This is a genomic window from Rhizobium tropici CIAT 899 (assembly GCF_000330885.1).
GTDB lineage: Bacteria > Pseudomonadota > Alphaproteobacteria > Rhizobiales > Rhizobiaceae > Rhizobium > Rhizobium tropici.
The window spans coordinates 3,257,501-3,714,439 of record NC_020059.1; the positions used below are offsets into that span (position 1 = coordinate 3,257,501).

Consider the following 456,939-nt stretch of genomic DNA (forward strand, 5'->3'; position numbering starts at 1 on the left):
TGCCGATTGCCGCGGCACTAATAGGCGCCGGCTACCTCAAAGCCGACGCGAATGATGTCGCAACCAAGATCCAGCCGCTCTTCGGTTCGTCCGATGTCTCCGCCGGCGACGTGCTGCGCATCGGCATCCTGCAGAAGGGCGAGCAGGCAAAAATCATCCGCGCCAGCATCTATCGCGGCACGAAACATCTGCTGACCGTCGCGCAGAACGATCATGGCGACTTCGTTGCCGGCAGCGCCCCGCCAATGCTCGATGCCATCTCGACGGCTTTCGACAATGATGCGCCCGCCCTGGCGGCCGGCCGCGACCTGCCGAGCGTCTATGACGGCATCTATCGCGCCGCCCTTTCCTACGGCATGACCAAGGAAATGGTGGCGCAGATCGTCAAGCTGCTCGCGAGCAATGTCGATTTCCAGGCACAGCTAAAGCCGACGGATTCACTGGAAGCCTTCTTCTCCGTCACCGACGACAAGGGACAGGCGACGGCCGATTCCGAGCTGCTCTATGTCAACGCCCGTTTCGGCGACAACGTCACCCGTTTCTACCGCTTCGAGGATCCGGCGGATCACTCGATCGACTACTTCGACGAGGCCGGCAAGAGCATCCGGCAATTCCTGCTGCGCAATCCTGTTCCCACCGGCGTCTTCAAATCCGGCTTCGGCATGCGGCGCCACCCGATCCTCGGCTTTGCCCGCATGCATACCGGCGTCGACTGGTCAGCACCGCGCGGCACGCCGATCATCGCTGCCGGCAACGGCATCGTCGAAAAGGCCAGCTGGGATTCCGGCGGTTTCGGCAATCAGACCTTGATCCGCCATGCGAACGGCTACGTCTCCTCCTACAATCACCAGAGCGCCATCGCCAAGGGCGTCGTCCCCGGCGCGAAGGTCGTGCAGGGACAGGTGATCGGCTTCATCGGCTCGACAGGTCTCGCGACCGGTCCTCACCTGCACTATGAGCTGATCGTCAACGGTACGAAGGTCGACCCGCTGCGCATCCGCCTTCCCGGCGGCAAATCGCTTGAAGGCGACGCGCTCGCCAAATTCCAGGAAGAGCGCAAGCGCATCGATACGTTGCTGACCGACGAGAAGACGAAGCAGATCGCCAGCAAATAGCCTCAGCCGCTCGGCCATTTCACATTTGGGCTGCGCTGCGGCCGATGGCAAAATGGCGGCCCGAAGACCGCCATCCGCATTCATTCACATGCTATAGCTTAGGCCGCTTCGTTTACCGCCTGGCGCGGACGAAACAACAGCCGGTCCGAACCGCTGGTGACCTTGACGAGCGAACCATCCGGAATTTGACCCGAAAGGATCTGTTCGGCGAGCGGATCCTGGACGTATTTCTGGATCACCCGCTTCAGCGGCCTTGCCCCATAGACCGGATCGTAACCCTTGTTGGCGAGCCAGTTGCGGGCATCGTCATCGAGTTCGAGCGTGATCTTGCGTTCCGACAGCAGCTTCAGCAGCCGCTCGAGCTGGATATCGACGATCGCGCCCATCTCATCGCGCTTCAAGCGATGGAACAGGATGATTTCGTCGATACGGTTCAGGAATTCCGGCCGGAAATGCGACCGGACGACTTCCATCACCTGCTCGCGTACCAGATCGCTGTCATCGCCATCCTTCAGCTGGGTCAGATATTCGGCGCCCAGATTGGAAGTCATGATGATCATCGTGTTGCGGAAATCGACCGTGCGGCCCTGTCCGTCCGTCAAACGTCCGTCATCCAGAACCTGGAGCAGGATGTTGAAGACATCGGGATGCGCCTTTTCGATCTCGTCGAACAGCACGACCTGATAGGGCCGACGGCGGACGGCTTCGGTCAGCGCGCCGCCTTCCTCATAGCCGACATAGCCGGGAGGAGCACCGATCAGCCGGGCCACGGAGTGTTTCTCCATGTACTCGGACATGTCGATGCGCACCATCGCGGTGTCGTCGTCGAAGAGGAAGCGGGCAAGCGCCTTGGTCAGCTCCGTCTTGCCGACACCGGTCGGGCCGAGGAAGATGAACGAGCCGATCGGCCGGTTCGGATCCTGCAAGCCAGCGCGCGAGCGGCGAACGGCGCGAGAGACGGCCTGAACGGCATCGCCCTGGCCGACGACCCATTTTGCGAGCTCGTCTTCCATCCTGAGCAGCTTGTCGCGCTCGCCTTCCAGCATCTTGTCCACGGGAATCCCGGTCCAGCGGGAAACCACCTGGGCGATGTTGTCGGCGGTGACGACCTCCTGCACCATGGAATCGCGGGCACTATCCTGCTCTTCCGCGGCGTGAAGTTCCTTCTCAAGATTGGGGATCACGCCATAGGCAAGCTCGCCGGCGCGCTGGAATTCACCCTTGCGCTGGGCAATGGCGAGCTCGTTGCGTGCATCGTCGAGCTGCTTCTTTAGATCGGCCGCAAGACCAAGCTTCTGCTTTTCGGCCTGCCAGCGCGCGGTCAGCGCATCGGCTTCCTCTTCCAGAGACGTAAGATCCGTTTCCAGCCGCTTCAGCCGGTCAGCCGAGGCCTGGTCGGTTTCCTTCTTCAACGCCTCGCGTTCGATCTTCAGCTGAATGATGCGGCGATCGAGTTCGTCGAGCTCTTCCGGCTTGGAATCCACCTGCATGCGCAGACGCGCCGCGGCTTCGTCCATCAGGTCGATGGCCTTATCCGGCAGGAAACGGTCGGTGATGTAGCGGTTCGACAGGGTTGCGGCAGCCACCAGCGCGGCATCGGCGATGCGCACCTTGTGGTGCTGCTCATACTTTTCCTTCAAGCCGCGCAGGATCGAGATCGTGTCTTCGACCGTCGGCTCCTCGACCATGACGGGCTGGAAGCGGCGGGCAAGTGCCGGATCCTTCTCGACATGCTTGCGGTATTCATCGAGCGTGGTCGCACCGACGCAGTGCAGCTCGCCACGTGCAAGGGCGGGCTTCAGAAGGTTGGACGCATCCATGGCGCCGTCAGCCTTGCCGGCTCCGACGAGGGTGTGCATCTCATCGATGAACAGGATGATCTCGCCGTTTTCCGACTGCACCTCGTTGAGCACGGCTTTCAGCCGCTCTTCAAACTCGCCGCGGAATTTTGCACCGGCAATCAGCGCGCCCATGTCGAGCGCCATCAGCTTCTTATCCTTCAGCGATTCCGGCACGTCGCCATTGACGATGCGCAACGCCAAGCCTTCGACGATCGCCGTCTTGCCGACGCCGGGCTCGCCGATCAGCACAGGATTGTTCTTCGTGCGGCGCGACAGGACCTGGATCGTGCGACGGATTTCGTCATCACGGCCGATCACAGGGTCGAGCCTGCCTTCGCGGGCCTCGGCGGTGAGGTCGCGGGCATATTTCTTCAAGGAATCGAAGCCCTGCTCCGCATTGGCCGAGTCGGCCGTGCGGCCCTTGCGGATATCGTTGATGACCTGATTGAGGGCAACAGGTGTAACGCCGGCCTTCTTCAGGCTCGCCGAAGTGGAAGCCGAGGGTTCGATGGCCAGAGCCTGCAAGAGACGCTCGGCAGTGACGAAACTGTCGCCAGCCTTCTTCGCGGCATCTTCAGCAGTGGCAAAGACCTTGGCGAGCGGCTGCGAGAGATAGACCTGGCCGTCGCCGCCGGAAACCTTCGGCAGCTTGGCAAGCGCGGCATCATTGGCAAGACGCGCAGCCTTGGCATCACCGCCGGCGCGTTCGATCAACGAGGCAGCCATCCCCTGGTCGTCGTCCAGAAGCACCTTGAGAACATGCTCGGGGGTGAACTGCTGATTTCCTTGCGCAAGCGCATTGGTTTGAGCGGATTGCAGGAAACCGCGAACCCGTTCGGAGTATTTTTCGATATTCATATGAGACCTCCATGAATCGCTCTGCCCATACAGGCACAGACCGATGATTGAGATTGAGCCCCCTCTAGAGGCAGGCCCCGCCTTTCCGCCATTGAGATTTGCGACAAGACAACTGGAGGGAATATGGGAGGATATTCGAAGAGTTTAAAGGGTCATGGAACGGAAAAACCGGACGGAGTGGCTCCATTTGCTTCGGCAATCGAAGAAGCGCCGGTTAGTCCAGAAAGGGACTACCCGCCATACAAAAAGGAATGGCGGCTTTCGCCGCCATTCCTGCATTCTCGCTTTATTAACTCGTTCACTCCAGCGGAGCGACTTATTCCGAGGTAGCGTCCGCCAAAGCCGGAGCTTCGCTCGACCCGGCTTCACCCTGGTCATCGCCCTCGGCTGCAGCACTGCGGCGCGGCTGGCGGCGCGGACGATTACCGCCTGCACTGCGACGGCGCGGCTGGCGCTCGGTGGCGGCCACTGCCGGAGTTTCTTCTTCGATCGCCACTTCGGCCGGGATGCCTTCGATCACCGGCTGCGGGCCGGTACCGTTGATGGCTTCGGGCTCACTGGCCGGAGCGGCAGCAACGGCTGGAGCAGCCTGCTGCTGGCGAACGTGAGGTTGAGCCATCTGCGGCTGATCGTCGATTTCCTGCGCATCCATATCGTCGATGTCACGCTCGGCATTATCGCGGTCATTGTAATTGTGATGATCGTCGCGCTGGTAGCGCTCCTGCATCTGCGCCTGAGCGCTGGCAATGATCCGATTGTAGTGTTCGGCATGCTGCAGGTAGTTTTCCGCCATGACGCGGTCGCCGGAGCTTTGAGCATCGCGAGCCAAGGCCGCGTATTTCTCGGCGATATGCTGTGCGGTTCCGCGGATTTTCACATCGGGACCAGAGCTGTCGTAAGTCCTGGTCAGCGGGTTCGAGCCCTTGCGGTTGAAATTGTTGTTGTTATTTCCGCCGCCGCCGTTGTTGTTGTTACCACGCCCCCGACCGCGCTTGTTCTGCTGTCCTGGCCTCATAGATCCTTCACCTGAATTCTCTTCGTTGGGATAAAATTATACACGACACCTGCCGCCGCGGTTCGGACACCGCCAAACCAGGGCTTTCGTGCCGCAAGCAAACTGCGCTTTAGCGCCGGTCTGCCGCTCGACTACGTCAGATTAAACTGATCACGCATTGGGTTATCTTCAACCTTTGACACTCTTACCAGAGAGCGGTTCCCCGAGGCTGTCCAAGATAAGCGAATCGTCTCGCTCATTCCCAGCCGCCCAACGCGTGAGCGCAACCTATATTGCTTCCTCAGGAAATCCAAGCTTTTTCTTTGCGATAGCAACGGGGTCTCACAAATCCGCTGAAAACGTCGCATTAATGTTGAAATTCAAACACAAGAACCCGGTCATTCTGCCCGTAGTCACGGACCGCCTCGACGAGGGAAAATCCTGCTCCTTCAAAAATTGAAGTCACCGTTTCACGCTGATCGTAGCCGATCTCCACACCTATCATACCGTCCGGATGCAGGAACCGAGCCGCGTCCTTCGCGATCGCCCTGTAAGCATCCAGCCCATCAAGGCCCCCGTCAAGGGCCGCGGGAGGATCGAAATCCTTTACTTCTGGAGCGAGAGTGGAAATGACATTGGACGCAATATAGGGCGGATTTGAGACAATCACATGAAAACATTCGTGGATGGCGTCAAACCAGCTTCCATGCGCGGTCATAAACCGCTCTGCCAGGCCATTTCGCTCAGCGTTCCCGCGAGCCGTTTCCAGCGCTTCGCTGGAAATATCGGAACCGACACCCGTCGCTTGCGGGCTTTCGTGGAGCAGGGCCAAACAGATCGCCCCGGTACCCGTTCCAATGTCCAGCATATGGATATTGCCGATCTTGGATTCAAGACGCCTGATATGCGGCAGCATCGTATCGACGAGAATTTCCGTATCAGGCCGCGGCTCGAGCGTCGCCGGCGACAGCCGCAGCGACAGACCATAAAACTCCCGCTCGCCGAGAATGCGATGGACCGGCTCATGATTGAGCCGCCGGGCAATCGCAGCCCGTACCATAGCGGCATCATCTTCTGACACAGGCTCGGAACCGCGCGTCACCAGCCCGGTCGCGGAAAGGCGAAGAAGGCCGCCGACAATAATGCGCGCCTCCGTGGCGGGATCATCGAGATCGGCCTCGGCAAAGCGGGCGCGCACCTCCTGCAGGAGTCCGGAAACGGTCGACCCTTGCCCGCCGCTCATGTCTGTTCGCCGAGCTGGGCGAGCTGGCTCGCCTGGTAGTCCGCCAAAAGCGCGTCGACCACTTCGTCGATCTCGCCGATCATCATCCGGTCGAGCTTGTAAAGCGTCAGGTTGATGCGGTGATCGGTGACGCGCCCTTGCGGGAAATTATAGGTGCGGATGCGTTCGGAGCGGTCGCCGGAGCCAACCTGGCTTTTGCGGTCGGCGGAACGCTCACTGTCGGCGCGCTGGCGCTCCATGTCAAAGAGGCGCGAACGCAAGACCTGCATCGCCTTGGCGCGGTTCTGGTGCTGCGACTTTTCCGAGCTCGTGACGACGATGCCGGAGGGAAGATGCGTGATGCGCACGGCCGAGTCCGTCGTGTTGACGTGCTGGCCGCCGGCGCCGGATGAGCGCATGGTGTCGATACGGATATCCTCGGGTCGGATTTCGATATCGATCTCCTCAGCCTCCGGCAGAACGGCAACGGTCGCCGCCGAGGTGTGGATGCGCCCGCCCGCCTCGGTCTCCGGCACGCGCTGCACGCGATGGACACCGGATTCGAACTTCAGCCGGGAAAACACGCCCTTGCCGCTGATGGTCGCGATGATTTCCTTGAAACCACCGGCTTCGCCATCACTCGCCGAAAGCACCTCCACCTTCCAGCCGTTGCTGGCGGCGAAACGCTCATACATCCGGAAAAGATCGCCGGCAAAAAGCGCCGCCTCGGAGCCGCCGGTGCCAGCGCGGATTTCTAGGATCGCGCTTTTCTCGTCGGCCGCGTCCTTCGGCAGAAGCTCGACCTGGATATCCTTTTCCAGCGCCTCGATGCGCTCCTTGACCTCGGGCAGCTCCATCTCCGCAAGATCGCGCATCTCGCGATCGACCGATTTGTCGGAGAGCATGGCCTCAAGATCGGCAGCCTCGGCTAGAGCGCGCTCATAATCCCGGATCTTGGTCACGACCGGCTGCAATTCGGAATATTCGGAAGCAAGCTTCACATAGACATCCGCGGCCGGGCCAGCGGACATGCGCGCCTCGATCTCGCCGAAGCGACGTTCCAACTCGCGCATTTTTTCAACGGGGAGCTTCGCCACCCTCTACTCCAATTCTTCTTATTATCTCTGCTTTGATGTTGTGATGCGCATGATCCTGCCTGCAAACCGCTTCGTGCTTTTCAGGATCGGACGCTAAAGCGGAATATTGTGGCTCTCGGCAAAGCGCGCAAGGATATCGCGCATGGAACTCGTCGGCTGCCTGTCATCGAGTGCGGCCTCCATGACTTCGGACAAGGCCTTGAGGTCGAGCCCGAGCAGCATTGCCTTGACCGGGCCGATCGAGGCCGGCGACATCGAAACCGAGCGGAAACCGATTCCGAGCAGGGCCATAGCCGAAATCGTCTTGCCCGCCAGTTCGCCGCAAAGCGTCACCGGCGTCTTGTTGCGTTCGCCAGCGCGCACAATATCGCGCAGGATACGCAGGAACGGCCGCTCGAGCGGATCGAAGCGATCCGAAACGCGGGCATTGCCGCGATCGACCGCCATCGAGAACTGGAACAGGTCGTTGGAGCCGACCGAGACGAAATCGACTTCCGCCATCAACTCGTCCAGCTGCCACAGCAGCGCGGGCACCTCGAGCATTGCGCCGAACTGCAGCTTGCGCGGCAGGCTGTGCCCGAAGCGCGAGAGGTGCTGCACTTCCTTCTGCAGAAGTTCGCGCACGGCCCTGATCTCGGAGACTTCCGTGACCATCGGCACCATCATCTTCAATTCGTTGTCGGCCGCCGCCTTGAGCATGGCCCTGAGCTGCGTGCGCAACAGGCCGGGACGATCGAGCGAGAGACGGATGGCACGCCAGCCGAGCGCGGGATTTTCTTCCTCATGCGCCCGGAAATAGGGAACGACCTTGTCGCCGCCGATGTCGAGCGTGCGGAAGGTGACGACACGGCCGCCCGCCTGCTTCAGGACATTGCGATAGAACGCTTCCTGCTCATCCGCCTTCGGCATGGTCGAGGCGATCATGAACTGCAGCTCGGTACGGAACAGGCCGATACCCTCGGCCCCTGATTCCGCAAGCTGCGGCAGGTCCACCAGCAGGCCGGCATTCATCAACAGCGAAATGCGCTGCCCGTCCTTGGTGACCGGCTCGACGGAGCGCAGAGCCCGGAACTGCTCCTGCCTGCGGGCACGAAACCGGACCTTCTCCTCATAGGAGCGCTGATGATCGGCCATAGGCCGAAGGTGAACATGGCCGCCATCGCCATCGATGATGACCGAATCGCCATTTTCCGCCAGCGCGACGATGCCTGCCGCCTGCCCGACGACCGGAATGCCCATGGCGCGCGCCACGATGACGACATGGCTCGTGACAGCGCCCTCTTCCAGTACCAGACCGCGAATATTGGCGCGCGGATAATCGAGCAGTTCCGCCGCACCCATCGCACGCGCAAAGATGACCGCGTCGTTCGGAAAGCCTTCAGCGCTGGTACGCCCGGAATGTCCGATGAGCTGCCGCAAAAGCCGGTTTGCCAGATCCTCGAAATCATGCATGCGTTCGCGCAGATAGGGATCGGTGAGGCGCATCATGCGCGCCTTGGTGTCGCTCTGCACCTTTTCGACGGCGGCTTCAGCGGTCAAGCCATTGCGGACGGCTTCCTCGAGCTTGCGCACCCAGCCCTGGTCGTGCGCGAACATGCGGTAGGTTTCAAGAACCTCGCGATGTTCGCCTTCCATGGAAACGTCGCGGCGCGAGAGCATGTCGTCGATCGAAATGCGCAGCGATCCCAGCGCTTCGGCGAGACGGCCGATTTCCTTGTCGGTATCCTCGTTCAGCAGGTTGGTGACGACGATACGCGGCTCGTGCAGCACGACATAGCCGAGGCCGATCCCTTCATTGTAGCTGTCGCCATCAATCGTGACGGAGCGTGTGAGGTCAAGCTCCAGACCCGGCTTGGTGATCTTCTTCAGCTCGCCGGTCGCGATCATCTCGGCCAGCACCATGGCCGTCGTTTCGAGCGCCTCCAGCTCTTCCTCGCGGTAGGTGCGACTCGCCTTGTTCTGGACGACGAGAACGCCGAGCGACCGGCCGGTGCGCAGGATCGGCACGCCGAGGAAGGAGTGATAAATCTCTTCGCCGGTTTCCGGCAGGTAGCGGTAGGCGGGATGCGATTGCGCGTCCGAAAGATTGAGCGGCTGGGCGGAGGCCGCAATCGTGCCGACGAGGCCTTGCCCCATCTTCAATTGCGAAAGGTGTACGGCCTCTTTATTCAGACCCTCGGTGGCATAAAGCTCGAGGACTCCGTCCGCACGCAGCACGTAAGCCGAGCACACCTCGGCGACCATGTTGCTGGCAATCTGGCGGACGATCCGGTCAAGGCGCTCCTGCGGCTCCAGCGGCTCCGCCATCAATTCGCGTAGCCGCTTGAGCAGAACGCGTGGACCGCCGGATAGGTCTCTCATTGCGCCACTAGCTCCCGAATCAAGATGTCATGCTCGTCTTGCCCACGTTAGGGCCGGCCGAAACTCGCCTCCGTCACGGTCCGTCGTCAGCAGTCGTGACTCAACTCTTATCCAGACCGTAGCAGGAATGCAAAGTCCTGACTGCGAGTTCTGCATAAGGACCGTCGATCAGGATGGAAATCTTGATTTCTGACGTCGTAATAGCCTTGATGTTGATGCCTTTTTCGGCAAGTGCCCTGAAAGCGGTCGCGGCCACGCCCGCATGCGAACGCATGCCGATGCCGATGACCGAAACCTTGACCAGGCCTGATTCGCTCTGGACGACGTCGTAGCCGATCTTTTCCTTGTTCTCGCCAAGAACGCGCAGCGCCTTCTCGACATCGCCGGACGGAACCGTGAAGGTCATGTCGGTTTTCGAACCGTCCTCGGAAATGTTCTGGACGATCATGTCGACATTGATGTGGTTTTCGGCCAGCGGCCCGAAGATCGCGGCGGAAACACCCGGCCGGTCGGCAAGACGGCGCAGCGAGATCTGGGCCTCATCCTTGGCATAGGCAATGCCGGTGACTACTTCCTGTTCCACGATTTCTTCCTCGTCACAAATCAGCGTTCCGGGCGGGTTAAGCAGATCGCCCATGCCCGGAGCATCGGGATCCTCGAAAGAAGAGCGCACGAAAGTGCGGACCTTGAACACCATGGCGAGCTCAACCGAGCGCACCTGCAGCACCTTTGCGCCGAGAGAGGCCATTTCGAGCATTTCCTCGAAGGCGATCTTCTTCAGGCGACGCGCCTTGGGCTCGATGCGCGGATCGGTCGTATAGACCCCATCGACGTCGGTATAGATGTCGCAGCGATCGGCCTTGACGGCGGCGGCGATCGCAACGGCCGAGGTGTCGGAACCGCCACGCCCGAGCGTCGAGAGGCGGTTGTCGGGGCCGAGCCCCTGAAAGCCGGCGATGACGGCGACCTGGCCCTCACCCATGCGGCGGATGATGTCCTCGCCCTCGATCTCGAGAATACGGGCGGCGCCATGGGCGTTGTCGGTGCGGATCGGGATTTGCCAGCCCTGCCAGGAGCGGGCGTTGATGCCCATGGCCTGCAGCGCAATCGCCAGAAGGCCTGATGTGACCTGCTCGCCCGAAGCCACGACGGCATCATATTCGCGCGCATCGTAGATCGAGTGGTTGGCGCCGGAGACTTTCGGCATGTTCTGGACCCAGCCGACCAGTTCGTTGGTCTTGCCAGACATCGCGGAAACGACCACAGCCACTTCGTGTCCGGCATCGACCTCGCGTTTCACATGGCGTGCGACATTCTTGATACGGTCCAGATCCGCGACGGAGGTCCCGCCGAATTTCATCACGATGCGTGCCATGTGCCTCTACCAGTACCCTGCGCCGGGCGGCTGAACGCGATAAGCCCGACATGCAAAATCGCCCTCCCGGTTCGGTAGCCGGAAAAGCGTGATCTCAATGGGGCCGTCTCTTAGCGAGTTTGTCGGGCAGGTGCAATAGCATCGGACGCCAGAGGTGATGAAAAGTTTACTCTAAAAATCCACTTTTAAGGTCGACCAGAGCTTGTCGAGAATACCCTCTTCCCTGGGCAGGTTTTCCCTGTTGAGAAAGGTGGCGACAAGCACCCCGCCTTCCGGCCGGCCGGTCGCGACGATCTCATACTCCATGACGTCGTCGTCCGTGGTCGTCTCCGCCTTGATGCCCTTCAATACGGTACCGCTCGGCAATGCGCGCTGGGTTGGCCGCTTGCTGATCTTGGCGCCGCCATTGAGGCTCTCCTGCACCATCTGCTGCAGTATGACATCGGTATAGCTGGAAGGATTGAGACCCTTATAGACCTGCACGATGATGCCGGTGCCGATCGGCGTCATCAGCGCATATTGCTGCACGCCGTCTCCGAGATCCGTCTTTGCGACGGTGAATTTGCCATCATGATCGAAGGAGAATTTGCCGCCCGTGAAGGTCACCGTTTCGCTGCGCTGCAGCTCTACAGGCACCTTGCTGCCGTCCTTCATGGTAACTTCGAGCGTATCGCCGGGATTGATACCGACGCTAATGCCGTCGATCGTCAGGCGAAACCCCTTGCCGTCCCCGGCATTTGCATGGCTGGCCGCAAGCCAACCCATGGCGATGGCCGTCGCGAGACGGAATGGTCTCATGAGGAACTCCTCTACAAGCCGGTCGATCGCAATCAATCCCGGTCCCGAAACCCATTTCACAGCCCCGGGGATTGATCGGCCATAAGATACCTCCATGTCAACCTTCGCATCGCAATTCGCGCCTCCTGATCGGGATAGCCCACAGCTGATCGAAGGTCGCAGGCCCTTGACATCGCGCATCGATCGTCCGACTTCACCCTACGGGATAGAATTATTGCGTGCGGCCGTCCGAACCTTCGAACGACGCAAATCACGGAGCAAGCCATGAACGAAACGGCAAAGAGCACGATCGACCAGAGCGAAGTGGACCGTTTCTCCGCCATGGCGGCCGAGTGGTGGAGCCCCACTGGCAAGTTCAAGCCGCTGCACAAGTTCAATCCTGTGCGCCTTGCCTATATCCGCGACCGCGCCTGCGAGAATTTCGACCGCGACCCGAAGAGCAGCAAGCCGCTTGAGGGCCTGCGCGTGCTCGACATTGGCTGCGGCGGCGGCCTGCTGTCGGAGCCGGTAGCCCGCATGGGCGCCAGCGTCATTGGCGCCGACCCCTCGGAAAAGAACATCGGCATTGCCTCAACGCACGCAAAAGCCTCCGGCGTTCCCGTCGACTACCGTGCCGTCACCGCCGAGCAGCTTGCTGAAGCCGGCGAAACTTTCGATATCGTCCTGAACATGGAAGTGGTGGAGCATGTCGCCGACGTCGAATTCTTCCTGTCGACCTGCGCGAAAATGGTGCGCCCCGACGGCCTGATGTTCGTCGCGACCATCAATCGCACCATGAAGGCAGCAGCGCTTGCCATTTTCGCGGCGGAAAACGTGCTGCGCTGGCTGCCGCGCGGCACTCATCAATACGAAAAGCTCGTGCGTCCTGAGGAGATCGAAAAGCCGCTTGCGGCAAGCGGTCTCGAGATCACCGCCCGCACGGGCGTATTCTATTCGCCGCTGCAGGATCGCTGGAACCTGTCGAAAGATATGGACGTCAACTATATGCTGTTGGCGAAGCGGGCAAACCTGAGCTGATCACGCATCTGCCTCAGATCTTCAGTGTCAGCACATGCGCCAGTAACTCGCCCTGCGTGGCAGCGTTGAGCGCAACGATTTCCTTGATACGAGAACGATCGATCTCAAGTGGCTGACCATCGGATCCATAGGGCTGCTTGAATGAGAACGCCCTTGGGCCTGCGCCATAATCGTGAAGGTGTTCTAGGCGCTCTACCCCATCCTGCCATCGCGGTACGGCCCCAGCTTCCACCCACCAAAGGACAAGCGGCGGCCAGCTCTGCCTGACATTCCAGTGCCGCCCATGTTTCAGGGCGTCGGCATGCACGCCGCTATAGGTGAATGCCATCAGCGATTCGATATCGGCCCAAAGCGATAGGGATGACGGCGCGGTCTGAAAGCCGCTACCCTCGATGAAACGCGGGAAAACCTGCTCGCCCCAACAGGCAGTGCCCGGCTCGCCGACATAGCCAGAGCGGCCAAAGAAACCGTGAGCACGGGCCGCCGCCTCGAAATTCGCCGCCTCGCGCAGGCGAAACCCCTCGACGGCTGGGCTTTCATAGGCCTCGACATGCAGCCCGAAATTATACATGGCGAGATGTTGGCTGCCGGCGACCGGCATCAGTTGATATCGTCGGGCAGCACAGGAACAGCAGCGATCTCGATGCCTTCCTCGACGAGTGCCTGTGCCTCGTCCGGCGTCGCCTTGCCGATGATCCCGCGCGCATCTGCTTCGCCGTAATGAATCTTGCGGGCCTCCTCCGGGAATTTCGTACCGACATCCTCGGCATTGGCCTTGATGGCGTCGACCGCTTCCTTGAGTTTCACCAAGGCCTGCTTGCGCGCTGCGTCCATCGCGAGCGTCTGCAACTCATCCTTCTTGCGCGCCGTCGAAACCGAAGGCGCCATCAGGAGCTTGGAGATCGCACCCGAATTGCAGACAGGACAGGTGAGGAAACCGCTTGCGACCTGGCGATCGAAATCAGCGCTTTCGGAAAACCAGCCCTCGAACTCATGGGCGTTGTCACAGGTAAGCGAATAACGGATCAAGCAGCGACGCCTCCAGCCGCCGGCGTCGCGATCTTCTCCAGCGAAAATTCACGCGCATTCTTCAGGTTCGGTATCTTGTCATGGGCTGATTTGACGGCGGCGATATCGATCTCGGCGATGACGACGGCTTCGCCCGTACCGCCGGCGGATGCCAGCACCTTGCCCCAGGGATCGATAATCATCGAATGGCCAAAGGTCTCGCGGCCGTCCTCATGCTTGCCGGCCTGCGCGGCGGCAATCACGAACATGCCGTTTTCGATGGCGCGGGCGCGCAGCAGGATTTCCCAATGCGCTTCGCCGGTCTGCTTTGTGAAGGCGGCAGGCACCGTCATCACCTCGGCGCCGGCAACGGCCTGGGCGCGGAAGAGCTGCGGAAAGCGCACGTCGTAGCAGATGGAAAATCCGAGCTCGGCGAACGGCAGCGACGCGATGCGCGCTTCCGATCCCGGCCGGTAGACGGCGCTTTCGCGCCAGCTTTCGCCATTGTCGAGATCGACATCGAACATATGGATCTTGTCGTAGCGATTGATGAGCTTGCCATCGGGACCGAAGAGGAAACCGCGATTGGCGATCTTGCCGTCATCGAGCGCAATGGCCGTCGAGCCGATGTGAAGATGGATGCCAAGTTCCTTCGCCAGCTCGGAGGCCGTCTTGACGATGATATCGTTCGGCTCGTCGCGCAGCACGGCACGCAGCCCCGGGCGATCCTTCTGCACCGCGCCGGTCATCTCCGGCGTCTGTACGTAGATCGCCCCCTTGGAGGCTGCATCCCGCACCAAACGGGTCATATCAGCCGCGTTCTTCACCGGATCGACGCCGGAACACATCTGGATGGCAGCGGCCTTGAAGCTCATCGGTTTCTCCCTCGTCATAAGGATCAGGCAGCCAGCATCGGATCGAGCTTGCCGGCCCGGTCGAGTGCGTGGATATCGTCACAGCCACCGACATGCTCGCCATTGATGAAGATCTGCGGGAAGGTCGAGGCGCCATTCGCCTTGGCGATCATCTCCTGCCGCATCTCGGGCGAATAGGTGGCGTTATGTTCGACATAATCGACGCCTTTGGATTCGAGCAGGGATTTCGCGCGGGCGCAATAGCCGCAGAATTCACGCGTATAGATAACGACGGATGCCATGATCCACTCCGGAAAAGCCTAGATTTGGAGCATGATGCCGAAAAGTGTCTGCGGTTTTCGCACGACATCATACTCTACTTGTTTGATGCTAGAGCGGATTCAGATTTTAGGTCGAACAGACCTAAAATCATCCGCCTCTAGTGTCATATAAGATGGCCGACGACCCTTGCAAAGGTCAAAACAGTGACATCGGCAGCACCTGCTTTCTTCAGCGCGCGCGTGGCCGCGGCAACCGTGGCGCCGGTGGTGTAAACGTCGTCTACGAGAACGATGCGCCGCCCGAATATATCGGCGGCCCGATGCTCGGAAACGGCGAAAGCGCCGCGCACATTATCCTGCCGCGCCTTGGCTCCAAGACCCACCTGCTGGGTCGTGCGCTTGACGCGCAGGAGCGTTGCGGCCAGCAGCGGCTTGCCGGAAAGGCGGGCGATATGCCGGGCAAGCTCGGCAGCCTGATTGTACTTGCGCGAAAACAGCCGCGCACGGTGCAGCGGTACCGGAACGATCGCATCGCAATTCGCAATCGTGCCATCACTCGCCCGCAGCATCCAGCCCGCCATCATCGGCGCGAGATCGGTGCGATCGCGATATTTCAGGCTGAGAACGAGATCCCGCACGATGCCGTCATGAACGGCGGCGGAGCGCAACCGGTCGAAGACAGGCGGATCGGCAATCGCCTCGGCACTCAGAATTCCCACGCCGAGATCATGGGAAAACGGGCTCCCAAGGACCTCGCAATAGGGCCGCTCGATAAAGCGAATACCCGACCAGCATGCGGGGCAAAGACCGCGATGCGCGCCGACCGAAACCCCACAGCCCGGACATGCGGGCGGATAGACCATATCCGCAAGCGCCACGAAAGGCCTTTTCAGCCCGGCGCCCAGGATAGACAAGGTGATTTCGCGTCCCATCATCCCCATATGATTGAGACTAGCAATTCCAGGAAAAGTGTATAGCGGTTTTCCACCCGGAATTGCGCGACAGAAACGCGTGTGTCCGGCATGCCCGCCGAATTGATGATAGTGCAGGAAACCACCATGGAAATCGTATTCGACCAATCGCTGCTTTCGGCCCGCAAACGCCGGGCGCTAAAACAAGGTGATACGAAAGCGGCTTTCCTGCTCGATATTGCCGCCAGCGAACTGGCGGAACGGCTTGCCGTCACCGAACGCCATTTCGACGACGCGGTCGAGCTGCACGGCGCGACAGGCATTGCCGCGCGCCTCGCTCTGGCGACAGGCAAGATCGGCCATTTGAAAAGGATCGAAAGCGAGAAGGATTTTGCCGCTCCCGACGAGACCATCATCGAGGCGCCTCCGGAGGAGCTGCCGCTCGCGCCGGAATCGGTCAACCTCGTGCTTTCCCCGCTCAGCCTGCACGTCACCAACGACACGCCCGGCGTCTTCATCCAGATCCGCCGCGCGCTGAAGGCCGACGGCCTTTTCCTGGCGGCGATCCCCGGCTCGGGAACCCTGCAGGAACTGCGTGACGTGCTGCTCGCGACCGAAATCGAGCTGACGGGCGGCGCAAGCCCGCGCGTCATCCCCTTTGCCGATGTCCGCGATGTCGGCGGTCTCCTTCAGCGTGCAGGCTTTACACTGCCCGTCATCGACGCCGAAAACTATACCGTGCGCTACGACAATCTGTTTGCCTTGATGCGCGACCTGCGCGCCATGGGCATGACCAATCCGCTGGTCGATCGCAGCCGCAAGCCGCTGACGCGTGCCTTCTTTCTGCGTGCGGCCGAGCTCTATGCCGAGCGCTATTCCGATCCGGACGGGCGGATCAGGGCGACATTCTCGATCATCTACGTCTCAGGCTGGACGCCGCACGAAAGCCAGCAGAAGCCACTGCGACCGGGTTCCGCCAAGGCCCGCTTGGCGGATGCGCTCAAGGTTGAGGAGCACAAGCTCAAACAATAGCCAAAGATTTGCCGGCCGCGTCAGTTCTGGGACGCCGCCGAATTCTGTATCGTATCGGACAGAAGATTGAATGTGTTTGAAAGGCTGCCGCCGAAGGCGCCGACACCGCTGATGATTGCGGCCGACATCAGGGCTGCAATCAGGCCGTATTCAATGACCGTGGCACCGGTCTTATCAGTGAAAATACGCCGAACGGAACGCATAAGCTCGAAGCTCCCAGCATTGGACAACTGAAGAATCCGATGCTCGTCATGGCATCCGGCAGGCTATGCTCATGCACTATAGCATTTCCGCTTTTCTTCGATGCGCGAAAACGCTCTATTTTTTCTTACGCATTCCGGACGGAAAACCGCTCCGCACTTTTCCTGGAAATGCGCTATTGGCAGCCGGTATCGGCACCATAACCCTGGACGATGCAGACCGAACCCGGTTCCTGCTGCAGAACGCTGCGGCGGATCGTATACCGCTTGCCGTTTTCCGTCTGCGGGATCGAACCCGTAGCAATATTGTCGATATCCGGCGCGCTTGCAAGCACGCGCGACTTGGATTTGTCAGAGAGCATAGGGGTCAGAATAAGCGAAAGCGCGACCGCCGCCGTACCGAACAGCAAAGCGATATTCAACGCGCCCGTTCTGCGCGACGTGGAATAAGACTGCTCTTTTTCCTGAACAGCTTTCCAGAAATCGTCGTCCATTATGTCAAGCCTTCTCCAACGCACCCAACAACCGCTTGATTGAGAGAATTGAATGCCAGAAGGTCATAAACGATCCCTTAATATCCACATGCAAATTAATGAGACGTAAAATTCTGGGACAGTGTCTGATTCGGGCTATAAGCCTGATATTAAATGGCTAATTCTCGTTAACCATAAATGCGATGCACCGCCTTAACGCATTCCAAACCGTCTCTGCGTAAACGCGAATGAGATCCGCCCCGCCACGGGACATCAAATTCGCCGCGCAGACGCACGTATTGCCAGAAGATTTCCTCGATACACCAAATAATAGAGATTGACACTTGCGCGCCGTGATATATCGCCAAGCTATCTTTTATTATCTTGGGTTGCAGGAATTTACACATGGCAGGTTTGCTCAAGGCGGTTGGCGGTTTGGTGATTGGTATTGCGATCCTGTTCGGGATTGCGACGTTGTTTAGTGGAAGTGCAGCCGGCGTCGCGGCGGGGCTGATAGGCGCCCTTTCCTATGCTTTTAACGGCGCCGTGATTTTTGCCCTTGGACTGATGCTCGAACATCTGGAGGCAATTCGCCGCGAATGTGACAATCAATCTGACATGCTGACGGATTTGCTCCGCAAAATGCCGAAGGCGGATGCGTCCCCTAGAGGACCGGGCGTCTCCTCCCTCGATCAGCTCGCGAAATCAACTTTCAAATTCAGAGATATCTAGACATGGCACGACGCCGCCCGAAGGCAGCGCTGTCTCAGCCCTTGCTATAGAAGCTAAAGCAGATCCTGCAGGAACGGGATCAGCGGCTCGTCGGCCGGCGGCATGGGATAGTCACGCAGAGCTTGCGGCCGCACCCATTTGATCGCCTGCCCTTCCCGGCCATGCGGGATGCCCTCATAGCGCCGGCAGATGTAAAGCGGCATCAGCAGATGGAAGGTCTCATAGGTGTGGCTGGCGAAAGTCAGCGGCGCAAGACAGGCGATCTTCGTCTGGATGCCAAGCTCTTCCTGAAGCTCACGCACCAGCGTCTCCTCCGGCGTCTCGCCGGCCTCGACCTTGCCGCCGGGAAATTCCCAAAGGCCGGCGAGGGATTTCCCTTCGGGACGCTGCGCCAACAGGATGCGGCCATCGGCATCGATGAGCGCGCAGGCGGCAACGAGAACGATTTTGCGGCCAGCCTCGCTCATGCAGCCCCCGGCGGTTGCCAATAGCAGTAGCGATAGGCTTCGCGGAAGCCGAAGCGGAGATAGAGCGCCAGAGCCGGAGCATTGTCGGCGCCGACCTGAAGCCAGGCAGTCTTGGCGCTGCGCATGCGCGCCCAGCGAAGCGCCGATGTCAGAATCTCGGCTCCTAGACCCTTGCGCCGATGCTGTACGGAAACGGCGACAGACATGATGCCGGCAAGATCATTGTCCTGCACGCACAGCGTGGTCGCCACCGGTCCGGCATCGTCATTTTCGATGACGAAGAGTCCCGATGGCGGCTTGATGCTGCTCACCACCTCCGCCAGCGCTGGCTTCAGGGCGGGATCAGCCCCATCAACCAGCAGGCTGGCATCAACATAGCGGCCGACATCGTGGCTCGGCAGATGATCCAGCATGTCAGGCAGTTCGAGATCGACGAGATTGGCGGTCATGACGATCGTCTCGTCGAAGCACGTCCAGCCGCGCTCCCGAAGGAGATCGATGAGCTTCGGCGAGGCAAGAGGGGTCTCACGCACCACCATCGGCCTGCCATAGGCCTCGAACTTGCGCTGCGCTTTTGCCAGCCGGATTTCGAGATCGCGATGATCGGAGGGATCGAGCGGCACGACAGAATTCAGCCGCTTCGACGGATGACCCGCCGTTAGCCGGATCTGCCAGCTGCCATCATATTGCACCGACGAGGCAGGCCAGGCCCGGAAGCCGACGGCTTCCAGCCTGCGCACCAGCGGCAGCTTGTTTATCGTGGTCTGCGCATGCATCAGCGAGGTATCAGCTCCGGTAGTCGCCATTGATGGCAACATATTCCTTGGTGAGGTCGCAGGTCCAGACCGTTGCGCGGCCATTGCCGAGGCCGAGATCGACCTTCACGGGAATATCCTGCTGCTTCATGACATTCGAGGCGGCGTCTTCCGAATAGGAAGCGTCACGCTCGCCGTTGACGGCAACGCGGACATCGCCGAACCAGATGGCGAGCTTGTCGCGATCCGCCATTTCGCCGGCCTTGCCGACGGCCATCACGACGCGGCCCCAATTGGCGTCTTCGCCGGCGGCCGCGGTCTTGACCAGCGGCGAATTGGCGATCGAAAGGGCGATGCGCTTGGCAGCCGCGTCATTTTCGGCGCCCGTCACGGTGATTTCGAGCATCTTGGTCGCGCCTTCGCCATCACGCACGACCTGGATGGCAAGATCCCTCAGCAGCTCATTGAGTGCCACGCGGAAACCGGCGAGCTTCTGATCGTCGGCGCGATCGATATGCGCCTGCCCGTCGGCAGCTGCGGCGCCAGTGGCAAAGAGCATCAGCGTGTCCGAGGTCGAAGTATCGCTATCGACGGTCATGGAGTTGAAGCTCGGGCCGACGCCATCGGACAGCAGCGTCTGCAACGCGGCAGAAGAAATATCGGCATCGGTGACCACGAAGGAGAGCATCGTCGCCATGTCGGGCGCAATCATGCCGGCGCCCTTGGCAATACCGTTGATGGTGACCTTGACGCCGCCGATCTCGGCGGTACGGGTCGCGACCTTGGGATAGGTGTCCGTGGTCATGATCGCCTTGGCGGCCTCGAACCAGAAATCACTTGTCGCATCCTTCGCCATCGTGTCGAGCACGCCGGCAAACTTGGTGGCGTCAAGCGGCTCGCCGATGACGCCGGTGGAGGCAAGATAGACTTCGTTTTCACCGCAGCCGACGGCAGCCGCCGCGGATTTGGCGGTCAGTTCCGTCGCCTGGCGTCCCTTCAGGCCGGTGAAGGCATTGGCATTGCCGGAATTGACGACGACGGCGCGCGCGCTGCCGTGTGCCAGGTTCTTGCGGCAAAAATCGACCGGAGCCGAAGGGCACTTCGAACGCGTAAAGACGCCGGCAACGGCGGCCGGCTTGTCGAAGACCATCAACAGGACGTCGGTTCGGTTCTTGTATTTGATGCCGGCGGATGCCGTGGTCATGCGCACGCCGCGAAGGGCGGGCATGGCTGTGAAGGTTTTGGGAGCGAGCGGAGAAACGGAACCGGACATGAGACCCACCTTAATAATGAAGAGCCCGGAAAAACCGGGCCCTGATTGTTTGAATGCCGTGACTTACTGCTGCGGCTGCGCGTCGGGCGCCGCTGCACCATCAGCAGGCGCAACGGCGTCATCGGCCGGTGCCGCGTCCTGCTGCTTCTGCGCATCCTCATAGGCCTTGCTGAGCGCCGGGTCGTTGATGACGACCTTGGTATCCTGCTTGGCCTTGTTCAGAAGCTCAAGATACTTGTCGCGCATGACGAGCTGACGAACCTGATCCTTGACTTGATCGAACGGCGGAGGAGGAGCATTGCGCTTGTCCTCGACCTTGATGATGTGCCAGCCGAAATCGGTCTTGACCGGGGTCTTCGTATAGGTGCCGACCGGCAGCGCGAAAGCCGCGTCTTCGAATTCCTTGACCATACGGCCGTGGCCGAAATAACCGAGATCGCCGCCGTCAGCCTTGTTCGGGTCGGTCGACTTTTCCTTGGCAAGTGCGGCAAAATCCTTGCCGGCATCGAGTTCCTTGATGATCGCCTTGGCTTCATCCTCGGTCTTCACGAGAATGTGGCGGGCATGAACTTCTTCCTGCTTCGGCAGGGCTGCGACTTCCTTGTCGTAGCGGGCCTTGACTTCATCATCCTTGATGGCGTCGGCGACATGCGCCTTGAAGAAAGCATTGTGCAGCTCGCGGTCGCGCATATAGGCCATATGAGCCTGGAAATCCGGCGTCTGGTCGAGCTTCTCGGCAGCGGCCTTCTGCGACAGAAGCTTCACATCGACCGAGGCCGAAAGTGCCGCGACCTTCTTCTGGTCATCCGGAAGCTGGCCAAGCTGCGGATCGAGATTGGCGATCGCGAGATCGAGTTCGGATTGATGGATTTCGACATCGCCGACCTTGGCGACAACGGGATCCTTGGCATCGGCCGCGAAGACCGGAGCCTGGAAGGTAACGATTGTCGCGAAAGCAACCGCAGCAAGCTTGTTATACTTCAACATAAAATAACCCTTCGGTGATCTCGACCGGCTCGACAGATGTGAATCCGGCGTGAAAAAGCCTTCAGCAGGAGAATGTGGCCTTTCTGTATCGGCCAAATCCCGTTGACATCAATCGACCCCCCTCTTATCTGTCACGCAACCTCGCGTCCAGAACAGTTTCCGGCCGTTTTGTGCTATACTCCCGTTTTTTTCGGGAAGGGATAAAGCAGGAAACGGCGGGATGAAATCTCAGAAAGGACCAGTCACATGGTCAGCCTAGGTGGAATTGCCCGCAAGTTGTTCGGCTCGTCCAACGACCGCCGGGTCAAATCGTTCCAGCCGCAAGTAGCCGCAATCAATGCGCTCGAACCGGAGATGCGTGCGCTGTCCGATGAAGCTCTGGCCGCCAAGACGGTTGAGTTCCGCCAGCAGCTCGCGGACGGCAAGACGCTGGATGATATCCTCGTGCCGGCCTTCGCGGTCGCTCGCGAAGCGTCGCGACGCGTTCTCGGCATGCGACCTTTCGACGTGCAGCTCATCGGCGGCATGATCCTCCATTCCAATGCGATCGCCGAAATGAAGACCGGCGAAGGTAAAACGCTCGTCGCAACCCTGCCAGTCTATCTGAACGCGTTGGCCGGCAAGGGCGTGCATGTCGTTACCGTCAACGATTACCTGGCACAGCGCGACAGCGGCACCATGGGCCGCCTGTACAGCTTCCTCGGCCTGACGACAGGCGTCATCGTCCACGGCCTGTCCGATGAACAGCGCCATGACGCCTACGCCTGCGACATCACATACGCCACCAACAACGAGCTCGGTTTCGACTATCTGCGCGACAACATGAAGTATGAGCGCGCCCAGATGGTTCAGCGCGGCCATAGCTTCGCGATCGTCGACGAAGTGGACTCGATCCTCGTCGACGAAGCGCGCACGCCGCTGATTATCTCCGGTCCGCTCGACGACCGCTCTGATCTTTATGTCACCATCGACGCCTTCATTCCCCGCCTGGCGAAGGAAGACTACGAAATCGATGAAAAGCAGCGCTCGGCAAACTTCTCCGAAGAAGGCACCGAGAAGCTGGAAAACATGCTGCGCGAAGCCGGCTTGTTGAAGGGTGAATCGCTCTACGACGTCGAGAACGTCGCGATCGTCCACCACATCAACAATGCGCTCAAGGCGCACAAGCTGTTCCAGCGCGACAAGGACTATATCGTCCGCAACGGCGAAGTCGTCATCATCGACGAATTCACCGGCCGCATGATGCCGGGCCGCCGCTATTCGGACGGCCAGCACCAGGCACTGGAAGCCAAGGAGCATGTGCAGATCCAGCCGGAAAACCAGACGCTGGCGCAGATCACCTTCCAGAACTATTTCCGCATGTACGAAAAGCTCGCCGGCATGACCGGCACGGCTTCGACGGAAGCGGAAGAATTCGGCAACATCTACGGCCTCGACGTGATCGAAGTGCCGACCAACCTGCCGATCCAGCGTATCGATGAGGACGACGAGGTCTATCGTACGCATGCCGAGAAATATAACGCCATCATCAACGAGATCCTCGACGCGCACAAGCGCGGCCAGCCGGTGCTGGTCGGCACGACATCGATCGAGAAGTCCGAACTTCTCGCCGATCTCATGCGCAAACGCGGCTTCAACAATTTCCAGGTTCTGAATGCCCGCTACCACGAGCAGGAAGCCTATATCGTCGCCCAGGCCGGCGTTCCCGGCGCGGTGACGATCGCCACCAACATGGCGGGCCGCGGCACCGACATCCAGCTCGGCGGCAATCTGGAAATGCGGGTCGAGCGCGACCTGCACGAAATGGAACCGGGTGCGGAACGCGACGCGGCCATTGCCCGCATTGCCGAAGAGATCAAGGAGCTCAAGCAGAAATCAATCGCTGCTGGCGGCCTCTACGTCATCGCCTCGGAGCGCCATGAAAGCCGCCGCATCGACAACCAGCTGCGCGGCCGCTCCGGCCGCCAGGGCGACCCGGGCCGCTCGAAGTTCTACCTGTCGCTCCAGGACGACCTGATGCGAATCTTCGGCTCCGACCGCATGGACGGCATGCTGCAGAAGCTCGGTCTCAAGGAAGGCGAAGCGATCGTCCATCCCTGGATCAACAAGGCCGTTGAGCGCGCTCAGAAGAAGGTCGAAGCCCGCAACTTCGATATCCGCAAGAACGTTCTGAAGTATGACGACGTGCTGAACGATCAGCGCAAGGTCATCTTCGACCAGCGCGTCGAGCTGATGGAATCGAAGGACCTCTCCGAATTCGTCGGCGACATGCGCCACGACGTCATCGAGGATCTCGTCGCCAGACATATTCCGGAGCGCGCCTATGCCGAACAGTGGGATGCTGACGGCCTGAAGGCCGGCGTCGCCAACTTCTTCGATCTCGACATGCCTGTTCATGACTGGGTCAAGGAAGAAGGCATCGCCGAAGACGATATCCGCGCCCGCCTGACGGAAGCGGCCGAAAAGGCTGCGGCCGAAAAGGCCGAACGCTTCGGCCCCGAGATCATGACCTATGTCGAGCGCTCCATCGTGCTGCAAACGCTGGACAATCTCTGGCGCGAGCACATCGTCAACCTCGACCACCTGCGCTCGGTCATCGGCTTCCGCGGCTACGCCCAGCGCGATCCGCTGCAGGAATACAAGGCCGAGGCTTTCGAGCTGTTCCAGGCGCTGTTGAACAATCTGCGCCAGGCCGTGACCGCCCAGCTTTCGCGCGTTGAACTGGTGCAGCAGCCGGCCGAGCCGGAAACGCCGCCGATGCAGGCCCGTCATATCGACGCGACGACCGGCGAGGACGAATTCGCCCCGTTCGCGCTTGCAAGCGAAAGCTTCATATCTCCGGAAAATCGCGATCCACTCAACCCGGCAACGTGGGGCCGCGTCGGCCGTAACGAGGCCTGCCCCTGCGGCTCCGGCAAGAAGTACAAGCACTGCCACGGCGCCTTCGAAAGCAGCGAAGTGGTCTAAGCCTAGCAAACCGATAGCAACGAACAGAATGCCGCCTTTGGGGCGGCATTTTTGTTTGCAACGATCGGAGATCACAGCAATTGTCGTCGATACGCGCAGCCGCCAAGCGTCACGAGCACGTCCACCGTGTTCAAACAGCGGAATGCGGATCCTCACTGTAGAGATGGACAGGGTAGCCTGGCCCGATGACGTCAGGCACCCGATCGAACCAGGCCGTAAGCGCCGGATAATCGGCGAGATCGAAGCCGCAATCCGCCGCCTTATGGGCATAGGCGTAAACGGCTATGTCCGCGATCGAAAATTCGCCACCGACCAGAAATGGCGTGTTCTTCAGCCCGCGCTCAAGCGCCGCGAGGGCGCGAAGGCCGGCCGAGCGCTTGGCCTCCGCCATAACGGCATTGAGCTCGAGCCGTCCCGTCAGCGTCCAGAAGCGCAGCGTGCCGATGACCGGTTCGACATGATACTGTTCGAAGAACAGCCATTGCATGACCTTGGCGTGCAGATAGCGATCCGCCGGAAGAAACCGCGTGCCTTCGGCCACATAGGTGAGAATAGCGTTCGATTCCGCTATCGTTCGCCCATCCTCCAGTTCGAGAACGGGGATGCCGCCTGCCGGATTGAGATCGAGAAAGGCGTCCGTGCGCCCCTCACCCTCGAAGATGGACACCAGGCGAGTCTGGTAGGGAATATCGAGCAATCCGAACAGAACCCTGGCCTTCCAGCCATTCTGCGACGGCAAATAATCGTGAAGTGTGAGCATAAAATCCTCCTCCGATAGACCCTGGATTCTACATACCGACCGAACCGTCGCCACCCGTTTCCTGCGCCGGCGGCATGGTGCGGCGACTCCAAGCCCACTGCGCCTCATGGTTGCTTTCCGGCGAGATTGATCAGCAACCCTCCATTTCGGTAAAGCCACTTTTACGTGTCGCAAGAACCGATTCTTAACTCTCCTCTGCCAAGACTAACGCGAGTTTGGGATCATACTTAAAGTATTGCGTATCGATCATGGCGGTCTTTCAAACAGCGGAAAGAATGTTGCCGTCCGCTTTGCGGGCCGCCCTATCCCCGTATCTGCGCAAGATTAGCATCCTCCTTGCCGGTCAGGACGAGAAAGCTGCGTCGCAGCGCATGGCGCTGATCGCCTTCACGATCCGCGTTGCAGGCGCCGCGCTCGCCTTTCTCTCGCAGATCATTCTTGCTCGCCTGATGGGCCGGTTCGAATACGGCATTTTTGTCTTCGTCTGGGTGTTGATGATCCTGTTCGGCAATCTTGCCTGCCTCGGCTTCCCGACGGCCATCATCCGCCTCCTGCCGCAGTATGACGCCAGCGCCAATTACAATGCCATTCGCGGTCTGAACATGACGGCACGCCTGTTCGTGGTTGCTCTCTCGGGCACGCTGGCGCTGATTGGAGCGCTCCTGCTTTTTGCCTTTCGCGGCATGATCGAGCACTATTACGTCGTGCCGGTTTTCCTCGGCCTGATTGCCGTGCCGATGATTGCGCTTGGAGACGTTCTGGACGGTACGGCCCGTGCCAAGCACTGGCCGGTCATGGCGCTCAGCCCGACCTTCCTCATCCGCCCGACGCTGATCCTGCTCTTCATGGTGGCCGCGATCCTCGCCGGCGCACCGCGTGATGCCGTCACCGCTATGGCCGCAGCTCTCGCCGGCGCTTTCACCAGTGTCCTGCTGCAATATCTCGCAGTGACGCTCCGTCTGCGCCGCCATTATCCACGCGGCCCGAAAACCACTGAACTCCGCGCCTGGACAGCCGTCGCCCTGCCGATCTTCCTGGTCGAAGGCGTGGGCTACCTGCTCACCAATTCTGATGTCATCGTCGTCGGCATTTTCCTCGATCCGGATGAAGTCGCCGTCTATTTCGCAGCGGCAAAAACGATGGCCCTGGTGCTCTTCGTCTCCTTCGCTGTCAGGGCGGCCATCGGCCCGCGCTTTGCCGCCATTCTTGCTGAAGGCGACCGGAGCAAGCTCGCAGCCTTTGCCACGGAGGCCACACGCTGGTCCTTCTTTCCAGCACTTGCCCTCGGCCTCGTGGTGCTGGCGGCGGGGCAGCTCCTGCTTTCGCTGTTCGGCGCCGCCTTCACGGAGGGGCAGATTGTGATGGCGATCCTGCTTGCCGGCATTCTTGCGAGAGCGCTCGTCGGCCCTGCCGAAGTGCTCCTGACCATGGCGGACAAGCAGATGCTCTGCGTCTATCTCTATGCCGTGGCGCTCGTTGCCAATGTCGGCCTGAACGTTGCGCTCATCCCGCATCTCGGCATCGAAGGAGCGGCGATTGCCGGCGCCACTGCCATGGCGATCGAGGCCTTGCTCCTGCACGTGGCCGTCCGCCGCGCGCTTGGCATCAAACTATTCGCCCTCCTCCGACGCTCGTCGGCGTCATCGGCAACGAGGGTCTTCTGATCATGGCACGTCCCCCCTACACCGAAACCACCGACAGCCAAGTGAACGCCCTGACCCATACGCTCGCAGCACTGCATTTCGAAACGCCGAAAGCGGAGGCCCGGGTCGAGGTTGGCCGCGCCGGCCGCGAACTCTGCCTCTATCCCGGCAAGCTCGGCTACGAGCTGCAGGACGAGCTGGACTTCCTGTCCAATCGCGCCATGGAGCCGAACGTCTTCTTCTCGGGCCGCTTCCTGGCGCCCGCCATGCCGCGCCTTGAGGATCGGCAGGTGCGTCTGGCGCTGATGCGCGATATCAACAGCACGCGCAGCCGCATGCGTCTGCTGATGCCCTTCACGGTCGACAAGCCGGGCTTCGCCATCGGCCCGTCGATCATCCGCGTCTGGTCGAACTCCTTCGGCCCGCTCGGCACGCCCCTGCTAGACGCCGAGGATGCCGGCGAAACGCTCGACAACCTCTTCGAGGCACTCTCCCGCCCGGAGCTGCATCTCCCGACCACGCTCGTATTGCCGGATGTCCGGCTCAACGGCCGTTTCGTCCAAATGGCCAAGGTCATTGCGATCGGCCGAAATCTGCCGATCGCCATCGCCAACCCCTTCCAACGCCCGATGCTCCAGAGCAATGACGACGCGCTCGCCTATCTCAGGCGAACGATTTCCAACGCGCACTTGCGCGAAATGCGCCGCCAATGGCGACTTTTGGAAAACCACGGCGAGATCAGCTACAACGTCGCCCGTCAGCCCCGCGATATTCACGGGCGCATGGAAGAATTCCTGGCGCTGGAGGCAAGCGGCTGGAAGGGCAAGAAGCGCTCGGCGCTCGTCACCGATCGCCATCATGCCGCCTTTGCCCGCGAAGCGATTTCCAACCTTGCCGCCATCGACGCGGTGCGCATTCACTCAATAGATCTTGACGGCAAGGCCGTCGCCTCGATGATCGTGCTGATCATGGGCGGCGAGGCCTATACGTGGAAGACGGCCTTTGACGAAGCCTATGCCCGCTATTCGCCGGGCAAGCTCTTGATGGGCGAACTGACGGAATGGCATCTCGACGACGCCAACGTCGTCCGCTCCGATTCCTGCGCCGTGCCCGATCATCCGATCATGAGCCGCTTCTGGCACGAACGCGAGGACATGGGCACGCTCATCATCGGCCTGACCCCGAACGGCGACCGCGACGTGCGTCAGGTGACCACGCAGCTGCACATGTATCGCAGCACCCGCAACATGGCGAAGCTGCTGCGCGAAAAGATCCTGTCGCTTACGAAGCGCTAGAACCGGGAGTTTCAGCGATCGCCCGCTCGCGCAGCAGGCGACGGATCACCTTGCCGGAGGTCGTCAGCGGCAAAGCGTCGACGAATTCGATCTCGCGCGGATATTCGTGCATGGAAAGTCGCGTCTTCACCCATTCGCGGATTTCGACCGCCAATACCTCGCTCGGCTCGCGACCGGGCACGAGGACGACATAGGCCTTGACGATTTCCGTTCGCACCACATCCGGCTTTCCCACCGCCGCAGCAAGCTGCACGGCCGGATGGCCGCCGAGGCAATCCTCGATCTCGCTCGGCCCGATACGATACCCCGACGAGGTGATGACGTCGTCGTCGCGGCCGACGAAGGAAATATAGCCATCCGCATCCTGCCGGCCGATATCGCCCGTCAGCAGCCAGTCATTGGCAAATTTCGCCTCCGTTGCCGCCTCGTTCTGCCAGTAGCCGAGGAACATCACCGGATCGGGCCGCTTGATGGCAATTTGCCCGCTCTCGCCTACGGGAACCTCGATACCCTCGGCATCGACGATCGCGACGCGATGGCCAGGAACAGGCTTGCCGGTTGCGCCTGCACGGCTGACGCCAAAGGCTTCACTGGAAGAAAGCACGAAATTGCATTCCGTCTGGCCGAAGAACTCGTTGACGCTGACACCAAGCGCGGAGCGCGCCCATTCGAAGGTTTCGCGGCCGAGCGCCTCGCCGGCCGAACCGATGGTGCGCAGCTTGAGATCGTATTGCGCCCGCGGACTGTCGACGGCCTTCAGCAGCCGCAACGCCGTTGGCGGGATGAAGGCATTGCGCACCTCCATCTCGGCCATGATGCGGAAGGCCATGTGCGGATCGAATTTCTGCGCCGGCGAGGAAACGACGGGAACGCCAAGCATCAGGCTCGGCAACAGAGCATTCAGGAGGCCACCGGCCCAGGCCCAGTCCGACGGCGTCCAGAGCCGGTCGCCGGCCTGCGGAAAGCCTTCATGGGCGAATTGCATGCCCGGAATATGCCCCGGCAACACGCGATGGCCATGGAGCGCACCCTTGGGCGGCCCGGTCGTGCCCGAAGTGAAGATCATTAAGGCCGGATCGTCCGGACCAGTATCCGCCACCTCGAACAGCGGCGGGTGCGCGGCCTCCAGATCGGCAAAGCCTGCAACGCCCTCCTCAGCACCGTCGATGCTGATCACCTGCGCGAGTTCCGGCAGCCGGTCCCGGATCGGATGCAGCCGCTCGAGACCGAACCGATTGGTGACGATTGCCGACGCACCTGATGTCTTCAGCCGGTATTCCAGCGCCTCGGCGCCGAACAGCAAGGCCAGCGGCAGGGCGATCGCCCCCATCTTGTAGATCGCCACATGCGCCACGACCGTTTCGAAACCCTGCGGCAAAAGCAGCGCCACCCGATCTCCCGCCTGTACGCCGAGTGAAACAAGCGCATTGGCAAAGGAAGCGGAACGATCCCGCAACTCACCGTAGCTCATCGAAAAGTGATTGCCGTCAGGATTGAAATGCTGAAGGCAGATCCGATCGGGCTCCTGCTCGGCCCAGGCATCGCAAACAGCATGTCCCATGTTGAATCTCGCCGGAATTTCCCAACGAAAGTCGCGATAGAGGGCTTCATAAGTATCAAGTGGGGGCAGTTTCATGCGCAGTTCCAGAAAATTGTGCAGTGCAGCTAACACCTGTCGCCTCTGGGGTTCAAGGAAACATTTGAAATTGCCATCTTCTCTGCCGGACGAATTGCCTTATTTATTGAAGAATACTTTGAAGCTCTTCACCAACTGATGCGTCGTCCGGCGACGATCTTGCCCGCCGATTTGCTTTCGCGACGCACATATTCCACCGCTCTTCCGGCGGTGGTCCTCATTGCGCCGAATAATCGAATGGACGGAGAATAACGATGGAATACGTAAAGCTCGGCAGGACCGGTCTTGAAGTCTCACGCATCTGCCTGGGTTGCATGACCTATGGCGACCCCAACAAGGGCACGCATGCATGGTCGCTGAAAGAGGACGAGAGTCGCCCGCTACTGCGGCAGGCGATCGAAGCCGGCATCAACTTCCTTGATACGGCCAACACCTACTCCAATGGTTCCTCGGAGGAGATCGTCGGCCGCGCCATCAAGGATTTCGCCAAGCGCGACGATATCGTGCTTGCCACCAAGGTCTTCAACCGCATGCGCCCCGGCCCGAATGGCGCCGGCCTGTCGCGCAAGGCGATCTTCGACGAGATCGACAACAGCCTGCGCCGCCTCGGCACCGACTATGTCGATCTCTATCAGATCCACCGCTGGGACTATACGACGCCGATCGAGGAAACGCTGGAAGCGCTTCATGATGTCGTCAAGGCCGGCAAGGCCCGCTATATCGGCGCTTCCTCCATGTATGCCTGGCAATTCGCCAAGGCGATTTATACCTCTCGCCTCAATGGCTGGACGGAGTTCGTCAGCATGCAGGACCACCTGAACCTGCTCTACCGCGAGGAAGAGCGCGAGATGCTGCCCTTCTGCGAGGATCAGAAGATCGCCGTCATCCCCTGGAGCCCGCTCGCCCGCGGCCGGCTTACCCGCGATTGGGACGAAGCAACGGCCCGCACCGAGTCCGACGAATTCGGCAAGACGCTCTACACCCAGGCGCTCGAAGCCGACCGCAAGATCGTCGATGCCGTCGGAACGATCGCCAAGGCCCGCGGCATCCCGCGCGCGCAGGTGGCAACCGCCTGGATCCTGCAGAAGAGCGTCGTCACCGCCCCGATCATCGGCGCCTCCAAACCCGGCCACATCACCGATGCCGTCGCTTCCCTGGAGGTCAAATTGACGCCGGAGGAAATCGAGACGCTGGAAAGCCCCTACGTCCCGCATGGGGTTGCCGGGTTTAAGTGATCGGGGATTTTGCGGCTGATCAGGTTACGCTGGTGATGCCGCACCTGCTTGCCTGGCCCCTCACCCCAACCCTCTCCCCGTTTTGACGGGGAGAGGGGGTTTCCTGCCCAATCCAAGTTCCCTCCCTACGGTGACCGCCAGTGTTTCGCTCGATCGTCCCCTCTCCCCGCGAGCGGGGAGAGGGCTAGGGTGAGGGGCGGTCCCAAGCCCTGAAGCCGATTGACCACGCGGCAAATCGCGCAAAAGTGACTTCACGAACAGGTCATAGTTGGGGCTTAACAAATCGAGGTTCCCTACCCCCGAGGATGACAGCCCATGATCACAGTTCCCTTCGAGGCGCGGCGCTTTCAGTCGACCGCGACCTATTATCTGCGCTATCGCATCCCCTATCCGGACAGGCTGATTACCCGCGTCGCGGAGCGCAGTGGCCTCAAGCCCGGCGACCATGTGCTCGATCTCGGCTGCGGTCCGGGCCAGCTCGGCATCGCCTTCGCGCGGCTGCAGGGTGCCGCCGTCACCGCCATGGACCCGGAGCCGGAAATGCTCGCTGAAGCCGCACTTGGCGCGAAGGCGGCTGGCGTCGATATCAACATCCGGCAGGGCTCCTCCTACGATCTCGGCCCCGATCTCGGCAAGTTGCACCTCTGCGTCATGGGCCGCTCGTTCCATTGGATGGACAGGCCGGCCACGCTCGAGGCGCTGGACAGGCTGATCGAGCCGGGCGGCGCCGTCGTGCTCTTCCACGATAAAGGCATTCTGGCGGAGCCGAACTGGCGCGGTATCCTTGAGCCGCTGATGGAAACCTATTCGCCTGAGCGCAGCGCGGAGCGGCAGATGCGCCGGAGCAAGGAATGGGCGCCGCATGAGGCCATGCTGCTCGCCTCCCCCTTCCGCAATCTCGAACGCATCGGCATCCTCTCGGAATACATCAGAGATATCGAAGAGATCGTCGGCCGCATCTTCTCGATGTCGTCGACCTCGCCACAGGCGTTGGGCGACAAGGCAGCCGATTTCGAGGCGGCTCTGCGCGCCGAGCTGCTGGCGGTCGCGCCCGACGGCAAGTTCAGGGAACTCGTCGAGGCGAACGGGCTGCTCGCCTTCCGGGACTAGAGCATTTCCGCTTTTCTTCGAATCGCGAAAGCGCTCCATCTTCTTGTTTTTACGCAGTTCCAGACGCAAAACCGCTTCGCACTTTTGCTGGAACTGCTCCAGATCAGCTGTTTTCGTTACTCGGCAGCGGCGAAAGCTCCTGCCGGGTCGCCGACAGGAATTCCTGCGACAGCTCAGCGCTATCCATTGCGCGCGCCAGGATGACGGCGCCGACCATGGCCGAGAGGCTGGCAAAGGCCCTGCGCCGGCGATCCTCGGCGGTTTCGCCGGGAACGATCTCTTCCAGCACCTCGACCAGCCCCATCAGGCCGCCGGTGAAGGTGGACTGCATCTCGGGGCCATGGCGGCTGACCTCCTGGGTCAGCGCCGCGAAGACGCAGCCGGTCGCATGCTCCACCACGTTGCGGTGCGAGAGATAATGGGCAAGCAGCGCTTCCAGCGGCTGTTCGGGCGAGCTTGCCGCCACTTGCTTCCAGCGCTCCAGCGAACGCGCCACCAACGCCTTGCTCGCCTCGCAGGCAAGCTCGTCCTTCGAATCGAAATGGCCGTAGAAACCGCCATGCGTCAGCCCGGCCGCCTTCATGATCTCGGCGACGCCGATGCCGTCGAAACCCTTTTCGCGAAAGAGCTCGCCCGCCACGGCAAGGATCTTCTCGCGATTCTCGGCGAATTTCTCCCGGCTCACTCTCATCAAAAAACTCCATCAGAGCATCAAGAAAACTGTATTGACAATTTATATGATGGCCATCATCAATACGCAACAAATATGATAGCAATCATGTAAATGCCTTTGCACAAACGTTCAAGCCTGGAGAACGGCAGGACACTAGACGTGGTACGGTACCCCGACTGTCCGCGATCTGGTGTTTTCGCAAGTCCGGCCTGACGGCACGATACCCAACCTGATTGGAACGCAGCTCATGGTTTCCACTACCCTTGCCTCGACGCTCGCCCGGCGCAACATCCATTACGGATGGGTCGTCGTCGCCGCCACCTTCCTCACCATGCTGGTCACGGCCGGCGCCATGGGCGCGCCCGGCGTGCTCATCAAGCCGCTGGAAGACGAGTTCGGCTGGAGCACCTCCTCGATTTCGTCCGCACTTGCCGTCCGGTTGGTGCTGTTCGGCCTCATGGGTCCTTTTGCCGCCGCCTTCATGAACCATTTCGGCGTGCGCAAGGTCATCGTCTTCGCGCTGGGCACCATATGCATCGGCTTCATCGGCTCGCTCTATATGACCGAAGTCTGGCAGCTGCTGCTATGCTGGGGCATCATCATCGGCTTCGGCACCGGCCTCACCGCCATGGTGCTGGCGGCGACCGTATCGACGCGCTGGTTCACCAAGCATCGCGGCCTCGTCATCGGCATGCTTTCGGCAAGCTCAGCCACAGGACAGCTGGTCTTCCTGCCGCTGATGGCGGAGCTGACGACGCGCTATGGCTGGCGCACCACGGTGCTCTTCGTCTGCGGCATGATCGTCGTTGCCGCCTTCATCGTGCTGCTTCTGATGCGCGACCGTCCCTCGGACGTCAATCTGCCGCTGGTCGGCGAGGTCCACATCACGCCCCCGCCGGCGGCCACCAGGAACCTGAAGGCAGCACTCGCCTCGCCGATCGCGATCCTGCGGGAGGTATCCACCACCTCGACCTTCTGGATCCTGTTCGCCACCTTCTTCATCTGCGGCCTGTCCACCAACGGCCTGATCCAGACGCATTTCGTCACCCTCTGCGGCGATTTCGGCATCGTGCCGGTCGCGGCCGCCAGCGTGCTCGCCGTCATGGGCATCTTCGATTTCTTCGGCACGATCGGCTCCGGCTGGCTCTCCGACCGTTTCGACAATCGCTGGCTGCTCTTCTGGTATTACGGCCTACGCGGCCTGTCGCTCGTCTATCTGCCCTTCAGCGATTTCACCTTCTACGGCCTGTCGATCTTCGCCGTCTTCTATGGCCTTGACTGGATCGCCACCGTGCCACCGACCGTCAAGATCGCCGCCGACCGCTTTGGCCGCGAAAAGGCCGGCCTCGTCTTCGGCTGGGTCTTCGCCGGCCACCAGCTGGGCGCCGCCACCGCCGCCTATGGCGCTGGCCTTACCCGAACCGAACTCAACACCTACCTGCCCGCCTTCTTCGTTGCCGGCGCCTTCTGCCTGCTCGCCGCAATCCTGGCAATCACCCTGCAAAAGTCCGGCTCGACCACCAAGGGCCCGGCCATGGCTCACTGAGCCTCAAACAGCAAAAGGCCCATGGCGTCCACCAACGCCATGGGCCAAACCGCAACCCTGCGGAAACACTCGCAATATCTGCCGACCCCGCTTGCGCGGCCCGCCGCTCACATGCTAGACAGCCGCCTCGTCAGTACCCCGTTGCCCCATTGGCGGAATTGGTAGACGCGCTCGACTCAAAATCGAGTTTCGAAAGAAGTGCTGGTTCGACTCCGGCATGGGGCACCAATAATATCTATCTCACTATAAACTTGACGCCAAAGAACAACGTGCAATTGTATTGCAATCGATTCTTGGAAATTTCTATATAGAGATGGATGATAAATGCAGATCGAACTGAGCTCGACGACGCTTTCAATACAAACCCTATATCGAATGTTCAGGGATGGCGATTTTTACGTCGACCGAAGATATCAGCGGAAATTAGTATGGACTCTTGAAGAGAAGCAAAAGCTCGTCGACAGCATATTGAAAGACTTTCCGGTTCCTCTAGTCTTGCTTGCGAAGCGCCCCTCTGAGGACGCAACATACGACATTATCGATGGACTGCAACGACTCCACACGATTTTCTCATTCATCGAGAACGCGTTTCGCACGACAGAAGGCCGTCTTTACGACATGCGTCAGCTGCCACGCGCAGCTCAAGCAGCAAAAGATGACGAAAGAGAAATTGTAGAGGATGATAAAGTTCTTCTGCCCCCTACAGAGTGCGCCGTCTTCTCGGAATACGTATTGCCGGTAACGATTGTCGAAAGAGCAGATTCTGAATCTATTATTCAAATCTTTGAACGCATCAACTCTTATGGCAGACGGCTAAGTGAACAAGAGCAACGACAAGCAGGCCTCACCTCCCGTTTCTCCCAGCTGGTTAGGGCACTAAGCTGTGAGATTCGCGGCGATGTGTCGGAAGACAATGTTCCGCTCTCAGTAATGCCCGAGATTAGTGTCCAAGGTGTCAAGACTGTTCATGGCTATGGTATTAGCGCTGAAAATACCTTCTGGTCTAAGCAAGGCGTTTTGCATTTTAGCAGCTTGAGAGATAGCCTCGACGAGCAGATGATAGCGGATATTCTGGCCTGTATTTTAAACAAGGAACCGGTGCAACGCTCCCGATTGTCTTTGGATCGCATCTATGATCCAAGCTCTAAAGAATATGCCCGCATGGAGGCACTTCTTTCTAAATACGGTGAGGACGATATCAAGCGCGACTTCCTTACGGTATTCGACCGAATTCAAATTGCCTGCGAGAACATTGACCATGGAACACTACAGTCAATTGTGTCAAAGGGGCAGCATCATAACGAGATTTCAACGATATTCGCTGCCTTATTCCTTGCCTTCTACGAGCTTATAATAGTGCGGGGCATGGACGTTCATGATTACAAAGCTCTCGTCACAGCGCTGTCTGATCTACAGGTGACGACTCAGCGCAAAGCAATCGAGCCGGCAAAGCGGCGGGCAAATATCAATTCAATTAAGGGGTCTGTTCAGGATGCTTTCGCCGAAGATGATGTGCGGGACATCCCTCTCGGAAAGCCGCTCGTCTATACATTTGAGAACTCGTTGCGCAGGTCACGCATCGAGCTACCTCATTACGAATTTAAGCAGGGTCTTCTATCGCTAGATTCTCAACGAAACTTTAGCGAAAACACTCTGGATGATATTGTTCGCACCATTTGCGGAATGGCCAATATTGCTCCCCATCGAGACTCCTACATATACGTCGGCGTGTGCGACAAAATTGCGGATGCGAAGCGAGTCCAGAAGCTGGATGGAATTGATCCGGTGGTTTTTGAGGGGCGATATATCGTCGGCATAGAGCGGGAAGCTAAACTACTCGACTTGAGCCTCGATTCTTATGTGATGAAAATTAAAGACAAAATCAATACCTCTGCACTATCAGATCATCTCCGAAATGACATGCTGTCTAAACTAGACTGCTTCGTCTATCATAATTTAGATGTTCTTCGCATTGTTGTACCGGGCCAATCTCGCATGACGTTTTTGGGGGATGAATGCTTTGACCGTCATCTTTCTTCGACGGTGAAAGTTTCGATTCAGTCAGTTCCGGACGTCGCTCGACGATTTTAGCGGCGTTTTCTTTAGATCGTTTAAATAGAGAATACGGCAGAACTCCGCTTTACAAGTCGATTTCGGTTGTCGTTTCTGCTTGGAAACACCAACGTCGACTTGTTGTTCTTTATCCGGTTGGGCGTTCAAATTGCGCCTATTTTTATCCAAAGCCTCTGAACTTTTTCGATGCCGCTCTTAGCTAGCCGGGACAACTCAGCGCTAGGATCCTTTAGTTGAACATTGGACATTGAAGATAGTCCCACTCCCTCCCATCACGAAAAATTTTGCCTTTCCGCCACTTCCGTCAGTCCCCGACCATTTACAGCCATAATCCTGCCCCCTAAAGGTTTGCAACGCAGCAAAAAGGGGCCCTCATGCTTCGTAAACTTTACGACTGGACCATGTCACTCGCCGGCCGCAAATCGGCGGAAATCTGGTTGGCGGTGATCGCCTTCGTCGAGAGCTCCATCTTTCTCGTGCCGGCCGACGTGCTTTTCCTGCCGATGTCGCTTGCCAAGCCCGAGCGCGCCTGGCGCTATGCGCTGACGGCGACGGTTGCCTCCGTGCTTGGCGGCATAGCCGGCTGGGCGCTCGGCTATTATGCCTTCGAGACCATTGCCAAGCCGATCCTCGAATTCTACGGCAAGCTTGACGCCTTCAACCAGATGAGCGCCGGCGTCACCTATGAATGGATCCTGCTCCTGCTGGTCACATCGGGCCTGGCGCATCTGCCGCCGATCAAGGTGGTGACCATCCTCTCCGGCGTCGCGCATATCGATCTCGGCCTGTTCATCGTCTCCGCCATCGTCGCCCGTGGCGCCCGCTTCTTCTTCCTGGCCTTCCTTTTGCGCCGCTATGGCGAATCCATCCGCCATTTCATCGAGAAGCGCCTCGGCCAGATCACCATGATCGCCGCCGCCGTTCTCATCGCCCTCTATGCCGTCTTCCACTTTGCCCTGGCGAGCTGACCAAGGAGCCCCCAACGCATGTCCACGACTTCGCCTTCCTCCCGCGCCGGCCTCGGCTATGGCGCCCTGCTGACGATCGGCATGATCGTCGTCATCGGCTCGGCACTCGGCTTTCAGTATATTGGCGGCTATATCCCCTGCGCGCTCTGCCTGGAGCAGCGCCAACCCTATTACTACGGCATCCCCGTCGCCATCATCGCCGTACTGACGGCAGTTGCCGGCCTGCCCTCCTGGATCACCCGCGGGCTCCTCATCATCGCCGGCCTGATGATGTTGGTCGGCGGCGGCATCGGCGTCTATCACGCCGGCGTTGAATGGCATTTCTGGGAAGGCCCGACCACCTGCTCGACGACAGCAAGCAGCGTCACGCAGAATGCCGGCGACCTGCTCGGCCAGCTGAACACCATCAAGGGTCCCTCCTGCACGGAAGCAGCGCTGCGCATCCTCGGCCTGTCGATGGCCGGCTGGAATGTGGTCGCCAGCGTGATCCTGGCTGCTATTGCTTTTGTGGGTGCTAAGAAGGCTGCTTGAATCTTTGGGCGAGCGGCCGTGATCTCTCGTATGCCGCGGCTCGGATACCCCCCTCTGTCGCTGTCGCGACATCTCCCCCACAAGGGGGGAGATTGGTGGGAGTATGCCGCGCCTCTGCTAAAGACGGATGAACCCAGCGACAGCAGACGCGATGTCAGTTTAGGTCGAAAAAGTGCTGCAAGTGACCAATCTCCCCCCTTGTGGGGGAGATGTCCCGAAAGGGACAGAGGGGGGTGCCGCACTCTCCTCGAGCACAATCGCCACTACGACCCCTACGGCTGCAGTTCCGAATCCCAGTAGAGATAGTCGAGCCAGCTGTCGTGCAGATAGTTCGGCGGGAACAGGCGGCCGTTGTTGTGCAGGTCCTGCACGGTCGGCTGGTATGGTTTCTGCGCCGGGAACATGCCGGCCTGCTTTGGCAGCTTGCTGCCTTTGCGCAGATTGCACGGCGAACAGGCGGCCACGACGTTCTCCCAGGTCGTCTCGCCGCCATGGGCGCGCGGGATGACGTGGTCGAAGGTCAGGTCGTCATGGGAGCCGCAATACTGGCATTCGAACTTGTCGCGCAGGAAGACGTTGAAGCGGGTAAAGGCGGGATTGCGGGACGGCTGCACATATGTCTTCAGGCACACGACGCTCGGCAGCCGCATCGAGAAGCTCGGTGAGGACACGCACTGATCGTATTCTGCGATGATGTTCACACGGTCAAGAAAAACCGCCTTGATCGCGTCCTGCCAGGACCAGAGCGACAAGGGATAGTAACTCAGCGGTCTGTAGTCAGCGTTCAGCACGAGCGCCGGCAAGGACTGCGGGGAAACTGCAATCGTCAAGGAACCCTCCTGATCGATTCGGCATCTGCACCTGTATATTAGGCCGGTTGTTACAGGATTGTGAAGTCCAATAAATTCAGTGCATAAAGGCAATTTCAGGGAGACGGCCGATTAAACTACAGGCAGCGCATCCCGGCGTGTTTTCACGGCATAATAGGCCCAGAAGAGCCGGGCAGCGACCGAGCGCCAGGGCGCCCAAACCGCGGCTTCCCGGGCAATTGCCTTGGCCAAGGGCCTGACTTCATGGCCGAAAGCCATGCCGACGGCCGCCTGCAGCGCCACGTCGCCGGCCGGAAACACATCTGCGTGACCGCCGCAGAACATCAGATAGACTTCCGCCGTCCAAGGGCCGATTCCCTTGATCGATATCAGCTCGGCGAGCGCCTTTTCAGGTGATTCGGCGCTGAGCGCATAAAGATCGAGGCTGCCGCCGGCAACGGCATCCGCCACGCGATGGAGCGTTTCGTGCTTGATTCGCGACAAGCCGAAGCTTCGCCATGCCTCCGGCTCCAGTCGCACATAGCCTTCAGCAGTCACCTGCCCCATCCCCGCAATCATCTTCCCCCAGATCGCATCGGCGCTGGCGCGCGAGACGACCTGCGAGACGATGATATGGGCAAGCCCCTCGAAGCCGGGCTCGCGCAGGCGCAGCGGCAAGGTGCCCGCCTCTGCGGCAACGGGCCGCAGCCGCGGATCGAGTTCCAGCAGGGCAGCAAGCCCTCGTTCGATATCGCGCTCATCGCGAATGATCTGCATGACGTCTCGTAGTCCCAGGTTAAAATTCGTGGCAGAAGAAAGCATGATCGAGATTCCCCGTCAAAAGCCGAAATTCCGTTTTGCCCCGAGCCCGAACGGCACGCTGCATCTCGGCCATGCGCTATCGGCCATCCTCAATCACGACATGGCGGCGGAAGCCGGCGGCGATTTCCTGCTGCGCATCGAAGACATAGATCAGGCGCGCTGCACACCCGATTTCGAAGAGGGCATCTATAGAGATCTTTCCTGGCTCGGCCTCAGCTGGCAGCAGCCGGCGCGCCGGCAGTCCGAGCACTTTCCGGCCTATCAGCAGGCCCTGCAGACACTCATCGCACGCGGCCTCGTTTATCCCGCCTTCCTGACCCGCGGCGAGGTCAAATCGCGCGTCGCCGCTTTCGAGGCGGATGGCAAATCATGGCCGCGCGACCCGGACGGCACGCCGCTCTATCCCATGGACGATCGCGAGCGCAGCGATGCCGAGCGGCAAGGCCTGCTGGCATCGGGCATGAAACATGCCTGGCGTCTCGACATGGAGAGGGCATTGGCGGCTGCGGACCAACCATTGCACTGGCAGGAGAGCGGCGACGGCGAAACGGGCACAATCCCCGCCGATCCCGCCGCCTGGGGCGATGTCGTGCTATCGCGTTCCGATGCGCCCTCGAGCTACCATCTCTCGGTCGTCGTCGACGATGCCGTGCAGGGCATCACCCATGTCGTGCGCGGGCTCGACCTCTTCCACGCTACCTCGATCCACCGCCTGCTGCAGACGCTGCTCGGCCTGCCGGAGCCGCTCTATCATCATCACCGCCTCGTTCTCGGAGAGGACGGCAAAAAACTCTCCAAGAGCATGGGCGATACCGGCATTGCCGAATGGCGCCGGCGGGGCCTCTCACCGGCGGAGCTTCGCCGCCGCATCGGCCTCTGATCCGGCCCCTGGTTCGGCCGGCGGTTCAGAGGGCATCCTTTCCGCAGCTACTTCGGCGGCCGCGCGGCTCGCCACCTTGCCGAACAGCAGCCGCCGCACGCGGAATTTCATCAGCGCCGCATTGACCTCCGCCCCCATGATGAAGATCACGGCGAGCATATAGAGAAAAATCAGCACGATCATCACGGACGCCAGACCGGCATAGGTGGCGGTATAGTTGGCGAAGGTCGAGAGATAATAAGCAAAGAGCACTGCGCCGATCGACCAGAAGACCAGCGTCAGGATCACGCCGGGGATCACGTCGAACACCCGCCTGCGCCCGGCCGCCAGCCACAGATGCAGAATCATCAGGCCCGCCAGCAGCAGAAAGATCGTGCCGTAGATCCGCCAGCTGAAGACGATGTCAAGGATATCGGCGAGCTTGGGCAGCCACTGCCTGGTGTAATTGAGCGCGAGCGGCACGGCGACGAGTAGGATGCTGAGGATGGCGAAGATCAGCACCGCGATCAGCACATAGCCGAGGCTGGCGAGACGGTTGAAATACCACGGCCGTGTCTCAGGCACGCGATAGGCGCGGTTCAGCGATATGCGCAGCGCCTCAACGCCGTTCGACGCGAAATAGGCGGCCGCAAGCACGGAAATCGTCAAAAGCCCGCCGCGCGGAATGGTCAGCACCTGCACGACCTGGTCGGCGAGCGGCTTGGCGATCGCCTCCGGCCAGGTATCGAAAATCAGGTGTACAGCGGTCGATGAAAACTGGCTGGCGCCGAGAAAGCTCGCGAGCGCCGTGCCGAAGATCAGGAAGGGAAAAACCGCCAGCAGCGTCGACAGTGCCACATGGCTTGCCATGGCAAACCCGTCATCCTCGACGAAATGGAACACTGCGTCGTAGATCACCTTGTAAATCGTCCGCAGGGCTGTCGGCATTCCATCTCCGCTCGGCGTCGGCATTCATCCCGGCCGATACCGCCGGTTGTCGATTGTATCGGGTTCCTGAATATGGGAAACGAGTTTCGGTTTGTACAGGAATCATCTTCCCATGACGGAACAACGCACGATACTCGTCACTGGTTGCTCCTCCGGCATCGGCGCTTATTGCGCGCGGGCACTGAAGGCCGACGGATGGCGCGTATTTGCAACCGCGCGTAAACAGGAAGATCTCGCTTCGCTCGAAGCCGACGGCATCGAAGCGCTGCTCCTTGACTACACAAAGGCCGAGACCATTTCCGCGACGGTGGCGACACTACGCGAGCGCACAGGCGACCGCATCGATGCCCTCTTCAACAATGGCGCCTACGGGCAGCCGGGCGCCGTCGAGGACCTGACGACGGATGTGCTGCGCGAACAGTTCGAAACCAACCTCTTCGGCTGGCACGAGCTGACGCGCCAGATCCTGCCGCTAATGCGCAAACAGGGCCACGGCCGCATCGTCAATTGCTCCTCCATTCTGGGACTCGTCCCCTACCGTTTCCGCGGCGCCTACACGGCCTCGAAATTTGCGCTGGAAGGGCTGACGATCACGCTCAGAATGGAACTGCAGGACAGCGGCATCCATGTCAGCCTCATCGAGCCCGGCCCGATCGCGACGAAGTTTACCGCCAATGCACTCGCCAAGATCAACGAGCATATCGACCTCGAAGGCTCGCCCCATGCGGTGGAATACCGCAGGCAGCTCAGGCGGCTTGATGGATCAGGCCCGATCAGTAAACATAAATTAGGCCCGGAAGCGGTCTATGATGTGCTAAAATCGGCTTTGAACGTTAGAAATCCGCGCCCGCACTATCTGGTAACGACACCGGCCAAGCAGGGCGTGCTGTTGAAAAGGCTATTGCCGGCTAACCTTTTCTATCGTCTGATGCGCCGGCTGGACTAGAGCAATCCCACGAAAGGGCAAAGCGCCTTTTCCGCTTGAGAGTGCTTAAATGAAGACAAGGATGGAGGAGCCATGTCTACCGTTACTTACGTTGCCGCCATCATTGTCATGGGACTTGTCGCGATCGTTCTCATTCGCGGCCTGCTGAACATGATGAAAGGCGACAACCCGAACCTTTCGAACCGGCTGATGCAGCTGCGTGTGCTGCTGCAGGCAGTAGCGGTGATCCTGATCATGCTGACGCTCTGGCTGACCGGCGGCGGCCGCCCGGCCTAGAGCCGGATGATTTTAGGTCTGTTCGACCTAAAATCTGAATCCGCTCACACTTTTCGGCATCATGCTCGAAAGCTATTCTGGGAAAAGTGCGAAGCGGCTTTCCGTCCGGAATTAAGTAAAACAAAGGGTTAGAGCATTTCGCGATCCCAAGAAAAGCGAAAGGCTCTAACCACGGGAACACGATGGTCAAGCTCAACAAGATCTATACCAAGACCGGCGACGATGGCACGACGGGCCTTGCCGCAGGTCCCAGGCGGCTCAAACACGATCTGCGCGTCGAAAGTTATGGCACTGTCGACGAAACCAATTCCGCCATCGGCGTCGCCCGGCTGCACATGTCAGACATGCCCGAGATCGACACGATGCTGATGCGCATCCAGAACGATCTCTTCGATCTGGGCGCCGATCTTTCGACGCCCGAAACGGACGAGCCCCTACCCTATGAACCCTTGCGCATCACCGACCATCAGGTCGAAGGCCTGGAACATGATATCGATTTGCTCAATGCCGATCTCGAGCCGCTGAAATCCTTCGTTCTGCCGGCCGGAAACGCCGCATCTGCGCATCTGCACCTCGCCCGCACCATTGCCAGACGTGCCGAGCGACTGATGGTGGCACTGTCGCGTGAGCAAGGCGAACGCGTCAGCCCGGCGGCGCTGAAATACGTCAACCGGCTCTCCGATTTGCTTTTCGTTGCGGCGCGCTATGCGAATGATAAGGGTCGAGGCGATGTGCTCTGGGTTCCCGGCAAGAATCGATAGCGGCACATGCCAATCACCAGGGCGCACATATTGACGTTGACGTAAACGTTATTTATGCCTTTCAAGCAATTCGTCTCTCGGCGGCCTGGAAGCGTTGTAATTGGGAAAAAAACGCGTATCCATGTCGCCATTCGACAAATGGAATGGCGCTGAACAGCGCATGTTCTCGGGCGGTCATGTTGAAGGAAGGATTCCATGAAGATTCTCGTCCCCGTCAAGCGGGTTGTTGACTACAACGTCAAGATTCGCGTGAAGCCGGATGGTTCCGGCGTTGAGCTTTCGAACGTGAAGATGTCGATGAACCCGTTCGACGAGATCTCGGTCGAAGAGGCGCTGCGTCTGAAGGAAGCCGGCAAGGCCGAGGAAGTGGTGGTCGTATCCATCGGACCTGCCAAGGCTGAGGAAACGCTGCGCACGGCGCTCGCCATGGGTGCGGATCGCGCCATCCTGGTCGAGACCGACGATGCCGTCGAGCCGCTCGCCGTCGCCAAGATCCTGAAGGGCGTGGCCGAAGCCGAACAGCCCGGCCTCATCATCGTCGGTAAGCAGGCGATCGATGACGACTCGAACCAGACCGGCCAGATGCTGGCGGCGCTCCTCGGTACGGCCCAGGCAACCTTCGCCTCGAAGATCGAGATCGGTGAGGGAAGCGCCAAGGTGACCCGCGAAGTCGATGGCGGCCTGCAGACCATCGAGGTCAAGCTGCCGGCGGTCGTCACGTCAGACCTGCGCCTGAACGAACCGCGCTACGCTTCGCTGCCGAACATCATGAAGGCCAAGAAGAAGCCGCTCGACAAGAAGAGCCCAGCCGATTTCGGCGTCTCGACGGAGCCGCGCCTGAAGGTGCTGAAGACCGAAGAGCCCGGCGGCCGTAAGGCAGGCGTCAAGGTGGCCTCGGTTGCCGAGTTGGTCGAGAAACTCAAGACCGAAGCCGGCGTGCTTTAACCCAGTCCGAACGAGGAGTTAGACATCATGGCCATTCTTCTTCTGGCTGATCACGACAATGCCCACCTCTCCGACCAGACCGCCAAGGCGCTGACTGCGGCCGCAAAGATTGGTGGCGACATTCACGTACTGGTCGCCGGTGCTGGTGCCCAGGCTGCGGCCGAGCAGGCCGCCAAGCTTGCCGGCGTCTCCAAGGTGCTGGTTGCCGAGGATGCAAGCCTTGCCAACAATCTCGCAGAACCGCTGGCGGCGCTGATCGTATCACTTTCCGGCTCCTACGACGTGATCATCGGCGCCGCGACCTCGGTCGGCAAGAACGTGCTGCCACGCGTTGCCGCCCTGCTTGACGTCGCCCAGGTCTCGGAGATCATCGAAGTCGTTTCCGCCGATACCTTCAAGCGGCCGATCTATGCCGGCAATGCCATCCAGACGGTGCAGTCGACGGACGCCAAGAAGGTGATCACCGTGCGCACGGCTTCCTTCGCTTCCGCTGCCGAAGGCGGCTCGGCTGCGATCGAGACCGTCTCTGCCGCTGCCGATCCGGCGCTGTCCACCTTCGTCGGCGATGCGCTGTCGAGCTCGGATCGTCCGGAGCTGACCTCGGCCAAGATCATCATCTCGGGCGGCCGCGCACTCGGCTCTGCGGAGAAGTTCCGCGAAGTCATCCTGCCGGTTGCCGACAAGCTCGGCGCTGCCGTCGGCGCGTCCCGCGCTGCCGTCGATGCCGGCTACGCGCCGAACGATTGGCAGGTCGGCCAGACCGGCAAGGTCGTCGCACCGCAGCTCTATATCGCCTGCGGCATCTCCGGCGCCATCCAGCACCTGGCCGGCATGAAGGATTCGAAGGTCATCGTCGCCATCAACAAGGACGAGGAAGCCCCGATCTTCCAGATCGCCGACTACGGCCTCGTCGCCGACCTCTTCGAAGCGCTGCCGGAACTCCAGAAGGCGCTTTGATCGCGCCCACCGGCCTTCTCGCAGTTGCGAGAGACTGGAAAATCGTCTCTTATAGGTCTATCAATCTTTGCCGGGCTAGAAATGGCCCGGCAAATTTGAGTTAAAAGCATAGCGCATCGCCAGGAGCGCGCCGGGGAGTTGGCAATGAGTTCGCTGAAGACGATCGGTATTATCGGCGCGGGCCAGATGGGCTGCGGCATTGCCCATGTGTCCGCCATGGCCGGCTACAAGGTTCATATCTATGATCTCGCGCAGGACCGCATCGAAAGCGGGCTAGCCACCATCAACGGCAACCTCGCCCGCCAGGTCGCATCCGGCAAGACGACCGACGAGGAACGCAAGGCAGCGCTTGCCCGCATCACCGGCTCTGCCGATCTCAACGATCTCGCCCAGGTCGATCTCGCCATTGAGGCTGCGACGGAAGACGAAAGCGTCAAGCGCAAGATCTATGCGCAGGTGTGTCCGGTGCTGAAGCCCGAAGCGCTGCTCGCGACGAATACCTCGTCGCTGTCGATCACCCGCCTTGCCTCCGCCACCGACCGTCCCGAGCGCTTCATGGGCATCCACTTCATGAATCCGGTTCCGGTCATGAAGCTGGTGGAACTGGTGCGCGGCATCGCCACGGACGAATCGACCTTCTCCACCGCCAAGGACTATGTTTCCTCGCTGGAAAAGACGATCACCGTCGCCGAGGATTTCCCCGCCTTCATCGTCAATCGCATTCTGCTGCCGATGATCAACGAGGCGATCTACACGCTCTATGAAGGCGTCGGCACCGTCGATGCCATCGACACCGCCATGCGGCTGGGCGCCAACCATCCGATGGGCCCGCTGCAGCTTGCCGATTTCATCGGCCTCGACACCTGCCTTTCGATCATGCAGGTGCTGCATGATGGGCTCGCCGACTCCAAGTATCGCCCCTGCCCGCTGCTGGTGAAATATGTCGAAGCCGGTTGGCTCGGCCGCAAATCGGGCCGCGGCTTCTATGACTACCGCGGCGAAACGCCCGTTCCGACTCGATAAAACACCTTCTCCCCGAGGGGAGAAGGAGAAAATTAAATCCCCGCAGCCGCCTTCACCAGGTTCTTGGCATCCTCGCTGTCCCAGGCGGCCGGTCCGTTCATCGCCGACAGCAGGCAGCCCTTGTCGTCAATCAATAGCGTCACCGGCAAACCAAAGGCCAGCCCCTGCTTCTTCAATACGTTGAACACGCCCATGGTGTTGTCGCGGTAGTAGCCGAGCTTGTCGATCGCATATTCCGTGCGGAAGGCTTTGGTCTTTTCATCGTCGCCAGTATCGATGTTGACGGCGACCACTTCGAACTTGTTGCTGCCGACGCTCTTCTCGAGCGCATTCAGTGCCGGCATTTCCTCGCGGCACGGCACGCACCATGTCGCCCAGACATTGAGCAGCACGGTCTTGCCGGCGAAACTGCTGATCGACAGCGGTTGCCCTTCAGCCCCCTTGAAGGAGACACCCTGAAGCGAGATCGGCGCCGGCGGCACGCTCATGGCGGCGACCTGGCCCTTGGTGAAAGGCGTCAGGGCAGCGGCGCGATCCCTCGCAGTCCCGCATTGATCGGCCGAGGCCGTTTCACCAATGCCATTGCCATACCCCGCCTCCTTCACGTATACCGCTGCCGCACCGGCAATAACCCCGGCGACGGCGGCAAGCATAACAAGTTTCATGGACGGCAGACCGAACGGCTTCTTTGCTGTCATTACATTCTCCAGGTGGGCATCTCATGACTGACGGCACGGACACCAAATCCTCCAACCAGATGTGGGGCGGGCGTTTCGCTTCCGGCCCCGCGGCAATCATGGAGGAGATAAATGCCTCGATCGATTTCGACAAGAAGCTGTTTGCCCAAGACATCCGCGGCTCAATCGCGCATGCGAGCATGCTCGCCAATCAAGGCATCATTTCAACCGAGGATAAAGACAAGATCGTTCACGGGTTGAACACGATCCTGTCAGAGATCGAAAGCGGCAATTTCGAATTCTCACGCCGCCTCGAAGACATCCATATGAATGTAGAGGCGCGGCTTGCGACCTTGATCGGCCCGGCCGCCGGCCGTCTGCACACCGCCCGTTCGCGCAACGACCAGGTGGCGCTCGATTTCCGCCTCTGGGTAAAGGAAGAGCTGCAGAAATGCGAGCAGGCGCTGACCGAGCTGATCTCTGCCTTCCTCGACCGTGCCGAGGAACATGCCGACAGCGTCATGCCGGGCTTTACGCATCTGCAAACGGCGCAGCCCGTCACCTTCGGCCATCACTGCATGGCCTATGTCGAAATGTTCGGCCGCGACCGCTCGCGCGTGCGCCACGCCATCGAGCACATGGACGAATCGCCGATCGGCGCCGCTGCCCTTGCCGGCACCGGCTTCCCGATCGATCGCCACATGACAGCCAAGGCGCTCGGCTTCCGCGAGCCGACCCGCAACTCGATCGACACCGTCTCCGACCGCGATTTTGCCCTGGAATTCCTGTCGATTGCAGCGATCGCCGGCATGCATCTATCGCGCCTTGCCGAAGAGATCGTCATCTGGTCCACGCCGCAATTCGGCTTCGTGCGCCTCTCCGATGCCTTTTCCACCGGCTCCTCCATCATGCCGCAGAAGAAGAATCCGGATGCCGCCGAACTCGTGCGCGCCAAGACCGGCCGCATCAACGGCTCGCTGGTGGCGCTGCTGACGATCATGAAGGGCCTGCCGCTCGCCTATTCCAAGGACATGCAGGAAGACAAGGAACAGGTCTTCGACGCTGCCGAAAGCCTGGAACTCGCCATTGCCGCCATGACCGGCATGATGCGCGACATGACGATCAACACCGCCCGCATGAAGGCCGCCGCCGGATCCGGCTATTCCACCGCCACCGATCTCGCCGATTGGCTGGTGCGCGAAGCCGGCCTGCCGTTCCGCGATGCCCACCATGTGACGGGCCGCGCCGTGGCGCTTGCCGAAAGCAAATCCTGCGAGCTGGCAGAACTGTCGCTTGCCGACCTGCAGGCGATCCACCCGGATATCACCGACAAGATCTTCGATGTCTTGACGGTCGAGGCCTCGGTCGCCAGCCGCAAGAGCTTCGGCGGCACGGCGCCTTCGGAAGTGCGCAAGCAGATCGCCTTCTGGCGCGCCCGCAACTGAGAAGACGCACTCAAACAATCAGGGTGCACAAGACGCGGAAACTTCGCTAAGAAGAGTGACTTTCGCGCTAGAGCCGGATGATTTCAGGTCGTTTCGACCTGAAATCATCCGGCTCTAAAATCAAAGAAGTAGAGCATGATGTCGTCCGAAAACCGCTTACACTTTTCGGCATCATGCTCTAGTCGCCCAAGAGGATTTCGATGCAGATCAACATGCCGCACATCATCCGCCTGACCGTCGTGCTTTCGGTCGTCGGCCTTGCCGTCGTCGGATGTGGCCGCAAAGGCCCTCTCGATCCTCCGAGTGCTCATGCGACCAAGGGCGGCGACGTCTCCAAGCCGACGAAGGAGCCGGGTACGGAGGACAAGAAGTTCTTCCTCGACCCGCTTCTCTAATTAGGCAACGACCGTGAACCATTTTGAGTATCGCGACGGCATCCTCTACGCCGAGGATGTTCCGGTTCCCGAGATCGCCAAGGCGGTCGGTACCCCCTTCTACGTCTATTCGACGGCAACGCTGGAGCGCCACTACCGCGTCTTCGTCGAAGCCTTCGGCGATGTCGACGCCATGGTTTGCTACGCCATGAAGGCCAATTCCAACCAGGCGGTGCTGAAGACGCTTGGCCGCCTCGGCGCCGGCGTCGATGTCGTCTCCGTTGGTGAGCTGCGCCGCGCACTGGCCGCAGGCATTCCCGCAAGCCGCATCATGTTCTCCGGCGTCGGCAAGACGGCGCAGGAAATGGACGCAGCGCTCGAAGCCGGCATCTACTGCTTCAACGTTGAATCCGAACCGGAACTGGAAGTGCTGAACCAGCGCGCCGTCCGCGCCGGCAAGGTGGCACCCGTCTCCTTCCGCATCAATCCCGATGTCGATGCGCGCACGCATGCGAAGATTTCGACCGGCAAGAAGGAAAACAAGTTCGGCATATCCTGGCAGCGCGCCCGTGCCGTCTATGAGCGCGCCGCCAGCCTGCCCGGTATCAATGCCACCGGCATCGACATGCACATTGGCAGCCAGATTACCGAGCTGCAGCCCTTCGACGATGCCTTCAAGCTGCTGCGCGACCTCGTGGAAACGCTGCGCGGCGATGGCCACGATATCCATCACGTCGATATCGGCGGCGGCCTCGGCATCCCCTATCGCGACGACAACAATCCGCCGCCGCTGCCTGACGCCTATGCCGAGATCGTCAAGAACCAGCTCCGCGGCCTCAATTGCCGGATCGTCACCGAGCCTGGCCGCCTGATCGTCGGCAACGCCGGCATTCTGGTGACGGAGGTCATCTATGTGAAGGATGGCGGCGACAAGAGCTTTGTCATCGTCGACGGCGCCATGAACGACCTCATCCGCCCGACGCTCTATGAGGCCTACCATGAGATCCGCCCGGTCGCGGTCGGCGATGCCAGTGCGCCGCGTATCAAGGCCGACGTCGTCGGCCCGGTCTGCGAGACCGGCGATTATCTGGCCCTCGACCGAGACATGGCGATGCCGAAGCCCGGCGATCTGCTGGCCGTCGGCTCGGCAGGTGCCTACGGCGCCGTGCAGGCCGGCACCTACAACAGTCGGCTACTGGTTCCCGAAGTGCTGGTCAAGGGCAATGAATTCCACGTCATCCGCCCCCGCGCGACCTATGAAGAGCTGATCGGCCTGGATTCGATCCCGGCCTGGCTTGAGGGATAATCGGCTTCAATCCGTGATTTCGGGGGGACGGTGAAATAGCCGCTCTACCCGATCACGTTTCGGCGAAGTCTGGTGAAAAAGCAGCCTTTCATGCCCGTTGCCCTCGTCTTCGCCACAAAGAATGTTATCTTTGATTGAATGGTGTCTCGCCGGGCACCGCGTGCGCGAGCGTGTGGGACGCCGCGCCACCCAAATGGGCTACTAGCCAACGTCAGATCGGGAGAAGACCGGACCGATGACCAGTCCCAGCAACCCTAAGAAGGGCGCTTTCGCCACCCGTCCGGCGCTGGCGCGCATGGTTGCGGTCAAGCGTCTCTTTGCGCGGCTGGTTCTGGTCAGCGAACAGCTGCTGCCACGGCTGCTGTTGCCGGCATCCATTCTGGCCCTTTTCCTCTGCGTCGCCTGGTTCGGCATTTTCCGCATCGCGCCGGATATTCTGCGCTTTCTGCTGCTTGCCGTCTTCGCGGCCGGCTTCGTCATCTCGCTCTATCCGCTACGCCGCCTGCACTGGCCGGGCACCACGGAGGCGGACCGACTGCTGGAAGAGCGCAATGGTCTCGCCCACCAGCCCGTTACCGTGCAGGAAGAAGAGCCGGCGCTCGACACCGCCTTTGCGCGCGCGCTCTGGCGCGAGCACCAGACGCGCATGGCCGAGCGCATCGCCGCTCTGGATGCGGGCCTGCCAAGGCCGGATATTACCCGTTACGACCGTTTCGCATTGCGCGCCGTCCCTGCATTGCTGCTGGTGACGGCCTTCAGCTTTTCCTTGTCCAACAGCGGCGGCTCAGTCAGTGATGCCTTCACGGCATCGACCTCGACATCAAGCAACCCGGATGTCCGTGTCGATGCCTGGGTCACCCCGCCCTATTATACCGGCGAGCCTCCGGTCTATCTGACCGGCAATGTCGACAATGCCGGCAATAGCCTGAACGTGCCGCAATTCTCCGAGCTCACCGTGCGTGTTTCAGGTGCTGCCACGGATGAGAAAGTGCTGTTCCAGGCGGCTGGCGCGGAAAAGGGCATCGAAATCCCCGAGCAGGCCGCTGACGCCGACAAGCAGGGCCCGGCTGGCGCGAAGCCTGCAACACCTCCCGCCGTACCGCCTGCTGCAAACAGCTCCGGCAATATCCCGGCTGCGGACGGGATGGTCGCACGCACGCACGTTCTCAAGCTCGAAAAGCGTGGCGAACTCACCGTCAACGGCAAGTCATGGTCCTTCAATGTGGTCGTCGACAAGCCGCCGGAGATCACCTTCGACGGCATTCCGCATGCGATGGCCAGCGGTGCGCTGGAACTCGGGTTCAAGGTCAGGGATGATTACGGCGTCGAGGAAGCCTACGCCGAGATCGTGCCGGTGGAATCCAATCCTGCCGCGACGCCGCTCTATGGCTTGCCGGAATTCAAGCTCGAAATGCCGCGTCGCGACCGCCGCAATGGCAAGGGTCTGGCAAGCCATGATCTGACTCAGGATCCGCTGGCCGGCAAGCGCGTGCGCATCACCCTCGTCGCCAAGGACGGTGCTGGCCAGACGGGCCGCAGCTCACCCTATGAGATGATATTGCCGTCCCGTAATTTCAGCCAGCCGCTCGCTGCCGCCGTGGCCGAAGAACGTCAGGTCTTCGCGCTCGATACGCGGAAGATGCCGGAAGCGATCGAACTCAACAAGTCGCTGACCATACGGCCGGAAGAAACAATCCCCGATCTCGGCAACTATCTAGCAATCAAGTCGGCGCTGACGCGCATGAAGCTTGCAAGCAGCGAAGCCTCGCTGAAGGATACGGCCGATTATCTCTGGCAGATCGCGCTCGGCATGGAAGATGCGCAGCTGACCGATGCGGAAAAGGCCTTGCGCGACGCCCAGCAGAAGCTTTCCGACGCCCTGCAGCGCAACGCCTCCGACGCCGAGATCAAGAAGCTGACCGACGAGCTGCGCAAGGCGATGGACGCCTATATGAAGGAGCTGGCCGAGCGCATGCGCAACATGCCGGCCCAGCCGAACCAGCGCTCCGCCAATATCCTGCGCCAGCAGGATCTGCAGCGCATGATGGATCAGATCGAGAATCTCGCCCGCTCCGGCAATCGCCAGGCCGCACAGCAGATGCTTTCCGAACTGCAGCAGCTGATGAACAGCCTGCAGGCCGGCAAGCCGCAGCCTGGGCAGCAGCAGAACCAGGCCAACGACAAGATGCGCGAGCAGATGGACAAGCTCGGCCGCATCATGCGCGATCAGCAGAAGCTGATGGATCAGACCTTCAAGCTCGATCAGGCCATGCGCGATCGTATGCAGCGCGGCGATTCCAACGAGGACGGCGACGGCTTGATGGATCAGCCCATGCCCGGCCTCAACGACCCGATGCGCCCGGATATGGGCCAGCGCAGCCAAGGCCAGCGGGATCAGCAGCAAGGCCAGAACCAGCAGGGCGATAAGGGCAAGGATCCCACCGATGGCATGACGGCCGATCAGCTGCGCGACGCGCTGAAGCAGCTGCGCCAGCAGCAGGAGGATCTCGGCAAACAGCTTGGCGAACTCCAGAAAAACCTTGGCTCACTGGGCATGAAGCCAAATCAGAATTACGGCAAGGCACAGCAGGAAATGAAGGGGGCGTCCGGTCAGCTTGCCGAGGGCAACGGCGAAGGCGCCGTGCAGGGCCAGGGACGCGCGCTGGACGCCCTGCGCAAGGGCACGCGCGAAATGATGAACCAGCTTATGGCCCAGATGCAGCAGGGACAAGGGCAGGGGCAGGGACAGATGCCGGGGCAGATGGGCCAAGGCGGCCAAAACGGCCGCGATCCGCTCGGCCGATCGCGCAACGAGGGTGGTTTCTCGGACAACCCTAACGACAACATGGTGCCTGATATCATTAACGCAGAGCGCGCCCGCCAAATTCTCGACGCCATTCGCGAGCGGCTGAGCAACAATCCCACGCTCAGCGAAGAACGGCGCTATCTGGAACGTCTGCTGAATTTGGGTCAGTGAGGCAGCCCGCCATCGAAAAAGTTGCCTGTCTTCATGCTTCGTAAAGGGGGATTATGTGGAGACCAAGCTTGCCCGTATTTCGGATTTGCCTGTCACGACAGGTCTGCCGGGCGTTGCCGACGCAGATGTGAGACTGAGCGGCAAGCACGAGATTCGGCTGGCCAAAGCTGTAGGCATCACGCAATTTGGCGTGAATCTCGTCACCCTCGATCCCGGCGGCATGTCTTCATCGCGCCACTGGCATATGGCGGAGGACGAGTTTCTCTATATTCTAACGGGCACGCCGACGCTGATCGACGAAAATGGTCACCATATTCTCGGGCCTGGCGCTATCGTGGGATTTCCGGCGGGCCAACCGAATGCCCATCATTTGCTCAATCACTCCACCGCCCCCGTGACGATGATTGTCGTTGGCTCAAGAAAGCCGGGGGAGGAAACCATCTACTATCCGGATGACGATTTCGGCCCCATCCGCAAATGATGATGGAGCCGGCACAGGAAGTGACTGCGCGACAATTGACAAATGTCAGGCAGCCAAGGCCCGCGCAACAGCCTTGCGGATGTCCGGCAGCGCAAATGGCTTGGCAACGACGTCGACGATCTTTTCCATGAGGTCATCGGTACGCTCGCGCTGCTCCGCATAGCCGGTCATCAGCAGGATTTTCATTCCCGGGCACGTCGAATGTGCCTGATGCGCGAGCTCGATACCGTCCATCACGGGCATGCGGATATCGGAGAGAAGCAGATCATAGCCGCCCTCTTTCAGCTTTTCCAAGCCTTCCGCTCCGTCTGCCGCCTCTTCGGTCTCGTGGCCGTCCAAGCGCAGCGCGCGGGCGACGAAGCTGCGCAGCGAGTCCTCGTCTTCCGTGATCAGAATTTTTGCCATGGTCCGTGCTCCTGGTCCGTCATGTTCCGCGACCGAAATCACCAGAATTCCGTTTGCGATAGGTAAACAGCGGACAGGCGATCAAGCTCCGTGGTTAACGGTTCGTCATCGCTGGAGCAGAATGGCACAGGCGGACATGCCGCCTGCATTAACTCAAGATCAGGCCTCGGCGTCGCCCGTGACGACACCGACGAAGGGCAATTCGCGGAAAGCGTAGGCGACATCCATGCCGTAGCCGACAACGAAATAATCGGGGCATTCGAAGCCGACATAATCGGCCTCCAGCTCTTCCTGGCGCTTGACGCTCTTATCGAGCAGGACGGCCAGCGTGACATTGCGGGCGCCACGCTCATAGAGCAGTTCCTTGGCGAAACGCAGCGTGCGGCCCGATTCCAGAATGTCGTCGATCAACAGCACGTCGCGATCCAGAACGTCGCTGTCAATGTCCTTGACGATGCGCACGCCCTGCGACGTCGTGCCGGCGCCGTAGCTCGAAAGCGTGATGAACTCGACCTCCGGGGCGAGCCCGGTCTCATGCAGAGCACGGAGCAAATCGGCTGCGAAGATAAATGAGCCCTTGAGGATGGCGATGACGAGGAGGTCCTTCGTCGGCCCCTTGGCGATTTCCTTCGCCAAGGCATGATTGCGCTCGGCAATCTGCTCGGCAGTGAAAAGCGGCTCGATATTCTTCCCGCGTACGACAGGCATTGATTGGCATGCTCCATGGCTAAGCGGCCCCTGGCCGCCGATCAAGCTCTATAGCGCCGCGTGTCACATATGACGCGCAAAGGTCGCTGTAGCACTCTAAAGCAGTAGCCCCTAGCACAATCGGCAAGTCCGACACACCCCCTACGGCATGAAGGAAAGCCGGACATCCGGCGTTTTTCCACCGGGATGCTGCAATCGCGTCGAAAATCCGCGGCTTTCATGCGGCCCGAGGCGATCGACGGGCGTATCCACAATGATGCTCCTGACCAGCTGGCCGCCGGCGAAAAGATCGGCGCGCACCTGCGGAACCGAAAGCGTTGCTCCGCTGACGTTCTCGATGATGCCGTTCAATCTCAAGACGGGCAGCCCGCTCTCATCCCTTGGCGTCAGCGTGACATGCGAGAACTGCAGCGGATCGGACGTCGCCTCGGCGGGGGCGTTGGAGAGACCCGAAAAACCGCCCGAAAGACCGAAGATCAAGATTGCGAGGCAAATGATCAGCGCGACGAAGCTGCGCCGCGACGCCTGCTGCAAGACCTCCTCGACACCGCGCAAGACGGACAGGATGCGTGAGAAGGTGGTCTTGCGCGTCACGGGTTGCGGTTTTGGTCTGGTATGCCCGCCATAGCGCATGTTGACGCCGGAGGCAGTCCGTCCGCGTGCGGCGGAAACGGTCACGAATTCGGCATCGACGATATCGGGCTTCGGCATGACGTAATGCATCTGGCCCGACCCCGCTCCTCGTTCGGGCGGAATGAGGTCATAAACCAGCCCCGCCTGCTGTTGACGGTGGCGAAAAGCGCCCATGATGGCCTCCCGTTGCGGTGATCCACATGGTTTCGACGCCCATTGCCAATCTGGGCATTGAAACGAATCCTGCCCAGTCGTAAATTTTATTGGTTAATGCTTCGCAAAGATCGCCATGAATAGGGCGCCTTTCCAGAAAAATTTACCGGCTGTTAATGCCATTGGTTAACAAGTCGCCTGATTGAACCCTGCAGAAGACTGGACTGCCCGTTGATTCATTTTGAGAACGTCGGTTTGCGCTATGGCATGGGTCCGGAAATCCTCCGCGACCTGAGCTTCGACATACCGAGGAAATCGTTCCAGTTCCTGACTGGCCCCTCCGGCGCCGGCAAGACGACACTGTTGCGGCTGCTCTTCATGTCGCTGCAGCCGACGCGTGGGCTGATCCGCATGTTCGACCGAGAGATCTCCTCGATCCCGCGCAACGAACTGCCGCTGCTTCGCCGCCGCGTCGGCATCGTCTTTCAGGATTTCCGGCTGCTCGAGCATTTGACGACCTATGAAAACGTTGCGTTGCCGCTCCGCGTGCGCGGCAAGGATGAAAGCTCCTATCGCACCGACGTCCTCGAACTTTTGAAATGGGTAGGCCTTGGCGAGCGCATCAATGTGCTGCCGCCGGTTCTTTCGGGTGGCGAGAAACAGCGCGCGGCCATCGCACGGGCCCTCATCGACCGCCCGGAAATCCTGCTTGCCGACGAGCCCACGGGCAATGTGGATCCGCCGATGGCGCGCCGCCTGCTCAATCTCTTTCTCGAGCTTAACCGGCTCGGGACTGCTGTGGTCATTGCCACGCACGATCTCGCTTTGATGGACCAGATCGAGGCGAGACGCATGATCCTATCGGGGGGGCATCTCGATATCTATGACTGACCCCCGCCCCCGCAGGACAGCCTCGAATGCCGGAGCATCGCAGGCACGGCAAGCGCCCGCGGCACCGGCCGAACGCAAGCGCCCGGAGATGCGCGTTCGCCCGACGGGCCCGATCGTGCCGTCCTCGAACATTCAGGGCAATGCGCTCATCGTAGTCATTGCCATCATGGCCTTTCTCGCCTGCCTGACGCTCGGTGCGGTCAGCATGGTGCGCTCGACGGCGGCAAGCTGGGAAAGCCAGATTTCCCGCGAGATCACCATCCAGATCAAGCCGGATGACAATCTCGACATGGAAAAGGCGCTCGCGAGCGCCCGCGATATCGCATTGAGCTTCGTCGGCACCAAATCGGGCCAGATTGTCGATGAAGCGGCAACCGCGCGCCTCCTCGAACCGTGGCTTGGCGCCGGCCTCGATATCAAGGAATTGCCTGTCCCCCGCCTCGTCATCATCACCATCGACGAGACGCATCCACCTGATTTCGAAGCGATGCGCGCATTGCTCAAGGCGCAGATCCCGCAAGCGACGCTCGACGACCACCGCACCTGGGTCGACCGGCTCGTGTCGATGGCGCACACCACCGTTCTCATCGGCACGGGCGTCCTGCTGCTGGTCTTCACCGCCATGGTCCTGACGGTGGTCTTCGCCACGCGCGGCGCATTGTCGGGCAACCGCCATATCGTCGAAGTCCTGCATTTCGTCGGCGCAGAAAGCACCTTCGTCGCCAACGAATTCCAGAAGCATTTCCTGAAGATCAGCCTCAAAGGCTCGGGAGCCGGCAGCGCCCTTGCCGCGCTTTTCTTCGCGACGGCCGGCCTGCTGCAAAGCCATACGATCGCCACACCGCAGACCGATCAGGCAACCGCATTGTTCGGGACTTTCTCCGTCGGCGCGCTCGGCTATGTCGGCATTCTCGCCACCATGATCATCATCGCGCTGCTGACGACGCTGACGGCACGTTTCACCGTCATGCACACGATCTATGAGATCGATCTGATCCGTTCCGATCCCGGGCGGACGGATAGCGTACCGAATTGACGCTTCAGCGATGTTTTTTTACTGTTTGCCAGCCCGTTCCTTGCCGCAATTGGCGTATAATAGCGAATCATGAGCATGGATCTGACGACTCGCAAGACCGTGAGTTTGCAGTCGCTGCGGACACGCCCCAGCGGCGAAAGACCCGTGCGCCGCAGCCTGTTCCGGCGTCTCCTGCGCTGGGGCGGCTTCGCCTTCATCTTCCTCGCCGCCATCGTTTTCGGCGGCTTCCTCCATTTTGCCGATTCGATCACTACCTTGAAACCGCCGCTCGAGCCGAAGGCCGATGCCATCGTCGTGCTGACGGGCGGCTATCAGCGGATCGATCAGGCGGTGGAGCTGCTACGGAGCGGCGCCGGAAACCGCCTGCTGATCTCGGGCGCACATCCGACCACCACGCCAACGCAGATTCGCAAATTGACGCAGAGTTCTGCCAGCCTGTTCAGCTGCTGTGTCGACATCGGCTACGACGCGCTCGATACGATCGGCAATGCCCGCGAAGCAGCAAAGTGGATTCACGCCAGAGGCTACAAGAGCGTTCTCGTCGTCACGAACAACTACCATATGCCCCGCAGCCTCGCCGAACTGAAATATGTCGACCCCTCGACCGATTTCATTCCCTATCCGGTCGTCAACTCCGATCTGAAGACCAAGAACTGGTTCACGGACCCGAATGCGCTCCGGACGATGATCTCCGAATATGCGAAGGTCCTCCTCGCCGGTGCCCGCAACCTGACCGGCCTCGGCCGGCCGGTAGGCCTGCGCTCGCGGCAGCCGGCTCAAGACGACGACTGAGGCTCGCAGCAAAGGCCAATCTCGGAGAGGCAACGCACCTGAAGGCGCGAAACCACGCAAAGACCGACTTTTTATTGACGCTGTAATCGTGTAGGCAAACCTCCGGATGCCGGCGCAAGCCGGTGCATTGGAAAAGCCTCGATGATTATCTTGCGTTCGATCCTGTTCAACACGGCCTTTTATGCCAATCTGATCATTCGCATGATCGTGTTGACGCCGATTTACTTCCTCATGCCGCGCAAGGCGGCCTACGCGATCCCGAAGGCATGGGCGAAATCCAGCACCTGGCTGATGGAGAAGATCGTCGGCACCACCTTCGAGATCGAGGGTCTTGAAAATCTCCCCAAGGGCAGCTTCATCTTTGCGCCAAAGCACCAATCCTTCTGGGATACATTCGCGCTGCTGCCCTATCTCGACGATCCGGTCTATATCCTGAAGCGCGAGCTTTTGTGGATCCCGCTGTTCGGCTGGTATGCGAAGAAGCAGCGCATGATCCCGGTGGATCGCAGCGCCCGCGGCAAGGTGATGTTCGACGTTCTGAAGCGCACGCGCGAAGAGCTCGCCACCGGCCGACAGCTCATCATCTATCCCGAGGGTACGCGCCGCCCGCCGGGCGCCGAGCCAGTCTATAAGTACGGCATTGCCCGCATGTATCGCGATCTTGGAATTCCCGTGGTCTCGGTCGCCATGCATCCCGGCCTTTTCTGGCCGCGCCGCACCTTCCGCAAATATCCCGGCCATATCAAGGTGCGCATCCTGCCGCCGATCGAGCCCGGCATGGATCCCGATGCCTTTTTCGCGCGCCTGATCGAGGAAACGGAAAGAGCGAGCGACGAGCTGCTGGTCGAGACGGTCGCCAACAATCCGCATCTGCCGCTTCCTCCGACCGCAGTCCAGCGCCTGGCCGAAATCGGCAAGACAAAGCCGGTCACCGCCGCAGTCTGAGCGAGCTCTTGATTCTATGCGATAGGTTCAGGATGCCTTTCGCATCCGCTCCACCTCGCCGGCGACCTGCTCCAGCCAGTGATCGCGAATGCCCATGTCCCGCAGATGCGTCAGCGTATTGAAGACATAGGCATCGTTCGGGCCGGAGCGGCCGATGGCAGCTTCCACCACATGCGCCGCCTCGACGGCATCCAGCGAGCCGGCATATTGCCTATGGTTGCGATCGACGACATAGACGACGGCGGTCACGCGCCGCCCGTCGGCGAGCCGGATCGGCAGCGTCTTTTCCAGATAGACGTTGGTGACGAGCTCGCGTTCGCGCAGATAGGTCAGCACCTCATCCCAATCGGAGGCGGGAACCCGGAAGGCCATGCCGCGGCAGGAACCGCCGCGATCGAGGCCGAGTACCAGGCCAGGGTTTTCTTCCGTGCCGCGATGGACCCAGGAACGGACGCAGAGCGAGCGGCGATAACCGAAAATAAGGGCCTCGGCCCGCTCGTCATAATCAAAGCCCGGGTTCCACATGAGGGATCCGTAGCCAAACACCCAAAATTCGTCCATATCCAACGCCAAATCACTGTGAAGCTTCAGTCCAACCATTGGAGAACAACATGGCAGCGTCAAGCCAGAGCGTAACGACCGGTCGAGGCAGGCGTCTGTGGCTCATCCTTCTGGGGCTGGTCGTGGTCCTGGGCGGTCTTTACACCGGCGGATGGTACTATGCGACTGGTTTCGTCAGGGCCAACATCCTGAAGGCGCTCGGCCAGCAGAACAGCGCCGGCGTTGCCGGCAAATGCGAGAACATGGCCTTCAACGGCTTCCCCTTCTCCATCGGGCTGACCTGCGACACGGTGGCGATCGACAACCAGACGCGGGGCGTCTCCACCAGTTTCGACAGGCTCAGCGCCTCCGCACCGGTCTTCCAGCCCAACCATGTGAGCTGGAGCCTGAAATCTCCTGCCGCGTTGCGGACGACGGAGGGCCTGGCCGTATCGGCAGAATGGGCCGACCTGCAATCGAATCTCGTCGCCAAGGGCCGCGGCGTGGCGCAGACCCAGACCGTCATCAATGGGCTGAAGGCGGGCATCGTCTCCTCCGTCACCGGCCAGAGCGTCAATGTCACAGCCGCCCACACGGAGATGCATGCCAGCCAGAACGGCAGCGATCTGGATTTCGCGATCGGCGTCGAAAATGCCAATGCCGTGATCAAGGATTTCCCGCAGACCCTGCCGACCGCATCGACCAGCGCCAATATGACGCTGTCAGGCAAGGCCGGCCTGCTTGACGGCAGCGACCGCGAGGGGCTTCGCGGCTCGGCGGGCGTACTGCATCAGGCCGTCATCGATATCGGCGACGGCCGCATCATGACGCTTTCCGGGCCCTTCAATTTCGACGATGAAGGCTTCCTGTCCGGCCAGTTCAAGCTGGAGATCAATCAGATCGGCCCCTGGGGCGATAGCCTGACGGCGACGCTTCCCGCCGCCAAGAACATCATCAAAACGGCCACGAAGATGCTGAAGGCGCTTGCCAATGGCGGCGATAAGGTTTCCGTCGATCTGACGGCCGATCGCGGCCGCCTCTCGCTCAGCGGCTTCATCCCGCTCGGCAAGATCCCGCCGATCTGAGAGTCTATCCTTTGCGGATCCCGGAGATATTCTTCACAAAGAATATCTCCGGGCTCGGCTGGACGATGCGGAGGTCTATGCTACCGGCCGCCTTGAAGCCGTTGCGGCGATGCCACGCCTGCGGCTCAGCTTCCGCCCATTCGCTCGATGTCATCAGATGCCCGACACCCTCTTCGATCATGGCGCGTTCCCACGCATGGAACAGGGCTGTTCCAACACCCTCGCGTCGGTATGATGGCAGTACGCGGATCATGTCCATATAGGGGATTTTGCCCCAGAAGCGGCTGAAGCGCAGGAAGCCGACAAGCTCGCCATTCTGCTCGGCGACAAAATATTCGCCCAACTCAATGCAACGCTTGATCCAGTCGTCACGGACGTCATCGTGCGCAGTGAGCCGAGGCAAATCTTCAGAGCATCCGCGTCTGACGATCATGACCGGCCTTCCGTGGGATAAGAACGCCTATTCCTTCACATCCAGCGCATGACGGCCGAAGTCAGGCACGTCGACATCCTGGCCGGCTTCGACGATCGAGCGGCGGATGGCGCGGGTGCGGGTAAACAGTTCGAAGATCTTGTCGCCGTCACCCCAGCGAATAGCGCGCTGCAGCGATGCCAGGTCCTCGGAAAAGCGCGACAGCATCTCCAGGATAGCATCGCGATTGTGCAGGCAGACATCGCGCCACATGGTCGGATCGGATGCGGCAAGGCGGGTGAAGTCACGGAAACCGGATGCCGAATATTTGATGACTTCCGATTCGGTCACCGTCTCCAGATCATCAGCGGTCCCGACGATGTTGTAGGCGATGAGATGCGGCAGATGCGAGACGATCGCCAGCACCTTGTCGTGATGCTCAGGGTCCATCTCGTCGACACGGGAGCCCAGAGTTTCCCAGAAGGTGCGAAGCGTCTTGATCGCGACCTCGTCGGTGCCCGGAACGGGCGTGAAGATGCACCAGCGTCCCTTGAACAGCCCCGGGAAACCTGCATCCGGACCGGATTTCTCCGTGCCTGCCAGCGGATGGCCTGGAATGAAATGCACGTTGGACGGCATGTGCGGCTGCATCTGCGCGATGACCGATGCCTTGGTCGAGCCGACATCGGTGACGATGGCGCCCGGCTTCAGATGCGCGGCGATTTCCTTGGCGACACTCGCCGAAGCGCCGACCGGCACGGAAACGATGACGAGATCGGCGTCTTTCACGGCTTCGGCTGAGGACGGCGTATAGCGGTCGCCCAACTTCAGCTCTTCGGCACGCTTCAGCGTCTCGGCGCTGCGTGTCGAGATCACCACTTCCTTTGCGATACCGAGGCGCTTGATGTCATGGGCGATGGAAGAGCCGATCAGGCCGATGCCGATAAGGGCGATGCGGTCGAACTGGATGTTGCTCATGCCTTGCGTCCCATAAATTCGGCCAGAGCGTCGATGACGCCGAGATTGGCCTCTTCGGTGCCGATGCTCAAGCGCAGCGAATTCGGGAAGCCGTAGGCCCGCACAGCGCGCAGGATATAGCCGCGGCTCGTCAGGAAATCATCGGCCTCCACGGCGCGCTTGCCGTCGCTGTCAGGGAAGTGGAACAGGACGAAATTCGCAACCGACGGCGTCACCTTGAGGCCGAGAGCCTCGAGCGCAGCCGTCATCTTCTCGATCCAGAGCGTGTTATGCGCGACCGCCTTTTCCGTGAAAGCCTGATCGCGAATGGCAGCGGCTCCGGCAGCAATGGCCGCGCTGTTCAAATTGAACGGAGCGCGCACGCGGTTGATCGCATCGACGATATCGACCGGGGCATACATCCAGCCGATACGAAGGGCTGCCAGGCCGTAAACCTTGGAGAAGGTACGCGTCATGACGACATTCTGGTTTGCGGAAACGAGCTCAAGGCCAGCCTCGTAGTCGTTGCGGCGTACATATTCGGCATAGGCCGCGTCGAGGATGAGGATGACGTGCTTGGGCAGGCTTGCCTGCAGGCGGCGGATCTCGCTGACCGGCACGTAGGTACCTGTCGGATTGCCCGGATTGGCAATGAAGACCATTTTGGTCTTCTCCGTGACCGCCGCGAGGATCGCGTCGACATCGACGGTGCAATCCTTTTCCTTGACGGTGACCGGCGTCGCGCCGGCGGCCATGATCTGGATCTTGTAGACCAGGAAGCCGTGCTCGGTGATGATGCCTTCGTCACCGGTGCCGAGATAGGTGTGGCAGAGCAGGCCAAGCAGCTCGTCCGAGCCGGCGCCGCAGAGGATATTGGCCACATTCAGCCCATGCACATCGGCGATCGCCTGGCGCAATTCCTTGGCCTGTCCGTCCGGATAGCGCTCGAGATTGCCGGCAGCACCGCGGAAGGCTTCGATGGCCTTGGGGCTGGCGCCAAGCGGCGTCTCGTTGGAGGAGAGCTTGAACACGCGCGCAACGCCCGGCGCATGCTCCTTGCCCGGCACATAGGCAGCGATATCGAGAATGCCGGGACGCGGGACGGGCTTGCTCATTTCCATGCTCATGGGATCGACCTTGGGAAAGACCGGAAAATTCCGGTTTATGACACCCCGTCGCATTAAAGCGGATTGATAAATTTGTCGAGTGTCGGCGCTACGGCGAAAGCGTCACGCGCCATCGCGCGTCGTCGGTATGCCGCGCGGCGCCAGCACGGGCACGAAGACACGGCGCGAGGCGCGGACGGCAACGGGCAGGCCCTGATAAAGCCGCTTCTGCGCCTCGACGATGATGACGCCGGAAAAAGCCGGCCATAGGGTTCGGCCGATCCGCTCGAAGGCGCGGCGCAACCGCAGCACCGTACGCAGCTTCGAAGGCGGGAAGAACAGCGCCTCCGCGGTCGCGCCTGGGGTGAAATTGGTTTCGCGCAGCAGCGAGGTGAGCTGGCCGCGCGAATACGGCCGGCCTGAGCCGAATGGCGTGTGCTCCATGCGCGCCCATACGCCGGTACGGTTCGGCACGACGATGACCAGCCGCCCGCCGGGCGCCAGAACGCGCCAAAGCTCCTTCAGCGTCTCGCGCGGGCTTTCGGCGAATTCCAGCGAATGCACCATCAGCACACGGTCGATCGAACTATCCGGCAGCGGCAGTTCTTCGTCGAAGATCAGGGCCGTCGCCGAGGCTGAGCCCATCGGCCAGTTCACTGCACCCTGTCCCGCCGGCATGAAGGCGAAGGTGCGTTCGGTGTCGGCACGAAAACGGTCGAGATAAGGCACCGCATAGCCAAGGCCGACAAGCCGCTCCTCCGGCATGCGCGCCCAGATGGAGGACAGCGCCATGGCAATCGACTGCTCCGCCAAGCGACCAAGCTCGGAATGATAAAACTGACGAAGATCGACGATATCGGTATGCATCGAAACAAATGTTATCAGCCGAACGTTGGACTTCAAGGCCGAACGGCTTACATTCTCTACTCACGGAAAAGATGAGGACGATTTCGATCATGAAACCATTGGAATTAGAGATTTTTATCTGCCGTTCCGACAATTACGGCGTCTTGGTCCATGATCCTGAAACCGGATTGACGGCATCGATCGACGCTCCGGAAGCAGATGCGATCCTGAAGGCCGCCGATCGTCGTGGCTGGACCATCAGCCATATCTTGACCACGCATCACCATACCGATCATGTCGAGGGCAATCTGGCGTTGAAGGAACAATTCGGCTTGGAGATCATCGGCCCGATCAACGAGGCGGTCGCCATCCCGGGCCTTGATCGCGCCGTCGCTGATGGGGATACGTTCGAGTTTGCCGGCCATACGGTCAATGTCATCGAAACGCCCGGCCACACCGCCGGACACGTCTGCTATCATTTTGCCGACGACAAGCTGCTCTTTGCCGCCGACACGCTGTTTGCGCTCGGTTGCGGCCGCCTGTTCGAACGGCCGGCAATCGATATGTGGGCCTCCCTTCAGAAGCTTGCGGTCCTGCCGGACGAAACGGCCGTCTATTTCGGCCATGAATATACGCTCTCCAACGCGCGCTTCGCTCTGACCATCGACCCGGACAACGAGCGGCTGAAGGCACGCGCGGCGGATATCGAAGCCCTGCGGGCGGAAGGCAAGTTCACCATCCCGACGACACTGGCGCTGGAGAAGGAAACCAACCCGTTCCTGCGCGCTGCCGATCCCGCGATCCGCCGCAACCTGCTGATGGAAAGCCGCAGCAACGATGAGGTCTTTGCCGAGATCCGCAAGCGCAAGGATAATTTCTGATGCAGGCAAAGGAGATCATCGAAACGCTCTCCATGCAGCGGCATCCGGAAGGCGGCTGGTACGTGCAGACCTTTCGCGACGATAACGGCGGCGATCGCGGCCATTCCACGGCGATCTACTATCTGCTCGAGGCCGGCGAACGCTCGCATTGGCACCGGGTGCACGACGCTGCCGAGGTCTGGCACTATTATGCCGGGGCGCCTCTCGCCCTGCATCGCTCTGCTGACGGCAGGTCCAGCGAAACACTGGTGCTCGGCCTCGATCTGGCAAAGGGTGAGCGCCCGCAGGCGATCATTCCGGCCAACTGGTGGCAATCGGCCGAAAGCCTCGGGCAATTCACGCTTGTTGGATGTACGGTCGCCCCCGGCTTCGAATTTTCGAGCTTCGAGATGGCGCCGCCGGACTGGAATCCAGCCTCAGACTGAACCTCTTTCACCTTTCATTGACATCACACAGGATGCGGCCAGACAGCGCGCAGCGATGGCCTTGAAAAAGCTGTGTGCTGTGTCAGCTTTACACGGGGAGAGTGAAAATTGATTCATCTGGAGGAGGTTTTTTCGTGCGTTTATTGTTTCCTTTGCTCGTCGCGGCAGGCTGTATCATGAGCGCCCCTGTCTTTGCCCTCGATGCACCGGCCTCGCCGCCGGCCGCCCAGCCCCTGAAAAACTTCGTAACCTCGGTCGAAAAGGACGGCTCGATCACCTTCCGCCTCTATGCGCCAGCGGCAAAGGCAGTTTCCGTCACCTTGGGCTCGCGCGATCCCATAGCCATGCAACGCGGCGACGACGGCACATGGAGTGCGAAGACGGAGGTGCTGAAGCCGAATCTCTACGAATATTACTTCAACATCGACGGTTTCCGCAGCATCGATCCCGGCACCAATGCGCCCAAGCCGCAGCGACAGGTCAATACCAGCCTGATCCTGGTGCCCGGCAGCATTCTCGATATCCGCAACGTGGCCCATGGCGACCTGCGGCTGGTGACCTTGCATTCCAAGGCGCTCGATTCGGAACGGCAAATGTATGTCTACACACCGCCCGGCTACACCGATTCCTCCAAGCCGCTGCCCGTGCTCTACCTCTATCACGGCTTCGGCGATACTGTGGGATCTTGGGTCCTCCAGGGCCGCGCACCGCAGATCCTCGACAACCTCCTTGCTGACAAGAAGATCGAGCCGATGATCGTCGTCATTCCGGATACGGAAACCGACGTGCCGAACGCGATCGCCGAGAATTTCCCGGCTGCCGATCGACGCGCGAATTTCTATCCGGCGAACGCCGAGGCAGCCGATCGCGAGCTGACGGAAGACCTTATCCCCTACATGAAGAAGCATTATCGGGTGCGAAACGAGACGAGCGGCCGCGCCGTGGCCGGCCTGTCTCAGGGCGGCTATCAGGCCCTCGTGTCAGGTCTTTCACATCTGGATACCTTCGGCTGGGTCGCAACCTTCAGCGGCGTCAGCACGACCACCGTTCCGAACAAGACCGTCGATGCCGTGCTGAACGAGCCGGAGAAGATCAACAAGGCCCTGCACAACTTCACGGTAACGGTCGGAAGCAAGGACCAGGTCGTCGGCAAGGACGTCGCGGGCTTGAAGGCGACGCTTGACGACAAGAAGATCAAGCACGAATACCACGAATATCCGGATCTCCAGCATGAAATGGATGTCTGGCGGCCGTCGCTCGTGGCCTTCCTGCAAGAAGTCTTCAAGAAATAAATGGCAGCGGGGACGGCGGAGCTATTCCGCCGCTTCCGCCCGTGTTTGCTCTGCGTCGCCCCGGCGCAGGATCATGCGATGGGCGGCCAGGACCGCGCCTCCAGTCACGAGCAGGCAGGCAAGCGCAATGCCCCAGCTTGGCTCGGCAAAACCGAATAGCGTCAGGATCAGCGTCGACAACAGCGGTGCGGCATAGCTTGCCGCGCCGAGGATCTGGATATCGCCGTTCTTGACGCCATAATCCCAAGCATAGAAAGCTGCTCCGACCGGAAAAAGCCCAAGACCAAGCACGGCGATCCACTGGGCCGGGTTCTCCGGCCAAATCGTCTCCTCGAGGCCAAGGTGGCAGAAAAAGGAGAGAATCGACGTCACAAGGCAGAAGATGGTGACGACATCGGTGGAAACGGCCTCGAAACGACGCGTGATCAGCGAATAACCGGACCAGGTGAAAGCGCAAAGAAATGCCGCGCCATAGCCGACGGCATAGGCGCCTTCGAAATGAAAGCCGTTGCGGCCGACGATCAGAACCGTACCCGCAAGCCCCATCAAGGCGCCGACGATATGATACCAGCGCAGCCGCTCGCCGGGCAGCATCGCCGAGCCGACGACGATCAGCAACGGCCAGAGATAGGCGATCAGGCCAGCCTCCACCGCAGGCGCGTGGCGCAATGCGGTGAAATAAAGGAAATGATAGCCGAACAGGCCGACAATGCCTGTGATCCAGACCTTGGCGGGCTGGCGCAGCAGCTGCAGCCGTTCGGGCCTGAGCAGAAGAACGATGATGCCCGGAATACTGCCGATCGCAAAACAGACGGCAAGCAGCTGGAAGGGAGGCATCTTCCCGGAAGCGACGGTCAAAAGCGCCAGAAACGACCACATCAAAATGGCCAAAAAGCCTGTCAACGTCGCGCGAAATTTCATTCCTGTCCCCTTGCCGCGGACGTCCCGAGCCCGCGAAATACCCAGCAATTTTCGTGAAATTGCGTAGAAACAACGACGGGAAGCGTCAAGCGTTCTGTGAAACAGCGGCGCGTCTAGCTGCCGTATTTTACAGCCGTGATCGTCACCGTTCCGTATTGCGTCGGGATACGGACGTAGACAGGAGCGTAGACATTCATGGTATCCGCCTTGGCGAACCAGATCTCCATATCGTCGCTCTTGGCAAGATAGAGATAGTCCTTGCGCGTGCTCTTATAGCCGCTCTTCGGCGTGAAGCGCACGCCGCAGGCGATGGTCTTGCCCTTGAAGCCTTCCGTCGAAAAGGGGTGCGATCCCTTCGGCGACAGCTTCAAATCCATCCGCATCTCGCCATCGAAGACGGCCAGCGTCTGATTGCAGAGGTTAAGGCTGGGCGTAATCGGAAAGATCATACCCGATATCGGGTCGAGCACGGATTTCAGGTCGTTCCCCGTGACCGGTACCCAGGTGTCCGGCCGTTTCGGTTCGGGTGTGATCGTGTTCGACGTCACGTTGCCGTTGGTATAGGCAACGTCATAGGTGCGCTCCCTCTTGCCGCTCTTGTAGAAGAGCGTGTAATGCGTCGCCTGCAGCTTGCTGTCGTCGACGACGCCGGTCACATCGGTTTTCGCATCGATCGAGGTCACGAGATCCGCAAGGCCCGCAGAGGTGATATCGCCGCGAATGGTGAACTGCTTTCCGGTAACTTCGGTCTTGAAATCCGCCCTGGCGATCGGCAGGCCGGCCAGCGAAACGCGATAGCGCGTTTCATGCCGCAGCACATCGGCCGACGCCATGGACGGCATCGACGCAACGATCGCTGAAATGAGAAGCCACTTCCGAATTTGAACCATGATCAAGGCCTTCAACGAGGATCAGGCAAGTTATATAGTTGCTTTGCTCGCCTGCTGCGAGCGTCAGACAACAGCAGCTTTTTGACGGAATTGCGGGAAAACACAAGGTTTGGCTTGACGCGGCCAGCCTCTCTGACTATAGAACCGCAACTTTCCAATTATGGCCTGTTGGATTGCGCGTCGGGTTTTGCCCGGCATGTCTATTCGATAGCCGAGAAAAACAAAAGTAGGTGTACCATGTCCCGCATGTGCGAATTGACCGGCAAGGCCGTCCTCGTGGGCAACAACGTTAGCCACGCCAATAACAAGACCAAGCGTCGGTTCCTGCCGAACCTTTGCCAGGTCACGCTGATCTCCGACGTTCTCGGCCAGCGCTACCGTCTGCGCGTTTCCGCTGCAGCGCTGCGTTCGGTCGAGCATCGCGGTGGTCTGGACGCTTTCCTTATCAAGGCAAGCGAAAACGAACTCAGCATGCGTGCTCGCCTGCTGCGTCGCCAGATCGTCAAGAAGTCCGCTGAAGCTGCCGTTGCTGCCTAAGCAGCCCTAGCACTTCGCGATTTCATACCGGCTAAGAGGCTTGCACGGATCATCTCCGGACAAGCCTTTTTCCATGTCCGGTTTCTTTCAACTGGTGGCATCTCCCAGGATAAAAAAATGCTGACGATACGTCATACCCTTATCTACGTTCTGCTGATGACGCTGGTCGTCGTCGCTTCCAATATCCTCGTGCAGTATCCGCTGCAGGCGACGCTCGCCGGTATCAATCTCGCGGATATCCTCACCTGGGGCGCCTTCACCTATCCGGTCGCCTTCCTCATCACCGATCTGACCAACCGCCAGTTCGGCCCGAAGGCCGCGCGCAAGGTCGTCTTTGCGGGCTTCGTCGTTGGTGTCGCCCTGTCGTTTTACACGGCACAGCCGCGCATCGCGATCGCCTCCGGTTCGGCCTATCTCGCCGGCCAGCTGCTCGACATCTCGGTCTTCAACCGCCTGCGCCGCCTGGCCTGGTGGCGCGCGCCGCTGTTCGGCTCGCTGATCGGTTCGATGCTTGATACGCTGATCTTCTTCTCCTTCGCCTTCGCGCCTTTCTTCGTCTTCTTCGGGCCGAACGATTCCTTCGCGATCGAATGGGCGCCGATCCTTGGCGCGTTTTCCACCTCGGCACCGCGCTGGATTTCCTGGGCGATCGGCGATTTCTCGGTCAAGGTCACCGTCGGCCTCGTCATGCTGCTGCCCTATGGCGCTCTGATGAACATGTTGAAGCCGATGCCGCAGGCTCCGACGGCTTGACGGCCAAATGATCCGCCGCGCGCCTCAATGTGACGCGCGGCACCATTTCCTGACAAGGAGGATGGCAGCGGCCGAGAACCAGGCCGCTCGCCACTCTCAATTCTGGCTGACGATATTGTCGTCATGCAGCTTGAACTCCAGCATCAGGCTGCGCTGCAGAATGGAATGATTGTCGTCCGAGACCATGACGAGATGCAGGGAGCCGTCGGCTGCCCGGAAGACATCCAGGCCCTCCATATTGTCGATCTGATCTCCGGAGCCAGCCGCGAAGATAACCTCGCCATCCGCGACGGCACTCGGCTTGATATCCGCGCCGGCGATGCGGCGGATACGCACGCCGAGACCATGGATCAGCTCGAAGCGCCGCTCCAGCAGCAATAGATCGCCATCCGGCAGAAAGACGCCGTCGCTGACATTGAAGCCGCCATGGCGCCTCACGGTGAAGCGTCCCTGCAGCGGCCCGTCCAAAACGGCGGCGAACAGATTACCCTGATCATCCAGACTGTCTTCGGCGACGATCACCGCGCCGCCGGCAAGCGGGCTCGACTGCGGCGCAATCATCAGCGCCTCGAGGCTGCGATTGGACCGCAGCTCCAATCTCGGGATGGGCATGGTGCCATCGGGCAGCGATGTCGCGAAACCCGGATCGGGATAGGTATCGACGCGGTGATATTGTTCATAGCTGACAAGGACGTGATCGCCGCGCAACGCCAAGCCTTCGGCATCCATGACCCCATCACCCGCATCCGTCTCGCCGAAGCGGTCGATCATAGGCGCAATCCGCGCATCGCTGATCCCCTTCAGCCGCCCGTCCTGGTCGCGTTCGATGGCGCCTGTAAGCCAATGGCCGGTATCCAGCACCGAAATGAAATGGCGTTGATCGTCGCGAAAACGAATGGCCGAAACAGCGCCGAGAAGCGCATTATCCGAGCTGAACTCAAGACCACCGAGAAATTCCAGTGCGCCGAAGCGCGTTTGATCCGAGCCTCGCGTGAAGGTGGAAATGACCTTGGTCTGAATTGCCGCTTGGCCACGCTCGTCGGTGTCGTTCCCGGAACTGCAGCCCGAGAGCAAACCCACGACCATCGCGATGAAACACATGGATTTCGCGGCAACAGGCCAGCGCCGCAAAGCGGCAACATTGCCGGGAAAAGGCACCGGCCGCAAGGCCGATGCCAAGGGAAACCTGAGCGGGCTCAGCTGGCGCGGCGCATGCGCGAGCGCGGCATGCTCGTCTGATCCTCGAACAGCGAGGCAAGCTGTTCCGTCATAGCGCCAGCAAGCTCATCGGCATCGACGATGGTGACGGCGCGGCGATAATAGCGCGTCACATCATGGCCGATACCGATGGCCAGCAGTTCCACCGGCGAACGCGTCTCGATCTGGTCGATGACGGCGCGCAGATGCCGCTCCAGATAGTTACCCGGATTGACCGACAGCGTGGAATCATCGACCGGCGCACCGTCCGATATCATCATCAGGATGCGGCGCTGTTCGCGGCGACCGAGCAGCCGGTTATGCGCCCAGATCAGCGCCTCGCCGTCGATGTTTTCCTTGAGCAGGCCTTCGCGCATCATCAGGCCAAGATTGCTGCGAGACCGTCTATAGGGCTCGTCCGCGGACTTGTAGATGATGTGACGCAGGTCGTTCAGACGGCCCGGCGTCTGCGGCTTGCCACTGGCGAGCCACTTCTCGCGCGCCTGGCCGCCCTTCCACGCCTTGGTGGTGAAGCCGAGGATCTCGACCTTCACGCCGCAGCGCTCGAGCGTGCGGGCCAGGATGTCGGCGCAGGAGGCGGCAACCGTGATCGGTCGTCCGCGCATCGAGCCGGAATTGTCGATCAGCAGCGTCACGACCGTATCGCGGAACTGCGTGTCGCGCTCCATCTTGAAGGACAGCGCCTGCGTCGGGTCGATGATCAGGCGCGGCAGACGGGCCGGATCGAGGTAGCCCTCTTCCAGATCGAAATCCCAGGAGCGGTTCTGCTGCGCCATCAGGCGACGCTGCAGACGGTTGGCGAGCCGGCCAACGGCGCCCTGCAGATGCGCAAGCTGCTTGTCGAGGAAGGCACGCAAACGCTCAAGTTCGGCCACATCGCACAGCTCCTGTGCCGTCGTGGTCTCGTCGAACTCCTCCGTATAGACGTGATAGTCGACCTTCTCATTGAAATCGGCGAAAGGCGTATTCGGACGGCGGGTCTCACCCGGCGTTTCCGAATCTTCCTCGCCTTCTTCGCTCATATCATCGTCGGAAATCTCGCCACCGTCTTCGGTCGCGCCGTCTTCCATCTGCTCGTCGGAGGCTTCGCTATCCTCGGCCGGAGCGGCATCGGCGCCTTCGTCTTCCTTGACGTCGTCGTCGTTCTGATCCTTGCCGCTCGGCTTGTCCTCTTCGCTCTGCTGGTCCTCGCTGTCGGGCTCGGATTGCTCGTCACCATATTCCTCGGCCATTTCCATGGCCGTCAGAATGTTGCGGACGACACGGGCAAAGCTTTGCTGGTCGTTGATCGACGACAACAGGTTCTCGAGCTGGCCGCCGGTCTTTTCCTCGATAAAGGGGCGCCATAGGTCGAGCACCTTGCCGGCGCTTTCCGGCGGCTTCTGACCGGTCAGCTTCTCGCGCACAATCATCGCCATAGCCTCACCAATCGGCGCATCCTCGCGCCGTTCGATGCCGGAAAAATTCGCCTTGGCGTATTTTTCCGTATTCATGGAATTGAGGTTGGCGGCAACGCCGCTCATGCGCAGCGAGCCGATCGATTCGACACGGGCCTGCTCGACGGCATCGAAGATGCTGCGTGCATCGGAACCCTGGGGCGACATCACGGCATGGACACGGGCATCATGACAGGCAAGCCGCAGGGCCATCGAATCACCGAGGCCGCGTGTCACCGCCAGCTCATGCGCCGTCGGCCGTTTTGAAAGTTCCGGCAGGCGAATGCGCTCGCCGGTCATTCCCGGACGTTCGTTGGCAAAGGCCACCTCGACCTCGGCATCGCCGGCGATCGAGCGGACACAGCCGGTGATCGCCCGGCGCAACGGCTCCATGTCCACCGGTGCACCCGGCTTCGCTTTGGAATTATCTCCGCGACCTGACATGATGTATCGGCTTTTCCCTAAGGCAATTCCAGGAAAAATGCATAGCAGTTTTCAATCCGGAATTGCGTCAAAACAAAAAGATAGAACGTTTTCGCGATTCGAAGAAAAGCGGAAATGTTCTAGGCTTCGAGCACGATATTGGCAGCACTTTCCTTCAGCTCGACACCGAAGGCGCGCTGATAATGCTCGGCGACCAGCGGCCGCTCCAGCTCATCGCACTTGTTGAGGAAGGTAACGCGGAAGGCAAAGGCGACGTCGCCGAAGATTTCCGCATTCTCGGCCCAGGTGATGACGGTACGCGGGCTCATGACGGTCGACAAATCGCCGTTCATGAAGGCCGCACGCGTCAGGTCGGCAACGCGCACCATCTTGGAGACGGTGTCGCGGCCCTTGTCGTTGCGGAAGGATTTTACCTTTGCCAGCACGATATCGACTTCGTTGTTGTGCGGCAGATAGTTCAGCGTCGTCACGATCGACCAGCGGTCCATCTGTGCCTGGTTGATCTGCTGCGTGCCGTGATAGAGGCCAGTCGTGTCGCCGAGACCGATGGTGTTGGCGGTCGCGAACAGGCGGAAGGCCGGGTGAGGACGGATGACGCGGCTCTGGTCGAGCAGCGTCAGGCGGCCCGAGGATTCCAGTACGCGCTGGATGACGAACATCACGTCCGGACGGCCGGCATCATATTCGTCAAAGACGAGCGCGACATTGTGCTGATAGGCCCAGGGCAGGATGCCGTCCTTGAATTCGGTGACCTGCAGGCCATCCTTGACGACGATGGCATCCTTGCCGACGAGGTCGATACGGCTGACATGGCTGTCGAGGTTGATACGCACGCACGGCCAGTTGAGGCGCGCAGCGACCTGCTCGATGTGAGAGGACTTGCCGGTACCGTGATAGCCCGAGATCATCACGCGGCGATTATGAGCAAAGCCCGCGAGAATGGCGAGCGTGGTCTCGCGGTCGAAGAGGTAGTCCGTATCCAGATCGGGTACATAGGCGCCGCCCTGGCTGTAGGCCGGAACGCGGATATCGGAATCAATGCCGAAGACTTCACGGACCGAAACGGTGGTATCGGGGATCTCGGAAATATCAAGGTCAATCTTGCTCATCATGTCTCCAGGGCGGGTGGCTCTCACCCTGCCATATCAAACTCAGCCGATTTTTCCGAAACGCCGCAGCTTGTTGCCCGCATCCGTTCGGTCGGAACAGCGGCGATACTTCTCCGGGACTAAAGCAAAATCTCGGCGCGATATATGATCGCTTGCGAGCATCCTTGAACAGAGTCCCCGGACAAGAAACGCCGCGTCCGGAAAGTTGACCGAGGTGCAGCTAGCCAAATGCGCACCCTGCCGCGGTTGCCCGCAGCTTCAGCCGATTTGGACCATACCTGATTGAAGGCGGAGAGCAAGGACGGGAATTAACAAAAACCGTTCTGCTTCAATAATTGATAGGCCTGAATGACCGCGCGAAAACGCTCTTCCGAGCCGCGATCGCCGCCATTGGCATCGGGATGGTGCATTTTCACCAATTCCTTGTAGCGGCGCTTGATTTCCGGAGCCGCGGCATTGGCGTCAAGGCCCATTGTGTCGAAGGCCTTCGCCTCCAGCGTTTTCAGCTTGCGCTGCTGCGGGAAACGCGGTCCCCGCCCCTGCCCCTCGCCTTCCCTAACGAAGCCGAATGGGTCGCGAACGCGGGAATAGGAGCCGGAGCGGATATCCGATTGAAGCGGACTGTTCTTGGCAGCCTTGTTGACACCGACCGTCCAGGTCGGACGGTGGCCGGTGATGGCTTCCTTTTGATAACGCGCAATCTCGCCATCCGAGAGGCCGGAGAAATAATTGTAGCCCTTGTTGTATTCCTTGACGTGCTCGAAGCAGAACAAAAAGAATTGCCCTTCCGCATTGCGCCCCACCGGGGCGCGATGCGTGCCGTGTTTGTCGCAGCCGTCCCACTGGCACGTCGGCGGACCCTGTTCGGGTTCCTGCGCGCGCTTGCGGCGGGTGCGAATGCGATCGAAATATTTTGAATCAAGTCTCATGGCGTCCTAATTATGGGGCCTTGGATACCCCACAACAAGAATTGACAAACAGGAATGTTATAGGCTTTGTGGGAGCCTTTTTTCGCAAGCGAGGTCGACGCGGGAATATGGAAACGACACTGCAATCCCGCATTGAGCGGAAGCTCACCGACGCCTTCGCGCCCGAGCGCCTTGCCGTCATCAATGAAAGCCACCTTCATGCGGGCCATCAGCCTGACATGACCGGAACCGGCGAAACCCATATAAGAATTCGAATCGTTTCCGCCAAGTTCTCGGGCATGCCGCGCCTTGCGCGCCACAGGGCGATCAACGAGCTTTTGAAGCCGGAACTGGACGCTGGCCTGCACGCGCTGGCGGTAGAGCCCGCGGCTCCCGGCGAGGCAGTCCGTTGGTAGGTTGGCTGCAAGCCGGAATTACTCCGGCTTCGCCTCTTCCGTTTCGGCAGGGCGGATGCGCAGTTTGGTGATGCGGTTCTTTTCCCGCTTCATGACGATGAAGCGTTTCCCATAAAAGGTGAAGGCCTGCCGCTCTTCCGGAATGGTCATCGATTCGTGGATGACGAGGCCCGCAATCGTCGTCGCCTCCTCGTCGGGCAAGTGCCAGTCGAGCGCGCGGTTCAGGTCGCGAATCGGTACGACGCCGTCAACGACGATCGAGCCGTCGGCCTCCTGCCGCACGCCCTGGATATCGAGGTCGTGCTCGTCAGCGATATCGCCGACGATCTCCTCCAGAATGTCTTCCAGGGTGACGATGCCCTGCACCTCGCCATATTCGTCGACAACGACGGCGAAATGCTGCTTGCGGCGCAGGAAGGCGTTGAGCTGGTCTTCGAGATTGGTACTGTCGGGCACGAACCAGGGCTTTTGCGCGATCTTGACGATATCGAGATTTTCCGGCTCGACATTGCGCTCCGCCAGCGCCCGCAGCAGGTCCTTGGCATGCACGACGCCGATGATGTTGTCGATGGTGCCGCGCCAGAGCGGCATGCGCGTATAGGGACTATCAAGGATCGCGCGCACCACCACCTCGGGCGGGTCATCGGCATTGATGGCTCGCATCGCCGTGCGGTGCACCATGATGTCGGACAATTCCAGCTCGCCGAGATCGAGCACGCCGCCCAGGCGATCGCGGTCGGCTTTGACGACCGAACCCTCACGGTGGAGCAGATCGACAGCCCCGCGCAGCTCCTCGTGCGCCGACAGCATCGACACCTCCTTGGAGAGGTTGATGCCGAACAGCCCAAGGATCCAGCGCACGATGGCGTTGACGAAACTCGACACGGGGCCGACGATCGCGACAAACAGCCGTACCGGCGCCGCCACATTGAGCGCAAAGCGATCCGGAGTCGAAATCGCCCAGCTCTTCGGTAGGACTTCAGCGAAGATGACGAGAATGACGGTCATGGCTGCCGTTGCCAGCGCCACCCCCGAATTGCCGAACAGACCGAGGAAAACGCTGGTCGCCAGCGAAGACGCCAAGATATTCGCGAGATTGTTGCCGATAAGCAAGGTGCCGATCAGCCGATCCCGACGCTCGATGAGGTGGCGCACGATACCGGCGCTTTCGTCGCCGTTGGCCTCCAGCGTATGAATACGGGTGCGCGAGACGGCGGTGAGTGCCGTCTCCGAACCGGAAAAAAACGCCGACACCAACACGAGCACGATGATCGAGATGATCTCGGGCCAATATTCGAGCAATACAGCCAGCGTGCCCTCGACGGTCATCAGGGATGTTTTTCCTTCAGGAAACTCAGGACTTCGGAAGACGGCACGTCGTCGGCAACGAAGGACTGGCCGATACCATGCGTAAGGATGAAGGTGAGCTTGCCGCTCTTGACCTTCTTGTCCTGCGCGATCGCATCCATCAGCACCTCGGCCGGCGGCAGCTCGCCCGGAATATCGCCCATCCGCGTCGGCAGGCCTACGGCCTTCAGATGCGTCTCGACGCGCTTGGCATCATCCGGGCTTGCCAGATTGAGGCGCGCGGAAAACTCATGCGCCAGCACCATGCCGATCGCGACACCCTCGCCATGCACCAGCCGGCGGCTGTCATAGGCGGTGGCCGCTTCGAGCGCATGGCCGAAGGTGTGGCCGAGATTGAGCAAGGCACGCGCCCCGTTTTCACGCTCGTCGGCAACGACGACATCGGATTTCGCCTGGCAACTCGCAGCGATCGCCTCAATGCGGGCCGCCCCGCCGGCAAAAACATCCTTCCAGTTGGCCTCGAGCCAGGCGAAGAAATCCGGCTTGTCGATCAGGCCGTATTTGGCGACTTCGGCATAGCCGGCGCGGAATTCGCGCTCGCTCAGCGTATTGAGCACATCGGTATCGGCCAGCACGAGGTCGGGCTGGTGGAAGACGCCGACGAGGTTCTTGCCGTGATGCGTGTTGATGCCAGTCTTTCCGCCGACGGACGAATCCACCTGCGACAGCAGCGATGTCGGCACTTGAACGAAACGGACGCCGCGGCGCACGATGCCGGCGGCAAAGCCCGAGAGATCGCCGATGACGCCACCGCCAAGCGCGATCACCGCATCATTCCGCTCCACACGCGCAGTCAGCACCGCATCGCAGACGGTGATCAGGTGCTCGAAACTCTTGGTCTTCTCGCCGGCCGGCAAAACGAGGCTGGAAGCCTGGATATCAGCAGCTTCCAGGCTGGCGACCAACGCGCCGAGATAGAGCGGCGCCACATTTTCATCGGTGATGATGGCGGCCTTGCGGCCCTTCAGCCGCGCGGCGATTTCGCGCCCGGCGCCGGCGATCAGGCCGGGGCCGATCAGGATGTCATAGGCGCGCTCGCCGAGAGGCACGCGCACGAGACGCTCCGCTGAGGCCGGTGTGATCGCATTCATGGCATTTTGCTTTCTGCTGTCTTTCCCTCGGCGATGGCGGCAAGGACTTCCCTGACCATGATGTCCTTGTTCACATCGCGGGAGAGAACCGTGATATCGGCTTCCGCATAGATCGGATAGCGCGCATTCATCAGGTTCTCGAGGGTCTGTTTCGGATTTTCGGTCTTGAGCAGAGGGCGCGTATCGCGCTTGTTCACCCGCTCCCAGAGCACATCGAGATCGGCCTTCAGCCAGACGGAAAGGCTGCCGCGCTTGACATGCAGCCGCGTGCGTTCGTTGATGAACGCACCGCCGCCCGTCGAGACGACGCGCGGGCCGCCCTTGAGGAGCCGCTTGATGACGCGGGTCTCCAGTGCTCGGAACTCTTGTTCGCCGTAAGCGGCGAACAGTTCGGCGATCGTCATGCGCGACACGCGCTCGATTTCGGCATCCGTATCGACGAAGGGTAAGCCAAGCTGATGCGCAACGGGCCGGCCGATCGAGGATTTTCCTGCTCCCATCAATCCCACGAAGACAAGATTGCGCTGACCCAGCGCTGCGCGCGCCTTGTCTCTCAAGCTCTCGGCAAGGGTCAGGACTTGTTCACTCATCGGCCCATTCACAATTTCTTTGGAAACGGTATCGTCAAATGCGCCGGTAGCGTCAAGACGCCGCTGCCGTAAACATGTCTGCAATATCCTTCGGCTAACTCTTGAAGGAATATAATTATAGCGCATCGCCGCGCCACCGAATGGCGAAGGAGAGTTTTCGAATGCCCACCCTGTTTCGCTTCCTTGTCATCTGCGCGGTCATCGCCGGATCGATCTATGGAGCGATGTGGGCCCTCGTACTTTTCGTCGATCCCCAGCCGCGCGACGTGACGATCCGCATTGCCCCCGAGCGCCTCAATCCACCAACGACAGGCGCCCTGAAACCATGAGCGCGCCAGCTGAGAATATACGAGCGGGCAAGAGGGATCTGGGGCGAGTGCACTTGGAAGCCTTTCTGGAGATGATGAGCGCCGAGCGAGGTGCTGCCGTTAACACGCTGCAATCCTACGAGCGCGATCTCGACGATCTCCATTCATTTCTTTCCGGGCAGGGCGTCCGCTTGACGGAGGCAAGCCCCGGTGATCTGGCCGCCTATCTTTCCAGCCTGTCGAGCCAGGGCTTCAAGCCATCCTCCCAGGCACGCCGCCTCTCCGCCATGCGGCAGTTCTACAAGTTCCTCTATGCCGAAGGTCTGCGCACGGACGATCCCACCGGAATTCTCGATGCGCCGAAGAAAGGCCGCGCCCTTCCGAAGACGATGGGCGTCGATGAAGTGACGAAGCTTCTGACCCAGGCGGAGCGGGAAGCGGCGCTCGAAGGGCCCGATCAGCTGCAGCGCCTGCGCATGCTGGTGCTTCTGGAAATGCTTTACGCCACCGGCATGCGCGTCAGCGAGCTCGTCTCCCTGCCGGCGAAAGTCTTGGATCAGGAAGGACGCTTCCTGATGATCCGCGGCAAAGGCAACAAGGAGCGGCTGGTGCCGCTATCGCAGACCGCCATTTCGGCCCTGAAGGCCTATGGGCGTCTGCAGGCCGCCATTTCAGCCAATGCCAAGCAGCCGCTGCCGGAAAGCCCCTGGCTTTTCCCCGCCGCGTCCAAGCAGGGGTATCTGCCGCGGCAGGTCTTTGCACGCGATCTCAAGGATCTTGCCATCCGGGCCGGCCTGACGCCTTCGATGATTTCGCCGCATGTGATGCGCCATGCCTTCGCGAGCCATCTTCTCGCCAACGGCGCAGACCTGCGCGTGGTGCAGGAACTTCTGGGGCATTCGGACATTTCGACGACACAAATCTACACACATGTACTGGAAGAACGCCTTCATCAGCTGGTCCAAACGCATCACCCCCTTGCCAAACAGGCAAAAAAACAGGATTAGGACCGGCATACAGGCTCAAGCCGCCATCTCTCGTCACGGGCAAAAGGATCGGAAACGCACCTCATGCACAATTATCTGGACTTCGAAAAACCCATCTCGGATCTCGAAGGCAAGATTCACGAGCTCAAGAAACTGGCGAGCGAAGACGAAAGCATCGATACGTCCGAGGAAGTCGGGCGGCTTGAAAGCCGCGTCCGCGAGGCGATGGTCGACATCTATTCCAAGCTTAACGCCTGGCAGAAGACACAGGTCGCCCGCCACCCGCAGCGCCCGCATTTCATCGACTATGCCAGTACGCTGTTTACGGAATTCACGCCGCTGGCCGGCGATCGCCAATTTTCCGAGGATGCCGCCATCCAGGCAGGTTTTGCCCGCTTCCGCGGTCAGCCGGTCGCCCTCATCGGCCAGGAAAAAGGCAACGACACCAAGAGCCGCCTGAAGCACAATTTCGGCAGCGCCCGGCCGGAAGGCTACCGCAAGGCGATCCGCATCCTCGAAATGGCCGATCGCTTTCAGCTGCCCGTCATCACCCTGGTCGATACCGCCGGCGCTTATCCGGGCGTCGGGGCGGAAGAACGCGGCCAGGCCGAAGCGATTGCCCGCTCGACCGAGATGTGTCTCGGCGTGAAGGTACCGATCGTCTCCATCGTGATCGGTGAAGGCGGTTCGGGCGGCGCCATCGCGATTGCCGTCGGCAACCGCGTTTATATGCTCGAACATTCGATCTACAGCGTGATTTCGCCCGAAGGTGCGGCCTCGATCCTCTGGCGCGATTCAACGCGCGCGAAGGAAGCCGCCACCAATATGAAGATAACTGCCGATGACCTGAAAAGTCTCGGCGTGATCGACGGCATCATCTCCGAGCCTGTCGGCGGCGCGCATCGCGATCCGAACGCGGTGATAAGCGCGGCCGGCGAGACGATTGCGAACGCGCTTGCAGAGCTTTCCAGCCGTTCGGGTGAACAATTGCGCAACGACCGCCGGCAGAAATTCCTCAACATCGGCCGCAATCTCTAAGCTGTTTTCAGAAAAAGTGATCGCGAAAAACGGGAATGAGGCCAAACCTTGGCCACATTTCCGTTATCGAAGCTATTATGGCAAAGAAAAGCTTGCCGACGCGTTGCGGGCACGTCATAGGCTGGTAAGGAATTTTCAAGTATAAACCGTCTATGATTCCGTTTCATGCTTCGAGGGGAGTGGCGAAACAGATCGAGCTGCCACTCTTCGCATTTATGGACCAAGTCAGAATGCGCATTCGTCACCTTGCCTATGTTTCCCTGATGGCGCTGGCGCTCGCCGGCTGCAACGACGCGCTGGACACCGCGTCGATCGACCTGTCGAAGGTGAAGAACAAGGTCGAACAACCGCTTCCGAGCCATATCCTCGCCGACATGGGCAAGAAGGGTATGGACCGCAACTCGCCGATCATGATCCGCATCTTCAAGGAAGAAGGCGTGATGGAGATCCTGAAGGCGAACCAGAGCAACCGCTTCGAAGTCATCGCCGATTACAAGATCTGCGCCTGGTCCGGCCGTCTCGGCCCGAAGGTGAAGGAAGGCGACCGGCAGGCGCCGGAAGGCTTCTATATGCTGACGCCGGCCAATCTGAATCCGAATTCGAAATACTACCTTGCCATCAACACCGGCTTTCCGAACCGCTACGATGCCGCCAATGGCCGCAGCGGCAACAATCTGATGATCCATGGCGCCTGCTCGTCGTCCGGTTGCTATTCGATGACCGACCAGCAGGTGCTGGAGATCTATGCCTTCGCGCGCGATGCCTTCAAGGGCGGCCAGAAGGCCGTTCAGCTCGAGGCCTTCCCCTTCCGCATGACGGCGGAAAACATGTGGAAGCATCGCCTCAGCCCGAATATCGAATTCTGGAAGATGCTGAAGGTCGGCTACGACAATTTCGAAGTCACCAAGCGCCCGCCCGAGGTCGAGGTCTGCGAGAAGAAATACGTCTTCAACCAGCAGGCGAGCGGCCCCTTCAACGCCGGTGGCAAATGCCCTGTCATGACCACCCCACCTGCTCTGCAGACGGCGCTTGCGACCTATGACAAGCAGTACCAGGCGGATTACGCCATGGCCTCCAAGAAGTTCGACGGCATGGCCTGGTACGATCCGACCGAGGCAGAGCGCAAGGCCGTCGTCGCCAAGCAGCGCAAGGGCCATGATCTCGCCTATGCTCCAACAGGCACTGCCCTTGCCGCCGGCAAGATGATGAAGGTTGCCGACCTCGAATCGATGATGTCCAACCAGTCGGCGCAACAGATCGCGCGCGGCGGCACCGTTGCGAGCCCGACGGGCAATCCGACGACGGCAAGTATCCGCGTGGCGGCAGCAAGCCCTGCGGCAGGCGCCCCGTTGGCGACTGCGCAGCAGCCCGCAGCCGGCCCGATCGTTGCTGCCAATGTTCCCGCGAACGTGCCGATCCCGGCGGCAAACCCGATGAACCCCGGCCTCAATGCGCTCGCCTACGCGCCGAACCCCGCCGTCGAGACTGCGCAGACCGAGGCCAAGAAGCCGCCTTTCTGGAAGTTCTGGGCGAAGAGTGAATAGCCCGGATACCGAGATCTACGATCTGCGTGGCCTGAAATGCCCCTATCCGGCGATCAAGACGGAAAAGCGCCTGCGCGCCATGGCAAGCGGCACGACCTTGACCGTGGAAACCACGGATCCGCTCGCCGTCATCGACATTCCCCATCTCTGCAATGAAAAGGGCCACACGCTTCTCGCAAGCGAGAAGACGGAAAACGGTCACCGATTTGTGATCCGCAAGGGGTGATTGGCTAAACCGAGGCCATCGACGCGAACCTAAAACTTCATCCCCGGCACGGCCAGCGGATTGTCCTGCAGCGCCGCCCTATCAGGCGTATCGACGCGCGGCTTGCTGAGAAAGGCGTCGAACAGGCCCTTCACGAAATCCTCAGGCAGATCCTTGGTGATGATGACCATACGCGTGCGCCGATCTTCGGGATCGGGCCAGGCCGGCAGGCGCACCGGCGCGTGGAAAATATTCTGCACCCCATGCAGCACGACCGGGCGTTCCGGCCGGTCCGATACTGCAACGATCGCCTTCATGCGCAGGAGCTTTTCGCCATGCGCCGAACGAAGAAGATCGATGAACATTTCGAGCGCCGTGGGATCGATGGGCTGCGTCTCGACGATCGAGAAGGAGCGGATCGACCCGTCATGGCGGGTGACATCATGAGCGTGCTGATGCCGGTGGCCGTGATGGTGCGCATGATGGTGATGATGGTGCCCATGATCGCCGTGATGGTGATCATGGTCGTGGTGATCGTGGTCATCATGGTCATCATGGTGATGATGATCTTCGTCCGCCTCAAGCTCATCCTGCAGCCAGCGGCCGACATCGGCGATCTTGGATGCCGGATCGTAAAGGCCGTTGATGAGAATGGCGGCGCGTCCCGCCTCGTCGCTATCGGCATTCAAGATCTGCGCGCGCGGATTGAGCGCCCTCAGCCTGCTCTCCAGCTGCGCTGCCGGCACGGCGCCGGCAATCCCGGTCTTGGAAACGATCAGCCGGTCGGCAACCGCCACCTGCTTGCGCGCCTCTTCGTGATTATCGAGCGTCTGCAGGCCGTTGACCGCATCGACGACAGTGATGACGCCATCGAGATCGAAATTGGTCGCGATGATCGGATTGCCCATGATCGACTGCATGACCGGAGCGGGATCGGCAAGGCCCGTCGTTTCGATGACGATGCGCTTCAGCGGCCGGATGCGCCCGGTCTGCATGGCGTCCATGAGGTTTGCCAGCGTATCCACCAGCTCGCCGCGCACGGTGCAGCACAGGCAGCCATCGGAAAGCTCGATGATGGAATCGCCGGAGCTTTCCACCAGCAGATGATCGATGCCGACATCGCCGAACTCATTGATGATGACAGCCGCATCACGCATAGCCTCATCCTTGAGGATGCGGTTGAGCAGGGTCGATTTACCCGCACCGAGGAAGCCGGTCAGGATAGCAACCGGCACTCTTTGCTGCGAAACGCTCATGAGAACTATCCGATACTAAGAGCAATTCCAGGAAAAGTGCGTAGCGGTTTTCCGTCCGGAATTGCGTTAAAACAAAAAGGCGGAGCGGTTCAGAGGTTGAACCGCTCTAGAAACTGGGCCGCGGCATCGGGACCGGCACATTGGACGCGCCGCTGGAGATGGCGATCTTATTGTCTCTGGTCGCCTTGTCGCCTCTGGCCGTGACATCATCCTTGTCGCCCTTGGCGGCGGTGGCGATATCCTGGCCGCCGATCAGGCCGGCATAGACGAAATTGGGCTCATGATCCATTTCGTGGATATAGGGCGACTGTACCTTGGTGCGGCCGAAGGGATCGCGAGTTTCGCTGCGCGCCTGCGCGCCCTTGGTGCTGCAGATGTCGGCCGTGACATCGGCGACATCGGCCGTGACCGGCGTATCTGGCCTGAGGGTCGCCAGCGTATCGCGGGTAGACAGCTGGTTCTGGAAGCCCTTTTCCAGCAGATTGGCGGAATCGTCGGCGCGCGCCGCCAGGCTGTCGGTGCCGAGGACGACCGAGATCAGCGTGCGGCCGTTGCGGGTTGCCGAGGCGATCTGGTTGAAGCCGGCCGCGCAGATGAAACCGGTCTTCATGCCATCGGCGCCGTCGAAGCGGCCGATGAGCATATTGATGTTCGGCACCTGCTTGACGCCGTTGGTAAAGCCCTCGAGCGAGAAATAGCCGGCATATTGCGGGAACTCGCGGCGCAGCGCCACGCTGAGGATCGCAAGATCGCGCGCCGTCGTATATTGCCCCTTGCCCGGAAGACCGTTCGGATTGATGAAATGCGAGTCGCGCATGCCGAGGCGGGCAGCTTCCGCATTCATCCGCGCCACGAAGCCCTGCTGCGAACCACCGACCGTCTCGGCAACGGCCATGGCAAGATCGTTCGCCGATTTGACCAGCATCATCTTCAAGGCATTGTCGAGCGTCATCTTCTGGCCCGGCTTGAAGTACATCTTGGCCGGCGGCTGTGCGGCAGCAAGCTTCGACATGACGACGGGCGCATCGAGCCGGACCTGACCGGACTGGATGGCCCGGAAGGTCACATAGGTCGTCATCAGCTTGGTGAGCGAGGCAGGATACCAGCGGCGAAACGCCTCCTGCTGGTCGAGAACGCGGCCGGTGCTGACATCGACGAGAATATGCGGATTGGCTCCGGCCGTTTGCGCGGTCGACAGGAAAAGCATGGATGCTGCTGCGGCCATAGGAACGAGCCGCAGGGCGGCATACAAACGATTCTGCTTCGTCGGCACGATCTATCCTTCAGAAGTCCGGAATTTTCTCGAAAGCTTCGTCTATTTAACCTATATGGCTAGGAGAAGGCAAAGGCGATTGACGACTTTATTTCCCGATGGCACGCCGCAAAGGCCGCGATAAGCTGGCCGAGGCTGTGCCAAGGACCCGCAGGTTGAACCAGAATCGATATTGAGCAGCAGGAAAATCAGCATATGCCGATCTTGAACAGAGCCGCAGAACTCCAGGGCGAAGTGACCGAGTGGCGCCGCCATATCCATGCGCATCCCGAACTCCTCTATGCCGTTGAGAATACGGCCGCCTTCGTGGCCGAGAAGCTGCGTGCCTTCGGCGTCGACGAAGTGGTGACCGGCATCGGCCGCACCGGCGTCGTCGGCCTGATCCGCGGCAAGGGAGAGGGCCGCACGATCGGCCTGCGTGCCGACATGGACGCCCTGCCGCTGACCGAAATCACCGGCAAGCCCTATGCATCCCAGACTGCCGGCAAGATGCATGCCTGCGGCCATGACGGGCACACCGCCATGCTTCTGGGGGCTGCGAAATACCTCGCCGAGAACCGCAATTTCAACGGCAATGTCGCCGTCATCTTCCAGCCGGCCGAAGAAGGCGGCGCCGGCGGCGACGCCATGGTCAAGGACGGCATGATGGAGCGCTTCCAGATCGCCGAGGTCTATGGCATGCACAATATGCCGGGCCTGCCGGTCGGCCACTTCGCCATCCGCAAGGGCGCGATCATGGCGGCGACCGATGAATTCACCGTCTCGATCAAGGGCCTCGGCGGCCATGCCGCCATGCCGCACAAGACGATCGACCCGATCGCCATCGGCGCGCAGATCGTCTCCAACCTGCAGCTTATCGCCTCGCGCAGCGCCAACCCGCTGAAATCGGTGGTGGTTTCCGTCACCAAGTTCAACGCCGGCAATGCACATAACGTCATTCCGAACGATGCGAGCTTCGCCGGGACGGTGCGCACGCTTGACCCCGAGATGCGCGACCTTGCCGAGCAGCGCTTCAAGCAGATCGTGACAGGCATCGCGACGAGCCACGGCGCGGAAGTCGAGATCGAATTCCACCGCAACTACCCCGTCACCTTCAACCATGCCGACGAGACTGAGCACGCAACTGCGGTGGCCGAGGAAATCGCCGGCTCAGGCAATGTCATCCCGAATATCGACCCGATGATGGGCGGCGAGGATTTCTCCTACATGCTGCTCGCCCGCCCCGGCGCCTTCATCTTCGTCGGCAACGGCGACAGCGCCGGCCTGCACAACCCGGCCTACGATTTCAACGACGAAGCCATCGCCCACGGCATTTCCTATTGGGTGCGCCTCGCCGAACAGCGCCTCAACGCCTGAGACTTCTCAATGATGGCCCGCGCAGCCCCCAAGGCCGCGCGGGGCGCACGCTCAAGACAGATTGTCCCCACGACGCAAAAAGGCTTGGCTTCCGGCCTTTGCTTTTGTATGGATCATGCCGAGTGGTCTCGTAGCTCAGCAGGATAGAGCATCAGATTCCTAATCTGAGGGTCACGCGTTCGAATCGCGTCGAGATCACCATTGTTTCAGCACTCAGTATCGTTCTTGGCCTGCATTTGGACGAATCTGTCTACCAGAACTACCAACATTTGCAGGCATTTCGGACATCAGCAGGTGTCAATGATCTATCTTTAACTCTTACGGCGTCCTCACTGGGATTCGCGGTTTTCACCATTTCTAAACCCATCGGATCAGGCTCAATTTGCCTTGCTCAGCTCGTTCCGGCTGACAATGTCACCCTGTGTTCTCGATGGCTGCAATGATCTCAATAAAAAAAACTTTTGATTGATCATTAGATGACCTGCACGTCGTCACTCCGAGGTTAGTTCAGGCAAGACATAGCTAAAAGTTTCGGTTGCATCTTACAGCCTGCCAAGGCAAAACTTCGCAACCAACAGGACATCGTTTATGCAAAGCTCACTGCCAATCCTCGTCGAGAACTTACAGTTCGGAGAACGTGATGCTCTTCACGAATTCATCAAACAAGACAAGCAGGGTTCGAGCATCCTGGACAACGCATTCGTCGACCCTCCTCGGATAAAGATGGAAGAACTCCGCTCCGGCGCTCGCACATTTATTGTGGGACCGAAAGGGAGTGGGAAAACGACCCTTATGCTGCACCTGAGACGACAACAGCCTGAGCAGTATAGCGCAGCCGTTCTGTTCAAGTCGCATATAAGAAAGGAGGACAGAGACGCCCTCGACAAGATGATCGACGTGATTATAGTCGAAGATCAAAAAACTTTCCGATCCGAAGCTGATTACAAAACCGTATGGGAATGGTACATACTTAAAAACGTATTTCGATTGATACCTCCGGAAGCAATACTTTCCGGCGCCGATGTTTATAAAGACATCACAATGTTGCTCGAGGCAAACAATCATAAATTCAATACAATTTATGATAAAATGCATATTGAGCGTGTTAAGGGCGCAATCAAGCTTTCCGTAGATGTCGGCGCGCTGAAATCGGAACTAGCAGCGGAGATCGAAGCAAGACGCTCTGCTGAAGGAAAGATGCAGCTGCTAGAACTCGTGCGCCTGATCATTTCATCTCTCCGGCTCATAACACTACGATCAGGAAAGGCTGCGCGTCTTTACTTCGATGAACTAGAATTTTTCATGAGCGAGGACGGTGACGGAGATCGAGATCGACGGCTGGTCCGCGACCTCCTGTTCTCAGCTTATAACATGAACAATCATTTTTCAGACGCTAAGCTCGACATCACGGTTTACGCCAGTCTACGCTCGGAAATATTGGGCTCGATTAAACTAACGACGCAGGAACTTGGGAAAATCATTGACGCATTCGGAGTGAACTTAAATTGGTATAACGAGAATGTTGAGCACCATCCTGTTCTGACCATCTTTGAGAATAAGATGCGCCTCTCCGAGATCGAAGTTACCGGCGAAGAGAGTGACGATCCGCTGTCAGTATATCTACCCGATTTTGTCGGTCAAAAAGATATCCGAAGGTATCTGCTGGACGCTGGTCTCCACAGACCGAGAGGCGTCTTGCTTCGTCTTAAGGCTGCCGCCGAACTAGCCTTCGGTAAGCGTAGCATCGGGGCGCCAGACTTCATCTCGTCGGAAGCCTCTTTTGGCGAAGCAATGCTCGAGGAGTTCACTGAAGAAATCTCAGCATCATTCGACGAGCCCTCAAAGGCTGCCATCTTGGCCATGTTCAGGGGAAAACACTACGCCTTCACCGTCGATGATCTTGAAAGACGGCTAAGGGATATTGCCGTAAAAGATAAGGCTGCGAAAAATCTCTTGAAAAACGTCGGCATAAACGATCTCGTTCGCCTTCTCTTCCGAGTAGGAATGATTGGCAATCAATTTGACATCATTGAGAGTGAACACCAGAAGGTACGAGACCTATGGGGATTCAGAGGTGCAACAGACCCAATCTTCGATCAGCGTTTTGTACTTCATCACTCAGTTCGCAAAGTTTTGGTGACCATCTAGTAGCGATTGCAGTCTCCAATTCTAGCCCTTAGCTTGGTAGCCAAAGTTGCGGTCACAAAGTTTCTAACGCTCCTAAATAGATGTCGAATGCAGGCCCACAAAGGATGGGCGGTGACGTCCTCGCTCACCCCACCGCAATCCTATTCCTCACCAACCGCACACCAGGAATGGATTCGGCGACCGCGGTTGCCCGCTTGACCTCCTGATAGGTCGCGACGGAACCGTGCAGGCGGATTTCCTGGCCTGCCGCGATCACGGTGACATCGGAAGCATCGATTCCGCCGGCAACGGCGAGCGCGTTGGCAACGGCGGATTCCAGCGCCGAGCGTCTGGCCTGCTCGTTTTCCAGATAGAGCTCCATGCCGTGAAACGTTGCCGCCTTGAAAACCATTCGTCACCCTCCGCACCCAGGTGGTCGGAAAACGCAGCAGTTTGCATTTGGTTCAATGGAGATTGAAAAAAATATGACTAATTGCACGCTCGCTTTTCGCGTGCACCGCCAGCGGTGCGGTTGCATGGCTCCGGACTTGCCGCTCCCGGCAATCCCCTGTAGAGCCATGGGAAGCAGCAGCAAATGCGGATACCTGAATGAACACCGCCAGCAAGGCGCGCCGGCGCCTGACGATATTGGGTTCGACCGGCTCCATCGGCCAGAACACGCTCGACGTCATCGCCCAGCTTGGCGGACGAGACGCCTTCGATATCGCCGCCATCACCGGGCATGACAATATCGAGCTTTTGGCCGAGCAGGCCAAGGCCTGCGGCGCCGCTTTTGCGGTGACGGCCAAGGAAGAGCGCTATCAGGATTTGAAGGATGCGCTTGCAGGCACCGGCATTGCCGTCGGCGCCGGCAAGAATGCTCTGATCGAGGCTGCCTCGATGCCCTCGGACTGGGCGATGGCGGCGATCGTCGGCACCGCCGGTCTTGCGCCGACGCTCGCAGCCGCCCGCCGTGGCGCCGATATCGCGCTTGCCAACAAGGAATGTCTCGTCTCCGCCGGCGATCTCTTCGTGCGCGCCGTAGCCGAAGGTGGGGGACGGCTGATCCCGGTCGACAGCGAGCACAGCGCCATTTTCCAGGCATTGGAAGACGACCAGCAGCATGCGGTGGAGCGCATCATCCTGACCGCATCCGGCGGCCCCTTCCGCACCTGGACGCGGGAGCAGATGGCCAATGTCACGCCGGCGATCGCGCGCGCCCATCCCAACTGGTCGATGGGCTTCAAGATCTCGATCGGCAGCGCCTCCATGTTCAACAAGGCGCTGGAGATGATCGAGGCCAAGCACCTGTTCGACGTGCGCCCCGATCAGATCGAAGTCGTGGTCCATCCGCAATCCGTCATTCATTCCATGGTCGGCTATACGGACGGCTCCATTCTGGCGCAGCTCGGCTGTCCCGACATGCGTACCGCCATCGGCTATGCACTCACCTATCCCGCCCGCACGAAGCTCAGCGTCGACCGGCTGGATTTCGCCAAGCTCGCCCGGCTCGATTTCGAAGCGCCGGACGAGATTCGCTTCCCGGCGCTGCGCCTTGCCCGCACGGCGCTGGAGCGCGGCGGCCTTCAGGGCGCGATCATGAATGCGGCCGAGGAAATCGCCTTCCACGCCTTCGTGGATGGCCGCATCGGCTTCCTCGAAATGGCCGATATTGCCGAAGCCGTCATGGACGAGATGATCGCAACCGGCAGCGCCGACACCATGGATGCCGTCTTTGCCGCGGACGCGGAAGCACGCAGCCGTGCCGCCGTGCTCGTCGCTCAGCGGGAGAAAGCTGCGTAAAACGTAAGTATAAGCTTACAATTTGTGGCAGCTTGATAGCAAGTCTGGCTCAGCAGCTATTCCATTCTTGGCGGAAGGCCATAATGACCTGGCCGAAAGCAGAAGCCGTCTCTTACGCAACGGCCCTTGCGAGCGCACAGCGAGACCAAAGCGCGTGCAGCGCACCGACAAGCTGCTCGATATCGCCATCCGAATGCAGCGGCGTCGGCGTGATGCGCAGACGCTCGGTCTTCTTCGGCACCGTGGGATAGTTGATCGGCTGGACATAGACGCCGGCGTCGAGCAGCAGATCCGAAATCCATTTGCACTTGGCCGCATCGCCGACCATGACAGGCACGACATGGCTCGGGTTCGGCATGTGCGGAATGCCGGCCGCATCGAGCTGCGCACGCAGCTTGCGCACGCGATCCTGATGGCGCATGCGTTCGAACTGGCTAACCTTCAGGTGCTGGATCGAGGCGACGGCACCCGCAGCCAGAGCCGGCGGCAGCGACGTCGTGAAAATGAAGCCTGATGCAAACGACCGGATGAAATCACAGAGCGCCGTGGAAGCAGCAATATAGCCGCCCATGACGCCGAATGCCTTGCCGAGCGTGCCTTCGATGACGGTCAGGCGATCCATCAATCCCTCGCGCTCGGCAATGCCGCCGCCGCGCGGGCCGTACATGCCGACGGCATGCACTTCGTCGAGATAGGTCATCGCGCCATACTTGTCGGCGAGATCGCAGATTTCCTTGATGGGAGCAATATCGCCATCCATGGAATAGACACTCTCGAACGCGATCAGTTTCGGCGCCTTCGGATCGGCAGCCTTCAGCTTGGCTTCGAGGTCATGCAGGTCGTTATGCTTCCAGATGACCTTGTCGCACTTCGCATAGCGAATGCCTTCGATCATCGATGCGTGGTTGAGCGCATCCGAGAAGATGATGAGGCCGGGAATGCGCGCGCCGAGCGTGCCGAGCGTCGCCCAATTGGAGATGTAGCCCGAGGTGAAGATCAGCGCGGATTCCTTGCCGTGGAGATCGGCAAGCTCCTGCTCAAGCAGAACATGGTAGTGGTTGGTGCCAGAAATATTCCGGGTGCCTCCCGCACCCGCGCCACAGTGATCGATCGCTTGCTTCATCGCCTCGATCACTTTCGGATGCTGACCCATGCCGAGATAGTCGTTGGAGCACCAGACGGTCACTTCCTGCGGGCCGTTCGGGGTATGCCTGATGGCGCGGGGGAAATTGCCACTGCGGCGTTCCAGATCTGCGAAGATCCGGTAGCGGCCTTCATTGTGAAGACCTTCCAGCTCGCCCTTAAAAAATGCTTCGAAATCCATCATATGCTCCAGTACCGTGCGACCGTTTTCGAGAATGCCGGATCACACGTCAACCCCTCCGCATTGCTTTCGCGCCCGCTGCGGCAAATGGCCCCTAATTTTGAACAATTCCAGACAAGAATAGCCAATCACATCAAATTGACAATCGAAACTGTGCTGGAAACACTCTCTCCGGAGCGGCGGGTAAACCCCACCGCTCCGAGCTTATTTGCGGCAATCTATGCCGCAGCCACGGCACGCTTGGCCATGACCTTGATCAAATTGGCGCGATACTCGGCCGTGGCGTGCAGATCGGAGAGCAGCGCCGATGGGTCCACTGTCACGCCGGTAACCGCGTCCGGCAGAAAATTGGCCGCAAGTGCCTGCTCCAGTTCGGCATGGCGGAACACGCCGTCCGCACCGGCACCGGTGACGGCAACGCGTACCCCACCTGCCCCCTTGGCGACGAAGACCCCCGTCATCGCATAGCGCGAAGCGGGGTTGGGGAACTTGGCATAGCCTGCCCGCTCCGGCGCGTCGAAGGCGATGGAGGTAATGAGCTCCGCCCCATCCAGCGCCGTCTCGAACAGACCCTGGAAGAAGTCGTCGGCCGCGATCTGGCGCCGGTCGGTGACGATGGTGGCATTCAGCGCCAACATCGCCGACGGATAATCCGCTGCCGGATCGTTGTTGGCGATGGAGCCGCCGATCGTCCCCATATGCCGGACATGCGGATCGCCGATCATGCCGGCAAGGTCGCAGAGCGCCGGACAGACCGCGCGGATCGCAGCAGAGGAGGCAACCTCCGCATGGGTGGTCGCCGCTCCGATCGTGACCCTGCGGCCATCGACGCGGATCCCCTTGATCGAAGGGATATGCCGGAGATCGACGAGATCGCTCGGCGATGCCAGGCGCTGCTTCATGGTGGCGATCAGCGTCATGCCACCGGAGACATATTTGCCTTCATCGGTATTGGACAGAAGCTTGACGGCTTCGTCGACCGAGGAGGCGCGATGGTAATTCGTTGCATACATAGTCCTATCCTCCTCTCGTTTCAGGCCGTGGCCCGCGCCGCTTCCCACACCTTGAGCGGGGTCGCCGGCATGGTCAGCCCGTTGTTGCCGATGGCATCGGTAATGGCGTTGATCAGCGCCGGCGGCGAGCCGATGGCGCCCGCCTCGCCGCATCCCTTGATCCCTAGCGGATTGTTCGGACACGGCGTGTTCTGATGCGAAAGCTGGAAGGACGGCAGATCGTCGGCGCGCGGCATGGTGTAGTCCATGAAGCTCGCCGTCAGCAGCTGGCCGCTCTCGTCATAATGCACGCCTTCCAGCAACGCCTGACCGATGCCCTGCGCGATGCCGCCATGCACCTGTCCCTCGACGATCATCGGATTGATGATATTGCCGAAGTCGTCGGCCGCGACAAACTGCACGATCTCCGTCTTGCCGGTTTCCGGGTCCACCTCGACCTCGCAGATGTAGCAGCCGGCCGGGAAGGTGAAGTTTGCCGGATCGTAGAAAGCGGTTTCCTTGAGGCCCGGCTCCATGCCGGCGGGGAGATTGTGTGCCGTATAAGAAGCCAGCGCCACCTGGAACCAGGGCAGCGTCTTATCGGTGCCCGCGACTTTCAACTCGCCGTTCTCGATGACGATATCGCTTTCGTCGGCTTCCATCAGGTGAGCGGCGATCTTCTTTGCCTTCGCCTCCACCTTGTCGAGCGCCTTGACGACGGCGGACATGCCGACAGCGCCCGAGCGGGAACCATAGGTACCCATGCCCATCTGCACCTTGTCGGTATCGCCATGGACGATGGAGACGCTGTCGATCGGCACACCGAGGCGATCTGCGACCAATTGCGCAAACGTCGTCTCATGCCCCTGTCCATGGCTGTGCGATCCGGTGAGGACTTCGATGGTCCCGACCGCATTGACCCGCACCTCTGCCGATTCCCAGAGGCCGACGCCTGCCCCGAGCGATCCCACCGCCTGCGAGGGCGCGATGCCGCAAGCTTCGATGTAGCAACTCATGCCGATGCCGCGCTTCATGCCGCGACGGGCGGCCTCCGCCTTGCGGGCCGGAAAGCCGGCCCAATCGGCCTGCTGCATGGCGGCGTTGAGCGAAGCCTCGTAATCGCCGGCGTCATAATTCATGATCACGGGCGTCTGGTAGGGGAACGAACGTATGAAGTTGATCCGCCGGAGTTCCGCCGGCGAGACGCCGAGTTCGCGCGCCGCCGTTTCCACCGTGCGCTCCAGCAGATAGGTCGCCTCCGGCCGCCCTGCCCCGCGATAGGCATCGACGGGCACGGTATTGGTATAGACCGTGCGGACATTGGCGTGGATCGCCGGAATGGCATATTGCCCCGACAGCAGCGTCGCATAGAGATAGGTCGGCACCGCCGAGGAAAAAAGCGACATATAGGCGCCGAGATTGGCGATCGTGTCGACCTTGAGGGCCGTCATGCGATTTTGCGCATCGAAGGCCATCTTGACCTTGGAAACATGGTCGCGGCCATGCGCATCGGTGAGGAAAGCTTCCGTGCGGTCAGCCGTCCATTTGACGGGCACGCCGGTCTTCTTCGACGCCCAGAGACAGACAATCTCTTCCGGATAGATATAGATCTTCGAGCCGAAGCCGCCGCCGACATCCGGCGCGATGACGCGCAGCTTGTTTTCCGGCGCGACATTATAAAAGGCGCTCATGACGAGCCGGGCCACATGCGGGTTCTGGCTTGTGGTGTAGCAGGTATAATGGTCCTCGGCCGCATCGTAGATGCCGAGTGTGGCGCGCGGCTCCATGGCATTCGGCGAGAGCCTGTTGTTGTGGATCTCGATTTCGGTGACATGGGCTGCCTCGGCAATCGCCTTGTCGGTCGCTGCCGCGTCGCCAAGCTCCCAGTCGAAAATCAGGTTGTTTGCCGCTTCCGGATGGATCTGCGGTGCGCCGGCTTTCAGCGCGTCAACTGCCTCGACGACGGCCGGCAGTTCCTCATAATCGACCGCTACGGCTTCAGCCGCATCGCGCGCCTCGCCAAGACTATCGGCAACGACGATGGCGACGGCATCACCGACATAGCGCACGGTATCGACCGCCAGCGGCCGCCACGCGCCCATCTTCATCGGGGAGCCGTCGCGGGAATGGATCATCCAGCCGCAGATCAGATTGCCGATGCCGTCATCAAGTAGCTGCTTGCCCTCGAGTACGCCGATCACGCCTGGCATGGAGAGTGCCGCCGACGCATCGATACTCCTAATCTTTGCATGCGCATGCGGGCTACGGACAAAATAGGCGTATTTCATTCCCGGCGTCACCATATCGTCGGTGTAGCGCCCTTTGCCCGTCAGAAATCGCTTGTCTTCTTTGCGCGCCACACGCGCACCAATGCCTTCAACGCCCATCACATCCTCCATTGGGGTTCCGGGCCCGGCAATCCGCCAAGATCACAGTCCAAGCGTTTAGCCAGACGATCTCGGTGGAATTTATTCGGCCGCCTGCTGGGCGGCGTTCATTGTGGCATTGGCTGAAAGCACCGCCTTGACGATGTTGTGATAGCCGGTGCATCGACAGATATTGCCTTCGAGTTCGCTGCGCACCGTCTTCTCGTCCAGCTTGCCGCCATGGCGGTTGATCACGTCGACCGATGCCATCACCATGCCCGGCGTGCAAAAGCCGCATTGCAGGCCATGATGCTCCTTGAAGGCAGCCTGGACCGGATGCAGCTCGCCATTGGCGGCCAAACCCTCGATGGTTGTGATCTTGGAGCCGGAAGCCTGAACGGCCAGGATCGAACAGCTCTTCACCGACTTGCCATCCATATGGATGACACAGGCGCCGCACTGGCTGGTATCGCAGCCGACATGGGTTCCGGTCAGGCCGAGTTTCTCCCTGATGAAATGGACAAGCAGCGTGCGATCCTCGCACTCGCCGCTGACCGAACGGCCGTTCACCGTCAAAGTCACCTTTGCCATATTTTCCTCCTTGCCTCTCCTCCAGAGGCAAGGGGCATCATTTGACTTTTTCGCAATCCAATCAACCTCTACTTTAGAGAGGGAGCGGATTTTCTGCTCTTTGCGAACTGTTTTACTCTCCAGAGGCGAGACTGCCTTCGCTCAGCATGAAAAAAACTGCGACGTACCAATAGACAATCATATTTTGCACGATATTTTCTATCGTTGCAGGACTGTAAAGACAGCCCATCGTGGTGGAGCTGAAGAATGGGGACGACGTTGGCCGAGGTTCGGCTTAACTAACGTTGGAGAGAGTAAATGAAGAAAGTTCTTATGCTCGCATTGGTCGGCTTGTCTATCGCAAGCTGCACGCCGACCGAACAGGGCGCAGGCATCGGCGCAGCAGGCGGCGCGATCATCGGCGGAGCTGTGACCGGTAACGTCCGCGGCGCAGCTGTTGGTGCCGCAATTGGCGGCCTTTCCGGTGCAGTCATCGGCAGCGTCCGGGAACAGCCCGGCCAGTGCTACTATCGCGACCGTTACGGACGTCGCTATATCGACGATTGCCCGCGCGGTGGTTATGGCGGCGGCTATCGCGGTGGTTATGGCGGCGGTTACGGCGGCTATTGATCGGTTTTTCATCGAATTTCGGAGATCCCGGGCTACAAGTCCGGGATTTTTTTATTCGGGCTGCGAGACCTTTGATGTCGGTCTCGCTGTCGAAGAATAGCTCCAACACGCCGTTTTTAGCTCGATTGAGCAGGTGGAATCTCGCCGTGAAACGCGGGCTTTTCACCCGGAAAAGGTTATCTTTTCCCCGTTTTTGACTCCAAAACGGTACACCTGAGGGACTTTTGCCTCTATGGTGGCCGCGCGTTAACTCCCGGGAAACGTCAAACTGAGTAAGTTCTCATGTAACCGTAAAGCGGCGTATGCATAAAAGAACTGAACCGAGAAAGAGTATTGCGTATCGGCAGGCAGGAACCGTGGCAGCGGTTGCGGCAGTGCTGGCGCTCGGTCCTGTGTGCGCCCAAAATGCCTTTGCATTCAAGCTCTTCGGCATCAAGCTTTGGGGCGAAGACGAAACGGCGGACCAGGTGTCCGATCCCGTCCGCTATACGGTCGATTTCCAGGCCGACAATCTCGACAAGGATCTGAAGGAAGCGTTGAACGACAGCTCGATGCTGATTTCCGACAAGGACAAGCCGGTCTCCGGCGACCTCGGCGTCGTCGTGAAGGCGCGTGACGACCGCGACCGCCTGATCGCAACGCTTTATGAGAAGGCCCGTTACGGCGGCGTGGTCACCATCACCGTCAACGGCACGCCTCTCGATGCCTTGCCGCCGACGCCGACGTTCAGCCGCGCCAAGCCTGTTGCGGTCACGATCAGCGTCGATCCCGGCCCGATCTTCAAGCTCGGAAAGATCAACCTGCTCGGCGACGCCACCAGGCTGGACCCGGCCAATTATGGCCTCGTGCGCGGCGGCGATGCCGGCTCGCTGACCATTCTGAAGGCAGGCGACAAGATGGTCGCCGACTTCAAGAACGAGGGCCATCCGCTCGCCAAGCTCGACAAGCGCGATGTCGTCGCCGACCATGCGAGCAATACGGTCGATGTTTCGTTGAAGGTCGAAAGCGGTCCCGTCGCTCCCTTCGGCAATGTCGGCGTCACCGGCCAGAAATCGGTCGATCCGGATTTCATCAAGCGCTATGCCCGCATCAACGAAGGCAAGCCCTACTCGCCCGACGAGTTGAAGAAGGCGTCGGACCGCCTGCGAAAACTCGGCGTCTTTTCCAGCGTCACCATCCGCGAGGCGGACAAGCTGGCACCGGATGGCAGCATCCCGACGACCATCGAGGTGTCGGAAGGCAAGCAGCGCTTCTTCGGTGTCGGCGCGCAATACTCCACCATCGACGGTTTCGGCCTGCAGGGCTATTGGGGACACCGCAATCTGACCGGACGCGCGGATTCGCTACGCATCGAGGGCTCTGTTTCCCGTATCGGCGAGACCACGGATGTCGGCCAGCTCGATTACACCGCCGGCATCACCTATGTCCGACCGGCAACCTTCTATCCTTCCGCGACCTTCACGGCCGGCCTCAAGATGCAAAGCCTGCATCCCGACGCCTACGACGCCAATACCGCCACGGCGAGCGGCGGCCTTGCCTATGAGATCAACGATCAGGATACCGTATCTGCCGGCGGCGAGGTATCTTATGAACAAGATACCACCGACGCCTTCGGCAAGCACAACTATCTGACGGTCGCGATCCCGCTGGAATATGTCCGGGACACGCGTGACAACAAGCTGGACCCCACGGAAGGCTTTCGCGCCTCCATCAGCGCCAAGCCGAGCTATGAGGCAATGGGCGGCACGGTTTTCAGCTCCTTCGAGGGCTCGATCACCGGTTACAAGGGCATAGGCGCCAACAACAACGTGGTCTTCGCCGGCAAGCTTGCCGCGGGCTCGCTGCTGGGAGCAAACAGCATCGAGGACATTCCCGCCACCCGGCGTTTCTATGCCGGTGGCGGCGGCTCGGTGCGCGGTTACAGCTATCAGGAAATCTCGCCCTATAACTCGCACGGTGACGAAACCGGCGGGCGCTCCTACGTGACCGCCTCCTTCGAAGCGCGGGTGAAGATCACCGATACGATCGGTGTCGTACCCTTCGTCGATATGGGCAGCGTCACCGACAGCGTCTTGCCCGACGGGTCCGACCTGCGCATTGGTGCCGGCGTGGGCTTGCGCTACGCTACGCCCTTCGGCCCGATCAGGCTCGATGTCGCCGTGCCGTTGAAGAAATATGACAATGGCACATCTTATGGCATCTATGCCGGCATCGGTCAGGCCTTCTGACAGACTGTATAGTTGTCGCGGGCCTTTCAGCACACGGTTACAAAGTTGAGGTTACTGTCGCTTTCATGAGCATATTGATTCGAATCTTCGGGAAACTGGTGCGCGGGATCGCCTATGCGGTCGTGGCAATCCTCTTGCTCGCGATTGCGGCTGTGCTCGTCATCGGCCTCGTACCCTCCGCAACCGGCTACGCCGTCGATCAGGTGGCGAAGATCGCCTCGACGCCGGATCGCACCATCGCGATCGCCACCCCATCGGGACTGTTGAACGGCAATCTGAGGGTCGGTTCGATCACTGTGTCCGACACGAAAGGCCCCTATGCCAAGGTGCAGAACCTTGCCATCGACTGGTCTCCGCTGTCTTTGCTGACCGGCACCTTCCATGCCGATCGCGTCGCAGCCGATGTCGTCGATTTCGAACGGCTGCCGGTTTCGACGGCCGCACCCGCGCCAGAAACGCAGTCGACAGGCGGCAGCGGCTTCTCCCTGCCCATTGCCGTCGATATCGGCGCCATCTCCCTGCCTGATCTTCGCATCGGACAGGCTGTCGCGGGACAGGATTTCGTTCTCGCCGCAGACGGCAGCGTCAAGGCAAACAGCAGCAGCATGGGTCTCGTGATCAACACCAGCCGCCATGACGTGCCCGATGCCAAGCTTTCCGCCGATATCGCCTTTGCTCCGGCCGACAACAAGCTGAAACTGAAAACGCAGATTTCCGAGCCGCGCGATGGCATGCTGGCCGGGCTGCTGCACCTGCCGGGCGGACCCGCCGTCAACATCGACCTGTCCGGCGACGGCCCGCTCTCCAACTGGGCCGGCAAGCTGCAGGCAGCACTCGACGGTAAGCCGACAGTCGCCATCACCGGCCACCACAGCCTCTCGGCCGACGGCCTGCATCATATCGACATCAAGGGCGGCGGCGATGTCGATTCGCTCCTGCCGCCGACCATGCGGGCGCTCTTTGCCGGCCAGACCACCATCGATCTTTCGGCGGCCTTTGACGGCAAGGGCAAGATCGATATCCAGACCGGCAACCTCGCCACCGGCAGCGCCGTGCTTGCTGCATCGGGCACGCTCGATCCCGCTGGCAACAACAGCCTCAATGCCAATCTGATCGGCACTTCCGGTCCTGTCGACTTCCGCTGGCCGATGGAAAACGGCGAGGCCCGCGCCCTGATCTCGCGGGTCGACATCGCGCTGACGGGTGCGGCGCAATCGGTAAAGATCGATGCGAAAGCTGCTCTCGACAGCGCCAGCGCCCCGCAAGGCAATATCGGACAGATCAATCTCAGCGCCCGAAGCGATGCCTTCAATCTCACCGCTATGTCCGGCCCGCTGCAGCTTCGTCTGGTCGTCGGCCAGACGGCTTTCATGAGCCCCGACCTCAATCGTCTCATCCGCGCGCCGATTGCCCTGACCGCGCCGCTTCAGCTCTCGCCCGATACGATCGGCTTCAACAATACGACATTGGAAAGCGCCAGCATCGGCGGCACCGTCAATGGCAAGTACACGCTGTCGTCAAAGGCGCTGACGGGCAATTTCAAGCTCTTTGCCCTGCCAGGCGTGTTGCCCGACGGCGTATCCAACAAGTTCGAAGGCACGATTTCGCTGGAAGGCCAGGTCGCCGGCACGGTACCGACCAAGATGACGCTCTCCAATCTTGCGGTGAAATCCAATGTCGCCGAGATCAACGGCAATGTCGCGCTCAGCGACCAATCGCTGACATCGGATCTATCCGGCAAGGTGCTCGACCTTTCCAAGCTCGTCCCGAATGCGCAGGGACAGGCCGATATCGGGCTCAAGGCCAAGGGTCCGCTCTCTGCGCTCGATATCGACGCGACCGTCAAGGCCGTCAATGTCAAACTGGCGGGACGGCTGCTCGATACGCTCGATATCGGCGTGACCGGTACCGCCGACCCCAAAGCTCCGCAGGCAAAGGTTCAGGCAAGCGGCGCAATCGACGGCAAGCCGATCCGCATCACTGCCGACGCGATTTCCAAGGATGGCCGCACCAGCATCCCGTCGCTGGCAGCCGAAATCGGCACCAACAAGCTGCGGGGCAAGCTGGATCTGTCGCCGAGCTTCGAGCCGACCGGTGCACTGACCTTCGATCTGCCAGATCTCAGTCTGCTCGCCGCCCTTGCCGGGCAGAAGGCCGAAGGCGACCTCAAGGGCTCGCTCGATATCACCAGCGCCAACGGCAAGACCGGCCTGAAGGTCAACGCCAACGGCAATGGCATCCGCCGCGACGATCTCGTCATCAGCAAGCCGGCCGTGGCGCTTGCCGTCGACGATCTCAAGGCCTTCTCCGCCAATGGCAGCATCCGCGCCGATACGATTGCCTCAGGCGCCAACCGCATCGCCGATCTCAATCTGACCTTCACTCAGCAGGGCGGCCGCACGGATTTCGATCTGAAATCGACCTATGACAACGCGCCGTTGACGACACGCGGCAATGTCGAGACCGCTGGTGGTCAGACGACGGTGAACCTCGATTCGCTTGCCGGAGCGCCACGTACCATTCCGGTGAAGCTCGCATCGCCGACGAAAATCGTCATCAAGGACGGCATGGCCTCGCTGAACGGCCTGACCCTTCAGACCGGTGGCGGTTCGGTGATTGTAGATGGCACAGCCGGGCAGGCCTTGAACATCAATGCGAAGATTGCCAATCTGCCGGCGAGCCTGGCCAATGTCTTTGCGCCGACGCTTGCGGCGGAGGGAGTGATTTCGGGCACGGTGGCGGTTACCGGCAAGGCCGCCTCGCCAGCCGTCATCTTCCAGACCAACTGGTCGGGAGCGGCGACGAGCCAGACGAAATCCGCCGGCCTCGCCGCACTCGGCATCAAGGCGGACGGCAAATTCGTCGACAATGTCGTGACCATCAATACCAACCTGACCGGCCAAAGCGGCCTGGCGCTGAATGGCGGTGGCACTATCGCCATTGCTGGCAACAAGGCGATGGCGCTGAGGTTTTCCGGTAATCTGCCGTTCGACGCCTTGGCAGGCCAGCTGGCCGCCCAGGGTCTCGTCATGACAGGCACCGCCAGGATCGACATGCAGATCGGCGGCACGACGGCGGCACCCGCCATATCAGGCTCGATCACCACCGACAGCGCCAAGCTGGTCGATGTCAGGCGAAACCTGACACTCAACGGCCTTGCCGTGACCGTTACGCTCGACGGCAGGCAGGCGGTCATCTCCCGGCTGAGCGGCAACCTCACCAGCGGCGGCAGCATTTCCGGCAGCGGTACGGTCGGCATTGCTCCGGATAGCGGTTTCCCTGCCGATATCCAGATGAAGTTCAACAACGCGACCTATGTCGACGGGACCCTCGTCACCGCGACGGTCAACGGCACGCTCGGCCTCAAGGGACCGCTGATGACCGCGCCGATGCTGACGGGCAATCTTAGGATCAGCAAGGCGTCCATTACCGTGCCGCAAAAGCTGCCGGCATCGCTGTCGGAGATCAACATCAAGCACAAGAATGCCCCGGCTGCGGTCAAGGCCCAGTTCAAGGATCAGAAGCCGGAGGCGCCGCGTAGCAAATCGACGACCCTCGGCATCGATCTGCAGCTCGATGCCCCCTCGCAGATCTTCGTTCGTGGCCGCGGCATCGATGCCGAACTCGGCGGCAACATCACGGTGCGCGGCACGGCAGCCGAACCTGTGGTATCCGGCGGCTTCACCATGCGGCGCGGGCGCCTGACCATCTTGAGCCGCCGGCTGGATTTCACCGATACCAGCAAGATCACCTTCGGCGGCGACCTGACCCCGGCGCTCAACATGGAAGCGACGTCGACGGCAGGCTCCACCACCATAACGGTCGATGTCACCGGCCTGGCGACCGACCCACAGATCGGCTTCTCGTCTTCTCCGGCTTTGCCGCAGGACGAGGTTTTGGCGCAGCTGATCTTCGGTCAATCCATGTCGAAACTTTCCGCCATGCAGATCGCCCAGCTCGCCGATGCCGCCAGCCAGCTTGCCGGCGGACGCTCCACGTCGCTGTTCGAGGGGTTGCGCAGCCATCTCGGCGTTGACGATCTCGATATCTCAACGGATGCGAACGGCCAGGCACAGGTAGGCGCCGGCAAGTATATCAACAAGCGCACCTATATCGAGTTGCAGCAGGGCGCCTCAAACAATACCAAGGCCATCATCAATTTCAATGTAGGTCGCGGCGTGAAGCTGCGCGGCGCGGCGGGATCTGACGGCGCCGGGGAAGCGGGCGTCGTCTACGAGCATGAATATTGAGGAACGCCTCTCCCGCGAGAACAGACTATCGTCGAGCACCTCGCCGCGGATGAAATAGAGATGTGCGCCTCGTTGCGCAGCGCGAGCTCGCATGAAGATTGTCCGCTGGCTTATCATTCTGCGCAATTGGATTGATCAATCTGTCGAAAGCCAGTTGATTCTGGACAATTTTCCATCTTTTTGCTGTCATCCAGACAATTGATAATGCAAGCCAACATAATGCGGATCGGTCGGCTCTTCATGGCCTCGATCTGATCCATGCCGTTGTTTTTACCCCGTTCCGGAAAGCCGCTGCTGGCTTTTCCGGGATCGCTCTAACCCTCGGAGCAATGCCGATGAATACGCAATCCACTCCCGTTACTCTGATCGGCGTTCCCCTGGAAGAAGGATCCGGTCGCCGCGGCGCCGGCATGGGTCCGACGGCGCTCCGCATCGCCGGCATCGAAACCACGCTGACCGAACTTGGCCATCGCGTCACGGATAGCGGCGACCTGCATCCTGTTCCAGCAGCCGACCTGCCCGACCATCCCCACGCTCACAATCTGAAGATCGTCGGCGCGTTCACGCGTGCACTGGAAGCAAAGGTCTATGATGTCGCATCGTCCGGTGGCTTCCCGCTAATCCTGGGTGGCGACCACAGCCTCTCCATGGGCAGCGTCTCCGGCATGGCCCGCCACGCGGCGGAAGTTGGTCGCCCCCTCTTCGTGCTCTGGCTTGACGCTCACTCCGATTTCAATTCCCCCGCTACCTCGCCCTCAGGCAATATTCACGGCATGCCCGTTGCATTCTTCTGCGGTGAAGCCGAGATCGAGGGCGTTCTGCCGGCCGGCCGGTCGCTGGTCGATCCGACGAAGGTCTTCCAGGTCGGTATCCGCTCCGTCGATCCGCGTGAACGTGAGGAAATCCGCGAACACGGCGTCAACGTCTTCGACATGCGCTCCCTCGACGAGCAAGGCGTCGCCGCCATCATGCGCAAGGTGCTCGATACCGTCGGCGAGGCCAACGGCCTGCTGCATGTCAGCTTCGATGTCGATTTCCTCGATCCGGATATCGCACCGGGTGTCGGAACCACCGTGCCGGGCGGCGCCACCTATCGCGAAGCGCATCTCATCATGGAAATGCTCTCCGACAGCAATCTTGTCTCGTCCCTCGATCTCGTCGAGCTCAACCCCTTCCTCGACGATCGCGGCAAGAGCGCCCGTGTTCTTGTGGAAATGGCGGCAAGCCTCTTCGGCCGGCGCATCTTCGACCGCCCCACACGAGCGGCTTAAAGGGGCTCCATTCCTTTCGGGGGTTACCCCTTCCGACATCATACCGCGTAAGACTATCCAGTCGAAACTGCTTGTATAGATTTAGGTTTAAGCAATGTTCTTGCTCTATCGTGCCAATAACACGTCGGATTCGGCGTGACGGTTCAATGGGAAGAACGTTCATGGCCACGATCAATTCCACCAGCTTCAGCGGCGAAACTCTGGAGATCATTGCCTTCCGGTTGCATGATCAGGAATTCTGCGTCAAAACCACCACGATCCGCGAAATTCGCGGCTGGGCGCCATCGACACCGATCCCGCATGCGCCGGCCGATGTCATCGGCGTCATGAACCTGCGCGGCTCGGTGATCCCGATCATCGACCTCGCCTACAAGCTCGGCATGCAGAGCACGGTCGCCAATGAGCGCAGTGCCATCGTCGTCGCCGAAGTGCACAACATGGTCATCGGCATGCTGGTCGACCGCGTCTCCGATATCCTGACGATCGCTTCCAACCAGGTACAGCCGGTTCCGGAAGTGACCGCCTCCTTCGATCGCGCCTATTGCGAAGGCATCATCGCCACGGAGAACGGAATGATCTGCTTCCTGAACCTCGCCAAGATGTTCAAGGAAAACGAAACAGACGAGCTCGCTGCTTAACTTTGCAGTATAGTCTTTCCAAAGAACCGCCGCTCTCTGCGGCGGTTTTTTATTTCCTCATAATTTTAGCTAATTATTTTTTATTTAAATTGTAATTTCTAATAAGCTAATTTTTACTCAAAATTAAATGAGAAAACTCCATCATCGATTGTGAAGCGAGGAAAGAAAATACAATCTCTACATTCCGGCCATTCCGTGCGGCACGCCTCTCAGAGGCGTCTCGGCGAGCACAGTCGTCCGCTTCGATGTCATTCAATCGACGCTCGGCAGGTGCGAGCTTTCTAGGAGGGAATAGGAATGTTCAGTCTATCATCGGATGCCAGCCGCATTCTGTCCGCCATGTCCAAATCGCAGGCCATCATCGAGTTCGATCTCGAGGGTAAGGTTCTGACGGCAAACGAGAATTTCTGCCGCGCACTGGGTTATGAGCTGAAGGAAATCGTCGGCAACCATCACCGGATGTTCTGTGATCCCGCCTATATCGCAACCCCGGCCTATCATGATTTCTGGGCGCGCCTTGGCAGTGGCGAATATGATGCCGGCACCTACCAGCGGCTCGGCAAGGGCAATCGCGAAATCTGGATACAGGCCTCCTACAACCCTGTCTTCCGCAATGGTAAGCCGGTCAAGGTCGTAAAATTCGCCGTCGATGTCACGGACGCCAAGAAGAAGGCGATCGATGACGCGGGCAAGCTCGCGGCGCTCTCGCGCTCACAGGCCGTCATCGAATTCCTGCCGAACGGCGAAATCCTGACCGCGAACGAGAATTTCTGCAGCGCCATGGGCTATGCGCCCAGCGAGATCGTCGGCAAGCATCACAGCATTTTCTGCGACCCTGCCTATGCCCGCACCGAGGAATACAAGCGCTTCTGGCAGCGCCTGGCGCAGGGCGAGTTCATCGCCAACGAATTCGTCCGCTATGGCAAGGGCGGCAAGGAGATCTGGATCCAGGCGGCCTATAACCCCATCGTCGACGCCGACGGTAGGGTTTACAAGGTCGTGAAATTCGCGACGGATGTCACCTCGCGCATGAGCGCCATCAGCGAGCTTGCCGGCGCACTCCGCAGCCTGTCGGAAGGCGACCTGACGAAGACGCTGGAGCGGTCCTTCGTCCCCTCCATGGAGCAGCTTCGCCACGATTTCAACGCGACGATCGAGAGGCTTTCCGGGACGCTGACCACCGTCGGCCACAATGCCAGCGCCATTGCCGCCGGCTCGCGCGAGCTTGGCGATTCAGCCGAAGCCTTCTCAAGGCGCACCGAGCAGCAGGCCGCCTCGGTGGAAGAGACGGCCGCAGCCCTCGAAGAGATCACCACCACGGTCGCCGATTCCAGCCAGCGTGCGGAAGAAGCAGGGCGCCTCGTTGCCGAAACCAAACGCGGCGCCGAAGACTCCGGCACGGTAGTCCGCAACGCCGTCGCCGCCATGGATCAGATCGAGAAATCCTCGCGCGAGATCACCAACATCATCGGCGTCATCGACGATATCGCTTTCCAGACCAACCTGCTCGCGCTGAATGCCGGTGTCGAGGCCGCACGTGCCGGCGAGGCAGGCAAGGGTTTTGCCGTCGTGGCGCAGGAGGTGCGGGAACTGGCACAACGCTCGGCCAGCGCCGCCAAGGAGATCAAGGCGCTGATCACGACATCGAGCGAGCACGTCAGGAACGGTGTCGGCCTGGTCGGCCAGACGGGCAAGGCGCTGGAACAGATCGTCACCCAGGTTGCCGATATCAACACCAACGTCGCCGCCATCGTAAAGGCGTCGAAGGAACAGACGATCGGCCTTCGGGAAATCAATTCGGCGATCAATTCGCTGGATCAGACCACCCAGCAGAATGCTGCGATGGTCGAAGAGAGCACCGCCGCAAGCCTCAGGCTCGCCAATGAGGCGGACGCGCTGCATACGCTGCTTGCGCAATTCCGTCTGGCCGACTCGATGATCCGCCATATGGTCGTCCGCCGCGCCGCCTGATCGTAAAGCCCTGCTGAAAATCAAGAAGCCGCCCCGAAACTTCGGAGCGGCTTTTCGTCATTCGGAGGATCGTTTAGCCGAACAATGCGTAGGTGCTTTTGATCGTCACCCAGACACCCCAGAGGAGCGGAACGCCGACAAGCGCCCAGGCAATCAGCGCCTTGCCATCAAACCCACCCGTGCCGATGCCGAAAGAGCCGGTAGGCCCAGCATTGGCGGCAGCGGTCTTCGCCTGTAGCGCGGCGACCTCCTCGTCCGACATGAACCATTTGTCCGAGAGCGGCTTGACCAGCGAATTGGCAATCAAGCCCAGAGCCAGCATGACCGCAAGAATATACATGGTGAAGGTGTAGAGCTGAGCGCCTTCGACGCCCGCTGCCTTCTGGGCCTCACGGATGTAATTGACCACGACAGGCCCGATGATCCCGGCCGTCGCCCATGCTGTCAGCAGCCGACCATGGATGGCGCCAACGAACTGCGTACCGAAGATGTCGGCGAGATAGGCCGGAACGGTGGCGAAACCGCCGCCATACATCGACAGGATGATGCAGAGCGCGCCGACGAACAGCACCTTGCTATGGATCCCGGCCGCCCAGGGAGCCAGGACATAGAGCGCGATGCCGATCACGAAGAAACAATAATAGGTGTTCTTGCGGCCGATCCTGTCGGAGAGCGACGCCCAGAAGAAGCGCCCCCCGATGTTGAAGAGTGACAGCAGACCGGCAAAGCCGGCAGCGATGGCCGCCACTGCCGCGATCTGGTCCTTGCTGAGATCGGCGAATTTCAGATCAGGCAGGCCGATCAAGGCGCCACCGAAGATTTCCTGCAGCATCGGGGAGGCCATGCCGATAACGCCGATACCGGCCGAGACGTTGAGGCACAATACTGCCCAGATCAGCCAGAACTGCGGGGTTTTGTGGGCATTGCGAAGATGCACATGCTTTGTCGTGATCATCGAGCTTTTGGCAGCGGGTGCCGTCCAGCCGTCAGGACGCCAGCCGGCCGGTGGCAGACGATAGCCGAAGGCACCGCCCATCATGAAAACGAAATAGATCGCTGCCATGACGATGAAGGTTTGCCAGACACCGGCGGAGCCATCCATGCGAAAGTGGTTCATCAGCAGGCTCGCAAGCGGCGCGCCGATCATCGCGCCTCCGCCGAAGCCCATGATGGCCATGCCGGTTGCCATGCCGCGCCGGTCGGGAAACCATTTGATCAGCGTCGACACCGGCGAGATATAGCCGAGACCAAGCCCGATACCGCCGATGACGCCGGCGCCGATCCACATGATCCAGAGCTGATGGAAGATCACGCCGATCGCCGCAATCAGGATACCGCCGCACCAGCAGCAGGCAGCGACCACGCCGGCCTTGCGCGGCCCCGCTTTCTCGAGCCACCCGCCCCATATGGCCGCGGAAGAGCCGAGCAACACGAAGAAGAGCGTATAGATCCAGCCGAGATCGCTGACGCGCCAATCGCAGCTTGTCGTGAACAGGGCAGTCAGAAGATTGAGGCTGGCGCATTCTGCAGGAGCTGGAGCCGGGGTGCCGAGCGCCTTGGAGAGCGGCAGCCAGAACACGCTGAAGCCATAGGCCATGCCGATGCAGAGATGGATCGCCAATGCCGCAGGCGGCACAAGCCACCGGTTGAAGCCCGGCCTGGCAATGATGCGCTCACGATCGAGCAGGCCCGCCGTCGCCGTTCCTCGGGAAATATTCGTATCCGCAGCCGTCATGAACAACTCCTCCTCACTGCAAAAATCTAGACCGCCTCCCTGAATGGGAACCGCTTTGCGGGAGGAGGCTCCTCTCTCCATCCCGATACATCGTCAGTACTGGTTATTAAGCCGACTTAACTTCCTCGGCCGGCGCGGGCCTGTGGATCAGCGAGGCTGCTTCCAGCACCAAAGGACTGAGCCCGCTGTCTCCTTGATCGATGATCGTGAAAAGCTGGCGCCGCATGCGCGGCTCCCAGAACTTGTTGATGTGGGTGGCAACACCCTGCGCGGCTTCATTTGCCGGCTGCGTCTTGAAGAAGGTGGCGATCTGGTTCGCCATATAGATGAGCTTGGTTTCGGTCTTGCCGTGCGGTGTTTCCTCAGGCGACATCGGCGATGCTCCCCGTGATAATGCGATGCGGATGGGTGAAAATCTCGAAATCGTCGCCGCGCACCAGCGCCACCAGCGTCATGCCGGCCTCCTCGGCCGTGCGAATGGCGAGCGCCGTCGGCGCGGAGATGGCAACCAGCACGGAACTGCCCAATATCGCCGCCTTCTGCACCATCTCGACGGACAGGCGGCTGGTGACGGCCACTACCCCTTCCGCGCCCTTATGGCCGGAACGGATCACGGCACCGCAGAGCTTGTCGAGCGCATTGTGCCGGCCGACATCCTCGCGCACGGCAAGCAAGCCCTCGGAGGGAATATAGAAGCCCGCACCATGCACAGCATGCGTCTCGCGATGCAGCGGCTGCGCATCGTTGAGCAGCGCGACCGCGCGGACGATATCCTTTTGCGTCAGCTCTAAAGCAACGTTCGAGACATCCGGTACCTTGCGCACCGCCTGCTCGATCGATTCGATGCCGCAGAGCCCGCAGCCGACCGGGCCTGCCATATGGCGGCGGCGCAGCCGCAGCGCGTCGGCCACATCGTCGACCAGAGCGATCTGCACATCGATCCCCTGCTCGTCTTCGATCGGTTCGATCGCAGCGATCTCACTTATATCGGTGATGATGCCCTCGGCAAGGCTGAAGCCGATGGCGAAATCCTCGATATCGGCGGGCGTGCCCATCATCACCGCATGCGAGGTGCCGCCATAGGAAAATGCGATCGGCACTTCCTCAGGGACGACGCGAGAGCCCGAGCGGACCAGGCCGTTGCGGCGGGCGGTTTCGGGGACGGTGATGGTGGGCGTGAATTTGGTCATTGGACGATGGGGCGCGGAATACCCCCCTCTGTCACTTTGTGACATCTCCCCCACAAGGGGGGAGATTGGTAAAGCGCAGGAGCCTCTTGCCTCAAGCGAGCATCCAGTCTGCTGAAATCGCTGCCTGTTGTCTTGCTGATGACAAGCGACAAACTCCCAACAATCTCCCCCCTTGTGGGGGAGATGTCGCGAAAGCGACAGAGGGGGGTATATTTCCCCACGCTCCGGTTCACTCCGCAGCCTCCATCTTCCCGGCAATGCGCCGTGACTGCCGGGCCTGCTCATCATACTCGACCTGCCACTGCGACGGGCCGTTTGACGGCGAGACCTGCACGGCCGTCACCTTGTATTCCGGGCAGTTCGTCGCCCAGTCGGTGTAGTCAGTGGTGATGACGTTCGCCTGCGTATCCGGATGATGGAAGGTCGTGTAGACGACGCCGGGGGCCACGCGGTCGGTAATCAATGCCCGAAGCGTCGTGTCGCCGGAGCGGCTGCTGAGCCGGATCCAGTCGCCCTCGCGGATGCCGCGCTGCTCTGCATCATGCGGATGGATTTCAAGCCGATCCTCTGCATGCCAGACGACATTCTCCGTGCGCCGCGTCTGCGCCCCGACATTGTACTGGCTGAGAATGCGTCCGGTGGTCAGCAACAGCGGGAAGCGCGGGCCTGTGCGTTCGTCGGTCGGGACATATTCCGTGCGGATGAACTTGCCCTTGCCGCGCACGAAGCCATCGACATGCATGATCGGCGAACCGAGCGGTGTCTTCTCGTTGCAGGGCCACTGCACGGAGCCCATCTTCTCCAGATAGTCGTAGGAGACGAGCGCAAAGCTCGGCGTCGTCGCTGCGATCTCGTCCATGATTTCGGAGGGATGCGCGTAGTTCCAGCCGAGACCCATGGCCTGCGCCATCTTCTGCGTCACTTCCCAGTCGGCATAGCCGTTGCGCGGGGTCATGACCTTGCGCACGCGATTGATGCGGCGCTCGGCATTGGTGAAGGTGCCGTCCTTTTCCAGGAAGGTCGAACCGGGCAGGAAGACATGCGCGTAATTGGCCGTCTCGTTCAGAAAGAGGTCATGGACGACGACGCATTCCATCGCGGCAAGGCCGGCGGCGACATGCTTGGTATCCGGATCGGACTGGAGAATATCCTCACCCTGAATGTAGATGCCCTTGAACGTGCCCTCGACGGCGGCATCCAACATGTTCGGAATGCGCAGGCCGGGCTCGTTGTTGAGCTTCACGCCCCAGAGCTTTTCGAAGATATCGCGCGTCGCATCGTCGGAGATGTGGCGATAGCCCGGCAGTTCATGCGGGAAGGAGCCCATATCGCAGGAGCCCTGCACATTGTTCTGCCCACGCAGCGGGTTCACGCCGACGCCCGGACGGCCGATATTGCCCGTCACCATGGCGAGGTTGGCGATCGCCATGACTGTGGTCGAGCCCTGGCTGTGCTCGGTAACGCCGAGGCCGTAATAGATCGCGCCGTTGCCGCCCTTCGCAAAGAGGCGAGCGGCACCCCGCACGAGTTCCGCGGAAACCCCGGTGTATTTTTCCGTTTCCTCCGGGCTATGCTGCGGCTCGGAAACGAAAGCGGCCCAGTCCTCGAATTCAGACCAGTCGCAGCGCTCGCGGATGAATTTCTCGTCGAACAGACCCTCCGTCACGATCACATGCGCCAGTGCCGTCATCATGGCGACGTTGGTGCCCGGCTTCAGTGGTAGATGATAGCTCGCCTCGACATGCGGCGTGCGAACCAGATCGATGCGGCGCGGATCGATGACGATGAGCTTCGCGCCCTGGCGCAGCCGCTTCTTCAGACGAGAGCCAAAGACCGGGTGGCCGTCCGTTGGGTTGGCGCCGATGACGATGACGACATCGGAATGCTCGACGCTGTCGAAATTCTGCGTGCCGGCCGAGGTACCGAAGGCCTGGCCGAGGCCATAGCCTGTGGGAGAATGGCAGACGCGGGCGCAGGTATCGACATTGTTGTTGCCGAAGCCCGCGCGCACCAACTTCTGCACCAGATAGGTTTCCTCATTGGTGCAGCGCGAGGAGGTGATGCCGCCGATGGAATCGCGGCCATACTGATATTGCAGCCGCTTGAACTCGGTGGCGATATGGGCAAAAGCCTCGTCCCAGGTCACCTCGCGCCAGGGATCGGTCACCTTCTCGCGCACCATCGGGTTGAGGATACGGTCCTTATGGGTCGAATAGCCATAGGCGAAGCGGCCCTTGACGCAGGAATGGCCGCGATTGGCCTGGCCGTCCTTCCAGGGCACCATGCGCACCAGTTCTTCACCGCGCATCTCCGCCTTGAAAGAGCAGCCGACGCCGCAATAGGCGCAGGTGGTGACGACCGAATGTTCGGGCTGGCCGATCGAGATCACGGACTTTTCGGTCAGTGTCGCGGTCGGGCAGGCCTGCACGCAGGCGCCACAGGAGACGCATTCCGAGTCGATGAAATGTTCATGCATGCCGGGCGAAACGCGCGAGCCGAAGCCGCGGCCCTCGATCGTCAGCGCGAACGTGCCCTGCACTTCCTCGCAAGCGCGCACGCAGCGCGAGCAGACGATGCACTTGGAGGGATCATAGGTGAAGTACGGATTGGACTCGTCCTTCGGCATCCATTTCAGATTGATGTCGCCGTTGTTGCGCGCCTTGACGTGATTGTCGCCCTCATAGCCGTAGCGCACATCGCGCAGACCGACGGCGCCGGCCATATCCTGCAGCTCGCAATCGCCATTTGCGGCGCAGGTCAGACAGTCGAGCGGATGGTCGGAAATATAGAGTTCCATCACGCCGCGGCGGATATCCTTCAGTCGGCCCGTCTGCGTGTGAACGACGAGGTCGGGGGCAACCGGCGTCGTGCATGAGGCCGGCGTGCCGTTGCGGCCCTCGATCTCGACGAGACAGAGGCGGCAGGAGCCAAAGGCATCGACCATGTCGGTGGCGCAGAGCTTCGGCACCTGAATGCCTGCCTCCATCGAGGCACGCATGATCGACGTGCCCTCGGGCACCGTGATCTGGCGGCCGTCGATGGTCAGCGTCACCATGGTTTCGGAGGTGGAGGCCGGCGTGCCGTAATCGATTTCGGGAACGAGGGACATGGATCTTACTCCGCCGCTTCAATCAAGGGAGCCGGAGAAAAATCCTCCGGGAAATGGGTCATGGCGCTCATCACGGGATAGGGCGTGAAGCCGCCGAGCGCGCAGAGCGAGCCGAACTTCATGGTGTTGCAGAGGTCGGCGAGCAGAACCCTGTTCTTCTCGGGCTCGATCCCTTGCGCGATCTTGTCGGCCGTCTCAACGCCGCGTGTCGAGCCGATGCGGCAGGGCGTGCACTTGCCGCAGCTTTCGACCGCACAGAATTCCATCGCGAAACGCGCCTGCTTCAGCATGTCGGCGGTATCGTCGAAAACGACGATGCCGGCATGGCCGATCAGGCCGTCCTTGGCTGCAAAGGCTTCGTAGTCGAACGGCGTATCGAACAGAGCGCGCGGGAAATAGGCGCCCAGCGGTCCGCCCACCTGCACCGCCTTGACCGGCCGCCCTGTCGCCGTGCCACCGCCGATCCTGTCGACGATATCGCCGAGCGAAAGGCCGAAAGCCGTCTCATAGAGGCCGCCATGCTTGACGTTGCCGGCGATCTGCAGCGGGATCGTGCCGCGCGACCGGCCCATGCCGAAATCGCGGTAGAAGGCAGCACCCTTGTCCATGATGACGGGGACCGAGGCGAGCGAGATCACGTTGTTGATGACGGTCGGACAGTTGAAGAGGCCCTTATGCGCCGGCAGCGGCGGCTTGGCGCGCACGATGCCGCGCTTGCCTTCGAGGCTGTTCAGCAGCGCCGTCTCCTCGCCGCAGACATAAGCGCCCGCACCGGTGCGGATTTCCATGTCAAAGGCTTTGTCGGAACCGAGCACCGAAGCGCCGAGAATACCGGCTTTACGGGCGATTTCGACAGCTTCCGTCATGGCCGCGATAGCGTGCGGATATTCCGAGCGCGTATAGACGAAGCCCTTGGTCGCACCGGTCGCCAGCCCCGCGATCGCCATGCCCTCGATCAGCACGAAGGGATCGCCCTCCATGATCATCCGGTCGGCGAAAGTGCCGCTATCGCCCTCGTCGGCGTTGCAGACGATGTATTTGCGTGTCCCCGGCGCATCCAGCACCGTCTTCCATTTGATGCCGGTCGGGAAGCCTGCACCGCCACGACCGCGCAGGCCGGAATCGGTGACGTCCTTGACGATATCGCCAGTCGCCATGTCGATGGCGCGGCGCAGGCCCTTGAGGCCGCCATGGGCTTCATAATCCTGCAGCGAAAGCGGGTCGGTAATGCCGCAACGGGCAAAGGTCAGGCGGGTCTGTTCTTTCAGGAATGGGAGGCTTTCGACCTCCCCAAGACAGAGCGGATGCGCGCCGCCTTCGGCGAGCCCGGCATCGAAGAGTGCGGGAATATCCTTAGCCTTCACCGGCCCATACCCGATGCGCTTACCGCCAATCTCGACTTCGACCAGAGGCTCAAGCCAGAACATGCCGCGCGAGCCGTTGCGCACGATGCGCGCATCGAGCCCGCGTTTGGCGATTTCCTGCGCGACCGATTTCGCCACTTTCTCCGCACCGAGCGAAAGGGCGGCGGCATCGCGGGGGATATAGATGGTCAGCGTCATTGGCGCGCCTCCTTCACGAGGTCGTCCGCGCTCTCATCATCGAGGCGGCCATGGAATTCGCCGTCGAGCATCGCAGCCGGAGCGCAGGCGCAAAGCCCGAGACAGTAGACCGGCTCCAACGTCACGCTGCCATCGAGCGTGGTCTGATGGAAATCGATGCCCAGGAGCCGCTTGATACGCTCGGCAAGCGCATCGCCTCCCATCGACTGACAGGCCTCGGCACGACAGAGCTTCAGAACATGCCGGCCGACGGGATGATCGCGATAGTCATGATAGAAAGTCATCACGCCATGCACTTCAGCGCGCGAGAGGTTCAACGCCTTGGCGATCAGCGGCAGCGCATCCTGCGGCACATAGCCGAACTCTTCCTGAATCCCGTGCAGGATCGGCAAAAGCGGCCCTTCCATCGATTTCATGTTGTCGATGATGGTGCCGGCCCGGGTTGCGACATCGTCCGCAGCCTGATTCAAACTCATTAGCAGCCTCCCGCGCATAGCTCCGAAGATCGAAGGCGAATCTTCGGAAAAGGCCTATGCGGCATTTCCTCCTGGCGCGCGATCGACACGCCATGCCGTTAAGGTCGCAGGGAGACGGCGGGGGATCAATAAGGCAGTCTCGTTGCTCGATAGAAAATTTCTATCGATTCTCGTCCTCTTCCGCGAGCAATCTTGCCTCGTGCAACAAGGCAGAGACGAGGGGCGTGAAGGGTTCGCGGTGGGTGGCGACCAGGCCGACAAGATGCTCGGCGTCAGGCTCCGTGATCGGGATCTTATGAATATCCGCCGGGAAACCGAAGGAATCGGCAATATTCTTCGGCATAATGCTCGCCCAGCGACCGGTCTGCACATGCGAAAACAGCACGATCATCGAATTGGATTCCAGCGTCGGCCTGGCGGTCGCGCCCGCCTCGGCAAGATGCCGATTGATGATGCGCCGGTTCTGCATGTCAGCAGTCAATAGACAAAGCCGAAGATCGCCGACTTCCTTCCAGGTCACCGTCTCGCGCTCGGAAAACGGGCTGCCCGCCGCGGTGATGAGGTGATAGCGCTCGGCATAGAGCGGCACGCTGGTGACACGGCCGAGCGGCTCGTTTTCCAGATAGGTAATGCCGGCATCGATCTCGAGATTTTCCAGCAGGCTCAGAACCTGCAGCGAATTACGCGATAAAATGGAGAAGGTAACGTCGGGATGTCTTTCCTGGAAAGGCGTGGTGATTTTCTGCACCATGGCAAGCGCCGTCGGAATGGCGGCAATGCGGATATGGCCGGCAAGGCCCTTGCGCGCAGCCCGCATCTCCTCACGCATGGTGCGGCTGTCGCCGACGATACGGCGCGCCCATTCCAGCACGCGCTGCCCCTCGGGCGTCAGACCCTGAAACCGCGAACCACGGCTGACAAGCATCACGCCGAGCTGGTCCTCCAGCTGACGTATCGCCGCCGACAATGTCGGCTGCGTCACACCGCATTCCTCGGCCGCACGGCCGAAATGCTTCTGATTCGCCAGCGCGATGAAGAATTCCAGCTTGTCGATCATCCCGCTCTCCCGAAGTGAAAGGGTTAGACCGACGGCCCGGTGAACGCAACATGCAAGGCTGCTTCGGACCTCAACATTCGCGCTGACAGAATGCCTTCTGCAGCGAATCGACCACGGCGCAGATTTCCGACCGCGCGACGGCATAATGGATGAGCCGCCCTTCGCGGCGCGTATCGACGAGCTTATCGAGGCGAAGGCGCGCCAGATGCTGCGAGACGACAGCCTGCGGCAGGTCAAGAAGAGCCTCGAGCTCCATCACCGTTTTCTCGTTCTTGGCCAACATGAAGAGAATCGCCAGGCGCGTCTCATGCGATAGTGCTTTCAGCAGGGCGCTCGACTTTCGCGCCCTGTCAGTCATTTCCTCAACATCACGTTCCGCTGCACCGCCCTGCGGTAGAGACGACGACATATCACAGCCTCTAATAAGAATCCCCCAGGGAACGTTTATAATATTATCAAATCAGAAGCTGATTCAAAAAAGACGCGGAAAACCAAAAAAGGTCCGTTTTATCAGCAGATAAGCTGCCCGCCGTTGATTTCGATGACCTGCCCGGTGATGTAGCCGGAAAGCAGCGGGGCTGCGAGAAAGAGATAGGCCGGCGCGCAATCTTCGGGGGTCCCCAGGCGCTGAAGCGGGATCGATTTGCGCGCCTGCTCCAGCTTCTCTCTCGATGAATAACGCTCATGAAAATCGGTCGCTATCGTGCCGGGGGAGACGCAATTCACCCGGATGCCGTCAGGCGCGAGCTCGCGCGCCAACGCTTTCGAGTAGGTCGCGACAAAGGCCTTCGAAGCGGAATAAATCGCCGATCCTGGGCTGCCGCCGGTCAGCGCCGAAATTGAAACAGTGTTGACGATCGCGGCCTGCCCGGCTGCCCGCAGCAGCGGCAACAGCCCTCTGGTCACTTCCATGACGGAAGTCTGATTGAGATGAACGATCTGCTCGTATTGTTCGTCGGTCAGTTCGCCGGCAGGAAATCGCCCGACCATGGTGCCGGCATTGTTGACCAGCACGTCGATGCGGTCGAAGCGCTCCCCGGCAGCGCTGACGAAATCGCGCGTGCCATTGCCGGCGGCGAAATCACCGGCAATCAGGAAGGCGCGACGGTCGGCCTCTGCCTCCATCAGAAAATCAGGCAATTGGCGCCCGGCATCACGGCCAACATGAACAAGCACATGGGCGCCGCAATCCAGAAACTGCCGCGCGACCTCCAGCCCGATGCCGCGGCCGGCGCCGGTGACCACGACATTGCGATTTTCGAATAGCTTCGGATGAAACACAAGATCCTCCCCAATCGCACAATTCGCGCGTCGGTAATTGCGGAATTTTCACTTTACCATATGATGATGAAAAAACGAAAGAAAGGGAGCGGAAGCCATGTTCCTATCCGGACGTCAGACCGAGATTCTCGAGATCGCCAAGGCGGAAGGGCGAGTCCTGGTCGAGGAGCTGGCGTTGCGCTTTTCGGTCACGCCGCAAACCATACGCAAGGACCTGAACGATCTCTGCGACGGCCGCGTTCTATCGCGCGTGCATGGCGGCGCGATCTTTCCCGGCGGAACCGAGAACGTGAAATATGAGGCGCGCCGGTCTATTGCCGCACCCGAAAAGCAGGCGATCGGCCGTGCCGCAGCAAGCCTGATCCCTAACAATAGCTCGCTTTTCATCAATATCGGCACGACCACGGAAGCCGTCGGCGAAGCGCTTCTTGGCCATCACGAATTGATGGTCATTACCAATAATATCAACGTTGCCAACAAGTTGCGCATTTTCCCCTCCATCGAGGTCGTCATTTCCGGCGGTGTCGTGCGCGGCTCGGATGGCGGCATCGTCGGCGAGGCCGCCGTCGATTTCATCAAGCAGTTCAAGGTGGATTATGCCGTCATCGGCGCCTCGGCGATCGATCCCGACGGCGCGCTCCTGGATTTCGACTTTCGCGAAGTGAAAGTCGCGCAGGCCATCATCGCCAATGCCAGGCACGTCATACTTGTTGCCGACAGCACCAAGTTCGAACGAACCGCTCCGGTTCGCATCGGCCATCTGTCGCAAGTCCACACCTTCGTCACCGACGAATGCAGTATCGAATCCGTACGCTCCATCGCGGCGGAACATGACGTCCATCTCGTTGAAACCGCTCGCAGATCGGCCTGACCGGCGCATTTTCCGTCAAGAAACGTTCGTTTGACATTCGTATCTGTTTCGCTTTAGATGGATTAGTTTCGATTTTCCATCTTCAGGGGATGGCTGACCTTTGCGGAGGGGCGGGTGAGCGAGCAGGTCTACGACATTTTCGTTATCGGCGGCGGCATCAATGGCTGCGGCATCGCCCGCGACGCCACCGGACGCGGCTACAAGGTCGCGCTTGCCGAGATGAACGACTTCGCCTCCGGAACGTCGTCAGGCGCCACAAAGCTCATTCATGGCGGCCTGCGCTACCTCGAACATTACGAATTCCGTCTCGTGCGCGAATCGCTGATGGAGCGCGAAGTGCTCTGGGCCATGGCGCCGCACATCATCTGGCCGATGCGTTTCGTCCTGCCTTACCATAAGGGCGGCATCCGTCCGGCTTGGCTGATCCGCCTCGGCCTTTTCCTCTACGATCACCTCGGCGGACGAAAGCTGCTGCCCCCGACCGCGACGCTGGACATGAAGAAGGATCCTGCGGGCAAGCCGCTGAAGGCGCTCTTCACCAAGGCTTTCGAATATTCCGACGGCTGGGTCGACGATGCCCGCATGGTCGTATTGAATGCCCGCGATGCGGCCGACCGCGGTGCGACGATCATGCCGCGTACGAAGGTGGTCTCCGCCGGGCGCGAAGGCGCGGTCTGGGCGATCGAAACGGAAAATACGATCAGCGGCGAGAAGCGTCAGTTTCGCGCCCGCATGCTGGTCAATGCAGCAGGTCCCTGGGTCGATCAGGTCCTGTCCGGTACGTTCGGCAAGAACCAGGTGCACAATGTCCGTCTCGTTCAGGGCAGCCATATCGTCGTGCGCAAGAAGTTCGACGATCCCCGCGCCTATTTCTTCCAGAACCCGGACAACCGCATCATCTTCGCCATTCCCTACGAGCAGGATTTCACGCTGATCGGCACCACGGATCGCGACTACAAGGACGACCCGAAGGATGTGAAGATCACCGAGGGGGAAACCACCTATCTCTGCAATGCCGCCAGCGAATATTTCAAGGAGCCTGTCCGGCCCGAAGATATCGTCTGGACCTATTCGGCCGTGCGCCCGCTCTACGACGATGGCGCATCGAAAGCGCAGGAAGCCACGCGCGACTACGTTCTCAAGGTCGAGGGAGAAGAAGGCCAGGCGCCGCTGCTCAACGTCTTCGGCGGCAAGCTTACCACCTATCGCCGCCTTGGCGAACATGCGCTGGAAAAGATCGGCGAAGCCATCGGCCTCAAGGGTAAACCCTGGACTGCCGGCAGTTCGCTGCCCGGCGGCGATTTTCCAGTTCGCGGCTATGAGGCCGAAGTCACCAAGCTCAAGTCCCGCTATCCCTTCCTTGCCGACCCGCATGCCCGCCGGCTCATCCGCCGCTACGGCACGCGCGCTGCCATGATCCTGGGCAGCGCCAAGACGATCGCCGATCTCGGCCGGTGTTTCGGAAGCGATCTCTATGAGGCGGAAGTACGATATCTGATCGAACAGGAATGGGCCTATAGCGCAACAGATATCCTATGGCGCCGTTCCAAGAAGGGCCTCTACCTCTCGAAGGAAGAAGCCGCAGCTCTCGACAGCTATATGGCAGAGAGCCACGTCCACGCCTAGAGCGGTTCAGTTTTTCCCGGAATCTCTGCGCCGCTCTATTTCTTTATTGTCTCGCAATTCCGGACGGAAAAGCCGCTGCGCACTTTTCCTGGAATTGCTCTAAGCGGCCAATTCACTCTCCGGGATCGAGCAACCGCGGGCCTGCGCCTTCCTCGGAAAGCTGATCCCAGGGATTGCGCAAGGGACAGCTATCGAGCGAAAGGCAGCCGCAGCCGATACAGCTGTCCAGCTGATCGCGAAGTCCCTGCAGACGCTTGATGCGGGCGTCGAGATCGTCCTTCCATAGCTCCGAAAGCGCCTTCCAGTCGGATGCCGTCGGCGTGCGACCCTGCGGCAGCGATTGAAGAGCTGCCTGAACCTCGGCAAGCGGAATACCGACGCGTTGGGCCACCTTGATGATGGAAACTCGCCGCAGCACTTCGCGAGGATAGCGCCGCTGGTTGCCGCGGCTGCGATGGCTCTCGATCAGGCCTTTCGCTTCATAGAAATGCAGCGCCGATACAGCCACGCCGCTACGTGCGGCCACCTCGCCGACCGTCAGCAGCTTCGGAAATTGAGCCGGATCGATTTTTCCCATTTTCGCTATTGACCTCAACTTTACTTCAGGTTTTATAACCCTGGCTCCGAACCGCGTAAAGCAGGAGCAAGACATGACAGAAAGAACCCGGCTGGCGATCATCTACGGCAGCACGCGTCCGGGTCGGCTATGCGACCGGGTGGTCAACTGGGTCGCCCGCGAATTGGCGCATTATCCGCTTATAGACATCGATCTGATCGATCCTCTCGAATTCGATCTGCCTTTCGCGCACAACCGCGAGCATCCCGGCGTCGCAGCCCTATCGGAGCGGCTTTCGGATGCCGATGCCTTCATTATCGTCACGCCCGAATACAATCACAGCTTCACCGCCTCGCTGAAATTCGTGCTCGATCTCGTCTATGAGCCCTGGCATGGCAAACCCGTCGCCTTCGTCTCCTATGGCGGCATCTCCGGCGGCTTGCGCGCCGTGGAACAGTTGCGGCTCGTCTTTGCCGAGCTGCATACGGTCACCGTGCGCGATACGGTAAGCTTCGCCAATCCCTGGGGCAGATTTGCCGAGGATGGCACGCTCGAAAACCCGTTCGATGCCAGAAAATCGCTTGTTCTCATGATTGCGCGGCTGACGTGGTGGAGCAACGCCCTGAAACCGGCCCGCGTCACGCGCCCCTACCGCTCCGTTGCCGCCTGATCCCTATCCCAACACAGGAATCCGATCTCTCGTTTCTGGCAGGTGCGGGAGATCGGTCCGACGCCCGGGCCCGGCACCAATGGGTCCGGGCGTCTTGTCTCCAAGGATCATGCTTGCCGAAACCGCCGCAATGACCTAACGCAATGGAGGGAGATCTCGGGCGGATACGGGAATGGAGAACGGGAAGCGGCTGGGAGGAGCGGATTTCATGCGCGCCGTCGCATGTCTGATGGTGCTTGTCCACCATCTCGTGCTCCGAATGAATTTCTACAAGATCCCGCCAGCCCTGGATGTAACCTTCATATTGGCGCGCTTTGGCAATCACGGCGTCTCGGTCTTCTTCGTCCTCAGCGGCTTTCTACTTGCACGCCCCTTCTGGCTGGCGCTGGATGGAGCGCGCCCCATACCTTCGCTGAAGATCTATGCCATGCGCCGTGCCGCACGCATCCTGCCGGGCTTCTGGTTTGCCCTGACGGTCGGCTTCCTGATCAGCTTCACGATCTATGGCTTTCCGTTGGACGCGGAACTGGTCGGCCGCTACATCTCCGGTTTCTTCCTGATGAGCCAATGGCATTGGCGCACCTTTTTCCCGGTGCAAGGCGATGGGCCTTTATGGTCGATCCCCTTCGAGACGACCTGCTATGTTCTCATGCCGATCGGTTTCCTGCTGCTGTTTCATTCAAAACTCAGATCGCGCTCCATACTCGCCAGCCGCCTGCTCTGGATCGGCATCATCGCGCTATCCTTGATTGGCCATTGGCTTGTCGTCACCTATCTTCCGACGGACACCGCCGGACAAGGATGGCGATATGGCTTCCAGGGCGGCGCCAAGGAATGGATGCCGCGCTACAATCCCATCGGCTTCTTCGCCATATTTGCGATCGGCGTGCTGGCCGCCGGCATACAGACCATCCTCCCGCCTCGACGCTCGGTGATCTACGACGTCATCGGCGCGCTCGCGATCGTCATGGGCGCGTGGCAACTGCCACAGTCGATCGGCGGCGCGGCGGAGGGCTATGCGTGGCTCGGCATTCCCTATCAATTCCCGCTGCTGCCCCTCGCGGTCGCGATCGCGCTTTGCACGCTTCCGCAATCGCTGCTGCTGGCAAAGCTGCTCGACAATCCCGCGAGCCGCTATGTCGCCATCGTCTCCTTCGGCGTCTACATCTGGCAGGATATCGTGCTGACCTTGATGCCGCAGCTCTTCCCATCGTCCTTCGGCGCTGGCTCGGACGACGTACTCGGTGGCTGGATAATCTCAAGCCTCATTGCAACCGCCATCATCTTCGCCATCGGCACGTTGAGCTATGTGCTGCTCGAACGGCCTGTCATTCAGTGGGCGCGGACGCGCGAGAACAGGATAACACAGCCTCTCATCGCCTGACATAGGCCCATCGCATGTGAGGCACATCAGCGCCGCGATCCCCTTCTCCCCTCGGGGAGAAGGAACTTACAGTGCTTAAATACGTGTCGCCTTCAGCCGCTCCTCGTCGAGAACGATGCCGAGCCCCGGTGCAACGCCCAGACCCAGCCAGCCGGCATCGTGCTTGAGCGGCGACGCCATCGGATAGTCGCGGCGGGCTTCGCTCCATTCCGGATTGTCGTAGGGATATTCGAGCCAGGCGGCATCGGCGACGCCGGCGGTCAGATGCGCATTGGCCAGCACCCCGATGCCGTTCGTCCAGGAATGCGGCGTGAACTGCACGCCTGCCTCGCGCGCCTGATAGGCGAGCCGCCGGCAGCCGGTGATGCCACCGACCAGCGCGACATCAGGCTGGATGACATCGAAGGCACGCTCTTCGATGATATCGCGGAATTCGTAGAGTTCGCGTGTCATCTCGCCGCCGACGATCCGCACCGACGTTGCCTGCTTCAATTCCTTCATGCCCTTGCGATCCGAACGGTGAAGCGGCTCTTCCATCCAATAGACGCCGAGCCGCTCCAGCTCCCTGGCGACGGCAAGCGCATCCTTGAAGGTCCAGGGCAAGGTCGTATCCCAGGGCATGCGCCAGCCCTGGTTACAGTCGACCATCAGCTCCAGCCGGTCACCGACGCGAGCGCGGATCGCTTCGAGCGCCTTGACGTCCTCGCGCCAGCCGCCGCGGCCGCCGGAAGACGAGGAGAAGCGTACCTTCATGGCCGGAAAGCCTTCATCGATGTAGCGTTCGGCTTGATCGGCCATGGCTGAAGGTTCGCGCAGCACGCCGGAGGATGCATAGAGGCGCACGCGGCTGGCGCGGCCGCCGAGCATCCGCCAGACCGGCTCGCCGGTAATCTTGCCGGAAAGATCCCACAGCGCCAGGTCCATCGGCCAGCAGCGGCCGTAGTGGAAATTGATGTGCGACAGAACTTCATAATGCCGTTCGACATGCCGGGGATCCTGTCCGATAAACAGATCCTCATGCCCCTCGAAACCCTTCATCAGGTCGCCGGAGCCGATACCTTCGCGCCCCTCATCATCTCGGACGCGCACGATGGTCGCATCGAAATGCCGACGCGGGCGCCCATCCCAGCTCGCTTTGAACGCCGGATCGAGCGGCAGACGGTGATGGGTGATCTCGATGGAAACGATCTTGCTCATGGTCGTGCCTCCCCGCAAACCTCAGCCGAACTGCTGCCAAATGGTCTTGTAGTCGCAATACTTGTCGATCGCGTGCACCGAGCGATCGCGACCGAAACCGGACTGCTTGAAGCCGCCGAAGGGCGTGGCGAAGTTCGACATGTCATAGGTGTTGATCCACACCGTACCTGCATGGATCTCTTCGGAGAAGCGGTGAGCGCGATCCATGTCCTTGGTAAAGACCGCGCCGGCCAACCCATAGATCGTGTCGTTGGCGATCTTCAGCGCCTCCTCCTCCGTGTCGAAGGGGATGGCGGCGAGTACGGGGCCAAAGATTTCCTGCCGCGCCAGGCTCATATCGTTGGTCATGTCGACGAAGACGCCCGGCGACACATAGTAGCCGCCGGTTTCGTTCAAGACGCGCTCGGCACCGAAGGCGCGACGCGCGCCCTCCTTCTCGCCGGCCGCGATCATCGCCAGCACCTTGTTCATATGCTCTTCCTCGATCAGCGCGCCGATCTGCGCTGCAGGGTCGAGCGGATGCTTGAGTGCGATATCGGAGCGGGTGACCGCCTCGATCTTCTCGATCAACCTGTCCTGAACCGAGCGCTGCACGATGAGGCGCGTCGAAGCATGGCAGGTTTCGCCGGAATTGTAGAAACAGCCCCAGGCAGCCGCGACGGCCGCCGCATCGAGGTCGGCATCTTCGAACACGACCAGCGGCGACTTGCCGCCGAGCTCCAGCGCCACGCGCTTGACGTTCGATTGTGCCGCATAGCCCATGATCAGCTTGCCGACCTCGGTCGAGCCCGTGAAGGCGATCATGTCGACATCCATGTGCAGCGCCAGCGGCTTGCCGGTCTCTTCGCCATAGCCCGTCACCACATTGAAAACGCCAGCCGGCAGACCGGCTTCGATCGCGAGCTCGGCAAGGCGGATCGCCGAAAGCGAAGACTGTTCGGCCGGCTTCAGCACCACGGAATTGCCGGCCGCGATCGCCGGCCCGAGCTTCCAGGCATCGATGATCATCGGATAGTTCCAGGGCGTGATCGCCCCGATGACGCCGAGCGGCACCTTGCGCACCAGCGCGCGTGCATTCGAGCCGGTCGGCGCAATCTCGTCATACAGCTTGTCGATCATCTCGCCGTAGAACTGGATGCCGTCGGCACAAAGGCGCACATCGACACCGAGCGAGGCCATGACGGGTTTGCCGACATCGATCGTCTCAAGCATGGCCAGCTCATCGCCATTGGCGCGGATGAGATCGGCCCATTTCAGCATGATCTTCTTCTTTTCCAGCGGCTCCTTCTTGCGCCAGACGCCACTTTCGAAGGCAGCGCGGGCGGAGGCGACCGCAGCATCGACATCGGCGGCATTGCCGCGCGCAAGCTCAGCACCCGGTTTGCCATCCATCGGCCGGATGCGGGTGAAGGTTTCGCCCGAAGCGGCGGCGCGATGAACACCATTTATGAAATGACGACCTTCGGGCTTGAGGCCGGAGAGAACGTTTTCCCAATAATCGCGCGTATAATTCTTGGTCATCTCAGATTCCTTTAGGCAGCGCCATGACGGCGGCGGCAAAGCGATCGATATCGGCATCCGTCACATCGCGGATCGTCGATCGCCGCATGGGCTGGTTTTCGGTAGCCCGCATCTCGCGGGCGAGATCGGAGGCATCGAACGGCTTGAAGGCAGCCGGCAGCGCGCGAACGATACCGCAGCGGTCCATCCAGTCTGAAACGAAAGCGGGAAGTTCAGCGGCGCTCTCGACGCCGCAAGCCTTGGCCGCTGCATTTAGATCTGCGGTATTGGCTTCGGCCAGCCATGGCAGCGTCACCTCGAAGCCGAGTGCCGTCGCAAGCCCATGGTGGACAGGAGCAAGGCCCGCCAGCGCATGGCTGATATTGTGGGCGATCGCGGTGCCGCAATTGTCGATGGCAATACCGCCGAAGCAGGAGCCGAGCAGCACGTGGCCGCGCGCTGCCATATCATCCGGCTGCTTGACGGCTGTCTCCAGTGCACCGGTCAGCAGCCGCAGCGCCTGGTGCGCGTAGAACTGCGCACCACGATGCGTGTTGCGGTTCGTCGCGGCTTCGAAGGCATGGATGAAAGCGTCAAGGCCACACCATGCTGTCAGGTTGGCGGGTAGGGTCTTTGTCAACGCCGGATCGAGAATGACGAGATCGGCCTTCGTCTCCGGACCCCAGATCCAGAGCTTCTTGCCCTCAGGTCCGGCGAAGATATTCGTGGCCGATGTTTCCGAACCCGTCCCGGCCGTGGTCGGGATCATGATCTTCTTCAGCGGATTCTTCGGCAGCGCGTTGGCGGCCAGCGCATAATGCATCGGATCTTCACCCGAAGCGATGCAGCAGGCGACGATCTTGCCGATATCAAGGGCCGAGCCGCCGCCGACGCCGACCACCATGTCCGCGCCCTGCCCGGCCGCGATAGCGGCATGCAGATGCGCAAGCTTCGGCTCGCCGGCAAAATCGGAAAAGACCTGCGTCTTCACGCCTGCTTCGGTAAGTTCCGCGCTGATGTTGGCGGCAAGGCCGGACTGCGCCAGGAAGGCATCAATGACAAGCAAGACCGTACCGACACCATCAAAGGATTTGACTGCAGCGGCAAGGCTGGAGAGCGCATCCTCGCCGAAACGAAGATCCGGGATGGCGGAAACGGAGAAGGACACGCGGGATCCCCTTGGAAAAGCAGCTGTTTTGATAGCCACAATCCTGCATCACAATTTCAGATCTTCAAATCCGGGCAATTATCGGGAATATTGATGATCTGAAGTTATGGAGAGCCAATGCTGGAGAAAATACCGCTGGAAGCCTTCCGCGTGTTCGATGCGGCAGCACGCGCCATGAACTTTTCCCGCGCCGGGCGGGAACTGAACATCACCCAGGCCGCCGTCAGCCGCCGCATCAAGGGACTGGAAGATCACCTCGGCGCGACGCTTTTTACCCGACGAGGCCGGAACCTCGCACTGACGCCGGACGGCGAGCGGCTGTTCCAGCGCGTCCGCGCCACACTGGAGTATCTGGAGGAAAGCCTGGAGCCTTTTCGCGCCGGCACGGGCGAGATCATCTCGATTGCGGCGAGCGGCTCGATCTCGCATCTCTGGCTCGGGCAACGGCTCAGAGACTTCGGCAAGGAGAGTCCCGGCATCTCCGTCCGTCTGCTGACGACGGATGTGCATTCCGAACTGGCCTCGGAGAACAACGATCTCATCATCATCTATTCCACCGGCGAGCATCCGCGCTGGAGCCTGACGCCGCTGATGAAGGAGGTGTTGGTGCCGATCGCCTCGCCGGATTATTTGGCAGCCCACGGCTTGGACGCGCAGACGCTGACGGCGGTCGACATTGCCGGGCTCGACCTCATCGACTACGAGCGCGCCAACGCCCACTGGATCAGCTTCCGCCAATGGTTCGGCCGTGTCGGTGATCCCCTGAAGGGCAAGCTGCCACGACCGCGCCTGTCCTTTTCGACCTATATCATGGCGGTGGAAGCAGCCTTGAGGGGCGAAGGCATCGCACTCGGCAGCCTCGGCCTCATCGAGGAATATCTGCAGTCCGGTGCGCTGATCACCATCGGCAACGACCGCGTGGAGAGCGGCTTCGGATATTTTCTCGGTGCGCCGCGTTTTCGCTCGCTCTCGCCTGAGGCGGCTCAGCTGCACCGGTTCCTTCTGCAGGGGCAATAGGTCTGATGCGGCTTCGGAAGGAATCCGTTTACCGCGTTAAGGGGCATCGCCTATGAGATCGTGACCCCTTCTCCCCAGCGGGGAGAAGGGACATGCCCCGCCGACTTGCCTTGTATGCGACTGCCCCAGCTCGGTCATGACGTATCAAACACTGGCGGGGTCAGCCAAGGCATGACATCAACAAAAAAAGCGGCCCAGAGGACCGCCTTCATTTCACTCATCCATGTTTGGATCGCATCAATCCTGCGTGATCGAGCCGCGCAGATGCGAGAGTTCCATGATGAAGTGCTCCAGGCGCGACTTATGCTCGTGATGCTCGGCATCTTCGAGCTCGGCCTTGGCGGCATTGATGCGGCGGTCCAGCTCGTCGCGGCTCATGTCCTCGACCGGAACGGCAGATTCGGCGAGCAGCGTGCAGCCAGTCGGCAGGATGTCGGCGAAGCCGCCGAAAACGACATAGTCCTGCTTCTTGCCGGAAGCCGAATGCACCTTGACGACGCCAGGCTTGATGGTGGTCATGGTCGGCGCATGGTTCGCCATGACGGTCATCTCGCCTTCGCTGGCGGGGATGACGACATCGATGACCTGTTCCGACAGCAGCAGGCGCTCCGGAGAAACCAGTTCGAAATTGAAATTGTCAGCCATGACCCGTCACTTCTCGATTGTCTTATTCGCAAGGCAAGGGCGCGCGGGCAATGCCGCGCGCCGATGGATTGGCCTGATTAGGCAGCCAGCTTCTTGGCCTTTTCGATCGCTTCTTCGATCGAGCCAACCATGTAGAAGGCAGCTTCCGGCAGGTGGTCGTATTCGCCGTTGACGAGGCCCTTGAAGCCCTTGATCGTGTCTTCGAGAGCGACGAGCTTGCCCGGCGAACCGGTGAAGACTTCGGCGACGAAGAACGGCTGCGACAGGAAGCGCTCGATCTTGCGGGCGCGGGCAACAGCCAGCTTGTCGTCTTCGGACAGTTCGTCCATGCCCAGGATGGCGATGATGTCCTGCAGGGCCTTGTAGCGCTGCAGCGTCGACTGAACCTTACGAGCAATTTCGTAGTGCTCTTCGCCGACGACCAGCGGGTCGAGCATGCGGGAAGTGGAGTCGAGCGGGTCGACGGCCGGGTAGATACCCTTTTCAGCGATCGAGCGCGACAGAACCGTCGTTGCGTCCAGGTGGGCGAACGAGGTTGCCGGTGCCGGGTCGGTCAAGTCGTCGGCCGGAACGTAAATGGCCTGAACCGAGGTGATCGAGCCCGTCGTCGTCGTCGTGATGCGTTCCTGCATCTGGCCCATGTCGGTGGCGAGCGTCGGCTGATAGCCCACGGCCGAAGGAATACGGCCGAGCAGAGCCGACACTTCCGAACCTGCCTGCGTGAAGCGGAAGATGTTGTCGACGAAGAACAGAACGTCCTGGCCTTCATCACGGAAGTTTTCAGCAACGGTCAGACCGGTCAGAGCGACGCGAGCGCGGGCGCCCGGCGGTTCGTTCATCTGGCCGTAAACGAGTGCCGCCTTGGAGCCTTCGCCGCCGCCATGCTTGTTGACGCCCGATTCGATCATTTCGTGGTAGAGGTCGTTGCCTTCGCGGGTGCGTTCACCCACGCCTGCGAAGACCGAGTAACCACCGTGCGCCTTGGCGACGTTGTTGATCAGTTCCATGATGAGAACGGTCTTGCCGACGCCGGCGCCGCCGAACAGGCCGATCTTGCCGCCCTTTGCGTAAGGAGCGAGAAGGTCGACGACCTTGATGCCGGTGACGAGGATCTGCGCTTCCGTGGACTGCTCGACGTAGGACGGAGCTTCCTGGTGGATGGCGCGCTTCTTCGACGTGTTCAGCGGACCTGCTTCGTCGACCGGCTCGCCGATGACGTTCATGATACGGCCGAGCGTCTCATGTCCGACCGGAACCGAGATCGGCGCGCCCGTGTCCTTGACCGGCTGGCCGCGAACGAGACCTTCGGTCGAGTCCATGGCGATGGTACGGACGGAATTTTCGCCGAGGTGCTGTGCGACTTCGAGAACCAGACGATTGCCGTTATTGTCGGTTTCAAGCGCGTTCAGGATCGCCGGGAGCTCGCCGTCGAAAGCAACGTCCACAACGGCGCCGATAACCTGAGTAACCTTACCGACAGAACCTGCGGGGGTAGCTGCGTCAGCCATATTCTTACCCTCTTTTCCCTAACCTCAGAGCGCTTCCGCGCCCGAAATGATTTCAATCAATTCCTTGGTGATCTGTGCCTGGCGCTGACGGTTGTAGTTCAGCGTCAGCTTGTTGATCATCTCACCAGCGTTGCGCGTCGCATTGTCCATCGCGCTCATCTTGGCGCCCATCTCGCCGGCGACGTTTTCGAGCAACGCGCGGAAGATCTGGACAGAGATGTTGCGCGGGATCAGGTCCGCGAGGATCGAAGCCGCATCCGGCTCGTATTCATAGACGGCGCCCTTATGGGCTGCATCTTCTTCGACGACGGCCGGAGCCGAAGCCGGAATGAGCTGCTGTGCCGTCGGGATCTGGCTGATCACCGACTTGAATTCGGAATAGAACAGCGTGCAGACATCGAATTCGCCAGCTTCGAACATCTCGATGATGCGCTTGCCGATGGCGTCGGCATTGTCGAAGCCGATGCGCTTGACGTCGCGCAGTTCCTTGCGCTCGACGATCAGCGAAGCATATTCGCGGCGAAGGACGTCATAGCCCTTCTTGCCGACGGTGAAGATCTTCACCGTCTTGCCTTCGGCCAGAAGCTTGCGGGCATGGTCACGGGCGAAGCGCGAGATCTGCGAATTGAAGCCACCGCAAAGGCCGCGTTCGGCCGTGCAGACGACGAGCAGATGCACATCGCTCTTGCCCGTTCCGGTCATCAGCAGCGGCGCGCCGTCGGCATCGCTGACGGCAGCCGAGATGTTGGCCAGAACAGCGGCCATGCGCTGCGAATAAGGCCGGGCGGCCTCGGCCGCCTCCTGCGCACGCCGAAGCTTCGCCGCGGCGACCATTTTCATCGCCTTGGTGATCTTCTGCGTCGCCTTGACGGAGGCGATCCGGTTTTTCAGATCCTTGAGTGAAGGCATCCTTGGTCCGTCCTAGAGCTTGGGCCCGATTACGCGAAAGACTTGGCGAAGCTGTCGAGAGCAGCGGTGAGCTTGCCCTTCGTCGCGTCGCTGATGGCCTTTTCGGTGCGGATGGTGTCGAGGATGTCCTTACCTTCCGAACGGAGGTACGACAGGAAGCCGTGCTCGAACTTGCCGACCTGGTTGACAGGCAGCTTATCGAGGTAGCCGTTGACGCCGGCAAAGATCACAGCAACCTGCTCTTCCGTCTTCAGCGGCGAGAACTGCGGCTGCTTCAGGAGTTCGGTCAGGCGAGCACCGCGGTTCAGCAGGCGCTGGGTTGCGGCATCGAGGTCGGAACCGAACTGGGCGAAGGCGGCCATTTCACGATACTGGGCGAGTTCGCCCTTGATCGAGCCCGCAACCTGCTTCATCGCCTTGATCTGAGCCGACGAGCCGACGCGCGAAACCGACAGACCGACGTTAACGGCCGGGCGGATACCCTGGTAGAACAGGTCGGTTTCAAGGAAGATCTGGCCGTCGGTGATCGAGATCACGTTGGTTGGAATGAAGGCCGAAACGTCGTTGCCCTGCGTTTCGATGACCGGGAGAGCGGTGAGCGAACCAGCGCCCTTCTCATCGTTCATCTTTGCAGCGCGCTCGAGGAGGCGCGAGTGCAGGTAGAAAACGTCGCCCGGATAAGCTTCGCGGCCCGGCGGGCGGCGCAGCAGCAGCGACATCTGACGATAGGCAACGGCCTGCTTGGAGAGGTCGTCGTAGCCGATCAGGGCGTGCTGAGCGTTGTCGCGGAAATATTCGCCCATGGCGCAGCCGGCGAACGGTGCCAGGAACTGCATCGGAGCCGGATCGGAAGCCGTCGCAGCAACGATGATCGAATACTTCAGCGCGCCGCGCTCTTCGAGCACCTTGACGAACTGCGCGACGGTCGAGCGCTTCTGGCCGACGGCGACGTAGACGCAGAAGAGCTTTTCGCTGTCCGGACCGTTATCCTGAATGGACTTCTGGTTCAGGATCGTGTCGAGGATGATGGCGGTCTTGCCGGTCTGGCGGTCACCGATGACGAGCTCGCGCTGGCCGCGGCCAACCGGGATCAGAGCGTCGATGGCCTTGAGGCCGGTCGACATCGGCTCATGAACCGACTTGCGCGGAATGATGCCCGGAGCCTTGACGTCGACGCGCGAACGGCGGGTCGCGTTGATCGGGCCCTTGCCGTCGATCGGGTTGCCGAGTGCGTCGACAACGCGGCCAAGCAGTTCCGGACCGACCGGAACGTCAACGATCGCGCCGGTGCGCTTGACGGTGTCGCCTTCCTTGATGTCACGGTCGGAACCGAAAATAACCACGCCGACATTGTCGGCTTCAAGGTTCAGCGCCATGCCGCGAATGCCGCCGGGGAATTCGACCATTTCGCCGGCCTGAACATTGTCCAGACCGTAGACGCGGGCGATACCGTCACCGACGGAGAGAACCTGGCCGACTTCGGAGACTTCAGCTTCCTTGCCGAAGTTTTTGATCTGATCTTTCAGAATTGCGGAAATTTCCGCGGCGCGGATATCCATCAGCCGACCTCTTTCAATGCAAGCTTAAGGGTGGAGAGTTTGGTGCGAAGGGACGTATCGATCTGACGCGAACCGACCTTGACGATCAGGCCGCCAAGGATCGACGGATCGACGGTAACGACAATCGTCACGTCCTTGCCGGTGACGCCCTTCAGCGCCGCCTTCAATTCATCTTCCTGCGCCTGGGTCAGCGCATGGGCCGAGGTGACCTCGGCGGAAATCTCGCCGCGATGCTGCGCGGCAATGATGCGGAAAGCCTTGATCATGCCCGGCAGCGCAAAAAGGCGCCGGTTGCTGGCCACAAGCTTCAGAAAATTGGTGACATAGGCGCCGAAGCCGGCCTTTTTCGCCAGCGCTTCGATCGCACCGACCTGCTCTTCAGCCGAAAAAACCGGGCTGAGAACGAAGCGCTTCAGATCATCGCTTTCGTCGAGCATGGCTTGGAACCGATCGAGATCGGCGGTCACTGCCGGTACGGCACCCTCTTCAAGAGCCAATTCGAACAGCGACGAGGCATATCGTTCTGCGACACCAGAAACATGCTGGGATGTGTCTGCCACGGGCACAAAATTCCCTGATTTCAACCCAAGAACCAAACTTCCGGGTGACGGAAGCGATATGTCCTTGAATTCGTTTTGATTTCCCCCAGAAATCAGCAGGAGTGCTCTCCTGCCTCATCCGAAATTCGGGGTTCGTCTAACATAGGATATTGAGACTCGCAACACGCGTATTCGATGAATACGCCATTCGGGCGAATTTATGATGGCAAAATTCGAAAAGCATGGGGATAGCGCAGGCAAAAATGGCCGCGCCGGAGCCGTTTTCGGGTCAAATATAGCCAAGACCATAGAGAAAAGGTAGCGCAGCAAGAATCGCCTGCACAACCAGAAGAAGAAGGCTCAAAAATACGCCGCCCCGATCGGACATGAGCGAGAGGATGCGGCCGAACGCCGCGACGCCGAAGGCGGCACCGAGCGCGAGATAGATCATCGGCTGCGCCAGCAGGATTGCCACCAAACCGAAACCCACCATGAAGCCGCCGGCCGAGCGAGCCTCGGCATAGGCTTCCGAACGGCCTTCCTTCACCTGCAGCTTGAGGAAGCGATAGGTGTAACCCGGCGCGAACATCAGGAAGAGGCCGATCAGCGCCGTAATGGCAGCCGAACAGTAGGCAAGCCGTTCGCCGAATTCGGTCGGAAAATAAAGCTCCATCGTCGCCCTCAAAATCAGCCGCGCGCAAATCACGTCAAGTGAGACGGCCGACTTATGGCATGATCCGCATTACAAGGGAAAGGTGCAGCCAGGATATCTGCCGCGCCAATCACAGAAAGCTTTGCGGATCGATATCGAGCTGCACCTGCACGGAGCCGCGTTCCCTAGGTGATTGCGCCAGCATGGCCCGCAGGAATCCCTGCATGTCGGAATTCCGCCTGCCGTGCACGAGCAGGCGGAAGCGATGGCGGCCGCGCACGAGCGCGATCGGTGCTTCGGCCGGGCCGAGCACTGAAATGCCCGTGACCTGCGGCGCCGCATTGCGCATGCCGCGCGCATGCGTCTCGGCATCCTGCCTGCTGTCGGCCGAGACGATGATCGAAGCCAGGCGGCCGAAAGGCGGCAAGATGGCCCTCTCCCGCTCCGAGATCTCGCGCTCGTAAAAGGCACTGGCGTCGCCGGATACGATCGCCTGCATGACGGGATGCTGCGGCTGGTAGGTCTGCAGCAGTCCGTGGCTCTTCAAGCCGGTTCGGCCGGCGCGTCCCGTCACCTGCGACAGGAGCTGGAACGTCCGTTCGGCAGCGCGCGGATCGCCATTCGCCAGGCCAAGATCCGCGTCGACAATGCCGACCAGCGTCATCAGCGGAAAATTGTGCCCCTTGGCGACAAGCTGCGTACCGATGACGATGTCAGCCTCGCCCTTGGCAATCGCATCGAGCTCCAGCCTCAGTCGCTTGACGCCGCCCATGATGTCGGAGGAGAGCACGATCGTCCGCGCCTCGGGGAAATGCCGCTCCACCTCCTCGGCGATGCGCTCGACGCCCGGCCCGCAGGCGACGAGGTGGTCGAGCGTGCCGCATTCGGGGCAGGCCTCCGGCGTGCGCTCGGCATAGCCGCATTGATGGCATTGGATCTGGTTGCGGAAACGGTGCTCGACCAGCCAGCTCGAACATTGAGGGCATTGAAACCGGTGGCCGCAGACCCGGCAGAGTGTCAGCGGCGCATAGCCGCGCCTGTTGAGGAACAAGAGCGCCTGTTCGCCCTTGGCAACCGTCTTGCCGATCGCGCGGATCATGACGGGTGAAAGAAAGCCGCCGCGCTCGGGCGCATGCCGACGCATATCGATCAGATGCAAATCCGGAAGCGCCGCATCGCCGAAGCGCGTCGGCAAGTGGATTGTCGTGTAGCGCCCGCTCTGGCCATTGACCTGGCTTTCGACAGAAGGCGTGGCCGACACCAGCACGACGGGAAAATCACCGATGCGGCCGCGCACGACGGCCATATCGCGCGCATTATAATAGACACGATCCTCCTGCTTGTAGGCGGGATCATGCTCTTCATCGACCACGATCAGCCCGAGATCCTCGAAGGGCAGGAAGAGCGCCGAACGCGCCCCGGCCACGACCCGAACCTCGCCGGTCACAGCCTGACGCCAGACCTTTTCCCGCATCTTCGGCGCGAGATCGGAATGCCATTCGGCCGGCTTGGCGCCGAAGCGATCCTGAAAGCGTTCGAGAAAACTTGCCGTCAGTGCGATCTCCGGCAGCAGGATCAACACCTGCTTGCCGCGCCGAAGCGTTTCGGCGATGGCCTCGAAATAGACCTCCGTCTTGCCGGAACCGGTGACGCCGTCGATCAGGGAAACCGCAAACTCGCCCTTGCGTATGTCGGCCAGGATTTCGTCGGCCGCATCCTTTTGCGGCCCCTGCAGCCGCGACGCGGTGAATTCCGGATCAGGCTTAGCGACGACAGGCGGCGGCGGCAGGAAGATGGTTTCGAAAATGCCCTGCGAGATCAATCCGTCGACGACGCTGGTGGAGACACCCGCGGCATGCGCGAGGCCAAGCCTCGTCCAGGAAAACCCATCGGCAGCAATCTCCATCACCTTGGCGCGGGCCGGCGTCATCCGCTCCGGCTGGCCGCCGATGAAACGGAGGCCCTCCACCATCGGCTCGGGATCGAAAGCAGCCGGCGCTCGAAGCGCCATCCGCGCCACCAGCCCCGGCGGCGAGAGCGTATAGGCGGCAACCCAATCGATGAAATCGCGCATATGCTTGCCGAGCGGCGGGCAATCGAACACATGGCTGATCGGCCGAAGCTTCTTCGGATCGACCCCGCCATCATCATCGCCATCCCAGACGACGCCGATGACCTGGCGTGGCCCGAGCGGCACCTGCACGACCGAGCCCGGCTCCACCGCCATGCCCTCCGGCACTGCATAGGAATAGGCTCTCGGCGCCGGCATCGGCACGAGAACGGGAACCGTACGGCTCATCACAGACTTAGCGGGCGCCGCCTCGAAAAGCGCACCGAACAGATCGGAAGAATCTTTGCTCATTGCGCCAGACCATGCCCCGGACGGAGGCAAAAGGAAACCCGGGAGCGGTGTACGATCGCTTGCAAAGTTGCGGATAGCCGGGAGGTGGCCTGAGTACGCAGCCTTAGCTAGCAATGCCATCACCGCCCATGGTTACCCAATGGGATCTATTGGCTCCTCCATTTTGGTATCCAAATCGGCCCTGAGCCGAGGACCTGCTTTTAATTGCCCGATCTACTGATGGTCGCCTTAATCGGCTAGGATTGCCTTGGCGGCAACTTCGAGTTGAGTATCGATACCGCTCCTCAATTCGTCGCGTGTCAGCGGAATCGACTTGTCGGGCCTTACGCCGACACCTTCGAACTGGCGACCATCGGGAAAATATTCGCGCTTGGTGGATACCCTGAACGACATGCCAAATCCCGGAAATCTCACGAAATAGGGTTGTCCCGTCGACCCAAAACTCGGCTCGCCCAACACGAGGCCCCGATCGCCATCCTTAAAGCGCAGGGCGAAATCCTCGCAAGCCGAAGCGCTGCCACCATTGATGAGCAGCGCCATCTTTCCCTGCCAGGCGTCCGGGAACGGTAGCGTTATGTCAGGACCACTCCGCATCATGGTTGTGGGTAATGCTGGAGTGCTGCCGTTGAACGAGTTGGAAGCATCGGATTTGGCAATCGTCATAGGGGTAGAAACCAACGTGCCGCGATAGGGGTTGGTCATGATGGCGGACAACAAACCTCCCGGCGAACTGCCTCCGTTGTTGTCGCGAAGATCGAGAAGAATGGCACGGGCATTTTCCACGCCTTGAACTGCCGAAATTGCAGCATCTTCATATTTCGGATCGTCAAAGCCTGGAATGCGGATCACTACCAACCCGTCTGGGCGGTGGATGATTTCGACTTCCGCTGCGAGGGGAGGACCGCGCTCCGGTTCAATTGGCGGAACGGTCAAATCGATTGGTACTTGTCTACCGTCATCCGTGCCGATCGTAAAATGCCGAGGCAACAGAAAAGGGCGGAGCCATGTCATCCAATCCAGCGCCGCCAGGCTGGATTGACCGATGTGTTCGCGCACCGCCTCCAACCACGCATTCACGGGCTTACCGTCAACCTCGGTCACCACGTCACCCGGGTGAAGTTCAGCTATTCTGGATCGCACGACCGTCCACCGACCGTTGATCCGCCTTATCCTGAACGGTATTGATCCGGCCTGATGCCCCAATTCCTCATCCCAAAAGGAGGTATGACCATTTCGCAGACTTGCGAAGAAGCGCATTGTCGCCAGGGAAAAAGCTTTCCGATTTGGTGCTTCCAACGCTTCGCCAAGATAAGCACGGTAACGCGCCTCGAAATCATACCCGGCAGGTAATCCCTCTGTATGCGCAAAGTAGCGCTTGATCGCATGATAGGCCGTTGCGCCGATATAAGCGCGATCCGTAATATCGGGATCCTGAAAGTGGGTCATATGGGCTGTCTCGGCGCGAATTATGGGGAGCGACTGCTACCTAAAGCTGATTTGGTGTGTCCTAACCGCAGATAATCATGGATCATGACGCAAGCTCCCGGTGGCAGCCTACGAGCCCGTTAAAAAGTTTGCCATGATGGTTTCTCATGCGGTCGGGAATCATAGTCCTCACGCGATTTTCGAAACTGATCCGAGTTTTCAACGACCCATGTCCAGAGTGGGATCATTCGGATCAGGAGCCCCATTCCCAGCTCGGTAAGCTCGTATTCCACGCGTGGCGGCATCTCCACCAGGTCATGGCGCGTGACCAGCCCATCTCTCTCAAGTTGTCGTAGAGTGCGTGTCAGCATCCTCTGGGTAACACCATGCATTCTTCGTCCGATATCCGCATGGCGCAGTCTGCCATAGACGCCCAAGGTGTGTATGACGCCCAGCGACCATCTGTTCCCTGCATGGGTCAGAACTTCGCGTCTTACCCCGTCCTCATCTTCGCGGAGGCCATCGCAGACAGCTTGAGAATAGCTCAGGATTTCGTCTCTTGTCATCTTTCTGCCCTATGGTATCACCTGTGTACCCTATTACGATCCTTTCCGAGCGATGCCATCTACTCGTTCACACGAACGGTGAGATTAGAAAGGATTTGCAAAATGCCACTCCACGCAAACGACAGAAGGACAGTCGATCCTGGTCATTGGTGCCGGAGAGCTTGGTATGCCTGTACTACGCAATTTGGCGCGTAGGGCCAAGGATCATTCGGGTACAACCGTCAACATCCCCTTGCGGACGGCGACCGTTGAATCGACCGACCCGGTAAAACAGCGTGATGTCTCCGAAATACGCGAACTGGAGATCGAGATCCTCGCCGGCGACATCCTTGCCGCAACGATAAGTAAGTTCGCAGCGATCTTCGCACGTTTTGATACCGTGGTCGGCTGTGCAGGCTTCTCCGCTGGCCGAAACATGCCCATGAAATTTGCGAAAGCTGCACTGGATGCCAACCTCAAGCGATATTTCCCGTGGCAATTTGGCGTTGACTTCGACGTCATCGGTCGGGGCAGCCCTCAAGACCCGTTCGATGCCCAGATCGACGTGCGTGACCTTCTGCGCGGGCAAGACAAGATCGACTGGGTGGTGATCTCTACAGGAATGTTTACGAGCTTCCTGTTCGAACCGATCTTCGAGGTTGTCGATCTCGAAAATAACGTCGTCAATGCTCTGGGCAGCCTTGATACGGAAGTTTCACTGACAACGCCTGCGGACGCATAGGTTTCGAAGGGCAACGAAATCGGATGCCCCTATTCATCCTCATCATCGATCTCACCGGTCAGCCGCATACCGTCGATCCACGTAGATCCGTCCTCACGGATCACCCGGCGCGGCTTCGCGCCACAGCGTTCCCGCACGGCCTCCGCCAGGCGTTCCGAATGGGTGACGATCCAGATCTGGCTCGTCTTTGCGGCCTCAGCAATCATGTCGGCAAGCGGCGGCAGCATGTCGGGATGCAGGCTTGCCTCCGGCTCGTTGAGCGCGATCAGCGGCGGTAGGCGGTAGGACATCAAGGCGGCAGCGAGACCGAGGAACCGGATCTGACCATCGGAAAGCTCGCGTGGCTGGAAGACGCGATTGGGAAATTCGGGCAGCATCAAGCCGAAATCCGCCGTTTCCTGTGGTTCCGGCACCACGAGCCGTGCGCCGCCGAGCGCTGCAGCAAGAACCCGGTCCAGCTCGACCGTATCTTCGCGCGTATGGACAAGGGTTGCGAAAACGGCGGCGATATTGGCGCCATCCTCGTCCAGCATGGGAGACGTCACCGCAAGGCAAGGCGCACGCAGCGGCGAGCCGCGATCAGTGCGGAAGCCGTGGTAGAAACGCCAGGCATCGACGGCGCGCCGGAAAGTGCCGATCTCCGGAAAATGACCGGCATCGCCCAGGAGTGCTACCGCCGTTTCGGAAATCAGGGCGTTGTCGGGATGCGCAAGCATACGGCCGCTCTCGCCGCGCACGGAAATGCCGGGACCATCGCGCTTCATCATCGTCACCGGCCTCCGCCCGGTTTCAACCGAAAGCTCCTCGGCCTTGACTTGCGGCTCCAGTGGAAATCCGGCGGAGGCACAAGGCGGCCGCATGCCCGCTTCGATCCAGTAGCGGAAGGTTGCCGCCCGCTCCATGTCGAGCAACTCGACATCGAAACGGATGCGGGCGGACTCATGCGAACGCCGCTTGCCCGACCACATGGCGGAGAACATGCCGCCCTCACTGGAAATCTCATGTGCCAGCCTGCCGCGAACCGCAGCCTGCACGAGTTGCAGGGAGCGATAGAGATTAGACTTGCCGACGCCGTTCTCGCCGATGAACAGATTGACATCGGAAAGATCCATGCGGATCGAGCGCAGGGAGCGATAATTGCGTGCAAACATCGAGCGTAGCTGCATGCCACGCGGTTTAACCGATTCCGATATTAAAGAGAATGCGAAACCATGGGCTCATCCTGCCTGGGGGAAACAAGCGGCGAGAAGGTTGCGTTGCCATCCGCCGCAAGGTCGAAGACGGTGTGCCTCTCCAGAGCCTTCGTCACTTCGTTGACGTCGCCGTCCAGATGCTCGACCGGAATGAGATTGCCGACGAGGAAATCGAACCGGTCGCCGCGCTTGTTGAGCAGCTCGTGGAAGACCGTCATGTCGCGCAGCTCGGTCGACCATTTGGCGAACCAGTAGAACAGGCCGGAATTGCGCGCCGTCAGATGCACCGGCAGGATCGGCAGAGTGTATTTGCGCGCGAGACCCACGGCGGATGTCTTCCACGGCCGCTCGTTGAGCTTGCCGTTCGCCCAATAGGCGATGCGGCCGGACGGGAAGAGCACGGTCACCTTGCCCTCCGCCACGGCGCGGTTGGTCAGCTGTAGCGTTTCGCGCGTCTTCGGTTTGCTCTTATATTCTTCGCGCCATTCGACCGGGATGATCATCTCGGCAAAACGCGGGTTGACGCGCACCGCATCGCGATTGGCGAAGATCATCATATCCGGCCGGCGCGACTTCAGAAGATCGAAGACGGCGACACCGTCGGCAATGCCTGTGGGGTGATTGCTGACGAGAATGAAGCCGCCCTTAGCCGGAATACGATCGGCATGGGTGACGCCGATATCGAGCCGCAGCAGATCGCTCATATATTCGAAACACTGGAAGCCCGAAAGCTTGGCGACATCATCGGCGAACTCGATCGCCTTGTTGTAGCGCAGCAGCGTGTAGAGAAACGGGCGCATGAGCGGCCAGAGCGGGTTTCGGACGATCTTCTGCCCGCGCTCTGCGATCAACGTATCGACGATATGTCCTGGCTGTCCCTGGGACACCAAAGCGATTGCTTCTGCAATCTGCCCGAGTGCAGTTATCGAACCGCGGCGTGCCATGAAGTATCCTGAATGGTTGGGATATATTCTATCGCAATCGAATATGATCGAAGCATGACAAGCGCCTCGCATATGGAAGGCGAACCATCCGAGATCCGGAACGAGCCATATGCTGTTTCATTGAAGTCCAGATGCGCCCCGCGGCACGAAGGGAAAACGCACCGGAAGCAGCGGGAAAATTAGCGATTCCATAACCTTCCTTCCTTCAAAGTGGCAGATGCGATCTGAATTTCAAGGGGTTTTCCACTGAACGAATTGCTTGTTATCGCCGACTCCAGGTTGATGGCGGAACGCAACCGCTGGCTCGAAGCACTTGGCCAGGAGCGGCGGCTCGCCGCCCATACGCTGAATGCCTATGAGCGCGATACGCGGCAGTTCCTGACCTTCCTCACCGGCCATCTCGGCGGTCCGGCGACGATCGAGGATATTCATGCGCTCCGACCCGCCGACTTTCGCGCATTCCTTGCCGCCCGCCGCAAGGACGGCGCGGGCGCGCGTTCGCTCGGGCGCAATCTTGCCGGGCTTCGCTCGCTCTTGCGCTATCTCGAAAAGAGGGGCCTGGTGAATGCCGCGGGTGCCGCTGCGGTGCGCTCGCCGAAACAGCCGAAATCGCTTCCGAAGCCGCTTTCCGACAAGCAGGCGATTACCGTCGTCAGCGACGAGGCGCAGCTGCACGAAGAACCATGGATCGCCGCGCGCGATGCCGCCGTGCTGACCCTGCTCTATGGCTGCGGCCTGCGCATTTCCGAGGCGCTGGATCTGAAGCCGCAGGATTTTCCGCAAGGAGCAACCTCGCTGCGCATCACCGGTAAGGGCAACAAGACACGGCTAGTGCCGCTGCTGCCGATCGTCACGCAAGCGGTCGATCAATATCGCAAGCTCTGCCCCTATCATCTCGAAGCCGATGACGGCCTCTTTCGCGGCGCGCGCGGCGGCAAGCTGCAGCCGGGCATCATCCAGCACGGCATGCAAAAACTGCGCAGCGCCTTCGGGCTGCCGGATACGGCAACGCCGCACGCGCTTCGCCATTCCTTCGCCACCCATCTGCTGGCTGGCGGCGGTGACCTGCGCACCATCCAGGAACTGCTCGGCCACGCCAGCCTTTCGACGACGCAGGTCTATACCGGTGTCGATTCCTCGCGCCTGCTCGAAGTCTACGACCGCGCCCACCCGCGCGCATAAGGAAAGATTAACCTCTCGCGTTAAGGGAATTTCCGTCTCGTTCGCGTAAAGCAGAATCATGTGTCAGCATGCCTCCCGAAAGCCGCTTTCCGGCGTTAGCGGTCATGCTCTCTGCGAACGGAAGATTCTGATGATTTCTGCCCTCGGGTCCAAGACGATGCGGTCGATGAAGCCGACGCTCGGCGATATCCTGCTTTGGCTTGCCACCGCCTTTCCGCTGATGCTTGCGGCGCTGCTGGTCGCGACGATGCTGACGCTGCAGCCGGCCCATGCCGAAGGCGCAGTCTCCGATAGCTGCGGCGGCAAGGATCTGATGGCCGAACTTCAAAAGGCCGATCCGGCCAAATATGCCTCGATCATCGCCGCTGGCGACAAGGTGGAGAACGGCAAGGGTATCTTCTGGAAGATCGAAAAGCCCGGCTTGAAGCCGTCATGGCTGCTCGGTACCATGCATGTCTCGGACACACGCGTGCTCACCTTGCCGAAGGGCGCTGCAGATGCCGTTGCATCAGCCGATACGATCGTTGTCGAATCGGATGAGATCCTCGATGACAAGAAAGCCGCCGCTGCCCTCTTCGCCAATCCCTCACTCACCATGCTCACCGACGGCTCGACCATCAGCCAGCATCTCACACCCGAAGAAAATGCGCGGCTAGAAGCAGGCCTCAAGGAACGCGGCATTGCGCTTGCCGCCGTCTCCCGCATGCAGCCCTGGCTGATCTCGAGCTCCTTCGAGATGACGGGCTGCGAGGTTCGCCGCAAGACGGCCGGCGCGAAATTCCTCGACCAGAAGTTGGCGAGCGACGCCGCCGCCGAGGGTAAGAAGGTCGTCGGTCTCGAAACGCTTGCCGAGCAGGCCAAAGCCATGAGCGATCTGCCGGTGGCGCTGCATCTGAAGTCGCTGATGCAGACGCTCGAACTGGGCGACAAGATCAACGACGTCAACGAAACCATGACCGGCCTCTATCTCGTAGGCAACATCGGCGCGATGATCCCGATGCTGAAGGTGATCGAGCCGGACCAGAAGATCACCGACGACGACACCGCCGCCTTCGAACAGCGCATCATCCTCGATCGCAACAAGGTCATGGCCGAGCGCGCCGCCCCCGTTCTCGACAAGGGCAATGCTTTCATCGCCGTCGGTGCGCTTCACCTCGTCGGCGACAAGGGTCTCGTGGCGCTGCTGCGCAAGCAGGGCTTTACGGTGACGGCGGTAAACTGACCGTTTGCATCCGCTTGCCAAGATCGGCAAGCATCGTTACGACGATCAGCCGGTGGAATGGCGTGATGATGGCGAGATAGATCCGGCCAAGCAATATGTTCCGCCGGACAAGCGTCGTCGCATCGACCAGCCGACGCCCCTGATCGTCATTCCGAACGTCGATAACGACCCGAAAATCGAGATGCCGATCGTCGAACCCCAGCACGACCTGATCGTCGGACTTGCTGACGACCGGAAAGAAGCCGATCTTCTCCAGCTCCTCAGCTCGAAGAGCGCTGCTGGATCTCAAGCCGAACAAGCCGGTTATCGCATCGCGCACCCGTATCAGCAGCCGCACCCAAAATGGAAAGCGGCTGAGCATCGTTCGGGCGGCGGCAATCGCCGTCAGATCCGAGTTCGGGATATTCAGTTCGTAGCAGTCAGCCCAATCGGCATCCGGCAGCGCCGGATGCGGCATGAGGGGCTTCACCATCAAAGGCCTTGCAGACATGGTTTCATCCGCCTTTATTCGACGTCCGCAAGCTACCATACATTGCGATCCCATCCGATCGGCAAACATCGACTGCGGCAATTTGGCCGGCAGGTGACTGACTAGCGGACCGCCGATCCGTTGGCCGGCAAGATCTTCAGCCGCCAGGATGTGTTTGGCTTCAGATAGGTCGCGGCAATGGCGCGAACATCCTCGGCGGTCACGGCCTCGTAACCGCTGATGCTCCTGCGGATACGGTCCAGGCGCCGGGGATCGGCCTGGGCATCGCGAAGATTCTGGACCCAATAGCCGTTGGTCTGCTGCGAACGCTTGACCGCTTCGATGATCGGAACCTTGGCCCGTGTCAGCTCGTCGGGCGAAACATCTCCATGACCGAGATCGGCGGCAATCCTGTTTACCAGCTCAAAGAAGTGATCCACCTTGGCGGGCGTGGTTTCGACGTAGAGATAGGCGAAGCCATAGCCAGGGATCGATCTCGATAGATCGACTTCGCCCTGAGGGCTGTAGGTGGCGCCCTCGGCGATGCGGAACTGGTCGACCACGCGGTTCTGAAGAATCGCCCCGGCAACATTGGCAGCCGCCGCCCGCGGCAGATCCGAAAGGAAATCGCCGATCGGCATGGCGACGGCAGCACCGGCGCTGTCGGCGCGCCCGTCATGGAGCCGAACGACCGGATCGGCCGTCGGTGCCGGAAAATGCACGCCGGAACCGTCGCCCTGTTTCTCTCCGTCGCCGCGAACCGGCAAGGCGCCGAAAGTCTGCGCCGTCAAGCGAATGGCCTCATCGACCCCGACGTCGCCGGCGATGATGACCTCGACCGAACCCTTCGAAAGAGCGGGCCGCAGAAGGCCCTCGAAATCGTCCGGCTTCGCATCGAGCAATTGCGTCCGGTCCGGGAATGCCCAGCGCGGATCGCCGGAATGCAGGAGCCCGGAAAGATCGCGCCCGACCACGCTGCCCGGCGTCGCCTGAAGCTGGGGAAGCATGTTCAGATAGGCCTGCTGGACCCGCTTGAAGACATCCGGACGATAGGCCGGATCGGAGGCATAGGCGGTCAGCAGCTGCAATTGGGTCTGCAGGTCGCGCGGCTGCGTCGTACCCTCGAATTTGAAGGCGGCATCCTGAATGGCGAAATCGATGCTGACAACCTTCGCGGCAAAAGCCTTCTGGATATCGTCATAGCTGATGGCTTTCAGGCCCGATAGCGGCATCGCCGGCGCCGCCCAGAGGGGCAGTGGGCGGTCATTCGGCAGTCCCAGCCGGCCATGGCCGACCTCGGCGTGCACTAAAACCTCATCCGCACGATACTTCGTCGGCTTGACGGTCAGGCGAACGCCATTGGCGAAACGCACCATGGTCACGCCGAGATCATCGACCGTACGGCGTTCGACGACATCGCCGGGCTTGCCGAAATCGGTGTAGGGCCATGCGACCGAAGCCGTCTGTTCCGGCGCCTTCACCGCCACGGCACGCGAGTCGGAATAAACCTTCTCGACACCGGCATCGCCGCCCTCTGGCATTTGCGGGATCTGCAGCACCAGCTGCGGTCCATTGCCGGCAAAGACATGCTGAAGAGCCTTGTTAACCTCTTCCGCATGCAGGCCCTTCATCGCGGCATCAAACAGCGCCAGATCGTCCGCGGGCGAGGTGAAAACCATATTCTCGCCGACGCTCCAGCTGAGCGCGCCGGCAATATCCGGACTGGTGCGCGTCGCAGCTCCGCTCGCAGCAGCCTGCAGGGTGGAGCGATATTCGACAATTTCCCGCTCGATCTCGCTTTGATCGGCACCGAACTGCGCGATGCGGCGCTGCTCCTGATCGATAGCCGCCAAGGCCGCCTGCCACTTCGCAGGATCGCTATCGGCGCCCACCATCGCGACATGGGCTGATTTCAGCAGATCCTGCGCACCGGCCTGCGCGCTGACGAAGGGTGGATTGGGCTGCTGCGCCAGAACGGACAGGCGCCGGTTGAGAACGGCAAGGCCGATATCCTCGACCAGCTGCGCGCGGCGCTTGGCCACCAAATCGGGCGAAGCGTCGTAGGCGCGCGTCCAGGCAAGCTGCACGCGGGTCGCCCCACCCGGCACGATGACCGTGCCGACGCGCTCGCCATGGCTTTTGAGAGTGCCGAGGTCAGGGTCGGCGGGTGCAGGTGCGGCGGCGGTCCAATTGCCGAAGCGCGTACGGATATCGGCTTCGATGGCGGCGGCATCGATATCGCCGACGACGATCAGGCTGGCGCGATCGGGGCGATAAAAGGTGCGGTAGAAGTCCCGCAACAGATCGACCGGGGCGTTGCTGATGATATCGGTCCTGCCGATCGGCGGGCGCTGCGGCACGCGCTGCCCTGGTAGCAGCTGCGAAAGCAAACCGGTCCCACCACGATATTGCGGCGTGTCACGCAGCTTCTCTTCCGAAAGGATGACGCCGCGCTCGCGGTCGAAGGCGCCGGCATCGAGCGTCAGCTCGCTTGCCGTCTCGCGCATCAGCATCAGGCCGGTCGAAACCGTCTCCGGTTTGGCTTCCGGCAGATCCAGCGCATAAACAGTTTCGCCGTAGCTAGTGGACGCATTGGTATCCGCGCCGAAAGCCAGGCCAAGACGCTGAAGGGTGCGCACCATCTCGCCTTCCGGCACATGGGTCGAGCCCTTGAAGGCCATGTGCTCGAGGAAATGCGCCAGACCTTCCTGGTCATCACGCTCCTGCAACGAGCCGGCACCGATACGGAAGCGGATCGCCACCTGCCCGGCCGGGGTCGCATTGTGCATGACGGCATAGCGCATTCCGTTCGGCAAGGTCCCGAAGCGTATCCCCTGCTCCACCGGCAGGTCGCTTGCCGCCTGCGGCCAGCTGGCGACAGGCATTTCCGCATGGGCAGGAGCCGCAACGGTAACGAGGAGCGCGAGCGTTGTCGCAACGAAAAGTTTCAGGGTTAGACGGCCGGCTGGGTTTTGACGTGACATGCTTGCTTTGTTGGTGAGAACGATTGGACGATGCGATGCACGGGAGCCCCGTACATCGCATCATCAGGCAAGCATTGCAATCCCGGCGCTTGTCGCGCCGCGATGGCCCGATCTTACATGTGGATTGGCTTGAAGAAGGTTGCGAGTGCGGCTTCCTTGACGGCTTCCGACATCGTGGGATGCGCATGGCAGGTGCGGCCGAGATCTTCCGACGAACCGCCGAATTCCATCAGCACGGCGATCTCATGGATCATCTCGCCGGCGCCGAAGCCGACGATATGGCCGCCGAGAACGCGATCCGTTTCCTTGTCGGCGAGGATCTTGACGAAACCGTCCGTCGCCAGCATGGCGCGGGCGCGGCCGTTGGCCGAGAACGGGAACTTGCCGACTTTGTAGGCGACGCCTGCGGCCTTCAGCTCTTCCTCGGTCTTGCCGACTGAGGCGACTTCCGGCTGCGTGTAGACGACGCTCGGAATGACGTCGTAGTTTACGTGGCCGGCCTGGCCGGCGAGGATTTCGGCAAGCGCCACGCCCTCGTCTTCCGCCTTGTGCGCGAGCATCGGACCCTTCACGACGTCGCCGATGGCATAGATGCCGGCGACATTGGTCTTGAAGTGACCATCGATCTCGACGCGGCCGCGATTGTCGAGCTTGACGCCGGCTTCTTCGAGGCCGAGGCCTGCCGTGTACGGCTTGCGGCCGGTGGCAACGAGAACGACATCAGCATCGAGCACGACCTTGTCGCCGCCCTTGACCGGCTCAAAGGTAACCTTCGCGCCATTGCCGGTTTTTTCAACGCCGACAACCTTGGCGCCGAGATGGAACTCAAGACCCTGCTTGGCGAGCATGCGCTGGAACTGCTTGGAGACTTCGCCGTCCATGCCGCCGAGGATGGTGTCTAGATATTCGACGACGGTAACCTTGGCGCCCAGACGCGACCAGACCGAGCCGAGCTCGAGGCCGATGACGCCGCCGCCGACGACGATCATCTTGCCCGGCACCTTGTCGAGTGCAATGCCGCCGGTCGAAGAGATGATGACCTTCTCGTCGATCTCGAGCGGCACGCCCGGGATGCCGGCAACGTCCGAACCGGTAGCAATGACGATGTTCTTGCCTTCGATCTCGGTGACCTTGCCATCATCGCCCGTAACCGAAACCTTGCCGGCCGAAACGATCTTGCCGGTGCCCTGGAAGGCATCGATCTTGTTCTTCTTGAAGAGGAAGGCGACGCCGTCGACGTTCGACTTCACGGTCGCATCCTTGTGCGCCAGCATCTTGCCCAGGTTCAGCTTCGGCGCGGCGACTTCGACGCCAAGCGCATCCATGCCATGGCCGGCGTGATGGAACACTTCGGAAGCGTGCAGCAACGCCTTGGAGGGGATGCAGCCGACATTGAGGCAGGTGCCGCCATAGGTCGCGCGCTTTTCGACGACCGCGACCTTCAGGCCGAGCTGCGCTGCCTTGACTGCGCAGACATAGCCGCCGGGGCCGGTTCCGATAATGATCACATCGTAGGACATGTTTTAATTTCCTTGTTTTGTATCTGTTTTAGTCGGCCGCCCGCGCCAAGGCGAGGCGGATGCCGAAGCCGACAAGCGCCGCTCCGGTGATGCGGTTGAACCATCTGCCCGACGCGATGAAGCGATCGCGCACCGGCTTGACGGTGAAGAAGGTGGAGACGCCGGCAAACCAGGCGACAAGCGCCGCCGCCATACCGATGCCGTAGCTGAACTGGATGAGCGCCGGCGTATCGTGATGAACGAGCGTCGAAAACAGCGACAGGAAGAACAGTACCGGCTTCGGGTTCAGCGCATTGGTGATGAAGCCCGTCGCCAGGCAGCGCCAGACCGAAACCGGCTTGCGGTCTTCTTCCGTGATCTCGACGTCTTTCACCTGAAAGCCCGCCTGGCGGAAGGACTTGATGCCGAGATAGACGAGATAGAGAACGCCAGCCCATTTGATCAGGCTGAAAAGCATCAACGACTGCGAGACGATCAGGCCGAGTCCGAGAATGGTGTAGCTGATGTGGAAGAGCAGCGAGAAGCCCATGCCGAGGCCCGTCATCATGGCGGCGCGGCGGCCATGCACGATGCTCTGGCGCAGGATCACGGCGAAATCGGCGCCGGGAACGACGATGAAGATCGAGAACACCGCCATCAGGCCGAGAAATTCGAGAATATATTGCATCTATCGACCCTTTCCGATCAGCGACCGCCGCTGACATTGAGAATGGAGCCCGTTATATAGGATGCGTGCGGGCTCAGAAGATAGAGGACGGCATCCGCTACTTCGTCCGCCGTACCGGGCCGCTGCATTGGAATAAGGGGGCTCATGTCGCGCGCCCGGTCGGGCAGTCCTCCGGACGCATGAATATCGGTATCGATGATGCCTGGGCGCACCGCATTCACGCGGATGCCCTCGGTCGCGACTTCGCGCGCCAAACCGAGCGTGAAGGTATCGATCGCGGCCTTGGATGCGGCATAGTCGACATATTGACCGGCGGAGCCGAGGATAGCAGCCATGGATGATACATTGACGATCACACCGCCTTTGCCGCCATGCCGGGTCGACATGCGAAGCACGGCCTGACCGGCGCAAAGGATCGAACCGGTCACATTGATCCGGAACATACGATCGAGCCGCTCCGATGTCATTTCATCGATACGATGCACGCTATCGACGATGCCGGCATTGTTGACGAGCCCGTCGATGCGGCCGAAATGCGCATCGACCTTGGCAAAGATGGATTTGATATCCTCGGGCTTGCCGACATCGCCGGCGATCGCGATCGCCTCGCCGCCGGCGTCGACGATTGTTCCGACCACGGCCTCGGCCGCATCCTTGTTGGACGCGTAGTTGACCGCTACGGCCCAACCATGCTGGGCTGCGGCAAGGCAGACTGCAGCACCGATGCCGCGGCTGCCGCCGGTCACGAGAAGAAGAGGTGCATCGTCGTTCATTGATTGCATCCTTTAAGACTAAGGACATCCCAGGGCGCGACGGTCGCCTTGCCCTTACCCCAGAGGGACGACTTCTGGATCGAAGGACCGAGCGCCGGGAGAAAAAGCCGGTCCGCCGCACTCTCGCCTTCCCCCGGCAATGCACGGATATGGCCCTTCAGATCCGAGGCGTAGACCATGCCCTGCCAGACGGTGCAGGCTCTGAGATCCGCCCCCGTCACATCCCCTTCGGGGCACTCGAACATGATCCGCCCATCGGCGCGCAATTGATCATCGCTGCGCATGACGACGCCCTCGGCCACAATATTGGTATTGCGTACCGCGAGCTTGAACCTGTTGCTGACGGATGATTCTGATTCCATGGGCTCGAAGCGCAGCTCATAGGCATTGTCCATATCGACATAGACAGCCTTTTCCTGCACGCACTCCTCCGCCTGCGCGGTGACGGGAGCGACCGCCCAAGCCAAGGTTACCAAGGGCATCGAAGCCAGTTTCGTCATCATGGTCCGAGCCGGCATCGTCATTGCCCTCCCGGCTCGCGCCGGCCATCCGCATTTTCCATGACACCGAAATCGGTGAACAGAACCAGCGGCTTGCCGGCGGCATCAAGTCCCCAGAACACCGGATAGAAGCCATCGCCCCAGCCGCTCGAGAAAACGGCCATATTGCCGCGCTTGCCCGAGATCGGTCGGTGCATGGCGTAATCGTCATTATTTGGCTGCAGCTCGGACGCCAGAACGTCGTCGTAATAATTGATATCCGACGTCGCCTTCTCCGCCTGAACCTGCTTTTCACGCTCCTGGATCAGCGCATAGGTCTCGGCATCCATGTAGCAGCCAAGACCGGCATCGACCGGATAACCGAAAAACTCATCGCTCTTCAGGGAATTGATATCCTGGCCCGATATTACGGCCAGCTCCCAGCGAACCGGCTTACCCACGGCAAAGCGCATGCTCGCCGCGGCGATGCGGCCAAAAGCTTGATACAGTGCGACGGGATAATCGCCGGGAGAAACGGTACGGGTAAATGGTGCGCGGTCAGGCCCGACGAGCGGGTCGCTGGCAACGATGCGCCCGGAGGTCAGCTCGACCTTGCCGATATGAACGGCTTTGATCGAACGGGCGGCGAGATCGGCGTCGCCAAGCGACGCCAGATCGAGATTGCTGCTGAGTTTGGAAATGTCGAGCTCGCCCGCGCTGGCGGCCGATGGCACCCATGCGGCGACGGCGCACAACAATCCGCGCAGCGTCCGCATGGGCCATGTCGACATGATCCAACGCTCCCCTTAGAGATCGAGAACGAGACGTTCCGGATCTTCCAGGCTTTCCTTGACGCGGACGAGGAAGGTCACGGCTTCCTTGCCGTCGACGATACGGTGATCGTAGGAAAGCGCCAGATACATCATCGGTCGGATGACGACCTGACCGCCGATGGCAACCGGGCGTTCCTGGATCTTGTGCATGCCGAGAATGCCCGACTGCGGCGCATTCAGGATCGGCGAGGACATCAGCGAACCGTAGACGCCGCCATTGGTGATGGTGAAGGTGCCGCCCTGCATGTCGGCCATCGCCAGTGTGCCGTCGCGAGCAGCCTTCGCCAGGCGGCCAAGTTCCTTCTCGACTTCGGCGATCGACATCTGATCTGCATCGCGGATCACGGGAACGACAAGACCCTTGTCGGTGCCGACAGCCATGCCGACGTGGCAGTAGTTCTTGTAGATGATGTCGGTGCCGTCGATCTCGGCGTTGACAGCAGGCAGTTCCTTCAGCGCGTGGGTGACGGCTTTGGTGAAGAAGCCCATGAAGCCGAGCTTCACGCCATGCTTCTTCTCGAAGACGTCCTTGTACTTGTTGCGCAGGTCCATGACGGCCTTCATGTCCACCTCGTTATAGGTGGTGAGCATGGCGGCGGTGTTCTGCGCATCCTTGAGGCGCTTGGCGATCGTCTGGCGCAGGCGGGTCATCTTGACGCGCTCTTCGCGGCTGACGTCCTCGACGGCGGTCGGAGCGCGAGCGGCAACGGGTGTTGCCGGTGCAGCGGCGGGAGCCGAAGCAGCCTTGGCGACGGCAGCAATGACATCACCCTTCAGGACCTGGCCGCGCTTGCCGCTGCCTTCGACCTGATCGGCAGAGAGATTGTTTTCGGCAAGGAGCTTACCGGCAGCCGGTGCCGGCGGCATGGAGGAAGCCGGAGCGGAAGCGGCGGGAGCGGCAACCGGTGCAGCAGCGGCAGGAGCCGGAGCAGCGGCGGCGGGTGCAGCAGCCTGTGCCGGAGCGGCTGCAGCGCCGTTGCCGGCGGAGATCTGGCCGAGCAGCGCGCCGAGACCTACGGTTTCGCCGGCCTGGGCAACGATTTCGGAAAGCGTACCGGCGGAGGGCGCCGGAACTTCGATCGTCACCTTGTCGGTTTCGAGTTCGAGAAGCGGCTCATCGGCCTTGATGGCATCGCCGACCTTCTTGAACCAGGTACCGACGGTCGCCTCGCTGACGGATTCGCCGAGGGTAGGAACGCGGATTTCAGTGGCCATTGTTCAAATCCTGATTTTTCGTCTTTATGAGTTGGATGGAATTCCGGCGACAGACGGCCGGGGGACGGGTGATACGCCGCGGCGCAAGAGCCCGAGCGACCGTTGCGGTCGACCGGGCATTTGCCTGATTGCGGCGATAGGCGGCATGTTGCTGCATGGCTGCCATCTTCTCCCCCGTCACATCATGCGGAAGGCTGGGGCGCGACGCCGCGACTTTCAAACGAAAACGCGTCACCGCGCAACCCCTCAACCGCCGAGCGCGTCCTCGAGGAACGCCGCAAGCTGCGACAGATGCTTGGACATCAGGCCCGTCGCCGGGGAGGCGGCGGCCGGACGGCCGGTGTAGCGAACGCGCTGGTACTTGGCATCGATATGGGCAAGCACCCATTCCAGATAGGGATCGATGAAGGACCATGCGCCCATGTTCTTCGGCTCTTCCTGGCACCAGACCATTTCCGCATTGCGGAAGCGACTAAGCTCGTTGATGAGCGCCTTGGCCGGGAACGGATAGAGCTGTTCGATGCGCAGCAGGTAGACATCGTCGATGCCGCGCTTCTCGCGCTCTTCCAAGAGATCGTAGTAGACCTTGCCCGAGCAGATGACGACGCGACGGATCTTGTTGTCCTTCTGCAGCTTGATCGGGCCGTCCTTGATCAGTTCGGCATCGTCCCACAGCAGGCGGTGGAACGAGCTTTCGCCGGCCATCTCCGCGAGCGTCGATACGGCACGCTTGTGGCGCAGCAGCGACTTCGGCGTCATCAGAATCAGCGGCTTGCGGAAGTCGCGCTTCAGCTGACGGCGCAGGATGTGGAAGTAGTTCGCCGGCGTCGTGACGTTGGCGACCTGCATGTTGTCTTCGGCGCAGAGCTGCAGATAGCGTTCCAGGCGAGCCGAAGAGTGCTCCGGACCCTGACCTTCATAGCCATGCGGCAGCAGGCAGACGAGGCCGGACATGCGCAGCCACTTGCGTTCGCCAGACGAGATGAACTGGTCGAAGACGACCTGCGCGCCGTTGGCGAAATCGCCGAACTGAGCTTCCCAGAGAGTCAGCGCGTTCGGACGGGCAAGCGAGTAGCCATATTCGAAGCCAAGAACCGCTTCTTCCGAGAGCATCGAGTTGATGACTTCGTAGCGGGCCTGGGTCGGCGAGAGATTGGCGAGCGGAATGTAGCGCTCTTCGGTCTCCTGATCGTAGAGAACCGAATGACGCTGCGAGAAGGTGCCGCGTTCGCAATCCTGACCGGACAGACGGATCTTGTGGCCTTCGACGACGAGCGAACCGAATGCCAGGGCTTCCGCCATGGCCCAGTCGATGCCCTCGCCGGTCTGCACCATGTTGGCGCGATTTTCCATGAAGCGCTGGATGGTGCGGTGCGCGTGGAAGCCGGCCGGGATTTCCGACAGCTTGCGACCGATTTCCTTCAGCGACTTCATCGGCACGGCCGTCTTGCCACGGCGCTGTTCGTCGGCATTGTCGGCCGTGTGCAGACCGGACCACTCGCCGTCCAGCCAGTCGGCCTTGTTCGGCTTGTAGGACTGGCCGGCCTCGAACTCCTGCTCGAGATGGGCACGCCAATCGGCCTTCATCTTTTCGACTTCGCCTTCGGTCAGCACGCCTTCGCTGACCAGCCGCTGCGAGTAGATCTGCAGGACCGTGCTGTGGGCGCGGATGACCTTGTACATGTTCGGCTGCGTGAAGGACGGTTCATCGCCTTCGTTGTGGCCGTAGCGGCGATAGCAGAACATGTCGAGGACCACAGGCTTGTGGAACTTCATGCGGAATTCGGTCGCGATCTTCGCGGCGTAGACGACCGCTTCCGGATCGTCGCCGTTGACGTGGAAGATCGGCGCTTCGATCATCTTGGCGACGTCGGACGGATAGGGCGACGAACGCGAGAAGGCCGGATTGGTGGTGAAGCCGATCTGGTTGTTGATGATGACGTGCATCGTACCGGCAACGCGATGGCCGCGCAGACCGGAAAGACCGAGGATTTCGGCAACGACGCCCTGGCCAGCGAAAGCCGCGTCGCCATGAATCAGCAGCGGCACGACCTTGGCGCGCTCGGACAGCGGGATGATGTCGCCGTCCCATTGGGTGGCGCCCATGTCCTGCTTGGCGCGGGCCTTGCCCATGACGACCGGATTGACGATTTCGAGATGCGACGGGTTTGCCGTCAGCGAGACGTGCACCTTCGCGCCATCGAAATCGCGGTCCGAAGAAGCGCCGAGATGGTACTTGACGTCGCCCGAGCCTTCGACTTCGTCCGGCGCGTAGGAGCCGCCCTTGAACTCGTGGAAAATGGCGCGGTGCGGTTTGCCCATGACCTGGGACAGCACGTTCAGACGGCCGCGGTGAGCCATGCCGAAGACGGCTTCGCGAAGACCGAGCTGGCTGCCGCTCTTGAGGATCTGTTCGAGCGCCGGGATCAGCGATTCGCCGCCGTCGAGACCGAAGCGCTTGGTGCCCTTGAACTTGACGTCGAGGAACTGCTCATAGCCTTCGGCTTCGATGACCTTCTGGAGGATGGCCTTCTTGCGCTCGGGGTTGAAAGCGATGCCCTTGTCCGGACCTTCGATGCGCTCTTGAATCCATGCTTTTTCCTCCGGATTGGAGATATGCATGAATTCGACGCCGAGGGTGGAGCAGTAGGTGCGCTCGAGGATCCCGATCATCTCGCGAACGGTCGCGAATTCGAGGCCGAGTACGTTGTCGATGAAGATCTTGCGGTCGAAGTCGGCCTCGGTGAAACCATAGGCTTCCGGCGACAGCTCCTTGTAGTCTTCGACCGGAGCGGCGATGCCGAGCGGATCGAGCTTGGCGTGCAGGTGGCCGCGCATGCGATAGGCGCGGATCATCATGATGGCGCGGACGCTGTCGCGCGTCGCCTGCAGCACGTCGGTCGCGCTCGCCGGCGTACCGGCGGTTTCCGCCTTCGCCTTCAGCTTGGTTTCGATGACCTTTTCGACCACGCCCCAGTCGCCGTCGAGCGCGGAAACCAGATCGCCCTTTGCCGGGATCGGCCAGTTCTTGCGCTGCCAAGAGGCGCCCTTCGCTGCCTTCCTCACATCGTCGGGGCTATCCTCGAGCGCCTTGAAGAAAGACCGCCATTCGTCGGAGACCGATGAAGGATCGTCCTCGTAGCGCGCGTAGAGCTGCTCGATATAGGCAGCATTGGCGCCATCCAGGAACGAGGTGATCTGAAATTGCTCGTTGGCTTCTTGCCTTGCCATGGTGAATCTGCGGGCGCTCTCGCCCGTCTCCCAACTTGTTTGCATTGCCGGTTTTCGGGTCCCCGGCGACCGTATTTCGTTCACAGCCATGAAGGCCGCAGCTATGCACTTGCAAATGTCGAAACCGGACGGGACAAGGCGACTGCCGCCCCGTCCGGCCTTGCTATAGGTAGGCTCAGCCCTTCAGGACTTCCACCAGCGTCTTGCCGAGACGCGCCGGCGACGGCGACACGCGGATGCCCGCCGCCTCCATCGCTGCGATCTTGTCTTCCGCGCCGCCCTTGCCGCCGGAAATCACGGCGCCCGCGTGGCCCATGGTGCGGCCAGGAGGTGCCGTGCGGCCGGCGATGAAGCCGACCATCGGCTTCTTGCGGCCCTTCTTGGCTTCGTCCTTGAGGAACTGCGCGGCTTCTTCTTCAGCCGAACCGCCGATTTCGCCGATCATGATGATCGACTTGGTTTCGTCGTCGGCGAGGAACATTTCCAGGATGTCGATGAATTCGGTGCCCTTGACCGGGTCGCCGCCGATGCCGACAGCCGTCGTCTGGCCGAGACCTTCATTGGTGGTCTGGAACACGGCTTCGTAGGTCAGCGTGCCGGAACGCGAGAGAACGCCGACGGAGCCCTTCTTGAAGATGGAGCCCGGCATGATGCCGATCTTGCATTCGTTCGGGGTGAGAACGCCGGGGCAGTTCGGTCCGATCAGACGCGACTTCGACCTGATCAGGCGGTCCTTGACCTTGACCATGTCGGCAACCGGAATGCCTTCCGTGATGCAGACGATCAGCGGGATCTCGGCTTCGATCGCTTCGAGGATCGCAGCCGCAGCACCTGCCGGCGGTACGTAGATGACCGAGGCGTTGGCGCCGGTCGCGTCCTTGCCTTCGGCGACGGACTTGAAGATCGGCAGCTTTTCGCCGTCCTTGCCGGTCCAGGTTTCACCGCCCTTGGAAGGGTGGATACCGCCGACCATCTTCGTGCCGTGATAGGCAAGCGCCTGTTCGGTGTGGAAGGTACCGGTCTTGCCGGTCAGGCCCTGAACCAGAACCTTGGTGTCTTTGTTGATGAGAATAGACATGCGAGGCCTTTGTTACGAGAGGTTGGAAGACGCGGAGGCAACGCGGCGATATAAGCCGCTGACGACCTCCTGCCATGTATCGCTGCCGGCGGGCGAGAACGTGACGCCCATGCGGTAGCAGTCTTCATTTTCGAACTGGAAGAGAGTGCGCTGCTGACCGCGCGGCGAGACCTTGGTCAGGACAAGCTTGTCGTCGATCCATTCGCCGGAGGCCGGCGCGGCGGGCGTAAAGCCCACCGTATCGAACTGATAGAGCTTGTAGGCCTGATCCGCGGCGTCGAAGCCGAGAATGTTCCGGGCTTCGAACGAGGTGCTGCCGTCCCGCGTCTGCACGTAGCGCTGTTCGACGAAAAATCCGCCGAACAGACACTCAGCCGTGAGCTGCGCGGTTGCCGTGCCTTCCTTCGTCCAGGCCGAAGCCGCGACACGCTCTTCCCCTTCCCAGGTGCCGGCAAAGGCACCGAGGCGAAGATGAGCAGCCGTTGGAGCGAAGGAAGCAGCCATCCCGATCAGCCCTTGACTGCCTTCACGATCTTCTGGGCGGCATCGTCCAGGTCATCTGCGGAGATGACGTTGAGACCGGATTCGTTGATGATCTTCTTGCCGAGCTCGACATTGGTGCCTTCGAGGCGAACGACGAGCGGAACCTTCAGACCGACTTCCTTGACGGCTGCGAGCACGCCTTCGGCAATGACGTCGCACTTCATGATGCCGCCGAAGATGTTGACCAGAATGCCCTGGACAGCCGGATCGGCAGTGATGATCTTGAAGGCGGCCGTAACCTTTTCCTTGGTGGCGCCACCGCCGACATCGAGGAAGTTCGCCGGCTCAGCGCCGTAGAGCTTGATGATGTCCATGGTTGCCATGGCAAGGCCGGCGCCATTGACCATGCAGCCGATGTTGCCGTCGAGGGCGACATAGGCGAGGTCGTATTCATGCGCCTGGATTTCCTTCTCGTCTTCTTCGGACGTGTCGCGGAGCGCGCGGACGTCTTCGTGACGGAAGAGAGCGTTGCCGTCGAAGGAAACCTTGGCGTCGAGAACGCGCAGGCGACCGTTGGTCATGACGATCAGCGGGTTGACTTCGAGGAGCGCCATGTCCTTCTCGACGAAGGCCTTGTAGAGGATCGGGAAGAGCTTGGCGGCATCTTCGCGGGCAGCACCCTCGAGCTTCAGCGCGTCGGAAAGAGCAGCCGTATTGGCAGCCGTCACACCCGTCGACGGGTCGATGGCGACGGTGATGATCTTTTCCGGCGTGTCGTGCGCAACGGTCTCGATGTCCATGCCGCCTTCGGTCGAAACGACGAAAGCGACCTGACCGACGGAGCGGTCGACCAGGATCGAGAGGTAGAGTTCGCGGTCGATGTCCGCGCCGTCTTCGATGTAGAGGCGGTTGACCTGCTTGCCAGCCGGGCCGGTCTGCTTGGTCACCAGCGTGTTGCCGAGCATGTCCTTGGCGTTGGCGACCACGTCGTCAATGGACTTGGCGAGACGAACGCCGCCCTTGGCGTCGGGGCCGAGTTCCTTGAACTTGCCCTTGCCGCGGCCGCCAGCATGGATCTGGCTCTTGACGACGTAGAGCGGGCCTGGGAGCTGCTTGGCGGCGGCAGCGGCTTCATCGGCGGAGAAGATGGCAACGCCGTCCGCGACGGGTGCGCCATAGCTCTTCAACAGCGCCTTGGCCTGGTATTCATGAATGTTCATGGGTCTATCCCTGTTGGAACGGCTAGATTATTTCAGCGACGGCGCGATCGTGGCGCAGGCTTCGCAAAGACCCGCAACAGCTGCGACCGACTTGTCGAAGGCTTCCTTTTCGGCCTTGTTCAGGTCGATCTCGATCACGCGCTCGATGCCGCCAGCACCGATGACGGTCGGAACGCCGACATACATGTCCTTGACGCCATACTGGCCGTCGAGGTGAGCGGCGCAGGGCAGGACGCGCTTCTTGTCCTTGAGATAGGACTCGGCCATCGCGATGGCGGAAGCAGCCGGGGCGTAATAAGCGGAACCGGTCTTGAGCAGGCCGACGATCTCGGCGCCGCCGTCACGGGTGCGCTGGATGATTTCTTCGAGGCGCTCGGCAGTGAGCCAGCCCATGGTGACGAGGTCCGTCAGCGGGATGCCGGCAACGGTGGAGTAGCGAGCGAGCGGCACCATCGAATCGCCGTGGCCGCCAAGAACGAAAGCCGTGACGTCTTCGACCGATACGTTGAATTCCTTGGCGAGGAAGAGGCGGAAGCGCGAGCTATCGAGCACGCCGGCCATACCGACGACCTTGTTGGTCGGCAGGCCCGAGAACTTCTGCAGCGCCCAGACCATGGCATCGAGCGGATTGGTGATGCAGATCACGAAAGCGTTCGGGGCATACTTCTTGATGCCGGCGCCGACCTGTTCCATGACCTTGAGGTTGATGCCGAGAAGATCGTCGCGGCTCATGCCCGGCTTGCGGGGAACGCCAGCGGTGACGATGCAGACGTCAGCGCCTTCGATCGCAGAATAGTCGCTGGCGCCGGTAAGGTTGGCGTCGAAGCCTTCGACGGGAGAGGACTGGGCGATATCGAGACCCTTGCCCTGAGGAATGCCGTCCGCGATGTCGAACAGGACGATGTCGCCCAGTTCCTTCAGGCCGGCGAGATGCGCCAGCGTGCCACCAATCATGCCAGAACCAATAAGTGCGATCTTGTTGCGCGCCATTTCGGTGTATCCTTTGCGATCAAAATCCGTGGCGGGACACCTGCAAGGCATCCACCTATGCCGCAACTCGCATAGACCCAAAGGCCGAAATTGGCAATTGATTATTTTGAGATCAGGAATTTCAATCGGTTAGATCGAAAAATTCTTACGTAAACGTAAGTCAATCCGTCACCGATTTGTTACTCGGCGGCCCGTCTTGCCGGAGTCTGGGCGAGATATTCGGCGCTGCGCATCTCGAAAAGCCGGGATGCGGTCCGGTCGAATTCGAAGCCTTCGGTGCCCCGACGCTCCACGAGCAGATCTTCCGGCATCGCGGCTGCGGAGACGTAAAGCCGAATATTATGATCGTAGAGCGTATCGATCAAAATGATGAAACGCTTCGTTTGATTCCGCTTGTTCGGACCAAGCTTCGGCACATGATCGAGAAAGATCGTATCGAAACGCTCCGCGATGGCGAGAAAATCGGCAGGCCCGAGCGGCGCGTCGCAAAGATCGGCGAAGGAAAAACGCGCCATGCGATCGATGGCGAGCGGGACATGGATGGAACGCCCCTTCATCGGGATCTCCGTCGGCTGCGCCTTGCGTCCATGCAGCCCCTGCATCCAGGAGGCGTCCATCGCCATGTCGGTACGCTGGTCAAGCGGAGTGAGATAGACCGGCTGGCTGTTCAGCTTCTCCATGCGGTAATCGGTCGGCGAATCCAGCGTCACGATATCGACATGCTTCTTCAAGAGATCGATAAAGGGCAGGAAAAGGCCACGATTGAGCCCGTCACGATAGAGATTGTCCGGCTCGACATTCGAGGTGGCGATCAGCACGCAGCCGAGCGAAAACAGCTCGGAAAACAGCCGCGAGAGGATCATCGCGTCGGCAATGTCGGTGACCGTGAATTCATCGAAGCACAACAGTTCGGCTTCGGCGTAGAGATCGGCGGCAACTGGCGGTATGGGGTCGGTCTGCTTCGTCTCGCCGCTCTTGAATTTCAGCCGCTGCGCCGCAATCCGGTTGTGCACATCGTTCATGAACTCGAAAAAATGCGCCCGGCGCTTTTTCGGGCAGGGTGCCATTGCGAAGAACATGTCCATCAACATGGTCTTGCCGCGGCCGACGCTGCCGTGAATATAGAGGCCGTTGATCGTCTCGGCCGATTTCTTGCGCGCGGCAAACATCCAGCCCAGCGCGCTGGACTTTGCCGCGGGCCGCTTCCGCTTGAGATCGGCAAGCACGCGGTCCAGCTTTTTCGCCACACCCATCTGCGCCGAATCCAATTGAAGGGATCCGGACGCCGTCAGCGCCTTCAGCTGTTCGCAGACGCTGATCGAGTAATCTGGCATGGGCTGCATGGGGAAATATCCGCCTGTGCAAATGGGGACGCATCCAGAGAATGCCGCCCCTTTCAAATAAGCTTATCGGCTGAGGCTGAGCGGTTGACCGGAGGCGGTCGAACCGTCAAAGCGCGAAGCGGCCGTCTTGTAGACCGTACCGATCGTCGAGCCGTCACGATTCTTCAACAGGACCTGCTTGCCGGAAACCTCCCACGAACCCATCGAGGTCAGCTCGCCAGCGCAACCGCGCGTGCCACCGCGCGAGCCGCTGCCGAGGTTCGTCAGCGTCAGGAACATGTCGCAGCTCGATCCGCCGTTGCTGACCTTCCAGCTGCCGACCATCGATTCCTTCGTGACATCCATGGCGGACGCCGCCATCGCCTGCTGCTGTGCTGGATTGGCTGCATTCGGCGCGCTCGCGGGAGCGGCCGGGAACTGCGAACCGTTGCCGGCGCCTGCGGGCGGAAGCTGGCTGGATTGTACGGAAGGAACAGGCTGAGCCTGCAGTGGCGGCGGAGAAGAATAACTGTCGTTGTTGTATGCCGTGCGCTGGCAACCGGCAAGCGACAGGCCAATCGCCGCAGCCGTCACTGCATATCTAAACTGCATCATCACACTCCTAAATGATTGTCCACCGCTGACATCGGCAAAGTGATATTTAATGATGTCCGAATTATCGTATTTCACTTTGGTTAATCAAGTCGATACCGCCAGAAATTACGGTAGGCCATAGCTGGACAAGAATCGGGTGGTTTCAAGGCGTCGCCTGCCGAACCTCGTCCCGATAGAAGCGGTCGGCAAATTCCTGCATGCTTTTGTCGCGTGCTTGCTCTTCCCGGAACACTCCTGAGAAGTTGGAATAGCGTACGAGCGAGGCTGATAAAAACGCCGTGATGGGCGATGGCGGCACGCCTTCTCCCATTTCACGCGTCTCCTTCTTGACTGCCACCAATTGCATAATGCTGGTCCGAATGTCTTGGGCGATATCGATATCCGCCAAACATTCGAGCATGTTCATCGGCGGCAACTTGGCAAAGTCCGTTTGCCGCATCCATTCCAGCGCTATCGCCGGACGGATGGAATAGAGCAGCTTCTTCAGACGGATGGGCGCAGCCTCATTATCTGGCTGTTGCTGCTTCAGAAGCCCAATATAGTGCCGAGCAACCTTCTCCGGCACCATGATCACATCAAGCAAAGTACTGAGACGGCTACGAAAGCCGGCCTCCTCCTCATAGACGATCGGCGACTTCAACCATTCGACAAGGACAGCGTTACCCTTGAGCGCCAACAGAAGAGCCTTACGCAGGTCCCACCCACCGGTATCAATATCACCGACGATCGGAAATTCGATGACATCGCGAGGCGGGAACAAGGTCAGATGATGTCGCTTCGGCCTGACATAAACGAAGCGGCAATCGTAATCGCTGTCGGGCGAGGGAAAACCCCATGCACGGCTGCCGCTTTCGATGGCAAAGCCGATCCGAATACCCTCGGCCTTGATCGAAGCAAGCCGTGAACGAATTTCGGCCACAGCCTCCGGCGCAAAGCCTTCCATCGTCATGCAAACATCATCCTCGTCGCCCGAAGCCGGCGAATGGGTGACGGCGGGTCAGACCCGCCGCTCGACCATCATCTTCTTGATTTCGGCGATCGCCTTGGCCGGATTCAGACCCTTCGGGCAGGTCTGGGCGCAGTTCATGATCGTATGGCAGCGATAGAGGCGGAACGGATCCTCGAGATTGTCGAGACGCTCGCCCTTGGCTTCGTCTCTGGAATCGATCAGCCAACGATAGGCCTGTAGCAGAACGGCCGGACCGAGGTAACGGTCGCCGTTCCACCAATAGCTCGGACAGGAGGTCGAGCAGCAGGCGCACAGAATGCACTCGTAGAGGCCGTCGAGCTTCAGGCGGTCCTCATGGCTCTGCTTCCATTCCTTAGCCGGCGGCGGCGATACCGTCTTCAGCCAAGGTTCGATCGAGCGGTGCTGGGCATAAAAATTCGTCAGATCCGGCACGAGGTCCTTGACGACGGGCATGTGCGGCAGCGGATAGACCTTCACCGTGCCCTTGATCTCGTCCAGACCCTTGGTGCAGGCGAGCGTGTTGGTGCCGTCGATGTTCATCGCGCAGGAGCCGCAAATGCCTTCGCGGCAGGAGCGGCGCAGGGTCAGCGTCGGGTCGATGTTGTTCTTGATGTAGAGCAGGCCATCGAGCACCATCGGGCCGCAATCGTCGATATCGATATAGTAGGTATCGATGCTCGGGTTCTGGCCGTCATCCGGGCTCCAGCGATAGACGCGGAATTCGCGCGTGTTCTTGGCGCCGACCGGCTTCGGCCAGACCTTGCCTTCGCGCATCTGAGAGTTCTTGGGGAGAGCGAGTTCAACCATGGTCAGTTCCTCTCAGATCAGTACACGCGAGCCTTCGGCTCGATCTTGTGCGGATCGATGCCTTCGGCGATCAGGTCGGTGTGAACCGGACGATAGTCCAGCTTCACGTCGCCTGCCTCGTTGACCCAGGCAAGCGTATGCTTGCGCCAGTTTTCGTCGTCGCGGCCGGCGAACTTGCCCTCGGTATAGTCTTCGCGAGCATGCGAGCCGCGGCTTTCCTTGCGCGCCTCGGCGCCGTAGATCGTCGTGATGGCGTTGGCCATCAGATTGTGGAGTTCAAGCGTTTCGACGAGGTCGGAATTCCAGATCAGCGAACGGTCGGTGACCTTGATGTCAGACATTTCACCCCAGATTTCCGAAAGACGGCGGCAGCCGGATTCCAGCGATTCCTGGGTGCGGAACACGGCCGCATCTTCCTGCATGGCGCGCTGCATCTTTTCGCGCAATGCTGCCGTCGGCGTCGAGCCGCTGGCGTGACGCAAGCGATCGAAGCGTTCCATGATCTTGTCGCAGGCCGCGACATTGACCGGAGGAACCGGGCCGACGCGGTCGATGACCTGGCCGGCGCGGATGGCGGCGGCGCGGCCGAAGACCACAAGGTCGATCAGCGAGTTGGAGCCGAGGCGATTGGCGCCATGCACCGAAGCGCAGCCAGCTTCACCGACAGCCATCAGGCCCGGCAGCACGCGCTCGGGATTGTTGCTGTCGGCATTCAGCACTTCGCCCCAATAGTTCGTCGGAATGCCGCCCATGTTGTAGTGAACGGTCGGCAGGACGGGGATCGGGTCACGGGTCACATCAACGCCGGCGAAGATGCGGGCGCTCTCGGAAATGCCCGGGAGGCGCTCATGCAGCACGGCCGGATCGAGATGGTCGAGATGCAGGAAGATGTGATCCTTGTTCTTGCCGACGCCGCGACCCTCACGGATCTCAAGCGTCATGCAACGTGAAACGACGTCACGCGAGGCAAGGTCCTTCGCCGAAGGAGCATAGCGCTCCATGAAGCGCTCGCCCTCGGAATTGACCAGATAACCGCCTTCGCCGCGCGCGCCTTCGGTGATGAGGCAGCCCGAACCGTAGATGCCGGTCGGATGGAACTGCACGAACTCCATGTCCTGCAGCGGCAGGCCGGCGCGGGCCACCATGCCGCCGCCGTCGCCGGTGCAGGTATGGGCAGACGTTGCCGAGAAATAGGCGCGGCCGTAACCGCCGGTCGCCAGCACCACCATCTTGGCGGCGAAGCGATGGATCGTGCCGTCATCCAGGCACCAGGCGACGACGCCGGTGCAGCGGCTGCCATCGTCGGACATGATGAGGTCGAGCGCGAAATATTCGATGAAGAATTCCGCATTGTTGCGCAGCGACTGGCCATAGAGCGTGTGCAGGATGGCGTGGCCGGTACGGTCGGCGGCCGCGCAGGTGCGCTGCACCGGCGGTCCCTCGCCGAAATTCTGCATGTGGCCGCCGAACGGGCGCTGGTAGATCTTGCCTTCTTCGTTGCGCGAGAAAGGCACGCCGTAATGCTCAAGCTCGTAAACGGCCTTCGGCGCCTCCATGACCATGTACTGCATCGCGTCGACGTCGCCGAGCCAGTCGGAGCCCTTGACGGTGTCGTAGAGATGCCACTGCCAGCTGTCCGGCGTCATGTTCTGCAGCGAGGCGGCAATGCCGCCCTGGGCCGCGACGGTATGCGAGCGCGTCGGGAAGACCTTGGTGATGCAGGCGGTGCGGAAGCCCTGCTCGGCCATGCCGAGCGTGGCGCGCAGCCCGGCGCCGCCGGCGCCGACGACGATCACGTCATAGGAGTGATCGATATATTTGTAGGCTTTCCCGTTCTGGGCAGCCCCATTCTGAGCGGATGAGTTCGGTGCCATGATGCAATTATCCTACGAACGCGATCTTCAGAATGGCGAAAAGACAGAGCCCCGCCATGATGATCGCAAAGAACGTGTTGAGCATGAGAAGGACGATCTTGCCGAATTCGCCGTGGACATAGTCCTCGATGATGACCTGCATGCCGAGCTTCATGTGAATGACGCCGGAGATCACCATCAGGCCGAAGATGACGGCCACGATCGGGTTCGAGATCGCATGCACGACTTCCGCATAGGGCGCGCCGGCATGGATGATCAGGAAGATGACGAAGAAGAGAAAGAGGGGAACGTTGGCAACGGCGGTCAGGCGCTGGCGCCAGAAATGATCGGTGCCTTCCTTGGCGGAACCGAGACCGCGGACTTTGCCCAGAGGAGTGCGCATATCCATGAGAAATATCCTTTAAAGCATGATCCCGAAGGGCGCCTGAGCGCCTCCGGGAGCGATCATGCCAATCAACCCAGCCGGATGGCGATGCCGATGATCCAGACCAGCGCGGTCAGACAGATCGAGGCGATGAGCGTGGCCTTGGCCATCTTCGTCGAGACGGCGGGATCGAAACCATGTCCGAGATCCCACACGAAGTGGCGCAGGCCGCCGATCAAATGGTGCAGCAGAGCCCACGTGTAGCCGAGCAGGATGATGCGGCCGATGATCGTGCCCATGATCCAGTTGACCAGATCGAAATAGCCCTGTCCCGTCGCCGCGGCGATCAGCCACCAGGCGACCAGCACCGTGCCGAAATAGAGCGCCCCCCCGGTGATGCGGTGGAGGATCGACATGACCATGGTGGGAATGGGTTTGTAGATTTGCAGATGCGGCGACAGAGGCCGGTTTTGTGTGACGTTCGCCATCAGAACCTCGCGGCGTTACGATACGCTTAGAACCCGGTTATCCGGGGCAACGCGCGCGCAGAGACGTGCAGTGTGCGTTGCATCATTGCGACCAATAATCACAGAGACGCCCATCCACAAGCACAATTGATGCCTGCATCGAATTTAATCGATTCGGATCGGGCTGCACTTTAGCGAGCATGCAATGACGGGCTTCCCATTCCGGGTCGTTTACCATTTCGGCAACCCTGACGTGGACTTCGCGCGGCTCTTGGGGCAATCTGCCGTTAAGATTTCATTAACCGATCGAAGCGAGTCGAATCATGAAGCCGCATCTTTTCAAGGCAACAGCGCTCATCGTGGCGGCGGCAACACTTTCCTTCGCACCGGCATCGGCGGGCGACTACCGCCACTGGCATCATCACGATCACTCCGGCCTTGTGCGCCTGAACCAGATATCGAAGCCCCAAGGTCGCGAACAGCAACCTGCCCGGATCGTCATCATGGAACGGCATGACGCGGCAAACGCCGGCAGCTATGCCGGCTCGGCCGATGTCTATCGGGCCGATGGCGGCACCTATGTCATCGGCTATGGCGGCTACAATCCCTACGCACAGCCTGCCACGGTGCAGCTGAGGCCGAAGGCGAAGGTCATCGATGTCCGCTATGCCGGCAATCCCTGCTCGTATGAAGCAGGCGTCTGCGTCATCAGGCACTGACGTTTCTCAATCGGCGGCAAAACACCAGACCGTCGTCTTCTTGATCTCGCTGTCCTCCAGTGCCCGCGTCACCGGCACTTGATAGGTGGCCTGCTCTTCCAGGCGATCCTTGGGAAGATAGGCCCTGCCGGGATCGCCGACGAGAACCGTTTTCCCCCCACCCGCCAGACGCCTTAGCCAGGGAACGAGGCTCGCGGCAAAATCGCGATCATAGAAGACATCGCCGGCAAGAATGACGCCCGCATCCACGGTGCGGCCGATGACGTCATCGCCAGAGAAATCTACGGTGACGCCGTTTTCAGCAGCATTGAGCCGGATCGCCGTGCCCGCCCATGGATCGATATCGACCGCGAGCACATGAGCCGCACCCGCACGCTTCGCCGCAATCGCGACGAGCCCGGAGCCGCTGGCAAAATCCAGCACGGTTTTGCCGGCAACGATCTCCGGATGATCGAGGATATAGCGCGCGAGACCCTGCCCACCCGCCCAGGCAAAGGCCCAGAAGGGCGGCGGCAGGCCGATCTCTTCCAGCTCTTCTTCCGTCTTCAGCCACAGTTCATGCGCCTCGCTTGCCAGATGCAGCCGGACTTCCGGCACATGCGGCGGCGCCATGAGGCTGGTATTGGCAAGGATGAAGCTTTCCGGATCGGTTTTCAATGAATCTCCCACCCACCGAACAAGGCCGGATCATGCCGGTGGATTGTCCAGACCGCCCATGCGGCAGACTTCGAGCCATTCATCATCCGTCACCGGCTGCACCGAAAGCCGCATGGAGGTGACGAGCGCCATCTGCGAAAGCTTCGGATTGGCCTTAATGTCCTTGAGGGTCACCGGGTTCGGCATGTCGCGAACGGCGCGGATGTCGGCACATTCCCAGCGCGGATCGTCCTTGGCGGTCGAATCCGGATGCGCCAGCGCGCAGACCTCGACGATGCCGACGACCTCCAGCCCGTCATTGGAGTGATAAAAGAAACCCTTGTCGCCGATCTGCATGGCCCGCATGTTGTTTCGGGCGAGATAGTTGCGCACGCCGGTCCATTCGGTGCCTTTTGCGCCGGCATCTTTCTGCTGCTGCCAGGACCAGGAGGACGGCTCGGATTTATAAAGCCAATGCGCCATCTCTCATGCCTCCGGATTGTTGAAGACCCAGTTGAACGGCTTGATCTCGACGCTCTCGAACAGGCCAGCCTTCGTGTAGGGATCGGCATCGGCAATCGCCTTGGCGGCCTCGGCGCTCTCGGCCTTGACGACAACGAGACTACCGTTCGGCTTGCCGTCCGCATCCAGGAACGGACCGGCCATCTTCAACGTCCCTTCGGCATTGAGCTTGTTCAGATGCTCCAGATGCGCCGGGCGCGTCTCCATGCGAACATTCAGGTGACCGGGCTTGTCCTTGCAGACAAAGGCAAACAGCATGATTAGTCTCCTTCTAATATCCAAACTATTCCGTAGTGATCGGCCGCGTCATCAATTGCCCGATGGCTGTGGCTATGTCGAGCTTGCCGTCGATGATGGCGGACACCGCGTCGGTGATCGGCATGTCGACGCCGAGTTTGTGAGCGAGCCGCGCGGCGATGGAAGCGGCATAGGCGCCCTCGACCAGCGTGCCATGCGTTGGATCAACGGTCTCTCCCTGCCCAAGCGCGATACCGAACCTGAGATTACGGGATTGATGGCTGGTCGCCGTCAGCACGAGGTCGCCAAGGCCGGAGAGCCCGCGCACGGTTTCAGCCTTGCCCCCCTTGGCCGCGACGAAGCGCGACATCTCGGCAAGACCACGGCTGATCAGCGCCGCACGTGCGGAATCGCCGATACCCCGGCCCTCGACGATGCCGCAGGCAATCGCGAGAACATTCTTCAAGGCGCCGCCGAGCTGCACGCCGATGCGGTCGTCCGAGGCGTAGAGGCGGAACGTCGGGCCGGAAATCGCCTGTGCAAGCCTCTCGGCGACAGTCATATCGGCGGCGGCAATCGCCATGGCCGTCGGCAGTCCCTTGGCGATGTCGGCGGCAAAGCCCGGGCCTGAGAGCACGGCGATCGCATGCTGCGGCAATTCCCGCTCCAGCATATCGGTCAGCAGATCGCCGGAAACCTTGTCGATACCCTTGGCGCAGGTGACGACGACGGCATCCCTGGCAAGGTAGGGACCATAATGGCGAGCAGCATCGGCCTGCGCCTGTGAGGGCATGGCAAAAAGAACGATGCCGGCATCGGAAACAGCATCCGGTTCAGCTGAGAACAGCAACGAATCTGGCAGTGCGATTCCGTGCAGGACGGCATCATGCATGCGGTCGGCGGCAAGGTCGGTCATCAGCCCGGCGTTGCGGCCGACGAGCACCACATCGGCACGACCGGTCAATGCAATGACGGCGGCAAGCGCCGTGCCGAAAGCACCGGCGCCGATGACTGCGATCCGTTCGTTGCCGCTCATGCCTTCGCTCCTCGTTTGCCGTGGCCCAGGAGGGTTTCCGCCTTCTGATCCAGCGGCCAGCGCGAGCGCGGCTGCACATCGAGATCGTCAGGCGCTGCACCCGTCGCCATGCGCTCCAGTCCCGCCCAGGCGATCATGACGGCATTGTCCGTACACAATCTCAATGGCGGCGCGATGAAGCGGAAACCGTTGGCGTCGCAAAGTTCCTGCAAGGTGCGACGCAATTCGAGATTGGCGGCAACGCCACCTGCGACGACAAGCGACGGCTTTTCCTCAGTCTTCGGAAACTCCGTCTTGAAGCGCTGCAGGCCGCGGCCGATCCGGTCCTTCAGCGTGCGCGAGATCGCCTTCTGGAAGGAGGCGCAGATATCGGCGATATCCTGCTCGGTGACAGGCGCAATCGCCGTCGCCGCCTGTCGTACCGCCGTCTTCAAGCCGGAAAAGGAAAAATCGAGGCGCGTTTCGCCGACCAGAGGGCGTGGAAGATCGAAGCGGTCCGGATTGCCGTTTTTGGCGGCTGCCTCCACAGCCGGGCCGCCGGGATAGGGAAGTCCCAGAAGCTTGGCCGTCTTGTCGAAGGCTTCGCCAAGCGCATCGTCGATGGTCGTCCCCCAGCGCTCATATTGGCCGACGCCGCGCACCAGGATCAGCTGGGTGTGGCCGCCGGACACGAGCAGCATGAGATAGGGGAAGGCAAGACCGTCCGTCAGCCGCGCCGTCAGGGCATGGCCTTCCAGATGGTTGATGGCGTATAATGGCTTGCCGGTGGCACGCGAAATTGCCTTGCCTGTCATCAGGCCGACGAGCAACCCGCCGATAAGGCCCGGTCCGGATGTAGCGGCAATGGCATCGACGTCCGAGAGCGACACATTGGCGCGTTTCAATGCCTCGTCGATCAGCGTATCCAGCGCCTCGACGTGTGCCCGCGCAGCAATTTCCGGCACGACGCCGCCATAGGCGCTATGCTCGTCCAGCTGGCTGAGGACGACATCGGAACAAACCGTTGGCGTGCCGTCATCCCGGCGCTCGACAATGGCTGCAGCGGTTTCGTCGCAGCTTGTTTCGATGCCGAGAATACGAAGAACGGATGTCATGGAGAAAGTTCGTTGCCTACAGGTCGATTGCGATAAAGCGGAAATATGGTTACGGGAACTGTCGGTAACAACGGATCAAAGCGGATGCAAACAAAACCTTTCCGGATCGGCACGCGCGGCAGCCCGCTGGCGCTCGCCCAGGCGCGAGAAGCGCGCGACCGCCTGATGGCGGCCCATGGCCTTCCGGAGGAGATGTTCGAAATCGTCGTTCTCACCACCAAGGGCGACCGCATCACCGACCGCTCGCTCGCGGCAATCGGCGGCAAGGGTCTGTTCACGGAAGAGCTGGAAGAGAAGCTGACCTCAGGCGAACTCGACTTCGCCGTGCATTCGGCCAAGGATATGGCAACGAAGCTGCCCCAGGGCCTGGCGCTCACAGCTTATCTGCCGCGCGAGGACATTCGCGATTCCGTCATCGGCCGCACCGCGCCGAAACTGATCGAGCTGCCGCATGGCGCTACCGTCGGATCGGCGTCGCTGCGCCGCCAGGCGCTGATCCGTCGCCTGCGCCCTGATATCAACGTCATTACCTTCCGCGGTTCGGTTCAGACCCGCCTGCGCAAGCTGGAAGAGGGGCAGGCCGACGCCACCTTGCTGGCGCTTGCAGGCCTGAAGCGGCTTGGCATGGTCGAGGTCATCACCGATATTCTCGACCCGGATGAATTTCCGCCCGCGCCCGCACAAGGCGCAATCGCCATCGAAAGCCGGATCGACGATCAGCAGATGAACGAGCTGCTCGCCGCCGTCAATGATGCGCCGACTTTCGACGCGGTATCCTGCGAACGCGCTTTCCTGGCGGCACTCGACGGGTCCTGTCGCACGCCGATAGCCGGCTACGCAATTTGCGAAGGCGATCATCTGCGTTTCTTCGGCATGATCCTCACTCCGGATGGCCGCCAAGTGCACACGACCACCATCGAGGGCCACCGGCGCGATGCCGAGGCGCTGGGGATCAATGCCGGTCAGGCGATCCGCGCCGAGGCCGGCAGCACCTTCTTCGAAGACTGGACCTGACAAAGGATGCGCGTCGTCGTCACCCGCCCTCGGCATTCGGGTGAACGCACCATGCGGCGGCTGACGCAAATGGGGCATGAACCCCTGCTGCTGCCGCTGGCCGAACCCGTCCATCATGTCGAGGAGGCAAGACGAGCGCTCCTGACCACGCAGGGCGTCGTCGCCGTCACCAGCGCCGAGGCGTTCCGCGTGCTGGCGGCGCTAGGCTCCGATATCGAGCCCCATCTCGGACGACCGCTCTTTGCGGTGGGCAAGGCAACGGCTAGAGAGGCGGCGGAGCTCGGCTTCAGCAATATCGCAGTCTCCGAAGGCGCCGGCGCCGAGCTTGCCGCCCTGGTTTCACGCCATTCTGCCGGCAGGAATGCCGCGCCCCTCCTCTATCTCGCTGGCTTTCCGCGCGCGGCCGGTTTCGAAGCCGGATTGGCGGAGCTGCACCTGCCTTTCCTGACCGTCGAATGCTACCGAATGCAGGATATCATCCCCGACGACGTCACTCTTCGCCGGTTTTTTTCCGACGCTCGCGCGGATGCCGTGCTGCTTTATTCCCACGAAACCGCCAGGCGCTTTTTCAGCCTTTCTTTCGTCGGCCACTACATGGAGCTTTTTGCGGAAACGCGGTTTCTTTGTTTGAGCGAAGCCGTCGCGGGCGCGGTTCCGGAGACGCTGCAATCCCATGTCGATATCGCCGACATGCCGAATGAAGACCGACTTCTGGCGCTTCTGATCCGGGCGTAAGGCCGCAATTTTGATGTAAGGTCTTTTCATAATCGCCTTGTCTGTCTAACTTCGTTGCAGCGCATGAAAAGAGGACCTCATGGTATCGCGAAAAACGCCTAACCATTCGAAGCCCAACGACGAACCGGTCACGATCGACCTGGAAGCCGAAAAGACTGCGCAGGACGCAGCTCCCGAAGATTTGACCGAGCGCAGCCATAGCGAGCTTGGCAGCTCCTCGGCTGGTGAAGTGGAAATGCCGCTGGATGCGGAGAAGGAGCCGCTTCGCGAGGAGGCTCAGGAGTCGATCTTCGGCGCCGCACCGCAAGAGCCGCAAGGTGCATCAGCACAACAGGCCGATTCTTCACCCTCCCATGCCGAACAAGCGCCTCATACCGAACGTTCGCAGTCGCGCGAGGGTTCAACCTCGGGGCTGATCGCGGCCGGCATCGTCGGCGGCTTGATCGCCCTCATCGGTGCCGGCGCCTTGCAATATGCCGGCTTCCTGCCTGCTGGTCGCGCAGGCAAAGACAGTTCTACCCAGATCGCAACGCTGAATGCCGAGATCGACGGTCTCAAGCAGAGCATCGCCAATCTCGCCGCCGCACCAACCGCAAAGCCGGACGAAGCGCTGGCGGCCCGCGTCGCAGCGCTTGAGACGAGCGCTGCCAACGGCGCTTTGACGAATGGCTCGGGGACAAATGGCTCGGGTGGCACCGCAAACCCCGCTTCCGATCAGAAGATCGTTTCGCTCACCAGCGAGGTCGAGCAGCTGAAATCGGATCTGAGCAAGGCGACGCAGAGCCAGGCAACCTCCGATGCCGAGGTCAGCAAGCGTCTTGATGACGCCGAAAAGAAGCTGAGCGGACCAAGCCAGGAGAGCGCTGTGGCCCGCGCCATCGCGGCGGCGGCGTTGAAGGCGGCAATCGACCGCGGCGGTCCCTTCCAGCCCGAGCTCGACACCTTCGCCAATGTCGCGCCGGACGATCCGGCTGTCGCCGCCCTCAAGAATTTTGCCCAGACCGGCGTTCCCTCTCGGGCCGACCTGATCCGCCAGGTTTCGAGTGCCGCAACGGCAATCGTCGCAACGGCACAGACCGACGATCCGAACCAGAGCTGGAGCAGCCGCCTGGTATCCGGCGCCAAGTCGCTGGTGCAGGTCCGCCCCGTCGGCAATGTCCCTGGCGACAGCATCGATGCCATCGCCGCCCGCTTCGAGGACAAGGTCAGGAATGGCGACCTTCCGGGCGCCGTGACCGAGTGGAACAGCCTGCCCGATGCCGCGAAATCCGCATCGGCCGCCTTCAAGCAATCGCTGGAGGCCCGCATCCGCGTCGAGGATCTGGTAAGCGACGCCTTGTCGAAGGCGATCGCCAATACCGGGAAACAGAATTAAGGACGGAGTATAGCAATGATCAGACTGCTTATCTTCGCCATTCTCGTCCTGGCTCTCGGCTATGGTTTTTCCTGGCTCGCGGATCGTCCCGGCGATCTCTCGCTGGTCTGGGAAGGCCAGCTTTACCAGACGAAGCTGATCGTCGCCGCCGCGATCCTGATTGCAATCGTGGCCGCCGTGATGATCGTCTGGTGGTTCGTGCGGCTGATCTGGACGTCGCCGCACTCCGTCACCCGCTATTTCCGCGCCCGCAAGCGTGACCGCGGCTATCAAGCGCTCTCAACAGGCCTCATCGCCGCCGGTGCCGGCAATGCACTGCTCGCCCGCAAGATGGCGGCCCGCACCCGTGGCCTCATCCGCGCCGATCAGGAGCCGCTCATCAACCTGCTCGAAGCTCAGGCCGCCTTGATCGAAGGCAAGCATGACGAGGCCCGTCAGAAGTTCGAGCAGATGGCCAACGATCCCGAAACGCGCGAGCTCGGGCTGCGCGGCCTCTATCTCGAAGCCAAGCGTCTGGGCGCGCATGAAGCGGCGCGGCAATATGCCGAGAAGGCGGCCGACCAGGCGCCCTACCTGCCCTGGGCGGCACAGGCGACGCTGGAATATCGCAGCCAGGCCGGCCGCTGGGACGATGCCATCAAGCTGCTCGACCAGCAGAAGGTTGCCCATGTCGTCGATAAGGCAACCGCCAACCGTCAACGCGCCGTGCTCCTGACGGCGCGCGCCGACGAGAAATTGGAAAGCGATCCCGTCGGCGCACGCGACGATGCGCTGGCGGCACTGAAGCTCGTGGATGATTTCGTTCCTGCAGCGCTGATCGCCGCCAAGGCCTTGTTCCGTGAAGACAAGGTGCGCAAGGCTGCCTCCATCCTCGAGCAGGTCTGGAAAGCCCGGCCGCATCCCGAAATCGGCAAAGCCTATGTGCGGGCCCGCAGCGGCGATTCAGTTCTCGATCGCCTGAAGCGCGCCGAACGGCTGGAGGCGATCCGCCCGAACAATGTCGAAGCCCTGCTGTTGACCGCAAAGGCGGCGATGGACGCAGGTGATTTCGGCAAGGCCCGCGCCAAGGCGGAAGCTGCCGCACGGATCGATGCGCGCGAGGGCGCCTTCCTGCTTCTCGCCGATATCGAGGAAGCGGAAACTGGCGATCAGGGTCGCGTCCGCCACTGGATGGCGCAGGCACTGCGCGCCCCCCGCGATCCGGCCTGGGTCGCCGATGGTTTCGTCTCGGAAAAATGGCTGCCGCTGTCGCCGGTCACCGGCCGCCTCGACGCCTTCGAATGGAAGGCGCCCTTCGGCCAGATCGAAGGTCCGGTCGAAGAGGGTTCCGCGGTTTCTGTCGATGCGGCGCTGAAATCGCTGCCGCCCGTGCGCGAGGCGGCTGGCGCAACCGCAGCGGAGGCGACAAATTCACCAAAAGTTGCATCGCCTGCCAGCAATGCCTATGTCATGGAATTGGAGCCCGCCGTGGCAAAGTCCGCGCCGAGCGTGTCCGAGGCAGCGCCCAAACCGGTGCCGCAGGATGCGGAGCCCCGGCCCTTCTTCGGTGGCGCGCCTGATGATCCGGGCGTCAAAGATCATAAACTTGAACCGGAACCCAAGACGCGGCTCAAGTTGTTCTAGAGCAATTCCGGCAACAGCGCGCAGCGGCTTTGCCTCTGGAATTCCGGAAGAAAAAAATGGAGCATGGTGCCCCAAGAACCCTGCTCTGCCCGTTTTGAGAATGGAGACGCATGTTCGAACGCTTTCAGGAATTTCTTCACAACCTGACACAAGACCATCCCCGATCCGGTTTCGCACCCGACGACCCGCGTGTCGCCGTGGCAGCTCTCTGCATCCAGGTGATGGAGGCGGACGGCAAGATCGAGAACAGCGAGAAGAAGCGGCTGCGCAAGCTCTTGAAGGAGCAGTATGGTCTTGATGGCCGCAAGCTCGATCAGCTGATCGCGGCCGGCGAGGAAGCGGAAAGCGAAGCCGTCGACTATTATCGCTTCACCTCGGACCTGAAGCGCCATCTCGACAGCTCGCAGCGGCTCGAACTGCTCGGCATCCTCTGGGATATCGTCTATGCCGACGGCGAGCGCAGCGAGATGGAAGATCATGCCATCTGGCGGATCGCCGACCTCATGGGCATTTCCGATCGCGAGCGCATCATGAAACGCCAGGAAGCTGCCGCACGCGCGCCCGGTTTCAGGGTGGAGACAGGCAATGATGATTGAAGCGCCGAAGAGCGCCGGCCGCCCGATATTGATCGTCCTGCATCAGGAACGCTCCAGCCCCGGACGCGTGGGCCAGATGCTTCTGGAAAAGGGCTTCGATCTCGATATCCGGCGGCCGGTTCTCGGCGACCCTCTGCCCTCGACACTGGAGGCTCATGCCGGCGCCGTGGTCTTCGGTGGCCCGATGAGCGCCAACGACCCCGACGACTTCATCAAGGCCGAGACCGACTGGCTGAAGGTGCCGCTTAAGGAAAACCGCCCCTATCTTGGCATCTGCCTCGGCGCGCAGCTGCTCGCCCGCCATCTCGGCGCCAAGGTGAAGGCGCGCGATGACGGCAAGACCGAGATCGGCTGGTATCCGTTGCAGCCGACGGAAAAGGGTCGCCTGCTGATGCGCTGGCCGCAGATGGTCTACCATTTCCATCGCGAAGGCTTCGAGCTGCCGCACGGCGCCGATCTTCTGGCAACGGCGGAGACCTACCCCAATCAGGCTTATCGCTACGGCACTAACGCCTGGGGCCTGCAATTCCATGCCGAGCTCACCCGCGCCATGATGCAGCGTTGGGTCGTGCATGGCGAACATCGCTTCGGCATGCCGAACGCCCAGCAGGGCCGCGAGCATCTGGAAGGCCGCATGATCTTCGACGCGGCGCTCAAGGCTTGGCTGTCGGAATTCCTCAATCTCGTCTTCGAAGGCAAGCAGGCGATGGCGGCCTAGAGCAGTTCCAGCAAAAGTGCGAAGCGGTTTTGCGTCCGGAACTGCGTAAAGACAAAAAGATAGAGCGTTTTCGCGATTCGAAGAAAAGCGAAAGTGCTCTAAAGGTCTTCGCCTGACGAAAGCGCGCGGTAGAATTCATCGATCGCCCCACGGATGGCAGACGCATATTGCTTGAGCTTCTCCGCATCGGCCGTGAGGGCATCTCTGACGCCTCTCGGAATCTCAAGCTGCACCCCAACCTGCCGCTGGCCGCGATTGCAGATATTGCCGGCTGAAGCTCCCGCGAGCGCCTCCCCCTTCTTTCTCGCAACGGCAGCAAATCCATCGCGACGAAGCGCCTCTACGATCAGGTTACGCAGCGATGTGTCGAGCCCGCCGATCCAGCTTGACTCCGGATCCTCCCGGTCCGCTCGACCATGAACGGCGATGACGATCGCTGAATTGGCAACCAGATCGTTTGCAATCGGCTCATCGAAATTTTCGGAAGTGACGTGCAGCTCATGATGGAGCCGCGCAGGATCGAGCCCTTCGAAGCGGTAAAGCGAGAACCTCCCATTTGCGATCGCCAGCGCTATCTCGGATGTGGCAGGTTCGATGAAGCCGGCATGCGGAGCGATAACAGCGACGGGTGATGATCGGCTCTCCGCGCGGACGCGATAATCGACGCCTTCGGTCTCACGTTCGCGAAGCGCCGAAAACGAATTGTATCGATCCGGCAACCTCGCCATTACGCACTCCTCAAACCGCCTGCGGCTCGCCGTTGCGATCCGGTGCATTGAGACTGTCGATTCGGCGCAGCTGCGGGAAACCGGTGGCCCAGAGGAGGGCGACCGTCAGCGTGCCCAAGCCTCCGACGACGACGGCGGGGATCGCGCCGAAATAATGCGCCATGGTGCCGGCGCGGAACTCGCCAAGCTCATTCGACGCGCCAACGAAAACCATGTTGACGGCATTGACGCGGCCGCGCACGTGATCCGGCGTCCAGAGCGTAATCAGAGTTTCTCGGACATAGACCGAGATCAAGTCGGAGGCACCCATGACGGCGAGAGCCACTATCGACAACCACGGCGTATGCGAGATGCCGAAGACAAGTGTGCCCACGCCGAACATGGCAACCCCGGCAAACATGCAGATGCCGGCGCGATTCCGGATAGGATAAGTCGCCAGAAACAGGCCCATGGCGATTGCGCCGAAGCTTGGCGCAGCGCGCAGCATGCCGAGGCCCCAGGGCCCAAGCGTCAGGATATCGCGCGCATAGATGGGCATCAGCGCGACCGCGCCGCCGAGCAGCACGGCGAAAAGATCGAGCGAGACCGCGCCGAGCACCACTTTTTCCGACCAGATGAAACGGAAGCCGGCGAGCATCTCGTTGAGGCTACGCCGCTCATGCGCGGTGCGCTGCTGCGGCTTGGGGATCAGGAAGGTCAGCACCGAACCGGCCGCGAAGAAAAACACGGCCACGGAATAGGCGACATTGGCCCCGACGCCGTAAAGCAGGCCACCGGCCACGGGGCCAAGGATGGCGGCGGCATCCCATGACATCGAGTTCCAGGTGATGGCGTTCGTCAGGTCCTCGGGCGGGATCAGGTTGGGCGCCAGCGATTGCATGGCCGGCGTCATGAAAGCGCGCTCGATGCCGAAAACGGTGAGGATCAGAAATACCGGCAGCGGCGCGAAAGTGCCAGATACGGTCAGGAACAGCAGGGCAGCCGCACAAAGGGTGCCGACGAAAATGCAGATCGCGGAAATCAGGCGCCTGTTGTAACGGTCCGCAGCCGTGCCCGTCACCAGGATGAGCAGCAGCGACGGCAGGAACTGCACGAGGCCGATCAGACCGAGATAGAGCGGCTGGCCGGTGTGCTCATACATCTGCCAGCCGACGGAGACGCTGACGACCTGCGTGGCAAAGGCCGTCAAAAACCGCGCGAAGAAGAAATAGGTATAGGCAACGTGCCTGAAGGCGGCAAACCGGTCTCCGCTGACGGCGAACAACATGGGACGAGACTTTCCGATGCGGCCGCTGGCGCAAAGGCCGGCCTTTTAAACATGATTCAACATGCTTCGGAGCATGGGACTTGCCCGTTTAGTCGCCAATGTCTACATGTCTGTCAACCGCGAATTGGAGACGGACATGCTCGCCTTATTTCAAACCATTGATCTGGCTTTGAATCTTTATACCTGGATATTGATCGCCAGCGCCATCTTTTCCTGGCTTTATGCTTTCAACGTCATCAATTCGAGCAATCAATTCGTCAGCTCCGTCGGCAACTTCCTTTATGCGGTCACGGAACCTGCCCTGCGGCCGATCCGCCGCATCCTGCCGGATCTCGGCGGCATCGACATTTCGCCGGTCATCCTGCTCTTGATCATCTTCTTCATCCGCTCGCTGATGTGGAATTCGATCGTCCCCATGTTCCTGCGGTGAACAAGGCCTGGCAGGCCTTTCCGGATCACGTCAGGCTTTCCGTACGGCTCACGCCCAATGGCGGGCGTGACGCGATCGATGGGCTCGAAACCGTAAGCGACGGCGAATGCTATCTGAAGGCGCGCGTTTCAGTGGCGCCGGAAAAGGGCAAGGCCAATAAGGCCCTGATTGCCTTGCTTTCAAAGAGCCTCGGCCTTCCCAAATCCACGCTTAGCATTATCAGCGGCGACACAGCGCGCAAAAAAATCCTCCGGATCGAGGGCGAGCCGGAGGATTTGATGGAGAAATTGAACCTTATTACGAAGGGCTGATCAGGCCTTTTCCTTCTTGGCGCGGGCGATGGCTTCGATGATCAGTTCGCCGGCTTCCTTGGAACCGCCCCAGCCAAAGATCTTCACCCACTTGCCGGGCTCGAGATCCTTGTAGTGCTCGAAGAAGTGCTCGATCTGCTTCAGCGTGATCTCCGGCAGGTCGGTATATTCCTTGACCTTTTCGTAGCGCAGCGTCAGCTTCGGCGAGGGCACGGCAATGATCTTCTCGTCCTTGCCGGAATTGTCTTCCATCTTCAGCACGCCGATCGGACGAACATTGATGACGCAGCCCGGGACCAGCGGACGGGTGCTGGCGATCAGAACGTCGATCGGGTCGCCGTCTTCGGAGAGCGTGTGCGGGACAAAGCCGTAATTGCCCGGATAGGTCATCGGCGTGTAGAGGAAACGGTCGACGACCAGCGTGCCGGCCTCCTTGTCCATTTCGTACTTGATCGGATGACCGCCGACCGGCACTTCAACGATGACGTTGACGTCTTCGGGCGGGTTCTTGCCAATGGAAATCGCGTCGATACGCATGCTTGTCCCCTAGATAAGGATGGTTGCCGCCAGCCAAATAATAGGATTCATCCCGCAACGCAACAACGCATCGGGAAACAGGCGGATTTACTGCATGATTCCTGAAATCGGAAATCGATTTAGGGATAAAATCATACAGCAGATTTAGAGCGCCACAGCGCCGCTCAGGGCCAGACGAAGCCGATCTTGCGCAGCTGCCTGTGATCGAAGGTTTCGATGCCCTCGCAGAAATCCGCACCGCCCTGCCCGCGATAGAAGCGGTAGGCGTTCTCGTTTTCCTCGAGGCACCAGACGACCAGCCCCTTGCAGCCGAGCGACTTCAACAGCCGACGCGCCTCGCCGAACAGCATGCGCCCGAGGCCGAGGCCCTGATATTGCGGGCGCAGATAGAGTTCGTAAATCTCGCCCTCCTGCGGCAGCGCGCGGGCGCGGTTGAGGCCGAGCGTAGCATAGCCTGCGATCTCGCCGGCGACATCCAGAACCAGCAGCGTTGCCGGACCACTGGTCGCCTTGCGCCACCAGGCTTCGCCGCGACGCTCGATCATCTGGCCGAGAGCACGATGCGGAATGATGCCGGCATAGGTGTACTGCCAGGATTGGCGGTGCACCTCCGAAATGGCTCGGGCATCATCGGGTTCTGCCCGCCGAACATCAATCGACAACGTCTTCATAACGTCTACTCTGATCTTACCAACGCGAATTAACCATCCTCATTCATAAAGATGGCGGACTTGCCCACAGGCTTTATCCGTGGATCATTAACAAAAATTAACGACTTTTTAACCTTTTGGACAAGGGCTCAAAAACCGAACATGCAATTAAAAACCCCGGCACGAAGGCCGGGGTCGAATGCATCGCTCGGTTAGGATGATCAGGCCAGACGGGCCTTCTCGTAGCGCTTGCGCTCGTTCGGATCGAGATACATCTTGCGGAGGCGGATCGACTTCGGCGTCACTTCCACCAGCTCGTCGTCCTGAATCCAGGAAAGCGCACGGTCGAGCGTCATGCGGATCGGCGGGGTCAGCTTCACGGCTTCATCCTTGCCTGCGGCGCGGATGTTGGTGAGCTTCTTGCCCTTCAGCACGTTGACTTCGAGATCGTTGTCGCGCGAGTGGATGCCGATGATCATGCCGGCATAGACCTTCTCGCCGGCGTCGATGATCATCGGGCCGCGGTCTTCGAGGTTGAACAGGGCGTAAGCCACGGCTTCGCCGGCTTCGTTGGCGAGCAGCACGCCGTTCACCCGGCCGCCGATTTCGCCCTTGTAAGGCTGGTAGTCATGGAACAGACGGTTCATGACGGCCGTGCCGCGCGTATCGGTCAGAAGTTCCGACTGATAGCCGATGAGGCCGCGGGTCGGCGCCCAGAAGACCAGACGGACGCGGTTGCCGCCCGAAGGACGCAGCTCGACCATTTCAGCCTTACGCTCGGACATCTTCTGCACGACGATGCCGGAATGCTCTTCATCGACGTCGATGACGACTTCTTCGATCGGCTCGAGAAGCTGACCGCTCTCATCCTTGTGCATGACGACGCGCGGACGCGACACGGCAAGCTCGAAGCCTTCGCGGCGCATGGTTTCGATCAGAACTGCGAGCTGCAATTCGCCGCGACCGGAGACGTAGAACGAATCCTTGCCTTCCGCTTCTTCGATCTTCAGCGCGACGTTGCCTTCGGCTTCCTTGAAGAGGCGGTCGCGGATGACGCGCGAGGTGACCTTGTCGCCTTCGGTGCCTGCATAGGGGCTGTCGTTGACGATGAAGGACATGGTGACGGTCGGCGGGTCGATCGGCTGCGCGATCAGCGGCTCGGAGACCTGCGGGTCGCAGAAGGTATCGGCGACAGTGCCCTTGGAAAGGCCGGCGATGGCGACGATGTCGCCTGCCTGCGCTTCTTCGATCGGCTGACGCTCGATGCCGCGGAAGGCGAGGATCTTCGAGATACGGCCGGTTTCGATGAGGTTGCCGTCGGCACCGAGAACCTTGACGGCCTGGTTCGGCTTGATCGAACCGGAATGGATACGGCCGGTGATGATGCGGCCGAGGAAGGGGTTTGCTTCCAGGATCGTGCCGATCATGCGGAACGGGCCTTCGCCGACGGTCGGCTCCGGAACGTGCTTGACGACGAGATCGAGAAGCGGGCCGAGACCTTCGTCCTTCGGACCCTCAGGCGAATAGTTCATCCAGCCGTTACGGCCGGAACCGTAGAGGATCGGGAAGTCGAGCTGCTCGTCGGTGGCGTCGAGATTGGCGAAGAGGTCGAACACTTCGTTGATGACTTCTTCGTGCCGAGCGTCCGGACGGTCGATCTTGTTGATCGCAACGATCGGGCGCAGGCCGACCTTCAGCGCCTTGCCGACGACGAACTTGGTCTGCGGCATCGGGCCTTCGGCAGCGTCGACGAGAACGATCGCGCCATCCACCATCGAGAGAATACGCTCGACTTCACCGCCGAAGTCGGCGTGGCCGGGGGTGTCGACGATGTTGATGCGCGTATCCTTCCAGACGACCGAGGTCGCCTTGGCGAGAATGGTGATGCCGCGCTCCTTTTCCAGATCGTTGGAATCCATGACGCGTTCGGCAACGCGCTGGTTCTCGCGGAACGAGCCGGACTGCTTCAGGAGCTCGTCGACGAGGGTGGTTTTCCCATGGTCAACGTGCGCGATGATCGCGATGTTGCGAAGTGCCATATGTCTTAATCTCTGAGGCTGGGGCGCAGTGTTTGGTAAACACGCCAATTGCATTTGGCGCGCTCATACCCTTTTTTTCGCGAATGCGAAAGGGGGGAGGCAAGAAAGGAGCTGAATGCCGGCTTTTCGTGCCTCACGCCTCGGTCTTTCATGCCTGGACAGCCGAGCTCTCTTCTGGCGCGTCGCCAATTCAGATGCACATGATCGCCTCAATCGGAATTTGCGTAAGCTCCGTCAAGCAGCATGCTTCAGTAAGAACGCGTCATGATTGACCAGGAAAGCTTTGAGGCGCTCCGGATAGTCGTGCGTCACCGCGTCTCGCACGCTTTGCCGCGACGCCAACTCCGTGCGCCATGCCTTGACACGCGGGAGCCCGTCGAAAACGCCCGTCGATGTGATGGTGTCGAACACATCGAAGTAACGGAAGATCGGCGCAAAAACTGCATCGACCAGGCTGAACGCCTCTCCGGCAAAAAAGGGACCGTTTCTCAATTCCGCCTCGACCCGAGTAAATTTTTCGATCAGCGCTTTGCGCTTGGCCCCATAGGTTCCTTCGTCCTTGGCGGTCTCGAATCCCCACAAGTCCGAAAGGATGGAAGAACCGAACTCCATCCAGCCGCGATGGCGGGCGCGCGCCAGCGGATCGGCCGGGTGGAGCCGAGCACCGGATTGGGTTTCCTCGAGATATTCGCAGATCACGGCGCTCTCGAACAAAACCGTTTCCACTCCATCGTCCTGCCGCACGATCAGGAGAGGCACTTTGCCAAGCGGAGAAATCGCAAGAAACCAGTCGGGCTTTGCCGATAGATCGACATAGCGGACCTCAAATGGCACGGCCTTTTCAGCAAGCGTGATGGCGGCTCGCTGGACGTAGGGGCAAAGGTAATGGCTGACAAGCACCAGTTTTGCGTCGGACATGATCAAATCTCCTGGGTCTTCGTTTAAGATAGATGTAATTGCATCTATATCCAGACTTGCAAGCTCGGTCAACATAGATGTAATTGCATCCATGTCCGATTGTTCAGATGCCGCCGCTTCAAAGCCCTCCGCCGCCATCACGCGAGCATGGGTGCGCCTCATGCGCACGCAACAAATCGTCCTCGCGGCGATCGAGCAGGATTTGAAGGCAGCTGGCCTGCCGCCACTCGGTTGGTACGACGTACTATGGGAGCTGACGCAGGCCACAGAAGGGAAGTTGCGGCCCTATGAGATCGAGGAGCGCACGCTCCTCGCCCAGCATAATCTGTCGCGCCTGCTCGACCGGATGGAAAAAGCCGGTCTTGTTCATCGTGAAATATTTTCCGAGGACGGCCGAGGCCGCTGGGTCGTTATCACCGAGGCAGGAAGTGCGATGCGCATCCGCATGTGGGCAGTCTATGCCTCGGCACTTCAATGCCATGTGGGCGATAAGCTGGACGATGCACAGGCAGGCCAACTGGCTGAGCTGTTGGCTTTGCTTTCGCGGAAATCCTGATTGCCAAGCAAAGATCAGCTCAGCCGCCAAAGCTTACTTTTGGCGACTGACTTTTGCTGCGTACCGACGCAAGATCAGGCCGCCAGCCCCTTCTTCTTCAGCATCGCATCCGGGCTCGGCAGCTTGCCGCGGAAAGCCTTATAAGCATCTTCCGGATCGATCGAGCCGCCAACGGAATAGATGTTGGCCTTCAATTTTCCGGCCATATCCGGATTGAAGGCATCGCCGGTTTCCTCGAAGGCGGCGAAGGCATCGGCATCGAGGACTTCCGACCACATGTAGGAATAGTAGCCGGCCGAATAGCCGTCGCCTGAGAAGACATGCTGGAAGTGCGGCGTCGCATGGCGCATGACGATGGATTTCGGCATGCCGATCTCGGCCAGCACCTCCGCCTGCACGGCCATCGGATCCTCAACCGCGCCGCGGGTATGGAAGGCCATGTCGACCAGAGCCGAGGAGGTGAATTCGACCGTATTGAAGCCGGCATTGAAGGTGCGCGCCGCTAGAACCTTGTCAAGCAGCGCCTGCGGGATCGGAGCGCCGGTCTCATAATGCACGGCATATTCCTTGAGGATGGCAGGAACCGTCAGCCAGTGCTCGTAAAGCTGCGACGGCAGTTCGACGAAATCGCGGGAAACGCCGGTGCCCGAAACCGAGGGATAGGTGACGTTGGACAGCATGCCGTGCAGCGCATGGCCAAATTCGTGGAACAGTGTGCGGGCATCGTCGAGTGAGAGCAGCGCCGGGCGGCCTTCTGCCGGCTTGGCGAAGTTGCAGACGTTGTAGATGATCGGCAGCTCGCCGATCTTGCCGTTCTTCAGCGGCAGCTTGTGCTGCGACTGGAACGAGCTCATCCAGGCGCCGGAACGCTTGGAGCTGCGGGCGAAGTAATCGCCGAGAAACAAAGCGACGAGCTTGTCGGAACGGTCGCGGATCTCGAAGACGCGCACATCGGGATGATAGGCAGGAATGCCCTTCCGCTCGATGGCTTTGATGCCAAACAGGCGGCCGGCGACCTCGAAGCAGGCAGCGATGATCTTTTCGAGCTGCAGATAGGGCTTCAATTCGGTTTCGGAGAAATCGAACTTCCGCGTCCGGATCTTCTCGGCATAGTGCCGCCAGTCCCAGGGCATGACCTCGTGGTTGCGGCCCTCCTCGGCGATCAGTGCCGCAATATCCCTTTCTTCCTCTGCCGCGCGTGCTGCCGCCTTGCCCCACACGGTCATCAGGAGATCGTTCACCGCATCAGGCGTCTTCGCCATGGTATTATCAAGCTTGAGTTCGGCGAAATTGGCATAGCCAAGCAGCTTCGCCTTCTCTGCTCTCAGTGCCAGAGTCTCGCGAATGATCTCACGATTGTCGGTTTTGCCACCATTGGCGCCACGCGCCACCCAGGCGTTGAAGGCCTGCTCGCGCAGATCACGGCGCTCGGAAGAGGTGAGGAACGGTTCGATGATCGAGCGCGACAGGGTGACGGCATATTTGCCCTCCTCGCCGCGTTCGCGCGCAGCCGCCGCCATCGCCTCGCGCAGATAGTCGGGAAGGCCGGCAAGATCGGCCTCCTCCGACAAGAGCAGCGCCCAGCTCTTTTCATCCGCCAATACGTTCTGTCCGAATTGCGCCCCGAGGCCGGCAAGCTTCTCGTTGATGGCAGAAAGCCGCTCCTGCTCCGCCTTCGGCAGCTTGGCGCCCGACTTGACGAAGCCCTTCCAGTGCCGTTCCAGCACGCGGGTTTCCTCGAGCGTCAGCCCAAGGGCGTCGCGGCCCTCCCAAAGCGCATCGAGGCGGGCAAAGAGTGCCGCATTGGTGCCGATCTTCGAATAATGCCGCGCCATCTTTGGTGCGATCTCGCGCTCCAGCGCCTGGATGGTCTCGTTGGTATGAGCGCCGGCCTTGTTCCAGAACAGCGCCGAAATGCGCGAGAGTTCATCGCCGGCGATCTCCAGCGCCGTCACCGTATTGGCAAAGGTGGGTTCCTCGCGATTGCCAGCAATCGCATCGATCTCGGCTTCATGCGATGCAAGCGCCGCATCGAAGGCGGGTGCAAAATCCGTATCCTTCACCGCATCGAAACGCGGCAGCCCCTGATGTCCGGTCCATTCGGTGAGCGCAGGATTGACGGCGGTTTGGGAAGACATGCGGGGCATCCTTTCGACAGACATCTGATCGAAGCACGATATAAGGCTGCTCCCGCCGAATTGGTATGGCGGGGGAGCGAACAAATTGAACGAGGACGGTCAGGCTTTGCGCCAGCCGAGCAGACCGGGCGTGGCATGCCAGAGCGCCTGCGCCGCAAAGCCCATGAAGAGGACGCCGGAGCAGCGCACGATCAACCGCTCATGCGCGCGATAAAAGCGCCGAACAGCGCCTGCTCCGATGATGCTGATAAGAATAATGTCGGCCGTTATGAAACCCGCAAAGGAAACGGTCAGCAGCAGCGGCAGGGCACTGAAGGTCAGCGCGCCGGCAGAGCCCGCAACAAGCGCCGTGAAGGTCGCCAGTGCAACGGGATATCCCTTCGGATTGGTGACGCCGAAAATCAGTCCACGGCGGAAGGGCCGCTCGACGTTGACGAGCGATTTGCCGTCGTCCTTCGGCTTGGCGGTCACGGCGCTCCAGCCGATCCAGGCAAGGTAGAAACCGCATAGCAATCCCAGCAGATCGAAGACGAAGGTGCCGATGGTCTTTGCACCGACGATGGCGACCAATGCAAACGTGGACCAGACGAGATCACCAAACAGATGGCCGCTGACGAAAAATGCACCCGCCTTGCGCCCCTGTCCTGCACCGATGCCGAGCAGCGCCAGGAATGCAGGACCGGGAATGAGCACATAGAAAAGCGCGGCCAGAAAAGCGCCAACAACAAGCGATTGCGTCATGATGGATGGTTCCCGCTGTTAATCGCGCGAGAGTAGCAATCTGCTGAACCCGGTCAAGCAGCAGCGCGTTTTCGGACAGAAGTCGTTGTGTTCACAGGACGAAGTCAATAAGAACGTTGTGGGGCCTAAAAATTAAAGAGCGTAGGTAGGGAAGCGCTTATGAGCAGCAGGATTAATACGGATTCACTTGCCTTTCTTGTGACCGACTGCGCCCGACTGATCAGGGCGGCCTTCGAGCGACGTATTCTTGTCGCCGGGCTCGGACTGACGGCGGGCGAAGCGCGGACGCTGATGCAGGTGGCTGCCATCAACGGCAGTCGCCAGCTTGACATCGCCTCCCGGATGGGGCTGGAGCCGATGACGGTCAGCGCCTTTCTGGACAAGCTGCAGGCGCGCGGCTTGATCGAACGCCAACCTGACCCGCTCGATCGTCGCGCCAAGCGGATCGTGCTTTCGGAATCCGCCGACGCCAAGCTGAAGCAGATCGACAGGGAAATCTGCGAAGTCGAGCGTAACGCGACGCAAGGCTTCGACAATGACCTTCAAGTTCAGCTGCATGACGCACTCTGCGCCTTCCGCGGCAATCTGCAGAAGGCCGAAGCACCTGCCGAAGTCGAACGTGAATTGAGGCCGGTCGATTAACTCCGGCCACCACTTTCCACATAAGAAAGCCCGCCTCCGGCGACCGGAAGCGGGCCTTTCAGCATCTCGAAATGTCGATTATTTCGACAGGTTGCGCTTGGCGAGCGTGCGCAGGCGCAGCGCGTTCAACTTGATGAAGCCAGCCGCATCCTTCTGGTCGTATGCGCCCTGGTCGTCCTCGAAAGTCACGAGCTTGTCGGAATAGAGCGACTTCGGGCTTTCGCGGCCGATGACCATGATATTGCCCTTGTAGAGCTTCAGTGTCACTTCGCCTTCGACATGCTCCTGGCTCTTGTCGATGAGAGCCTGCAGCATTTCGCGCTCTGGCGAGAACCAGAAGCCGTAATAGATCAACTCGGCATAGCGTGGCATCAGCTCGTCCTTGAGGTGCGCAGCACCGCGGTCGAGCGTGATGGATTCGATGGCGCGGTGGGCTGCGAGCAGGATCGTGCCGCCGGGGGTCTCGTAGACGCCGCGCGACTTCATTCCAACGAAACGGTTCTCGACCAGATCGAGACGGCCGATGCCGTTGTCGCGGCCGTACTCGTTCAGCTTCGCAAGCAAGCTCGCCGGGCTCAGGCGTTCGCCATTGATCGAAACGGCATCGCCCTTCTCGAAGCCGACCTTGATGATCGTCGCCTTGTCGGGAGCGGCTTCCGGCGAGATCGTACGCATATGCACATATTCGGGCGCTTCCTGGGCCGGATCTTCCAGAACCTTGCCTTCGGAAGAGGAGTGCAGCAGGTTGGCATCGACGGAGAAAGGCGCCTCGCCCTTCTTGTCCTTGGCGACCGGGATCTGGTGCTTCTCGGCGAATTCGAGGAGATCGGTGCGGCTCTTGAACGACCAGTCGCGCCAGGGAGCGATGATCTTGATGTCCGGGTTCAGCGCATAGGCCGAAAGCTCGAAACGAACCTGGTCGTTGCCCTTGCCAGTCGCGCCATGCGCGATAGCATCGGCGCCGGTCTTCCTGGCGATCTCGATCAGATGCTTGGAGATCAGCGGACGGGCGATCGAGGTGCCGAGCAGGTAGACGCCTTCATAGACGGCATTGGCGCGGAACATCGGGAAGACGAAATCGCGCACGAATTCCTCGCGCACGTCCTCGATATAGATTTCCTTGATGCCGAGCATTTCGGCCTTCTTGCGCGCCGGCTCCAGCTCTTCGCCCTGGCCGAGATCGGCGGTGAAGGTGACGACTTCGGCGCCAAGCTCCGTCTGCAGCCACTTCAGGATAATCGAGGTGTCGAGACCGCCGGAATAGGCGAGAACGACTTTCTTCACGTCTTTATGTGATGCCATGATAAGTTCCGTTTCGAGGCGGACCAGGGGAAAGGCCCGCAAAGCTGTATCGCGGAACTTTTAGCGAGATTATCGTGCGGCGCAAGGGGAAGCGCTGCAACGGCGGCTCAAGCGGTTTGACAGGTTTCCTGAAAGCACCATATTCGGCGGCGAGCAAGCAATACAGGAGGGCGCCGCTCGTGACCGATATTCAAGACATTTTCAAGAAATCCAATGTTGCCGTCATCACCGGCGGCGCTTCCGGCATCGGTTTTGCCGCAGCGAAATATTTCGCTTCGCTCGGCATGAGCGTCGTTATCGCCGATCTCGGCGGCGACCGCCTGGCCGAGGCGAGCGCTGAACTCAAGACGATCGCAGGCGAAGAGCATGTCATGGCCATCGAGACCGATGTCGCCAGCAAAGACGCGCTGGAAGCGCTGGAACGCGCAGTCCTGCAGCGTTTCGGCCGCGTGCATGTCTTGATGAACAATGCCGGCATCGGCCCGGAGACCTCGATCTTCAGCGCCCAGGCCGGCTGGGATGCCATCCTTGGTGTCAACCTGCTCGGCGTCATCAACGGCACGCGCGCCTTCGGACCCGGCATGCTGGCCCATGGTGAACCCGGCCTCATCATCAACACCGGTTCGAAGCAGGGCATCACCACGCCTCCCGGCAACCCCGCCTACAATGTCTCGAAGGCCGGCGTGAAAGTCTTCACCGAGGCGCTGCAGCACGAGCTGCGCAATACGGAAGGCGCGAAGATATCGGCCCACCTCCTCATTCCGGGCTTCGTCTTCACCGGCCTTACCAAGGGCGAGCGCAGGGAAAAACCCGCCGGCGCCTGGACGCCGGAGCAGACTATCGATTTCATGGTGGAAAGCCTGAAACGCGGCGATTTCTATATTCTTTGTCCCGATAACGATGTTGCCCGCCCCGTCGATGAGTGCCGCATGCTCTGGGCCGCCGGCGATATCGTCGAGAACCGCCCGCCGCTGTCGCGCTGGCATCCCGACTATGCCGATCAATTCAAGACCTTCCTCGAAAAAAAGGATTGATTTGCAATCCCTTGAAAGCCGGATAAGAAAACGCTGAGCACCATCATCCGGCTTTCGGAGCGACTTTCATGGATTTCATACCAAGCCTGCCGACCCTCCTCGCCTTTGCGGCAGCGAGCCTGTTGTTGGCCATGACGCCCGGCCCCGACATGACATTGTCGATCAGCCGCGCGCTCGCACAGGGCAAGAAGCCGGCGCTCTTCGTCGTGCTCGGCACCAGCCTCGGCGTCATCGTCCACACCTGCCTCGTGGCCTTCGGTATTTCGGCGCTGATAACGGCCTCTCCGCTCGCCTTCACCATGCTCAAAACCGGCGGTGCCGCCTATCTGCTCTGGCTGGCGATTCAGGCAATCCGCTTCGGCTCCAGCCTGGCGGTCAAAAAGGTGGATGCCATCAAGGGCACGCCGTTTGCCAATATTTCAACCGGCTTCTGGGTCAATCTGCTGAACCCGAAGGTCATCATCTTCTTCATGACCTTCCTGCCGCAGTTCGTCACGGCGGGCGATCCGGCCGTCACCCACAAGCTGCTGTTCCTGGGTTTCTTTTTTATTGTCATCGGCATGCCGGTGAACGCGCTCGTCGTTCTCGCCGCCGACAAGCTGTCGTCATGGCTGCAGAACAATCGCCGCGTCCTGCGCGGGCTTGATTATACCTTCGCCGGCGTCTTTTCGATCTTCGCGGCGAAGATCTTCCTCACTCAGGCTCGTTGAGACCGGACCATTGCCCTGCAAACCGACCGGCGATCCACCAATAGACGGTGGCGCTGGCCGCTCCGAGAAAAGCGAAGCAGACGAAAATGGTGATCAGGTTGAGAGTTTGCGGCCGTTCCATACCGCCCGAAATCAGGACGGACGCGACCGCCGACAAGGTCGCGCCGAAAATTGCATAGCCATACCACCGACGCATGCCGCGCCATTCGAGAATGGGAATGACCACCAAGGACGGCAGAATGCTGACGATCATCGCGACCTTGGTCAGAGCAATGGTCAGGACGAAAAGCTCCGGCGCGGCAGTCTCCGGCACGGTCCATGCAGCAACGCAGGCCAGCACGAAGCCCATCAGAGCGCAAGCGGCGACATAGCCCCAAAGGAGGCGTATGGGCTTGCGCAGTCCAAGGAGCATCGATCTCAATCCTCGCCGTGATTGGCGATCATCATGGCCTCGAAGGCGAGCCGCTCGGTCTTGCGCATGCGCTCGGATTCCGATTTCAGCTGACCGCAGGCGGCAAGAATGTCCCGCCCACGCGGCGTACGGATCGGAGAGGCGTAGCCGGCCGAATTGATGAAATCGGCGAACTTTTCGATCTGCTCCCAATCGGAACACTGATAATTCGTGCCCGGCCACGGGTTGAAAGGGATCAAATTGATCTTGGCCGGAATGCCCTTCAGGAGCTGGATCAGCCCCTTGGCATCCTCGAGGCTGTCGTTGACGCCCTTCAGCATCACATATTCGAAGGTGATGCGCCGCGCATTGGAAAGGCCCGGATAGGCACGGCAGGCGTCCATCAGCTCCTTCAGCGGATATTTCTTGTTGATCGGCACCAGCATGTCGCGCAGGTCATCGCGTACGGCATGCAGAGAGATCGCCAGCATGACGCCGATCTCGTCGCCGGTGCGATAGATTTCCGGCACGACACCCGAGGTCGAAAGCGTGATGCGGCGTTTCGAGAGCGACAGGCCATCGCCGTCAGAGGCAATCAGCAGTGCCGTTTTGACGCTGTCAAAATTATAGAGCGGCTCGCCCATGCCCATCATGACGATATTGCTGACCTTGCGACCCTCGGCCGGCATGATCGTGCCTTGCGGCGCTTCGCGGTCCGGGAAATCGCCGAGACGATCGCGCGCCAGCAGCAGTTGCGACAGGATCTCTTCCGCCGTCAGGTTGCGCACCAGGCGCTGCGTTCCGGTATGACAGAAGGAACAGGTGAGCGAACAGCCGACCTGGCTGGAAATGCAGAGGGTACCGCGACCTTCTTCGGGAATGTAGACGGCCTCGATCTCGACGGGACGCCCTGCCCCGCGCGGCGGAAAGCGCAGCAGCCACTTGCGGGTGCCGTCGTTGGAGACCTGCTCCTCGACGATTTCGGGACGGGCGATGGTGAAATGCGTCTTCAGCATTTCGCGCATGTCCTTCGACACGTTGGCCATGGCATCGAAATCGGAGACGCCGCGCACATAGATCCAGTTCCAGAGCTGGCTGACGCGCATCTTGATCTGCTTGTCGGCGACACCCTTTTCCTTGAGCGCCGCGCCCATCTCTTCACGCGTCATGCCGATCAGCGACGGCTTCGGCGCAAGCTCGACCGGTTGCGACACGGGCATCGGCTTGAGTCTGGAAGGGGTTATGACATCGGTTGCGGACATAGGATCATTCCAACGGTTCACATCGGCGATGCCGCAAAAGCTGACGCAAGCTGCGGATGCGGGCAAGGCACGGAAATCTGAAGATTCATGCGGTGGCGGGGCAATCAATCTGCCGCACACCTATCGTTGGCGCGGCCTTTAGCATTAATTTCCGCCCGCGTCATCCCTTTACCTCGAAAGCATGAGACCAGCCTTCAAAAGCAAAAGGCCGGTCAGTAATGGCCGGCCTCATCCTTACCGTCACGGCGACGGGAAGATCACATTCGCGTGATCTCTCGCCCTTCGAACTATTTGCAGTTTTCGATCTGCTTCAGCGCAGCGCTGACACCCTTCAGCGAATAGGTGTAGGAGGTCGCGGTGCCCTTCTTCGAGGTCGCGGAAACCTTCAGCGAGTGTCCGGACTTCAGTGCGGCAACCAATGCCGGCTCCTGCGCGGCGTTTTCAACCCACGCGGCCTTCTCCTTGGTGAACATGACGAAGGTCTTGTTGTCGATGGTGACATTGACCTTGGAGTTGTCCTTGAGGGGGTACCCCATCATCGCTTGCGGCTCATACGAGATGTTCTGGCCCGGACGCTGCGACACGATGAAGAAATTGTCACCATGATCGATGCCGGTTGCCGGCGCCTTGGCTGTTGGCACGGAAAGAACGTAGCAAACCTTGCCGCCGGCGGACTGGTAAGAGTAAGCGCCCCAGGCGTCGAACTGCTGAATGCGCGTGGGAGCTGCCGGCGATGCTGCTGCCGCCGCTGGCGCCTGCTGCTGCGTCTGCGTCTGCTTCTGCTTCTTGGCCTGCGCGGACGCGATGCCGGTTCCGGCCAGAACGAGCGAGAGGGCGATTGCGAAGCTTTTTACAAACATGGTTTCCTGCCGATTTCTTGCGGTCCAGAGCTCATGGCGAATCGTTTGACGCACGCCTATGCTCGTGAGCTGCCCTATTTTGACTTTATTCAGGTTACCAAACCGTCAACGGAGAGCCGCCCGCCAGTGGCTCCGTGTCATTTCAACCCAGGTATCGCACGAAGCTTGAAAGGCACAAGAAGGAATTGGAAAACCCGGATGGTGGAATACCACCCAACGGATTCGATTTAAGACAGAAAGATTCAGGCAAGAATTTGACCTCGCTAAAATCAGGTCATCCTCATAAAGCTCTGGAAAGCCGAGAAGATTCGAACCGATCGGGAAAAGCGGCCATCAGGCCGTCTTCACGGCCTCGGGCTCGCTCTGCAGAGCCCGGTCGGCGGCATCGTAATGCTCCTGGCGGATATGCCCCCTGATCATGCTGAACGCGAGCGTCAGCACCGCAACATCATCGGAAAAGCCGATGACGGCGAAGAAATCGGGGATGATATCGACCGGCATGACGAAATAGCCGAGTGCCGCCAGCAATATGCCGCGAACACGGGTCGGCGTCTGCGGGTCGAGCGCACAATAGAAGGCGGCCACGACGTCACGCGAGAACGGGATATGGCGAGCTGCCTTCCGCAAGGTCGGCCAGAATTTTCTGCGCACCGACTTCTCCTGCTCTTTTTGGGTCTCTTCGTCACCAGGCATCAGGATTTCCCCGTACTTGATGTCATCCATTCCATTCACCTCAATCGAGGCCCGTCGGCCGGGCCGTGTAAACATATGGTGATCGCCTGGCGTGATTCAATCGATCCGGCGCGCGGCCGCCTTCTCCATCGCCTTCGCCAGCTTGACGTCATGATCGGTCAGGCCGCCGACGTCATGCGTCGTCAGTCTCACCTCGACTCGGGAATAAACGTTGAACCATTCCGGATGGTGGTTGAATTTTTCGGCAGCGAGGGCGGCTTCCGTCATGAAGCCGAAGGCTTCGACGAAATCGCGAAACTTGAAGGTCTTCGAAATGGAAAGCCCGTCTGCGGCAAGCGCCCAGCCGGAGAGCTCCGCAAGATTTTCATCGATTGCCGCACGGTCCAGTCTGTCGTATTTCATGGCGAGTCACTCCTTTCTAAAGCAATTCTAGGAATACTGCGTAGCGGTTTCCCTGGAATTGCGTAAAAGCTCTGGCGGTTGAACGATAGCATGGATCATCACAGCGTTCTTTTCGTCTGCGCGGGCAATATCTGCCGCTCGCCCCTCGCCGAAGGCATATTCAGGCATCTGGTGAGCAAGGCCAGCCGTAGCGGCGAGTTCGAGATTGATTCGGCCGGCACCGGCGGCTGGCATCAGGGAGAACGCCCGGATCGCCGCTCGGTTGCGGTTGCCGCCGACCACGGAATCGATATTTCAGGCCAGCGCGCCCGTCGCATTGAGCCGGCCGATTTCAGCCGGTTCGATCTTATCCTGGCAATGGATCAAGACAATTTGAAGAACTTGCGCAAGACGGCACCTACCGAATTCCTCGGCAAGCTGCATCTCTTCAATACCCTTGCGCTTGGCAGCAACAAGGACATTCCCGATCCCTATTATGGCGACCGCGAGGATTTCGAAGCTGTCTATACCATGCTCTTGGCCGGTTGCAGCGCGCTGTTGCCCAAAGTTGGGAACGCGCTGCGGGGCTCGTGAAGCGGGAATATCTCTTCGGTGAGATAAGGACCGCCGCCGACAGATTCGCGCGAGGACAGAAGCACGAAGCGCCCGACCGTGAAGGGCTGGGTGTAGAAATTGCCGCGGCCGGAGAGATAGTGCACGACATCGTCGACCCGCGAGGACTTCAGCCTGGCGAGCGTCACATGCGGCGTGAACTTGCGTGGATCCGGCTGCAGGCCGATCCTCTGGCAGATGCGCTCGATCTCGCCTTGCAGCGCGAACATATCCGGTGTCTGCGAGACCCCCGCCCAAACCGAATGCGGTTTCTTGGAGCCGAAGGAACCGATGCCCTCCAGCCGAAGCTGGAATTCCGGTCGATCTATCCGGTCCAGCCGGTCGACGATCTCATCCGCCGTGCGGCCATCGACATCGCCGATGAAGCGCAAGGTAATATGATAATTTTCAACGTCGATCCACCTGGCTCCCGGGAGACCACCGCGCAACAATGACAGGCTCATGGCCGCATTGCGCGGAATTTCGAGGGCGGTAAAAAGTCTCGGCATGACGAGCACTCCCCGAATCTCTTGCAGGTACAGGTAGGGAATCACGCATTTGCAGTCGGTGCAAGCATCTATTTCGCACCTGCATCAATCATCCCTACAAAACTCATAACATCAGGCAACATATGCTCGACCATCACATCGACCCCCTTAGGGTTCGGATGCATCCCGTCCGACAGCTGCAGATCCGCATGGGTGGCAACGCCATCGAGGAAGAACGGATAGAGCGAAAGCTGGTATTTGTCGGCCAGCCGCTTGTAGATCGGGTTGAATTTATCGGCGTAGTCACCACCCATGTTCGGCGGCGCCAGCATGCCGACCAAGAAGATCGGGATCTTCCTGCCCTTCAATCGCTCGATCATCGTCTCGAGGTTCTTTTCGGTCTGCTCCGGCGGGATGCCGCGCAGCGCGTCGTTGGCGCCAAGCTCCAGAATGACGCCATCAGTGCCATCAGGCACCGACCAGTCGATGCGCGAGAGGCCGCCTGAAGTCGTATCGCCCGAAACACCGGCATCGGCGACGGCGATATCGAGTCCCTTGGCCTTCAGCGCCGCCTCAAGCTTCGCGGGAAATCCGTCGCCCGGCGGCAGCTGATAGCCCGCCATCAGGCTGTCACCGAAGCCGACCAGCTGGATCGTCCGTGCATTGACAGAGTGAACCGCGCCAAACAAAAGACCGAAAGTGATGACAGCGAATTGAAGCGCGGCAACTTTAAAACCCATGATCCATTCCCTAAATTCGCTGCTCGGGCCAGTCGCGCCCGCCATTGTCTCTGATGTTCTCTGATATATAGGGCGTTCGCATTGGCAAAAACCATCATCGAGCTGAAGAAGGCGGATTTGACGCTCGGCAATGCCGCCGCATCAGTCCATGTGCTGAAGGGCATTGACCTCACCATCATGGAGGGTGAATCGGTGGGCATCGTCGGCCCCTCCGGTTCCGGCAAGTCCACTCTGCTGATGGTGCTGGCCGGCCTCGAAAAGCTCGACAGCGGCGAACTTCTGATCCGCGACACGCCGCTGCATAGCCTGAGTGAAGATCGCATCGCCGATTTCCGCGGCCGCAACATCGGCATCGTTTTCCAATCCTTCCACCTGATCGCCAACATGACGGCGCTCGAAAATGTCGCAGTGCCGCTGGAACTTGCGAACGTCCGCGATGCCTTCGATATCGCCAGGCGGGAGCTGGAAGCAGTGGGGCTGGGCGAGAGGCTCACGCACTATCCCGGCCAGCTCTCCGGCGGCGAGCAACAGCGCGTCGCCATCGCCCGCGCGCTGGCGCCTTCGCCCGCCGTCCTGATTGCCGACGAACCGACGGGCAATCTCGATACCGATACCGGCCGGCAGATCGCCGATCTGCTCTTCGCCCAGCAGGCCGAGCGCGGCACGACCATGCTGCTCGTCACCCACGATCCCGCTCTTGCCGCCCGTTGCTCTCGGCAGATCCGCGTCCGTTCCGGCGAAATCGAGAGCGACAGCATGCGCACGCGCACCAACCAGGCAGCCATTGCATGAGCGCGGCGGGACTGCGCCTGCCCCTCGCCTTCCGCCTCGCCCTGCGCGAATTGCGCGGCGGCCTTGGCGGCTTCTACATCTTCCTTGCCTGCATCGCGCTCGGCACCGGCGCGATCGCCGCCGTCAATTCCGTTTCCCGTTCGATCACCGACGCGATTTCGACGCAGGGACAATCGCTGCTATCAGGCGATGCCCGTTTCGAACTGCGCAATCGCGAGGCGACGCCGGAAGAATTCGCCTATCTCCAAAGCTTAGGCAAAGTTTCCCGCTCCACCGGCCTGCGTTCCATGGCACGTCTGCCCGATGGCTCGGACCAGGCGCTGGTCGAGGTGAAGGCCGTCGACGACGCCTATCCGCTCTACGGCACCTTTGAGGCCAACCCTAATCAGCCGCTCTCGACGTTACTGGCCGCGAAAGATGGCGCCTATGGCGCCGTCGTAGCGCCGCTGCTGTTGGAACGCCTGAACCTCAAGGTCGGCGGCGATCTGCTGCTGGGCAATACGAAGCTGCGCATATCGGGCACTATCCAAAGCGAGCCGGACGCCGTCTCCGAAGGCTTCGGCTTCGCGCCGCGCCTGCTCACCAGCAGCGACGCCCTGATTGCTTCCGGCCTGATCACCACGGGCAGTCTGGTCGAGCAATCCTACAAGATCCGCATGGACAACCCCGCAGCCGGCATCCGCAATCTCACTGACCGCGCCAATGCCGCCTTCCCGCAAGCCGGCTGGTCGATCCGCAGCAGTGATCGCGCGGCACCCCAGCTCGCCGACAACGTCACCCGCTTCTCGCAGTTCCTGACGCTGGTCGGCCTGGCGGCGCTCATCGTCGGCGGCGTCGGCGTTGCCAATGCCGTCCGCGCCTTCCTCGATTCCAAGCGCACGACCATCGCCACCTTCAAATGCCTGGGCGCGCCGGCCTTCGTCGTTGTGCTGATCTATCTCATCCAGATCGCCGTCATTGCGCTTGCCGGCATAGTAATTGGCCTCGTCCTCGGCGCCATTGCGCCGATGATTGCGTCGCAATTCATGGCGGAATTCCTGCCGATTTCCACCGCCCCGCGGCTTTATCCCGGTGCATTGACGCTCGCCGCCCTGTTCGGCCTGCTGACGACGCTGGCCTTTGCCATCCCGCCGCTCGGCCATGCCCGCGAAGTGCCGGCAACGGCGCTGTTTCGCGAACAGGGTTTCGAAGCGCGACGCCTTCCCGGCTGGCCCTATCTGCTCGCCGCCGGCGTGCTGATGGCAGCCCTTGCGGCTCTGGCGATCGTCACCGCCTATGATCGCTTCATCGCGATCGTCTTCGTCGTTTCGATTGCCGCCGCCTTCGTCGTGCTGCGCGCCGTTGCGGCCGTGCTTTCCTGGCTTGCCCGCCGCAGCCCGCGTGTGCGCTCGCCCGCCCTGCGCCTGGCGATCGGCAATATTCATCGGCCCGGCGCGCTCACCTCGTCCGTCGTGCTGTCGCTCGGCCTCGGGCTGGCGCTGTTGGTGACCCTGACGTTGATCGACGGCAACATGCGCCGCGAACTGATGGGCCGCATGAGCGAACAGGCGCCGAATTTCTTCTTCGTCGATATTCAGGGGCCGGAGCTGGAAGGCTTCCGCAAGATCGTGCTCGACATCGACCCCAAGGGCAAGCTCGTCGAGGCGCCGATGCTGCGCGGCCGCATCGTCGCCTTCAATGGCGAGGATGTTACCAAGATGAAGGTGCCGGCCGCCGGTCAATGGGTCCTGCGCGGCGACCGCGGCATCACCTATGCCGATACGGTGCCGGAAAATGCCTCGGTCACGGAAGGCAAATGGTGGGACAAGGATTATAGCGGCGAGCCGCTGGTCTCCTTCTCCGAAGAGGAAGGCAAGGCGCTCGGCCTGAAGCTCGGCGATAAAGTCACCGTCAACGTGCTCGGCCGCAACATCACCGCCAAGATCGCCAGCTTCCGCAAGGTTCAATGGCAGTCGCTGTCGATCAATTTCGTGATGATCTTCTCGCCCAATACCTTCAAGGGCGCCCCGCATGCCTGGCTCGCCACCCTGACCGACACATCAGCCACCCCGGAACAGGAAGCGGCCATTCTCAGGAAGGTCACGAATACCTACCCGACCATAACAAGCGTCCGCGTCAAGGATGCTCTCGATGTCGTCAACACGCTTGTGGGACAGCTTGCCACTGCCATCCGCTCCGCCGCCTCTGTCGCACTCATTGCCTCGGTGCTGGTGCTGGCCGGCGCGCTCGCGGCCGGCAATCGCGCGCGCGCGCACGACGCCGTCATCCTTAAGACGCTTGGCGCGACGCGGGCGACACTGATCCGCGCCTTCAGCTACGAATATCTGATCCTGGGTGGGGCAACCGCCGTCTTTGCCTTGATCGCCGGTGCCGCATCCGCCTGGTATATCGTCAGCCGCATCATGCACCTGCCCTCGGCCTTCCTGCCCGATGTCGCCGTATCGACGCTCGTCATCGCCCTGGTGCTGACGGTCGGTATTGGCCTCATCGGCACCTGGCGCATCCTCGGCCAGAAGGCCGCCCCCGTTCTGCGTGAACTCTAACCGCTCCGCCGACGGTGCAGAGCCGCCAAAACAGCCCGATGTTACATCGATTTAACATCGGGCCGGCTGCTTGACCCTTGTGCATGCGGCTCGAAAGCCTCATATTCTGTGCAGGCATGCTGGAGCTCCGCAGCGGCGCCTGGGTTCTGAAGGACCCGACACCGTACTCACATCGGAGCTTGAAAGAGGAAAACATGGCTGACTTTCGCAATTACCAAAACCGGGCGCAGAGCGGTGCGCAATCCGGTGCGATGATAGACGAGGGCCTTCGAGCCTATATGCTCAAGGTCTATAACCTGATGGCGCTGGGTCTGGCGATCACGGGTGTTGCCGCCTATCTCTCCTTCTCGCTCGCTTTCGCAAACGGACAGATCACGGCCTTCGGCCAGGCGATCTATCTGAGCCCGCTGAAGTGGGTGGTCATTCTCGCCCCGCTGGCAATGGTCTTCTTCCTGAGCTTCAGGATCAACCGCATGAGCGTGGCCGCCGCGACGACGACCTTCTGGGTCTACGCCGCGCTGGTGGGCCTGTCGCTGTCGTCGATCTTCATCATCTACACAGGTCAGAGCGTCGTGCAGACCTTCTTCGTGACCGCCGCCTCCTTCGGCGCGTTGTCGCTCTACGGCTACACGACCAAGCGTGATCTCTCCGCGATGGGCTCGTTCCTGATGATGGGTCTCTTCGGCCTGATCATCGCGACACTCGTCAACATCTTCCTGGCTTCGTCCGCCCTACAGTTCGCCATCTCCGTGATCGGCGTCCTGATCTTCGCAGGCCTCACCGCCTACGATACGCAGCGGATCAAGGAAATGTACTATGATGCCGACGATGCGACCGTAGCAGGCCGCAAGGCAATCATGGGCGCCCTGTCGCTCTACCTGGACTTCATCAACCTGTTCATGTTCCTGCTGCAATTTATGGGCAACCGCCGTTAATCGCAGCGTGAAATGAGATACGAAAAGGCGGCTTCAGCCGCCTTTTTTGTTTGCTTGGGCACACGCCCTGCGATTTGATAGCTGCCGTCACAAATCCGCAGATCAGGCAATAGAAGCAATGTCCGTCAGCCTCCGCAGTGCAACCTCAGACGACCTTCCCCATATCACCGCCATCTACAGAGATTCCGTCCTGAACGGCACGGCAAGCTACGAAATCACGCCACCGAACCAGGAAGAAATGACGGTCAGGTTCGAGGCGATCCGTGACAAGGGTTATCCCTATCTCGTCGCCGAAGACGAGACCGGCGCATTCCTCGGCTATGCTTATGCCTCATCCTTCCGCACGCGGCCGGCCTATCGCTGGATGGTGGAGGACTCGATCTATCTGGCGCCGGAGGCTCGAGGGCGCGGCATCGGCCGGTTGCTGCTCGATGCGCTCGTCGAAAGCTGCCAGACGCTTGGCTTCCGCCAGATGATCGCCGTCATCGGCGGCGCCCATCCCGCCTCCGTCGCCGTACACCGCGCCGCAGGCTTCACCGAAACCGGCCTGTTGAAAGGCACCGGCTACAAGCATGGCCGGTGGCTGGATACGATGCTGATGCAGAAGGCGCTCGGACACGGCGCGGAAACCGATCCGGATCCTTCGGTTTATCCGGGGACATTGTTTGGGGGATAGTATCTGACCCGCCAGTCTGCAGAGCCGCCTAGCCCGCTGCGGAAACGCGCAGAAACTACTTCTCCACCAGCTTCAGCTGCTTGTCGAAAACCTTCAGCACTTGATTCAGGTCATGACCACGTTTCAGGATCATGCCGCTGGTATTGACGACGGAAAAGGCACCCTGCTTGGCCGATAGCTTCGGATTCTTTTCGATGCGGAAAAGCGGCATCTCGCCGGAGCGCTTGAAGACGGAGAAAACCGCTTTGTCCTTCAAATGGTCGATGGCGTAGTCGCGCCACTCGCCTTCGCCGACCATGCGACCATAGATCCAGAGAATCGCATCCAGCTCCCGGCGATGAAACGTCACCGGCAGCGGGTCCTTGCTCTGTTTGTATTCTCTGAGATCAACGACGACGGATGAATTGGTATCGACGGAACGGCTTTTACCGTGTCTCAAATCCGGCTGATCAGTCATCAATCCCCCAGGGGCTATCTCATGACAGGAGAATGACAGTTTGCCTCAGCCACATCAAATTGCAAGACGGCTGGCGGCTCACAATTTCTTTCCCAGCTGTGAAAGCACCTCGTCAGCGCCGCATTTCAGCCAAAACGACGCCCAATTTACAGGAAGTATAGGGAACCGTTTGGCGCCGCCGCGTCAAACGGCCCGGCCGGGGCGTATCGATTAAACCCCAGCCCCGAATGCGTCCTCGCCGGGCACCTCCCCTTTTCGGCGCCAGCCGAAATAGGAACCCTTTTTGGCGTCACGCAAAATAGGGATCTTTCGACCGTCAGCCCGAATAGGAGCCTTTTGGGCCCAAGCCGAATGAAGGGGCTCCAGAAAAGCCGCTCAGCCGTCCGAGCCCACAGTCAAAACAGTCGCCCCGAAAATGGCGGCCGGATCGCCCGCAGGCGTCGACGCCTGCAGCAGAATCGCGAGGCCTCGCCGGCCGGCTTTATCGAGCACGGTAGAGGGCAATACGAGGCTCATGGCCTTGCCGTCCCACATGCCCACCGTCTCGACATCGGAGACGGCATGCATATAGGCAATCTGCTGGCCGGTATTTTCGCCGCCCTTCGGCGCCACCATCTGCTCCTTGTCGAAATAGACGGCAACCACATTGGCCCTGCCCTGCCCGGCTCCGATCTTGATCTCCAGCTCGTCACCCTTCATGGCGGCACTGACCGGAACCATCAGACCCTCGCCAAGGCGCTCAAACTCGTCGAGCTTGACGTTGATGCCACTGAGATCGGCACCGTTCATATGGTCCCTGCCATTGACGATCGCCTGTGGCGTATAAACTCCGCTGCGGCCCATCGTCCGGGCATAGGCATACTGGCGCGCCGTATTGTCCTTGGACGCCATGGTGTCGTTCCAGCCGAGATAGTTCCAATAGTCGACATGGTAGGCAAGCGCCACGACATTGCCCTGGCGGATCAGCTTGCGAAAGGCCGCATCGGCGGGAGGACAGGACGCGCAGCCCTGCGAAGTGAAGAGTTCGACGACGCCCTTGATCTTCGGAGCCTCCTGCGCATGCAGCGAACTTGCGAGCCCAATGCCTGCCAAAAGTGGAACCAAAAATCGAAGGCGCATTTCTATCTCTACCTCTGCATCCAATCGCGAGCGCCATCTGCCTATACGGGCTCTGCAATATCAGCGCTTCTTGGGGCGACCAAGCCACATCAAGCCCGAAAAATCTGAAACAAGAGATAATAGTTTAACGCGATGACGCAAAGTCACGATGGGGTGAGGCTGGAGTGAGCGGAAGTCTCGCCGTACACATCACCGTGAAAAACAAGAGGCCGCCGGAAGCGTTTTCCGGCGGCCTCCCATAACAGTGCTGAATGCCTATCAGGCAGCGAGATCGCGCAGAACCGTCTGCAGGATGCCGCCATTGTTGACGTAGACGACCTCATCCAGCGTATCGATGCGGCAGATGATCGGAACATCCTTCACGGAGCCGTCGCCATAGGTGATCTTGGCGATCTTGCGCTCGCGCGGCTTGATGTTTTCCAGGCCTTCGATCGTGACCAGTTCGTCGCCCTTCAGGCCGAGGCTTGCCCAGGTGGTGCCTTCCTCGAAGACGAAGGGGATGACGCCCATGCCAACCAGGTTCGAGCGGTGGATGCGCTCGAAGGACTGGGCGATCACGGCACGCACGCCGAGCAGATTCGTGCCCTTGGCAGCCCAGTCGCGCGACGAGCCGTTGCCGTATTCGACACCGGCGAAGATGACGAGCGGAACGCCCTCGGCCTTGTACTGCATGGCCGCATCGTAGATCGACGTCTCTTCCTTGGACGGATAGTGGATGGTGTAGCCACCTTCCTTGCCGTTCGGGCCGAGCATGTGGTTGCGAATGCGGATGTTGGCGAAGGTGCCGCGCATCATGACTTCATGGTTGCCGCGGCGCGTGCCGTATTGGTTGAAGTCGGCAACGCCGACGCCATGACCGATGAGGTAGGAACCGGCCGGCGAGGCAGCCTTGATCGAACCGGCCGGGGAAATATGGTCGGTGGTGATCTTGTCGCCGAAGAGGCCAAGAACGCGGGCGCCCTTGATGTCGGAAACGCCGGCGCCCTTCTTGCCCATGCCTACGAAGTAAGGCGGGTTCTGCACGTAGGTCGAGTTGTCGTCCCACGCATAGGTCTGACCCGGAGGAACCTGCACGGCCTGCCAGTTGGCATCGCCCTTGAAGACGTCGGCATACTTGCTCTCATAGAGCTCGCGGGTGACGTACTTCTGAATGAACTCCTGAACCTCGTGCGAGGTGGGCCAGATGTCCTTCAGGTAAACAGGTTTGCCGTTCTGGTCTTCGCCGATCGGCTCCTTCGTCAGGTCGAGCTGCACCGAGCCGGCGAGCGCGTAGGCGACGACGAGCGGCGGCGAAGCCAGATAGTTCGCCTGGACGTCAGGCGAGATGCGGCCTTCGAAGTTGCGGTTGCCGGAGAGGACGCCGGATACGATCAGGCCCTTGTCATTGATCGTCTTGGAGATTGGCGCCGGCAGCGGGCCGGAGTTGCCGATGCAGGTGGTGCAGCCGAAGCCGACCAGGTTGAAGCCGAGCTTGTCGAGATCGGCCTGCAGGCCGGACTTGGCAAGATATTCGCCGACGACCTGAGATCCCGGTGCCAGCGAGGTCTTGACCCACGGCTTGGTCTTCAGGCCCTTGGCAACGGCGTTGCGGGCGAGAAGGCCGGCCGCGATCAGCACCGACGGGTTGGAGGTGTTGGTGCAGGAGGTGATGGCAGCGATGGCAACGTCGCCATGGCCGATGTCGAAATCCGTGCCTTCGACCGCATAGCGGTTGGAGAGCTGGCCGGGCTTCTTGTATTCGGTTTCGAGCGAGGTGGCGAAGCCGGAAGCAATGTTTTCCAGCGCGATACGGCCTTCCGGACGCTTCGGGCCAGCCATCGACGGCACGACGTCGTTAAGGTCGAGTTCCAGCGTGTCGGTGAAGACGAGGTCGGATCCGTCATTGTCGCGCCACATCCCTTGAGCCTTGGAATAGGCTTCGACGAGCGCGATACGGTCCTTGGCGCGGCCGGACATGTTGAGATAGTTCAGCGTTTCCTTGTCGACCGGGAAGAAGCCGCAGGTCGCGCCATATTCCGGACCCATGTTGCCGATGGTGGCACGGTCGGCGAGCGGCATGTTGTCGAGGCCAGGGCCGAAGAATTCGACGAACTTGGAAACGACGCCCTTCTTGCGCAGCATCTGCACGACGGTCAGAACGAGGTCGGTCGCCGTGACGCCTTCCTTGAGCTTGCCGGTGAGCTTGAAGCCGATGACCTCAGGCAGCAGCATGGAGACCGGCTGGCCGAGCATGGCGGCTTCAGCCTCGATACCGCCAACACCCCAGCCGAGAACGCCGAGGCCGTTGATCATGGTCGTGTGCGAATCGGTGCCGACGCAGGTGTCGGGGTAGGCGATCGTTTCGCCGTCCTCTTCCTTCGTCCAGACGGTCTGGCCGAGATATTCGAGATTCACCTGGTGACAGATGCCGGTGCCGGGAGGGACGACGCGGAAATTCTTGAATGCCTGCTGGCCCCACTTCAGGAAGCGGTAGCGCTCGCCGTTGCGCTGGTATTCCAGCTCGACGTTCTTGGCAAACGCCTGCGGCGTGCCGAATTCGTCAACGATGACGGAGTGGTCGATGACGAGGTCGACGGGAACGAGCGGGTTGATCTTTTCCGGATCGCCGCCAAGAGAAACCATGGCGTCGCGCATGGCGGCAAGGTCGACGACGGCCGGAACGCCGGTGAAGTCCTGCATCAGCACGCGTGCCGGGCGATAGGCGATTTCGTTCTCGACGGTGCCCTTATTGGTCAGCCATTCGGCGACGGCAAGGATATGCTCCTTCGTGACCGACTGCCCGTCTTCAAAACGCAGCAGGTTTTCCAAAAGCACCTTCATGGAGTAAGGCAGCTTGGAAACACCGGGCAGACCATTGGCCTCAGCCTTGGGCAGGCTGAAATAGACATAGTCTTTCCCGCCCACGGTCAGCGTGGAACGACAATTGAAACTGTCAAGAGATTTAGACACGAGATACCCCGTTTCTGATAGCCAACACAGTCGTGCGAACGCCTATGCACTTTATGCACATCAGGATGCGGGTACGGCCATTTCCGCTGTCCGCACGTAAGGCAGAAAACCTTATGTTCGGCGCAAGGATGAAATTCACGCCGACCGCTGGCGTGGTTGCAGGTCTTATAGATAATTTCGTAAAGACTTGCCAGAGTGACAAAGCGCAAATTTCGACAATTTTTTGCGCGCTGCGGTAAAGAAAATAGGGAAAACCTGAGCGAATGCATCTAAGCGCTGAAAATCTGGCTGCAAGGCGGGGCGAAGACCTGATTTTCTTGAATGTTTCCTTCGACTTGGCGGGTGGAGACGCACTCGTTTTGACCGGCCGCAACGGATCGGGAAAATCGACGCTGCTGCGCGTTGTGGCAGGCCTTCTCAGGCCGGAAAAGGGTCGTGTCGCATTCACCGGAAAGGACGGCGAATTGGACCGGCCGGCCGGCGAAGCCAGCCACTATCTCGGCCACCGCAATGCGATGAAATCCGAGCTGACCGTCGCGGAAAACCTGACCTTCTGGAAAACCTTTTTCGGCGACATGCCGGGCGGCTCCGGCCTCGATATCAATGAAGCTGTCGATGCCGTCGGTCTTGCCGACATCACGCATCTGCCCTTCGGCTATCTCTCCGCCGGCCAGCAGCGGCGAATCGCTTTCGCCAAACTTCTGGTCGCCCACCGCCCTATCTGGATCCTGGACGAACCGACGGCAGCGCTCGACAGCTCCGCCGACCGGCTTTTCGCGGAGCTAATCACCGCCCATCAGAAGAAGGGCGGCATTGTGCTTGCTGCGACGCACCAGCCGCTGGGGTTGGAGAACGCGCAGGAGATGCGGATGACGGGGTTTGTCGGGGCGAGTGAGGGGGTTTGGGGATGAATTCGAGAATGCCGAGCCTGCGATGCCACCCTCTGTCCTTTCGGAAAAACTCATCGCTGCGCGACGAGTTACCCCCCTCTGTCACTATCGTGACATCTCCCCCACAAGGGGGGAGATCGTCGGCGGCAGCTACATGCCCTAAGCAACTTCGACAGGATCTGCCAGTACAGAAAGATATTGCGTGGCACCGAGTGAGCGGCAGGCTACCGATCTCCCCCCTTGTGGGGGAGATGCCCCGAAGGGGCAGAGGGGGGTGGCGAGAAGCAACAGCTTCTTGCGCCTTGAGCCAGGCGAAAGGCAATCTCCCCATACAGTTTGAAAGTCACCATCCATGACCGCCCTCCTCCTCCGCGACCTCAGACTTTCGGTGCGCGCCGGCGGCGGGGCGTTGATCGGCATTCTCTTCTTCCTGACCGTCGTCGCCATCATCCCCTTCGCCGTCGGCCCCGACCTCAAACTTCTCTCGCGCATCGGCCCTGCCATCGTCTGGATCGGCGCGTTGCTCGCAAGCCTCCTCGGCCTCGACCGGCTGTTCCAGGCCGAACGCGATGATGGCTCGCTCGATCTGCTCGTCATGCAGGAAACCCCGCTGGTGCTCACGGTCTTCATCAAATGCGCGGCACATTGGGTGGCGACCGGCCTGCCGCTTGTCATCGCCTCGCCGCTGCTCGGCCTCTTCATGAATATGAACGAGACCGCGATCGCGGCGACGGCCCTGACCCTGCTCGTTGGCTCGCCGGCACTCACCTTCATCGGCGCGGTCGGTGCCGCCGTCGCCGTGGCGCTGCCGCGCGGCGGGCTGCTGGTCTCCATTCTGGTGCTGCCGCTCACCATTCCCGTGCTGATCTTCGGCGTCAGCGCCACATACGCCGCCGTCGAGGGACCGCAGCCCTTCCTGCCGCCGTTCCTGATCCTGATCGCGCTGACCCTGTTCTTCGCAGTCCTCGGGCCGGCTGCTGCCGCCCTTGCCTTGCGAAACACGACTGATTGATCAGAGCAATTCCAGGAAAAGTGCGAAGCGGTTCTCCGTCCGGAATTGCGTAATAACAAAAGGGTAGAGCGTTTTCGCGTTTCGAAGAAAAGCGGAAGGGCTCTAACGGAGATACTGTTTCGCCCATCTGAGGCAATGCGGTCGATTGCCGGAAAAGCCATATCGGGTTAAACAAGCCGCATGAGCGATATCACTGCGATCAGCCGATTTTCCGACCTCGCCAACCCCACGCGGTTCCTGGCGTTTTCTGCGCGTCTCATTCCCTGGCTGGCGGCGATTACAACCATACTTTTTGCGATCGGCCTCTATTTATCCTTTACGACCGAGGGCGACTACCAGCAGGGCGATACCGTCCGCATCATGTATATTCACGTTCCTGCCGCCTGGCTGTCGATGATGTGCTACACGATCATGAGCATGTCGGCGATCGGAACGTTGGTCTGGCGCCATCCGCTGGCCGATGTCGCCGGCAAGACGGCAGCCCCGCTCGGCGCCGCCTTCACGCTGATCGCGCTGGTGACGGGCTCGCTCTGGGGCAAGCCGATGTGGGGCACCTATTGGGTCTGGGATGCGCGTCTGACCTCGGTCTTCATCCTGTTCCTCATGTACCTCGGCCTGATCGCGCTCAACCGCGCCATGGACGATCCGTCGAAGGCGGCCCGCGTCGCCTCCATTCTGACGCTGGTCGGCTTCATCAATATCCCGATCATCAAGTTCTCCGTGGACTGGTGGAACACGCTGCATCAGTCGGAAAGCATCATGCGCCTCGACGGCCCCGCCATCGACGCGGAATTCCTCTGGCCGCTCTTCACCATGGCGCTCGCCTTCACGCTGCTGTTCTTCACGCTGCACCTGATGGCGATCCGCAACGAGATCTGGCGCCGCCGCATCGCCACGCAGCGCCGTATGGCCGCGCGTATGGCAAGCCGGGAGGACTAGAATGTCGCACCCCTTCTATGTCTTCGGCTCCTATGGCTTTGCCGCCTTCATGATCCTCGCCATCATCGCCTGGATCTGGAACGATGGACGCCTGCGCCGCCGCGAACTTGCCGCATTGGAAGCCTCCGGCATCCGCCGCCGCTCGCAGCGCCCATCGGAAAACGAGACGAAATGACTGCCGATGCCGACAATAAGAATGGCGTAAAATCGAGCGGCACCGCGCGCTATCTGCTGGCGCTGGTCCCACTGATCGTCTTTGCCTGCATCGCCCTTGCCGTCGGCAAGGTCATGTATGACCAGGAAGTTCACGGCACCGATATATCGGCCATTCCCTCCGCGCTGATCGGCACCAGGGCGCCGAAGCTCGCGCTGGCACCGCTCGAAGGCTCCAACCTACCGGCACTGACCGATGACGCCATCAAGGGCAAGCTGACGCTCGTCAATATCTTCGCCTCCTGGTGCATCCCCTGCCGCGATGAGCATCCCGTGCTGAAGGAACTCGCCAAGGACGGCCGGCTCAACATCGTCGCGATCAATTACAAGGATACGAACGAGAACGCCCTTCGCTTCCTCGGCGAGCTCGGCAATCCCTACAACGCCATCGGCATCGACCCGAACGGCTCGGCCGCCATCGACTGGGGCGTCTACGGCATCCCGGAATCCTACCTCGTCTCCCCCGACGGCACGATCCTCTACAAACAGGTCGGTCCGTTTACGGCCACAAGCCTGAAGGAAGGACTCTATCCGGCCATTGAGAAGGCGCGGGGGAAATCGGCGTCTTGATCCCTTCTCCCCTCGGGGAGAAGGTGCCCGAAGGGCGGATGAGGGGGCCGAGAGGCGAAGCAACGACAGGCCTGAGGGACAAGCAAAAGGCATTTTCCCGATAACGCCCGCTCACCCGGCGCTACCGCGCCACCCTCTCCCGATGGGGCGAGGGTAAAAACTACAACCCACCCTGCCACGTCTTGATCGCCTCGACCGGCCAGACCAGCATCAGCACGTTGAGCGTGAGGTTATCGCGGATCAAATAGCCGGTGAGCAGCTCGAAGAAGATGGCGATGACGACCGTCACCAGCACCGGTGCGCGCCAGGCAAACAGGAATCCGACCACCATGAACACGGCATCCATCGACGAGTTGAGAATGCTGTCGCCGACGTAGTCGAGCGAGATCGTCGCGGCGCGGTAGCGGTTGATGATGATCGGGGAATTTTCAAGGATTTCCCAGCCGGATTCGATCAGCATGGCAACGAAGAGCCGCATCGACAGCGGCTTGCCGCGCATGATCAGATGCGTGAGCCCGAAGAAGAGGAAGCCGTGGATGATGTGCGACGGGGTGTACCAGTCGGCGATATGCTGCGAATTGCCGCTGGATTTTACAACCGGCTCGAAGAGCTTCACGTAGCCGCAGGTGCAGATCGGCACGCGGCCCATCATATATTCCGCGACGATCTGCACGAGAAGAACGGCGGCGCAGGCGATGAACCAGAAACTTTGCTGCCGGTATCGGCTTTGGGCGTCGATGGCTTCGCTCATTTACCGTTTTCCGCCGGTTGTTCGATCGTGTGCTTCATGATCAGCGGCATCTGCGACAGGGTGAAGAGGATCGTGATCGGCATCGTTCCCCAGACCTTGAAGTTCACCCAGAGACTATCTGCGGCCTTGGTGTCTGGAAGATAAAGCCAGTTCGAGCCGCGCCAGACGACTTCGTTGAGCACGGCCAGAACGAAGAAGAAAATGCCCCAGCGCAGCGTCAGCTTGCGCCAGCCCTCGGCATCCAGCTGAAAGGCGGCATTGAAGACATAGCCGAGCAGCGACTTGCCGAAGGCAAGGCCGCCAAGCAGCGCCACGCCGAACAGCGCATTGACGATGGTCGGCTTCATCTTGATGAAGGTTTCGTTCTGCAGGTAGATGCCGAGCGCGCCGAAGATCAGCACGACGATGCCGGAGACGAAAGGCATGAGCGGCAGATGACCGAGCATGACCTTCGAAACGATGAGCGAAATCACCGTCGCCGCCATGAACAGGCCGGTGGCGACGAAAAGCGGGCCGCCGAGCGCTGCCAGCTGCGGGAAATGCTGCACAAGCCAGTCGCCGCGCAGATTGCCGAAGAAGAACACCAGCAACGGCCCGAGTTCCAGCACCAGCTTCAGCATGGGGTGGTGTTTGTCGGCAGCACTTGGGGTGAGATCGCTGTCGCTGGTCGTCATTGCGGCACTTTCCCTGTCATCGAACTTGTTATCGAATTCGTTCTTGTCATTCATTGGCTGCTTACAGCCCCCGTACCGGCGATGGCATGGGCAAAATCCTCGGCCTCGAACGGCTCGAGATCATCTACACCTTCGCCGACGCCGATGAAATACACCGGCAGCTTGTGCTTGGCGGAGATGGCGACGAGAATGCCGCCGCGCGCCGTGCCGTCGAGCTTGGTCATGATCAACCCGTTGACGCCGGCGACGTTGCGGAAGATCTCCACCTGGTTCAGCGCGTTCTGGCCCGTGGTCGCATCCAGCGTCTGCAGCACGGTATGCGGCGCATCCGGATCGAGCTTGCCGAGCACGCGCACGATCTTTTCGAGCTCGGCCATCAGCTCCGCCTTGTTCTGCAGGCGGCCGGCCGTATCGATGATCAACACATCGCTCTTGTTGGCCTTGGCCTGCTGGAAGGCATCGAAGGCAAGGCCTGCAGCATCCGCGCCAAGCTTGGTGCCGATGAATTCCGACTTGGTACGGTCCGCCCAGATCTTCAATTGCTCGATGGCAGCCGCGCGGAACGTATCGCCGGCGGCGACCATGACTTTCAGCCCTGCGCCGGAGAGCTTTGCCGCCAGCTTGCCGATCGTCGTCGTCTTGCCGGTGCCGTTGACGCCGACAACGAGAATGACATGCGGCTTGTGGCTGAGGTCTAGCTGCAGCGGCTTTGCCACAGGCTTCAGCACCTTGGCGATTTCCTGCGCCATGATGCGGCCGACATCTTCGCCGGTCACATCCTTGCCGTAGCGCTCGGAGGCCAGCGTATCGGTGACGCGCATCGCCGTCTCAACGCCGAGATCGGCCTGGATCAGCAGATCCTCCAGATCCTGCAGCGTCTGATCGTCGAGCTTGCGCTTGGTGAAGAGTGCCGCGATCTGGCCGCTTAGCTGCGACGAGGTGCGCGCCAGCCCGGCGCGCAGGCGCTGGAACCAGGAGAGTTTCTGTTTTGGCGCTTCGGGGATGGGCTCGGGCGCGGAGGTGGAGAAACCCTTGGGGAGGTTGGGGGCGGTGTCGCTGTCTTTCGACGTTAAGTCCGTATCTGCCGCACCTTCGTCACCCCCCTCTGTCCCGTCGGACATCTCCCCCACAAGGGGGGAGATCGGTTCGACGGTGGTTTCTTCCGAGGTCACATCAGCTTCAGTGCCGGAAATTGGCTCCGGTAGAGCATCAACATCATTGTCTGCAGCTAGCTCGGAAGCCTCAACCTCGTGCGAAACAACGACTTCTTCTTGCTCAGCCGGTTGCTGGTCCTTCTGAACAGGCGCGGCATCCTCCAAACGCTCTCCCCCCTTGTGGGGGAGATGTCCCGAAGGGACAGAGGGGGGTGACGCAGGCTCGACAAACTCGGAAGCCGGCGAAACTTCCGCCTCCTGCTCGACAACAGGCGCCTCAACCCGAGCCAAATCCTCCGCAGGCGCCTGCTCCTCGGCCGGCCTTTCGCGGCCGAAGGTGAAGACTTTTTTGATGAAACCGAGCGCCATGAAGTGTCCGTTGAAGCATTAGGCCGCGTCGGCGGCCAGAAGTTGCATGTCGAGATGCTTGCCATTGTGGCCGGTGATTGCGACCTGCACAAGGTCGCGCGGCCGAAGGCCAGGGGCGGCGACAAGCGTGAAGTTTTCGGTATGCGCCAGTCCGCCATTCTCTACAAGCAGCCATTGTCGCGTGCCGACCATCTTGTCGAGATGCGCCTGGTGCAATCTCTGTCCAGCCTCGCGCAGACGGGCGGCGCGTTCCTTGATCAGGCCGCGATCGAGCTGCGGCATGCGGGCAGCCGGCGTGCCCGGGCGTGGGCTATAGGGGAAGACATGCAGATGCGCGATGCCGGCCTCTTCAACCAGGCCGACGGCATTGGCGAACATCTCTTCCGTCTCAGTCGGGAAACCGGCGATCATATCGGCGCCGAAGCTCGTCTCCGGGCGGAGCCGACGCACGTCCTCGATGAAGCCGATAGCGTCAGCGCGCGAGTGCCGCCGCTTCATGCGCTTGAGAATCATGTCATCGCCATGCTGCAGCGAGAGATGCAGATGCGGCATGAAGCGCGGCTCATCGGCGATCAGATCCATCAGATGCTGATCGGCCTCGATGCTGTCGATCGAGGAGAGCCGCAGCCGGCGGATCTCAGGGATCTGCTTCAACAGCGTCTTGGCTAGCAAACCGAGCGTCGGCGCACCCGGCAGATCGGCGCCATAACTCGTGGCATCGACGCCGGTCAGTACGATCTCGCGATAACCACTCTCGACCAAGTTACGCGCCTGGTCGACAACGGCGCCCATCGGCACCGAGCGCGAATTGCCGCGGCCATAGGGGATGATGCAGAAGGTGCAGCGATGGTCGCAGCCATTCTGCACCTGGATGAAAGCGCGCACATGGCCATCGATATGGCGTATCATCTGCGGTGCTGTCGCCCGCACGCTCATGATGTCGTTGACGCGCAGCTTTTCTTCGGCCGAAACGCCGAAATCCGGCAGAGAGCGGTAGGAAGCGCTTTTCAGCTTCTCCTCGTTGCCGAGAACGGCATCCACCTCAGTCATTTCGGCAAAGGTCTGCTTCTCGGTCTGCGCCGCGCAGCCTGTCACAATGATGCGCGCATGCGGATTGTCGCGCCGCGCCCGGCGGATCGCCTGCCGCGCCTGCCGCACGGCCTCGCCGGTTACGGCGCAGGTATTGACCAAAATAGCGTTGTTGAGCCCGGCTTTCTCTGCCTCGGCCCTCATCACTTCGGATTCATAGGTATTGAGACGACAGCCGAAGGTAATGACCTCGACCCCGCTCACCGCGCCTGAGCCCCCTGCTCTTCATCGCGCGAGAAGCTGCCGGTGACCGGATCGACGGTACCGGACCATTCCCATTCGGCAGGCCCGGTCATGACGACATGGTCGTTACTGTCTAGCCATTCGATGGTGAGCTTGCCCGGCGCAGGCGCCGAGGCGACGTCGATTGTCACCTTGCGGCCGGTGCGGCCGGTGCGCGCGGCACTGACGGCGGCGGCACAGGCGGCCGAACCGCAGGCAAGCGTCAAGCCGGCGCCGCGCTCCCAGGTGCGGGTGCGCACAAGCGTCGGCGAAAGCACCTGCGCCAGCGTGATATTGGCGCGCTCGGGAAACATCGGGTGGTTTTCGAGCAGCGGACCGAAGCGATCGAGATCGAAGGACATCGGGTCCTTGTCGATCCAGAAGATCGCATGCGGATTACCCATCGACATCACGGAAGGCGAATGCAGGACGGGATTGTCGATCGGCCCGATCTGCAGCTCGATGCGGCTGGTATCGGCAAATTCCTCGGCAAGCGGGATCTTGTCCCAAGCAAAGACGGGCGCGCCCATATCGACCGAAATCGTACCGTCCTCATGCTCCCGAGCATTGAGGATGCCGGCGACGGTCTGAAAAGTGAAAACTTTCTTGCCGGTTTCGGCTGCCAGGGCCTGCACGACGCAGCGCGTGCCGTTGCCGCAAGCCTGCGCCTTCGTGCCGTCGCAGTTGAGAATATCGATCCAGGCGTCGGTGCCCTGCAGCTTCGGATCGTGGATCGCCATGATCTGGTCGAACTGGGTGGCAGGATCGGCATTGAGCGCAATCGCCGCCGCTGGCGTCACCACATCCTTGCGGCCGCGCATGTCGACGACCAGGATCTTGTTGCCAAGCCCGTTCATCCTCGCGAATTCGACCGTATTGCTCATGATGTCATGTCCATCCGTGTTTCGAGCTGTATATGGCGGAAATGCGGGGGAATTACCAGTGGGGTGATAATCCTTCGGCTTGCGACGCCAGCCTTGATGATAACAAGGAGAGGAAGGCGAACCGCTAACCTCAATCGTCTCGGCGAAATGTGCTTGCGAAAACGCCGTAGCTGGTGCCGTGGCCTTCGACTACGATGTGCATACCAGGCCTGAGACTTTTCCTGATCTCATCGGGGACACCACATAATCTGTCGAAGGTAAATAGCAACCCTTGAAGTTCCAACGGCGAATTGCAGTGACGCTCATTAGGCCTATTAGCGCGTGCTATTGTATAAGGCAGCTCCACGTGATGCCCTGCCACCAAAGCCAAGACCATCGGTCCAGCGACGAGCGCCGCATTCCTCCCCAAAACAAAACCGAACAGAGGGGAGAATAAAACGACTCCGGCTTTCTTGATATCGCCTCCTGGTATTAGATCTTGCCGGACCAGGGAGAGTCCGCACATCAATATCCCCAGCGCCAAACCCGTGAAATTGCCAAAGGTACTGGTCTTCGAAGCCCATTCGGCCGATGGAAGGAAACGATAGCCCAATACCATACCGCCCATGGCGACGGGAAAAGGTAGAATGCCGAGCAACAGCCAAGTCCCGAAAAGGATCCTCATTGGTTTGCCAAGCGGACGCCCTGCATTTCCGCTTATTGACTCATTCATCCAGCAATCACTCGTCAAACTACCGTCAGTGCCTATATGGTATGCTTTCGGTTGCTGTTTCAATACGCTAGAAGCGATTGAAGTCAGCCTTCGAGGCCATCGCTATATAGCCGGTTTTGCCCGATAACCGACTACCTCAAAAAATTTCACTCTGCATGTCGGATCACCGTAACCCCCGCACGTCCTAGGCTCGTCCACTCCGTCAAACCACAGGGATTATGACCATGCCGAATACCATAAGCCTGCACCGCGTCCTCGCTACCAGCCCGGAAAAGGTCTATCGCGCATTCATCGAAGCGGATGCGCTGGCCAAGTGGCTGCCGCCGAACGGCTTTGCCTGCAGCGTGCATCACTTCGAAGGAAAAGTCGGCGGCACCTTCAAGATGTCGTTCCGCAATTTTACGACCAGCGAAGTCCACGCTTTCGGCGGTGAATATATCGAGCTCGTTCCCGGCGAACTGGTGCGTTACACAGACAGGTTCGACGACCCCAACCTGCCTGGCCAAATGGAAGTGACGGTGACGTTGAAAAAGGTGCTGGTGGGAACCGAGGTCAACATCACCCAGGCCGGCATCCCCGATGTCATCCCGCCGGAAGCCTGCTATCTCGGCTGGCAGGAATCGCTGATCAATCTGGCGAAACTGGTTGAGCCTGAGATTACGCAGTAAGGCACATCGATGCTGAAAAGCCCTTCTCCCCTCGGGGAGAAGGTGGCCCGAAGGGTCGGATGAGGGGGATTGGCTGATTTGAATTCATGGATTTTCGTGCTTTTGGCAAACACCCCCTCATCCGCCTGACGGCACATTTTCCACGAGGGGAGAAGGAACTTTCGGCCCAAGCGCCAACGCTCAGCCAACAGGCACATCGAAAACCTCGCCTGCCCTGAGCGGGCGAAACCGATCCGGCTCCACGCCCTCGGCCTTCAGCGCGGCATCCAGCGCATGAACGGGCGCATCGATGCCCTCATCCGTCAGCTGGAAGGTCGCGAAGTGATGGCCGGCGACATAGGCTGAGTTGCAGAGCTTCATGCCCTTGACCGCCTCTTCCGGATTCTGGTGCTGGCCCTTCATGAACCAACGCGGCTCATAGGCGCCGAAGGGCAGGATCGCGAGGCGAAAGCCGCCATGTTTTTGCCGGGCAGCCTCGTAATTGATACCATCGTGAAAGCCGGTATCGCCGACATGATAGATCTTGCCTGCTGGCATGGTCAGCACGAATGCCGCCCAGAGCGCCATGCGCCGGTCGCCCATGCCACGCGCCGACCAATGATGGCAAGGCTCGGCATCGATCGTCACGCCACCTCTGACCTCCACGCGATCGCCCCAGTCGACAACGGTGATGTCGGCATCGGGAACGGCGCGACGGATGATCGTGTCATTGCCGAGCGGCGTAACGATCTTTGGCCGATGCGCCTGCTGCAGGCGGGCAAGGGTCAGGAGATCGAGGTGGTCGTAATGATTATGCGTCACCAGCACGAGGTCGATATGGGGCAGATCCTCGAAGCGGATGCCAGGCGGCACCACGCGCTTCGGCCCGACGGAGCGGAAGGGGCTGACCCGCTCCGACCAGACCGGATCGGTCAGGATATTCAGCCCGGCGATCTGCACCAGCATCGAGGCGTGTCCGATCATCGTCACCCGCATCTGCTCGCCGAAGACATGCCGGTCCGGCTTGGCCGGCGGAAAGGCGCTGATGACACGATTGGGCCAGCGCACCCGGCCGCCGCCAAGCTGCCAGCGCAAAAGGTCAAGCGGTCCGCCCGGCTCGACACCGCCGGGATTGAAGAAGCGCCGACCATCGAAATGGTCGGAAACCGGACCTTGATAATAGGGATTCTTCCTGGCAGAGCCGGAGGAGCTTGTCATGGCTTGTCCGCTCCTTGGGTACCTGCCGCCTCGCCGGCTGGAAAGCCGGTTTTGGCAAACCATTCTTCGGCCTCGGAAGGCGTCAGCGTCTCCTCCAGCACGACATCCGCCGGCATGGCAAAAAGCTGCGGCGTGAAGAAGCTGGTATCCCACAACGCCGCGCCTTCGACCGGAGGTGAAAGCACAATGATCTGCCGGCCATCGATGCGGAAAATCGTCTGGACGGATTGCTCGCCGGAAATATCGGCAAGGCCTGGCTCATCCGGCCGCACCGTCTGGTAGCGCCACCACGGCTCGTCATTCCCCTCTTCGGCCACGGTCACGCAGCGCGCCATATCGACAATGAACCGGTTGGGCGCACGGCCACCTGGAAGCCGCTCGCTGAAGGCCGCCTGAATGAGCGTGAAAAGATGAAAACAGTTGACGATATTCTCATACCGCAGGCGAAAACCCTGGCGGCTCGGCAGGTGCAGCACCAGCAGATCATCGCTGCGGCTCAGAAGCACTTGACGAACCCAAGCCGCCCCCGGCGTGTAATCCTGCAATTCCGCAAGCTGCGCCATCAGCGCCTTGTTGCCAGCTGCGAGCGCACGCTCCTGCGGCATGCCGGAAAGATGCGAAACTGCCGATTGGCCGAGCAGCTGAAAAGCGTCGAGCAGCTGCCTTTGCCGTGGGCTCAGCTCCTTGCGGCCGGCAAAGCCGCGATGGATCTGCGGCAGCCACGCCAGATAGAGCTCCCACACGGCCGGACCGCTGCGCTCCACCGCACCGCCCTTTTCGACGATGGTGCCGAGCATGTTGGCAAGAACGGCGGCTCCAGGTGGCGGCAGGCGGCTAAGCTCACGCGCCGCCCGCGCCACGATCTTTGGCTGAACATTGGCGCCCGCGTAGAAGGCTTGCGCCGCCGCGTTGAAACGGGCATCGACCCGCCCGCCGGCGTAAGCGCGACAGGCGGCGAGAAGATCGGTCAGGGCTGCATCATTCATTCGGAACGGTCTCGGGGAATCACTTGACGGCTGGGATCGATACAACAATTGGAAGACGGTGGTATGGTCAAATCGAGATAGATATCGCGATCTCACCCGCGCATTTCAGGCATTTCGGCCGTCTTGGGTTGACTTTGCCGGCCTTTTCCTGTTTATCGCCCGCAATCTGCGACGAGCACAAGCCTCCGAGCCACCGACCGGGACCCATAAGGTATAAAGAGATCCCGGAGGTCAACACCCGACAGCGCGATGCGCCCTCGGGTGCTTTTTGGCTTTGCGTCTTGTTTTCGTCATGGAAAAGCACGACGTTTTCGGGCGAGGAACCGCGCAAAGTTGCGCCAAGTCCAATCCCAAGCGATCGATAAGGAAGAACCGATGTTTGAAAACCTCCAGGACCGTCTTGGTTCCATTCTGAATGGACTGACAGGCCGCGGCGCGCTTTCGGAAGCCGATGTTTCCGCAGCACTGCGCGAGGTTCGCCGCGCGCTGCTCGAAGCCGACGTGGCGCTGGATGTCGTTCGCTCCTTTACCGATCGCGTCCGCGAGAAGGCCGTTGGCGCCGAAATCCTGAAGTCGATCAAGCCCGGCCAGATGGTCGTCAAGATCGTCCATGACGAGCTGATCGAGATGCTCGGCGGCGAAGGCGTTGGCATCGACCTCAATGCGCCTGCCCCAGTCGTCGTTATGATGGTCGGTCTGCAGGGCTCGGGTAAGACCACGACCACGGCCAAGATCGCCAACCGCCTGACGAGCCGCGACCGCAAGAAGGTCCTGATGGCCTCGCTCGACACGCGCCGTCCGGCCGCGCAGGAGCAACTGCGCCAGCTCGGCGTGCAGACGGGCATCGACACGCTTCCAGTCATATCAGGCCAGTCGCCGACCGATATTGCCGCACGCGCCGTACAGGCCGCCAAGCTCGGCGGTCATGACGTCGTCATCCTCGACACCGCCGGCCGTACGCATATCGACGAGCCGCTCATGGTCGAGATGGCGGATATCAAGAAGAAGTCCAATCCGCACGAAATCCTGCTGGTCGCCGATAGCTTGACCGGTCAGGACGCCGTCAATCTCGCCCGCAATTTCGACGAGCGCGTCGGGATCACCGGCCTCGTGCTGACCCGTATGGACGGCGACGGCCGCGGCGGTGCGGCCCTTTCGATGCGCGCCGTGACAGGCAAGCCGATCAAGTTGATCGGTGTCGGCGAAAAGATGGGCGAGCTGGAAGAATTCCATCCCCGCCGCATCGCCGACCGCATCCTCGGCATGGGCGACATTGTCTCGCTCGTCGAGAAGGCAGCCGAGAATATCGACGCCGAAAAGGCGGCCGCCATGGCCGCCAAGATGGCCAAGGGCAAGTTCGACCTGAACGATCTCGCCGATCAGCTCGGCCAGATGCAGAAAATGGGCGGCATGGGTGGCATCATGGGCCTGATGCCTGGCATGTCGGGCATGAAGGACAAGATGGCCGCTGCCGGCCTCGACGACCGCCTGTTCAAGCGCCAGCTCGCCATCATCTCCTCGATGACCAAGGCCGAGCGCGCCAATCCGGACCTCCTCAAGCATTCCCGCAAGAAGCGCATCGCGGCCGGCTCCGGCACCGACGCCTCCGACATCAACAAGCTTCTGAAGATGCACCGCCAGATGGCGGACATGATGAAGATGATGGGCGGCAAGGGCAAAGGCGGCATGATGAAGCAGCTGATGGGCGGCCTTGCCGGCAAGATGGGCCTTGGCGGTGGTATGGGCGGCATGCCCGACCTGTCGAACATGGACCCCAAGCAGCTCGAAGCCCTGCAGAAGCAGGCCGAAGCCGCCGGCCTCGGTCGTCCCGGCGGACTGCCGGGTGGTTTGCCGGGCCTCGGTGGCGGTGGTGGATTGCCCGGTCTCGGTGGCGCCAAGCTGCCCGGCCTCGGCGGTGGTTTCCCAGGGCTCCCCGGTTTGCCGAAGAAGAAGTGAGAAGGATCGTTGACCCCCATGATTGATCCAGACATCAAGGCCCAACTGGGCAACTACCGCCAGTCGATCGACAATATCGATGCCGCACTGGTGCATATGCTGGCCGAGCGCTTCCGCTGCACGAAGGAAGTGGGCGTGCTGAAGGCCAAATACGACCTGCCGCCGGCTGACCCGGCGCGCGAAGAATTTCAGATCGAGCGCCTGCGCCGCCTGGCAAAGGACGCAAATCTGGACCCGGATTTCGCCGAGAAGTTCCTGAACTTCGTCATCAAGGAAGTCATCCGGCATCATGAACAGATCGCTGCGGATTTCAAAGGGTAATCCCTGGCCGCGTGACCCAGAAGACGCGGGACGTTTTCGACGGGGATTACACGGCACGAAAAAAGCAGCGCGACGTAACCATACCGCACAACGAAGCGGTCACGAAAAGCCTAAGGAGAATTAACATGGCATTGAAAATTCGTCTCGCCCGCGGTGGCTCCAAGAAGCGCCCGTACTACCACGTTGTCGTAGCCGACGCTCGCTCGCCGCGCGACGGCCGTTTCCTGGAGACCCTCGGCTCCTGGAACCCGATGCTTGCCAAGGACGACGCCAAGCGCGTTGAACTCAAGGCCGAGCGTATCAAGCACTGGCTTGACCACGGCGCCCAGCCGACCGACCGCGTTCTGCGCTTCCTCAACGAAGCCGGCATCGCGACGCGCGAAGCCAAGAACAACCCGGAAAAGGCAAAGCCGGGCAAGAAGGCTCAGGAGCGCGCTGCCGAAAAGGCTCAGAAGGCTGCTGACGCCGCTGCTGCTTCCGAGTAATCGGACCTGGCATTGATTGAAAGCGGGTGGCATGGCGACATGCCGCCCGTTTTTTGTTTCCCATCGGCAAATGTTCAGCCTATGAGAGAACCAACGACAGCGCCGCGCGTCACGCGCAAAGGTCGCTGGAACAATTTGGATCTGCTGCATGATCCCGGTAATCGGCGAAGAGACCATGACGAAACTGCAAAACCCGGTATTGATGGCCACCATCGGCGCGGCGCAAGGCTTGAGAGGCGAGGTGCGCGCCCGCGCCTATACGTCGGATCCGACCGCGCTCGGCGATTACGGCCACCTCCACAGCATGGACGGCCGCAGCTTCGAGGTGTTGGAAATCCGCGAGGCCAAGAATGTGGTCGTGGTGCGCTTTCGCGGCGTCAACGACCGCAATGCCGCCGAGGCGCTGAACGGCCTGGAACTCTATATCGAGCGCGACAACCTGCCTGATGATGAACTCGACGACGACGAATTCTTCTACGCCGATCTCGAAGGGCTGGAAGCCGTCGACGACCAGGGCACCGGCTACGGCACGGTCAGCGGCGTCTATGATTTCGGCGCCGGCGATCTTCTGGAGCTGAAAGGGCCGGGCAAGCGCCCGGTGCTGATCCCCTTTTCCGAGGCCGCGGTGCTTGAAATCGACCTCGAGGGCGGCAAGATCCTGATCGACCCGCTGGCCGCTGGCCTGATCGACAGCCCCGACGACCTGATCGGCAAACCAGAAAAGCCGGAAACACCCGAGAAGCCGCAGAGCAAGCCGAAGAAGAAGTGATCCTCATTGGGAAGTGACCTCATTAGGAAGTGATTGCGCCATGAGTTTCCGGGCGACCATATTGACGCTTTATCCCGAGATGTTTCCGGGCCATCTCGGCGCGTCGCTCGCCGGCAAGGCGATGGAACGCGGGCAATGGGCGCTCGACACCGTGCAGATCCGCGATTTTGCCACCGACAAGCACCGCACCGTCGACGACACGCCGGCCGGCGGCGGCGCCGGCATGGTGCTGAAACCGGATGTGCTTGCCCGCGCCATCGACCACGCGAGCGAAAATGACAGCCGTCCGCGTCTGCTGATGAGCCCGCGCGGCAAGCCGCTGACGCAGAAACGCGTGCGCGAGCTTGCAAACGGCGAAGGCGTCATCATCGTCTGCGGCCGCTTCGAAGGCGTCGACCAGCGCGTCATCGACGGCCGCGGCCTCGAGGAAATTTCGATCGGCGACTATATCCTCTCGGGCGGCGAGCCGGCTGCGCTGATCCTGCTCGACTCCATCATCCGCATCCTGCCCGGCGTCATGGGCAACGACCTCTCCGGCCTGCACGAAAGCTTCGAAGGCGGCCTGCTGGAGCATCCGCATTATACGCGCCCGCAGATCTGGGAAGGCCGCGAGATTCCGGCCATCCTGACCTCGGGCAACCACGCGGCAATCGCCAAATGGCAGAAAGAGCAGGCCGAGCAACTGACGAAGGAGCGTCGGCCGGATTTGTTGGACAAGCAATCGAAGACATAATGGCGTCAGGTCGGTGCGATGCGGGACCAGGTGAAATTGCACCGAACTTGAGGAAGCTGATTAAGCCCATATCGTGATGGTTCGGGAGTCTCTGCTTCCCGGCACGCGTCAGCCGTCAATGGATGCGCCCTTGCAGGCAGGCCTTTTTCAAGTGCAAATGGCTGCATGAACATAATCTCATCGAGCGGAACTAGTATGCCTGACCGATTCGGAAAAAGCTTTCTCGAATTCCATGATCTGCCCGCGGACACCATCCTTTCCCTCCTCAAGCGCGCCGGCATACTGGCGGCAGCCTTCACCGAGCGCCGCATGCCGCAGAGCTTGCAGGGCAAACGTATCGCGCTGACCGCCGACGACAGCGGATGGAGAAACACGACGGCATTTAATCTCGGCATCCAGTCCATGGGCGGCATCTGCGTGCCAGCGCCGATCGGCTTCAATGCACGCGAAGAAACTGTGGATCTTGCCGGCTATCTCGAAAACTGGTTCGACATTCTGGTTGTCCGAACCAAGCTTCTCTCCGCTCTTCATACACTGGCCGCCAGCACGCAAATGCCGGTTGTCAATGCTCGCACGAAAGCGAACCATCCCTGCGAAACCTTAGGCGACCTTGCCTATATCAGAAGCCGGAGAGGTCGCGTGGATGACCTCCGCATCGCTGTCGTCGCACCGGAGGCCAACATACTATGTTCATGGGTGGAAGCTTCTATCGCACTGCCGATCAAAGTGATGCAAGTCTATCCGGAACAATGGCATTTCAGGAATTCCGATCTTCTAAACGCTAATTTCAGCGTCGATACCGATATGAGGGCATTGCTCGAGGCTGATGTGATCATCACCGATTCTTGGCCTACCGAGGCGTCGCCAGCAGAATTGTCGGATTACCGAATTTCCGACGCCTTCCTCGATCGATGCCGCCCAGACGCGATCTTTCTGCCATGCCCGCCGGTGGCCCGAGGGCAGGAGGTGACGGCCGATGCAATGACTCATCCGCTGTGTCAAAGTAAGACTGCCAAGGCTTTTCTGCTGCACGCGCAAAATGCACTGCTGGAATGGATCGTCACGTGAGCGCGGATGCTGCCGAAATTACGGCAGCGAAGCGTTTGGCCTCTACATGGGCATAAGGGGATACCGCCGAGTGCGCAGAAAAGCACCTCTGACGCTGGAATTTCCCACCGCAAGGGGTGACAAACGCGTGACAATAGGGTATGTGCGCGCCCGGCATGGGAAATTTCCCATCAACCAGCAAAGAAGAGCAGACGTATTCGCTCCTGCCTGAACGGGCATATATCCGAGGCGTGATCTCAGGGTCCGACCAAAGATAGAATGATGAGCGCTCTGGCTGTTGAAGCAACAACGAGGTTGATACTATGAACATCATTCAGCAGTTGGAAGCCGAACAGGCAGCCAAGATCGAAGCCAAGCGCACCCTTCCCGCATTTTCCGCTGGCGACACCGTTCGCGTCAACGTGAAGGTCACGGAAGGCAACCGCACCCGCGTTCAGGCCTATGAAGGCGTTTGCATCGCTCGCTCCGGCGGCGGCCTGCAGGAAAACTTCACGGTTCGCAAGATCTCCTACGGCGAAGGCGTCGAGCGCGTATTCCCGGTTTACTCGCCGATGATCGAAAGCGTCGAAGTCGTTCGCCGCGGTAAGGTCCGTCGCGCCAAGCTCTACTACCTGCGCGACCTGCGCGGCAAGGCTGCCCGTATCGTCGAGAACACCGGCACCCGCGCCCGCAAGCTCAACGACGCCGAGCGCCAGGCTCTGGCTGAAGAGAAGGCACGCATCGAAGCCGAGAAGGTTGCAGCCGCTCAGGCGCTCGCAGCCGAGAAGGCAGCAGCCGAAGCCGCAGAAGCAAAGGCAGCTGCAGAAGCTGCTGCAGCCGCAGCAGCCGAGCCGGCAGCGGAATAAGTTTCGATCTTTAAAGATCGGGAAATTCGAAGGCGGCCCTCGGGTCGCCTTTTTGCTGTCCGGCTCACGCCCACGGGAAAGAAATTTTCTCCACCAGCTCCCCGCTTAGAGTTGCTTTTCCATTTTTATGATCGCAGCCATGGCAATGGCCTTGCCATTCGCTTTCCAAATATGACAGTTTTCGGCCACGCTGGTGTCGGATGATTTCAGGTCGAATCGACCTGAAATCTGAATCCGCGCCAGAATCAAATAGGGAGAGCATGATGTCGTCCGAAAACCGCGGGCACTTTTCGGCATCATGCTCTAATCGGGGAGATTTCCATGGCATTCCGTCGTTCGTTCCTTCTGGGCCTCAGCGCCCTCGTGCTTGCACCTTTCGCCGCCTTCGCCGCCGACCTGCCGAACCTGAACGGCAAGACGGTCGTCGTCGTTACCGAGAATGCCTATCCGCCCCTGCAGTTCATCGATCCAAAGACGAACAAGGCAATCGGCTGGGAATACGACGCGATGAACGAGATCGCCAAGCGCCTGAACTTCAAGGTCGAGTACCAGAACACCAGCTGGGATGCGATGATCCAGGCCGTCTCGGAAGGTCAGTACAACATCGGCATGACCGGTATTACCATCAAGGACGACCGCAAGCAGAAGGTCGATTTCTCCGACCCCTATATGCGTTCCGAACAGTTTATGCTCGTGCGCGGCGACGAGAAGCGTTTCACGGACGCCAAGAGCTTCGCCGCCTTCAAGGACGGCCTGATCGGCGCGCAGCCGGGCACGACACCCTTCTACACCGCCGTCTATTCAGTCCTCGACGGCAATGAGCAGAATCCACGCATCAAGACCTTCGAAACCTTCGGCGCCACGGTACAGGCACTGAAGACCGGCGACGTCGATACGGTGCTGACCGACGGCACCGCCGGCAAGGGCTATGTCGATGCCTCCAATGGCGGCCTGAAGCTCGTCGGCGGTCCGCTCGGCACCGAGGATTTCGGCTTTATCTTCCAGAAGGGCTCCGATCTCGTCGCCCCGATCAATGCCGCCATCGCCAGCCTCAAGGCCGACGGCACGCTCGACGCGCTGAACAAGAAGTGGTTCCTCGACTACAAGATGGGCCAATGAATTCTGAAGATCGATATATTGGAAGCCCGCTCTGATGGCGCCTTTGGCAGGCCCGGGCGGGCACCGCGGCAAGGAAGACTTTCCCTGGTGGCTGGTCGCCCTCGCTATCCTCGGCATCGTCGCCTCGTTCGCAATTGCGGCGAACGGCCTCTATGCCCAGATTTTCTCTCTTCTGCTGAATGGCATCGGCGTCACGGTCTTCGTGACGCTGGTGGCTTTTACGCTGGCCGTGCTGCTCGGCCTCGGGCTGGCGCTACTCGGCCTGTCGGATTTCCTCGTGCTGCGACAGGTGGCGCGCTTCTATATCGAGATCGTGCGCGGCATCCCGATACTGGTGCTGCTTTCCTACATCGCATTCGTCGGCACGCCGGCCTTTGTCGCCGTCTATAACGTCGTCGTCTCGCCATTGATCTCCGCCGGCTGGGCAAGCCCGCTCGCCACCCGCGACGTGCCCTTCGTTTGGCGCACGATCATCGCGCTGACCATCGCCTATTCGTCCTTCATCGCCGAGATCTTCCGCGCCGGCATCCAGGCGGTGGACCAGGGCCAGATCGAAGCGGCAAAGGCGCTCGGCCTCAGTCGCTTCCAGCGCTTTCGCCTGGTCGTCTTTCCCCAGGCGATCCGCGTCATCCTGCCGCCGCTGTCGAACGATTTCATCGCCATGGTGAAGGACAGTTCACTGGTTTCGGTCCTCGGAGTTGCCGATATCAGCCAGCTCGCCAAGCTCTACTATTCGGCCAATTTCCGCTATTTCGAAACGCTGTCGATCCTTGCCTTCATCTACCTGCTGTTGACGATCGGCCTCTCGCTGCTGCTCAGGCAGCTCGAAGCCTGGATGCGCCGCCGCTCCGGCAGCGACCGCTCCGCCTTCCCCCGCCTGGCCGCGGGCCAGCCGCCGGGAGCGCAGGTGTGATCGGTGCGGCTGGATGACGGCCGCTTCGATACAGCCTGTCGTCGCCATTGCCGAAAGTTTTGAAAATTGATATGAGCAACGCCATGAGTAAGATCATGAGCAAAGACGGACGTTACGTCACGGCTTTCGTGCTGCAGGACCACAAGCGCCTGCCGGCACGCTTCTTTGCGATGATTTCGGGCGCGCTCAACAGCCGACTTCGCTGATCACACCCGAGGCCGGCGGTCCTGATCCGTCAATCCCTTTTTCGACAATGCCAATATGGATCTGTAGCCATGAGCGCTCCACGCACACTTTACGATAAAATCTGGGATGACCACTTGGTTGACGCGCAGGACGACGGCACCTGTCTTCTCTATATCGACCGTCATCTCGTTCACGAGGTGACGTCGCCGCAGGCATTCGAAGGCCTGCGCATGACCGGTCGCAAGGTTCACGCGCCGCAGAAGACGCTGGCTGTCGTCGACCACAACGTCCCGACCTCGCCGGATCGCCACCTCGGCATCAAGAACGAAGAAAGCCGCATTCAGGTCGAGCAGCTCGCCAAGAACGCCGCCGAATTCGGCGTGGAGTACTACTCCGAAAACGACAAGCGCCAGGGCATCGTTCACATCATCGGCCCCGAGCAGGGCTTCACCCTGCCCGGCATGACCATCGTCTGCGGCGACAGCCACACCTCGACCCACGGCGCCTTCGGCTCGCTCGCCCATGGTATCGGCACCTCCGAGGTCGAGCATGTGCTCGCCACGCAGACGCTGATCCAGAAGAAGGCCAAGAACATGCTGGTGCAGGTCGATGGCCAGCTGCCGCCTGGTGTCACCGCCAAGGATATCATCCTCGCCATCATCGGCGAGATCGGCACAGCCGGCGGCACCGGCTACGTCATCGAGTATGCGGGCGAAGCCATTCGCTCGCTGTCGATGGAAGGCCGCATGACCATCTGCAACATGTCGATCGAAGGCGGCGCCCGTGCCGGCCTGATCGCGCCGGATGAAATCACCTTCGAATATATCAAGGGCAAGCCGCGCGCGCCGAAGGGCGAAGCGCTCGAGCAGGCGATCGCCTACTGGAAGACGCTGAAGTCCGACGAAGGCGCGCATTACGACCGCATCGTCAAGCTCGATGCCGCAAGCCTGCCGCCGATCGTCTCCTGGGGCTCCTCCCCGGAAGACGTCATCTCCGTTCAGGGCATCGTCCCGAACCCCGACGAAATCCAGGACGAGACCAAGCGTACCTCCAAGTGGCGTGCGCTCGACTATATGGGCCTGAAGCCGGGCACGCCGATAACCGAGATCAACGTCGATCGCGTCTTCATCGGCTCCTGCACCAACGGCCGTATCGAAGACCTGCGCGCAGTCGCCAAGGTCGTCGAAGGCAAGACGGTGGCTTCCACGGTCAACGCCATGATCGTTCCTGGCTCCGGCCTGGTGAAGGAGCAGGCTGAGGCCGAAGGCCTCGACAAGATCTTCATGGCTGCCGGCTTCGACTGGCGCGAGCCTGGCTGTTCCATGTGCCTCGCCATGAACGACGACCGCCTGAAGCCGGGCGAACGCTGCGCTTCGACCTCGAACCGCAACTTCGAAGGCCGCCAGGGCTTCAAGGGCCGCACGCATCTGGTCTCGCCGGCCATGGCCGCAGCCGCCGCGATCGCCGGCCATTTCGTCGATATCCGCGAGTGGAAGTGATCGGCCTGAAGGCATGAATGACAAAGGGCGGCCTGATGGCCGCCCTTTTCGTTTGTCGGGGGGAAATTCGCCGGCTGCTCTATTGCTTCGATGTGACGGCTTGTCTCCCGCTGAGCATGGGATTTCCTGCCATCGGACCCTGCTGCGCACGCTGGCTCAGCCAGACGCTGGCGAGCACGATGACGATGCCGAACATCTGCATCGGGCTCAGCTGCTGGCCGAGCACGGCCCACCCCAGGATTACCGCCGTCGTCGGGCTGAGGAAGCCGAGCGGCGAGACCATCGAGGGTTCGAGCCGTGACAGACCCCGAAACCAGAGAATATAGGTAAGTGCTGCGCCGATCAGCCCGAGATAGGCGAAGCCGAGAATGTTGGCGCCGGTCAGATGCGGCAGCGGCGGCTCAAGCAGCAGGGCCACCGGCAGCAAAAGCACGCCGCCTGCCGTCAGCTGCCATGCTGTAAAGGTCAGCGGCGAGACATCGGGCCGCCAACGGCGGCTGAGCACGGTTCCGGCTGCCATGGAGAAGGCCCCGCCGATGCCCGCAATAATGCCGATCGGATCGAGCGTCGCATTCGGCGTCAGGATCAGCAGCGCGACACCACCGATGCCGGCAATCGCCGCAACAATCGAAAGGCTGCGGATCGGCGATCCCAGCAGCAAGCGCGCCAGCACGATGACGATCAGCGGCTGGACGGCACCGACAGTCGCCGCCACGCCACCGGGGAGCCGATAGGCCGAAATGAACAGCAGCCACCAGAAGACGGAGAAATTCAGCGCTGCAAGCACCAGCGACTTCAGCCACCAGACTCCATGCGGCAGCCGCCGCACGATGAGGAGCAGCAGCAGGCCGGCGGGCAGTGCGCGCAACATCGCGACGGTCAATGGATAGCCGGCCGGCAAAAGCTGCGTCGTCACCAAATACGTGCTGCCCCAGATCGCCGGCGCGATGGCGGTGAGCAACAGGTCGAAATTGCGGTTCACGGTCTTGGCCTCGAAATTTACCTTGACCTCAAGATAATCTGAAATACCTTGACGTCAAGATAAATTCATGGCGAGATCTCGTTATGGATCGCATCGACAAAATTCTCGCCCAGTGGCGCCGTGAACGGCCGGACCTCGACACTACGGCGATGGGCCTGTTCGGGCGCCTGCGCAATCTCGCGCTCCATCTCTCGCGCGAGATGGAGAAGACCTTCGGCCGCTTCGGCCTGAACGCGGCGAACTTCGACATGCTGGCGACCCTGCGCCGCTCGGGCGAGCCCTATACGCTCTCCCCCAGCGACCTGATGGAAACGATGATGGTCTCGTCGGGGACGATGACCAATCGCATCGATCAGCTGGAAAGGGCCGGCCTCGTCGCTCGCAGCCAGAACCCGGATGATGGCCGCAGCTTCCTGATATCCCTGACACCCAAAGGCTTCGAGCTTATCGATGCGGCGGTGACGGCACATGTCGAAACGCAGAAACGCCTGATCTCCACCCTTTCTGAAGGCGAACGAAAGGCTTTTGACCGGTTGCTGCGCAATTATTTAGCCGACTTCGAATCTGGTTGATCGCCCCGAACGCGATCCAGCGCAGACGTCGCGAATGCAGCCCCTCAGCCAGCGGTGCGCCGGATCCGCATCCATCCGTGGATGCCAGAGCAGCGAGATCGTCACATCGGATGTCGGCACCGGCAGCGCGAAACTATGCATGCCGACGCGCAGATTGCCGGTATAGCGCTCCGGTACGCTGACGATCAGGTCGGAGGCGCGCGCCAAGGCCAGCGCAGCCGAGAAGCTGCCGACAATCGTTGCGATCTGTCGCTTCAGGCCCAACTCTTCCAACACCTCGTCGATCTGCCCTTTCTGAAGGCCGCGCCGTGATACCAGAAGATGTTGCCCGGCCGCGTAACGTTCCGGGCTCACCTCTCCTTCACACAACGGATGTCCACTTCGGACCACGCCGATGAAACGATCGCGGAACAGCGCCTGCGTTCGCAATTCCGGACCGGTATCGTCACCGACAACACCGGTTTCGAAGTCGATCGTCCCATCGCGCAAAGGCGAGCTGTCCTTGTCCAGCTTCTGCGTGAAGTAGAGCCGAACGCCAGGCGCCTGCTCGGCAATGCGCGCGATCAGTTCGGCGCCGAAATTCTCCGCGAAACCTTCGCGGGTGCGCAGCGTGAAAATTCGAGCAAGCTGCTTCAGATCCAAGCTTTCGGCGGGCCGCAAGGCCGCTTCCGCCTCCTGCACAAGCTGACCGACACGCGCGCGCAGCTCCAGCGCCCGCGGCGTCGGCACGAGCCCCCGCCCCGCCCGAACCAGCAGCGGATCCCCTGTCGTCTCACGCAGTCGCGCAAGCTGCCGGCTCATGGCGGATGGGCTGAGCCGCAATCGCCGGGCGGCCCGCGCGACACTGCCTTCGGCAAGCAGGATATTCAGGGTGACGAGCAGGTTGAGATCGGGCGTGGACATGGCGTGAGCATAGCACGGTTTGTTTAATATATAGCGTTAAACGCACGAATGAAGTGCAAATGCTGCGCGTTCCGCCATATCGCGTCGAGAGCTACCTTTCTGCCGGAAGTTTTATTACGTCGCTAGAAATGGAGCTCATGTTGCCGCCAATCATTGAAGATCCTCGCCATACAAAATCAGCCCCCTCGACCCGCTGGGCGCTCGCCAGCCTCTCGCTTTCCATGCTGATGCCTTCGCTCGGCACCAGCATTGCCAATATCGCTCTGCCGACACTTGCCCAGGCATTCGGCGCCTCCTTCCAGCAGGCGCAGTGGATCGTGCTTGCCTATCTCCTCGCCATCACCACACTGATCGTCAGCGTCGGAAAGTTAGGCGACATTTTCGGCCGGCGGCGCCTGCTGCTGATCGGCATAAGCCTCTTCACGCTCGCCTCGCTCTTCTGCGGCGTCGCTCCCACCCTCTGGCTATTGTTCGCCGCCAGAGGTCTGCAAGGCCTCGGTGCCGCCATGATGATGGCGCTCGCTGTCGCGATGGTCGGCGAAATAGTGCCGAAAGAGCGGACCGGCAGCGCCATGGGCCTGCTCGGCACGATGTCTGCGATCGGCACTACGCTCGGCCCGTCGCTCGGTGGCATCTTGATCGCCAGCTTCGGCTGGGAGACCATCTTCCTGATCAACGTGCCGCTCGGCATTGCGAACGCCCTGCTCGCCGCCCGCTTCCTGCCAGCGGATCATCCGAATGCAAAAGCCACGCAGAGAGGGCCGGATACGATCGGCACCCTGCTGCTGGCGCTGACGCTTGCCGCCTATGCGCTGGCAATGACCATGGGGCGCGGCAGCTTCGGCAGGGTGAATATCGCCCTGCTGCTCGCCACGGCATTGGGAACGGCACTGTTCATGCTTGCACAAACAAAAGTGAAATCGCCGCTGCTTCGTCTTTCCATGTTTCGCGATTCGACGCTGACGGCAGGCCTCGCCATGAGCGCATTGGTTTCGACCGTGATGATGGCGACGCTGGTGGTCGGCCCCTTCTATCTCTCTTCCGCACTCGGTTTCGACGCGGCTGAAGTCGGCGCCATCATGTCGGCGGGTCCACTGGTGGCGGCATTGATGGGCGTGCCGGCAGGCCGTATCGTCGACCGTTTTGGCACTCACCGCATGACGATCACAGGCCTCGTCGGCATGATAGCCGGCCTCGTCCTGCTCTCGGCAATGCAAGGCAGGTTCGGAATGGCCGGCTATATCGGGCCGATCGCCGTCGTCACGGCAAACTACGCGGTGTTTCAGGCGGCCAATAACACCATGATCATGGCGGACATACAGCCCGAGCAGCGCGGCGTCATATCGGGCATGCTGAACCTATCGCGAAATCTCGGCCTGATCACCGGCGCGTCCGTCATGGGTGCGATCTTCACGCTGGGGTCGGGAACGAGCGATATTATCACGGCAAGCCCGCAAGCCATTGCAACAGGCATGCAGATCACCTTCGCAGTTGGCGCCCTGCTCATCGTCGGAGCACTCGCCGTAGCTATCACAGGCATGGCGCGTTCAAGGCGTGATACCCTTGCGCAAGAGGTTTCGTGAGAACGAGCCGAGAGGATGGCGGGGGATAATCCCGCCCTCCGGTCACACCGGTCCGTGGCCGCCGAATTCCGCCGAAACGAAGTCGAGAAAGCTACGGAGCTTCGGCGTGATGCGGCGATCCGGCGCGTAGAGAACCTGCAGCGGGCGCGTCGGCACGCTATATCCGGGCAAAAGCGGCACCAGCGCTCCCGCTTCCAAGCTCGATTGGATGAGTTCGGAAGACTGTAGGATAATGCCGAGCCCTGCCAGCGCGGCTTTCAGCAACGCCTCACCATTGTCGATCATCAGCCGGCCGGAGATCGGAACGCTCACATTCCCCTCCGGTCCTTCAAAATCCCAATGAGTCCTGAGCATTGTATGCGAGAAGATCAGGCACTCATGATTTCGAAGATCATCTGGCGTGGAGGGGGTGCCCTGGGCGCGCAGATAGCTCGGTGCAGCACAGATCACCAGACGATAGGGACCGAGACGACGGGCGATCAACCCGCTGTCGGCAAGCTCACCGACGCGAAAGACTGCGTCATGGCCCTCATCGATCAGATCCACCATGCGGTTCGTTAGCGATAGATCGATCGAAACCTCCGGATGCGCATTCAGATATTTGGGAAGCGCTGGCGCGAGCGCATGGATACCGAAGGTGACGGGGGCGTTGACCCTCAGCTTCCCGCGTGGCACGGCCCGAGTTTCCGCCGCCAGCGCCTCCGCAGCCTCGACTTCTGCCAGAATATTGCGCGAGCGCTCGTAAAACTGGCTGCCGACTTCCGTCAGATGCTGACGACGCGTGGTGCGGTTCAAAAGCCGAACACCAAGATGCTGTTCGAGAAATTGCACATGTTTGCCGACGAGCTGCGGCGACATGTTCAATGCCTCTCCCGCGGCACTGAAGGAGCCGAGCTCGACTGCCTTGACGAAAACGTTCATGCCGGAGAAGCGATCCATTAGAAACAATCCGTTTCAAGTATTGAGTTATTTAGACCATTTATCCGGATATGGCGATAATTTTATATATTTGTCAGTCACAACAAGGAGCTGATAAATATGAAAATCGCTGTCATTGGTGTCGGAAATATGGGGGCGGGGCTGGCGCGTCTGCTGACCGGAGCAGGGTTTGACGTGATCATCGGCCATCGCGATCCCGCAAAGGCAGCAGCCTTTGCAGCCGAACTGGGCGCTGGCATCGAAGCGGGCGGAGTTGCCGCCGCCGTCAAGCTTGCAGATATCGTCATACTGGCGCTGCCTTATGGCGCTATCGCGGAAACGCTGAAGGAAGCCGGAAATCTCAAGGGAAAGGTGCTGGTCGATGTCAGCAACCCCGCAACAGCGGACTTCCGTGGTCTCGTCATCGGACACTCGAGCTCGGCGGCCGAAGAAATTCAGGCGCTAGCGCCCGAGGCCACGGTGGTGAAGGCGTTCAATACGATTTTCGCACCGTTGCTGCCCGCCGAGGGACGTAACGGCAAGGTGCTGCAGGTCTTCATTGCCGGAGACGACGAGAAGGCAAAACATGCCGTATCCGACCTTGTCAAATCCATCGGCTTCGAGCCGGTCAACGCTGGTCCGCTCAGCAATGCCCGTTTCATCGAGCCGATCGGCGAGATGAACATCCACTTCGGCTTCTTTCTCGGCAAAGGTCCGACGGTGGCACCGGCCTGGGTTCAGCTCTGACGACACTCAGGACTCCAGGATGACAAAAGCGGCTCGGAGTCTTCACTCCGAGCCTCTTTGCATAAACTGATGGCAACCTGCGATCAAAAGCTCGCCGTCAGCGGGTCCGGGCCGATGCGACCGCTGGCCGAATCGAGCTTGGCCATCTCGGCCAGGTCTTCGCTGTCGAGCTTGAAATCGAAAACGTTGAGGTTTTCCTCGATGCGGCTCGGCGTCACCGATTTCGGGATGACGATCAGGCCGTTGTCGATGTGCCAGCGGATGATGATCTGTGCGGGGGTGCGGCCATGCTTGGCGGCGACCTTGCCGATCACAGCATTGCCGAGAAGCTTGCCCTGGCCGAGCGGGCTCCAGGATTCGGTCTTGATGCCGAGTTTGTCGTGAACGGCACGCAGTTCCTTCTGCTGGAAGGTGGGATGCAGCTCGATCTGGTTCAGCACGGGCGTCACGCCGGTCTCGCCGATGATACGTTCGAGATGCGCGGCGGCAAAATTGGAGACGCCGATCGAACGAGCGCGGCCTTCTTCCTTGAGACGGACGAAAGCCTTCCAGGTGTCGAGGTAGCGGTTGCGATGCGGCGACGGCCAGTGGATGAGGTAGAGGTCGATATAGTCGGTGCCGAGCCGTTTCAGGCTTTCGTCGAAGGCCTTCAGCGTGGAATCGAAGCCCTGTGCCTCATTCCAGAGCTTGGTTGTGAGATAGATGTCCTTGCGGGCAACGCCGGACTGGCGCACGCCTTCGCCAACGCCATCTTCGTTGGCATAGATGGCTGCGGTATCGATATGGCGATAGCCGGCTTTCAAAGCCGTGCTGACGGCCATCGGCGCGACGTTTTCCGGTGTCTGCCAGACACCGAGGCCGACCTGCGGAATGGAATTGCCGTCATTGAACGTGATTGTCGGTTGCGTGGTCACGATAAGTCTCCAAAGGATGAGAGGCGGGTCGAGTGAAGGCGAGATTTAAATTCTAAAAGAAAAGGGGTGGACCAGAATCCGCGCAGGCGCGCCGGTCGAAAACCCATATAGTGGAGAATGTTGGGATTTTAACCCTGATCACCCGCTCAGACAACCCGGATGGTGGTTCCCTTACGCAGCAACGGCAGGATGCGGCGCATGTGACCGAGGCTGACCGCGACACACCCGGCCGTCGGCTCGTATCCAGGCCTGATCAGGTGAAAAAAGATCGCCGAACCTCGCTGGCGCCGGCGCGAACTCACATTCCAGTCCAGCACCAGGCAGATATCGTAAAGGCCATCCTCCCGCTGCAATTGCTCGTGGCTCGGCTTGAAGGGCGCCTTCACTGGCCTGTTGTAATTGGCATCGTCGGGTTGATCGCACCAGAGCATATCCTTCCGGATGTGCCGCATCGGCAGGGCCGTCCGCAGGAAGCGGACCCGATCGCCGCGCCTGAAGCCATAGAGTAGCTTCATGCCCGCAATCGGCGTTGCGCCGTCCCCCTCCCGCTTCAAGATGCTGCGCCCGGACCAGCCGATTGCCGCCGGCACCGTGATGCCCCCCACCTGCACCAATGCCCGGGTTTTCTTACCCGGCGCAGGCCGCACGACGATCGTCGATGCGGTCCGCGCCACCTCCGCCCTTATCTTTTGCATTTCCCTCACATGTTTTTGCTTTGCGTGTGATTTCGTTTGAAATCATAGCAGTTTCAACCAAACGACCAAGCCTGAGCGGCCTCGCGACTTGCCAAAAGTGCAATTTGGCGTAGGACTTAGGAGGAATGAGAACAAGGACCCGAACGGCATGACGGCACGCACCATTCTCCTGGTGGATGATGACAACGACCTGCGTGAGATGTTGGTCGAGCAATTATCGCTTTACGAGGAATTCAACGTCCTGCAGGAAGTGACTGCCGGAAAGGGCGTGCAGACGGCGCGCACCGTGCCCGTCGATCTCCTGATCATGGATGTCGGCCTGCCTGATATGGACGGCCGCGAAGCCGTAAAGCTGCTGCGCAAGAATGGCTTCAAGCCGCCGATCATCATGCTGACGGGCCACGACACCGATTCCGACACCATTCTGGGCCTTGAAGCCGGCGCCAACGATTATGTGACGAAGCCTTTCCGCTTCGCCGTCCTCCTCGCCCGCATCCGCGCGCAATTGCGCCAGCACGAGCAGAGCGAGGATGCGACCTTTACTGTGGGACGCTATCTCTTCAAGCCGAGCCAGAAGCTACTGACCACCGAAGACGGACAGAAGATCCGCCTCACGGAAAAGGAAGCCGCCATCATCCGCTATCTCTATCGCGCCGACCAGAAGGTCGTGACCCGCGATATCCTTCTCGAAGAGGTCTGGGGTTACAATTCCGGCGTGACCACCCATACGCTCGAGACCCACGTCTACCGCCTTCGCCAGAAGATCGAACGCGATCCCTCCAACGCCGAAATCCTGGTCACGGAAAACGGCGGCTACAAGATCATTCCATAGGCGATCGATGGCGCTGAACGACGATATTCGACTGCTGTCGCAACTGCCGCTGTTTCATGGTATGGGCGATGAACCGTTGCGGCTGATCGCCTTCGGTGCCGATCGCCGCCACGTGAACGAAGGCCAGACGCTGTTCCGGGAAAAATCGCCCGCCGAATGCGCCTATGTCATCACGCGCGGCAGTTTCGAGCTCAGCACCATCGATGCGAACGGCCAGATACAGGTGGAAGCGATAGTCCAGGCCGGCACCATGCTTTCGGAGCTGGCGATGGTGACCTTGGTGGAACGGAAATATACGGCTGTCGCCGCCGAAGAGTCCGACGTGATCCGCATCACGCGCGCCCTCTTTCACCGCTTGATCGAGGAATATCCTGACGCCGGTCTGCTGATCCAGAACCGTATCCGCGAAAACTTCGCCGCTCTGGCCAGGCAAGCGGCAGCAATGCTCGGCCGCTTTTCCTGAAGCAACGCCAGGAAAGTGCGAAGCGTTTTCCGTCCGGAATTGCGTAAATACAAAAGGATAGAGCGTTTTCGCGATTCAAAGAAAAGCGCAAACGCTCTGATATCCTCAATCCCTTTTAGAGATTGAAATGCGCAACGACCGGCACGTGGTCGGACGGGCGGTCCCAGCCGCGCGCCGCTTTCAGGATCTCGATGCGCTGCAGATGCGGGCCGAGATCGGAGGATGACCAGATATGGTCGAGACGGCGGCCGCGGTCAGCGGCCTCCCAATCCTTGGCGCGATAGCTCCACCACGTATAGAGCTTTTCGTTTTCCGGCACCTGCTGGCGCATCAGGTCGAGCCAGGCGCCGCGTTTCATCACCTCGAGCAGGCCTTCGGTCTCCACCGGCGTATGGCTGACGATCTTCAAGAGCTGCTTGTGCGACCAGACGTCGTGCTCCAGCGGCGCGATATTGAGATCACCGACGAGGATGGCCGAGGTGTTCTGCTCCGCATTGGCATGCAGCTTCTTCATCTCCTCGATGAAATCGAGCTTGTGGCCGAATTTCGGATTGATCGTGCGATCCGGTTCGTCGCCGCCGGCCGGCACATAGAAGTTATGCAGGCGAATGCGGCGGCCGCCGCGCTCGAAGATCGCCGAGATATGCCTGCTGTCGCCGACATTGCAATAATCCTGGCGATGATCCTCGGTCAGCGGGAAACGCGAGGCAATGGCGACGCCATGATAACCCTTCTGGCCATGGATGATGATGTGCTCATAGCCAAGCGCCCGAAGCGGCGCGTGGGGGAAAAGCTCGTTCGGAACCTTGGTTTCCTGCAGGCAGAGAATATCCGGCCTGGCCTGCATGACGAACTGCCCGACGATGGGCATGCGCAGCCGCACCGAATTGATATTCCAGGTCGCAATCGAAAATCCCATGCCCGAACCTTTTCCCTAAAGCAATTCGAGGAAAAGTGCGCAGCGGTTTTCCGTCCGGAATTGCGTCAAAACAGACAGCCGGAGCGACTCGGCGATTCGATGAATCGCTGGTTCCCCCGGTCAGCCTAAGGCTTTAGACCGGCTGTGGCGGAAAGAAAAGCGCCATTCGTCGCTTACTATGGCTCGGGATGGAGACGACACTCAGCGCGTATAATCGATGCGGAAAACGCTGTCGTCGAAGGCGACATTCGTCTTCACGTTGTTGATGATCACATCGGTCGTCTTGCCCTGCGGATCGATGACGGTCCATTGGCGCAAATCATAGGACTTCGAATCGAAGATCATCGTGATGGTGGAATCGCCGAAGACCGTGCGGTTGCCGAGCGTGATCTTGGTCAGATCCGGCTGCGAATCGACATTGCGCACCATGTCGGCGGAAAGGTCGATCTTGTTGGCGAGCAGCAGACTCAGCGGCGTCTTCGACAGCTGATACATGTTCCTCGTCTGCGTCTGGTCGTTGATGACCTGCACGTTGTTCCCATCGCAGATCACGCGCATGCGCGACGGCGGATCATAGTTGAAGCGCATCTTGCCGGGCCGCTGGATGAAGAAGGCGCCGCTCATCTGATCGCCGCGCGGACCGATCTGCAGAAAACCGCCCTTCATCGACTTGATGGACGAGAAGTGGTCGGCAATAGCCTGGGCGATGCCGGGATTGAGGGTAGCTGCGGCTGCCTGTGTCTGCGCCTGGGCCTGCGCGAAAGCCGAAACCGGCAGCGCGCCTGCCGCACCGACCGCAACCACGGCGCCAAGGAAATGCCGGCGGGTCAGGGAAAGTCGGCTGGACGGCTGCGCATCAAACTTTGTCATCAAATTCTCCTTCATGCTTCGTCCATGGCGCGCAAAATCGGCGTCTTCATGGCGCAACGGCCCAGGGCCGGTAAGGGCTGCGATCAAATTTCTCTGAACATAGGCTGGATACGCAATACCGGAAGACGGATCGCCTCAGCGATCCAGAATGTCGGCTTCGGTCGGAACGAGAATTTCGCGCTTGCCGGCATGGTTGGCCGGGCCGATCAGTCCCTCCTGCTCCATGCGCTCGATCAGCGACGCGGCACGATTGTAGCCGATGCCGAGACGGCGCTGGATATAGGAGGTCGAGGCCTTGCCGTCACGCAGCACGATCGCAACCGCCTGATCATAGGGATCCTCCGAATCGGAAAGATTGGAGGTACCGACCGGACCATGGCCGTCATCGTCCTCGTCGTCATCGGCGGTGATCGCATCGAGATATTGCGGCGCGCCCTGCGTCTTCAGATAAGCGACGATATCCTCCACTTCGCCATCGGAGACGAAGGGGCCGTGCACGCGCTGGATGCGCCCGCCGCCGGCCATATAGAGCATGTCGCCCATGCCGAGGAGTTGTTCGGCCCCCTGCTCGCCGAGGATCGTGCGGCTGTCGATCTTCGAGGTCACCTGGAAGGAGATGCGGGTCGGGAAGTTCGCCTTGATCGTGCCGGTGATGACATCGACCGAGGGGCGCTGTGTTGCCATGATGACATGGATACCGGCCGCACGCGCCATCTGCGCCAGACGCTGCACGGCACCCTCGATATCCTTGCCGGCGACCATCATCAGGTCGGCCATTTCGTCGATGATGACGACGATATAGGGCATGGGCTTTAGGTCGAATTCTTCCGTCTCATAGATCGCCTCGCCGGTCTGCCGATCGAAGCCGGTCTGCACCGTGCGGCTGATCGCCTCGCCCTTGGCGACGGCCTGCTCGACCCGGCTGTTGAAGCCGTCGATGTTGCGCACGCCGATCTTCGACATCTTCTTGTAGCGCTCTTCCATCTCGCGGACGGTCCATTTGAGCGCGACGACGGCCTTCTTCGGATCGGTGACGACAGGCGAGAGCAGATGCGGAATGCCATCATAGACGGAGAGTTCGAGCATCTTCGGATCGATCATGATCAGGCGGCATTGCTCGGGCGTCATGCGATAGAGCAGCGACAGGATCATCGTGTTGATCGCAACGGATTTACCCGAACCGGTGGTGCCTGCCACGAGCAGATGCGGCATCTTGGCGAGATCGGCAATCACCGGCTCGCCGCCGATCGTCTTGCCGAGCGACATGGCAAGCTTCGCCTTGGAGGTCTCGAAATCGCGGCTGGCGATGAGCTCACGCAGATAGACCGTTTCGCGCGTCGAGTTTGGCAGCTCGATGCCGATCGCATTGCGGCCGGGAACGACGGCGACGCGGGCGGCGATCGCGCTCATCGAACGGGCAATATCGTCGGCAAGGCCGATGACGCGGGACGACTTAATGCCTGGCGCCGGCTCCAGCTCATAGAGCGTGACGACCGGACCAGGGCGGACGTGAATGATTTCGCCCTTGACGCCGAAATCCTCCAGCACGCCTTCGAGCATGCGGGCATTCTGCTCCAGCGCATCGGCAGAGAGCGTCGCATCGCGGGCGACGGCCTTCGGCTCGGCAAGCAAATGGACAGCGGGGAGTTGGAAGCCATAGGGACGGATGAAGGAGGTCTGCGCTTCGCGCTCAGCTCGCGCGCCAGGCTTCGGGCGTGGCGCGGCTGGGGTGACGCGATGCCCGGCGGCGGCTCCCTTCGATGCAGCCGGAGCCAACGGCCAATCTTCATCCTCATCGTCAGGCAGGATATCGGCAGGACGCCGCGGATCGCGATCATAAAGGGAATCCTCGTCCTCATCCTCGTCATCGCCGAGGCTGATCGAGGGCGCGGAAACGACGCGCCGGGCGGCGGGGCCATCCATGGACGGATCGAGACGGTCACCACGCACCATCGGCGCCTTGGCGCGCACGGGCTCGTTCAGCGTGCCGAATTCGTCATCATTGAAATCGTAAGGCGCGTCGAAGGCATGGTCGCGGCGCTTGCGTGGACCCATGCCGAACAGCCGGCGCAGGCGGGCCTGCGTGTTGTACCAGGCATGCATGACAGCGCCGAAGGCCATGAAATTGCCAAGGAAGCTGCCGCGGTCGTCATCCTCGTCCACGTCGCCCACCCGACGGGCGCGGCTGCGGGTTTCTTCGTAATCGTCCTCATCCTCCTCGTCTTCGACGAGATTTTCGCCGATGATACCGGAGGCAAAGAGCATGAGCCAAATGGCCGGGACGGCGAGAACCGAACCGATGATGATGGCGACGACACCGCTCGGATAGGTGCCGATGAAAAGGGCCGGGAGGCGTAGCAGAAGATCGCCGACGACACCGCCGATGCCGTTGGGGATCGGCCAGGTCGGCGGGGCGGGAAAGCAGGCGATCGAGCCGGCCGCGACGATGCAGCCGCCGAACCAGGCGCCGAGGCGGGAGGGTACCCGATGAAGCTTGCGATTGGTGATCAAAGCAAAGGCCCAGGCGACGACGGGCAGCATGGCCAGAACCGAAGTGAGGCCGAGCGACTGCATCATGATGTCGGCGAAAGCGGCGCCGGGAAAGCCGAGCAGGTTGGTCGGCGCATTGGCAGTTGCGTAGGAGTAGCTGGGGTCCATGACGTTCCAGGTCGCCAGCGCCGCAACGGCGAGCGCCAGCAGGAACAATATTGCAAAGCCCGAAAGCCCCTTGATCTGACGCCAAACCACGCTCGAAAGCGATAAACGGTCGGGGCGACCGCTCAACGCCGCCGAATTGCTTCTGCCCATGATATCAAGCCCCGTTCCAGTCCAAAGCGCAAGCGAATCGGTCTATGCCCACTCGCCGGCAGGTTAGCCATACCTAATCAGAGGAGGGTTAATGGCATGTTAACCATGCATGCCGAGCCGGGAGATTACGGGGCTTTCGCAGGTGGATGTGATCGCACCAAAGAAAAGGGCCCGAACCGAGGTCCGGGCCAAGTGCGGCCTATTTACGATGAAACAGGACGCGACGGGATGTTCAGCGAAACCGGAAACTTTGCTCCGGTTTCGCAAGCTCCGATCAGGAATTGTGGTAGGCGGCTTCGCCGTGCGAGGCGAGGTCGAGACCTTCGCGCTCGGCTTCCGGAGCGACGCGCAGACCGATGATGACATCGACGACCTTGTAGAGGATCGCCGAGCCGATGCCGCACCACAGGATTGTCGTGACGACGGCGGTCAGCTGGACGACGACCTGGCTGCTCATGGTGACGCCTTCGGCATAGCCGACGCCGCCGAGCGAGGCGCTGGCGAAGATACCGGTTGCGATGGCGCCGAAGATGCCGCCGACGCAGTGCACGCCGAAGACGTCAGCCGTATCGTCATAGCCGAACTTGTTCTTCACGACCGAGACGAAGAAGTAGCAGAGCGGCGAGACGATAAGGCCCATGACGATCGCGCCCATCGGACCGGCGATGCCGGCTGCAGGCGTGATGGCGACGAGGCCGGCAACCATGCCCGAAGCGCCGCCGAGCATGGAGGCCTTGCCGCGGGTGAAGGTTTCGACCAGCGACCAGGAGATGATGGCGGCCGCGGTTGCGATGAAGGTGTTGACGGTTGCGAGCATTGCGCCGCCGGATGCTTCAAGGTTGGAGCCGGCATTGAAGCCGAACCAGCCGACCCAGAGCATGGATGCGCCGACCATGGTCAGCGTCATGGAATGCGGGGCCATCATGTCCTTGCCGAAGCCGACGCGCTTGCCGACGAGGATGGCGCCGACGATGCCCGCGATACCGGCATTGATGTGAACGACGGTGCCGCCTGCGAAGTCGAGCGCGCCCATCTTGAAGAGCATGCCGTTGGAATCCCACACCATGTGAGCGATCGGGAAGTAGACGAAGGTCGCCCACAGCGCGCAGAAGAGCACGGCCGCGCCGAACTTGATGCGCTCGGCGAAGGCACCGATGATCAGGGCCGGCGTGATGGCGGCAAAGGTCATCTGGAACAGCATGAAGATGAACTCAGGAATGACGACGCCCTTGGAGAAGGTTGCAGCCGTCGTCGAGGTCGAAACGCCCGACAGGAACATCTTGGCCGTGCCGCCCCAATAGGGGCTGGTGCCGCCACCGAAGGCGAAGGAATAGCCGTAGAGAACCCAGATGATCATCACGACGGCGCCGATCATCGTGCACTGCATCAGGACCGAGAGCATGTTCTTGGCGCGGACAAGACCGCCATAGAACAGCGCAAGGCCCGGAACGAGCATGAAGAGCACGAGAATGGTGGAGATGAACATGAAGGCGGTGTCGCCCTTGTCCGGAACCGGAGTGGCGGCGGTCGCAGCCGCAGCAGCCGGGGCGGCCTCCTGCGCAAAGGCGATCGCCGGCGCAAGCAAGGCCGCAGAAAGCGCGCCCACCCGTGTCAGGGCGGAGGAAAGCTTGGAAAATGACATGCAAATAACTCCCTGGTCCGCCGTGTCTTACAGCGCTTCTGAATCGGTTTCGCCCGTACGGATGCGCACGGCATGGTCAATGGAATAGACAAAGATCTTGCCGTCGCCGATCTGGCCGGTCTTGGCGGCCGACGCGATGGCCTCGACGGCCTTGTCGACGGTTTCGGATGCGACTGCGACTTCGATCTTCAGCTTCGGCAGGAAGCTCACGGCATATTCGGTGCCGCGATAGATCTCGGTATGCCCCTTCTGGCGCCCGTAGCCCTTCACTTCGGTCACAGTCAGGCCCTGGATGCCGACAGCCGTGAGGGCCTCACGGACCTCATCGAGCTTGAACGGCTTGATAATGGCCATCACAATTTTCATCTGGTTTCCCATCCTTTGTTAGCCTCGGCGCGGAGCCGACTCTCCTTGCCGCCGACGAGTGTTTCTGCAGCGACTGGCCATACACATTCAAAGGGCGTGCCAGATTCGTGACACATTTATAACGTATTGAAATAAAACAGATTTATTGAGCAGAACCAATAAAGCGGCATTTCTCGCCAAAAGAGCAGCACAAATAACGTGCAATTTTATAAAATTGCACTTTATTTAATCATTTGCCTTTTTACGAATCAGGCCTTCCTGCGCTACCGACGCAATCAGGATACCGGATCGCGTAAACAGGCTGCCGCGCGTAAATCCGCGCGCACCGGAGGCGCTGGGGCTTTCCTGGCTGTAGAGCAGCCAGTCGTCGAGCTTGAACGGTCGATGGAACCACATGGCGTGGTCGAGGCTCGCTACCTGGACGGTCGGGTCCAGGACCGATGTCCCATGCGCATTCAGGGAAACATCGAGCAGCGTCATGTCGGAGAGATAGGCGAGCACCGCATTCTGGTAGAGCCGGTCATCCGGCACCGGTCCCGTCACCCGAACCCAGATATTCTGCCGCTGGCTCGGCTGTGCGCGGGAGAAATAGCTCTCGATCGACACCGGCCTGATTTCGATCGCCCGCTTGCGCTCCCAGTAGCGGCGAACATTCTCCGGCGCATGGGCGAGGTAGCGTTGTTTGACCTGCTCCTCGTCCATCAATTCCTCCGGCATCGGCACATCGGGCATATCGCCCTGATGATCGAAGCCGGGTTCGTCGACCTGGAAGGATGCGGTCAGCGCGAAGATCGCCTTGCCATGCTGGATGGCCAGCACACGCCGCGTATTGAAGCTGGAGCCGTCACGCAGGCGGTCGACCTGATAGAGGATGGGCACCGAAGGATCGCCCGGCAGCATGAAATAGGCGTGCAGCGAATGCGCGAAGCGATCGCCAGTCACCGTTCTCTGCGCCGCCATCAGCGCCTGGCCGATGACCTGCCCGCCGAAGACGCGCTGCCAGCCGACCTGCGGGCTGTTGCCGCGAAACAGGTTCATCTCGATCGTTTCGAGATCGAGCGTCGCCAGCACGGTTTCCATCGGGGTGAGCCTCTCGGCCTCTCGCGACATTTTGCTTGAACTCCCATGGTAGGAACCGTGAACAGGATGCTCTATATAGAGCAGGACGTGACAGTAAGACACAGGGAAGCGCTATGTTGGACATGCTGGTAGTGGGTGGCGGATATGTGGGTCTTGCCGCAGCAGTCGCAGTCAAGCAGGCCGCACCTCACCTCGACGTCATGATCGTGGAAGCCGCTCCCGAAACCGCCTGGAAGAAGGACATGCGGGCTTCGGCGATCATCGCTGCCGCCTCGAAGATGCTCGATGTTCTCGGTGTCTGGAACGAAATCGCGCCTGAGGCCGAACCGATCACCCGCATGATCGTCACCGATTCGCGCACCGGCGACCCCGTCCGCCCGGTCTTCCTCACTTTCGACGGCGAAGTCGCCGAGGGCCAGCCTTTCGCCCACATGGTTTCGAATATGACCATGGTCGGGGCGCTTCGCGGCGCCTGCGAACGCTTGGGCATCCCGATCAAGCATGGCCTCAGCGCCACGGATTTCGTCACCGACGACAACAAGACCACCCTCACCCTTTCGGATGGCAGCACCCTGGAAACGCGGCTTCTGGTCGCTTGCGACGGCGTTCGTTCGAAGCTGCGCGACATGGCCGGTATCAAGACCGTCAATTGGGATTACGGCCAGTCCGGCATCGTCGTCACCGTCGAGCATGAGCGCCCGCATGGCGGCTGCGCCGAGGAGCATTTCCTGCCCTCCGGTCCCTTCGCCATCCTGCCCTTGAAAAACAACCGCTCCTCGCTCGTCTGGACGGAACGCACCCCCGACGCCGAACGGCTTGTGGCTTCCGACGATCTCTTGTTCGAAGCGGAGCTGGAACGCCGCTTCGGCCACAAGCTCGGCGCACTCACTACTGTCGGAGAACGCCGCGCCTTCCCGCTCGGCCTCACGCTTGCCCGCGACTTCGTCGCGCCGCGCTTTGCGCTGGCCGGCGATGCCGCGCATGGCATCCATCCGATCTCCGGCCAGGGCCTCAATCTCGGCTTCAAGGATGTGGCGGCCCTTGCCGAAACCATCGTCGAGGCCGACCGCCTCGGCCTCGACATCGGCTCGATCAACACCCTCGAACGCTACCAGACCTGGCGCCGCTTCGACACTTTCCGCATGGGGGTGACGACCGACGTGCTGAACCGGCTCTTCTCCAATGACAACACACCGCTGCGCATCGCCCGCGACTTCGGGCTGGGGATCGTCGACCGCCTGCCCAGCCTCAAATCCTTCTTCATCGGCCAGGCCGCCGGAACGACCGCCAAGGATAATCCGCGGCTGCTGGCTGGTGAGGCGATTTGAAGGATCGAGATCGAATCGCCAATCTCTAAAGCGGAAACCCTCTATTCGAGGTTTTGCATCTCGGCATCCATCCAGTTGCAGAATTGCCGGACCGCTCTCGATTCCAAACGGCGCTGATAGCGATACGTGCCGGTTTCGACTGGTTCATAGCCCGGCAGGCTTACCAGCGCACCCGATTTCATTTCCCGGCCCGTGAGGATGGTCGGTGCGAGTAGCACTCCAAGACCGGCGACGCAGGCATGAAGCGCGGCATCGTCCGTGTCGAAGGCATGGCCGAAGGAAAGGTCTGCCGGCGAAAGATGGAACGCCTCGCACCAGAGCTGCCAATCCCAGTTGCCCACACAGCATTGCAAAGCCGGCAGACGCGGAACGGCAATCTCCTGACGATTGGCGTCTTTTGCCTGCAAGCCCGGAGAAACGACCGGACGGCGCAGATCGCGCGCAAGGAATTCCCATCCTTCGGCCGCCTCCCCGATCCTGAAATGACGGATACTGACATCTGAATGCGGCACGATTGAAAAACTCCGCGCAGAACTCGTTTCTACCCGAACGCGCACCTGCGGGCAGAGGGCGCGAAAGCGATCCAACGACGGGATGAGCCAGCGCAGCGCAAGCGATGTCGTTGCGTGGACGCTGATTTCGTTTTCGTCGCGATAAAGAGCTTCGGCCGAACGCTCGATGAGCCCGATCGCCGGCCCCACCTCCTGATAAAACCGCCGCCCCACTTCGGTGAGGGAGACGGTGTTGTTTCCCCGACGGAAGAAGCTCACCCCAAGCTCGTCTTCAAGCTTTTTGAGCTGGTGGCTTATCGCACCGGAAGTTACGCCAAGCTCATTGCCGGCGGCCGTCAGACTTCCCGTGCGTGCCACGATGGCAAACACCCTGATGGCGTTGAGCGAGATGCGGTGCCGATCCTGCATGAATTTTCCTCAAGCTCCCCTCAAATTCCTCGTTTGAGGATAATGCGAAAATCGAGCACAAATAGAGATGAAATCACACCGGAAATTCACGCTTTAAGCCCCACCCAATATCACAACGGACTCGGAACCACAGCAAGTGCAGCCACTCAGCCAGCATTAATTTCTTTTCGCCATCGCGGACGGAAATGCCGACGTTCCTCATTCCATAAAAAGTAAAGCTAGTCGCGTCCAAAGGTCCTTGATGCCCCCTCTTTTCCATCGTTGCCGCGGCTTTATGGCGCTTTCCGCACCGATTACTGGCATGCGGCTCCGCTCGCCTACAGTTCGTGCCGTTGTCGCCCTGTCGCTGACGCAGCTCATCGGCTGGGGCGCGACCTTCTATCTACCGGCAGTGACCGGTCCTGCCATGGCTGGTGAGCTGGGCATGGCTCTGCCCATGGTTATGGCGGGACCAACGATCATGCTTGTCGTGATGGCCGCGATATCCTGGCCGCTGGGCAGCATGATCGAGCACCACGGCACGCGTCCCATCATGACCTTGGGGTCCGTTCTGGGCGCAGCCGGATTGCTGACCCTGGGGCTTGCCCACGGTCCGGTCTCCTATATCCTTTCATGGGCAGCCCTCGGCCTCGCCGGCACCTGCATGTTGACCACACCGGCACAGATTGCAGTCAGCGAAATGGCCGGAGAGAGCGCACGTCGTGCGCTCGGTGTTTTGATCCTGGCCGGCGGGCTGACATCGACGATCGTCTGGCCGCTGACCGCCCTTCTGCAGGATCAATGGGGCTGGCGCGCAACAACGCTTCTCTTTGCCGCGCTGATGCTGTTTGTCTGCGCGCCGCTGCACTGGACCACGCTTGCCCGTCAACCCAGGGAGAAATCGGTTGCCAAGACCGCGCCGGAGCCTGCCCGCATCCATGGGCCGAGTTTCACCTTGCTGGCCGCAAGCTTTGCCGCCAACGGCTTCGTTACCTGGGGATTTGCCCTGACGATCATCATCCTCTTCGAGGCTGCTGGTCTCGATCATGCCAGTGCGCTGGCGGCGGCAGCCTTCATCGGCATTGCGCGATGGGCAGGCCGCCTGGTCGATTTTCTCGGCGGCGGGCGGTGGTCGGGCTTTGCCATCGGCCTCGCGGGCTCTGCTCTGTTTCCCTTGAGCTTCGCGATTCTTCTGCTGAGCAACAGCTTCAGGGGCGCCATGCTTTTCGCAACGCTTTACGGCATTGCCAGCGGCATCACCGCCGTTACCCGCGCCACGCTCCCGCTGCAGATTTTTCCCGCCGGCACTTACGCCCGTGCGTCGGCACGACTGGCGGTGCCCCTCAATCTCTCCTATGCAGCGGCGCCGCCATTATTTACCACCGTGGTGACCTATGCCGGTCGGCAGGCTGCTCTGTGGTTGGCCCTGGTGATCTCAAGCATTGCATATTGCACACTCCTGGGCCTTTTGCTGGTGCACCGCCGAGTGAACAACTTATCTCAATCGAACTGAATCTAGGTCAATCCTCGATACGTCTCGCTTCCGAAATCAGCATGATCGGGATGCCATCGCGGATCGGATAGGCAAGGCGGCCCTTTTCCGAGATCAGCTCGTTCTTTTCCCGATCGTAGCTCAGCGACCCCTTGGTCAGCGGGCAGACGAGGAGATCGAGCAGTTTCGGGTCGACTTTGCTGACCGTAACATCCATCGGCAGGCTCCTACTGCATCAGCGAATCAGTGTCGCCGGAGCCGGCGAGCACGATCTTGACGATGGCGATGAAGGTTTCGGCGCGGGTTTTGAGATCCGGGGCTTCGAGAAGTGCCTGCTTTTCAGCCGGATCGAAAGGCGCCATCATCGAGAGCGAATTGACCAGCATCATATTGTCGGCGCGCTCGACGCTCTCCCAATCCGCCTCCAGCGTGTTGGCTTCCAGATAGGCCCGGAAGGCGGAAAGAAGTGCGGCGCGGTCGACCGTATCCTCTTCATGGTGCGACTTGAGGTCGGAGATGAAAGGCGTGATGCGGAAGGTGCGATAGGGCTGGTGCGTGGTGATTTCATCCATCAGTCGGAAACGGCATATACCGGTCAGCGCGGCAATGTAACGTCCGTCGCCGGTTTCGGCGATGGAGGTGATGCGTCCCAGGCAGCCGACATGCGAGAGGTTCGGCGTGTCGGCCGGCTCGGAAAGCGCAGGCTGCACGATGCCGATCAGCCTGTTGCCGGCGATCGCCGCATCGAACATGGCAAGATAGCGCGGCTCGAAAACATTGAGCGGCAATTGCGCCCCGGGCAGCAGCAAGGCACCGGACAAGGGAAAGACAGCAACCGATTCGGGCAGATCGCTTGGCTTCAAATATCTGGCATTGCCGACTTGCATCTCTTCCATCCCGCTAGAACACCGCGCTGCCGGCCACGGAGGGCCGCACAGGAACGACACACATCGCGGTCGCTTCCCATCCCGCGCCACGTCGTCAGACAATGTGAGCCCGTCTGCCGAAAACACAAGAGTATTTTAGCCGGGGTGCCGATACGCCGCGTTCATCCAAACAAGCGACCGTGCGAAATGTTTCGCACGATCGCCATCTACATCAGGAAAACAGGCTCTTACGAAAACAGAATGGAGGAAAGCTTGCGCCGCGCCGCGATCGTGGCGGGATCCTTGGCGCCCCATACCTCGAAGAACTCCAGGAGCTGGCGGCGCGCGCCGTCATCGTCGTAGCTGCGGTCCTTGCGCATGACGGTCAGAAGATGCTCGGCCGCCTCTTCGCGCTTGCCTTCGACATTGCGGATCTTGGCGAGCTTGATGCGCTGTTCGTGATTGTCGGGATTGGCCGCCAGTTCCTGCTCGATCGCCACGGGATCGCCGAGCTTGCGGGCCTCGTCGATCTGGTCGAGCTTCTTCACCACGGCCTGGATGCCTGCATCGTTGGCGAGCGTTTCCGGCAGGTCGGCAAGCGCTTCGCGGGCGCGCTGGCTCTGGCCGGCGGCAATCATGCATTCCGCCATGCCGGCAAGCGCCTTGGCATTTTCGGGATCCGCCTGCAGCACCGCGCCGAAGAGCTCGGCGGCACCATTGACATCACCGGCGGCAAGCAGGCCGCTCGCCTCTTCCAGAACAGCGGCAATCTCGGCCGCCTGATCGTCGGCGCCGCCTGCCGGACCGCCGAGACGATCGATGAACTGGCGAACCTGGCTTTCGGGAACCGCCCCCATGAAGCCGTCGGCAGGACGGCCATCGACGAAAGCGATAACGGCCGGGATCGACTGGATGCCGAGCTGACCGGCGATCGAGGGATGATCGTCGATGTTCATCTTGACCAGCTTGACCCGTCCCTGGGCCTCGGTGACGACCTTTTCGAGAACCGGCGTCAGCTGCTTGCAGGGGCCACACCAGGGCGCCCAGAAATCGACCAGCACCGGCTGACGGCGCGATTCTTCGATAACATCCTTGGCGAAGTTGGCAGTCGTCGTGTCCTTGATCGGCGAAGCGCCACCGGCTGACGGCGCGCCGCCGTAGGATGCCGAGGCCGACATCTGCCCGCCGAAGGAAGCGTTATAGGGATTGTTCGAACCGCTCATAAGTGTCTCCCGCCTGCCGGCATCCTTGATCTTGTGAGGAGCATGATTCCCAAACGAACCGATAAAGTTCGCCGGACAGCACGCCGAATGGAATGGTCAAAGCACGCGGACAGCCCGAAGAGAAGCCGCCTGCCATATCTTAGCGCTAAAATCGTACGTTAGCTCGTCACTTTCAAGACTAGCGGCGCATGACCCGTCGCCTCCATGAAGCGCAGGAGATCGCCGCTGGCAATCGATGTCGTCGCATCGTTCGACAGGGGATGGCAATTGACGGTGTCATGCGCCATCAAATCGGCATCGAGGACGAAGGTGACATTGTTGCCCGCGTCGTTGATCGCACCAAACGCCGTGACGGATCCCGGAATGACGCCGAGATACTCCATCAGCTTTTCCGGCTTGCCGAAGGACACCTTGCTGGCCGCGCCAATCAGCGTGTGGACGGTCTTCAGATCGACGGTCGCGTTTTCCTCGACGGTCAGCAGGAAGAAATTGTCCTTTTTGTCCTTCAGGAACAGGTTCTTCGTGTGCCCGCCGGGGATCTCGTCACGCAACGACACCGATTCGGCGACGGTGAAGACCGGAGCGTGATCCTTGGTGGTATGGGCAATGCCGAGCCCATCCAGGAATCGGAAAAGATCGTCGCGGGTTTTCGGAGTGGTCTCGGTCATGACGTCTCGCAATCAAAAATGGTTCGCCCCTGATACGTCGCCCACAATTTCATTGCAATCTTCGAGACGACAAAGCCCGGCGTTTCCGGGCTTTCCGAGAGCTTATGGAAAGAAGATGCATTTTTTCTTCGCGAACTCGTCATTTCCCTGTTGCATTTGAAAAATGGTTAGGCCATATAGCGCCCGTCGCCGCAAGACGACGCCCAGCGGTCCAACACACTACCCCGGATCGCGACGGGAATGAGCGGGTGTAGCTCAGGGGTAGAGCACAACCTTGCCAAGGTTGGGGTCGAGGGTTCGAATCCCTTCGCCCGCTCCAATTTTCCAGATTTTTCCTCCGAAGAGAAAAAGTCACGGCTCAGGCCGAGGCTGATGTTATGCCGAAAAGGCAAGTTTCCGTAGTCCCGTTTCCTTTCCTTGCATCTATGCCTTGCCCACGCGCGAAGGGTCTCAAATCAGTCTCATTTGACGCTCAGATCTGCGCATCGGATAGACCGGACGAAACGCGGTAGCTGCTCGCATGAAAAGCATGAAAACAAAGATTTCCCTGCTGATTGCGATGCTGTCGCTTCTACCCGTTCCCGCATTTGCCCATCCGCATATCTTCATCGATGCCAAGTTCGAGGTCGTCTCGGCGCCCGATGGCTCGATCAGCGAGCTACGCAACGTCTGGAGCTTCGACGAGGTGTTCACCTCCTCCGTGCTCATGGATTACGGCAAGAGCGGCGACCAGGCTTTGAGCGCGAGCGAGCTCAAAGCCGTGGGAAAGACGGTCAGGGATTCCTTGGCGCAATATGGTTACTACACGAACGTCACCAGCAACGGCAAAGCGGTTCCGATGGCCAAACCGGACGCGGTTGAGGCCAATTACAAGGATGGTTCGCTGACGCTGACCTTTTCGCTGAAGCCGGAGCAGAAGACCTTCCTCAAGGGCACCACCATTTTCGGCATCTACGACAAGACGCTCTATACGGCGGTCGATTTCGCCACCGACAACGATTTGACCACGTCGGGGCAGGCTTTAGGCCGCTGCAAGCGTAAGGTCATCAGGCCCAACCCCAAGGAAGTCATGGCGGAAAACCAGGCCGCGCTGACCAGCATGTTCTTCAGCGACCCCAAGGGCACGGACTACTCACTGCTGGTCGCGACGCGGCTCGAAGTCCAGTGCTGATCCTGCAAGGGGCAGCCTCCCTCATTTGAAAGGCGGACCATCGTCTTCGGCAGGCCCCTTGCCGCCTGCGGCAGGTGATATATAGCGGCGGGCGATGATCCAGCAGGCGAGCGCCCAGGTCGCACCGGCGCACCAGCCACCGAGAACGTCGGTCGGATAATGTACACCGAGATAGACCCGGCTCGCGCCGATCATCAATGTCAGCAGGATGCCGGCTGCGACGATGAAGAAGCGCGTCGAACGATAGGTCCGCGTACCTGAGATCAGAGCGGCAAGCGTCAGATAGGTCACGGCCGATACCATCGCATGGCCGCTCGGAAAGCTCAGATCGTGAACCTCGACCAGATGTGGCACGATATCCGGACGCGCCCGCGCGACGCCGACCTTCAAGGCCGTGCTCAATGCCCATCCGCCCAGGACCGAAGCGAGGATGAAGATGGCGATGGAGCGCTGCCGGTCGAGAAGCAGATAGATCGTCACGAGCGCCGTCATCAGTGCGAGTACCGTCGTCCCGCCGAGGCTGGTAATGTCCTTGACGGCATGGGTCAGCCAACCCGGCCCGATCGGAACAGAAAGATCACCAGGCTGACGAAGCGCCAGCAGGATCGCCTCGTCGAATCCCTTCGTGCTGCCTTCGAGGACTTCTCCTGTGAGATAGATGAACAGAAGAATGCCGCCCGAAAGCGCGGCGAACATCACAAGCAGCAAGGGCTCGTAGCGGTTCAACCATCCAGGGATGCCCGATGTGCCGAATGGCCGATCCTTCATGCGCTAAAACCCGCCTTGCCTGCTCTCATATCGTTTCGTCCAGAATCGAAGCCCGATAGCGGACAAAGCCTATCTAGGAACAAAACGCGCAGCTTCCAACCGATCAAAGCCGCGATGATATATTCGGCGGCGCATGCGCTTCAGGTTCGTGAAATAAAACCTCTCTATCTTGACGGGAATTGCCGCAGGCACCGCGGCAGCCACGACAGGATGTGGCCTGCTTCGCTTTCTGCTGAAGGATGGTTCATGGGGGCGTTAGCAATACAGAAGCGTTCAGGCTGGTGGTCAGGCACCATGTCTGCTGTCAAACTTTCTACTGTTTTCCAAGCCGTGAGCTGTGCTACTAGAGCTGCAGGGGCGATCAGGCATCAGGTGTTTTCAGAGTGTTAAATGTTGGGACATCTTTTTCCGCCCGGCTGTCTGTGCTGGCCGGAACGGGGCTGCTGGCAGCGTGTATAGCCGGTATGTTTCCCACCTCATCCAAAGCGGCGGATGACACCTCTAAATCCTCATCCGATACCTGGGTTGTCACGCTTGGTGCGACGGTTGAATACGGCCCGAGCTATGAGGGATCGAAGCATTATACCTTCGGCGCCCTGCCCTCATTCGACATCCATCGTTTGGGTGAGGCGCAGGAATACAGCGCTCCGGACGATAATTTCGATTATCAGCTCTTCGATCTCGGCGGCGTCGAAATCGGCCCCGTTGTGGGGCTACGGGACGACCGCTTCGACATCAACAACCTGCACCTGCAAAGCCAGCGCAGGGTGCGCTGGAACTTCGATGCGGGCGGCTTTGCCCAATATTGGCTGATGGACAATCGGCTCCGGTTCCGCACGGAAATACGCCAGTCACTTTGGGGCGGCGATGGACTGGTGGGCGATTTCGCTCTCGACTGGTTCCAGCCGCTCGGAGACAAATGGCTCCTGTCCGCTGGCCCTCGCCTGTCGATGGCAAATTCAGTCTATATGCGCACCAACTTCGGCATCTCGGAGAGTGAAGCTGCGAGACATGGCCATATCAATGCCTTCGATGCCGGCGCCGGCGTGAAATCGGTCGGCTTCACCGTGGCGGCGACCTATACGATCTCGCCGGAATGGAGCGTGCAGGTCTATGAGAAATATAACCGCCTGGTAGGCGACGCCGCCGATAGCCCGATCACCTCGCGCTTCGGCTCACCCAACCAGAACATCATCGGCTTTACGCTCAACAGAACCTTCAACGTCAAGTTTTGAAGCGCTCTTCGCTTCATTCTCGGCGATATAGTTGCGCGTCAGCGGAATGATGTCATTTCGCTTGGCGATCTGGATCTGGAAGACGACGAGATCCTCGTAGCGGAAGGCGGCCTCCGCCGTCGAAAGATAATATTCCCACATGCGGCAGAAGCGCTCGTCATAGAGCTTGGCGGCGTCGTCCCAACGCGCCATGAAACGCTCCCGCCACGCCTCCAGCGTCTTGGCATAATGCAGCCGCAGCACCTCGACATCGGTGATGGCAAGCCCCGCCGCCTCGATCTCCGGCACGATCTCGGACAGCGCCGGAATATAGCCGCCGGGAAAGATGTATTTGTCGAGCCACGGCGTCGTGAAGCCGGGCGTCGCCGAACAGCCGATGGTGTGCAGCACCATGACGCCGTCATCCTCCAGAAGCTCAGCGCATTTGCGGAAGAAGGTGCGATAGGACGCCAGCCCGACATGCTCGAACATGCCGACGGAAACGATCCTGTCGAAGCGGCCGGTCAGGCTGCGGTAATCCCTCAGCGCGAACTGAACCTCCGCCGGTGTTCCGCCGGCTCTCTCGGCAACCCGCTTCGACGCGTATTCATGCTGCTCTTCCGACAGGGTCACGCCGAGCACGTAACCGCCCGGCGCATGTTCGGCCATATGCAGCGCGAGGCCGCCCCAGCCGCAGCCGATATCGAGGATGCTGTTGTTCGGTTCGATCAAAAGCTTGGCGGCGAGATGCCGCTTCTTGGCAATCTGCGCATCGTCAAGCGATTGATCTGCATGCTCGAAATAGGCACAGGAATATTGCCGGTCCGGATCGAGGAAGAGCTCGTAAAGCCTACCATCGAGATCGTAGTGATGCGCGACATTCGCCTTCGATCGCCCCGGTAGGTTGCGATGGCGGAAAATCCGCAGCTTCGTCCTGATATGATCGATGATGCGGGCAATGAGGGGGTGGGTACTGTTCTGCCCTTCGCGCAGCATCATCGCCACGAAATCGTAGAGCGTACCCTGCTCCACGATGAAGCGGCCATCCATGAAGAGCTCGCCAAGCCGCTTATCGGCATCGATGAGGAGCGCCCATTCGGCGCGGTCGTCGGTGAAACGGACATGGACCGGCTTGCCGGTGCCGTCGCCGAAGGTCAGCACACGGCCGCTGGCCGTGGTCACGGTCAATGCGCCGCGCGTCACGATCGAAGACAGCGCGCGCTTCACGCACCAGTCCACAACGCCGGAGAAAAGGACATTGCTCTTGCCCGTGGAGCGGTTTTCAGCTGGAGAACCGGTCATCTTCCATCCTTACCGGCGCTGCTGCGCAGCCCGTCATGCTTGACATGCCAATCGTCGCCCTCTTCCGGCGCCGCATTGGCACCGGCGATCAACCAGACCCCCAGGAGGATCAGACCGCTGCCGACCACCTGCAGGGCGACGACACGCTCGCCGAAGACGAACCAGCCTGTCGCGATGATCAGCACGTAGCTAATGCCGGAAAGCGGGAAGGCGCGGCTGAGATCGAGTTCCGCAAGCACGTTCATCCAGATGAAGAAGGTCACGATCTCGACGGCGATAGCTGCCAATATCCAGTATGAGGAGAGTGCTTGCCATAGCCAGCTTTCCGTGCGCCCAGCGTTCATCTGCTCGGCTCCGAGCTTGATGAAGAATTGGAACAGGGTATTCATTACCGGCACGGCAAGCCAGGAAAGACGCATCGGCATTACAAATCCGCCTCATCTGTCGAGAACAGCGGCGATACCAGTCGCAACAGTCCCTGAAGGAAAGGATTGCGGTGGCGGAAATACATCGCATTGGCCGTCAGCTTGCTGCCGAGCCGCACCTTGTTTTCATAATAGGCCTGACCGCTCTGGTACCGGCTCAAGCCATTATCGAGGCAATAGCGCAGATTGGTGAACCAGCTCAGGAAGTAGAGATTGTAGGGCCGGCCCTTTTCGCCATCCATGCAGAAGAACTTGTCGATCGCCACGCGCTCGTCATGGACAATCAGATTGGCGGCCATGAGCTTGTCTTCGACAAAATAGAAGGCGCAGAACGCGCGGCCGCTCATCCGGTCGAGAATGCCCTGGAAATAGGCAGGCGTCAGTTCTTCGAACTGCCATTCGCTGCGATTGCGCGTGTCATGATAGAGCGCCATGACCTCAGGCAGGAATTCGCCGAAATCCGTCCGGATCTCGACCCTGACCTGTTCGAAGGATTTCATCTTGCGGCGCATGTCCTTGCGCGTACCGGACGAAAGCCTGGCGAGATATTCGTCGACCGTCTTGAAATCGATGTCGAGCCAGGCCGTCGGAAGGCCACCGATCGTGGCATAGCCGCGCGCGGCAAACAGCGCGCCGAATTCGGCCGATGTCGGCTCGGGAATATCCTTGAGGCCGATCAGCCCGCAACACTCAGCCGCGGCGACCTGCTCGAAAAAGGACAGCATCTCGGCCAGCAAGACGCCGCGTCGCTCGCCATCGACGTCGGGATGAAAGCCGATCGCCCCCGTTTCCGTGCAGGGTGAACCCAGGCAGGCAAGGCGCAGCTTCAGGAACTTCGGAAAATAGCGCTGGACCTTGCGCATGGACCGACGCAGGAAGCCTTCCTCCAGCGTGGTATCGAGGGCATAAAGGCAGAGAAAGGCCGGCATGGCTGCGCTGACCCGTCCGCCTTCCGTGACGGTGATGTAGCGCCATTCAAACCCCTCAAGACCAGCTTCTTCGATCGCCAGCAGGCAATCATAGTCCTCGACTTGACCCGGGAAACACGCATTCCACGCATCGCGGCCGATGGCGCGGATGCTGACATGAACTTCGGCCACCGGATCGCCCGTCGGCTGCGGCGGGACTTTAAGCAGCGGCTGCGACATGACGCGCCTCGAAGAAATCGGCCGTGAAATCGGCCACCTGACGGTGCTGCCGGTCGACATGGATCATGTGATAGCTGTCCGTGATCCATTTCAGTTCGTGCGGAGCACCGATATGCTCGGAAATGTAACGGGCATGCTTCGGGCTGGCGAGATCGTCATCCTCGGCATGCAGGATCAGCGTCGGCGTCTGCATTTGCGGCAACAGGCTGCGAAGAGCCTTGCCCAGCCGGTGCATCTCGACCAGACCCTTGCCCGGGAATTTTTCCAAAACGCCTTCGCTCGCCATGCCTTCGATCAACCGGCGCATGCGCTCGTCCTTTATACCGAGCGAGGTTGTCTCGCTGAAGTTCAGCCGGTCGAGGAATGGAACGCGCGACAGCCAGCCGATCTGGGAGGCCAGCAGCGGATAGTAGAAGGGAACGTCCCAGCCGTCATAACTGAAGCAGGGAGAATAGATCGCCACCGCGCTGATGGTCTTCTTCTGCTGTTCGGCGGCCAGCATCGCCAGCTTGCCACCAACGCAGATGCCAGCCGCAAAGACTTCCTGCGTTCTGGATGCAAGAAATTCCGATGCGCTGACGACAGAGGCTAGCCAGTCTTCCCAGCTCGTTCCGCGCAGGGTCTTCGCATCGACGCCATGGCCTGCGAGCAACGGCGCATAGATGCTGTAGCCCCTGCGGTTGAGGTGACGGGCCACCAGCTTCATTTCGGCCGGCGCTCCCGTCAGACCGTGAATCAGAAGAACGCCTTTGCCGTTTGAGCCCTCCATGAAGAAGCTCAATTCGTCAGCTTTCATGAGAGAGCTCCGACGGCCGGTTTTCCTTGGCCATAAAGCCAAGAGCATGGCAGGTGCTGATCACATGCGTGCCATTCTTTTCCTGCTCGTCCTTGATCTGCTCATGCAGCGCCTGGAGTTTCGTCCAGTGGGTCCGCGGGCGATAATGGTGCTCCGCATGATAGCCGTTGCCGAACCAGAGCCAGTTGTAGAAGGATTTGTGGCTCGAGACGCCCCAGGCGATCGGCTCGTCCGGATCGCCGTTCAGATGCTCGTAATAGCCGTTCAGCGACGACAGGCAGTTGCCGATATAATAGAACGGCACGAAGAACAGCACCGCTTTCCAATCGTAGACAAGCGCGAGCGCGGCAAGTCCCAGGAAGAAGTAGAGTTCGAACCGTCCCCAGGCCGCGTCGAAGGGGCGGTTGCGGGCGATCGCCTTGTGGATGTCGCCGAGGCTGTCGCGGAAGAAGCTCAGAAACGTGTAGGACCAGACGTTTTCCGGCTGGCCGTCGCGGCCATGGCGATAGATCGACAACAGATCGACAGTGTCGCCTTTCTCATCCGGCCTGTCGCTGTTGCCTGAATGGTGGCGCATATGCACCCAATGATAATAGGTCTGCGAGAAACCGATCGCGACCGACTCCAGCAGGCTGAAACCGTAGTTCATCCAGCGCGGCTTGAAATAGGGCGTATGGATGAAATTGTGCGATATGCTGTTGATGTTCCAGGAGATCGAAACGGCGTAAAGACAGCCGAGAACGGCGGAGAGCCAAAGCGGCCGGCTTTCGAAGCCGACGATCAGATAGACATCGAAGGCGAGATGGGCGACAGCGGCCAGAACCGGTGCCAGATCCCATCGGGTGTGTGCAAAGATTTTCATAGTCCTGTAACTCCCACGCAAGCCACACCGGCGGTGACGAGGAACACGCCCGTCGCGTGGCGCAGGTTGATGTTTTCCTTGAAGATGACGGCGCCGGCGAGCACGATAACCACATAGCTTAGCGCCATCAGCGGGAAGGCGATGGTCAGGGGGACGCGCTCGAGAACGGCCGTCCAGGCGAAAAGCTCCACGGCCCAAAACAGAATGCCGAGCCAGGTGATCGGCTTGGCCAGCGCCGAAAGCAGGGCGCCTTCGCCGGCCGTTTGCTTGAAGCAAACTTCACGGGCCGTCTCCGCGAGTATGCAGAATAGGATCAGTCCGAGCATGGGAAGTGTCAGGCTGCCAGTCATTCCATGTACTCCGCCAGCACCTCAAGCAGCGCATGATTGGCTGCACTGTTGATGTTTCTCATCGTTTCGGCACCCTGGCGCATACGCGGCTGATCGATGAAGATCTCCGCGCGCTTCATGAATTGGGTCCGAAGACTGCCAGCATAACTCGGGGTCGAATAATCCCCGATGACATCGGCGCCGATGATGCGGTGACGGCTGCCGATTTCGCTGATGAGGGAGAGGAGATAGGGCAGCCGCATGCGGCCCTGATCCCAATTGGTAACGGCATCGTCGGCGGCCAGCACGTCCTTGTCGATCGTTACGTAGACCGCTTCGGTGCGAATACGGCTGAGCATGTGATCGATGAAATTTTCCTCGCCGATTTCGGCGATCGACTTCCAGTGCAGCGCACCCCGTTCCTGTCGATAGCTGGCGCCATTGCCGTAATCGGCCAGGACGCGGCTCGGCGGATGTTCGTAAGGGTAGAGTTCCAGCTTGCCGTCGCCGAGCCAGTGCAGATTGGCCCCCTTGCGCTCCGGGCTACGAAGATCATGGCTGCAGACGCCGATCGTGATGACCTTCTGGATGCTGGGATTGGCAAGTGCGCTGTTGACCCAGGAGCCGCAGTGCAGTCCGCCGTCGAACTTGACCCAATCCGGATGATTGTCGAAATGGATCAGCGTGGCCGCACTGGACTGCCGCTCGAGCGCGTCGTCAAGCAGCAGGGCGGTGATATGATGGAAATCACCGGAGCCCATGAAGCACAATTGCGGCGTCTTGCCGGTCGCAGGCCTGTTCTTGACGATCTCGCGGCTGAGATCGTCAAGCGCGCTCTGTTTGCTCCAAAGCCGAACCTGCTGGCCGGCGTTCTTGCCGAAATACTGGTACGCGCCTGCGAATTTGCACGCGCGTACGAAGTCGGGCTGCAACTCCAAAGCATCATCGAGATGAAGAAGCAGCAGTTGCACCGTCTTATCTCCGGGCCGCGCGCGTCAGAAGCTGATCGAGAAGCGCAAGCGCCAGATCGATCTCTTCGCGGGTGATGAGCAGGTTCGGAGCAAACGTGATGACGTTCTTGTGGTAGCCGCCGACGTCAAGCACGAGGCCGTAGGTCCTGCCGCCGACTTGAAGGTCGCCCTTCATGCCTTCGTCGCACATCCAGTCCAACGTCGCCTTGTCCGGCGTGTAGCTGTCGTCCTTGCAGATTTCCATGCGCAGGGCGAGACCGAGACCATCGACCTCGCCGACGGTGGCGTGGCGCTTCTGCAGCTGCTTCAGCCCGTCGAGGAAATGCGCGCCCTTTTCCATGATCGCAGCGCCGAAGTCCTGCTCCTCCAGCATCTTCATCGTTTCCAGCGCAACGGCAGTCCCCATCGGGTTGCTGGCGAAGGTCGAATGCGTGGAGCCGGGCGGGAAAATCTCCGGATTGATCATCTCTTCGCGAGCCCAGACGCCGGAGAGCGGGTTGAGGCCGTTGGTGATCGCCTTGCCGAAGATCAGCGCATCCGGCGAAACGCCGAAATGCTCGATCGACCAGAGCTTGCCGGTGCGGTAGACGCCCATCTGGATTTCGTCGACGACGAGCAGGATGCCGTGATCATCGAGCACCTTCTTCAGTTCGACGAAGAAGTTCATCGGCGGAATGACATAGCCGCCGGTGCCTTGAATCGGCTCGATGTAGAAGGCCGCATATTCGGACTTGCCGGCCTTCGGGTCCCAGACACCGTTATATTCGCTCTCGAACAAGCGGGCGAACTTCTGGACGCAATAATGTCCGTATTCTTCCTTCGACATGCCCTTCGGACCGCGGAAGTAATAGGGAAACTCAACGAACTGCGCGCGATCGCCGAAATGGCCGTAGCGGCGGCGATAGCGATAGCTCGAGGTGATCGCCGAAGCGCCGAGCGTGCGGCCGTGATAGCCGCCTTCGAAGGCGAACATCAGGCTCTTGCCGCCGGTGTAATTGCGCACGAGCTTCAGTGAATCCTCGACGGCCTGCGAGCCGCCGACGTTGAAGTGGACACGGCCCTTATGGCCGAACTTGCGCTCGGCATCCTGGGCGATCATCGCCGCAAGCTCCACCTTTTCGCGGTGCAGATATTGCGAGGCGACCTGCGGGAGACGGTCGAGCTGGCGATGCGCGGCCTCGTTCAGGCGCTCGTTGCGATAGCCGAAATTGACGGCGGAATACCACATCTGCAGATCGAGGAACGGCGTCCCGGTCCGGTCGTAGACATAGGAGCCTTCGCATTCTTCGAAGAATTTCGGCTTGTCCATATAGTGAACCGTGTCGCCATGGGAGCAATAGATCTCCTCAAGCGCGCGCAATTCCTCTTCGGAGCGGACGGACTCGGTCTCACCGCTGAAGGCTTCGGCTACATTCGTTTTCATTCAATGCCTCTCGGTCTGTTTTACGCTGTCTTGAAATGCGGCAGCGTACGGGAGCGTCGCTCGACGCTCGGGAGAACGGCTTCCATCTTTGGAAGCAGGTCGGAAAAATCTGCGAAACCGACATAGGGAATGCCGTTTTCCTCGCAGTAATCGACAAGCTTAGCCTTGGCGAAAACGAGGTCGACCTTGTCGGAAACGCAGAAGTCGCTTCGCCCGTCGCCGATGTAGACCTGAAGGTCATTGCTATCGACGACGCGGCATTTGCAGACACCGGCGCCGGATACGCAGCCGGTTGCCGTAAACGGCGGAAACAGCGAATAGGATTCGCGGCCCTGGGAAACGCTGCAGGTCAGCACATTGGCGACGATCGGCAGGCCCTCGATGCCATGACGCGCCAGAATGCGCCGGATAAAATAATCCACACCATCGCTGACGATCGTGACAGGCAATTCGCCGCGACGGCAGAAGGACAGGAAAGCCTCAAAGCCGGGATCGATCGCCAGCGTATCGAGAAACCGATCGAGCTCGCCTCTGTTTGCTTCGATGAGAGCGATCTGCCGGCGCATGCATTCGCCGGAGCCGATCTGCCCCTGCTTCCACAACTGCTCGATATCTTCCCACTCGGAACCGGCGAAACGGGTTAGCACCATATCCGTCGCGTCTTCGATGGATATGGTTCCATCAAAATCGCAAAACACCTGCATGAAATACCCCTTCGCCTTGTCTTAAGTTGCGTCTAACAACCTCAGATGAGCCGGGCATGAGCGGAAAATGATGCGAAAATGAAAAGCGACGAGGCCGTGAGTTTTACCTGAGCGGCAATCTCAAATCGACCTGGAGACCGCTACCCAGACGGGATGTGGAGAGATCCACAGTTGCCGAGAGACGATCAGCGGTGTCCGCGACGATCGCAAGCCCAAGCCCAGCCCCTTCGGTATGCAGCGTATGAAGGCGGTAGAAGCGTTGGAACACCGCTTCCCTTTCATGCGGCGGAATGCCGGGGCCGCTGTCGCTGATGGAAATGCAGGCAAAGCCATCCTCCGAGGCGATAGAAACTTTGATTTCCCCTCCCGCAGGCGTGTATTTGATCGCATTGTCGAGCAGATTGGTGACGAGCATGCGCAGCAGCGCCTCATCGGTTCTGACCTGGATCGCCTCATCGCCTTCCAGCACGACGTCGAGTTCGCGGCTGGTGATGATATTGCCGAGTTCGGCGATGAGCGACGCCATCCAGTGATAAAGCTCTATCGAGGTGAGATTAAGGGGGTGGTGACTGACCCTGGCGAGCCGCAGCAGCTGTTCGATAAGATGAATGGTGCGGTTGTTGCTGGCCACGAGATCGGAAACGATCGCGTGCCGCTCCTGATCACTTTCGCTGTTTTCGAGCATCCGCAAAAGCAGCTTCACGCTCGCCTGGGGCGTACGCAGCTGATGCGCGGCAAGATCGGAGAAGCGCCGCTCCAGCGTCAGCGACTGGCCGAGCTTTTCCAGCAGCTGGTTGATCGACCGGCCAAGCGGCAGCAGATCGCGCGGCAGCTCTTCGACCGGGATAGCCGAGAGATCGTCAGGCGATCTTGTCCGGATCTGCCGCACCAGCCCATGAATCGTGCGCAGGCCGCTATTGATGCCGAGCCAGATGAGAAAGCCGATGACCGGCACCAGCATCAGCAGCGGAAAAAACAGATTGAGAAGAATGTTGGAAACGAGCGTTTCGCGAAGCGCGATCTTTTCGCCGAGTTCGATCACGATAGTCGTGTTCGGAATCGGCAGCGAATAGACGCGCCATTCGTCGCCGCCATAGGTCAGCGTGGTAAAACCCACCTTCTGCTGCGGGACGTCAGAGAGGAAGGCGGTGCTGCTGTAGAAGCGGATATTGCCGTCGACCCAGGCGCGGAACATATGCGCATCGGCATAGTCATCAGCGTCTTCGTTGAAAGCCAGCTGATTGTCCATGTTGAAGTCGATATCGTCGATCTGCTTGGCGCCATGGTCCGGATTCTTCTCCAGCGGCCGGCGCAGCAGGCTCCAGATCACGTTGGCATCGTCGATGAGCTGGGCATCGTAGATATTGTTGATCTCCCGCGTCGCGCTGTTGAAGGCGAAGGCGGCGATCACGACGATCGTCACCACGACGACAGGCGCGATGCGCAGAAACAGCTTGCGGGTAAGCGTGGAATTGTTCATCGCTCGATCATATAGCCGACGCCGCGGATCGACTTGATGAAATCGGTGCCGAGCTTCTTGCGCAGATTGTAGATCGTCACTTCGATCGTATTGCTCTCGACGGTGTTTTCCGCATCATAGAGCGCATATTCGATATCGTTCTTTGTCACGTACCGGCCGCTGCGCTCCATGAGCAGCTTCAGGAGATGAAATTCTTTCGCCGTGGTATGAACCTGCACATTATCCTTGCGAGCCACCATGGCCGAGGGGTCGACCTCCACGTCGCCGCAGCGGATGACGCTTTCGGTCCGCCCGTCACGCCGGCGGATGAGCGCGCGCAGCCTCGCCAGCAGCTCGTCGAGATCGAACGGCTTGACCAGATAGTCGTCGGCGCCCTCATCCAGACCTTCGACCTTCTGGCGCACGGAATCCATCGCCGTCAGCAGCAGCACGGGAACGGAATTTCCCCGCTGCCGGATGCGACGCAACACCTCCATGCCGCTTAGCTGCGGCAGATTGATATCGAGCACGATCGCCGCAAAATGCGAATGCGCCGCCGCTTCGAGGCCGGATTCGCCGTCGCGCATCCAGTCGACCCCGTAGGCATGCTTTTCCAGCGCCTTCTTCAGCGATGAGCCGAGGATATTGTCGTCTTCAACAAGCAGAACGCGCACGACCGACCTCACTTGACGGTGTATTCCATAGCGGATGTGAGCCGCAATTGGAGCGGCCATGTGGCAAAGCTATGACGGATATTTTCCGCCTGGCAAGAGCTTCGGGAAGAGACGGCATTCCTAGCGGTGGCTCGAAGGCACGGTTTTGCGCCGAATACGGCCTCATTGCTGCGTCGCCATCAGGCATTCCGCAAGACAGATTGCAGCTGGTGCGCTCTCCTGCGGCTGCAATATCCCTATCTCGCGATAAAACCCCGGTTCGGATAAGGGCACCATGCGGATCGGCGCCACCGGAGGAGGGCTGCCGTCGACAACAGGCAGAAGCGCCACCCCGAGCCCGAGCCCGACCAATGCGGCAATCCCGGCGATGTCGTCGACCTCCACCGATTCACGCGGAACGATCGAATGCGACCGCAGGAAGCGGTCGACCTGCCGCCCTCCGAAAGAGCTGCGATCATAGCGGATGAAGGGCTGCTCGCGCAGCAGTGTCCGCCAATCATCGCCCTGCAGCTTTTCGGGAACCGCAAGCACGTAGGGCTCGCGCACCAGGGGCCGCCAGATGAGATTCTTGGGCAAGCCGAAGGGTGGTTCGATGAGCACGGCAAGATCGAGTTCGCCGGCATCGAGCAGGTCGAGCAAATGCAGAGAGACCCCTGGGACAATGCGGAGATGATGATTTGCGAATCGCAGGCGGAAGGAGCCGAGAGCGCGGGCAAGCAGCGCCGATTGGACGGAAGCAATTGCGCCGACGCGCAGCTCGCCGCCCGAAGCCTCGTCGACGGGATCGGCAATGTGCTCGAACATCGCGATAATGCTCTTGGCGCGTTCGAGCGTTCTAAGCCCGGCAGCATTCAGTGTCGCGGAGCGGCCCGTCCGCTCGAACAATTTAACGCCAAGCCTTTCCTCGAGCCGCTTCATCTGTCCGCTGACGGCGGCCTGCGTCAGGCCGATCCTGTCCCCCGCCGCAGCAAACGTTCCAAAGCGGGCGATAGCAACAAGGGTTTGAAGTTCCGCAATCATGATTCATAATTTTTCCTGTATCTCAACATCACGATATACCATTTTTCATAGAGAAAAATGTATCTTATTCATGGCTGCATCACTTCGCTTCTTGGAGACGATCATGAGCGCAGCACCGCTTCATCCCTTCCACCTCGCATTTCCCGTCAACGATCTCGCTGCGGCGAGAACCTTCTATGGCGGCCTTCTCGGTTGCCCCGAAGGCCGCAGTTCGCCTGATTGGATCGATTTCAACTTTTACGGCCATCAGATCGTCGCCCATCTGGCGCCGGGTGAAACGACAGACGTGGCAGCAAATGCCGTCGATGGCCATGGCGTTCCGGTACGCCATTTCGGCGTCGTTCTGTCGATGGAGGAATGGGAGGCCGCCGCCGAGAAGCTGACGAAAGCCAACATCGAATTCGTCATCAAGCCCTATATCCGCTTCCGGGGCGAGCCGGGAGAACAGGCGACCATGTTCTTCAGGGACCCGAGCGGCAATGCCATCGAGATGAAGGCTTTCGCCGACATCAACAGCCTCTTCGCCAAATAGGGATCAAGCCGGCGACAGGAGCAGCCTCGTGTCGCCGGTAAACCTCTAGGCTGCCGTAATGCCGCTCGCAGCGGCATCCTTGTGTATCGCCCGCAGCTTTCGCATGGACGCTTTCAGCACGTCGAAGATCCGGGGATCGGCCGATTGCGCGACGTTGAACCGCATGAAGCGGCCGGCCGTCTCCGACAGGCTGAAAACATTGCCGGGCGCGAGGATGACCCCTTCCGCGAGGCAAGCACGGGCAAGGTCGGCGGCATCAAGCCCTTCCGGAAGCCTGCACCAGAGAAACATGCCCGCATGCGGCTTGAGCCATGGGGTGATACCGATCGCTTCCAGCCGGGCCGCAACCTCATCCATCGCCTTCGCAAGCCGGACGCGCAGCGCCTCGACATGCTTGCGATAACTTCCATCCTTCAGCGCGAGATAGATGAGCTCGGCCGACACTTGCCCGCAGCTGAAGCTGCTGGCGACCTTGAGATCGACGAGATCGTCGATCCACTCGGGCTTCGCGGCGATGAAGCCGCAGCGAATGGAGGCCGAAAGCGTTTTCGAGAAACTGCCGATATGGATCACCCGGTCCAGCCCGTCATAGGCGGCCAGACGCGGCGCCGGCACCTGCTCGAAATCGGCGAAAATATCATCCTCGATGATGATGAGCCCGGAAGCATCCGCCAGCTTCAGCAACCGATGCGCCGTGACGGGGGAAAGCGCCGCACCGGTCGGATTGTGAATGGCGGAGTTGGTGATGTAGAGCCGCGGCTTGTGCCGTTCGAGCACCTGGCCGAACAGCTCGACATCCGGCCCCATCGGCGTGAAAGGCACGGAAACGACCTTGGCGCGATGCGCGCGCAGCAGTGCATGGAAATTGAAGTAGCAGGGATCGTCGACCACGACGGTATCGCCGGGTTCCAGCAGGAACCGGCAGAGAAGATCGATCGCCTGCGTGCCCGATTCCGTCAGCATGATCTGATCCGGAGGCACGTTGATTCCATGTTCGCCCAGGCGCCGGGCCAGCAGCTGCCGCAATGGCGGCAGGCCGAGCGGTGTCCCGTAATTCGCAAGCACTCCGATATCGCCGCGCGCAAGTGTGCGCATCGCCTTGCGCAAGGCCGCCTGCGGCAGCCATGAAGGCGGCAGCCAGCCGCAGCCCGGTTTCATGGCATCGTCGCCGACTTCGAGCGATTGCCGCGAGATCCACAGCGGATCGACATTGCGGCCCGATTTCTCTCCCGTTTCGGAGAGCGATAGGGGCGGCAGCGGCCCGCAGACATAGAAGCCGGATCCCGGCCGTGAGCGGATCACCCCCTCGGCCGCAAGCCGTTCATAGGCCTCCACAACGGTCGAAACCGACACTCGCATCGTCTTGGAAAAGCTGCGCACGGAAGGAAGCCGCGCGCCGGGTACGAGGCTGCGCGTAGCGATGCGCTCTGATATCGCCGCCATCACGCCTTCGATCCGGGTCGTGCCGGCAGCGCCGGTCATCGAGAGACTATCCATCCGTACTGCACCTTCAACCATAACAGTTCGCATAGATTGTACTGCACCGTCTCTGGTTCCGCCAGACAAATGCGCCGATACCGCGAAAGCCAATAGGAGCATGCGCAATGGACAAAACGACGACGGGATGGATCTACGGTTTGACGGGAGTGGTGATCTTCAGCGGCTCGCTGCCGGCAACGCGCGTAGCCGTCATGGATTTCGACCCTCTGTTCCTGACCGTTGCCCGAGCCGTAATCGCCGGCCTTCTGGGTCTTGGCCTGTTGCTCGCTTTTCGCGAGAAGCGCCCGGCTCGCGGCGACATCGTCTCGCTGACGATCATCGCCCTCGGCTGCGTCGTCGGCTTTCCGCTCTTGACGGCACTGGCGCTGAAGCATGTCACGTCAGCCCACTCGATCGTCTTCATCGGACTGCTGCCGTTGGCGACCGCCGTCTTCGGCGTACTGCGCGGCGGCGAGCGGCCCCGTCCGGCCTTCTGGGTATTCTCCATCCTCGGCAGCGCGCTGGTGTGCAGCTATGCGCTGGCACAGGGCCTATCGGCCTCGCCGGTCGGCGATCTCCTGATGCTTGCAGCCGTGATCGTCTGTGGCCTTGGCTATGCCGAAGGTGCCGTTCTCTCACGCCGGCTGGGCGGCTGGCAGGTCATCTGCTGGGCTCTCGTGCTGTCCCTGCCCGTCACCATCGCGCTCTGCTTCATGACCATGCCGCACAGCATTGACGGTATCGGCGGCCCTGCCTGGCTCGGCCTCATCTATGTCTCGCTCTTCAGCATGCTGATCGGCTTCATCTTCTGGTATCGCGGGCTCGCCCAGGGTGGCATAGCCGCCGTCGGCCAGCTGCAATTCCTGCAGCCTTTCTTCGGCTTCGCGCTCGCCGCGGCCCTTCTCAAGGAAAGCGTCAGCTGGTCGATGCTCGTCGTAACCCTCGCCGTCGTCGCCTGCGTCGCCGGAGCCAGAAAATTCGCACATTGAGACCATCACCCGGCAAATCAAGGCACTTGATCTTCTAAACCGATCGGTCCATTTAAAGCCAATCAGTTTAGAAGAAGCACATCATGCCGACCTCTCTCGTCCCACCTTTCACCCGCGAAACTGCGATCGCCAAGGTCCGCATGGCAGAGGATGGCTGGAACAGCCGCGATCCGGAGCGTGTCTCCAAGGTCTATACGGAGGACAGCCAGTGGCGGAACCGTGCTGAATTCCCGCGCGGCCGCAAGGAAATCGTCGAATTCCTGACGCGCAAATGGGCACGCGAACTGGACTATCGGCTGATCAAGGAACTCTGGGCCTTCGAGGACAATCGCATCGCCGTGCGCTTTGCCTATGAATGGCATGACGATGGCGGCCATTGGTTCCGCTCCTATGGCAACGAGAATTGGGAATTCGACGCCGAGGGCCTGATGCAGCGCCGTTTCGCCTCCATCAACGACATGCCCATCAGGGAAGAGGGCCGGAAATTCCACTGGCCGCTCGGCCGCCGGCCGGACGATCATCCTGGCCTCTCCGACCTCGGCCTTTGAGATGGCGCGTACCGTCTTCGAAAAATCCGACGCCATTGCCCTCGTTGCCGAAGTCTATCGCGAGCTCGGCTACGAGGGCGCGTCGATGAGCGAAATCACCGCCCGTACCAAACTGTCCAAGGGCAGCCTCTATCACTTCTTTCCGGGCGGCAAGGAACAGATGGCCGCCGAGATCGTGGCCAATATCGACGCCTGGTTCGTGACCGAAATGTTCAAGCCGCTCGAAGAGGAAGAGCCGCGTGCCGCCATCGCCCGCATGTGGGAGACAACGGATAGCTATTTCCGCTCCGGCCGTCGCGTCTGCCTGATCGGCGCCTTTGCGCTGGACGAAACGCGCGACCGTTTCTCCGCTGCCATCCGAGGCTACTTTCATCATTGGATCGAGGCGCTTTGTGGCGCTTTGCTCAGGGGCGGCGTGCCAGGTGCCGAGGCGAAAATGCTCGCTGAAGAGGCTGTCATCGGCATTCAGGGCGCGTTGACGCTTGCCAGAGCCCTTGAAGATGAGACGGTGTTTGGCAGAACCTTGGCGCGCCTAAAGCACCGGTTGGAAACCGCCCTCGGCTAAAGCCATTTCATCGACGCGAATCACCGGACTATCGATGCTTCGCCCTTGCCGAATGCGCTCGTACTATTAGCTATTCCTCCACTTTTGCTGACGATATCCCCGAAAATCGCCGGGAAACGGCATCTCCAGGCCCACGAGGTTGGGGATGACTACTTCAACAACCCACTGATATTAAAGAATCCTCCACAAAAGTATGTCATCGTTAATCATCTTTGATTTGCAACTATCCAAGCTCCCATGTTCAGCAGGGAATGGGAGCATCGAGGAGATGGATAGAAGATGCTGCAGCAGGTAAACGAAACCGACGACGCGCTGATCGACCAATTGCAACGCTCGGCGTTCGACTATTTCATGCTCTATACCAATCCGGAAAACGGACTGGTGGCGGATACGTCGATCAAGACGAGCCATTGCAGCATTGCCGCCGTCGGCTTCGCGCTATCGAGCTATCCGGTCGCCGTCGAGCGCGGCTGGATCAGCCGCGCCGATGCCGCAAAACGGGTATTGGCCGCCCTCGATTTCTTTGCCGACAGCCAGCAGGGCACCGAACGCGGCGCCACCGGCCATCGCGGTTTCTATTATCACTTCCTTTACATGGAAACCGGCAAGCGCGCCTGGAACAGCGAGCTTTCGACGATCGATACCGGTCTGCTGCTGCTCGGCGTCTTGACAGCCGCCGCCTATTTCACCGGAAACAGCCAGGTCGAGCGCGATCTCCGCAAGCAGGCGAAATTTCTCTATGAGCGTTGCGACTGGCATTGGGCCTTGAACAAGGGCCAGACCATCAGCATGGGCTGGAAACCGGCCAGCGGCTTCCTGCGCTGGCGCTATCAGGGCTATGACGAGGCGATTTTCCTCTATTTGCTGGCGCTCGCCTCGCCGACGCATGCGATCCCATCCTCCAGCTACGACGCCTTTGCCTCGACCTATACTTGGATGATGTTCAAGGACGCGCCCTTTCTCTATGCTGGGCCGCTGTTCATCCACCTCTTCTCGCATGCCTGGATCGATTTCCGTGACATCCGCGACAAGCACGTCGCCGACAAGGACACCGATTACTTCCGCAATACCCAGGCGGCAATTGCGGTGCAGCGCGATTACACCGAGCGCAATCCCGGCCATTTCGTCGGCTATACGAAGGATATCTGGGGCCTTTCCGCCTGTGACGGTCCGAACCCGACTGGCACCAAACATAGCCTGCGCTATGCCCCGAAAGTCTTCGGCTATGCCGCCCGCGGCGCGCCGCTGGGTCCCGACGACGGCACCATCGCCCCATGGGGACCGCTATCCTGCCTGCCGTTCGACCGCGAAGCGGCGCTCGATGGCACGCGGGCGCTGCTTTCAACCTATCCCAACCTGCTGCTCGACGGCCGCTTCCCCGGCGGCTTCAATCCGAGCGTGAAAGGCCCCGGCCCGGAAGGATGGGTGGACGACCGCTCGGTGGCGATCGACCAGGGGCTACTGGTCATGATGATCGAAAACGCCCGCACCGGCATGATCTGGGACCTCATGCGGCAATCTCCGATCCTCCGCACCGGCCTGGAACGCGCCGGCTTCACCGGCGGCTGGCTGGACGAGAAAAAGGCAAAGCCTGCCATCGCTTGATCTGCCGATCGCGGTGGCCATCAGATGGCTCCGTCAATACAGCGGCTATCTGCCAAGCCCCTCACCCTAGCCCTCTCCCCGCAAGCGGGGCGAGGGGACGATCGAGCCAACCAACTATCCTCTGATCAATGCAGCGCCCTGTTTTGCGCCATACCTTCCTCGCCCCGCTGCGGGGAGAGGGCTGGGGTGAGGGGCCGTGTATGCAAGCGCGGCAAACACACACTCACCCGACTAGCACCTTTGACATCTCAAAGCCTCTCGATTGCCGCAATCACCTCATCCTCGACGGTAACCCCCTCCGTCAACGCAAGATGTCGTGCACTCTGCCCGCGCCGGCCGGGCAGACGGACGTTCGGATCGCGGGTGATTTCGCCTGCCAGCAAGGCCAGCCGTTGTGCCGTATCCCCGGCACTCGTCGCCTCCGGATTGATGGCAATGATCGTGTGCCCGAGCGCCGGCGGAGCGCCTTTGTCGTCGAAAAGCGAGGAAGCCTCGAAGGCGTAGTTGGCGCCGGTCAGGCCGGCCGCCAGAATTTCGACCATGAAGGCAAGTGCCGCACCCTTGGCATCGCCGGCCGGGACCATCGTCCCGGCCAGAGCCTCTTCGGCATCCGTGGTCGGCCTGCCCTCGCGATCGAAAGCCCAGTCCGCGGGGATCGAAGCGCCCTGCTGCCGCGCCGCCATCACCTTGCCGCGCGCCACCTTGGACAGCGCGAGGTCGATGACAACAGGCTCGTCGCCAGGAAGCGGTGCGGCGAAAGCGATCGGGTTGGTGCCGAAAACAGGTGTCTTGCCGCCCCAGGGCGCCATGGAGGCCGGCGCATTGGCGACCATCAGCGCCACCAGCCCTTGATCGGCAAAACGCTCGACCGTCAGGCCCATGACGCCGGCATGATGCGAACGGCTGATGGCGGCAAGCGCAATCCCCTGCTCCCGGGCGACAGCCGGAAGCTCGGCAACGGCAAGGTCGAGCGCGGGATAGGCATAGCCGTTGCCGGCATCGATGCGCAGCACGGCAGGAGAAGGCCGGCTGAGCTGCGGCTGAGCGAAGCCATCGACCTTACCAACCTTGGCCTGTCCGGCATAGGCAGGCACGCGCCGCAGCCCATGACCACTCTGCCCGGCGGCCTCCGCCGCGACGAGCGCGACCGCCACCGAGCGGGCATTCGCATCACTCACCTTGCTTCGCCGCAGAGCCGCCACAACAAGCGTTTCAGCTTCGGCGAGCGACAGGTGCATGAGACAAGATCCTGAACAAGATGGGAGGTTAAGGGACCTTCTACGCCCTCATTCGCCTCATCGCAACGCAGCAAAGTGCCATTACGCCACGTCGAACTTGACGCCCTGCGCCAGCGGCAGCGTGCGGCCGTAATTGATCGTGTTGGTCGCCCGGCGCATATAGGCCTTCCAGGCATCCGAGCCGGACTCGCGGCCGCCGCCGGTTTCCTTCTCGCCGCCGAATGCGCCGCCGATCTCGGCGCCGGAAGGGCCGAGATTAACGTTGGCAATGCCGCAATCAGAACCGCGCGCGGAGACAAACGTCTCGGCCTCACGCATGTCATTGGTGAAGATTGAGGAGGACAGGCCCTGCGGCACGGCATTATGCAGCGCCAGTGCCTTGTCGAAATCGCTGTACTTCATGACATACAGGATCGGCGCGAAGGTCTCCTGCTCGACCGGGCCGGTCTGCTCGGGCATTTCGACGAGGGCCGGACGGACGTAAAAGGCCTCGGCAGAGCCGTTTTCGACGCGCTCGCCACCGGTCACCATGCCACCGGCTGCCTTCGCAGCGGCGAGTGCCGACTGCATGCGCTCGAAGGCCTGCTTGTCGATCAGCGGGCCGACGAGGGTTCCCGCTTCAAGCGGATTACCGATCGTGACCGAGCCATAGGCTCTCTGCAGGCGCGGAACGAGCTGATCATAGACGCTGTCATGAACGAAGAGGCGACGCAGCGTCGTGCAGCGTTGGCCGGCCGTGCCCATTGCCGAAAAGGCAACGCCACGCAGGGTGAGATCGAGATCGGCCGTCGGGCAGACGATCGCTGCATTGTTGCCGCCAAGCTCGAGGATGGCGCGGGCGAAACGGCCGGCAAGACGCGGGCCGACCGCCCGGCCCATCGCCGTCGAACCGGTCGCCGATACCAGCGGCACTTGGCGATGATCGACCAAAAGCTCGCCGAGATCGCGGCCACCGATCAACAGCGTCGAAAGATCGGCGGGGGCCTCACCGCCTTCGGCGACGTAGCGCTTCAGTGCCTTTTCGAACAGAGCCTGCACGGCAAGCGCCGTCAGCGGCGTCTTTTCCGACGGCTTCCAGATGGTGGAATTGCCGCAGACGATGGCAAGCGCCGCGTTCCACGACCAGACGGCGACGGGGAAATTGAAGGCCGAGATGATGCCGATCGCACCAAGCGGATGCCAGCTTTCCATCATGCGGTGCTCGGAGCGCTCGGTGGCGATGGTGAGGCCATAAAGCTGGCGCGAGAGACCGACGGCGAAATCGCAGATATCGATCATCTCCTGCACTTCGCCGAGACCTTCGGAGGTGATCTTTCCGACTTCGATGGAGACGAGTCGGCCAAGGGCAGCCTTGCCGGCGCGCAATTCCTCGCCAAGCAACCGGATCAGCTCGCCGCGCTTCGGCGCCGGCACATCGCGCCATGCGAGAAACGCCTCGTGCGCCGCGGCAATCGCAGCCTTCGCCTCACCGGCCGAATGCTCCCTGAGCCAGCCGATTTCGGCACCGGTCACAGGAGACGTGACGGCAAGCGTTCCGCCGGTATAGTGATCAGCCGATACGCCAAGCTCCGTCAATATTGCCTTGGTTTCGGCAGCAAGATCTGATGTCGCGGTCATCTTGTTTCCTCTTCCCGTAATGCCGGTTCGATTATTTTACACCCGGGCACCGACGAAATGCGCAGCCTGGGCGCCCGCCTCGTACCACATTTCCTTTGCCGCCCTGAAGCTCGGCTCGACGATATCGGTCACCGGCAGCGGCAGATCGGCCTCGGAAATCTGCCCGAGAATATGGCCGGCCAACACCTTGCCGAACACGGTGCCGGGCGCAATCCCGCGGCCATTATAGCCGGAGAAGCCGACGACATTCTGATCCAGCTTGTGAAAACGGGGCAGCGCATTGTCGGTCATGCCGATCTTGCCATACCATTCGCATTCGAAGGGAATGTCGCCGAGCTGCGGAAAGAGCTTTCTGATCGACCGCCGAGCCCAGTTCTTGTGGATGGCAAGACCGGTGTTGCGCAGCGCACCGACGCTGCCGAAAACGAGCCGGCCGGCCTGATCCATGCGGAAGGACGAGAGCACTTCTTTCGTATCCCAAGCCCCTTCGCGTCCGGGCAGCACGGATTTGCGCAAGTTGTCGCCGAGGGGGACGGTGGCGAAATTGAAATAGGGCAGATGCACCTGTTCGTTCCGCACCATTTCCCAGGGACCGGTGCTGTAGGCGTCCGTGGCCACCACGATCCAGTCGGCGCTGACCTTGCCGCCATCGGTCGAAACCACCCATTTCGCACCACTTCTTTCCGTCGATGTCACGCGGCTGCCGGTGTGAATGGTAACGCCGGCTTTGACTACGGCATGGGCAAGGCCGCGCGCATAGGCAAGCGGCTGCAGCGTGCCGGCGCGCATGTCGAGCAGTGCCCCCGCATAGGCCGAACTGCCGACCCGGCGTTCCGTTTCCCGCGCATCCAGCACCGTGACCGGCGCGCCGCGCTTGCCCCATTGCCGGGCGCGCTCCTCGATTTCCTTCAGTCCCTCCGGCCCGACGGCGCAATGCAACGTGCCGTTGCGCTCGAGCTCACAAGCGATGCCGTGCTTGTCGATCAGCTCCATGACCAGCTTCGGCCCATTGCCAAGCAGATCGAGCAGCCGCTCGCCATGGACGGCGCCGAGTTCGCCCGGCAAATCGTCCGGCATCACCCACATGCCGGCATTGATGAGACCGACATTCCGCCCCGCCCCCCCAAAGCCGATTTCATTGGCTTCCAGCAGCACGACGCTGGTGCCGGATTCCGCCAGATGCAACGCCGTCGAAAGACCGGTATAGCCGCCCCCGACCACCACGACATCGGCGGAAACTTCGCCGGAAAGTGGCTTCGTTGCTGGCGGCGAGGGGGCGGTTTTTTCCCAGAGACCATGGGAGCGTTGGTCATTCAGCATGAAATCGGTCCAATCGACAGAGATAATCGCGCCAATCTAGCGCCATGCTCGAAATTGCGGAAGCGGCAAGAGCGACATCCGATGGACATGGCATGATGCCAAAAAATCATCGGCTTTGGAGAAAAACTTGCATGGCGGCGGCGCTTTCGACCATGATAGAGAAAAGCCGGCCGCGATCGCGGTCGCAGGCAAAAGCAGGACATTCTCATGAAGCCCATTTTCGTTCAGCTCCAATGCGCCCCCGGCAAGACCTACGAGGTCGCCGACGCCATCTACCAGACGGAGTTGGTTTCGGAACTGTATTCCACGAGCGGCGACTACGACCTCCTGATGAAGGTCTACATTGCCGAAGAGCAGGATATCGGCAAATTCATCAACGACCACATCGCCAACATCCCCGGCATCGTCCGCTCGCTGACGACGCTAACCTTCCGAGCGTTTTGAGAGGTGCGGACTTCGGGTCGATACATCATCTACTTCGAAATTGCCCCTCACCCCAACCCTCTCCCCGTTTCGACGGGGAGAGGGAGCTCATCGAGCTTCACGGCAAGGACACGAGCACGCAGCAAACACGAAAACAGTCCCCCCTCCCCGCAAGCGGGGAGAGGGCTAGGGTGAGGGGCAGCCGCCTGCCCCGCTATTAACCCTCTTGCCCGAAACCGCGCGGCTTTCCGCCTGCGATTAAACCCTTTTTAACCGACCCGATGATCTGCTTCGCCGACTGATCAACGGGCGGCGCGCTGCAGCGTCGGATTGCTCGCCATGCGGCGCTGCATAGAGGTCGAGGGTGGATCGATGACATCGGCTGTTGCGGATATTCAGGTAAACAAGCACACCGGGCCGCTGATCGTGCATGTCGTGCGCCAGTTCCTGCCGAACAAGGGCGGCCTGGAAGACGTCGTTGCCAATCTCTGCCGCCAGCTGGTTTCCCGCGGTTATCGCGTGCGCGTCGTCACCTGCAACAGCCTGTTTTCCGATCCCGGCCGGAAGCTCGCGGAACACGAAACCATCGACGGCATCGAGATCGTCCGTATTCCCTGGTCAGGCTCCAGCCGCTATCCGCTGGCGCCGAAAGTCTTCCGCCATCTGGCCGATGCCGACCTCGTGCATGTTCACGCCGTCGATTTCTTTTTCGACGCGCTGGCCTGGGGCAAGCTGATGCACTGTCGGCCCATGGTCGCCACCACCCATGGCGGCTTCTTCCACACGCAGAAATATGCAGCCATCAAAAAGGTCTGGTTCAATACCGCAACGCGGCTGTCCGCGCTCGGCTATGCCTCTCTCATCTGTTGCAGCCAGTCCGACGCGCGCCTGTTCTCCCAGATCGCCGAGAGCCGCGTGCACTTGATCGAAAACGGTGCCGATGTCAGCAAGTTTTCAAATTGCGCCGCCTTGGAAGCACGCCGCCGCATGGTCACCATCGGCCGATTCTCCGTCAACAAGCGGCTCGATCATCTTCTCGACGTCATGAAGGTGCTGGCGGCCCGCCATGACGACTGGCACCTCGATATTGTCGGCGCCGAGTCTGATCTCGATCGTGCGATGCTGGAAAACGAAATTGCCGCCCGCAATCTGACGCGCAATGTCGCACTGCATGTGTCGATCGACGAGGGCTCGATCCGCAACATCATCGCCCGCGCCTCGCTCTTCGCTTCAGCTTCAGAATATGAAGGCTTCGGCTTGGTGGCGATCGAAGCGATGAGCGCCGGCCTGCTGCCGGTGCTGAACGTCAATGAGGCCTATAAGGCGATGGCCGAAACCCATCCGGCCCTCATGCTCGCAGATTTCGCAGATCCGGAAGCGGCCGCCGATACCCTGACCGCAGCCTTCGAGCGCCTAGAGGCCGACGATCTGAGCTTGCGGCAGGAATTGCTGCGGGACGCCCGCGCCTATGCCTGGAATGAAGTCGCCCAACGCTACATGGATGTCTATGCCGAGACGCTGACGCCGAGAGGCAAATCGCCTCAGCTTCTGCGCCAGCGTGGCCAGGCGGCGTAACCTTCCAGAATACCCATCAGCCAGGCGCGCTTGTAGCGTGCCGCCTCGACGTTGAAACGCGCCAGCGCCGCCAGCCAGCCGGCGACCGGGCGAAACAGCCGGTAGCCGACATAATACAGCGGAAACGCCTGCTTGCGCATCAGAGCGCCGAAGCCGCGCCCATATTTGCGGGCTCGCTCTACCTGCCGCGGCCCATACTCGCTGGTGACTTGATCGTGATGGACGATCAATTCCGGGAAGAACATCGCTTGCCTGCCGGCGCCGAGCGCGCGCAGCAGGAAATCTGCCTCCTCGCCGCTCTGGAACGGCGATTCCGAACCGACCCCAAGATTCTCGTCGAAACCGCCGATATCGGAAAGCGCGGCGCGGCGGACGAAGATGCCGTTGGAATTGCCGCACTTCAAGTAGTTCCAGCGCGTCAGCGCCAGCCGCGTCTCGCCTGTTGGGCTGACGGAAGCGAGACCCTCGGCATCGAGCGTGCGGCCGGTGACGATCGCGAGCTCTGGATGGGCCGAAAACAGTGCCGCTGCTGTCGAAAGCGTCTCGGCCTCATACCAGCAATCATCATCGGGAAAGCAGATGTAATCGCCTGCCGCGACGACCATGCCATTGTTGCGCGCCCGCGAAAGTCCCTTCGGCGAACGGATGTGACGGATCGTGAAGGAAGAGGAGAAGCTGTCGATCAGCGTCCGCAGCCGGTCGTCGGCATTCTGATCGACGACAACAACCTCGAAATCTTTATGACTCTGTTGGGTCAGCGAACGGAATAGCCGCTCCAGCTGATCGAACCGATCGATCGTGCAGACGATGAGGCTGAACAATGAAACCCTCCGCTCAAGCCCTGCGGCCAACATCAGAGAGAAAGAATATTAGCCAAAGTAAAAAACGAACTTATGGCAGCATTAAACCCTAAATATTAAGGCATATGAAATAGAACTGGCGCTATCCCCACGAAAAGCCGGATAGGAGCGAAGTCCCGGCAATTTGAGAAACGGTCAGTCTTCATGACGAAGAGCATAATGGCAAATTCGGTTTTGAACGCCGCGGCGGGATTGACCCTGCTTGCGACCGGCTTTGCCTGTTCGATCATCGCGGCGCGTCTGCTTGGCCCGGAGGCCAACGGCATCATCGCCTTCTCCCTGTGGTTGACGACAACAGGCGCGCTCGTCGCCGAGCTCGGGGCCGGCGTTACCCTGCTGCGCGTCCTGCCGCAGTTGAAGGGAAACGGCTATTCGACGGAAGAACGGCTGGGCTTTGCCGCTTACCTTCTGCAGCCGACGATTCTCGCAACTGTCATCCTGCTCGCCGGCTATGTCGCCTATTATTGGGATACGGAGCGGCTGCATTGGGCGGGCGATGCATCTGAAGTCATCGCCATAACGGGCGTGTTCTTCGTTCTTCAGTCTCTTGGCGCCTATAGCAAGAACTATTTGATCGGCGAGCAGCGCGTCAGCGCATTCCTGCGCCTCACCTTGATAAGCTCGGCGCTTCAGCTCGTTACGGTCCTCTTCGGCGCGATCTTCTTCGGCGTCAGCGGCGCGCTAGCCGGCTATGCGATTGGCCAGCTGCCGATGTTCATCGCGACGCTCAGAATCGCGATCGCCCGCAAGAACAGCTGCGGTGTCGGCCTTTCCGCTCTCGCCAGTTCGTCGCTCATTCTCTCGATCGAACTTATCAACAGCTCGATCTTCCTCAACCGCATCGAGCTTTTGTTCCTGCAGCGTTACTGGGGCATAGAAGCGGTCGGCTTTTACGCCGTCGGCCTGTCGCTCGCCAACCTGGCGCTGCAGCTACCGGTGCAGTTGAGCGGTAGCCTCTTGCCCTATTATTCCGAGCAGATGCACGCGAGGGAATCGGACAAGCTGCCGGTCGAGGTCTTCGCCGGAGTGGCGCGCAGCATTGCCTATATCACCCTGCCGATGAGTTTCGGTCTGGCAGCCATCTCGCCGGAACTTGTCGTGACGATCTTCGGCCCAGCCTTTGCGCCGAGCGGCGGCATGGTGGCGCTGCTGTCCCTGACTGCCGTACCCTACGTCTTCATGCAGATCTGCACGCAATATCTCTATTCGCTGGATCGCGTGCGCGAACGCACCGTCATCGGCGTCGTCGCCAGCTTCGTCATGGTCGTCGGCTGCGCCGTCGCCGTGCCCTTCTACGGAGGCGAGGGTGCCGCGCTTGTTCGCCTGCTCGCCTTTGTCGCCCTGTGCATGATGACGGTACGCCGCATGGAATTCGAAGGATCGACGCGCGGTATGCTCATCAACCTTGCAAAAGTCACGGTTGCTGCCATTGTGTGCGCGGTTGCAGCCTATGGTTTCGTTCAGGCGCTGACCGGTGTCGCAGGCCTCGTAGGCGCCATCATCGCCGGCGCGCTGGCCTATGGCATTGCGCTCAGACTGCTGAAAGCCGTTCCAGCCGAAGATATCGACGTCATGCAGAAGATCGCGATGCGATTGCCTGCACGCATAAATCCGATTGCCACTCAGGCTCTGGCTCTCTTAGCGCCGCGCCGAATGTGAGGAGACGAGCATGGCTGGTTGGGGAGCCGCCGAAAAGCAGGACAAGGAAGGGCAGACAAGATCCGCAGCCATCCCGGTAACCTTCGCCGGCACGGTCGGCTTGTTTACATCAGCCGTCACACCCTCGCGCGGTAGCGCTGTCTTGTTTCTCAGCCCCTGGGGTTTCGAGGAGATGTGCGTCCGCAAGTTTTGGCGAATTCTGGCGGAGGATCTCGCCGATATCGGCATATCGAGCCTGCGTTTCGATTACGCCGGCACCGGCGATGCGCTTGACTTGGCCGATGAAGGCAAAGGTCTGGAGCCGTGGCATGAAACCGCTCTCGCGGCAGCAGCAAAGCTGAAGGCGCTTGCCGGCTGCGAGCGGCTGATCCTCGTCAGCCAGGGCCTCGGCGGGACCATCGCCGCTGCTCTTGCCGAGCGGCTTGCCGGCATCGACGGCATCGCCTTTCTTGCACCCGTCGTCTCCGGCCGTGCCTATCTGCGCGAACTGACCGTCTGGTCGAAGATGATCGATGAGAGCATGGGGCTTACCGAAGCGCAGCGCCAGACGGAGGGCGTCACCGTCGCAAGCCTCCGGATGCCCGATAGCGCCGCCGATGCAGTGAAGAAGCTGAACCTCATGACACTGGATCGGCTCGCGACGCCGAATTGCCTGGTGCTGACGCGCCCGGGCCGCCCCGGAGACTCCGACTTCGCGCGCCATCTCGAAACGCTCGGCGTCGAGGTCACGCAGACTTCCTACGAAGGTTACGACGATCTCGTCTCGAACCCGACCATCGCCACCATGCCGACCGAAACCGGCCGGAAAATAGTCGAATGGGTGCAGTCGGTCGCTGCCAAAACCGGTGATGCCGCATCGACCGAACTTACGCCGCCCGTCGCGGAACCTCTCATCGGCGAAGGCTTTCGCGAGACGCCGCTGCGTTTCGGCGCAGACAACCGCCTGTTCGGCATTCTCTGCGAGCCCGAAGGTGCGCGCACCGGCGCGACCGCGCTGCTCCTGACGACAGCCTATGACAGGCACGCCGGCTGGGGTCGTATGTCGGTCACCATGGCGCGCGCGCTTGCCCGCGACGGCATTGCCTCGCTGCGTTTCGATACGGCCAATGTCGGCGACAGCCCGCCGCTTTCCGGCGCCCCCGAGCAGGTGCTCTATTCCCGCGAACAGCATCTCGATGTCGCCGAGGCGCTGGACCTGCTGGAGAGGCTGGCTCTGCTGCCGACCTATGTGGTCGGGCGTTGCAGCGGCGGCTATCTCGCCTTCCAGGCAGCATTGCGCGATGCGCGCTGCCGCGGCCTTATCACGGTCAATCCCTACAGCTTCCATTGGGACGAGAGCCGATCGGTCGATGAAGCCCTGCGCTTTGCTCCCCGTTCGCTGGAAACCTATGGGCGCAAACTCCTCCAGATGGAAACGCTGAAGCGGCTCTTCGGCGGCCAAGTCGATGCAAGGAGCGCCATATGCAACATGGCGACCGGGCTCGGTCGGCGGGCGATACGAACGGCTCGCCAAGTGCTCGGCGCGTTCCCGATCTTCGCTGCGGCTCAAGGGCCTGTGCTGGGTGGTTTCCGCACGCTTGCCAAGCGTGGCGTCGATATGTCCCTGATCTACAGCGCCCACGACATCGGGCTCGATCATCTGCATGACGAGTTCGGCGAGAACGGTGTCGGATTAAAGCATTTTCCGGACATACGCCTCACCGTCATTCCCGAAGCCGACCACAATCTGACCCCGCCCTATGCGCGCAAGGTCTATTTGCGAGAGGTCCGGGAGATGGGTTTGCGGCTCGCCAACCGATGACGCACAGCTTAGAAAACCGCCTGAATTGTTCGCCATATCCGACACTTGCTGTATAGTCGCGCCATGAGGCTCCTGATCGTCGAAGACAACCGCGAACTGGCGTCCTGGCTCGGCAAGGCGCTGCGTCAGGCGCAGTATGTCGTCGACATCGCCTATGATGGCGAGGATGCCGAGCACATGCTGAAAGTCGCAGCTTACGCCATCGTCATCCTCGATCTGTCGCTGCCGAAGATGGACGGGCTGACGCTGCTGAAGCGACTGCGTCAGAGCGGCAACAAGGTGCCGGTCATCATCCTGACGGCCAATGCCAGCCTCGACGGCCGCGTTGCCGGCCTCGACAGCGGCGCCGACGATTATCTGGCGAAACCCTTCGAAATTGCCGAGCTTGAAGCGCGCATACGCGCGGCCGTCCGCCGCGGTCACGACCGCGCCGCTCCGGAGATCGCCGTCGGCGACCTGGTGTTCGATGGCGGCACGCGGCAATTCTCTCTGGCCGGAGAATCCCTGGCGCTGACACCGCGCGAGCACGCGGTGCTCGAACACTTGATCATGAAGGCAGGCACGACCGTTACAAAGGCGACGCTCTCCGAAAGCGTCTTCGGCTTCGACGATCTCGCCGATACCAGCGCCATCGAGATCTATGTGCATCGCGTCCGCAAGAAGCTCGAAGGCAGCTCCGTGCAGATCGCGACGCTGCGCGGCCTGGGTTATCTCCTTCGCCATGCGCAATGATAAGGCTGCACCACCCAAAGGCCTTGTAAGCCGCGCCCTCGGCGGGGTAGCGAGCAGTCTTCGCGCGCAGCTGTTTGCCTGGGTCGTATTGACCCTTATCGGCGCGATCTGTATCAACCTTTATCTAAGCTTCCGTTCCGCCGATGCGACGGCCGATCTTGTCACCGACCGTACGCTGCTTGCCTCCGCCCGCGTCATCGCGGAAGCGACGCATGTCGATGGAAGCGGCACCGTGCAGATCGATATTCCCCCTGCTGCGCTGGAAATGTTCGATACCGGCTATGGCGACCGCGTTTTTTATCAGGTGGTCACGGCATGGGGGAGCCTCATCGCCGGTTTTCCCGATCTGCCACGGCCGAAGCGGGATCTGATCGGCGAGGACATGACGTTTCGGACCGACGGCGTGCGTGTACTCATGCTGAGCCACCCGGTTGTTGGCCTTGATCAGGACAGCACGATTTCCGTCGCCGTTGCCGTTACTCATAACAGCCAATATGCCATGCGCCGCAGGCTTTGGCTGTCCGATTTCACCAAGCAGCTCGCGCTTGTCCTGCTTGCCGGGCTCGTCACCATCATCGGCCTGCAGCGCGGGCTTGCTCCAGTGCTGCGCCTGCGCGACGCCGTGCGCGAGCGCGGCCGCCAGCGTCTCGATCCGCTGGACCCTCACATGGTGCAGAACGAGCTTCGGCCGCTCGTCCACGCCCTCAATGATCACATGGAGCGGGTGCAGAACCAGATGGCGGCGCAGCGCCGCTTCGTCTCGAACGCCGCCCATCAGCTGCGCACACCGCTCGCGCTGATTTCGACGCAGGCAAGCGTAGCAGCGCGCGAGCTCGACAACGGCAGGCGCGACGAGGCACTGACCGCATTGCGCTCGAGCACGCGGCAGGTGACGCGCCTTGCCAGCCAGCTCCTGACGCTTTCGCGCGCCGAACCCGGCAGCCGCCGGCCGCGAAACGACACCATCGATCTGGCGGAAACCGCCCGGCGTGTGCTGGAAACCCTTGCCGAGGAAGCCCTGCGCCGGAATATCGATCTCGGGCTTGAGGCGGATGAGACGGCGGTTCATATCGAGGGCGACGGCACCATGCTGCGTGAAATGCTGGTCAATCTCGTCGACAATGCACTGCGCTACACGCAAGCGGGCGGTCGCGTGACGGTCGGCGTCGGCCGCGACGGCGATACGGCCCTGCTATGGGTCGAGGACAACGGCCCTGGCGTCCCCGAAGCGGAACGCGCCCAGGTCTTCGAGCGCTTCTATCGCATCATGGGCACCGAACCGGAAGGCAGCGGCCTGGGGCTCGCCATCGTCCGCGAAGTCGTCGACGGCGCCGGCGGCTCGGTCATGCTTGACGAGGCGACGGGTGGCGGCCTGCTGGTCCGCGTGCGTCTGCCGGCTGTTTGAGCGTGGTGAGGTGCGGCTGTTGCGAGATAGTCCCCTCTCCCCGCTTGCGGGGAGAGGGTTAGGGTGAGGGGCTGTTCGCGAAACTTATAGAAATATCTTGCCAGCGACGCTTGCAGCAAAACCAATCGCTACTCATCCTCGAATCGATAGTCCGCGGCCCCTCACCCCAGCCCTCTCCCCGCCGCAATGGAAAGAGAGAGTCTCTACGTCGACAAAAAAGGCCGGGCGAAACGCCCGGCCCCTGGCCTTGGGAGGTACCAGAAAATCAACGCCTAGTGCGTGTCGAGGCTCTGCTGCGGACGCCAGCGGGTGATGCGGTTTTCGATGAGCGTCATCACATATTCGGCGCCGAGCGTGACAAGCATCACCAGGATGATTGCAGCATAGAGGCCAGCTGCATCATAGGTGCCCTTGGCGATCGAGATCAGGTAGCCGATGCCGGCCAGCGAACCGACGAACTCGCCGACGATCGCGCCGATGATGGCGAAGGAGAAGGAGATGTGCAGGCTTGCAAAAATCCAGCTCATCGCCGAAGGCAAAATCACCTTGCGGGTAACCTTCCAGTTGGAAGCGCCGAGGATGCGGGCATTGGCGATCATGTTGCGGTCGGCTTCGCGAACGCCCTGGAAGGCATTGGCGAACACGACGAAGAACACCATGATAAAGGCCAGCGCCACCTTCGACGCCAGGCCGAGACCCATGATCATCACGAAAATCGGCGCGAGAACGACGCGCGGGATCGAGTTGATCGCCTTGATGTAGATCGAGAGGATGTCGGACGCCAGCTTGTTGCGGCCAAGGGCGACGCCGACAAGGACGCCGGTCACCGAGCCGATGATGAAGCCGATCAGCGCTTCTTCCATGGTGACGCCGAGGTGATACCAGAGCGAGCCGCTCTCGGTGCCCTCGGTGATCCACTCCCAGAGGCGCAGCGCGATGCCGTATGGGCTCGAATAGAAGAACGGATCGATCCAGTGCAGGTCGGAGGCGAGCTGCCAGAGACCGAGAATGGCGAGCAGAATGCCGATCTGCCATGCCACGACGACATACTTGCGGCGGGTGAGTGCCTTCAGCGCTGCGGCTTCGATTTCCGCGTCCGAGGTGCCGGCGCGGAAGATCGGAGCATTGCCTGCTTCGAGAGCTGTATTTGCCATGATCAATCCTCCCTTATGCCGCTTCCGCGGCACGGCGATAGCTGGTTTCGACCTCTTCGCGCAGGTCGTCCCAGATCGTCTTGCAATAATCGATGAAGTTCTGCTCGTAGCGGATCTCCGAGACGACGCGCGGGCGCGGCAGGTCGATCGTGTAGACCGATTTGACCGTCGCCGGCCCAGCCGTCAGCACATAGACCTTGTCGGCGAGCGCAACGGCTTCTTCGAGATCGTGCGTCACGAAGACGACCGATGCCTGGCGTTCGGCCCAGAGCTTCAGCAGTTCTTCATGCATGACCGTGCGGGTCTGCACGTCGAGCGCCGAGAAGGGCTCGTCCATCAGCAGGATTTCCGGCTCGTTGATGAAGGTCTGCGCCAGCGAGACGCGCTTGCGCATGCCGCCCGAGAGCTGATGCGGATAGTGATGCAGAAACTTGGAAAGACCGACACGGGCAAGCCAGTCCTTGGCCATCTTCTCGGCCTCGGCCTTCGACTTGCCGCGGAACAGCGGGCCTGCCATGACGTTTTCGATGACATTCTGCCAGGGGAAGAGCGCATCCGTCTGGAAGGCGAAACCGACGCGCCGGTCGATGCCGTTGACGGGACCGCCCATCAGGCGGACTTCGCCGGCGCTCGGCTTGGCAAGGCCGGTGACGAGGTTGAGCGTCGTCGACTTGCCGCAGCCCGTCGGCCCGACAACGGCGACGAATTCGCCGCGCTCGACGGTCATGTTGAAATCGCGCAGTGCGGTCAGCGACTTGCCGGTCGGCGATACGAAGCGGCGGCTGACATTGATGAGCTCTATCGCCGGGGTACGGCGTTCATCCTGTTGCATGGTGCTGATCCTGACGCGTGCCTTCAGGGCGTGCACGCAAAGCCCAGTGAACTGCAAAGTCTCTTGAACTGCCGCTTCCGGAACCTGTCTGAAAACTGGCCGGAAGCGGCGTCAAGACTGTTTACTTGACGTTCTTCACGAATTCCGTCGTGTAGGTCTTCGACAGGTCGATCGTCTTGCCCTTGACGTTCTTGGAGAACTGCGAGAGCACGGCGAGAACGGTCTTCGGACCATCTTCCGGCATCACGCCGTCGGCGGTGAACATTTCCTTGCCGGCGTCGAGAGCCTTGATGTAGCCGTCCTTGTCACCGACGTAGAAGTCCTTCGGCATCTTCTCGGCAATTTCAGCGGCGGAATGCGTATGGATGAAGCGCAGCGTCTTGACGAAAGCGTTCGCGAGCTTCTGCACTTCTTCCTTATGAGCGTCAACCCATGCGGCATCCATATAGAGCGAGGCCGCCGGATAGGTACCGCCGAGCGCCTCTTCGGTGCCCTTCAGCGTACGCAGATCGACAAGGATCTTCGCTTCGCCGGTCTTGAGCAAACGCGAAATCGTCGGCTCGGTGGTCATGCCTACCTGGATGGCGTCCTGCTGCATGGCGGCGATGAAGGTCTGGCCGGCGCCGACCGGAACAGGCGTGATGTCAGCTGGCGAGAGGCCTGCCTTCGACGCCATGTAAAGCGTCAGGAAGTTCGTCGACGAGCCGAGGCCAGTGACGCCGGCGCGCTTGCCCTTCAGGTCGGCGAAGGACTTGATATCGGGATACTTGGCCGAGACCAGCTCGACTTCGCCGGGCGCCTGGCTGAACTGCACGACGGACTTGATGAACTTGCCCTTGGCTTGCAGGTCGACGCAGTGGTCGTAGAAACCGACGACGCCTTGAACGGCGCCTGCCAGCAGCTGGTTTTCGGCGTCGACGCCGGCGGATTCGTTGAGAAGTTCGACCTCGAGGCCTTCATCCTTGAAGTAACCGAGCCCTTCGGCAAGCTTGGCCGGCAGATAGATCTGCTTTTCGTAGCCGCCCACCATGATGGAAATCTTGTCGGCAGCATTGGCGGCCGTGGCTGCAAGGGAAGCAGCTGTCATGACGAGGGAAAGGGCTACGGTATGAAAAAACGTGCGCGATGGACGCATCAATGTCTCCTCCTGTTTTATTCTTGCGCCACACGACGCTCTGGAAAGGCGCTTCCTCCACGAAGCTCAACGAGACTAGCGCGGGCAACCTTTCAGTCAGCTTTCAGTGCGCAACCCTGCGAGGAAACATTGCGATTTTATTAACGCGGACGCCGGCGGCTCGATATGCCGCCGGCGCCGGAAACGCTACGGCGCACTATTTGGCGTTTTTGACGAATTCCGTCGTGTAGGTCTTCGACAGATCGATCGCCTTGCCCTGCACGTTCTTGGAGAACTCGGAAAGCACGGCAAGAACGGTTTTCGGACCGTCTTCCGGCATCACGCCATCGGGCGTGAACATCGCCTTGCCGTTTTCAAGCGCCTTCACATAGCCTTCCTTGTCGCCGACATAGAAGTCTTTCGGCATCTTGTCGGCGATCTCGGCGGCCGAATGCGTGTTGATGAAATGCAGCGTCTTGACGAAAGCATTCGCAAGCTTCTGCACCTCATCCTTGTGATCCTTAACCCACGACTCCTGCATATAAAGTGACGCAGCAGGATAGGTCCCACCCAGGGCGGCCCTTGTCCCGGCCATCGTGCGCATGTCGATGAGAACCTTGGCTTCGCCGGTCTTCAGGAGACGCGAGACCGTCGGCTCCGTCGTCATGCCGGCCTGGATGGCATCCTGTTGCATGGCGGCGATAAAGGTCTGGCCGGCACCGACCGGAACGGAGGTGAATTCCCCCAGCTTCAGGCCGGCCTTGATGGCCAGATACTGCGTCAGAAAGTTGGTCGAGGAACCAAGGCCGGTGACGCCGAGGCTCTTGCCCTTGAAGTCGGCGGGGGATTTGATTTCCGGATGCTTGGCCGACACCAGCTCAACTTCGCCGGGCGCCTGGCTGAACTGCACGACGGATTCGACAAACTTGCCCTTGCCCTGAAGGTCGATGCAATGGTCGTAGAAGCCGACGACGCCCTGAACGGCGCCTGCGAGCATTTCGTTTTCCGCATCAACGCCTGCAGGCTCATTGAGAAGTTCGACGTTCAGCCCCTGCTCCTTGAAATAGCCAAGCCCTTCGGCAAGCTTGGCCGGCAGATAGATCTGCTTTTCGTAACCGCCCACCATGATGGAAATCTTGTCGGCGGCGCTGGCGGCGGTGGCAGCAAATCCGGCTGCGGCTATCGCAATGGAAAAAGCCGTCGAATATCTAAGAATGCTGGATGCACGCATGAAGTTCTCCTCTCCAATTGTGTACCACGCCGATTGACAACGGCACGGCACGCGCTTCCTCCTGAAGCAGGAGAGACATGCACGCCCAACCTTTCATTGAACTGAAAGCAAGTTCTTGGCTATCGCCTGTTGGCTTCGAATGCCTGCGGTTTTCCGCAGCGGCGACGTAAAGCCCGATTTCCGCACAACGGGAAGCATTCATCCACCTTGGCATTTCCCGCATCGCGACTATCTAAGATGGAACGCTTTCGCTGGGAGGGATCACCGATGAGGACCATTGCCGCAGCCCTTGTCCTGATGACGATCACCGTAGCCGGACCGGCATCGGCGATTTCCCGCTACGAATCGCTCGGCAAGACGTGCGCATCGGTGCAGCAACTTATCGCGGCGGAACGGGCGGTGATACTACGCTATCCATCCTCCCGTGGCGGCCCCGTTCTTTACGACCGCTATGTGGCCGGCCGCGGGCAATGCGGCATCTCCGACTATGCCAGCCGCACTTATGTTCCCACCAGGGATAACCCGCTCTGCCCCGTCTACAATTGCAAGCCATCCTCCATTTTCAATCCGCATTGACGCGAATCAGCTTTTCTGGAGTTTATGCGAACAGCGGGCTATAAAAACTTTGCAGAAAAAGACTGTTGGTTGAGTTACACTCATATTTAACGCACATTTTGCGGGCAGATGGAGGACGCGTCCCTTCCCGAGAAGGGTCACGAGCATGGTGTTATACACCAGCCCTATGTAATAAGGAGATTGCGCAGTGAGTGCAAAAGTACCGAATCCGATCGATGCCTATGTTGGCTCTCGCGTGCGCACGCGCCGTCTCATGCTTGGCATGAGTCAGGAGCGGCTTGCCGAACAGATCGGCGTGACGTTTCAGCAGGTGCAGAAATACGAAAAGGGCACCAATCGCATCGGCGCCAGCCGGCTGCAGGCGATTGCCGGCGTGCTGGCGGTACCGGTTGCCTTCTTCTTCCAGCAGGATAATTCGCAGCCGCTGAACACCGATGGCCTCGGCGCGATCAATGGTCTGGAAGATCTGTCGGACTTCCTGACATCGAAAGAGGGCCTCAGCCTCAACAAGGCGTTCATGAAGATCAATGATCCCAGCATTCGCCAGTCCGTGCTGACGCTGATCAAGTCATTGGCAAATGCTTCCGACGTTCTGCCAAATCATATTCCGCATGCAGCGGACGCGTCGGTCGGCCTGCGCAACTAAGGCTGCTGCCCCCACGAGAATGACGATGCGGTCGATCCGAGGCAGGCCGAAAGTTGCTGCTTTGGGCCGGCGCAGGATTATTGCCGACAACTGAGGTGCGGGCTGGCCTGGCCAGTCACGCGATCGGCGCTGAGATTGCGCCTCATTGCAATTGGCTCCGTGCCTGACCTTTGGAGGCGGTAAGAGCAGAATTTTGCCGCAACCAAGCATCGTGTCACGCTGCATGTCACGCGCCAAGCTGCAAAACTTTCGTTACGGTTTGCTCATGTTCCTGGCCAGACACGATTCGTCTGCCGGGAACGGGGGCAATAGAGGGTACGAAATGACAGCAGCACTTCCGATCGACGCAGCATACCAGGATCCCGACTCGCTCAAGGAACTGGCATCAATCGCTCGGCTCATCACCTATGCACGGCAAAGCGCTAAAAACCTGAACGCTGAATTCCCGGTCTGGTGCCTGGACTTGGCACTCGGGGCCGTGCTGCAGGAAATGTATGAAAATGGCTTGCCCAATCCCTTGTTCGAAAAGGGAACGGACACAGCAAAAGTGGTGGCACACTGAATTTAGATAATTCCGGCCTTTGCCGGATATGAAATGATGTCGGTATGGCTCCCAGGTCATATCGGCATTTTTCTCATTTTTCTTATGAGGCGACCATCAGGACGACCAGGTTATCGCATGCCCGGGTGGAAGCTAGCGGCACGGTTTAGCAGCCGTCCTTGCGCGGCCGGACGCCGGCAGTAAAGATTGCGATGCAATGACGCAGATGGCGCAGCCGCATTTCGCGGTCCGTCCAATCCTTCGGACGGCCCGGCCTCGAGATCATCGCATCGAAGATCATGCTCATCAGCATGCGAGCGCCGCTTGCCGCATCGGCAATCTCGATCACGCCACGCCGCTGCTGCTCGAGAAGCCAATCCGCTAACATCAGCTGCGATTGCTTGCCGCCGTATGTGTGCAGCAACATCGCGATCTCCGGAGATTGTTGCGATTCACTGATGGCGAGATGAATAAAAGCGTCCCGTTCACGTTCCTGATCTTCATCGATATCGATCATGAATATCTGCTCAAGCGCCTTGTCGAACGGCAGGTTCTCATCCTCTGGCCGCGGCAGGGCCAGCATGGATGCGCGATGCTCGACGATGATGGCCACAAACAGATCGGTCTTGCTCGGAAACAGCCTATAGAGGGTCTGCTTCGAAATCCGGCATCGCGTGGCAACCAAATCCATGGTTGTACCGGCATATCCGAGTTCATAGAAGATTGCTCGCGCCTCTCTGACGATCTCAGCGCGGCGCTCATCGTCGCTCACGGTTTTCGGACGACCGCGCGGACGGCGCGTGGCAGCCTGGTCGGCCTTGGCTGTTCGTTCCTTTGTCAGCACACCGAATTGACCCCAACAACCGAATAGGATTGACATTTGACGCTGTATAAATATTTTCGGTACGACTTGGTACTATAAATAAGGCAACAGGAAATAGCAACGTGCGAAAGCTCGCTCCTCCCACTTCTGCACTCGTATATCCGCCGACATCCAACCGCCTTTCAGCCGGCCGCTCGTCGCTGACCGCCGCAGGATTGATCGCTGCGATGTTACTGGCCGGCTGCAACCAGCAGAATTCCGCGCAGAACAATGCGCCGGTCGTAAAGACAGAAGTCAGCGCGATGTCGCTGCATCCGCAATCCGTCGCCATCACCGCCGAACTGCCTGGCCGCACCAGCGCCTATCTTGTCGCCGAAGTGCGGCCGCAGGTCGGCGGCATCATCCGCAGCCGCAATTTCAAGGAAGGCAGCGAAGTCAAGGAAGGCGACGTACTTTACGAGATCGATCCGTCCTCTTACCAGGCATCCTATGACAGTGCCGCCGCCGCCTTGCAAAAGGCCCAAGGCGCCTTGCCGAGTGCCCAGTCGAAGGTCGATCGCTACAAAAGCCTCACCCAGCAGGACGCGGTCAGCAAGCAGAACCTCGACGACGCGATTTCCACATTGGCCCAGGCCAATGCCGATGTGGCATCCGCAAAGGCTGCACTGGAAACGGCGCGCATCAATCTCGACTACACCAAGATGCGCGCGCCGATCGGCGGCCGCGTCGATGCCTCCACGGTCACGGTGGGCGCTCTCGTCACCGCCGATCAGACGACGGCGCTGACAACAATCCGTCAGCTCGATCCGATCAATGTCGATGTCACGCAGTCGAGCACCAACCTGCTCGAATTTCGCCGCGCCGTCGCGGAAGGTCGGCTGAAGACCAGCGGCAACAATGTTTCGGTTCACCTGACGCTCGAAGACGGCAGCCAATACAAGGAAACCGGCACGCTGCAGTTTGCCGAATCCTCCGTTGCGGAAACGGTCGGCACGATCACCGTGCGCGCTGTCTTCCCCAATCCGGATCGCATCCTGCTGCCGGGCATGTATGTTCGCGCCACCATTCAGGAAGGCATTGCCGAAAACAGCTTCGTGGTGCCGCAGCGCGCCGTGACCCGCAACACGAAGGGCGAACCGATCGCCATGTTCGTGACTGCGGAGGGCAAGGTACAGCAGCGGGTATTGAAGGTGGAACGCAGCATCGGCAATAGCTGGCTTGTCAACCAGGGCGTCGCCGACGGCGATCGCGTAATCGTCGAAGGCGTTCAGCGCGTCCGCGACGGTCAGGAAGTCACCGTGTCGCCGGTAACGATCGACGATGCGACCGGTGAAGTGAAGCAGGCCGCCGCCGATGGCAAGCCGTCTGCCGAGCAGGCCGGGCTGGAAAAGACCGATATCAAAGCCGCCTCCGGCGTCCAGAAGTGAGGTTAGACGATGTCTCGTTTTTTCATCGACAGGCCGATCTTTGCCTGGGTGATCGCCATCGTCATCATGCTGGCGGGCGCACTTTCGATCTTCCAGCTGTCGATTTCGCAATATCCGCAAATCGCGCCGACGACGGTCAGCATCAGCGCCACCTATTCCGGGGCTGACGCGGCGACCGTTGAAAACTCGGTGACCAAGGTCATCGAGCAGGGCATGACGGGTATCGACAACCTCGACTACATGACCTCGACCTCGACCTCGACGGGCCAGGCATCGATTTCGTTGACCTTCACCAACAAGGCCGATCCCGACGTCGCGCAGATGCAGGTGCAGAACAAGCTGCAGCTCGTCACCGCACAGCTGCCGCAGACGGTGCAATCCACGGGTATCGTGGTTTCCAAGTCGACGTCGAACTTTCTAATGGTCGTGGGCTTCGTATCGACCGACGGCAAGCTCAACTCGAACGACCTTGCCGACTACGTCGACAGCACCCTCAACGACACGCTGAAGCGCATCGAAGGCGTGGGCAACACGCAGATCTTCGGTTCCGGCTACGCCATGCGCATCTGGGTCGATCCGGACAAGCTCGCCAAATACCAGCTGATGACGTCGGATGTCGTCTCTGCCATCCAGGCCCAGAACTCGCAGGTGTCGGCCGGCCAGCTCGGTGCATTGCCGCAGCGCAAGGGCCAGGAGCTCAATGCGACCGTCACGGCCAAGAGCCGTCTGCAGACGCCCGAGCAGTTCAACAACATCATCCTCAAGAGCCAGCCGAACGGTTCGCTGGTTCGCCTGAATGACGTCGCCTCGGTCGAACTCGGCGCCAAGAGCTATACGACGTCGAGTACCTATAACGGTCACCCCTCTGCCGGTCTTGCGGTTATGCTGGCCTCGGGCGCCAACGCCATCAATACGGCGGAAGCGGTCCGCACGACTATCAACAATCTCAGCCAGACGCTGCCGCCGAACGTGGAGATCGTCTATCCCTACGATACGACGCCCTTCGTGAAGCTATCGATCGAGGACGTGGTCAAGACGCTCTTCGAAGCCATCGTGCTCGTCTTCATCGTCATGTTCGTCTTCCTGCAGAACATCCGCGCCACGCTTATCCCGACGCTCGCCGTCCCCGTCGTGCTTCTCGGCACCTTCGGCGTGCTGGCGCTGTTCGGATACTCGATCAATACATTGACCATGTTCGGCATGGTGCTCGCCATCGGCCTGCTTGTGGACGATGCCATCGTCGTCGTCGAGAATGTCGAGCGCGTGATGGAGGAAGAGGGACTGTCGCCGCGCGAAGCGACGATCAAGTCGATGCAGGAAATCACCGGCGCGCTGATCGGTATCGCCACCGTGCTTTCGGCCGTGTTCATCCCGATGGCCTTCTTCTCGGGCTCGGTGGGTGTCATCTACCGGCAGTTCTCGGTGACGATCGTCTCGGCGATGGTGCTGTCCGTCATCGTTGCTCTCATCCTGACGCCCGCCCTTTGCGCCACCATTTTGAGAAAGCCCAAGCATGGCGCCAGAGAGCGCGGTCTGTTTGGCTGGTTCAATCGCAACTTCGAGCGGGCGACGCATCGCTATCAGCGCGGCGTACACGGCATGATCCGCCTCAGCATTGTCTTCCTGCTGGTATTCGTCCTCATCGGCGGCGCCGTTGCTGCTCTGTTCAACCGCCTGCCGAGCTCCTTCCTGCCTGATGAAGACCAGGGCATCCTGCTGACCGCCATTCAGCTGCCGCCGGGCGCCACGGATTCACGCACCAAGGCCGTGCTCGACCAGGTGAGGAACTATTATCTCAACACCGAGAAGGACTATGTCGAAGGCGCATTCGCCGTCGCCGGCTTCGGCTTCAGCGGTCAGGGCCAGAACGTCGGCCTCGTCTTCGTGAGGCTGAAGGACTTCGACCTGCGCAAGACGCCGCAATCCAAGGCGCAAGCGATCGCACGTCGCGCCATGGGCGCTTTCTCGAAGATCAAGGACGGCAACGTCTTTGCGCTGGCGCCGCCGGCCATCCCCGGCTTCGGCAGCTCGAGCGGCTTCGACTTCTTCATCAAGGACATCAACGGGGCCGGTCACGCAGCACTGATCGCTGCCCGTAACCAGTTGCTCGGGGCTGCCGCCAAGAATCCGAAGCTCGCTGGCACCCGTCCGAACGGCCAGGAAGATACGCCGCAATTCTCCTTGAACATCGACGAGGAAAAAGCGAGCGCTCTGAATATCAGCCTGGCCGATATCGACTCGATCCTATCGACCGCCTGGGGCGGCACCTATGTTAACGACTTCATCGACCGTGGTCGTGTGAAGCCCGTCTATGTTCAGGCCAACAAGGATTTCCGCATGCAGCCCGAGGATTTCGGTCGCTGGTACGTGCGCAATTCCAGTGGCGACATGGTGCCCTTCTCGGCCTTCTCGAACGGCGAATGGAATTACGGTTCGCCGCGCCTGGAGCGCTATAACGGCTCCTCCGCCGTCGAAATCCAGGGCGCGGCCGCGCCGGGCGTCTCCTCAGGCGACGCTATGAACGAGATCGACAAGATCATGGCGACCCTGCCGCCGGGCTTCAGCCACGAATGGACGAGCCTCTCGGCCCAGGAAAAGCTCTCGGGCAACCAGGCGACCCAGCTCTACGCCATCTCCATCCTGGTGGTGTTCCTGGCACTCGCCGCCCTCTATGAGAGCTGGTCGATCCCCCTCGCCGTCATGCTGTCGGTGCCGATCGGCATCTTCGGCGCGCTCTTGGCTGCAACCCTGTTTGGCCAGTCGAACGACGTCTACTTCAAGGTCGGCCTTTTGACGACCATAGGTCTGGCGGCGAAGAACGCCATCCTGATCGTCGAATTCGCCATCGAGCAGCAGAACCAGGGCAAGAACCTGATCGACGCCACGCTGGAAGCATCGCGCCAGCGCCTGCGGCCGATCTTGATGACCTCGCTCGCCTTTATCCTTGGCGTCATGCCGCTGGCAATCGCCAACGGGGCCGGCTCCGGCAGCCAGAACTCGATCGGCATCGGTGTCATGGGCGGCATGATCTCGGCAACCGTGCTCGGCATCTTCTTCATCCCGCTGCTCTTCGTCGCCGTCCGCCGTGTCTTCAAGGGCAATGTTCGGTCGACCGCAGCGCCGGAGTCCGCCAACCCTGACGTTGCGCATTAAGGCCTCCCCACTCGCCCTCTCGAAAGAGAGGACGAGTGGGATCTCAATGAGGCATGGGATACTTCGTCTTGATTTGCCAAATTTGTCATCAATGATTAATATGCAATCATTGATGACAGGGTATTTTTATGGCCAGTATGACGATCCGCAACATCGACGATCATTTAAAGACCCGGCTGCGCATTCGCGCCGCTGCACACGGGCGATCGATGGAGGATGAGGCGCGAGACATTCTGCGGGCGGCCTTGTCGACGGAAGAAAAGCGTCAGCCCAATTTGGCTGAGACAATCCGTCGTCGCATGGCTGCAAGTGGTGGGGTCGTGCTGGATATTGCCCCACGCGAACCAATCCGCCCGGTCGATCTCGATCCGTGATCATTCTCGACACGAATGTCATTTCTGACCTATTGGCACCATCACCATCGCCAATGGTTGAAGCTTGGCTCGCTGCCCAGCCCCCTCTCGCCATCTTTACGACGGCAACGACGGAGGCGGAGATCCTTTACGGCCTCCGGCTGCTGCCTGCGGGCCGACGTCGAAGCGAATTGGAAGCTGCCATTCTCCCGATATTCGAAGAGGATTTCGCCGGAAGAATTCTCCCCTTCGATAGCGAAGCTGCGGGTGCATATTCTTTCATTGCAACATCGCGGCGTCGGGCCGGCAAGCCGATCAGCCAGTTCGATGCTCAGATCGCCGCAATTGTAGCGTCGCGAGGAGCAACCCTTGCAACCCGTAACGTGTCGGATTTCCTGGACACCGGAATAGCTGTCGTCAATCCGTGGGACTATCGGGGCTGATCCGGTCCGTCCATACACTGCTAAACATTCAAGTTGAGAGCGGAGATACTGGCGGCACCGTGGCTTGCGCCTTCGGCGACCATTTTGCATGCAGCTTGGCAAGCATCAGATAGATGATCGGCGTGGTATAGAGCGTCAGCACCTGCGACACGACGAGGCCGCCGACGATGGTGATCCCGAGCGGGCGGCGCAGCTCCGCACCGGGCCCTGTTGCAATGATCAGCGGGATGGCGCCCATAAGCGCGGCGAGCGTCGTCATCAGGATGGGGCGGAAACGCTTGAGGCAAGCCTGATAGATGGCTTCCTCTGAAGACAGGCCGAGCGTGCGCTCGCCTTGCAGGGCGAAATCCACCATCATGATGCCGTTCTTCTTGACGATGCCGATCAAGAGAATGATGCCGATGAAGGCGATGATCGTCAGCTCCGTGCCGCTGATAGCGAGCGCCAGCAGCGCGCCGAGACCGGCCGAGGGCAGCGTCGAGATGATCGTCAGCGGATGCGCCAGGCTTTCATAGAGAATGCCGAGAACGATATAGACCGTCAGCAATGCCGCCAGCAGCAACAACGGCTGGCTGCCGGACGACTGGGTAACGCTCGCCGCATCGCCGGCGAAATCCGCATGCAGCGTATCAGGCAGATGCATGTCGAGCACCGCCTTCTGAATGGCGTCGTTCGCCACCTGCAGCGGCGTGTTGAGCGCCAGATTGTAGGAGATGGTGACGGCGGGATATTGACCTTGGTGATTGACCACCAGCGGCGCGAGCGTCCGGTCGATCGACGCCACCGCGCTCAATGGCACCTGCGTGCCGCCTGATGCCGGCACGTAAAGCTTGGAAATATCTTGGGGATCGAGCGCATAGTCGGGATTCGCCTCCAATACGACGCGATACTGGTTGCGCTGTGTATAGATCGTCGAGATCTGTCGCTGCGCAAAGGCGTTGTTGAGCGCGGAATCGATCGACTGGATGTTGACGCCGAGCTGGGAAGCGAGGGTACGATCGATATTGACGGTCGCCTGCAGGCCGTTGGGCTGCCTGTCGGTGGCAACATCGGTCAATCCTGGAAGAGCTTGCAGACGTTCCAAAACCTTAGGCGCCCATTCCACCAGCTCGTCGTAATTCGCACCCCAGATCGTGAACTGATATTGCGATTGCGACTGGCGCGCGCCGGCGCGGATATCGCCCGGCGAAAACAGGAATGTGCTGAGGCCCGGGACCGCCATCAACTGCTTGCGGAGCCGGTCTATGACATCGGCGGTCGGCGCACGCTCCGATTCCGGCTTCAGCGAGATGAAAAGCTGGCCCCGATTGACGGAGCTTGAAAAGCCGCCCCCGCCGACGGAAGAGCCGACACCTGACACCGCCGGGTCCTTGGCAACGATATCCGCCGCCAGCTGCTGGAGCTTCACCATGGCCGGATAGGAAATATCGGTCGCAGCCTGCGTCCCGCCCTGGATAAAGCCGGTGTCGTCCTGCGGAATGAAGCCCTTTGGAACCTTGACGTAGAGATAGCCCGTCATGACCACACAGGCGATGATGACGACGACCGAAAGGAGGCGGTGATGCAGCACCGCCCGCAGCGTGCGGCCGTAAAAGCCCGTAACGGCGCTAAGCGTGCCTTCGACGATACGGCCAAACGCGCCGGGCCGAGCGTCGATATCGTGCTGACGCAGTCGATGGCCGCAGATCATCGGCGTCAGCGTGAGGGATACCAGCGTCGAAACGACGATAGTGAAGCCGAGCGTCAGCGAGAAGGTCTGAAAGAACCGGCCGACGATACCGCCCATGAAGAACAGCGGGATGAAGGCAGCAAGCAGCGACAGGCTGATGGAAATGACGGTAAAGCCGATCTGCTTCGCCCCTTCGAGCGCCGCTCGCATCGGCTTCATGCCAGTTTCCAGATTGGCATAAATGTTCTCGATCATGACGATGGCGTCGTCGACGACGAAGCCGACGGAAACGGCAAGCGCCATGAGGGAAAGATTGTCGATCGACAGCCCGAAGAGCCACATCGCGGCAAAAGTGCCGGCAAGCGACAGAGGCACCGTCACACCCGCGGCAAAGGTCGGCGTTGCCCGTCGCAGGAAGACGAAGACAACGGCCATGACCAGGCAGATAGTGGCAAGCAGCGTCCATTGCATATCGGTGACGCTGGCATGAATCGTGGTGGTTCGATCGGAAAGAATGGAAACATTCACGCCGGCAGGAATGAGCCGCTGCAGCTCCGGGATCAGCTGCTTAACGCCATCGACGGTGGCGATGACGTTCGCATCCGCCTGCTTGGTGATGTTAAGCAGCACGGCCGGCTTGCCGTCGTACCAGGCATCCGAGCGGCTGTTGCGCACACCCGGCTCGACAGTGGCGATATCCGAAAGACGAACCGCCGTGCCGTCGCCGCTGCGCACCACGATCCGCCCGAAGGCTTCCGGCGTCTTCAACTGGCTGTTGACGGCGACGGAGAAAGCGCCGCCCGCACCGTCGATCGAGCCGAAGGGGCCGAGAACGTTGGCATTGACGACCGCCGTACGGACCGCATCGAGCGAGAGGCCCATGGCCGAAAGCCGGTCTGGATCCAGCCGGACGCGGATGGCGGGCTGGTCGGCACCGCTCACGGTCACACCGCCGACGCCATCCACCTGTGAAATGCGCTGCACCACCACGGTATCGGCTGCATCATAGATGGCGCTCGGAGAGACATTGTCCGAGGTCAGCGCCAGGATGAGAACGGGGGCCGCAGCCGGGTTGATCTTGCGGAAGGACGGGAGAGTGGGCAGATCGCCGGGCAGGTCCGTCGCAGCCGCGTTCAATGCCGCCTGCACATCCTGCGCGGCACCATCGACGCTGCGCGACAGGTCGAACTGGATGATGATCGTGCTCGATCCGAGCGAGCTGACGGACGTCATTTGAGTGACGCCGGCAATGGTTCCGAGGTGACGCTCCAGCGGGGCGGCCACGCTCGCCGCCATACTGGCCGGATCGGCCCCGGGGCGGCTTGAAGAAACGACAATGGTTGGCAAATCCACCGTCGGCAGGCTTGCAACCGGCAGGAAGCGATAGGCAACGATGCCGAGGATCACCAGCCCGATCGCCAGAAGCGTCGTCCCGACAGGGCGTTTGATAAACGGCTCGGAGATGTTCATCTCTCGCCACCCGCCAATTCATTCATCTCGGCGCTCGGCGTGCCGCTGGTGCGGCCGACGACCTTGGCGCGCAGCCGCTCGAAGGCGAGATAGATCACCGGCGTCGTATAGAGCGTCAAAAGCTGCGAAAGCACGAGACCGCCGATAATGGTGATACCGAGCGGAATGCGCAACTCTGCGCCTGTGCCCTGCGCCAGCGCCAGCGGCAAGGCGCCGAAGAGCGCCGCGAGCGTCGTCATCATGATCGGCCGGAAACGCAGGATCGAGGCTTTCAGAATGGCCTCGCGCGGCTCCAGGCCTTCCTTGCGCTCCGCCTCCAGCGCAAAGTCGATCATCATGATCGCATTCTTCTTGACGATACCCATCAGGAGCACGATGCCGATCAACGCGATGATCGAGAGATCCTGCCCGAACAGCATCAGCGCCAGCAGCGCGCCGACGCCAGCCGAAGGCAGCGTCGAAAGAATCGTCACCGGATGAACGGCACTTTCATAGAGCAGACCGAGCACGATGTAGATCGTCACGATTGCCGCGAGGATCAGCCAGGGCTCGCCCGCCAGCGACGAGGCAAATTCCTCGGCATCGCCCGAATATTTGCGCTGGATATTGTCGGGCATCTCGATATCGCGTTCCGCCGCCTTGATCTCGGCGACGGCATCGCTGAGCGACGCGCCCTTGGCGAGGTCGAAGCTGAGCGTCACGGCCGGAAACTGCTCATCATGACTGATGACCAGCGGCGCGGTCGTGAAACTCGCCGTCGTGAAGGCATTGAGCGGCACCTGGGTATCGCTGGCACCGGCGACATAAAGCTTGTCGAGCGATTTCGGGTCGGACTGATATTGCGGCGCCGCCTCCAGAATGACGCGATACTGGTTGGCCTGCCCATAGATCGTTGCGATCTGCCGCTGGCCGAAAGCATCATTCAAAGTATCGCTGACGGCCTGCATGGACACGCCGAGCCGAGAGGCGGTTTCGCGATTGACATCGACGAAGATGCGCCCGCCGCCCATCTCCACTTCGGAGGCGATATCCGTGAGCTTCGGACTTTCCTGCAGCCGCTGGGCAAGCTTCTGCGCCCAGTCGACCACCGTATTCGTGTCGGTGCCCGTGAGGGTATACTGATAGGGCGCACGGCTGGCCCTCGTGCTGATCGAGATGTCGCGCACGCTCTGGAAGGTGACATGGATGCCGGGCAAGCCCGTCACCTCGCCGCGCATCCTGTCGATGATCTGATCGGCGGACGCGTTACGCTCACTCCGCGGCTTCAGCACGAGACTGAGATTGCCGGTATTCAGCGTCAGATTGCTGGCACTCGCACCGATGACGGCAACGACGCTGGTGACATCCGGATCCTTGCGCAGCCGGTCGACTACATCGGCCTGAATCTGCTTCATCGTCTCGAAGGAGGTCGTCGGCTCGGCCTCGATGACGGCGGTGATGAGACCCGTATCCTGCGCCGGCAGGAAGCCCTTGGGAATGACGACATAGAGCGCGATCGTCGCAGCCAGCGTCACCACCGTCACCAGCAGCATGAGGCGGCTGCGATCCACGGCCCAGACAAGGCTCCGCCGATAGCCTTCGACCATCCAGTCGGTGAAACGGTCGGCACCGGCCAGAAAGCCGCCCTGATGCTCTTTCGGCTTGCGCAGGATGCGCGCGCACATCATCGGCGTGAGCGTCAGCGAGACGACGGCCGACACGACGACGGCAATGGTGAGCGTCAGTGCGAATTCACGGAACATGCGGCCGACAATGCCGGTCATGAACAGCAGCGGAATGAAGACGGCAACCAGCGAGACGGTGAGCGAAATGATGGTGAAACCGATCTCGCCGGCGCCCTTGAGCGCCGCCTGCATCGGATTTTCGCCCTCTTCGATATGACGGGCGATATTCTCGATCATCACGATGGCGTCGTCGACGACGAAGCCGGTGCCGATCGTCAGCGCCATCAGCGAGAGATTGTCGAGGCTGAAGCCGGCAAACCACATGACGCCGAAGGTCGCGATCAGCGACAGCGGCAGCGCAACACCGGCAATGAAGGTCGCCGTCATCGTCCTCAGGAATAGCAGGACGACCAGGATGACGAGGCCGATGCTTATAACCAGCGTCCACTGCACGTCATGGATCGAGGCGCGGATCGTCTCGGTGCGGTCATTGACGATATCAAGCGAAATACCGGCCGGCATCGCCTGCTTCAGCTTCGGGATCTGCTTCAGCACGTTCTCGACCGTCTGGATGACGTTGGCGCCCGGCTGGCGCATGATATCGAGAATGACGGCGGGCTGACCCTGATACCAGGCGCCGACACGATTGTTCTCCAGCCCCTCGACGACCGTTGCGACGTCCTTCAACTGCACCGGCGCGCTGTTGCGGTAGGCGACGATGACCGATTTATAGACGTTCGGATCGACGATCTGATCGTTGGCCGCGAGCGTGAAGCTCTGCTGCGTGCCATCGAGCGAGCCCTTGGCGCCGGCAACGCTGGCGTTGGTGATCGCCGAACGGATATCCTCCAGCGCAAGCCCGTAGGAAGCGAGACGCGGCAGGTCCACCTGAATGCGGATGGCCGGCTTGACGCCGCCCTGGATGTTGACGTCGCCAACACCTGAGACTTCGCTCAGGCGCTGCGCCATCATCGTATCGGCGAAATCGCTGAGCTCGCGGATCGAATAGCTGTTGGAGCGCAGCGCCAGCGTCACGATCGGCGTATCGGCCGGGTTCACCTTCGAGTAGGTCGGCGGATAAGGCAGCGTGCGTGGCAAAGTCGATCCCGCGGCATTGATCGCCGCCTGCACATCCTGCGCGGCGCCATCGATATCGCGGCCGAGATCGAATTGCAGTGTGATCTGGCTGATACCGAAGGCACTCGACGAGGTCATGGAGGCGAGCGACGGGATCTGGCCGAGCGGCCGCTCCAACGGTGCGGTCACCAGCGCCGCCATCGTATCGGGATCGGCACCCGGAAGCTGCGTCGTCACCTGGATCGTCGGAAAATCCACCTGCGGCAGTGGCGCAACCGGCAGGAAGAGGAAGCCGAGAATGCCGCCCAACAGAACCGCCACCCCGAGAAGCGAGGTGGCGATCGGCCTGAAGATGAAGAGCGACGAGACGTTCATTGCTGCTGCGTCGGCGTAGCGGAGGAATTGTTGGAGGCCGAGCCGCCGCTCGTATCCGTGCTTTGTTCACTGCCGGCTGCCGGCTGACCATCCTGACCGCGATGGCCGTTGTGACCGCCCTGCCCACCTTGGCCGCCCTGCCCGCCTTGACCACCTTGGCCATTATGGCGTCGATGCGGGTGCTCGCTTGCATTCGCGGCCCCCGGAGCGGCATTCTGCGAATCGTTCTCCGCGACCGGCTGCCCGCTATTGTCAGACGTCGGAATATCCGGGGACGCCTGAGTCGGATTGGCCGAAATCTGCACCTTCGACCCATTCTGCAGCCGCGCGAAACCGGTCGTCACCACCTTGTCGCCGGGCGCCACGCCATCGGCGATGACGGCGAGCGTATCGTCCTGCTGGCGCACCTTCACCGGCTTCATGGCAACGGTCTGATCCTGGCCGATGACATAGACGAAGGTGCCGTTCGGCCCGCGCTGCACGGCACCGCTCGGAATGACGGTGACGCCTTTCAGCGTCTCCACGAGCAGGCGGGCATTGACGAAGGCGCCGGGCCACAGCGCCAGCTTGTCGTTCGGGAAATTCGCCTTCAGCTTAACGGTGCCGGTGGTGGGATCGACCTGATTGTCGACCACACCAAGCGAACCATTGTCGACCACCGTCTCGCCGTCGTTGCCCAAAGCCTGGACGGAAAGCGTTCCGGCTGCGCTTGCCGCGTTGATGCGGGCAAGCTGCTGCTGCGGAATGGAAAACAGCACGGAGATCGGCTTGATCTGCGAGAGCGTCACGATGCCTGTCGTGTCGCCCGAGCTGACGAGATTGCCGATATCGACGTTACGGATGCCGGTGCGCCCATCGAAGGCCGCTCTGATCGTCGTATAATCGAGCGTCGCCTGCGCGCTTTCGATCGCCGCCACATCCACCTGGACCTGCGCGGTGTATTGCGCCACCAACGAGGTCTGCGTGTCGACCTGCTGCTGCGTGCCGGAGGCGCTCTTCACCATCATCTGATAGCGGGCGAGATCGCGCTGGGCGCCCGCAAGCAAAGCTTCGTCCTGAGCCTTCTTGGCGATCGCCTGGTCGAGCTGCGCCTTATAGACGGAATCGTCGATGCGGGCGATGATATCGCCCTTCTTGATGTCCTGGCCCTCGACGAAATTGATTTCGACGATTCGTCCGCTGACCTGCGCGCGCACCGTCACGGTATTCAGGGCCTTCACCGAGCCCACGCCGTTGATGTAGACGGGGACATCGGCCGTCGTCGCATCCGCGGCGAGCACCGGAACCGGTCCATTGAACTGCGACATGCTGCGCCGTCCGCCACCGCTGCCGCCCTGCCTTTGGCCACCACGGCGTCCGTCCTGGGCTTGCTCTCCCGGTGCTGCGGCATTTTGGTAGCCAAGCAGCTTCTCCGCCGGCCCAAGCCAACGATCGCGGGTCGCATAGGCGCCATACCAGACTGCGCCGATCACTGCCAACCAAACGACGACCCGAAACGTCCGAGCCATTCACCCACCTCTTCAAATCCCGGGGTGATCGACGATCTCCCGCTATTCATGGCGCGACCTTAGCTTGCATCGTGCCGCTTAGGAATTTGGTATGGGCATTAAATTTTGTCCATTTTAGCGCCACTTAGCGTAACAAACTGTAACATTGGACAAAAACCAGGGTTGTGGTTGCAAGGGAGGGTGGCGCTACCCACACCACCCGTTGCAGCAGATCAAAGCACGCCCCAGCCCCGATAGCGCCCGCGCCCGGTCATTTCGCGCAGGCCGAGTTCGGTCACGAGATTGAGCGCGCCCCTTGAGGTAATGCCAACATGGCGCGCAATCATTTTCGCCGAGACGATCGGACGCGATAGCACGATGTCGATGACCTCAGGCAGGCTGCTGTTGGACCGCCTGTCCTTGAGCCGCACTTCCATCTGCAGCTTGGCAAGCGAAAGCCGATCAAGCTCCTTGAGGCCCGAATCGGCCGAAAGCGCCATGGCCTCGAGAAAGGCGGTCAGCCGCGTGGTGCGGTCCGGCGCTCGCCGGCGGTCGTGACGAACGGCCTTCAGGCCGACATTCAGGCAGAAGAGATGAGACGTGACCTTGCCCCGGCTGCGCAGATAGGCGCTCGCCAGCAAGCCGCCGAGCCAATGCTGTCGCCGCAGCGGTTCGATCCTTTCCCAGGCATCGAAAAGCACCGCGGCACCCAAGGTAGCCGGCAGCAGATCCGCCTCGCGCATGACGGCGCGCCAGCTGTCCAGCCGCTCATCCTCATCCCAATCCTCGTCTCGGATGAGAGCCAGGGGATCCTGGGCATCGATAATCGGCTGCCTGGGTTCCGGAACGCCGCCATTCAGGATCTTGTCGGATCGGGCGAGGATCGCGTCGATCTCGGCGAAATCGACGCCGAAATCATCCCCCTCCTCCGGCTCGTCAGGCTCGATGGCCCGGGCAGAGGTCGAACGCGGCGTGCTGCCCTCGTCGGTCTCGCCGACCTCCCCGCGCAGCACGGCAAGGCCAGCCGGCTCCAGGCCCCAGGACGGATCGGCGGCCCATAGACGGCGACGGCTGCGCAGCACCGAATGGGCGATGGTCAATTCATGCGTCGGGGTGCGCGTATCCATGCGCGCATCGTGCAGGACGAGATCCTCGACATGCACGAGTTCGCCGCCCACCCAGAGCGCACCGGCGGCCTCGAAAAAGTGCCCACGCTCGCGAAAGCCATTCGCCACCGCATGCCTCAACACGCGCTCATCCAGCCGGGCCAGCATATCTTCCGCCTTGACGACGGCAGGCAGAAGCGTGGCAAGCGGCAGCGTGGTCAGATCATATCGCATTGGAATCACATCATTGCATCGATCTTACGGAACTTATCATCGCCATCCGCAGCGAGATAGGAAGGCCGCCCTGTGAACTGTGGATGGCAATCACTATTTTCCGGCTTGACCTTCCAGCGATGGGAAGGTCCATAGACCTGTCCGAAGCCCCTTCGGGCAAAGGAGTATGACATGGCACCGCATGACGAGCACGATCACAGCCATCATGGACACGATCACCATAACACCCACACGCAGGATGAAGTGATCCGCGATCCCGTCTGCGGCATGACCGTCGACCCCGATGCCGGCAAGCCGTCGCTGGAATATCACGGCCGCACTTTCCACTTTTGCAGCAATGGCTGCCGTGCAAAATTCGAGGCCGCACCGGAAAACTACTTCACGGCCAAGGATCCCGTCTGCGGAATGACGGTCGATCGCGCCACTGCCCGCCATTTCACGAAGCACGAGGGCGAGAAATTCTATTTCTGCTCGGCCGGCTGCAAGGCAAAGTTCGAAGCGGACCCATCGGCTTATCTCGACGGCAGCAAGCCCACGCCAAAGCCGATGCCGAAGGGCACGCTCTATACCTGCCCGATGCATCCCGAGGTGATCAGCGACCATCCTGGCGACTGCCCGAAATGCGGCATGGCGCTGGAGCCGATGGGTGTCCCGGCCGCCGATGAAGGCCCGAACCCCGAGCTTGTTGATTTCACGCGCCGGCTCTGGATCAGCGCCGCCCTGTCGCTGCCCCTGCTTGCCATCAGCATGGGGCCGATGATCGGCCTTCCCATTCGCGACAGGATCGGCGAGCCGATCGCCACCTGGGTCGAGCTTGTTCTTGCAACGCCGGTCGTGCTTTGGGCGGCTCTTCCCTTCTTCCGCCGCGCCTGGAACTCGCTCGTCAATCGCAGCCCCAATATGTGGACGCTGATCGGTCTCGGCGTCGGCACCGCCTACCTTTACAGCGTGATTGCGACGCTTGCCCCCGGCCTGTTCCCGATGAGCTTTCGAGGGCATGACGAGAGCGTGCCCGTCTATTTCGAAGCGGCGTCCGTGATTGTCGCGCTCGTCTTCGTCGGCCAGGTACTGGAATTGAAAGCCCGCGAGCGTACCGGCTCGGCCATTCGCGCCCTTCTCGATCTCGCGCCGAAAACGGCACGACGCATCGGCGCCAACGGTAGCGAAACCGATGTGCCCGTCGACGAGATCCAGGCCGGCGACCGGCTCCGGGTGCGCCCCGGCGAGCGCGTCCCTGTGGATGGCTCCGTTATCGAGGGACAATCGACCATCGATGAATCGATGATCACAGGCGAGCCCCTGCCGGTCGAAAAGGCCAAGGGCGATGCCTTGACCGGCGGCACGATCAACAAAAACGGCGCGCTCATCATGCAGGCCGAGAAAGTCGGCGCCGAGACAACGCTCTCGCGCATCGTCGAACTTGTCGCCAAGGCGCAGCGCTCGCGCGCGCCGATCCAGACGATGGTCGACCGCGTCTCGGCCGTCTTTGTGCCCGCGGTCGTCGCAGCCGCCGTCATCGCCTTTGCCGTCTGGGCATTCGTCGGGCCGGAGCCACGGCTGGCGCACGCGCTGCTTGCCGCTGTCGCGGTACTCATCATCGCCTGCCCCTGTGCACTGGGCCTGGCAACGCCCATGTCCATCATGATCGCCACCGGCCGCGGCGCGCAGGAGGGCGTGCTGGTGCGCGATGCCGAGGCGCTCGAACGCTTCGCCAAGGTGGACACATTGATCGTCGACAAGACGGGCACGCTGACGGAAGGCAAACCGAACCTGACCGATATCGTCACTGCGGCGGGCTCCGACGAGGCACGCCTTCTCTCGCTCGCCGCCAGCCTGGAGCGCGGCTCCGAACACCCGCTCGCCGAAGCCATCGTTGCCGGCGCTGAGGAACGCGGTGCGCGCTTCGTCGAGATCTCCGGCTTCTCGGCGGTGACCGGCAAGGGCGTGGAGGGCCGCGCCGGCGAAACCGCGATCGCGCTCGGCAATGCCGCGATGATGTCCGACCTTGCCGTTTCGACCGATGTCTTGAAGGCCGAGACAGAGCGCCTGCGCAGCGAGGGCAAGACCGTCATGTTCGTCGCCATCGACCAGAAGCTGGCCGGCCTCGTCGCCGTCGCCGACCGCATCAAGCCGACCACGGCAGCCGCCATCAAGGCGCTGCATGAAAGCGGCCTGACGATCGTCATGGCGACCGGCGACAACGGCAAGACCGCCGCTGCCGTCGCCAGAGAGCTCGGCATCGACGAAGTGCGCGCGGACATGCTGCCGGAGGGCAAGAAGGCGCTGATCGACGAGTTGCGGGCCAAGGGCCGCATCGTTGCCATGGCGGGCGACGGCGTCAACGATGCTCCGGCACTTGCATCAGCCGATGTCGGCATCGCCATGGGCACGGGCGCCGATGTCGCCATGGAAAGCGCCGGGATCACGCTGGTAAAGGGCGATCTCAACGGCATCGTCCGCGCCCGCCATCTCTCGGAAGCGACGATCCGCAACATCAAGCAGAACCTCGCCTTCGCCTTCGGCTACAATGCGCTGGGCGTGCCGCTGGCGGCCGGCGTGCTCTACCCGATCTTCGGCCTGCTGCTGTCACCGATGATTGCGGCCGCCGCAATGAGCCTGTCGTCAGTCTCGGTGATCGGCAATGCACTGAGGCTACGGCTGGCGAAATGAGGACGGTTCATATGAATATGCATCAGAAATGAGGTTTGACTATTTCTGATCGGGAGGAACAATGTCCAGATTCTTCATTGAGTGGCTCTGGACGTCACGCCTCATAGGTCGGCCGGTGACGAAATTTTGTAATATCCCGTCAACAAACGTCGCGGGCATTTTCACGCGACAGTTGGCCGGATCTTCTGGATCAATAAGCAGTGTAACAATCCGGCCCGGCAAGTAATTATCGAAATCGCCATCATGTGTATTAAGGTCAAAGGCAGTAAGGCGTTTGGCCTCGTACTCATACTCAACATCAATGAACGGAGTTGGAAATTCCCCTACTAGAACGGAGCGTACGTCCACGACCGTTCCGCCAATCTCAACCCAACCGTGCGTTTTGGCCAGATAAACAAGCCGGACGCAAACAGCTAGTACCGCTAGAGCCAAAAGGCTCAGCCAGTGAATAAACGTCCAGATGGACCCTTCGCTCATAATGCCATCATTGGGTTACCTTCATGTTTGGTCAAGGTCCCTATGATTCATCGGTTGAGTGATACCTTCACCCGACCCTCTCCACGGCAATCGCCGTCGCCTCACCGCCGCCGATGCAGAGCGCAGCAACACCCTTCCTTGCTCCCTGGCGTTCAAGCGCATGCAGCAACGTCACGATCAGCCGCGCGCCTGTAGCGCCGATAGGATGGCCGAGCGCGCAGGCGCCACCGTTGATGTTGAGCCGGTCGCGGGCAATGCCGAGTTCCTTTGCGGCAGCCATGGCGACGACGGCGAAGGCCTCGTTGATCTCGAAAAGATCCACGTCGCCGATCTTCCAGCCGCTCTTGTCGAGCACCTTGCGGATCGCCGGGATCGGCGCTGTGGTGTACCAGGCCGGCTCCTGGGAATGCGTGGCGTGCGCCTTGATTTCGGCAAGGATCGGCAATCCCTCGCGCTCGGCGAGCGAACGGCGCGTCAGGATGAGCGCTGCAGCACCATCGGCATTGGCCGAAGCGCTGGCAGCCGTAATCGTGCCATCCTTGCGGAAGGCCGGCTTGAGCGTCGGGATCTTTTCAGGTGAAACCTTTTGCGGATGCTCATCCTTGGCGATCGTGACCGGGCCACCCTTGCCACTCACCGAGATCGGCGTGATTTCCGCTTCGAAAGCGCCAGTCTCGAGCGCCTTGCGAGCGCGCGACAGGGTTTCGACCGCGTAAGCATCCTGATCGTCGCGGCTGAACTGATAGGCCTCGACCGCCATTTCGCCGAAATCGCCCATGGAGCGACCCTTCTCATAGGCATCTTCCAGCCCGTCGAGCATCATGTGATCGAAGATGCGGTCATGGCCCATGCGATAGCCGCCGCGCGCCTTGGCGAGCAGATAAGGCGCATTCGACATGGATTCCATGCCGCCGGCGACCGCAATGGAGGCCGAGCCGGCGAGAAGCAGGTCATGCGCCAGCATGGTCGCCTTCATGCCCGAACCGCAGACCTTGTTGATGGTCGTGGCGCCGACGGCATCCGGAAGGCCAGCCCCGCGCGCAGCTTGCCGGGCCGGCGCCTGCCCTTGCCCCGCAGGCAGGACGCAGCCGAACAGAACCTCATCCACTCTCTCAGCAGAAAGTCCCGCGCGCTCCAGCGCAGCACGGATGACATGCGCACCGAGCTCGGGCGCCTGCAGGGACGAAAGATCTCCCTGGAAACGACCGAGCGGCGTGCGCGTGGCGGAAACGATGACAACGGGATCGATAGCAGGCATGACATCTCCTCAGATCAAGCAAACAGCTTGGTGTCATTGCTAGCACGTTAGATGATGTCCGTCATCTAAATACCGATGCAATCGGAATACAATCGGAAAACGGCGATTGCCCTCTTACCAGACACGCCCTAAGGATATCCCCAAAGCTTGAAAGGATATCTCATGCCGCTTTACATCAAGGACGACGCCATCGACCGCTTGGCGCGGCGCTACCAGGCCCTGACCAAGGCCCCCACCAAGACGGAAGCTGTACGGCTCGCCCTGCAAAAGGCGCTGGATGAGGAGCTAAGCAAACCGGCCCTTGCCGATGTCGCTGTCGCTTTTTGCCGCAATCTCAAGCAGAAGGCGGCCGCGCAGGGCCAAAACGCCAAGACAGGAGAGGCCTGATGTTCATCGACGCTTCGGTGCTGTCGGCGATGATGACCGACGAGGAAGAGGCGCGCGCCTTTGCCATCCGCATACAGCCGGCAACGGCACGCATGACCTCGCCGCTTGCCGCAGCGAATGCCGCAATCCTGGTCTCTGATGCTTTGGGATTGTCGCCGACCGAGGCAGGCGAAGCTGTCCGCACGTTTCTGCAGCTGATGAACATCCAACTGCTCGCCGTGCCGCCTCGTGCCGCAGTCCTCGCGACCGAAGCTTACGAGCACTATGGCCAAGGCGGCCATACGGCGCGCCTCAGCCTGGACGATTGCATGACCTATGCCTGCGCTCGCTATTATCGCCAGCCGCTATTGTCGAACAGCGACCGCTTCAAGCAGACGGATATCGAGCTGGCCTAGAGCATGTCGCGTAAGAGTGCGCAGCGGTTTTGCGACGACGACATACACAAAATCAAAGACCTAAAGCGTGAGAAGCGAATCTGAAAGATCGCGACCCGCTTTAGGCCAGCTCGAGCCATTACGCCATTACGGGCAAAGCGAAGCGGAGCCTGCACTATAGGTGCTCGAACGAGCGCCGACGGAGTTAGGGGCAGCGGCGCACTGCAGGCGGGAAATGGAGTCGCCGGCGCGGATCGGGCCGGTCACCGACGGATCGGTGTTGATCGTGCCGTCCGGAAGGATTGCATCTTTCGAATGGTCGACGCTGCCGACATCGGCCTGGAACGCCTCGACGTTGACGCGCTTGGGGTGATGCTTGTGCACCTGCTCGGCCATGGCGGCGCTGGACACGCCGACGACGAGAGCGGAGATGGCGAGGGTTCTGAGCAGCATGGGACTGCCTCCTGTGGGAGTTGACGCGAGTTTCATATGGGAACCGGCAGGCCATTTTACAGCGGCTTGCCTGTCAATATCATTAAGAATTTGAAGGTTTTGATCGGGTCTTCACTTTGTGGCGGGATACCTCTGCGCCGGCATCGTGCGGCAGGCTGATAAAACGCAATGCGGAGATGGCACCGATAAGGCCAATGATGAGGAAAGCCCAGCGAAAATCGATGAGCGAGAGCGTTTCCCCACCATGAATCGTGCGCGAGAGATTGAGAACGGCGGCGGCGACGGCGACGCCCAGCAGCAGCGAAACCTGCTGCAGCATGCTCGACAATGTGGAAGCGGAGCTGCGTTGCGCGGCATGGATATCGGCAAACCCCAGCGTATTCAGCGCGGTGAAGTTCATCGAACGCGACAGGCCGGCGATGAATAGCAGGCAATATATCAACGGGTCTGGTGTCGAGGAAGACAGAAGCGCGCATCCGGCAATGCTGGCCGACGAGATCAGCCCGTTGACGACGAGCACGTTGCGGAAACCGAAGATCCTTAACATCTGCGTAGTGATCGCCTTCATGCCGAGATTGCCCGCGAAATAGAAAAGCAGATAGGCGCCCGCGTCGATCGCCGAGCGGCCGAAGCCAACCTGGAAAAGCAACGGAATCAGGAAGGGCGTGGCGTTGATCGCCACACGGCTCGCCGTACCCGCCGAAAGCGTCGACATGGCGAAGGTTTGCACCTTGAAGGCGGAGAGATCGAGCAAGGGCGCATCGACCTTCATGAAATGCCGGGTGGCGATGATGGAGAAAACCGCGCCTGCGGCGATCAACGCAATGCTGGCCGCCAGCCCCGTCGTCCCCTGCACCACGAATTCGAGGCCGGCAAGCAGGAAGGTCAGCCCCGCCGCCGATTGCAGAAAGCCGATAAAATCGAGCCGCGCGACCTTCTCCTCCCGCTGATCCGGCACGAAGCGCAGGACGAGGCCGAGCCCGATGATGCCGATCGGGATATTGATCAGGAAGTTCCAATGCCAGCTGAGATAGGTGGTGATGAAGCTGCCGAGCACCGGACCGATGACCGGAGCGGTCAGCGCCGGCCAGGTGATCATCGACATCGCATGCACCAGATCGGATTTGCGAGCATTCTTCAGCACGATGATGCGTCCCACGGGCGTCATCAGCGCGCTGCCGATGCCCTGAACGGCGCGGGCAATGATGAACTCGGTCAAATTGCCCGAGAGGCCGCAGAACAGCGACGCCATGGTGAATATGGCAATGGATGCCAAAAACACCCGCCGGGCGCCATAGCGATCGCCAGCCCAGCCGGCGAGCGGCACGAAAGCCGCCATGGTGAGCAGATAGACCGTGATGCCGATGCTCATCGAGACCGGCTCGACGCCGAAACTTACCGCCATCTGCGGCAACGAGGTGGTGATGATCGTCCCGTCCAGAAACTGCATGAAAAAGGAAACGGCGACGACAAAGGCGATGATGCGGGACTGCCGGCCGAAACTTGCTTCGGAAGGCTCTTCTATAGTCCGGGCAACGGTCATGAGATGAATTTCACTGAATGGCGTTCAAGGGAGTCGGTGCGTCGGCAGCAATCATATGATCATTGAATACGCCTATGATGGTGGCTTGCAAAGCCACAAACCCGGCTGGCGCCGCGAAAAATTGACACGGCGACATAGGAACTGTGGTTCGAGACGGCCAATCCAAGGCCCCCTCACCCGCAGCGCTCCGGAAGCGTCAATCGTCCGAGTAGCGCTGCTCCCGCCAGGGATCGCTATACATGTGATAGCCGTTCTTCTCCCAGAAGCCGGCCCTGTCGGCGCCGATGAACTCGATACGGTTCAGCCACTTGGCGCTCTTCCAGAAATAGAGATGCGGCACGACGAGACGCATCGGGCCGCCATGTTCGACGGTCAGAGGCTGACCTTCCCAGGCGGTGGCGAGGATCGCATCCTCGGCCGCGAAATCCGCAAGCGGCAGGTTGGTGGTATAGCCGTCATAGCTCGTCAGCAACACATGATGCGCCTCTTCCGTCGGCATGGCGAGATCGAGGAGATCGCGCGTCGAAACTCCTTCCCAACGGTTGTCGTAGCGCGACCAGGTCGTCACGCAATGGATATCGCTGACACGGGTACTTTGCTCGAGCGCCCGGAAAGCCGCCCAATCCAAGCTGAGCCGATTTTCCACGAAGCCGATCACATCGAGCCGCCAGCTGGATAGCGAAATCTGCGGCTGTACGCCGAGATCCAGCACCGGCCAATTCCTCACGAGATGCTGCCCCGGTGGCAGCCGCTCTGCCTCGGGCCGGCTGACACGCCCCGTCAGAAACTTGCCCTCCGCCGCCCAGCGGCGCTTGGAAGTCGTGAGCTTGCTATCGGCGGGGATCTCGTCGCTCATGCCGGCTATCCTCTCTGCTGCGCAGAAATAGGATGCCCGAGCTGGGCAGGAGTCAAGTCAAGGAAGATCAGATGCGTCAGCCGATGGCATCCCGGCGAGCGCAATGCTATGGCTCGGCAAACATGCCGAGGGGGTAAGCTTGAATACCGATATCACAGCCGTTCGCGAAATCAGGTACTCGAAATCCAGCTTCATAGTCGTTTTGGTGATCTATTGCTTCCTTGCGGCAGGGCTCGCAGCCATGCTGATTAAGGAGGGTCCACCGCGATTCCTTGCCCTGATCTTGTTGCCGATGCTGATTTTCTTCATCGCCTTTGCCGTGTACGAATATTTCCGCCGCGACTTTGTGACTCCAGTGATAACAATCGGTCCCCAGGGCATCCAGGACATCCGGATTGCCAGCGGTTTTATTCCTTGGGAGCATATGGATGGCGTGATCTTCGCCACCATGGACCCAAGAACGGCGAAGGCTGCCACCATATTCGTCAACGCGGAAAGCAAGAGCAGCCTGAGCGACGACCTGGTCGCAAAAATCTGGAGGAGATCAAAGCGTCCGCGGCCGGTTTTGATCCGCCGCGGTCAGTTCGACACGCAGTTCAAGAATATTGCTGTTGCGGTCGATCTCTACTATCGCGCCTACAAGCCGAAGGCGAGGAATGCGGAAAACAGCTCCCAGCAGCCCATTCCGGCTTAGATTGCCGTGATCTCGATCAGGAAAAATCGTGCCGGTCCAGAAAGCCTTATGCACCTTCCGCTCGGACCATTCATAACGGCGCAATCCTGAGCGGACAATACAAGGCTCTGGTCTCCATCGTCGATACGAAGGCCCTTGTCGTCATCACAAAGGAGCAGCGTACTACCTGCGGTCAGCTGCAATTCCATGTGGTCGCTGACAATATTTCGCGTGACCCTGTGCGCATACCTACCCCGCCGCGTCATCACGTTGAGATCAGTAATCGTCCCATTGATCAATGTCGCCGAGGTCGGCGCGTCCGCCGCGAAAGGCAGCGGTTCGCTCGCCTGCGTCAGGCGTTCGGGCGTACGCCCCTCGATGAAGAGGGTCATGCCCTCGCCATCGAGAATGGATAGCGTACGATCGATACCCGGAAAAACCGAAAACGGCCCGTCCGTCGCAACGGTTGCCATGCTGACGCGCCAGTCAAAGTCGGCAAGCCCGGCGCCGTCGGGCGAAACGGCGATCTCCACCGTTTCCCCGCCGCCGTTTTTCCAGGGCATGCGCTTGTGATCACTGGCGCGGAGCAGCTTCATCTTTAGTTCCCCAGGATGGCCGGCAGGCGCAGGCCCTGCTGCTTGGCCCAGTCGAGCGCGATGTCGTAGCCGGCATCGGCGTGGCGCATGACGCCGGTTGCCGGGTCGTTCCAGAGAACGCGCTCCAGGCGCTGGGCCGCATCATCCGTGCCGTCGGCGCAGATGACCATGCCGGAGTGCTGGCTGAAGCCCATGCCGACGCCGCCGCCGTGGTGCAGCGATACCCAGGTGGCACCCGATGCGGTGTTGAGCAGAGCGTTCAGGAGCGGCCAGTCGGAAACGGCGTCCGAACCGTCCTTCATGGCTTCCGTTTCGCGGTTCGGTGAGGCGACCGAGCCGCTATCGAGATGGTCGCGGCCGATGACGACGGGAGCCTTCAGCTCGCCGTTCCTGACCATTTCGTTGAAGGCGAGACCGAGGCGGTGGCGATCGCCGAGGCCAACCCAGCAAATGCGCGCCGGCAGGCCCTGGAAGGCGATGCGCTCACGCGCCATGTCGAGCCAGTTGTGCAGGTGCTTGTTGTCGGGCAGCAACTCCTTCACCTTGGCGTCGGTCTTGTAGATATCCTCCGGATCGCCCGAGAGAGCGGCCCAGCGGAACGGACCGATGCCGCGGCAGAAGAGCGGACGGATATAGGCCGGCACGAAGCCCGGGAAGGCGAAGGCGTTTTCGAAACCCTCTTCCTTGGCGACCTGACGGATGTTGTTGCCGTAGTCGAGCGTCGGCACGCCGGCATCCCAGAAGGCGACCATGGCTTCGACATGCACCTTCATCGAGGCTCGGGCGGCAGCTTCGACGGACTTCGGATCGCTCTCGCGCTTCGCCCGGTGTTCGGCCACCGTCCAGCCGATCGGCAGGTAGCCGTTCAGCGGATCGTGAGCGGAGGTCTGGTCGGTGACGATATCCGGGCGCGGGCCGCCGGCCTTCATGCGCTTCACGAGTTCCGGGAAGATCTCGGCGGCATTGCCGAGCAGACCGACGGACTTGGCTTCGCCGGCCTTCGTCCACTTGTCGATCAGAGCAAGCGCTTCGTCGAGCGTCTTTGCCTTCTCGTCGACATAGCGAGTGCGCAGGCGGAAATCGATGCGGGTTTCGTCGCTCTCGACGGCCAGGCAGCAGGCGCCGGCCATGACGGCTGCGAGCGGCTGTGCGCCACCCATGCCGCCGAGGCCGCCGGTCAGGATCCACTTGCCCTTCAGGCTGCCGTTATAGTGCTGGCGGCCGGCTTCCACGAAGGTCTCGTAGGTGCCCTGAACGATGCCCTGCGTGCCGATATAGATCCACGAGCCGGCCGTCATCTGGCCGTACATGGCAAGACCCTTCTTATCCAGCTCGTTGAAGTGATCCCAGGTCGCCCAGTGCGGCACGAGGTTGGAGTTCGCGATGAGGACGCGCGGCGCATCCTTGTGCGTGCGGAACACGGCGACCGGCTTGCCGGACTGCACGAGCAACGTCTCGTCTTCGTTGAGCGTCTTCAGCGTCGCGGCGATACGGTCGAAATCGTCCCAGGTGCGGGCGGCACGGCCGATGCCGCCATAGACGACCAGCTCGTTCGGGTTTTCAGCAACGTCGGGATCGAGATTGTTCATCAGCATGCGCAGCGGCGCTTCGGTCAGCCAGCTCTTGGCGTTGAGCTCCGGACCACGGGGTGCGCGGATTTCGCGGATATTATGGCGTGGATTGGTCATGTCACATCTCCAAGGAGGGCAGGATGTCGGTTGAAATCGAGGCATTGAGCGCGCCGGAAGCGATGAGGTCGCTCGCAGCCTTCAAGTCGTTCGCCATATAGCGGTCCTCTTCCAGCGCGGGCACAGCGGCGCGGATCGAAGCAATGGCAAGGGTCAGTTCGGGGCTGGTCGTCAGCGGCGCGCGCAGCTCGACGCCCTGGGCGGCGGTCAGCGCTTCGATGCCGATGATGGCGAAGAGGTTTTCGGTCATCTCCAGCAGGCGACGGGCACCATGGCAGGCCATGGAGACGTGGTCTTCCTGGTTCGCCGAGGTCGGCGTCGAGTCGACCGAGGCCGGATGCGACATCTGCTTGTTTTCGGACATCAGCGCAGCCGAGGTCACTTCGGCGATCATCAGGCCGGAGTTCAGGCCCGGCTTCTTCGCCAGGAACGCCGGCAGGCCGTAGCTGAGCGCGGGATCGACAAGTAGCGCTATGCGGCGCTGCGCGATCGCGCCGATTTCGCAAACCGCAATCGCGATCTGGTCGGCGGCGAAGGCGACTGGCTCGGCATGGAAATTGCCGCCGGAAACGACGGAATTGTCCGAAAGCACGAGCGGATTGTCGGTGACGGCGTTGGCTTCGATTTCGAGCGTGCGGCCGACGGAACGCAGCAGATCAAGGCAGGCGCCATCCACCTGCGGCTGGCAGCGGATGCAATAGGGGTCCTGCACACGCTCGTCGCCTTCGATATGGCTTTCGCGGATCACTGAGCCGGCCAGCAGACCGCGAAGGGCAGCGGCGGTATCGATCTGGCCCTTATGGCCGCGCAGCGTATGAATGTCCGGATGGAACGGGGCGGAAGAGCCCATGGCCGCATCCGTCGACATGGCGCCGGTGATGAGAGCTGCCTGGGCGGCGCGATGGGCGCGGAAGAGGCCGGCAAGCGCGAGACCGGTCGAGACCTGCGTGCCGTTGATCAGCGCCAGGCCCTCCTTGGCGGCGAGCACGACCGGCTTTAAGCCGGCCTTCTCCAGCGCGACCGCGCCCGAGAGCTGTTCGCCGGCGTAAAATGCCTCGCCATGACCCATCATGACAGCGGTCATATGGGCGAGCGGCGCCAGATCGCCGGAAGCGCCGACAGAACCCTTTTCGGGGATGACGGGCACGACGCCCTTTTCAAGCATGCCTTCGATCAGCCGTACCAGCTCCAGCCGCACGCCAGATGCGCCGCGGCCGAGCGAAATGAGCTTCAGCGACATGATGAGGCGAACGACGTTCTCAGGGAGCGGCTGGCCGACGCCGCAGCAATGCGAGAGGATGAGATTGCGCTGAAGAGTCGCGACATCGGCGCTGTCGATCTTGATCGACGCCAGTTTGCCAAAGCCGGTATTGATACCATAGACCGGCGCGTTGCCGGCAGCGATCTCCGCGATGCGGGCGGCGGCCTTGGCAATGCCGGCATCGAAGGACGCATCGAGCTTCGCCGCCTCACCGCTCCAATAGATCGTCGCCAGCTGCTGCAGCGAGACGGAACCCGGATGGAGAACGACAGTCATCGGTTGAACCTCTTTCCCTTGAAGACATGTGCATGGAGCGGATTGAAGCCGATGCGGTAGACAAGCTCCGCCAGGCTTTCGACATCCCAGATGGCAAAATCGGCCGACTTGCCGGCTTCAAGCGTTCCCGTCTCCGACAGAAGACCAAGGGCGCGCGCGCCTTCGCGGGTGGCGCCGGCAATGCATTCCTCCACCGTCAGGCGGAAAAGGGTGGCAGCCATATTCATGGTCAGAAGCAGCGACGTCAGAGGCGAAGTGCCCGGATTGGAGTCCGTGGCGATGGCGATCGACACGCCCGCATCCCGCAACGCCTGAACCGGCGGCTTCTGCTTCTCGTTGATGGCATAGAAGGCGCCGGGCAGAAGTACGGCAACCGTTCCAGCCGCCGCCATCGCCTTTACGCCATCCTCGTCGAGATATTCGACATGATCGGCTGACAGAGCGCCGTAGGAGGCGGCGAACTTGGCACCACCGAGATTGGAAAGCTGCTCCGCATGCAGCTTCACCGGAATACCGAGCGACTTGGCAAGATCGAAGACGCGGGCGATTTCCGCCGTCGAAAAGGCAATCCCCTCGCAGAACCCGTCGACGGCATCGACAAGACCTTCGGCATGCGCCTGCTTCAAGCCGGGCAGCACGACATCAGTAATATAGTCGCCGTTGCGGCCCTTATACTCCACCGGGGTCGCGTGCGCGCCGAGATAGGAGGTGACGACGCGAACCGGGCGGACCGTCTCCAGCTTGCGCGCGGCCCGCAGCATCTTCAGTTCGGATTCAATGTTGAGGCCGTAGCCCGACTTCACTTCGATCGTCGTTACGCCTTCGGCAAGCAGCGTGTCGAGGCGCGGCAAGGCAGCAGCAACAAGCTCGTCCACCGATAGCGCGCGCGTCGCGTTGACGGAGGAAACGATGCCGCCGCCGGCACGGGCGATTTCTTCGTAGCTCGCACCTTCGAGCCGCATCTCGAATTCGCGGGCGCGATTGCCGCCATAGACGATATGTGTGTGGCAATCGACGAGGCCGGGGGTCACCCAGCGTCCCTCAAGATCGATGATTTCAGCGCCTGATGTTTCAGGCAGATCGGCTTCATGGCCAGCAAAGACGATACGGCCGCCCTTGGTCAGGATCGCGCCCTTCTCGATCGTGCCGAGCCGGGCCTCGCCCTCTTTCAAGGTCGCAAGGCGAGCATTGCGCCAGACGCGGCCTGCCGCGTCGCCTTTCTCGCCATCTTCGGAAAAATTATTCCCACCCATCAGCTTTACGCCTTTCCTCGTTGGCTTATAATGTATATACATAATCGAAAGGCTGACAAGAGGGATTTTGGACTCCGCGTCCGAAAGGAAAGGGTGAGACCATGACGAGACTTCATGCACGCACGGCTTTGCTTGCTGACGGATGGCACGAGAATGTGCGATTGACCCTCCAAGACGGCCGCATCGCCGAGATCGCGACCGATGTCGCTCCCGAAGACGTTGATGACAGGCAGAATGTTCTGGTTCCGGCGATGCCGAACCTGCACAGCCATGCCTTCCAGCGCGCCATGGCCGGCCTTGCCGAAGTCCGCGGCCCGGCCAACGACAGCTTCTGGAGCTGGCGCACCGTCATGTACAAATTCGCCCTGTCGATGACCCCGGATCATGTCGAGGCCGTCGCCGCGCAGCTCTATATGGAGATGCTGGAAGCCGGCTTCTCTCGCGTCGGCGAATTCCACTACCTGCACCATGACAAGGACGGCAGCCATTATGCCAATATCGCCGAACTGGCCGAGCGCATCGGCGCCGCCAGCACTGAGACCGGCATCGCCTTGACACTGCTTCCCGTCTTCTACGCCCATTCCAGCTTCGGCGGCGCCGCTCCCATCGAGGGCCAACGCCGCTTCATCAATTCGATCGAGAGCTTCGAGGCGCTGATGGCCGGCTGCCGTATGGTTACCAGCCGCCTTCCCGGCGCCGAACTCGGCATCGCGCCGCACAGCCTGCGGGCCGTGACACCGGAAGAGCTGGCCAAACTCGTGCCGATCGCCGGCGACGGACCGATCCATATCCACGTCGCCGAGCAGGTGAAAGAAGTGGAGGACTGCATCGCCTGGTCGGGTGCCCGCCCGGTGCAATGGCTGCTCGACAATGCTCCTATGAACGAGCGCTGGTGCCTGATCCACGCCACGCACATGACCGAGGATGAAACCCGCCGCACGGCAAGGAGCGGCGCAATCGCCGGCCTTTGCCCGATCACCGAGGCCAATCTCGGCGATGGCGTTTTCGCAGCGCCGCTTTTCCTGGAAGAAGGTGGCCGCTACGGCGTCGGCTCGGATTCCAATATTCTGATCTCCGTGTCTGAGGAGTTGCGGCAGCTCGAATATTCGCAGCGCCTGGCGCTGCGTGCCCGCAACGTCATCGCCACGACCGGCGGCTCCACCGCCCGCATGCTGTTCGACGGCGCGCTGGCGGGCGGTGGCGCGGCTCTTAAGGCACCGGCCGGCCTTGCCGTCGGCAATCATGCCGACATCGTTTCGCTCGATGTGAGTGCAGTGCCTTATCTCTCCGGCGATCGCCTTCTCGATCACTGGACTTTTGCCGGTGGCGTCAAGGTCGATGGCGTCTGGGCGCTGGGCCGCAAGCAGGTCGAAGGCGGCCGCCATCGAAAGAGAGAGGAAATTTCGGCGCGATTCCGCCGGGCTATGGCCGAGCTGATCGCTTAAAAACCGCTTTTCCTCCCCTAGATTGGCCCCTAAATAACCTGCGGGAGATCCCATGTCTCACACGGAACAGACGGACGGTATGACCACAGGCAAAGAGGCGACCCTCCATCAGCGCATTCTCAGCGATATCGAGGGCCGGATCGTCTCCGGCGCCTGGCCTCCGGGGCATCGCATTCCATTCGAGATGGACCTGGCAGAGCAGTATGACTGCTCGCGCATGACGGTAAACAAGGTACTGACCCAGCTTGCGCGCGCCGGCCTGATCGAGCGGCGAAAGCGCTCGGGCAGCTTCGTCACCCATCCACAGGCGCAATCCGCCGTGCTTGAGATTCACGACATCAAGTCCGAGGTCCTATCGCTCAATCTGCCCTATTCACACCGGCTGATAAAGCTTGCCGAACGACGCGGGCGGCCGGAGGACGCGCGCAGGCTGCAGTTCGTCGGCTCCATACCGGTGATGGAGATCACCTGCATCCACTATGCCGGTCCGCGCCCCTTCTGCCTGGAAAATCGCGTCATCAATCTCGACGCGGTACCGGAAGCGGCGAAGGCAGACTTCGAGACATTGCCGCCAGGCCCCTGGCTGCTCAACCAGGTGCCGTGGAGTACCGCCGAACATCAGATCCGCGCCATATCGGCCGAAAGCGACGCTGCCGCCAACCTCGATATCCAAAAAGGGACGGCGTGCCTCGTCGTCGAACGGCGCACCTGGAGCGCCGCCGGCCCGATTACCCACGTTCGCCTCACCTATCCCGGTGATCGCCATAGCCTCGTGGCGCGCTTTACACCGGCAAGCTGACAGTTGCCCGCCCCGATTAAGGACGCTGCGGCGACTCTGTGGGCGGCGGAATAAGGCTGTCGGATTGACGGACAGGCGGAGCGGGATCGACCAGCAGGATACTCAGCGCAATCAGAACCAGTGCCAGAATCAGCAGGATTCCGATCAGAAGCGGACGAATCGCGGTCATTTCGTTCTCCAATCTCCCCAGCCCAGCGCCAAGCGCGATAGGGAATTCGAGATAACCAGCGCAGTCTAACGGTAAACGTTAAGCAATGCTTGATGTTCTGCGAAAAAATGAGCCTTTTCCCGGAATTTCTGCCCACGCCGGACGAGACGGCAATCTCACGCTTGTTTGAATGGTGAGTGATGGAAGCGGCGCATAGGATCGCGATGTAGATGGCTTCGAAACCATTCCACGGCCTCCGTCGACCAATTTCAACCTTCGTATCAAGCACGACCGGCGCATCGCCCGGCCGATATCTCAAGGGGGACCCCGCCCATGGATCGCAAACGTCTGATCGCGGCTGCGCTGACGCTCTCCGTCGCCATGTTCGCCACGCTGCAAAGTGCCGATGCCGCCGAGCGTGTAAGGGTGCGCGGCACCGTAGAAAGCCTCGATGGCGATACGCTCAAGGTCAAATCCCGCGATGGCAAGGATGTGACCGTTGCGCTGAAGTCCGGCTGGAACGTCGGTGGCGTCGTCAAGGCCGCGGTCAGCGATATCAAGCCCGGCGATTTCGTCGGCATCGCCTCGCAGCCGACCGACAGCGGTATCAATGGCGCGATCGAAGTCGTCATCTTCCCGGCCTCGATGAAGGGAACGGGCGAAGGCGACCGCCCCTGGGATTCCAAGCCGAACAGCTCGATGACCAACGCCACGGTCGCCAATGCCGTGACCTCGGTCAACGGCCCGACATTGACGCTCACCTACAAGGGCGGCGAACGCAAGATCAAGATCCCGGACGGCACGCCCGTCGTGACGCTGACGTCAGCAACGAAAGCCGATCTGAAGCCCGGCGCCGGCGTCTTCATCACAGGCGAGCAAACCGGCGAGACCGCAGTCTCCGCCGACAGGGTTGCCGTCGGCCTCAACGGCACCGTGCCGCCGATGTGATGGATTGGCGACGGCGAGTACGCAACCGCCTAAACCGCATCGACGAATATACGATCCGAATTCTGAATATTCCGGCTGAGGACGAACATCAGCAACGCCTCATCGCGACGTCGGTAAGCCGTCTCCGCAGGCGGAAAATGCAAAGCCGATTGAAATATAGCCTATTGCATAATTCTTATATCGGTCGTATTTGTTTAGTAGCATCATAGCCTGATCCTCCCGGAGCCCTATATGACGCAAGTTCAAGAAGCTGCAGCACAGCGGCATGCATGGCGGTTTGCCAGCCGCGATGAAGACGATCGTCCGAGCCTTCCCGAAGTCAATGCCACCGTCAGGGTTCCTCATGGCGGCAGCTGGATTCGCCGCCTGATGGCTTTCGTCGGTCCAGGTTATATGATTTCCGTCGGCTACATGGACCCCGGCAACTGGGCGACCGATCTCGCCGGCGGCGCGCAGTTCGGCTATACGCTTCTCACCGTCATCATGCTGTCGAACCTGATGGCGATCCTTTTGCAGGCGCTCTCGGCGAGATTAGGCATAGCCACCGGCCGCGATCTCGCACAGGCCTGTCGCGATCACTATCCGCGGCCGGTCAATCTGGCACTGTGGTTTGCCTGCGAACTCGCCATCATCGCCTGCGATCTCGCCGAGGTGATCGGCACGGCGATCGCATTACAGCTGCTTTTCGGAATTCCGTTGATCGGCGGCGCACTGATCACCGCGCTGGACGCCTTTCTATTGCTGCTGCTGATGAGCAAGGGTTTCCGTTATCTCGAAGCTTTCGTCATCGCGCTGCTGATCGTCATCGCCACCTGTTTCGCCATCCAGATCGTCGCGGCCGCACCGCCGGTGGCAGCGATCCTCCAAGGTTTCATTCCCTCGCCGGAAATCGTCACCAATCACGAGATGCTCTATATCGCCATGGGCATCATCGGCGCGACGGTCATGCCGCATAATCTCTATCTGCACTCCTCCATCGTACAGACCCGCGCCTACAAGCGCACCGAAGAAGGTCGCCGCGATGCGATCAAATGGGCAACGATCGACAGCACGGTCGCCCTCATGCTGGCGCTCTTCGTCAATGCCGCGATCCTGATCGTCGCAGCAGCCGCCTTCCATACCAGCGGCCATTCCGACGTCGCCGAGATCGGCCAGGCCTACGAGCTGTTGTCGCCGCTGCTCGGCCTCGGCATCGCTTCCACGTTATTTGCCGTCGCGCTGCTCGCCTCCGGTCTCAACTCCACCGTCACGGCGACGCTTGCCGGCCAGATCGTGATGGAAGGCTTTCTCAGGCTGAGGATTCCGCATTGGGCAAGACGGCTTTTGACACGCGGCCTCGCAATTATTCCGGTTGTGTTCGTGACCGCTATCTATGGTGAAAAAGGTACTGCAAACCTGCTCGTTCTCAGCCAGGTCGTTCTCTCCATGCAACTGCCTTTTGCCGTCATTCCATTGGTCCAATTTGTGACAAATCGCGAGAAAATGGGCAGTTTCGTCATATCGAGAAGCGTCGCAGTTCTCTCGTGGATCGTTGCCGCGATCATCCTGGCGCTGAACTTCAAACTGCTCTACGACACCATCTTCGGTTGACGAATCATCAAGAACGCGCAAATCTCGCCCCTGTGGACGATCACGGCAATTAACTGACTCGTAATATTTGCCTAGATTTCGCCATGATTTGCCCTAGTTTGGGCCCACCGCAATCTGCAGGGTTCCTCACTTCATGGCCGAAAGTCCATTGCGCGTTCAATTTCCTGCAGAGGCCGCCATCCAGGCGCGGCCGCATCATGATTTTCACATTCCATTCCTGCCGCGCTCCGCGCATTTTCGCCATCTGATCGTCATCGGCCTTGCCGGCACCGCATCCTTCGGCCTGCTCGCAACTGTGCTCTATCCCTTGCTGGCCCGTAGCACGATCGAGCGCGCAACGCCGGTGCGCAACGCTCAGCTCGCGCGCTCTCAGCCAGCCATGCGTAAAGCCGGCCGGCTGGCCGCAAAACAGCGTTTCGATGGCGCCCGTTTTGCGCAGGTGGCGGAAAAACTATCCAGCGGCGAAACCCGCATCTTCACCTATCATCGCACGACGCTGGTCTTCAAATCCGACGAAGCTGCTCTGGCGCGCGCAAGCGCCATCAATGCCTCCTATGGCGCAGAGCGCGCCGACAGCGAGCTATTTTCGCCCCCGTCGCTTTCGGATATCCGCCATGGCATCTATCCGCAGACAACTCATTATGATGCCGTGCGCCGCTCTCGTTTTCCGGTTCGCGGCGTGCCGCTGAACGTCAGCGTATCGCGCGCGACGACCGGCGAAACCGGCCGCGAGTTCCACAGGCTCGTCTCCATGCCGAAGGACAAGCAGGATCTTCAGGATATCCTGGCGTCTGCGGGCCTCGGCAACGACGCCGGCGACGAGCTGCAGCGCGCGCTGGAAACCGACACGGTCTCCCCTGGCGACAGCCTGGAACTGCTGCTTGAGAAAAAAGGACCTAGTGCCCGCCCGAAGCTGATCATGGCGCGCCTCAGCGGCGACAAGACGCCGGAGCGCGTCGTTGCCCGCGACGATGCCAACGGCTTCGTTCCGATGGCCAATGACAGGCTCTTTTCCACCCTCTACAGCGAAAGCCAGGCCGACGCTCCGTCTTCGACGGAGGTTGCCGCGGTCGATCTGAAAGGTGTCGACGAGAGCGATGAGCGGGCAGTCAGCGACAAGCTCGAAAGAGCCGGCCTGACCAAGGAATATGCCTCGCAGCTCATCAAGCTTGCCAAAGCCAAGGGGATTTCTCTCACTAGCATCGACGACGCTCCCGACAGCATCGATCTGCTCTTCCGCAAGGCGGACGACGGCCGCAGCGAGCTGATGTTCATCGAATTCCACGCCGATGGCGACACTCATCGCTTCTATCTGCACAAAAACAACGGCGAAGGCCCTTCGGAATTCTACGACGAGCGCGGCCGTTCGATTGCCAAAGTGCTCGTGCATCGGCCCGTGCCGAACGGCACGCTCGGCGATGGTTTTGCCTGGCGGATCCACCCGATCCTGGGTGTGAAGAAATTCCACAATGGAGTCGATTTCCGCGCACCGATGGGCAGCCCCATCCAGGCCGGCGGCGACGGTGTCGTCGAGAAGATTTCCTGGGAAACCGGCTACGGCAAATATGTCCGCATCCGCCACGATGGCGGTTACGAAACCACCTATGCCCATATTTCGGCAACGCCGCCGGATTTGCGCGTCGGCCAGCGCGTCACCCAGGGCCAGACCATCGCCTATGTCGGCTCGACGGGCTACTCCACCGGCCCGCATCTCTATTACGAGCTGCGCGTCAACGGCCGTTACGAAAACCCGCTGACTGCGCAATTGCCCGCTGGCACCAATCTGACGGGCAAGTCACTCGACAGCCTGCGTTCTCAGGTCAATCATGTCGAGAACATCATGAGCTACCTCGACGTTCCGCCCGCCCACGGGACTGCGCCCACCGCCTTCGCCAACTTCGAGCAAGGGCCGAATTCAGGGTCAAACGTGGGGCCAAGCTTCGGACCGAACCATTTCGGCGAACCCTCTCCTTAAACAGGCTAAAAAGCCGGCGCAGACGACTCCTTTCGATTCCGTCGGTCGGCAATAGCGCCTTGATGCCGAATACGGTAACAATCGTCCGGTACTTCGCCATGGAGAAGATGCTGCCGCGCACTATTTTTACCGCAGGGCCGGATATCGTCACGTGGCAATCCGTAAGGAGCAGACATTGGCGCGCAAGCCATTGCCGGAACCGAAGAATATCGCGCCAAGCGAAAGCAGGCGTCTGCGTGCCGATGCGCGGCGCAACCATGACAAGCTGATAGAAGTAGCAGCACAAGCCTTCGCCAGCCACGGCACCGTCGCCTCCCTGGAAGACATAGCTCGCCGCGCGGATGTCGGGATCGGTACGCTCTATCGCCATTTTCCGAGCCGGGAACATCTGGTCGAAGCGGTTTATCGTCACGAGGTCGAAGCGCTGTGCGATGCGGCGGAAGAGCTCTCGCGCGAGCGTGCACCGGATGAAGCTCTGGAAGAGTGGATGAACCGCTTCGTCGGCTATATCGCCACGAAAAGGGGGATGGCCGATAGCCTGCGCATCCTTCTCAACAGCAACTCCAAGCTCTTTGCCGACAGCTACGGCCAGGTGCCGGTCGTGCTCTCGGGCCTGATTGATCGCGCGGTCGCCGCCGGTACGATCCGTACCGATGTCGACAGTACCGACGTGCTGCAGGCGTTGTCCGGTACTTATTCCATGCCCAATTCACCGGAGTGGTACGACCGGTCCCGCCGCCTCGTGCGTCTGCTGATGGATGGCCTGCGCTGGGGTGCCCCGAAAATGCGAATGTCGCAAAAGATCTGACAATCGGCAGGATGCTTCCTATATGCATTTGAACTGAGATCGTCAGGCGAGTTTGGTTCTGCCGCAGCTTCGTGCATGGCCCCTCACCCCAACCCTCTCCCCGCATCGCGGGGAGAGGGGGCTTTACGGTGATTAAGGCGCTTCCGCCCCAACAGAACAAGTGTGTTGTTTTGCTTGATCGTCCCCTCTCCCCGCCTGCGGGGAGAGGGCTAGGGTGAGGGGCAAACCACATAAGCTGCAGCAGAATCGAACTCATCTGACATTCACCAAAGCTGAGGAGAGCAGGAATGTCCGAAAGAGCAGTCAAGATCCCCGGTCCGGATCATCCGATCACGATCGAGGACAAGCAGGCCCATGTCATCGTCTCCGTCGCCGGCAAGGTGATTGCCGATACGCATGAGGCGTTGTCGCTCAAGGAAGCCTCCTATCCGGCCGTCATCTATATCCCGCGCAAGGATGTCGATATGTCGTTGCTGGAAAGGACCAGCCACGAAACCTATTGCCCCTACAAGGGCGAATGCTCCTATTACAGCATCCCGACCGGCGGCGAGCGCTCGATGAATGCCATCTGGACTTATGAAAATCCCTATGCGTCCGTCAGCCGGATCAAGAACTACATGGCCTTCTATCCGGATCGCGTCGATTCGATCGATGTGAACGCTTAAAGAGCAAGGCCGCTCGCGGCATCGAAGACGTAGACCTGCTCCGGGCTCACCGAGACATTCAGCGGCTGCCCATAGCGCACCGGCGCCTCGCCATCGACGACGGCCGTCACCTGCTCTCCGGCAAGGTCGAAGAGCACATGCGTCTGCGCGCCGGTGGGCTCGACGAGCAGCGTCTGCCCGGTGAGCGGCGAACCGCCGCTGGCAAGGCTCAGATGCTCGGGCCTCAGACCAACCTTCACGCTCTGGCCCGCCTTCACCTTGCGCTCCCCGGCAATGCGGATCGGCGTGCTGTCCTTCAGCCGCACGGCTGGCGCGCCTTCGAGGCCCTCGACCACGCCGTCGAGGAAATTCATGGCCGGCGAGCCGATAAAGCCGGCGACGAAGAGATTGGCCGGCTTGCGATAAAGCTCGATCGGCGTGCCCTGCTGCTCGATCCGGCCCTGGTTCAGCACCACGATGCGGTCGGCCAGCGTCATCGCTTCGATCTGGTCATGGGTGACGTAGATCGACGTGGTCTGCACCTTCTGATGCAGCGCCTTGATCTCGGACCGCATCTGCACGCGCAGCTTCGCATCGAGGTTGGAAAGCGGCTCATCGAACAGAAAGACGGCCGGGTTGCGCACGATGGCGCGGCCCATGGCGACGCGCTGGCGCTGGCCGCCGGAAAGCTGTGCCGGCTTGCGGTCTAGCAGCTTGGTAAGATCGAGCATGCGCGCGGCCTCGTTGACCCGTTGTTCGATGACCGGCTTGGTCTCGCCCGAGAGCTTCAGGTTGAAGCCCATATTCTCGGCGACCGTCATATGCGGGTAGAGCGCATAGGACTGGAAGACCATGGCGATGTTGCGCTCGCGCGGCGTCATGGCGTTGACCACCTGCCCGCCGATCGACACGTCGCCGTCGGTAATCTCTTCCAGCCCGGCGATCATCCGCAGCAGCGTGGACTTGCCGCAGCCGGAGGGACCGACGAGCGCGATGAACTCGCCATCCTCGATCGACAGCGAGATATCGTGGATGACGGTCAGCGCCCCATAGGCCTTGTGGATGTTGTGCAGTTCGACGGATGCCATGTTGTTTGTGCTCCGATGAGAGCAATTCCAGGAAAAGTGCGTAGCGGTTTTCCGTCCGGAATTGCAAAAGACAAAGAGATGGAGCGGCTCAGCGTTTCCGTGAAAGCTGAGCCGCTCCAGGCTCAGGATTTCACGGCGCCGGCGGTAAGGCCGGCTATGATGTGCTTCTGCGCCAGGAAGAAGACGATGACGGTGGGCAGGATGGTCAGCGTGATAAAAGCGAGGACCAGCTCCCATTCCGTGCCGAATTCGCCGCTATAGACCATCATGCCGAGCGGCCAGGGATAGATCGAATCCGAGTTCAGCATGATCAGCGGCAGGATGTAGCTGTTCCAGCTGCCGACGAAGGAGATGATGCTGACCGTCGCGATGATCGGCCGCGAAAGCGGCAGCGAGATATGCCAGAAGAAGCGGATATAGCCGCAACCATCGACAAAGGCCGCCTGGAACAATTCTTCCGGAAGGTTTCGAAAATAGTTCCGGAAGAGCAGAATGCTCATACCGAGACCGAAAGCCACCTGCGGCAGCACCACGCCCCAATAGGTATTGAGCAGGCCAAGATCGCGGATACGGATGAAGAGCGGCAGGATGGCGGTCGCGGCTGGGAACATCAGGCCGATGAGGAAATAGTTCAGCAGGAAGTTCGAGCCAAAAAATTTCACATGGGCGAAGGCAAAGGCCGCCATGGCCGAGACCGACAGCGTCAGGAACACGGTGAGCACGGCGATGATCAGGGAATTCATCATCTGTCGCCAGTAGCGGTCGCCGAAGAGGATGCCGGTATAGTTCTCGAAGTGCCACTCGGCCGGCAGGCCGAAGGGATTGGTGCGGAGATCGCCGAGAGTCTTGAAGCCGCCGAGCGCGGTCGTCAAAAGCGGGATCAGCACGATCGCGGCAATGATGGTCAGCGACACATAGAGATAGATCTTCGTGCCGGTGGTCAGTCGAACGGATGAGGCCAGATCAGTCATTGCGCATAAATATCCGTTTGTAGCCGAAGGCGAGGGTGACGCAGATCACGAACAGCACGACGCCGACGGCGCTGCCGAGGCCGACCTGCATGCGGGTGACGCCGAAATTGTAGAGGAAGGTCACCATCGTCTGGGTCGAGTTGAACGGGCCGCCGCCGGTGAGCGGCATGATCATGTCGAAGAGCTGCAGCGACCCCACCACGGCGAAGAAGACGGAAAGACGCAGCGTCGAGCCTAAGAGCGGCAGCGTCACGTAGCGGAACTTCTGCCAGCCGGTGGCGCCGTCGATCTCGGCTGCCTCGAGCACGCTCTTGTCGAGGGACTGCATGCCGGCGATGAACAGCATCATGTGGAAGCCGAAATATTTCCAGACGATCACGCCGAGCACGGCGTACATCGCCAGGTCCTTGTCGGCGAGCACATAGGGCGTCGGCGTGCCGAGGAAATGCGCGATCGCGGCGAACAGGCCGTAATCTCCGTCATAGACGAAGCGCCAGATCAGGCCGGCGGCCACTTCGGCCAGCACATAAGGCAGGAAGAAGATCAGCCGGAAGAGCACGACGCCGCGAATGCGGTGCGCCAGCATCGTCGCGAGCCAAATGGCCAGCGGCACCTGGATCGCAATCGACACGACGATGATCAAAGCATTGTTCTTCAGCGACGTCAGGAAAGCGCCGTTCTTGAAAAGAACCTGGAAATTGCGCAGCCCCACGAACTCCGTCGGCAGACCATAGCCGTTCCAGCGATAGAGGCTGTACCAAGCCGCTTCCCCCATCGGCAGGATGACGAAAATGGTGAAAAGCAGCAGCGCCGGCGGCAGAAACAGCAGAATGACGGGGAGGCGGCCACGCGCAGCCGGCGATTTTCGCTTCGTTGCGGGTCTCGCTTTTGCGACGGAGGGCATGGCGGTCGTGGCGCTGACATCGGTCATGGGCGGTCTCGACAATTGCAATTCAAGGAAAAACCGGCGCCGGCACAAGGGAGAGGCCGGCGCCGGATGGCACTAGAGCTGGTCCTGCTCGAAAGCGTCCTGGACCTGCTGCGCGCCATCCTTCGGCGTGATCTGGCCGGAGACGATGCCGACAGCCACATCGTTGACGACGCGGCCGACCGAGGGGCCGAGATCCTGGTCGAAGAAGTTCTGATGCCAGGTCGAATGCGCCAGCTGGTCGGCGGCCTCGTGCATCAGCGGACCCTTGACGCCGTCTTCGGCGCCGACGGCGACCGGGATGATCATGCCGGCCTGCGCCATGGTACGCTCGTTTTCAGCATTTGTGAGATAGGCGAGGAAATCCAACGCCTCGGGTGGGGCCTTCTTGGTGACGGCCCAGCCGTTCAGGCCCCCGAGCGTATCGGTGGCAAGACCTGCCCCGCCGGTCACGGCCGGGAAAGCGAAGCGGCCGATATTGTCAGCCGCTAGTCCCTTGCCGTCGCCGGAATTGGTGCGCTGGTTGGCGACCGTATTTTCGAAGCCGAGGATCATGGCAGCCTTGCCATCGCCGAAGACACCGAGCGCCTGCGGCCAGGTGGTGCCGAGATAGCCGGGCTGGAAGGGCTCGAGCTTGCCGAGCTCGGCAAGCTGCTCGCCGGCCTTGATGATCGCCGGATCGTTGAAACCATTACCCTTGCCATTCTTGGCGTCGTTGAAGACCTGCTGACCGCCGTCGCGCATCACCAGATAGCTCCAGTAGAAATGGATCGGCCATTTCTCGCCGCCACCGCCGGCGATCGGCGCAATGCCAGCAGCCTTGATCTTCTTGACCGCGGCCAGATAATCATCCCAGGTCTTGATGGCGCCGGCATCGACGCCTGCCTTGGCGAACAAGGCCTTGTTATAGAAGAAGGAAACCGTGCCGAGCTTATAGGGTACGGCGCTGATCTTGTTATCGAAGGTCAGGCCCTTGACGGCTGCCTGATTGTAGCTCTTCAGCCAGGCGCCGTCCTTGGCGTTCATCGCCGCGGTCAGGTCCAGCAGCGTGCCTGTCGCCTGCTGCTGCTTGAGCACCCCGCCGCCCCAGCTGAAGAAGAAATCGGGAGCGTCCTTCGACTGCAGGAGGGTCGGCAGCTTCGCCTTGAAGGCTTCATTGGCCAAGAACTGCATCTCGATCTTCGTGCCGGGATGCTTGGCCTCATATTGATCCGCGATCTTGCGCCAGACCGCGACATAGTTCGGATCGGTTTCCAGATGCAGCCATTTGACGACGGTGTCGGCGGCAGCGCCCGTTGCACCGGCGAGAATTGCCAGTCCGGTCGTCGCGGCAACAGCAGCAATGCGAAGGGCTTTGGCCCCACGTAGATGGATCATGATTTTCTCCTCCCAAGGGAACCAAGAGCCTCACTATTTTTTCCCTTATGCGGAATAATTCAACGGAGCTTTGTTAAAATGTCAACCGCCTTCGTCAAATTTTCGGCAGATTGCCCGCGAAATGGCTTGACATTAGGCAATGGCCATAGGTTATTTAATTCGCATTCCGTTAAAAATACCAGGCCGCAGCCGAGCGGGTCCGTCATTCGGCGTCAATCTCATGAAAACAGCAGACCCCGAGCTTATGCGGGCGATAAACCGCTTCAATGTGCTGGATACGATCCGGCGGGCGGGCTCCATCGCGCGTATCGAAATCAGCGACCGCACCCAGCTTTCGACGACGACAGTCTCGGCAATCACAGCCTCGCTGCTGGATGACGGGCTGATTCTGGCCCGCACGGAAGGCGACTTGCGCGAGGCGGCCAGCCGCGGCCGACCCCGCGTCATGCTGGAGCTCAATCCTGATGCCGCGCGCGTCGTCGGCGCGAAAATTGCCGCCAATCGCATGGTCTTCGTCGTGACGGACTTTTGCGGCGAGGTTCTTTCGACATTGACGCTGGCGCTGCGCGTCGATCGCCAACCGATCGGCGTCATCGCCGATCTCATCGAGGATGGCGTGCGCCGCTGCGTCGTCGATGCCAATCTCGCGCTGGACGAGATCGATTCCGTCTGCCTCGGCCTTCCCGGCGTCGTCGAGCACCGCACCGGCCATATCCGCACCAGCCCGATCTTCCGCGAGACGGGCGTCGATTTCGCCAAGGAAATGTCCGAGCGGCTGGGCGTGACCACCATCGTCGAAAGCGATGCGCATGCCATCACGCTCGCGCATCATTGGTTCGGCAGGGCGAGAGACCTCGACGACATGGTGCTGGTATCTCTGGAGCAGACGCTGGGGCTTGGCGTGCTGCATGGCGGCCAGCTCTTTCGCGGCGCCGGCGGCCTCAGCCACAATCTCGGCGACCTCGTTCTCGGCATGGGTCCACAGGGCATCATTCGTCTGGCAAGCCTTGCCGGCGAAAGCGCCATTCTCGGCGACCAACCGAGCGGCCGTTTTGCCGAAGCCATCCGCCTCGGCCGCGGAATGGCGCATGCCAAAACGCTGATCGATGCTGAAGACACGTCGCTGATCAGCGCGGCAATCCGTGCCGGCGAAGCCTGCGGCATGGCGCTCGCCAACATCGTCACGCTGTTTGCCCCGCCGCGCGTCATTCTTGTGGGATCAAGCCTGGCGCTCGGTCAGCCTTTCCTCGACAGCCTGCGGGAGGCCTATTCGCTGGCTATTCCGCCGTCGATCCGGGGCGTGACCGAACTCGTTTTCGATCAGTCGACCGACGAGACCTGGGCGCAGGGCGCCGCGGTCGTCGCACTGCGCGAACTCTACGAATCGCCCTGGGGAACAACGGGACCGGCACCGGCCCTTTGATTTCGCGGGACAGCACAGACAATTCATCTGGAGGAATCTTATGAACAAGGTCGGCATCGGCATCATCGGCTGCGGGAACATTTCCGGCGCCTATCTCACTGCCATGAAATCCTTTCCCATTCTCGACATCAAAGGTGTGGCCGACCTCAATCGCGAGCTCGCAGAGGCAAAGGCTGCTGAATTCGGCCTGAAGGCCGTCGATATCGCCACCCTTCTGGCGGACCCCTCGATCGAGATCATCGTCAACCTGACCATTCCGAAGGCGCATGTCGCCGTCGGCCTGCAGGCGCTCGAAGCCGGCAAACACACCTATTCGGAAAAGCCGCTCGGCATCAATTTCGCCGAGGGCAAGACGCTTGCGGATGCTGCTGCGGCCAAGGGTCTGCGTATCGGCGCTGCCCCCGATACCTTCCTCGGCGGCGGTCACCAGACGGCGCGCGCCATCATCGACGAGGGTGCGATCGGCATCCCGGTCGGCGGTACCGCTACCTTCATGTGCCCCGGCCATGAACGCTGGCATCCGAATCCGGCTTTCTATTACGAAGTCGGCGGCGGCCCGATGCTTGATATGGGACCCTATTACATCACCGATCTCGTCAACTTGCTCGGCCCTGTCTCGCAGGTTGCCGGCTTTGCCGTCACGCCGCGCAAGCAACGCATCATCACGAGCGAACCGCGCAATGGCGAGCACATCCCCGTGCATGTGCCGACGCATGTCGCCGGCGTCATGGCGTTTGTGAGTGGCGCGGTCGTCCAGATCGGCATGAGCTTCGATGTCGCCGGCCACAAGCATGTGCCGCTTGAAGTCTACGGCACCGAAGGCACGCTGATCGTGCCCGATCCGAATCGTTTCGGCGGCCCGGTGGAGTTTCTGAAGAAGGGCGGCGAATTTGCCGAGCGCGAGATCACCGCACCCTATGCCGACGGCAATTACCGCTCGCTCGGCGTCGCCGACATGGCGCATGCCATCCGCTCGAACCGGCCGCACCGCGCCAATGGCAGCCTGGCGCTGCATGTGCTCGAGGTCATGGAAGCCTTCCAGACGGCCTCCGACACCGGGCGCACGGTCGCCATCACGACGCAAACGGAGCGTCCGGCCCCTCTGTCCGAATCCCTGGTGGATGGGCAGATCGGCCGCTAACCAAGTAATTTCAGGAGGATTATCATGCGTGAAGCACTTATCGTCTGGGGCGGCTGGAGCGGCCACGAACCGCAGGAATGCGCCCATATCATCCGCGACATGCTGGAAGAGGACGGCTTCAAGGTCTATCTCGAAAACAGCACCGAGGCCTTTGCCGATCCCTCGATCCACGATCTCAGCCTGATCGTGCCGATCGTCACCATGTCGAAGATCGAGAAGGAAGAGGTGAAGAACCTCGCGGCCGCAATCGAAAGCGGCGTTGGCATAGCCGGCTATCATGGTGGCGCCGGCGATAGCTTCCGCGAAAGCGTCGAATATCAGTTCATCATCGGCGGCCAGTGGGTCGCCCATCCCGGTAACATCATCGACTACACGGTCAACATCACCAGGCCTGACGATCCGATCATGGAGGGGATCACCGATTTCCCCTACACGTCCGAGCAATATTACATGCATGTCGACCCGTCGAACGAGGTGCTGGCGACCACGACCTTCACCGGCGACCATGCCTACTGGATCGACGGCGTCGTCATGCCGGTCGCCTGGAAGCGCAAATACGGCAAGGGCCGCGTCTTCTATTCCTCGCTCGGCCACCAGGCCAAGGAATTCGACGTGCCGCAGATGAAGACCATCTTCCGCCGCGGCGCCAACTGGGCGGCGCGCTAAGGCACCTGCCTTTTCTGATTTATGAGCAAGGATTGCCCATAACCCCGGCCCTCTCCCCGCAAGCGGCAGGGCAATTGCATATGGGGCCTGCCAGCGCCGTCAGCTCCTTCTCCCCTCGGGAGAAGGTGGCCCGGAGGGTCGGATGAGAGCTTCGACGCACTCTCCATCCCCACCTTGCCACTCTGAACCGAACTGGTAGAATATTGCCGGCACGCCACAAGCTCTTGTGCTGCTTGCGCTTTTTGCTGCCATGGAGGATGGATGGATCAAGGCGCCATGGAAGCAACGAACACCTCGACCGTCAGCTACGGCATCGAACCAGGGTTGCGCTTCGCTTCCCTGCTCGACGGCCATGGCGGCTGCAGGCAGCAGCTCAATATGGATGAGGTCTGCGCCTGGAAGCCGGCCGAGGGCGTCATCTGGCTGCACCTCGAACGCGACCATCCCGCAACCGCCGACTGGATCGCCCATAAGAGCGGTCTCGATCCTTTTGTCATCGAAGCTCTGCTGGAGGAAGAATCCCGCCCGCGCGTCGAGCCGGTGGGCGACGGGCTGCTGATCATCCTGCGCGGCGTCTGCGCGACCTCGCCTGACGGCGCGACACAGAAACCAGCGGATATAGACCTGGTGCCCCTGCATCTTTGGATCGACGCGAACCGCATCATATCGCTGCGCGACAGCGGCCACTATATCACGGCACTACGCGATATCCGCCTGTCGTTGGAGAAGAAGAAGGGACCGCAGCGCTCCGGCGACCTGCTCGCCCTGATCGGCGACAAGTTGGTGCGCGATCTCGAACCGGTGCTCGACGCCATGGACGAAGAGGTGGACGAGCTCGACGAGCTCATCTTTCACGGCGAAGCCGGCCAGGTGCGCGAACGGCTGAAGCTGCTGCGCCGGCGCGCCGTGCAGCTTCGCCGCTATCTCGCCCCGCAGCGCGACGCGCTGAACCGCATCGAGCATGACGATGCGCCCTGGCTTGCCGAACGCGACAAGCTGCGCATGCGCGAGGTCATCGACAAGCTGATGCGTTACATCGAATATCTCGACGCCATCCGCGACCGCACCAGCATCCTGCATGACGACCTCTCGACCGTCATCAGCGAGCGCATCGCCCGCAACTCCAACCGCCTCGCCGCCCTTGCCGCTTTGCTCCTGCCGCCGAGCGTGGTGGCCGGGCTCTTCGGCATGAATGTCGGCGGCATTCCCGGCGTCAACGACACCTGGGCCTTCATCATCATCGTCGCCTTCGTCACGATCACCTCGATTGCGACGCTCTGGGTACTCAAACGTATCAACTGGCTTTAGGTCCGGCAATTTCGGCCACGCGCGGCGTAAAGACGACCCTTTCGAATAGTGGAAACGCCGCTCCCGCCGGCAATTCGCCTGACCGTCATGCGGATAAGGTGACGAAAAAGGACCGGAACCATCGGTTTATTTTTCGCGATCGACGCAAGGATTTCGGGCATTTCCAATCCCGATCAATCGCTTACCGATTTTACCCCCGTTCGCGGGAATATCGTCCTCAGACCCGGCTTTCAGCGGGCAATCGGGACTCGCCGAATTTTCGTTTGACATTCCTTTAGCTTCATTTATCGTCATTATAGTTTCGGTTTTAGCTTGAGGAGTAGAAACCGAAACAGGGGGAGAGATCATTGTCCAAAGCTCAAAACGACAGGATAGACGGCATCGATTGCGCCGCAGGCCGCAATCCTGTCGAGCAGACTTGCCGTATCCTTGCAGGACGAATGGGGCCTTCCGTTTTGCATGGTGCAAAGCCTATCGACGATGATTGTGTGCGGCGCGAATCGCTCGCATACGGCTCGCGGCAATTCGCGTCTGTGCGGCTATTTAATTCTTATCAATTTGTTGAAAACGCATGGCATTCTGCCCCTATGCCGATCTTGGCCGAAGGCATCGCTCGGTGATGCTGCCGATCGCTATTCAGTGGGCAAAAAACAGGCCTTGCGGCCAGCAGTCCGTCGCGGCCCCGGCATGCGACGTGTAGAAGGAGCCTATCGTGCTTGAACTTAGAAACGTATCGAAGTCGGTGGGCGGCGAGACGCATATCGCAGAAACGAACCTGACGCTGCAGCGCGGCACGCTGAATGTGCTGCTCGGGCCGACGCTTTCGGGCAAGACCTCGCTGATGCGGCTGATGGCCGGGCTCGACAAGCCGACCACGGGCACAATCCATGTCGATGGGAAGGATGTCACCGGCCTGCCGGTGCAGCGCCGCAACGTTGCCATGGTCTACCAGCAATTCATCAACTATCCCGCGATGACCGTCTACGACAATATCGCCTCGCCGATGCGGCTGAGCGGCAAAAGCGCGGCGTCCATTGACAAGGAAGTAAAAAAGGCAGCCGATCTTTTGCGGCTTGGTCCCTTCCTTGATCGCCTCCCCTTGAACCTTTCCGGCGGCCAGCAACAGCGTACGGCCCTTGCCCGCGCCATCGTCAAGAATGCTGGCCTCGTGCTGCTAGACGAGCCGCTCGCCAATCTCGACTACAAGCTGCGCGAGGAACTGCGCGCCGAATTGCCGAAGATCTTCGCTGAATCCGGCGCGATTTTCGTCTATGCGACCACCGAACCTTCCGAAGCGCTGCTTCTGGGAGGTAACACCGCGACCCTGGCAGAAGGCCGCATCACGCAATTCGGATCGACGATCGATGTCTTCCGCAATCCTCATGACTTGATTACCGCGACCACTTTTGCCGACCCGCCGCTGAACACGATGACGCTCGACAAGCGCGGCCGGGAATTCGTGCTCGACAGCAACATCCGCCTGCCTGTACCGAGAGGTTTGGAAGACCGGACGGACGGCCGCTACACGATCGCCTTCCAGCCGCATCATCTGGCACTTGCACCGCAAACGCCGGAAGCTGTCGCTGCGCCTGCCAGGGTCATGGTGACTGAGATCACCGGCTCGGAGAGCTTCATCCATATCGATTTTGCCGGCCAGCGCTGGGTAATGCTGACCCAGGGCGTGCAGGATATCGATGTCGACGATGCGATCGATGTCTATATCGACCCGCGCCACATCATGGTCTTCGACACCGATGGCGCCGCCGTCGCTCCCGCCCTGCAACAAGCCGCCTGAGGAGGGACTATGGCCCGCATCGATCTCGACCACATCCGGCACGCCTACAACGACCACCCCAAATCCGACGCCGACTATGCGCTGAAGGAAGTCAATCACAGCTGGGAAGACGGCAGCGCCTACGCTCTGCTCGGCCCTTCGGGCTGCGGCAAGACCACGCTTCTCAACATCGTTTCCGGTCTGGTGCAGGCTTCCGAAGGCCGCATCCTCTTCGACGGCAAGGACGTGACGCGACTGTCGACCCAGGAACGCAACATCGCCCAGGTCTTCCAGTTCCCGGTCGTCTACGACACGATGACCGTCTACGACAATCTCGCCTTCCCGCTGCGCAACCGGCATGTTCCGGAGGCCGAAGTGAAGCGCAAGGTCGATGAAATCATCGAGATGATCGGCCTTTCCGACAGCGCCCACCGCAAGGCGCGCGGCCTGACCGCCGATGCCAAGCAGAAGATCTCGCTCGGCCGCGGCCTCGTGCGCTCCGATGTCAACGCCATCCTCTTCGACGAGCCGCTGACCGTCATCGACCCGCATATGAAATGGGTGCTGCGCTCGCAGCTGAAGCAACTGCACCGCCGCTTCGGCTTCACCATGGTCTATGTCACCCACGACCAGACGGAAGCGCTGACCTTCGCCGACAAGGTGGTGGTCATGTATAATGGTGAAGTGGTGCAGATCGGCACGCCGAACGACCTGTTCGAGCGCCCACGCCATACCTTCGTCGGCTATTTCATCGGCTCGCCCGGCATGAATGTCATGCCCGTCGAAATCGAAGGCAGCAGCGCGCGTATCGGCAACCGTATGATCGCGCTGCCCGGCGCGCCTAAAGAGAAGCGGGCCGGCCGTTCCGAACTCGGCATCCGCCCCGAATTCGTCCGCATCGGCCGCGAAGGCATGCCCGCCACCGTCACCAAGGTCGAGGATCTCGGCCGCCGCAAGGTGGTCCGCGCCAAGCTCGACGGCCAGGATATCGTCGCCGTCATCGGCGAGGACCAGACGGTGCCGGCCGAGCCGCACATCGCCTTCGATCCGGCCGGCATCAATATCTACGCCGACTCCTGGCGCATCGAGATGGGAGCCTGACGATGGAGAAGACCTGGAACAACAAGGCCTGGTTCATGCTCATTCCGGTTCTGCTGCTGGTCGGCTTTTCCGCCGTCATTCCACTGATGACGGTCGTGAACTATTCGGTGCAGGACACGTTCGGAAACAATCAATTCTTCTGGGCGGGCACGCAATGGTTTGAAGAGATCCTCCATTCGGGGCGTTTCTGGGATTCGATGATCCGCAACCTGATCTTCTCCTTCGTCATCCTGGCGATCGAGGTGCCGCTCGGCATCTTCATCGCGCTTAACATGCCGAAGAAGGGCATCGGCGTTCCCGTCTGCCTCGTGCTGATGGCCCTGCCGCTGCTGATCCCCTGGAACGTCGTCGGCACGATCTGGCAGGTCTTCGGCCGCAGCGATATTGGCTTGATGGGCTATGTGCTGGTCAATCTCGGTATCGATTACAACTATGTCTCCGATCCGGCAGACGCCTGGGCAACGATCATCATCATGGACGTCTGGCATTGGACAAGTCTCGTCGTGCTGCTCTGCTATGCCGGCCTCGCCTCCATTCCCGACGCCTTCTACCAGGCCGCCAAGATCGACGGCGCCTCGCGCTGGTCCGTCTTCCGCTATATCCAGCTGCCGAAGATGAACCGCGTCCTGCTGATCGCCGTGCTGCTGCGCTTCATGGATAGCTTCATGATCTATACCGAACCCTTCGTCGTGACAGGCGGCGGCCCCGGCAACTCCACCACCTTCCTGTCGATCGACCTCGTGAAGATGGCGCTCGGCCAGTTCGACCTCGGCCCGGCCGCAGCCATGTCGCTGGTCTACTTCCTGATCGTGCTGCTGCTGTCCTGGGTCTTCTACACCGTCATGACCAATTACGATGCGGGAGCAAGCCGATGAGCGGCAAACCCCTTACCACCACGGCCGATGGCGCCGCGATGCACAAGATGGCCGCCTCCGATGCCGCCGCAAATGCGACTGTTGCGACGGGCACGCAGGTTGCCCGCCGTCACGGCGAAAAAGGCCGATGGTCCTGGCTTGTGCCGACGCTCTACATCGTCTTCCTGCTGCTGCCGATCTATTGGCTCGTCAATATGAGCTTCAAGACCAATGAGGAAATCATTGGCGGCCTGACCCTCTATCCGCACCAGCCGACGCTGCGCAATTATGCGATCATCTTCACGGATCCATCCTGGTACAAGGGCTATATCAACTCCATCACCTATGTCGTCATGAACATGGTGATTTCGGTCTCCTGCGCGCTTCCCGCGGCCTACGCCTTCTCGCGCTATCGTTTCCTGGGCGACAAGCATGTCTTCTTCTGGCTGCTGACGAACAGAATGGCGCCGCCGGCGGTCTTCGCGCTCCCCTTCTTCCAGCTCTATTCGGCCTTCGGCCTGATCGATACTCATATCGCCGTGGCGCTGGCGCACTGCCTGTTCAATGTGCCGCTGGCGGTCTGGATCCTCGAAGGCTTCATGTCCGGCGTGCCGAAGGAAATCGACGAAACCGCTTATATCGACGGCTATTCATTCCCGCGCTTCTTCATCAAGATCTTCGTTCCCCTGATCGCAAGCGGCATCGGCGTCGCAGCTTTCTTCTGCTTCATGTTCTCCTGGGTGGAGCTGCTGATCGCCCGCACCTTGACGACGACCGACGCCAAGCCGATCGCCGCCATCATGACGCGCACGGTCTCGGCTGCCGGCATGGACTGGGGCCTGCTTGCCGCCGCCGGCGTGCTGACGCTGATCCCCGGCGCGCTCGTTATCTATTTCGTTCGAAACTACATCGCCAAGGGCTTCGCGCTCGGCCGCGTCTGAAGGAAAACCGCCATGAATACAGACTTTTCCTGGATGGCCTGGACCCTGCCGACGGCGCTCTTTTTCGCGACGATCCTGCTTTTGCTGATCGGCATGGCGGTCTGGGAGTATTTTTCGCCGGGCGGCAATCCGCGCCTCGGCATCCTGCGCTTCGAAACGACGCGCGGCGACCGGCTGTTCATTTCGCTGCTCGGCGCCGCCTTCATCCATCTCGCCTGGCTGGGCCTGGGAGGCCCCAGCCTCTGGTGGGCTCTTGCTCTTTCCGTGGTCTACGCCGCCGGCGTCTTCCGTCTGGTCTGACGCGGAAATTCAACCCGTTACCGCCCCGTTGCCCATCCGGTCATACGGAGCAGTAAGGCAAATCGATACAGATGGCCGGAAATCCGGCTGGCTGACAATGCACTCGCAACCTGTAGGGAGGAATATATGCGACGGCATCTCTTGACGACAACGGCAGTTGCCTTGCTGGCTTTGGCCGGCACAGCCAACGCCGGCATGAACGAAGCCAAGACATTCCTGGACAAGGAGATCGGCGATCTCTCGACGCTCTCGCGCGCCGACCAGGAAAAGGAAATGCAATGGTTCGTCGATGCGGCCAAGCCTTTCCAGGGCATGGAAATCAAGGTCGTGTCGGAAACCCTGACGACGCATCAGTATGAATCGCAGGTTCTCGCGCCGGCCTTCACCGCCATAACAGGCATCAAGGTCACCCACGACGTCATCCAGGAAGGCGACGTCGTTGAAAAAATCCAGACGCAGATGCAGACCGGCCAGAACCTCTATGACGGCTGGGTCAACGATTCCGACCTGATCGGCACGCATTGGCGCTACAAGCAGGTGCGCAACCTGACCGACTGGATGGCTGGCGAGGGCAAGGACGTCACCAATCCGGGCATCGATATCGCCGATTTCATCGGCACCAGCTTTACGACTGCTCCGGACAAGAAGCTTTATCAGCTTCCCGACCAGCAGTTCGCCAACCTCTACTGGTTCCGTTACGATTGGTTCAACGACCCGAAGAACAAGGCCGATTTCAAGGCCAAGTACGGCTACGAGCTCGGTGTGCCGGTCAACTGGTCGGCCTATGAGGATATCGCCCAGTTCTTCACCGGTCGCGATGTCGGCGGCAAGAAGGTCTTCGGCCATATGGACTATGGCAAGAAGGACCCGTCGCTCGGCTGGCGCTTCACCGATGCCTGGCTGTCCATGGCCGGCAACGGCGACAAGGGCCTGCCGAACGGCCTGCCGGTCGATGAATGGGGCATCAAGGTCGATGCCAACTCGCGTCCTGTCGGCTCCTGCGTCGCGCGTGGCGGCGATACCAACGGACCGGCCGCCGTCTACTCGATCCAGAAATATCTCGATTGGTTGAAGGCCTATGCTCCGGCGGAAGCACAGGGCATGACCTTCTCGGAATCCGGCCCGGTTCCGTCGCAGGGCAATATCGCCCAGCAGATCTTCTGGTACACGGCCTTCACCGCCGATATGGTCAAGCCCGGCCTGCCGGTCATGAATTCGGACGGCACGCCGAAGTGGCGCATGGCACCGTCTCCGCATGGCGTCTATTGGAAGGACGGCATGAAGCTCGGCTACCAGGATGTCGGTTCCTGGACGCTGATGAAATCGACTCCTGTCGATCGCGCCAAGGCCGCATGGCTCTATGCGCAGTTCGTCACCTCGAAGACGGTGGACGTGAAGAAGAGCCATGTCGGCCTCACCTTCATCCGCGAATCCACCATCCGCGACAAGAGCTTCACCAAGCGTGCGCCGGAACTCGGCGGCCTCATCGAGTTCTATCGCTCGCCGGCCCGCGTGCAATGGTCGCCGACCGGCACCAACGTTCCTGACTATCCGAAGCTCGCGCAGCTCTGGTGGCAGGCGATCGGCGATGCCGCATCCGGTGCCAAGGATGCGCAAGGAGCGATGGATGCGCTCTGCGCCGATCAGGAAAAGGTGATGCAGCGCATCGAACGCGCAGGCGTTCAGGGCGATATCGGCCCGAAGCTCGCCGAAGAGCACGATCTCGCCTACTGGAACGCCGATGCCGTCAAGAACGGTCATCTCGCTCCACAGCTGAAGGTCGCCAGCGAAAAGGAAAAGCCGGTCACCGTCAACTACGACGAGCTGGTCAAGAGCTGGGCCGACGCGAAGAAATAAGTCGGGTACATTACGCGAAATGGGTGCCGGGGCTCGAAAGAGCTCCGGCATTTTTCGTCGGGATGAAAGTTTCGCAAAAATAATGCTGCGATGGCTGTCACAGACTTGACACATTTCCCTCGAGCACAAACTATCCTTATCCGGATCATGATGTCGACGCACATCAGAACCCATTGATATATTTCATGGATTTCTGCATAAGGAGAACAGCGTGAGAAACGGATATTCTGGGCGCAGGACGCTCATCACCGCCATTGGCCTTGCCGCCGCCCTGCCGGCTCTCAGTGCCGATCTGCCGGCACCGTCGCCAGACGACAATCTCAATGCCGTTCTTTGGGACCAGACATCGGTCGAGGCGCAGGCCAACGCGCTTGGTGCCTATACGCTCGGCCGCATCAGGCTCGACGAAGCGCTGGCCGACAAGGCCTGGACCGCAGCTCCGGTCGAGCAAACAGGCAATTTCCAGGACTTTCCACCCGCCATCATCCTCGATGTCGACGACACCATTCTTAACACCTCGCCCTATCAGGCGCGTAACATCACAGCAGGCACCAGCTTCAAGCCGGACACCTGGACGCAATATGTGAATGCCCAGCAGGACAAGCCGATCGCAGGCGCGGTGGAATTTACCCAATATGCAGCTTCGAAAGGCGTGAAGGTCTTCTACGTCACCAACCGCACCGCCGATGAGGAAGGTCCGACCGTCGAGGAAATGAAGCGCTTCGGTTTTCCGATGGGCGACAATGTCGATACCTTCCTGAGCGCCAAAGAGCAGCCGGACTGGGGTTCGGCCAAGGGCACGCGCCGCGCCTTCATCGCCAAGAACTATCGCATTCTCCTGATGTTTGGCGACAATTTCGGCGACTTCACCGACGAGTACAAGGGGACCGTCGAGGAGCGCCAGAAGGTCTTCGAAGCCAACAAGGCGCATTTCGGCCATGACTGGATCGCCATCGCCAACCCGACCTATGGCTCGTTCGAAAGCGCACCCTACAAGGGCGATTACAAGCTGCCGCCGGAAATGCAGCGACAATTAAAGCAGGATGCGCTGAAGCCCTGGGATGGGAAGTAATGTCAACACGGAATTCGAGGAGGGTGCGATACCCCCCTCTGTCACTTCGTGACATCTCCCCCACATGGGGGGAGATCGTTGGGAGCTTGCCGCGCGTCACTCGTAAAACGATAAACGGCAATTTCAGCGGATTCGATGTTTCTTTGAAATAAGGCGTGCCCACGAGTTACCGATCTCCCCCCAAGTGGGGGAGATGTCCCGAAAGGGACAGAGGGGGGGTAGCAGCGGGTGCGGCATATAACAAAGCCCCTGTAAACTCTAATCAACCCTTCCGCTTCAATTTCGTGGCACCTTCCTCCACCAGCCGCTTCGCCGCCTCGGCGACCGTGATCTTGCCGAAGGCGAGTTGGTCGGCGACGGGGCGGGCGACGTTCTGGTCGAATTCTCCAGAGCCGAGTGGCGCCGGCACGGGATAGGTGCCGACCTGATCCTTCAACAGCTCGACATAGTGCACCGTCTGCTGTTCCACCGGATTGAGCGTCGGCAGGATGGCGGCCCGAACGGCAGGTGACATCGGCACGCCGCGCTCGACGCCGAGGATCTTGCCGGCGTCGACATCATTGACGAAGAAATTGATGAATTTCGCCGCCGCTTCGCCATTCTTGCTAGTGGCGCCGACACTCCAGATCAGCGCCGGGCGATAGTAATGGCCGGAGGGGCCGTCCTTCTTCTCGCGCGGCAGCATGGTGACGGCGAGCTTGCTCTTGACGACAAGCTGATAGCCGACGAGCTGGTTGGAATAGGCCATGCCGATCGCCGATTTGCCGAGCGCCAGGCAGTTGCTCTCGATGACGTTCTGGTCGAGCGTCTGGACGTCGGCGGAAACCGTGCCGCCGCGTTTGCGCAGCTCTTCCCAGTAGCTGTACCACTCCTTGGCGTCGTCGACGCCGAAGCCGAGCCCGCCCTCCTCGGTGAAGAGGCTCTTGCCGCGCTGGCGCAGCCAGACGTCGAGCACATAATTGTAGCGCGCGCCATAGGGTCCGCCCCAATAGCCGCGTTTGCCGGCCGCCTTCGTCATTTCCACGGCGAGATCGGCATATTCGGCCCATGTCGTCGTCGGACCGGGCGGCGTCAGGCCGGTCTTCTTGAACATGTCCTCGTCATAGAACATCGCAAAGGAGTTCAGCCCGAGACCGACGCCATAAAGCTTGTTGTCGACCGTGGTGAGCTTCAGCACGTCCTTACCGAAACTGTCGATATTCAGCGTCGAGGGCACGAACTGGTCGAGCGGCATGCAGGCGCCGCGTTTCGAATAATCGGAAATCGTGCTCGGCTCGAGCTGGAAGACATCGGCAATGTTCTGGCTGGCCATGCCGGTCGCAAGCTTGGCCCAATAACCGTCGCCGCTGATGCTCTCGCCGATGACGGACAAATCAGGATTCTTGCTGTGAAACAGTTCGGCCACCGCGACGGTACGCTTGCCGCGATCGGGCGAGCCCCACCACATCGCCCGGAGCTGCGTCGCATCGGCAAATGCCGGAATTGCGCCTCCCCCGAAGGCAATGCCCGCCGCGGTCCCAGTGGCTCCGATCATGAAAGAACGACGATTCATGCGCATGAGATTCCTCCTTCTCTTGCGTTGTCATCCGCGGCGATCTCCCCGACGCCTTCAGCGGACAAGTCAGCATGACGATATGCAACTTCATTGCACCGTGCAATAAAAAATCTTTCTATTGCAAATTTGCATGATTTTGCATAGCGTTTGCGACATGAACGATATTCGCTCCAAACGCATCAGGCAGGCCGACATCGCCGCTGCCGCCGGCGTCTCCGTCTCGACGGTGTCGCGGGTCCTCACCAATGAACCCGGCATCAGCGACACGATCCGCCAGCACATTTTGAAGGTGGCGAGCGATCTCGGCTATCCGCTGAAGACCGCAGCCGAGACGGCGGCCGGCGGCTTGGCACTGATCGCCAGCGACAGCGTCACAGGCGGCTTGAGCGTCTTCTATGAAGGCATTCTGGAGGGTCTTCGTGCAGGCGCTGCCGAGCGCGGCATGCGCTTCGATATCCGCCTCATCCGCGAGGCAAGGACCGAGCCGGAACTGGTGAAGGAATATCTGCAGACCGCCGGTGCCGAGGGTCTCTTTCTCGTCGGCATCGACCCATCGGAAGAGCTCTGCCGGTGGCTCGAAGCCAGCGGCACGCCGACCGTACTCGTCAACGGCACCGATCCGAAGCTGCGCTTCGACGGCGTTTCGCCCTCGAATTTCTTCGGCGCTTATAACGCGACCCGACGCCTGCTTGACGCCGGCCACCGCCGCATTCTGCACCTGACCGGCTCGCATCGGCAGACGATCCGCGAGCGCATCCGAGGCTTCGAGGCAGCGATCGCTGCGGTGGAAGGCGCTGAAGGCCGGATCATGCCGATGAATTTTCGTGGCAGCTCCAGCCAGGAAGCCCACGACAAGACCGCCGAGATCCTTGCGGCAGACAAAGGCTATACCGCCGCCTTCTGCATGAACGATTTCATCGCCGTCGGCGTGCTCGACGCCGTCATTGAAGCCGGCCTGCGGGTGCCGGAGGATTTCGCCATCGTCGGCTTCGATGATCTTCCCTGCGCCCTGATGACCAATCCCCGGCTGGCAACCATGCGCGTCGATCGCGCAGCGCTCGGACGCGAGGCCATCGCCCTGATGATCGCGCGCTTCCGCGACCGCGATGCGCCGGCCCGCCACATCTGCCACGGCGTCCAGCCGATCGCGGGCGGCACGCTGCCACCCGAAACCTGAAATTCAATCCACCGCGGAAACGATCGAGAAAGCCGAACCGATGATCTATGACCCCGCCAGCTCCAATCCGCTTGCCGGCAACCCTCTGAAGACCCTCCCGGAGATGCGCCGCGCGCTGAACGATCTGTTCGATCCGTTGCTGCCCTATTTTTCCGAGGGTAACGCGCGCGTCCGTATCGATGCCGCCGGCGCTCATTTCGATCGCGCAGCCGCCGATCTCGAAGGTTTCGCCCGTCCGCTCTGGGGCTTGGCGCCGCTCGGCGCCGGTGGTGGCGATTTCCGCCATTGGGATCGCTATGCCGAAGGCTTCGCCAACGGCGTCGACCCGCAACATCCGGAATATTGGGGCACGGTCAATGGCCGCGACCAGCGCATGGTCGAGCTGGCTGCCCTCGGCTTCGCGCTGGCCCTCGTGCCGGAAAAGATCTGGGAGCCGCTCGATCAACGCGCCCGCGGCAATCTGATCACCTATCTCAAGCATGCGCGCACCTTCGACTATGCCGACAACAACTGGAAATTCTTCCGCATCTTCGTCGATATCGCGCTCGATCGGCTCGGCGCGACCTTCGACCGCAGCCTGACGGAAACCTACCTCAACGAGCTGGACGGCTTCTACATCGCTGACGGCTGGTATCGCGACGGCAATGTCCGCCGCATCGATCACTACATTCCCTTCGCCATGCACTTTTACGGGCTGATCTATTCCAAGCTGGTAGATGATGATCGCGCCAAGCGCTACCGCGAGCGCGCCGTGCTCTTCGCCAGGGATTTCCGCCACTGGTTCGCGCCCGATGGCGCCACCATCCCCTTCGGCCGCAGCCTCACCTATCGCTTCGCCTGCGCCGGCTTCTGGTCGGCGCTCGCCTTTGCCGATGTCGAGGCGCTGCCATGGGGCGAGATCAAGGGCCTGTGCCTCCGGCACCTGCGCTGGTGGTCCGACAAGCCGATTGCCCATCGCGACGGCACCCTGCCGATCGGCTTTGCCTATCCCAACCTGCTGATGTCGGAGAACTACAATTCCGCCGGCTCGCCCTATTGGGCCTTCAAGGCCTTCTTGCCTCTGGCACTTCCCGAAATACATCCGTTCTGGACAGCCGAAGAAAAACCGCCGGAAAATGAGCCGGCTATCATCCCGCAAAAACATCCCGGCATGGTTTTACTGCGCAGCAAAGATGATGTCGTGGCACTCTCCTCCGGCCAGGAAAACCAGCAGATGCGCTTCGGCGCCGAGAAATATTCGAAATTTGCCTATTCCGCACGCTATGGCTTCAGCGTCGAAAGTGACGAGCGCGTCTTTACCGGCGGCGCCTTCGACAGCATGCTCGCCTTCAGCGATGACGGTCTGCACTACCGCGTGCGCGAAACAAATGAAGAGGCGAAACTTGCTGGCGATACGCTCTATGCCAAATGGTCCCCGTATCCGGATGTGACGGTGGAAACCTGGTTGGTGCCGGCCTCGCCCTGGCACATCCGCCTGCACAGGATCACCACGCCGCGGTCGCTGCAGACGGCCGAAGGCGGATTTGCCATCGCACGGCGGGATTTCGAGGCCGACACACTCTCCTCCACGACCGGTGCCGCCTATGCCATAGGTGAAGAGGATTTCAGCGGCATTCTCGACCTCGGCTCGACGATCCCACGCGAAGGCATCGCGCAGAAGGCGCCGCCAAATACCAATCTTATCGTCTCGAAGACCTTGGTGCCGCAGTTGCGCGGCCCGATTCCGGTGGGCGAGACCATTCTCGTCTCGGCCGTGCTTGCGGCGAAAGATCCATCTGCCATTGATCAAGCCTGGAGCAAGCCGCCGGCCAAACCCGATATCGATGCGCTGCGCGCACTCATCAAGAACAAGGGTATCACGGTCAGCGCCATCGAGGCACCGGGTCGCCTGCCATGACGTCATCCCTCTCCAGCCCCCCGGCCATCGCCTTTGCCATGCTGCCGTCGCGCACGCAGCATGTGCTTCCGGACGCACTTATTCAGCGCCTTAGAACCATCGGCCGCGTGCTCGATGCCGCACCGATGCAAAGTTTCGAGGACGAGCGTGCGGCCAAGCTGCTCGCGGAAACCGAAATCCTGATCACCGGCTGGGGTTCGCCGGCGATCGATGCCGCCGCACTGGCGCAAGCGCCGCATCTGAAGCTGGTGGTCCACGCTGCCGGCACAGTGAAAGGCCTGCTCGGCGACAGCCTCTTCGATCGCGGCATCCTGGTCAGCCATGCCGCCCAGGCCAATGCCCTGCCGGTCGCCGAATTCACGCTGGCCGCCATCATCTTCGCCGGCAAGAAAGTCTTTCAGTTTCGTGATCTCTATGTTGCCGATCGCAACCGCAATCGGACGATACCGATGCACGCCGAGGCCATCGGCAACTACGGCCGCACGGTCGGCATCATCGGCGCCTCGCGGATCGGCCGGCGGGTGATCGAGCTGCTTGCTCCCTTCGACTACCGTATCCTGCTCTATGACCCGATGGTCGATGCGGCCGAAGCGGCACGTCTCCGCGTCGAAAAGGCCGAGCTGGACGTGCTGCTGGCATCGGCCGACATCGTCTCGCTGCACGCGCCCTCGCTGCCCGCCACACGCCATATGATCGACGCAGGCCGCCTGTCGCTGATGAAGGATGGAGCGACGTTCATCAATACGGCACGCGGCGCGCTGGTCGACGAAGCCGCCCTGATCGCTGTGCTGAAGACCGGGCGGATCGACGCAATTATCGATGTCACCGATCCGGAAATTCCGGAGGCCGCATCGGCCTTCTACGACCTTCCGAACGTCTTCCTGACGCCGCATATTGCCGGTGCCGTCGGGCTGGAACGGACCCGCCTCGGTGAGATGGCGGCGGACGAAGCAATCCGCTTTATCGAGGGCAAGCCGCTGCTCTATGAAATCCGCCGCGAGGACATGGCGCTGATGGCATGACGCGGCGCAGCAAAACCATGAAAACACCCTGAAATCGCCTCATTTCGGCACAGGCAAACAACCCGTTTTTAATCATTCCGCGCTAGCAATCTCATAAGCGTGGATCCGCCAAAAGCTCGGTTTCGAACTTTTGGAAAGGATCATGCGCCGGCAGGTTGTTGCTGCGTATCTCGTGCCACTGAAAGACGCACGACGCAGCAATGAAGAGGTTCTCGTAATGCGTACCCGCGTCCTTTCCATTCTGGCCGTAATGCTGCTTAGCGTGCTGGCAGGCTGTGCCACCGCACCATCGCGCACCCGCAACATTTGCGCGATCTTCGACCAGCGCGATGGCTGGTTCAATAACTGGCAGCGCGCTGCCGAACGCACGGAACGCAAATATGGCGTGCCGGTGCCGATCCTGATGGCGACGATCTACACCGAATCCGGCTTCCGGCCGCGCGCCCGTCCGCCGCGGCGCTATTTGCTCGGCTTCATTCCCTGGAAGCGCCCGACGACGGCTTACGGCTACTCGCAGGCGCTCGACGGTACCTGGGATAAATACAAGCGCGAAACCGGCAACTGGACAGCAAGCCGCACCAATTTCGCCGACGCAATCGACTTTGTCGGCTGGTATCACTACCAGACGCATCTGCAGACCGGCATCGCCCTGAACAATTCCTACGATCTCTATCTCGCCTATTATTCCGGCGCCAAGGGCTATCTGCAGGGGTCGTGGCGCGGCAATTCAACCGCTCTCGCCGGCGCCAAGCGCTTCAACGGCATGACACGGATCTACGCTCAGCAGCTGCCGAGCTGCAGCTGATCTCAAAACGGGAAGCTCAACACCGCGGCCTTAAGGCCGCGGCTCCAGCAAATTCAACCCGCCATCCTCGCCCCAGATGTCGGCAACCGATACCTGCTGGCCTGTGCGGCTGCTCTGCAGCGCGGCAATGCCGCAGAGAACCGACATCGCTCCTGCCCTCGAGCCGGCGCGCTGCTTGAGCTCGTCGTTCGGACCGGCGCGTAGGAGCATGTTACGCAACCGGTCGTCGCCGCCATAGTGCCCGCCTGAGGAGTGCGGCACCCATATCCGCTCGACATCGCCGAAATTCTTCATGACGACAATCTCGTCCGCCGGCGGTGTCGTCCAGTTCTGCTTCTCATACTGCCGGAGCTCGATACGCCCCTTGTGGCCGTTGAAGGCGATATGATGGCCTTCGATCGGCATATAGGTATTGAGGGAATAGGAGACATTGACGCCGTTGCGATAGCGGATGGAAGCAACCATCGTATCCGGAATATCGATATCCTCGCGGAAGACGCAGGCATCGCGGACATAGCCGTCGACGGTCGATGGATCCTCGTAGAGACTTTCGAGCAGCGGCGTCTCGCTGATGTCGAGATAATAGTCGCACTCGTCCTTATACCGACAGCTGCGGCAGCGCTCGCCGCGGAATGGACCCTTGCGGCCGTAATGCTTGAGATCGGCAAAGGCGGCTACCGTTTCCGGATCGGAATCCAGATACCAGTTCAGAAGGTCGAAATGATGCGTCGCCTTATGAACGAAGAGGCTGCCGGAATTTTCGACGTAAGCATGCCAGCGGCGGAAGTAATCGGCACCATGGCTGGTGTCGAGATACCAATGGAAGTCGACAGAGGTGACATAGCCGATGACGCCCGAATTGATCAGCTCCTTGATCTTCGCAGCGGTCGGCGCAAAGCGATAGTTGAAGGAGATATCCAGCCGCTTGCCGGTGCGCGCCTCGGCATTGAGGATGCGCTTGATCTTATCGACGGTTGTCGTCATCGGCTTCTCGCTGATGACATCGGCGCCGGCCTCCATCGCCTTGACGATCAGATCGTCATGGGTGGAATCGCGGGTGCAGACGATGACGAGATCCGGCTTTTCGACGCGTAGCAGCTCATCGAAATCGGTATAAACAGGGACCGATGCGCCGATATAGTCCAGCGCCCGCTTCGCACGCATGGCATTGAGATCGCAGACTGCAACAAGCTCGACCTCGTTGCTCCAGCGCTCCACAAGATCCTTGCCCCACATGGTCGCACCACGGTTTCCCGTGCCGACCAGAACGTAGCGTTTCTTCGATGACTGCATCTGCTCCTCCAGAATCTGCAAACAACGATGATGAGGCCTTGGCGGCCTGAATTTATCTCGGTGGTGTGCCCCTCACTCCAACCCTCTCCGCGTTCGCGGGGAGAGGGGGCTTTCCCTGCCAAACCGAAGTCACGATCCGAGCTGAGAATTCGATCGTCTTCCTCCGTCGTCCCCTCTCCCCGCGAGCGGGGAGAGGGCTAGGGTGAGGGGCATGCTCAAAAAGACTCAAAGCCCCATGATATCGACCAAAATCCTACGCCGGCGACCTTTCCATTGCCGCCCAATCAGGCTCGACCGAAGAGCCAAGGCCAACCGCATTGATGACCGAGCCGATCGCAAGCTGCCCCGCCTCGATCCGAAGCCGCGTGCGGCCATTGCTGACGCGGTAGAGATCGGAATGCGCCTTGGCGAAATCAGCCTGCTCCGCCTCCGGCGCGCCGGCCATGCCGTCGACATAGTGATGACCGTTGCGTTCGATATGCGTCATGCCGATGAGGGAAGCGAGCGCCAGATCCTGCTGCACGGCAAGCCCGCCCTGGGTCGTCAGATCCTCGGCCGACATGAAATAGGGAATGCCGTCCTCGGCACTCCATTTGGCGACGCGCGCCCGGTTCAATAGCGAGCGATAGAAACCCTTGCAGGATTTCGAGGAGATGCCGGTATAGCCGAGCCCCCTTGCCGTGACGAAGGCTTCGATATCGGCATCGGATTCGTCGATCTCCACCGGCTTGAAGGCGGCCAGCGCCTTGACCGGCTTCTCGAAAGCGTGGGCGCGGGCGATCGGCTGCTCGACGAACAGGATCGAGGCGGCAAACCCTGCCAGCCTCGGCTCCGCCTTCACGCGGGCAAGCAGATCGGCGACCGCTTCGGCGGAAGAAAACTGCTCGTTGCCGTCAAGCGTCACCGAATAGGCGGACATCTTGGCATCGATGATGGTAGCGACGCGGCAGAGGCGGTCGATATCGGCTTCAGGAGCACCCGAAACCTTGACCTTGAAAAAGGTGAGGCCATAGGCATCGATCGCCTCCTCAAAGCTTTCCGGCAGGCCGTCGTTCAGGCGCTCACTTGCCGGAATATCGCTGGGAACGATGGCATCGACCAGACCGACCGTATGGCGGGCGGCAAGGCTCGCCGCCGGCTGCAAGGTCGCGAGGAAACCTGAGAGATCGAAGCCCGATAGATCGCGCGCGGTGGAAGCATCGATGCCGGGGCGGTTCGCCTTGATCGCCTGCGCAACGCTCAGGCCTTCCAGCCGGCAGAGAGCATCGAGGATGGCCCGGTTGGCAAGCGCCAGGCCGAAGGATGCAACAAGCCCGTTCAGCTTCTCAGCCGCCGCACGGGCATGATGCGAGGCCTCGACGGCGGCATGCAGGCCGAAGGCTGTCCCCGATCCCGCACCCCTCAGCGCATCGAGCGCCAAAGCGAGGGAGCGGCGCAGTTGGTTTTCATTGTCGGCATTGGAAAGCTCCGGCGATTTGTCGAACCATTTCGGCACCATCAGCTCGGCCGCCATGCCCTCGGCTGACCGTCCCTGTGCATCCTCGATGCGCACGCGCAGAAAAATCTGCCGCGCCTCCCGCAAGGTCGCTGCCCCGAAGCGGAAGGGAAGCCGCAGCTTGACCGGACGCTCGAATGCCTCGGTATCGACAAGCCTGATGTTCAATGGATCGGTCATGATGCTGGTCGGCTCCTGTTATGGTCAGGCAAGTCTATTCGTGTACGCATTGCATGCATGGCCCCTCACCCCAGCCCTCTCCCCGCCCCTTCGACAAGCTCAGGACGGGGAGAGGGAGTCTTCCAGTCTATATCCAGCTCGAAATAGGGATAGCGAGTTGGCTTGCTCTGTCGCCCCCTCTCCCCGTTTCAACGGGGAGAGGGTTGGGGTGAGGGGCTATTCAGTTCATTGCAAAGCAGTTTATCGCCAGCCAATCGCATCGACCTGTGGTAGGCGATGGATCGCGTCGGTGCGATAGACTTCATGATTTTCCTCCTCGTCCCGGTCCCCTCCAGAACCAGGAAAAGCAAATATTTGGCCACCTAAGCAATGTAACCATATGGTTACAAGATCGCGCGTTGTCGTCGGCCTTGTCAATCACCTTTTGAAAATTTCTCGAAACCGCCACACTGTCGGGCACTACGCGCGGATCGAAGCGAGCGTGACGGCAACGATGTGCTCGCCCCAGTCATTCAGCGCATCGGGCGCCGTCAGCTTCCGCGCAAAAATCGTCGACAAGGTGTGACGGTTCGACAGATAGAAGAAACCGAGCGCCGCGATCGTGAGATAAACGGATATCGGATCGACCGCCGGCCGGAAAATGCCGAGTACCTCGCCGCGGCGCAGCACATCGGAAAGCTCGTCGATCAGATGCGAATGCATGGCCGAGATTCTACCGGAGCGCTGCAGATAATGCGCATGATGCAGGTTTTCGGTGGCAAGCAGGCTCAAAAACTCAGGATGCGCTAGGAAATGCCGCCAGGTGAACAAGGCCAGCTCCCGCATCCCCTCCTCCGGATGACGATGCGCCAGATTCAGCTGCTTTTCGGCATTGCGGATCGTCGCATAGCTCGCCTCCAGCACCGCGAGATAGAGCCCCTCCTTGTCGCCGAAATAGTGATAGAGCATCCGCTTATTGGTCTGTGCCCGCGCTGCGATCGCATCCACCCGGGCGCCGCCGAAACCATGCGCGGCAAATTCTTCCGTCGCCGCGTCCAGGATCGTGGCATGGGTGCGCTGCGGATTGCGCGATGCTTTTCTCGACCGCTTGTCCATGGTCTTGCCGGCATCCGCTTGTGCTTTATTTTCAGTCTCTTGTCTCGCCCTGCCCGCCATGGACGATCTCCTTCCGAATGGTAGCATTAGCGACGGACGCTGCCTGTTCCGGCATGCATCGTTTTGATTGCCGCGCGATTGGCGCTTGACAGCGGTCGCGTTTCTATCCAACTTGTAACCAAATAGTTATATGATGCAAAGCAGTTCGTAAATCATCGGTTCGCTGGGGAGGAGACCAGGATGACGTTGACGATCGACCGCCGGCAGTTGCTTGCCGGCATGGCAGCCACACTTGCTTTCAGCAGTATCGGACTTTCCCGCGCCAATGCGGCAACCGCGATGCGCCTTCTTTGGTGGGGGTCGAAGGAGCGCAGCGACCGGACATTTGCAGCGGTAAAGGCCTATCAGATCAAGAACCCGGATATCACCATCGCCGGCGAATCCTTCGGCTGGGACAGCTATTGGACGCGCCTCGCCACCCAGACCGGAGGCGGCAACGCCCCCGACCTCATCCAGATGGATTATCGCTACATCTTCGAATATGCCCGCCGCGGCGCACTGCTCGACATGACGCCCTATTTCGGCAAGAGCCTGAAGATCGAGGATTTCGGCCCGGCCAACATCGATTCCGGCAAGGTCGACAACAAGATTTACGGCGTCAGCCTCGGCGTGAATTCCTCGATGGTCGTCGTCAATACTGCTGCCTGGAACGAAGCCGGCGTCGAGCCGCCGCGTGACGGTATGACATGGGAGCAGCTCGGCGATGCCTGCGCCAAGGTCACGGCTGCCAAGAAGCGCCGCGGCTTTTACGGCACGGCGGACGCAAGCGGCGGCGAACCGGCTTTCGAATGCTGGCTGCGCCAACGCGGCAAGGCGCTCTATACGGCCGACGGCAAGCTGGCTTTCGAGGCCAAGGACGCAACCGAATGGTTCGACTTCTGGGGCCATATGCGAGAGATCGGCGCTTGCACGCCAGCCGACGTTCAGGCTCTGGACCAGCAGACCCTCGAAACCGACATGCTCGTGACCAAGAAGGCAGCGGTCAGCTACGCCCATTCCAACCAGTTCGTCGCCATTCAGGGCTTGGTCAAGGAGAAGCTCGACCTAGTCGCCTATCCGAGCAACCCGGGCAGCAAGCCCGGTCAGTATCTGAAGCCGTCGATGCTGATGTCGGTTTCGGCAACATCCCAGAACAAGGATGCCGCCGTCGCCTTCGTCAACTACCTGGTCGAAGACCCGGAAGGCACCAAGGCACTCGGAGTCGAGCGCGGCGTTCCGCCTTCAAAAAAGATCCGCGATCTCCTGACGCCGGATCTGGATCCCGTCAGTAAACAGGTGGTTGATTATATCGGCAGGTTGACGCCGCATGTCGGCCCACTGCCGCCATCTCCGCCGAACGGCGCCGGCGAGAATGCATTCCTGCTGAAGAAGATCGCCGAGGAAGTGGCCTTCGGCAAAACCAGCGCGCAGGACGCTGGCACGAAGTTCACCGAACAGGCAGCAGCAAACATCACGCGAGGCTGACACCGTGGGTACAAACAGCAAGAGCGTTGCCGGCGGCTTGACCGTCGGCGCGCGCGCGCCGTTGCGCGTGGAAACCGCCTATAAGGCGCCGAGCGCATTCGCGCGCAACGCACCCGGCTATCTCTTCCTTCTGCCGTGGTTCATCGGCTTCTTCGGACTGACCCTCGGCCCGGCGATCGCCTCGCTCTATCTCTCCTTCACCGATTACAATCTGCTGCAGTCGCCAAACCTCGTCAGTATGGAGAACTACGTGCGGATCGCGACGGCCGACGACAAATTTCTGTCGTCGATGAAGGTGACGCTGTTCTACGTCGTCTGTTCGGTGCCGCTGAAGCTCGCCTTCGCGCTGCTGGTGGCGCTGCTGCTCAACCGCGGCATCAAGGGCCTCCCGGTCTATCGCGCCATCTTCTACCTGCCGTCGCTGCTCGGCTCCAGCGTCGCGATCGCCGTGCTGTGGCGGCAGATCTTCGATGCCGACGGCATCGTCAACACCCTGCTTTGGTACGCCTTCGGCATCAACGGGCCGAGCTGGATCTCCAATCCCGATTATTCGCTCTATACGCTCATCATTCTGGCCATCTGGCAGTTCGGCTCGCCGATGATCATCTTCCTCGCCGGCCTGCGCCAGATCCCGACCGATCTCTACGAGGCCGCCAGCCTCGACGGCGCCTCCAAGGCGCGAATCTTCTTCAAGATCACCCTGCCGCTGCTAACGCCGGTGATCTTCTTCAACGCCGTCGTCCAGACGATCGACGCCTTCAAGGCCTTTACGCCGGCCTATGTGATTTCCTCCGGCACCGGCGGGCCGATCGATTCGACGCTGTTCTATACGCTCTACCTCTACCAGGAAGCCTTCGGCTATTTCCGCATGGGATATGCCTCGGCGCTTGCCTGGATCCTTGTGATCATCATCGCAATCTTCACTGCCTTCTCCTTCCTCTCCGCTCGTTATTGGGTCCACTACGATGACTGACGCGAAGCTCACCCATTTTGCCGAGGACATGAAGCCGCCGCGCGAGCGCCCGTGGTTCTTCTCCATCCTCATCCACGCCGCTCTCATCGCCGCGTCGATCGTGATGCTCTATCCGCTGCTGTGGATGCTCTCAGGCTCGATCAAGGACCAGAACGAGATCTTCGGCACGGCCTCGCTGATCCCCTCGCAATTCGATTTCAGCTCCTATGCCCGCGGCTGGTTCGGCGGGCAGGTCACCTTCGGCAAATTCGTCTGGAATTCAGCCGTTATCGCCGTACTTTCGGTCATCGGCAACGTGATTTCCTGCTCGCTGGCGGCCTACGCCTTCGCGCGGCTGAACTTCTGGGGCAAGAATTTCTGGTTCGCCCTGATGCTGGGAACGCTGATGCTGCCCTATCACGTCACACTGATCCCGCAATATATTCTCTTCCTGAAGCTCGGCTGGGTGAAGACCATGCTGCCGCTCGTCGCGCCGAAATTTCTCGCCGTCGACGCCTTCTTCATCTTCCTGATGGTGCAGTTCTTCCGCGGCATTCCTCGCGAGCTGGACGAGGCGGCCATGATGGATGGCTGCAGCCCATGGCGCATCTACTGGCGCATCATGTTGCCTCTGTCGCTTCCGGTTCTGGCAACGGCCGCCATCTTCTCCTTCATCTGGACCTGGGACGATTTCTTCGGGCCGCTGATCTATCTCTCCGACATCAATACCTACACAGTGCAGCTCGGCTTGCGCTCCTTCGTGGATTCCACCGGAAGTTCCGACTGGAGCAGCCTGTTTGCCATGTCGAGCCTGTCGCTGATCCCGGTCTTCTTGATCTTCCTCTTCTTCCAGAGGCTGCTGATCGATGGCATCGCGACCGCCGGCCTCAAACGCTGATTATGAACCCCGCAGTCCCGAATACCCAAGATTCGGGGCTGCGAACCAACAAACCCACGAAAGGAAATGTCGCATGAGCGCGCTGCGCTTCGCCGCCATCGGCCTCAATCACGATCATATCTACGGGCAGGTCAACGTCATGCTGCGGGCCGGCGCCGAACTCGTCGCCTTCCATGCGTTGGAGGACGATCTCGCCGCCGTCTTCGCCGACCGTTTCCCGCAGGCACGACGCGTTGCCGATAAAAGGGAAATCCTCGAGGATAGCTCCATCGCGCTGATCGTCAGCGCGGCCATTTCCAACGAGCGCGCCGGCCTTGCCATCGAGGCCATGCGCCACGGCAAGGACGTGATGCTCGACAAGCCCGGCATGGTGACGCTGGATCAGCTGGCAGACGTCAAAAAGGTACAGGCCAAGACCAAGCGTATCGTCTCCATCCTCTACTCCGAGCATTTCGAGACGGCGTCGACAGTCAAGGCCGGTGAGCTGGTCAAGGCCGGCGCCATCGGCAAGGTCATCCACACGACCGGCCTCGGTCCGCACCGTCTGCGCAAACCGACCCGACCGGACTGGTTCTTCGACCGCAAGCGCTATGGCGGCATCATCGCCGACATCGCCTCGCATCAATGCGAGCAGTTCTTGTTTTTCGCTAACTCGCTCGAAGCAGAGGTCTTGTCGGCCACAGTGTCCAATCGCGCCAATCCGGAAACACCGGGCCTGCAGGACTATGGCGATTTCCATGTGAGGACGCCTGATGTGACGGGCTATGTCCGTGTCGACTGGTTCACGCCGGACGGGCTTTCCACCTGGGGCGACGGCCGCTTGTTCATCGTCGGCACGGAAGGGACGATCGAGCTGCGCAAATATATCGACGTCGCCGGCCGTCCCGGCACCGATCACCTCTTCCTCACCGACCGCAAGGGCATGCAGCATATCGATTGCAGCGGAGTGGAATTGCCCTATGGCCGCCAGCTTGTAGCCGACATAAGAGACCGCACCGAAACGGCCATGGGCCAGGAACATTGCTTCAAGGCCATGGAGCTGGCGCTGAAGGCGCAGGCGCTCGCCGAGGCAACATCGCTCAACAGCATTCAGAGGTAACCCGATATGTCCGACATCAAGAAAGTCGCGATCATCGGCCTCGGCATCGGCCGCTCCCACATCACCGAAGGCTATCTGCCGCACTCCGATCGCTACGAAGTCGCCGTCCTCTGCGATCTCAACGAGGAACGCCTCAATGCGGTCGGCGACGAATTCGGCATCGCCAAGCGCGTCATGGATTTCTCCGAAGTCCTCGCCATGCCCGATATCGACATCATCGACATCTGCACGCCCCCCGGCTCGCATTTTCAGCTGATTATGCAGGCATTATCAGCCGGCAAGCATGTGGTCTGCGAAAAGCCTCTCGTCGGCTCGCTCGCCGATGTCGATGCCGTCATCGCGGCCGAAAAGACGGCCAAAGGCCGGCTGATGCCGATCTTCCAGTATCGCTATGGCGACGGTATCCAGAAGGCCAAGCGCATCATCGCTTCAGGCATCGCCGGCAAGGCCTATGTCGCCACCTCGGAGACGCATTGGGTGCGCGGCGCCGATTACTACGCGGTCCCCTGGCGCGGTAAGTGGGACACCGAACTCGGCGGCGTGCTGATGACGCACTCCATCCATCTGCACGATATGCTCACCTATCTGATGGGGCCGATCGCAGGCCTCTTCGGCCGCGTCGCAACCCGCGTCAACGATATCGAGGTCGAGGATTGCGCCAGCGCGAGCCTGCTGATGGAAAACGGGGCGCTTGCCACCATCAGCGCGACGCTCGGCTCGCAGGAGCAAATCAGCCGTCTTCGCCTCGCCTTCGAAAACGTTCTGATCGAAAGCAACCACGAGCCCTACAGCCCCGGCCAGGATCCCTGGAAGATCGTTCCCGCCAATGACGAAATCGGCGCGAAGATCGATGCGCTGCTCGCCGACTGGTCGCCGATCCCCAACCGTTTCAACACGCAGATGAGGCTGTTCCACGAGGCGTTGGTGTCGGGTGGACCGCTGCCGGTGACCACAGTCGATGCTCGCCAGGCGCTGGAGCTGGTCACGGCATTCTATGAATCGTCGGAAACCCGCACCGAAGTCCGCTTTCCGGTCGGGCCGGAAGCCAAGAAATACAAGAGCTGGAGGCCGTCATGAACGTTGCCCCGCGAGCCATCGGAACCAAGAAGGAGGGAGCGCCCATGGCGACAAGCGTATCGCTGCAAAAGGTCATCAAACGCTATGGCGAGCTTCAGGTGGTTCACGGGATCGATCTGGAAATCGAGCCGGGGGAATTCACCGTCTTCGTCGGTCCCTCCGGCTGCGGTAAATCCACGCTCTTGCGCATGATCGCCGGCCTAGAGCCGATTTCCGGCGGCGGCCTCTATCTCGACGGCAGCCGCATGAATGATGTCCCCGCCTCCAAGCGCGGCATCGCCATGGTCTTCCAGTCCTATGCGCTCTACCCGCATATGAGCGTCTACAAGAACCTCGCCTTCGGCCTGGAAACGGCCGGCATGAAGAAGCACGAGATCCAGCCGCGCGTCGAAAAGGCCGCCGAGGTTCTGCAGATTACGCAGCTTCTCCAACGTAAGCCGAAGCAGCTTTCCGGCGGCCAACGCCAGCGCGTTGCCATCGGCCGGGCCATCGTGCGCGAACCCAACATCTTCCTATTCGACGAGCCGCTTTCGAACCTCGACGCCGAACTGCGCGTGCAGATGCGCGTCGAGATCGCCCGCCTGCACCAGCGTCTCGGCAACACCATGATCTACGTTACCCACGACCAGACCGAAGCCATGACCATGGCCGATAAGATCGTCGTGCTCAATGGCGGCAAGATCGAGCAGGTCGGCGCTCCCCTTGACCTCTACAACAGGCCGAAGAACAAGTTCGTTGCCGGCTTCATCGGCTCGCCGAAGATGAATTTCCTAGACGCGAAGATCGCCACCTCAGACGACGGCTCCGCCGTCATCGACCTCGCCGGCCAGACGGTGCGCCTGCCGCGGCGGCTGGGCGGCCTGCAGCCCGGACAACCCGTCACCCTCGGTGCCCGCCCGGAACATCTGAACGTCGGCGATCGTGGCGTGGGACTCGGCAGCGCCCGCGTCGATCTCGTCGAGCACCTCGGCGGTCAGACGATCCTCTATGTGACGCTGCACGGCGGTCAGGCACTGACGGTCGCCCTCGAAGACCAGCAGGCCATTCGCGCTGGCGAAACGGTCAGCATCCACATCGATCCCGAGCGTTGCCATTTGTTCGGGCCGAATGGGATGACTTTGTAGTTGGGGCTAGCGCAGGATCTTTCTCGCCCCTGGCGGGCGAGATAGGTCCCCCGCTGCCACTCCCAATCAAACCTCAACGATCCGCCGGCTGCCGATAGCGCGGATTTGCCCGGATGGAATGACATCGGCCGGAACGCCCTCCCGCCGGTACAGGCGAATCCGCCGGCTGCCGGGCGCAAGATGGAACCAGTCATCTTCCGCCCGATAGGCTTCCAGATCGACCTGCACCGATTGCGCCAGCCGGTCGCTGCTGAGATCGAGGAACCAGTCCTCGCCTTCCTGCACCGCCGACGCCGTGATTTCGGCATCGTGGCACGCCTTAGTGCGCCCAAGCGGAAAGTAAAAAGCCTGGGCGATAACAGTGCCGGTCGCCGAGGCTGTCAGCCGCGCCACCGTGACATCATGCGATGGCGGCCCGAAGCGGAAGGCATAGGTCGTGTCGAAGAAGGCGCCGAAAAGATCAGTGCAGGCTATCTTTTGCTTGCTGCGCGCTTCGACCACCAGATCGCGGCCCCCACCCACGACGATCTGGCGACCGTCGCGCAGGCAGGACACTTCGACGGTCAGATCGAGCGCCACATCGCTCTCATTGATGACATGGACGTCGAGACCATTGGTGCCCTCATCCATGAGCAGCACCTGCACCGGCCGGAAGGCGCGCCGCAGCGCGTACCAGACCGGCTTCGGCTCGCCGGTCGAATCGATGACGCCCCAGCCGGCACCGGGAAGCAGATCCTGCAGCGTCCAAACGAGCGCCCCGTTGCAGCCGGAACCTTGGTGGCGCCACTCGGCATAGGTCTCCTCGGCCACCTCGCCGGTCACCGCGCGCGAAAGGTTGAGATAGAGATCCGGGTCTTCCCGCCGCAGCCGGTTGGGCTCGAAACCGTAGAGCTCCTGAAGATAATGATCGCGCACATCCTCGAAATCCCAGGATGCGCCGCGATCGCGCGGCACGCGCTCTTTCCATAGTGGGCTATGGACTGCCGGAACCGGCAGGTGCTGGCCGAGCGTGCGGACTTGTGGCACGTGCGCGAAAGCCAGGCTCTCCGCGGCAAAACGAACATCGGCTCGGCGCGCATCGGCGAGCGGCCGCATATAGGCGCCGACGCCATAATAATGCGTGACCCCGGCATTCGGCGAAAACGGCATCGGCCCACCCGACGGCGAATTGACGACATAGGGGACATCCGGCCGCAGCGATTGAACCAGCGGCGGAATGATTTCCTCGACGATGGGGCTTTTCCAGAACTGCTCGGGCAGGCCCATCATGGCTGCCTGCTGGTGGATCTCGCTGCCGCCGCAAAGGATTGCCAGCGAAGGTGAGAGGCGTGTGCGACTTAGAAGCTGCGAAACCTCCGTCTCGACATGGGCGTTGAAGGCCTTGTCGTTCTTCGGATAGTCGAAATTGGCAAACATGAAATCCTGCCAGACCATCAGGCCAAGTTCGTCACAGAGGCGGAAGAACTCCGGCGTTTCGTATGCCATTGTGCCGCCGATGCGGATCATGTTCATGCCGGCCTCGGCCGCCAGCCGCAGCCAGCTCTCATAATCCTCGCGGCCGCCGGACAGGCGCACGATGTCGGCCGTGGTCCAGACCGCGCCTCGGCAAAAGATCCGCTCGCCATTCACGACAAGAGCGAAATCCTGCCCATCGGCACCGCGATCCACCGACAGCCGCCGGAAACCGGTCTGCCCAAGCGCATGCTCGACGCCATTGACGACAAGGGTGACGTCATGGAGTTGCGGCACGCCATGCGTATGCGGCCACCATGGCATCACATCGGGAATTTTCAGGATAGCGGTATAGCGGCCGGCACCAGCTTTCTCGAAAGCCTGTTCCATCTCTCCGCATCGCAAAAGCAGCTCTTCGACATCGCCTTCGATCGAAAGCGAGGCATAGAGCCTGCCCTCGCCATTCTCGAGCAGGTCCGGCCGCAAGGAGAGATCGCGGATCACAGGAGCGCCGGGACGCAGCAGCGAAATCGGCCGCCAAGGACCGACGGCCTGAACCTCAGGGCACCAGCCGGGCATATGACCGAGCAGCGTCGTGCGCACCATCCGCAAGCCCTGTGGCGTGATCATCTGCGGCCGCCAACGGGCGCGTGGGCCGGGTTCCAAAAGCTTCGGCTCCAGCGCGCGGAAGCAGAGCGCCAGCTCGTCGCGACCAAGCAAGGTGACATCGACGTCGTGAGCCTCGAACATGCTTTCGGACACAAGGATTTGCTGGCCGTTGAGGAAGACTTCGCAAAGCGTCGCCAACCCTTCCAGCCGCAGAACGGCCTCACCCGCCTCCGCATCCACCAGACGGCAGATGTACCAGGCATCCTGATCGTGAAGCGGCTGCGGCTGCGTCCGGTCGAAGCGTCCGGCCTTTTCCAGGGCTTCCGCCACTGTGCCGGGCACGGGCGCCGGGATAAAGCCGGACGTCAGCGGCACATCGGAGGGCGAGAGGCAGGTGCCCGCCTCCGTCAATACCAAATTCCAACCCTCGCTCAGCCGCATTCCATCGCCGAGATCCGCCAAGCGCCCGCCCATGACATTTTTCGAGGGATTGCCCCCGCCCCAATATGTTCAGAAATAACCTACAGCGCCGCGCGTCATATATGACGCGCAAAGGTCGCTGTAGCACTTTTAACCTGCTGCATAATTTCATCCTTAAATCGATCCCGATTTAAGGAATTATGCAGTAGCCGTATGACGATCCAACGGAGGCCGATTAGAGCTTCCGTTCGAGTTCGCTCATCATGGAATCCCACGCATCGGCGGCAGGATCAAGCGCCGTCCGCAGCGGCTCGAATTTCTTGCGCGTAATGGCCCGGGCAAGCTGGAACTGCACCGACTTCGCCGTCTCGGAAATTTTCCGTGCCTCGGCTGCCGCATCGGACAAATCGGCTGAAAGCCAGTCGAAATGGCTGCCGGCAAGCTCGAAATTGGCGCCGAGCTGACGCAGCGTGTTGAAGGCATATTTATGGAAGAAACCGAATGGCCGTTCGGCGACCGCTTCCACCTGCGCCGGGAAGACCTCCGCGAAGGCGCGGATCGGATTAACCAGCGGACGACGGCGGAAATGGAAAGACAGAAGCTGCCGCGCCGTCTGACGGATCGCAGTCTCACCCGGCGCCTTCTCCGGGAATTTCGCGAATTCCGTGTAAGGTAGAAACGGCAGGTCCTCATCCGTCAGATGCAGCTGGAAGAGCCCGTCGAAATCCTCGCCCGACAGCCTGAAGAACCCGCCATTGTGGAAATAGTCGAGCGTGCGGCCTTCCATGTCGAGCCGGTTGATCGCGACCGTCGTCTTGCCGTGTTCTCGGCGATAGCCGACCCCTTGAGTATCCGGCATGAAAAAGGAGTCCATCTCGACCAGGCAGAGCCGGCCACGACCGATCTGCTCGGCGACATGGTTCTGAACCTTGTCGTAGATCGCAAGCTCGGTGCAGCGCACGCCGTAGAGCGCTTCCAGATCCTCAAGCGGCACCTTGAAGAAGGTGAACTGATCGCCCTCGAAATCCTGTGTCAGCGTAAAGCCGAGCATGGCTTCCGGCGGCAGCTTCAGGCTCGAAAGCACTTCGATCCAGAGATCGATGTAGCAATTCGTTTCCGGCCACATGCGCTCGCTGTCGTGCAGCGCATGTGGCTTGTAGGCGGCGGGATCCAGTCCCTGAAACACGGCAGCCATGGGTGCGATCAGCCCCAAAGCGCCTTGCGCACGCTCTCGGGCCATTCCTTGGTGTCGAGACCGTGAGTGTGGAACAGCGCCAGCGCGATGCGCTCCAGGCCGAAGCCGACGCAAGCCGTGTGCACGACGCGGCCATCGGCAAAATTCAGGCCCCATTTCGTGCCGAAGGCATCCTGATGATAGTTGAAGCTCATACAGGCTGTGGGATTGGCGACGGAGGTGATCGGGATCAGCAGCTCGAACTTCAGGTTCTGGTCGCGCTGGTTGTTGGCAAGCATCTTGCCGGCGCGGCCGAAGAACGGATCGTTGGCGACATCGATGGTCACGTCGAGACCAACGGCCTTCATCATCTCGACACCACGATCCATCCAGCTCTGGCGGAAATCCGTCACATGCTTTTCGCTGCCCATGCAGACATATTCGCGCATGCGGAAGAGCTGCTGGCGGGCCGGATCCTTGGAAGGCTCATGACGGAAGCAATAGGACTGAAGGTCGTAGAGCGCGCCGTTTTCCGGAATGGCGCCGCGCTTGGCCACCGTCGGATAGAGCGGATAGCAGGCTGCCGGCGTCAGCACGATATCGGTCGCCTGCTGGTCTTTCGTCCAGTCGTCGCCCACTTCCATGCATTTCAGCAGGCTCATATGGTCGAGCTCGTTGCCGCAGAAACTGTGCACTGTGCCGGCGAGCTGCGGGAAACTCTTCATGTAGCCGCTCGTCTCGAAGAAGGCGCGGTTCATGCCGGGCGGAAAGCGGATGGCTTCGGCGCCATCGGCACCGCCGAACGTGTCGATCAAGCGCTCGAAAGCGGAAATCACGTCTTCGAACTGGCCGCTGCGGCCGTAGAGACCATCGACGCCGGTGTCGATCAGGAGACCGGAATCGAAAAGACGGTCCAGAAACGATGTTTGCATATCCATGACGGTTACCCCAACAGACTGGTATCTTGTTTGTGGACGAGCAGCATTGTCGACGTATTGCCGAGAATGCGGTCGTTCGAGATCATCAATTGCGCCGAGTGCGCGTCGCGCAGGTGGCGGCCGAGGCTGTAGGGCGTACCGTTCTTGTAGCCCATGATGCCGCAGATCAGCATCGCATGGTTGATGATCGGCAGGATCATCTCGGACGACGCGATCTTGACGTTGTTCATCGCCACGGCGAAAGCCATCGATGACAGGCGGTCGGCATCGAGCTTCGCCTCCTCATAGGCCTTCAGCCCGGCAACCACATTGGATTTCACCATCTGCAGCATGCTGGAGGCTTCGGCGAGGCGCAGCGCGCCGGGAGGCTGTACGCCGGGAGACTTGCGAGCGGCGGCTCGCACGAACGCCTGCGCACGGGAAACCGCATCGGCGGCAATGCCGTACCACACGCCGCTCCAGAGCAGATGTGAGCTCGCGAGCATCGACTGTGCGGCGATCTCGGCAAAGGGCTTCGGCAGGATCTGCTTGGCCGGCGCCTGACCCTTGAACAGGAAGCCGTCGGAGCAGGTGCCGCGCATACCGAGCGTGTTCCACTCGACGGTGCGCTTGATGTCGTATTGATCTTTCAGGAAGCAGGTCAGTACCTGATCGGAGGACGCCGCCTCGGCATGGCTGCGCGAGGTGATCAGGATGGCGTCGGCATAGGCGCCATAGGAAATGACGGTCGCATCCTTTTCGAGGGTGCAGGTATCGCCTTCGACATTGATGGCGCAGATGCTGTTGCGTAGGTTGCCGCCGATCCCGCCTTCGGTCGTCGCCGACGCAAGCAGCAGCTGTTCCCTGGCGATGCGGCGCATGAAATCACGGTGCCAGTCGCTGTCGACGCCGTGTTCGACGAGGCTCGAAAGCTTGATCTGATGCATGGCGAAGACCATGGCGCTGGCGGCGCAAGCCTGACCGAGGATCGAGCAAAGCTCGGCGATTTCGGTCATCGACGCACCTTCACCGCCGAGATCGGCGGGGATCTGAATGGAGAGCAAATTTTCGGCGCGCATGGCGTCGACGGCTTCGCGTGGGAACCGGCCTTCGGCATCGACGGCATCGGCGTATTGGCTGGCGATCGCTGCGACGCGGGCGGCGCGCACCGCCGCTCCCTCGCCCGTCCCAACCTCGAGTAGAGCGATCGCCGCAGTCATCAGGCGACCTTTCTGCTGTCCAGGATCATGCCGACGGTTCTTTCGATCGCGGCGATGCTGGCGAAGGACTTGCGGTTCAGCAGGTTGTCGGGAAATTCGATGTCGAAGGCGTCTTCGATGCCGAGCATCAGCTGCACGGAAGCGAAGGAAGACAGTCCCGTCGCATAAAGATCAGCATCGTCTTCAATCTGATCGATAGCAACAGGAAGCGTACCGAACTTGGCCAGCAAATCGCGAATCGTCTTGTTCATAGTCTAGTCCCTTCTGGCATTGGCAAGCATAACCGCAGTTATGCAGTCTTATTCTTCACCGAGAAGTAACAGGAAAAATAGAACATTCCGCTAAGCGACGTGGTAAATAAAAACAACTTATACTTGGTGGGAAATTGCTATATTCTAGACTTTTCCGATTGAAATTTACCACACGTTAGTCATCTAAATCGCGACCCGCGCATTAATATTATATATTCCTGATATAAAGGCGTGGCGCTTTTTGAAAAGCCGAAGGCCTCAAGTCGGTTAACGTGCCAAAATTCGTCACAACGTTTGCGCTAGAAATACAATCCCAATCGGAGCGCCGGCAAAAGTATAGACCCATTGTAGCGAGTGCTAACCTTCCGGCGGATAGATGTGGTCACCGCCCCTGTAATCCGAAATCGAATAGCAGCCCTCGCCCAGATTGCGAACCGCGCTTTGACCGATGTCGGCCTTGCCGTAGCCGCCGGGAATATCGAGAATATAGCTGGGCTGGCAGAGGCCGGAAATACGGCCGCGCAGGCTTGCTACGATTGCCTGCCCTTCGGCGATCGTCAGGCGGAAGTGGCTGGTGCCGGGCGCAAGGTCCGGATGATGCAGATAATATGGCTTCACCCGCGTTTCGACAAAAGCCCTCATCAGCGCCGCCAGCACCTCCGGATCGTCATTGACGCCCTTCAGAAGAACCGACTGGCTGATAAGCACGATGCCCGCATCGACCAACCGGCCGCAGGCAGCGCGCGCCTCCTCCGTCATCTCCCGCGGATGATTGGCATGCAGCGCCACATAGATGGTCTTGCCGCTCGCCTTCAGTGCCGCAATCAGCGCCGCATCGACCCGCAAAGGATCTACGACGGGGATGCGGGTATGGAAGCGGACGATCTTCACATGCTCGATATCGGCAAGCTGCCCGAGAATCTCTTCCAGGCGCCGCGGTGAAAGCACCAGCGGATCGCCACCGGTCAGAATGACCTCCCAGATCTCCTTGTGCTGGCGGATATAGGCAAAGGCGCCGTCAAGTGCAGCGCCATCCAGCGTCCCGAGCCCCTGCGGTCCGACCATCTCGCGCCGGAAGCAAAAACGGCAATAAACCGGGCAAACATGCACGGCCTTCAGAAGCACACGGTCGGGATAGCGGTGGACGATGCCCTCGACCGGGCTATGCGCGTGATCGCCGATCGGATCGGCGCGCTCCTCGGGCGTGACGACGAGTTCCGCCGGATCAGGCACGAACTGCCGGGCCATGGGATCGGCGGGGTTTTCGGCGTCGATCAGTCGCGTCACGGTCGGCGTCAGGGCGACGGCATAGCGCTCCGCCACGGCTTCGAGCGCCGCTGCCTGATCGGCATCGACCAGCCCGGCGCGCTCAAGTTCGCCGATAGTCCGGATTGGGCGCATCACATTCATGCGCCATACTCCGCGACCGGTGCCCACAGCACCTGTTCGATCCGCGAAGCGCCGGTTGCCAGCATCACGAGCCGGTCGAAGCCCAGCGCGATGCCGCTTGCGTCAGGCATGACGGCAAGCGCCTCCAGAAACTCCTCGTCCAGCGGATAGGTCTCGCCATAGACGCGCTGCTTTTCCGCCATCTCGATCTCGAAGCGGCGCCGCTGCTCCTCGGCATTGGTAAGCTCGCCAAAGGCATTGGCAAGCTCAACGCCGCAGGCATAGAGCTCGAACCGCTCGGCAACGCGGTGGTCGGCTGCCGACGGCCGGGCAAGGGCTGCTTCGGAAACGGGATATTCGTCAAGAATGGTCACACGCCCGAAGCCGAGATTGGGTTCGATCTTCTCTACCAGCACCCGGCTGAAAAGATCCTGCCAAAGATCGTCGTCGGCAACGCGGATGCCAGCCTGCCGCATATCCGCCGCCAAGCGCTCGCGATCCGTCGATCCGTCGAGACCGATGGACGCAAAGAGATCGATGCCGGCGTAACGTTCGAAAGCGGCTGAGACGCTGATGCGCTCGGGCTGGAGGAACGGGTCGGTTTCTGCGCCACGGTAGCTGAATTTCTTCGCGCCGACCGCCTCGGCCGCAAGCCCCAGGATTGCGGCACAATCGGCCATCAGGACCTCATAGCTCTCACCTGCCCGGTACCATTCCAGCATGGTGAATTCCGGATGGTGCAGCGGGCCGCGCTCACGGTTGCGATAGACATGGGCAAAGCAGGCGATGCGCTCCTCGCCCGCCGCAAGCAGCTTCTTGCAAGCAAATTCCGGTGACGTATGCAGATAAAGCGGCAATGCCGTGCCGTCAGTCGTCAGCGCCTCGGTCTCGAAAGCATGCAGATGGGCCTCGTTACCTGGCGACACCTGCAGCGTCGCCGTATCGACCTCGATGAAGTCGTTGCGCGCAAAGAAAACGCGCAAGGCAGCCTGAATGGCATTGCGGCCGATGAGGAACGGCCGCCGGTCCGCATGGACATTGCGGGTCCACCAGGGGGACGCTTTGCTCGTCTTCGGCTTCATTCCTAGCTTTCTTCGGGGCACGACCCACGCAAGGGGGTGGCAATTTCCATTGATTTAGGGTAGTTGCGCCCCCAAGCAAACAATTGCTGCGTCTCGGAGAGCATTTCGACAGTCCCTCTACGACGCAAAACGCAGCGTTACAAGGAAGTCTTATGGTCAAGGTCATCGCCTCTTCGGTCCGCAAGGGCAACGTTCTCGACGTCGACGGCAAGCTCTACGTCGTTCTCACCGCTCAGAACTTTCATCCGGGCAAGGGCACTCCGGTCACCCAGGTCGATATGCGCCGCATCGTCGATGGCGTGAAGGTTTCCGAGCGCTGGCGCACCACCGAGCAGGTCGAGCGCGCCTTCGTCGAAGACGTGAACTTCCAGTACCTCTATGAAGACGGCGAAGGCTTCCACTTCATGAACCCGGCCACTTACGACCAGGTCGTGGTCGATGTCGAAACCATGGGCGACCAGAAGGCCTATCTCCAGGAAGGCATGACCTGCATCCTGTCGATCCACGAAGGCATCCCGCTCGCGATCGAACTGCCGCGCCATGTCACGCTCGAAATCAGCGAGACAGAGCCGGTCGTGAAGGGCCAGACGGCATCCTCTTCCTACAAGCCCGCCATACTGTCGAACGGCATCCGCACCCTGGTGCCGCCGCACATTACCGCCGGCACCCGCGTCGTCATCGCGACGGAAGACAATTCCTACGTCGAGCGCGCCAAGGACTGAGCCTCAAGCTCATAGCTTGCATGAAAAACGCCTCGTCCTTGCGACGGGGCGTTTTGCGTTTTGGGCGGTTGAAGCCAGAGGACCCACACGAAGGCGGATCCCCGCCTTAGGGAGCACTGGCCTTTTTCTCGCCCGCCCGCATTGCACTGGCGGTCTCGGGCGGCGTTTGCATATCGGTGCTGTGCTCATGCGGAGCCAAAGACTGCAGATGCAGGATGCGTGGCGACATGGAGTGCATGAAGGCCTCGGAGCGGCCGATATAGATGAGGGTCGCATCCTTCAATTCGGTGAGCATGGCGAAAGCCTTCGCCTGAACTTCAGCCTCGAGCCCTTCCAGCGCATCATCGAAGACGATCCATTTCGGCTTCGCGAGCAGCAGATGCGCAAAGCCGACGGCCTTCTGCTCTTCGGTATCGAGCAATCGATCCCAGCGGGCCTGCGTATCGAGGCGGCTCTTGAGCCGGCCGAGCCCCGCCTTGTCGATGACGGCCTCGACGGCGGCATCGTCGTAGGCGTCCGGATCATCCGGAAAGCAGATTGCCTCCCTGAGCGTGCCGGTCGGCACATAGGGCGTATGCGGCACGAACAGCATGTCATCCATCGGCGGCAGGCTGACCGTGCCGGAGCCGCTGTACCACTGGTGCGCCAGCACCTCGAACAGCAGCCTGCGGTTTACGCCGTGATCGCCATTGATCATCACATGCTCGCCGGCATTGATGGTGACCGTACCCTCCGCGATCCGGAAGCCGTTTTCGGTCGCATCGTCGCTGGTCTTCGTCGAAATCTCCAGATCGGTCCAAACCATCGTCCCCGGTGCCGCCTTCTCAAAGACGAGGGTGTGCGGCATCGGCGTCTTGTCGTCCATCTCCGTCAGCGCCTTGCGGAAATCGGTCACGCGCATCAGCGTCGCGCGCCATTCGGCGATCGGGCCGAAATTGGCGACATACCAGCGCAGCGCCGAATTGACCTGATTGAAGGCGCCGACCGCAACCATCAGCTGACCAAAGGTCAAGCCTCCGGAGAAATAGGCGGGCGCGGCAACGAGGATCGGAATGATGAGCACCAGCCAGCCATAGCCGGCGGACACCCAGGTGAGATTGGTATTGGCGATGGCAAGCTGCCGGATGACGGCAAGCACGGCCGATATATCGAGATTGATCCGTCGGCGTTCGTTCTCCTCGCCGCCGGCAATCGTGATCGCCGGCATATGCTCGTTGGCATGCATGAGCGCAAAGCGCAGCTCGGCCTCTTTCGAATAGCGATCCGCATTCAGCCGCACGAGGCGGCGGCCGACGAATTGGCTGAGGAACGATGCCGATCCGGCATAGAGGATTGCCGCCCAGACCATGTAGCCAGGGATGGCAAAACTCATGCCGTTGACTTTGAATACCATGCCGCTGGAAAGCTCCCAGAGCACGCCGATAAAGCTCAGCAGCAGGATCGTCGCCTGCACAAGGCCGATGGCAAGCCCCGTTGTGCTTTCCGCGAGGTTGCGGGCATCCTCATGCAGGCGCTGGTCGGGATTGACGCCGATCAGGCCGGAAGAGGCGAGACGAAGCGCGCGCTTCGCCTGAAGCCACTGATTGACGAGATCACGCGCCAGACCCTCGCGCATGTACAGCGCGGTCATCTGGTTGAGCCAGGCCTGGATGACGTTGAGGACCAGAAGCGAACCGGCGATGATGCCGAAGACGCCGAGCTGATGGAAGAAAGCGGTGATATCGCGCCTTGCCAGCGAATCGTAAAAGGGCGCGTTCCAATTGTTGAGCAGCACCTGGACATAGGCCGTGACCAGGATGATTACGAAAAGCGCGACGACAAGAATAATGAGCTTGATGCGGACCGGCGAATTCCAGAACGCGGAAAACATCATCCTCAACCGAAAGAAGAGGCTCAAATCGTATCCGACCTGCTCGTTCCCCTGCCCATTCGGCTTGGCTTGCGTATCAACTGCCATCAGCACTTCCCTGCCACGCGTCCCGTCAGTTAATCATGAGCCGCCCTCATGTCCACCCTTGCAATAGATCGGTGGGATCACATTCCTATATACACGGTTTCGCGTCTTGAACCGAATAAGGCCAGCAATTAGCTTGCGCTTGAAAGATTGAGAAAGCCTTCCGATGCAATTTCAGGGAACTGCCGACTATATCGCCGACAAGGATCTGATGGTCGCCGTCAATGCCGCCATAAGGCTGGAGCGTCCGCTCCTCGTAAAGGGCGAACCCGGTACGGGCAAGACCGAACTCGCACGCCAGGTGGCCACCGCGCTCGGCCTTGACCTGATCGAGTGGAATGTCAAATCGACGACGAAGGCCCAGCAGGGTCTCTACGAATATGATGCGGTTTCGCGCCTGCGCGACAGCCAGCTCGGCGACATCAGAGTTCATGACGTCAGCAACTATATCCGTCAGGGCAAGCTTTGGCAGGCCTTCACCTCGCCGACGAAGTGCGTGCTGCTGATCGACGAGATCGACAAGGCCGATATCGAATTCCCGAACGACCTCCTGCAGGAACTCGACCGCATGGAGTTCCATGTCTACGAGACCGGCGAGACGATCCGGGCCGCGATCCGCCCGATCGTCATCATCACCTCGAACAATGAAAAGGAGCTGCCGGACGCCTTCCTGCGCCGCTGTTTCTTTCACTATATCCGTTTTCCCGACATGGAGACGCTGACGCGCATCGTAGAGGTGCACTATCCCGGCATCAAGCAGGCGCTCGTCCATGCGGCACTGACGCAATTCTTTGAAATCCGCGACGTGCCGGGCCTGAAGAAGAAGCCCTCGACCTCAGAAGCGCTCGATTGGATCCGCCTGCTGGTCGCAGACGATATCGAGCCGGAAACATTGCGCGCCGATGCGAAGAACGTATTGCCGAAACTCCATGGCGCGCTTCTGAAGAACGAGCAGGATGTGCACCTCTTCGAACGGCTGGCCTTCATGGCACGTGGGCAGGGAAGATAATGCAACCCGATGCCGTAAAGGTTTTGATCTATGCCGTTCGAGATGGGCATCTGCTTGTCTTCGATGAGCCAGACTTCCCCGACGTCCAGCTCCAGGTTCCTGGTGGCACTGTCGAATCCGGTGAGGACATTGTGGCGGCCGCAGGACGCGAATTCGAGGCGGAGACCGGTTTTGCGCCGCGCGAACTCCATCCGCTTGGCGTCCAAGATTATCGTTTCGAAAAGAACGGCCGCGATTACTATCACCAACGGCACTATTTCCGCTGCGGTATCTCCGAGCGAGCGCCTGCCACTTGGCTCCACCACGAAATGACGCCTTTCGACGGTGGCGACCCGATCGGCTTCCGCTTCTTCTGGCTACCGATCGAGACCGCCAGTAAGCGTCTCGGTCACGGCATGGAAGCTCTCATTGAACATCTGTAGGTCGTATCGGGCCTCTGGGCTCAGCCCCGGACTTTCCCCGACGCTTGCCCCATTGACCCGCGGAGATGTCGGGTTTATGAAATTCCCCTTGTGGTGATTTGGCCGGCCGGCTTGCAGCCACGTTAAATAATTCGCTAAAGGGCCGCGTGCGGACCGGTAGCGATTCATGATCGCGGCCGGTTTTTTTGTATTTGGCGAGTGAAAAGATGCCCATCAAGATTCCCGATACGCTCCCCGCGTTCGAAACCCTCCAGGACGAGGGTGTGCGGGTGATGACCGAAACGGTGGCGTTCCGTCAGGATATCCGCCCCCTTCAGATCGGGCTTCTCAACCTCATGCCGAACAAGATCAAGACCGAGATCCAGATGGCGCGCCTGGTCGGCGCATCGCCGCTGCAGGTGGAGTTTTCTCTGGTGCGCGTTGGCGGCCACAAGGCCAAGAACACCTCGCAGGAGCATCTGCTTGCTTTCTACGAGACGTGGGAGGAAGTGAAGCACCGCAAGTTCGACGGCTTCATCATAACCGGCGCGCCGATCGAGCTGCTGGAATATGAGGACGTCACCTACTGGAACGAGATGCAGGAGATCTTGGACTGGACGACGACCAACGTCCATTCGACGATGAACGTCTGCTGGGGCGCGATGGCGGCGATCTACCATTTCCACAAGGTGCCGAAATACACGCTGAAGGAAAAGGCCTTCGGCGTCTATCGTCACCAGAACCTGAAGCCCTCCTCGGTCTATCTCAACGGCTTCTCCGACGATTTCGCCATTCCGGTGTCCCGCTGGACGGAAGTGCGCCGCGCCGATATCGAAAAGGTGCCCGGCCTGGAAATACTGATGGACTCGAGCGAGATGGGCGTCTGCCTCGTGCATGAACGGGCCTGCAACCGACTCTACATGTTCAATCATGTGGAGTATGATTCCACCTCGCTGGCGGACGAGTATTTCCGGGATGTGAATTCGGGCGTGCCGATCAAGATGCCGCACAACTATTTCCCGCATAACGACCCGGAAATTCCTCCGCAGAACCGGTGGCGCAGCCACGCGCATCTGTTCTTCGGCAACTGGATCAACGAGATCTACCAGACCACGCCATATGATCTGGAGGAGATCGGCCAGGAAAGGATTTGAGGCTTGTTCATTCCCTTCTTCCTGAAGCTAAGGCAAGCGAAGGTTCCGGTGACGCTCCGGGAATTCCTGTCGCTGCTTGAGGGAATGGAAGAAGGGATTGCTGATTACGACGTCGAGGCCTTCTACTATCTGGCGCGCGCGACGCTGATCAAGGACGAGCGCTTCATCGACCGTTTCGACCAGGTCTTCGCCGATTACTTTCGCAGCGTCGAGGCGATCGGTGGCAATGCCGATGGAGAAGCGGTGGAGCCGACCGCTATTCCCGAAGAATGGCTGCGCAAGCTCGCCGAGCGACATCTGACGGAAGAGGAAAGACGGCAGATCGAGGCACTCGGCGGCTTCGACAAGCTGATGGAGACGCTGCGCGAGCGGCTGGCCGAGCAGAAGGGCCGGCATCAGGGCGGCTCGAAATGGATCGGCACGGCGGGCACCTCGCCCTTCGGCGCCTATGGCTACAATCCGGAAGGCGTGCGTATCGGCCAGGAAACCTCGCGCAATCGCCGCGCGGTAAAAGTCTGGGACCGGCGCGACTTCAGGAACCTCGATGACGGCGTAGAGCTTGGCACCCGCAATATCAAGGTGGCGCTGAAGCGCCTGCGCCGCTGGGTTCGCGAGGGGGCAGCCGAGGAACTGGATCTTTCCGGCACCATCCGCTCTACCGCCGAACATGGCTATCTCGATGTCCAGACACGGCCGGAGCGCCGCAACGCCGTCAAGCTTCTGATGTTCTTCGATGTCGGCGGCTCGATGGACGACCATATCCGCGTCGTCGAAGAACTCTTCTCCGCCGCCCGCGCGGAGTTCCGCCACATGGAGTATTTCTACTTTCACAACTGCCTCTACGAGGGCGTGTGGAAAGACAATCGCCGCCGGCGCGTCGACATCACGGCGACGACGGATCTCATCCGCACCTTCGGCCCCGACTACCGTGTCGTCTTCGTCGGCGACGCATCCATGAGCCCCTATGAAATCTCTCAGCCGGGCGGCTCGGTGGAGCATTGGAACAAGGAGGCTGGAGAGGCCTGGCTCAGTCGCATGACAGGCCATTTCCGCAAATGCATCTGGATCAATCCGGTGCCGGAAAGCTATTGGGGCCATACGACCTCCATTTCCCTCATCCGCCGCCTGATGAGCGATCGCATGTATCCCCTGACCCTCGGCGGGCTGGAAAGAGCGACGCGGGAATTGTCGCGCTGATCTGTTTCCCCTTGAAACCAGCGCGGCAGTGACCACAAAACGGGAATTCTATCAAATTATTCACAACCATTTATAGAAATAAAAATAGTATACCAGCAAATACGGAGGGGATTTCTGAGCGCTGGAAGAGATATGCATGCTTTACATTCCTAAATTGCTTTTCTTCATCTCAACCATTCTACTCCTCTCGCAGCAGGCAAGATCGGAGGAGGGCACCTTTTCCGGTCAATGGGAGCAGACCTACTCAAATGCGGGCTCATGTGAAAAGTGCCTTATTGGAATAGTAAGGCACGGCACGCTGCTTTCCATAAGTGCAAACAACGGCTGGATGGCGACGGCCGAAACGAGCAGAAGCGGAAATGCCGCCTATGCAGCTGGCAACGGGCGATGGCACGCGCGGGTAGGCGCTTATAGCCGTGGGGCGTTTGATATCCTTCTCGCCATTCGTGATGAGAAATTGATGATGGTCATGCTTGTTGAAAAGCCAAATGGATCGAAACAAGCGATCAAAGCAATTTTCAGAAAACGGAAACCCGAAACTCGCCCGGACAAAGCATAGCCGGAGACTTCACCTGCTCGAGCCAACCCAAACTGTCAAACCGTCGCACGTATTGCACACTACCGGCGCAATCTGGCACTTCGAAAGCCGGACCGAGCCTTGATCCGCTGCTGCCCGCCCCTAAATTTCGCCATTGAAGCGGTTGCGGAACGGCACGAATGGGGGCAGGGTCTGGCCTCGCATACTCAAAAGCAATGGATGAGCTGATATGACGGAAAGCACTTTGCAGCGGGAACATTTTGGGACGACGGTGGATGGGGATACCGTCTATCGCGTCAAAATCGTCGGTGGCGGCCTGACCGCCCATATCATGTCCTGGGGGGCGGTCATTCAGGATCTGCGCCTCGACGGCCACGAGCCCTCGCTTCTGCTCGGCTTCGACAATTTCGCCGATTATCCCCTCCATTCCTCCTATTTCGGCGCCACGCCCGGCCGCTGCGCCAACCGCATCGGCGCCGGCCGCTTTACGCTCGACGGCAAGCAGTATCAGCTGGAGCTCAATGAAAAGGGCGTCACCCATCTGCACGGCGGCAAGGACAATATCGCCAAGCGCAACTGGACCATCGTCGAGCACGATACCGACCGCGTCGTCCTGAAGATCGTCGATCCCGATGGCCGCGCCGGCTATCCCGGCAATTGTACGATCCAGGCGGCCTATCGCGTGCATGGCAATGGCGAACTGTCGGTCACCTATGAATCGACCACCGATCAGCCGACGCTCGCCAATGTCTGCCAGCACGCCTATTTCAACCTCGACGGCCGCGACGATGCGCTCGGCCACGACATCATGATCGCCGCCGACCATTATACGCCGACCGATGACAAGCAGATACCGACAGGGGAAATCCGCTCCGTCGAAGGCACTGCCTTCGATTTCCGCGAGATGTCGCCGATGAAGCGCTTCGAAGGAAGCGAGCGGGCGCTCTACGACCATAATTTCTGCCTCTCCAGCGAACGCACCGCCAAGCGTTCCGTCGTGCTCGCCCGCAGCGTCAATTCCGGCGTCTCGCTCGAAGTGCGCACCACCGAGCCCGGCGTGCAATTCTATGCGGGTTTCAAGCTCGATGTGCCGGTTCCCGGTCATGACGGTCGCAAGATCGGCCCGTTCGCCGGTTTCTGTCTGGAAACGCAGGTCTGGCCCGACGCTATCAACCACGAAGGCTTCCCCAATGCCGTGCTCCGCCCGGGCGAGGTGTTGCGGCAGGAAACGGATTACATCTTCACCAAGAACTAAACCGGGCCTGCCCCGCTTTCTTGAATTTCGGCCGGGCGTCCAAAGCGCCCGGCCGATTCTTTTTGCATTGCGGCCAGATTCACCTTGTGAATTGGTTCTAAATAGGTTCTATATGTCAGCTATGGATAGAACCAGTTTGATCGGCGAATTGAATAGTCGCGGCCTCAGCGACGGGGCGGGTAGCGGACCGTTGTACAAGCGCCTGGCACAAGCGCTGACGGGTCTGATCCAAGAGGGTCTGCTGAAATCGGGCACGGCACTTCCGAGCGAGCGCGATCTCGCCAGCGCCCTGCAGATTGGCCGCATCACGGTCAGAACCGCCTATCGCGACCTGCTCGCCTCGGGCGTCATCGAGTCACGCCACGGCAGCGGCACCTTCGTCTCGCAGCAAGTGGAACGTATCGAGCAGCCGCTCTGGCGCCTCTCCTCCTTTTCCGCAGACATGCGATCGCGCGGCCGTGAACCGGCAGCGCGCATCCTGTCACGCACCGTCAGCGCGCCCGCGCCGGAGGAATCCTTCCTGCTCGGCCTCGGCCTTGATGAGCCCGTGCTGCGCCTCGACCGACTGCGTCTGGCGGATGGCCAGCCGCTCGCCATCGAGCGCGCCGTCGTCCCCATCAAGTTCCTGGGTGAAGAGGCCATATCCGAGGGATCGCTTTACGACGCCCTGGCCGCCAAAGGCTTCAGGCCCGTGCGCGCCCAGCAGAGGCTGACCGCCGTGACACTCGACCCGACATCCGCGTCGATCCTGACCGTGAAGGCCGGAGCGCCCGCACTTCTGATCGAGCGCGTCTCCCGCCTCGCGGACCAGCGCGTCGTTGAATATACCCGCTCGCACTATCGCGGCGATGCCTATGATTTTGTTGCTGAATTGAGAATTGGAGATGACCTATGAGCGAGACCCAATCCCTGATGCTGACGGAAGCCGGCCAATCGCCAGAGGTGGTTGCGACGTTGCTTGAAAAGGAAAAGCCTGCCTTTGCCGAGATCGCGAAGCTCTTCTCGACCGGCCATCCGTCGCTGATCACGACCGCCGCGCGCGGCTCTTCCGACCATGCCGCTACCTTCTTCAAATATCTTTTCGAAATCTCCTGCGGCATCCCGGTCGCCTCCGTCGGCCCGTCGATCGCCTCCGTTTATGGCGCTCCGCTGCATCTGAAGGGCGGCATCCACTTCACGGTCTCTCAATCCGGCGGCAGCCCCGACATCATCGCACTGCAGGCCGCCGCCAAGAAGGGCGGCGCCACCACGATCGCCGTCGTCAACGTCACCGACAGCCCCCTCGCCAAGGAAGCCGACATCGTGCTCGGCCTGAACGCCGGCAAGGAACAGAGCGTCGCCGCAACCAAATCCTTCATCGCCTCGGTTGCCGCTCTTGCCGGTGTCACGGCTGCAGTGTCGCAGGACAAGGCGCTGATCGATGGTCTTGCCAAGCTGCCGGAAGCACTTGCTGCAACCTCGGGCATCGACGGCAGGGCGGCCGAAGATGTGCTCTTCAATGCCTCCTCGCTTTACACCGGCGGCCGCGGCCCGGCTTTCGCCATTGCGCTCGAAGCGGCTTTGAAGGCCAAGGAAACCGCCGGCCTTCATGCGGAAGCCTTTTCGCTCGCCGAACTCATGCACGGCCCGATGCGTCTCGTGCAGCCGGGCTTCCCCATTGTCGCTTTCTCGCCTGACGACGCCGCCTTCGCCAACAATGCTCAGGCCCTGGAACGGCTTCAGAAGCTCGGCGCCACCGCCGTCTCCTTCTCGACCGCGCCGCTTGCCGGCATCAATCTGCGCATGCCGACGACGGGCAACGGCCTGCTCGACCCGCTCGTGTCGCTGCTGTGCTACTATCGCCTCATCGAGTCGGTGACCCGCCGCAAGGGCTTCGACCCGGATAAGCCGGCTAATCTTCTCAAGGTAACGGAGACCATGTGATGGACTACAAGGTCTTTACCGGCGCCCGCATTTTCGATGGCGACCGGTTTCACGAGGATAGCGCGCTGGTGATCGGCAACGGCCGCATCCATGCCATTACCGGCATCAACGATGTGCCCGATAATGCCGAAACCATCCAGCTGAAAGGCGGCGTCCTGTCGCCGGGCTTCATCGACGCACAAGTGAACGGCGGCGGCGGCCGCATGCTGAATGACGAGCCCTCGCCGGCGTCCATGTACATGATCGCCGAGGGGCATCGCCCCTACGGCACGACGTCGCTGCTGCCGACGCTCATCACCGATGTCGCAGCCGCGACGACGGCCGCGATCGACGCCGCCATCGAAGCCGTGAAAGCCAATCGCGGTGTCGCCGGCCTGCATCTGGAAGGCCCGCATCTGGCACCGGCCCGCAAGGGTGCGCATCTGGCCGAACTGATGCGTCCGGTCGAAGACAGCGACGTCAAGACTTTCATCCGCGCCCGCGAGGCGATCGGCACGCTGCTGGTCACCATGGCGGCCGAGCAGGTGACGGAGCGGCAGGTGCAGGCACTCAGCGAGGGCGGTGTCATCGTCAGCATCGGCCACAGCGATTGCACGGCTGAAGCCGCCGATGCGCGCTTCGATGCCGGCGCCCGCGGCGTCACCCACCTTTTCAATGCCATGAGCCAGATGGGCCATCGCGCGCCCGGCCTCGTCGGCGCGGCGATCGACCATCCCGCCCCCTGGTGCGGCATCATCGCAGATGGTCATCACGTCGAGCCGACGGCGCTCCGGGTTGCACTGCGCGCGAAACGCGGCGAGGGCCGTCTGTTCTTCGTCACCGATGCCATGTCGCTCGTCGGCACCGACCTGCCGACTTTCACGCTGAACGGCCGCACGGTCTATCGCACCAAGGGCGGCTATTGTTCCAAGCTGACGCTCGATGATGGCACGCTGGCCGGCTCCGATGTCGATATGGCCTCCACCATCCGCTATGGCGTCAATATTCTCGAGCTGCCGCTAGCCGAAGCCCTGCGCATGGCGACCTCCTACCCTGCCCGCTTCCTCCGGCTTGCCGATCGCGGCCACTTGGCGCCGGGAATGCGTGCCGATCTCGTTCACATCAACGACGGCATCGAAGTCACGGAAACATGGATCTCAGGTCAAGCTTCGGCCTGACACAGCATATAAGGAAGCTCGGCATGAGCGCAGTCACGGACAGCTATTTCTCCGCCCTCATCGGCCGGTTGGAGACCCTGCGCGAAACGCTGGCTGAGCCCATGTCCAAGGCTTCCGCTGCCATCTGTGCCGCCGCACGCGCAGACCGCCGCGTCTATGTCTTCGGCACCGGCCACTCGCACATGCTGGCCGAAGAGGTGCATTATCGCGCCGGCGGCCTCGCCTTCACCATTCCCGTGCTCGTCGGCTCCGCCATGCTGCATGAAGGCGCCGTCATCAGTTCGGTCTACGAACGCACCGAAGGCCTTATCCGCCCGGTCTTCGAGCGCTACGGCATGCAGCCGGGTGACGTACTGATCATAGCCTCCAATTCCGGCGTCAATGCCGCACCGATCGAGGCGGCGGATTATGGCCGCGAGATCGGCGCAACGGTCATCGCCATCACATCGCTCGCCTATTCGGCCGCCATCGCCAATGGACGCAGAAAGCTCGCCGATATCGCCGATATCGTGCTGGACAACGGCCTGCCGCCCGGTGACGCGATGATAGAGCTGCCGGGAACGGAGCTCAAGGTCGGGCCAGCCTCAACAGCCGTCGGCGCCACGGTGCTGAACGCCATCTTCGCCGATGTCGCCGCCGAACTCTGCAAGGATGGCAATCCACCCGTCTACCTCAGCGCCAACATGCCAGGCGCCAAGGAAACCAATCAGCGGCTGGTCAAGAAATATAGACCGCGCAATCCGCATCTCTGACCGGCCAACGGTTTGACGTCTTTTACTCGGTGAAATCAGATGGATAGAGAGGCCGAGCGTTTCCCGTGAAACGCTCGGCCTCTTTGTCAGCTATCATTGTGCCGCGGCATCGGTGGCCGAGGGCTCCTGTGCGGCTTCCGCCTGCTTGCGCCGGCGGCGAAGGACGACGTAGAAGACCGGAGTCAGGAACAGGCCGAACAGCGTCACTCCGAGCATGCCCGAGAAGACGGCCGTACCGAGCGACTGACGCATTTCGGCGCCGGGACCGGTCGCGATCATCAGCGGCACGACGCCGAAGATGAAGGCGAAGGCCGTCATCAAGATCGGTCGCAGGCGCAGATGACTGGCCTCGATCGCCGCCTCGACGGCGCTCTTTCCCTCTGCCTGTGCCTGCCGGGCGAATTCGACGATCAGGATCGCGTTCTTGGCCGCAAGGCCGATCAGCACGATCAGCCCGATCTGCGTGAGGATATTGTTGTCCATTCCTCTCAGATGCACGCCGATCAGAGCTGCCAGCACCGCCAGCGGCACGATGAGGATGATCGCAAGCGGCAGGATCCAGCTTTCATATTGCGCCGACAGCGCCAGGAAGACGAAGATGACCGACAGGGCGAAGATATAGATCGCCGTATTGCCGGTATGCTTTTCCTGATAGGCGAGTTCGGTCCATTCGAAGGTCGTGCCCGCCGGCAGCAGGTTCTTGGCCAATCCTTCCATGGTGTCGAGTGCCGAGCCGGTGGAAACACCCGGTCCCGGGTTCCCCTGCAGGGGAACGGAGACATACATGTTGTAGCGCTGAACAAGCGCCGGCCCGGTCGTGTCGCGAATATCGACCAGCGTGCCGAGCGGCACCAATGCGCCCGTTGCCGAGCGTACCTTCAGTGCCAGAATATCCTCGCGATCCACGCGATATTGCTGGTCTGCCTGCGCCCGCACCTGGTAGACGCGGCCGAAGGCGTTGAAGTCGTTGACATAGGACGTGCCGAGGTTGATCGACAGCGTCTCGAAGATATTCGGGATCGGCACGTTGAGTGCGCGCGCCTTGTCACGGTCGATCGCCAGGAAATATTGCGGGCTGTTGGCGGAGAAGGTGGTGAATACGCCGCTGACACCCTTGTTCTGTGCGGCAGCGCCCATCATCTGATAGGCGAGCGGCAGGATGCGGCGCATGTCCGGATTTTCCCGGTCCATGATCTGCATCTTGAAGCCGCCGGAATTGCCGACGCCGCGGATCGAAGGCGGCGGAATGGCGATGATAAACGCTTCCTGGATACCCTGGAGGCTACCGAAGAGCTGGCCGATGATCTTGGTCGCCGAATCTCCGGTTTTCAGCCGTTCCTCGAATGGCTTGAACGGCGTGAAGATGACGCCCGAATTCGAGGCATTGGTGAAAGTCGCACCGTTGAAGCCGGCGAAGGCGACGGCATTGGCGATACCAGGCGTCTTGCTGATGATATCGGTCGCCTTCTGGATGACGGCGTTGGTGCGCGCAAGCGACGCGCCGTCAGGCAGCTGCACGACGACAATGGCATAGCCCTGATCCATGGTTGGAACGAAGCCTTGCGGGACGATCCTGCCCATATACCAGGTTCCCGCCAGCAGCCCCACAAAGACGAGAAGTGCGCAGGCCAGCGCCGCCCAGGTTGTCACAAGGTGCCGGATGATCCACGAATAGCCGCTGCTCATCCGCTCGAAGCCGCGGTTGAACCCGTCACCCAAGGCGCGGCCGAACCGCGCGAAGACATTGTTGGATTTCTGATGACTGTGGGGGCGCAGCACGATCGCGGCAATCGCCGGCGAGAGCGTCAGCGAATTCAGGCAGGAAATCGCCGTCGCGACCGAGATCGTGACCGCGAACTGCCGGTAGAATTGCCCAGAAATGCCGGGAATGAAGGCTGTCGGCACAAAGACGGCGATCAGCACCAGCGAGATTGCCAGAACCGCCGTACCCACCTCGTTCATCGTCACATGCGACGCCTCTTTTGGCGTCATGCCGAGCGCGAGGTTTCGCTCGACATTCTCAACGACAACGATCGCGTCATCGACGACAATGCCGATGGCGAGCACCAGGCCGAACAGCGTCAGCATGTTCAGCGAGAAGCCGAAGGCGAGCAGGAAGGCGAAGGTGCCGATCAGCGATACCGGTATGGCGACGATTGGAATGATCGCCGTCCGCCAGGACTGCAGGAAGACCAGCACGACGATGGCAACGAGGATCGCCGCCTCGAAGATCGTCTTGTAGACTTCGTGGATCGATTCGGCGATGAACTCCGTGGGATTGTAGATGATGCGATATTCAAGCCCCTGCGGGAAATCCTGCGCCAGGCTTTCCATCGTCTTTTGAATATCGGCGGCGGCATCGAGCGCGTTCGTGCCGGGGCGAGCGAAGACGCCGAGCGCCACCGCCGGGCTGCCGTTCAGGTAGCTATTCGTGACGTAGTCCTGCGCGCCGAGCTCGATGCGAGCGACATCCTGCAGCTGCACGAGACGACCGTTGCCCGTCGCCTTCACGATGACGTAGCGGAATTGCCGCGCATCGGAAAAACGCCCCTGCGTGGTGACGGTATATTGGAAGGCGTTGGTGCCGGATACCGGGGGCCCGCCAATCGTACCGCCGGAAACCTGCACATTCTGATCGCGAAGCGCCTGAACGATGTCGCCGGCGGTCATGCCGTAGGCGGCGAGCTTTTCCGGATCCAGCCAGATGCGCAGCGAATATTGGCGTTCGCCGAAGAGCTGGACGTCGCCGACGCCATCAAGACGAACGAGAAGGTCGCGGATGCGCGTACGAGCATAGTTGGAAATATAGAGCTGGTCGTAGCGATTGTTCGGCGAGAGGAGATGCACGACCATCATCAGGTCGGGCGAGCTCTTGACCGTCGTGATGCCGATGCGTCTGACGTCTTCTGGCAGGCGAGGTTCGGCGATGGAAACACGGTTCTGCACCAGCACCTGCGCCTTGTCGAGGTCGGTGCCGAGCTTGAAAGTGATCGTCAGCGCCATGGAGCCGTCGGCGCTCGAATAGGAGGACATATAGAGCATGTCCTCGACACCGTTGATTTCCTGCTCGATCGGCGTCGCCACGGTATCGGCTATGGTCTGCGCGTCGGCACCCGGATAGGAAGTGCGCACCACGATGGTCGGCGGCGCGACTTCGGGATATTGCGCCACCGGCAGCTGGAAATAGGCGATGCCGCCGACGATGAGCAGCACGATGGATAGGACCGATGCAAAGATCGGCCGGTCAACGAAGAAGTGGGAAAACCTCATTGGCTCGTCCCCTGTGCATCGGCCTGGGCCGGCGGCTCGTCATTCGTCGCCTGCTGCGGCAGCTCGATCAGCTGCGGCGTTACCTTGACGCCGGGCCGGATGCGTATCAGCCCGTTGACGACGATCGTCTCGTCGCCGGTCATGCCGTCGCGGATGACGCGATAGCCATAGAGCTTTGGCCCGAGACGCACGGATTTCGGCGTGATGTTGCCGGCGGTATCGACGGTATAGACGACGCGCTGGTTCTGATCCGAACCGATGGCTTCGTCCGGAACGAGGATCGCCTTGTAGCTGTTGGACCCCTGCACCTGAACGCGCCCGAAAAGGCCGGGCTGCAGAATGAGATTGGGATTGGGAAAGCGGGCGCGGACGCGGATCGTTCCGGTCTCGTTGTCGACACGGTTTTCCGCGAAATCGAGCTTGCCCTTGAACGGCTTCTGGCGGGAATCGGCGATGGTCACGGTCACATCGAGACCGCCGCCGCCCTGCTGCAGGGCGCTGCCATTCTTGCGGGCCTCATCGGCATAGGAGAGCAGCCGGCGCTCATCGACATCGAAATAGAAATCGATGGGATCGAGCGACACGATGGTCGTCAGCACGGTCTGATCGGCCTGCACGAGGTTGCCGACCGAGATCAGACGGCGGTCGATGCGGCCGCTGAGCGGCGCCGTAATCCTGGTGAAATCCATGTCCAGATTGGCGCGATCGACCGTCGCCTGAGCACCGCGCACATTCGCCTGCGCCGAAATGAGATCGCGGCGTCGATCATCGAGCGTCGAAGCCGACTGGCTGCCCGTCGTCGACAGGGATTCCGCCCGCTTATATTGCGCATCGGCGAGCGTCAGCGAGGATTTTGCCACTTCCAGCGAGGCAGTCGCCTCGTTCAGCGTGGTGATGAAGGGGCGCTGGTCGATGACAAAAAGCAGATCTCCCTGCTTGACGATAGCGCCGTCCTGGAAATGCACCTCCTGCAGGTAACCGCCGACCCGCGAGCGCACGGAAACCTCATCGACCGCCTGGAAGCGCCCGATGAACTCGTCACTGTCGACGACATCGCGAATGACAGGCTTGGCGACCGTAACGGGCGGTGCCGGCGGAGCGCCCTGGGCGAGCGTCTGGGCACTCGATAAAACGGCAATAACACAGCTCAACAAGACGGCACGCGGCAGCATCGGCATGAAGCACCCCTTGAAAAACCGCATGCGGCAGCAGGCGCCGTCATTACGGTACGCTTACGAAATTTGTCTGCAACTTTCCGCGAAGAACCCGTCGCCATCAGGCGCAATGAAATCAGGTCGCTTCGGACTTCCCCAACATGCGCCACGGGCCGCGCCGGCCCGGGGGTATCAACCGGAGCTTGGTCCGGCAACATGCGTTTATGTATAAACGGTTTATCGGATTCGACAACAGGGAATGAACCGCCAGCGATCGAGCGCAACCGATTGTTTTTACTGCATAGTAAAGACGCGCATAGGATGAACTCAATTGAGCCTCAGCCCTCCAGCTCCTCGCGCAGCATTTCGAGCTCCAGCCATTCCTCTTCCATCTTGATCAGGCTTTCGCGCAGCTTTTCCATTTCCGCCGCAAGGCGGTTGAAGGTTGCGGCGTCCTTGGAAAAGAGGTTCGGATCGACCATTTTCTTTTCGCGGGCGGCAATTTCGGCTTCCGCCTTCGCCATTTCCTTGGGCAGGTTTTCGAGCGCGAATTTCTGCTTGTAGGAAAGCTTGCCCTTTCCCTTCGAGCTGTCGCCGGCCGGCACTGAAGCTTCGGCCGATTTCGGCTTTTCGGCCGCCCTCTCAACCCGCCTGCGTTCCTCGATCGCCCCCTTGCGTTGAGCGAGCATGTCGGAATAGCCGCCGGCATATTCGATCCAGCGGCCATCGGGCTCTTCCGGATCGGCGGGCGCGATCGTCGAGGTCACGGTACGGTCGAGGAAATCGCGGTCGTGGCTGACAAGGATGACCGTGCCGGCAAAACCGGAGACGATTTCCTGCAACAGGTCGAGCGTCTCGATGTCGAGATCGTTGGTCGGTTCGTCGAGAATCAAAAGATTGGTCGGCCGCGACAGGATACGGGCCAGCATCAGCCGGGCGCGCTCGCCGCCGGAGAGATTCCTGATCGGCGTGCGCGCCTGCTCCGGCTGGAAGAGAAATTCCTTCATGTAGCCGGTCACATGCCGCTGCTCGCCATTGACGAGCAGGTTCTCGCCGCGACCGTCGGTCAGATAGTTGGCAAGCGTATCTTCCGGGTTCAGCTCCTCGCGCTTCTGGTCGAGCGTGGCGATTTCCAGATTGGTGCCAAGCTTTACAGTGCCGCTGTCCGGCTCCAGCTGCCCGGTCAGCATCTTCAGAAGCGTCGTCTTGCCGGCGCCGTTCGGGCCGACGAGACCGATGCAATCGCCGCGATGCACGCGGATCGAGAATGGTGCGACGATGAGCCGCTCGTTATAGGACTTGGTGATCTTGTCCGCCTCGATCACCAGCTTGCCGCTTTCCTGCGCATCGGAAGCTGCCGCCTGCACCGTGCCCAAAGCGCCCTTGTGGCCGCGATAGCGCGAGCGCATATCCTGCAATTCGCCAAGCCGGCGCATATTGCGCTTGCGCCGTGCCGTCACGCCATAGCGCAGCCAATGCTCTTCGCGCTCGATCTGCTTGCCGAGCTTGTGCTGCTCCAGTTCCTCGGCTTCGAGCACCTGATCGCGCCAGGCCTCGAAATGAGCAAATCCTCTGTCCAGCCGGCGCGAGGTGCCGCGATCCAACCAGACGGTCGCGGTCGAAACCTTCTCCAGGAAACGACGGTCGTGCGAGATCAGCACGAGCGCGCTGCGGCTCTTCTGCAGCTCGCCTTCCAACCATTCGATGGTCGGCAAGTCCAAATGGTTCGTCGGCTCGTCGAGCAGCAGGATATCCGGCTCGGGCGCCAGAACACGCGCCAGTGCCGCGCGGCGCGCTTCACCGCCAGAAAGGTTCTTCGGATCTTCCTCGCCAGTCAGGCCGAGATGAGACAGCAGATAGGTGACGCGATAGGGATCATCGCCGGGCCCGAGGCCGGCTTCGGCATAGGCCGCAACCGTCTTGTAACCGGCAAAATCGGGTGCCTGCTCGAGATAGCGCACGGTCGACGACGGATGACGGAAGACTTCGCCTGACTGCGCTTCGACAAGGCCGGCGGCAATCTTCAGGAGCGTCGACTTGCCGGAACCATTGCGTCCGACAAGGCAGATCTTGTCGCCCGGCTCCACCTGCAGGCCGGCACCGGCGAGCAAGGGCGCACCGCCGAAGCTCAGAAAGATGTCGTCGAGTTTCAGAATGGGAGGGGCCAAGATCAGACTCCGGAAAGGTCATAAGGGCGGGCAAGAACGATGGCTCTGCCGCTGCCGAGCGAAAAGCGCACATCGCCTTCCGCCACGTTGGAAATGGTGCGCGATGCGCCGAAGGGCAAATGAAAATCGCGCAAGGGGTAACGGGCATTGTCGATGAAAAGGCCCGTCAGATCGCTGAAACCAAGAACGGAGAACAGCGAGCCTGATGGTAGCGCCAGCGTGAGTCCGCCTGGAGGAAGCGGCACCGCCTCCTCGTCACCCGACGTCAGCAGCACGTCGAAGCCCTTTTCGGCGAGCTGGATACCATAAAGCAGGTGCTGGATCGCATGATCGGAGCGCTCGCCGCCCATGGCGCCCGCCAGGATCAGTCTCGTGGCGCCGCGATCGATCGCTTCCGAGACGGCGATCTCGCCGTCGGTCGCAGCCTTCGCCGCCGGATAGGGCTGCCTGGGCACATTCGGAAAGGCTCCCTGCAGATCGGCAGGCGTGGAATCAAAATCGCCAACCCACAGCTCCGGCTCCACCCCAATCGCCAGCGCATGGCGCATGCCGCCGTCAGCCGCGATGAAGCGGCTGCCGGAAACCGCAGCGCGCAATCGCTCCGTCAGGCGAAGCTCGCCGCCGAGCAGGATGGTGAAGATGGTGGACTGGCTCATGAGGCAAGCCCATAGCGCAAAGTCATATCCCTAGGGAAGAGCGCCGTTACCGGAACGGTGCCGCCGAGCCGATCATTCGGTCGTTTCCTTCATGGCGGCCTGGACGACACGTTCATAGCCGCTGACATAGCGATCGAAGAGAAACGAAAAGCTCTCGATGTCTTCGGGCGACCAATCGGCAAAGATGCTTCCGATAACGGCGTATTTCTGCACCTGGATTTCCGACAGCAAACGCTGCCCGAGTGCGGTCAGCACCACGACGATACGCCGCGCATCCGCCTGCGATGCCTTACGACGCAACACACCACGCGCCACCATGTCGGCAGTGATGCGGCTCGCGCGCGATGGATCGATGCGCAAGAGCTCCGCGATCGTGCCGACGGTCACTTCGCCCGTATCTTCCGCCCGCCGCACGACATCGAGCACATCGAGATGCGAAAGCTCAAGCCCCGGGGCCACGTGCTGAATGGCGAGCCTGCCGATCATGCGACGGCCGGTCAGCAAGCGCATGCGCATCATCGCCTGACCGATGCGCAGAAACTTCTCGTCTTCGGCCAGCGTCGGAACTTCGATATCTTTTGTATTCGTCGCAGATGTCATCCCTAAAGCATAGCAGAGATCGGGAGGAAACAAAACATGCAAATGGCACTCACCTGCCATTGACAATTATATGCTAATAGCACATATATTCGCTCATGAAGACCGGACGTCCCGCGCATTCGTTCGATAGCGCAGCGTTCCGGCCCAGTTCGGGTTCTTGCTCCATGGACATGCAGACAAGCTTCACGCCGCTCGTGGCGGATCACAAACGGCGGCTTATTCTTTTCCTCTTTCTGATGACTGCCATGTTCATGGCGACGCTCGACAACCAGATCGTCTCGACGGCGCTGCCGACGATCGTCGGCGAGTTCGGGCATCTGGATCGCTTCGGCTGGATCGGATCGGCCTATCTTCTCTCGCTTTCCGCCGTCATGCCCGTCTACGGCAAGCTCGGTGATCTCTTCGGCCGCAAATATGTGATGATGACGGCGATCGCGATCTTCACGGTCGGCTCTGCCGTCTGTGGCTTGGCCGTCTCGATGGATACGCTGATCGCCGCTCGCGTTCTTCAGGGCTTCGGCGGCGGCGGCATCATGGTCTCGATCTTCGCCGTCAACGCCGATCTCTTCGAGCCGCGTGAGCGTGCGCGCTACCAGAGCTATTCGAGCCTCGTGCTGATGGCGTCGGGCGCCATCGGCCCCGTTCTCGGCGGCACGATGAGCGATCTGTTCGGCTGGCGTTCGATCTTCCTCGTCAACGTGCCGATCGGCTTCATCGTGCTTGCCGGCCTCGCCTTCATGCTGCCCTACCGCAAGCCTGCCCGCCGTCCGAAGATCGATTATGCCGGCGCCATCCTCCTTGCCCTGACGACGACAAGCATTGTGCTTGCCGCCGACGGAAGCGAGCTCTTCGGGTCGCTGCTATCGCCGCAATGCCTTGGTATTATTGCCTTCGGGGTAATCTGCGCCATCGCCTGGGTCTTCATCGAGCGCCGCGCACCCGAGCCGATTGTGCCGATGACGCTGTTCCGCAATCCGACATTCGGCCTTCTGCTGATCCTCTCGATCACCAGCGGCGCCGTCGCCATCGGCATGGTCAATTACTTCGCGCTCTTCCTGCAGACGACGACAGGCCTTTCTCCCTCCATGGCCGGGCTGCTGTTCATTCTCCTGACCGGCGGCATCGTCTGCGGCTCGCTCTCCGCCGGCCGGCTGATCGCGGCCAAAGGCCGTTACAAGCCGTTTGCCGTCGCCAGCGCCACCTGCAGTACCATCGCATTCGCCTCGCTCGCCTTCGTCCATGCCGGCACGCCCATCGCCCTCATTGGCGGCCTGATGCTGCTGCATGGCATCGGCATCGGCCTTGCCCAGCAGGTGCCCGTTATCGGCGTACAGAATGCAGCCGCAGCGCGCGACGTCGGCGCTGCGACCGGTGCCGTCACGCTGTCGCGCATGGGCGGCGCCTCCATCGCCATCTCCATCTACGGCGCCATCATCGCCGCCAAACTTGGCAATGTCGGCGTCTCCATATCCGGCGTACCGAACATCGAGGAGCTGACACCGAAGATGATGGCCGCCTTGCCCGAGATTACCCGCGAGGCCGTCGCCAACGCCTACGCGAGCGCCTTCAGCCCGTTGTTCATGACGGCAGCTGGCATCTGCATGCTTGGTCTCCTGACCTCGCTGACGCTGAAGAATGTGCAGCTCCCCGGCGCCGCGAAGAAATTCGAAAGCCCGGCGGTCGCGGAGGCTGCCGAGTAAATACTTCATGCTGCAATCGACAAGGGAATCATTTCCCTTGTCATCCCTCCGTCACAAGGCTAAATCTGCCGACGCTCTAACGGGGTGCCTTATGTCCTTCAGGACATTTGGCTGAGAGGCTTTCACCGGCCAACCCGCGGAACCTGATCCGGCTAACACCGGCGGAGGGATTAGACGCGTGACGAAATCATAGCGCCCTTTCCCCTTCAAGACGAAATCAAAGTGGAGGCGCTGTCGTGCAAAACCGATCACTATTGTCATTCTTCGCCGGCCTGGCTCTTGCCGCTGGCGCAACGTTTTTTTCTGCCCAGACGGCCGAGGCAGCAGACAAGACCCTGACCATCTACACCTATGAGAGCTTCACCGCAGACTGGGGTCCGGGCGCCAAGGTCAAGGCAGCCTTCGAAAAGACCTGCGGCTGCACGGTCAATTACGTCGCCGTCACCGATGGCGTTGCACTTCTCTCCCGCCTCAAGCTGGAAGGGACGGGCACCAAGGCCGATGTCGTTCTCGGCCTCGACACCAATCTTATCGACGAAGCCAAGGATACAGGCCTCTTCGACGCAAGCGGCGTCGACACCTCGACCCTCAAGGTTCCCGGCGGTTTCAAGGACGACGTCTTCGTGCCCTACGACTACGGCCATTTCGCCGTGATCTACGATACACAGACCATCAAGAACCCGCCGAAGAGCATGAAGGATCTCGTCGAGGGCGATCCCAATCAGAAGATCGTCATCGAAGACCCGCGCACCTCGACGCCGGGGCTCGGCCTGCTGCTTTGGGTCAAGTCGATCTATGGCGACAAATCCGCCGATGCCTGGGCGAAACTCAAAGGCCGCATCCTGACGGTCACCCCCGGCTGGTCGGAAGCTTATGACCTCTTCACCAAGGGCGAGGCGCCGATGGTGCTCTCCTATACGACGTCGCCGGCCTATCACATGATCGAGGACAAGACGGATCGCTATCAGGCCGCCGCCTTCTCGGAAGGGCACTATATCCAGATCGAGGTCGCCGGCCTCATCAAGGCTTCCCCGAACAAAGATCTTGCTCGCGACTTCCTGAAGTTCATGATCTCTACCGGCTTCCAGGACATCATTCCGACAAGCAACTGGATGATGCCGGTCTCCGCCACTTCCGAGCCGCTGCCGGATGCCTTCAGCAAGCTCGTGGTGCCCTCGAAGACCTTCCTGATGAGCCCTGCCGACGTCGACAAGAACCGCAAGGCGTGGATCGACGAATGGCTGACCGCCACCAGCGGCAACTGATGCCTTGATCATACTCACGGCACCCGAGCGAAGATGCGCTATTTCCGGCGGGACGTTCAGCCTCGGCAGCATTGCGCTCTTCGTCGGGATCGCCGTTCTTGTTCTCCTCTCCGCCGGCATCGAATCCGGCGGCAACACCTCGCTCACAGACCCATATCTGCTGCGCATCCTACGCTTCACACTGCTGCAGGCGGTGCTTTCGACACTGCTCTCCATTGTGCTCGCCATTCCGGTCGCCCGAGCATTGGCGCGCCAGCCGCGCTTTCCCGGCCGGCTTTGGCTGATCCGGCTGATGGCCGTGCCGATGGGCCTGCCGGTGCTGATCGGCGCACTCGGCCTGCTCGGCATATGGGGCCGGCAGGGGCTCCTCAATCAGGCGCTATCAGCACTCGGCCTGTCGCAGCCCGTCAGCATCTATGGCCTGGCCGGTATCCTGCTTGCGCATGTCTTCTTCAACATGCCGCTCGCCTGCCGGCTGATGCTGGCCGGACTGGAGCGTGTGCCGGCTGAATATTGGCTCGTGGCCGGCGGACTCGGCATGCGGCCCATCTCGGTCTTCCGCTTCATCGAATGGCCCATCCTGCGTGGCCTCATTCTCGGCATCGCCGGCCTGATCTTCATGCTCTGCGCCACCAGCTTCACGCTGGTCCTGATCCTCGGCGGCGGCCCGGCCGCAACGACACTGGAAGTGGCGATCTACCAGGCGCTTCGCTTCGATTTCGATCCCGGCCGCGCCGTAATGCTGTCGCTGCTGCAAATCGTCGTCACCCTCCTTGTTCTCGGCGCCATGACGCTGTTTCGCGCTCCCGACGATCATGGGCTCACCGGCGGGCGAACGCTGCGCCGCATCGATGGACAGGAGATGGCTGCGCGATGCGTCGATGCTGCGCTGCTGGCGGGCGCGACGCTCTTTCTGGGCATGCCGCTCGCCTCGGTCGTCGTCACCGGCCTCGAGGCCAATCTTTTCAAGCTCGTCTCCCAGCCGATCTTCCTGCAGGCGGCAGTGACAAGTCTTGCAATCGCGCTTGCTGCGGGCCTTCTGGCCGTGCTGATATCCTTCGCGATCATTCACGCCCGCTCAGTGATATCGGCGGATCGCCGAAAGTCCCTCGGCCTGCACGGCCTGGCGATCGCATTAGGCGCAAGCTCCTCCCTCATCCTGCTGGTGCCACCGATCGTGCTGGCAACCGGCTGGTTCCTGGCGCTCAGGCCATTTGGCGATCCCAGCCGCTTTGCGGCCATCCTCATCATTGTCATCAATGCGCTGATGGCGCTGCCCTTCGTCATTCGCGTCATCGAGCCGGCCTATACGGTCCATGTCAGCCGCACCGGGCGGCTGGCGGCAAGCCTCGGCCTTCACGGCATTGCGCGCCTGCGCATGGTCGATTGGCCGGGTCTGCGCAAACCGCTCTTCACGGCGCTCTCCTTCGCCATGGCCCTGTCGCTCGGCGATCTCGGCGCCGTCGCGCTCTTCGGCTCCGACAGTTTGATGACCCTGCCCTGGCTGGTCTATAGCAAGCTCGGCAGCTACCGCACCAACGACGCCGACGGTTATGCCTTGATCCTCGGCCTGGTATGCCTTCTCCTGACCATAGCCGGAACCGCGGGCCAGGGCGCGACGGATGACGAAAGCAGACGAAATGACTGACGGCAGCACCATGAAGGCAGAAGGCATCGGCATGGAAGAGGTCGAACTGCGCCTCGGCACGCATGACTTCCGCTTCGATTGCGCATTGCCGCAGGGCAAGATCATCGCCATTGCCGGGCCGTCAGGATCGGGCAAATCCACCTTTCTCAATTTACTGGCCGGCTTCGAACAGCCTGACCGCGGCCGTATCCTGCTCGCAGGACAGGACGTGAGCCGCCTGCATCCCGCCGAACGGCCGGTGTCTCTCGTCTTCCAGGACAACAACCTCTTCGCTCATCTCGATCTCTTCACCAATATCGGCTTTGGCATCAGCCCGTCATTGAGGCTTTCGAAGGAGGATCGGCAAAGGGTCTCGGAGGCTTTGGCGCGGGTCGGGCTAGCCGGTTTTGAAAAGCGCAAGCCGGGAACGCTTTCCGGCGGCGAGCGCCAGCGCGCCGCTTTCGCTCGGGCTCTGGTGCGCGACAAGCCAATCCTGTTGCTGGACGAGCCTTTCGCCGCGCTCGATCCCGGCCTGCGCTCCGGCATGGTCGAACTTCTGAAAACTCTGCATCGCGAAACCGGCAATACGGTGCTGATCGTCTCGCATGACCCGGCCGAAGTGCGGCGCCTTGCCGACCACGCCGTCTTCATCGACGGCGGCACGATCAAGCTCGCCGCACCCATCGAAACCTTCCTGCAGGCGGACGGGATTCAGGCATTGACCACATTTCTGCAACATTGATTGTGTCATGGCAGCTTGCCCTCGGCTTTGCCTTAATTTCGTCTAGCGAAGCGGCTGAAAGTCCTCGGAAATGCTTGCTAAAATACAACGCTGCCACATTTAAACGGAGTCTCGCTATGCAACCGGTGCCAAAATCGGCTACAGCAAGAGGTGGAAGCCGTCCGGGTAAATGCGGATCGATGCGGGCGAAAACAACCTCTATTGGCGCACGACCGTGATCGGCCCGGTGAGGATCAACCGGATTTGGCGCCGAGCCGGCATGACAGCGAAATGAGTAGGATGCGGGTCCTGAAGCAGAGCAAGCGAGCAGAACGAAGGATCGATGCGACCGTCGCAGCCCGTTTGCGCCGTTTTGTGCCCTTCCTTGCAGCTGCAGCAATGTTGAACAGCTGCCAGACGGTGATGGACCAATCCTATCAGCCGAGCGTTTCGCCCTCAGCCAATCCGCAGATCGTTTCCGAAGTGCAGAAGAACGATCCGCGCGCACAGATGGGCGCCCGCGAGCATCCGCGTATCCTCGCAAGCTATGGCGGCGAATACAAGGATGCCAAGACGGAGAGGCTCGTTGCCCGCATCGCCGGCGCCTTGACCAGCGTGTCGGAGAATCCGCAGCAGTCCTACCGCATCACCATTCTCAATTCGCCCTCGATCAATGCCTTTGCCTTGCCCGGTGGCTATCTCTATGTGACGCGCGGCCTTCTGGCGCTTGCCAATGATGCGTCCGAAGTCGCGGCGGTGCTGTCGCACGAGATGGCGCACGTAACAGCCAATCACGGCATCGAGCGGCAGAAGCGGGAAGAAGCCGAAGTCATCGCCAGCCGTGTCGTTTCGGAAGTCCTGTCGAGCGATCTAGCCGGCAAGCAGGCGCTTGCGCGCGGCAAGCTGCGTCTTGCCGCCTTCTCGCGCCAGCAGGAACTCCAGGCCGACGAGATCGGTATTCGCACACTCGGCCAGGCCGGCTACGATCCTTACGCCGCCGCGCGCTTCCTGAACGCGATGGAGGACTATAGCCGCTTCATGTCGGCCAATTCCGACGTCGACCAGAGCCTGGACTTCCTTTCGAGCCACCCGAGCACGCCGCAGCGTATCGACCTTGCCAAGGCGCACGCGCGCGAATTCGGCGAGGAAGGCAAGGTCGGCGACATCGGCCGCGACTATTATCTCAACGGCATTGACGGCCTGCTCTATGGCGACAGCCCCGAAGAAGGCTATGTGCGCGGCCAGACCTTCCTGCATGGCGGCCTTGGCATCCGCTTCGACGTCCCGCCCGATTTCCGTATCGACAACAAAGTCGAAGCCGTCATGGCGACCGGCCCCGGCGACATTGCCATCCGCTTCGACGGCGTGGCCGATACCCAGAACCAGAATCTGACGAACTATATTTCCAGCGGCTGGGTCACCGGCCTCGATCCCTCCTCGATCAGGTCGATCACCGTCAACGGCATGCCGGCGGCTACCGCGCGCGCCTCAGCCGACCGCTGGGATTTCGATGTGACCGTGATCCGCGACCGCACGCAGATCTTCCGCTTCCTGACGGCCGTGCCGAAGGGGAACATCGCTCAGCTTGATCAGACCGCCAATGTGCTGCGTGCCAGCTTCCGGCATATGACTCCGGAAGAGGCGGCCTCGCTGAAGCCGCTGCGTGTTCGCGTCGTTACCGTCAAACCCGGCGACACCATCACCACGCTCGCCGCCCGCATGATGGGCACGGACCGCAAGCTCGACCTGTTCAAACTGATAAATGCCCTGCCAACCGGGGCAAACATTGCACCGGGCGACAAGGTCAAAATCATTTCGGAATAATAGCGGGATTACTTCTCCCGGACGGGAGAAGCGCACACTCAGGCATAGCTGGCCATGCGGGGATCCGCATCCACCAGGGCGTTGCGGAGCTTGTCCATCGCGCGGCTTTCGATCTGGCGCACGCGCTCCTTGGAAATGCCAAGATCGGCACCGAGCTCTTCGAGCGTCGCGCCGTCTTCGACCAGGCGGCGCGCTTGGATGATCTTCATTTCACGTTCGTTGAGATGTTTCAGCGCCGACGCCAGCCAAACACGGCGGCGCTCGCCGTCGATCATGTCGGACACTTGCTCGTCGGGAAGCGGCTCGTCGCTGATCAGAAAATCGATGCGCTCGGCACTTTCGGAATCGCCGGCAATGGAGGGGGCCTGCAGGGAGGTATCGCTACTGGAGAGGCGCGCATCCATCGTCTGCACATCCGTAAGGCTGACGCCGAGCGTCACGGCGATTTCCTCATGGATGGACTGGACGGTGACGTTGGAATTGCTGCGGGCAAGCTTGGCGCGTAAGCGGCGCAGATTGAAAAACAGCGCCTTCTGGGCGGAACTCGTGCCGCCGCGCACGATCGACCAATTGCGCAGGATATAGTCCTGGATCGAAGCGCGGATCCACCAGCTTGCATAGGTGGAGAAGCGAACTTCCCGCTCCGGTTCGAAGCGGGCGGCCGCTTCCAGCAGGCCGACATAGCCTTCCTGCACCAGATCGCTCATCGGCAGTCCGAAGTTACGAAACTTCCCCGCCATGGAAATGACGAGGCGCATATGGGCAGTTGCGATCTGATTGCGGGCGCCGCGATCGTCGTGGTCTTTCCAGCGCATGGCGAGATCGTGTTCTTCGTCGCGAGCGAGATAGGGAGCAGCCATGGCAACTTTGATCATGCGCCGATCTGCAGACATATTCGTCATGTGCATCTCCTGGGTTTCGGCCTCAAATCGTCTCTAATGCCGCGGTCGACGAAAAGGGCAGCAAGCATCGTTTCCGAACATCGCTGCTCGGATGGAAATCAATGAATGAAATTGCAAAGTCGTCGTATGATCGATGACTAGTCCAGTTCGATCTCATCGAACGGGTCTGACGATTGAATCATCTTCAGATCGCCGGGGAGCTTCGAGTGAAAACGCATAGGCCGGTCCTCGTGAATATCCATAAAACGGCCTGTCTGAATACCCCTCTCCACAGGAGTGTACCCACACGGACCGCCAACACAGGACGTAAACGCATCAGAACGGAAAAGGTTCCAAAGAAAAAACCCGGCACGAAGGCCGGGTTTTTTGAAGCGATATTGGCGTCTTGGCCTTATGCGGCTTCGTCCTGGGAATCGTCTTCTTCGACGACCTTGCCGCGCTTCGGTCCCTTGTTCAGATTGGTTTCGACAAGGCGAACGGCTTCGGTTTCCGACATCTTGTTGACAGCGGCGATTTCACGCGCCATGCGGTCAAGTGCAGCTTCATAAAGCTGACGTTCGGAATAGGACTGTTCCGGCTGGTTCTCGGCGCGATAGAGATCGCGAACGACCTCTGCGATCGAGATCAGATCGCCGGAATTGATCTTGGCATCGTATTCCTGCGCGCGGCGCGACCACATGGTGCGCTTGACGCGGGCCTTGCCCTGCACGACCTTCAATGCACGCTCGACGAAATCGGTCTCGGAAAGTTTGCGCATGCCGATGCTCATGGCCTTGGCCACCGGAACCTTCAGGCGCATCTTGTCTTTCTCGAAGTCGATCACGAACAGCTCGAGCTTCATGCCTGCGACTTCCTGTTCTTCGATCGCAGTGATCGTGCCGACACCGTGGGCCGGATAAACGATCGCTTCACCAGTCTTGAAGCCATGGCGTGCTGCTGAAGGTTTTTTCTGCTGGGTCGTCATTCTTTTCAAAAACTCCCTGTTATGCGCCCCGTTAGGGCCGGGGTGCCGGGTCAGTCAGGCCCGGATGAGACGGACGTACCGTCGGGTCACTTCATCCTGGTCCAGCCAGACTTATGCAAACAGAAACCCACCCATCGCGATCAGGGACCCGACAACACAATACGTTGATATGTCAAGGAAACCGCGTACGGATTGGTGATTTGCTTTCGTGATGGTTTTGGGCATGCGAAATGCCGCTGTGGATCAGTGTGACGACCCTATCACAAAAATCTGAGGAAATCAATAATTTGCTGCGCACGCGCCAAATTGGCCACGTTGACCAGCCCGCGGCCCAATGGCAGTGATTCGCTTTCTGCAATATCGGCTACACCTTTATCGAAGGCCTGTCACGGCCTTCAATCAGTCGCCCGTACCGGGATTGGCCGAGAAATACTTCTCGAATTTTCCCTGTTCGCCATCCATTTCCTTGGCTTCCGGCATCGGATCGCGCTTGACCGTGATGTTCGGCCAGATGGCAGCATATTCCGCATTGACCTTCAGCCACTTGTCGAGACCCGGTTCCGTATCGGGCTTGATCGCCTCGGCGGGACATTCAGGTTCGCAGACGCCGCAGTCGATGCATTCGTCGGGATGAATGACGAGGAAGTTTTCGCCTTCGTAGAAGCAGTCGACAGGGCAGACTTCCACACAATCGGTATATTTGCAGCGGATGCAATTGTCGGTCACGACATATGTCATGAAGCACTCCAGGAATGTATCTAGCTTCCGCGAATGCGCAACCTGGAACGTCGCGCCCTTTCCACGGAGCCGAACGAACAGACGAATGCATCACACGCAAACGCGCCGTCCGGCTGGTTACCGGCAGGTTGATGGTGAGGTATCGACTTTGTCAGCCAATTTCAAGGACAAACAATCGCAAAACCCCTCCGCAACAGGCAGAGTTTTCTAATCATCGTCGGAGGTGAGGCGATCGATCGCACGCCGATCCCTTTTTGTGGGCCTGCCGCTGCCGGGTGCCCGCAACGCCTGCTCGAACGGGGTGAGGCGTTTTGTCTCATCCGGCGGCGGCGTCAGATCTTCGTAAAGCAGCCTGGCTTCCTCGAAGGGACCTCTGCGCTCGCCGGCCGACCGCACGATCAACACTATATCCCGCCGCTCCAGTGAGAGCTCGATGCGGTCACCGGCCTTGATGCCGAAACTCGGCTGCACGACCCGCTCGCCATTCACCCGGACGCTGCCGTTCTGCACATAGACCTGCGCCAATGAGCGGGATTTCACCATGCGGGCAAAGAACAGCCATTTGTCGATGCGCTGGCGCGAACCGGAAAATGGCTGTTTCTCGTCCGTCATGACCTATTTCTTCATCTGCTCCTTGAGGGCAGCGAGCTTGGCGAAAGGAGAATCCGGATCGATCGGCTTTTCCTTGCGCGGCGGCTTGGCTTCGAAGCGCAACGGCTGCGAGGCACCGCGATTGTTGCGATCATTCCGGTCGCCACGTTCCTGACGATCGCCGCGATTGCCCTGATGCTGCGGACGGCCGCCCTCGCGATTGCCGCGCGGACCCTTGTCATTGCCACGAGCCTCACGATTGTCGCGTCCATCGCGGCGATCACGACCGCCTTCGCGATTGCCTTCACCGGCTGCCTGCTCGCCACCACGGCGATTGCCCTGCTGACCGCGCCCCTCGCCCTGCTGGCCACCGCGACGATCGCCGTGGCCGCGGCCACCTTGCCGCTGCTGATGGTCGTTGCGGCCACCCAGACGCCAGAGCAGAACAGGCTTCGGTTCGGTCGGCTCTGCGGCGGCTTCTGCAACGGCAACAGGCTCGGCAGCTACGGCAACTTCCGTCTCAGCAGGTGCCTCGGCGGGAGCGGCTGTTTCCGGCGAAACGGCTTCTACTTCCTTAGCCGGCTCGTCAGTCGCAGTGTCGGCATCATCATGATCGGCTTTTTCGGCTGTGGCGTCCCCTGCCGGTGCGGCGGGCGCTGCAGCCGCATCCTGCTGAGCGAGGAAGGCCGTAGCCTCCTCCGCCTTCACCGCATCGGCACGATAGCCGAGACCCTTGAGGATTTCCTCCATGTCCTCGAGCGTCGCGCCGAGAATGGAGAGCATCGCAGTCGTCGTCGTGAAACGACGGCCATCATAAGCGCCGTCGGGGCGCGAAGCCTGGCCGGGCTTCCACTGCAGCAGCGGACGGATGAGATCCGCCAGGCGCTCGAGGATGTCGATGCGCACCGCACGCTTGCCGAGGAACCGGAAGCCGGCAAGCTTGTAGAATGTGCGCTCATAGCCCGGATCGGTGACGACCGAGGTGCGGCCAGCGGCCAGAACCGGAATCAGATCGCCATAGCCCGGCTTGTCCAGGCCATCGTTCTTCAGCGCCCAGAGGAGCGTGATGAGCTCGGCCGGAGCCGGCTTCAGCAGGGCGGGCACGAAAATATGATACGCGCCGAAGCGAACGCCGTAGCGGCGCATCGAGGCACGCCCGTCCTGATCCAGCGACTTCACTTCTTCCGTGACGTCGCGGCGGAACAGAACGCCGAGATTCTCCACCAGCTGGAAAGCCAGCCCCTTGGCAAGGCCCTGCAGATCTTCGGCACGCTGGAGATCGTCCAGCGGCTTCAGGATCGTGCTTATATGATGGTTCACGAAGCGCTCGATACGGGCGGCGACATGATCGCGCGCATTGCCGGTCAGCTGCTCGTCGGCGAGCAGGATGACACGCGGACGCATGACATGATCGCTGCCTGACAGACGCGCGACGGGGTCGCCGAGCCAGCGCACCAGGCCATCGGCACTGATCGCGAGATCGCCGTTGCCGGCCGCATGCATACGTGCGGCACGCGCCTCGAACTCCAGCCCCAGCGCCTTTTGCGAGGCGGTCTGGACAGCCTTGGCATCCGGCCCTTCGGTCCCTGCGATAGGCGTGAACCGGAATCCGGTCAACTGTCCCACATGATGCCCCTCTACGAAGACATCTCCATTCACACTGATTTCAGCTTCCAGCATCGCATTCTCTCTCAGGCGCTTCATGAGCACAGATGTCCTGCGATCAACAAAGCGTTTCGTCAACCTCTCATGTAACGCGTCGGACAATCGATCTTCGATTTCCCGCGTCTTTTCTTGCCAGTGTGTCGGATCGGCAAGCCAGCCGGGCCGGTTCGACACATAGGTCCAAGTCCTTATCTGCGCGATTCGCGCCGAAAGCGTGTCGATCTCGCCATCCGTCCGATCGGCGCGATGCACCTGTTCGGCCAGGAAATCCTCTTTCACCGTGCCATAGCGCACGAGATCAGAAAAGAGGGTGGCGATGAGATCAGCATGCTGGGCAGGCGTGATGCGCCGATAGTCGGGAAGCGCACAGGCCTCCCACAATTTCTCAACCCGAGCCGGGTTGCTGGCAAGATCGACTATCTCCAGATCGCGTGACAGATATTCCAATGCCTGCTGGTCTACCGCAGGCAGCGCGCGCGTCAAGCCCTGCACGCGAGGCGCGTCTTCCAAACTTGCACGCAACGCCGCGATCGAAGCGAAATCCAGTTCTTTGGTGCGCCATTGCAGCACCTTGACCATGTCGAATTCGTGTCCCTCGATCCGGCGCACGAGTTCGTCGTCGAAAGGATCGACCTGTCCCGTCACCCCGAAGGTGCCGTCCTTGAGATGGCGGCCGGCGCGCCCTGCGATCTGACCGAGCTCTCCCGGATTGAGATTGCGGAACTGATAGCCGTCGAACTTGCGGTCCTGCGCAAAGGCGACATGATCCACATCGAGGTTAAGCCCCATGCCGATCGCATCGGTCGCAACCAGATATTCGACATCGCCGGCCTGATAGAGAGCCACCTGCGCATTGCGGGTACGCGGGCTGAGCGCCCCGAGAACGACCGCCGCGCCACCGCGCTGGCGACGAATGAGTTCTGCGATCGCATAAACCTCGTCGGCGGAAAAGGCGACAATGGCCGTGCGCTGCGGCAGCCGCGTGATCTTCTTCTGCCCGGCGTAGAAAAGATGCGATAGCCTCGGCCGTTCGAGGACGGTAATGCCAGGCAGAAGTTGTTCAAGGATCGGCCGCATCGTGCCGGCGCCGAGCAGCAGGGTTTCATCGCGGCCGCGCAGATGCAGAAGGCGGTCGGTAAAAATATGTCCGCGCTCCAGATCGCCGGCAAGCTGCACTTCGTCGATCGCGACGAAGGAGGCGCGCGTCTCACGCGGCATGGCCTCCACCGTGCAGACCGAATAGCGAGCATTGGGCGGCGATATCTTTTCCTCGCCGGTCACCAGCGCGACATTGTGCGCGCCGACCTTCTCGACGACGCGCGTATACACCTCACGGGCAAGCAGCCGCAGCGGCAGGCCGATCACGCCGCTGCCGTGTGCCACCATGCGCTCGATGGCATAATGGGTCTTGCCGGTATTGGTCGGTCCGAGCACTGCGGTCACGCCGCGTCCGCTCAGGATCATGGGCTGCGAAGTCTGAGTCATAGGTCCGTGCATAGGCGAGAAACAGCCGTCTTCCGATCAGCCAGTTCCTCCTGGAGGAAACGAACAGATGACGACCATATGTGACAAAGGCAAGACCCGAATGAAAAAACAGATGCGGCAACATTCGATTTCATATTTGAGCGCCTCAACCATAAGCTACATTTACGCTGCATCCCATGCGAGTCCCGGCGATTCCGGAACAGCCTGAGAACGAATCGGAGACGAATCGCTGACTCCGCCATGTTCCTTATTTGTTCACGACTACATATGGATTTCAATGAAAAGATTCCCACCAAATGCTGAATCTCGTTTACAAGGCTTTCCGCAGGAAAAAGGAGTCAAGCGGAGAATCCTCAGCCAGCGAAATTTCGCGCCGCTCCATCGTTAACAATCTGTAAATAATAAAGTTTCGCATGAATTAGCGGACGGCACCAATATCCAGGCCAAAGCCGGAACGAATCGGCGACGAATCGCAGATTCCAAGCGATTCTGTTTCTGTTCTCCACAATATCTAGCATTTTCCCGGCAAGGCCATACCGGACTCTGAATGGTTGAGATGCGAATCCGAGCCGAATCTGCGATTGCGGTTCGTCTTTTGACGAGCGCAGCTATAATGAATCGACAAATGCACGCAAAAGGTGCAGTCGTTAACACAACGATCAAAGCCGGAACGAATCGGTGACGAATCGCGGATAGCAGCAGGTATCGCATTTGTTCACGGCTACATGTTGTATTTCGCCGGAGCAGCATCGCGACATAGAGGTCAGCTTCAATGGCAATGCTGTTGCGGAGGTCGCTGCGAATTAACGAATCCGCCCGCGAACACACCACCTGGACGATATTTGCCGGCGGCAGCATGCTTGTATTCGGCATGTCGGCAAACGCCAGCCGTTAACCAAGGTTCAAATGCAGAACGAATCGCCGACGAATCACGGACATCCGGCCTTTCTCGTTTCGTTCACCACAACCCATTGTATTTTAATGGTATTTTAACCATACAAACGAATTTGCCGCCGCGCTTGTAACCGTCACCCGATGCGATCCCATTTAAGGGGTCGCTAAGCATCCCAACTGCTGCGCGCGTGCATTTTTATTTCTTAGCCGGAACAATTGCCGCGCATGCAAGTTTCTATGAACAGAATTGAGGAATTCGTCCATTCACTGGAACAGTTTCGAGTGGGAAAGCTGGAAGGTTAGCGCCATATCGAACAGCGATAATGGCGGGATATTCGAGCCGGACGGACATGGAGGAGACATATCATGCTTGGTACGGTATTGCTTGTCATACTGATTCTGCTGCTGGTTGGCGCACTTCCCAGCTGGGGTTACAGCCGGTCATGGGGGTATGGCCCGTCGGGTGGTCTCGGGCTTGTTCTCGTCATTGTCCTCATTCTGTTATTAATGGGGCGCATCTGATCCGCAGACATTGTTCAAACCTCGCAACATCAGGGAGCTAACACCATGAAGAAGATTATCTTCGCGATCGCCCTCGTCGGCGCATTGGCGTCGTGCACGGCAACGGAAAAAGGTACGGCGATCGGCGCCGGTACCGGCGCACTGATCGGTGGCGTTGCCACCCATAGCTGGGGCGGCGCCGCTGTCGGCGCGGTCGCTGGCGGCGTAGTCGGCAACCTCATCGGACGTTCGGAAGAGCGTCGCGGCTACTGCATCTATCGCGACCGCTATGGTCACCGTTATGAGGCTCGCTGCCGCTAAGGCATTGCCTGACCGGCCGCCACCGGCGGCCGGTCAGGATGCGCTCTTGGAACAAATTCGGGGAGCGGCAGTTCCCTCAACAAAATCTTCTTTCCGCGCCGTCAGTCACGGCGAGTTGGCAGTGTTTTGAGAAAGGAACGGCATCATGGCCGCAATCATCGCAAGCATTGCAGCACTCGTGCTTACCGGCACCACTTTTTACGCGCTCGTAAGCGCGGCGAGAGCTCGAGATAGGGAGAAGCGGCAGGTTGCCCTTGAGGCCGTCATCCTGGAATTCAAGCCACGACATCGGCAGCAGGCCTCAATAAGAGGATGATTGCCGGCTGAGTTCAGTAATTCTGTTCGTAATGCGCTATGCAGGCTGAAGCGGCTCCGTCGCCCTGAACCGCTTTTTATAGCCCTTGCGCAGCTCCCAGCGGAAAACTGGCCAGCGCTTTTCCCAAATTGATTACACGAAGAGCTGGCCGCCATTGGCAGATATGGTCGATCCGGTAATGAAACCGGCATCGTCGCTGGCCAGGAAGACGGCGATGCGGGCGATTTCCTCGGGTTCGCCGAGGCGTCCGACGGGAATCTGCGGAATGATGCGCTCGTTGAGCACCTTTTCCGGAACCGCCAGCACCATCTCCGTGCCGATATAGCCGGGGCAAATCGCGTTGACCGTGATGTTCTTGGCAGCACCTTCCTGCGCAAGCGCCTTGGTGAAGCCGAGATCGCCCGCCTTGGCCGCAGAGTAGTTCGCCTGCCCCATCTGCCCCTTCTGACCATTGATGGACGAGATATTGATGACGCGGCCGAAGCTGCGGTCGCGCATGCCCTGCCAGACGTGGTGCGTCATGTTGAAGAGGCCGGTGAGGTTGGTATTGATGACCTCGTGCCATTGCTGCGGTGTCATCTTGTGGAACATGGCATCGCGGGTGATGCCGGCATTGTTGACCAGGATTTCGACGTGGCCGAGATCATCCTCGATCTTGGCGATGCCCTTGCCGCAGGCCTCGTAGTCGGTGACATCCCACTTGTGAACGGAAATCCCCGTCACATCATGGAAAGCCCGGGCCTTCTCATCATTGCCGGCATAGGTTGCGGCCACCTTATAGCCCGCATTGTGCAGCGCCATCGAAATGGCAGCTCCGATGCCACGCGTACCCCCGGTTACCAATGCCACTCTGCTCATGTGCCACTCCCCTTTTTTGTTGCGGAGGCGGGGCGCCCGAAGGTCGGGTCGCCCGCTCGCTTTCACCACTTCTTCTGGAAAATTCCCTTCAAGACGCCTTAGAGCATGATGCCGAAAAGTATCATGCGGTTTTCGGACGACATCATGCTCTATTTCTTTGATTCTAGAGCGCCTCGAAGCACATGGCGACACCCATGCCGCCGCCGATGCAAAGCGTGGCAAGTCCCTTGCGGGCGCCGCGGCGCCTCATCTCGAACAGCAGCGTATTGAGGACGCGAGCACCCGAAGCACCGATCGGATGGCCGATGGCAATCGCACCACCGTTGACATTGACGATCGACGTATCCCAGCCGAGATCCTTGTTGACGGCGCAGGCCTGAGCGGCAAACGCCTCATTGGCCTCGACGAGATCGAGGTCGTTGACGGACCAGCCGGCCTTTTCCAGCGCCTTGCGGGAGGCCGGGATCGGGCCGGTCCCCATGATCTGCGGATCGACGCCGGCGGTTGCCCAGGAGACGATGCGAGCAAGCGGCTGGATGCCGCGGCGCGAGGCTTCCGTCTCGGTCATCAGCACGGCAGCGGCAGCACCGTCGTTAAGCCCGGAAGCGTTGCCGGCGGTGACGGAGCCCTCCTTGTCGAAGGCCGGACGCAGCTTCGCCATGGCCTCCATCGTCGCGCCAAGGCGGATATATTCATCGGCATCGACCGTAACGTCGCCCTTGCGCGTCTGGATGGTGAAGGGAACGATCTCGTCCTTGAAGCGACCGGCCTTCTGTGCGGCTTCCGCCTTGTTCTGCGAGGCAACGGCGAACTGATCCTGTTCCTCGCGCGAAAGTTGCCACTGGCGGGCGATATTTTCGGCGGTGATGCCCATGTGGTAGCCGTAGAAGGCGTCCGTCAGGCCGTCCTTGATCATGGTGTCGATCATCTTCATGTCGCCCATCTTGGTGCCGGAGCGAAGATTCGCGGCATGCGGCGCCATCGACATGGATTCCTGGCCACCGGCGACGATGATCTTGGCGTCACCGGTTGCGATCTGCTGCAGGCCGAGCGCCACGGCACGCAGGCCCGAGCCGCACAGCTGGTTCACGCCCCATGCGGTCGCTTCCTGCGGAATGCCGGCCTTCATCGCGGCCTGGCGGGCCGGGTTCTGCCCTTCGCCGGCCTGAAGCACCTGTCCGAGGATCACTTCATCGACTTCCTTGGCCTCGACACCGGCGCGCTCCAGCGCACCCTTGATCGCGGCAGCGCCGAGTTCATGCGCCGGAACGGTCGCGAAAGCGCCGTTGAACGAACCGACCGCGGTGCGGGCAGCGCTGGCGACGACGATGGATGAACTGCTCATGGAAGCCTCCTCACAGAATGAACACGTATATGAGGCGAAACTGTCAAAGCTTTGCTCCTGAGTCAAACAGCAAGAATTTTCATCGTACAGATTTCACGAAGCTGTCACCGCCTTCAAAAAATCCAATCAAAGGAAAGGCCTTGCCGCATCGCACAAACCGATTGTCACCAAGCTTCTTTTGCGTCTACACTCCGGAGTGGAGGAATATTCCATGCAATCAGACGGGGCCAGGAGACTGATAAATGGCAAAGAATGAGGGCCAGATCGTAATCAAGAAATACGCCAATCGCCGCCTATACAATACCGGCACCAGTACCTATGTGACGCTGGACGATCTGGCGGAGATGGTGAAGAAGGGCGAGGAATTCATCGTCCAGGACGCCAAGAGCGGTGATGATATTACGCATTCGGTCCTGACACAGATCATTTTCGAACAGGAATCGAAGACCGGCAACACGCTGCTGCCGATTTCCTTCCTCCGGCAGCTGATCGGCTATTATGGCGACCAGATGCAGATGGTCGTGCCGAGCTTCCTCGAACACTCCATGCGCGCCTTTACCGAGCAGCAGACGCAGATGCGCGAACAGATCAATCGCGCATTCGGCGAAACGCCGCTTGGCAAAAACCTGCAACTGCCCATGCAGATGGTCGAGGAGCAGGTCCGCCGCAATACCGAAATGTTCCAGCAGGCGATGCAGATGTTCTCGCCCTTCATGAAGCCGCCGGCCAAGGAAAGTCGCAAGGCCGAAGCCAAGGACATCGACGAGCTGAAGGAACAGCTCCGCGCCATGCAGAGCAAGCTGGATAGCCTTTGAAATCAGGCGAGGCGCTCCTGAATCCTTGGAGAGTTTTCCTCCCCCTCTATCACTGTCGTGGCATCTCCCCCACAAGGGGAGATTGTTGGGAGTATGTCGCTCCGCTCTGGCAAACAGCCTGATTTAGTTTCTGTAGATGCGATTGTGGCTTGAGGCGAGAAAATGCCGCGAGTTACCAATCTCCCCTTGTGGGGGAGATGTCCCGAAAGGGACAGAGGGGGGTATCAGCCGCACGGCACGCAAACAGCCGCCTCCCCAGCACAAGCCCCAATCAAAACAGAAAAAGGCCGGCGAACCGCCAGCCTTTTCATTCATGCCATAAAGGCAGCGCTAGATTATGCGCTTTCCTTCGGCGTCAGGACCTGACGGCCGCGATACATGCCGGTCTTCAGGTCGATGTGGTGCGGACGACGCAGTTCGCCGGAGTTCTTGTCTTCGACGTAGGTCGAAGCCTTCAGTGCGTCAGCAGAGCGGCGCATACCGCGCTTGGACGGGCTCGTTTTTCTCTTCGGTACAGCCATTCTCGTTACTCCATGTACGGACGACACATATTCACGGCCAGCAAGGCGGCCGAAACAGACATGCATCAATTTCGGAAATTGGGCGGGCTTATACATGGCTTGACGGGCTTTGACCAGTCCCCAATAGCATTTTTTGCCCGCCGGACGAGATTCGCGGATAGTCGAGCCGAATCAGTCCTCGTCCTCCGGCACGGTCCATGTTTCCTGCAACGCCGCTTCCTCCCATTTTTGCCAGGCAGGCAGCGCCTTCATGGCCGCCATATAATCCCGCGTATCCGCCGCAACCGCGATGTCATACCGCTCCAGACGGCTGACGACGGGGGCAAACATGGCGTCCGCGCCGGAAAAATTCCCGAACAGGAAAGGGCCGCCAGAAAAGGCTCTCGCCTCGCGCCAGATGGCCTCGATACGCGCCACGTCCTCCATCACTCCGCCGGGGAGATCGCGCCGGGCGACCGGACGGCGCATGTTCATCGGGCAGAAGTTGCGCAGGGCGCTGAAGCCGGAAACCATTTCCATGCTGTAGGATCGCGCGAGCGCACGCGCCTGGCGATCTCTCGGCAGAAGTCCGGCATCGGGGAAAAGCTCGGCCGCATATTCGATGATGGCGAAGGATTCCCATACCTTGAAGCCGCCGTGAACTAGCATCGGCACCTTGCCCGTCGGCGACACCTCACGAATGCGCGGATTTCCACCTGGAAAATCGAAGGGTATCAGCACCTCTTCGAACGGAATGCCGCACCCTTCAAGAGCAATCCACGGCCGAAACGACCAAGACGAATAGTTCTTATTGCCAATATAAAGCGTGAGCTTGTCCACGATCGCATGTTCCTTTTCAGTGCCGGACTCTGAAGGGAAAGAATTCTTTGAAGTGATTCATATCGCCCTTACGTCACGGTCAAGAATGCCAGATGACGACAAGCCGATCGAACGACAAGTTCTGATGTCAGTCATAAAGGCATTTGATGTATGCGTCGGCATTGCGCGCGCGGCGCTGGATCAACGAGGCGAGCTGGCTGAGCCCGCGTCCCGGCTTGCTCGCCACCCGGTCGATCGGGTTCGGCAGCGATACGGCAAGAAGAGCCGCCTGACGCGCCGTGAGCTTGGAGGCCGGCACCTTGAAATGGTAGCGCGCCGCCGCCTCGATGCCGTAAATGCCCGGTCCCCACTCGGCAATATTGAGATAGATCTCCATCATCCGGCGTTTCGACCAGACGGCCGAGGCGGAAACCGCGAGCGGCAATTCCAGCGTCTTGCGTACGAAAGAGCGGCCGTTCCATAAAAACAGGTTCTTCACCGTCTGCATCGGGATCGTGCTGCCGCCGCGCGTGGACCTGCCGCGCAGCGTTTCCTGGACCAGCGCCCGCATCTCGCCCCAATCGACACCACCGTGAAAACAGAACTGCCCGTCTTCCGAGACCATGACAGATTTCACCAGCACCGGCGCGATTTTATCTAGCGGAACCCAACGGCGGTCATATCCCTGAAGGGTAACGGCGTCGCCTACCATCAGGGTGGAAACGGGGTGGAGGAACGGCAGCAGATAAAAGACGATGAAAAGATAAGGCAGCAGGAGGACGCCAATCAATACGAGGACGACGCGCTGCCAAACTGGCCTTGCTTTGAAGCGCGCCAACGGGGAGGAGCGTTGCGGCACCTCGGCTTCCTCCTCATTATCAGTCGATATGTCCAAGTGCCTGACGTCCACGATCGCTCCATCCCGGTACAACCCCTTAATGCATCCGGGAAACGCTCTGATGCTGCATTCCGTCATACCGTCTACATAAAGCGATGACCAGAGTGCGGCGCAATTCCTACCCCGCCGTCGACGATTGTCATTGCCAGCAACGGCCTCTCATGCCAAACAGCGCCCATGGACAGCACCCATTCCTCATTCGAGAACCGCCTGAAGGACAATGCCGGCAAGACCGAAGCTCTGCTGAACCGGCTTCTCGCCGACGGCAGCCTGAATGACGAGATCGTCCGCCCCGACAGGCTGCTGAGGGCCATGCGCCACGGTGTACTGAACGGCGGCAAGCGGCTGCGTCCCTTCCTGGTCATGGAATCGGCGGCGCTTCTCGGCGGCAATGCCGAGGCGGCACTGAGGGTTGGCGCCGCGCTCGAATGCGTGCACTGCTATTCCCTCGTCCACGACGATCTTCCCGCCATGGACGACGACGACCTGCGCCGCGGCCAGCCGACCGTGCACATCGCCTTCGATTACGCCACGGCGATTCTGGCCGGCGACAGCCTGCTGACCTACGCCTTCGACATTATCGCCGCTCCCGAGACGGAGCTGCCGGCGGATCGAAAAATGGCGCTCGTGCTGGCACTGTCGCGCGCAGCCGGCATCGGCGGCATGGCCGGCGGCCAGGCGCTTGACCTCGCTGCCGAGAAGGAACCGCCCGACGAAAAGGGCATTACCACGCTGCAGGCGATGAAGACGGGAGCGCTGATCCGCTTTGCCTGCGAAGCCGGCGCCATCATCTCAGGTGCACCTGTCGAAGACCGCAAACGCCTCAGGACCTTCGGCGAAAAGATCGGCCTTGCCTTCCAGCTCGCTGACGATCTTCTCGACCTCACGGCCGATGCCACCACCATGGGCAAGGCAACCGGCAAGGATGCCAGTCGCGGCAAGGGCACGCTTGTCGCCCTGCACGGCCAGGAATGGGCCGAAACGACGCTCGCGAAGCTGGTGAACGACGCTGCCGACCTGCTGTCCGGCTATGGCGACAAGGCGGATGTCCTGACGGAAACCGCCCGCTTCGTCGCAAACCGCAAGAGCTGATCCCTAAGCACCTTCATGGCGTTGCCCGAGGGTGAGCCCATCCACTCGGCAACGGCTACCGGCCCATGCCCGTTCAGCTATGCCCGTTCAGCCATGGCCATCCATTCAGCCATGAAATGTCACCATCACAAGAATCCATGATTGTGCCGGGTGATTTCGGCCGTGTTTTATGACAAGTTGCCGATCCGAGCTGGCCGACAACGCAGAATTCTTCGCGCCGGCCGACACCCCCGGGAAATCTTCCATGCACGAGACCCTTGCCTATCTGCCGCAGATCCTGCCGGCCTATATCGCCTACATCATTGCCGTCGTCAGTCCCGGCCCCGCCATCATGGCCATCATCGGCACCTCGATGACCCATGGCCGCAAGGCCGGCATGACGATCTCGCTCGGGATTTTCGGGGGATCGATGACTTGGGCGATTGCCGCAGCGGCAGGTCTCGCAACGCTGCTGCAGACCTATGCGATGGCGCTGGAGCTTCTGAAGATTTTCGGCGGCATCTACCTGCTCTATCTCGCCTACAAGGCGTTCCGTGCCGTGCGTGCCGGCGGCGAGCTGCCGACCGCCGTCGAAGGCCCGAAAACGCCCAGCTTCAAATCGCTGGTCCTGCGCGGCTACGGCATTCACGTCACCAATCCGAAGGCGATCTTCGCCTGGCTCGCCATCATCGCGCTCGGCATGCCGCAGGGCGCGCCCGCTTCCGTGGCCGTGCTGATCATCGCCGTCTGCTGCACGACCGGTTTTCTGGTGTTCATGGGCTATGCGATCCTGTTTTCGACATCGCATGCGCTGAAAGTATATCGCAATGCCCGGCGCTGGATCGAGGGCGCCATGGCCGGCTTCTATTGCTTTGCCGGCATCAAGCTGCTGACAAGCAATATCTGATCCAGTCTCGCTTTAAGCGGCGGATCACTCCGCCGCGACGGTCTTCCGGCCGAACCGCTTTTCGATATAATCGCCAACCAGCGCCTCGAAATCGGAAGCGATGTTCGGGCCGCGCAGCGTCATAGCCTTCTGGCCGTCGATGAAGACGGGAGCCGCCGGCGTCTCGCCGGTGCCAGGCAGCGAAATGCCGATATCGGCATGCTTGCTTTCGCCCGGACCGTTGACGATGCAGCCCATGACGGCAACATTCAGCGCCTCGACGCCCGGATATTTCTCGCGCCAGACCGGCATGTTCTTGCGGATGTCGTTCTGGATGTTCTGCGCCAGTTCCTGGAAGACCGTCGAGGTCGTGCGGCCGCAGCCGGGACATGCCGCAACGACGGGAATGAACTGCCGGAAGCCCATGACCTGCAGCAGTTCCTGCGCCACCTGCACTTCGCGGGTACGGTCGCCATTCGGCTCCGGCGTCAGCGAAACGCGGATGGTGTCGCCGATGCCATGCTGCAGTACATAGCCCATGGCGGCGGACGAGGCGACAATGCCCTTCGAGCCCATGCCGGCCTCGGTGAGACCGAGATGCAGCGCATGGTCGGAACGCTCCGACAGCATGGAATAGACGGCGATCAGATCCTGCACCTGGCTGACCTTAGCCGAGAGAATGATGCGGTTGCGCGGCAGGCCGATTTCCTCGGCAAGATCGGCCGAGATCAGCGCCGACTGCACGATCGTCTCGCGCGTTACCTGCCGGGCCGAGAGCGGCGAGCCTTCGGCAGCGTTCTTGTCCATCAGCGCGGTCAAAAGATCCTGATCGAGCGAGCCCCAGTTGACGCCGATGCGCACCGGCTTGTCGTAGCGGATCGCCATCTCGATGATTTCGGCGAACTGCTTGTCCTTCTTGTCCTTGAAGCCGACATTGCCGGGATTGATGCGGTATTTCGCCAGCGCCTCTGCGCAGGCCGGGTGATCGGCGAGCAGCTTGTGGCCGATATAATGAAAATCGCCGATCAGCGGCACGTCCATGCCAAGCCGCAGCAGCCGCTCGCGGATCTTCGGCACAGCGGCAGCGCTTTCATCGCGATCGACCGTAATGCGCACCAGCTCGGAGCCGGCTTTGTAAAGGGCGGCGACCTGGGCGACGGTCGAATCGATATCGGCCGTGTCGGTATTGGTCATGGACTGCACGACGACGGGGGCACCGCCGCCGACGATCACGCCGCCGACATCGACGGCAACGGAAGAACGGCGCGGTTTCGGATCGAAATCGGTGGCGGACGACATGGAAAGCTCTCGCAGGCCTCGAAAATGGATGTCTTTCAGGTGGATCACGAAGCGGTCGTTGTCAACCGCTGCGGCGATCTCTTTTGATCGCACGGAGCTTAGCCGTTACCGAGCAAAAGCGACGAAATTAATGCTTGGCGTCCCCGATGCCGTCAGCGTAGCGCGCGAGCGACGAGAAGGCCAGCACGACGAGCAGCAGCACCGGCAGCGTCATCAGGACCGGCGAGAAGCCGACATGCTCGGCGGCAAAACCGATGGCCGATGGCGCGACCAGCATGCCGGAATAGCCGAGCGTCGTGACGACGGAAATGCTGATCCCTGGCTGCAGGCCCGGAATATTGCCGGCCGCGGAAAAGGCGATCGGCACCATGTTGGAAATACCGATGCCGCAGAACGCAAAACCGAGAATGGCGATCTCCGCATTCGGCGCCAGCGCCGCGGTCAGCATGCCGACGATGGCAAACCCCGTGCAGATGCGCAGCGTTCTGATGGCGCCCAGCCAATCGCGCACGAAATCGCCGGCAAAGCGCATGGTCGCCATGGTGGCTGAGAAAGCGGCGTAGCCGAAACCCGATAGCGCCACCGACGCACCTTTTTCCTGGCTGAGATAGAGAGCGCTCCAATCCAGGACCGCGCCTTCCGGCACCATGCAGAACAGCGCAACGATGCCGAGCAGCCACGGCAGTGGAATCATCGGCAGCTTTGCCTTTGGCTTGGCCTCATCGTGATGCGGCTGATCGCCAAGCACCATCGGCCAGGCAATGGCGACAAAAAGCACGGCAATCGCGGTCGAGGCCTCGGCATGGCCGAGAATGCCCCAGCGCGAAATCAAGAGCCCTCCGATCGCCGCGCCCAAAAGGCCGCCCAGGCTCCAGAAGGCATGGCAGGAGGACATAATTGCTCGGCGCATGGATTTTTCGACCGAGACGGCATTGGCGTTCATCGCCACATCCATCGCGCCGATGAAACCGCCGAAGAGGAAGAGCGCAACGGCCGCGGTCCAGACATTCGGCGCAAGCGTCAGCGCCAGGATCATCGGCAGCAGCAATATCGCAAAGGCACGCATGACGACGCGCGAGCCGCGCACCGCGATCTGCGCGCCGGCAAGCGGCATCATCACGAGCGAGCCGACGCCGAAGACAAGGATCATCAGGCCGAGCTCGAATTTCGTCAGTTGCAGCCGCTCGGCGAATTCGGGAATTTTCGGGGCCCAGCAGCCGACCATGAAGCCGTTCATGAGAAACATGAGCGACACCGCGGTACGCGATTTGGTGAAAAATGGGCTCCTGCGCTCCTTCAAACCCTCCATTCTCGGTCCGTTGTCCATTAAAACTCCTCCCAAATCTGTGTCGCAGTCTATTTAAATCGATTGAAATCTCAACAATCGAAAAAGCCGCGTCAGTCACATTTCGTCTCCGTCTGTTAAAGTGGGGACGATGGCGCTACAACCCCGAATAAATAACACTGCCGGGCGTCACCCTGATAAAAAGTCCTATTGACGGCGTAAAATTAGGCTCCTATCGGTTGAGACCTGAAAGATTCTTTGGCCGGCCTCGAGTCGGGTCGTCCTCTGGTGCATCCCCGTGAAAAACTCCATCAGCTATGGCATCCTGCTTACGGTGTTTGCCTACATGCTGTTCACCGCCCACGATTCGGCGGTGAAGCTGCTCGTCGCCTCCATCCCCGTCTGGCAGGTGCTGTTCATCCGTAGCTGCACCATTCTTGCCGGCTGCTTCGTTTTCGAAGGCCCCTCGCTCGTTCAGAAAGTGGCGCGCTCGCCGATCATCAAGCCGATGATCCTGCGCAGCGTCATCATCCTGATCGCCTGGATTTCCTATTATTCGGCCGCCTCCTACCTGCAGCTCGCCGAGGTAACGACGCTCTATTATGCAGCACCGATCGTCGGTACTATCCTCGCAACCATCGTGCTGCGTGAAAAAGTCACCGTCGCCCGCTGGATGGCAGTCGGCGTCGGATTCTGCGGCGTGGTGATCGCCTCCAATCCCGTGGGGCTGTCAATTTCCTGGCCGGTCTACCTGGCGCTGCAGGCCGCCGTCCTCTGGGCAAGCGGCATGGTGCTCCTGCGGAAAACAGCGCTGCACGAAAAGAGCCATATCCAGATGGCCGTCTCCAATATCCTGTTCATCATCCTGACCGCCGGCATGGCCATCGCCCACTGGCACACGCCGACGCCTTTCCAGATCGTGCTGCTGGCGCTGACAGGCATCATCGCCGGCGCCGGCCAGCTCGCCCTCTTCGAAGGCATGCGCCAGGCGCCAGTTTCGGTGCTGGCGCCGTTCGAATATACCTCGCTCGTCTGGGCCTTCCTGCTCGGCTACCTGATCTGGGGCGACATCCCCGGCCCCAACACCTTCATCGGTGCCGTCCTGATCCTGAGCGCGGGGTTCATCATCATTATCAGCGAACGGATGAAGCGGCGGGCGGCGGCGGCTTGAGGTGGCGAGCTGGACAATGACTGTCCGTCACGTTGCCTGCTGTCGCATCGATTAGTCGTGCTCGCGGTTCGCTAGCAATTGCGGTCCTGGCGGAACGACAGCTTCGCGCCAACACCGGACATTGCGGCTGCCGCAAAACTGCCTATTCTGCGACGTCGCAAAAGTCGGGAACAAGTTTCGCCTTCATTGGGATTTTCGCGTCAAGAGTTCAGGGATATTTATGCGAGCGGTTTTTTTCGCCATAGCTGCCGTAATCGTCCTCTCCATGGCAGGAAACTCAGGTGCGCAGCCGTGGCAGAACGCCGATCCTGCATCTTCCGGCTGGTCCGTTGATGGGCTGAAGGCGGCTCAGGACTATGCCGCAACCCTCAAGCCTACGGCCGTGATGGTGGTGCAGGACGGCAAGGTAATCGCCAATTGGGGCGATGTGTCTCGGAAGGTGAATGTCGCGTCCGTCCGCAAGAGCCTGCTCAGCGCTTTATATGGGATCGCGGTTTCCGAAGGCAGAATCGATCTCAGTAGCACGCTTGCCGATCTCGACATTGACGACAAAACTCCAGCGCTGACCGAAGCGGAAAAACGGGCCACGGTGCGCGATCTGCTCATGGCGCGGTCGGGCATCTACCATCCAGCCGCCTATGAAACCGGCGAAATGCTGCGAAACAGGCCGGAGCCTGGGAGCCATGTCCCCGGCACCTTCTGGCTTTACAACAATTGGGATTTCAACGCGCTTGGCACGATCTATCGGCAGCAGACCGGCAAGGACATTTTCCAGAGCTTTGCGCAGCAGATCGCCCGACCGATCGATATGCAGGATTTTTCCGCGCGGGATGGCGCCTATGTATCTGAGCAGCATTCCACTCACCCCGCCTATCCGTTTCGCCTGAGCGCCAGAGACGCGGCCCGCTTTGGCCAGCTCTATCTCGATGGAGGGCGCTGGAGTGGTCGGCAGATCATTCCGGCGGCATGGGTGAAGGCATCCACCACGGCCTATTCCGCTACCGATCGCGGAAGCATGGGATACGGTTATCTTTGGTGGACGCTCAACCCCGATGTGTTTGGCTCCAGTGCAGCACTGGCGTCCGGTTATGGCGGACAGGCGATTGCCATCGTGCCGTCAAAGCATCTAGTTGTCGTCCAAACCGTGGACCCGGTCCAAAACCGGAAGGGCATCAGGACCAGCCATTTCGTCAAGCTGCTGCAGCAGCTAGCCGCAGCAGCGCCGTGACGAGTGCTGATGCAGCGGACGGGGGCACAGGATCAGTTTAGCAGATGGAGCTTTACCGCATCGGCTTTTCTGCACGTTGTCCTTTGCGCCCTCGTGTGGCTCTTTTCCGTTCCAGTGCCATTGCCCTTAGCGCCAGAGGAAAGCGTTGAGGTGGAGATTGTAAATCTCCTACCGCCCAGTCTGGAAGAGAAGCGCGAACCCGCGAGGCAGCCGCCGCTTGCCGCTCAGGAGGATGCTATTCCCGCGGGCAAATCCAAAGAACAGGTAACGCCGACAGCTCGTCAAGAAGCCAAGCCACGGGAAGACACTCCGAGGATGGTGAAGCCGTCTCGCATGCTATCAGAAAGGGTTCTTGACGATCCCCGGAGCAAGAATGCGAGAAAGGAACTGTCGGCACTAGCACCCGCCGATCAGGTCGAGCAGCTTTGCAACCTCGAAGCCATGGCGCAGGTCGGAGCATGGAGCAAGGAACTCCTGCCTGATCGTGTGGTCGCCTATGCGATGGCAGACACCAAGATGGTCGGGAACGACTTTTCAGCTGATGGTGCAGCGCTCCACAGCCAACGCGTCTGGTACCAACTCAAATTCAAATGCGAGCTGTCCCCGGATCACAAGAAGGTCGCCGCGTTTGAGTTTATGGTGGGCGAACCCATTCCCAAAGAGGATTGGGGCGAGCATAGTTTGCCCGATGAGAATGGGTCGCTTGATTAATTGCTATCCTCTGTTCGAGCGTCCGCCGGGCTTTGGGCGGATGTTATCCGCTGAACGCGAGCTTAAGTCAGATGTCCGCTTCGGGCTGAAAGCGGCCAATGGCAGCGGCCGCAACGCGAGCGGATGAAGCCACGTACACTGGCGGCTTGAGTCGGATCCATGCGTTTCCCGCAGCGCATGCCCCAACTGCCGCCGCAAGCAATCCTTCCTGCCCGTACCGAAGCGTTGGGTTTGTTTCACCCCACCGGAGCGACGGTCTGTTCGATGGGTTTCGGCTGCCGCATCAGAAGAGCCTGCATCGGCCGCTCGAAGAACTTGAGGAGCACCACCGAAATCCCGATCGTGCAAAGCGTGACCACCAGCAGTATCCCGGTCACAAAGGGTAGGGAGAGATGCTTGCCCAACAGCTTGAGCGGAAGCTGCAGCGTGTAGGGGTGTATGAGGTAAAGCGAATAGGAGGCGTCTCCCAGCAGAACCAGAATGGCCCATATTCTACCGGCTGGCATCCGCATGAGCAGGAAGCCCGAGACGAGCAGGACGGCAAGCAGGCTTGAGGCGAAAAGACTGGGGCCGGCGAATGTCACGATGAAGAAATGAGCTCCGCAGGCCAGAAGAATGAGCAGAGCGGCGGCTATATTCGATCCGCTCCTGAAGGCGCTGTATGCCGAATATGCTTTATGAAGCATCATGCCGAGAACGAATTCGATCAATATCGGGTTTGTATAGAAGCGCCATTCGACCGATCCCTCCGGCCAAATCTCATGCAGCGCGATCAGGAGGAGGACGGCCGCGGAGGCGAACCAGGTTGCCCTGGCGCCAAAGATCAGACAGGCGCCATAAATTATGTAGAAGAACACCTCGTAACAAAGCGTCCAACCCAGGAAAAGGATCGGCTGCACGGCACCGCCGGTTTTCTGATAGGGGACGAAAAGAAGAGATTTGATGATCGTCTCCACGGTCACGATCGTCGAATTGAGCAGGCTGGGTTTCACAAGCGCAATCAAGACGACCACGAATGTCAACAGCCAGTAGAGCGGAACGATTCTGGCAATGCGCTTGCGTGCGAAATAAACAAGTCCGCGCGCCGGATTGGAGGAGTAGCTGATGATGAAGCCGCTGAGAACGAAGAAAACGTCGACGCCGGTCGCACCCATGAAGAAATAATTCCGATCGAGATGGTATTCGATCGCAAGACCGCTTCCGAAATGGAAGAGAACGACGGAAAAAGCGGCCACGAACCGGAGAAACTGGAGAGAATCCAATTGTTTCAAGTTTGACCGCCGAATGGAAAGCGTCTGTTCATTAATCATGAGGGCCCCAATCCGCTCTGATAGCTTGCTCCAACAAGGTTGCCATTGCCGCATTGGTGCTGCGGCTTGGATGCCAATCGCATCCGAAATCCTTCGGTTTGACGCGTAAATTCAGATATCGCAGGCGAGTTTCGCCTTTCGCGGCGCTCGCCTGGACGGCGCCCTGGATTGCTTTCTCGGCCACATCGAAGTCCTTCTGCGACATCATCGGACCGAGTGCGGCGTAGAGATACGCCTTTGGATACTGAGATCTGAGCTTGAAGACGAGCTTGACGTATTCCTCGATGAAATCGCTGGGATTCCTGTTGTCTGAAAAGTCGTTCGTCCCCAGATTGACGACCACTGCGGAAACGCGTTCGTCAGGAAGAGCAGGCACGCCCTTTCTCAACGGCGTCACGCTGTCGATGACATCAAGCATGGTTTTCGCATTCTTGCCTGTACGCGAAAGGCCGATTCCAGAAACAGCGAGCGTCGTAAGTTCCATCTCGAGGCTGCGCGCCGCGACCGCGGCATATGTCAGGTATTGATTTTCCGTTCCGGGGGTGAATTTACATCCGGGACCAACACCCTCGAGACCATAGCCTGCGGTAATGGAGTCTCCGATTGCCACCAGCTTTGTGGCCGATGCTTCCGCTGGAACGAACGACCCATCGGTTTCCGCGGAAACGAATATGGTATCGCCGATCCATCCCTCGGTGCGGCGCGTCGCGCGAACCTCGTGGGCGCCTTGCTGCAAGGCATCGGCAAGCTGGTATCGATGCTGCCCCGCTTGCAGATCGAGGCGCTGCGGAACGCCGTCCAGTTCGACCTCAAGGCTATTTTTCCCGGTATCAACGAGGGTAACCGAGAGCGACGTGCCTTCAAAACGCAACGCAAAACCACTGCCCGGCCAACCGAAAGCCGCATCGCTGGCGGCAACGCGGCCGATCCATTTCGATGGCCGCTCGATCGTTTCTGCCGCGAAGCACGGCATGAATGTAGATAAACTCAGAAAAAGAAACGCGATCGCGACACCAAACCTCATGACCGGCCATGGCCGGCAGCGCGCAATGATGGGCAATTCATCACCTCTTCGGGCTGCGTCAGATCAATTTCGCACTTTAAATTTTCTAGTAGAATCGCAGTTTGATTGCCGCCGGTGTCTCGCAACAAACTGCCGGGACACGTTCATGGAGGCGCATGCGCATGCCTTGAATAAGGTGCCGCGCCAAGACATCGATGAGATGACGAAATAGGGCAGCATTAAGAATAATAGGGCAGCATTGAGAATTGTCACTATGCTGCACCGCATCATTGATCAGCAATTATTGGCGTGGGTGAAAGCAGCGGCTTCCTCGACGCTCCGTTCGCAATTCCTTGAGAAAAATATTCGCATTTGCCCGTTTATCTTGCAGTTTTCTACGCTTTCGCGGTGCAAATTTTCTGCGATGTATGCGACATTGAATGAAACCGCTCCAGAAACGGAAGAAAACGATGAACTGGTTGAAGACTGTTGCCGCCGCCGCCCTCGTGCAGGCCGCGTTCCTGCTCCCCGCCCATGCCGGCGAAAACCTCAAGGCGATCCAGTCGGCCGGCGTATTCAAGGTCGGCACGGAAGGCACCTATGCGCCTTTCACCTTTCATGACGAGAGCGGCAAGCTGACCGGCTTCGATGTCGAGATCGCGGAAGCCGTCGCCGGCAAGCTCGGCGTCAAGGCGCAGTTCCTGGAAGGCAAGTGGGATGGCCTGATCGCCGGTCTCGACGCCAACCGCTACGATGCCGTCATCAACGAAGTCGGCGTCACCGAAGCCCGCAAGAAGAAGTATGACTTCTCCGAGCCCTACATCGCCTCCAAGGCCGTGCTGATCGTCAAGGACGGCAACACCGGCATCAAGGATTTCGCCGATCTCAAGGGCAAGAAGGCGGCACAGTCGCTGACCAGCAACTTCGGCAAGCTCGCAACCGAAGCCGGCGCCGAACTCGTCGGCACCGATGGCTTCGACCAGTCGATCCAGCTCGTGCTGACCGGCCGCGCCGACGCCACCATCAACGACAGCCTTTCCTTCCTCGATTTCAAGAAGCACAAGCCCGACGCGCCGGTGAAGATCGTCGCCCAGCAGGCCAATGCCGATTTCTCCGCCGTCATCATCCGCAAGGGCGAGCCGGAACTGCTTGCTGCGATCAACAAGGCGCTGGCCGATATCAAGGCCGACGGCACCTATGACAAGATCTCCAAGAAATATTTCGGCCAGGACGTTTCGAAGTAAGAAGGCATAGGCAGGGACATAAAACTGTGAAAAAGATGCGTCCGGGGTCACCTCCGGACGCATTCTGTTATCGAAAGGCTTCTCCTTGGAGCATTGGCTGCAACTGATGTGGGAGTCACTGGGCACGCTGCTTTGGGCGGGGCTCGTCTTCACCATCCCGCTTACCTTGATCACCTTCGTTCTCGGCCTTCTGCTCGGCCTGCTCACCGCAGTCGTCAGGCTATTTGCCCCGGCGCCGTTCGTGGCCATCGCCCGCTTCTATGTCTGGGTGATCCGCGGCACGCCGCTTCTGGTGCAGCTCTTCGTCATCTTCTACGGCCTGCCGAGCCTCGGCATCCTGCTCGACGCCTTCCCCGCCGCCATCATCGGCTTTACGCTGAGCGTCGGCGCCTATACGTCCGAAATCATCCGCGCCGTCATCTCCTCCGTGCCGAAGGGCCAGTGGGAGGCCGCCTATTCGATCGGCATGAACTGGCGCCAGGCCATGAGCCGCACCATCCTGCCGCAGGCGGCGCGCGTCGCCGTGCCGCCGCTGTCGAACACCTTCATTTCGCTGGTCAAGGATACGTCGCTCGCCGCCGCCATCACCGTGCCGGAGCTGTTTCAGGCCGCGCAGCGCATCGTGGCGACGACCTATGAGCCGCTCATCCTCTATATCGAGGCCGCCATCATCTATCTCGTGCTCAGCACCTTTCTTTCGACGCTGCAGGGTTACCTCGAACGCCGCTTCGCCCGCTCGGGCGGCACACTGGAGGCACAAGCATGATCGAGCTCCAGCATATCGAAAAGCGCTTCGGCGACAATGTCATCCTCAAGGATATCAGCCTGATGATCCCAGAGGGAACGGTGACGGCGCTTGTGGGGCCTTCGGGCGGCGGCAAGAGCACGCTGCTTCGCTGCATCAACCTTTTGGAAATCCCGACCGCCGGAACGATCCGCATCGGCGGGGAGACGGCCACCTTCCAGCCGGGCAAGAAGCCGTCCTGGCAGGATATCCAGAAGATCCGCCGTCAGACGGGCATGGTCTTCCAGAATTTCCAGCTCTTTCCGCATCAGACCGCGATCGGAAACGTCATGGAAGGGCTGACCACCGTGCTGCGCTGGCCTCAAGACAAGGCCCGCGCCCGTGCCGTCGAGCTTTTGACCAAGGTCGGCATGGCCCACAAGATCGACGCCTGGCCCTCGACGCTCTCGGGCGGGCAGCAGCAGCGTGTCGCCATCGCCCGCGCGCTTGCCCCCTCGCCGCGCGTACTGCTCTGCGACGAGCCCACCTCGGCGCTCGATCCGGAACTGGCGGCGGAAGTGGTCGATGTGCTGGGCAAGCTCGCCAACGAAGGTACGACCATGGTCATGGCAACGCATGACCTGCGCCTGGCATCGAAGATTGCCAACAATGTCGTGTTCCTCGAAGCGGGCAACATCGTCGAGACCGGCTCTTCCCGCAGCATCTTCGGTGCTCCGGCGCAGGAGCGGACCAAGCAGTTCATCTCGACGCTGAATGCCGGCCACAGCTACGACATTTAAGCAGCCGACCTGGAGCAATTCCAGGAAAAGTGCGCGGCGGTTTTCCGTCCGGAATGGCGAGACAATAAAGAGATAGAGCGGCTCAGAGATTCCGTAAAACTGAACGGCTCTAGGTCGAAAGCTCCGATGTTGGGGGCAAGCCGCGCATTGACGCTGCGGAGCTTTGCCGCTAGCTCTAATGTCATGAACGCGGCACTCGTTATCGTAGTGGTAGGAAGGCGCATGGGCAGGATGGCGTAGCCATCCGGCGAAAGCACCCATGCGCGGTAAGCAGGCTCCTGACGGGGCCTTTTTTATTGCCCGGATTCTGGGCGGCGCCTCGTCAAATCCCCTCGACTTCCCATCCACACGACGGACAAGGCCATGACACGCACCGAAAGCCGCATCGACCATTCAGCCAGGCAAGCAACCGAAGACCCGACCCTCGCATCAGCCGCCGCACAACCGCGGCTGATAACCCTCATCCTGCTCTCGGCGCTTGCCGTGCTGCCCGTAAATATGATCCTGCCGTCTCTGCCGAAGATGTCGGCGGCATTCCATGCCGATTTCGCTCTCGTAAACCTTTCCGTCGCCGGCTTTTCCATCGTGACTGCGTTCCTGGAAGCGATTGGGGGAGCGATATCGGACCGGTTCGGACGCCGGCCGGTTGTCCTGACGGCGCTCGCGATCTTCGTCATCGCCTCGATTGGCTGTGTTCTCGCTCCGACTATCGGCATATTCCTGCTGTGCCGCATGATGCAGGCGTGCATCGGCCCCTGCTATTCCGTCGCCCTCGTCATCATCAAGGAAACAGCCGACGAGCGCCAGGCGGCCAGCAAGTTCGGCTATCTCGCCATGGGATGGGCGTTGGCGCCGATGGTCGGACCGCTGTTCGGCGGCTCGCTGGACGAGATTTTCGGTTGGCAGGCAAGCTTCATCGTCCTTGCGCTCCTTGGCATCGCCGCCTTCCTCCTGTCCCTGCGCGAGCTGAAAGGATCGAAAGCACCCGCCTCAGCTGCCCGCGGAAACTATCTTGCCTCCTATGCCCTGCTTTTGCGTTCGGCGCGTTTCTGGGCCCATACGCTCTGCATGGCCTGCTCGATGGGCGTGCTCTATATCTTCCTCGGCGGAGCACCGCTCACGATAGGCGATGCGCTCGGCGGCTCGAGCGCCAGGCTCGGCTTCTACATGGGCATGGTTCCCGCCGGCTTCATTCTGGGCAGCTATCTCGCCGGCCGCTATGGCGCAAAAATCCCCATCGGCACAATCCTCGTCATCGCGCGGCTGCTGACCTGCATCGGCCTGGCTGTTGGCCTCGCCTTGTCGCTGTCGGGCACGACGGAGGTTCTGGCGCTCTTCGGCCCCTGCATCTTCATCGGCATCGGCAATGGCCTCACCATGCCGGCCGCCAACAGCGGCGCGATGTCCGTTCGCTCCGATATGATCGGGACGGCTGCAGGGCTTGCCGCCGCCATGCGGATATCGGGCGGCGCGCTGATCGGCTCGATCGGCGGGCTGTTCATTGCGCGATCGCCAACGATCCATACGCTCTTCGCCCTGATGCTGGCATCGGCGGTGCTCGCGCTGCTGGCAGCAATCTGGGCAGCCATCGTCGAGCGGCATACCCGCAAGCCGCGCTAAAGGCACTGCTGCCGCAAAACCGACTGCAACAGTCAGGCTTTGCGGCAGAATATAGTCAGCATCTCAGTCGACGGACGGCTTCATAAGCCCAACTTGCCGCTCAGGCGCCATAGACGACAAGCAGATCCTTGGCGTCGATCTGGTCGCCGGCGCGCACCAGCACCTCGGAGATCGTACCATCCTTTTCCGCGTGCAGCGCGGTCTCCATCTTCATGGCCTCGATGGAAACAAGCACGTCGCCGGCCTTGATCGCCTGGCCGGGCGAAACGAAGACGGTGGAGATGACGCCCGGCATCGGCGCGCCGACATGGGCGGCATTACCGGTCTCGGCCTTGCGGCGGATAGCGGCGCCCGAGGCACCATGGGCGCGATCCGGTACTTTGATACGGCGCGGCTGGCCGTTGAGCTCGAAAAAGACAGTCACCATGCCCTTCTCGTCTGTCGCCGTCATCGCCTGGTTGACGATGACCAGCGTCTTGCCCTTCTCGATCTCGGCAAAGAGCTCATCGCCTTCCTTGAGACCGTAGAAATAGGCAGGCGTCGGCAATACCGAGACAGGACCATAGGTGTCGGCGGCCAATGCGTAGTCGGTGAAGACCTTCGGATACATCAGATAGGAGGCGAATTCGAAATCGTCGACCTTGCGCTCGAGCTTCGTCTCGATGACCTTGCGCTCCGCATCGAGATCGGCTTCGGCAAGCAGCGAACCGGGACGGACTGTATAGGGCGTATCGCCCTTCAGCGCCTTTTTCTGCAGCGCTTGCGGCCATCCGGACGGCGGCTGGCCGAGATCGCCCTTGAGCATCGAGACGACCGAATCCGGGAAGGCGATATCCTTCGCCGGGTTCTCGACATCGGCGACCGTCAGGTCCTGGCTGACCATCATCAGCGCCATGTCGCCGACGACCTTGGAGGACGGCGTCACCTTGACGATATCGCCGAACATCTGGTTGGCATCGGCATAGGCCTGCGCCACCTTGTGCCAGCGGGTCTCGAGACCGAGCGAGCGGGCTTGTTCCTTGAGGTTGGTGAACTGACCCCCTGGCATTTCGTGCAGATAGACTTCCGAAGCCGGTCCCTTGAGATCGCTTTCGAAAGCGGCGTACTGGTGGCGCACGGCTTCCCAGTAGAAGGAGATGCGGCGGATCCATTCGGGATCGAGGCCGGGATCACGCTCGGAGCCCTTGAGTGCTTCGACGATCGAACCAAGGCAGGGCTGCGAGGTATTGCCGGACAGCGCATCCATCGCCGCATCGACAGCATCGACGCCGGCATCGACCGCAGCGAGCACCGTCGCAGCCGCAATACCCGACGTATCATGCGTGTGGAAGTGGATCGGCAGCCCTGTGGCTTCGCGCAGCGCCTTGAACAGCACCTTGGCGGCAGCCGGCTTCAACAGACCCGCCATGTCCTTCAGCGCGATGATATGGGCGCCGGCCTTTTCCAGCTCGACGGCGAGGTCAGTATAGTATTTCAGATCGTATTTCGGGCGGGCGGAGTTGAGGATATCGCCCGTATAGCAGATCGCCGCCTCGCAGAGCTTGTTCTCCTCGGCCACGGCATCCATCGACACGCGCATGTTCTCGACCCAGTTCAGGCAGTCGAAGACGCGGAAGAGATCGACGCCGCCCTTGGCCGCCTGGCGGACGAAGTATTTCACGACATTGTCGGGATAGTTGGTGTAGCCGACGCCGTTGGCGCCGCGCAAAAGCATCTGCAGAAGCAGGTTCGGCGCACCTTCACGGATCAGCGCCAGGCGCTCCCACGGGTCTTCCGTGAGAAAGCGCATGGAAACGTCGAAGGTGGCGCCGCCCCAGCATTCGAGCGACAGGAGCTGCGGCAAAGCGCGCGCATAGGTGCCGGCGACGCTGGCGATGTCATAGGTGCGCATGCGGGTCGCAAGCAGCGACTGGTGGCCGTCGCGCATCGTCGTGTCGGTCATCAACACACGCTTTTCATTGCGCATCCATTCGGCGAATTTCTGCGGACCGAGCTTGTCCAGCAACTGCTTGGTGCCCTCGGGGATATTGCCGTCGATATAGGGCAGCACAGGCTGCGCCACCTTGGGCGAAGGTACCGGACGACCGCGCGTTTCCGGATGGCCGTTGACAGTGACGTCAGCGAGATAGGTCAGAAGCTTGGTGGCGCGATCCTGACGCTTGACCTGCTGGAACAGTTCCGGCGTTGTGTCGATGAAGCGCGTCGTATAGCTGTTGTCGCGGAATTTCTCGTGCGTGATGATCGCTTCGAGGAAGGTGAGGTTCGTCGCCACACCGCGGATGCGGAATTCTCGCAGCGCGCGATACATACGGGCGATCGCCTCCTGCGGGTTCGGAGCCCAGGCGGTCACCTTTACCAGCAACGGGTCGTAATAACGGGTGATGATCGCACCGGTATAGGAGGTGCCGCCATCGAGACGGATACCGAAGCCGGATGCCGAGCGATAGGCAGTGATGCGGCCGTAATCCGGAATGAAGTTATGCTCCGGATCTTCCGTCGTCACGCGGCACTGCAGCGCATGGCCGTTAAGGCGGATGTCTTCCTGCTTCGGAACGCCCGATTCCGGCGTGCCGATGGCGAAACCGTCGAGAATATGGATCTGCGCCTTGACGATATCGATGCCGGTGACGACTTCGGTGACGGTGTGCTCGACCTGGATGCGCGGATTGACTTCGATGAAGTAGAATTTGCCCGTGTCGGCATCCATCAGATATTCGACGGTGCCGGCACCGACATAATTCGTCGCGTTGGCGATCTTCAGCGAATAGGCGGCCAGTTCCTGGCGCTGCGCTTCCGTGAGATAGGGGGCTGGCGCGCGCTCGACGACCTTCTGGTTGCGGCGCTGGACTGAACAGTCGCGCTCGAACAGGTGTACGACATTGCCGTGCGTGTCGCCGAGGATCTGGCTTTCGACATGGCGCGCGCGCTCGACGAGCTTTTCGAGATAGACCTCGTCCTTGCCGAAGGCGGCCTTCGCCTCGCGCTTGGCTTCCGTCACTTCCTTGGCGAGGTCCGCTTCGGAGCGGATGACGCGCATGCCGCGGCCGCCGCCGCCCCAGGAAGCCTTGAGCATCACCGGATAGCCGATCTCGGCCGCCATCTTGGCGACTTCGGCCATGTCGTCAGGCAAGGGATCGGTGGCCGGCACCACCGGCACGCCGACCGAGATTGCCAGATTGCGCGCCGCAACCTTGTTGCCGAGCTGGCGCATCGTATCGGCGCGCGGGCCGATGAAAATGATGCCGGCGGCATCGCAAGCATCGACGAATTCGGGGCTTTCCGACAGCAGGCCATAGCCGGGATGGATGGCATCGGCGCCAGAGAGCTTGGCGACGCGGATGACTTCCTCGATCGACAGATAGCTCTCGATCGGCCCGAGATCACGGGCAAGATGTGGGCCGCGGCCCACCTGATAGCTCTCGTCCGCCTTGAAGCGATGCAGCGCGAGTTTGTCTTCCTCGGCCCAGATGGCCACCGTTTTTATGCCAAGTTCGTTGGCGGCGCGGAATACGCGGATGGCGATTTCGGAACGGTTGGCAACCAGGATCTTGGAAATGGGCAATGCTGTCTCCTCACGGCATCGAAACGGGCAATGCTGCACCCGCGAAGAGAATTCTTAACTTCTTGTCACAGGAAGTTCAATTTCTCCTGCGACATCCGGCATAAAATTGTTGCCCTTACGGAATAAGTCCGTTTCGGAAAGCGATTGCAACGATGTGCTGCCGATTTCTGGCCTTCAGTTTGTCCTGGATGCTGTTCATGTACCAGTCGACGGTATGATTGGAAATCTTCAGCAGCCGGCTGATCTCGATCGAGGTCATGCCGTCGGCCAGATGGCTGAGCACTTCCATCTCACGCTTGGTCAGCTTCAGCTCGGCCGGTCCCGCTCTCTCAAGGTATTGGGCCTCGTCTCGAAACTCCAGAAGTCGCCAGAAGACCTTTTTGGCGACGGCATCGAAAACGGAAATCTCGGTTGGAGAGAGATCGACCGCTTCGCCGCCGATCGTCATGCTTCCCAGCAGGCCGTTGCGACCATGGATCGGGAAGAGATAGCCGTCGGCAAGCCCGTTGGCGCGGGCATCCGCCATCATCTGCTCCATGCGCCGCCGCAGCGGGTCCTTCTTCAGCGCCGCTACGGCATCGCTCCAGCGGAAAGGGCGTTGCGCCTGGGCCGCATAGCGCGCGACCGGATCGACGAGCATGTACCTCTTGCGGACATAAGTCAGCGGCCACTGATCGGGCCAGCGTCCCGCCAGCATGAAATGCGCAACATCGACATTCGGCCGCGCCCGCTTCAAGACGCCATAGAAATCGAACTTATAGGCGCGAAGCGCGAGCTCGAGCTCGGCCACGACGTCCTCCGCGAGCTTGCATTCCTCGATCACGACAAGCAATTGTATTAGCGAATGGATATTCACAGTTACCCCTTGGCCTCGCAGCCTGAATGATCGCCGGACGAGCTTTGCCATCCTGCTCGCCCGGTCCCATAGCCGAGCTTAATCGGCGGCAACATACTCAGGCCGACGCAAAATTGAACGCCTTTGGCGATTTTTTTGCCGCTCAACCCAGAATAGCCGTCCTTTGCGTGACTTAAAGGTAACGGTTAACGCGGCGGTGGATTCATTCCCAAACTGTCATATTTCTGCGGCGAACGATAGCACCACTTTCCGCGGCAACGCGTCTGACGGGAGAAATTCCCCTTAAAAAACAGCTTCAGATTCCGTTAATCGCCGGTTCAGGTACCGATCTGTAGTGTCGCAGCATTCCGAGTTTTGCTGATGCACAGAGGGTGCCTGACGTGTCACTGTTCAAAGTCTATGCAAGAGCCCTGAAGTATCTTGGCGCGTATCGATACCGCGTATGGATGGTCGTGATCGCAAACATCGCGCTTGCGATGACCACCATCTACGAACCGGTTCTGTTCGGCCGCATCTTCGACGCCATTGCCAAGAAGGAAGCCGTCACGCCGACCATGATGCTGTGGGCGGGCTTCGCGGTCTTCAGTGCTGTCGCCTTCATCGTGGTGTCCCGTGAGGCCGATCGCCTTGCCCATGGCCGCCGCGCCTCCCTGCTCACCGAAGCATTCGGCCGCATCATCTCGATGCCGCTCTCCTGGCACAGCCAGCGCGGCACGGCGAGCGCGCTGAACACGCTGCTGCGCGCCTGCGAAGCGCTGTTCGGCCTGTGGCTCGAATTCATGCGCAACCACCTCACGACCGCCGTCGCGCTCGTCATCATGATCCCGACGGCCATGGCCATGGACCTGCGCCTGTCCGCAGTCCTTGTCCTGCTCGGCGTCTTCTACTGGATCATCGGTCGTGTGGTCATGAGCCGCACGAAGGATGGCCAGACTTCGGTCGAAAGCCACTACAACACTGTCTTCTCGCATGTGAGCGACTCGATCAGCAACGTGTCGGTGCTGCACAGCTACAACCGCATCGAAGCTGAAACCAAGGCGCTGAAGTCCTTCACCGAACGCCTGTTGGAGGCCCAGTATCCGGTGCTCGACTGGTGGGCGCTTGCCGGCGCATTGAACCGCACGGCTTCGACCGTCGCCATGATGGCGATCCTGATGATCGGCACCGTTCTCGTCCAGGATGGCAGCCTGAGCCTCGGCGCGCTCATTACCTTCATCGCCTTCGCCAACGTGCTGATCGGCCGCCTGGAGCAGCTGCGCAACTTCGCCAACCAGATTTTCGAGGCCCGCGCCAAGCTCGAAGACTTCTACACGCTGGAAGATTCGGTTCGCGACCGCGAAGAGCCGGCCGGCCTTGCCGAAATCAAGGACGTCAAGGGCGAAGTGGAATTCCGCGATGTCTCCTTCGGCTTCGCCAATTCGTCGCAGGGCCTGCACGACATCTCCTTCAAGGTGAAGGCTGGCCAGACAGTCGCCATCGTCGGTCCGACCGGCGCCGGTAAGACGACGCTCGTCAACCTGCTGCAGCGTGTCTTCGATCCGCAGAGCGGCCAGATCCTGGTCGACGGTCACGACATCACCAAGGTGACCCGCAAGTCGCTGCGCCGCTTCATCGCCACCGTCTTCCAGGATGCCGGCCTGCTGAACCGTTCGATCAGCGACAACATCCGCCTCGGCCGCGAAGGCGCGACGCAGGAGGAAATGATCCGTGCCGCCCAGGCCGCCGCCGCCAACGACTTCATCGAAACCCGCGAAAGCGGCTACGATACCCGCGTCGGCGAGCGTGGCAACAAGCTCTCGGGTGGTGAACGCCAGCGTATCGCCATCGCCCGCGCCATCCTCAAGGATGCGCCGATCCTCGTGCTTGATGAAGCGACAAGTGCGCTCGACGTTGAAACCGAAAATCGGGTCAAGACGGCGATCGACAACCTGCGCCAGAACCGCACGACCTTCATCATTGCGCACCGTCTATCGACGGTCCGCGAGGCCGACATGGTCCTCTTCCTGGACAACGGCCGTATCATCGAGAACGGCAGCTTCAACGAGCTCAGTCAGAGCAACGGCCGCTTCGCCGCCCTCCTGCGCGCCAGCGGCATTCTGACGGACGAGGAAGTCCGCAAGGCACACACAACGGAAACCGAAGCCGCCTGATCTTCGCAAGGGGCCCAAGATCAAAGCCGGGAGAGCGATGCTCTTCCGGCTTTTTGCTGTCGAGGTGTGAGCGTGGTAACGATTGTCGCTCAGGCGCGATGGCATGTTCAATGTATGCCCCTCACCCCCGCCCTCTCCCCCGCAAGCGGGGCGAGGAAGTTTACCGCACAAGATCAGCACCTTTATCCGCACGTGCCACAAACACGGAACAGGTCCCTCTCCCTGTTTCAACGGGGAGAGGGCTAGGGTGAGGGGCTTTGCGTGTAAGAAACCCAACTCCGGAAAACATAGCCCATCAAATACGAAGAAAGACCCGGCGGGAAAACCAGGCCGCGCCGTTTTCTGATCGGAGGTCAATACGGACGAATGCCGACTGGAGTTAGGTCGACACCCGCCCGGTATCGGATCAGAACTTGCACTCGAAGCTTAAGCGGGCCCGTCCAGTTGTCAGTGCCAATCTCGAGAGCTGGGCCGCAGCCCCCTCGGCAACGCAGGGGAATCGCATATGGCGATTTTTGAGTTGCGAAGTGTGGTGAAAGGGATTCTTTGAGGTGGCAGTTTTTCGGAAGGAAACTGCCATGTCGTGCCTTGAAGGATATTTCGGTGCGGTGCCAGATCCCCGTGCGGCCAATGCCTGCCATCGGCTCGGCGATCTGATCGTGATGATGATCGCCGCGAGCCTGTGTGGTGCCAATTCGGCAACCGAGTTCGCGCTTTTCGCGCAGGAGCGCAGGCAGGTGCTGTCCCGGCTGATCGACTACGATGTGGCACCCAGCCACGATACCTTCTCGCGGCTGTTGCGGCTCCTCGATCCCGACGCCTTCGGGCGCGCCTTTGCCGCCTTTGCCGCAGGCTTCTCGCAAGCCCGCCAGGGCGTCCAGGAGGTGGTGGCGCTTGACGGCAAAGCTTTGCGGCGCGCCTATGAGACCGGGCTTGCCAATGCTCCGCCGCTGACGGTGTCGGCGTTTGCCTCCGGCACTCGGCTCTGTCTGGCCGCCGCCACACCCAAGGCCGATGACAACGAGATCACGACCGCTCTCAAAGTGATCGAACTGATTGATCTGACTGATAGATTGATCACAGCCGATGCACTTCACTGCCACACCCGCATGGCAACAGCAATTACCAGTCGGGGCGGCAACTATCTTCTTGCCCTCAAGGGAAATCGCCATGCCTGGCATCGGCGCGCCAAGCAATTGTTGGCCGCCACGGCACCTGTCAGCGCCGAATGCAAAGAGACCAGCCATGGCCGCCATGAATGGCGCCAGGCCGAAGTTATGGCCGCGGACGAAGCCCTGATGGATGGCCACAAAGCCTTCATCCGTATCACCAGCAAGCGCGATGACGCCAAGCCCAAAACACGCCTGTTCATGGCCTCCACAATGCTGTCGCCTCATCAGGCCCTCGAGCTCACCAGGGCTCACTGGCAGATCGAAAATGGCCTGCATTGGATGCTCGACGTACATTTGGGCGAGGATCAGAACCGAGCCCGAAAAGACAACGCTCCCGCCAACATCGCGCTGGTCAATCGCATCGCCAGGAACATCCTCCAACACGCGGATAACGACAAAGTTCCCATCAGCCACCGCATCCGCAAATGTGCATGGAATGACGACTACCTCATCGCCGCCATCGCCCATATGCGATAGCCCTGCTCGGCAACGGGGGAAGATCGACAGGCCCAACCGCGCAGGTACGCAGCGCGGCTGAGCCCTCAGTGACGCTTTCCGAAATGAGCAGGCATGGCGATCGGCCTCGCAGGCGTCTTCGCCGTGCGCTGGCCAGTAAGCTGAAGCCTCTTATGCTCAAGATGATAGGCATAGAGGAATTGTGCGGTAATGCCGAAGACGACATAGATGGCACCGACGACGGGGCTCTTGTTGGTCACGTAGAGAAGGACCTGGCCGGCCATGGCGAGGATGGTGCCGGCAACGAAGATGTTCAGCGAATGCCGCCCGAGGATCGTCAATGGGTGGCTTGCCGAGCGGCGCAGGAACGCCGAAATGGCGGGGATGCTGACGATCAGATAGGCGAGCGCCAGAACATGCAGCAGCCGCGGCAACGACAGGAAGGTCTTGTCGAAGCCGGTGACGACGGTCGGGAGGCCGAGCATGGCGAGGTAGTCGCCGAGTATCCATAGCTTGTCGGTCACCCAGATGAAGGACACGAGCACATAGGCGCTAGCCAGCGCGATCAGAACCGGATGAGCGGGGATTTGCCCGCCGCGCTTGACATGCATGCTGGCAACGAAGCCGATGACGAAAAGCAACTGCCAGGATAGCGGATTGAGGAACCAGAAACCATCAAGCAGCGTCGTGTGCGGCGCGATGTAATAGATGCCGGATACCAGCCAGACGCCGACCGAAATTGCGAGCAGAAGCAGGGGGCTCCTCGCCTCCAGCAGCATGATCAGCGGCAGCATGAGGAACAGGGCGCCGTACATCGGCAGAATATTGTTGTAGCCGATCTGATGTCCGAGCGTCAGTAGCGCGGGAATGCCGCGCGCCGGATCCATCAGCAGAGCCAGGATATTCACTTCGCAAAGCAGGCCCTTCTGGTGGAAAATCCATGCGCCGGAGATGAAGAGTACCAGGGTCACGAAGGTCGTGATCATATGCGCCGTATAGAGGGTGAAGGCGCGCTTGATCGCCTTCCATGCCATCTTCAGCCGACTGCCCGGAAGAAATCTCGTTCCATAGGCAAGGCCGACCGACATGCCGGAAATCAGCACAAAGGCTTCGGCGCCATCGGAGAAGCCGAAATTCTTCGAAGTGAAATCCTCGAAAATCTGCCCCGGCACATGGTTTATGAAGATCATGATCAGAGCTAAAGCTCTGAGAACATCCAGTCGGGTGTCCCTCTGGGAGGCCGGCTTCGGCAAACTCACTCGTTGTGCCGCGACCGGGCTCATATCCGCCCTCGAATTCATAAAACTCTCCTGTTCCGACACTCAAATGCAATCGGGGCCAAAGAGTTCCCCTTTTGGCCCCGATCGTCGAAGCGAAACAGTGCAGAAACGCTACTGTCCGATCGGATAGCCCTCTTCGGGATGGACGATCGCCCTGTCATTGATGGTGACCGAGTATCCCGCCGCATCGGGCGCTTTTGAGACGGAAATACGGTAATTTCCGCTCGGCAGCTCGATGTCCGCCGCAAAGCCATCCCAGTTCGAAGGCAATGCCGGCTTGACGAAAAGTCGTCCGTTTTTCACCCGGATGCCGAGAATGCCTTCGACAGCGACGCGATAGAGCCAGCCGGCAGAGCCTGTGTACCAGGTCCAGCCGCCACGGCCGGTCAGCTGTCCTTCGCCGTAGATATCAGCAGCGACCACATAGGGCTCTACACGATAGGTATCGGCCTGATCACGATCGCGTGCATGATTGATCGGGTTCAGCATGTCGAAGCAATGCCAGGCATCGTCGCCACGATCCATCTCCGCCAGCGCCATCACGACCCAGGTGGCCGCGTGAGTGTACTGGCCGCCATTTTCGCGCACGCCCGGCGGATAGGACTTGATGTAGCCCGGATCGCGCGCCGACTTGGCAAAGGGCGGCGTGAACAGCCGGATGATGCGGTTTTCGTCATCCACCAGCTTGTCGAGAACGGCATTCATCGCCTTCTCGCCGCGCGCCCTGTCGCCTTCGCCGGAGAGAATATTCCAGGACTGCGCGATCGAATCGATCTGGCACTCGAAATTCTCGCTGGAGCCGAGCGGGCTGCCATCGTCGAAATAGCCGCGGCGATAATGGCCGCCATCCCAACCGGCAGATTCCAGCGCCTTGCGCAGTTCCGGCAGGTGATCGGACCAGCGCTTGACGCGCTCCTTGTCGCCGCGTGCTTCGGCATAAGGCAGGAAGGCGGTGAGCATGCCGGCCAGGAACCAGCCGAGCCAGACGCTCTCACCGCGGCCCTGGATGCCGACGCGGTTCATGCCGTCGTTCCAGTCGCCGCCGAGGATCAGCGGCAGGCCATTGCCGCCCTTGCGCTTGATCGCGAGATCGAGAGCCAGAGCCGCATGCTCGTAGACGCTGACTTTGTCCTGCGACACGGTCGGCTGGTAGAAGGCGTCATGCGTGCCGGGCATCAGCGCCGCACCTTCGACGAACGCAAGTTCCTCATCGAGGAGCGACTTGTCGCCCGTCACCGTGCAGTACTGGTCGATGGCATAGGCAAGCCAGACGACGTCGTCCGAGATATGCGTACGCACGCCGGCGCCGCTGCCCGGCAGCCACCAATGCTGCACGTCGCCTTCGCGGAACTGACGCTGGGCCGCATTGAGGATCTGGTTGCGGGCAAGCTCCGGCTTGTGCACCAGGAATGCCAACGTATCCTGCAGCTGGTCGCGGAAGCCGAAGGCGCCCGACGACTGGTAGAAGGCGGTACGCGACATGATACGGCAGCCGAGGCTCTGATAGGGCAGCCAGGCGTTGATCATGTTGTTCATCGCCTTGTCCGGCGTCGAGATCTTCACATGGCCGGTGAAGCCGTCCCAGAACTCCCGCCCTGCCGAAAGCACGGCCTCGAAATCGGCCTTGCGGATTTCCGACACCAACGCGCGGGCCTCTTCGGCGGTCGCCGTATCGCCCATATAGAAGCAGATTTCCTTCTGCTCGCCGGCGGCAATCGTCACGTCGAAGGCCAGAGCGCCGCAGGGATCGCCGTCGAGATCGGTCGAGTTCGAGAGTGCGGCAGCCGTAACGACGGCTTCCGGCATCTGGATCGTGCCATGGCGGCCGATGAACTCGCGGCGGCTTGCCGAGAAGCTCGAATGCGTCTCGCTCGCCGCCATGAAGGCGGTCCGCTTGAAGTAGTCGATGCTGTAGGGGTTGTTGGCAAACAGCGCACCCGTCTCCTCATCCAGCGTCGACAGGATGAAGGGCCTGGTCTTGTTCTGATTGGTGCCAAGCACCCATTCGGCGTAGTTGTAAATTCGGAGGCGCCGGCTGCCGGCACCCTTGTTGCTGAGCCGGAGGCGGTAGAGCTTGACCGGACGATCGCGATCGACGGTCTGCGTCAGCTCCAGCGCAACACCATCGTCTTCGCTCGAGAAGATCGAGTAGCCGAGACCGTGACGGGCCTCGAAACGGACCTTCGCATTGCGCGACAGGCCGGCATAGGGCGTCATGACCTTGCTGCTGTCGAGGTCGGCGACATAGAGCGCCTCGCCCGGACGGTTGATGACCATGTCGTTGGTCCAGGGGGTCAGCTGATAGTCGCGCGAATTGTGGCTCCAGGTGAAGCCGCCGCCTTCGGCGGGAACGTGGAAGCCGAAGCGCTCGTTCGAGATGACGTTGACCCACGGATGCGGCGTCGACTGCCCGCCCGGCAAACGCACGACATATTCGCGGCCGTCCTTGGAGAAGCCGCCGTAACCGTTCCAGAAATCGAGATCGTCCTGCGCCTCGATGGGCTCGGCCGCAAAAACGGAATCTTGCAGCGTGACCGGCACGGAAAGGCGATTGACCGGCGTCGTTTCATCGGACTGCGTCGAGGCAAAAAGCGTCGCCGCGCGCGCGATCTGATCGACGAGCTTGCCGTTGCGGGCATGGAAGATCACCCGCGATGCGGCAAGGATCTCCTGGTAGGTCTCGTTTTCGATCTGGTCCTTGCGCACCGAGAAGATGTTCTGCCTGAGACCGTCGCCCTGGTTGTGACGCACATGCTCGACGAGCTTGTCCAGCTCGCGCTGCATGTCCTGGGCCTGCTCGACGGCGCGTTCGTTGACGATCACCAGATCGGCGCTGATGCCGCGCGACCGCAGATATTCCGCCGCCATCAGCGCTTCCCGGGCGATTTCGAGGTCGATATCGTCGTTGATGCGCAGGGTGAAGATCGGGAAATCGCCCGAGATCGTCACCGGCCAGAGCGCGGACTGCGAATGCAGGCCGGCCTGCACGGTGGCGCCGTCGGCGCGCAGGTGCATATCCGGGTAGACCAGATAGCGCGCGAGCTTCTGGAAGGCGGCCGCCTGCTGCGAGGTAACGCCGACATGGCGCATCTGCATCTGCGTACGTGTCCACGCCTGCGTGAGCTCGATGCCGAAGGTGTCGGGATTGCGGTAGCGCTCGACGGCCTTGTCGATTTCCTCGCGGTTCGGCGCGGCAATGGTCCAGAAGATGACACTGACCTTCTTGCCGGCGGGAACGCGCACGACGCGACGCAGCGACAGGCAGGCATCCATGGTGAAGCCGTCCGTGCCGGAGAGCGTCGCACCCGGATCGAAGGCTGCAGCTTCCGCAAGCGTGCGGCCGCGGCCGAGGAACTTGCGGCGGTCGGTTTCGAATTCGGTCGGACGTTCCGATCCGGCATTGTCGACGACCAGATGGGCGACCGACATGTCCGGCTCGTTATAGTCGCGCTTGTTGCGCTCGGCACGGATCACGTCACCGCTGTTGCCGATCTCTGTGCGCACGAACATGCGCGTGAAGACCGGGTGACCGGAATCGACGTCGTCACTCGCCAGCGCCGGCTCGAGATAGGAGGTCACTTCGATGAAGCGGTCCTCCGCACCCATGTTGAGCAGCGTCACACGGCGGCCTTCCGCATCGTGCTCGGTGGCGACGATGCACTCCACATCACTGGTGAGATCGCCGACGGTCTTGCTGTACTCGACCTTTTCATCGCTGAAGGCGACCTTGGCCTTTTCCCCTTCGATGCTACGCGGTTCCGCGGTCGCCGACCACCATTGGCCGGAAGCGGTATCGCGCAGGAAGATGAAGGTGCCCCAGCGGTCCTCCGTCGGGTCGGCGCGCCAGCGCGAGACCGTCAGGCCGTTCCAGCGCGAGTAGCCGGCACCGGTTGCGGTCAGCATGACCGAATAATGGCCGTTTGAAAGGAAGGCGAGCTCGCGATCCTGCGTGGCCGGATCGGCGATCTTGCGGATTTCCGGACGCAGCATGTCTTCCTGGATATTCGCCGGCTGGTCGCTCTCGTGCTTGGCGGCCATGACCGGAATATCGCGCGGCGCCTTTTCCTGCAGCAGCAGTTCGGCCGCTTCGATCACCGGATCGGCATGGAATAGTTCGCGCAGGCGGCCGTTGAAGGCGACGTTGGCGATCGCGGCGATCGACATGCCGTGATGGTGCGCATAGTAGTTGTAGACCACCGCGCACTTCTTGCCTTCGGGAACGCGGGTCGGCGTGAAATCGACGGCATCGTGGAAGCCGTAGATGCCGAGAGCGCCGACCTTGCGCAGTTTCTGCAGATTTTCCAGCGCCGCAGCCGGACGATACTGACTGGCGAGGATCGAGGCATAAGGCGCGATGACGGCGTTCTGGCCGAGGCCGCGCTTCAGACCAAGCGATGGTACGCCGAAATTGGTGTACTGGTAGTGCATGTAATGGTCGCGGGCGTTGAAGGCCGCTTCCGAAATGCCCCAGGGGATATCGGAGCCAAGGCGCTTGGCGTAGTTCATCTGTTCCTGCACGACCAGATTGTTCGTCTGGTTGAGGATACCGCCCTGGCGCTCCTGCATGACGAGCGGCGGCATCAGATATTCGAACATCGAGCCGGACCAGGAGACCAGCGCACCGCGCGAACCCACGGGCACGACCTGGCGGCCGAGGCGATACCAATGCTCCGTCGGCAGATCGCCCTTGGCGATGGCGAAAAGGCTGGTGAGGCGTGCTTCGGAGGCCAGAAGGTCGTAGCAGGCGGCATCGAGCTCATTGGTTTCGACGCGGAAGCCGATGGAAAGCAGGCGCCGCTCCGGACGATAGAGGAAGGCGTATTCCATGCCGAAGGCGAGTTCGCGCATCTGATCGCGCAATTTCGCCAGGCGCTGGCGCAGCGAATCCACATTGGCGAGATCGAAGATGCTGTCGGCGATATGGCCTTCACAAACCTTCACCAGCGATTGCGACCAGGTGAGCACCTCGCCGCTCTGCGTCGACTTCACCTCATGGTCGAGGTTTGCCGCCAGCTTCTGAATGTCCTGCGCCAGAACCGACAGGTTGATGACGCGGATCGAGGCGAATTCGTGCTCGCGCTTGACGGCAGCAAGCGCGTTCTGGAAGCCGACGATGCGCTCTTCCAGGCGGCGGCGCAGGGGGCGAACCGTCTTGCGGTCATCCGGAAGCTCGGCAAGGGTTTCGGCGAGAATACCGGCGACATCGCCGATACCATCGAGATTGCCCTGCATATGCGCTGATGGTGCTTCCGCCCAGATGCGGCAAGCGGACGAGACAGCGATCAGATGGCCGGCGAAATTGCCGCTATCGACAGCCGAGATGTAGCGTGCGCCCATCGGCTTCAGCGTATCGGTGTGATACCAGTTGCACAGGTGCCCGCGGAACTTTTCGAGCTTTGCCACGGTCGCCATGGTCTTTTCCATGCGATCGATGGTTTCCTCGAAGGAGGTCCAGCCGAAATGGCGCGCCGAGATGACCGACAGCAGGTAGACACCGATATTGGTCGGCGACGTGCGTGATGCCACGACCGCATTCGGGGTCTGCTGCACGTTGTCGGGCGGCAGATGGTTCTGCTGTTCGACGACGAAGGTTTCGAAATAACGCCAAGTGCGCCGCGCGATCTTGCGCAGTTCGAACGAAACGCTTTCCGGCACTTCCAGCCGGTCTTCAGTCTCGGCCGACTGGCTGACATACCAGGCGATCGCCGGCGACAGGACCCAAAGCAGCGCAAAGGGAATGCCGACGAAGAAGGCGTTGTCGCCGGAGAGGGACGCGAAGGCAAGAGCAAGCAGCGCAAGCACTGGCGCATGCCACATGACGCGGTAATGGCCGAGAATGGTCGTTTGCGCGGCAGCCTGGGCGCTGGCGGCGGTCCGCCATTGCAGCATCAGCTTGCGGCTGACGAAGGCCCGGTAGAGCGAACGGCCGATGGCATCGGCCATGACGCAGGCGGCGTCGGCGATGAAGACGATGCGCAGCGCGACCTGGGCATTGGCGGCACGGATATCCGACCAGACCGTGTAGAGATGCGCGCGCGCTACGATATCGCTGCTGCGCGGAATGATGCCGTTGATAAGCGACAGCGTCGGCGCGACGAACAGGCAGAAGATCAGCAGGATCTGCCAGATGAGCGCCGCCAGCGGTTCCATGAAATACCAGCCGAGCACGGAGGCGAAGAACCAGGCGATCGGCGTCAGCGAGCGACGCAGATTGTCCATCATCTTCCAGCGGCCGAGGCCGGTGACGCCGCGCTTGGGGTTGAAGAGATAGGGAAGCAGCTGCCAGTCGCCACGCGCCCAGCGATGCTGGCGCGAGACTTCCACTTCGTAGCGGATCGGGAAGTCTTCGACCAGTTCGCAGTCGGTGACGAGGGCGCAGCGCGCCATCGAGCCTTCGAGCAGATCGTGGCTGAGAACAGCGTTTTCGTCGATCTTGCCCTTCAGCGACGCTTCGAAGGCATCGACATGATAGAGGCCCTTGCCGGTGAAGGTGCCTTCTTCGACCAGATCCTGATAGACGTCGGAAACGGCGAAGACGTAAGGGTCGAGGCCGCGGTTGACCGAGAAGACGCGCTGGAACACCGACGCATCCTTGCCCGTGGTCAAGGACGGGGTGACGCGCGGCTGCAGCACGCCGTAGCCGCGCACGACGCGCTTGCTCTCGGGATCGAAAACCGGACGATTGATCGGGTGATGCAGCTTGCCGACGAGCTTCGTCACGGTATCGCGCACCAGACGCGTATCGGAATCGAGCGTCATGACATACTGCACGTCCTTCGGCACGATATTGGCGCCGGGCAGGAAGGTGGTGTCGCGGTCGCCGCGCAGCAGCATGTTCAGCTCGTGCAGCTTGCCGCGCTTGCGCTCCCAGCCCATCCACGCACCTTCGGACGGATTATAGAGACGGCGGCGATGCAGCAGGTAGAAGCGCTGGATGCCATCTTCATCGTAGCGGGCAGCCAGATTGGCCACTTCGCGGCGGGCATAATCGAGGATTTCCAGATCGCGCTCGCTCTCTTCCTCCTGGCTGTCGGGCCAGTCGCTGAGCAGCGCGTAATAGATCTCGCCGCCCGGATTGGCGAGGTAGTGGACTTCGAGATTGCGCACGAGTTCGTCGACGCTGTCGCGGTTGCCGATCAGCGTGGGCACGACGACCAGCGTGCGGGCTTCTTCCGGAATGCCTTCCTTGAATTCGTAACCGACCAGACGCGCCGGCGTCAGATACATGGTGACGAAGAAATTGAAGAGGCCGGTGGCGCCTTCCGATGCCGGCAGCGAGAACATCAGGAGCAAGAGGATGGTCTCGGCCCAGCTCATGCCGGAATGCAGCATGAAATAGCCGACAATACCGAGCGCCACGACGGTCAGGAACAACACCGGGGCTGCAATCGACAGCCAGTTGAGCTTACGCCATTGACGCACGAAGCTCACCGAAAGGGGCGCACGGTAGCCGATTGCCTTTTCCAGCTTCTGGGTCTGCTGACCCATAATGAAATCGCCGATATTCGGCTCACGCGCCTGCCCTTCGCCCGATGCCTTGGCGGCTTCGGTCATCGCCATGGCGACCTGAGCGATTTCCATTTCGGTCTTGTCGGAACGACGGGCTAGCTTTTCGATACGGCGGCGGTAGCTGTTGCGCGAGCCCGGATCGAGCTTAGCGTAGTCGGTCTCGTCCCAGAGCAGCTTGTCGACGGCGCTGACCTCTTCGACCCAGACGGACCAATCGGTGTCATCGATGAGACGCAGGCTCTTGATGATGTTGCCCATCGTCACGTTGCCGGATGACAGGCGATTGTGCTCGGCCATCATGACGCTTTCGGCATCGGTGCCGGCCTCGGCAAGCCGCTTCTCAAGCCAGGTGACGGCGAGACCCGACGTATGCGAGCCGTCCCGCAGACGGTAGAGGAACTGCGTGGCGAAGGTATTGTCCGAGGTCAAGGGCTCGAGCGTCTTCAGGAATTCTTCGACCTTGGCGTCGTCGTTCAGACGGATCAGCTCATCGACGGCGGCATTCGCCTTCTTGCGGGTGATGCGGCTCTGCTCGACACGGCTCGAAATGCGGCGCAGGTTTTCGACCAGGATATACCGCACCAGCGAGGGAACGGCCCAAAGCTCGCCGATCTTCAGCATCTCCACCGACTGGAAACCTTCGACGAGCGCCAGCAGCCCCTGATTGGATACGGTGCTATGCGTGTGGGCGACGTAGAGCCAGGCAAGCGCCATGGTGCGCGGCATGACCATGCCGTCGATGGTCAGCGTCTGCAGCTGGTCATAAAACTTCTTCGGAAAATCGCGGCGGACTTCCTGAATGGCTTCTTCGATGATGTAGTGGTTGTCGAGCAGCCATTCGGCGGCCGGCGTGATTGATTCCCCCGCATCGACATCGGCATTGGCCGAGCGATAGACGCGCAGGATCTCTTTCTCGTTTTCCTTGTGCCGGGCGAAGAAATCGAAGGGCGCAAAGCCTGGCAGCTTTGTTTTCGCGCCGTTACGGGCGAAGGCCGCGCCGCATTCCTTTATCTGCTCATTGGAGAAATAAGTGGCGCGGATCGCATCATTATGATCGATCTGCTTGGCTTCAGAATCGCGCGGCGTAACGGTGGAGAGATTTTGAGATGTCATGGATTCGGGTTCTGGGTCCAAACAGAGTGAGTGGCATTGTCGCCTTTATCGTTTTTGCCCTGCCCGACGCAAGAATTCACGCATTTGGACCCTTTTGCTTCGCTTCCCGGCGGGCGAAGGGGGTGAATTCGAAGTGACGGCTTAGAACAAACATACATAGGCGAAGATTTTCACGGGGCGGTTTTCAAGGATTACGGCGACTATTCGCCATCATTCCCAAAAGGGTGCCCGTGAACTGGATACGCGGCCAGATGGTTCCGGCAGCGATCCGCAGAGGTCAACGACAATCGATCAAGTTCATGAGGCATTCTCCCTGGGCTGATTCATCCCGTTTCGGAAATTCAGCATGGTTCGGCATATTGAATCCTCCATATCCCGCAGAAGATGAACTTAAACTGAACCCCATAAAAAGATTCGCAAATTCCTGTCGGAGCGCGTCGCTTTCCGAAGCTGCGCAGAACTGAGCGGCATACCTGCCTGTGAATGGCAACCCCGCAGGGCCAAGACACATCCTCCCTGTCATGCCATCGCAGCGATTCGCCTTCGCTCCGGAAAGAGAGGCAATAGGCAATAGCATGGCGTCTCGCCGAGCCGCCGAATGGCAACGCGCCAACGGCTTACACGAGCGTATTTTGGGGGAAGTTTACTGTTTTCACACGGCACATTCTATCGGCCGGGCAAATTTCTTTGCGCAGCAAAATAATACCAGGAAAACGAAGCGGAATTTACCGGGGGCCGCCGGGGAAGTCGGCCAAACAAGCGGCAGTATTCCCTGCCGCTTCCAAAGGCATCACCTTAAACGACGATGCCGCAAACAATGGCCGCAACAAAGAGGAATGCAGCCGAAAACAGGACGACGTGAACCGCCGTTTGAATCTTTTGCCGCGTATTCGCAGCCCGCTTGGAACCATCGAACTGATTCACATGCGTATTCGAAATACCCAAATTCGCCATGTGTCGCCTCCGTTCGTTTCTTATATGTCTCTCAGGTCAAGCCCGCGACGGATATTCATACATTTCCTATCAATTAGGTAGAGATGAATTTCCGTCCAGAACACGAGCCGAGAAAAATTAAACCATTTGAAGTCGAGGACCCGAAAGATCGGCAACGCCTAATCAGCAAAGAATGCGGCGGGCCCAAATCAAGCTGCGCTCAATAGCGCTCGTATCGACCGTCTGCTCTTCGGCAGATCCGGCTTGGCGGCGGCTGTTTTCGTCAGAAAGGGTAGCGGACCGTGCACCTTCCCGTTTCGCCGGAACCGGCGGATGAAGATAGCCCATGGTCATGCCACCCATGAAAAACATGCCTGCCTCCACTTAACGTCTGACCCGTCATCGGGATCACGAAAGTTAACTGCCATTAACGAGATCATGACAGAATTGCGGCAGGTGTCAATAGTCTATACGATTGGTCGTGTTTAAACGGCCCGTTCGTTAACGTGCCGTGGGGGCGCAAAGCCGCCCGCTAAGAGCAACTCCAGCAAAGACGCGAAGCGGTTTTGCGTCCGGAATCGCGTAAAACCAAAGAGATAGAGCTTGTCCGCGATTCGAAGAAAAGCGGAAAGGCTCTAGGCGCGGACGAACCCCTTGCTGGCGACCATCAGATTGCGCGTGTAGTCTTCCTTAACGTCGCCTGCCGAAAGCTCGCTGGCGCTCAATCTCTCGACGACAGCGCCGTTGCGCATGACGGCAAGTCGCTCGCACATGTGGGTGATGACGCCGAGATCGTGGCTCACCATCACGAAGGTCAGATGGCGGTCTTTGCGCACCTGCTCGAGCAGGTTCAGAACTTCGGCTTGCACCGAGGCATCGAGCGCCGAGGTCGGCTCGTCGAGCAGCAGGATCGACGGTTCGACGATCAGCGCGCGGGCAATGGCGACACGCTGGCGCTGGCCGCCGGAGAGCTGGTGCGGGTAGCGGAAGCGGAAGCCCTTTCCGAGGCCGACTTCGTCCAGTGCCCTGGCGATCCGGGTTTCCGTGTCACCGATCCCATGAATCGATAAGGGCTCCAGCAGCAGCCGATCGATCGTCTGGCGCGGATGCAGGGAGCCATAGGGGTCCTGGAACACCATCTGCACCTGGCGATAGAAGGCCTTGCTGCGCCTGGTGCCCTTCAGCTGCTCGCCGCCAACCTGGATCTTGCCGTCCGTGACGGGCGCAAGACCGGCAACGGCGCGCAGCAACGTCGACTTTCCGGAACCGGACTCGCCGACCAGACCGAAGGATTCGCCCCTGTTGACCTCGACGCCGACGGCATCGAGCGCATAATAACCGTCATAGACGACGCTGAGACCGTCAACTGAAAGCGCCACCGTCATGCCGCCCACTCCGGCTTGCGGTCGAGCACCGGCAGCGGATGCCGGTTTTCGCCGATGACGGGCATGCAGTTCAGCAGGCCGCGCGTATAAGGATGCTGGGCATTGTTCAATTCGGAAGCCTTGAGTTCTTCCACCACCTTACCCGCATACATGACGATCACCCGGTCGCAGAAGGACGACACCAGCCGCAGGTCGTGCGAGACGAAAATCAGCCCCATGCCACGCTCGGAGACGAGCCTGTCCATGATCTTGAGGACATCAAGCTGGACGGTGACGTCGAGCGCCGAGGTCGGCTCGTCGGCGATCAGCAACTCCGGCCCGGCGATCAGCATCATGGCGATCATGACGCGCTGGCCCATGCCGCCCGAGACCTCGTGCGGATGCAGATCATAGACACGGCTTGGATCGCGGATCTGCACGGCTTCCAGCATAGCAAGCGCGCGGTCACGCGCTTCGGCCTTGCTCACCTTCTCATGCGTGCGTAGCGTCTCGGTGATCTGCCTGCCGATGGTCATGACCGGGTCGAGCGAATATTTCGGGTCCTGAAGCACCATGGCGATGCGCTTGCCGCGCAGCGACCGGCGTTCCCTGGCCGAAATCGACAGGAGGTCGATGCCGCTGAAATTGAGCCTGTCGGCGGTGACGATGCCATGCGGCGGCGTTAATCCCATGATCGCGCGGCCGGTCTGCGATTTGCCCGAACCGCTTTCGCCGACGATACCAAGCCGCTCGCGGCCGAGCGTGAAGGAGACGCCGCGCACGGCATCGATGACGCCGGTACGGGTGGGATAGCGAACCCTGAGGTTCTCGACGGTCAAAAGTGTCGTCATTGCCCGCTCTCCTTCGGATCGAGCGCATCGCGCAGGCCATCGCCGAGCAGGTTGAAGCCGAGGCTGACGATGAGGATCGCGATACCGGGCATGGCCGCCACCCACCATTGATCGAGATAGTATTTGAAGCCACTTGCGATCATCACGCCCCATTCCGGCAGCGGCGGCTGCGCGCCGAGACCGAGGAAACCGAGGCCGGCCGCCGTCAGGATGACGCCGGCCATGTCGAGCGTAACGCGGACGATCACCGAGGAGATGCAGAGCGGCATGACATGGCGAAAGATGATACGCAGCGGCGAGGCACCCATGAGCTGCACGGCGGCGATATAGTCCGAACGCCGCACCGTCATCGTCTCGGCCCGCGCCAGGCGCGCATAGGGGGGCCACGAGGTGATGGCGATCGCGATGACGGCGTTCTCGATGCCCGCGCCGAGCGCGCCGGCGAATGCAAGCGCCAGCACCAGTTTCGGGAAGGCGAGGAAGATATCGGTGATGCGCATCAGGATCACATCGACCCAGCCGCCAAGATAGCCCGACACCATGCCGATGATCAGCCCGATCGGCGCCGAGATGATCGCGACCAGGACGACGATATAGAGCGTCCAGCGCGAACCGTATATGAGGCGCGAAAGGATATCGCGCCCGAGATCGTCGGTGCCGAGAAGATAGCCCGGCGTGCCGGGGGGCTTCAGATAGGCATTGGTCAGGTCGCCGATCACGGGCGAATGCGGGGCGATGACATCGGCAAGTGCTGCCACCAGCACGAGCGCGATGATGATGAGCAGCCCGATCACGGCCAGACGATTGGCGGAAAACTGACGCCAGGTAACGTAAGCGCGCCCGAGTCTCGCCTGCCGGCGCGACTGCGGCCGATCGGAGAGCAGCCAGTCCCTCAAGCTGGGTTGGGTGGTCTCGACAGTCATTTACGTCGCGTCCTTGGGTCGAGCGTCCGATACAGAAGATCGGAAATCAGATTGATGCCGATGAACACCGTGCCAACGACGATGGTGCCGCCGAGAACGGCATTCATGTCGGCATTGCGCAGCGAGCTGGTGATATAGAAGCCGATGCCCGGCCAGGAGAACACGATCTCCGTCAGCACGGATCCCTCGAGCAGCCCGGCATAGGAGAGCGCGATTACCGTGATCAGCGGCACGGCGGCGCTGCGCAGGGCATGGCCCCAGATCACCCGCGTCTCGGAAAGACCCTTGGCGCGGGCCGCGACGATATATTCCTGACCCAGCTCGCTCAGCATGAAGCTACGGGTCATGCGGCTAATATAGGCAAGCGAGAAATAGCCGAGCAGCGAAGCCGGCAGGATGATGTGGCGGAACACGTCCCAGAAGACATCCCATTGCCCCTGCAGAGCGCTGTCGAGCAGGAAAAAGCCCGTAATCGGCGTAAAACTATATTCATAGGCGATGTCGATGCGGCCGGGATAGGCCACCCAGTTCAGCTTCGCATAGAAGATGACGAGCGAGACCATGGCCAGCCAGAAGACCGGCACGGAATAGCCGACGAGGCCGATCACGCGGACGATCTGGTCGATGAAGCTGTTGCGGCGCACGGCGGCAAGGACACCGAAGGGAACCCCGAACAGGGCTCCGATGATCGTGCCGACCGTCGCAAGCTCCATCGTCGCCGGAAAGACGCGCCTGATGTCATCCATGACCGGATTGGTTGTCAGAACCGACGTACCGAAATCGCCGCTGAGCGCGCTCACGAGATAATAATAGAACTGCAGATAAAGCGGCTGGTCGAGATGCATCTCGCGCCGCAGGCGTTCCAATATCTGCTGCGGCGCGTGATCGCCGGCGATCGCCAGCGCCGGATCGATCGGTATGACGCGTCCGATGAAGAAGGTGACGGCGAGTAGGCCGAGATAGGTGGTGACGGCCACGACCAAAAATCGCAGCAGACCCATGAAGAATGGAGCGGCACGGCTCTTTTGGGGCCGCACCTGCATTTTTCGTTCGACAGTGCTCAAAGACCTAGTCCTGCCGGATCATTACTTGGAGATCGGCCAGACGAAGTTGTTGTCGAAGCTCGGACCAAGCTTGAAGTCCTTCACGTCCTTGCGATAGCCGGCGACTTCCGTCTGCTGATAGAGGATGATGAAGGGGCTTGCTTCCAGGAATTTCTTCTGGATGTCCTGATACATGGCGCCACGCTTGGCCGCATCGCCTTCGAAGAGCGCAGCCTTGGCGAGCTTCTCCAGTTCGGGAGTGGTCCAGGTGTTGCGCCAGACCAGCGTCTTGTTGCTGCTGGTATCGGAATTGTCGTCATTGGTGGTAAAAGTATCGGCGTTGGAATGGGGATCCCAATAATCCGGGCCCCAGTTGCCGAAGTAGATATCGTGGTTGCGGGCACGATACTTCGTCAGCTTCTGCTTGCCGTCACCAGGGATGATCTCCACCTTGATGCCGGCCTGGCCGAGCGTCTGCTGGATCGCGGTCGCGATGCCCGTATCCGGCTCGATACTGCGCACGTCCATGGTGATCGAGAAGCCGTTGGGCAGGCCTGCCTTGGCCAGCAATTCCTTGGCCTTGGCGACGTCGAGCTTGAACGGATTTTCATCCAGCGAGCCGAGCATGCCCTTCGGTTCGAAAGTCTGATGGATCTCGCCGATACCCTTGATCAGCGTCTTGCCGATGGCGTCGTAATCGACCAGATACTTGAACGCCTGCTGCACGTCCGGCTTGGCCAGATTGGCGTTCTTCTGGTTGAGGCTCATATAGTAGATCGTGCCCTTCGGCGCGCTGGTCGAAGCGAGCTGCGCGTTCTTCTCGACAGCCTGAAGGTCGGTCGGAGACAGGTTGCGGGCGATATCGATATCGCCGTTTTCAAGCGCCAGGCGCTGTGCCGAGCTTTCCTTCATGAAGCGATAGATGACGCGGTTCAGCTTGGCTTTTTCGCCGTAGTAATTGTCATTGCGCTCCAGCACGACGGCCTCGTTGGCGCGCCATTCACGCAGCTTGAACGGACCGGAACCGGCAAAGCCGGTCTTCAGCCAGCTGTTGCCGAAATCGTTGTCATATTTGTAATCGGCAGTCGGCGTTGCCGGCTTTACGTGCTGAAGAACCAGCTTCTTGTCGACCACTTCGGCAACGGTTGCCGTCAGGCAGTTCAGCACGAAGCTCGGCGCATAGGGCTTGTCGACGGTGAAGGTGAAGGTGTTGGCATCGGTTGCCTTGGCCTTCTCCGTCACGTTGTCGCCCGTGATGCCGAACTGGGTGAGAATGAAGGCCGGGCTCTTGTTGAGCTTGACGACGCGCTCGAAGGACCATGCAACGTCTTCAGCCGTGATCGGGTTGCCGGACGCGAACTTCAGGCCGGGCTTCAGCTTGAACGTATAGGTCAGATGGTCGTCGGAAACCGACCAGCTCTCGGCAAGGTCACCCTTGATCTTCGACGTATCGTTGATGTCGAGACGGACGAGCAGGCTATAGGTATTGCCGGTGATTTCGGCAGCCGACAGTTCATAGGCTTCGGCCGGATCCATGCTCAGAATATCATCGAAGGCAAAGCCCTCGACCAGCGTGTCCTTGGGCGTCGCGGCATATGCGTTCGGCGCTGCCATCAGCAGAAGCGAGAGAGCCACGCCGGCAGACAGTGCGCGCAAACCGCGGTTCATCTTGGTCATCATCATTGTTTTCATTCCCCTTTTTTAAACTCTACGCAATATTCAGGACGCACTCTAACGGCTGCCTTCCTTCCAAGCGGACGCGAGGACGCGGAGCCAGTTCTCCCTGCACAGCTTTACAAGATCGGCCTCACCATAACCAGCGTTCCGAAGGGCTTCAATCAGCTTCTGATTGCCTGCCGCATCGCCGATCTCGGCCGGAATCGTGGCGCCGTCGAAATCCGATCCGAGGCCGACGCAATCGATGCCAAGGCGGCCGACGAGATGATCGACATGCCGCACCATCGCCTCGAGCGGCGTATCGGCATCCGAGCGCGCATCGTCGCGCAACATCGCCGTCGCATAGTTGAGGCCGACGATACCGCGGCTTTCCTTGATGGCGTCGAGCTGCTTGTCGGTGAGATTGCGCGCGACCGGCGTCAGCGCATGTGCATTGGAGTGGCTTGCGACCAGCGGCTGGTCCGAAGTCTTTGCCACATCCCAGAAGCCCTTTTCGGTGATATGGGCGAGATCGACGAGGATGCCGAGCCGATTGCATTCGCGCACCAGCGCAAAGCCGGCCTCGGTCAGGCCAGGTCCTGTGTCCGGAGTGCTCGGATAGGCGAAGGGCACACCATGGGCAAAGACGTTGTTGCGGCTCCAGACTGGTCCGAGCGAACGCAGGCCGGCAGCATAGAAGGTTTCAAGTGCGACGAGATCGGCGTCGATCGCTTCGCAGCCTTCCATATGCATCACGGCCGCGAAAATTCTTTTCTCCATGCAATCGCGAATCTCGGCGGTGGAACGGCAGAGCTTCCAGGCGCCGGCGCGGTCGAGGCGCAGCGCGATCGCCGCCATTTCGAGAGCGATATCCAGGGAAGGCGCACGCTCCAGCGGAGCAGCCAAAGACGTGGCATAGTGGCCATTGCTATCGGGATCGGCAAAGACGAGATCGCCCGACGGGATGTAAATGGCGCAAAGACCACCGGCGAGAGCGCCCGCACGCGCACGCGGAGCATCGATATGGCCGCTCGACGTACCATCCCTGAATTCGGCAACCGGATCGGCGCCGTCGCGCGCGTGATGCCAGAGCCTCAAGAGAACGTCGTTATGACCATCGAATACGGCTTGCATTTTCTATCCCGGATGAAGCGCTCGAGTGAGCGAATGGAAAGCGGCCAGAATAGAAAAGCTGACAGGATTCGCCATACCCAAATGAAAAAAATTTGCATTTGCATGGAACGGCATATTCGAATGGAAAAAGGCGGGGCAAATACCCCGCCTTGAAGGCATGCTTTATAACGCTGATGATGTGTCGGGCATTTCAGCGCTTGGCCCGCTTCTTCTGGCGGTAGACGTCGATGGCAACGGCCGCGACGATGATGAAGCCCTTGGCGATTTCCTGATAATAGGCATCGACGTTGAGGAAGGTGAAGCCGGAGATCATCACACCGAGAATGACGGTGCCGATCACGGTGCCGGCGATGCGGCCGACGCCGCCGGTCAGCGACGTGCCGCCGATGACAGCAGCTGCGATCGCATCCAGCTCATAATTGACGCCCATGCCGGCCTGCGCCGTCTGCACGCGGGCGGCGGTGATGATGCCTGCAAGGCCCGCCAGAAGCCCGGCGATCGCATAGACCTTGACCAGATGCGCCTCGACATTGATGCCCGAGACGCGCGCCGCCTGCACGTTGGCGCCGATGGCGTAGGTGAACTTGCCGTAGCGCGTATAGCGCAGCACGATGTGGAACGCGATTGCGATGATCAGGAAGACGATGACGGGCCAGATGCCGGAACCGATGAAATTGAACTGGTCGGTGAGGCCAGAAATCGGCTGGCCCTTGGTGTAGAGTTTTGACAGGCCGCGTGCCGAGACCATCATGCCAAGTGTCGCGATGAAGGGCGGGATCTTGGTCTTGGTGATCAGCTGGCCGTTGATGTAGCCGGCAAGAAGACCGATCAGCAGGCCGATGCCGATCGGCACGAAGAAGGGCATATCGGTCAGTGCGGGATAAACGGCCCGCGCCCATGTCGACGACTGTGCGAAGCTCGCGGCGACCATGGCCGTGAGGCCAACGACAGAGCCGGACGAGAGGTCGATGCCGCCCGTGATGATGACCTGCGTCACGCCGACCGAGATGATGCCGATGACCGACACCTGCAGGATCATGATCTTCAGGCGCTGCAGGTTCATCAGGAAGCTCTGGCCGACGAAGATCCAACCGAGGATTTCGCAGAGAAGCGCAATGCCGATCAGCACCAGGAAGATGCCGAGTTCGGGCGGCACGCGGCGCCTTTTTGGCCGTGTGACTGCCGGGGCGGCCGCCTCTGCAACTTTGCTAACCATGGTTCAATCCTCCCTTGCGATGATTGGCGGCGTCACTGCGCGGCCAGCTCCATCACCTTCACTTGAGTTGCATCCGCGCGATCCAGGAAGCCGGTGACCCGTCCTTCATGCATGACCATGATGCGGTCGCTCATGCCGAGCACCTCGGGCATTTCCGAGGAGATCATGATGACGGCGACGCCGTTGCGCGCCATTTCGGTGACGAGACGATGGATCTCCGCCTTGGCACCGACATCGATGCCGCGCGTCGGCTCGTCCAGGATGAGAATGCGGGGATTGGTGAGCATCCACCGGCCGATCAGCGCTTTTTGCTGATTGCCGCCGGACAGGTTTTCGATGCGTTCGTCGAGGTTCGGCGTCTTGACGCGCAGCTTCCTCGCCATCTCCTCGCAGGCCTCTTCGATCGCGCCCTCCTGGACGAAGCCACCACGCACGAACTGGTCATGCAGCACCGCGACCTGCATATTCTCCAGCACGCTAAGGATGAGAAGACAGCCCGTATCCTTGCGGTCCTCCGTCAGGAAGGCCATGCCGTGGCGGATCGCCGCCGCCGGCGACGAAATTTCTGTCTTCTTGCCGAAAAGCTCGATGGTGCCGGATGAGGCGGGCGTCACACCGAAGATGGTCTCCGCGACATTGGACCGGCCCGATCCGACAAGTCCGGCCACGCCGAGAATTTCGCCAGCCCTGACGTCGAAGGATACATTGGAGAAGACGCCGTCGAGGTTCAAATCCTTGACCGACAGCACGGTATCGCCGATCGGCACCTCCTCCTTCGGGAACATCTGCGTGATCTCGCGGCCGACCATCATACGGATGATGTCGTCGCGGGTCACATCGGTCGAGGCATGTGTGCCGATATATTTGCCGTCGCGGAACACCGAAAACTCGTCGGCGATCTCGAACAGCTCATTCATCTTGTGGGTGATATAGACGATGCCGATGCCCTGGGCGCGCAGGTCGCGGATGATCTGGAAGAGATGCGCAACCTCGCGCTCCGTCAGCGCCGAGGTAGGCTCATCCATGATCAGCACGTCGGAATTATAGGAGACCGCCTTGGCGATTTCGACCATCTGCCGGCTCGCGACGGAAAGCTCACGCACCTGGATCTCGGGATCGATAGAAATGTTGAGGCGCCGGAAGAGCTCCTCAGTCTTGCGGCTCATCTCCGCGTGATCGACGAGACCGAACCGGTTCTTCGGCTCACGCCGGATCCAGATATTCTCGGCAACCGTCATGAAGGGCATCAGGTTCAGTTCCTGATGGATCATGGCGATGCCGTTCTCCAGTGCGTCGAGCGGTGACTTCAGACGGATTTCGACGCCCTTGAGACGTACCTCGCCCTGATCGGGAATATAAATGCCGGCAAGGATCTTCATCAGCGTCGACTTGCCCGCGCCATTCTCCCCCATTAGCGCATGCACCGTCCCGCGCTTCAGGCGGAAGGAAACGTCGTCGAGGGCGACCACGCCGGGAAATTCCTTGCGGATACCTTCCGCGCTCAACAGATAGGCGGCATTGGGGACAACGCCGCTGGCGCGCACCGCCGCCATGGTGGATGGGCTCACAACCATTTTTCCCTCCCGGGCAGATCGGATTTCAAGGGATGCGGGCTTTCAAGCCCGCATCCGTCGATCATTTTCGTCCTCAGTTCTTCTTGACGAAGTCCTTGACGTTGGTCGGCGTGACGAGCTGGAAGGGGATGTAGACCTTCTTCTCGATCTTATCGCCCTTGGCGAGCTTGAGTGCGGCGTCCACTGCACCCTTGCCCTGACCGGCAGCATCCTGGAACACGGTGACCTTCAGGTCGCCGGCCTGCATGGCGGCAAGCGCGTCCTGCGTCGCATCGACGCCGGCAACGACGATCTTGTCGAGCGACTTGCCGGACGCCTTCAGTGCCTGGATGGCGCCGATCGCCATTTCGTCGTTGTTAGAGATGACGGCATCGAATTCGATGCCGCTGGAGAGCCAGTTGGTCATCAGGTCGGCACCCTGGGTGCGCTGCCAGTTGGCGGTCTGCTCCTGAACGATCTTGATGCCCTTGCACTCATCGGTCGCCACGACATCATGGACGTCCTTGGTGCGCATGCGGGCAGCCTGGTTCGAAAGCTCGCCCATCATGATGACGGCCTTGCCCTTGCCGCCCAGCAACCGGCAGACTTCCTTGGCTTCCAGCGTCCCCGATTCCTGTTCGTTGGAGGCGACGAAAGCCTGCTTGTCCGGAAGGCTATCGACGTTTGCCGGTTCGCGGTTGACGTAGACCAGCGGGATCTTGGCATCGGCGGCAAGCTTGGAAATCGCGGCCGTCGCGTCGGTATCGACCGGGTTCACGATGATGGCATCGACCTTACTGGCGATGAAGTTCTGGATCTGGCTCTGCTGCTTGGCGATATCGTTCTGCGCGTCTTCGACCTGCAGGGTGACGCCCTTGTCCTTTGCGTAATCCTGCATGCCGTTGCGCAGAACCGTCAGGAAGTTGTCGTCGAAAAGCGCCATGGAAACGCCGATGGTCTCGGCATGGGCAGCGGTCGACAGCATAAGCGCCATCGCAGAGCCAAGGATAAATTTCTTCATGTTTTCCTCCCAGATACGGTGCCCGGCCACACCCCTCCTGAATGCCGGAGCCCCCGGTTTCGACCGCGGGGCCTTTATTCAATCGGCTGTCACTCCCATGGCAGCCATATCGAAAACGGAACAAACAAACCGTAAAATTCTTTATCCGGAATATTCATTCCATTTTTCAAGACAAAGGTCAACAGCAAATTCTCGCCCCCGAAAGGGTCCGGGCGACGACGAGTTTTTCTCCTCTGCTGCTGTAAGAAACGGCGACCAAACCCTACATACGGGCGCCGACGTCATGGAACGGTTATTCCATCGACATGGGAACGGAATAGAATGTCGGCAAACCAACCGGCCGCGCCGCGGCCCGCAATGGAGAATAAGCATGCCCTCAATGTACAGTTTCTCGGTCCCGATCTTTCAACGCGGCCTGCAAAACCTTTCGGCCTATCTCGGCAAGATTGAAGCCTATGCGACGGAAAAAGGCATTGCGGCGGAAGAACTCGTTTCCGCGCGCCTGATCGACGACATGCTGCCGCTCTCCGGCCAGTACCAGCGGGCCTCCGATACGGCGAAGCTCACCATCTCCCGCCTTACCGGCATCGATGCGCCACGCTTCGAGGACAATGAAGTTACCGTCGCAGACCTGCGCGAACGTCTGAAGAAGACGCAGGATTTCCTGGCAACGATCACGCCAGCAACGATGGAAGGCAGCGACGCGCGGGAAGTGACGATCTCGCCCGGAGGCAACAAGATCGTCTTCAAGGGTGAAGATTATCTGGCGAAATTCGCGCTGCCGAATTTCTTCTTCCACGTCACCACGGCGCACGACATTCTGCGCAGCCGCGGCCTGGCGGTGGGCAAGATGAATTATCTCGGCGCACTCGGCTAAGATGACTCAGGGCCGGAGCGAAACCGGCCCTTTTTCCGTCAGTTCCGTATAGGCGAGCGTCTGGTCCAGATGCTCCGCGCGAAGGGAAAGCAGCTTTTCAGCATAAGCAAGCCTGATCGCCATATAGGCGCCGTCTTCGGCGACATTGGACAGCTCGGCCGGATCCTTCGTCAGATCGAAGAGCAGCGGCGGCAGCCCGGCGCAATGGACATATTTGAAGCGCTCGTCGCGCACAACGGCCAGATTGCAGGCATTGGACCGCAAGCCGAAATGCCGCTCCGGAACACCCTCGGCGATGTCGCGGAAATCGAACTCCCAAAAAGCCGCATCGCGCCAATTTTTCGGTTCGGATCCTGCGAGGAACGGCAGAAGGCTTTCGCCATCGACATGATTTGCCGGCGCGATACCGAGCCGATCGCACAGGCTTGGGAAAATATCGGCCGCACTGGTGAAACGCTCCACATGCCGGCCATGCGTGGCAGGCTGGCCGGGATCGCGAATGACGAGCGGAACGTGATAGCTGCCGTCAAAGAAACCGCCCTTGCCGAGCATCCAGTGATCGCCCATCATCTCGGCATGGTCTGAGGTAAAGACGATGACGGTATCGTCCCAGGCGCCTGCATCCTTCAATGCCTGCCAGATCCGGCCGAGCTGCGCATCGACTTCGGCGATCATGCCGTAATAGACGGCACGGATGGCCGCAAAATCCTCAGACGTCCACTCCTCGATGGAGCCCTTGCCGCCATAGACGAAGCCGCCCTTGCCGATCAGCGGCAGGCCGAAGGCAAGCAGCGGATGCGAGGCCATCTCCGTCTCGCGATCGGCTGCGCGCGCAAATTCCGGACCGTCGGCAGCCGAAAACATGCGGTTATAGGGCTCCGGCACCGAGAAGGGCGGATGCGGCCGCAGGAAGGAAACATGCGCGAACCACGGCTGATCCTGCTCTCCGAGCCAGCGGATGAACTCGCCAGCCAGGAATGCCGTCTGCGTCTCGTCCCTGGAATAGGCGGGCGCATTGTTGGAAATTTCGCCGGGCAAAGCACCGACCGGAATATGAATATCGCGGCTGACGGCATCGGCATGGCCGCGCGACCGCAGCCAGGAGAGCCACTGCTTCTCGTGCTCGGGCAGAAGCTGCCGCGCCGTAAAGCCCGGCAGCACGCCCTCATAGGTCGTCAGATGCGGATCGTGGGGATCGCGGCTGCGCGGATCGGGTGCCGTATCCGTATAGCCGAACAGCGTCGGCTCGTAGCCGGCCCGGCGTGCGGCAAGCGCGATATTGTCGAAACGCGCATCCAATGGCGAACCATTGCGGCAAACGCGATGGTTCATTTGATAGAGGCCGGTATAAAGCGTCGCGCGCGCCGGCGAACAGGGGGCCGTTCCGGCATAATGCCGCCGGAACAGCACGCCTTCCTGCGCCAGCGCATCGACATTCGGCGTCTTCACGCATTCATGCCCGATGGCGGAAAGGCAATCTCCCCGCCATTGATCTGCCGAAATCAGCAGGACGTTCGGGCGTTTGCTCCCAACAGCAACGGAAGAACGCCGTTCAGTGCTGGTTGGACTTGGCATGCCAATTCCAGGCGGATTGGATGATCTCGGTCAGATCGTATTGCGGCGACCAGCCGAGAATATCGCGAGCCTTGTCGTTGTTGGCGACGAGCGTCGTCGAATCGCCCTCGCGGCGGCCGACATACTCGACCGGAAACGGCCGGTTCGACACGGTCTCGATCGTTCCAAGCAGCTCCTTCACCGTCGTGCCCGTGCCGGTGCCGAGATTGAGCGCGACGGAATCGCCACCGCGGAGCAGATATTCCACGGCGCGGACATGGGCGTCGGCGAGATCGAGCACATGGATGTAATCGCGGACGCAGGTGCCGTCGCGTGTATCGTAATCGCTGCCGAAGACCTTGAAGCCCTGACGGCGGCCGAGGGCCGCATCGATGGCGAGCGGGATCGCGTGGGTTTCCGGCGTATGCCACTCGCCGACGCGCCCCTCGAAATCGGCCCCGGCAGCATTGAAATAGCGCAGGATGACGGAGCGCAGCCCCTTGTACTGGTCGTAATCGGCCAGTGCCTGCTCGACGATATACTTCGTGCGGCCGTAAGGGTTGATCGGCACTTGCTGGTGGCTCTCATCCAGCGGCACGCTCTGCGGCAGGCCGTAGGTGGCGCAGGTCGAGGAAAAGACAAAAGCCTTCACGCCGGCCGCCTGGGCTGCCGAAAGCAGGGTCAGCGTGCCGATGACGTTGTTTTCATAGAATGAAACGGGATCCTTGACCGACTCGCCGACCTCGATCAGCGCGGCGAAATGCAGGATCGCGGCAGGCTTGTGCTTGGCCAGCACCTCGTCGAGGCGCGCCCGATCGCGGATATCGCCTTCTTCCGCCGGCCCCCATTTGACGAACTCGCGATGACCATTGGAGAAATTGTCGTAGACGACCGGCTTGAACCCCTTGTTCGCCAGATCCAGACAAGTGTGCGAACCGATATATCCGGCTCCGCCGACCACAAGCACCGTTTCTCCTGCCATGACCATCCCTTCTCGACTGACGACGACTTACCGCCCCAAAGCGGCGGACCGGGTTCGATCCGACGCGTACACTTAGAGAGCTGTAGCCGACTTGCAAGGCGGGAGAAAGGAGCAAGATTGGTCGTATCGAGAACAGGCCCAGGCAAAAAGCTAAGCCGGCTTCACCTCCGCCTTGCCTATATGCGTGAGAATTCCGGCAAGCGCCAGAACCGGAGGCAGAAGGAAACAAGCCATGCCGACAAACAGGAAAAGGGCCGCAGCCAGCGCACAGCCGAAGGCAAAGCCGCCGACAGAGACGGCCATGCGGCGAAGCCGAGCCTTCATCGCCGCCTTTTCCTCCGGCTTGGCACCATGGAGCAGATCGGCGATGTCGATCATGATCTGCGTCGTCGTGCCCGTCATCATCGTCGTCGGTGGTGACGAGCCGAGATGAATGCGATGTGCTGTCGTCTGGATGGCCATCGCCGCGACAAGCGTTATGCCTATCAGAAGCGGCTGCCAGCCATCCCCATCGCCAAACGGGCCAAAGCGCATGGCGAGGATCGCCGCAAAGGCCAATAGCAACAATTTCAGCGTAAGGATGATCTGCAGCGTCGGCAGATTGCGCCGCGAGAGATCGCCACCGATGAGACGGGCGAGGATGACGACGACGCAGAAAACCGGCAGCGCCAGGAGCTTGGCCAGAGCGCCCGAGGTTCCGAGCGCCAGGGAAGCGCCCAGCGTGACAAAATTGCCCGTGACATGCGCCGTGAACAGCCCATGCAGGGCAAGAAACCCGGCGGTATCGACATAGCCGCCATTGATGCTCAGAAGGGTGGGCAGGCTCGGCCTCATCGCTTTCTCGCTCGCTTCGATCGTCTCCAACCTTATCGCGCCGAATAGCTGCCGATGTCGAGATGTTTGCGTGCCTATCGATGCCTCGTATTTTAACCCGGTGGCAGTCTCGTGAAACGGTGCAGATCGAGGTTGTGCCCCTTGCCTAATTGGATTGCACTTTGCTAGCTTCCATTCAGTGGGTGCGGGGTTTCACTTCATGATTTTTGCAGTTTTCAGGCATCTTTTGCGTTGCGCGCTGAAGATTTGCCTGCCGGCAGCCGTG

At 60.6% G+C, this 456,939-nt stretch carries 416 protein-coding genes, 3 tRNA genes and 2 riboswitches (1 of these 421 running past the window's edge); of the genes, 188 read left to right on the forward strand and 231 right to left on the reverse strand.

Annotated elements, in window-relative coordinates; genetic code table 11:
* Window positions 1–1,115 carry the 3' portion of a M23 family metallopeptidase gene (locus RTCIAT899_RS15985; RefSeq protein ID WP_015341269.1) on the forward strand. Its footprint begins 826 nt before the window's first position, so the window shows 1,115 of its 1,941 coding nt (coding positions 827–1,941); the start codon falls outside the window, past its left edge; its stop codon occupies window positions 1,113–1,115.
* Window positions 1,116–1,213: 98 nt separating this feature from the next.
* On the opposite strand, the gene clpB is transcribed toward RTCIAT899_RS15985, so the two are convergent.
* From clpB to RTCIAT899_RS16020, 7 genes are all read right to left on the reverse strand, one after another.
* Window positions 1,214–3,814, reverse strand: a complete 2,601-nt coding sequence (clpB, locus tag RTCIAT899_RS15990) for an ATP-dependent chaperone ClpB (protein WP_015341270.1) — start codon at window positions 3,812–3,814, stop codon at window positions 1,214–1,216.
* 316 nt (window positions 3,815–4,130) lie between these two features.
* Window positions 4,131–4,829, reverse strand: a complete 699-nt coding sequence (locus RTCIAT899_RS15995; RefSeq protein WP_015341271.1) for a DUF4167 domain-containing protein — start codon at window positions 4,827–4,829, stop codon at window positions 4,131–4,133.
* Window positions 4,830–5,175: 346 nt separating this feature from the next.
* Window positions 5,176–6,051 (reverse strand): peptide chain release factor N(5)-glutamine methyltransferase, encoded by an 876-nt coding sequence (prmC, locus tag RTCIAT899_RS16000; RefSeq protein ID WP_015341272.1) that lies wholly within the window; start codon window positions 6,049–6,051, stop codon window positions 5,176–5,178.
* On the reverse strand, window positions 6,048–7,127 hold the full coding sequence (gene prfA, locus RTCIAT899_RS16005) for a peptide chain release factor 1 (protein ID WP_015341273.1): 1,080 nt from the start codon (window positions 7,125–7,127) through the stop codon (window positions 6,048–6,050). The genes prmC and prfA overlap by 4 nt, the downstream gene beginning before the upstream one ends.
* 93 nt (window positions 7,128–7,220) lie before the next feature.
* A complete protein-coding gene (gene ptsP, locus RTCIAT899_RS16010) occupies window positions 7,221–9,488 on the reverse strand; it encodes a phosphoenolpyruvate--protein phosphotransferase (protein WP_015341274.1) in 2,268 nt (755 codons plus the stop codon).
* Window positions 9,489–9,588: 100 nt separating this feature from the next.
* The gene (locus tag RTCIAT899_RS16015) at window positions 9,589–10,863 is read right to left on the reverse strand and encodes an aspartate kinase (RefSeq protein ID WP_015341275.1); all 1,275 of its coding nucleotides are present in this window, start codon (window positions 10,861–10,863) and stop codon (window positions 9,589–9,591) included.
* Window positions 10,864–11,034: 171 nt separating this feature from the next.
* A complete protein-coding gene (locus RTCIAT899_RS16020) occupies window positions 11,035–11,661 on the reverse strand; it encodes a hypothetical protein (protein ID WP_041677992.1) in 627 nt (208 codons plus the stop codon).
* Window positions 11,662–11,925: 264 nt separating this feature from the next.
* Between RTCIAT899_RS16020 and ubiG the strand changes: the two genes are divergently transcribed.
* Window positions 11,926–12,678 (forward strand): bifunctional 2-polyprenyl-6-hydroxyphenol methylase/3-demethylubiquinol 3-O-methyltransferase UbiG, encoded by a 753-nt coding sequence (gene ubiG, locus RTCIAT899_RS16025; protein WP_015341277.1) that lies wholly within the window; start codon window positions 11,926–11,928, stop codon window positions 12,676–12,678.
* Window positions 12,679–12,691: 13 nt separating this feature from the next.
* Here ubiG and RTCIAT899_RS16030 read toward each other — a convergent pair whose 3' ends face one another.
* From RTCIAT899_RS16030 to RTCIAT899_RS16050, 5 genes are all read right to left on the reverse strand, one after another.
* Window positions 12,692–13,279, reverse strand: a complete 588-nt coding sequence (locus tag RTCIAT899_RS16030) for a DUF3291 domain-containing protein (RefSeq protein ID WP_015341278.1) — start codon at window positions 13,277–13,279, stop codon at window positions 12,692–12,694.
* A complete protein-coding gene (locus RTCIAT899_RS16035) occupies window positions 13,279–13,707 on the reverse strand; it encodes a DUF1178 family protein (RefSeq protein WP_015341279.1) in 429 nt (142 codons plus the stop codon). The genes RTCIAT899_RS16030 and RTCIAT899_RS16035 overlap by 1 nt, the downstream gene beginning before the upstream one ends.
* Window positions 13,704–14,561 (reverse strand): carbon-nitrogen hydrolase family protein, encoded by an 858-nt coding sequence (locus tag RTCIAT899_RS16040; RefSeq protein ID WP_015341280.1) that lies wholly within the window; start codon window positions 14,559–14,561, stop codon window positions 13,704–13,706. Before RTCIAT899_RS16040 ends, RTCIAT899_RS16035 begins: the two co-directional genes overlap by 4 nt.
* A 23-nt stretch (window positions 14,562–14,584) precedes the next feature.
* Window positions 14,585–14,842, reverse strand: coding sequence for a glutaredoxin 3 (gene grxC, locus RTCIAT899_RS16045; RefSeq protein ID WP_015341281.1), 258 nt, complete (start codon window positions 14,840–14,842; stop codon window positions 14,585–14,587).
* A 143-nt stretch (window positions 14,843–14,985) separates the two neighbouring features.
* A complete protein-coding gene (locus RTCIAT899_RS16050; RefSeq protein WP_015341282.1) occupies window positions 14,986–15,762 on the reverse strand; it encodes a ComF family protein in 777 nt (258 codons plus the stop codon).
* Window positions 15,763–15,879: 117 nt separating this feature from the next.
* On the opposite strand from RTCIAT899_RS16050, the gene RTCIAT899_RS16055 reads away from it, so the two are divergent.
* Entirely contained in the window at window positions 15,880–16,764 is an 885-nt protein-coding gene (locus RTCIAT899_RS16055) for a class I SAM-dependent methyltransferase (RefSeq protein WP_015341283.1), read from the forward strand.
* Window positions 16,765–16,784: 20 nt separating this feature from the next.
* Here RTCIAT899_RS16055 and RTCIAT899_RS16060 read toward each other — a convergent pair whose 3' ends face one another.
* Window positions 16,785–16,967: a Flp family type IVb pilin gene (locus RTCIAT899_RS16060; RefSeq protein ID WP_015341284.1), complete on the reverse strand. Its 183-nt coding sequence runs from the start codon at window positions 16,965–16,967 to the stop codon at window positions 16,785–16,787.
* A gap of 173 nt (window positions 16,968–17,140) precedes the next feature.
* Window positions 17,141–17,458 carry a hypothetical protein gene (locus tag RTCIAT899_RS16065; RefSeq protein ID WP_015341285.1) on the reverse strand — a complete coding sequence of 106 codons (318 nt, stop codon included), beginning with the start codon at window positions 17,456–17,458 and terminating at the stop codon, window positions 17,141–17,143.
* Between the two features lie 384 nt (window positions 17,459–17,842).
* Here RTCIAT899_RS16065 and RTCIAT899_RS16070 point away from each other — a divergent pair, with 384 nt between their 5' ends.
* On the forward strand, window positions 17,843–18,169 hold the full coding sequence (locus RTCIAT899_RS16070) for a hypothetical protein (RefSeq protein ID WP_015341286.1): 327 nt from the start codon (window positions 17,843–17,845) through the stop codon (window positions 18,167–18,169).
* 53 nt (window positions 18,170–18,222) lie between these two features.
* Here RTCIAT899_RS16070 and mutT read toward each other — a convergent pair whose 3' ends face one another.
* The 4 genes from mutT to RTCIAT899_RS16090 all read right to left on the reverse strand — a co-directional run bounded on the left by mutT (window position 18,223) and on the right by RTCIAT899_RS16090 (window position 21,651).
* Complete coding sequence (gene mutT / locus RTCIAT899_RS16075; RefSeq protein WP_015341287.1) at window positions 18,223–18,636, reverse strand: 8-oxo-dGTP diphosphatase MutT; 414 nt, start codon at window positions 18,634–18,636, stop codon at window positions 18,223–18,225.
* On the reverse strand, window positions 18,633–19,442 hold the full coding sequence (locus RTCIAT899_RS16080) for a GNAT family N-acetyltransferase (protein WP_015341288.1): 810 nt from the start codon (window positions 19,440–19,442) through the stop codon (window positions 18,633–18,635). The genes mutT and RTCIAT899_RS16080 overlap by 4 nt, the downstream gene beginning before the upstream one ends.
* Window positions 19,423–20,664 carry a bifunctional glutamate N-acetyltransferase/amino-acid acetyltransferase ArgJ gene (argJ, locus tag RTCIAT899_RS16085; RefSeq protein WP_015341289.1) on the reverse strand — a complete coding sequence of 414 codons (1,242 nt, stop codon included), beginning with the start codon at window positions 20,662–20,664 and terminating at the stop codon, window positions 19,423–19,425. Before argJ ends, RTCIAT899_RS16080 begins: the two co-directional genes overlap by 20 nt.
* A 63-nt stretch (window positions 20,665–20,727) precedes the next feature.
* Window positions 20,728–21,651 carry a peptidylprolyl isomerase gene (locus RTCIAT899_RS16090; protein WP_015341290.1) on the reverse strand — a complete coding sequence of 308 codons (924 nt, stop codon included), beginning with the start codon at window positions 21,649–21,651 and terminating at the stop codon, window positions 20,728–20,730.
* A 246-nt stretch (window positions 21,652–21,897) separates the two neighbouring features.
* Here RTCIAT899_RS16090 and secA point away from each other — a divergent pair, with 246 nt between their 5' ends.
* Window positions 21,898–24,618, forward strand: a complete 2,721-nt coding sequence (secA, locus tag RTCIAT899_RS16095; protein WP_015341291.1) for a preprotein translocase subunit SecA — start codon at window positions 21,898–21,900, stop codon at window positions 24,616–24,618.
* Window positions 24,619–24,748: 130 nt separating this feature from the next.
* On the opposite strand, the gene RTCIAT899_RS16100 is transcribed toward secA, so the two are convergent.
* Entirely contained in the window at window positions 24,749–25,378 is a 630-nt protein-coding gene (locus RTCIAT899_RS16100; protein ID WP_015341292.1) for a glutathione S-transferase family protein, read from the reverse strand.
* Between the two features lie 248 nt (window positions 25,379–25,626).
* On the opposite strand from RTCIAT899_RS16100, the gene RTCIAT899_RS16105 reads away from it, so the two are divergent.
* Both RTCIAT899_RS16105 and RTCIAT899_RS16110 read left to right on the forward strand, forming a co-directional pair.
* A complete protein-coding gene (locus tag RTCIAT899_RS16105) occupies window positions 25,627–27,042 on the forward strand; it encodes an oligosaccharide flippase family protein (protein WP_041677686.1) in 1,416 nt (471 codons plus the stop codon).
* 2 nt (window positions 27,043–27,044) lie between these two features.
* Window positions 27,045–28,316: a GNAT family N-acetyltransferase gene (locus tag RTCIAT899_RS16110; protein ID WP_015341294.1), complete on the forward strand. Its 1,272-nt coding sequence runs from the start codon at window positions 27,045–27,047 to the stop codon at window positions 28,314–28,316.
* Here RTCIAT899_RS16110 and RTCIAT899_RS16115 read toward each other — a convergent pair.
* On the reverse strand, window positions 28,303–29,952 hold the full coding sequence (locus RTCIAT899_RS16115) for an AMP-binding protein (protein ID WP_015341295.1): 1,650 nt from the start codon (window positions 29,950–29,952) through the stop codon (window positions 28,303–28,305). The genes RTCIAT899_RS16110 and RTCIAT899_RS16115 overlap by 14 nt on opposite strands.
* A 254-nt stretch (window positions 29,953–30,206) precedes the next feature.
* On the opposite strand from RTCIAT899_RS16115, the gene RTCIAT899_RS16120 reads away from it, so the two are divergent.
* Together RTCIAT899_RS16120 and RTCIAT899_RS16125 are read left to right on the forward strand one after the other, a co-directional pair.
* On the forward strand, window positions 30,207–31,187 hold the full coding sequence (locus RTCIAT899_RS16120) for an aldo/keto reductase (protein ID WP_015341296.1): 981 nt from the start codon (window positions 30,207–30,209) through the stop codon (window positions 31,185–31,187).
* A 315-nt stretch (window positions 31,188–31,502) separates the two neighbouring features.
* Window positions 31,503–32,297: a class I SAM-dependent methyltransferase gene (locus RTCIAT899_RS16125; protein WP_015341298.1), complete on the forward strand. Its 795-nt coding sequence runs from the start codon at window positions 31,503–31,505 to the stop codon at window positions 32,295–32,297.
* Between the two features lie 103 nt (window positions 32,298–32,400).
* Here the strand turns inward: RTCIAT899_RS16125 and RTCIAT899_RS16130 are convergent, their stop codons facing one another.
* Window positions 32,401–32,988 carry a TetR/AcrR family transcriptional regulator gene (locus RTCIAT899_RS16130; protein WP_015341299.1) on the reverse strand — a complete coding sequence of 196 codons (588 nt, stop codon included), beginning with the start codon at window positions 32,986–32,988 and terminating at the stop codon, window positions 32,401–32,403.
* Between the two features lie 229 nt (window positions 32,989–33,217).
* Between RTCIAT899_RS16130 and RTCIAT899_RS16135 the strand changes: the two genes are divergently transcribed.
* The 5 genes from RTCIAT899_RS16135 to RTCIAT899_RS16155 all read left to right on the forward strand — a co-directional run bounded on the left by RTCIAT899_RS16135 (window position 33,218) and on the right by RTCIAT899_RS16155 (window position 38,088).
* Entirely contained in the window at window positions 33,218–34,516 is a 1,299-nt protein-coding gene (locus tag RTCIAT899_RS16135; protein ID WP_015341300.1) for an MFS transporter, read from the forward strand.
* 143 nt (window positions 34,517–34,659) lie between these two features.
* Window positions 34,660–34,744: transfer RNA gene (locus RTCIAT899_RS16140), tRNA-Leu, on the forward strand.
* 96 nt (window positions 34,745–34,840) lie between these two features.
* Window positions 34,841–36,607, forward strand: coding sequence for a DUF262 domain-containing protein (locus RTCIAT899_RS16145; protein ID WP_015341301.1), 1,767 nt, complete (start codon window positions 34,841–34,843; stop codon window positions 36,605–36,607).
* Window positions 36,608–36,963: 356 nt separating this feature from the next.
* Window positions 36,964–37,557, forward strand: a complete 594-nt coding sequence (locus tag RTCIAT899_RS16150) for a YqaA family protein (protein ID WP_015341302.1) — start codon at window positions 36,964–36,966, stop codon at window positions 37,555–37,557.
* 18 nt (window positions 37,558–37,575) lie between these two features.
* Window positions 37,576–38,088: a disulfide bond formation protein B gene (locus RTCIAT899_RS16155; RefSeq protein WP_015341303.1), complete on the forward strand. Its 513-nt coding sequence runs from the start codon at window positions 37,576–37,578 to the stop codon at window positions 38,086–38,088.
* Between the two features lie 272 nt (window positions 38,089–38,360).
* Here RTCIAT899_RS16155 and RTCIAT899_RS16160 read toward each other — a convergent pair whose 3' ends face one another.
* Together RTCIAT899_RS16160 and RTCIAT899_RS16165 are read right to left on the reverse strand one after the other, a co-directional pair.
* A complete protein-coding gene (locus RTCIAT899_RS16160) occupies window positions 38,361–38,918 on the reverse strand; it encodes an HNH endonuclease (protein ID WP_015341304.1) in 558 nt (185 codons plus the stop codon).
* Between the two features lie 111 nt (window positions 38,919–39,029).
* Window positions 39,030–39,719, reverse strand: coding sequence for a DNA-3-methyladenine glycosylase family protein (locus RTCIAT899_RS16165; protein ID WP_184461939.1), 690 nt, complete (start codon window positions 39,717–39,719; stop codon window positions 39,030–39,032).
* On the opposite strand from RTCIAT899_RS16165, the gene gluQRS reads away from it, so the two are divergent.
* On the forward strand, window positions 39,718–40,599 hold the full coding sequence (gluQRS, locus tag RTCIAT899_RS16170; protein ID WP_015341306.1) for a tRNA glutamyl-Q(34) synthetase GluQRS: 882 nt from the start codon (window positions 39,718–39,720) through the stop codon (window positions 40,597–40,599). The two genes, RTCIAT899_RS16165 and gluQRS, sit on opposite strands and share 2 nt — an antisense overlap.
* On the opposite strand, the gene RTCIAT899_RS16175 is transcribed toward gluQRS, so the two are convergent.
* The gene (locus tag RTCIAT899_RS16175; RefSeq protein ID WP_015341307.1) at window positions 40,564–41,526 is read right to left on the reverse strand and encodes a YihY/virulence factor BrkB family protein; all 963 of its coding nucleotides are present in this window, start codon (window positions 41,524–41,526) and stop codon (window positions 40,564–40,566) included. The two genes, gluQRS and RTCIAT899_RS16175, sit on opposite strands and share 36 nt — an antisense overlap.
* 112 nt (window positions 41,527–41,638) lie before the next feature.
* On the opposite strand from RTCIAT899_RS16175, the gene RTCIAT899_RS16180 reads away from it, so the two are divergent.
* The 6 genes from RTCIAT899_RS16180 (at window position 41,639) to RTCIAT899_RS16205 (ending at window position 46,434) form a co-directional block, all read left to right on the forward strand.
* Window positions 41,639–42,472, forward strand: a complete 834-nt coding sequence (locus tag RTCIAT899_RS16180) for an SDR family oxidoreductase (RefSeq protein WP_015341308.1) — start codon at window positions 41,639–41,641, stop codon at window positions 42,470–42,472.
* Between the two features lie 72 nt (window positions 42,473–42,544).
* Complete coding sequence (locus tag RTCIAT899_RS16185; RefSeq protein WP_015341309.1) at window positions 42,545–42,748, forward strand: twin transmembrane helix small protein; 204 nt, start codon at window positions 42,545–42,547, stop codon at window positions 42,746–42,748.
* 182 nt (window positions 42,749–42,930) lie between these two features.
* Window positions 42,931–43,509: a cob(I)yrinic acid a,c-diamide adenosyltransferase gene (locus tag RTCIAT899_RS16190; protein WP_015341310.1), complete on the forward strand. Its 579-nt coding sequence runs from the start codon at window positions 42,931–42,933 to the stop codon at window positions 43,507–43,509.
* Between the two features lie 195 nt (window positions 43,510–43,704).
* Window positions 43,705–44,454 carry an electron transfer flavoprotein subunit beta/FixA family protein gene (locus tag RTCIAT899_RS16195; protein WP_015341311.1) on the forward strand — a complete coding sequence of 250 codons (750 nt, stop codon included), beginning with the start codon at window positions 43,705–43,707 and terminating at the stop codon, window positions 44,452–44,454.
* 27 nt (window positions 44,455–44,481) lie between these two features.
* Window positions 44,482–45,411 carry an electron transfer flavoprotein subunit alpha/FixB family protein gene (locus tag RTCIAT899_RS16200; protein ID WP_015341312.1) on the forward strand — a complete coding sequence of 310 codons (930 nt, stop codon included), beginning with the start codon at window positions 44,482–44,484 and terminating at the stop codon, window positions 45,409–45,411.
* A 144-nt stretch (window positions 45,412–45,555) separates the two neighbouring features.
* On the forward strand, window positions 45,556–46,434 hold the full coding sequence (locus RTCIAT899_RS16205; protein WP_015341313.1) for a 3-hydroxybutyryl-CoA dehydrogenase: 879 nt from the start codon (window positions 45,556–45,558) through the stop codon (window positions 46,432–46,434).
* A 32-nt stretch (window positions 46,435–46,466) separates the two neighbouring features.
* Here RTCIAT899_RS16205 and tlpA read toward each other — a convergent pair whose 3' ends face one another.
* Window positions 46,467–47,132 carry a thiol:disulfide interchange protein TlpA gene (tlpA, locus tag RTCIAT899_RS16210; protein ID WP_015341314.1) on the reverse strand — a complete coding sequence of 222 codons (666 nt, stop codon included), beginning with the start codon at window positions 47,130–47,132 and terminating at the stop codon, window positions 46,467–46,469.
* Window positions 47,133–47,155: 23 nt separating this feature from the next.
* Between tlpA and argH the strand changes: the two genes are divergently transcribed.
* From argH to RTCIAT899_RS16235, 5 genes are all read left to right on the forward strand, one after another.
* Window positions 47,156–48,556: an argininosuccinate lyase gene (gene argH, locus RTCIAT899_RS16215; protein WP_015341315.1), complete on the forward strand. Its 1,401-nt coding sequence runs from the start codon at window positions 47,156–47,158 to the stop codon at window positions 48,554–48,556.
* Between the two features lie 200 nt (window positions 48,557–48,756).
* Window positions 48,757–48,951: an LPS translocon maturation chaperone LptM gene (gene lptM, locus RTCIAT899_RS16220; protein WP_015341316.1), complete on the forward strand. Its 195-nt coding sequence runs from the start codon at window positions 48,757–48,759 to the stop codon at window positions 48,949–48,951.
* A gap of 13 nt (window positions 48,952–48,964) precedes the next feature.
* Window positions 48,965–50,236 (forward strand): diaminopimelate decarboxylase, encoded by a 1,272-nt coding sequence (gene lysA / locus RTCIAT899_RS16225; protein ID WP_015341317.1) that lies wholly within the window; start codon window positions 48,965–48,967, stop codon window positions 50,234–50,236.
* Window positions 50,237–50,471: 235 nt separating this feature from the next.
* Window positions 50,472–53,213 (forward strand): TIGR02302 family protein, encoded by a 2,742-nt coding sequence (locus RTCIAT899_RS16230; RefSeq protein ID WP_015341318.1) that lies wholly within the window; start codon window positions 50,472–50,474, stop codon window positions 53,211–53,213.
* Window positions 53,214–53,268: 55 nt separating this feature from the next.
* On the forward strand, window positions 53,269–53,694 hold the full coding sequence (locus RTCIAT899_RS16235) for a cupin domain-containing protein (RefSeq protein ID WP_015341319.1): 426 nt from the start codon (window positions 53,269–53,271) through the stop codon (window positions 53,692–53,694).
* Between the two features lie 45 nt (window positions 53,695–53,739).
* Here the strand turns inward: RTCIAT899_RS16235 and RTCIAT899_RS16240 are convergent, their stop codons facing one another.
* The 3 genes from RTCIAT899_RS16240 to RTCIAT899_RS16250 all read right to left on the reverse strand — a co-directional run bounded on the left by RTCIAT899_RS16240 (window position 53,740) and on the right by RTCIAT899_RS16250 (window position 55,614).
* Complete coding sequence (locus tag RTCIAT899_RS16240; protein ID WP_015341320.1) at window positions 53,740–54,099, reverse strand: response regulator; 360 nt, start codon at window positions 54,097–54,099, stop codon at window positions 53,740–53,742.
* 159 nt (window positions 54,100–54,258) lie between these two features.
* Complete coding sequence (gene hpt / locus RTCIAT899_RS16245) at window positions 54,259–54,807, reverse strand: hypoxanthine phosphoribosyltransferase (RefSeq protein WP_015341321.1); 549 nt, start codon at window positions 54,805–54,807, stop codon at window positions 54,259–54,261.
* Between the two features lie 141 nt (window positions 54,808–54,948).
* Window positions 54,949–55,614: a hypothetical protein gene (locus tag RTCIAT899_RS16250; RefSeq protein WP_015341322.1), complete on the reverse strand. Its 666-nt coding sequence runs from the start codon at window positions 55,612–55,614 to the stop codon at window positions 54,949–54,951.
* A gap of 210 nt (window positions 55,615–55,824) precedes the next feature.
* Here RTCIAT899_RS16250 and ftsE point away from each other — a divergent pair, with 210 nt between their 5' ends.
* The 4 genes from ftsE (at window position 55,825) to RTCIAT899_RS16270 (ending at window position 59,257) form a co-directional block, all read left to right on the forward strand.
* Window positions 55,825–56,484, forward strand: coding sequence for a cell division ATP-binding protein FtsE (gene ftsE / locus RTCIAT899_RS16255; RefSeq protein ID WP_015341323.1), 660 nt, complete (start codon window positions 55,825–55,827; stop codon window positions 56,482–56,484).
* Entirely contained in the window at window positions 56,477–57,520 is a 1,044-nt protein-coding gene (locus tag RTCIAT899_RS16260) for a cell division protein FtsX (RefSeq protein ID WP_376766857.1), read from the forward strand. The genes ftsE and RTCIAT899_RS16260 overlap by 8 nt, the downstream gene beginning before the upstream one ends.
* A gap of 69 nt (window positions 57,521–57,589) precedes the next feature.
* On the forward strand, window positions 57,590–58,312 hold the full coding sequence (locus RTCIAT899_RS16265; protein WP_085999182.1) for a YdcF family protein: 723 nt from the start codon (window positions 57,590–57,592) through the stop codon (window positions 58,310–58,312).
* Window positions 58,313–58,453: 141 nt separating this feature from the next.
* Window positions 58,454–59,257, forward strand: a complete 804-nt coding sequence (locus RTCIAT899_RS16270; protein WP_015341326.1) for a lysophospholipid acyltransferase family protein — start codon at window positions 58,454–58,456, stop codon at window positions 59,255–59,257.
* A gap of 27 nt (window positions 59,258–59,284) precedes the next feature.
* Here RTCIAT899_RS16270 and RTCIAT899_RS16275 read toward each other — a convergent pair whose 3' ends face one another.
* Window positions 59,285–59,857, reverse strand: coding sequence for a gamma-glutamylcyclotransferase (locus tag RTCIAT899_RS16275; protein ID WP_081598386.1), 573 nt, complete (start codon window positions 59,855–59,857; stop codon window positions 59,285–59,287).
* A gap of 11 nt (window positions 59,858–59,868) precedes the next feature.
* On the opposite strand from RTCIAT899_RS16275, the gene RTCIAT899_RS16280 reads away from it, so the two are divergent.
* The gene (locus RTCIAT899_RS16280) at window positions 59,869–60,882 is read left to right on the forward strand and encodes a DUF2125 domain-containing protein (protein WP_015341328.1); all 1,014 of its coding nucleotides are present in this window, start codon (window positions 59,869–59,871) and stop codon (window positions 60,880–60,882) included.
* A 4-nt stretch (window positions 60,883–60,886) separates the two neighbouring features.
* Here the strand turns inward: RTCIAT899_RS16280 and RTCIAT899_RS16285 are convergent, their stop codons facing one another.
* The 4 genes from RTCIAT899_RS16285 to RTCIAT899_RS16300 all read right to left on the reverse strand — a co-directional run bounded on the left by RTCIAT899_RS16285 (window position 60,887) and on the right by RTCIAT899_RS16300 (window position 64,260).
* On the reverse strand, window positions 60,887–61,315 hold the full coding sequence (locus RTCIAT899_RS16285; protein WP_015341329.1) for a GNAT family N-acetyltransferase: 429 nt from the start codon (window positions 61,313–61,315) through the stop codon (window positions 60,887–60,889).
* Between the two features lie 27 nt (window positions 61,316–61,342).
* Window positions 61,343–62,272 carry a prephenate/arogenate dehydrogenase family protein gene (locus RTCIAT899_RS16290; RefSeq protein ID WP_015341330.1) on the reverse strand — a complete coding sequence of 310 codons (930 nt, stop codon included), beginning with the start codon at window positions 62,270–62,272 and terminating at the stop codon, window positions 61,343–61,345.
* Complete coding sequence (gene hisC / locus RTCIAT899_RS16295) at window positions 62,269–63,378, reverse strand: histidinol-phosphate transaminase (RefSeq protein ID WP_041677689.1); 1,110 nt, start codon at window positions 63,376–63,378, stop codon at window positions 62,269–62,271. The genes RTCIAT899_RS16290 and hisC overlap by 4 nt, the downstream gene beginning before the upstream one ends.
* Window positions 63,379–63,480: 102 nt before the next feature.
* Window positions 63,481–64,260: a class I SAM-dependent methyltransferase gene (locus RTCIAT899_RS16300; protein WP_041677690.1), complete on the reverse strand. Its 780-nt coding sequence runs from the start codon at window positions 64,258–64,260 to the stop codon at window positions 63,481–63,483.
* A 53-nt stretch (window positions 64,261–64,313) separates the two neighbouring features.
* Between RTCIAT899_RS16300 and gloB the strand changes: the two genes are divergently transcribed.
* The 3 genes from gloB to RTCIAT899_RS16315 all read left to right on the forward strand — a co-directional run bounded on the left by gloB (window position 64,314) and on the right by RTCIAT899_RS16315 (window position 66,801).
* Window positions 64,314–65,084, forward strand: coding sequence for a hydroxyacylglutathione hydrolase (gene gloB / locus RTCIAT899_RS16305; RefSeq protein WP_041677995.1), 771 nt, complete (start codon window positions 64,314–64,316; stop codon window positions 65,082–65,084).
* Window positions 65,084–65,509 (forward strand): cupin domain-containing protein, encoded by a 426-nt coding sequence (locus RTCIAT899_RS16310; RefSeq protein ID WP_015341334.1) that lies wholly within the window; start codon window positions 65,084–65,086, stop codon window positions 65,507–65,509. Before gloB ends, RTCIAT899_RS16310 begins: the two co-directional genes overlap by 1 nt.
* A 176-nt stretch (window positions 65,510–65,685) precedes the next feature.
* Window positions 65,686–66,801 carry an esterase gene (locus RTCIAT899_RS16315; protein ID WP_210305060.1) on the forward strand — a complete coding sequence of 372 codons (1,116 nt, stop codon included), beginning with the start codon at window positions 65,686–65,688 and terminating at the stop codon, window positions 66,799–66,801.
* A 21-nt stretch (window positions 66,802–66,822) separates the two neighbouring features.
* On the opposite strand, the gene yddG is transcribed toward RTCIAT899_RS16315, so the two are convergent.
* Together yddG and RTCIAT899_RS16325 are read right to left on the reverse strand one after the other, a co-directional pair.
* Window positions 66,823–67,722, reverse strand: coding sequence for an aromatic amino acid exporter YddG (yddG, locus tag RTCIAT899_RS16320; protein ID WP_015341336.1), 900 nt, complete (start codon window positions 67,720–67,722; stop codon window positions 66,823–66,825).
* 113 nt (window positions 67,723–67,835) lie between these two features.
* Window positions 67,836–68,612, reverse strand: a complete 777-nt coding sequence (locus tag RTCIAT899_RS16325) for a DUF3108 domain-containing protein (RefSeq protein ID WP_015341337.1) — start codon at window positions 68,610–68,612, stop codon at window positions 67,836–67,838.
* 237 nt (window positions 68,613–68,849) lie between these two features.
* On the opposite strand from RTCIAT899_RS16325, the gene rpmB reads away from it, so the two are divergent.
* Together rpmB and RTCIAT899_RS16335 are read left to right on the forward strand one after the other, a co-directional pair.
* The gene (gene rpmB / locus RTCIAT899_RS16330) at window positions 68,850–69,149 is read left to right on the forward strand and encodes a 50S ribosomal protein L28 (RefSeq protein WP_004107717.1); all 300 of its coding nucleotides are present in this window, start codon (window positions 68,850–68,852) and stop codon (window positions 69,147–69,149) included.
* A gap of 117 nt (window positions 69,150–69,266) precedes the next feature.
* Entirely contained in the window at window positions 69,267–69,902 is a 636-nt protein-coding gene (locus RTCIAT899_RS16335) for a queuosine precursor transporter (protein ID WP_015341338.1), read from the forward strand.
* Window positions 69,903–69,998: 96 nt separating this feature from the next.
* On the opposite strand, the gene RTCIAT899_RS16340 is transcribed toward RTCIAT899_RS16335, so the two are convergent.
* The 4 genes from RTCIAT899_RS16340 to RTCIAT899_RS16355 all read right to left on the reverse strand — a co-directional run bounded on the left by RTCIAT899_RS16340 (window position 69,999) and on the right by RTCIAT899_RS16355 (window position 75,038).
* A complete protein-coding gene (locus tag RTCIAT899_RS16340) occupies window positions 69,999–71,081 on the reverse strand; it encodes an esterase-like activity of phytase family protein (protein WP_015341339.1) in 1,083 nt (360 codons plus the stop codon).
* A gap of 17 nt (window positions 71,082–71,098) precedes the next feature.
* A complete protein-coding gene (gene cobT / locus RTCIAT899_RS16345) occupies window positions 71,099–73,000 on the reverse strand; it encodes a cobaltochelatase subunit CobT (RefSeq protein WP_015341340.1) in 1,902 nt (633 codons plus the stop codon).
* A 119-nt stretch (window positions 73,001–73,119) separates the two neighbouring features.
* Window positions 73,120–74,109: a cobaltochelatase subunit CobS gene (gene cobS / locus RTCIAT899_RS16350; RefSeq protein WP_015341341.1), complete on the reverse strand. Its 990-nt coding sequence runs from the start codon at window positions 74,107–74,109 to the stop codon at window positions 73,120–73,122.
* 308 nt (window positions 74,110–74,417) lie between these two features.
* On the reverse strand, window positions 74,418–75,038 hold the full coding sequence (locus tag RTCIAT899_RS16355) for a J domain-containing protein (protein WP_015341342.1): 621 nt from the start codon (window positions 75,036–75,038) through the stop codon (window positions 74,418–74,420).
* A 107-nt stretch (window positions 75,039–75,145) separates the two neighbouring features.
* On the opposite strand from RTCIAT899_RS16355, the gene RTCIAT899_RS16360 reads away from it, so the two are divergent.
* The gene (locus RTCIAT899_RS16360) at window positions 75,146–75,433 is read left to right on the forward strand and encodes a BolA family protein (protein WP_015341343.1); all 288 of its coding nucleotides are present in this window, start codon (window positions 75,146–75,148) and stop codon (window positions 75,431–75,433) included.
* An 18-nt stretch (window positions 75,434–75,451) separates the two neighbouring features.
* Here RTCIAT899_RS16360 and RTCIAT899_RS16365 read toward each other — a convergent pair whose 3' ends face one another.
* Genes RTCIAT899_RS16365 through RTCIAT899_RS16375 form a run of 3 tightly spaced genes read right to left on the reverse strand, consistent with a single transcriptional unit; the run spans window position 75,452 to window position 78,482 of the window.
* Complete coding sequence (locus RTCIAT899_RS16365; RefSeq protein ID WP_015341344.1) at window positions 75,452–76,762, reverse strand: HlyC/CorC family transporter; 1,311 nt, start codon at window positions 76,760–76,762, stop codon at window positions 75,452–75,454.
* Window positions 76,762–77,892 carry a 3-dehydroquinate synthase gene (gene aroB, locus RTCIAT899_RS16370; RefSeq protein WP_015341345.1) on the reverse strand — a complete coding sequence of 377 codons (1,131 nt, stop codon included), beginning with the start codon at window positions 77,890–77,892 and terminating at the stop codon, window positions 76,762–76,764. Before aroB ends, RTCIAT899_RS16365 begins: the two co-directional genes overlap by 1 nt.
* Window positions 77,889–78,482, reverse strand: a complete 594-nt coding sequence (locus RTCIAT899_RS16375) for a shikimate kinase (protein ID WP_041677691.1) — start codon at window positions 78,480–78,482, stop codon at window positions 77,889–77,891. Before RTCIAT899_RS16375 ends, aroB begins: the two co-directional genes overlap by 4 nt.
* A gap of 161 nt (window positions 78,483–78,643) precedes the next feature.
* On the opposite strand from RTCIAT899_RS16375, the gene RTCIAT899_RS33805 reads away from it, so the two are divergent.
* From RTCIAT899_RS33805 to RTCIAT899_RS16400, 5 genes are all read left to right on the forward strand, one after another.
* Window positions 78,644–78,811, forward strand: coding sequence for a hypothetical protein (locus RTCIAT899_RS33805; RefSeq protein WP_015341347.1), 168 nt, complete (start codon window positions 78,644–78,646; stop codon window positions 78,809–78,811).
* Window positions 78,808–79,797, forward strand: coding sequence for a site-specific tyrosine recombinase XerD (gene xerD, locus RTCIAT899_RS16385; protein WP_015341348.1), 990 nt, complete (start codon window positions 78,808–78,810; stop codon window positions 79,795–79,797). The genes RTCIAT899_RS33805 and xerD overlap by 4 nt, the downstream gene beginning before the upstream one ends.
* Window positions 79,798–79,860: 63 nt before the next feature.
* The gene (locus RTCIAT899_RS16390; RefSeq protein WP_015341349.1) at window positions 79,861–80,814 is read left to right on the forward strand and encodes an acetyl-CoA carboxylase carboxyltransferase subunit alpha; all 954 of its coding nucleotides are present in this window, start codon (window positions 79,861–79,863) and stop codon (window positions 80,812–80,814) included.
* Window positions 80,815–81,044: 230 nt separating this feature from the next.
* The gene (locus RTCIAT899_RS16395; RefSeq protein ID WP_015341350.1) at window positions 81,045–82,358 is read left to right on the forward strand and encodes a L,D-transpeptidase family protein; all 1,314 of its coding nucleotides are present in this window, start codon (window positions 81,045–81,047) and stop codon (window positions 82,356–82,358) included.
* On the forward strand, window positions 82,351–82,584 hold the full coding sequence (locus RTCIAT899_RS16400; protein ID WP_015341351.1) for a sulfurtransferase TusA family protein: 234 nt from the start codon (window positions 82,351–82,353) through the stop codon (window positions 82,582–82,584). Before RTCIAT899_RS16395 ends, RTCIAT899_RS16400 begins: the two co-directional genes overlap by 8 nt.
* A 29-nt stretch (window positions 82,585–82,613) precedes the next feature.
* Here the strand turns inward: RTCIAT899_RS16400 and RTCIAT899_RS16405 are convergent, their stop codons facing one another.
* Both RTCIAT899_RS16405 and RTCIAT899_RS16410 read right to left on the reverse strand, forming a co-directional pair.
* Window positions 82,614–83,819 carry a CobW family GTP-binding protein gene (locus tag RTCIAT899_RS16405; RefSeq protein ID WP_015341352.1) on the reverse strand — a complete coding sequence of 402 codons (1,206 nt, stop codon included), beginning with the start codon at window positions 83,817–83,819 and terminating at the stop codon, window positions 82,614–82,616.
* A gap of 106 nt (window positions 83,820–83,925) precedes the next feature.
* Window positions 83,926–85,092: a D-alanyl-D-alanine carboxypeptidase family protein gene (locus RTCIAT899_RS16410; protein ID WP_015341353.1), complete on the reverse strand. Its 1,167-nt coding sequence runs from the start codon at window positions 85,090–85,092 to the stop codon at window positions 83,926–83,928.
* A 195-nt stretch (window positions 85,093–85,287) separates the two neighbouring features.
* Between RTCIAT899_RS16410 and RTCIAT899_RS16415 the strand changes: the two genes are divergently transcribed.
* The 3 genes from RTCIAT899_RS16415 to RTCIAT899_RS16425 all read left to right on the forward strand — a co-directional run bounded on the left by RTCIAT899_RS16415 (window position 85,288) and on the right by RTCIAT899_RS16425 (window position 88,596).
* On the forward strand, window positions 85,288–86,448 hold the full coding sequence (locus RTCIAT899_RS16415; RefSeq protein ID WP_015341354.1) for a M20 aminoacylase family protein: 1,161 nt from the start codon (window positions 85,288–85,290) through the stop codon (window positions 86,446–86,448).
* A 124-nt stretch (window positions 86,449–86,572) separates the two neighbouring features.
* Window positions 86,573–86,649 (forward strand) — tRNA-Arg (locus RTCIAT899_RS16420).
* A gap of 387 nt (window positions 86,650–87,036) precedes the next feature.
* Entirely contained in the window at window positions 87,037–88,596 is a 1,560-nt protein-coding gene (locus tag RTCIAT899_RS16425; RefSeq protein WP_015341355.1) for a P-loop ATPase, Sll1717 family, read from the forward strand.
* Window positions 88,597–88,720: 124 nt separating this feature from the next.
* Here RTCIAT899_RS16425 and RTCIAT899_RS16430 read toward each other — a convergent pair whose 3' ends face one another.
* A complete protein-coding gene (locus RTCIAT899_RS16430; RefSeq protein WP_015341356.1) occupies window positions 88,721–88,987 on the reverse strand; it encodes a BON domain-containing protein in 267 nt (88 codons plus the stop codon).
* Between the two features lie 197 nt (window positions 88,988–89,184).
* On the opposite strand from RTCIAT899_RS16430, the gene dxr reads away from it, so the two are divergent.
* Window positions 89,185–90,378 (forward strand): 1-deoxy-D-xylulose-5-phosphate reductoisomerase, encoded by a 1,194-nt coding sequence (dxr, locus tag RTCIAT899_RS16435; protein WP_015341357.1) that lies wholly within the window; start codon window positions 89,185–89,187, stop codon window positions 90,376–90,378.
* A gap of 112 nt (window positions 90,379–90,490) precedes the next feature.
* Here dxr and hemA read toward each other — a convergent pair whose 3' ends face one another.
* From hemA to RTCIAT899_RS16455, 4 genes are all read right to left on the reverse strand, one after another.
* On the reverse strand, window positions 90,491–91,702 hold the full coding sequence (gene hemA / locus RTCIAT899_RS16440; protein ID WP_015341358.1) for a 5-aminolevulinate synthase: 1,212 nt from the start codon (window positions 91,700–91,702) through the stop codon (window positions 90,491–90,493).
* A 218-nt stretch (window positions 91,703–91,920) separates the two neighbouring features.
* Window positions 91,921–92,715 (reverse strand): FAD binding domain-containing protein, encoded by a 795-nt coding sequence (locus RTCIAT899_RS16445; protein WP_015341359.1) that lies wholly within the window; start codon window positions 92,713–92,715, stop codon window positions 91,921–91,923.
* A 20-nt stretch (window positions 92,716–92,735) separates the two neighbouring features.
* The gene (locus tag RTCIAT899_RS16450) at window positions 92,736–95,081 is read right to left on the reverse strand and encodes a xanthine dehydrogenase family protein molybdopterin-binding subunit (RefSeq protein ID WP_041677692.1); all 2,346 of its coding nucleotides are present in this window, start codon (window positions 95,079–95,081) and stop codon (window positions 92,736–92,738) included.
* Window positions 95,082–95,162: 81 nt separating this feature from the next.
* Window positions 95,163–95,651 (reverse strand): (2Fe-2S)-binding protein, encoded by a 489-nt coding sequence (locus RTCIAT899_RS16455; RefSeq protein ID WP_015341361.1) that lies wholly within the window; start codon window positions 95,649–95,651, stop codon window positions 95,163–95,165.
* 297 nt (window positions 95,652–95,948) lie between these two features.
* On the opposite strand from RTCIAT899_RS16455, the gene RTCIAT899_RS16460 reads away from it, so the two are divergent.
* The 6 genes from RTCIAT899_RS16460 (at window position 95,949) to RTCIAT899_RS16485 (ending at window position 106,618) form a co-directional block, all read left to right on the forward strand.
* On the forward strand, window positions 95,949–96,260 hold the full coding sequence (locus tag RTCIAT899_RS16460; RefSeq protein ID WP_015341362.1) for a YMGG-like glycine zipper-containing protein: 312 nt from the start codon (window positions 95,949–95,951) through the stop codon (window positions 96,258–96,260).
* Window positions 96,261–96,562: 302 nt separating this feature from the next.
* Window positions 96,563–98,488, forward strand: coding sequence for an autotransporter assembly complex protein TamA (locus RTCIAT899_RS16465; RefSeq protein ID WP_081598387.1), 1,926 nt, complete (start codon window positions 96,563–96,565; stop codon window positions 98,486–98,488).
* A gap of 65 nt (window positions 98,489–98,553) precedes the next feature.
* Window positions 98,554–102,738: a translocation/assembly module TamB domain-containing protein gene (locus RTCIAT899_RS16470; protein ID WP_041677693.1), complete on the forward strand. Its 4,185-nt coding sequence runs from the start codon at window positions 98,554–98,556 to the stop codon at window positions 102,736–102,738.
* Window positions 102,739–103,073: 335 nt separating this feature from the next.
* Window positions 103,074–104,009, forward strand: a complete 936-nt coding sequence (rocF, locus tag RTCIAT899_RS16475; RefSeq protein WP_015341365.1) for an arginase — start codon at window positions 103,074–103,076, stop codon at window positions 104,007–104,009.
* A gap of 161 nt (window positions 104,010–104,170) precedes the next feature.
* Complete coding sequence (locus RTCIAT899_RS16480) at window positions 104,171–104,647, forward strand: chemotaxis protein CheW (protein ID WP_015341366.1); 477 nt, start codon at window positions 104,171–104,173, stop codon at window positions 104,645–104,647.
* 297 nt (window positions 104,648–104,944) lie between these two features.
* Window positions 104,945–106,618, forward strand: a complete 1,674-nt coding sequence (locus tag RTCIAT899_RS16485) for a methyl-accepting chemotaxis protein (RefSeq protein ID WP_015341367.1) — start codon at window positions 104,945–104,947, stop codon at window positions 106,616–106,618.
* A 73-nt stretch (window positions 106,619–106,691) separates the two neighbouring features.
* Here RTCIAT899_RS16485 and RTCIAT899_RS16490 read toward each other — a convergent pair whose 3' ends face one another.
* The 9 genes from RTCIAT899_RS16490 to RTCIAT899_RS16530 form a co-directional block, all read right to left on the reverse strand.
* Window positions 106,692–108,353: an OFA family MFS transporter gene (locus tag RTCIAT899_RS16490; RefSeq protein WP_015341368.1), complete on the reverse strand. Its 1,662-nt coding sequence runs from the start codon at window positions 108,351–108,353 to the stop codon at window positions 106,692–106,694.
* Between the two features lie 106 nt (window positions 108,354–108,459).
* Window positions 108,460–108,726 carry a formate dehydrogenase subunit delta gene (locus RTCIAT899_RS16495; RefSeq protein ID WP_015341369.1) on the reverse strand — a complete coding sequence of 89 codons (267 nt, stop codon included), beginning with the start codon at window positions 108,724–108,726 and terminating at the stop codon, window positions 108,460–108,462.
* Window positions 108,716–109,543: a formate dehydrogenase accessory sulfurtransferase FdhD gene (fdhD, locus tag RTCIAT899_RS16500; RefSeq protein WP_015341370.1), complete on the reverse strand. Its 828-nt coding sequence runs from the start codon at window positions 109,541–109,543 to the stop codon at window positions 108,716–108,718. The genes RTCIAT899_RS16495 and fdhD overlap by 11 nt, the downstream gene beginning before the upstream one ends.
* Before the next feature lie 229 nt (window positions 109,544–109,772).
* Window positions 109,773–112,652 carry a formate dehydrogenase subunit alpha gene (gene fdhF, locus RTCIAT899_RS16505; RefSeq protein ID WP_015341371.1) on the reverse strand — a complete coding sequence of 960 codons (2,880 nt, stop codon included), beginning with the start codon at window positions 112,650–112,652 and terminating at the stop codon, window positions 109,773–109,775.
* Window positions 112,653–112,657: 5 nt separating this feature from the next.
* Window positions 112,658–114,214: a formate dehydrogenase beta subunit gene (locus RTCIAT899_RS16510; RefSeq protein WP_015341372.1), complete on the reverse strand. Its 1,557-nt coding sequence runs from the start codon at window positions 114,212–114,214 to the stop codon at window positions 112,658–112,660.
* Window positions 114,211–114,690, reverse strand: a complete 480-nt coding sequence (locus tag RTCIAT899_RS16515) for a formate dehydrogenase subunit gamma (protein WP_015341373.1) — start codon at window positions 114,688–114,690, stop codon at window positions 114,211–114,213. The genes RTCIAT899_RS16510 and RTCIAT899_RS16515 overlap by 4 nt, the downstream gene beginning before the upstream one ends.
* A 160-nt stretch (window positions 114,691–114,850) precedes the next feature.
* Window positions 114,851–115,747, reverse strand: coding sequence for a LysR family transcriptional regulator (locus RTCIAT899_RS16520; protein ID WP_015341374.1), 897 nt, complete (start codon window positions 115,745–115,747; stop codon window positions 114,851–114,853).
* A gap of 70 nt (window positions 115,748–115,817) precedes the next feature.
* Window positions 115,818–116,156 (reverse strand): ArsR/SmtB family transcription factor, encoded by a 339-nt coding sequence (locus RTCIAT899_RS16525; protein ID WP_015341375.1) that lies wholly within the window; start codon window positions 116,154–116,156, stop codon window positions 115,818–115,820.
* 101 nt (window positions 116,157–116,257) lie between these two features.
* The gene (locus tag RTCIAT899_RS16530) at window positions 116,258–117,028 is read right to left on the reverse strand and encodes an SDR family NAD(P)-dependent oxidoreductase (RefSeq protein ID WP_015341376.1); all 771 of its coding nucleotides are present in this window, start codon (window positions 117,026–117,028) and stop codon (window positions 116,258–116,260) included.
* A 97-nt stretch (window positions 117,029–117,125) separates the two neighbouring features.
* Here RTCIAT899_RS16530 and RTCIAT899_RS16535 point away from each other — a divergent pair, with 97 nt between their 5' ends.
* Window positions 117,126–117,899, forward strand: coding sequence for a DeoR/GlpR family DNA-binding transcription regulator (locus RTCIAT899_RS16535; RefSeq protein WP_015341377.1), 774 nt, complete (start codon window positions 117,126–117,128; stop codon window positions 117,897–117,899).
* A gap of 114 nt (window positions 117,900–118,013) precedes the next feature.
* Window positions 118,014–119,525 (forward strand): glycerol-3-phosphate dehydrogenase, encoded by a 1,512-nt coding sequence (gene glpD, locus RTCIAT899_RS16540; RefSeq protein WP_015341378.1) that lies wholly within the window; start codon window positions 118,014–118,016, stop codon window positions 119,523–119,525.
* A gap of 112 nt (window positions 119,526–119,637) precedes the next feature.
* On the opposite strand, the gene soxR is transcribed toward glpD, so the two are convergent.
* On the reverse strand, window positions 119,638–120,102 hold the full coding sequence (gene soxR, locus RTCIAT899_RS16545) for a redox-sensitive transcriptional activator SoxR (RefSeq protein ID WP_015341379.1): 465 nt from the start codon (window positions 120,100–120,102) through the stop codon (window positions 119,638–119,640).
* 73 nt (window positions 120,103–120,175) lie between these two features.
* Between soxR and RTCIAT899_RS16550 the strand changes: the two genes are divergently transcribed.
* On the forward strand, window positions 120,176–120,751 hold the full coding sequence (locus tag RTCIAT899_RS16550) for an NADPH-dependent FMN reductase (RefSeq protein WP_015341380.1): 576 nt from the start codon (window positions 120,176–120,178) through the stop codon (window positions 120,749–120,751).
* Between the two features lie 172 nt (window positions 120,752–120,923).
* Entirely contained in the window at window positions 120,924–122,135 is a 1,212-nt protein-coding gene (locus RTCIAT899_RS16555) for an acyltransferase family protein (protein ID WP_015341381.1), read from the forward strand.
* Window positions 122,136–122,210: 75 nt separating this feature from the next.
* Here RTCIAT899_RS16555 and RTCIAT899_RS16560 read toward each other — a convergent pair whose 3' ends face one another.
* Genes RTCIAT899_RS16560 through RTCIAT899_RS16570 form a run of 3 tightly spaced genes read right to left on the reverse strand, consistent with a single transcriptional unit; the run spans window position 122,211 to window position 126,000 of the window.
* On the reverse strand, window positions 122,211–123,332 hold the full coding sequence (locus tag RTCIAT899_RS16560; protein WP_015341382.1) for a mandelate racemase/muconate lactonizing enzyme family protein: 1,122 nt from the start codon (window positions 123,330–123,332) through the stop codon (window positions 122,211–122,213).
* 21 nt (window positions 123,333–123,353) lie between these two features.
* A complete protein-coding gene (locus RTCIAT899_RS16565; RefSeq protein WP_015341383.1) occupies window positions 123,354–124,853 on the reverse strand; it encodes an aldehyde dehydrogenase family protein in 1,500 nt (499 codons plus the stop codon).
* A 1-nt stretch (window position 124,854) separates the two neighbouring features.
* Window positions 124,855–126,000, reverse strand: coding sequence for an iron-containing alcohol dehydrogenase (locus RTCIAT899_RS16570; RefSeq protein ID WP_015341384.1), 1,146 nt, complete (start codon window positions 125,998–126,000; stop codon window positions 124,855–124,857).
* A 117-nt stretch (window positions 126,001–126,117) separates the two neighbouring features.
* Here RTCIAT899_RS16570 and RTCIAT899_RS16575 point away from each other — a divergent pair, with 117 nt between their 5' ends.
* Window positions 126,118–127,017 (forward strand): LysR substrate-binding domain-containing protein, encoded by a 900-nt coding sequence (locus RTCIAT899_RS16575; RefSeq protein ID WP_015341385.1) that lies wholly within the window; start codon window positions 126,118–126,120, stop codon window positions 127,015–127,017.
* Window positions 127,018–127,254: 237 nt separating this feature from the next.
* Here the strand turns inward: RTCIAT899_RS16575 and RTCIAT899_RS16580 are convergent, their stop codons facing one another.
* The 9 genes from RTCIAT899_RS16580 to RTCIAT899_RS16620 form a co-directional block, all read right to left on the reverse strand.
* Entirely contained in the window at window positions 127,255–127,662 is a 408-nt protein-coding gene (locus RTCIAT899_RS16580; RefSeq protein ID WP_015341386.1) for a F0F1 ATP synthase subunit epsilon, read from the reverse strand.
* 77 nt (window positions 127,663–127,739) lie between these two features.
* A complete protein-coding gene (gene atpD / locus RTCIAT899_RS16585; RefSeq protein ID WP_015341387.1) occupies window positions 127,740–129,170 on the reverse strand; it encodes a F0F1 ATP synthase subunit beta in 1,431 nt (476 codons plus the stop codon).
* Between the two features lie 24 nt (window positions 129,171–129,194).
* Window positions 129,195–130,079, reverse strand: a complete 885-nt coding sequence (locus RTCIAT899_RS16590) for a F0F1 ATP synthase subunit gamma (RefSeq protein WP_015341388.1) — start codon at window positions 130,077–130,079, stop codon at window positions 129,195–129,197.
* Window positions 130,080–130,108: 29 nt separating this feature from the next.
* A complete protein-coding gene (atpA, locus tag RTCIAT899_RS16595; RefSeq protein ID WP_015341389.1) occupies window positions 130,109–131,638 on the reverse strand; it encodes a F0F1 ATP synthase subunit alpha in 1,530 nt (509 codons plus the stop codon).
* On the reverse strand, window positions 131,638–132,204 hold the full coding sequence (locus RTCIAT899_RS16600; RefSeq protein ID WP_081598388.1) for a F0F1 ATP synthase subunit delta: 567 nt from the start codon (window positions 132,202–132,204) through the stop codon (window positions 131,638–131,640). Before RTCIAT899_RS16600 ends, atpA begins: the two co-directional genes overlap by 1 nt.
* Window positions 132,205–132,466: 262 nt before the next feature.
* Window positions 132,467–132,850 carry an AGROH133_08824 family phage infection protein gene (locus tag RTCIAT899_RS16605; RefSeq protein WP_015341391.1) on the reverse strand — a complete coding sequence of 128 codons (384 nt, stop codon included), beginning with the start codon at window positions 132,848–132,850 and terminating at the stop codon, window positions 132,467–132,469.
* Between the two features lie 109 nt (window positions 132,851–132,959).
* Window positions 132,960–135,191, reverse strand: coding sequence for a primosomal protein N' (locus RTCIAT899_RS16610; protein WP_015341392.1), 2,232 nt, complete (start codon window positions 135,189–135,191; stop codon window positions 132,960–132,962).
* A 228-nt stretch (window positions 135,192–135,419) separates the two neighbouring features.
* Window positions 135,420–136,637, reverse strand: coding sequence for a S41 family peptidase (locus RTCIAT899_RS16615; protein ID WP_015341393.1), 1,218 nt, complete (start codon window positions 136,635–136,637; stop codon window positions 135,420–135,422).
* A gap of 119 nt (window positions 136,638–136,756) precedes the next feature.
* Complete coding sequence (locus tag RTCIAT899_RS16620; protein ID WP_041677694.1) at window positions 136,757–137,182, reverse strand: winged helix-turn-helix transcriptional regulator; 426 nt, start codon at window positions 137,180–137,182, stop codon at window positions 136,757–136,759.
* 166 nt (window positions 137,183–137,348) lie between these two features.
* Between RTCIAT899_RS16620 and RTCIAT899_RS16625 the strand changes: the two genes are divergently transcribed.
* Window positions 137,349–137,903, forward strand: a complete 555-nt coding sequence (locus tag RTCIAT899_RS16625) for a Rossmann-fold NAD(P)-binding domain-containing protein (RefSeq protein ID WP_015341394.1) — start codon at window positions 137,349–137,351, stop codon at window positions 137,901–137,903.
* A gap of 29 nt (window positions 137,904–137,932) precedes the next feature.
* Here the strand turns inward: RTCIAT899_RS16625 and RTCIAT899_RS16630 are convergent, their stop codons facing one another.
* Together RTCIAT899_RS16630 and RTCIAT899_RS16635 are read right to left on the reverse strand one after the other, a co-directional pair.
* A complete protein-coding gene (locus RTCIAT899_RS16630) occupies window positions 137,933–139,069 on the reverse strand; it encodes an AAA family ATPase (RefSeq protein WP_015341395.1) in 1,137 nt (378 codons plus the stop codon).
* Between the two features lie 26 nt (window positions 139,070–139,095).
* Window positions 139,096–140,040, reverse strand: coding sequence for a GNAT family N-acetyltransferase (locus RTCIAT899_RS16635; RefSeq protein ID WP_015341396.1), 945 nt, complete (start codon window positions 140,038–140,040; stop codon window positions 139,096–139,098).
* Window positions 140,041–140,286: 246 nt separating this feature from the next.
* Between RTCIAT899_RS16635 and RTCIAT899_RS16640 the strand changes: the two genes are divergently transcribed.
* Window positions 140,287–141,222: a tyrosine recombinase XerC gene (locus tag RTCIAT899_RS16640; protein ID WP_041677695.1), complete on the forward strand. Its 936-nt coding sequence runs from the start codon at window positions 140,287–140,289 to the stop codon at window positions 141,220–141,222.
* A 130-nt stretch (window positions 141,223–141,352) separates the two neighbouring features.
* Window positions 141,353–142,444, forward strand: a complete 1,092-nt coding sequence (locus RTCIAT899_RS16645) for a TraB/GumN family protein (protein ID WP_015341398.1) — start codon at window positions 141,353–141,355, stop codon at window positions 142,442–142,444.
* Here the strand turns inward: RTCIAT899_RS16645 and RTCIAT899_RS16650 are convergent.
* The 20 genes from RTCIAT899_RS16650 to sdhC form a co-directional block, all read right to left on the reverse strand.
* Window positions 142,422–142,934 (reverse strand): DUF2867 domain-containing protein, encoded by a 513-nt coding sequence (locus RTCIAT899_RS16650; protein WP_041677696.1) that lies wholly within the window; start codon window positions 142,932–142,934, stop codon window positions 142,422–142,424. The two genes, RTCIAT899_RS16645 and RTCIAT899_RS16650, sit on opposite strands and share 23 nt — an antisense overlap.
* 101 nt (window positions 142,935–143,035) lie before the next feature.
* A complete protein-coding gene (locus tag RTCIAT899_RS16655) occupies window positions 143,036–145,897 on the reverse strand; it encodes a M16 family metallopeptidase (protein WP_015341400.1) in 2,862 nt (953 codons plus the stop codon).
* A 113-nt stretch (window positions 145,898–146,010) separates the two neighbouring features.
* Window positions 146,011–147,417: a dihydrolipoyl dehydrogenase gene (lpdA, locus tag RTCIAT899_RS16660; protein ID WP_015341401.1), complete on the reverse strand. Its 1,407-nt coding sequence runs from the start codon at window positions 147,415–147,417 to the stop codon at window positions 146,011–146,013.
* Window positions 147,418–147,445: 28 nt separating this feature from the next.
* Window positions 147,446–148,084, reverse strand: coding sequence for a LysE family translocator (locus RTCIAT899_RS16665; RefSeq protein ID WP_015341402.1), 639 nt, complete (start codon window positions 148,082–148,084; stop codon window positions 147,446–147,448).
* A 17-nt stretch (window positions 148,085–148,101) separates the two neighbouring features.
* Complete coding sequence (locus RTCIAT899_RS16670) at window positions 148,102–148,857, reverse strand: SDR family oxidoreductase (protein WP_015341403.1); 756 nt, start codon at window positions 148,855–148,857, stop codon at window positions 148,102–148,104.
* Entirely contained in the window at window positions 148,854–149,381 is a 528-nt protein-coding gene (locus tag RTCIAT899_RS16675) for a hypothetical protein (RefSeq protein ID WP_376766858.1), read from the reverse strand. Before RTCIAT899_RS16675 ends, RTCIAT899_RS16670 begins: the two co-directional genes overlap by 4 nt.
* Entirely contained in the window at window positions 149,378–150,127 is a 750-nt protein-coding gene (locus RTCIAT899_RS16680; protein ID WP_015341405.1) for a DUF4241 domain-containing protein, read from the reverse strand. The genes RTCIAT899_RS16675 and RTCIAT899_RS16680 overlap by 4 nt, the downstream gene beginning before the upstream one ends.
* A gap of 15 nt (window positions 150,128–150,142) precedes the next feature.
* The gene (gene odhB, locus RTCIAT899_RS16685; protein ID WP_015341406.1) at window positions 150,143–151,384 is read right to left on the reverse strand and encodes a 2-oxoglutarate dehydrogenase complex dihydrolipoyllysine-residue succinyltransferase; all 1,242 of its coding nucleotides are present in this window, start codon (window positions 151,382–151,384) and stop codon (window positions 150,143–150,145) included.
* A gap of 246 nt (window positions 151,385–151,630) precedes the next feature.
* Complete coding sequence (locus tag RTCIAT899_RS16695) at window positions 151,631–154,615, reverse strand: 2-oxoglutarate dehydrogenase E1 component (RefSeq protein WP_015341407.1); 2,985 nt, start codon at window positions 154,613–154,615, stop codon at window positions 151,631–151,633.
* A gap of 175 nt (window positions 154,616–154,790) precedes the next feature.
* The gene (gene sucD / locus RTCIAT899_RS16700) at window positions 154,791–155,693 is read right to left on the reverse strand and encodes a succinate--CoA ligase subunit alpha (RefSeq protein WP_015341408.1); all 903 of its coding nucleotides are present in this window, start codon (window positions 155,691–155,693) and stop codon (window positions 154,791–154,793) included.
* Window positions 155,694–155,705: 12 nt separating this feature from the next.
* Entirely contained in the window at window positions 155,706–156,197 is a 492-nt protein-coding gene (locus RTCIAT899_RS16705; protein ID WP_015341409.1) for a DUF1579 family protein, read from the reverse strand.
* 5 nt (window positions 156,198–156,202) lie between these two features.
* A complete protein-coding gene (gene sucC, locus RTCIAT899_RS16710) occupies window positions 156,203–157,396 on the reverse strand; it encodes an ADP-forming succinate--CoA ligase subunit beta (RefSeq protein ID WP_015341410.1) in 1,194 nt (397 codons plus the stop codon).
* 27 nt (window positions 157,397–157,423) lie between these two features.
* Window positions 157,424–158,386 carry a malate dehydrogenase gene (gene mdh, locus RTCIAT899_RS16715; RefSeq protein WP_015341411.1) on the reverse strand — a complete coding sequence of 321 codons (963 nt, stop codon included), beginning with the start codon at window positions 158,384–158,386 and terminating at the stop codon, window positions 157,424–157,426.
* A 179-nt stretch (window positions 158,387–158,565) separates the two neighbouring features.
* Window positions 158,566–159,729, reverse strand: a complete 1,164-nt coding sequence (gene zapE, locus RTCIAT899_RS16720) for a cell division protein ZapE (RefSeq protein WP_015341412.1) — start codon at window positions 159,727–159,729, stop codon at window positions 158,566–158,568.
* A 63-nt stretch (window positions 159,730–159,792) separates the two neighbouring features.
* Window positions 159,793–160,320 carry a protease inhibitor Inh/omp19 family protein gene (locus RTCIAT899_RS16725; RefSeq protein WP_015341413.1) on the reverse strand — a complete coding sequence of 176 codons (528 nt, stop codon included), beginning with the start codon at window positions 160,318–160,320 and terminating at the stop codon, window positions 159,793–159,795.
* Window positions 160,321–160,465: 145 nt separating this feature from the next.
* Window positions 160,466–161,272: a nucleotidyltransferase domain-containing protein gene (locus RTCIAT899_RS16730; RefSeq protein WP_015341414.1), complete on the reverse strand. Its 807-nt coding sequence runs from the start codon at window positions 161,270–161,272 to the stop codon at window positions 160,466–160,468.
* Between the two features lie 48 nt (window positions 161,273–161,320).
* Window positions 161,321–162,100 carry a succinate dehydrogenase iron-sulfur subunit gene (locus tag RTCIAT899_RS16735; protein ID WP_015341415.1) on the reverse strand — a complete coding sequence of 260 codons (780 nt, stop codon included), beginning with the start codon at window positions 162,098–162,100 and terminating at the stop codon, window positions 161,321–161,323.
* Window positions 162,101–162,117: 17 nt separating this feature from the next.
* On the reverse strand, window positions 162,118–163,974 hold the full coding sequence (sdhA, locus tag RTCIAT899_RS16740) for a succinate dehydrogenase flavoprotein subunit (RefSeq protein WP_015341416.1): 1,857 nt from the start codon (window positions 163,972–163,974) through the stop codon (window positions 162,118–162,120).
* A 7-nt stretch (window positions 163,975–163,981) separates the two neighbouring features.
* Window positions 163,982–164,362: a succinate dehydrogenase, hydrophobic membrane anchor protein gene (gene sdhD / locus RTCIAT899_RS16745; RefSeq protein WP_015341417.1), complete on the reverse strand. Its 381-nt coding sequence runs from the start codon at window positions 164,360–164,362 to the stop codon at window positions 163,982–163,984.
* Between the two features lie 65 nt (window positions 164,363–164,427).
* Window positions 164,428–164,826: a succinate dehydrogenase, cytochrome b556 subunit gene (gene sdhC / locus RTCIAT899_RS16750; RefSeq protein WP_015341418.1), complete on the reverse strand. Its 399-nt coding sequence runs from the start codon at window positions 164,824–164,826 to the stop codon at window positions 164,428–164,430.
* 302 nt (window positions 164,827–165,128) lie between these two features.
* Between sdhC and RTCIAT899_RS16755 the strand changes: the two genes are divergently transcribed.
* A complete protein-coding gene (locus RTCIAT899_RS16755; RefSeq protein ID WP_015341419.1) occupies window positions 165,129–165,524 on the forward strand; it encodes a hypothetical protein in 396 nt (131 codons plus the stop codon).
* A 6-nt stretch (window positions 165,525–165,530) separates the two neighbouring features.
* Here RTCIAT899_RS16755 and RTCIAT899_RS16760 read toward each other — a convergent pair whose 3' ends face one another.
* Genes RTCIAT899_RS16760 through tsaD form a run of 5 tightly spaced genes read right to left on the reverse strand, consistent with a single transcriptional unit; the run spans window position 165,531 to window position 169,049 of the window.
* A complete protein-coding gene (locus tag RTCIAT899_RS16760; RefSeq protein WP_015341420.1) occupies window positions 165,531–166,181 on the reverse strand; it encodes a class I SAM-dependent methyltransferase in 651 nt (216 codons plus the stop codon).
* Window positions 166,182–166,211: 30 nt separating this feature from the next.
* Window positions 166,212–166,643: an EVE domain-containing protein gene (locus tag RTCIAT899_RS16765; protein WP_015341421.1), complete on the reverse strand. Its 432-nt coding sequence runs from the start codon at window positions 166,641–166,643 to the stop codon at window positions 166,212–166,214.
* 3 nt (window positions 166,644–166,646) lie between these two features.
* Entirely contained in the window at window positions 166,647–166,940 is a 294-nt protein-coding gene (locus RTCIAT899_RS16770) for a YciI-like protein (protein ID WP_015341422.1), read from the reverse strand.
* Between the two features lie 25 nt (window positions 166,941–166,965).
* Window positions 166,966–167,955: an NAD(P)H-dependent glycerol-3-phosphate dehydrogenase gene (locus RTCIAT899_RS16775; protein WP_015341423.1), complete on the reverse strand. Its 990-nt coding sequence runs from the start codon at window positions 167,953–167,955 to the stop codon at window positions 166,966–166,968.
* Window positions 167,952–169,049, reverse strand: a complete 1,098-nt coding sequence (gene tsaD / locus RTCIAT899_RS16780) for a tRNA (adenosine(37)-N6)-threonylcarbamoyltransferase complex transferase subunit TsaD (protein WP_015341424.1) — start codon at window positions 169,047–169,049, stop codon at window positions 167,952–167,954. Before tsaD ends, RTCIAT899_RS16775 begins: the two co-directional genes overlap by 4 nt.
* An 84-nt stretch (window positions 169,050–169,133) precedes the next feature.
* Here tsaD and hemC point away from each other — a divergent pair, with 84 nt between their 5' ends.
* The 6 genes from hemC (at window position 169,134) to RTCIAT899_RS16810 (ending at window position 175,110) form a co-directional block, all read left to right on the forward strand.
* The gene (gene hemC / locus RTCIAT899_RS16785) at window positions 169,134–170,063 is read left to right on the forward strand and encodes a hydroxymethylbilane synthase (protein WP_015341425.1); all 930 of its coding nucleotides are present in this window, start codon (window positions 169,134–169,136) and stop codon (window positions 170,061–170,063) included.
* A 6-nt stretch (window positions 170,064–170,069) separates the two neighbouring features.
* Window positions 170,070–170,798, forward strand: coding sequence for a uroporphyrinogen-III synthase (locus tag RTCIAT899_RS16790; RefSeq protein ID WP_015341426.1), 729 nt, complete (start codon window positions 170,070–170,072; stop codon window positions 170,796–170,798).
* Window positions 170,799–170,877: 79 nt separating this feature from the next.
* Entirely contained in the window at window positions 170,878–172,173 is a 1,296-nt protein-coding gene (locus RTCIAT899_RS16795; protein ID WP_015341427.1) for a COG4223 family protein, read from the forward strand.
* A 15-nt stretch (window positions 172,174–172,188) separates the two neighbouring features.
* On the forward strand, window positions 172,189–173,796 hold the full coding sequence (locus RTCIAT899_RS16800) for a heme biosynthesis protein HemY (protein WP_015341428.1): 1,608 nt from the start codon (window positions 172,189–172,191) through the stop codon (window positions 173,794–173,796).
* Window positions 173,797–173,906: 110 nt separating this feature from the next.
* Complete coding sequence (locus RTCIAT899_RS16805) at window positions 173,907–174,392, forward strand: tellurite resistance TerB family protein (protein WP_015341429.1); 486 nt, start codon at window positions 173,907–173,909, stop codon at window positions 174,390–174,392.
* On the forward strand, window positions 174,385–175,110 hold the full coding sequence (locus RTCIAT899_RS16810; protein ID WP_015341430.1) for a glutamine amidotransferase: 726 nt from the start codon (window positions 174,385–174,387) through the stop codon (window positions 175,108–175,110). The genes RTCIAT899_RS16805 and RTCIAT899_RS16810 overlap by 8 nt, the downstream gene beginning before the upstream one ends.
* A 98-nt stretch (window positions 175,111–175,208) precedes the next feature.
* On the opposite strand, the gene RTCIAT899_RS16815 is transcribed toward RTCIAT899_RS16810, so the two are convergent.
* Entirely contained in the window at window positions 175,209–175,838 is a 630-nt protein-coding gene (locus RTCIAT899_RS16815) for a poly-gamma-glutamate hydrolase family protein (RefSeq protein WP_015341431.1), read from the reverse strand.
* Between the two features lie 10 nt (window positions 175,839–175,848).
* On the reverse strand, window positions 175,849–177,105 hold the full coding sequence (locus RTCIAT899_RS16820) for an MFS transporter (RefSeq protein WP_015341432.1): 1,257 nt from the start codon (window positions 177,103–177,105) through the stop codon (window positions 175,849–175,851).
* Window positions 177,106–177,211: 106 nt separating this feature from the next.
* Between RTCIAT899_RS16820 and RTCIAT899_RS16825 the strand changes: the two genes are divergently transcribed.
* A complete protein-coding gene (locus RTCIAT899_RS16825) occupies window positions 177,212–177,535 on the forward strand; it encodes a YggT family protein (protein ID WP_085999183.1) in 324 nt (107 codons plus the stop codon).
* Entirely contained in the window at window positions 177,532–177,846 is a 315-nt protein-coding gene (locus tag RTCIAT899_RS16830; protein WP_015341434.1) for a DUF167 domain-containing protein, read from the forward strand. The genes RTCIAT899_RS16825 and RTCIAT899_RS16830 overlap by 4 nt, the downstream gene beginning before the upstream one ends.
* On the opposite strand, the gene ppa is transcribed toward RTCIAT899_RS16830, so the two are convergent.
* The 4 genes from ppa to RTCIAT899_RS16850 all read right to left on the reverse strand — a co-directional run bounded on the left by ppa (window position 177,847) and on the right by RTCIAT899_RS16850 (window position 181,990).
* Window positions 177,847–178,383 carry an inorganic diphosphatase gene (gene ppa / locus RTCIAT899_RS16835; protein WP_015341435.1) on the reverse strand — a complete coding sequence of 179 codons (537 nt, stop codon included), beginning with the start codon at window positions 178,381–178,383 and terminating at the stop codon, window positions 177,847–177,849.
* A gap of 164 nt (window positions 178,384–178,547) precedes the next feature.
* On the reverse strand, window positions 178,548–179,054 hold the full coding sequence (locus RTCIAT899_RS16840; RefSeq protein WP_015341436.1) for a GNAT family N-acetyltransferase: 507 nt from the start codon (window positions 179,052–179,054) through the stop codon (window positions 178,548–178,550).
* Between the two features lie 200 nt (window positions 179,055–179,254).
* The gene (gene typA / locus RTCIAT899_RS16845; protein ID WP_015341437.1) at window positions 179,255–181,072 is read right to left on the reverse strand and encodes a translational GTPase TypA; all 1,818 of its coding nucleotides are present in this window, start codon (window positions 181,070–181,072) and stop codon (window positions 179,255–179,257) included.
* Between the two features lie 234 nt (window positions 181,073–181,306).
* Window positions 181,307–181,990: a glutathione S-transferase family protein gene (locus RTCIAT899_RS16850; RefSeq protein ID WP_015341438.1), complete on the reverse strand. Its 684-nt coding sequence runs from the start codon at window positions 181,988–181,990 to the stop codon at window positions 181,307–181,309.
* A gap of 91 nt (window positions 181,991–182,081) precedes the next feature.
* On the opposite strand from RTCIAT899_RS16850, the gene RTCIAT899_RS16855 reads away from it, so the two are divergent.
* Entirely contained in the window at window positions 182,082–182,546 is a 465-nt protein-coding gene (locus RTCIAT899_RS16855; RefSeq protein WP_041677700.1) for a MarR family winged helix-turn-helix transcriptional regulator, read from the forward strand.
* A 74-nt stretch (window positions 182,547–182,620) separates the two neighbouring features.
* On the opposite strand, the gene RTCIAT899_RS16860 is transcribed toward RTCIAT899_RS16855, so the two are convergent.
* Both RTCIAT899_RS16860 and RTCIAT899_RS16865 read right to left on the reverse strand, forming a co-directional pair.
* Window positions 182,621–184,684 (reverse strand): M3 family metallopeptidase, encoded by a 2,064-nt coding sequence (locus tag RTCIAT899_RS16860; RefSeq protein ID WP_015341440.1) that lies wholly within the window; start codon window positions 184,682–184,684, stop codon window positions 182,621–182,623.
* 99 nt (window positions 184,685–184,783) lie between these two features.
* The gene (locus tag RTCIAT899_RS16865) at window positions 184,784–185,425 is read right to left on the reverse strand and encodes a LysE family translocator (protein WP_015341441.1); all 642 of its coding nucleotides are present in this window, start codon (window positions 185,423–185,425) and stop codon (window positions 184,784–184,786) included.
* Window positions 185,426–185,584: 159 nt separating this feature from the next.
* Here RTCIAT899_RS16865 and RTCIAT899_RS16870 point away from each other — a divergent pair, with 159 nt between their 5' ends.
* Window positions 185,585–186,067, forward strand: a complete 483-nt coding sequence (locus tag RTCIAT899_RS16870; RefSeq protein ID WP_015341442.1) for a MarR family winged helix-turn-helix transcriptional regulator — start codon at window positions 185,585–185,587, stop codon at window positions 186,065–186,067.
* A 78-nt stretch (window positions 186,068–186,145) separates the two neighbouring features.
* Here the strand turns inward: RTCIAT899_RS16870 and RTCIAT899_RS16875 are convergent, their stop codons facing one another.
* The gene (locus RTCIAT899_RS16875; protein ID WP_015341443.1) at window positions 186,146–187,369 is read right to left on the reverse strand and encodes an argininosuccinate synthase; all 1,224 of its coding nucleotides are present in this window, start codon (window positions 187,367–187,369) and stop codon (window positions 186,146–186,148) included.
* Window positions 187,370–187,548: 179 nt separating this feature from the next.
* Between RTCIAT899_RS16875 and RTCIAT899_RS16880 the strand changes: the two genes are divergently transcribed.
* Both RTCIAT899_RS16880 and RTCIAT899_RS16885 read left to right on the forward strand, forming a co-directional pair.
* The gene (locus tag RTCIAT899_RS16880) at window positions 187,549–188,403 is read left to right on the forward strand and encodes an SDR family NAD(P)-dependent oxidoreductase (RefSeq protein ID WP_015341444.1); all 855 of its coding nucleotides are present in this window, start codon (window positions 187,549–187,551) and stop codon (window positions 188,401–188,403) included.
* Between the two features lie 68 nt (window positions 188,404–188,471).
* Window positions 188,472–189,113, forward strand: coding sequence for a LysE family translocator (locus RTCIAT899_RS16885; RefSeq protein WP_015341445.1), 642 nt, complete (start codon window positions 188,472–188,474; stop codon window positions 189,111–189,113).
* Here the strand turns inward: RTCIAT899_RS16885 and RTCIAT899_RS16890 are convergent.
* The 5 genes from RTCIAT899_RS16890 to RTCIAT899_RS16910 form a co-directional block, all read right to left on the reverse strand.
* On the reverse strand, window positions 189,097–189,525 hold the full coding sequence (locus RTCIAT899_RS16890) for a hypothetical protein (RefSeq protein ID WP_041677701.1): 429 nt from the start codon (window positions 189,523–189,525) through the stop codon (window positions 189,097–189,099). The genes RTCIAT899_RS16885 and RTCIAT899_RS16890 overlap by 17 nt on opposite strands.
* A gap of 5 nt (window positions 189,526–189,530) precedes the next feature.
* Entirely contained in the window at window positions 189,531–190,766 is a 1,236-nt protein-coding gene (gene rlmN, locus RTCIAT899_RS16895; protein ID WP_015341447.1) for a dual-specificity RNA methyltransferase RlmN, read from the reverse strand.
* A gap of 287 nt (window positions 190,767–191,053) precedes the next feature.
* Complete coding sequence (locus RTCIAT899_RS16900; RefSeq protein ID WP_041677702.1) at window positions 191,054–191,626, reverse strand: invasion associated locus B family protein; 573 nt, start codon at window positions 191,624–191,626, stop codon at window positions 191,054–191,056.
* A gap of 333 nt (window positions 191,627–191,959) precedes the next feature.
* Entirely contained in the window at window positions 191,960–192,349 is a 390-nt protein-coding gene (locus RTCIAT899_RS16905) for a YkvA family protein (RefSeq protein ID WP_015341449.1), read from the reverse strand.
* Window positions 192,350–192,415: 66 nt separating this feature from the next.
* A complete protein-coding gene (locus RTCIAT899_RS16910) occupies window positions 192,416–192,721 on the reverse strand; it encodes a 4a-hydroxytetrahydrobiopterin dehydratase (protein WP_015341450.1) in 306 nt (101 codons plus the stop codon).
* Window positions 192,722–192,811: 90 nt separating this feature from the next.
* Here RTCIAT899_RS16910 and RTCIAT899_RS16915 point away from each other — a divergent pair, with 90 nt between their 5' ends.
* Complete coding sequence (locus RTCIAT899_RS16915; protein WP_041677703.1) at window positions 192,812–193,294, forward strand: low molecular weight protein-tyrosine-phosphatase; 483 nt, start codon at window positions 192,812–192,814, stop codon at window positions 193,292–193,294.
* On the opposite strand, the gene thpR is transcribed toward RTCIAT899_RS16915, so the two are convergent.
* Window positions 193,225–193,821, reverse strand: a complete 597-nt coding sequence (gene thpR, locus RTCIAT899_RS16920; RefSeq protein ID WP_015341452.1) for an RNA 2',3'-cyclic phosphodiesterase — start codon at window positions 193,819–193,821, stop codon at window positions 193,225–193,227. The two genes, RTCIAT899_RS16915 and thpR, sit on opposite strands and share 70 nt — an antisense overlap.
* Before the next feature lie 68 nt (window positions 193,822–193,889).
* Complete coding sequence (locus tag RTCIAT899_RS16925) at window positions 193,890–194,540, reverse strand: arylesterase (RefSeq protein ID WP_041677704.1); 651 nt, start codon at window positions 194,538–194,540, stop codon at window positions 193,890–193,892.
* A gap of 81 nt (window positions 194,541–194,621) precedes the next feature.
* On the opposite strand from RTCIAT899_RS16925, the gene RTCIAT899_RS16930 reads away from it, so the two are divergent.
* The 4 genes from RTCIAT899_RS16930 (at window position 194,622) to RTCIAT899_RS16945 (ending at window position 199,486) form a co-directional block, all read left to right on the forward strand.
* Window positions 194,622–195,332, forward strand: a complete 711-nt coding sequence (locus RTCIAT899_RS16930; protein ID WP_015341454.1) for an ABC transporter ATP-binding protein — start codon at window positions 194,622–194,624, stop codon at window positions 195,330–195,332.
* A complete protein-coding gene (locus tag RTCIAT899_RS16935) occupies window positions 195,329–197,875 on the forward strand; it encodes an ABC transporter permease (RefSeq protein WP_015341455.1) in 2,547 nt (848 codons plus the stop codon). Before RTCIAT899_RS16930 ends, RTCIAT899_RS16935 begins: the two co-directional genes overlap by 4 nt.
* A 194-nt stretch (window positions 197,876–198,069) precedes the next feature.
* Complete coding sequence (locus tag RTCIAT899_RS16940; RefSeq protein ID WP_041677705.1) at window positions 198,070–198,810, forward strand: Bax inhibitor-1/YccA family protein; 741 nt, start codon at window positions 198,070–198,072, stop codon at window positions 198,808–198,810.
* Between the two features lie 118 nt (window positions 198,811–198,928).
* A complete protein-coding gene (locus tag RTCIAT899_RS16945) occupies window positions 198,929–199,486 on the forward strand; it encodes a GNAT family N-acetyltransferase (protein WP_015341457.1) in 558 nt (185 codons plus the stop codon).
* A 55-nt stretch (window positions 199,487–199,541) separates the two neighbouring features.
* On the opposite strand, the gene RTCIAT899_RS16950 is transcribed toward RTCIAT899_RS16945, so the two are convergent.
* From RTCIAT899_RS16950 to acnA, 3 genes are all read right to left on the reverse strand, one after another.
* Window positions 199,542–199,943, reverse strand: a complete 402-nt coding sequence (locus tag RTCIAT899_RS16950; protein ID WP_041677706.1) for a DUF2794 domain-containing protein — start codon at window positions 199,941–199,943, stop codon at window positions 199,542–199,544.
* 375 nt (window positions 199,944–200,318) lie between these two features.
* The gene (locus RTCIAT899_RS16955; RefSeq protein ID WP_041677707.1) at window positions 200,319–201,062 is read right to left on the reverse strand and encodes a DUF1223 domain-containing protein; all 744 of its coding nucleotides are present in this window, start codon (window positions 201,060–201,062) and stop codon (window positions 200,319–200,321) included.
* Window positions 201,063–201,320: 258 nt separating this feature from the next.
* Window positions 201,321–204,011 (reverse strand): aconitate hydratase AcnA, encoded by a 2,691-nt coding sequence (gene acnA, locus RTCIAT899_RS16960; protein ID WP_015341460.1) that lies wholly within the window; start codon window positions 204,009–204,011, stop codon window positions 201,321–201,323.
* 263 nt (window positions 204,012–204,274) lie between these two features.
* On the opposite strand from acnA, the gene ccmA reads away from it, so the two are divergent.
* The 5 genes from ccmA (at window position 204,275) to RTCIAT899_RS16990 (ending at window position 207,635) form a co-directional block, all read left to right on the forward strand.
* Window positions 204,275–204,922, forward strand: a complete 648-nt coding sequence (gene ccmA, locus RTCIAT899_RS16970) for a heme ABC exporter ATP-binding protein CcmA (RefSeq protein ID WP_015341461.1) — start codon at window positions 204,275–204,277, stop codon at window positions 204,920–204,922.
* A gap of 331 nt (window positions 204,923–205,253) precedes the next feature.
* Entirely contained in the window at window positions 205,254–205,913 is a 660-nt protein-coding gene (gene ccmB, locus RTCIAT899_RS16975; protein ID WP_015341462.1) for a heme exporter protein CcmB, read from the forward strand.
* Window positions 205,914–206,093: 180 nt separating this feature from the next.
* Window positions 206,094–206,852: a heme ABC transporter permease gene (locus tag RTCIAT899_RS16980; protein WP_015341463.1), complete on the forward strand. Its 759-nt coding sequence runs from the start codon at window positions 206,094–206,096 to the stop codon at window positions 206,850–206,852.
* Window position 206,853: 1 nt separating this feature from the next.
* On the forward strand, window positions 206,854–207,027 hold the full coding sequence (gene ccmD / locus RTCIAT899_RS16985; protein WP_015341464.1) for a heme exporter protein CcmD: 174 nt from the start codon (window positions 206,854–206,856) through the stop codon (window positions 207,025–207,027).
* Window positions 207,024–207,635: a DsbE family thiol:disulfide interchange protein gene (locus RTCIAT899_RS16990; protein ID WP_015341465.1), complete on the forward strand. Its 612-nt coding sequence runs from the start codon at window positions 207,024–207,026 to the stop codon at window positions 207,633–207,635. Before ccmD ends, RTCIAT899_RS16990 begins: the two co-directional genes overlap by 4 nt.
* Before the next feature lie 160 nt (window positions 207,636–207,795).
* Here RTCIAT899_RS16990 and RTCIAT899_RS16995 read toward each other — a convergent pair whose 3' ends face one another.
* The 6 genes from RTCIAT899_RS16995 to RTCIAT899_RS17020 all read right to left on the reverse strand — a co-directional run bounded on the left by RTCIAT899_RS16995 (window position 207,796) and on the right by RTCIAT899_RS17020 (window position 213,490).
* On the reverse strand, window positions 207,796–208,386 hold the full coding sequence (locus RTCIAT899_RS16995; RefSeq protein WP_015341466.1) for a DUF2585 domain-containing protein: 591 nt from the start codon (window positions 208,384–208,386) through the stop codon (window positions 207,796–207,798).
* Window positions 208,383–209,114, reverse strand: a complete 732-nt coding sequence (locus RTCIAT899_RS17000) for a septation protein A (RefSeq protein WP_015341467.1) — start codon at window positions 209,112–209,114, stop codon at window positions 208,383–208,385. The genes RTCIAT899_RS16995 and RTCIAT899_RS17000 overlap by 4 nt, the downstream gene beginning before the upstream one ends.
* A complete protein-coding gene (ftsY, locus tag RTCIAT899_RS17005) occupies window positions 209,111–210,583 on the reverse strand; it encodes a signal recognition particle-docking protein FtsY (RefSeq protein WP_015341468.1) in 1,473 nt (490 codons plus the stop codon). Before ftsY ends, RTCIAT899_RS17000 begins: the two co-directional genes overlap by 4 nt.
* A gap of 18 nt (window positions 210,584–210,601) precedes the next feature.
* The gene (gene mtaB, locus RTCIAT899_RS17010; RefSeq protein WP_015341469.1) at window positions 210,602–211,876 is read right to left on the reverse strand and encodes a tRNA (N(6)-L-threonylcarbamoyladenosine(37)-C(2))-methylthiotransferase MtaB; all 1,275 of its coding nucleotides are present in this window, start codon (window positions 211,874–211,876) and stop codon (window positions 210,602–210,604) included.
* Window positions 211,873–212,778: a diaminopimelate epimerase gene (gene dapF / locus RTCIAT899_RS17015; protein WP_015341470.1), complete on the reverse strand. Its 906-nt coding sequence runs from the start codon at window positions 212,776–212,778 to the stop codon at window positions 211,873–211,875. The genes mtaB and dapF overlap by 4 nt, the downstream gene beginning before the upstream one ends.
* A gap of 130 nt (window positions 212,779–212,908) precedes the next feature.
* Window positions 212,909–213,490, reverse strand: coding sequence for a hypothetical protein (locus RTCIAT899_RS17020; RefSeq protein ID WP_015341471.1), 582 nt, complete (start codon window positions 213,488–213,490; stop codon window positions 212,909–212,911).
* A gap of 224 nt (window positions 213,491–213,714) precedes the next feature.
* On the opposite strand from RTCIAT899_RS17020, the gene RTCIAT899_RS17025 reads away from it, so the two are divergent.
* Window positions 213,715–214,158 (forward strand): SRPBCC family protein, encoded by a 444-nt coding sequence (locus RTCIAT899_RS17025; protein WP_015341472.1) that lies wholly within the window; start codon window positions 213,715–213,717, stop codon window positions 214,156–214,158.
* A 180-nt stretch (window positions 214,159–214,338) separates the two neighbouring features.
* Here RTCIAT899_RS17025 and RTCIAT899_RS17030 read toward each other — a convergent pair whose 3' ends face one another.
* Both RTCIAT899_RS17030 and RTCIAT899_RS17035 read right to left on the reverse strand, forming a co-directional pair.
* On the reverse strand, window positions 214,339–215,355 hold the full coding sequence (locus RTCIAT899_RS17030; protein ID WP_015341473.1) for an MBL fold metallo-hydrolase: 1,017 nt from the start codon (window positions 215,353–215,355) through the stop codon (window positions 214,339–214,341).
* Window positions 215,352–216,341 carry a hypothetical protein gene (locus RTCIAT899_RS17035; RefSeq protein WP_015341474.1) on the reverse strand — a complete coding sequence of 330 codons (990 nt, stop codon included), beginning with the start codon at window positions 216,339–216,341 and terminating at the stop codon, window positions 215,352–215,354. Before RTCIAT899_RS17035 ends, RTCIAT899_RS17030 begins: the two co-directional genes overlap by 4 nt.
* A 375-nt stretch (window positions 216,342–216,716) precedes the next feature.
* On the opposite strand from RTCIAT899_RS17035, the gene ffh reads away from it, so the two are divergent.
* From ffh to rplS, 7 genes are all read left to right on the forward strand, one after another.
* Window positions 216,717–218,297, forward strand: coding sequence for a signal recognition particle protein (gene ffh / locus RTCIAT899_RS17040; protein WP_015341475.1), 1,581 nt, complete (start codon window positions 216,717–216,719; stop codon window positions 218,295–218,297).
* 18 nt (window positions 218,298–218,315) lie between these two features.
* The gene (locus RTCIAT899_RS17045; RefSeq protein WP_015341476.1) at window positions 218,316–218,618 is read left to right on the forward strand and encodes a chorismate mutase; all 303 of its coding nucleotides are present in this window, start codon (window positions 218,316–218,318) and stop codon (window positions 218,616–218,618) included.
* Between the two features lie 125 nt (window positions 218,619–218,743).
* Entirely contained in the window at window positions 218,744–219,103 is a 360-nt protein-coding gene (gene rpsP / locus RTCIAT899_RS17050) for a 30S ribosomal protein S16 (RefSeq protein WP_015341477.1), read from the forward strand.
* 175 nt (window positions 219,104–219,278) lie between these two features.
* The gene (gene rimM, locus RTCIAT899_RS17055) at window positions 219,279–219,872 is read left to right on the forward strand and encodes a ribosome maturation factor RimM (RefSeq protein WP_041678002.1); all 594 of its coding nucleotides are present in this window, start codon (window positions 219,279–219,281) and stop codon (window positions 219,870–219,872) included.
* Between the two features lie 40 nt (window positions 219,873–219,912).
* The gene (gene trmD / locus RTCIAT899_RS17060) at window positions 219,913–220,605 is read left to right on the forward strand and encodes a tRNA (guanosine(37)-N1)-methyltransferase TrmD (RefSeq protein ID WP_015341479.1); all 693 of its coding nucleotides are present in this window, start codon (window positions 219,913–219,915) and stop codon (window positions 220,603–220,605) included.
* A 195-nt stretch (window positions 220,606–220,800) separates the two neighbouring features.
* Window positions 220,801–221,673: a Rossmann-fold NAD(P)-binding domain-containing protein gene (locus tag RTCIAT899_RS17065; RefSeq protein WP_015341480.1), complete on the forward strand. Its 873-nt coding sequence runs from the start codon at window positions 220,801–220,803 to the stop codon at window positions 221,671–221,673.
* A gap of 302 nt (window positions 221,674–221,975) precedes the next feature.
* The gene (gene rplS / locus RTCIAT899_RS17070; protein ID WP_015341481.1) at window positions 221,976–222,518 is read left to right on the forward strand and encodes a 50S ribosomal protein L19; all 543 of its coding nucleotides are present in this window, start codon (window positions 221,976–221,978) and stop codon (window positions 222,516–222,518) included.
* Window positions 222,519–222,623: 105 nt separating this feature from the next.
* On the opposite strand, the gene RTCIAT899_RS17075 is transcribed toward rplS, so the two are convergent.
* On the reverse strand, window positions 222,624–222,818 hold the full coding sequence (locus RTCIAT899_RS17075; protein ID WP_041677709.1) for a hypothetical protein: 195 nt from the start codon (window positions 222,816–222,818) through the stop codon (window positions 222,624–222,626).
* Window positions 222,819–222,839: 21 nt separating this feature from the next.
* Between RTCIAT899_RS17075 and RTCIAT899_RS17080 the strand changes: the two genes are divergently transcribed.
* The 4 genes from RTCIAT899_RS17080 to leuC all read left to right on the forward strand — a co-directional run bounded on the left by RTCIAT899_RS17080 (window position 222,840) and on the right by leuC (window position 226,235).
* Window positions 222,840–223,637 (forward strand): basic amino acid ABC transporter substrate-binding protein, encoded by a 798-nt coding sequence (locus RTCIAT899_RS17080; RefSeq protein ID WP_015341482.1) that lies wholly within the window; start codon window positions 222,840–222,842, stop codon window positions 223,635–223,637.
* Between the two features lie 34 nt (window positions 223,638–223,671).
* Window positions 223,672–224,550, forward strand: coding sequence for an amino acid ABC transporter permease (locus RTCIAT899_RS17085; RefSeq protein WP_015341483.1), 879 nt, complete (start codon window positions 223,672–223,674; stop codon window positions 224,548–224,550).
* 83 nt (window positions 224,551–224,633) lie between these two features.
* Complete coding sequence (locus RTCIAT899_RS34400; protein ID WP_280117190.1) at window positions 224,634–224,756, forward strand: hypothetical protein; 123 nt, start codon at window positions 224,634–224,636, stop codon at window positions 224,754–224,756.
* 69 nt (window positions 224,757–224,825) lie between these two features.
* Entirely contained in the window at window positions 224,826–226,235 is a 1,410-nt protein-coding gene (gene leuC / locus RTCIAT899_RS17090) for a 3-isopropylmalate dehydratase large subunit (protein ID WP_015341485.1), read from the forward strand.
* A 79-nt stretch (window positions 226,236–226,314) separates the two neighbouring features.
* On the opposite strand, the gene RTCIAT899_RS17095 is transcribed toward leuC, so the two are convergent.
* Window positions 226,315–227,217 (reverse strand): EamA family transporter, encoded by a 903-nt coding sequence (locus RTCIAT899_RS17095; protein ID WP_015341486.1) that lies wholly within the window; start codon window positions 227,215–227,217, stop codon window positions 226,315–226,317.
* Window positions 227,218–227,300: 83 nt separating this feature from the next.
* Here RTCIAT899_RS17095 and RTCIAT899_RS17100 point away from each other — a divergent pair, with 83 nt between their 5' ends.
* The gene (locus tag RTCIAT899_RS17100; RefSeq protein ID WP_015341487.1) at window positions 227,301–227,789 is read left to right on the forward strand and encodes a MarR family winged helix-turn-helix transcriptional regulator; all 489 of its coding nucleotides are present in this window, start codon (window positions 227,301–227,303) and stop codon (window positions 227,787–227,789) included.
* Here RTCIAT899_RS17100 and RTCIAT899_RS17105 read toward each other — a convergent pair.
* Window positions 227,766–228,692 (reverse strand): LysR family transcriptional regulator, encoded by a 927-nt coding sequence (locus tag RTCIAT899_RS17105; RefSeq protein ID WP_015341488.1) that lies wholly within the window; start codon window positions 228,690–228,692, stop codon window positions 227,766–227,768. The genes RTCIAT899_RS17100 and RTCIAT899_RS17105 overlap by 24 nt on opposite strands.
* Before the next feature lie 137 nt (window positions 228,693–228,829).
* Between RTCIAT899_RS17105 and RTCIAT899_RS17110 the strand changes: the two genes are divergently transcribed.
* A complete protein-coding gene (locus RTCIAT899_RS17110; RefSeq protein WP_244441423.1) occupies window positions 228,830–230,275 on the forward strand; it encodes an MFS transporter in 1,446 nt (481 codons plus the stop codon).
* A 42-nt stretch (window positions 230,276–230,317) separates the two neighbouring features.
* On the opposite strand, the gene RTCIAT899_RS17115 is transcribed toward RTCIAT899_RS17110, so the two are convergent.
* On the reverse strand, window positions 230,318–231,214 hold the full coding sequence (locus RTCIAT899_RS17115) for a LysR family transcriptional regulator (RefSeq protein WP_015341490.1): 897 nt from the start codon (window positions 231,212–231,214) through the stop codon (window positions 230,318–230,320).
* A 99-nt stretch (window positions 231,215–231,313) separates the two neighbouring features.
* On the opposite strand from RTCIAT899_RS17115, the gene RTCIAT899_RS17120 reads away from it, so the two are divergent.
* On the forward strand, window positions 231,314–231,940 hold the full coding sequence (locus RTCIAT899_RS17120) for an NADPH-dependent F420 reductase (protein WP_015341491.1): 627 nt from the start codon (window positions 231,314–231,316) through the stop codon (window positions 231,938–231,940).
* 83 nt (window positions 231,941–232,023) lie between these two features.
* Here the strand turns inward: RTCIAT899_RS17120 and RTCIAT899_RS17125 are convergent, their stop codons facing one another.
* Window positions 232,024–232,854: an aldo/keto reductase gene (locus tag RTCIAT899_RS17125; RefSeq protein WP_015341492.1), complete on the reverse strand. Its 831-nt coding sequence runs from the start codon at window positions 232,852–232,854 to the stop codon at window positions 232,024–232,026.
* A gap of 146 nt (window positions 232,855–233,000) precedes the next feature.
* Window positions 233,001–233,549, reverse strand: coding sequence for a L,D-transpeptidase family protein (locus tag RTCIAT899_RS17130; protein ID WP_041677710.1), 549 nt, complete (start codon window positions 233,547–233,549; stop codon window positions 233,001–233,003).
* 148 nt (window positions 233,550–233,697) lie between these two features.
* Between RTCIAT899_RS17130 and RTCIAT899_RS17135 the strand changes: the two genes are divergently transcribed.
* Window positions 233,698–234,381, forward strand: coding sequence for a response regulator transcription factor (locus RTCIAT899_RS17135; protein WP_004125729.1), 684 nt, complete (start codon window positions 233,698–233,700; stop codon window positions 234,379–234,381).
* A gap of 7 nt (window positions 234,382–234,388) precedes the next feature.
* On the forward strand, window positions 234,389–234,844 hold the full coding sequence (locus RTCIAT899_RS17140; protein WP_015341494.1) for a cyclic nucleotide-binding domain-containing protein: 456 nt from the start codon (window positions 234,389–234,391) through the stop codon (window positions 234,842–234,844).
* A gap of 115 nt (window positions 234,845–234,959) precedes the next feature.
* Here RTCIAT899_RS17140 and RTCIAT899_RS17145 read toward each other — a convergent pair whose 3' ends face one another.
* The 6 genes from RTCIAT899_RS17145 to tesB all read right to left on the reverse strand — a co-directional run bounded on the left by RTCIAT899_RS17145 (window position 234,960) and on the right by tesB (window position 242,559).
* Window positions 234,960–235,763 carry an exodeoxyribonuclease III gene (locus tag RTCIAT899_RS17145; protein WP_015341495.1) on the reverse strand — a complete coding sequence of 268 codons (804 nt, stop codon included), beginning with the start codon at window positions 235,761–235,763 and terminating at the stop codon, window positions 234,960–234,962.
* A 201-nt stretch (window positions 235,764–235,964) separates the two neighbouring features.
* Window positions 235,965–236,633 carry an outer-membrane lipoprotein carrier protein LolA gene (locus tag RTCIAT899_RS17150; protein ID WP_015341496.1) on the reverse strand — a complete coding sequence of 223 codons (669 nt, stop codon included), beginning with the start codon at window positions 236,631–236,633 and terminating at the stop codon, window positions 235,965–235,967.
* 135 nt (window positions 236,634–236,768) lie between these two features.
* A complete protein-coding gene (locus RTCIAT899_RS17155; RefSeq protein WP_015341497.1) occupies window positions 236,769–239,441 on the reverse strand; it encodes an FtsK/SpoIIIE family DNA translocase in 2,673 nt (890 codons plus the stop codon).
* A gap of 274 nt (window positions 239,442–239,715) precedes the next feature.
* Window positions 239,716–241,083, reverse strand: a complete 1,368-nt coding sequence (locus RTCIAT899_RS17160; protein WP_015341498.1) for an ammonium transporter — start codon at window positions 241,081–241,083, stop codon at window positions 239,716–239,718.
* Window positions 241,084–241,110: 27 nt separating this feature from the next.
* Window positions 241,111–241,461, reverse strand: coding sequence for a P-II family nitrogen regulator (locus tag RTCIAT899_RS17165; RefSeq protein ID WP_015341499.1), 351 nt, complete (start codon window positions 241,459–241,461; stop codon window positions 241,111–241,113).
* A 213-nt stretch (window positions 241,462–241,674) separates the two neighbouring features.
* Window positions 241,675–242,559 carry an acyl-CoA thioesterase II gene (gene tesB / locus RTCIAT899_RS17170; RefSeq protein WP_041677711.1) on the reverse strand — a complete coding sequence of 295 codons (885 nt, stop codon included), beginning with the start codon at window positions 242,557–242,559 and terminating at the stop codon, window positions 241,675–241,677.
* An 83-nt stretch (window positions 242,560–242,642) separates the two neighbouring features.
* On the opposite strand from tesB, the gene RTCIAT899_RS17175 reads away from it, so the two are divergent.
* Window positions 242,643–243,857: a ubiquinone biosynthesis hydroxylase gene (locus tag RTCIAT899_RS17175; protein WP_041677712.1), complete on the forward strand. Its 1,215-nt coding sequence runs from the start codon at window positions 242,643–242,645 to the stop codon at window positions 243,855–243,857.
* 41 nt (window positions 243,858–243,898) lie between these two features.
* Here RTCIAT899_RS17175 and RTCIAT899_RS17180 read toward each other — a convergent pair whose 3' ends face one another.
* Complete coding sequence (locus RTCIAT899_RS17180) at window positions 243,899–244,777, reverse strand: LysR substrate-binding domain-containing protein (protein ID WP_015341502.1); 879 nt, start codon at window positions 244,775–244,777, stop codon at window positions 243,899–243,901.
* A gap of 241 nt (window positions 244,778–245,018) precedes the next feature.
* Here RTCIAT899_RS17180 and RTCIAT899_RS17190 point away from each other — a divergent pair, with 241 nt between their 5' ends.
* Window positions 245,019–246,269, forward strand: coding sequence for an MFS transporter (locus tag RTCIAT899_RS17190; protein WP_244441424.1), 1,251 nt, complete (start codon window positions 245,019–245,021; stop codon window positions 246,267–246,269).
* A gap of 7 nt (window positions 246,270–246,276) precedes the next feature.
* On the opposite strand, the gene RTCIAT899_RS17195 is transcribed toward RTCIAT899_RS17190, so the two are convergent.
* The 4 genes from RTCIAT899_RS17195 to RTCIAT899_RS17210 form a co-directional block, all read right to left on the reverse strand.
* Window positions 246,277–246,465 carry a Trm112 family protein gene (locus tag RTCIAT899_RS17195; protein WP_015341504.1) on the reverse strand — a complete coding sequence of 63 codons (189 nt, stop codon included), beginning with the start codon at window positions 246,463–246,465 and terminating at the stop codon, window positions 246,277–246,279.
* Window positions 246,466–246,475: 10 nt separating this feature from the next.
* Window positions 246,476–247,135, reverse strand: coding sequence for an LON peptidase substrate-binding domain-containing protein (locus RTCIAT899_RS17200; RefSeq protein ID WP_041677715.1), 660 nt, complete (start codon window positions 247,133–247,135; stop codon window positions 246,476–246,478).
* A gap of 227 nt (window positions 247,136–247,362) precedes the next feature.
* Window positions 247,363–248,337, reverse strand: a complete 975-nt coding sequence (gene trxA / locus RTCIAT899_RS17205) for a thioredoxin (protein ID WP_015341506.1) — start codon at window positions 248,335–248,337, stop codon at window positions 247,363–247,365.
* A gap of 158 nt (window positions 248,338–248,495) precedes the next feature.
* Window positions 248,496–249,005, reverse strand: coding sequence for a prolyl-tRNA synthetase associated domain-containing protein (locus tag RTCIAT899_RS17210; RefSeq protein WP_015341507.1), 510 nt, complete (start codon window positions 249,003–249,005; stop codon window positions 248,496–248,498).
* Between the two features lie 244 nt (window positions 249,006–249,249).
* Between RTCIAT899_RS17210 and RTCIAT899_RS17215 the strand changes: the two genes are divergently transcribed.
* Together RTCIAT899_RS17215 and RTCIAT899_RS17220 are read left to right on the forward strand one after the other, a co-directional pair.
* Window positions 249,250–249,324 (forward strand) — tRNA-Gly (locus tag RTCIAT899_RS17215).
* A gap of 210 nt (window positions 249,325–249,534) precedes the next feature.
* The gene (locus tag RTCIAT899_RS17220; RefSeq protein ID WP_015341508.1) at window positions 249,535–250,176 is read left to right on the forward strand and encodes a DUF1007 family protein; all 642 of its coding nucleotides are present in this window, start codon (window positions 249,535–249,537) and stop codon (window positions 250,174–250,176) included.
* A 21-nt stretch (window positions 250,177–250,197) separates the two neighbouring features.
* On the opposite strand, the gene RTCIAT899_RS17225 is transcribed toward RTCIAT899_RS17220, so the two are convergent.
* On the reverse strand, window positions 250,198–250,944 hold the full coding sequence (locus tag RTCIAT899_RS17225) for a phosphatase PAP2 family protein (protein ID WP_015341509.1): 747 nt from the start codon (window positions 250,942–250,944) through the stop codon (window positions 250,198–250,200).
* 464 nt (window positions 250,945–251,408) lie between these two features.
* On the opposite strand from RTCIAT899_RS17225, the gene RTCIAT899_RS17230 reads away from it, so the two are divergent.
* Entirely contained in the window at window positions 251,409–252,179 is a 771-nt protein-coding gene (locus RTCIAT899_RS17230; RefSeq protein WP_135488236.1) for a MipA/OmpV family protein, read from the forward strand.
* Here the strand turns inward: RTCIAT899_RS17230 and RTCIAT899_RS17235 are convergent.
* The 12 genes from RTCIAT899_RS17235 to RTCIAT899_RS17290 form a co-directional block, all read right to left on the reverse strand.
* Complete coding sequence (locus RTCIAT899_RS17235; protein WP_015341511.1) at window positions 252,120–253,460, reverse strand: cyclopropane fatty acid synthase; 1,341 nt, start codon at window positions 253,458–253,460, stop codon at window positions 252,120–252,122. The two genes, RTCIAT899_RS17230 and RTCIAT899_RS17235, sit on opposite strands and share 60 nt — an antisense overlap.
* Window positions 253,457–253,885 carry an EamA family transporter gene (locus tag RTCIAT899_RS17240; protein WP_015341512.1) on the reverse strand — a complete coding sequence of 143 codons (429 nt, stop codon included), beginning with the start codon at window positions 253,883–253,885 and terminating at the stop codon, window positions 253,457–253,459. The genes RTCIAT899_RS17235 and RTCIAT899_RS17240 overlap by 4 nt, the downstream gene beginning before the upstream one ends.
* Window positions 253,885–255,033: a GNAT family N-acetyltransferase gene (locus tag RTCIAT899_RS17245; RefSeq protein WP_015341513.1), complete on the reverse strand. Its 1,149-nt coding sequence runs from the start codon at window positions 255,031–255,033 to the stop codon at window positions 253,885–253,887. Before RTCIAT899_RS17245 ends, RTCIAT899_RS17240 begins: the two co-directional genes overlap by 1 nt.
* Complete coding sequence (locus RTCIAT899_RS17250; protein ID WP_015341514.1) at window positions 255,014–255,829, reverse strand: alpha/beta hydrolase; 816 nt, start codon at window positions 255,827–255,829, stop codon at window positions 255,014–255,016. The genes RTCIAT899_RS17245 and RTCIAT899_RS17250 overlap by 20 nt, the downstream gene beginning before the upstream one ends.
* Complete coding sequence (locus RTCIAT899_RS17255; protein ID WP_015341515.1) at window positions 255,819–256,691, reverse strand: fatty acid desaturase family protein; 873 nt, start codon at window positions 256,689–256,691, stop codon at window positions 255,819–255,821. The genes RTCIAT899_RS17250 and RTCIAT899_RS17255 overlap by 11 nt, the downstream gene beginning before the upstream one ends.
* Window positions 256,688–257,041: a DMT family transporter gene (locus RTCIAT899_RS17260; RefSeq protein ID WP_015341516.1), complete on the reverse strand. Its 354-nt coding sequence runs from the start codon at window positions 257,039–257,041 to the stop codon at window positions 256,688–256,690. Before RTCIAT899_RS17260 ends, RTCIAT899_RS17255 begins: the two co-directional genes overlap by 4 nt.
* Window positions 257,038–257,991, reverse strand: coding sequence for an arginase family protein (locus tag RTCIAT899_RS17265; protein WP_015341517.1), 954 nt, complete (start codon window positions 257,989–257,991; stop codon window positions 257,038–257,040). Before RTCIAT899_RS17265 ends, RTCIAT899_RS17260 begins: the two co-directional genes overlap by 4 nt.
* Window positions 257,992–257,995: 4 nt before the next feature.
* Window positions 257,996–259,414, reverse strand: a complete 1,419-nt coding sequence (locus RTCIAT899_RS17270) for an aspartate aminotransferase family protein (RefSeq protein ID WP_015341518.1) — start codon at window positions 259,412–259,414, stop codon at window positions 257,996–257,998.
* 20 nt (window positions 259,415–259,434) lie between these two features.
* On the reverse strand, window positions 259,435–260,118 hold the full coding sequence (locus tag RTCIAT899_RS17275; protein WP_015341519.1) for an MtnX-like HAD-IB family phosphatase: 684 nt from the start codon (window positions 260,116–260,118) through the stop codon (window positions 259,435–259,437).
* Window positions 260,119–260,221: 103 nt separating this feature from the next.
* On the reverse strand, window positions 260,222–261,598 hold the full coding sequence (locus RTCIAT899_RS17280) for a sensor histidine kinase (protein ID WP_015341520.1): 1,377 nt from the start codon (window positions 261,596–261,598) through the stop codon (window positions 260,222–260,224).
* Complete coding sequence (locus tag RTCIAT899_RS17285; RefSeq protein ID WP_041678005.1) at window positions 261,595–262,251, reverse strand: response regulator transcription factor; 657 nt, start codon at window positions 262,249–262,251, stop codon at window positions 261,595–261,597. The genes RTCIAT899_RS17280 and RTCIAT899_RS17285 overlap by 4 nt, the downstream gene beginning before the upstream one ends.
* Window positions 262,252–262,413: 162 nt before the next feature.
* On the reverse strand, window positions 262,414–263,271 hold the full coding sequence (locus RTCIAT899_RS17290; RefSeq protein WP_015341522.1) for a LysR family transcriptional regulator: 858 nt from the start codon (window positions 263,269–263,271) through the stop codon (window positions 262,414–262,416).
* 103 nt (window positions 263,272–263,374) lie between these two features.
* On the opposite strand from RTCIAT899_RS17290, the gene RTCIAT899_RS17295 reads away from it, so the two are divergent.
* Window positions 263,375–263,803: a VOC family protein gene (locus RTCIAT899_RS17295; RefSeq protein WP_015341523.1), complete on the forward strand. Its 429-nt coding sequence runs from the start codon at window positions 263,375–263,377 to the stop codon at window positions 263,801–263,803.
* A 45-nt stretch (window positions 263,804–263,848) separates the two neighbouring features.
* Here RTCIAT899_RS17295 and RTCIAT899_RS17300 read toward each other — a convergent pair whose 3' ends face one another.
* Window positions 263,849–265,300 carry an aminotransferase-like domain-containing protein gene (locus RTCIAT899_RS17300; RefSeq protein WP_051043235.1) on the reverse strand — a complete coding sequence of 484 codons (1,452 nt, stop codon included), beginning with the start codon at window positions 265,298–265,300 and terminating at the stop codon, window positions 263,849–263,851.
* Between the two features lie 107 nt (window positions 265,301–265,407).
* On the opposite strand from RTCIAT899_RS17300, the gene RTCIAT899_RS17305 reads away from it, so the two are divergent.
* The 4 genes from RTCIAT899_RS17305 to RTCIAT899_RS17320 all read left to right on the forward strand — a co-directional run bounded on the left by RTCIAT899_RS17305 (window position 265,408) and on the right by RTCIAT899_RS17320 (window position 268,989).
* On the forward strand, window positions 265,408–266,271 hold the full coding sequence (locus tag RTCIAT899_RS17305; RefSeq protein WP_015341525.1) for a DMT family transporter: 864 nt from the start codon (window positions 265,408–265,410) through the stop codon (window positions 266,269–266,271).
* Between the two features lie 83 nt (window positions 266,272–266,354).
* Complete coding sequence (locus RTCIAT899_RS17310; RefSeq protein WP_015341526.1) at window positions 266,355–266,819, forward strand: nuclear transport factor 2 family protein; 465 nt, start codon at window positions 266,355–266,357, stop codon at window positions 266,817–266,819.
* Window position 266,820: 1 nt separating this feature from the next.
* Window positions 266,821–267,384 (forward strand): TetR/AcrR family transcriptional regulator, encoded by a 564-nt coding sequence (locus RTCIAT899_RS17315; protein ID WP_015341527.1) that lies wholly within the window; start codon window positions 266,821–266,823, stop codon window positions 267,382–267,384.
* A gap of 279 nt (window positions 267,385–267,663) precedes the next feature.
* Entirely contained in the window at window positions 267,664–268,989 is a 1,326-nt protein-coding gene (locus RTCIAT899_RS17320; protein WP_015341528.1) for a glucoamylase family protein, read from the forward strand.
* A gap of 248 nt (window positions 268,990–269,237) precedes the next feature.
* Here RTCIAT899_RS17320 and RTCIAT899_RS17325 read toward each other — a convergent pair whose 3' ends face one another.
* From RTCIAT899_RS17325 to RTCIAT899_RS17335, 3 genes are all read right to left on the reverse strand, one after another.
* The gene (locus tag RTCIAT899_RS17325) at window positions 269,238–270,227 is read right to left on the reverse strand and encodes an Ldh family oxidoreductase (RefSeq protein ID WP_015341529.1); all 990 of its coding nucleotides are present in this window, start codon (window positions 270,225–270,227) and stop codon (window positions 269,238–269,240) included.
* 81 nt (window positions 270,228–270,308) lie between these two features.
* Window positions 270,309–271,844, reverse strand: a complete 1,536-nt coding sequence (amaB, locus tag RTCIAT899_RS17330) for an L-piperidine-6-carboxylate dehydrogenase (RefSeq protein ID WP_015341530.1) — start codon at window positions 271,842–271,844, stop codon at window positions 270,309–270,311.
* A gap of 36 nt (window positions 271,845–271,880) precedes the next feature.
* A complete protein-coding gene (locus RTCIAT899_RS17335; protein WP_015341531.1) occupies window positions 271,881–273,164 on the reverse strand; it encodes an NAD(P)/FAD-dependent oxidoreductase in 1,284 nt (427 codons plus the stop codon).
* 207 nt (window positions 273,165–273,371) lie between these two features.
* On the opposite strand from RTCIAT899_RS17335, the gene RTCIAT899_RS17340 reads away from it, so the two are divergent.
* Together RTCIAT899_RS17340 and RTCIAT899_RS17345 are read left to right on the forward strand one after the other, a co-directional pair.
* A complete protein-coding gene (locus tag RTCIAT899_RS17340; RefSeq protein WP_015341532.1) occupies window positions 273,372–273,608 on the forward strand; it encodes an Lrp/AsnC ligand binding domain-containing protein in 237 nt (78 codons plus the stop codon).
* 351 nt (window positions 273,609–273,959) lie between these two features.
* Entirely contained in the window at window positions 273,960–275,162 is a 1,203-nt protein-coding gene (locus tag RTCIAT899_RS17345) for a glycosyltransferase family 4 protein (RefSeq protein ID WP_041678007.1), read from the forward strand.
* Here RTCIAT899_RS17345 and RTCIAT899_RS17350 read toward each other — a convergent pair.
* The gene (locus RTCIAT899_RS17350; RefSeq protein ID WP_015341534.1) at window positions 275,129–275,983 is read right to left on the reverse strand and encodes a glycosyltransferase family 2 protein; all 855 of its coding nucleotides are present in this window, start codon (window positions 275,981–275,983) and stop codon (window positions 275,129–275,131) included. The genes RTCIAT899_RS17345 and RTCIAT899_RS17350 overlap by 34 nt on opposite strands.
* Before the next feature lie 198 nt (window positions 275,984–276,181).
* Between RTCIAT899_RS17350 and RTCIAT899_RS17355 the strand changes: the two genes are divergently transcribed.
* From RTCIAT899_RS17355 to RTCIAT899_RS17370, 4 genes are all read left to right on the forward strand, one after another.
* Window positions 276,182–277,681, forward strand: a complete 1,500-nt coding sequence (locus RTCIAT899_RS17355) for a lipopolysaccharide biosynthesis protein (protein ID WP_244441425.1) — start codon at window positions 276,182–276,184, stop codon at window positions 277,679–277,681.
* Window positions 277,682–277,691: 10 nt separating this feature from the next.
* A complete protein-coding gene (locus RTCIAT899_RS17360; protein WP_015341536.1) occupies window positions 277,692–279,482 on the forward strand; it encodes an alpha/beta fold hydrolase in 1,791 nt (596 codons plus the stop codon).
* 63 nt (window positions 279,483–279,545) lie between these two features.
* Window positions 279,546–280,214 carry a response regulator gene (locus RTCIAT899_RS17365; RefSeq protein ID WP_015341537.1) on the forward strand — a complete coding sequence of 223 codons (669 nt, stop codon included), beginning with the start codon at window positions 279,546–279,548 and terminating at the stop codon, window positions 280,212–280,214.
* A complete protein-coding gene (locus tag RTCIAT899_RS17370) occupies window positions 280,204–281,619 on the forward strand; it encodes a sensor histidine kinase (RefSeq protein ID WP_015341538.1) in 1,416 nt (471 codons plus the stop codon). The genes RTCIAT899_RS17365 and RTCIAT899_RS17370 overlap by 11 nt, the downstream gene beginning before the upstream one ends.
* Before the next feature lie 272 nt (window positions 281,620–281,891).
* Here RTCIAT899_RS17370 and RTCIAT899_RS17375 read toward each other — a convergent pair whose 3' ends face one another.
* The 4 genes from RTCIAT899_RS17375 to RTCIAT899_RS17390 all read right to left on the reverse strand — a co-directional run bounded on the left by RTCIAT899_RS17375 (window position 281,892) and on the right by RTCIAT899_RS17390 (window position 285,950).
* A complete protein-coding gene (locus RTCIAT899_RS17375; RefSeq protein ID WP_015341539.1) occupies window positions 281,892–282,773 on the reverse strand; it encodes an ABC transporter permease in 882 nt (293 codons plus the stop codon).
* Between the two features lie 13 nt (window positions 282,774–282,786).
* Complete coding sequence (locus RTCIAT899_RS17380; RefSeq protein ID WP_015341540.1) at window positions 282,787–283,605, reverse strand: ABC transporter ATP-binding protein; 819 nt, start codon at window positions 283,603–283,605, stop codon at window positions 282,787–282,789.
* 121 nt (window positions 283,606–283,726) lie between these two features.
* Complete coding sequence (locus RTCIAT899_RS17385; protein WP_015341541.1) at window positions 283,727–284,740, reverse strand: ABC transporter substrate-binding protein; 1,014 nt, start codon at window positions 284,738–284,740, stop codon at window positions 283,727–283,729.
* A 196-nt stretch (window positions 284,741–284,936) separates the two neighbouring features.
* On the reverse strand, window positions 284,937–285,950 hold the full coding sequence (locus RTCIAT899_RS17390) for an ABC transporter substrate-binding protein (protein WP_015341542.1): 1,014 nt from the start codon (window positions 285,948–285,950) through the stop codon (window positions 284,937–284,939).
* 267 nt (window positions 285,951–286,217) lie between these two features.
* On the opposite strand from RTCIAT899_RS17390, the gene RTCIAT899_RS17395 reads away from it, so the two are divergent.
* The 3 genes from RTCIAT899_RS17395 to RTCIAT899_RS17405 all read left to right on the forward strand — a co-directional run bounded on the left by RTCIAT899_RS17395 (window position 286,218) and on the right by RTCIAT899_RS17405 (window position 287,734).
* Window positions 286,218–286,526 carry a hypothetical protein gene (locus RTCIAT899_RS17395; protein ID WP_015341543.1) on the forward strand — a complete coding sequence of 103 codons (309 nt, stop codon included), beginning with the start codon at window positions 286,218–286,220 and terminating at the stop codon, window positions 286,524–286,526.
* A 187-nt stretch (window positions 286,527–286,713) separates the two neighbouring features.
* A complete protein-coding gene (locus RTCIAT899_RS17400) occupies window positions 286,714–287,172 on the forward strand; it encodes a helix-turn-helix domain-containing protein (protein WP_015341544.1) in 459 nt (152 codons plus the stop codon).
* Between the two features lie 322 nt (window positions 287,173–287,494).
* Window positions 287,495–287,734: a hypothetical protein gene (locus tag RTCIAT899_RS17405; protein WP_015341545.1), complete on the forward strand. Its 240-nt coding sequence runs from the start codon at window positions 287,495–287,497 to the stop codon at window positions 287,732–287,734.
* Window positions 287,735–287,879: 145 nt separating this feature from the next.
* On the opposite strand, the gene RTCIAT899_RS17410 is transcribed toward RTCIAT899_RS17405, so the two are convergent.
* On the reverse strand, window positions 287,880–288,557 hold the full coding sequence (locus RTCIAT899_RS17410) for a TetR/AcrR family transcriptional regulator (protein ID WP_015341546.1): 678 nt from the start codon (window positions 288,555–288,557) through the stop codon (window positions 287,880–287,882).
* 101 nt (window positions 288,558–288,658) lie between these two features.
* Here RTCIAT899_RS17410 and RTCIAT899_RS17415 point away from each other — a divergent pair, with 101 nt between their 5' ends.
* The 4 genes from RTCIAT899_RS17415 (at window position 288,659) to RTCIAT899_RS17430 (ending at window position 293,912) form a co-directional block, all read left to right on the forward strand.
* Window positions 288,659–289,963, forward strand: coding sequence for an efflux RND transporter periplasmic adaptor subunit (locus RTCIAT899_RS17415; protein WP_015341547.1), 1,305 nt, complete (start codon window positions 288,659–288,661; stop codon window positions 289,961–289,963).
* A 9-nt stretch (window positions 289,964–289,972) separates the two neighbouring features.
* Complete coding sequence (locus RTCIAT899_RS17420) at window positions 289,973–293,116, forward strand: efflux RND transporter permease subunit (protein ID WP_015341548.1); 3,144 nt, start codon at window positions 289,973–289,975, stop codon at window positions 293,114–293,116.
* 128 nt (window positions 293,117–293,244) lie between these two features.
* The gene (locus RTCIAT899_RS17425; protein WP_015341549.1) at window positions 293,245–293,490 is read left to right on the forward strand and encodes a FitA-like ribbon-helix-helix domain-containing protein; all 246 of its coding nucleotides are present in this window, start codon (window positions 293,245–293,247) and stop codon (window positions 293,488–293,490) included.
* Window positions 293,487–293,912 carry a type II toxin-antitoxin system VapC family toxin gene (locus RTCIAT899_RS17430; RefSeq protein ID WP_015341550.1) on the forward strand — a complete coding sequence of 142 codons (426 nt, stop codon included), beginning with the start codon at window positions 293,487–293,489 and terminating at the stop codon, window positions 293,910–293,912. Before RTCIAT899_RS17425 ends, RTCIAT899_RS17430 begins: the two co-directional genes overlap by 4 nt.
* 28 nt (window positions 293,913–293,940) lie before the next feature.
* Here the strand turns inward: RTCIAT899_RS17430 and RTCIAT899_RS17435 are convergent, their stop codons facing one another.
* The 4 genes from RTCIAT899_RS17435 to RTCIAT899_RS17450 form a co-directional block, all read right to left on the reverse strand.
* The gene (locus RTCIAT899_RS17435) at window positions 293,941–297,051 is read right to left on the reverse strand and encodes an efflux RND transporter permease subunit (RefSeq protein WP_015341551.1); all 3,111 of its coding nucleotides are present in this window, start codon (window positions 297,049–297,051) and stop codon (window positions 293,941–293,943) included.
* Entirely contained in the window at window positions 297,048–300,167 is a 3,120-nt protein-coding gene (locus tag RTCIAT899_RS17440) for an efflux RND transporter permease subunit (protein ID WP_015341552.1), read from the reverse strand. Before RTCIAT899_RS17440 ends, RTCIAT899_RS17435 begins: the two co-directional genes overlap by 4 nt.
* Window positions 300,164–301,675: an efflux RND transporter periplasmic adaptor subunit gene (locus RTCIAT899_RS17445; protein WP_015341553.1), complete on the reverse strand. Its 1,512-nt coding sequence runs from the start codon at window positions 301,673–301,675 to the stop codon at window positions 300,164–300,166. The genes RTCIAT899_RS17440 and RTCIAT899_RS17445 overlap by 4 nt, the downstream gene beginning before the upstream one ends.
* Window positions 301,676–301,887: 212 nt before the next feature.
* Entirely contained in the window at window positions 301,888–302,994 is a 1,107-nt protein-coding gene (locus RTCIAT899_RS17450; protein WP_015341554.1) for an RHE_PE00001 family protein, read from the reverse strand.
* A 171-nt stretch (window positions 302,995–303,165) separates the two neighbouring features.
* On the opposite strand from RTCIAT899_RS17450, the gene RTCIAT899_RS17455 reads away from it, so the two are divergent.
* Entirely contained in the window at window positions 303,166–305,664 is a 2,499-nt protein-coding gene (locus tag RTCIAT899_RS17455; RefSeq protein WP_015341555.1) for a heavy metal translocating P-type ATPase, read from the forward strand.
* A 39-nt stretch (window positions 305,665–305,703) separates the two neighbouring features.
* On the opposite strand, the gene RTCIAT899_RS17460 is transcribed toward RTCIAT899_RS17455, so the two are convergent.
* Together RTCIAT899_RS17460 and RTCIAT899_RS17465 are read right to left on the reverse strand one after the other, a co-directional pair.
* A complete protein-coding gene (locus RTCIAT899_RS17460) occupies window positions 305,704–306,141 on the reverse strand; it encodes a DUF3592 domain-containing protein (RefSeq protein WP_041677717.1) in 438 nt (145 codons plus the stop codon).
* 67 nt (window positions 306,142–306,208) lie between these two features.
* Window positions 306,209–307,399 (reverse strand): acetyl-CoA C-acyltransferase, encoded by a 1,191-nt coding sequence (locus RTCIAT899_RS17465; protein ID WP_015341556.1) that lies wholly within the window; start codon window positions 307,397–307,399, stop codon window positions 306,209–306,211.
* A 162-nt stretch (window positions 307,400–307,561) separates the two neighbouring features.
* Here RTCIAT899_RS17465 and RTCIAT899_RS17470 point away from each other — a divergent pair, with 162 nt between their 5' ends.
* Together RTCIAT899_RS17470 and RTCIAT899_RS17475 are read left to right on the forward strand one after the other, a co-directional pair.
* Window positions 307,562–307,786 carry a type II toxin-antitoxin system VapB family antitoxin gene (locus RTCIAT899_RS17470; protein ID WP_015341557.1) on the forward strand — a complete coding sequence of 75 codons (225 nt, stop codon included), beginning with the start codon at window positions 307,562–307,564 and terminating at the stop codon, window positions 307,784–307,786.
* Window positions 307,786–308,181 carry a type II toxin-antitoxin system VapC family toxin gene (locus RTCIAT899_RS17475; protein ID WP_015341558.1) on the forward strand — a complete coding sequence of 132 codons (396 nt, stop codon included), beginning with the start codon at window positions 307,786–307,788 and terminating at the stop codon, window positions 308,179–308,181. Before RTCIAT899_RS17470 ends, RTCIAT899_RS17475 begins: the two co-directional genes overlap by 1 nt.
* 126 nt (window positions 308,182–308,307) lie before the next feature.
* Here the strand turns inward: RTCIAT899_RS17475 and RTCIAT899_RS17480 are convergent, their stop codons facing one another.
* From RTCIAT899_RS17480 to RTCIAT899_RS17490, 3 genes are all read right to left on the reverse strand, one after another.
* Window positions 308,308–308,613: a hypothetical protein gene (locus RTCIAT899_RS17480; protein ID WP_015341559.1), complete on the reverse strand. Its 306-nt coding sequence runs from the start codon at window positions 308,611–308,613 to the stop codon at window positions 308,308–308,310.
* A gap of 82 nt (window positions 308,614–308,695) precedes the next feature.
* Window positions 308,696–310,156, reverse strand: a complete 1,461-nt coding sequence (locus RTCIAT899_RS17485) for an MFS transporter (RefSeq protein WP_015341560.1) — start codon at window positions 310,154–310,156, stop codon at window positions 308,696–308,698.
* A gap of 196 nt (window positions 310,157–310,352) precedes the next feature.
* Window positions 310,353–311,012: a sulfite oxidase-like oxidoreductase gene (locus tag RTCIAT899_RS17490; RefSeq protein ID WP_015341561.1), complete on the reverse strand. Its 660-nt coding sequence runs from the start codon at window positions 311,010–311,012 to the stop codon at window positions 310,353–310,355.
* Window positions 311,013–311,151: 139 nt separating this feature from the next.
* Between RTCIAT899_RS17490 and RTCIAT899_RS17495 the strand changes: the two genes are divergently transcribed.
* Window positions 311,152–311,706, forward strand: a complete 555-nt coding sequence (locus RTCIAT899_RS17495; protein ID WP_135488235.1) for a hypothetical protein — start codon at window positions 311,152–311,154, stop codon at window positions 311,704–311,706.
* On the opposite strand, the gene RTCIAT899_RS17500 is transcribed toward RTCIAT899_RS17495, so the two are convergent.
* Genes RTCIAT899_RS17500 through hutI form a run of 4 tightly spaced genes read right to left on the reverse strand, consistent with a single transcriptional unit; the run spans window position 311,703 to window position 316,759 of the window.
* The gene (locus tag RTCIAT899_RS17500; protein ID WP_015341563.1) at window positions 311,703–312,281 is read right to left on the reverse strand and encodes a HutD/Ves family protein; all 579 of its coding nucleotides are present in this window, start codon (window positions 312,279–312,281) and stop codon (window positions 311,703–311,705) included. The two genes, RTCIAT899_RS17495 and RTCIAT899_RS17500, sit on opposite strands and share 4 nt — an antisense overlap.
* 2 nt (window positions 312,282–312,283) lie before the next feature.
* Window positions 312,284–313,969, reverse strand: coding sequence for a urocanate hydratase (hutU, locus tag RTCIAT899_RS17505; RefSeq protein WP_015341564.1), 1,686 nt, complete (start codon window positions 313,967–313,969; stop codon window positions 312,284–312,286).
* 1 nt (window position 313,970) lies between these two features.
* Window positions 313,971–315,506 carry a histidine ammonia-lyase gene (hutH, locus tag RTCIAT899_RS17510; protein WP_015341565.1) on the reverse strand — a complete coding sequence of 512 codons (1,536 nt, stop codon included), beginning with the start codon at window positions 315,504–315,506 and terminating at the stop codon, window positions 313,971–313,973.
* Entirely contained in the window at window positions 315,503–316,759 is a 1,257-nt protein-coding gene (gene hutI / locus RTCIAT899_RS17515; protein ID WP_015341566.1) for an imidazolonepropionase, read from the reverse strand. The genes hutH and hutI overlap by 4 nt, the downstream gene beginning before the upstream one ends.
* Before the next feature lie 101 nt (window positions 316,760–316,860).
* Here hutI and RTCIAT899_RS17520 point away from each other — a divergent pair, with 101 nt between their 5' ends.
* Window positions 316,861–318,204 (forward strand): formimidoylglutamate deiminase, encoded by a 1,344-nt coding sequence (locus tag RTCIAT899_RS17520; protein ID WP_015341567.1) that lies wholly within the window; start codon window positions 316,861–316,863, stop codon window positions 318,202–318,204.
* A 79-nt stretch (window positions 318,205–318,283) separates the two neighbouring features.
* Window positions 318,284–319,003 (forward strand): histidine utilization repressor, encoded by a 720-nt coding sequence (gene hutC, locus RTCIAT899_RS17525; protein ID WP_041678008.1) that lies wholly within the window; start codon window positions 318,284–318,286, stop codon window positions 319,001–319,003.
* Between the two features lie 16 nt (window positions 319,004–319,019).
* Here the strand turns inward: hutC and RTCIAT899_RS33810 are convergent, their stop codons facing one another.
* Complete coding sequence (locus RTCIAT899_RS33810) at window positions 319,020–319,172, reverse strand: hypothetical protein (RefSeq protein WP_165915281.1); 153 nt, start codon at window positions 319,170–319,172, stop codon at window positions 319,020–319,022.
* A gap of 312 nt (window positions 319,173–319,484) precedes the next feature.
* On the opposite strand from RTCIAT899_RS33810, the gene RTCIAT899_RS17530 reads away from it, so the two are divergent.
* From RTCIAT899_RS17530 to RTCIAT899_RS17550, 5 genes are all read left to right on the forward strand, one after another.
* Entirely contained in the window at window positions 319,485–320,099 is a 615-nt protein-coding gene (locus RTCIAT899_RS17530; protein ID WP_015341569.1) for a single stranded DNA-binding domain-containing protein, read from the forward strand.
* Window positions 320,100–320,330: 231 nt separating this feature from the next.
* Window positions 320,331–321,689, forward strand: coding sequence for an Nramp family divalent metal transporter (locus tag RTCIAT899_RS17535; protein ID WP_015341570.1), 1,359 nt, complete (start codon window positions 320,331–320,333; stop codon window positions 321,687–321,689).
* 133 nt (window positions 321,690–321,822) lie between these two features.
* Window positions 321,823–323,664: a M23 family metallopeptidase gene (locus RTCIAT899_RS17540; RefSeq protein WP_015341571.1), complete on the forward strand. Its 1,842-nt coding sequence runs from the start codon at window positions 321,823–321,825 to the stop codon at window positions 323,662–323,664.
* Between the two features lie 151 nt (window positions 323,665–323,815).
* On the forward strand, window positions 323,816–324,472 hold the full coding sequence (locus RTCIAT899_RS17545; protein ID WP_015341572.1) for a TetR/AcrR family transcriptional regulator: 657 nt from the start codon (window positions 323,816–323,818) through the stop codon (window positions 324,470–324,472).
* A 287-nt stretch (window positions 324,473–324,759) separates the two neighbouring features.
* Window positions 324,760–325,137: a DUF427 domain-containing protein gene (locus RTCIAT899_RS17550; RefSeq protein ID WP_015341573.1), complete on the forward strand. Its 378-nt coding sequence runs from the start codon at window positions 324,760–324,762 to the stop codon at window positions 325,135–325,137.
* On the opposite strand, the gene RTCIAT899_RS17555 is transcribed toward RTCIAT899_RS17550, so the two are convergent.
* The 4 genes from RTCIAT899_RS17555 to RTCIAT899_RS17570 all read right to left on the reverse strand — a co-directional run bounded on the left by RTCIAT899_RS17555 (window position 325,134) and on the right by RTCIAT899_RS17570 (window position 329,480).
* Window positions 325,134–326,204, reverse strand: a complete 1,071-nt coding sequence (locus tag RTCIAT899_RS17555; RefSeq protein WP_015341574.1) for an ABC transporter ATP-binding protein — start codon at window positions 326,202–326,204, stop codon at window positions 325,134–325,136. The genes RTCIAT899_RS17550 and RTCIAT899_RS17555 overlap by 4 nt on opposite strands.
* Window positions 326,205–326,326: 122 nt before the next feature.
* Window positions 326,327–327,175 carry a carbohydrate ABC transporter permease gene (locus RTCIAT899_RS17560; protein WP_015341575.1) on the reverse strand — a complete coding sequence of 283 codons (849 nt, stop codon included), beginning with the start codon at window positions 327,173–327,175 and terminating at the stop codon, window positions 326,327–326,329.
* A complete protein-coding gene (locus tag RTCIAT899_RS17565) occupies window positions 327,168–328,106 on the reverse strand; it encodes a carbohydrate ABC transporter permease (protein WP_015341576.1) in 939 nt (312 codons plus the stop codon). The genes RTCIAT899_RS17560 and RTCIAT899_RS17565 overlap by 8 nt, the downstream gene beginning before the upstream one ends.
* A 72-nt stretch (window positions 328,107–328,178) precedes the next feature.
* Window positions 328,179–329,480 (reverse strand): ABC transporter substrate-binding protein, encoded by a 1,302-nt coding sequence (locus tag RTCIAT899_RS17570; protein ID WP_015341577.1) that lies wholly within the window; start codon window positions 329,478–329,480, stop codon window positions 328,179–328,181.
* Between the two features lie 220 nt (window positions 329,481–329,700).
* On the opposite strand from RTCIAT899_RS17570, the gene RTCIAT899_RS17575 reads away from it, so the two are divergent.
* The 12 genes from RTCIAT899_RS17575 to RTCIAT899_RS17625 all read left to right on the forward strand — a co-directional run bounded on the left by RTCIAT899_RS17575 (window position 329,701) and on the right by RTCIAT899_RS17625 (window position 341,917).
* Window positions 329,701–330,903 (forward strand): ROK family transcriptional regulator, encoded by a 1,203-nt coding sequence (locus RTCIAT899_RS17575; RefSeq protein ID WP_041677718.1) that lies wholly within the window; start codon window positions 329,701–329,703, stop codon window positions 330,901–330,903.
* Between the two features lie 40 nt (window positions 330,904–330,943).
* Window positions 330,944–332,044 (forward strand): Gfo/Idh/MocA family protein, encoded by a 1,101-nt coding sequence (locus tag RTCIAT899_RS17580; protein ID WP_015341579.1) that lies wholly within the window; start codon window positions 330,944–330,946, stop codon window positions 332,042–332,044.
* 24 nt (window positions 332,045–332,068) lie between these two features.
* Entirely contained in the window at window positions 332,069–332,710 is a 642-nt protein-coding gene (locus RTCIAT899_RS17585; RefSeq protein ID WP_015341580.1) for a ThuA domain-containing protein, read from the forward strand.
* Window positions 332,711–332,971: 261 nt separating this feature from the next.
* Window positions 332,972–334,018, forward strand: a complete 1,047-nt coding sequence (locus RTCIAT899_RS17590) for a zinc transporter ZntB (RefSeq protein ID WP_015341581.1) — start codon at window positions 332,972–332,974, stop codon at window positions 334,016–334,018.
* A gap of 347 nt (window positions 334,019–334,365) precedes the next feature.
* Window positions 334,366–334,638: a hypothetical protein gene (locus tag RTCIAT899_RS33110; RefSeq protein ID WP_135488234.1), complete on the forward strand. Its 273-nt coding sequence runs from the start codon at window positions 334,366–334,368 to the stop codon at window positions 334,636–334,638.
* Window positions 334,639–334,730: 92 nt separating this feature from the next.
* Window positions 334,731–335,813, forward strand: coding sequence for an ABC transporter ATP-binding protein (locus RTCIAT899_RS17595; protein ID WP_015341583.1), 1,083 nt, complete (start codon window positions 334,731–334,733; stop codon window positions 335,811–335,813).
* A 9-nt stretch (window positions 335,814–335,822) separates the two neighbouring features.
* Window positions 335,823–336,893 (forward strand): ABC transporter ATP-binding protein, encoded by a 1,071-nt coding sequence (locus RTCIAT899_RS17600; protein ID WP_015341584.1) that lies wholly within the window; start codon window positions 335,823–335,825, stop codon window positions 336,891–336,893.
* Window positions 336,894–336,895: 2 nt separating this feature from the next.
* On the forward strand, window positions 336,896–337,768 hold the full coding sequence (locus RTCIAT899_RS17605; RefSeq protein WP_015341585.1) for a carbohydrate ABC transporter permease: 873 nt from the start codon (window positions 336,896–336,898) through the stop codon (window positions 337,766–337,768).
* Window positions 337,769–337,815: 47 nt separating this feature from the next.
* Window positions 337,816–338,688 carry a carbohydrate ABC transporter permease gene (locus tag RTCIAT899_RS17610; RefSeq protein ID WP_085999204.1) on the forward strand — a complete coding sequence of 291 codons (873 nt, stop codon included), beginning with the start codon at window positions 337,816–337,818 and terminating at the stop codon, window positions 338,686–338,688.
* Window positions 338,689–338,700: 12 nt separating this feature from the next.
* Window positions 338,701–338,988 (forward strand): DUF2160 domain-containing protein, encoded by a 288-nt coding sequence (locus tag RTCIAT899_RS17615; RefSeq protein ID WP_015341587.1) that lies wholly within the window; start codon window positions 338,701–338,703, stop codon window positions 338,986–338,988.
* Between the two features lie 126 nt (window positions 338,989–339,114).
* Window positions 339,115–340,845: an ABC transporter substrate-binding protein gene (locus RTCIAT899_RS17620; protein WP_015341588.1), complete on the forward strand. Its 1,731-nt coding sequence runs from the start codon at window positions 339,115–339,117 to the stop codon at window positions 340,843–340,845.
* A 211-nt stretch (window positions 340,846–341,056) separates the two neighbouring features.
* The gene (locus tag RTCIAT899_RS17625; RefSeq protein ID WP_015341589.1) at window positions 341,057–341,917 is read left to right on the forward strand and encodes a 5'-nucleotidase, lipoprotein e(P4) family; all 861 of its coding nucleotides are present in this window, start codon (window positions 341,057–341,059) and stop codon (window positions 341,915–341,917) included.
* 262 nt (window positions 341,918–342,179) lie between these two features.
* Here the strand turns inward: RTCIAT899_RS17625 and RTCIAT899_RS17630 are convergent, their stop codons facing one another.
* Window positions 342,180–343,475, reverse strand: a complete 1,296-nt coding sequence (locus RTCIAT899_RS17630; protein WP_015341590.1) for an ABC transporter substrate-binding protein — start codon at window positions 343,473–343,475, stop codon at window positions 342,180–342,182.
* 151 nt (window positions 343,476–343,626) lie between these two features.
* On the opposite strand from RTCIAT899_RS17630, the gene RTCIAT899_RS17635 reads away from it, so the two are divergent.
* The 4 genes from RTCIAT899_RS17635 (at window position 343,627) to RTCIAT899_RS17650 (ending at window position 348,373) form a co-directional block, all read left to right on the forward strand.
* On the forward strand, window positions 343,627–344,649 hold the full coding sequence (locus RTCIAT899_RS17635; RefSeq protein ID WP_041678012.1) for a LacI family DNA-binding transcriptional regulator: 1,023 nt from the start codon (window positions 343,627–343,629) through the stop codon (window positions 344,647–344,649).
* Between the two features lie 40 nt (window positions 344,650–344,689).
* The gene (locus RTCIAT899_RS17640) at window positions 344,690–346,546 is read left to right on the forward strand and encodes a DUF2264 domain-containing protein (protein WP_015341592.1); all 1,857 of its coding nucleotides are present in this window, start codon (window positions 344,690–344,692) and stop codon (window positions 346,544–346,546) included.
* A complete protein-coding gene (locus RTCIAT899_RS17645; RefSeq protein WP_041677719.1) occupies window positions 346,543–347,568 on the forward strand; it encodes a hydroxyacid dehydrogenase in 1,026 nt (341 codons plus the stop codon). Before RTCIAT899_RS17640 ends, RTCIAT899_RS17645 begins: the two co-directional genes overlap by 4 nt.
* A gap of 217 nt (window positions 347,569–347,785) precedes the next feature.
* Complete coding sequence (locus RTCIAT899_RS17650; protein ID WP_041678013.1) at window positions 347,786–348,373, forward strand: transglycosylase SLT domain-containing protein; 588 nt, start codon at window positions 347,786–347,788, stop codon at window positions 348,371–348,373.
* Between the two features lie 30 nt (window positions 348,374–348,403).
* Here the strand turns inward: RTCIAT899_RS17650 and RTCIAT899_RS17655 are convergent, their stop codons facing one another.
* From RTCIAT899_RS17655 to RTCIAT899_RS17665, 3 genes are all read right to left on the reverse strand, one after another.
* Entirely contained in the window at window positions 348,404–349,666 is a 1,263-nt protein-coding gene (locus tag RTCIAT899_RS17655) for a Gfo/Idh/MocA family protein (RefSeq protein ID WP_041677720.1), read from the reverse strand.
* A gap of 253 nt (window positions 349,667–349,919) precedes the next feature.
* On the reverse strand, window positions 349,920–351,341 hold the full coding sequence (locus tag RTCIAT899_RS17660) for an enolase-like domain-containing protein (RefSeq protein WP_015341596.1): 1,422 nt from the start codon (window positions 351,339–351,341) through the stop codon (window positions 349,920–349,922).
* Between the two features lie 459 nt (window positions 351,342–351,800).
* Window positions 351,801–352,496: a TetR/AcrR family transcriptional regulator gene (locus RTCIAT899_RS17665; RefSeq protein ID WP_015341597.1), complete on the reverse strand. Its 696-nt coding sequence runs from the start codon at window positions 352,494–352,496 to the stop codon at window positions 351,801–351,803.
* Window positions 352,497–352,676: 180 nt separating this feature from the next.
* Between RTCIAT899_RS17665 and RTCIAT899_RS17670 the strand changes: the two genes are divergently transcribed.
* The 6 genes from RTCIAT899_RS17670 to RTCIAT899_RS17695 all read left to right on the forward strand — a co-directional run bounded on the left by RTCIAT899_RS17670 (window position 352,677) and on the right by RTCIAT899_RS17695 (window position 359,110).
* Window positions 352,677–353,960 (forward strand): ABC transporter substrate-binding protein, encoded by a 1,284-nt coding sequence (locus tag RTCIAT899_RS17670; protein ID WP_015341598.1) that lies wholly within the window; start codon window positions 352,677–352,679, stop codon window positions 353,958–353,960.
* 61 nt (window positions 353,961–354,021) lie between these two features.
* Window positions 354,022–354,933: a carbohydrate ABC transporter permease gene (locus tag RTCIAT899_RS17675; protein ID WP_085999205.1), complete on the forward strand. Its 912-nt coding sequence runs from the start codon at window positions 354,022–354,024 to the stop codon at window positions 354,931–354,933.
* Window positions 354,926–355,810, forward strand: coding sequence for a carbohydrate ABC transporter permease (locus RTCIAT899_RS17680; protein WP_015341600.1), 885 nt, complete (start codon window positions 354,926–354,928; stop codon window positions 355,808–355,810). The genes RTCIAT899_RS17675 and RTCIAT899_RS17680 overlap by 8 nt, the downstream gene beginning before the upstream one ends.
* Window positions 355,811–355,883: 73 nt before the next feature.
* Window positions 355,884–356,909: a Gfo/Idh/MocA family protein gene (locus RTCIAT899_RS17685; RefSeq protein ID WP_015341601.1), complete on the forward strand. Its 1,026-nt coding sequence runs from the start codon at window positions 355,884–355,886 to the stop codon at window positions 356,907–356,909.
* A gap of 6 nt (window positions 356,910–356,915) precedes the next feature.
* Window positions 356,916–357,986 (forward strand): Gfo/Idh/MocA family protein, encoded by a 1,071-nt coding sequence (locus tag RTCIAT899_RS17690; protein ID WP_015341602.1) that lies wholly within the window; start codon window positions 356,916–356,918, stop codon window positions 357,984–357,986.
* Window positions 357,987–358,030: 44 nt separating this feature from the next.
* On the forward strand, window positions 358,031–359,110 hold the full coding sequence (locus RTCIAT899_RS17695) for an ABC transporter ATP-binding protein (protein ID WP_015341603.1): 1,080 nt from the start codon (window positions 358,031–358,033) through the stop codon (window positions 359,108–359,110).
* A 66-nt stretch (window positions 359,111–359,176) separates the two neighbouring features.
* On the opposite strand, the gene RTCIAT899_RS17700 is transcribed toward RTCIAT899_RS17695, so the two are convergent.
* The 7 genes from RTCIAT899_RS17700 to epmA form a co-directional block, all read right to left on the reverse strand.
* Complete coding sequence (locus tag RTCIAT899_RS17700) at window positions 359,177–361,645, reverse strand: glycoside hydrolase family 2 protein (RefSeq protein WP_015341604.1); 2,469 nt, start codon at window positions 361,643–361,645, stop codon at window positions 359,177–359,179.
* 181 nt (window positions 361,646–361,826) lie between these two features.
* Window positions 361,827–362,786 carry a DUF1839 family protein gene (locus RTCIAT899_RS17705; RefSeq protein WP_015341605.1) on the reverse strand — a complete coding sequence of 320 codons (960 nt, stop codon included), beginning with the start codon at window positions 362,784–362,786 and terminating at the stop codon, window positions 361,827–361,829.
* Window positions 362,787–362,794: 8 nt separating this feature from the next.
* On the reverse strand, window positions 362,795–363,703 hold the full coding sequence (locus tag RTCIAT899_RS17710; protein WP_015341606.1) for an amino acid--[acyl-carrier-protein] ligase: 909 nt from the start codon (window positions 363,701–363,703) through the stop codon (window positions 362,795–362,797).
* Between the two features lie 5 nt (window positions 363,704–363,708).
* A complete protein-coding gene (locus RTCIAT899_RS17715; RefSeq protein WP_015341607.1) occupies window positions 363,709–364,902 on the reverse strand; it encodes an acyl-CoA dehydrogenase family protein in 1,194 nt (397 codons plus the stop codon).
* A complete protein-coding gene (locus RTCIAT899_RS17720; RefSeq protein WP_015341608.1) occupies window positions 364,902–365,153 on the reverse strand; it encodes an acyl carrier protein in 252 nt (83 codons plus the stop codon). The genes RTCIAT899_RS17715 and RTCIAT899_RS17720 overlap by 1 nt, the downstream gene beginning before the upstream one ends.
* 357 nt (window positions 365,154–365,510) lie before the next feature.
* Window positions 365,511–366,563, reverse strand: a complete 1,053-nt coding sequence (locus RTCIAT899_RS17725; protein WP_015341609.1) for a lysine-2,3-aminomutase-like protein — start codon at window positions 366,561–366,563, stop codon at window positions 365,511–365,513.
* Window positions 366,560–367,624: an EF-P lysine aminoacylase EpmA gene (gene epmA, locus RTCIAT899_RS17730; RefSeq protein WP_015341610.1), complete on the reverse strand. Its 1,065-nt coding sequence runs from the start codon at window positions 367,622–367,624 to the stop codon at window positions 366,560–366,562. The genes RTCIAT899_RS17725 and epmA overlap by 4 nt, the downstream gene beginning before the upstream one ends.
* 152 nt (window positions 367,625–367,776) lie before the next feature.
* On the opposite strand from epmA, the gene efp reads away from it, so the two are divergent.
* Window positions 367,777–368,346, forward strand: coding sequence for an elongation factor P (efp, locus tag RTCIAT899_RS17735; RefSeq protein ID WP_015341611.1), 570 nt, complete (start codon window positions 367,777–367,779; stop codon window positions 368,344–368,346).
* Window positions 368,347–368,452: 106 nt separating this feature from the next.
* Here efp and RTCIAT899_RS17740 read toward each other — a convergent pair whose 3' ends face one another.
* Window positions 368,453–370,303: an ABC transporter ATP-binding protein/permease gene (locus RTCIAT899_RS17740; protein ID WP_015341612.1), complete on the reverse strand. Its 1,851-nt coding sequence runs from the start codon at window positions 370,301–370,303 to the stop codon at window positions 368,453–368,455.
* Window positions 370,304–370,466: 163 nt separating this feature from the next.
* Here RTCIAT899_RS17740 and RTCIAT899_RS17745 point away from each other — a divergent pair, with 163 nt between their 5' ends.
* From RTCIAT899_RS17745 to RTCIAT899_RS17790, 10 genes are all read left to right on the forward strand, one after another.
* Window positions 370,467–371,309 (forward strand): AAA family ATPase, encoded by an 843-nt coding sequence (locus tag RTCIAT899_RS17745; RefSeq protein ID WP_015341613.1) that lies wholly within the window; start codon window positions 370,467–370,469, stop codon window positions 371,307–371,309.
* Window positions 371,309–371,731 (forward strand): NUDIX hydrolase, encoded by a 423-nt coding sequence (locus tag RTCIAT899_RS17750; RefSeq protein WP_015341614.1) that lies wholly within the window; start codon window positions 371,309–371,311, stop codon window positions 371,729–371,731. The genes RTCIAT899_RS17745 and RTCIAT899_RS17750 overlap by 1 nt, the downstream gene beginning before the upstream one ends.
* A gap of 80 nt (window positions 371,732–371,811) precedes the next feature.
* Window positions 371,812–371,889, forward strand: a riboswitch (SAM riboswitch).
* Between the two features lie 48 nt (window positions 371,890–371,937).
* The gene (gene metA, locus RTCIAT899_RS17755) at window positions 371,938–372,864 is read left to right on the forward strand and encodes a homoserine O-acetyltransferase MetA (RefSeq protein ID WP_015341615.1); all 927 of its coding nucleotides are present in this window, start codon (window positions 371,938–371,940) and stop codon (window positions 372,862–372,864) included.
* 3 nt (window positions 372,865–372,867) lie between these two features.
* Window positions 372,868–374,061 (forward strand): vWA domain-containing protein, encoded by a 1,194-nt coding sequence (locus RTCIAT899_RS17760; RefSeq protein ID WP_015341616.1) that lies wholly within the window; start codon window positions 372,868–372,870, stop codon window positions 374,059–374,061.
* A 136-nt stretch (window positions 374,062–374,197) separates the two neighbouring features.
* A complete protein-coding gene (locus RTCIAT899_RS17765; protein WP_015341617.1) occupies window positions 374,198–374,620 on the forward strand; it encodes a hypothetical protein in 423 nt (140 codons plus the stop codon).
* Window positions 374,621–374,828: 208 nt separating this feature from the next.
* A complete protein-coding gene (locus RTCIAT899_RS17770; protein ID WP_015341618.1) occupies window positions 374,829–375,854 on the forward strand; it encodes an aldose epimerase family protein in 1,026 nt (341 codons plus the stop codon).
* A gap of 121 nt (window positions 375,855–375,975) precedes the next feature.
* On the forward strand, window positions 375,976–376,749 hold the full coding sequence (locus RTCIAT899_RS17775; RefSeq protein ID WP_041677721.1) for a GntR family transcriptional regulator: 774 nt from the start codon (window positions 375,976–375,978) through the stop codon (window positions 376,747–376,749).
* A complete protein-coding gene (locus RTCIAT899_RS17780) occupies window positions 376,746–377,777 on the forward strand; it encodes an SIS domain-containing protein (protein ID WP_015341620.1) in 1,032 nt (343 codons plus the stop codon). Before RTCIAT899_RS17775 ends, RTCIAT899_RS17780 begins: the two co-directional genes overlap by 4 nt.
* Window positions 377,777–378,934 carry an N-acetylglucosamine-6-phosphate deacetylase gene (nagA, locus tag RTCIAT899_RS17785; RefSeq protein ID WP_015341621.1) on the forward strand — a complete coding sequence of 386 codons (1,158 nt, stop codon included), beginning with the start codon at window positions 377,777–377,779 and terminating at the stop codon, window positions 378,932–378,934. Before RTCIAT899_RS17780 ends, nagA begins: the two co-directional genes overlap by 1 nt.
* Before the next feature lie 23 nt (window positions 378,935–378,957).
* Entirely contained in the window at window positions 378,958–379,686 is a 729-nt protein-coding gene (locus RTCIAT899_RS17790; RefSeq protein WP_015341622.1) for an SIS domain-containing protein, read from the forward strand.
* Window positions 379,687–379,779: 93 nt separating this feature from the next.
* Here the strand turns inward: RTCIAT899_RS17790 and RTCIAT899_RS17795 are convergent, their stop codons facing one another.
* The 5 genes from RTCIAT899_RS17795 to RTCIAT899_RS17815 form a co-directional block, all read right to left on the reverse strand.
* Entirely contained in the window at window positions 379,780–382,956 is a 3,177-nt protein-coding gene (locus RTCIAT899_RS17795; protein ID WP_015341623.1) for an efflux RND transporter permease subunit, read from the reverse strand.
* Window positions 382,953–384,128: an efflux RND transporter periplasmic adaptor subunit gene (locus RTCIAT899_RS17800; RefSeq protein WP_085999206.1), complete on the reverse strand. Its 1,176-nt coding sequence runs from the start codon at window positions 384,126–384,128 to the stop codon at window positions 382,953–382,955. The genes RTCIAT899_RS17795 and RTCIAT899_RS17800 overlap by 4 nt, the downstream gene beginning before the upstream one ends.
* A 320-nt stretch (window positions 384,129–384,448) precedes the next feature.
* Window positions 384,449–386,278, reverse strand: coding sequence for an ABC-F family ATP-binding cassette domain-containing protein (locus RTCIAT899_RS17805; RefSeq protein WP_015341625.1), 1,830 nt, complete (start codon window positions 386,276–386,278; stop codon window positions 384,449–384,451).
* Window positions 386,279–386,280: 2 nt separating this feature from the next.
* Window positions 386,281–386,934: a thiamine diphosphokinase gene (locus tag RTCIAT899_RS17810; RefSeq protein ID WP_015341626.1), complete on the reverse strand. Its 654-nt coding sequence runs from the start codon at window positions 386,932–386,934 to the stop codon at window positions 386,281–386,283.
* 72 nt (window positions 386,935–387,006) lie between these two features.
* A complete protein-coding gene (locus tag RTCIAT899_RS17815) occupies window positions 387,007–387,534 on the reverse strand; it encodes a MarR family winged helix-turn-helix transcriptional regulator (RefSeq protein WP_015341627.1) in 528 nt (175 codons plus the stop codon).
* Between the two features lie 164 nt (window positions 387,535–387,698).
* On the opposite strand from RTCIAT899_RS17815, the gene RTCIAT899_RS17820 reads away from it, so the two are divergent.
* The 5 genes from RTCIAT899_RS17820 (at window position 387,699) to RTCIAT899_RS17840 (ending at window position 394,671) form a co-directional block, all read left to right on the forward strand.
* Window positions 387,699–389,234, forward strand: coding sequence for an MDR family MFS transporter (locus RTCIAT899_RS17820; RefSeq protein ID WP_015341628.1), 1,536 nt, complete (start codon window positions 387,699–387,701; stop codon window positions 389,232–389,234).
* Window positions 389,235–389,304: 70 nt separating this feature from the next.
* Window positions 389,305–389,421: riboswitch (TPP riboswitch) on the forward strand.
* 85 nt (window positions 389,422–389,506) lie between these two features.
* The gene (gene thiB, locus RTCIAT899_RS17825; RefSeq protein WP_244441481.1) at window positions 389,507–390,499 is read left to right on the forward strand and encodes a thiamine ABC transporter substrate binding subunit; all 993 of its coding nucleotides are present in this window, start codon (window positions 389,507–389,509) and stop codon (window positions 390,497–390,499) included.
* Window positions 390,500–390,506: 7 nt separating this feature from the next.
* On the forward strand, window positions 390,507–392,147 hold the full coding sequence (gene thiP, locus RTCIAT899_RS17830; protein WP_041678014.1) for a thiamine/thiamine pyrophosphate ABC transporter permease ThiP: 1,641 nt from the start codon (window positions 390,507–390,509) through the stop codon (window positions 392,145–392,147).
* Window positions 392,140–392,868, forward strand: coding sequence for a thiamine ABC transporter ATP-binding protein (locus RTCIAT899_RS17835; protein ID WP_015341631.1), 729 nt, complete (start codon window positions 392,140–392,142; stop codon window positions 392,866–392,868). Before thiP ends, RTCIAT899_RS17835 begins: the two co-directional genes overlap by 8 nt.
* Before the next feature lie 378 nt (window positions 392,869–393,246).
* Entirely contained in the window at window positions 393,247–394,671 is a 1,425-nt protein-coding gene (locus RTCIAT899_RS17840; protein WP_041678015.1) for a M48 family metalloprotease, read from the forward strand.
* A gap of 38 nt (window positions 394,672–394,709) precedes the next feature.
* On the opposite strand, the gene RTCIAT899_RS17845 is transcribed toward RTCIAT899_RS17840, so the two are convergent.
* The 5 genes from RTCIAT899_RS17845 to RTCIAT899_RS17865 form a co-directional block, all read right to left on the reverse strand.
* Window positions 394,710–395,573, reverse strand: a complete 864-nt coding sequence (locus RTCIAT899_RS17845; RefSeq protein WP_015341633.1) for an RNA polymerase factor sigma-32 — start codon at window positions 395,571–395,573, stop codon at window positions 394,710–394,712.
* 391 nt (window positions 395,574–395,964) lie between these two features.
* Window positions 395,965–396,537 carry a CarD family transcriptional regulator gene (locus tag RTCIAT899_RS17850; RefSeq protein WP_015341634.1) on the reverse strand — a complete coding sequence of 191 codons (573 nt, stop codon included), beginning with the start codon at window positions 396,535–396,537 and terminating at the stop codon, window positions 395,965–395,967.
* Window positions 396,538–396,936: 399 nt separating this feature from the next.
* A complete protein-coding gene (gene fdxA / locus RTCIAT899_RS17855) occupies window positions 396,937–397,275 on the reverse strand; it encodes a ferredoxin FdxA (RefSeq protein WP_015341635.1) in 339 nt (112 codons plus the stop codon).
* Window positions 397,276–397,482: 207 nt separating this feature from the next.
* Window positions 397,483–397,887, reverse strand: coding sequence for an RNA-binding S4 domain-containing protein (locus RTCIAT899_RS17860; RefSeq protein ID WP_015341636.1), 405 nt, complete (start codon window positions 397,885–397,887; stop codon window positions 397,483–397,485).
* A 3-nt stretch (window positions 397,888–397,890) separates the two neighbouring features.
* The gene (locus tag RTCIAT899_RS17865) at window positions 397,891–401,016 is read right to left on the reverse strand and encodes a helicase-related protein (RefSeq protein ID WP_041677723.1); all 3,126 of its coding nucleotides are present in this window, start codon (window positions 401,014–401,016) and stop codon (window positions 397,891–397,893) included.
* 1,260 nt (window positions 401,017–402,276) lie between these two features.
* Between RTCIAT899_RS17865 and RTCIAT899_RS31975 the strand changes: the two genes are divergently transcribed.
* Both RTCIAT899_RS31975 and RTCIAT899_RS17870 read left to right on the forward strand, forming a co-directional pair.
* Window positions 402,277–402,432, forward strand: coding sequence for a DUF3309 family protein (locus tag RTCIAT899_RS31975; RefSeq protein WP_015341639.1), 156 nt, complete (start codon window positions 402,277–402,279; stop codon window positions 402,430–402,432).
* 45 nt (window positions 402,433–402,477) lie between these two features.
* Window positions 402,478–402,732 (forward strand): YMGG-like glycine zipper-containing protein, encoded by a 255-nt coding sequence (locus RTCIAT899_RS17870; protein WP_015341640.1) that lies wholly within the window; start codon window positions 402,478–402,480, stop codon window positions 402,730–402,732.
* A gap of 448 nt (window positions 402,733–403,180) precedes the next feature.
* Here RTCIAT899_RS17870 and phbB read toward each other — a convergent pair whose 3' ends face one another.
* Window positions 403,181–403,906, reverse strand: coding sequence for an acetoacetyl-CoA reductase (phbB, locus tag RTCIAT899_RS17875; protein ID WP_015341642.1), 726 nt, complete (start codon window positions 403,904–403,906; stop codon window positions 403,181–403,183).
* Window positions 403,907–404,069: 163 nt separating this feature from the next.
* Window positions 404,070–405,251, reverse strand: a complete 1,182-nt coding sequence (locus RTCIAT899_RS17880; RefSeq protein ID WP_015341643.1) for an acetyl-CoA C-acetyltransferase — start codon at window positions 405,249–405,251, stop codon at window positions 404,070–404,072.
* Window positions 405,252–405,493: 242 nt separating this feature from the next.
* Between RTCIAT899_RS17880 and phaR the strand changes: the two genes are divergently transcribed.
* Complete coding sequence (phaR, locus tag RTCIAT899_RS17885) at window positions 405,494–406,066, forward strand: polyhydroxyalkanoate synthesis repressor PhaR (protein ID WP_015341644.1); 573 nt, start codon at window positions 405,494–405,496, stop codon at window positions 406,064–406,066.
* A gap of 335 nt (window positions 406,067–406,401) precedes the next feature.
* Here the strand turns inward: phaR and rpmF are convergent, their stop codons facing one another.
* The 3 genes from rpmF to mtgA form a co-directional block, all read right to left on the reverse strand.
* The gene (gene rpmF / locus RTCIAT899_RS17890; RefSeq protein WP_006724402.1) at window positions 406,402–406,587 is read right to left on the reverse strand and encodes a 50S ribosomal protein L32; all 186 of its coding nucleotides are present in this window, start codon (window positions 406,585–406,587) and stop codon (window positions 406,402–406,404) included.
* A 171-nt stretch (window positions 406,588–406,758) separates the two neighbouring features.
* Window positions 406,759–407,406 (reverse strand): glutathione S-transferase family protein, encoded by a 648-nt coding sequence (locus RTCIAT899_RS17895; protein ID WP_015341645.1) that lies wholly within the window; start codon window positions 407,404–407,406, stop codon window positions 406,759–406,761.
* A gap of 127 nt (window positions 407,407–407,533) precedes the next feature.
* Window positions 407,534–408,361, reverse strand: a complete 828-nt coding sequence (gene mtgA, locus RTCIAT899_RS17900) for a monofunctional biosynthetic peptidoglycan transglycosylase (RefSeq protein WP_376766861.1) — start codon at window positions 408,359–408,361, stop codon at window positions 407,534–407,536.
* A 99-nt stretch (window positions 408,362–408,460) separates the two neighbouring features.
* Between mtgA and RTCIAT899_RS17905 the strand changes: the two genes are divergently transcribed.
* Together RTCIAT899_RS17905 and RTCIAT899_RS17910 are read left to right on the forward strand one after the other, a co-directional pair.
* Window positions 408,461–409,375 carry a polyprenyl synthetase family protein gene (locus tag RTCIAT899_RS17905; protein ID WP_015341647.1) on the forward strand — a complete coding sequence of 305 codons (915 nt, stop codon included), beginning with the start codon at window positions 408,461–408,463 and terminating at the stop codon, window positions 409,373–409,375.
* A gap of 244 nt (window positions 409,376–409,619) precedes the next feature.
* Window positions 409,620–410,261, forward strand: a complete 642-nt coding sequence (locus tag RTCIAT899_RS17910; protein WP_015341648.1) for a LysE family translocator — start codon at window positions 409,620–409,622, stop codon at window positions 410,259–410,261.
* A 24-nt stretch (window positions 410,262–410,285) separates the two neighbouring features.
* Here the strand turns inward: RTCIAT899_RS17910 and ispG are convergent, their stop codons facing one another.
* Window positions 410,286–411,539 carry a flavodoxin-dependent (E)-4-hydroxy-3-methylbut-2-enyl-diphosphate synthase gene (gene ispG, locus RTCIAT899_RS17915; RefSeq protein ID WP_041678016.1) on the reverse strand — a complete coding sequence of 418 codons (1,254 nt, stop codon included), beginning with the start codon at window positions 411,537–411,539 and terminating at the stop codon, window positions 410,286–410,288.
* Window positions 411,540–411,666: 127 nt separating this feature from the next.
* Window positions 411,667–412,866 (reverse strand): MFS transporter, encoded by a 1,200-nt coding sequence (locus RTCIAT899_RS17920; protein WP_015341650.1) that lies wholly within the window; start codon window positions 412,864–412,866, stop codon window positions 411,667–411,669.
* A 256-nt stretch (window positions 412,867–413,122) separates the two neighbouring features.
* Between RTCIAT899_RS17920 and RTCIAT899_RS17925 the strand changes: the two genes are divergently transcribed.
* The 3 genes from RTCIAT899_RS17925 (at window position 413,123) to RTCIAT899_RS17935 (ending at window position 415,934) form a co-directional block, all read left to right on the forward strand.
* Entirely contained in the window at window positions 413,123–413,995 is an 873-nt protein-coding gene (locus tag RTCIAT899_RS17925) for a DMT family transporter (RefSeq protein WP_015341651.1), read from the forward strand.
* A gap of 220 nt (window positions 413,996–414,215) precedes the next feature.
* A complete protein-coding gene (locus RTCIAT899_RS17930; RefSeq protein ID WP_015341652.1) occupies window positions 414,216–415,223 on the forward strand; it encodes a serine hydrolase domain-containing protein in 1,008 nt (335 codons plus the stop codon).
* 150 nt (window positions 415,224–415,373) lie between these two features.
* Window positions 415,374–415,934 carry a DUF930 domain-containing protein gene (locus RTCIAT899_RS17935; RefSeq protein WP_244441426.1) on the forward strand — a complete coding sequence of 187 codons (561 nt, stop codon included), beginning with the start codon at window positions 415,374–415,376 and terminating at the stop codon, window positions 415,932–415,934.
* 236 nt (window positions 415,935–416,170) lie between these two features.
* Here the strand turns inward: RTCIAT899_RS17935 and RTCIAT899_RS17940 are convergent, their stop codons facing one another.
* Window positions 416,171–417,205, reverse strand: a complete 1,035-nt coding sequence (locus tag RTCIAT899_RS17940; RefSeq protein ID WP_161624406.1) for an acyltransferase family protein — start codon at window positions 417,203–417,205, stop codon at window positions 416,171–416,173.
* Window positions 417,206–417,236: 31 nt separating this feature from the next.
* On the reverse strand, window positions 417,237–418,115 hold the full coding sequence (locus tag RTCIAT899_RS17945) for an SGNH/GDSL hydrolase family protein (RefSeq protein ID WP_244441427.1): 879 nt from the start codon (window positions 418,113–418,115) through the stop codon (window positions 417,237–417,239).
* Between RTCIAT899_RS17945 and RTCIAT899_RS33695 the strand changes: the two genes are divergently transcribed.
* From RTCIAT899_RS33695 to RTCIAT899_RS17965, 5 genes are all read left to right on the forward strand, one after another.
* A complete protein-coding gene (locus RTCIAT899_RS33695; protein ID WP_162531106.1) occupies window positions 418,099–418,479 on the forward strand; it encodes a hypothetical protein in 381 nt (126 codons plus the stop codon). The two genes, RTCIAT899_RS17945 and RTCIAT899_RS33695, sit on opposite strands and share 17 nt — an antisense overlap.
* 238 nt (window positions 418,480–418,717) lie before the next feature.
* Window positions 418,718–419,491, forward strand: coding sequence for an amino acid ABC transporter substrate-binding protein (locus RTCIAT899_RS17950; RefSeq protein ID WP_015341656.1), 774 nt, complete (start codon window positions 418,718–418,720; stop codon window positions 419,489–419,491).
* 85 nt (window positions 419,492–419,576) lie between these two features.
* On the forward strand, window positions 419,577–420,257 hold the full coding sequence (locus RTCIAT899_RS17955; protein WP_015341657.1) for an amino acid ABC transporter permease: 681 nt from the start codon (window positions 419,577–419,579) through the stop codon (window positions 420,255–420,257).
* The gene (locus RTCIAT899_RS17960; protein ID WP_015341658.1) at window positions 420,254–421,015 is read left to right on the forward strand and encodes an amino acid ABC transporter ATP-binding protein; all 762 of its coding nucleotides are present in this window, start codon (window positions 420,254–420,256) and stop codon (window positions 421,013–421,015) included. Before RTCIAT899_RS17955 ends, RTCIAT899_RS17960 begins: the two co-directional genes overlap by 4 nt.
* A gap of 363 nt (window positions 421,016–421,378) precedes the next feature.
* Window positions 421,379–422,635: a multidrug effflux MFS transporter gene (locus RTCIAT899_RS17965; protein ID WP_015341659.1), complete on the forward strand. Its 1,257-nt coding sequence runs from the start codon at window positions 421,379–421,381 to the stop codon at window positions 422,633–422,635.
* 100 nt (window positions 422,636–422,735) lie between these two features.
* On the opposite strand, the gene pyc is transcribed toward RTCIAT899_RS17965, so the two are convergent.
* Together pyc and RTCIAT899_RS17975 are read right to left on the reverse strand one after the other, a co-directional pair.
* Complete coding sequence (gene pyc, locus RTCIAT899_RS17970; RefSeq protein WP_015341660.1) at window positions 422,736–426,197, reverse strand: pyruvate carboxylase; 3,462 nt, start codon at window positions 426,195–426,197, stop codon at window positions 422,736–422,738.
* Window positions 426,198–426,312: 115 nt separating this feature from the next.
* Window positions 426,313–427,053 (reverse strand): helix-turn-helix transcriptional regulator, encoded by a 741-nt coding sequence (locus RTCIAT899_RS17975; RefSeq protein WP_015341661.1) that lies wholly within the window; start codon window positions 427,051–427,053, stop codon window positions 426,313–426,315.
* 380 nt (window positions 427,054–427,433) lie between these two features.
* Between RTCIAT899_RS17975 and RTCIAT899_RS17980 the strand changes: the two genes are divergently transcribed.
* Both RTCIAT899_RS17980 and RTCIAT899_RS17985 read left to right on the forward strand, forming a co-directional pair.
* Window positions 427,434–429,203: a glucan ABC transporter ATP-binding protein/ permease gene (locus tag RTCIAT899_RS17980; RefSeq protein WP_041677725.1), complete on the forward strand. Its 1,770-nt coding sequence runs from the start codon at window positions 427,434–427,436 to the stop codon at window positions 429,201–429,203.
* Between the two features lie 578 nt (window positions 429,204–429,781).
* Window positions 429,782–430,852: an ISAs1 family transposase gene (locus RTCIAT899_RS17985; protein WP_015341663.1), complete on the forward strand. Its 1,071-nt coding sequence runs from the start codon at window positions 429,782–429,784 to the stop codon at window positions 430,850–430,852.
* A 65-nt stretch (window positions 430,853–430,917) separates the two neighbouring features.
* Here the strand turns inward: RTCIAT899_RS17985 and RTCIAT899_RS17990 are convergent, their stop codons facing one another.
* From RTCIAT899_RS17990 to RTCIAT899_RS18045, 12 genes are all read right to left on the reverse strand, one after another.
* A complete protein-coding gene (locus tag RTCIAT899_RS17990; RefSeq protein ID WP_051043241.1) occupies window positions 430,918–432,132 on the reverse strand; it encodes an OpgC family protein in 1,215 nt (404 codons plus the stop codon).
* 90 nt (window positions 432,133–432,222) lie between these two features.
* Window positions 432,223–440,733: a glycoside hydrolase family 94 protein gene (locus RTCIAT899_RS17995; protein ID WP_015341665.1), complete on the reverse strand. Its 8,511-nt coding sequence runs from the start codon at window positions 440,731–440,733 to the stop codon at window positions 432,223–432,225.
* A gap of 1,116 nt (window positions 440,734–441,849) precedes the next feature.
* Complete coding sequence (locus RTCIAT899_RS18000; protein ID WP_015341667.1) at window positions 441,850–442,038, reverse strand: hypothetical protein; 189 nt, start codon at window positions 442,036–442,038, stop codon at window positions 441,850–441,852.
* Window positions 442,039–442,301: 263 nt separating this feature from the next.
* Window positions 442,302–443,051, reverse strand: a complete 750-nt coding sequence (locus RTCIAT899_RS18005; RefSeq protein WP_015341668.1) for an ABC transporter ATP-binding protein — start codon at window positions 443,049–443,051, stop codon at window positions 442,302–442,304.
* Complete coding sequence (locus RTCIAT899_RS18010) at window positions 443,048–443,881, reverse strand: ABC transporter ATP-binding protein (RefSeq protein ID WP_015341669.1); 834 nt, start codon at window positions 443,879–443,881, stop codon at window positions 443,048–443,050. Before RTCIAT899_RS18010 ends, RTCIAT899_RS18005 begins: the two co-directional genes overlap by 4 nt.
* Complete coding sequence (locus RTCIAT899_RS18015) at window positions 443,878–444,804, reverse strand: ABC transporter permease (RefSeq protein WP_041677726.1); 927 nt, start codon at window positions 444,802–444,804, stop codon at window positions 443,878–443,880. Before RTCIAT899_RS18015 ends, RTCIAT899_RS18010 begins: the two co-directional genes overlap by 4 nt.
* A complete protein-coding gene (locus tag RTCIAT899_RS18020; protein ID WP_015341671.1) occupies window positions 444,801–445,847 on the reverse strand; it encodes an ABC transporter permease in 1,047 nt (348 codons plus the stop codon). The genes RTCIAT899_RS18015 and RTCIAT899_RS18020 overlap by 4 nt, the downstream gene beginning before the upstream one ends.
* Before the next feature lie 42 nt (window positions 445,848–445,889).
* Window positions 445,890–447,530, reverse strand: coding sequence for an ABC transporter substrate-binding protein (locus RTCIAT899_RS18025; RefSeq protein WP_041677728.1), 1,641 nt, complete (start codon window positions 447,528–447,530; stop codon window positions 445,890–445,892).
* A gap of 48 nt (window positions 447,531–447,578) precedes the next feature.
* The gene (locus RTCIAT899_RS18030; protein ID WP_015341673.1) at window positions 447,579–448,637 is read right to left on the reverse strand and encodes a dipeptidase; all 1,059 of its coding nucleotides are present in this window, start codon (window positions 448,635–448,637) and stop codon (window positions 447,579–447,581) included.
* Between the two features lie 190 nt (window positions 448,638–448,827).
* Window positions 448,828–449,853, reverse strand: a complete 1,026-nt coding sequence (locus RTCIAT899_RS18035; RefSeq protein ID WP_041677729.1) for an ABC transporter permease — start codon at window positions 449,851–449,853, stop codon at window positions 448,828–448,830.
* Window positions 449,854–449,885: 32 nt separating this feature from the next.
* Window positions 449,886–451,427, reverse strand: a complete 1,542-nt coding sequence (locus RTCIAT899_RS18040; protein ID WP_041677730.1) for a sugar ABC transporter ATP-binding protein — start codon at window positions 451,425–451,427, stop codon at window positions 449,886–449,888.
* 73 nt (window positions 451,428–451,500) lie between these two features.
* Complete coding sequence (locus RTCIAT899_RS18045; protein ID WP_041677731.1) at window positions 451,501–452,427, reverse strand: sugar ABC transporter substrate-binding protein; 927 nt, start codon at window positions 452,425–452,427, stop codon at window positions 451,501–451,503.
* 370 nt (window positions 452,428–452,797) lie between these two features.
* Between RTCIAT899_RS18045 and RTCIAT899_RS18050 the strand changes: the two genes are divergently transcribed.
* Window positions 452,798–453,304, forward strand: a complete 507-nt coding sequence (locus RTCIAT899_RS18050) for a DUF1993 domain-containing protein (protein WP_015341677.1) — start codon at window positions 452,798–452,800, stop codon at window positions 453,302–453,304.
* A gap of 6 nt (window positions 453,305–453,310) precedes the next feature.
* Here the strand turns inward: RTCIAT899_RS18050 and RTCIAT899_RS18055 are convergent, their stop codons facing one another.
* From RTCIAT899_RS18055 to RTCIAT899_RS18065, 3 genes are all read right to left on the reverse strand, one after another.
* Window positions 453,311–454,879, reverse strand: coding sequence for an alkaline phosphatase family protein (locus RTCIAT899_RS18055; RefSeq protein ID WP_015341678.1), 1,569 nt, complete (start codon window positions 454,877–454,879; stop codon window positions 453,311–453,313).
* The gene (galE, locus tag RTCIAT899_RS18060; RefSeq protein WP_041678019.1) at window positions 454,857–455,840 is read right to left on the reverse strand and encodes a UDP-glucose 4-epimerase GalE; all 984 of its coding nucleotides are present in this window, start codon (window positions 455,838–455,840) and stop codon (window positions 454,857–454,859) included. Before galE ends, RTCIAT899_RS18055 begins: the two co-directional genes overlap by 23 nt.
* A 150-nt stretch (window positions 455,841–455,990) precedes the next feature.
* Window positions 455,991–456,674 (reverse strand): YoaK family protein, encoded by a 684-nt coding sequence (locus RTCIAT899_RS18065; protein WP_041678020.1) that lies wholly within the window; start codon window positions 456,672–456,674, stop codon window positions 455,991–455,993.
* Window positions 456,675–456,939: the final 265 nt, after the last annotated feature.

Bases quoted from the DNA above. Each gene is read 5' to 3' on its own strand.
- RTCIAT899_RS16230 (WP_015341318.1), top strand. From the start codon at position 50,472: ATGACCAGTCCCAGCAACCCTAAGAAGGGCGCTTTCGCCACCCGTCCG.
- RTCIAT899_RS16180 (WP_015341308.1), top strand. From the start codon at position 41,639: ATGACGGAACAACGCACGATACTCGTCACTGGTTGCTCCTCCGGCATC.
- RTCIAT899_RS17820 (WP_015341628.1), top strand. From the start codon at position 387,699: ATGGACATGCAGACAAGCTTCACGCCGCTCGTGGCGGATCACAAACGG.
- RTCIAT899_RS16765 (WP_015341421.1), bottom strand. From the start codon at position 166,643: ATGGCGCATTGGCTTTATAAATCCGAGCCGTCCTCCTGGTCCTGGCAG.
- typA (WP_015341437.1), bottom strand. From the start codon at position 181,072: ATGGCACTTCGCAACATCGCGATCATCGCGCACGTTGACCATGGGAAA.
- RTCIAT899_RS16065 (WP_015341285.1), bottom strand. From the start codon at position 17,458: ATGGACGACGATTTCTGGAAAGCTGTTCAGGAAAAAGAGCAGTCTTAT.
- RTCIAT899_RS16465 (WP_081598387.1), top strand. From the start codon at position 96,563: ATGCATAAAAGAACTGAACCGAGAAAGAGTATTGCGTATCGGCAGGCA.
- RTCIAT899_RS17810 (WP_015341626.1), bottom strand. From the start codon at position 386,934: ATGAGCCAGTCCACCATCTTCACCATCCTGCTCGGCGGCGAGCTTCGC.
- RTCIAT899_RS17680 (WP_015341600.1), top strand. From the start codon at position 354,926: ATGACTGACGCGAAGCTCACCCATTTTGCCGAGGACATGAAGCCGCCG.
- RTCIAT899_RS17660 (WP_015341596.1), bottom strand. From the start codon at position 351,341: ATGACCGATCCATTGAACATCAGGCTTGTCGATACCGAGGCATTCGAG.
- RTCIAT899_RS17315 (WP_015341527.1), top strand. From the start codon at position 266,821: ATGGCGCGTACCGTCTTCGAAAAATCCGACGCCATTGCCCTCGTTGCC.
- efp (WP_015341611.1), top strand. From the start codon at position 367,777: ATGGTCAAGGTCATCGCCTCTTCGGTCCGCAAGGGCAACGTTCTCGAC.
- RTCIAT899_RS16135 (WP_015341300.1), top strand. From the start codon at position 33,218: ATGGTTTCCACTACCCTTGCCTCGACGCTCGCCCGGCGCAACATCCAT.
- atpA (WP_015341389.1), bottom strand. From the start codon at position 131,638: ATGGATATCCGCGCCGCGGAAATTTCCGCAATTCTGAAAGATCAGATC.
- tlpA (WP_015341314.1), bottom strand. From the start codon at position 47,132: ATGACAGCAAAGAAGCCGTTCGGTCTGCCGTCCATGAAACTTGTTATG.
- RTCIAT899_RS16900 (WP_041677702.1), bottom strand. From the start codon at position 191,626: ATGTTTGTAAAAAGCTTCGCAATCGCCCTCTCGCTCGTTCTGGCCGGA.
- RTCIAT899_RS18055 (WP_015341678.1), bottom strand. From the start codon at position 454,879: ATGCCAAGTCCAACCAGCACTGAACGGCGTTCTTCCGTTGCTGTTGGG.
- RTCIAT899_RS18045 (WP_041677731.1), bottom strand. From the start codon at position 452,427: ATGAAGAAATTTATCCTTGGCTCTGCGATGGCGCTTATGCTGTCGACC.
- RTCIAT899_RS16675 (WP_376766858.1), bottom strand. From the start codon at position 149,381: ATGACGATGCCGGCTCGGACCATGATGACGAAACTGGCTTCGATGCCC.
- RTCIAT899_RS15995 (WP_015341271.1), bottom strand. From the start codon at position 4,829: ATGAGGCCAGGACAGCAGAACAAGCGCGGTCGGGGGCGTGGTAACAAC.
- RTCIAT899_RS17775 (WP_041677721.1), top strand. From the start codon at position 375,976: ATGGATAGAACCAGTTTGATCGGCGAATTGAATAGTCGCGGCCTCAGC.
- RTCIAT899_RS16375 (WP_041677691.1), bottom strand. From the start codon at position 78,482: ATGAGTGAACAAGTCCTGACCCTTGCCGAGAGCTTGAGAGACAAGGCG.
- RTCIAT899_RS17255 (WP_015341515.1), bottom strand. From the start codon at position 256,691: ATGAAAATCTTTGCACACACCCGATGGGATCTGGCACCGGTTCTGGCC.
- amaB (WP_015341530.1), bottom strand. From the start codon at position 271,844: ATGACCGCGACATCAGATCTTGCTGCCGAAACCAAGGCAATATTGACG.
- RTCIAT899_RS17290 (WP_015341522.1), bottom strand. From the start codon at position 263,271: ATGATTGCGGAACTTCAAACCCTTGTTGCTATCGCCCGCTTTGGAACG.
- aroB (WP_015341345.1), bottom strand. From the start codon at position 77,892: ATGAATGCGATCACACCGGCCTCAGCGGAGCGTCTCGTGCGCGTGCCT.
- RTCIAT899_RS17580 (WP_015341579.1), top strand. From the start codon at position 330,944: ATGAACAAGGTCGGCATCGGCATCATCGGCTGCGGGAACATTTCCGGC.
- RTCIAT899_RS16630 (WP_015341395.1), bottom strand. From the start codon at position 139,069: ATGCAGCTACGCTCGATGTTTGCACGCAATTATCGCTCCCTGCGCTCG.
- RTCIAT899_RS17405 (WP_015341545.1), top strand. From the start codon at position 287,495: ATGACAGCAGCACTTCCGATCGACGCAGCATACCAGGATCCCGACTCG.
- tesB (WP_041677711.1), bottom strand. From the start codon at position 242,559: ATGTCGCGAGAGGCCGAGAGGCTCACCCCGATGGAAACCGTGCTGGCG.
- RTCIAT899_RS16865 (WP_015341441.1), bottom strand. From the start codon at position 185,425: ATGACGCAATCGCTTGTTGTTGGCGCTTTTCTGGCCGCGCTTTTCTAT.
- RTCIAT899_RS17295 (WP_015341523.1), top strand. From the start codon at position 263,375: ATGAGCGCAGCACCGCTTCATCCCTTCCACCTCGCATTTCCCGTCAAC.
- RTCIAT899_RS17445 (WP_015341553.1), bottom strand. From the start codon at position 301,675: ATGGCTCGGACGTTTCGGGTCGTCGTTTGGTTGGCAGTGATCGGCGCA.
- RTCIAT899_RS17630 (WP_015341590.1), bottom strand. From the start codon at position 343,475: ATGCGCATGAATCGTCGTTCTTTCATGATCGGAGCCACTGGGACCGCG.
- RTCIAT899_RS16860 (WP_015341440.1), bottom strand. From the start codon at position 184,684: ATGTCTTCCCAAACCGCCGTCAATCCTGCGCTCACCGAATGGACCGGA.
- RTCIAT899_RS16575 (WP_015341385.1), top strand. From the start codon at position 126,118: ATGCTGGAGAAAATACCGCTGGAAGCCTTCCGCGTGTTCGATGCGGCA.
- RTCIAT899_RS17365 (WP_015341537.1), top strand. From the start codon at position 279,546: ATGAGGCTCCTGATCGTCGAAGACAACCGCGAACTGGCGTCCTGGCTC.
- RTCIAT899_RS16995 (WP_015341466.1), bottom strand. From the start codon at position 208,386: ATGAGCGAAGCCATCGACGCCCAAAGCCGATACCGGCAGCAAAGTTTC.
- RTCIAT899_RS18010 (WP_015341669.1), bottom strand. From the start codon at position 443,881: ATGACGACACTTTTGACCGTCGAGAACCTCAGGGTTCGCTATCCCACC.
- hutU (WP_015341564.1), bottom strand. From the start codon at position 313,969: ATGACCAATCCACGCCATAATATCCGCGAAATCCGCGCACCCCGTGGT.
- RTCIAT899_RS17175 (WP_041677712.1), top strand. From the start codon at position 242,643: ATGTTGGACATGCTGGTAGTGGGTGGCGGATATGTGGGTCTTGCCGCA.
- RTCIAT899_RS17235 (WP_015341511.1), bottom strand. From the start codon at position 253,460: ATGACCGGTTCTCCAGCTGAAAACCGCTCCACGGGCAAGAGCAATGTC.
- RTCIAT899_RS16910 (WP_015341450.1), bottom strand. From the start codon at position 192,721: ATGAAATACGACAGACTGGACCGTGCGGCAATCGATGAAAATCTTGCG.
- mdh (WP_015341411.1), bottom strand. From the start codon at position 158,386: ATGGCGCGCAACAAGATCGCACTTATTGGTTCTGGCATGATTGGTGGC.
- RTCIAT899_RS16560 (WP_015341382.1), bottom strand. From the start codon at position 123,332: ATGAGCAAGATCGTTTCCATCGAGATCACCCATCACCGTCTGCCGCTC.
- RTCIAT899_RS17045 (WP_015341476.1), top strand. From the start codon at position 218,316: ATGATTGATCCAGACATCAAGGCCCAACTGGGCAACTACCGCCAGTCG.
- RTCIAT899_RS17725 (WP_015341609.1), bottom strand. From the start codon at position 366,563: ATGAATGTGATGCGCCCAATCCGGACTATCGGCGAACTTGAGCGCGCC.
- hisC (WP_041677689.1), bottom strand. From the start codon at position 63,378: ATGAGCATGGAAATGAGCAAGCCCGTCCCGCGTCCCGGCATTCTCGAT.
- RTCIAT899_RS16935 (WP_015341455.1), top strand. From the start codon at position 195,329: ATGAGCGCGGCGGGACTGCGCCTGCCCCTCGCCTTCCGCCTCGCCCTG.
- RTCIAT899_RS17260 (WP_015341516.1), bottom strand. From the start codon at position 257,041: ATGACTGGCAGCCTGACACTTCCCATGCTCGGACTGATCCTATTCTGC.
- RTCIAT899_RS16905 (WP_015341449.1), bottom strand. From the start codon at position 192,349: ATGGATGACATCAAGTACGGGGAAATCCTGATGCCTGGTGACGAAGAG.
- RTCIAT899_RS17465 (WP_015341556.1), bottom strand. From the start codon at position 307,399: ATGCCTGCTATCGATCCCGTTGTCATCGTTTCCGCCACGCGCACGCCG.
- RTCIAT899_RS17850 (WP_015341634.1), bottom strand. From the start codon at position 396,537: ATGACGACCCAGCAGAAAAAACCTTCAGCAGCACGCCATGGCTTCAAG.
- RTCIAT899_RS16030 (WP_015341278.1), bottom strand. From the start codon at position 13,279: ATGCCGGTCGCCGGCAGCCAACATCTCGCCATGTATAATTTCGGGCTG.
- RTCIAT899_RS17695 (WP_015341603.1), top strand. From the start codon at position 358,031: ATGGCGACAAGCGTATCGCTGCAAAAGGTCATCAAACGCTATGGCGAG.
- RTCIAT899_RS16520 (WP_015341374.1), bottom strand. From the start codon at position 115,747: ATGATCGACAAGCTGGAATTCTTCATCGCGCTGGCGAATCAGAAGCAT.
- cobS (WP_015341341.1), bottom strand. From the start codon at position 74,109: ATGAGCAAGATTGACCTTGATATTTCCGAGATCCCCGATACCACCGTT.
- thpR (WP_015341452.1), bottom strand. From the start codon at position 193,821: ATGCCGAGACTTTTTACCGCCCTCGAAATTCCGCGCAATGCGGCCATG.
- tsaD (WP_015341424.1), bottom strand. From the start codon at position 169,049: ATGACATCCGTTCTTCGTATTCTCGGCATCGAAACAAGCTGCGACGAA.
- RTCIAT899_RS16090 (WP_015341290.1), bottom strand. From the start codon at position 21,651: ATGTTGAAGTATAACAAGCTTGCTGCGGTTGCTTTCGCGACAATCGTT.
- yddG (WP_015341336.1), bottom strand. From the start codon at position 67,722: ATGAAATTTCGCGCGACGTTGACAGGCTTTTTGGCCATTTTGATGTGG.
- gluQRS (WP_015341306.1), top strand. From the start codon at position 39,718: ATGATCGAGATTCCCCGTCAAAAGCCGAAATTCCGTTTTGCCCCGAGC.
- galE (WP_041678019.1), bottom strand. From the start codon at position 455,840: ATGGCAGGAGAAACGGTGCTTGTGGTCGGCGGAGCCGGATATATCGGT.
- RTCIAT899_RS16470 (WP_041677693.1), top strand. From the start codon at position 98,554: ATGAGCATATTGATTCGAATCTTCGGGAAACTGGTGCGCGGGATCGCC.
- RTCIAT899_RS33810 (WP_165915281.1), bottom strand. From the start codon at position 319,172: ATGACCGCGATTCGTCCGCTTCTGATCGGAATCCTGCTGATTCTGGCA.
- hutI (WP_015341566.1), bottom strand. From the start codon at position 316,759: ATGGGTGGGAATAATTTTTCCGAAGATGGCGAGAAAGGCGACGCGGCA.
- lptM (WP_015341316.1), top strand. From the start codon at position 48,757: ATGCAGATCAACATGCCGCACATCATCCGCCTGACCGTCGTGCTTTCG.
- RTCIAT899_RS17035 (WP_015341474.1), bottom strand. From the start codon at position 216,341: ATGAATGATGCAGCCCTGACCGATCTTCTCGCCGCCTGTCGCGCTTAC.
- ispG (WP_041678016.1), bottom strand. From the start codon at position 411,539: ATGTCGTCCGCCACCGATTTCGATCCGAAACCGCGCCGTTCTTCCGTT.
- RTCIAT899_RS17245 (WP_015341513.1), bottom strand. From the start codon at position 255,033: ATGTCGCAGCCGCTGCTTAAAGTCCCGCCGCAGCCGACGGGCGATCCG.
- RTCIAT899_RS16515 (WP_015341373.1), bottom strand. From the start codon at position 114,690: ATGAGTTTGAATCAGGCTGCGGACGATGTCGCAACCCGGGCCGGCACC.
- RTCIAT899_RS17670 (WP_015341598.1), top strand. From the start codon at position 352,677: ATGACGTTGACGATCGACCGCCGGCAGTTGCTTGCCGGCATGGCAGCC.
- RTCIAT899_RS17065 (WP_015341480.1), top strand. From the start codon at position 220,801: ATGCCTGACCGATTCGGAAAAAGCTTTCTCGAATTCCATGATCTGCCC.
- RTCIAT899_RS16730 (WP_015341414.1), bottom strand. From the start codon at position 161,272: ATGACGATGGAAGGCTTTGCGCCGGAGGCTGTGGCCGAAATTCGTTCA.
- RTCIAT899_RS17965 (WP_015341659.1), top strand. From the start codon at position 421,379: ATGACACGCACCGAAAGCCGCATCGACCATTCAGCCAGGCAAGCAACC.
- RTCIAT899_RS16395 (WP_015341350.1), top strand. From the start codon at position 81,045: ATGCGCATTCGTCACCTTGCCTATGTTTCCCTGATGGCGCTGGCGCTC.
- RTCIAT899_RS16775 (WP_015341423.1), bottom strand. From the start codon at position 167,955: ATGAGCGGCAACGAACGGATCGCAGTCATCGGCGCCGGTGCTTTCGGC.
- RTCIAT899_RS17995 (WP_015341665.1), bottom strand. From the start codon at position 440,733: ATGACATCTCAAAATCTCTCCACCGTTACGCCGCGCGATTCTGAAGCC.
- RTCIAT899_RS17335 (WP_015341531.1), bottom strand. From the start codon at position 273,164: ATGCTGAATGACCAACGCTCCCATGGTCTCTGGGAAAAAACCGCCCCC.
- RTCIAT899_RS16055 (WP_015341283.1), top strand. From the start codon at position 15,880: ATGGAAATCGTATTCGACCAATCGCTGCTTTCGGCCCGCAAACGCCGG.
- RTCIAT899_RS18000 (WP_015341667.1), bottom strand. From the start codon at position 442,038: ATGTTTTTCATGGGTGGCATGACCATGGGCTATCTTCATCCGCCGGTT.
- RTCIAT899_RS16060 (WP_015341284.1), bottom strand. From the start codon at position 16,967: ATGCGTTCCGTTCGGCGTATTTTCACTGATAAGACCGGTGCCACGGTC.
- RTCIAT899_RS17435 (WP_015341551.1), bottom strand. From the start codon at position 297,051: ATGAACATCTCCGAGCCGTTTATCAAACGCCCTGTCGGGACGACGCTT.
- RTCIAT899_RS17570 (WP_015341577.1), bottom strand. From the start codon at position 329,480: ATGATCCATCTACGTGGGGCCAAAGCCCTTCGCATTGCTGCTGTTGCC.
- sdhA (WP_015341416.1), bottom strand. From the start codon at position 163,974: ATGGCACCGAACTCATCCGCTCAGAATGGGGCTGCCCAGAACGGGAAA.
- RTCIAT899_RS17305 (WP_015341525.1), top strand. From the start codon at position 265,408: ATGGACAAAACGACGACGGGATGGATCTACGGTTTGACGGGAGTGGTG.
- cobT (WP_015341340.1), bottom strand. From the start codon at position 73,000: ATGTCAGGTCGCGGAGATAATTCCAAAGCGAAGCCGGGTGCACCGGTG.
- rocF (WP_015341365.1), top strand. From the start codon at position 103,074: ATGAATACGCAATCCACTCCCGTTACTCTGATCGGCGTTCCCCTGGAA.
- ccmB (WP_015341462.1), top strand. From the start codon at position 205,254: ATGACCGCCCTCCTCCTCCGCGACCTCAGACTTTCGGTGCGCGCCGGC.
- RTCIAT899_RS16725 (WP_015341413.1), bottom strand. From the start codon at position 160,320: ATGCAGTTTAGATATGCAGTGACGGCTGCGGCGATTGGCCTGTCGCTT.
- trmD (WP_015341479.1), top strand. From the start codon at position 219,913: ATGAGTTTCCGGGCGACCATATTGACGCTTTATCCCGAGATGTTTCCG.
- RTCIAT899_RS17225 (WP_015341509.1), bottom strand. From the start codon at position 250,944: ATGAAGGATCGGCCATTCGGCACATCGGGCATCCCTGGATGGTTGAAC.
- odhB (WP_015341406.1), bottom strand. From the start codon at position 151,384: ATGGCCACTGAAATCCGCGTTCCTACCCTCGGCGAATCCGTCAGCGAG.
- RTCIAT899_RS17960 (WP_015341658.1), top strand. From the start codon at position 420,254: ATGATCGAGCTCCAGCATATCGAAAAGCGCTTCGGCGACAATGTCATC.
- RTCIAT899_RS17860 (WP_015341636.1), bottom strand. From the start codon at position 397,887: ATGACGGACGAGAAACAGCCATTTTCCGGTTCGCGCCAGCGCATCGAC.
- RTCIAT899_RS16840 (WP_015341436.1), bottom strand. From the start codon at position 179,054: ATGAAGACGTTGTCGATTGATGTTCGGCGGGCAGAACCCGATGATGCC.
- RTCIAT899_RS16565 (WP_015341383.1), bottom strand. From the start codon at position 124,853: ATGACCAAGAATTATACGCGCGATTATTGGGAAAACGTTCTCTCCGGC.
- RTCIAT899_RS17840 (WP_041678015.1), top strand. From the start codon at position 393,247: ATGTTGAACAGCTGCCAGACGGTGATGGACCAATCCTATCAGCCGAGC.
- RTCIAT899_RS16705 (WP_015341409.1), bottom strand. From the start codon at position 156,197: ATGGCTGCTTCCTTCGCTCCAACGGCTGCTCATCTTCGCCTCGGTGCC.
- RTCIAT899_RS16945 (WP_015341457.1), top strand. From the start codon at position 198,929: ATGTCCGTCAGCCTCCGCAGTGCAACCTCAGACGACCTTCCCCATATC.
- RTCIAT899_RS17395 (WP_015341543.1), top strand. From the start codon at position 286,218: ATGAGGACCATTGCCGCAGCCCTTGTCCTGATGACGATCACCGTAGCC.
- RTCIAT899_RS16480 (WP_015341366.1), top strand. From the start codon at position 104,171: ATGGCCACGATCAATTCCACCAGCTTCAGCGGCGAAACTCTGGAGATC.
- RTCIAT899_RS17280 (WP_015341520.1), bottom strand. From the start codon at position 261,598: ATGAACAATTCCACGCTTACCCGCAAGCTGTTTCTGCGCATCGCGCCT.
- RTCIAT899_RS17685 (WP_015341601.1), top strand. From the start codon at position 355,884: ATGAGCGCGCTGCGCTTCGCCGCCATCGGCCTCAATCACGATCATATC.
- sdhC (WP_015341418.1), bottom strand. From the start codon at position 164,826: ATGGCGAACGTCACACAAAACCGGCCTCTGTCGCCGCATCTGCAAATC.
- RTCIAT899_RS17555 (WP_015341574.1), bottom strand. From the start codon at position 326,204: ATGGCATCCGTCGAACTGCACAACATCCACAAGGCCTATGGGGCGCTG.
- RTCIAT899_RS17600 (WP_015341584.1), top strand. From the start codon at position 335,823: ATGGCCCGCATCGATCTCGACCACATCCGGCACGCCTACAACGACCAC.
- RTCIAT899_RS17355 (WP_244441425.1), top strand. From the start codon at position 276,182: ATGGCAAATTCGGTTTTGAACGCCGCGGCGGGATTGACCCTGCTTGCG.
- RTCIAT899_RS16260 (WP_376766857.1), top strand. From the start codon at position 56,477: ATGACTGACCCCCGCCCCCGCAGGACAGCCTCGAATGCCGGAGCATCG.
- RTCIAT899_RS16270 (WP_015341326.1), top strand. From the start codon at position 58,454: ATGATTATCTTGCGTTCGATCCTGTTCAACACGGCCTTTTATGCCAAT.
- RTCIAT899_RS16550 (WP_015341380.1), top strand. From the start codon at position 120,176: ATGACAGAAAGAACCCGGCTGGCGATCATCTACGGCAGCACGCGTCCG.
- RTCIAT899_RS17460 (WP_041677717.1), bottom strand. From the start codon at position 306,141: ATGAGCGAAGGGTCCATCTGGACGTTTATTCACTGGCTGAGCCTTTTG.
- RTCIAT899_RS17470 (WP_015341557.1), top strand. From the start codon at position 307,562: ATGCCGCTTTACATCAAGGACGACGCCATCGACCGCTTGGCGCGGCGC.
- RTCIAT899_RS17075 (WP_041677709.1), bottom strand. From the start codon at position 222,818: ATGATGCCGAAAAGTGCCCGCGGTTTTCGGACGACATCATGCTCTCCC.
- RTCIAT899_RS16430 (WP_015341356.1), bottom strand. From the start codon at position 88,987: ATGGTTTTCAAGGCGGCAACGTTTCACGGCATGGAGCTCTATCTGGAA.
- RTCIAT899_RS17390 (WP_015341542.1), bottom strand. From the start codon at position 285,950: ATGCGTGCATCCAGCATTCTTAGATATTCGACGGCTTTTTCCATTGCG.
- hutC (WP_041678008.1), top strand. From the start codon at position 318,284: ATGACCACAGGCAAAGAGGCGACCCTCCATCAGCGCATTCTCAGCGAT.
- ffh (WP_015341475.1), top strand. From the start codon at position 216,717: ATGTTTGAAAACCTCCAGGACCGTCTTGGTTCCATTCTGAATGGACTG.
- dapF (WP_015341470.1), bottom strand. From the start codon at position 212,778: ATGAGCAATACGGTCGAATTCGCGAGGATGAACGGGCTTGGCAACAAG.
- RTCIAT899_RS16815 (WP_015341431.1), bottom strand. From the start codon at position 175,838: ATGGCGAGGTTGCCGGATCGATACAATTCGTTTTCGGCGCTTCGCGAA.
- RTCIAT899_RS16100 (WP_015341292.1), bottom strand. From the start codon at position 25,378: ATGCTCACACTTCACGATTATTTGCCGTCGCAGAATGGCTGGAAGGCC.
- RTCIAT899_RS16655 (WP_015341400.1), bottom strand. From the start codon at position 145,897: ATGTCACGTCAAAACCCAGCCGGCCGTCTAACCCTGAAACTTTTCGTT.
- RTCIAT899_RS16115 (WP_015341295.1), bottom strand. From the start codon at position 29,952: ATGAAACTGCCCCCACTTGATACTTATGAAGCCCTCTATCGCGACTTT.
- hutH (WP_015341565.1), bottom strand. From the start codon at position 315,506: ATGACTGTCGTTCTCCATCCGGGTTCCGTCTCGCTGCAGCAGCTGGCG.
- RTCIAT899_RS16580 (WP_015341386.1), bottom strand. From the start codon at position 127,662: ATGGCTGACAATTTCAATTTCGAACTGGTTTCTCCGGAGCGCCTGCTG.
- RTCIAT899_RS16105 (WP_041677686.1), top strand. From the start codon at position 25,627: ATGGCGGTCTTTCAAACAGCGGAAAGAATGTTGCCGTCCGCTTTGCGG.
- RTCIAT899_RS16680 (WP_015341405.1), bottom strand. From the start codon at position 150,127: ATGTCGACATGGCCCATGCGGACGCTGCGCGGATTGTTGTGCGCCGTC.
- RTCIAT899_RS16735 (WP_015341415.1), bottom strand. From the start codon at position 162,100: ATGGTTGAACTCGCTCTCCCCAAGAACTCTCAGATGCGCGAAGGCAAG.
- RTCIAT899_RS17815 (WP_015341627.1), bottom strand. From the start codon at position 387,534: ATGACATCTGCGACGAATACAAAAGATATCGAAGTTCCGACGCTGGCC.
- RTCIAT899_RS17870 (WP_015341640.1), top strand. From the start codon at position 402,478: ATGAAGAAGATTATCTTCGCGATCGCCCTCGTCGGCGCATTGGCGTCG.
- RTCIAT899_RS16450 (WP_041677692.1), bottom strand. From the start codon at position 95,081: ATGGGCGTTGAAGGCATTGGTGCGCGTGTGGCGCGCAAAGAAGACAAG.
- RTCIAT899_RS17130 (WP_041677710.1), bottom strand. From the start codon at position 233,549: ATGCAAAAGATAAGGGCGGAGGTGGCGCGGACCGCATCGACGATCGTC.
- RTCIAT899_RS17100 (WP_015341487.1), top strand. From the start codon at position 227,301: ATGGATCGCATCGACAAAATTCTCGCCCAGTGGCGCCGTGAACGGCCG.
- RTCIAT899_RS17275 (WP_015341519.1), bottom strand. From the start codon at position 260,118: ATGCAGGTGTTTTGCGATTTTGATGGAACCATATCCATCGAAGACGCG.
- ccmA (WP_015341461.1), top strand. From the start codon at position 204,275: ATGCATCTAAGCGCTGAAAATCTGGCTGCAAGGCGGGGCGAAGACCTG.
- dxr (WP_015341357.1), top strand. From the start codon at position 89,185: ATGAACACCGCCAGCAAGGCGCGCCGGCGCCTGACGATATTGGGTTCG.
- RTCIAT899_RS16050 (WP_015341282.1), bottom strand. From the start codon at position 15,762: ATGGGGATGATGGGACGCGAAATCACCTTGTCTATCCTGGGCGCCGGG.
- clpB (WP_015341270.1), bottom strand. From the start codon at position 3,814: ATGAATATCGAAAAATACTCCGAACGGGTTCGCGGTTTCCTGCAATCC.
- secA (WP_015341291.1), top strand. From the start codon at position 21,898: ATGGTCAGCCTAGGTGGAATTGCCCGCAAGTTGTTCGGCTCGTCCAAC.
- RTCIAT899_RS17650 (WP_041678013.1), top strand. From the start codon at position 347,786: ATGCGTACCCGCGTCCTTTCCATTCTGGCCGTAATGCTGCTTAGCGTG.
- RTCIAT899_RS16605 (WP_015341391.1), bottom strand. From the start codon at position 132,850: ATGGAGCTTTATTTTCCGACCGAATTCGGCGAACGGCTTGCCTACTGT.
- hpt (WP_015341321.1), bottom strand. From the start codon at position 54,807: ATGCCTGTCGTACGCGGGAAGAATATCGAGCCGCTTTTCACTGCCGAG.
- RTCIAT899_RS16490 (WP_015341368.1), bottom strand. From the start codon at position 108,353: ATGACGGCTGCGGATACGAATATTTCCCGAGGAACGGCGACGGCGGGC.
- RTCIAT899_RS17880 (WP_015341643.1), bottom strand. From the start codon at position 405,251: ATGAGCAGTTCATCCATCGTCGTCGCCAGCGCTGCCCGCACCGCGGTC.
- RTCIAT899_RS17790 (WP_015341622.1), top strand. From the start codon at position 378,958: ATGAGCGCAGTCACGGACAGCTATTTCTCCGCCCTCATCGGCCGGTTG.
- RTCIAT899_RS17535 (WP_015341570.1), top strand. From the start codon at position 320,331: ATGACGCAAGTTCAAGAAGCTGCAGCACAGCGGCATGCATGGCGGTTT.
- RTCIAT899_RS17475 (WP_015341558.1), top strand. From the start codon at position 307,786: ATGTTCATCGACGCTTCGGTGCTGTCGGCGATGATGACCGACGAGGAA.
- metA (WP_015341615.1), top strand. From the start codon at position 371,938: ATGCCCATCAAGATTCCCGATACGCTCCCCGCGTTCGAAACCCTCCAG.
- RTCIAT899_RS17450 (WP_015341554.1), bottom strand. From the start codon at position 302,994: ATGCGATATGATCTGACCACGCTGCCGCTTGCCACGCTTCTGCCTGCC.
- RTCIAT899_RS16665 (WP_015341402.1), bottom strand. From the start codon at position 148,084: ATGCAATATATTCTCGAATTTCTCGGCCTGATGGCGGTGTTCTCGATC.
- RTCIAT899_RS17160 (WP_015341498.1), bottom strand. From the start codon at position 241,083: ATGTCATTTTCCAAGCTTTCCTCCGCCCTGACACGGGTGGGCGCGCTT.
- RTCIAT899_RS16335 (WP_015341338.1), top strand. From the start codon at position 69,267: ATGCTGACGATACGTCATACCCTTATCTACGTTCTGCTGATGACGCTG.
- RTCIAT899_RS16125 (WP_015341298.1), top strand. From the start codon at position 31,503: ATGATCACAGTTCCCTTCGAGGCGCGGCGCTTTCAGTCGACCGCGACC.
- RTCIAT899_RS16875 (WP_015341443.1), bottom strand. From the start codon at position 187,369: ATGGCATCACATAAAGACGTGAAGAAAGTCGTTCTCGCCTATTCCGGC.
- RTCIAT899_RS16455 (WP_015341361.1), bottom strand. From the start codon at position 95,651: ATGGCAAAGGTGACTTTGACGGTGAACGGCCGTTCGGTCAGCGGCGAG.
- RTCIAT899_RS34400 (WP_280117190.1), top strand. From the start codon at position 224,634: ATGAGTAAGATCATGAGCAAAGACGGACGTTACGTCACGGCTTTCGTG.
- RTCIAT899_RS16805 (WP_015341429.1), top strand. From the start codon at position 173,907: ATGTTCGAACGCTTTCAGGAATTTCTTCACAACCTGACACAAGACCAT.
- epmA (WP_015341610.1), bottom strand. From the start codon at position 367,624: ATGAAGCCGAAGACGAGCAAAGCGTCCCCCTGGTGGACCCGCAATGTC.
- RTCIAT899_RS17180 (WP_015341502.1), bottom strand. From the start codon at position 244,777: ATGCAGGATCGGCACCGCATCTCGCTCAACGCCATCAGGGTGTTTGCC.
- RTCIAT899_RS17025 (WP_015341472.1), top strand. From the start codon at position 213,715: ATGCCGAATACCATAAGCCTGCACCGCGTCCTCGCTACCAGCCCGGAA.
- phbB (WP_015341642.1), bottom strand. From the start codon at position 403,906: ATGAGCAGAGTGGCATTGGTAACCGGGGGTACGCGTGGCATCGGAGCT.
- RTCIAT899_RS16695 (WP_015341407.1), bottom strand. From the start codon at position 154,615: ATGGCAAGGCAAGAAGCCAACGAGCAATTTCAGATCACCTCGTTCCTG.
- RTCIAT899_RS16110 (WP_015341294.1), top strand. From the start codon at position 27,045: ATGGCACGTCCCCCCTACACCGAAACCACCGACAGCCAAGTGAACGCC.
- RTCIAT899_RS16120 (WP_015341296.1), top strand. From the start codon at position 30,207: ATGGAATACGTAAAGCTCGGCAGGACCGGTCTTGAAGTCTCACGCATC.
- RTCIAT899_RS16070 (WP_015341286.1), top strand. From the start codon at position 17,843: ATGGCAGGTTTGCTCAAGGCGGTTGGCGGTTTGGTGATTGGTATTGCG.
- RTCIAT899_RS17340 (WP_015341532.1), top strand. From the start codon at position 273,372: ATGAAGCCCATTTTCGTTCAGCTCCAATGCGCCCCCGGCAAGACCTAC.
- RTCIAT899_RS17030 (WP_015341473.1), bottom strand. From the start codon at position 215,355: ATGACAAGCTCCTCCGGCTCTGCCAGGAAGAATCCCTATTATCAAGGT.
- RTCIAT899_RS17530 (WP_015341569.1), top strand. From the start codon at position 319,485: ATGGATCGCAAACGTCTGATCGCGGCTGCGCTGACGCTCTCCGTCGCC.
- rplS (WP_015341481.1), top strand. From the start codon at position 221,976: ATGAACATCATTCAGCAGTTGGAAGCCGAACAGGCAGCCAAGATCGAA.
- RTCIAT899_RS17745 (WP_015341613.1), top strand. From the start codon at position 370,467: ATGCAATTTCAGGGAACTGCCGACTATATCGCCGACAAGGATCTGATG.
- hemC (WP_015341425.1), top strand. From the start codon at position 169,134: ATGCAAACAAAACCTTTCCGGATCGGCACGCGCGGCAGCCCGCTGGCG.
- RTCIAT899_RS17000 (WP_015341467.1), bottom strand. From the start codon at position 209,114: ATGAATGACAAGAACGAATTCGATAACAAGTTCGATGACAGGGAAAGT.
- RTCIAT899_RS17590 (WP_015341581.1), top strand. From the start codon at position 332,972: ATGGATCAAGGCGCCATGGAAGCAACGAACACCTCGACCGTCAGCTAC.
- trxA (WP_015341506.1), bottom strand. From the start codon at position 248,337: ATGAGCGGTTCGAACAATCCCTATAACGCTTCCTTCGGCGGGCAGATG.
- RTCIAT899_RS17320 (WP_015341528.1), top strand. From the start codon at position 267,664: ATGCTGCAGCAGGTAAACGAAACCGACGACGCGCTGATCGACCAATTG.
- RTCIAT899_RS17640 (WP_015341592.1), top strand. From the start codon at position 344,690: ATGATCTATGACCCCGCCAGCTCCAATCCGCTTGCCGGCAACCCTCTG.
- RTCIAT899_RS17345 (WP_041678007.1), top strand. From the start codon at position 273,960: ATGACATCGGCTGTTGCGGATATTCAGGTAAACAAGCACACCGGGCCG.
- RTCIAT899_RS17210 (WP_015341507.1), bottom strand. From the start codon at position 249,005: ATGACCGAGACCACTCCGAAAACCCGCGACGATCTTTTCCGATTCCTG.
- zapE (WP_015341412.1), bottom strand. From the start codon at position 159,729: ATGCAGCCCATGCCAGATTACTCGATCAGCGTCTGCGAACAGCTGAAG.
- RTCIAT899_RS18025 (WP_041677728.1), bottom strand. From the start codon at position 447,530: ATGATGATGACCAAGATGAACCGCGGTTTGCGCGCACTGTCTGCCGGC.
- RTCIAT899_RS16240 (WP_015341320.1), bottom strand. From the start codon at position 54,099: ATGGCAAAAATTCTGATCACGGAAGACGAGGACTCGCTGCGCAGCTTC.
- RTCIAT899_RS17085 (WP_015341483.1), top strand. From the start codon at position 223,672: ATGGCGCCTTTGGCAGGCCCGGGCGGGCACCGCGGCAAGGAAGACTTT.
- RTCIAT899_RS17780 (WP_015341620.1), top strand. From the start codon at position 376,746: ATGAGCGAGACCCAATCCCTGATGCTGACGGAAGCCGGCCAATCGCCA.
- RTCIAT899_RS16485 (WP_015341367.1), top strand. From the start codon at position 104,945: ATGTTCAGTCTATCATCGGATGCCAGCCGCATTCTGTCCGCCATGTCC.
- RTCIAT899_RS17610 (WP_085999204.1), top strand. From the start codon at position 337,816: ATGGCCGCCTCCGATGCCGCCGCAAATGCGACTGTTGCGACGGGCACG.
- RTCIAT899_RS17140 (WP_015341494.1), top strand. From the start codon at position 234,389: ATGGCGCTGAACGACGATATTCGACTGCTGTCGCAACTGCCGCTGTTT.
- RTCIAT899_RS16275 (WP_081598386.1), bottom strand. From the start codon at position 59,857: ATGGTTGGACTGAAGCTTCACAGTGATTTGGCGTTGGATATGGACGAA.
- RTCIAT899_RS17750 (WP_015341614.1), top strand. From the start codon at position 371,309: ATGCAACCCGATGCCGTAAAGGTTTTGATCTATGCCGTTCGAGATGGG.
- rpmF (WP_006724402.1), bottom strand. From the start codon at position 406,587: ATGGCTGTACCGAAGAGAAAAACGAGCCCGTCCAAGCGCGGTATGCGC.
- RTCIAT899_RS17310 (WP_015341526.1), top strand. From the start codon at position 266,355: ATGCCGACCTCTCTCGTCCCACCTTTCACCCGCGAAACTGCGATCGCC.
- RTCIAT899_RS18020 (WP_015341671.1), bottom strand. From the start codon at position 445,847: ATGCAGGTGCGGCCCCAAAAGAGCCGTGCCGCTCCATTCTTCATGGGT.
- RTCIAT899_RS16980 (WP_015341463.1), top strand. From the start codon at position 206,094: ATGAGCGATATCACTGCGATCAGCCGATTTTCCGACCTCGCCAACCCC.
- RTCIAT899_RS17485 (WP_015341560.1), bottom strand. From the start codon at position 310,156: ATGACCGTTGCCCGGACTATAGAAGAGCCTTCCGAAGCAAGTTTCGGC.
- RTCIAT899_RS17560 (WP_015341575.1), bottom strand. From the start codon at position 327,175: ATGACTGATCTGGCCTCATCCGTTCGACTGACCACCGGCACGAAGATC.
- RTCIAT899_RS16425 (WP_015341355.1), top strand. From the start codon at position 87,037: ATGCAAAGCTCACTGCCAATCCTCGTCGAGAACTTACAGTTCGGAGAA.
- RTCIAT899_RS16510 (WP_015341372.1), bottom strand. From the start codon at position 114,214: ATGACGCTGACCATCTATATCCCCCGCGATGCCGCCGCCCTTTCGCTC.
- RTCIAT899_RS16810 (WP_015341430.1), top strand. From the start codon at position 174,385: ATGATTGAAGCGCCGAAGAGCGCCGGCCGCCCGATATTGATCGTCCTG.
- RTCIAT899_RS16315 (WP_210305060.1), top strand. From the start codon at position 65,686: ATGAGCGCCCCTGTCTTTGCCCTCGATGCACCGGCCTCGCCGCCGGCC.
- RTCIAT899_RS18065 (WP_041678020.1), bottom strand. From the start codon at position 456,674: ATGAGGCCGAGCCTGCCCACCCTTCTGAGCATCAATGGCGGCTATGTC.
- mtgA (WP_376766861.1), bottom strand. From the start codon at position 408,361: ATGACGGAATGCAGCATCAGAGCGTTTCCCGGATGCATTAAGGGGTTG.
- RTCIAT899_RS17200 (WP_041677715.1), bottom strand. From the start codon at position 247,135: ATGCAAGTCGGCAATGCCAGATATTTGAAGCCAAGCGATCTGCCCGAA.
- RTCIAT899_RS16390 (WP_015341349.1), top strand. From the start codon at position 79,861: ATGCACAATTATCTGGACTTCGAAAAACCCATCTCGGATCTCGAAGGC.
- RTCIAT899_RS16885 (WP_015341445.1), top strand. From the start codon at position 188,472: ATGGATTTCATACCAAGCCTGCCGACCCTCCTCGCCTTTGCGGCAGCG.
- RTCIAT899_RS16145 (WP_015341301.1), top strand. From the start codon at position 34,841: ATGCAGATCGAACTGAGCTCGACGACGCTTTCAATACAAACCCTATAT.
- RTCIAT899_RS31975 (WP_015341639.1), top strand. From the start codon at position 402,277: ATGCTTGGTACGGTATTGCTTGTCATACTGATTCTGCTGCTGGTTGGC.
- RTCIAT899_RS17905 (WP_015341647.1), top strand. From the start codon at position 408,461: ATGGACAGCACCCATTCCTCATTCGAGAACCGCCTGAAGGACAATGCC.
- RTCIAT899_RS16615 (WP_015341393.1), bottom strand. From the start codon at position 136,637: ATGACCCACTTTCAGGATCCCGATATTACGGATCGCGCTTATATCGGC.
- RTCIAT899_RS17110 (WP_244441423.1), top strand. From the start codon at position 228,830: ATGTTGCCGCCAATCATTGAAGATCCTCGCCATACAAAATCAGCCCCC.
- RTCIAT899_RS33805 (WP_015341347.1), top strand. From the start codon at position 78,644: ATGCCCACCCTGTTTCGCTTCCTTGTCATCTGCGCGGTCATCGCCGGA.
- hemA (WP_015341358.1), bottom strand. From the start codon at position 91,702: ATGGATTTCGAAGCATTTTTTAAGGGCGAGCTGGAAGGTCTTCACAAT.
- RTCIAT899_RS16445 (WP_015341359.1), bottom strand. From the start codon at position 92,715: ATGTATGCAACGAATTACCATCGCGCCTCCTCGGTCGACGAAGCCGTC.
- RTCIAT899_RS17380 (WP_015341540.1), bottom strand. From the start codon at position 283,605: ATGCAACAGGATGAACGCCGTACCCCGGCGATAGAGCTCATCAATGTC.
- RTCIAT899_RS17325 (WP_015341529.1), bottom strand. From the start codon at position 270,227: ATGCACCTGTCGCTCGCCGAAGCTGAAACGCTTGTTGTGGCGGCTCTG.
- RTCIAT899_RS16990 (WP_015341465.1), top strand. From the start codon at position 207,024: ATGACTGCCGATGCCGACAATAAGAATGGCGTAAAATCGAGCGGCACC.
- RTCIAT899_RS16310 (WP_015341334.1), top strand. From the start codon at position 65,084: ATGCAGGCAAAGGAGATCATCGAAACGCTCTCCATGCAGCGGCATCCG.
- RTCIAT899_RS18050 (WP_015341677.1), top strand. From the start codon at position 452,798: ATGCCCTCAATGTACAGTTTCTCGGTCCCGATCTTTCAACGCGGCCTG.
- RTCIAT899_RS16645 (WP_015341398.1), top strand. From the start codon at position 141,353: ATGATTTCTGCCCTCGGGTCCAAGACGATGCGGTCGATGAAGCCGACG.
- RTCIAT899_RS17375 (WP_015341539.1), bottom strand. From the start codon at position 282,773: ATGGCAAATACAGCTCTCGAAGCAGGCAATGCTCCGATCTTCCGCGCC.
- RTCIAT899_RS17360 (WP_015341536.1), top strand. From the start codon at position 277,692: ATGGCTGGTTGGGGAGCCGCCGAAAAGCAGGACAAGGAAGGGCAGACA.
- RTCIAT899_RS17645 (WP_041677719.1), top strand. From the start codon at position 346,543: ATGACGTCATCCCTCTCCAGCCCCCCGGCCATCGCCTTTGCCATGCTG.
- RTCIAT899_RS17795 (WP_015341623.1), bottom strand. From the start codon at position 382,956: ATGAGGTTTTCCCACTTCTTCGTTGACCGGCCGATCTTTGCATCGGTC.
- RTCIAT899_RS17250 (WP_015341514.1), bottom strand. From the start codon at position 255,829: ATGAAAGCTGACGAATTGAGCTTCTTCATGGAGGGCTCAAACGGCAAA.
- RTCIAT899_RS16635 (WP_015341396.1), bottom strand. From the start codon at position 140,040: ATGGCACGCCGCGGTTCGATAACTGCACTCGGGCAGATTGCAGAAGCA.
- RTCIAT899_RS16185 (WP_015341309.1), top strand. From the start codon at position 42,545: ATGTCTACCGTTACTTACGTTGCCGCCATCATTGTCATGGGACTTGTC.
- RTCIAT899_RS17665 (WP_015341597.1), bottom strand. From the start codon at position 352,496: ATGGCGGGCAGGGCGAGACAAGAGACTGAAAATAAAGCACAAGCGGAT.
- ppa (WP_015341435.1), bottom strand. From the start codon at position 178,383: ATGCGTATCGACGCGATTTCCATTGGCAAGAACCCGCCCGAAGACGTC.
- grxC (WP_015341281.1), bottom strand. From the start codon at position 14,842: ATGGCATCCGTCGTTATCTATACGCGTGAATTCTGCGGCTATTGCGCC.
- RTCIAT899_RS16495 (WP_015341369.1), bottom strand. From the start codon at position 108,726: ATGTCGCCTGAGGAAACACCGCACGGCAAGACCGAAACCAAGCTCATC.
- RTCIAT899_RS17230 (WP_135488236.1), top strand. From the start codon at position 251,409: ATGTTTCCCACCTCATCCAAAGCGGCGGATGACACCTCTAAATCCTCA.
- RTCIAT899_RS17440 (WP_015341552.1), bottom strand. From the start codon at position 300,167: ATGAACGTCTCGTCGCTCTTCATCTTCAGGCCGATCGCCACCTCGCTT.
- RTCIAT899_RS16280 (WP_015341328.1), top strand. From the start codon at position 59,869: ATGGCAGCGTCAAGCCAGAGCGTAACGACCGGTCGAGGCAGGCGTCTG.
- RTCIAT899_RS16080 (WP_015341288.1), bottom strand. From the start codon at position 19,442: ATGGCGACTACCGGAGCTGATACCTCGCTGATGCATGCGCAGACCACG.
- RTCIAT899_RS17385 (WP_015341541.1), bottom strand. From the start codon at position 284,740: ATGCGTCCATCGCGCACGTTTTTTCATACCGTAGCCCTTTCCCTCGTC.
- RTCIAT899_RS16855 (WP_041677700.1), top strand. From the start codon at position 182,082: ATGTCCGATTGTTCAGATGCCGCCGCTTCAAAGCCCTCCGCCGCCATC.
- RTCIAT899_RS16285 (WP_015341329.1), bottom strand. From the start codon at position 61,315: ATGATCGTCAGACGCGGATGCTCTGAAGATTTGCCTCGGCTCACTGCG.
- lpdA (WP_015341401.1), bottom strand. From the start codon at position 147,417: ATGTCCTACGATGTGATCATTATCGGAACCGGCCCCGGCGGCTATGTC.
- RTCIAT899_RS16890 (WP_041677701.1), bottom strand. From the start codon at position 189,525: ATGCTCCTTGGACTGCGCAAGCCCATACGCCTCCTTTGGGGCTATGTC.
- RTCIAT899_RS17920 (WP_015341650.1), bottom strand. From the start codon at position 412,866: ATGGACAACGGACCGAGAATGGAGGGTTTGAAGGAGCGCAGGAGCCCA.
- RTCIAT899_RS16800 (WP_015341428.1), top strand. From the start codon at position 172,189: ATGATCAGACTGCTTATCTTCGCCATTCTCGTCCTGGCTCTCGGCTAT.
- RTCIAT899_RS17220 (WP_015341508.1), top strand. From the start codon at position 249,535: ATGAAAACAAAGATTTCCCTGCTGATTGCGATGCTGTCGCTTCTACCC.
- RTCIAT899_RS16555 (WP_015341381.1), top strand. From the start codon at position 120,924: ATGGAGAACGGGAAGCGGCTGGGAGGAGCGGATTTCATGCGCGCCGTC.
- RTCIAT899_RS17080 (WP_015341482.1), top strand. From the start codon at position 222,840: ATGGCATTCCGTCGTTCGTTCCTTCTGGGCCTCAGCGCCCTCGTGCTT.
- RTCIAT899_RS18015 (WP_041677726.1), bottom strand. From the start codon at position 444,804: ATGACTGTCGAGACCACCCAACCCAGCTTGAGGGACTGGCTGCTCTCC.
- RTCIAT899_RS17800 (WP_085999206.1), bottom strand. From the start codon at position 384,128: ATGCTGCCGCGTGCCGTCTTGTTGAGCTGTGTTATTGCCGTTTTATCG.
- fdhF (WP_015341371.1), bottom strand. From the start codon at position 112,652: ATGTCCCTCGTTCCCGAAATCGATTACGGCACGCCGGCCTCCACCTCC.
- sdhD (WP_015341417.1), bottom strand. From the start codon at position 164,362: ATGGATATGCGCACTCCTCTGGGCAAAGTCCGCGGTCTCGGTTCCGCC.
- RTCIAT899_RS17700 (WP_015341604.1), bottom strand. From the start codon at position 361,645: ATGGGCGGGCGCTTGGCGGATCTCGGCGATGGAATGCGGCTGAGCGAG.
- RTCIAT899_RS17150 (WP_015341496.1), bottom strand. From the start codon at position 236,633: ATGACAAAGTTTGATGCGCAGCCGTCCAGCCGACTTTCCCTGACCCGC.
- RTCIAT899_RS17480 (WP_015341559.1), bottom strand. From the start codon at position 308,613: ATGCTGCTCAGAACCCTCGCCATCTCCGCTCTCGTCGTCGGCGTGTCC.
- RTCIAT899_RS17540 (WP_015341571.1), top strand. From the start codon at position 321,823: ATGGCCGAAAGTCCATTGCGCGTTCAATTTCCTGCAGAGGCCGCCATC.
- RTCIAT899_RS17740 (WP_015341612.1), bottom strand. From the start codon at position 370,303: ATGGCAGTTGATACGCAAGCCAAGCCGAATGGGCAGGGGAACGAGCAG.
- RTCIAT899_RS17605 (WP_015341585.1), top strand. From the start codon at position 336,896: ATGGAGAAGACCTGGAACAACAAGGCCTGGTTCATGCTCATTCCGGTT.
- RTCIAT899_RS16015 (WP_015341275.1), bottom strand. From the start codon at position 10,863: ATGGCACGCATCGTGATGAAATTCGGCGGGACCTCCGTCGCGGATCTG.
- rlmN (WP_015341447.1), bottom strand. From the start codon at position 190,766: ATGTCCGCAACCGATGTCATAACCCCTTCCAGACTCAAGCCGATGCCC.
- nagA (WP_015341621.1), top strand. From the start codon at position 377,777: ATGGACTACAAGGTCTTTACCGGCGCCCGCATTTTCGATGGCGACCGG.
- RTCIAT899_RS17930 (WP_015341652.1), top strand. From the start codon at position 414,216: ATGCGAGCGGTTTTTTTCGCCATAGCTGCCGTAATCGTCCTCTCCATG.
- RTCIAT899_RS16150 (WP_015341302.1), top strand. From the start codon at position 36,964: ATGCTTCGTAAACTTTACGACTGGACCATGTCACTCGCCGGCCGCAAA.
- RTCIAT899_RS16820 (WP_015341432.1), bottom strand. From the start codon at position 177,105: ATGTTGTTCGCCGTCAGCGGAGACCGGTTTGCCGCCTTCAGGCACGTT.
- argH (WP_015341315.1), top strand. From the start codon at position 47,156: ATGACTGACGGCACGGACACCAAATCCTCCAACCAGATGTGGGGCGGG.
- atpD (WP_015341387.1), bottom strand. From the start codon at position 129,170: ATGGCTGACGCAGCTACCCCCGCAGGTTCTGTCGGTAAGGTTACTCAG.
- RTCIAT899_RS16950 (WP_041677706.1), bottom strand. From the start codon at position 199,943: ATGACTGATCAGCCGGATTTGAGACACGGTAAAAGCCGTTCCGTCGAT.
- fdhD (WP_015341370.1), bottom strand. From the start codon at position 109,543: ATGACCAAATTCACGCCCACCATCACCGTCCCCGAAACCGCCCGCCGC.
- RTCIAT899_RS17195 (WP_015341504.1), bottom strand. From the start codon at position 246,465: ATGGATGTTACGGTCAGCAAAGTCGACCCGAAACTGCTCGATCTCCTC.
- RTCIAT899_RS17565 (WP_015341576.1), bottom strand. From the start codon at position 328,106: ATGACCGATGTCAGCGCCACGACCGCCATGCCCTCCGTCGCAAAAGCG.
- RTCIAT899_RS17990 (WP_051043241.1), bottom strand. From the start codon at position 432,132: ATGAATTCGAGGGCGGATATGAGCCCGGTCGCGGCACAACGAGTGAGT.
- RTCIAT899_RS16770 (WP_015341422.1), bottom strand. From the start codon at position 166,940: ATGCTGTTTGCCTTTGTCTGCAAGGACAAGCCCGGTCACCTGAATGTT.
- RTCIAT899_RS16940 (WP_041677705.1), top strand. From the start codon at position 198,070: ATGGCTGACTTTCGCAATTACCAAAACCGGGCGCAGAGCGGTGCGCAA.
- RTCIAT899_RS16915 (WP_041677703.1), top strand. From the start codon at position 192,812: ATGGATCATCACAGCGTTCTTTTCGTCTGCGCGGGCAATATCTGCCGC.
- mutT (WP_015341287.1), bottom strand. From the start codon at position 18,636: ATGAGCGAGGCTGGCCGCAAAATCGTTCTCGTTGCCGCCTGCGCGCTC.
- RTCIAT899_RS17115 (WP_015341490.1), bottom strand. From the start codon at position 231,214: ATGGATCGCTTCTCCGGCATGAACGTTTTCGTCAAGGCAGTCGAGCTC.
- ptsP (WP_015341274.1), bottom strand. From the start codon at position 9,488: ATGAGAGACCTATCCGGCGGTCCACGCGTTCTGCTCAAGCGGCTACGC.
- RTCIAT899_RS17620 (WP_015341588.1), top strand. From the start codon at position 339,115: ATGCGACGGCATCTCTTGACGACAACGGCAGTTGCCTTGCTGGCTTTG.
- sucC (WP_015341410.1), bottom strand. From the start codon at position 157,396: ATGAACATTCATGAATACCAGGCCAAGGCGCTGTTGAAGAGCTATGGC.
- RTCIAT899_RS16165 (WP_184461939.1), bottom strand. From the start codon at position 39,719: ATGCTTTCTTCTGCCACGAATTTTAACCTGGGACTACGAGACGTCATG.
- RTCIAT899_RS18035 (WP_041677729.1), bottom strand. From the start codon at position 449,853: ATGGTTAGCAAAGTTGCAGAGGCGGCCGCCCCGGCAGTCACACGGCCA.
- RTCIAT899_RS16190 (WP_015341310.1), top strand. From the start codon at position 42,931: ATGGTCAAGCTCAACAAGATCTATACCAAGACCGGCGACGATGGCACG.
- RTCIAT899_RS16205 (WP_015341313.1), top strand. From the start codon at position 45,556: ATGAGTTCGCTGAAGACGATCGGTATTATCGGCGCGGGCCAGATGGGC.
- RTCIAT899_RS17270 (WP_015341518.1), bottom strand. From the start codon at position 259,414: ATGAAAACGAATGTAGCCGAAGCCTTCAGCGGTGAGACCGAGTCCGTC.
- RTCIAT899_RS17455 (WP_015341555.1), top strand. From the start codon at position 303,166: ATGGCACCGCATGACGAGCACGATCACAGCCATCATGGACACGATCAC.
- xerD (WP_015341348.1), top strand. From the start codon at position 78,808: ATGAGCGCGCCAGCTGAGAATATACGAGCGGGCAAGAGGGATCTGGGG.
- RTCIAT899_RS16040 (WP_015341280.1), bottom strand. From the start codon at position 14,561: ATGAGCTTCAAGGCCGCTGCCATCCAGATGTGTTCCGGCGTCGATCCG.
- RTCIAT899_RS17690 (WP_015341602.1), top strand. From the start codon at position 356,916: ATGTCCGACATCAAGAAAGTCGCGATCATCGGCCTCGGCATCGGCCGC.
- RTCIAT899_RS16365 (WP_015341344.1), bottom strand. From the start codon at position 76,762: ATGACCGTCGAGGGCACGCTGGCTGTATTGCTCGAATATTGGCCCGAG.
- RTCIAT899_RS16415 (WP_015341354.1), top strand. From the start codon at position 85,288: ATGCCGATCTTGAACAGAGCCGCAGAACTCCAGGGCGAAGTGACCGAG.
- ftsY (WP_015341468.1), bottom strand. From the start codon at position 210,583: ATGGCGCTCGGTTTCATCAAAAAAGTCTTCACCTTCGGCCGCGAAAGG.
- RTCIAT899_RS17985 (WP_015341663.1), top strand. From the start codon at position 429,782: ATGTCGTGCCTTGAAGGATATTTCGGTGCGGTGCCAGATCCCCGTGCG.
- RTCIAT899_RS17765 (WP_015341617.1), top strand. From the start codon at position 374,198: ATGCTTTACATTCCTAAATTGCTTTTCTTCATCTCAACCATTCTACTC.
- RTCIAT899_RS17865 (WP_041677723.1), bottom strand. From the start codon at position 401,016: ATGACTCAGACTTCGCAGCCCATGATCCTGAGCGGACGCGGCGTGACC.
- RTCIAT899_RS16250 (WP_015341322.1), bottom strand. From the start codon at position 55,614: ATGGGCGCTTTTCGCCACCGTCAACAGCAGGCGGGGCTGGTTTATGAC.
- RTCIAT899_RS17520 (WP_015341567.1), top strand. From the start codon at position 316,861: ATGACGAGACTTCATGCACGCACGGCTTTGCTTGCTGACGGATGGCAC.
- argJ (WP_015341289.1), bottom strand. From the start codon at position 20,664: ATGTCCGGTTCCGTTTCTCCGCTCGCTCCCAAAACCTTCACAGCCATG.
- RTCIAT899_RS17835 (WP_015341631.1), top strand. From the start codon at position 392,140: ATGACTGACGGCAGCACCATGAAGGCAGAAGGCATCGGCATGGAAGAG.
- RTCIAT899_RS18030 (WP_015341673.1), bottom strand. From the start codon at position 448,637: ATGCAAGCCGTATTCGATGGTCATAACGACGTTCTCTTGAGGCTCTGG.
- RTCIAT899_RS16925 (WP_041677704.1), bottom strand. From the start codon at position 194,540: ATGGGTTTTAAAGTTGCCGCGCTTCAATTCGCTGTCATCACTTTCGGT.
- RTCIAT899_RS17635 (WP_041678012.1), top strand. From the start codon at position 343,627: ATGAACGATATTCGCTCCAAACGCATCAGGCAGGCCGACATCGCCGCT.
- RTCIAT899_RS16265 (WP_085999182.1), top strand. From the start codon at position 57,590: ATGAGCATGGATCTGACGACTCGCAAGACCGTGAGTTTGCAGTCGCTG.
- RTCIAT899_RS17120 (WP_015341491.1), top strand. From the start codon at position 231,314: ATGAAAATCGCTGTCATTGGTGTCGGAAATATGGGGGCGGGGCTGGCG.
- RTCIAT899_RS18040 (WP_041677730.1), bottom strand. From the start codon at position 451,427: ATGGTTGTGAGCCCATCCACCATGGCGGCGGTGCGCGCCAGCGGCGTT.
- RTCIAT899_RS17770 (WP_015341618.1), top strand. From the start codon at position 374,829: ATGACGGAAAGCACTTTGCAGCGGGAACATTTTGGGACGACGGTGGAT.
- RTCIAT899_RS17655 (WP_041677720.1), bottom strand. From the start codon at position 349,666: ATGCAGTCATCGAAGAAACGCTACGTTCTGGTCGGCACGGGAAACCGT.
- RTCIAT899_RS17845 (WP_015341633.1), bottom strand. From the start codon at position 395,573: ATGACGAATATGTCTGCAGATCGGCGCATGATCAAAGTTGCCATGGCT.
- RTCIAT899_RS17585 (WP_015341580.1), top strand. From the start codon at position 332,069: ATGCGTGAAGCACTTATCGTCTGGGGCGGCTGGAGCGGCCACGAACCG.
- RTCIAT899_RS17020 (WP_015341471.1), bottom strand. From the start codon at position 213,490: ATGAATGAGTCAATAAGCGGAAATGCAGGGCGTCCGCTTGGCAAACCA.
- phaR (WP_015341644.1), top strand. From the start codon at position 405,494: ATGGCAAAGAATGAGGGCCAGATCGTAATCAAGAAATACGCCAATCGC.
- RTCIAT899_RS17165 (WP_015341499.1), bottom strand. From the start codon at position 241,461: ATGGGAAACCAGATGAAAATTGTGATGGCCATTATCAAGCCGTTCAAG.
- RTCIAT899_RS16525 (WP_015341375.1), bottom strand. From the start codon at position 116,156: ATGTCGTCGTCTCTACCGCAGGGCGGTGCAGCGGAACGTGATGTTGAG.
- rpmB (WP_004107717.1), top strand. From the start codon at position 68,850: ATGTCCCGCATGTGCGAATTGACCGGCAAGGCCGTCCTCGTGGGCAAC.
- RTCIAT899_RS17420 (WP_015341548.1), top strand. From the start codon at position 289,973: ATGTCTCGTTTTTTCATCGACAGGCCGATCTTTGCCTGGGTGATCGCC.
- RTCIAT899_RS16825 (WP_085999183.1), top strand. From the start codon at position 177,212: ATGTCTGTCAACCGCGAATTGGAGACGGACATGCTCGCCTTATTTCAA.
- RTCIAT899_RS17490 (WP_015341561.1), bottom strand. From the start codon at position 311,012: ATGAGCGACGAGATCCCCGCCGATAGCAAGCTCACGACTTCCAAGCGC.
- RTCIAT899_RS16850 (WP_015341438.1), bottom strand. From the start codon at position 181,990: ATGTCCGACGCAAAACTGGTGCTTGTCAGCCATTACCTTTGCCCCTAC.
- RTCIAT899_RS17720 (WP_015341608.1), bottom strand. From the start codon at position 365,153: ATGAACAAGACGATTCGCGATTTGCTGGCCAAGTTCGGTACGCTTCCT.
- RTCIAT899_RS17950 (WP_015341656.1), top strand. From the start codon at position 418,718: ATGAACTGGTTGAAGACTGTTGCCGCCGCCGCCCTCGTGCAGGCCGCG.
- RTCIAT899_RS17135 (WP_004125729.1), top strand. From the start codon at position 233,698: ATGACGGCACGCACCATTCTCCTGGTGGATGATGACAACGACCTGCGT.
- RTCIAT899_RS17500 (WP_015341563.1), bottom strand. From the start codon at position 312,281: ATGAAGCTGCTCCGCGCCAGTGATCACAAGCGCATGCCCTGGAAAAAC.
- RTCIAT899_RS17300 (WP_051043235.1), bottom strand. From the start codon at position 265,300: ATGGATAGTCTCTCGATGACCGGCGCTGCCGGCACGACCCGGATCGAA.
- RTCIAT899_RS16175 (WP_015341307.1), bottom strand. From the start codon at position 41,526: ATGCCGACAGCCCTGCGGACGATTTACAAGGTGATCTACGACGCAGTG.
- RTCIAT899_RS16790 (WP_015341426.1), top strand. From the start codon at position 170,070: ATGCGCGTCGTCGTCACCCGCCCTCGGCATTCGGGTGAACGCACCATG.
- RTCIAT899_RS16870 (WP_015341442.1), top strand. From the start codon at position 185,585: ATGAGCAGCAGGATTAATACGGATTCACTTGCCTTTCTTGTGACCGAC.
- RTCIAT899_RS17710 (WP_015341606.1), bottom strand. From the start codon at position 363,703: ATGGATATGCAAACATCGTTTCTGGACCGTCTTTTCGATTCCGGTCTC.
- prmC (WP_015341272.1), bottom strand. From the start codon at position 6,051: ATGAGCGGCGGGCAAGGGTCGACCGTTTCCGGACTCCTGCAGGAGGTG.
- rpsP (WP_015341477.1), top strand. From the start codon at position 218,744: ATGGCATTGAAAATTCGTCTCGCCCGCGGTGGCTCCAAGAAGCGCCCG.
- RTCIAT899_RS16200 (WP_015341312.1), top strand. From the start codon at position 44,482: ATGGCCATTCTTCTTCTGGCTGATCACGACAATGCCCACCTCTCCGAC.
- RTCIAT899_RS17190 (WP_244441424.1), top strand. From the start codon at position 245,019: ATGCCCCCTCTTTTCCATCGTTGCCGCGGCTTTATGGCGCTTTCCGCA.
- RTCIAT899_RS16355 (WP_015341342.1), bottom strand. From the start codon at position 75,038: ATGAGACTTGATTCAAAATATTTCGATCGCATTCGCACCCGCCGCAAG.
- RTCIAT899_RS16405 (WP_015341352.1), bottom strand. From the start codon at position 83,819: ATGAGCGTTTCGCAGCAAAGAGTGCCGGTTGCTATCCTGACCGGCTTC.
- RTCIAT899_RS16625 (WP_015341394.1), top strand. From the start codon at position 137,349: ATGCCTGTACTACGCAATTTGGCGCGTAGGGCCAAGGATCATTCGGGT.
- RTCIAT899_RS16795 (WP_015341427.1), top strand. From the start codon at position 170,878: ATGGTATCGCGAAAAACGCCTAACCATTCGAAGCCCAACGACGAACCG.
- RTCIAT899_RS16650 (WP_041677696.1), bottom strand. From the start codon at position 142,934: ATGTCTGCAAGGCCTTTGATGGTGAAGCCCCTCATGCCGCATCCGGCG.
- RTCIAT899_RS16670 (WP_015341403.1), bottom strand. From the start codon at position 148,857: ATGAACGACGATGCACCTCTTCTTCTCGTGACCGGCGGCAGCCGCGGC.
- RTCIAT899_RS17575 (WP_041677718.1), top strand. From the start codon at position 329,701: ATGAAAACAGCAGACCCCGAGCTTATGCGGGCGATAAACCGCTTCAAT.
- RTCIAT899_RS17155 (WP_015341497.1), bottom strand. From the start codon at position 239,441: ATGGGCAGAAGCAATTCGGCGGCGTTGAGCGGTCGCCCCGACCGTTTA.
- gloB (WP_041677995.1), top strand. From the start codon at position 64,314: ATGAAACCATTGGAATTAGAGATTTTTATCTGCCGTTCCGACAATTAC.
- RTCIAT899_RS17705 (WP_015341605.1), bottom strand. From the start codon at position 362,786: ATGGCTGCCGTGTTTCAGGGACTGGATCCCGCCGCCTACAAGCCACAT.
- RTCIAT899_RS17425 (WP_015341549.1), top strand. From the start codon at position 293,245: ATGGCCAGTATGACGATCCGCAACATCGACGATCATTTAAAGACCCGG.
- leuC (WP_015341485.1), top strand. From the start codon at position 224,826: ATGAGCGCTCCACGCACACTTTACGATAAAATCTGGGATGACCACTTG.
- RTCIAT899_RS17105 (WP_015341488.1), bottom strand. From the start codon at position 228,692: ATGTCCACGCCCGATCTCAACCTGCTCGTCACCCTGAATATCCTGCTT.
- RTCIAT899_RS17240 (WP_015341512.1), bottom strand. From the start codon at position 253,885: ATGCCGATGCGTCTTTCCTGGCTTGCCGTGCCGGTAATGAATACCCTG.
- RTCIAT899_RS16610 (WP_015341392.1), bottom strand. From the start codon at position 135,191: ATGAGCAAAGATTCTTCCGATCTGTTCGGTGCGCTTTTCGAGGCGGCG.
- RTCIAT899_RS16460 (WP_015341362.1), top strand. From the start codon at position 95,949: ATGAAGAAAGTTCTTATGCTCGCATTGGTCGGCTTGTCTATCGCAAGC.
- RTCIAT899_RS16020 (WP_041677992.1), bottom strand. From the start codon at position 11,661: ATGAGACCATTCCGTCTCGCGACGGCCATCGCCATGGGTTGGCTTGCG.
- RTCIAT899_RS17715 (WP_015341607.1), bottom strand. From the start codon at position 364,902: ATGACTGCGGCGATCGCTCTACTCGAGGTTGGGACGGGCGAGGGAGCG.
- RTCIAT899_RS17370 (WP_015341538.1), top strand. From the start codon at position 280,204: ATGCGCAATGATAAGGCTGCACCACCCAAAGGCCTTGTAAGCCGCGCC.
- rimM (WP_041678002.1), top strand. From the start codon at position 219,279: ATGACGAAACTGCAAAACCCGGTATTGATGGCCACCATCGGCGCGGCG.
- soxR (WP_015341379.1), bottom strand. From the start codon at position 120,102: ATGGGAAAAATCGATCCGGCTCAATTTCCGAAGCTGCTGACGGTCGGC.
- ccmD (WP_015341464.1), top strand. From the start codon at position 206,854: ATGTCGCACCCCTTCTATGTCTTCGGCTCCTATGGCTTTGCCGCCTTC.
- RTCIAT899_RS16325 (WP_015341337.1), bottom strand. From the start codon at position 68,612: ATGGTTCAAATTCGGAAGTGGCTTCTCATTTCAGCGATCGTTGCGTCG.
- fdxA (WP_015341635.1), bottom strand. From the start codon at position 397,275: ATGACATATGTCGTGACCGACAATTGCATCCGCTGCAAATATACCGAT.
- RTCIAT899_RS16130 (WP_015341299.1), bottom strand. From the start codon at position 32,988: ATGAGAGTGAGCCGGGAGAAATTCGCCGAGAATCGCGAGAAGATCCTT.
- RTCIAT899_RS16290 (WP_015341330.1), bottom strand. From the start codon at position 62,272: ATGAGCAACATCCAGTTCGACCGCATCGCCCTTATCGGCATCGGCCTG.
- ubiG (WP_015341277.1), top strand. From the start codon at position 11,926: ATGAACGAAACGGCAAAGAGCACGATCGACCAGAGCGAAGTGGACCGT.
- RTCIAT899_RS16155 (WP_015341303.1), top strand. From the start codon at position 37,576: ATGTCCACGACTTCGCCTTCCTCCCGCGCCGGCCTCGGCTATGGCGCC.
- RTCIAT899_RS17615 (WP_015341587.1), top strand. From the start codon at position 338,701: ATGAATACAGACTTTTCCTGGATGGCCTGGACCCTGCCGACGGCGCTC.
- RTCIAT899_RS17145 (WP_015341495.1), bottom strand. From the start codon at position 235,763: ATGGGATTTTCGATTGCGACCTGGAATATCAATTCGGTGCGGCTGCGC.
- RTCIAT899_RS17550 (WP_015341573.1), top strand. From the start codon at position 324,760: ATGTCCGAAAGAGCAGTCAAGATCCCCGGTCCGGATCATCCGATCACG.
- RTCIAT899_RS16360 (WP_015341343.1), top strand. From the start codon at position 75,146: ATGGAAACGACACTGCAATCCCGCATTGAGCGGAAGCTCACCGACGCC.
- RTCIAT899_RS16535 (WP_015341377.1), top strand. From the start codon at position 117,126: ATGTTCCTATCCGGACGTCAGACCGAGATTCTCGAGATCGCCAAGGCG.
- RTCIAT899_RS16590 (WP_015341388.1), bottom strand. From the start codon at position 130,079: ATGCCTTCACTCAAGGATCTGAAAAACCGGATCGCCTCCGTCAAGGCG.
- RTCIAT899_RS16195 (WP_015341311.1), top strand. From the start codon at position 43,705: ATGAAGATTCTCGTCCCCGTCAAGCGGGTTGTTGACTACAACGTCAAG.
- RTCIAT899_RS16620 (WP_041677694.1), bottom strand. From the start codon at position 137,182: ATGACAAGAGACGAAATCCTGAGCTATTCTCAAGCTGTCTGCGATGGC.
- RTCIAT899_RS18005 (WP_015341668.1), bottom strand. From the start codon at position 443,051: ATGACGGTGGCGCTTTCAGTTGACGGTCTCAGCGTCGTCTATGACGGT.
- RTCIAT899_RS16755 (WP_015341419.1), top strand. From the start codon at position 165,129: ATGAAGCCGCATCTTTTCAAGGCAACAGCGCTCATCGTGGCGGCGGCA.
- RTCIAT899_RS16955 (WP_041677707.1), bottom strand. From the start codon at position 201,062: ATGCGCCTTCGATTTTTGGTTCCACTTTTGGCAGGCATTGGGCTCGCA.
- sucD (WP_015341408.1), bottom strand. From the start codon at position 155,693: ATGTCTATTCTCATCAACAAAGACACCAAGGTTCTGGTTCAGGGCCTG.
- RTCIAT899_RS17910 (WP_015341648.1), top strand. From the start codon at position 409,620: ATGCACGAGACCCTTGCCTATCTGCCGCAGATCCTGCCGGCCTATATC.